This is a genomic window from Novosphingobium percolationis, assembly GCF_020179425.1.
GTDB lineage: Bacteria > Pseudomonadota > Alphaproteobacteria > Sphingomonadales > Sphingomonadaceae > Novosphingobium > Novosphingobium percolationis.
Window position 1 is genome coordinate 510441 of record NZ_JAILYM010000001.1, and the last position, 454053, is coordinate 964493.

Annotated in this window: 418 protein-coding genes, 5 tRNA genes, 2 pseudogenes and 2 riboswitches (2 of these 427 running past the window's edge); of the genes and pseudogenes, 203 read left to right on the forward strand and 222 right to left on the reverse strand. The window is 66.2% G+C overall.

Annotated features, from left to right (window positions below; genetic code table 11):
- From dnaE to K3A84_RS02315, 5 genes are all read right to left on the reverse strand, one after another.
- Positions 1-1888 carry the 5' portion of a DNA polymerase III subunit alpha gene (gene dnaE / locus K3A84_RS02295; protein WP_225007463.1) on the reverse strand. It extends 1709 nt beyond the left edge of the window, so the window shows 1888 of its 3597 coding nt (coding positions 1-1888); its start codon is at positions 1886-1888; its stop codon lies off the left edge, out of view.
- Positions 1889-1949: 61 nt separating this feature from the next.
- A complete protein-coding gene (locus K3A84_RS02300) occupies positions 1950-2438 on the reverse strand; it encodes a glutathione peroxidase (protein ID WP_225007464.1) in 489 nt (162 codons plus the stop codon).
- A gap of 58 nt (positions 2439-2496) precedes the next feature.
- Complete coding sequence (locus K3A84_RS02305) at positions 2497-2763, reverse strand: hypothetical protein (protein WP_225007465.1); 267 nt, start codon at positions 2761-2763, stop codon at positions 2497-2499.
- A 62-nt stretch (positions 2764-2825) separates the two neighbouring features.
- Positions 2826-3515, reverse strand: coding sequence for an ABC transporter ATP-binding protein (locus K3A84_RS02310; protein ID WP_225007466.1), 690 nt, complete (start codon positions 3513-3515; stop codon positions 2826-2828).
- Positions 3508-4749 carry a lipoprotein-releasing ABC transporter permease subunit gene (locus K3A84_RS02315; protein ID WP_225007467.1) on the reverse strand — a complete coding sequence of 414 codons (1242 nt, stop codon included), beginning with the start codon at positions 4747-4749 and terminating at the stop codon, positions 3508-3510. The genes K3A84_RS02310 and K3A84_RS02315 overlap by 8 nt, the downstream gene beginning before the upstream one ends.
- A gap of 413 nt (positions 4750-5162) precedes the next feature.
- Here K3A84_RS02315 and purF point away from each other — a divergent pair, with 413 nt between their 5' ends.
- The 3 genes from purF to K3A84_RS02330 all read left to right on the forward strand — a co-directional run bounded on the left by purF (position 5163) and on the right by K3A84_RS02330 (position 7772).
- Positions 5163-6623: an amidophosphoribosyltransferase gene (purF, locus tag K3A84_RS02320; protein ID WP_225007469.1), complete on the forward strand. Its 1461-nt coding sequence runs from the start codon at positions 5163-5165 to the stop codon at positions 6621-6623.
- On the forward strand, positions 6623-7348 hold the full coding sequence (locus tag K3A84_RS02325; RefSeq protein WP_225007470.1) for an SDR family NAD(P)-dependent oxidoreductase: 726 nt from the start codon (positions 6623-6625) through the stop codon (positions 7346-7348). Before purF ends, K3A84_RS02325 begins: the two co-directional genes overlap by 1 nt.
- Before the next feature lie 70 nt (positions 7349-7418).
- The gene (locus K3A84_RS02330; protein WP_225007471.1) at positions 7419-7772 is read left to right on the forward strand and encodes a PilZ domain-containing protein; all 354 of its coding nucleotides are present in this window, start codon (positions 7419-7421) and stop codon (positions 7770-7772) included.
- Here K3A84_RS02330 and K3A84_RS02335 read toward each other — a convergent pair.
- On the reverse strand, positions 7769-9139 hold the full coding sequence (locus tag K3A84_RS02335) for a cryptochrome/photolyase family protein (protein ID WP_404823088.1): 1371 nt from the start codon (positions 9137-9139) through the stop codon (positions 7769-7771). The two genes, K3A84_RS02330 and K3A84_RS02335, sit on opposite strands and share 4 nt — an antisense overlap.
- A gap of 72 nt (positions 9140-9211) precedes the next feature.
- Here K3A84_RS02335 and K3A84_RS02340 point away from each other — a divergent pair, with 72 nt between their 5' ends.
- Positions 9212-9946, forward strand: coding sequence for a phosphatase PAP2 family protein (locus tag K3A84_RS02340; protein WP_225007473.1), 735 nt, complete (start codon positions 9212-9214; stop codon positions 9944-9946).
- A gap of 57 nt (positions 9947-10003) precedes the next feature.
- Here the strand turns inward: K3A84_RS02340 and K3A84_RS02345 are convergent, their stop codons facing one another.
- Both K3A84_RS02345 and K3A84_RS02350 read right to left on the reverse strand, forming a co-directional pair.
- Positions 10004-11074, reverse strand: coding sequence for a 2-oxoacid:ferredoxin oxidoreductase subunit beta (locus K3A84_RS02345; RefSeq protein WP_225007474.1), 1071 nt, complete (start codon positions 11072-11074; stop codon positions 10004-10006).
- An 11-nt stretch (positions 11075-11085) separates the two neighbouring features.
- Positions 11086-12969, reverse strand: coding sequence for a 2-oxoacid:acceptor oxidoreductase subunit alpha (locus K3A84_RS02350; protein WP_225007475.1), 1884 nt, complete (start codon positions 12967-12969; stop codon positions 11086-11088).
- 237 nt (positions 12970-13206) lie between these two features.
- Between K3A84_RS02350 and K3A84_RS02355 the strand changes: the two genes are divergently transcribed.
- On the forward strand, positions 13207-14178 hold the full coding sequence (locus K3A84_RS02355) for an alpha/beta hydrolase (RefSeq protein ID WP_225007476.1): 972 nt from the start codon (positions 13207-13209) through the stop codon (positions 14176-14178).
- Positions 14179-14203: 25 nt separating this feature from the next.
- On the forward strand, positions 14204-14689 hold the full coding sequence (locus K3A84_RS02360; protein ID WP_225007478.1) for an RNA pyrophosphohydrolase: 486 nt from the start codon (positions 14204-14206) through the stop codon (positions 14687-14689).
- Between the two features lie 66 nt (positions 14690-14755).
- Here K3A84_RS02360 and K3A84_RS02365 read toward each other — a convergent pair whose 3' ends face one another.
- The 4 genes from K3A84_RS02365 to K3A84_RS02380 form a co-directional block, all read right to left on the reverse strand.
- On the reverse strand, positions 14756-15262 hold the full coding sequence (locus K3A84_RS02365) for a tetratricopeptide repeat protein (RefSeq protein WP_225007480.1): 507 nt from the start codon (positions 15260-15262) through the stop codon (positions 14756-14758).
- Positions 15263-15325: 63 nt separating this feature from the next.
- Positions 15326-16507: an RsmB/NOP family class I SAM-dependent RNA methyltransferase gene (locus K3A84_RS02370; RefSeq protein WP_225007481.1), complete on the reverse strand. Its 1182-nt coding sequence runs from the start codon at positions 16505-16507 to the stop codon at positions 15326-15328.
- A 115-nt stretch (positions 16508-16622) separates the two neighbouring features.
- Positions 16623-18080 carry an IMP dehydrogenase gene (guaB, locus tag K3A84_RS02375; RefSeq protein WP_225007482.1) on the reverse strand — a complete coding sequence of 486 codons (1458 nt, stop codon included), beginning with the start codon at positions 18078-18080 and terminating at the stop codon, positions 16623-16625.
- Positions 18081-18146: 66 nt separating this feature from the next.
- On the reverse strand, positions 18147-19637 hold the full coding sequence (locus K3A84_RS02380; RefSeq protein ID WP_225007483.1) for a M28 family metallopeptidase: 1491 nt from the start codon (positions 19635-19637) through the stop codon (positions 18147-18149).
- Between the two features lie 238 nt (positions 19638-19875).
- Between K3A84_RS02380 and ypfJ the strand changes: the two genes are divergently transcribed.
- Positions 19876-20751: a KPN_02809 family neutral zinc metallopeptidase gene (gene ypfJ, locus K3A84_RS02385; protein WP_225007484.1), complete on the forward strand. Its 876-nt coding sequence runs from the start codon at positions 19876-19878 to the stop codon at positions 20749-20751.
- 55 nt (positions 20752-20806) lie between these two features.
- Complete coding sequence (locus K3A84_RS02390) at positions 20807-21424, forward strand: hypothetical protein (RefSeq protein WP_225007486.1); 618 nt, start codon at positions 20807-20809, stop codon at positions 21422-21424.
- A 9-nt stretch (positions 21425-21433) separates the two neighbouring features.
- Here the strand turns inward: K3A84_RS02390 and K3A84_RS02395 are convergent, their stop codons facing one another.
- The 4 genes from K3A84_RS02395 to sdhC form a co-directional block, all read right to left on the reverse strand.
- Entirely contained in the window at positions 21434-21811 is a 378-nt protein-coding gene (locus K3A84_RS02395; RefSeq protein WP_225007487.1) for a hypothetical protein, read from the reverse strand.
- A gap of 282 nt (positions 21812-22093) precedes the next feature.
- Entirely contained in the window at positions 22094-23908 is a 1815-nt protein-coding gene (gene sdhA, locus K3A84_RS02400; RefSeq protein ID WP_225007488.1) for a succinate dehydrogenase flavoprotein subunit, read from the reverse strand.
- A gap of 3 nt (positions 23909-23911) precedes the next feature.
- The gene (sdhD, locus tag K3A84_RS02405) at positions 23912-24295 is read right to left on the reverse strand and encodes a succinate dehydrogenase, hydrophobic membrane anchor protein (protein ID WP_225007489.1); all 384 of its coding nucleotides are present in this window, start codon (positions 24293-24295) and stop codon (positions 23912-23914) included.
- Between the two features lie 40 nt (positions 24296-24335).
- Positions 24336-24761: a succinate dehydrogenase, cytochrome b556 subunit gene (gene sdhC, locus K3A84_RS02410; protein WP_225007491.1), complete on the reverse strand. Its 426-nt coding sequence runs from the start codon at positions 24759-24761 to the stop codon at positions 24336-24338.
- 155 nt (positions 24762-24916) lie between these two features.
- On the opposite strand from sdhC, the gene K3A84_RS02415 reads away from it, so the two are divergent.
- The 3 genes from K3A84_RS02415 (at position 24917) to K3A84_RS02425 (ending at position 27487) form a co-directional block, all read left to right on the forward strand.
- Positions 24917-25654: an SDR family NAD(P)-dependent oxidoreductase gene (locus tag K3A84_RS02415; RefSeq protein WP_225007493.1), complete on the forward strand. Its 738-nt coding sequence runs from the start codon at positions 24917-24919 to the stop codon at positions 25652-25654.
- Entirely contained in the window at positions 25644-26612 is a 969-nt protein-coding gene (locus tag K3A84_RS02420; RefSeq protein ID WP_225007494.1) for a 50S ribosomal protein L11 methyltransferase, read from the forward strand. The genes K3A84_RS02415 and K3A84_RS02420 overlap by 11 nt, the downstream gene beginning before the upstream one ends.
- Positions 26613-26677: 65 nt before the next feature.
- Positions 26678-27487, forward strand: coding sequence for an enoyl-CoA hydratase/isomerase family protein (locus K3A84_RS02425; protein ID WP_225007495.1), 810 nt, complete (start codon positions 26678-26680; stop codon positions 27485-27487).
- Between the two features lie 47 nt (positions 27488-27534).
- Here K3A84_RS02425 and K3A84_RS02430 read toward each other — a convergent pair whose 3' ends face one another.
- Genes K3A84_RS02430 through recN form a run of 5 tightly spaced genes read right to left on the reverse strand, consistent with a single transcriptional unit; the run spans position 27535 to position 33146 of the window.
- Positions 27535-28029: a CinA family protein gene (locus K3A84_RS02430; RefSeq protein WP_225007496.1), complete on the reverse strand. Its 495-nt coding sequence runs from the start codon at positions 28027-28029 to the stop codon at positions 27535-27537.
- A gap of 29 nt (positions 28030-28058) precedes the next feature.
- Positions 28059-28685, reverse strand: a complete 627-nt coding sequence (locus K3A84_RS02435; RefSeq protein WP_225007497.1) for a LysE family translocator — start codon at positions 28683-28685, stop codon at positions 28059-28061.
- A gap of 5 nt (positions 28686-28690) precedes the next feature.
- Positions 28691-30793, reverse strand: coding sequence for an NAD-dependent DNA ligase LigA (ligA, locus tag K3A84_RS02440; RefSeq protein ID WP_225007498.1), 2103 nt, complete (start codon positions 30791-30793; stop codon positions 28691-28693).
- Positions 30790-31485 (reverse strand): GNAT family N-acetyltransferase, encoded by a 696-nt coding sequence (locus K3A84_RS02445; RefSeq protein WP_225007499.1) that lies wholly within the window; start codon positions 31483-31485, stop codon positions 30790-30792. The genes ligA and K3A84_RS02445 overlap by 4 nt, the downstream gene beginning before the upstream one ends.
- A complete protein-coding gene (recN, locus tag K3A84_RS02450) occupies positions 31482-33146 on the reverse strand; it encodes a DNA repair protein RecN (RefSeq protein WP_225008120.1) in 1665 nt (554 codons plus the stop codon). The genes K3A84_RS02445 and recN overlap by 4 nt, the downstream gene beginning before the upstream one ends.
- A gap of 204 nt (positions 33147-33350) precedes the next feature.
- On the opposite strand from recN, the gene K3A84_RS02455 reads away from it, so the two are divergent.
- Together K3A84_RS02455 and K3A84_RS02460 are read left to right on the forward strand one after the other, a co-directional pair.
- On the forward strand, positions 33351-34229 hold the full coding sequence (locus K3A84_RS02455; RefSeq protein ID WP_263626116.1) for a UDP-2,3-diacylglucosamine diphosphatase: 879 nt from the start codon (positions 33351-33353) through the stop codon (positions 34227-34229).
- Positions 34226-35293 carry a glycosyltransferase family 4 protein gene (locus tag K3A84_RS02460; RefSeq protein WP_225007500.1) on the forward strand — a complete coding sequence of 356 codons (1068 nt, stop codon included), beginning with the start codon at positions 34226-34228 and terminating at the stop codon, positions 35291-35293. Before K3A84_RS02455 ends, K3A84_RS02460 begins: the two co-directional genes overlap by 4 nt.
- Positions 35294-35513: 220 nt before the next feature.
- Here K3A84_RS02460 and K3A84_RS02465 read toward each other — a convergent pair whose 3' ends face one another.
- The 8 genes from K3A84_RS02465 to K3A84_RS02500 all read right to left on the reverse strand — a co-directional run bounded on the left by K3A84_RS02465 (position 35514) and on the right by K3A84_RS02500 (position 48375).
- Positions 35514-36323, reverse strand: coding sequence for an outer membrane protein assembly factor BamD (locus K3A84_RS02465; RefSeq protein WP_225007501.1), 810 nt, complete (start codon positions 36321-36323; stop codon positions 35514-35516).
- A 74-nt stretch (positions 36324-36397) separates the two neighbouring features.
- A complete protein-coding gene (locus tag K3A84_RS02470; RefSeq protein WP_225007502.1) occupies positions 36398-36844 on the reverse strand; it encodes an RrF2 family transcriptional regulator in 447 nt (148 codons plus the stop codon).
- 135 nt (positions 36845-36979) lie between these two features.
- Positions 36980-38266, reverse strand: a complete 1287-nt coding sequence (locus K3A84_RS02475; protein ID WP_225007504.1) for a sugar MFS transporter — start codon at positions 38264-38266, stop codon at positions 36980-36982.
- 136 nt (positions 38267-38402) lie between these two features.
- Positions 38403-40466: a glycoside hydrolase family 97 protein gene (locus tag K3A84_RS02480; protein WP_404823089.1), complete on the reverse strand. Its 2064-nt coding sequence runs from the start codon at positions 40464-40466 to the stop codon at positions 38403-38405.
- Position 40467: 1 nt separating this feature from the next.
- A complete protein-coding gene (locus tag K3A84_RS02485) occupies positions 40468-42114 on the reverse strand; it encodes an alpha-amylase family glycosyl hydrolase (protein WP_225007505.1) in 1647 nt (548 codons plus the stop codon).
- A complete protein-coding gene (locus tag K3A84_RS02490) occupies positions 42111-43940 on the reverse strand; it encodes an alpha-amylase family glycosyl hydrolase (RefSeq protein ID WP_225007507.1) in 1830 nt (609 codons plus the stop codon). Before K3A84_RS02490 ends, K3A84_RS02485 begins: the two co-directional genes overlap by 4 nt.
- Positions 43937-45457, reverse strand: a complete 1521-nt coding sequence (locus K3A84_RS02495) for a tryptophan halogenase family protein (protein ID WP_225007508.1) — start codon at positions 45455-45457, stop codon at positions 43937-43939. Before K3A84_RS02495 ends, K3A84_RS02490 begins: the two co-directional genes overlap by 4 nt.
- Positions 45458-45537: 80 nt before the next feature.
- Complete coding sequence (locus tag K3A84_RS02500; protein WP_404823090.1) at positions 45538-48375, reverse strand: TonB-dependent receptor; 2838 nt, start codon at positions 48373-48375, stop codon at positions 45538-45540.
- A gap of 277 nt (positions 48376-48652) precedes the next feature.
- Between K3A84_RS02500 and K3A84_RS02505 the strand changes: the two genes are divergently transcribed.
- Together K3A84_RS02505 and K3A84_RS02510 are read left to right on the forward strand one after the other, a co-directional pair.
- Positions 48653-49687 carry a LacI family DNA-binding transcriptional regulator gene (locus tag K3A84_RS02505; protein ID WP_225007509.1) on the forward strand — a complete coding sequence of 345 codons (1035 nt, stop codon included), beginning with the start codon at positions 48653-48655 and terminating at the stop codon, positions 49685-49687.
- Between the two features lie 147 nt (positions 49688-49834).
- Positions 49835-51337, forward strand: coding sequence for an MFS transporter (locus K3A84_RS02510; RefSeq protein ID WP_225007511.1), 1503 nt, complete (start codon positions 49835-49837; stop codon positions 51335-51337).
- Positions 51338-51339: 2 nt separating this feature from the next.
- Here the strand turns inward: K3A84_RS02510 and K3A84_RS02515 are convergent, their stop codons facing one another.
- Positions 51340-51618 (reverse strand): HNH endonuclease, encoded by a 279-nt coding sequence (locus K3A84_RS02515; protein ID WP_225007512.1) that lies wholly within the window; start codon positions 51616-51618, stop codon positions 51340-51342.
- Between the two features lie 101 nt (positions 51619-51719).
- On the opposite strand from K3A84_RS02515, the gene K3A84_RS02520 reads away from it, so the two are divergent.
- The 3 genes from K3A84_RS02520 to K3A84_RS02530 all read left to right on the forward strand — a co-directional run bounded on the left by K3A84_RS02520 (position 51720) and on the right by K3A84_RS02530 (position 55813).
- Positions 51720-53207 carry an ArnT family glycosyltransferase gene (locus tag K3A84_RS02520; protein WP_225007513.1) on the forward strand — a complete coding sequence of 496 codons (1488 nt, stop codon included), beginning with the start codon at positions 51720-51722 and terminating at the stop codon, positions 53205-53207.
- 98 nt (positions 53208-53305) lie between these two features.
- Entirely contained in the window at positions 53306-54847 is a 1542-nt protein-coding gene (locus K3A84_RS02525; protein ID WP_225007514.1) for a CpaF family protein, read from the forward strand.
- Positions 54848-54889: 42 nt separating this feature from the next.
- On the forward strand, positions 54890-55813 hold the full coding sequence (locus K3A84_RS02530) for a DMT family transporter (RefSeq protein WP_225007515.1): 924 nt from the start codon (positions 54890-54892) through the stop codon (positions 55811-55813).
- Positions 55814-55816: 3 nt separating this feature from the next.
- Here the strand turns inward: K3A84_RS02530 and K3A84_RS02535 are convergent, their stop codons facing one another.
- On the reverse strand, positions 55817-56167 hold the full coding sequence (locus tag K3A84_RS02535) for a cupin domain-containing protein (RefSeq protein ID WP_225007516.1): 351 nt from the start codon (positions 56165-56167) through the stop codon (positions 55817-55819).
- 89 nt (positions 56168-56256) lie between these two features.
- Positions 56257-57816, reverse strand: coding sequence for a fatty acid--CoA ligase (locus K3A84_RS02540; protein WP_225007518.1), 1560 nt, complete (start codon positions 57814-57816; stop codon positions 56257-56259).
- A gap of 155 nt (positions 57817-57971) precedes the next feature.
- Between K3A84_RS02540 and K3A84_RS02545 the strand changes: the two genes are divergently transcribed.
- Positions 57972-58109 carry an Entericidin EcnA/B family protein gene (locus tag K3A84_RS02545; protein WP_225007519.1) on the forward strand — a complete coding sequence of 46 codons (138 nt, stop codon included), beginning with the start codon at positions 57972-57974 and terminating at the stop codon, positions 58107-58109.
- Positions 58110-58189: 80 nt separating this feature from the next.
- Here the strand turns inward: K3A84_RS02545 and gcvPB are convergent, their stop codons facing one another.
- The 13 genes and pseudogenes from gcvPB to K3A84_RS02610 form a co-directional block, all read right to left on the reverse strand.
- On the reverse strand, positions 58190-59746 hold the full coding sequence (gene gcvPB, locus K3A84_RS02550; RefSeq protein ID WP_225007521.1) for an aminomethyl-transferring glycine dehydrogenase subunit GcvPB: 1557 nt from the start codon (positions 59744-59746) through the stop codon (positions 58190-58192).
- The gene (gene gcvPA / locus K3A84_RS02555) at positions 59743-61101 is read right to left on the reverse strand and encodes an aminomethyl-transferring glycine dehydrogenase subunit GcvPA (protein ID WP_225007522.1); all 1359 of its coding nucleotides are present in this window, start codon (positions 61099-61101) and stop codon (positions 59743-59745) included. Before gcvPA ends, gcvPB begins: the two co-directional genes overlap by 4 nt.
- 4 nt (positions 61102-61105) lie before the next feature.
- Positions 61106-61477 (reverse strand): glycine cleavage system protein GcvH, encoded by a 372-nt coding sequence (gene gcvH, locus K3A84_RS02560; RefSeq protein WP_225007523.1) that lies wholly within the window; start codon positions 61475-61477, stop codon positions 61106-61108.
- Positions 61477-62640, reverse strand: a complete 1164-nt coding sequence (gene gcvT, locus K3A84_RS02565) for a glycine cleavage system aminomethyltransferase GcvT (RefSeq protein ID WP_225007525.1) — start codon at positions 62638-62640, stop codon at positions 61477-61479. Before gcvT ends, gcvH begins: the two co-directional genes overlap by 1 nt.
- Before the next feature lie 37 nt (positions 62641-62677).
- Positions 62678-62798, reverse strand: a riboswitch (glycine riboswitch).
- Positions 62799-62912, reverse strand: a riboswitch (glycine riboswitch).
- Between the two features lie 73 nt (positions 62913-62985).
- Entirely contained in the window at positions 62986-63660 is a 675-nt protein-coding gene (locus tag K3A84_RS02570; protein WP_225007526.1) for an NAD(P)H-binding protein, read from the reverse strand.
- On the reverse strand, positions 63653-64816 hold the full coding sequence (locus tag K3A84_RS02575) for a deoxyguanosinetriphosphate triphosphohydrolase (RefSeq protein WP_225007528.1): 1164 nt from the start codon (positions 64814-64816) through the stop codon (positions 63653-63655). The genes K3A84_RS02570 and K3A84_RS02575 overlap by 8 nt, the downstream gene beginning before the upstream one ends.
- A gap of 4 nt (positions 64817-64820) precedes the next feature.
- A complete protein-coding gene (locus tag K3A84_RS02580) occupies positions 64821-65513 on the reverse strand; it encodes an aspartate/glutamate racemase family protein (protein WP_225007530.1) in 693 nt (230 codons plus the stop codon).
- A gap of 89 nt (positions 65514-65602) precedes the next feature.
- Positions 65603-66607 (reverse strand): SO2930 family diheme c-type cytochrome, encoded by a 1005-nt coding sequence (locus tag K3A84_RS02585; protein WP_225007531.1) that lies wholly within the window; start codon positions 66605-66607, stop codon positions 65603-65605.
- A complete protein-coding gene (locus K3A84_RS02590; protein ID WP_404823091.1) occupies positions 66604-67821 on the reverse strand; it encodes a parallel beta-helix domain-containing protein in 1218 nt (405 codons plus the stop codon). The genes K3A84_RS02585 and K3A84_RS02590 overlap by 4 nt, the downstream gene beginning before the upstream one ends.
- A gap of 137 nt (positions 67822-67958) precedes the next feature.
- Positions 67959-69374, reverse strand: coding sequence for an NAD(P)(+) transhydrogenase (Re/Si-specific) subunit beta (locus K3A84_RS02595; protein ID WP_225007532.1), 1416 nt, complete (start codon positions 69372-69374; stop codon positions 67959-67961).
- A complete protein-coding gene (locus tag K3A84_RS02600; protein ID WP_225007534.1) occupies positions 69374-69658 on the reverse strand; it encodes an NAD(P) transhydrogenase subunit alpha in 285 nt (94 codons plus the stop codon). The genes K3A84_RS02595 and K3A84_RS02600 overlap by 1 nt, the downstream gene beginning before the upstream one ends.
- A gap of 11 nt (positions 69659-69669) precedes the next feature.
- Positions 69670-70800 carry an NAD(P) transhydrogenase subunit alpha gene (locus K3A84_RS02605; protein ID WP_225007536.1) on the reverse strand — a complete coding sequence of 377 codons (1131 nt, stop codon included), beginning with the start codon at positions 70798-70800 and terminating at the stop codon, positions 69670-69672.
- A gap of 7 nt (positions 70801-70807) precedes the next feature.
- Positions 70808-70933, reverse strand: a pseudogene (locus tag K3A84_RS02610) (aa3-type cytochrome c oxidase subunit IV); the annotation flags it as partial.
- Between the two features lie 240 nt (positions 70934-71173).
- Here K3A84_RS02610 and K3A84_RS02615 point away from each other — a divergent pair.
- Complete coding sequence (locus K3A84_RS02615) at positions 71174-72604, forward strand: sigma-54-dependent transcriptional regulator (RefSeq protein ID WP_225007538.1); 1431 nt, start codon at positions 71174-71176, stop codon at positions 72602-72604.
- Here K3A84_RS02615 and folP read toward each other — a convergent pair.
- From folP to hemF, 3 genes are all read right to left on the reverse strand, one after another.
- The gene (gene folP / locus K3A84_RS02620) at positions 72601-73710 is read right to left on the reverse strand and encodes a dihydropteroate synthase (RefSeq protein WP_263626076.1); all 1110 of its coding nucleotides are present in this window, start codon (positions 73708-73710) and stop codon (positions 72601-72603) included. The genes K3A84_RS02615 and folP overlap by 4 nt on opposite strands.
- A 14-nt stretch (positions 73711-73724) precedes the next feature.
- Positions 73725-74870 (reverse strand): site-specific DNA-methyltransferase, encoded by a 1146-nt coding sequence (locus K3A84_RS02625; protein ID WP_318248276.1) that lies wholly within the window; start codon positions 74868-74870, stop codon positions 73725-73727.
- 216 nt (positions 74871-75086) lie between these two features.
- Entirely contained in the window at positions 75087-75962 is an 876-nt protein-coding gene (hemF, locus tag K3A84_RS02630) for an oxygen-dependent coproporphyrinogen oxidase (protein WP_225007539.1), read from the reverse strand.
- Between the two features lie 44 nt (positions 75963-76006).
- Between hemF and pdeM the strand changes: the two genes are divergently transcribed.
- A complete protein-coding gene (pdeM, locus tag K3A84_RS02635; RefSeq protein ID WP_225007542.1) occupies positions 76007-76690 on the forward strand; it encodes a ligase-associated DNA damage response endonuclease PdeM in 684 nt (227 codons plus the stop codon).
- 134 nt (positions 76691-76824) lie between these two features.
- Positions 76825-77343 (forward strand): translation initiation factor IF-3, encoded by a 519-nt coding sequence (gene infC / locus K3A84_RS02640; protein ID WP_225007543.1) that lies wholly within the window; start codon positions 76825-76827, stop codon positions 77341-77343.
- Between the two features lie 106 nt (positions 77344-77449).
- Here the strand turns inward: infC and K3A84_RS02645 are convergent, their stop codons facing one another.
- Positions 77450-78022: an outer membrane protein gene (locus K3A84_RS02645; protein WP_225007546.1), complete on the reverse strand. Its 573-nt coding sequence runs from the start codon at positions 78020-78022 to the stop codon at positions 77450-77452.
- 339 nt (positions 78023-78361) lie between these two features.
- Here K3A84_RS02645 and K3A84_RS02650 point away from each other — a divergent pair, with 339 nt between their 5' ends.
- The 4 genes from K3A84_RS02650 (at position 78362) to K3A84_RS02665 (ending at position 84549) form a co-directional block, all read left to right on the forward strand.
- Entirely contained in the window at positions 78362-79771 is a 1410-nt protein-coding gene (locus K3A84_RS02650; protein ID WP_225007547.1) for an SLC13 family permease, read from the forward strand.
- Between the two features lie 112 nt (positions 79772-79883).
- Positions 79884-81167: a cystathionine gamma-synthase family protein gene (locus tag K3A84_RS02655; protein WP_225007551.1), complete on the forward strand. Its 1284-nt coding sequence runs from the start codon at positions 79884-79886 to the stop codon at positions 81165-81167.
- Positions 81168-81283: 116 nt separating this feature from the next.
- The gene (locus K3A84_RS02660; protein ID WP_225007553.1) at positions 81284-82390 is read left to right on the forward strand and encodes a potassium channel family protein; all 1107 of its coding nucleotides are present in this window, start codon (positions 81284-81286) and stop codon (positions 82388-82390) included.
- 80 nt (positions 82391-82470) lie between these two features.
- Positions 82471-84549, forward strand: coding sequence for a beta-galactosidase (locus K3A84_RS02665; RefSeq protein ID WP_225007558.1), 2079 nt, complete (start codon positions 82471-82473; stop codon positions 84547-84549).
- Positions 84550-84629: 80 nt separating this feature from the next.
- Here the strand turns inward: K3A84_RS02665 and K3A84_RS02670 are convergent, their stop codons facing one another.
- The 11 genes from K3A84_RS02670 to ccoN all read right to left on the reverse strand — a co-directional run bounded on the left by K3A84_RS02670 (position 84630) and on the right by ccoN (position 97721).
- A complete protein-coding gene (locus tag K3A84_RS02670; protein ID WP_225007561.1) occupies positions 84630-87428 on the reverse strand; it encodes a phosphoenolpyruvate carboxylase in 2799 nt (932 codons plus the stop codon).
- 45 nt (positions 87429-87473) lie between these two features.
- Positions 87474-88091, reverse strand: a complete 618-nt coding sequence (gene eda / locus K3A84_RS02675; RefSeq protein WP_225007566.1) for a bifunctional 4-hydroxy-2-oxoglutarate aldolase/2-dehydro-3-deoxy-phosphogluconate aldolase — start codon at positions 88089-88091, stop codon at positions 87474-87476.
- Positions 88092-88291: 200 nt separating this feature from the next.
- Positions 88292-89638 (reverse strand): oxygen-independent coproporphyrinogen III oxidase, encoded by a 1347-nt coding sequence (gene hemN / locus K3A84_RS02680; protein WP_225007568.1) that lies wholly within the window; start codon positions 89636-89638, stop codon positions 88292-88294.
- 246 nt (positions 89639-89884) lie between these two features.
- Complete coding sequence (ccoS, locus tag K3A84_RS02685) at positions 89885-90037, reverse strand: cbb3-type cytochrome oxidase assembly protein CcoS (protein ID WP_225007569.1); 153 nt, start codon at positions 90035-90037, stop codon at positions 89885-89887.
- Positions 90034-92160 (reverse strand): heavy metal translocating P-type ATPase, encoded by a 2127-nt coding sequence (locus tag K3A84_RS02690; RefSeq protein WP_404823093.1) that lies wholly within the window; start codon positions 92158-92160, stop codon positions 90034-90036. The genes ccoS and K3A84_RS02690 overlap by 4 nt, the downstream gene beginning before the upstream one ends.
- A complete protein-coding gene (locus K3A84_RS02695) occupies positions 92157-92642 on the reverse strand; it encodes a FixH family protein (RefSeq protein ID WP_225007573.1) in 486 nt (161 codons plus the stop codon). Before K3A84_RS02695 ends, K3A84_RS02690 begins: the two co-directional genes overlap by 4 nt.
- A complete protein-coding gene (gene ccoG / locus K3A84_RS02700; protein WP_225007574.1) occupies positions 92639-94126 on the reverse strand; it encodes a cytochrome c oxidase accessory protein CcoG in 1488 nt (495 codons plus the stop codon). Before ccoG ends, K3A84_RS02695 begins: the two co-directional genes overlap by 4 nt.
- Positions 94127-94185: 59 nt before the next feature.
- A complete protein-coding gene (gene ccoP / locus K3A84_RS02705) occupies positions 94186-95112 on the reverse strand; it encodes a cytochrome-c oxidase, cbb3-type subunit III (RefSeq protein ID WP_225007576.1) in 927 nt (308 codons plus the stop codon).
- The gene (locus tag K3A84_RS02710) at positions 95099-95290 is read right to left on the reverse strand and encodes a cbb3-type cytochrome c oxidase subunit 3 (RefSeq protein ID WP_225007577.1); all 192 of its coding nucleotides are present in this window, start codon (positions 95288-95290) and stop codon (positions 95099-95101) included. The genes ccoP and K3A84_RS02710 overlap by 14 nt, the downstream gene beginning before the upstream one ends.
- Positions 95287-96039: a cytochrome-c oxidase, cbb3-type subunit II gene (gene ccoO / locus K3A84_RS02715; RefSeq protein WP_225007578.1), complete on the reverse strand. Its 753-nt coding sequence runs from the start codon at positions 96037-96039 to the stop codon at positions 95287-95289. Before ccoO ends, K3A84_RS02710 begins: the two co-directional genes overlap by 4 nt.
- Before the next feature lie 23 nt (positions 96040-96062).
- Positions 96063-97721 carry a cytochrome-c oxidase, cbb3-type subunit I gene (ccoN, locus tag K3A84_RS02720; protein ID WP_225007581.1) on the reverse strand — a complete coding sequence of 553 codons (1659 nt, stop codon included), beginning with the start codon at positions 97719-97721 and terminating at the stop codon, positions 96063-96065.
- Positions 97722-97958: 237 nt separating this feature from the next.
- On the opposite strand from ccoN, the gene K3A84_RS02725 reads away from it, so the two are divergent.
- Both K3A84_RS02725 and K3A84_RS02730 read left to right on the forward strand, forming a co-directional pair.
- On the forward strand, positions 97959-98672 hold the full coding sequence (locus tag K3A84_RS02725) for an OmpW/AlkL family protein (RefSeq protein ID WP_225007582.1): 714 nt from the start codon (positions 97959-97961) through the stop codon (positions 98670-98672).
- A 215-nt stretch (positions 98673-98887) separates the two neighbouring features.
- Positions 98888-99664 carry a transglutaminase-like domain-containing protein gene (locus K3A84_RS02730; RefSeq protein WP_225007584.1) on the forward strand — a complete coding sequence of 259 codons (777 nt, stop codon included), beginning with the start codon at positions 98888-98890 and terminating at the stop codon, positions 99662-99664.
- Between the two features lie 43 nt (positions 99665-99707).
- On the opposite strand, the gene K3A84_RS02735 is transcribed toward K3A84_RS02730, so the two are convergent.
- Both K3A84_RS02735 and K3A84_RS02740 read right to left on the reverse strand, forming a co-directional pair.
- Entirely contained in the window at positions 99708-100403 is a 696-nt protein-coding gene (locus tag K3A84_RS02735; RefSeq protein WP_225007585.1) for a Crp/Fnr family transcriptional regulator, read from the reverse strand.
- 238 nt (positions 100404-100641) lie between these two features.
- On the reverse strand, positions 100642-101127 hold the full coding sequence (locus K3A84_RS02740) for a flavin reductase family protein (protein ID WP_225007588.1): 486 nt from the start codon (positions 101125-101127) through the stop codon (positions 100642-100644).
- 248 nt (positions 101128-101375) lie between these two features.
- Here K3A84_RS02740 and K3A84_RS02745 point away from each other — a divergent pair, with 248 nt between their 5' ends.
- Positions 101376-102062 carry a hypothetical protein gene (locus tag K3A84_RS02745; RefSeq protein ID WP_225007591.1) on the forward strand — a complete coding sequence of 229 codons (687 nt, stop codon included), beginning with the start codon at positions 101376-101378 and terminating at the stop codon, positions 102060-102062.
- 395 nt (positions 102063-102457) lie between these two features.
- Here the strand turns inward: K3A84_RS02745 and lepA are convergent, their stop codons facing one another.
- On the reverse strand, positions 102458-104275 hold the full coding sequence (gene lepA / locus K3A84_RS02750; RefSeq protein WP_225007594.1) for a translation elongation factor 4: 1818 nt from the start codon (positions 104273-104275) through the stop codon (positions 102458-102460).
- Positions 104276-104467: 192 nt separating this feature from the next.
- Here lepA and K3A84_RS02755 point away from each other — a divergent pair, with 192 nt between their 5' ends.
- From K3A84_RS02755 to K3A84_RS02775, 5 genes are all read left to right on the forward strand, one after another.
- Positions 104468-105592: an acyl-CoA dehydrogenase family protein gene (locus tag K3A84_RS02755; protein ID WP_225007598.1), complete on the forward strand. Its 1125-nt coding sequence runs from the start codon at positions 104468-104470 to the stop codon at positions 105590-105592.
- A gap of 21 nt (positions 105593-105613) precedes the next feature.
- Positions 105614-106870, forward strand: coding sequence for an acyl-CoA dehydrogenase family protein (locus K3A84_RS02760; protein ID WP_225007601.1), 1257 nt, complete (start codon positions 105614-105616; stop codon positions 106868-106870).
- 80 nt (positions 106871-106950) lie between these two features.
- On the forward strand, positions 106951-107343 hold the full coding sequence (locus K3A84_RS02765) for a group II truncated hemoglobin (RefSeq protein WP_225007605.1): 393 nt from the start codon (positions 106951-106953) through the stop codon (positions 107341-107343).
- Positions 107344-107399: 56 nt separating this feature from the next.
- Positions 107400-108107 (forward strand): fatty acid desaturase family protein, encoded by a 708-nt coding sequence (locus K3A84_RS02770; RefSeq protein WP_225007609.1) that lies wholly within the window; start codon positions 107400-107402, stop codon positions 108105-108107.
- A gap of 355 nt (positions 108108-108462) precedes the next feature.
- Complete coding sequence (locus K3A84_RS02775) at positions 108463-109272, forward strand: winged helix-turn-helix domain-containing protein (RefSeq protein WP_225007612.1); 810 nt, start codon at positions 108463-108465, stop codon at positions 109270-109272.
- On the opposite strand, the gene K3A84_RS02780 is transcribed toward K3A84_RS02775, so the two are convergent.
- Complete coding sequence (locus K3A84_RS02780) at positions 109254-111926, reverse strand: EAL domain-containing protein (RefSeq protein WP_225007613.1); 2673 nt, start codon at positions 111924-111926, stop codon at positions 109254-109256. The two genes, K3A84_RS02775 and K3A84_RS02780, sit on opposite strands and share 19 nt — an antisense overlap.
- Before the next feature lie 135 nt (positions 111927-112061).
- On the opposite strand from K3A84_RS02780, the gene K3A84_RS02785 reads away from it, so the two are divergent.
- Both K3A84_RS02785 and K3A84_RS02790 read left to right on the forward strand, forming a co-directional pair.
- Positions 112062-112919: an alpha/beta fold hydrolase gene (locus tag K3A84_RS02785; RefSeq protein WP_225007615.1), complete on the forward strand. Its 858-nt coding sequence runs from the start codon at positions 112062-112064 to the stop codon at positions 112917-112919.
- A gap of 85 nt (positions 112920-113004) precedes the next feature.
- Entirely contained in the window at positions 113005-114309 is a 1305-nt protein-coding gene (locus tag K3A84_RS02790; protein ID WP_225007619.1) for an FAD-dependent oxidoreductase, read from the forward strand.
- Positions 114310-114320: 11 nt separating this feature from the next.
- Here K3A84_RS02790 and K3A84_RS02795 read toward each other — a convergent pair whose 3' ends face one another.
- From K3A84_RS02795 to K3A84_RS02820, 6 genes are all read right to left on the reverse strand, one after another.
- Complete coding sequence (locus K3A84_RS02795) at positions 114321-115751, reverse strand: globin-coupled sensor protein (protein WP_225007620.1); 1431 nt, start codon at positions 115749-115751, stop codon at positions 114321-114323.
- A gap of 234 nt (positions 115752-115985) precedes the next feature.
- A complete protein-coding gene (dnaN, locus tag K3A84_RS02800) occupies positions 115986-117104 on the reverse strand; it encodes a DNA polymerase III subunit beta (protein WP_225007623.1) in 1119 nt (372 codons plus the stop codon).
- Between the two features lie 285 nt (positions 117105-117389).
- Complete coding sequence (locus tag K3A84_RS02805; protein WP_225007626.1) at positions 117390-117917, reverse strand: hypothetical protein; 528 nt, start codon at positions 117915-117917, stop codon at positions 117390-117392.
- Positions 117914-118678: a 3-oxoacyl-[acyl-carrier-protein] reductase gene (fabG, locus tag K3A84_RS02810; RefSeq protein WP_225007629.1), complete on the reverse strand. Its 765-nt coding sequence runs from the start codon at positions 118676-118678 to the stop codon at positions 117914-117916. The genes K3A84_RS02805 and fabG overlap by 4 nt, the downstream gene beginning before the upstream one ends.
- Positions 118679-118681: 3 nt before the next feature.
- Positions 118682-119617, reverse strand: coding sequence for an ACP S-malonyltransferase (gene fabD, locus K3A84_RS02815; RefSeq protein WP_225007631.1), 936 nt, complete (start codon positions 119615-119617; stop codon positions 118682-118684).
- Between the two features lie 34 nt (positions 119618-119651).
- Positions 119652-120473 carry an LD-carboxypeptidase gene (locus K3A84_RS02820; RefSeq protein WP_225007633.1) on the reverse strand — a complete coding sequence of 274 codons (822 nt, stop codon included), beginning with the start codon at positions 120471-120473 and terminating at the stop codon, positions 119652-119654.
- Positions 120474-120561: 88 nt separating this feature from the next.
- Between K3A84_RS02820 and K3A84_RS02825 the strand changes: the two genes are divergently transcribed.
- Positions 120562-121974, forward strand: coding sequence for a glutamate ligase domain-containing protein (locus tag K3A84_RS02825; RefSeq protein ID WP_225007635.1), 1413 nt, complete (start codon positions 120562-120564; stop codon positions 121972-121974).
- 155 nt (positions 121975-122129) lie between these two features.
- Here the strand turns inward: K3A84_RS02825 and K3A84_RS02830 are convergent, their stop codons facing one another.
- Positions 122130-122663, reverse strand: a complete 534-nt coding sequence (locus tag K3A84_RS02830; RefSeq protein WP_225007637.1) for a GNAT family N-acetyltransferase — start codon at positions 122661-122663, stop codon at positions 122130-122132.
- 304 nt (positions 122664-122967) lie between these two features.
- Between K3A84_RS02830 and rpsA the strand changes: the two genes are divergently transcribed.
- The 4 genes from rpsA (at position 122968) to K3A84_RS02850 (ending at position 127082) form a co-directional block, all read left to right on the forward strand.
- A complete protein-coding gene (gene rpsA / locus K3A84_RS02835; RefSeq protein WP_225007639.1) occupies positions 122968-124668 on the forward strand; it encodes a 30S ribosomal protein S1 in 1701 nt (566 codons plus the stop codon).
- Between the two features lie 107 nt (positions 124669-124775).
- Positions 124776-125540 carry a hydroxyacylglutathione hydrolase gene (gene gloB, locus K3A84_RS02840; RefSeq protein ID WP_225007644.1) on the forward strand — a complete coding sequence of 255 codons (765 nt, stop codon included), beginning with the start codon at positions 124776-124778 and terminating at the stop codon, positions 125538-125540.
- A gap of 10 nt (positions 125541-125550) precedes the next feature.
- Positions 125551-126597, forward strand: a complete 1047-nt coding sequence (locus K3A84_RS02845; protein WP_225007645.1) for a LacI family DNA-binding transcriptional regulator — start codon at positions 125551-125553, stop codon at positions 126595-126597.
- Between the two features lie 2 nt (positions 126598-126599).
- Complete coding sequence (locus tag K3A84_RS02850) at positions 126600-127082, forward strand: GNAT family N-acetyltransferase (protein ID WP_225007646.1); 483 nt, start codon at positions 126600-126602, stop codon at positions 127080-127082.
- A 144-nt stretch (positions 127083-127226) separates the two neighbouring features.
- Here K3A84_RS02850 and K3A84_RS02855 read toward each other — a convergent pair whose 3' ends face one another.
- The 8 genes from K3A84_RS02855 to K3A84_RS02890 all read right to left on the reverse strand — a co-directional run bounded on the left by K3A84_RS02855 (position 127227) and on the right by K3A84_RS02890 (position 133938).
- Positions 127227-127778 (reverse strand): F0F1 ATP synthase subunit B family protein, encoded by a 552-nt coding sequence (locus K3A84_RS02855; protein ID WP_225007649.1) that lies wholly within the window; start codon positions 127776-127778, stop codon positions 127227-127229.
- Positions 127771-128265 carry a F0F1 ATP synthase subunit B family protein gene (locus tag K3A84_RS02860; RefSeq protein ID WP_225007651.1) on the reverse strand — a complete coding sequence of 165 codons (495 nt, stop codon included), beginning with the start codon at positions 128263-128265 and terminating at the stop codon, positions 127771-127773. Before K3A84_RS02860 ends, K3A84_RS02855 begins: the two co-directional genes overlap by 8 nt.
- 83 nt (positions 128266-128348) lie before the next feature.
- Positions 128349-128576 (reverse strand): F0F1 ATP synthase subunit C, encoded by a 228-nt coding sequence (locus tag K3A84_RS02865; protein ID WP_022677864.1) that lies wholly within the window; start codon positions 128574-128576, stop codon positions 128349-128351.
- 47 nt (positions 128577-128623) lie between these two features.
- Positions 128624-129406, reverse strand: coding sequence for a F0F1 ATP synthase subunit A (locus tag K3A84_RS02870; RefSeq protein WP_225007653.1), 783 nt, complete (start codon positions 129404-129406; stop codon positions 128624-128626).
- 41 nt (positions 129407-129447) lie between these two features.
- Entirely contained in the window at positions 129448-129768 is a 321-nt protein-coding gene (locus K3A84_RS02875) for an AtpZ/AtpI family protein (protein WP_225007656.1), read from the reverse strand.
- 281 nt (positions 129769-130049) lie between these two features.
- Positions 130050-130433, reverse strand: coding sequence for a YdbL family protein (locus K3A84_RS02880; RefSeq protein ID WP_225007660.1), 384 nt, complete (start codon positions 130431-130433; stop codon positions 130050-130052).
- Positions 130434-130435: 2 nt separating this feature from the next.
- Entirely contained in the window at positions 130436-130651 is a 216-nt protein-coding gene (locus K3A84_RS02885; protein ID WP_225007663.1) for a YnbE family lipoprotein, read from the reverse strand.
- A 47-nt stretch (positions 130652-130698) separates the two neighbouring features.
- Entirely contained in the window at positions 130699-133938 is a 3240-nt protein-coding gene (locus K3A84_RS02890) for a YdbH domain-containing protein (protein ID WP_225007667.1), read from the reverse strand.
- An 88-nt stretch (positions 133939-134026) separates the two neighbouring features.
- Between K3A84_RS02890 and radC the strand changes: the two genes are divergently transcribed.
- From radC to K3A84_RS02935, 9 genes are all read left to right on the forward strand, one after another.
- Positions 134027-134770 (forward strand): RadC family protein, encoded by a 744-nt coding sequence (gene radC, locus K3A84_RS02895; protein ID WP_225007670.1) that lies wholly within the window; start codon positions 134027-134029, stop codon positions 134768-134770.
- A 302-nt stretch (positions 134771-135072) separates the two neighbouring features.
- On the forward strand, positions 135073-135939 hold the full coding sequence (locus K3A84_RS02900; RefSeq protein WP_225007672.1) for a carotenoid biosynthesis protein: 867 nt from the start codon (positions 135073-135075) through the stop codon (positions 135937-135939).
- Between the two features lie 3 nt (positions 135940-135942).
- Positions 135943-136674 (forward strand): NRDE family protein, encoded by a 732-nt coding sequence (locus K3A84_RS02905; RefSeq protein ID WP_225007674.1) that lies wholly within the window; start codon positions 135943-135945, stop codon positions 136672-136674.
- 175 nt (positions 136675-136849) lie between these two features.
- Positions 136850-138163: an adenylosuccinate lyase gene (gene purB, locus K3A84_RS02910; RefSeq protein ID WP_225007675.1), complete on the forward strand. Its 1314-nt coding sequence runs from the start codon at positions 136850-136852 to the stop codon at positions 138161-138163.
- Between the two features lie 82 nt (positions 138164-138245).
- Positions 138246-138551: a DUF1049 domain-containing protein gene (locus K3A84_RS02915; RefSeq protein WP_225007676.1), complete on the forward strand. Its 306-nt coding sequence runs from the start codon at positions 138246-138248 to the stop codon at positions 138549-138551.
- Complete coding sequence (pyrF, locus tag K3A84_RS02920) at positions 138548-139222, forward strand: orotidine-5'-phosphate decarboxylase (RefSeq protein WP_225007678.1); 675 nt, start codon at positions 138548-138550, stop codon at positions 139220-139222. Before K3A84_RS02915 ends, pyrF begins: the two co-directional genes overlap by 4 nt.
- A gap of 7 nt (positions 139223-139229) precedes the next feature.
- Positions 139230-139730 carry a GNAT family N-acetyltransferase gene (locus K3A84_RS02925; RefSeq protein WP_225008127.1) on the forward strand — a complete coding sequence of 167 codons (501 nt, stop codon included), beginning with the start codon at positions 139230-139232 and terminating at the stop codon, positions 139728-139730.
- 66 nt (positions 139731-139796) lie between these two features.
- Positions 139797-140546 (forward strand): SIMPL domain-containing protein, encoded by a 750-nt coding sequence (locus K3A84_RS02930; RefSeq protein ID WP_225007682.1) that lies wholly within the window; start codon positions 139797-139799, stop codon positions 140544-140546.
- A gap of 41 nt (positions 140547-140587) precedes the next feature.
- Complete coding sequence (locus K3A84_RS02935) at positions 140588-141229, forward strand: phosphoribosylanthranilate isomerase (RefSeq protein ID WP_225007685.1); 642 nt, start codon at positions 140588-140590, stop codon at positions 141227-141229.
- Positions 141230-141309: 80 nt separating this feature from the next.
- On the opposite strand, the gene K3A84_RS02940 is transcribed toward K3A84_RS02935, so the two are convergent.
- Positions 141310-141768, reverse strand: coding sequence for an outer membrane protein (locus K3A84_RS02940; protein WP_225007688.1), 459 nt, complete (start codon positions 141766-141768; stop codon positions 141310-141312).
- A 613-nt stretch (positions 141769-142381) separates the two neighbouring features.
- Between K3A84_RS02940 and trpB the strand changes: the two genes are divergently transcribed.
- The 4 genes from trpB to K3A84_RS02960 are packed head-to-tail and all read left to right on the forward strand — an operon-like array spanning position 142382 to position 146641.
- Entirely contained in the window at positions 142382-143617 is a 1236-nt protein-coding gene (gene trpB / locus K3A84_RS02945; RefSeq protein WP_225007691.1) for a tryptophan synthase subunit beta, read from the forward strand.
- A gap of 5 nt (positions 143618-143622) precedes the next feature.
- The gene (gene trpA / locus K3A84_RS02950) at positions 143623-144435 is read left to right on the forward strand and encodes a tryptophan synthase subunit alpha (RefSeq protein WP_225008128.1); all 813 of its coding nucleotides are present in this window, start codon (positions 143623-143625) and stop codon (positions 144433-144435) included.
- Entirely contained in the window at positions 144432-145280 is an 849-nt protein-coding gene (gene accD, locus K3A84_RS02955; protein ID WP_225007693.1) for an acetyl-CoA carboxylase, carboxyltransferase subunit beta, read from the forward strand. Before trpA ends, accD begins: the two co-directional genes overlap by 4 nt.
- Positions 145281-145333: 53 nt before the next feature.
- Positions 145334-146641, forward strand: coding sequence for a bifunctional folylpolyglutamate synthase/dihydrofolate synthase (locus tag K3A84_RS02960; protein ID WP_225007697.1), 1308 nt, complete (start codon positions 145334-145336; stop codon positions 146639-146641).
- On the opposite strand, the gene K3A84_RS02965 is transcribed toward K3A84_RS02960, so the two are convergent.
- Positions 146623-148323 carry an AmpG family muropeptide MFS transporter gene (locus K3A84_RS02965; RefSeq protein WP_225007700.1) on the reverse strand — a complete coding sequence of 567 codons (1701 nt, stop codon included), beginning with the start codon at positions 148321-148323 and terminating at the stop codon, positions 146623-146625. The two genes, K3A84_RS02960 and K3A84_RS02965, sit on opposite strands and share 19 nt — an antisense overlap.
- Positions 148324-148521: 198 nt before the next feature.
- Between K3A84_RS02965 and K3A84_RS02970 the strand changes: the two genes are divergently transcribed.
- On the forward strand, positions 148522-149649 hold the full coding sequence (locus tag K3A84_RS02970; RefSeq protein ID WP_225007702.1) for an aromatic ring-hydroxylating oxygenase subunit alpha: 1128 nt from the start codon (positions 148522-148524) through the stop codon (positions 149647-149649).
- A gap of 104 nt (positions 149650-149753) precedes the next feature.
- Here the strand turns inward: K3A84_RS02970 and K3A84_RS02975 are convergent, their stop codons facing one another.
- From K3A84_RS02975 to tpiA, 3 genes are all read right to left on the reverse strand, one after another.
- Positions 149754-151385, reverse strand: a complete 1632-nt coding sequence (locus K3A84_RS02975) for a CTP synthase (RefSeq protein WP_225007704.1) — start codon at positions 151383-151385, stop codon at positions 149754-149756.
- Between the two features lie 185 nt (positions 151386-151570).
- Complete coding sequence (gene secG, locus K3A84_RS02980) at positions 151571-151960, reverse strand: preprotein translocase subunit SecG (protein WP_225007708.1); 390 nt, start codon at positions 151958-151960, stop codon at positions 151571-151573.
- A gap of 90 nt (positions 151961-152050) precedes the next feature.
- Positions 152051-152821 (reverse strand): triose-phosphate isomerase, encoded by a 771-nt coding sequence (gene tpiA / locus K3A84_RS02985; RefSeq protein WP_225007712.1) that lies wholly within the window; start codon positions 152819-152821, stop codon positions 152051-152053.
- A 217-nt stretch (positions 152822-153038) separates the two neighbouring features.
- Between tpiA and K3A84_RS02990 the strand changes: the two genes are divergently transcribed.
- The 5 genes from K3A84_RS02990 (at position 153039) to trpC (ending at position 159114) form a co-directional block, all read left to right on the forward strand.
- Entirely contained in the window at positions 153039-154973 is a 1935-nt protein-coding gene (locus K3A84_RS02990; RefSeq protein ID WP_225007715.1) for a peptidylprolyl isomerase, read from the forward strand.
- Positions 154974-154977: 4 nt separating this feature from the next.
- On the forward strand, positions 154978-156522 hold the full coding sequence (locus K3A84_RS02995) for an anthranilate synthase component I family protein (RefSeq protein ID WP_225007718.1): 1545 nt from the start codon (positions 154978-154980) through the stop codon (positions 156520-156522).
- Positions 156523-156534: 12 nt separating this feature from the next.
- On the forward strand, positions 156535-157137 hold the full coding sequence (locus K3A84_RS03000) for an anthranilate synthase component II (protein WP_225007721.1): 603 nt from the start codon (positions 156535-156537) through the stop codon (positions 157135-157137).
- Positions 157138-157145: 8 nt separating this feature from the next.
- Complete coding sequence (gene trpD / locus K3A84_RS03005; RefSeq protein WP_225007722.1) at positions 157146-158144, forward strand: anthranilate phosphoribosyltransferase; 999 nt, start codon at positions 157146-157148, stop codon at positions 158142-158144.
- Positions 158145-158325: 181 nt separating this feature from the next.
- Positions 158326-159114, forward strand: a complete 789-nt coding sequence (trpC, locus tag K3A84_RS03010) for an indole-3-glycerol phosphate synthase TrpC (RefSeq protein WP_225007724.1) — start codon at positions 158326-158328, stop codon at positions 159112-159114.
- A gap of 4 nt (positions 159115-159118) precedes the next feature.
- On the opposite strand, the gene K3A84_RS03015 is transcribed toward trpC, so the two are convergent.
- Positions 159119-159679: an NUDIX hydrolase gene (locus K3A84_RS03015; protein WP_225007726.1), complete on the reverse strand. Its 561-nt coding sequence runs from the start codon at positions 159677-159679 to the stop codon at positions 159119-159121.
- A gap of 153 nt (positions 159680-159832) precedes the next feature.
- On the opposite strand from K3A84_RS03015, the gene moaC reads away from it, so the two are divergent.
- The 3 genes from moaC to lexA all read left to right on the forward strand — a co-directional run bounded on the left by moaC (position 159833) and on the right by lexA (position 162340).
- A complete protein-coding gene (moaC, locus tag K3A84_RS03020) occupies positions 159833-160318 on the forward strand; it encodes a cyclic pyranopterin monophosphate synthase MoaC (protein WP_225007727.1) in 486 nt (161 codons plus the stop codon).
- Positions 160315-161550, forward strand: a complete 1236-nt coding sequence (locus tag K3A84_RS03025; protein ID WP_225007729.1) for a molybdopterin molybdotransferase MoeA — start codon at positions 160315-160317, stop codon at positions 161548-161550. Before moaC ends, K3A84_RS03025 begins: the two co-directional genes overlap by 4 nt.
- A 91-nt stretch (positions 161551-161641) precedes the next feature.
- Positions 161642-162340, forward strand: coding sequence for a transcriptional repressor LexA (gene lexA, locus K3A84_RS03030; protein ID WP_225007731.1), 699 nt, complete (start codon positions 161642-161644; stop codon positions 162338-162340).
- Here the strand turns inward: lexA and K3A84_RS03035 are convergent.
- Positions 162334-164499: a ComEC/Rec2 family competence protein gene (locus tag K3A84_RS03035; RefSeq protein ID WP_225007733.1), complete on the reverse strand. Its 2166-nt coding sequence runs from the start codon at positions 164497-164499 to the stop codon at positions 162334-162336. The genes lexA and K3A84_RS03035 overlap by 7 nt on opposite strands.
- A 130-nt stretch (positions 164500-164629) precedes the next feature.
- Between K3A84_RS03035 and gltX the strand changes: the two genes are divergently transcribed.
- From gltX to K3A84_RS03050, 3 genes are all read left to right on the forward strand, one after another.
- Positions 164630-166108: a glutamate--tRNA ligase gene (gltX, locus tag K3A84_RS03040; RefSeq protein WP_225007736.1), complete on the forward strand. Its 1479-nt coding sequence runs from the start codon at positions 164630-164632 to the stop codon at positions 166106-166108.
- A gap of 43 nt (positions 166109-166151) precedes the next feature.
- Positions 166152-167438: a citrate synthase gene (locus tag K3A84_RS03045; RefSeq protein WP_225007738.1), complete on the forward strand. Its 1287-nt coding sequence runs from the start codon at positions 166152-166154 to the stop codon at positions 167436-167438.
- A 182-nt stretch (positions 167439-167620) separates the two neighbouring features.
- A complete protein-coding gene (locus K3A84_RS03050; RefSeq protein ID WP_225007741.1) occupies positions 167621-167812 on the forward strand; it encodes a hypothetical protein in 192 nt (63 codons plus the stop codon).
- Here K3A84_RS03050 and K3A84_RS03055 read toward each other — a convergent pair.
- The 4 genes from K3A84_RS03055 to K3A84_RS03070 form a co-directional block, all read right to left on the reverse strand.
- A complete protein-coding gene (locus tag K3A84_RS03055; protein ID WP_225007746.1) occupies positions 167809-169173 on the reverse strand; it encodes a sensor histidine kinase in 1365 nt (454 codons plus the stop codon). The two genes, K3A84_RS03050 and K3A84_RS03055, sit on opposite strands and share 4 nt — an antisense overlap.
- Positions 169170-170147: a hypothetical protein gene (locus K3A84_RS03060; RefSeq protein WP_225007748.1), complete on the reverse strand. Its 978-nt coding sequence runs from the start codon at positions 170145-170147 to the stop codon at positions 169170-169172. The genes K3A84_RS03055 and K3A84_RS03060 overlap by 4 nt, the downstream gene beginning before the upstream one ends.
- Before the next feature lie 9 nt (positions 170148-170156).
- Positions 170157-171440 carry a hypothetical protein gene (locus tag K3A84_RS03065; RefSeq protein WP_225007751.1) on the reverse strand — a complete coding sequence of 428 codons (1284 nt, stop codon included), beginning with the start codon at positions 171438-171440 and terminating at the stop codon, positions 170157-170159.
- Between the two features lie 77 nt (positions 171441-171517).
- Entirely contained in the window at positions 171518-171817 is a 300-nt protein-coding gene (locus tag K3A84_RS03070) for an Hpt domain-containing protein (protein ID WP_225007754.1), read from the reverse strand.
- A gap of 71 nt (positions 171818-171888) precedes the next feature.
- On the opposite strand from K3A84_RS03070, the gene K3A84_RS03075 reads away from it, so the two are divergent.
- Positions 171889-174306, forward strand: a complete 2418-nt coding sequence (locus K3A84_RS03075) for a hypothetical protein (RefSeq protein WP_225007756.1) — start codon at positions 171889-171891, stop codon at positions 174304-174306.
- An 8-nt stretch (positions 174307-174314) separates the two neighbouring features.
- Here K3A84_RS03075 and K3A84_RS03080 read toward each other — a convergent pair whose 3' ends face one another.
- The gene (locus K3A84_RS03080; protein WP_225007758.1) at positions 174315-175706 is read right to left on the reverse strand and encodes a UdgX family uracil-DNA binding protein; all 1392 of its coding nucleotides are present in this window, start codon (positions 175704-175706) and stop codon (positions 174315-174317) included.
- A complete protein-coding gene (locus tag K3A84_RS03085; protein WP_225007760.1) occupies positions 175703-176950 on the reverse strand; it encodes a putative DNA modification/repair radical SAM protein in 1248 nt (415 codons plus the stop codon). Before K3A84_RS03085 ends, K3A84_RS03080 begins: the two co-directional genes overlap by 4 nt.
- A 141-nt stretch (positions 176951-177091) precedes the next feature.
- On the opposite strand from K3A84_RS03085, the gene K3A84_RS03090 reads away from it, so the two are divergent.
- Complete coding sequence (locus K3A84_RS03090; protein ID WP_225007763.1) at positions 177092-177574, forward strand: pyridoxamine 5'-phosphate oxidase family protein; 483 nt, start codon at positions 177092-177094, stop codon at positions 177572-177574.
- Between the two features lie 71 nt (positions 177575-177645).
- On the opposite strand, the gene K3A84_RS03095 is transcribed toward K3A84_RS03090, so the two are convergent.
- Complete coding sequence (locus tag K3A84_RS03095; protein ID WP_225007765.1) at positions 177646-179223, reverse strand: amino acid permease; 1578 nt, start codon at positions 179221-179223, stop codon at positions 177646-177648.
- A gap of 194 nt (positions 179224-179417) precedes the next feature.
- On the opposite strand from K3A84_RS03095, the gene panB reads away from it, so the two are divergent.
- The gene (panB, locus tag K3A84_RS03100; RefSeq protein ID WP_225007767.1) at positions 179418-180299 is read left to right on the forward strand and encodes a 3-methyl-2-oxobutanoate hydroxymethyltransferase; all 882 of its coding nucleotides are present in this window, start codon (positions 179418-179420) and stop codon (positions 180297-180299) included.
- A 129-nt stretch (positions 180300-180428) separates the two neighbouring features.
- The gene (locus K3A84_RS03105) at positions 180429-181496 is read left to right on the forward strand and encodes a DUF475 domain-containing protein (RefSeq protein WP_225008129.1); all 1068 of its coding nucleotides are present in this window, start codon (positions 180429-180431) and stop codon (positions 181494-181496) included.
- A 4-nt stretch (positions 181497-181500) separates the two neighbouring features.
- Here K3A84_RS03105 and K3A84_RS03110 read toward each other — a convergent pair whose 3' ends face one another.
- The 6 genes from K3A84_RS03110 to K3A84_RS03135 all read right to left on the reverse strand — a co-directional run bounded on the left by K3A84_RS03110 (position 181501) and on the right by K3A84_RS03135 (position 189654).
- Positions 181501-182568 (reverse strand): CaiB/BaiF CoA transferase family protein, encoded by a 1068-nt coding sequence (locus K3A84_RS03110; protein WP_225008130.1) that lies wholly within the window; start codon positions 182566-182568, stop codon positions 181501-181503.
- A gap of 80 nt (positions 182569-182648) precedes the next feature.
- Positions 182649-184187: a tetratricopeptide repeat protein gene (locus tag K3A84_RS03115; protein WP_225007771.1), complete on the reverse strand. Its 1539-nt coding sequence runs from the start codon at positions 184185-184187 to the stop codon at positions 182649-182651.
- A 43-nt stretch (positions 184188-184230) separates the two neighbouring features.
- Positions 184231-185595 (reverse strand): PEP-CTERM-box response regulator transcription factor, encoded by a 1365-nt coding sequence (gene prsR, locus K3A84_RS03120; protein WP_225008131.1) that lies wholly within the window; start codon positions 185593-185595, stop codon positions 184231-184233.
- A complete protein-coding gene (gene prsK, locus K3A84_RS03125) occupies positions 185595-187772 on the reverse strand; it encodes an XrtA/PEP-CTERM system histidine kinase PrsK (RefSeq protein ID WP_225007774.1) in 2178 nt (725 codons plus the stop codon). Before prsK ends, prsR begins: the two co-directional genes overlap by 1 nt.
- A 13-nt stretch (positions 187773-187785) precedes the next feature.
- On the reverse strand, positions 187786-189171 hold the full coding sequence (locus K3A84_RS03130; protein ID WP_225007776.1) for a TIGR03013 family XrtA/PEP-CTERM system glycosyltransferase: 1386 nt from the start codon (positions 189169-189171) through the stop codon (positions 187786-187788).
- Between the two features lie 198 nt (positions 189172-189369).
- A complete protein-coding gene (locus K3A84_RS03135; protein ID WP_225007779.1) occupies positions 189370-189654 on the reverse strand; it encodes a hypothetical protein in 285 nt (94 codons plus the stop codon).
- Between the two features lie 111 nt (positions 189655-189765).
- Between K3A84_RS03135 and K3A84_RS03140 the strand changes: the two genes are divergently transcribed.
- The gene (locus tag K3A84_RS03140) at positions 189766-192093 is read left to right on the forward strand and encodes a patatin-like protein (protein WP_225007780.1); all 2328 of its coding nucleotides are present in this window, start codon (positions 189766-189768) and stop codon (positions 192091-192093) included.
- Positions 192094-192096: 3 nt separating this feature from the next.
- Here K3A84_RS03140 and dnaJ read toward each other — a convergent pair whose 3' ends face one another.
- Entirely contained in the window at positions 192097-193224 is a 1128-nt protein-coding gene (gene dnaJ / locus K3A84_RS03145) for a molecular chaperone DnaJ (RefSeq protein ID WP_225007782.1), read from the reverse strand.
- Positions 193225-193295: 71 nt separating this feature from the next.
- Positions 193296-195203 (reverse strand): molecular chaperone DnaK, encoded by a 1908-nt coding sequence (gene dnaK / locus K3A84_RS03150; protein ID WP_225007784.1) that lies wholly within the window; start codon positions 195201-195203, stop codon positions 193296-193298.
- Positions 195204-195370: 167 nt separating this feature from the next.
- Here dnaK and K3A84_RS03155 point away from each other — a divergent pair, with 167 nt between their 5' ends.
- Genes K3A84_RS03155 through K3A84_RS03165 form a run of 3 tightly spaced genes read left to right on the forward strand, consistent with a single transcriptional unit; the run spans position 195371 to position 196884 of the window.
- Positions 195371-195910, forward strand: coding sequence for a copper chaperone PCu(A)C (locus K3A84_RS03155; protein WP_225007786.1), 540 nt, complete (start codon positions 195371-195373; stop codon positions 195908-195910).
- A gap of 2 nt (positions 195911-195912) precedes the next feature.
- Complete coding sequence (locus K3A84_RS03160) at positions 195913-196386, forward strand: vgr related protein (RefSeq protein ID WP_225007789.1); 474 nt, start codon at positions 195913-195915, stop codon at positions 196384-196386.
- A gap of 24 nt (positions 196387-196410) precedes the next feature.
- Positions 196411-196884: a hypothetical protein gene (locus tag K3A84_RS03165; protein WP_225007792.1), complete on the forward strand. Its 474-nt coding sequence runs from the start codon at positions 196411-196413 to the stop codon at positions 196882-196884.
- Here the strand turns inward: K3A84_RS03165 and K3A84_RS03170 are convergent.
- The 3 genes from K3A84_RS03170 to hrcA all read right to left on the reverse strand — a co-directional run bounded on the left by K3A84_RS03170 (position 196881) and on the right by hrcA (position 198845).
- Positions 196881-197135, reverse strand: a complete 255-nt coding sequence (locus tag K3A84_RS03170; RefSeq protein ID WP_225007796.1) for a glycine zipper domain-containing protein — start codon at positions 197133-197135, stop codon at positions 196881-196883. The genes K3A84_RS03165 and K3A84_RS03170 overlap by 4 nt on opposite strands.
- 76 nt (positions 197136-197211) lie before the next feature.
- Entirely contained in the window at positions 197212-197784 is a 573-nt protein-coding gene (locus K3A84_RS03175) for a nucleotide exchange factor GrpE (protein ID WP_225007799.1), read from the reverse strand.
- Positions 197781-198845, reverse strand: coding sequence for a heat-inducible transcriptional repressor HrcA (hrcA, locus tag K3A84_RS03180; RefSeq protein WP_225007802.1), 1065 nt, complete (start codon positions 198843-198845; stop codon positions 197781-197783). The genes K3A84_RS03175 and hrcA overlap by 4 nt, the downstream gene beginning before the upstream one ends.
- Positions 198846-198945: 100 nt before the next feature.
- Between hrcA and rph the strand changes: the two genes are divergently transcribed.
- Entirely contained in the window at positions 198946-199662 is a 717-nt protein-coding gene (gene rph / locus K3A84_RS03185) for a ribonuclease PH (RefSeq protein ID WP_225007807.1), read from the forward strand.
- Positions 199659-200282 (forward strand): RdgB/HAM1 family non-canonical purine NTP pyrophosphatase, encoded by a 624-nt coding sequence (rdgB, locus tag K3A84_RS03190; RefSeq protein ID WP_225007812.1) that lies wholly within the window; start codon positions 199659-199661, stop codon positions 200280-200282. Before rph ends, rdgB begins: the two co-directional genes overlap by 4 nt.
- Here rdgB and K3A84_RS03195 read toward each other — a convergent pair.
- On the reverse strand, positions 200279-200809 hold the full coding sequence (locus K3A84_RS03195) for a CAP family protein (RefSeq protein WP_225007815.1): 531 nt from the start codon (positions 200807-200809) through the stop codon (positions 200279-200281). The two genes, rdgB and K3A84_RS03195, sit on opposite strands and share 4 nt — an antisense overlap.
- 94 nt (positions 200810-200903) lie before the next feature.
- On the opposite strand from K3A84_RS03195, the gene hemW reads away from it, so the two are divergent.
- Together hemW and K3A84_RS03205 are read left to right on the forward strand one after the other, a co-directional pair.
- Positions 200904-202073, forward strand: coding sequence for a radical SAM family heme chaperone HemW (gene hemW / locus K3A84_RS03200; RefSeq protein ID WP_225007819.1), 1170 nt, complete (start codon positions 200904-200906; stop codon positions 202071-202073).
- Positions 202070-202966, forward strand: a complete 897-nt coding sequence (locus K3A84_RS03205; protein WP_225007822.1) for a tyrosine recombinase XerC — start codon at positions 202070-202072, stop codon at positions 202964-202966. Before hemW ends, K3A84_RS03205 begins: the two co-directional genes overlap by 4 nt.
- A gap of 87 nt (positions 202967-203053) precedes the next feature.
- Here K3A84_RS03205 and K3A84_RS03210 read toward each other — a convergent pair whose 3' ends face one another.
- The 3 genes from K3A84_RS03210 to K3A84_RS03220 form a co-directional block, all read right to left on the reverse strand.
- Positions 203054-204469 carry a sensor histidine kinase gene (locus tag K3A84_RS03210; RefSeq protein ID WP_404823095.1) on the reverse strand — a complete coding sequence of 472 codons (1416 nt, stop codon included), beginning with the start codon at positions 204467-204469 and terminating at the stop codon, positions 203054-203056.
- 35 nt (positions 204470-204504) lie between these two features.
- Positions 204505-205182 carry a response regulator transcription factor gene (locus K3A84_RS03215; protein WP_225007824.1) on the reverse strand — a complete coding sequence of 226 codons (678 nt, stop codon included), beginning with the start codon at positions 205180-205182 and terminating at the stop codon, positions 204505-204507.
- A 119-nt stretch (positions 205183-205301) separates the two neighbouring features.
- Complete coding sequence (locus tag K3A84_RS03220) at positions 205302-205601, reverse strand: PepSY domain-containing protein (RefSeq protein ID WP_225007827.1); 300 nt, start codon at positions 205599-205601, stop codon at positions 205302-205304.
- A 119-nt stretch (positions 205602-205720) separates the two neighbouring features.
- On the opposite strand from K3A84_RS03220, the gene K3A84_RS03225 reads away from it, so the two are divergent.
- Positions 205721-207520, forward strand: coding sequence for an ABC-F family ATP-binding cassette domain-containing protein (locus tag K3A84_RS03225; protein WP_225007829.1), 1800 nt, complete (start codon positions 205721-205723; stop codon positions 207518-207520).
- A gap of 37 nt (positions 207521-207557) precedes the next feature.
- Here the strand turns inward: K3A84_RS03225 and K3A84_RS03230 are convergent, their stop codons facing one another.
- From K3A84_RS03230 to K3A84_RS03240, 3 genes are all read right to left on the reverse strand, one after another.
- Positions 207558-209363: a DUF885 domain-containing protein gene (locus tag K3A84_RS03230; protein ID WP_225007831.1), complete on the reverse strand. Its 1806-nt coding sequence runs from the start codon at positions 209361-209363 to the stop codon at positions 207558-207560.
- A 24-nt stretch (positions 209364-209387) separates the two neighbouring features.
- Positions 209388-211199, reverse strand: a complete 1812-nt coding sequence (locus K3A84_RS03235; protein WP_225007833.1) for a DUF885 domain-containing protein — start codon at positions 211197-211199, stop codon at positions 209388-209390.
- A 94-nt stretch (positions 211200-211293) separates the two neighbouring features.
- Positions 211294-211767 carry a DUF6456 domain-containing protein gene (locus K3A84_RS03240; protein ID WP_225007835.1) on the reverse strand — a complete coding sequence of 158 codons (474 nt, stop codon included), beginning with the start codon at positions 211765-211767 and terminating at the stop codon, positions 211294-211296.
- Between the two features lie 133 nt (positions 211768-211900).
- Here K3A84_RS03240 and K3A84_RS03245 point away from each other — a divergent pair, with 133 nt between their 5' ends.
- A complete protein-coding gene (locus K3A84_RS03245) occupies positions 211901-212473 on the forward strand; it encodes a helix-turn-helix domain-containing protein (RefSeq protein WP_225007837.1) in 573 nt (190 codons plus the stop codon).
- Positions 212474-212482: 9 nt separating this feature from the next.
- Positions 212483-213655, forward strand: a complete 1173-nt coding sequence (locus K3A84_RS03250; RefSeq protein ID WP_225007838.1) for a glycosyltransferase — start codon at positions 212483-212485, stop codon at positions 213653-213655.
- 259 nt (positions 213656-213914) lie between these two features.
- Here the strand turns inward: K3A84_RS03250 and secF are convergent, their stop codons facing one another.
- The 3 genes from secF to yajC are packed head-to-tail and all read right to left on the reverse strand — an operon-like array spanning position 213915 to position 216878.
- Entirely contained in the window at positions 213915-214892 is a 978-nt protein-coding gene (gene secF / locus K3A84_RS03255; RefSeq protein ID WP_225007840.1) for a protein translocase subunit SecF, read from the reverse strand.
- 15 nt (positions 214893-214907) lie between these two features.
- Complete coding sequence (gene secD, locus K3A84_RS03260; protein ID WP_225007842.1) at positions 214908-216506, reverse strand: protein translocase subunit SecD; 1599 nt, start codon at positions 216504-216506, stop codon at positions 214908-214910.
- 24 nt (positions 216507-216530) lie between these two features.
- On the reverse strand, positions 216531-216878 hold the full coding sequence (yajC, locus tag K3A84_RS03265; RefSeq protein ID WP_225007843.1) for a preprotein translocase subunit YajC: 348 nt from the start codon (positions 216876-216878) through the stop codon (positions 216531-216533).
- 208 nt (positions 216879-217086) lie between these two features.
- Here yajC and K3A84_RS03270 point away from each other — a divergent pair.
- Positions 217087-217163 (forward strand) — tRNA-Pro (locus K3A84_RS03270).
- Positions 217164-217321: 158 nt separating this feature from the next.
- Here K3A84_RS03270 and K3A84_RS03275 read toward each other — a convergent pair.
- The 16 genes from K3A84_RS03275 to K3A84_RS03350 all read right to left on the reverse strand — a co-directional run bounded on the left by K3A84_RS03275 (position 217322) and on the right by K3A84_RS03350 (position 239116).
- Complete coding sequence (locus K3A84_RS03275) at positions 217322-219112, reverse strand: flavin-containing monooxygenase (RefSeq protein ID WP_225007844.1); 1791 nt, start codon at positions 219110-219112, stop codon at positions 217322-217324.
- Positions 219109-219873 carry an SDR family NAD(P)-dependent oxidoreductase gene (locus K3A84_RS03280; protein WP_225007845.1) on the reverse strand — a complete coding sequence of 255 codons (765 nt, stop codon included), beginning with the start codon at positions 219871-219873 and terminating at the stop codon, positions 219109-219111. The genes K3A84_RS03275 and K3A84_RS03280 overlap by 4 nt, the downstream gene beginning before the upstream one ends.
- 119 nt (positions 219874-219992) lie before the next feature.
- Complete coding sequence (locus K3A84_RS03285) at positions 219993-221318, reverse strand: family 1 glycosylhydrolase (protein ID WP_225007846.1); 1326 nt, start codon at positions 221316-221318, stop codon at positions 219993-219995.
- Between the two features lie 3 nt (positions 221319-221321).
- The gene (locus K3A84_RS03290) at positions 221322-221762 is read right to left on the reverse strand and encodes a hypothetical protein (RefSeq protein ID WP_225007848.1); all 441 of its coding nucleotides are present in this window, start codon (positions 221760-221762) and stop codon (positions 221322-221324) included.
- Positions 221755-222600, reverse strand: coding sequence for an alpha/beta hydrolase (locus K3A84_RS03295; RefSeq protein ID WP_225007850.1), 846 nt, complete (start codon positions 222598-222600; stop codon positions 221755-221757). Before K3A84_RS03295 ends, K3A84_RS03290 begins: the two co-directional genes overlap by 8 nt.
- Positions 222601-222613: 13 nt before the next feature.
- Entirely contained in the window at positions 222614-223597 is a 984-nt protein-coding gene (locus K3A84_RS03300; protein WP_225007852.1) for an MBL fold metallo-hydrolase, read from the reverse strand.
- 14 nt (positions 223598-223611) lie between these two features.
- On the reverse strand, positions 223612-225960 hold the full coding sequence (locus tag K3A84_RS03305; protein WP_225007853.1) for a TonB-dependent receptor: 2349 nt from the start codon (positions 225958-225960) through the stop codon (positions 223612-223614).
- Positions 225961-226028: 68 nt separating this feature from the next.
- The gene (locus tag K3A84_RS03310) at positions 226029-226862 is read right to left on the reverse strand and encodes a fumarylacetoacetate hydrolase family protein (RefSeq protein WP_225007854.1); all 834 of its coding nucleotides are present in this window, start codon (positions 226860-226862) and stop codon (positions 226029-226031) included.
- A gap of 88 nt (positions 226863-226950) precedes the next feature.
- Complete coding sequence (locus K3A84_RS03315) at positions 226951-227862, reverse strand: VOC family protein (RefSeq protein ID WP_225007855.1); 912 nt, start codon at positions 227860-227862, stop codon at positions 226951-226953.
- Positions 227859-228293 carry a GlcG/HbpS family heme-binding protein gene (locus K3A84_RS03320; RefSeq protein WP_225007858.1) on the reverse strand — a complete coding sequence of 145 codons (435 nt, stop codon included), beginning with the start codon at positions 228291-228293 and terminating at the stop codon, positions 227859-227861. Before K3A84_RS03320 ends, K3A84_RS03315 begins: the two co-directional genes overlap by 4 nt.
- Entirely contained in the window at positions 228290-229780 is a 1491-nt protein-coding gene (locus K3A84_RS03325) for a bifunctional 3-(3-hydroxy-phenyl)propionate/3-hydroxycinnamic acid hydroxylase (protein WP_225007860.1), read from the reverse strand. Before K3A84_RS03325 ends, K3A84_RS03320 begins: the two co-directional genes overlap by 4 nt.
- Positions 229780-231000, reverse strand: a complete 1221-nt coding sequence (locus K3A84_RS03330) for an amidohydrolase family protein (RefSeq protein ID WP_225007862.1) — start codon at positions 230998-231000, stop codon at positions 229780-229782. Before K3A84_RS03330 ends, K3A84_RS03325 begins: the two co-directional genes overlap by 1 nt.
- 301 nt (positions 231001-231301) lie before the next feature.
- The gene (locus tag K3A84_RS03335) at positions 231302-234727 is read right to left on the reverse strand and encodes a glycosyl hydrolase (RefSeq protein WP_225007865.1); all 3426 of its coding nucleotides are present in this window, start codon (positions 234725-234727) and stop codon (positions 231302-231304) included.
- A 41-nt stretch (positions 234728-234768) separates the two neighbouring features.
- On the reverse strand, positions 234769-236058 hold the full coding sequence (rhaI, locus tag K3A84_RS03340) for an L-rhamnose catabolism isomerase (protein ID WP_225007867.1): 1290 nt from the start codon (positions 236056-236058) through the stop codon (positions 234769-234771).
- Complete coding sequence (locus tag K3A84_RS03345; protein ID WP_225007869.1) at positions 236055-236981, reverse strand: alpha/beta hydrolase; 927 nt, start codon at positions 236979-236981, stop codon at positions 236055-236057. Before K3A84_RS03345 ends, rhaI begins: the two co-directional genes overlap by 4 nt.
- Before the next feature lie 23 nt (positions 236982-237004).
- The gene (locus K3A84_RS03350) at positions 237005-239116 is read right to left on the reverse strand and encodes a bifunctional rhamnulose-1-phosphate aldolase/short-chain dehydrogenase (protein ID WP_225007871.1); all 2112 of its coding nucleotides are present in this window, start codon (positions 239114-239116) and stop codon (positions 237005-237007) included.
- A 122-nt stretch (positions 239117-239238) separates the two neighbouring features.
- Here K3A84_RS03350 and K3A84_RS03355 point away from each other — a divergent pair, with 122 nt between their 5' ends.
- The 4 genes from K3A84_RS03355 to K3A84_RS03370 all read left to right on the forward strand — a co-directional run bounded on the left by K3A84_RS03355 (position 239239) and on the right by K3A84_RS03370 (position 243768).
- On the forward strand, positions 239239-240651 hold the full coding sequence (locus tag K3A84_RS03355; protein WP_225007873.1) for an FGGY-family carbohydrate kinase: 1413 nt from the start codon (positions 239239-239241) through the stop codon (positions 240649-240651).
- The gene (gene lldD / locus K3A84_RS03360) at positions 240648-241793 is read left to right on the forward strand and encodes an FMN-dependent L-lactate dehydrogenase LldD (protein ID WP_225007874.1); all 1146 of its coding nucleotides are present in this window, start codon (positions 240648-240650) and stop codon (positions 241791-241793) included. The genes K3A84_RS03355 and lldD overlap by 4 nt, the downstream gene beginning before the upstream one ends.
- Positions 241794-241817: 24 nt before the next feature.
- Positions 241818-242897 carry an L-rhamnose/proton symporter RhaT gene (rhaT, locus tag K3A84_RS03365; protein ID WP_225007875.1) on the forward strand — a complete coding sequence of 360 codons (1080 nt, stop codon included), beginning with the start codon at positions 241818-241820 and terminating at the stop codon, positions 242895-242897.
- 85 nt (positions 242898-242982) lie between these two features.
- On the forward strand, positions 242983-243768 hold the full coding sequence (locus K3A84_RS03370) for a DeoR/GlpR family DNA-binding transcription regulator (RefSeq protein WP_225007876.1): 786 nt from the start codon (positions 242983-242985) through the stop codon (positions 243766-243768).
- Here K3A84_RS03370 and K3A84_RS03375 read toward each other — a convergent pair.
- Positions 243765-245657: a patatin-like phospholipase family protein gene (locus tag K3A84_RS03375; RefSeq protein WP_225007877.1), complete on the reverse strand. Its 1893-nt coding sequence runs from the start codon at positions 245655-245657 to the stop codon at positions 243765-243767. The two genes, K3A84_RS03370 and K3A84_RS03375, sit on opposite strands and share 4 nt — an antisense overlap.
- Before the next feature lie 243 nt (positions 245658-245900).
- On the opposite strand from K3A84_RS03375, the gene K3A84_RS03380 reads away from it, so the two are divergent.
- The 5 genes from K3A84_RS03380 to accC all read left to right on the forward strand — a co-directional run bounded on the left by K3A84_RS03380 (position 245901) and on the right by accC (position 249078).
- Positions 245901-246182, forward strand: coding sequence for a 3TM-type holin (locus K3A84_RS03380; protein ID WP_225007879.1), 282 nt, complete (start codon positions 245901-245903; stop codon positions 246180-246182).
- Positions 246183-246242: 60 nt separating this feature from the next.
- Positions 246243-246614, forward strand: coding sequence for a hypothetical protein (locus K3A84_RS03385; RefSeq protein WP_225007882.1), 372 nt, complete (start codon positions 246243-246245; stop codon positions 246612-246614).
- Positions 246615-246689: 75 nt separating this feature from the next.
- Entirely contained in the window at positions 246690-247124 is a 435-nt protein-coding gene (aroQ, locus tag K3A84_RS03390) for a type II 3-dehydroquinate dehydratase (protein WP_225007884.1), read from the forward strand.
- Positions 247125-247235: 111 nt separating this feature from the next.
- Positions 247236-247721 carry an acetyl-CoA carboxylase biotin carboxyl carrier protein gene (gene accB / locus K3A84_RS03395; RefSeq protein WP_225007886.1) on the forward strand — a complete coding sequence of 162 codons (486 nt, stop codon included), beginning with the start codon at positions 247236-247238 and terminating at the stop codon, positions 247719-247721.
- Positions 247722-247731: 10 nt separating this feature from the next.
- Positions 247732-249078, forward strand: a complete 1347-nt coding sequence (gene accC / locus K3A84_RS03400; protein WP_225007888.1) for an acetyl-CoA carboxylase biotin carboxylase subunit — start codon at positions 247732-247734, stop codon at positions 249076-249078.
- Positions 249079-249143: 65 nt separating this feature from the next.
- On the opposite strand, the gene K3A84_RS03405 is transcribed toward accC, so the two are convergent.
- The gene (locus tag K3A84_RS03405; RefSeq protein ID WP_225007890.1) at positions 249144-249746 is read right to left on the reverse strand and encodes a DedA family protein; all 603 of its coding nucleotides are present in this window, start codon (positions 249744-249746) and stop codon (positions 249144-249146) included.
- Positions 249747-249915: 169 nt separating this feature from the next.
- On the reverse strand, positions 249916-250863 hold the full coding sequence (gshB, locus tag K3A84_RS03410; RefSeq protein ID WP_225007892.1) for a glutathione synthase: 948 nt from the start codon (positions 250861-250863) through the stop codon (positions 249916-249918).
- A 119-nt stretch (positions 250864-250982) separates the two neighbouring features.
- Here gshB and K3A84_RS03415 point away from each other — a divergent pair, with 119 nt between their 5' ends.
- Positions 250983-251144, forward strand: a complete 162-nt coding sequence (locus tag K3A84_RS03415; protein WP_225007893.1) for a hypothetical protein — start codon at positions 250983-250985, stop codon at positions 251142-251144.
- A 10-nt stretch (positions 251145-251154) separates the two neighbouring features.
- Here K3A84_RS03415 and K3A84_RS03420 read toward each other — a convergent pair whose 3' ends face one another.
- Positions 251155-251517 carry a YraN family protein gene (locus K3A84_RS03420; protein ID WP_225007894.1) on the reverse strand — a complete coding sequence of 121 codons (363 nt, stop codon included), beginning with the start codon at positions 251515-251517 and terminating at the stop codon, positions 251155-251157.
- A complete protein-coding gene (rsmI, locus tag K3A84_RS03425) occupies positions 251514-252347 on the reverse strand; it encodes a 16S rRNA (cytidine(1402)-2'-O)-methyltransferase (RefSeq protein WP_225007895.1) in 834 nt (277 codons plus the stop codon). The genes K3A84_RS03420 and rsmI overlap by 4 nt, the downstream gene beginning before the upstream one ends.
- A gap of 40 nt (positions 252348-252387) precedes the next feature.
- On the opposite strand from rsmI, the gene K3A84_RS03430 reads away from it, so the two are divergent.
- Both K3A84_RS03430 and parE read left to right on the forward strand, forming a co-directional pair.
- Complete coding sequence (locus K3A84_RS03430) at positions 252388-253542, forward strand: penicillin-binding protein activator (protein WP_225007896.1); 1155 nt, start codon at positions 252388-252390, stop codon at positions 253540-253542.
- Between the two features lie 83 nt (positions 253543-253625).
- Positions 253626-255626 (forward strand): DNA topoisomerase IV subunit B, encoded by a 2001-nt coding sequence (parE, locus tag K3A84_RS03435; RefSeq protein WP_225007897.1) that lies wholly within the window; start codon positions 253626-253628, stop codon positions 255624-255626.
- 134 nt (positions 255627-255760) lie between these two features.
- Here the strand turns inward: parE and K3A84_RS03440 are convergent, their stop codons facing one another.
- Positions 255761-255991 carry a hypothetical protein gene (locus K3A84_RS03440; protein ID WP_225007898.1) on the reverse strand — a complete coding sequence of 77 codons (231 nt, stop codon included), beginning with the start codon at positions 255989-255991 and terminating at the stop codon, positions 255761-255763.
- A gap of 107 nt (positions 255992-256098) precedes the next feature.
- Between K3A84_RS03440 and K3A84_RS03445 the strand changes: the two genes are divergently transcribed.
- Positions 256099-257205: an acyltransferase family protein gene (locus K3A84_RS03445; protein WP_225007899.1), complete on the forward strand. Its 1107-nt coding sequence runs from the start codon at positions 256099-256101 to the stop codon at positions 257203-257205.
- Here K3A84_RS03445 and K3A84_RS03450 read toward each other — a convergent pair.
- Positions 257171-257872, reverse strand: coding sequence for a hypothetical protein (locus K3A84_RS03450; protein WP_225007900.1), 702 nt, complete (start codon positions 257870-257872; stop codon positions 257171-257173). The two genes, K3A84_RS03445 and K3A84_RS03450, sit on opposite strands and share 35 nt — an antisense overlap.
- A gap of 223 nt (positions 257873-258095) precedes the next feature.
- On the opposite strand from K3A84_RS03450, the gene K3A84_RS03455 reads away from it, so the two are divergent.
- The 4 genes from K3A84_RS03455 to K3A84_RS03470 all read left to right on the forward strand — a co-directional run bounded on the left by K3A84_RS03455 (position 258096) and on the right by K3A84_RS03470 (position 261330).
- Positions 258096-258938, forward strand: coding sequence for an AAA family ATPase (locus tag K3A84_RS03455; protein WP_225007901.1), 843 nt, complete (start codon positions 258096-258098; stop codon positions 258936-258938).
- A gap of 19 nt (positions 258939-258957) precedes the next feature.
- Positions 258958-259395, forward strand: a complete 438-nt coding sequence (locus tag K3A84_RS03460; RefSeq protein WP_225007902.1) for a GFA family protein — start codon at positions 258958-258960, stop codon at positions 259393-259395.
- A gap of 4 nt (positions 259396-259399) precedes the next feature.
- Complete coding sequence (locus K3A84_RS03465) at positions 259400-260581, forward strand: vWA domain-containing protein (protein WP_225007903.1); 1182 nt, start codon at positions 259400-259402, stop codon at positions 260579-260581.
- A 185-nt stretch (positions 260582-260766) separates the two neighbouring features.
- A complete protein-coding gene (locus tag K3A84_RS03470; protein ID WP_225007904.1) occupies positions 260767-261330 on the forward strand; it encodes an outer membrane protein in 564 nt (187 codons plus the stop codon).
- A gap of 51 nt (positions 261331-261381) precedes the next feature.
- On the opposite strand, the gene K3A84_RS03475 is transcribed toward K3A84_RS03470, so the two are convergent.
- On the reverse strand, positions 261382-262263 hold the full coding sequence (locus tag K3A84_RS03475) for a GNAT family N-acetyltransferase (protein WP_225007905.1): 882 nt from the start codon (positions 262261-262263) through the stop codon (positions 261382-261384).
- 262 nt (positions 262264-262525) lie between these two features.
- On the opposite strand from K3A84_RS03475, the gene K3A84_RS03480 reads away from it, so the two are divergent.
- A complete protein-coding gene (locus K3A84_RS03480) occupies positions 262526-263398 on the forward strand; it encodes a hypothetical protein (protein ID WP_225007906.1) in 873 nt (290 codons plus the stop codon).
- Entirely contained in the window at positions 263395-263862 is a 468-nt protein-coding gene (locus tag K3A84_RS03485; protein WP_225007907.1) for a hypothetical protein, read from the forward strand. Before K3A84_RS03480 ends, K3A84_RS03485 begins: the two co-directional genes overlap by 4 nt.
- A gap of 31 nt (positions 263863-263893) precedes the next feature.
- Here K3A84_RS03485 and K3A84_RS03490 read toward each other — a convergent pair whose 3' ends face one another.
- Entirely contained in the window at positions 263894-265096 is a 1203-nt protein-coding gene (locus K3A84_RS03490) for an exo-beta-N-acetylmuramidase NamZ family protein (RefSeq protein ID WP_225007908.1), read from the reverse strand.
- Positions 265093-265635 carry a DOMON-like domain-containing protein gene (locus K3A84_RS03495; RefSeq protein ID WP_225007909.1) on the reverse strand — a complete coding sequence of 181 codons (543 nt, stop codon included), beginning with the start codon at positions 265633-265635 and terminating at the stop codon, positions 265093-265095. The genes K3A84_RS03490 and K3A84_RS03495 overlap by 4 nt, the downstream gene beginning before the upstream one ends.
- 47 nt (positions 265636-265682) lie before the next feature.
- Here K3A84_RS03495 and tyrS point away from each other — a divergent pair, with 47 nt between their 5' ends.
- The 6 genes from tyrS (at position 265683) to K3A84_RS03525 (ending at position 272674) form a co-directional block, all read left to right on the forward strand.
- Positions 265683-266912, forward strand: coding sequence for a tyrosine--tRNA ligase (gene tyrS / locus K3A84_RS03500; protein WP_225007910.1), 1230 nt, complete (start codon positions 265683-265685; stop codon positions 266910-266912).
- Between the two features lie 118 nt (positions 266913-267030).
- Positions 267031-267369 carry a PilZ domain-containing protein gene (locus K3A84_RS03505; RefSeq protein WP_225007911.1) on the forward strand — a complete coding sequence of 113 codons (339 nt, stop codon included), beginning with the start codon at positions 267031-267033 and terminating at the stop codon, positions 267367-267369.
- 113 nt (positions 267370-267482) lie between these two features.
- Positions 267483-269606, forward strand: a complete 2124-nt coding sequence (locus K3A84_RS03510) for a TonB-dependent receptor (RefSeq protein WP_225007912.1) — start codon at positions 267483-267485, stop codon at positions 269604-269606.
- Positions 269607-269730: 124 nt separating this feature from the next.
- Complete coding sequence (locus tag K3A84_RS03515; RefSeq protein ID WP_225007913.1) at positions 269731-271014, forward strand: MFS transporter; 1284 nt, start codon at positions 269731-269733, stop codon at positions 271012-271014.
- A 33-nt stretch (positions 271015-271047) separates the two neighbouring features.
- Positions 271048-271965 (forward strand): cysteine synthase A, encoded by a 918-nt coding sequence (gene cysK / locus K3A84_RS03520; protein WP_225007914.1) that lies wholly within the window; start codon positions 271048-271050, stop codon positions 271963-271965.
- 7 nt (positions 271966-271972) lie between these two features.
- The gene (locus K3A84_RS03525) at positions 271973-272674 is read left to right on the forward strand and encodes a dienelactone hydrolase family protein (protein ID WP_225007915.1); all 702 of its coding nucleotides are present in this window, start codon (positions 271973-271975) and stop codon (positions 272672-272674) included.
- On the opposite strand, the gene K3A84_RS03530 is transcribed toward K3A84_RS03525, so the two are convergent.
- The 5 genes from K3A84_RS03530 to K3A84_RS03550 all read right to left on the reverse strand — a co-directional run bounded on the left by K3A84_RS03530 (position 272671) and on the right by K3A84_RS03550 (position 278098).
- Positions 272671-274128, reverse strand: coding sequence for an ecdysteroid 22-kinase family protein (locus K3A84_RS03530; protein WP_225007916.1), 1458 nt, complete (start codon positions 274126-274128; stop codon positions 272671-272673). The two genes, K3A84_RS03525 and K3A84_RS03530, sit on opposite strands and share 4 nt — an antisense overlap.
- A 76-nt stretch (positions 274129-274204) precedes the next feature.
- The gene (locus tag K3A84_RS03535; RefSeq protein WP_225007917.1) at positions 274205-275998 is read right to left on the reverse strand and encodes an acyl-CoA dehydrogenase C-terminal domain-containing protein; all 1794 of its coding nucleotides are present in this window, start codon (positions 275996-275998) and stop codon (positions 274205-274207) included.
- Positions 275999-276028: 30 nt separating this feature from the next.
- The gene (locus K3A84_RS03540; RefSeq protein ID WP_225007918.1) at positions 276029-276484 is read right to left on the reverse strand and encodes a MerR family transcriptional regulator; all 456 of its coding nucleotides are present in this window, start codon (positions 276482-276484) and stop codon (positions 276029-276031) included.
- A gap of 32 nt (positions 276485-276516) precedes the next feature.
- Complete coding sequence (hisI, locus tag K3A84_RS03545; RefSeq protein WP_225007919.1) at positions 276517-276921, reverse strand: phosphoribosyl-AMP cyclohydrolase; 405 nt, start codon at positions 276919-276921, stop codon at positions 276517-276519.
- Positions 276922-277300: 379 nt separating this feature from the next.
- Positions 277301-278098, reverse strand: coding sequence for a ComF family protein (locus K3A84_RS03550; protein ID WP_225007920.1), 798 nt, complete (start codon positions 278096-278098; stop codon positions 277301-277303).
- A 65-nt stretch (positions 278099-278163) separates the two neighbouring features.
- Between K3A84_RS03550 and K3A84_RS03555 the strand changes: the two genes are divergently transcribed.
- Together K3A84_RS03555 and K3A84_RS03560 are read left to right on the forward strand one after the other, a co-directional pair.
- Positions 278164-278970 carry a class I SAM-dependent methyltransferase gene (locus K3A84_RS03555; RefSeq protein WP_225007921.1) on the forward strand — a complete coding sequence of 269 codons (807 nt, stop codon included), beginning with the start codon at positions 278164-278166 and terminating at the stop codon, positions 278968-278970.
- A gap of 92 nt (positions 278971-279062) precedes the next feature.
- Complete coding sequence (locus tag K3A84_RS03560; RefSeq protein WP_225007922.1) at positions 279063-279833, forward strand: SDR family oxidoreductase; 771 nt, start codon at positions 279063-279065, stop codon at positions 279831-279833.
- Between the two features lie 78 nt (positions 279834-279911).
- Here the strand turns inward: K3A84_RS03560 and ppdK are convergent, their stop codons facing one another.
- The 3 genes from ppdK to K3A84_RS03575 all read right to left on the reverse strand — a co-directional run bounded on the left by ppdK (position 279912) and on the right by K3A84_RS03575 (position 285543).
- Entirely contained in the window at positions 279912-282575 is a 2664-nt protein-coding gene (gene ppdK / locus K3A84_RS03565) for a pyruvate, phosphate dikinase (protein WP_225007923.1), read from the reverse strand.
- A 65-nt stretch (positions 282576-282640) separates the two neighbouring features.
- Positions 282641-284641 carry a glycine--tRNA ligase subunit beta gene (gene glyS / locus K3A84_RS03570; RefSeq protein ID WP_225007924.1) on the reverse strand — a complete coding sequence of 667 codons (2001 nt, stop codon included), beginning with the start codon at positions 284639-284641 and terminating at the stop codon, positions 282641-282643.
- Positions 284638-285543: a glycine--tRNA ligase subunit alpha gene (locus K3A84_RS03575; RefSeq protein WP_225007925.1), complete on the reverse strand. Its 906-nt coding sequence runs from the start codon at positions 285541-285543 to the stop codon at positions 284638-284640. The genes glyS and K3A84_RS03575 overlap by 4 nt, the downstream gene beginning before the upstream one ends.
- A gap of 112 nt (positions 285544-285655) precedes the next feature.
- On the opposite strand from K3A84_RS03575, the gene K3A84_RS03580 reads away from it, so the two are divergent.
- Positions 285656-286534 (forward strand): TraB/GumN family protein, encoded by an 879-nt coding sequence (locus K3A84_RS03580; RefSeq protein WP_225007926.1) that lies wholly within the window; start codon positions 285656-285658, stop codon positions 286532-286534.
- Between the two features lie 105 nt (positions 286535-286639).
- Here the strand turns inward: K3A84_RS03580 and K3A84_RS03585 are convergent, their stop codons facing one another.
- Positions 286640-286963 carry a GIY-YIG nuclease family protein gene (locus K3A84_RS03585; RefSeq protein WP_225007927.1) on the reverse strand — a complete coding sequence of 108 codons (324 nt, stop codon included), beginning with the start codon at positions 286961-286963 and terminating at the stop codon, positions 286640-286642.
- A gap of 249 nt (positions 286964-287212) precedes the next feature.
- Here K3A84_RS03585 and K3A84_RS20610 point away from each other — a divergent pair, with 249 nt between their 5' ends.
- The 4 genes from K3A84_RS20610 to K3A84_RS03605 all read left to right on the forward strand — a co-directional run bounded on the left by K3A84_RS20610 (position 287213) and on the right by K3A84_RS03605 (position 289548).
- Entirely contained in the window at positions 287213-287491 is a 279-nt protein-coding gene (locus K3A84_RS20610) for a lysozyme inhibitor LprI family protein (protein WP_225008133.1), read from the forward strand.
- Positions 287492-287656: 165 nt separating this feature from the next.
- The gene (locus K3A84_RS03595) at positions 287657-288262 is read left to right on the forward strand and encodes a 50S ribosomal protein L25/general stress protein Ctc (RefSeq protein ID WP_225007928.1); all 606 of its coding nucleotides are present in this window, start codon (positions 287657-287659) and stop codon (positions 288260-288262) included.
- 139 nt (positions 288263-288401) lie between these two features.
- Positions 288402-288971: an aminoacyl-tRNA hydrolase gene (pth, locus tag K3A84_RS03600; protein ID WP_225007929.1), complete on the forward strand. Its 570-nt coding sequence runs from the start codon at positions 288402-288404 to the stop codon at positions 288969-288971.
- A gap of 190 nt (positions 288972-289161) precedes the next feature.
- Positions 289162-289548, forward strand: a complete 387-nt coding sequence (locus tag K3A84_RS03605) for a PEP-CTERM sorting domain-containing protein (RefSeq protein WP_225007930.1) — start codon at positions 289162-289164, stop codon at positions 289546-289548.
- 27 nt (positions 289549-289575) lie between these two features.
- Here K3A84_RS03605 and K3A84_RS03610 read toward each other — a convergent pair whose 3' ends face one another.
- Complete coding sequence (locus tag K3A84_RS03610) at positions 289576-291096, reverse strand: tetratricopeptide repeat protein (RefSeq protein WP_225007931.1); 1521 nt, start codon at positions 291094-291096, stop codon at positions 289576-289578.
- A gap of 172 nt (positions 291097-291268) precedes the next feature.
- On the opposite strand from K3A84_RS03610, the gene K3A84_RS03615 reads away from it, so the two are divergent.
- On the forward strand, positions 291269-291985 hold the full coding sequence (locus K3A84_RS03615) for a cistern family PEP-CTERM protein (RefSeq protein ID WP_225007932.1): 717 nt from the start codon (positions 291269-291271) through the stop codon (positions 291983-291985).
- Positions 291986-292070: 85 nt separating this feature from the next.
- Here K3A84_RS03615 and K3A84_RS03620 read toward each other — a convergent pair whose 3' ends face one another.
- On the reverse strand, positions 292071-293591 hold the full coding sequence (locus tag K3A84_RS03620; RefSeq protein WP_225007933.1) for a tetratricopeptide repeat protein: 1521 nt from the start codon (positions 293589-293591) through the stop codon (positions 292071-292073).
- A 117-nt stretch (positions 293592-293708) separates the two neighbouring features.
- Here K3A84_RS03620 and ychF point away from each other — a divergent pair, with 117 nt between their 5' ends.
- The 3 genes from ychF to K3A84_RS03635 all read left to right on the forward strand — a co-directional run bounded on the left by ychF (position 293709) and on the right by K3A84_RS03635 (position 296183).
- Positions 293709-294809, forward strand: a complete 1101-nt coding sequence (ychF, locus tag K3A84_RS03625; protein ID WP_225007934.1) for a redox-regulated ATPase YchF — start codon at positions 293709-293711, stop codon at positions 294807-294809.
- 71 nt (positions 294810-294880) lie between these two features.
- Positions 294881-295684 carry a DUF1206 domain-containing protein gene (locus K3A84_RS03630; RefSeq protein WP_225007935.1) on the forward strand — a complete coding sequence of 268 codons (804 nt, stop codon included), beginning with the start codon at positions 294881-294883 and terminating at the stop codon, positions 295682-295684.
- Positions 295685-295724: 40 nt separating this feature from the next.
- Positions 295725-296183, forward strand: coding sequence for a MaoC family dehydratase (locus K3A84_RS03635; RefSeq protein WP_225007936.1), 459 nt, complete (start codon positions 295725-295727; stop codon positions 296181-296183).
- Between the two features lie 30 nt (positions 296184-296213).
- Here K3A84_RS03635 and K3A84_RS03640 read toward each other — a convergent pair whose 3' ends face one another.
- Positions 296214-296705: a hypothetical protein gene (locus K3A84_RS03640; RefSeq protein WP_225007937.1), complete on the reverse strand. Its 492-nt coding sequence runs from the start codon at positions 296703-296705 to the stop codon at positions 296214-296216.
- Between the two features lie 108 nt (positions 296706-296813).
- Between K3A84_RS03640 and K3A84_RS03645 the strand changes: the two genes are divergently transcribed.
- On the forward strand, positions 296814-297410 hold the full coding sequence (locus tag K3A84_RS03645; protein WP_225007938.1) for a carboxymuconolactone decarboxylase family protein: 597 nt from the start codon (positions 296814-296816) through the stop codon (positions 297408-297410).
- Between the two features lie 50 nt (positions 297411-297460).
- On the opposite strand, the gene mutL is transcribed toward K3A84_RS03645, so the two are convergent.
- Positions 297461-299266, reverse strand: a complete 1806-nt coding sequence (mutL, locus tag K3A84_RS03650; protein WP_225007939.1) for a DNA mismatch repair endonuclease MutL — start codon at positions 299264-299266, stop codon at positions 297461-297463.
- Between the two features lie 193 nt (positions 299267-299459).
- Between mutL and K3A84_RS03655 the strand changes: the two genes are divergently transcribed.
- The 8 genes from K3A84_RS03655 to K3A84_RS03690 all read left to right on the forward strand — a co-directional run bounded on the left by K3A84_RS03655 (position 299460) and on the right by K3A84_RS03690 (position 305942).
- Positions 299460-300506 (forward strand): rod shape-determining protein, encoded by a 1047-nt coding sequence (locus K3A84_RS03655; RefSeq protein ID WP_318248277.1) that lies wholly within the window; start codon positions 299460-299462, stop codon positions 300504-300506.
- 71 nt (positions 300507-300577) lie between these two features.
- Complete coding sequence (mreC, locus tag K3A84_RS03660) at positions 300578-301489, forward strand: rod shape-determining protein MreC (protein ID WP_225007940.1); 912 nt, start codon at positions 300578-300580, stop codon at positions 301487-301489.
- Positions 301486-302037 carry a rod shape-determining protein MreD gene (locus K3A84_RS03665; protein WP_225007941.1) on the forward strand — a complete coding sequence of 184 codons (552 nt, stop codon included), beginning with the start codon at positions 301486-301488 and terminating at the stop codon, positions 302035-302037. Before mreC ends, K3A84_RS03665 begins: the two co-directional genes overlap by 4 nt.
- A 23-nt stretch (positions 302038-302060) precedes the next feature.
- Positions 302061-304118 carry a penicillin-binding protein 2 gene (gene mrdA / locus K3A84_RS03670; protein WP_225008135.1) on the forward strand — a complete coding sequence of 686 codons (2058 nt, stop codon included), beginning with the start codon at positions 302061-302063 and terminating at the stop codon, positions 304116-304118.
- Positions 304119-304120: 2 nt separating this feature from the next.
- Entirely contained in the window at positions 304121-305236 is a 1116-nt protein-coding gene (gene rodA / locus K3A84_RS03675; RefSeq protein WP_225007942.1) for a rod shape-determining protein RodA, read from the forward strand.
- 84 nt (positions 305237-305320) lie between these two features.
- Positions 305321-305396 (forward strand) — tRNA-Lys (locus K3A84_RS03680).
- Between the two features lie 23 nt (positions 305397-305419).
- Positions 305420-305495, forward strand: a tRNA-Lys gene (locus tag K3A84_RS03685).
- A 105-nt stretch (positions 305496-305600) separates the two neighbouring features.
- A complete protein-coding gene (locus K3A84_RS03690) occupies positions 305601-305942 on the forward strand; it encodes a putative quinol monooxygenase (RefSeq protein ID WP_225007943.1) in 342 nt (113 codons plus the stop codon).
- 278 nt (positions 305943-306220) lie between these two features.
- On the opposite strand, the gene K3A84_RS03695 is transcribed toward K3A84_RS03690, so the two are convergent.
- A complete protein-coding gene (locus tag K3A84_RS03695; RefSeq protein ID WP_225007944.1) occupies positions 306221-309181 on the reverse strand; it encodes a TonB-dependent receptor in 2961 nt (986 codons plus the stop codon).
- A gap of 247 nt (positions 309182-309428) precedes the next feature.
- On the opposite strand from K3A84_RS03695, the gene ribB reads away from it, so the two are divergent.
- Positions 309429-310694, forward strand: a complete 1266-nt coding sequence (gene ribB / locus K3A84_RS03700) for a 3,4-dihydroxy-2-butanone-4-phosphate synthase (protein WP_225007945.1) — start codon at positions 309429-309431, stop codon at positions 310692-310694.
- Positions 310695-310702: 8 nt separating this feature from the next.
- Complete coding sequence (ribH, locus tag K3A84_RS03705) at positions 310703-311122, forward strand: 6,7-dimethyl-8-ribityllumazine synthase (RefSeq protein WP_225007946.1); 420 nt, start codon at positions 310703-310705, stop codon at positions 311120-311122.
- 2 nt (positions 311123-311124) lie between these two features.
- Here the strand turns inward: ribH and K3A84_RS03710 are convergent, their stop codons facing one another.
- Genes K3A84_RS03710 through K3A84_RS03725 form a run of 4 tightly spaced genes read right to left on the reverse strand, consistent with a single transcriptional unit; the run spans position 311125 to position 314447 of the window.
- A complete protein-coding gene (locus K3A84_RS03710) occupies positions 311125-311664 on the reverse strand; it encodes a DUF1254 domain-containing protein (RefSeq protein ID WP_225007947.1) in 540 nt (179 codons plus the stop codon).
- A complete protein-coding gene (locus tag K3A84_RS03715; RefSeq protein WP_225007948.1) occupies positions 311661-312266 on the reverse strand; it encodes a DUF1214 domain-containing protein in 606 nt (201 codons plus the stop codon). The genes K3A84_RS03710 and K3A84_RS03715 overlap by 4 nt, the downstream gene beginning before the upstream one ends.
- A 4-nt stretch (positions 312267-312270) precedes the next feature.
- Positions 312271-313356 (reverse strand): hypothetical protein, encoded by a 1086-nt coding sequence (locus K3A84_RS03720; protein WP_225007949.1) that lies wholly within the window; start codon positions 313354-313356, stop codon positions 312271-312273.
- Positions 313356-314447 carry a phosphotransferase family protein gene (locus tag K3A84_RS03725; protein ID WP_225007950.1) on the reverse strand — a complete coding sequence of 364 codons (1092 nt, stop codon included), beginning with the start codon at positions 314445-314447 and terminating at the stop codon, positions 313356-313358. Before K3A84_RS03725 ends, K3A84_RS03720 begins: the two co-directional genes overlap by 1 nt.
- 114 nt (positions 314448-314561) lie before the next feature.
- Between K3A84_RS03725 and K3A84_RS03730 the strand changes: the two genes are divergently transcribed.
- The 3 genes from K3A84_RS03730 to K3A84_RS03740 all read left to right on the forward strand — a co-directional run bounded on the left by K3A84_RS03730 (position 314562) and on the right by K3A84_RS03740 (position 316403).
- Positions 314562-314876 carry an RNA-binding protein gene (locus K3A84_RS03730; RefSeq protein ID WP_225007951.1) on the forward strand — a complete coding sequence of 105 codons (315 nt, stop codon included), beginning with the start codon at positions 314562-314564 and terminating at the stop codon, positions 314874-314876.
- 100 nt (positions 314877-314976) lie between these two features.
- Positions 314977-316020, forward strand: coding sequence for a nucleoside hydrolase (locus K3A84_RS03735; RefSeq protein WP_225007952.1), 1044 nt, complete (start codon positions 314977-314979; stop codon positions 316018-316020).
- A gap of 179 nt (positions 316021-316199) precedes the next feature.
- Positions 316200-316403, forward strand: a complete 204-nt coding sequence (locus K3A84_RS03740) for a hypothetical protein (protein ID WP_225007953.1) — start codon at positions 316200-316202, stop codon at positions 316401-316403.
- Between the two features lie 90 nt (positions 316404-316493).
- On the opposite strand, the gene eno is transcribed toward K3A84_RS03740, so the two are convergent.
- Positions 316494-317780, reverse strand: a complete 1287-nt coding sequence (eno, locus tag K3A84_RS03745) for a phosphopyruvate hydratase (RefSeq protein WP_225007954.1) — start codon at positions 317778-317780, stop codon at positions 316494-316496.
- A gap of 236 nt (positions 317781-318016) precedes the next feature.
- On the opposite strand from eno, the gene K3A84_RS03750 reads away from it, so the two are divergent.
- From K3A84_RS03750 to K3A84_RS03770, 5 genes are all read left to right on the forward strand, one after another.
- Entirely contained in the window at positions 318017-318574 is a 558-nt protein-coding gene (locus tag K3A84_RS03750) for a hypothetical protein (protein WP_225007955.1), read from the forward strand.
- A gap of 25 nt (positions 318575-318599) precedes the next feature.
- Entirely contained in the window at positions 318600-318974 is a 375-nt protein-coding gene (locus K3A84_RS03755; RefSeq protein WP_225007956.1) for a phage holin family protein, read from the forward strand.
- Complete coding sequence (locus K3A84_RS03760; RefSeq protein WP_225007957.1) at positions 318971-319273, forward strand: hypothetical protein; 303 nt, start codon at positions 318971-318973, stop codon at positions 319271-319273. The genes K3A84_RS03755 and K3A84_RS03760 overlap by 4 nt, the downstream gene beginning before the upstream one ends.
- A 29-nt stretch (positions 319274-319302) precedes the next feature.
- Positions 319303-319752 (forward strand): hypothetical protein, encoded by a 450-nt coding sequence (locus tag K3A84_RS03765; RefSeq protein WP_225007958.1) that lies wholly within the window; start codon positions 319303-319305, stop codon positions 319750-319752.
- Between the two features lie 90 nt (positions 319753-319842).
- Entirely contained in the window at positions 319843-320064 is a 222-nt protein-coding gene (locus K3A84_RS03770) for a DUF4170 domain-containing protein (protein WP_225007959.1), read from the forward strand.
- A 110-nt stretch (positions 320065-320174) separates the two neighbouring features.
- Here K3A84_RS03770 and greA read toward each other — a convergent pair whose 3' ends face one another.
- From greA to carA, 3 genes are all read right to left on the reverse strand, one after another.
- On the reverse strand, positions 320175-320651 hold the full coding sequence (gene greA / locus K3A84_RS03775) for a transcription elongation factor GreA (RefSeq protein WP_225007960.1): 477 nt from the start codon (positions 320649-320651) through the stop codon (positions 320175-320177).
- Between the two features lie 119 nt (positions 320652-320770).
- Complete coding sequence (gene carB, locus K3A84_RS03780; protein ID WP_225007961.1) at positions 320771-324094, reverse strand: carbamoyl-phosphate synthase large subunit; 3324 nt, start codon at positions 324092-324094, stop codon at positions 320771-320773.
- Between the two features lie 72 nt (positions 324095-324166).
- Positions 324167-325336 (reverse strand): glutamine-hydrolyzing carbamoyl-phosphate synthase small subunit, encoded by a 1170-nt coding sequence (gene carA / locus K3A84_RS03785; RefSeq protein ID WP_225007962.1) that lies wholly within the window; start codon positions 325334-325336, stop codon positions 324167-324169.
- A gap of 170 nt (positions 325337-325506) precedes the next feature.
- Between carA and K3A84_RS03790 the strand changes: the two genes are divergently transcribed.
- From K3A84_RS03790 to K3A84_RS03840, 11 genes are all read left to right on the forward strand, one after another.
- Positions 325507-325962 (forward strand): GatB/YqeY domain-containing protein, encoded by a 456-nt coding sequence (locus K3A84_RS03790; RefSeq protein ID WP_225007963.1) that lies wholly within the window; start codon positions 325507-325509, stop codon positions 325960-325962.
- 7 nt (positions 325963-325969) lie between these two features.
- Entirely contained in the window at positions 325970-327838 is a 1869-nt protein-coding gene (gene dnaG / locus K3A84_RS03795; protein WP_225007964.1) for a DNA primase, read from the forward strand.
- A gap of 63 nt (positions 327839-327901) precedes the next feature.
- Complete coding sequence (rpoD, locus tag K3A84_RS03800; RefSeq protein ID WP_225007965.1) at positions 327902-329905, forward strand: RNA polymerase sigma factor RpoD; 2004 nt, start codon at positions 327902-327904, stop codon at positions 329903-329905.
- 52 nt (positions 329906-329957) lie between these two features.
- Positions 329958-330506: a hypothetical protein gene (locus K3A84_RS03805; protein WP_225007966.1), complete on the forward strand. Its 549-nt coding sequence runs from the start codon at positions 329958-329960 to the stop codon at positions 330504-330506.
- Positions 330507-330644: 138 nt separating this feature from the next.
- Positions 330645-331082 (forward strand): ribose 5-phosphate isomerase B, encoded by a 438-nt coding sequence (gene rpiB, locus K3A84_RS03810; protein ID WP_225007967.1) that lies wholly within the window; start codon positions 330645-330647, stop codon positions 331080-331082.
- 20 nt (positions 331083-331102) lie between these two features.
- A complete protein-coding gene (gene glyA / locus K3A84_RS03815) occupies positions 331103-332407 on the forward strand; it encodes a serine hydroxymethyltransferase (RefSeq protein ID WP_225007968.1) in 1305 nt (434 codons plus the stop codon).
- Positions 332408-332411: 4 nt separating this feature from the next.
- Positions 332412-332618, forward strand: a complete 207-nt coding sequence (locus K3A84_RS03820; protein ID WP_225007969.1) for a hypothetical protein — start codon at positions 332412-332414, stop codon at positions 332616-332618.
- Between the two features lie 6 nt (positions 332619-332624).
- A complete protein-coding gene (gene nrdR, locus K3A84_RS03825) occupies positions 332625-333101 on the forward strand; it encodes a transcriptional regulator NrdR (protein WP_225007970.1) in 477 nt (158 codons plus the stop codon).
- Entirely contained in the window at positions 333098-333832 is a 735-nt protein-coding gene (locus K3A84_RS03830) for an RNA methyltransferase (protein WP_225007971.1), read from the forward strand. The genes nrdR and K3A84_RS03830 overlap by 4 nt, the downstream gene beginning before the upstream one ends.
- A 214-nt stretch (positions 333833-334046) precedes the next feature.
- Positions 334047-334658 (forward strand): 30S ribosomal protein S4, encoded by a 612-nt coding sequence (gene rpsD / locus K3A84_RS03835; protein ID WP_225007972.1) that lies wholly within the window; start codon positions 334047-334049, stop codon positions 334656-334658.
- A 159-nt stretch (positions 334659-334817) separates the two neighbouring features.
- The gene (locus tag K3A84_RS03840; protein WP_225007973.1) at positions 334818-335012 is read left to right on the forward strand and encodes a hypothetical protein; all 195 of its coding nucleotides are present in this window, start codon (positions 334818-334820) and stop codon (positions 335010-335012) included.
- Position 335013: 1 nt separating this feature from the next.
- Here the strand turns inward: K3A84_RS03840 and tgt are convergent, their stop codons facing one another.
- The gene (gene tgt / locus K3A84_RS03845) at positions 335014-336141 is read right to left on the reverse strand and encodes a tRNA guanosine(34) transglycosylase Tgt (RefSeq protein WP_225007974.1); all 1128 of its coding nucleotides are present in this window, start codon (positions 336139-336141) and stop codon (positions 335014-335016) included.
- A 93-nt stretch (positions 336142-336234) separates the two neighbouring features.
- Between tgt and K3A84_RS03850 the strand changes: the two genes are divergently transcribed.
- Positions 336235-337005, forward strand: coding sequence for a TSUP family transporter (locus K3A84_RS03850; protein WP_225007975.1), 771 nt, complete (start codon positions 336235-336237; stop codon positions 337003-337005).
- Here the strand turns inward: K3A84_RS03850 and K3A84_RS03855 are convergent, their stop codons facing one another.
- The gene (locus K3A84_RS03855) at positions 337006-338199 is read right to left on the reverse strand and encodes a cytochrome P450 (RefSeq protein ID WP_225007976.1); all 1194 of its coding nucleotides are present in this window, start codon (positions 338197-338199) and stop codon (positions 337006-337008) included.
- Positions 338200-338366: 167 nt separating this feature from the next.
- Here K3A84_RS03855 and K3A84_RS03860 point away from each other — a divergent pair, with 167 nt between their 5' ends.
- Positions 338367-340385, forward strand: coding sequence for an ELWxxDGT repeat protein (locus tag K3A84_RS03860; RefSeq protein WP_225007977.1), 2019 nt, complete (start codon positions 338367-338369; stop codon positions 340383-340385).
- Here K3A84_RS03860 and K3A84_RS03865 read toward each other — a convergent pair whose 3' ends face one another.
- Positions 340386-341021, reverse strand: coding sequence for an FABP family protein (locus tag K3A84_RS03865; protein WP_225007978.1), 636 nt, complete (start codon positions 341019-341021; stop codon positions 340386-340388).
- Between the two features lie 337 nt (positions 341022-341358).
- Between K3A84_RS03865 and K3A84_RS03870 the strand changes: the two genes are divergently transcribed.
- A complete protein-coding gene (locus K3A84_RS03870; protein WP_225007979.1) occupies positions 341359-343416 on the forward strand; it encodes an Ig-like domain-containing protein in 2058 nt (685 codons plus the stop codon).
- 18 nt (positions 343417-343434) lie between these two features.
- Here K3A84_RS03870 and queA read toward each other — a convergent pair whose 3' ends face one another.
- The 5 genes from queA to K3A84_RS03895 form a co-directional block, all read right to left on the reverse strand.
- Positions 343435-344469 (reverse strand): tRNA preQ1(34) S-adenosylmethionine ribosyltransferase-isomerase QueA, encoded by a 1035-nt coding sequence (gene queA, locus K3A84_RS03875; protein WP_225007980.1) that lies wholly within the window; start codon positions 344467-344469, stop codon positions 343435-343437.
- A gap of 43 nt (positions 344470-344512) precedes the next feature.
- Positions 344513-345220 (reverse strand): peptidylprolyl isomerase, encoded by a 708-nt coding sequence (locus tag K3A84_RS03880; RefSeq protein ID WP_225007981.1) that lies wholly within the window; start codon positions 345218-345220, stop codon positions 344513-344515.
- A 119-nt stretch (positions 345221-345339) separates the two neighbouring features.
- A complete protein-coding gene (gene coaD / locus K3A84_RS03885; protein WP_225007982.1) occupies positions 345340-345852 on the reverse strand; it encodes a pantetheine-phosphate adenylyltransferase in 513 nt (170 codons plus the stop codon).
- Positions 345853-346761, reverse strand: coding sequence for a polyprenyl synthetase family protein (locus tag K3A84_RS03890; RefSeq protein ID WP_225007983.1), 909 nt, complete (start codon positions 346759-346761; stop codon positions 345853-345855).
- Positions 346758-347009 (reverse strand): exodeoxyribonuclease VII small subunit, encoded by a 252-nt coding sequence (locus K3A84_RS03895; RefSeq protein ID WP_225007984.1) that lies wholly within the window; start codon positions 347007-347009, stop codon positions 346758-346760. Before K3A84_RS03895 ends, K3A84_RS03890 begins: the two co-directional genes overlap by 4 nt.
- A 66-nt stretch (positions 347010-347075) precedes the next feature.
- On the opposite strand from K3A84_RS03895, the gene K3A84_RS03900 reads away from it, so the two are divergent.
- The 4 genes from K3A84_RS03900 to K3A84_RS03915 are packed head-to-tail and all read left to right on the forward strand — an operon-like array spanning position 347076 to position 351436.
- Complete coding sequence (locus K3A84_RS03900) at positions 347076-347750, forward strand: hypothetical protein (RefSeq protein WP_225007985.1); 675 nt, start codon at positions 347076-347078, stop codon at positions 347748-347750.
- Positions 347747-348556 (forward strand): enoyl-CoA hydratase/isomerase family protein, encoded by an 810-nt coding sequence (locus K3A84_RS03905; protein WP_225007986.1) that lies wholly within the window; start codon positions 347747-347749, stop codon positions 348554-348556. Before K3A84_RS03900 ends, K3A84_RS03905 begins: the two co-directional genes overlap by 4 nt.
- Before the next feature lie 33 nt (positions 348557-348589).
- A complete protein-coding gene (gene purL / locus K3A84_RS03910; protein ID WP_225007987.1) occupies positions 348590-350773 on the forward strand; it encodes a phosphoribosylformylglycinamidine synthase subunit PurL in 2184 nt (727 codons plus the stop codon).
- 60 nt (positions 350774-350833) lie between these two features.
- Positions 350834-351436: a hypothetical protein gene (locus tag K3A84_RS03915; RefSeq protein ID WP_225007988.1), complete on the forward strand. Its 603-nt coding sequence runs from the start codon at positions 350834-350836 to the stop codon at positions 351434-351436.
- Positions 351437-351446: 10 nt separating this feature from the next.
- Here the strand turns inward: K3A84_RS03915 and K3A84_RS03920 are convergent, their stop codons facing one another.
- Positions 351447-352250, reverse strand: coding sequence for a ubiquinone biosynthesis protein COQ4 (locus K3A84_RS03920; protein WP_225008136.1), 804 nt, complete (start codon positions 352248-352250; stop codon positions 351447-351449).
- Between the two features lie 80 nt (positions 352251-352330).
- A complete protein-coding gene (gene serB / locus K3A84_RS03925) occupies positions 352331-353215 on the reverse strand; it encodes a phosphoserine phosphatase SerB (protein WP_225007989.1) in 885 nt (294 codons plus the stop codon).
- On the opposite strand from serB, the gene miaA reads away from it, so the two are divergent.
- The 6 genes from miaA (at position 353208) to K3A84_RS03955 (ending at position 359076) form a co-directional block, all read left to right on the forward strand.
- Positions 353208-354197, forward strand: a complete 990-nt coding sequence (miaA, locus tag K3A84_RS03930; protein WP_225007990.1) for a tRNA (adenosine(37)-N6)-dimethylallyltransferase MiaA — start codon at positions 353208-353210, stop codon at positions 354195-354197. The two genes, serB and miaA, sit on opposite strands and share 8 nt — an antisense overlap.
- Before the next feature lie 205 nt (positions 354198-354402).
- Positions 354403-356154, forward strand: a complete 1752-nt coding sequence (gene ilvB, locus K3A84_RS03935) for a biosynthetic-type acetolactate synthase large subunit (RefSeq protein WP_225007991.1) — start codon at positions 354403-354405, stop codon at positions 356152-356154.
- 15 nt (positions 356155-356169) lie between these two features.
- On the forward strand, positions 356170-356685 hold the full coding sequence (gene ilvN, locus K3A84_RS03940; protein ID WP_225008137.1) for an acetolactate synthase small subunit: 516 nt from the start codon (positions 356170-356172) through the stop codon (positions 356683-356685).
- 129 nt (positions 356686-356814) lie between these two features.
- Positions 356815-357834: a ketol-acid reductoisomerase gene (gene ilvC / locus K3A84_RS03945; RefSeq protein WP_225007992.1), complete on the forward strand. Its 1020-nt coding sequence runs from the start codon at positions 356815-356817 to the stop codon at positions 357832-357834.
- A 139-nt stretch (positions 357835-357973) separates the two neighbouring features.
- Positions 357974-358318: an I78 family peptidase inhibitor gene (locus K3A84_RS03950; RefSeq protein ID WP_225007993.1), complete on the forward strand. Its 345-nt coding sequence runs from the start codon at positions 357974-357976 to the stop codon at positions 358316-358318.
- Between the two features lie 98 nt (positions 358319-358416).
- Positions 358417-359076 (forward strand): YceI family protein, encoded by a 660-nt coding sequence (locus K3A84_RS03955; RefSeq protein WP_225007994.1) that lies wholly within the window; start codon positions 358417-358419, stop codon positions 359074-359076.
- Positions 359077-359120: 44 nt separating this feature from the next.
- On the opposite strand, the gene K3A84_RS03960 is transcribed toward K3A84_RS03955, so the two are convergent.
- The gene (locus K3A84_RS03960; RefSeq protein WP_225007995.1) at positions 359121-360266 is read right to left on the reverse strand and encodes an epoxide hydrolase family protein; all 1146 of its coding nucleotides are present in this window, start codon (positions 360264-360266) and stop codon (positions 359121-359123) included.
- 209 nt (positions 360267-360475) lie between these two features.
- Here K3A84_RS03960 and leuA point away from each other — a divergent pair, with 209 nt between their 5' ends.
- The 3 genes from leuA to K3A84_RS03975 all read left to right on the forward strand — a co-directional run bounded on the left by leuA (position 360476) and on the right by K3A84_RS03975 (position 364473).
- Positions 360476-362146 carry a 2-isopropylmalate synthase gene (gene leuA / locus K3A84_RS03965; RefSeq protein ID WP_225007996.1) on the forward strand — a complete coding sequence of 557 codons (1671 nt, stop codon included), beginning with the start codon at positions 360476-360478 and terminating at the stop codon, positions 362144-362146.
- A gap of 206 nt (positions 362147-362352) precedes the next feature.
- Positions 362353-363402, forward strand: coding sequence for an amidohydrolase family protein (locus K3A84_RS03970; protein ID WP_225007997.1), 1050 nt, complete (start codon positions 362353-362355; stop codon positions 363400-363402).
- A 90-nt stretch (positions 363403-363492) separates the two neighbouring features.
- Positions 363493-364473, forward strand: coding sequence for an NAD(P)H-dependent flavin oxidoreductase (locus K3A84_RS03975; protein WP_225007998.1), 981 nt, complete (start codon positions 363493-363495; stop codon positions 364471-364473).
- Between the two features lie 19 nt (positions 364474-364492).
- Here the strand turns inward: K3A84_RS03975 and K3A84_RS03980 are convergent, their stop codons facing one another.
- From K3A84_RS03980 to K3A84_RS03995, 4 genes are all read right to left on the reverse strand, one after another.
- Positions 364493-365026, reverse strand: a complete 534-nt coding sequence (locus K3A84_RS03980) for an AHH domain-containing protein (RefSeq protein WP_225007999.1) — start codon at positions 365024-365026, stop codon at positions 364493-364495.
- On the reverse strand, positions 365017-365739 hold the full coding sequence (locus tag K3A84_RS03985; RefSeq protein ID WP_225008000.1) for a hypothetical protein: 723 nt from the start codon (positions 365737-365739) through the stop codon (positions 365017-365019). The genes K3A84_RS03980 and K3A84_RS03985 overlap by 10 nt, the downstream gene beginning before the upstream one ends.
- A gap of 107 nt (positions 365740-365846) precedes the next feature.
- Positions 365847-366347 carry a flavodoxin family protein gene (locus tag K3A84_RS03990; protein ID WP_225008001.1) on the reverse strand — a complete coding sequence of 167 codons (501 nt, stop codon included), beginning with the start codon at positions 366345-366347 and terminating at the stop codon, positions 365847-365849.
- 6 nt (positions 366348-366353) lie between these two features.
- Positions 366354-367643 carry a hypothetical protein gene (locus tag K3A84_RS03995; protein WP_225008002.1) on the reverse strand — a complete coding sequence of 430 codons (1290 nt, stop codon included), beginning with the start codon at positions 367641-367643 and terminating at the stop codon, positions 366354-366356.
- Positions 367644-367801: 158 nt separating this feature from the next.
- On the opposite strand from K3A84_RS03995, the gene recJ reads away from it, so the two are divergent.
- The 3 genes from recJ to K3A84_RS04010 all read left to right on the forward strand — a co-directional run bounded on the left by recJ (position 367802) and on the right by K3A84_RS04010 (position 369896).
- Positions 367802-369574, forward strand: coding sequence for a single-stranded-DNA-specific exonuclease RecJ (recJ, locus tag K3A84_RS04000; protein ID WP_225008003.1), 1773 nt, complete (start codon positions 367802-367804; stop codon positions 369572-369574).
- Positions 369575-369708: 134 nt separating this feature from the next.
- Positions 369709-369783, forward strand: a tRNA-Glu gene (locus K3A84_RS04005).
- A gap of 38 nt (positions 369784-369821) precedes the next feature.
- Positions 369822-369896, forward strand: a tRNA-Glu gene (locus K3A84_RS04010).
- Positions 369897-370303: 407 nt separating this feature from the next.
- On the opposite strand, the gene K3A84_RS04015 is transcribed toward K3A84_RS04010, so the two are convergent.
- The gene (locus tag K3A84_RS04015) at positions 370304-370549 is read right to left on the reverse strand and encodes a helix-turn-helix transcriptional regulator (RefSeq protein WP_404823097.1); all 246 of its coding nucleotides are present in this window, start codon (positions 370547-370549) and stop codon (positions 370304-370306) included.
- Positions 370550-370594: 45 nt separating this feature from the next.
- Positions 370595-371041, reverse strand: a complete 447-nt coding sequence (locus tag K3A84_RS04020; RefSeq protein WP_225008004.1) for a helix-turn-helix domain-containing protein — start codon at positions 371039-371041, stop codon at positions 370595-370597.
- 347 nt (positions 371042-371388) lie between these two features.
- On the opposite strand from K3A84_RS04020, the gene K3A84_RS04025 reads away from it, so the two are divergent.
- The 18 genes from K3A84_RS04025 to K3A84_RS04110 all read left to right on the forward strand — a co-directional run bounded on the left by K3A84_RS04025 (position 371389) and on the right by K3A84_RS04110 (position 389550).
- Positions 371389-371742: a hypothetical protein gene (locus tag K3A84_RS04025; protein ID WP_225008005.1), complete on the forward strand. Its 354-nt coding sequence runs from the start codon at positions 371389-371391 to the stop codon at positions 371740-371742.
- Positions 371743-371769: 27 nt separating this feature from the next.
- Positions 371770-372057: a type IV conjugative transfer system protein TraL gene (gene traL / locus K3A84_RS04030; protein WP_225008006.1), complete on the forward strand. Its 288-nt coding sequence runs from the start codon at positions 371770-371772 to the stop codon at positions 372055-372057.
- 12 nt (positions 372058-372069) lie between these two features.
- On the forward strand, positions 372070-372651 hold the full coding sequence (locus K3A84_RS04035) for a type IV conjugative transfer system protein TraE (RefSeq protein WP_225008007.1): 582 nt from the start codon (positions 372070-372072) through the stop codon (positions 372649-372651).
- Entirely contained in the window at positions 372648-373403 is a 756-nt protein-coding gene (locus K3A84_RS04040; RefSeq protein WP_225008008.1) for a type-F conjugative transfer system secretin TraK, read from the forward strand. The genes K3A84_RS04035 and K3A84_RS04040 overlap by 4 nt, the downstream gene beginning before the upstream one ends.
- A gap of 56 nt (positions 373404-373459) precedes the next feature.
- Entirely contained in the window at positions 373460-374761 is a 1302-nt protein-coding gene (locus K3A84_RS04045; protein ID WP_225008139.1) for a TrbI/VirB10 family protein, read from the forward strand.
- Positions 374762-374784: 23 nt separating this feature from the next.
- Positions 374785-375639 (forward strand): DsbC family protein, encoded by an 855-nt coding sequence (locus K3A84_RS04050; RefSeq protein WP_404823104.1) that lies wholly within the window; start codon positions 374785-374787, stop codon positions 375637-375639.
- A gap of 5 nt (positions 375640-375644) precedes the next feature.
- On the forward strand, positions 375645-376415 hold the full coding sequence (locus tag K3A84_RS04055) for a TraV family lipoprotein (RefSeq protein WP_225008010.1): 771 nt from the start codon (positions 375645-375647) through the stop codon (positions 376413-376415).
- Complete coding sequence (gene traC / locus K3A84_RS04060; protein ID WP_225008011.1) at positions 376415-378985, forward strand: type IV secretion system protein TraC; 2571 nt, start codon at positions 376415-376417, stop codon at positions 378983-378985. Before K3A84_RS04055 ends, traC begins: the two co-directional genes overlap by 1 nt.
- Positions 378985-379422, forward strand: coding sequence for a hypothetical protein (locus K3A84_RS04065; RefSeq protein WP_225008012.1), 438 nt, complete (start codon positions 378985-378987; stop codon positions 379420-379422). The genes traC and K3A84_RS04065 overlap by 1 nt, the downstream gene beginning before the upstream one ends.
- Positions 379419-379820 (forward strand): TrbI F-type domain-containing protein, encoded by a 402-nt coding sequence (locus tag K3A84_RS04070; RefSeq protein WP_225008013.1) that lies wholly within the window; start codon positions 379419-379421, stop codon positions 379818-379820. The genes K3A84_RS04065 and K3A84_RS04070 overlap by 4 nt, the downstream gene beginning before the upstream one ends.
- Positions 379807-380367: a S26 family signal peptidase gene (locus K3A84_RS04075; protein WP_225008014.1), complete on the forward strand. Its 561-nt coding sequence runs from the start codon at positions 379807-379809 to the stop codon at positions 380365-380367. The genes K3A84_RS04070 and K3A84_RS04075 overlap by 14 nt, the downstream gene beginning before the upstream one ends.
- The gene (gene traW, locus K3A84_RS04080; RefSeq protein WP_225008015.1) at positions 380367-381005 is read left to right on the forward strand and encodes a type-F conjugative transfer system protein TraW; all 639 of its coding nucleotides are present in this window, start codon (positions 380367-380369) and stop codon (positions 381003-381005) included. The genes K3A84_RS04075 and traW overlap by 1 nt, the downstream gene beginning before the upstream one ends.
- Entirely contained in the window at positions 381002-382033 is a 1032-nt protein-coding gene (gene traU, locus K3A84_RS04085; RefSeq protein WP_225008016.1) for a conjugal transfer pilus assembly protein TraU, read from the forward strand. Before traW ends, traU begins: the two co-directional genes overlap by 4 nt.
- 62 nt (positions 382034-382095) lie before the next feature.
- Positions 382096-382818: a type-F conjugative transfer system pilin assembly protein TrbC gene (gene trbC / locus K3A84_RS04090; protein ID WP_225008017.1), complete on the forward strand. Its 723-nt coding sequence runs from the start codon at positions 382096-382098 to the stop codon at positions 382816-382818.
- On the forward strand, positions 382815-384524 hold the full coding sequence (locus tag K3A84_RS04095) for a conjugal transfer protein TraN (protein ID WP_225008018.1): 1710 nt from the start codon (positions 382815-382817) through the stop codon (positions 384522-384524). The genes trbC and K3A84_RS04095 overlap by 4 nt, the downstream gene beginning before the upstream one ends.
- A complete protein-coding gene (locus tag K3A84_RS04100) occupies positions 384505-385374 on the forward strand; it encodes a conjugal transfer protein TraF (RefSeq protein WP_404823098.1) in 870 nt (289 codons plus the stop codon). The genes K3A84_RS04095 and K3A84_RS04100 overlap by 20 nt, the downstream gene beginning before the upstream one ends.
- Positions 385364-386797 carry a conjugal transfer protein TraH gene (locus K3A84_RS04105; RefSeq protein ID WP_225008019.1) on the forward strand — a complete coding sequence of 478 codons (1434 nt, stop codon included), beginning with the start codon at positions 385364-385366 and terminating at the stop codon, positions 386795-386797. Before K3A84_RS04100 ends, K3A84_RS04105 begins: the two co-directional genes overlap by 11 nt.
- A gap of 53 nt (positions 386798-386850) precedes the next feature.
- On the forward strand, positions 386851-389550 hold the full coding sequence (locus tag K3A84_RS04110) for a conjugal transfer protein TraG N-terminal domain-containing protein (protein WP_225008020.1): 2700 nt from the start codon (positions 386851-386853) through the stop codon (positions 389548-389550).
- A 7-nt stretch (positions 389551-389557) separates the two neighbouring features.
- Here K3A84_RS04110 and K3A84_RS04115 read toward each other — a convergent pair whose 3' ends face one another.
- Positions 389558-389785 (reverse strand): hypothetical protein, encoded by a 228-nt coding sequence (locus tag K3A84_RS04115; protein ID WP_225008021.1) that lies wholly within the window; start codon positions 389783-389785, stop codon positions 389558-389560.
- Between the two features lie 223 nt (positions 389786-390008).
- Here K3A84_RS04115 and K3A84_RS04120 point away from each other — a divergent pair, with 223 nt between their 5' ends.
- Both K3A84_RS04120 and K3A84_RS04125 read left to right on the forward strand, forming a co-directional pair.
- Positions 390009-390284, forward strand: coding sequence for an HU family DNA-binding protein (locus tag K3A84_RS04120; protein ID WP_225008022.1), 276 nt, complete (start codon positions 390009-390011; stop codon positions 390282-390284).
- A 173-nt stretch (positions 390285-390457) separates the two neighbouring features.
- The gene (locus K3A84_RS04125) at positions 390458-391102 is read left to right on the forward strand and encodes a S24 family peptidase (RefSeq protein WP_225008023.1); all 645 of its coding nucleotides are present in this window, start codon (positions 390458-390460) and stop codon (positions 391100-391102) included.
- A gap of 238 nt (positions 391103-391340) precedes the next feature.
- Here the strand turns inward: K3A84_RS04125 and K3A84_RS04130 are convergent, their stop codons facing one another.
- The 9 genes from K3A84_RS04130 to zorA all read right to left on the reverse strand — a co-directional run bounded on the left by K3A84_RS04130 (position 391341) and on the right by zorA (position 403995).
- Positions 391341-391913 carry a hypothetical protein gene (locus K3A84_RS04130; protein ID WP_225008024.1) on the reverse strand — a complete coding sequence of 191 codons (573 nt, stop codon included), beginning with the start codon at positions 391911-391913 and terminating at the stop codon, positions 391341-391343.
- Positions 391910-394540 (reverse strand): AAA family ATPase, encoded by a 2631-nt coding sequence (locus K3A84_RS04135; RefSeq protein WP_225008025.1) that lies wholly within the window; start codon positions 394538-394540, stop codon positions 391910-391912. The genes K3A84_RS04130 and K3A84_RS04135 overlap by 4 nt, the downstream gene beginning before the upstream one ends.
- The gene (locus tag K3A84_RS04140) at positions 394537-395664 is read right to left on the reverse strand and encodes a metallophosphoesterase family protein (RefSeq protein WP_225008026.1); all 1128 of its coding nucleotides are present in this window, start codon (positions 395662-395664) and stop codon (positions 394537-394539) included. The genes K3A84_RS04135 and K3A84_RS04140 overlap by 4 nt, the downstream gene beginning before the upstream one ends.
- Before the next feature lie 94 nt (positions 395665-395758).
- Positions 395759-395995: a hypothetical protein gene (locus K3A84_RS04145; RefSeq protein WP_225008027.1), complete on the reverse strand. Its 237-nt coding sequence runs from the start codon at positions 395993-395995 to the stop codon at positions 395759-395761.
- 40 nt (positions 395996-396035) lie between these two features.
- On the reverse strand, positions 396036-396371 hold the full coding sequence (locus K3A84_RS04150; protein ID WP_263626080.1) for a helix-turn-helix transcriptional regulator: 336 nt from the start codon (positions 396369-396371) through the stop codon (positions 396036-396038).
- Positions 396372-396408: 37 nt separating this feature from the next.
- Positions 396409-399630 carry a DEAD/DEAH box helicase gene (locus tag K3A84_RS04155; RefSeq protein ID WP_225008029.1) on the reverse strand — a complete coding sequence of 1074 codons (3222 nt, stop codon included), beginning with the start codon at positions 399628-399630 and terminating at the stop codon, positions 396409-396411.
- Positions 399627-401309, reverse strand: coding sequence for an EH signature domain-containing protein (locus K3A84_RS04160; RefSeq protein WP_318248278.1), 1683 nt, complete (start codon positions 401307-401309; stop codon positions 399627-399629). Before K3A84_RS04160 ends, K3A84_RS04155 begins: the two co-directional genes overlap by 4 nt.
- Entirely contained in the window at positions 401297-402007 is a 711-nt protein-coding gene (locus K3A84_RS04165; RefSeq protein WP_225008030.1) for an OmpA/MotB family protein, read from the reverse strand. The genes K3A84_RS04160 and K3A84_RS04165 overlap by 13 nt, the downstream gene beginning before the upstream one ends.
- Before the next feature lie 5 nt (positions 402008-402012).
- Positions 402013-403995, reverse strand: coding sequence for an anti-phage ZorAB system protein ZorA (zorA, locus tag K3A84_RS04170; protein WP_225008031.1), 1983 nt, complete (start codon positions 403993-403995; stop codon positions 402013-402015).
- Positions 403996-404448: 453 nt separating this feature from the next.
- Between zorA and K3A84_RS04175 the strand changes: the two genes are divergently transcribed.
- The 3 genes from K3A84_RS04175 to K3A84_RS04185 are packed head-to-tail and all read left to right on the forward strand — an operon-like array spanning position 404449 to position 410070.
- A complete protein-coding gene (locus K3A84_RS04175) occupies positions 404449-406578 on the forward strand; it encodes a tellurite resistance TerB family protein (protein ID WP_225008032.1) in 2130 nt (709 codons plus the stop codon).
- Entirely contained in the window at positions 406575-407858 is a 1284-nt protein-coding gene (locus K3A84_RS04180) for an ATP-binding protein (RefSeq protein ID WP_225008033.1), read from the forward strand. Before K3A84_RS04175 ends, K3A84_RS04180 begins: the two co-directional genes overlap by 4 nt.
- On the forward strand, positions 407839-410070 hold the full coding sequence (locus K3A84_RS04185; protein WP_225008034.1) for a DEAD/DEAH box helicase: 2232 nt from the start codon (positions 407839-407841) through the stop codon (positions 410068-410070). Before K3A84_RS04180 ends, K3A84_RS04185 begins: the two co-directional genes overlap by 20 nt.
- 491 nt (positions 410071-410561) lie before the next feature.
- On the opposite strand, the gene K3A84_RS04190 is transcribed toward K3A84_RS04185, so the two are convergent.
- The 5 genes from K3A84_RS04190 to K3A84_RS04210 all read right to left on the reverse strand — a co-directional run bounded on the left by K3A84_RS04190 (position 410562) and on the right by K3A84_RS04210 (position 418087).
- Entirely contained in the window at positions 410562-414533 is a 3972-nt protein-coding gene (locus K3A84_RS04190; RefSeq protein ID WP_225008035.1) for a PIN domain-containing protein, read from the reverse strand.
- A gap of 640 nt (positions 414534-415173) precedes the next feature.
- Complete coding sequence (locus K3A84_RS04195) at positions 415174-416367, reverse strand: IS91 family transposase (RefSeq protein ID WP_225008036.1); 1194 nt, start codon at positions 416365-416367, stop codon at positions 415174-415176.
- 4 nt (positions 416368-416371) lie between these two features.
- Positions 416372-417280, reverse strand: coding sequence for a tyrosine-type recombinase/integrase (locus K3A84_RS04200; RefSeq protein WP_225008037.1), 909 nt, complete (start codon positions 417278-417280; stop codon positions 416372-416374).
- A 256-nt stretch (positions 417281-417536) separates the two neighbouring features.
- Complete coding sequence (locus K3A84_RS04205) at positions 417537-417833, reverse strand: type II toxin-antitoxin system RelE/ParE family toxin (RefSeq protein ID WP_225008038.1); 297 nt, start codon at positions 417831-417833, stop codon at positions 417537-417539.
- The gene (locus K3A84_RS04210; RefSeq protein ID WP_225008039.1) at positions 417830-418087 is read right to left on the reverse strand and encodes a type II toxin-antitoxin system ParD family antitoxin; all 258 of its coding nucleotides are present in this window, start codon (positions 418085-418087) and stop codon (positions 417830-417832) included. Before K3A84_RS04210 ends, K3A84_RS04205 begins: the two co-directional genes overlap by 4 nt.
- 175 nt (positions 418088-418262) lie before the next feature.
- Between K3A84_RS04210 and K3A84_RS04215 the strand changes: the two genes are divergently transcribed.
- Complete coding sequence (locus tag K3A84_RS04215) at positions 418263-418685, forward strand: excalibur calcium-binding domain-containing protein (protein ID WP_225008040.1); 423 nt, start codon at positions 418263-418265, stop codon at positions 418683-418685.
- A gap of 68 nt (positions 418686-418753) precedes the next feature.
- The gene (locus tag K3A84_RS04220) at positions 418754-419107 is read left to right on the forward strand and encodes a thermonuclease family protein (RefSeq protein WP_225008041.1); all 354 of its coding nucleotides are present in this window, start codon (positions 418754-418756) and stop codon (positions 419105-419107) included.
- Between the two features lie 10 nt (positions 419108-419117).
- Here K3A84_RS04220 and K3A84_RS04225 read toward each other — a convergent pair whose 3' ends face one another.
- Entirely contained in the window at positions 419118-419726 is a 609-nt protein-coding gene (locus K3A84_RS04225) for an SOS response-associated peptidase (protein ID WP_225008042.1), read from the reverse strand.
- Positions 419727-419824: 98 nt separating this feature from the next.
- On the opposite strand from K3A84_RS04225, the gene K3A84_RS04230 reads away from it, so the two are divergent.
- Positions 419825-420007 carry a DUF6771 family protein gene (locus tag K3A84_RS04230; protein WP_225008043.1) on the forward strand — a complete coding sequence of 61 codons (183 nt, stop codon included), beginning with the start codon at positions 419825-419827 and terminating at the stop codon, positions 420005-420007.
- A 333-nt stretch (positions 420008-420340) separates the two neighbouring features.
- Here the strand turns inward: K3A84_RS04230 and mobF are convergent, their stop codons facing one another.
- The 5 genes from mobF to K3A84_RS04255 form a co-directional block, all read right to left on the reverse strand.
- Positions 420341-423259, reverse strand: coding sequence for a MobF family relaxase (mobF, locus tag K3A84_RS04235; RefSeq protein ID WP_225008044.1), 2919 nt, complete (start codon positions 423257-423259; stop codon positions 420341-420343).
- Positions 423260-423294: 35 nt separating this feature from the next.
- Positions 423295-425664: a type IV secretion system DNA-binding domain-containing protein gene (locus K3A84_RS04240; RefSeq protein WP_225008045.1), complete on the reverse strand. Its 2370-nt coding sequence runs from the start codon at positions 425662-425664 to the stop codon at positions 423295-423297.
- The gene (locus K3A84_RS04245) at positions 425654-425986 is read right to left on the reverse strand and encodes a hypothetical protein (protein WP_225008046.1); all 333 of its coding nucleotides are present in this window, start codon (positions 425984-425986) and stop codon (positions 425654-425656) included. Before K3A84_RS04245 ends, K3A84_RS04240 begins: the two co-directional genes overlap by 11 nt.
- 410 nt (positions 425987-426396) lie before the next feature.
- Positions 426397-427020 (reverse strand): MucR family transcriptional regulator, encoded by a 624-nt coding sequence (locus tag K3A84_RS04250; RefSeq protein WP_225008047.1) that lies wholly within the window; start codon positions 427018-427020, stop codon positions 426397-426399.
- A gap of 168 nt (positions 427021-427188) precedes the next feature.
- Positions 427189-427425, reverse strand: a complete 237-nt coding sequence (locus K3A84_RS04255; RefSeq protein ID WP_225008048.1) for a hypothetical protein — start codon at positions 427423-427425, stop codon at positions 427189-427191.
- Between the two features lie 316 nt (positions 427426-427741).
- Between K3A84_RS04255 and K3A84_RS04260 the strand changes: the two genes are divergently transcribed.
- A complete protein-coding gene (locus K3A84_RS04260; protein ID WP_225008049.1) occupies positions 427742-427975 on the forward strand; it encodes a DUF6437 family protein in 234 nt (77 codons plus the stop codon).
- A gap of 113 nt (positions 427976-428088) precedes the next feature.
- On the opposite strand, the gene K3A84_RS04265 is transcribed toward K3A84_RS04260, so the two are convergent.
- The 9 genes from K3A84_RS04265 to K3A84_RS04305 all read right to left on the reverse strand — a co-directional run bounded on the left by K3A84_RS04265 (position 428089) and on the right by K3A84_RS04305 (position 433486).
- Positions 428089-428478 carry a single-stranded DNA-binding protein gene (locus K3A84_RS04265; RefSeq protein ID WP_225008050.1) on the reverse strand — a complete coding sequence of 130 codons (390 nt, stop codon included), beginning with the start codon at positions 428476-428478 and terminating at the stop codon, positions 428089-428091.
- 300 nt (positions 428479-428778) lie between these two features.
- The gene (locus tag K3A84_RS04270; protein WP_225008051.1) at positions 428779-429210 is read right to left on the reverse strand and encodes a DUF6915 family protein; all 432 of its coding nucleotides are present in this window, start codon (positions 429208-429210) and stop codon (positions 428779-428781) included.
- A gap of 9 nt (positions 429211-429219) precedes the next feature.
- Complete coding sequence (locus K3A84_RS04275) at positions 429220-429681, reverse strand: DUF6878 family protein (RefSeq protein ID WP_225008052.1); 462 nt, start codon at positions 429679-429681, stop codon at positions 429220-429222.
- A 127-nt stretch (positions 429682-429808) separates the two neighbouring features.
- Positions 429809-430750, reverse strand: coding sequence for a DUF2493 domain-containing protein (locus K3A84_RS04280; RefSeq protein WP_225008053.1), 942 nt, complete (start codon positions 430748-430750; stop codon positions 429809-429811).
- 332 nt (positions 430751-431082) lie between these two features.
- A complete protein-coding gene (locus tag K3A84_RS04285) occupies positions 431083-431499 on the reverse strand; it encodes a DUF3768 domain-containing protein (protein ID WP_225008054.1) in 417 nt (138 codons plus the stop codon).
- 60 nt (positions 431500-431559) lie between these two features.
- Entirely contained in the window at positions 431560-432285 is a 726-nt protein-coding gene (locus K3A84_RS04290; protein WP_225008055.1) for an RES family NAD+ phosphorylase, read from the reverse strand.
- On the reverse strand, positions 432257-432634 hold the full coding sequence (locus tag K3A84_RS04295; protein ID WP_225008056.1) for an antitoxin Xre/MbcA/ParS toxin-binding domain-containing protein: 378 nt from the start codon (positions 432632-432634) through the stop codon (positions 432257-432259). Before K3A84_RS04295 ends, K3A84_RS04290 begins: the two co-directional genes overlap by 29 nt.
- Positions 432635-432688: 54 nt before the next feature.
- Positions 432689-433111, reverse strand: coding sequence for a hypothetical protein (locus K3A84_RS04300; protein WP_225008057.1), 423 nt, complete (start codon positions 433109-433111; stop codon positions 432689-432691).
- Positions 433112-433123: 12 nt separating this feature from the next.
- Positions 433124-433486, reverse strand: a complete 363-nt coding sequence (locus K3A84_RS04305) for a zincin-like metallopeptidase domain-containing protein (protein WP_225008058.1) — start codon at positions 433484-433486, stop codon at positions 433124-433126.
- Positions 433487-433607: 121 nt separating this feature from the next.
- Here K3A84_RS04305 and K3A84_RS04310 point away from each other — a divergent pair, with 121 nt between their 5' ends.
- From K3A84_RS04310 to K3A84_RS04325, 4 genes are read left to right on the forward strand one after another with little or no spacing between them, the layout of a single operon-like run.
- Complete coding sequence (locus K3A84_RS04310) at positions 433608-434741, forward strand: tyrosine-type recombinase/integrase (RefSeq protein ID WP_225008059.1); 1134 nt, start codon at positions 433608-433610, stop codon at positions 434739-434741.
- Positions 434741-436516 (forward strand): site-specific integrase, encoded by a 1776-nt coding sequence (locus tag K3A84_RS04315; RefSeq protein WP_225008060.1) that lies wholly within the window; start codon positions 434741-434743, stop codon positions 436514-436516. Before K3A84_RS04310 ends, K3A84_RS04315 begins: the two co-directional genes overlap by 1 nt.
- Complete coding sequence (locus K3A84_RS04320; protein WP_225008061.1) at positions 436513-438339, forward strand: site-specific integrase; 1827 nt, start codon at positions 436513-436515, stop codon at positions 438337-438339. Before K3A84_RS04315 ends, K3A84_RS04320 begins: the two co-directional genes overlap by 4 nt.
- Positions 438320-438766, forward strand: coding sequence for a hypothetical protein (locus tag K3A84_RS04325; protein ID WP_225008062.1), 447 nt, complete (start codon positions 438320-438322; stop codon positions 438764-438766). Before K3A84_RS04320 ends, K3A84_RS04325 begins: the two co-directional genes overlap by 20 nt.
- 5 nt (positions 438767-438771) lie before the next feature.
- Here K3A84_RS04325 and arsH read toward each other — a convergent pair whose 3' ends face one another.
- From arsH to K3A84_RS04375, 10 genes and pseudogenes are all read right to left on the reverse strand, one after another.
- Positions 438772-439524, reverse strand: a complete 753-nt coding sequence (gene arsH, locus K3A84_RS04330; protein WP_225008063.1) for an arsenical resistance protein ArsH — start codon at positions 439522-439524, stop codon at positions 438772-438774.
- Entirely contained in the window at positions 439521-439958 is a 438-nt protein-coding gene (gene arsC / locus K3A84_RS04335; RefSeq protein WP_225008064.1) for an arsenate reductase (glutaredoxin), read from the reverse strand. Before arsC ends, arsH begins: the two co-directional genes overlap by 4 nt.
- Positions 439939-440619 carry an aquaporin gene (locus tag K3A84_RS04340; protein ID WP_225008065.1) on the reverse strand — a complete coding sequence of 227 codons (681 nt, stop codon included), beginning with the start codon at positions 440617-440619 and terminating at the stop codon, positions 439939-439941. The genes arsC and K3A84_RS04340 overlap by 20 nt, the downstream gene beginning before the upstream one ends.
- Complete coding sequence (locus tag K3A84_RS04345) at positions 440616-441107, reverse strand: arsenate reductase ArsC (RefSeq protein WP_225008066.1); 492 nt, start codon at positions 441105-441107, stop codon at positions 440616-440618. Before K3A84_RS04345 ends, K3A84_RS04340 begins: the two co-directional genes overlap by 4 nt.
- 26 nt (positions 441108-441133) lie before the next feature.
- Complete coding sequence (locus tag K3A84_RS04350) at positions 441134-441478, reverse strand: ArsR/SmtB family transcription factor (RefSeq protein WP_225008067.1); 345 nt, start codon at positions 441476-441478, stop codon at positions 441134-441136.
- Positions 441479-441546: 68 nt separating this feature from the next.
- Positions 441547-442449 (reverse strand): ArdC family protein, encoded by a 903-nt coding sequence (locus tag K3A84_RS04355; RefSeq protein WP_225008068.1) that lies wholly within the window; start codon positions 442447-442449, stop codon positions 441547-441549.
- Positions 442450-442559: 110 nt separating this feature from the next.
- Positions 442560-443186, reverse strand: a pseudogene (locus K3A84_RS04360) (ArdC family protein); the annotation flags it as partial.
- A gap of 154 nt (positions 443187-443340) precedes the next feature.
- The gene (locus tag K3A84_RS04365) at positions 443341-445365 is read right to left on the reverse strand and encodes a ParB/RepB/Spo0J family partition protein (protein WP_225008070.1); all 2025 of its coding nucleotides are present in this window, start codon (positions 445363-445365) and stop codon (positions 443341-443343) included.
- A 176-nt stretch (positions 445366-445541) separates the two neighbouring features.
- Entirely contained in the window at positions 445542-446711 is a 1170-nt protein-coding gene (locus K3A84_RS04370; protein ID WP_225008071.1) for a winged helix-turn-helix domain-containing protein, read from the reverse strand.
- A 309-nt stretch (positions 446712-447020) separates the two neighbouring features.
- Positions 447021-447422 (reverse strand): MerR family transcriptional regulator, encoded by a 402-nt coding sequence (locus tag K3A84_RS04375; RefSeq protein WP_225008072.1) that lies wholly within the window; start codon positions 447420-447422, stop codon positions 447021-447023.
- 65 nt (positions 447423-447487) lie between these two features.
- Here K3A84_RS04375 and K3A84_RS04380 point away from each other — a divergent pair, with 65 nt between their 5' ends.
- The 5 genes from K3A84_RS04380 to K3A84_RS04395 all read left to right on the forward strand — a co-directional run bounded on the left by K3A84_RS04380 (position 447488) and on the right by K3A84_RS04395 (position 450738).
- Entirely contained in the window at positions 447488-448126 is a 639-nt protein-coding gene (locus tag K3A84_RS04380; protein WP_225008073.1) for a cation transporter, read from the forward strand.
- Positions 448127-448378: 252 nt separating this feature from the next.
- The gene (locus tag K3A84_RS04385) at positions 448379-448720 is read left to right on the forward strand and encodes a Plug domain-containing protein (protein ID WP_318248279.1); all 342 of its coding nucleotides are present in this window, start codon (positions 448379-448381) and stop codon (positions 448718-448720) included.
- A complete protein-coding gene (locus K3A84_RS04390; protein ID WP_225008075.1) occupies positions 448638-450191 on the forward strand; it encodes a TonB-dependent receptor plug domain-containing protein in 1554 nt (517 codons plus the stop codon). The genes K3A84_RS04385 and K3A84_RS04390 overlap by 83 nt, the downstream gene beginning before the upstream one ends.
- An 89-nt stretch (positions 450192-450280) precedes the next feature.
- Positions 450281-450403 (forward strand): hypothetical protein, encoded by a 123-nt coding sequence (locus tag K3A84_RS20315; protein ID WP_263626082.1) that lies wholly within the window; start codon positions 450281-450283, stop codon positions 450401-450403.
- A gap of 8 nt (positions 450404-450411) precedes the next feature.
- Positions 450412-450738, forward strand: coding sequence for a YnfA family protein (locus K3A84_RS04395; RefSeq protein WP_225008076.1), 327 nt, complete (start codon positions 450412-450414; stop codon positions 450736-450738).
- Between the two features lie 60 nt (positions 450739-450798).
- On the opposite strand, the gene K3A84_RS04400 is transcribed toward K3A84_RS04395, so the two are convergent.
- From K3A84_RS04400 to K3A84_RS04410, 3 genes are all read right to left on the reverse strand, one after another.
- Positions 450799-451254 carry a ferritin-like domain-containing protein gene (locus K3A84_RS04400; protein ID WP_225008077.1) on the reverse strand — a complete coding sequence of 152 codons (456 nt, stop codon included), beginning with the start codon at positions 451252-451254 and terminating at the stop codon, positions 450799-450801.
- 306 nt (positions 451255-451560) lie between these two features.
- Positions 451561-452352, reverse strand: coding sequence for a 4'-phosphopantetheinyl transferase family protein (locus K3A84_RS04405; protein WP_225008078.1), 792 nt, complete (start codon positions 452350-452352; stop codon positions 451561-451563).
- Positions 452353-452371: 19 nt separating this feature from the next.
- Positions 452372-454053 carry the final stretch of an AMP-binding protein gene (locus tag K3A84_RS04410; RefSeq protein ID WP_225008079.1) on the reverse strand. Its footprint extends 2914 nt past the window's final position, so the window shows 1682 of its 4596 coding nt (coding positions 2915-4596); the start codon falls outside the window, past its right edge; its stop codon occupies positions 452372-452374.

Genomic DNA, 454053 nt, shown 5'->3' on the forward strand with positions numbered 1-454053 from the left:
TGTCGACATCGTCCCACGGCAGCGCCGACAGGTCGATGTCGATGTGCCGCTTGGTGAGCAAGTCCACTGCCTTGCGCAGCACCGACAAGGTCTTGAGGCCGAGGAAGTCGAACTTCACCAGCCCGGCGTCCTCGACGAACTTCATGTCAAACTGCGTGACCGGCATGTCCGAACGCGGATCGCGGTAGAGCGGGACGAGCTGAGCCAGCGGGCGGTCGCCGATCACCACGCCCGCCGCGTGGGTCGAACTGTTGCGCGGCAGGCCTTCCAGTTGCATCGCAAGGTCGATCAGCCGCTTGACCTCGGGATCGCGGTCGTATTCGCGCTTCAGTTCCAGCACGCCGTTCAGGGCGCGCGGCAGCGGCCAGGGGTCGGTCGGATGGTTGGGCACCATCTTGCACAACCGGTCGACCTGACCATAGCTCATCTGCAGGATGCGACCCGTGTCGCGCAGCACCGCCCGCGCCTTCAGCTTGCCGAAGGTGATGATCTGCGCGACGTGATCCTCGCCGTATTTCTGCTGGACGTAGCGGATCACCTCGCCGCGCCGGGTTTCGCAGAAGTCGATGTCGAAGTCGGGCATCGACACGCGTTCGGGGTTGAGGAAGCGTTCGAACAGCAGGCCCAGCTTGATCGGATCGAGATCGGTGATGGTCAGCGCCCACGCCACCAGCGAGCCTGCGCCAGAACCACGCCCCGGCCCTACCGGGATGCCCTGGTCCTTGGCCCACTTGATGAAGTCGGCCACGATCAGGAAGTAGCCGCCAAAGCCCATGCGGTTGATGATGCCGACTTCGAATTCGAGCCGCTGGCGGTAGTTCAGCACTTCCTCGACCGCGCCGATGGCGGCCAGTTGCGGATAGGCTGCCGGGTCCGGCTCGGCATCGGGGCCGAGCGTCAGGATCTCGGCCAGTTCGCCATGTGCCGCTTCGGGGTAATAGGGCTTCATCCGCGCAACGAGGCCGGTGCGGCTGTCGGCGGCGCAGGCCTTGGCCTCGCCTTCCTTGTCGCCGGCAAGGCTGGGCAGGATCGGCTTGCGCTTGGGCGGCATGCAGGCGGTGCGCTGCGCGACGACCATCGAATTGGCCAGCGCCTCGGGGCAGTCGGCGAAAAGCTGCTCCATCGCCTCGTAGGGCTTGATCCACCATTCGCGCGACGAACGCGGGCGGTCGGTGCTGTCGACATGCGTGGAACTGGCGATGCACAGCATGGCATCGTGCGCGGCGTAGAACCCGGCTTCGGCAAAGCACGCGGGGTTGGTGGCGACGAGCGGGATGGCCCGCGCATAGGCAAGATCGAACAGCCCCGCCTCGCCCGCGCTTTCGGCGGGATCGCCGGTGCGCGCGAGTTCGATGTAGAGGCGGTCTTGGAACAGTTCCTGCAACCGATCGGCATAGGCTTCGGCGGCGCTCTGCTGCCCATCGGCGAACAGTCGGGTCAGCGCGCCCTCCCCCCCGCCGGTCAGGCACAACAGGCTGTCGGTGTGGCCTACCAGGTCGGCCAGCACCACATGCGGTGCGAATTCGAGCGGACGGTCGAGGTGCGCCTTGCTGACGAGGTGGCACAGGTTGTCGTAGCCGCGAGAATCCTGCGCATAGAGGCCGAGCCAGTCGATCGTCGGCTGGGCCGGGCCGAAGCCCGTGGCCGCGCCTTCACGCTCGGGCCGGGCGACGGCGAGCATGACGCCGATGACCGGCTGCACGCCAACGTCCTTGCACGCCTTTGCAAAGGCAGCGCTACCGTAAAGTCCGTTGCGGTCGGTGATCGCGATGGCGGGAAAGCCGCGCTCGGCCGCCGTCTTGGCGATCGCCTTGGGGTCCACCGCGCCATCGAGCATGGTGTAGGAGGAGAACACGCGAAGCGGGACGAAGGGAGCGTAACCGGCCATGCGATCAATGTAGGAAACGCCACTGCCTTTGGCGAGCGCGGGCGGCGGCGTTATCAACCGGTCACAGCAGCGCTTCGATGTCCTTTTCGAGGCTTTCGGGCTTGTCCATCGGGCCATAGCGGCGCACGACCTTGCCCGAACGGTCGATCAGGAACTTGGTGAAGTTCCACTTGATCCCCTTGGTGCCCATGATCCCCGGCGCTTCGGCCTTGAGCCAGTCATAGAGCGGATCGGCGCCCGGGCCATTGACCTCGATCTTGGCCATCAGCGGGAAGCTGACGCCGAAGTTGACCTTGCAGAAGCCGTCGATTTCCTCGGCGCTCCCCGGCTCCTGCCCGCCGAACTGGTTGCAGGGGAAGGCCAGCACCTCGAAGCCCTTGTCCCCATACGATTTCCAGAGCTTCTCCAGCCCGTCATACTGCGGGGTGAAACCGCACTTGGAAGCGGTGTTGACGACGAGCAGGACCTTCCCCGCCTTTCCGGCAAGGTCGATCTCGTCGCCGCCGGGCAGTTTTGCCTTGAAATCGGCGATCGTGCGCGGACCCGACATTCCATTCCCCCTATTAGATTGCGTGCAATATAATAGGTGTCATAGCCAGCACGATCGATCAAGCCGGAAAGTCGTTGCGCCGGGCGAGCGCGAGAATCTCCGCCGGGCCATATTGGCGGTCTCCCGACTTCTCGATGACGAGCCCCGCGCGCTCGCTCTCGGGCATTCGTGCGACGAGGCGGACCATGTCGGAAAAGCTGCCGGCGTGGAGCGCGGCAAAGCCGTGGAGCACGCCGTCCGCAGCCTCGCGGCGCAGGACGGTGGCGTGGTCATTCCAGAAATCGGCACGGGTATCGCCGGATTCGGCGCGGATCGTGGTGTTCATAAAGATACGATCTCCTTTCGCGCCCTATCAACGCGCGAAGCCGGTTCCCGTATCCCGCCGCGCTATTGCAGCACGCCTTCGTGAAGCCGGACCACGCGGTCCATGCGCAGGGCAAGCCGTTCATTGTGGGTGGCGATCAGCGCGGCGCTGCCCTCGCCCCGCACCAGCTTGAGCAATTCCTCCAGCACGCGGTCGGCCGTGGCTTCGTCGAGGTTGCCGGTCGGCTCGTCCGCCAGCACCAGTTCGGGCCGGTTGGCCAGCGCGCGGGCCACGGCCACGCGCTGCTGCTCGCCGCCCGAAAGCTGGTTGGGCCGATGCTCCAGCCGGTGGCCGAGGCCCAGCGCGGTCAGCAGTTCGGTCGCGCGCACCCGCGCTTCCGCGGCAGGCTTGCTCGCCACCATCTGCGGCAGCACGACGTTCTCGATCGCGTTGAAATCGGGCAGCAGGTGGTGGAACTGGTAGACGAAGCCGAGGTGATCGCGCCGCAGCGTGGTGCGCGCATCGCCCGACAGCGCCGAGGCGTTGGTCCCCGCGATCTCGATCAGCCCTTCGAAGCCGCCTTCGAGCAGGCCAACCGCCTGCAACAGCGTGGACTTGCCCGAGCCGGAGGGCCCCAGCAGCGCGACGATCTCGCCGGGCCGGATCTCGAGGTTCACCCCGCGCAGGACGTCGATGGTGACGCCCCCTTGGGTGAAGCTGCGGCGCAGATTCTGCAGGCGCACGACAGGATTCATGGCGACAGGATCACTCATAACGCAGCACCTGAACGGGGTCGGTGCTCGCCGCCTTCATCGCCGGATAGAGCGTGGCAAGGAAGCTGAGCACGAGGGACATCACGCAGATCACCGCGATCTCCACCGGGTCGCTGCGGCTCGGCAGGTCGGTAAGGAAGCGGATCGAAGGGTCCCACAGGTTCTGCCCGGTGAGGAACTCGACCGCGTGGACCACGGGCTGGCGGAAATAGAGGAACACGAAGCCCAGTCCCAATCCGCCCAGCGTGCCCAGCGCGCCGATGACGAAGCCGATGGTGACGAAGACCTTAAGCAGGCTTTTCCGCGTCGCGCCCATCGTGCGCAGGATGGCGATGTCGCGCGTCTTGGCGCGCACCAGCATGATCAGCGACGACAGGATGTTGAACACCGCGACCAGCACGATGATCGACAGCACCACGAACATCGCCACGCGCTCCACCGCCAGCGCTTCGAACAGGCTGGCGTTGATCGTCTTCCAGTCGGTAACGACCGCGCGGCCCGCAAGCTGCTGCTTGAGGGGGCCGAGCGTGTCCATCACGGTGTCGGGATTGGTGGTGGTGATTTCGATCATGCCGATGGTGTCACCCGTCAGCAGTAGGGTCTGCGCATCGGGAATGGGCATCACGACATAGGCGTTGTCGTAATCGTAGACGCCGATCTCGAAGATGGCTGTCACGGTGTAGCCGATCTGGCGCGGCACGGTGCCGAAGGGGGTGGATCGGCCCTGCGGATTGATGATCGTGATCGTGTCGCCGATCCGCACGCCAAGGTTTTCGGCAAGGCGCGAGCCGAGCGCGACGTTGTTCGATCCCGACGCCAGCGTACCGAAGGACCCCGCCACGCGCTTTTCCTGCAAGCGCTTGAGGTCAGCCTCGGTATTGCCGCGCACGAGGATCGCTTCGACCCGCCCATTGAAGCTGGCCAGCAATGGCTGCTCGATCAGCGGCGAAGCGCGGGTAACGCCCGGCGTCTTCTCCACCTGCTTGAGGATCGACTGCCAGTCATCCAGCCGACCGCCGTAGGCCTGGACGATGGCGTGCCCATTCAGGCCCACGATCTTGTCGAGCAGTTCGGCGCGAAAGCCGTTCATCACGCTCATCACGATCACCAGCGCGGCGACGCCTAGCGTGACCGCGACGAAGCTGATCCCGGCGACGAGGGCGATGAACGCCTCGCCCCGGCCCGGCAGCATGTAGCGTTTGGCGATGGTCCATTCGAACGGCGAGAGGATCAAGCAGGCAATCTTTCGCTCGGGGGGCCGGGACGCGCCGGATGTACGACCAGTCGCGCGGAGTGGCAATGGTCCGCGCTCGCACTGCCGTCGGCGCGCTCAACCTCCGGCCGAACGAAGGGTTCCCGGCTAATACATCACAACGCTGGCACCATACGTCAGTGTCATCAGCCCGATCAACAGCACGGCGATGACGAGGATGGCGCTACGGATGATGTGGGCGGTCATGGGAGGTTTGCCTTCTCACGCTATGTTGCAGATGCGAAACGGACGTTGCCCGCGCGCGTTCCACCCCGAGCCGGCCCGCTGCATGGGACAGCGGCGCGCGCAAGCCCCTTGCGTTCTGTGACAAAGGTCGCCACATGGGCGCCGACCCTGGCCGGCGCGGTCGCGCCCTTGCGAGTCCACCAAGAAACATGAACATCACCGATCCCTTTCTCAGCCGCGACGGCGACAAGCTGCGCGAAGAGTGCGGCATTTTTGGCGTACTCGGCGCGCGCGATGCGGCCGCGATGGTCGCGCTCGGCCTTCACGCCCTGCAGCACCGCGGGCAGGAAGCCGTGGGCATCACCAGCTTCGACGGGCAGGAGTTCTACTCCCGTCGCGGCATCGGCCATGTCGCCGCCAACTTCTCCTCGGGCCAGGCAATCGCCGAACTGCCGGGGATGATGGCGTCGGGCCACGTCCGTTATTCGACCACGGGTGGCTCGGGCCTGCGCAACGTTCAGCCGCTGTTCGCAGATCTTGCGGCGGGCGGCTTTGCCATCGCGCACAACGGCAACATCTCGAACGCGATGTTCCTGAAGCGCGACCTCGTCCAGAAGGGCGCGATCTTCCAGTCGACATCGGATACCGAGGTGATCATCCACCTCGTCGCGACGAGCCGCTATCCCACGCTGCTCGACCGCTTCGTCGATGCCCTGCGCCTGATCGAAGGCGCCTATTCGCTGATCTGCATGACTCCCGAAGGCATGATTGCCTGCCGCGACCCGCTGGGCATCCGCCCGCTGGTGATGGGCAAGCTGGGCGACGCCGTGGTCTTCGCCAGCGAAACGGTGGCGCTCGACGTGGTCGGCGCGGACTTCCTGCGCGAAGTGGAACCGGGTGAGCTGGTGCAGGTCGGCCTCGATGGGCAGGTCAGCAGCCATCGCCCGTTCGGCGACCAGGCGGGCCGCCCGTGCATCTTCGAACACGTCTATTTCAGCCGTCCGGATTCGATCATGGGCGGTCGTTCGGTCTATCAGGTGCGCAAGGCCATCGGCAGCGAACTGGCGATCGAAGCCCCGGCCGATGCCGATCTGGTGATTCCGGTGCCCGACAGCGGCGTTCCTGCCGCATTGGGCTATGCTCAGCAGTCGGGCATTCCCTTCGAACTCGGCATCATCCGCTCGCACTACGTGGGCCGCACGTTCATCCAGCCGTCTGACGGCGCGCGCAACCTTGACGTGAAGCGCAAGCACAACGCCAACCGCGCGCTCGTCGCGGGCAAGCGCATCGTGCTGATCGACGATTCGATCGTGCGCGGCACCACCAGCCTCAAGATCGTGCAGATGATGCGCGATGCCGGGGCCAGCGAAGTGCACATGCGCATCGCCAGCCCGCCGACCGAGCATTCGTGCTTCTATGGCGTGGACACCCCCGAACGCTCGAAGCTGCTCGCCGCGCGCATGGATGTCGAGGCCATGGCCAAGTTCATCCACGCCGACAGCCTGGCGTTCGTCTCGATCGACGGCCTGTACCGCGCCGTGGGCGAAGCGCAGCGTAACAAGGCCTGCCCGCAATATTGCGACGCCTGCTTCAGCGGCGAATACCCGACCCGCCTGACCGACCTTGGCGAGCGCGACGGTGTCGTGCAACCGGCCGAAAAGGTGGCGTGATGGCGGAAGGATCGCGGCCGCTCGACGGCCAGCTCGCGCTCGTTACGGGTGCGAGCCGCGGCATCGGCGCGGCCACGGCCAAGGCCTTGGCTGCCAAGGGCGCGCACGTAATTCTCGTCGCGCGCACCGCCAAGGATCTGGAAAAGGTCGAAGAAGATATCTTCGCGGCCGGTGGCAGCGCCACGATCGCGCCGGTCGACCTCGCCGAACCCGACGGTATCGCCCGCCTTGCCACGGCCATTTCGGGGCGCTGGGACGCGCTCGACATCATGGTGATCAACGCCGCGGTGCTGCCGGTTCTGACGCCCGTGTGGCAGATCGAACAGCGCGACTTCATGCGCGGCCTCACGCTCAACGTGCTGGCGACGCAGGCGCTGATCGCGGGCTTCGACAAGATGCTCAAGAAGAGCAAGGACGCGCGCGTCATCGGCGTGACGAGCAGCGTCGGCGCAAGCCCTCGTGCCTACTGGGCCGCCTATGGCTCGTCGAAGGCCGCGTTCGACAACTTGCTCGATTGCTATGCGCAGGAGGTCCGCGCGATCTCGAACGTGCGCGTCGCCGTGGTCGATCCGGGCGCGACGCGCACTGCCATGCGCGCCAAGGCCTACCCCGGCGAAGACCCGCAAACGGTCAAGGAACCGGAAGTTGTCGCCGAACGCATCGCCGCGCTTGTTTGCGAACCGTTTTCAACCCCTCATCGCGAGCGCGTTAACCAACCGGGGTAACGTGACGTTAAGAGCGTCACGTCACATTCGGTCCATCCTGCCGGGTAATCCGGCGTACGGGATTGGGTCGATGAGCACCACCTGGCGCGATTCCCGGTTCGGTCCGGGGAGCTACGAATACTCGGCGCAGGAAGACCGTTGCGCGCCGCGCACACGCGTCAGGATCCCGGCGAGCCTGCGCGCCTCGGGCTCCAAGAGCTTTCCTACCACGGTCCACGACCTCTCGCTCGGCGGTTTTTCGGCGACGGCGCTCAACCGCATGCATGTCGGCACTATGTGCTGGTTGTCGCTGCCCGGCCTCGAATCGCAGCAAGCCGAAGTGGCATGGTGGCAGGACGGGCTGGTCGGCTGCGCCTTCGCCAATCTGCTCAGCCCGATCGTGCTCGACAGCATGATCGCCCAGTATCAGGGTGTCGGTCGCTAGGCGTCTTCCTTCATCGCCGCATGCGCCGCCAGCGCCCGCGCTCTTGCCTCCGCATGGCCCACGATCTTCGCAGGATAGCCGCGCGGCGGGCGCGCGGGATCGTGGATCTCGCTGTCCGGAAGGTGCGCCAGTTCGGGCAGCCAGCGGCGGATGTAGTCGGCGGCGTCGAATTTGGGCGACTGCGTCAGCGGTGCCATGATCCGCACGAACATGTTGGAATCGACGCCCGTCCCTGCGCTCCACTGCCAGTTGACCGCGTTCGAGCCATAGTCGGCATCGACCAGCGTGTCCCAGAACCAGCGCTCGCCTTCGCGCCAGTCGATCAGCAGGTGCTTCACCAGGAAGCTGGCCGCGATCATGCGCACGCGGTTGTGCATCCAGCCCGTTGCCCATAGCTCGCGCATTCCCGCATCGACAATAGGATAGCCGGTGCGCCCCCGCTGCCACGCCGCCAGGTCATCGGGCGCATCGCGCCATTCCAGCGCGTCGTAGGCGTCACGTGCGTTACGCGCGCCGTATTCCGGCATTTGCAGGATCACGTTCTGCGCATAGTCGCGCCAGGCCAGCTCGCCGAGGAACGTGGCCACCGAACCGCCCGCGTCGGCCACGGCGTGCCAGATCGTCGCCGGAGAAATCTCGCCGAAATGGAGATGCGGCGAAAGGCGCGAGGTGCCTTCCATCGACGGCAGGTTACGACACAGTTCGTAACGGCGCGCCTTGTCGGCGAAATCTGCCAGCCGGATGCGGGCCCCGCCCTCGCCCGGGGTCCATTCGCCGCGCATCCCGCCTGCCCAGTCGGGTTTGACCGGCAGCAGCCCCCAATCCTCGAGCGCATCGCTGGCGGGCCAGTGCTCGGGCGCGTGTAGGCGCTGAGGCGGCGCGAGCGGATCGGCGGGCGGCATCCGTTGGGTCAGCGCGCGCCAGAACGGCGTGTAGATCTTGTACGGCGCCCCTGCCCCCGTCGTAACCGAACCGGGCGGGGCGAGATAATTGCCGTCGTGGCAGACAAGGTTGAACGCCTTGCCCACCGACTTCTCGGCATTGCGCCACCATGGTTCGTAATGACGAAGGGCATGAACCGTGCGCGCACCGGTCTCGCGCCGGATCGCGGCCAGTTCCTCATGCGTCTTGCCCCGGCGCAGGATCAGGCGCGACCCGATCTTGCGCAGATCGGCATCGAGGCTGGCCAGGCTGTGATGCAGCCACCAGCGCGAAGCCGCTCCCATGCGGCGATGCTTCGGGGTATCATCGTCGAGCACATAGACCGGGATCACCGGCCCGCCGGCCGCAGCCGCCGCTGCAAAGGCCGCCTGATCGGCAAGGCGCAAGTCACGGCGCAGCCAGACGATGGTAGGGGCGGACGTCACGATGGTTTTTCCTGTTGCATCAAAGAATACCGCGCGGGAACACCTCGGCATGCTCCGCCGTTCCGAACTGCCATGACCGAACCCGTTGCCCAAGGCCGATTGCCCCAAAGGACGTACCGGATAGCCTCGCGCCACGCGCTGCTTGCGGCCAGCCTGTGCTGGCTCGGCTTCGCTTTCGTGACGTGGAGCGTTGCCACCGGCCGCAGCGGCACCATCGACAGCGCAGGCCTGCTGTTCTGGCGACGGGGCGCAGACTTTGCACCGGCGGGGCCACCCGGACTGCTCGAAGCGGTGCGCGACCTGACCTCGCTGGGCGGGGTGCTGCTGCGCAACCTCGTTGCGGCGGGCGCGCTGGCGGCGCTGCTGTTCCTGCGCTTGCGGCGCGAGGCGGTGGTGCTCGCAGCCACGGTTGCGGGGGGATGGATCGTCAACACGCTGGTCAAGCTGGCAGTGGGCCGCCCTCGCCCGCTGATCGTGCCGCACCTGACCGAAGCAGGCGGACAGAGCTTCCCCAGCGGGCACAGCTTCAATTCGGCGGTGGTCTACATCGCAATTGCGCTCGCCTTTGCCAGCATGAGTCCGCGCCGCAGCGTGCGCTGGACCGTGATCGGCGTGGCGGTCGCGCTCAGCCTCGCCGTCGCCTTCACCCGCGTGTGGCTGGGCGTCCATTTCCCCAGCGACGTCGCGGCGGGCTGGTTCGGCGGCGCGGGCTGGGCCTTCCTCGCCTCCGCCCTGTTGCATCGCCCGGCCAAGGCGGTGGCTGAACAGGCCTCCGATGCGCTCGACAGGGTGACCCCGGGCGGATGAAACGCAAAAGGCCTCGCCGGATGGCGAGGCCTTTCGTGTGCTTGCAGAGAGCGCCGGTCAGATGGGATCGGCGGCGGTGTTGCCCACGGTCCAGGTCTGGCCCTTGCCGAGCAGCTTGGCGAGGTTCGCCTCCTTGCCCGCGCGTGCCTGTTCATCCTGCGCCAGCGCGGTGGATTCGTAGGTCGGGCGCGGATCATCGTAGATCACGCCCAGCGCCATCGGGAACGGGCCAAAGGGCATTTCCACCAGCATGTGCGCGATAGCCCGGTTCTTGACGTTGTGGACGATCACGCCCGCCGCCTGCCAATCGGGCGTGCCGTCTTCCTTTGCCGCCACGTCGACGACCTTCAGGCTGAGCGTGTCCATGTCGAGCGTGATGCCCTTCACGCCGCCCGACTTGACGCTGCCGAACAGCATCGGCTCGCCATCCTTGACCCACAGCTGGTTCTGGTCGGCCACGCCCTTCGCGGTGAAGTCGTCGAAGCGGTCCTTGTTGTAGACGATGCAGTTCTGGAAGATTTCCACGAACGCCGCGCCCTGGTGGGCGTGGGCGGCCTTGAGTACCGAACCCAGATCCTTCGACACGTCATAAGCCCGCGCGATGAAACGCGCGCCCGAGCCCAGCGCGAAGGCGCAAGGCAAGGCGGGACGATCGACCGAGCCCAGCGGCGAGGTCGGCGAATTGGTGCCTTCGCGGCTGGTCGGCGAATACTGGCCCTTGGTGAGGCCGTAGATCTCGTTGTTGAACAACAGGATCTGCGTGTTCACGTTGCGGCGCAGGATGTGCATCGTGTGGTTGCCGCCGATCGACATGCCGTCGCCGTCGCCGGTGACGAGCCACACGTCGAGTTCGGGGTTGGCCAACTTGATGCCGGTGGCGAACGCTGGCGCGCGGCCGTGGATCGTGTGGAAGCCATAGCTTTCCACGTAGTACGGGAAGCGGCTGGAGCAGCCGATGCCCGAAACGAACACGGTCTTCGACGGATCCGCGCCGATTTCGGGCAGCACGCGCTGCACAGCCTTGAGGATCGCGTAGTCGCCGCAACCCGGGCACCAGCGTACTTCCTGGTCGGTTTCCCAGTCCTTGATGGTGGTCTGGAACTTCTCGATGGGGGTCATGTCGTTCATGTTCGTTCCCCTTACGCCAGCGCAGCTTCGATCGCGGCTTCGATTTCCGCGATGGTGAAGGGCTGACCGCTGGTCTTGTTGAGCGGCTGGGCATCGACCAGATACTGGTCGCGCAGCACGGTCTTGAACTGGCCGGTGTTCATTTCGGGCACGAGAATCTTGTCGTAGCCCTTGAGCAGCTCGCCCAGGTTGGTCGGCAGCGGCCACACGTGGCGGACATGGATCTGGCTGACCGACAGGCCCTTGCGGCGCGCGCGGCGTACGGCCTGGTGGATCGGGCCATAAGTGCTTCCCCAGCCCACGACCGCCAGCTTGCCGGTGGTCTCGCCCAGCGTGACCTCCTGCGCGGGCGTGCCGTTGGCGACGCCATCGACCTTGGCCTTGCGGGCATCGGTCATCGTCTGGTGGCTGGAAGGGCTGTAATCGATGTTACCGGTGCCCGGGTTCTTTTCGATGCCGCCGATGCGATGCATCAGGCCGGGCGTGCCCGCCTTGATCCACGGCCGCGCGCCCTTCTCATCGCGAGCGAAGGGCAGCAGCTCGCCGTTCGGGCCGTTCTTCTCGGAGAGGAACTTCGCCGGGAACGGCTTGAAGCTTTCGGGATCAGGCACCTTCCACGGCTCGGCCGCGTTGCCGATGTACCCGTCAGTCAGCAGCATCACCGGAGTCATGTATTCCACCGCGATACGGCACGCCTCGATCGCGCATTCGAAGCAGTCCGACGGGCTGCGCGCGGCGATTACCGGCATCGGCGCGTCGCCGTTGCGGCCATAGATCGCCTGGTAGAGATCCGACTGCTCGGTCTTGGTGGGAAGGCCGGTCGAAGGCCCGCCACGCTGCGAGTTGACGATCACCAGCGGCAGCTCGGTCATGATGGCAAGGCCCATCGCCTCGCCCTTTAAGGCGATGCCGGGGCCGGACGACGAGGTGACGCCCAGCTGGCCCGCATAGCTTGCGCCGATGGCCGAGGCGATCGCCGCGATCTCGTCTTCCGCCTGGAAGGTGGTGACGCCGAACTCCTTGAGCCGGGCCAGGTTGTGCAGGATCGCCGAAGCAGGCGTGATCGGGTAGCCGCCGAAGAACATCGGCAGGTCCGCCAGCTGCGCGCCCGCGACGAGGCCGAGGCTGATGGCTTCGGCGCCGGTGACGGTGCGGTAGAGGCCCGGTTCGCTTTCGACCGGCGCGATGTGGTACTGCTTGAGCGGCCCTGCCAGTTCGGCCGTTTCGCCATAGGCGTGCCCGGCGTTGAGCGCGGCGATGTTGGCTTCGGCCAGCACCGGGCTCTTCTTGAACTTGGCGTTCAGCCAGTCGACCAGCGGCTGGCGGTCACGGTCGAACATCCACAGCGCAAGGCCGAGCGTCCACATGTTCTTGCAGCGCAGCGCTTCCTTGTTGCCAAGGCCGAAGGGCTTGACCGCTTCGAGCGTCAGCGCCGAAATGTCGAACGCCAGCAGCTGCCACTTTTCAAGGCTGCCGTCCTCGAGCGGGTTGACCTCGTACTTGGCCTTTTCGAGGTTGCGCTTGTTGAACTCACCGCTGTCGGCGATGATCAGGCCGCCGATCTTGAGCGCGCCGACGTTGGTCTTGAGCGCCGCCGGGTTCATCGCCACCAGCACGTCGGGCTGGTCGCCCGCGGTATCGATCTCGGTCGAGCCGAAGTTGATCTGAAACGCCGAAACGCCGAACAGCGTGCCCTGCGGCGCGCGGATTTCGGCCGGGAAGTCCGGGAAAGTCGCCAGGTCGTTGCCCGAAAGCGCGGTCGAAAGCGTGAACTGACCACCGGTCAGCTGCATGCCGTCGCCCGAGTCGCCGGCAAAACGCACCACGACCGCCTCGGGGGCGGGGGTTTCCTTGCCGCCCGTCAGAGCGTCCGGTCCGTCTGCAAGTGTCGCCATAATATCCTCTGCTGCGCGCCGGGGATGTGATCCCCCGCAAGGCTTGTGTCGCGCCTATTCCCCCTCACGCCTCCACGCAAAGAAGAAAATCTCCTGCCCGCGAAAACGTCTCCACCGACTTGATTCCGAACGCGGGGGCTAGTCAAGTTGCAAAAAGCAGACTCAATATGGTGCACGCCGCGAAAGAGGGGGTTACCAACCCCACCGGCACCACCACACGGGAAGAACGAGGAAGCCATGTCCGAGACTGAGACCATCGAAAAGCCCCAGCACTACGTTCGCCCCGATGTGCGCGCGTTCCTGGACATGATGAACGCCGTCGAAGCCCCTCCGATGAGCGCGGTCGGGGCCGAGATGGCGCGCGCAGGTTACGTCGCGATGGGCCAGATGGCCGAAGCCGATCCGCGTCCGCTGGCGGTGATCCGCGACCTCACCTGCCCTGGCCCCGCCGGCGACATCTCGCTGCGCCTCTACGACACGCGCGAAACCCGCGATCCGTCCCCGGTGGTGATGTTCTACCACGGCGGCGGCTTCGTGATCGGCGACCTTGAAACGCACCACAGCCTGTGCACAGCGATCTGCGAGCAGCTCGACCTCCCGGTCGTCGCGGTCGACTATCGCCTCGCCCCCGAAGCCCCCTTCCCCGCAGCGCCGGACGATTGCGAAGCCGCCACCCGCTGGGTCGCCGGCAGCCCGGCGGAACTGGGCCGCACTGTTACCGGACTTGTCAGCACGGGCGATTCGGCTGGCGGCAACCTCACCATCGTCGTCACGCAGGCGCTCGCCGCCAATCCTGCCGCCGTGCCGATGCTGGTGCAGGCGCCGCTCTACCCGGTGGCCGACGACAACCTCGACGACTGGTCCTACCACGCCTTTGCCGAAGGCTTCCTGCTGACGCGCGAGACGATGATCTGGTTCGGCGAATGCTATGCCGCCGAACAGGGTCATCCGCGCTCGGCCCCCATCAAGGGCGATCTGGCGAACACTCCGCCGACCGTGCTCGTCACCGCCGGGCTCGATCCGCTGCGCGATGGCGGACGGGCCTATGGCGCGGCCCTCATCCAAGCAGGGGTTGACGTTACATACCTGGAGATGAAAGGCACCATCCACGGCTTCGCGCAGACCCGCAAGGCCTTGCCCAGCGCCAACGACGATCTTGCCGCGATCCTCGCGGAAGTGAAGGTCAAGCTGGCCAAGGCCGGGGTCTGAATCTCAACAAAGGACGCATTTGCAGATGAATGACCAGTTTGCCGGGCTTCCCTATCGCCCTTGCGTCGGGGTGATGCTGGTCAATGCGCAAGGCCGCGTCTTCGTGGGCAAGCGCATCGACAACAAGGAAGGGGACGCCTGGCAGATGCCGCAGGGCGGAATCGACGACGGGGAGGATCTCCACCCCGCCGCGATGCGCGAACTGCACGAGGAAACCGGCGTCACGCCCGATCTCGTCACCGTGATCGCCGAGAGCCGGGAAGAGCACTTCTACGATCTTCCCCCCGAACTTCTCGGCAAGCTGTGGCGCGGCAAATATCGCGGCCAACGCCAGAAGTGGCTGCTGCTGCGCTTCAACGGCGAAGACGCTCACATCGACCTTAACGCGCACGATCCGGCGGAATTTCTCGACTGGAAATGGGTCGAACCCGAACTGCTGCCCGATCTGATCGTGCCGTTCAAGCGGCGCGTCTACCGCCAGGTTCTGGAAGAATTCCGCGCACTGATCTGAGCGCGGCCCATTCTCCCCTCCCGCCAGCGGGAGGGGCCGGGGGTGGGCCTTTGGCCCACGAACCGCTCAGTTGTTCTCGATTACCGGCGCGGGCTTGACCGCTTCGGCAGCGACCACCTTGGGCGCGGCGCCATGCGCGATCGCGGCGGACAGCGCCTCGGTTTCGGCGCAGCCCTTGCCGCACAGCCCTTCAAGCCGGGCAAGGTTGGTGCGCGCCTTTTCCAGCGCGCCCTTTTCCGCTAGCGCCCCGCCTTCGCCGGAAATGGCGGACAGGTTGTTGGGATCGCGGTCCAGCGCCTCGCGGTAATAGTGGATCGCCTTCCCCTGAAGCCCCGCCTTGCGCGCGGCATCGCCCAGCGCGATGTAGGTGCCGGTGTGGGCAGGATCGACCGCCAGCGCCGCCTCGAAGCTGTCGGTCGCGGCATCGACCATGCCCTTGGCAAGCTGCGCCCGGCCATCGTCGAGCAGAACCTGCGCGCGCGGGTCAACCGCTTCGTTGACCTTCGCCGCGCCCATGCTTCCGGTGACCAGCACCAGCAGGGACAAGGCGGCGGCAGCGGGCGTGTAGCGCATCAAAAACTCCTTGAGCCGGTTCTTCGGCTTGCGTGATCCCCGGCGTCCCATGTCGGATTCCTATCACACGCGCCGCAGGCTTGCGAAGAAAAACCCGTCCGTGGCGTCGTGCGCCGGGGTCAACCGCCAGCCCTGCCCGCGAGGGCGCCCCAGCGGACAGACGGGCGTCACCGCCACCCAGTCGGGCCGCGCCTTGAGGAACGCCTCGATGCGGTCCGCCCCCTCGGCATCGAGCAGCGAGCAGACGATGAACAGCATCCGCCCGCCCGGCGCGACAAGGTCGGCGCCCACCGCCAGCACATTGTCCTGCATCGCGGCATAGCGCTGGATCGCGGCAGGCGTCAGTCGCCAGCGCGCTTCGGGATTGCGCCGCCAGGTGCCGGTGCCCGAACACGGCGCATCGACCAGCACTGCATCGCACCGACCGAGCAGGTCCGCCAGCGCGACACGCTCCTTCCCCGGGTCGAGCAGCCGCGTTTCGGCTCTCGCGCCGGCGCGCGCCGCCCGCTCCGGCAGGCGCGAAAGGCGCGCGCGATCGATGTCGCAGGCGATAAGATGGCCGGTGTTGTCCATTGCGGCCGCCAGAGCGAGTGTCTTGCCGCCGGCGCCCGCGCACAGATCGATTACCGTCTCGCCGGGCTGGGCGGCAAACGCCTCGCAGGTCAGTTGGCTGCCCGCGTCCTGCACTTCGAACAGGCCCTCGGCATATTCGGGCCAGCTTTCCGCCGCTGCGCCGGTTTCCAGCCGCAGGCCATGGCGCGCGACGACCGGCTCCACCGCTACCGGCAGGCGCGCGCGCAAGGCATCGCGCGTGATCTTGATCGTATTGGCGCGAATATCCAGCGGCGCGCGACCCAGCAGCGCGCGCTGCTCGCCTTCGGCCAGTCCCGAATCGGCGAGCGCCCGCGCCAACCATTCAGGTGCAACGCCGCCTTCCGCCACCGGCTCGCCCTGCTGAACCGCCGCCGGGCCATAGCGCGACCCATCGAACAACGCCGCCAGCGCCGCATCGTCCGCCGCCGCCCGCAGCATCGCCGCCCGCCCCGATGCCGGCACGTCGCCACAGGCACGGATTGCCGCCCACACCAGATCGCGGATCGCGCGCCGGTCCTTGGAGCCGATGAAGCGGCGCGCACGCAGCCATTCGGCCGCGACCCGATCGGCAGACGCGCCGCCCGAACGCGCCGCCGCGATCACCGCGTCGAGCAGGTCGATCGCCGACTGGACGCGCGCGGCGGGTGTCATAGGAAAAGCCCGTCCCGCACGCGGGAGGGGTTTGGGGTGGGCTGGGGACCGGCGCAACGGGCGTGGCGGTGCCAACCCCCGGCCCCTCCCGCTTGCGGGAGGGGAGAATGTTGCATCAGCCGACCTTGTAGTTGGGCGCCTCGCGCGTGATCGTCACGTCGTGGACGTGGCTTTCGCGCAGGCCTGCATTGGTGATGCGCACGAACTGGGCCTTGCGGCGCAGATCCTCGATCGTAGCGCTGCCGGTATAGCCCATCGCCGCCTTGATCCCGCCGACGAGCTGGTGGACCACGTCCTTGGCCGGGCCCTTGTACGGCACCTGGCCCTCGATCCCTTCGGGAACCAGCTTCATCTGGTCCTTGATGTCCTGCTGGAAGTAGCGGTCGGCCGAGCCGCGCGCCATCGCGCCGACCGAACCCATGCCGCGATAAGCCTTGTAGGCGCGGCCCTGGTACAGGAACGTCTCGCCCGGCGCTTCCTCGGTGCCGGCCAGCATCGAGCCGACCATGACCACCGATGCGCCCGCCGCCAACGCCTTCGCCGCATCGCCCGACGTGCGCAGACCGCCATCGCCGATCACCGGCACGCCCGCCTTGTCGGCAGCTTCGGCGGCTTCCATGATCGCGGTCAGCTGCGGCACGCCGACACCCGCGACGATGCGCGTGGTGCAGATCGAGCCCGGCCCGATACCCACCTTCACGCCGTCCGCACCCGCATCGCACAGCGCGCGCGCCGCTTCGGCGGTGGCGACGTTACCCGCGATGACCTGCGCCGAGTTCGACAGCTTCTTCACGCGCTCCACCGCGCGGCTGACATCGCGGTTGTGGCCGTGCGCCGTATCGATCACGATCACGTCGCATTCGGCAGCGAGCAGCGCCTCGGTGCGCTCGAAGCCCTTGTCGCCCACGGTGCTCGCAGCCGCCACGCGCAGGCGGCCGGCCTCGTCCTTGGTCGCGTTGGGATACGTGACGGCCTTCTCGATGTCCTTCACCGTGATCAGGCCGACGCAGCGATAGGCGTCATCGACCACCAGCAGCTTTTCGATCCGGCGCTGGTGCAGCAGTCGGCGCGCTTCTTCCTGGCTGACGCCCGCCTGCACCGTGGCAAGGTTCTGGTGCGTCATCAGTTCGCGCACCAGCTGCGCCGGGTTGTCGGCAAAGCGGACGTCGCGGTTGGTCAGGATGCCTGCCAGCTTGCCCGAAGCCTCGACCACCGGAATGCCGCTGATCTTGTTGGCGAGCATGATCGCGCGCGCCTCGCCCAGCGTGGCATCGGGCGAAATCGTGATCGGGTTGACCACCATGCCGCTTTCGAAGCGCTTGACCGCACGGACCGCGGCGCACTGTTCCTCGATCGTCAGGTTGCGATGGAGCACGCCGATGCCGCCCATCTGCGCCATGACGATGGCCATGTCGCCTTCGGTCACGGTGTCCATGGCCGACGAGATGATCGGAATGTTGAGCGCGATGCCACGCGTCAGCCGGGTGCGGGTATCCGCCATAGAAGGCACGATGTCCGACTCGGCGGGACGCAGGAGAACGTCGTCGAACGTAAGGCCGAGAGGGATATCCATGATGCGCGCCACTTCCTGTGCGGGGAGATTCGTGGCGGCCCATGTAATCAAGCCGGGCGCATTCGGCTAGGGGGTATGGCGCACCGTCTTTGCCCCGCCTGGATAACGGCGCACGTCGGCAAAGAACCGCACGAGCTCGGCCTGCATCAACACATCGTCCACCATGCCGCCATATTGCACCTTGCGCGCCTCGTCCGAGGGGCGATGGTAATCCGCGTCCATGAACGCTTCGAGCCGGGCGGCATCGGTGTAGCTGCTGCTGACCATCACCGCCGGCACGTCGTGCTGGCGGAACACCCAGCTGTCCTGCCGCTTCATGTAGGCATTCGCGCCATCCCCCGGCGCCAGCTTGCGCTTCATCATGCGGGCGACTTGGGCAATGCCATCGTCAAGCGGGGTCGCGCCCCTGCCGATCACGCTGACCGCCTGCCCCGCAGGCGCAAGCCCCGTGCTGTCCACGTTGAACACCGCGACGATCCGGTCGAGCGGCAGCGGCGGGTTCTCGGCAAAGGCGAGCGCCCCCAGCAGGCCCAGTTCCTCGCCCGTCGTCGCAAGGAAATAGACGTCGCGGTCAAGCGTGCGCCCGCGCGAGAGCAGGCGCGCGGTTTCGGTCACCACGGCAAGGCCGCTGGCATTGTCGATCGCGCCATTGCAGATCAGATCCTCCGCCGGGGGTTGTGCGCATTGGCCGAAATGATCCCAATGCGCCACCAGCAGCACCGCCCCGGCGGCGGAATTGCGCCCCTCCAGCTTGCCGATCAGGTTGTGCGTGCTGATCCGTGTCTCGCGGCTCGTCGCCTCGAGCGTGCCGGTCACGCCCAGCAGGCGCGCGGCAAAGTCGGCCCCGTCGGCCTCGCGGCGCAGCGCGGCAAGATCGTGCGCGGGCGATCCCGCCAGCGCGCCGGGCGCCGCGCCGCTCGCAAGCAGGCTTTCGGCGAATCCGGGGCTGACGAAGGCCTCGATCTCGTCGCCGAGCCGCTCGCCCGCCAGCGCATAGCCCGCGCGCCTGCGCCGGGCGATCACGTCCTCGATGGTACGCTTGCCATCCAGCACGGTGACCACCGCCGCCGCGCCGCCATCGAGCAACCGCTCCACGCGACCGTCGGCACCGTCTTCCCCGCGCCCGCTGTCGAGCATCAGCGCGATCCGCCCGGCAAGGTCCGTGCGGGGAGGCACGCGGCCCGTGGCGTGGCCGACGAACAGCACCGGCGCGTTCTCGACCAGACTGCGGATGCCCGATGTCACCACCAGCCCGGCGTCTTCGGGCAGGATCAGCCGCTTGCGCCCGCGCGTGAAGCTGGCGCGGAACGATAGCGGCTCGCGCTCGACCAGATCGACCGGCGCGAACCAGCCATGCGCGGGATCGTTGGTGCCCGATTCCATGCCAATGTCGAACCACTGCCGCGCAAGGTAGCGCAGCGTCTTCGTCTCGCCTTCGGTCCCCGGCTCGCGCCCTCCGAAGTCGTCGCTAGCGAGCGTTTCGACGTGCTGGCGCAAGGCCGTCTCGATCTGCGCATCGCGCCTGATCGGGGCCGCCCCGATGGCAAGCGCAGCCATGGCGACAAGGAGCAGCCCGCGCTCCCCCTTCCGTCGCCATGTCCAACGACTCATCGACGCCCCCAAACGCTCTGCCGCACGATCCTGACTGTCAAAACGCCGTCGGCGCCGCAAGTTCCCGATGACGCAGCCAGCATGAACAAATTGTGAGCGCGATCACACGCACGGCTGCGCCCTCTTGCGGAACCAGAAGCCGCGTGCGCATTTTGGAAAGCAGGCCAATAGCAAAGGATGCCCCATGCGGCTCGACGACTACGACGATTCCATCCGCGTCGAGGACCAGCGCGGTCGCGCGGGCGGCCTTGGTGGTGGCGGCGGCCTGCCCTTCGGCCTGCTGGCGCTCGTCGGCAGCCGCTTTGGCATCGGCGGGGTGATCGTGGTGGTCATCGGCCTTGCCCTGTTCGGTGGCCTCGGCAACCTTTTGGGCGGAGGCGGGCAATCGGCATTGCAAAGTCCCGCAGGCGTCGAGGGCGGCAAGACCGTGGCCGAGAGCTGCAGCGTCAACGCCTTCAGCCACGAAAGCTGCAACGCGCTGTCATCGCTCAACAAGACGTGGCAACCGATCATGGCGGGCAGTTTCGCCCCGCCCAAGCTGGTGTTCTATTCCCAATCGGGCCAATCGGGCTGCGGCGCGGCGCAGAGCGCGATGGGGCCGTTCTACTGCCCCAGCGATCAGGGCATCTACATCGACACCGACTTCTACACCGAAATGGACAAGCAGATGGGCGCAGGCGGCGATTTCGCCCGCGATTACGTGATGGCGCACGAATATGGCCACCACATCCAGGCGCTGTCGGGCGTGTCGGAACAGGTTCACCAGGCGCAGCAGCGCAGTCCCTCGCGCGCCAACCAGCTTTCGGTGCGGCTGGAGCTTCAGGCCGATTGCTACGCCGGGGTCTGGGCTGCCGCCAATCGCGATCGGATCGAGCCCGGCGATATGGAGGAGGGCCTGCGCGCCGCCCACCAGATCGGCGATGACACGCTGATGAAGGCCGCCGGCCGCCGCCCGGTCGAGGCCGCCTTTACCCACGGCAGTTCGGCCCAGCGCATGGAATGGCTCAAGAAGGGGCTCGACAGCGGCGATCCCAACGCCTGCGACACCTTCGCGTCGTGATCGCGGAACCCGTGGGCCTCATCTCGCGTAGTGCAGGAAACAGGGGACTCTCCGCATGATCAGCTTCGAATACCGCTGCCCTGCCCTGATTGCCGCAGCGTTGTACGCCATCGCGCCGACGCTGCTTTGCGCACAAACCGTCGTCGCACCCAAGGATGTGACCGCCGAAGACGTCGTGACCAAGCCGCTGGCCGACGTTAACCTCAAGAAGGATGAGATCCCCCCGATCCTGCTCGCAGCGCGCGAAAACGCCTACGCGACCACAGGCCTGCGCACCTGCCCTGCGCTGCAGGAGGAAGTACGCCGCCTCGACGTTGTGCTGGGCGACGACATCGACGTGGCGCAGGACAAGTCGCTGGGCGAAAAGCGCGGCAATGCGGTGGGCAACATCGCCAAGTCGGTGATCGGCTCGCTGATCCCCTTCGGCGGCGTGATTCGAGAGATTTCGGGCGCGAACGAGAACCAGCGCCAGTGGCAGATCGCGATGTATGCAGGTTCGGTGCGCCGCGCCTACCTGAAAGGCATCGGCGCGCAGAAGGGCTGTCGCTATCCGGCACGCGCCGCCACCGCGAACGACCTTGCGCTGATCAAGGCCGCCCGCGCGCGTCAGGACGCGGCAAAAGAGGCCGCCAGGGCCCAATCGCGCGCCAGCGATCCTCCCAAGCGCCGCTGAAGCGCGCGTTCAGTCGCGCGGGTGGCGGAAGTCGCGCTCGACCCGTGCCACCGCCGCATCGAGTTCGGCGAGCACTCGCGCGCGGATATCGCGCGGCATGTTGCGCTCCTGCTCAACCTCGCGCCGTGCCTCGCGGATCGCAGCGAGTGCCTCGCGGTGGCTGTCTTCCACGATGCGCGCGATGTCGCGTTGTTCGACCAGGGGTGGGGCCGGAGGTTCGGGCGGCGCGGGCATGGCCGGGCTTTCGGGCGGTGACGGGGGAGCAGGCGGCGCGGGCGGCTGGGGCCACTCGGCCTGGCCCTGATGCGCCAGGACTCCGGCGACGGGGAACAGGCCCCCCAGCGCCAGCGTCGCCACGATCAGGGCGGGTCGCGTCGGAATGTGCATTGTCGGTCCTTCCGGAAGGTTCCCCCGAACCTGCGCCGACCTTACGCAACGCACGGCCCGCGTCACCGTGCCCTCGACCAACGCGCGGCCCGCGCGGACGAACGGCGTAGGCGACAAGGCCCACCCCCACCCCCTTCCGTCAGCGGGAGGGGAGCGTTCGTCGCCGCACGGTGGCCCGAACACGACGACCCAGCGAACACCACGACTCTGCCACGCCAAAAAACAAGGGGCCGCAAGGCTTGTCGCCTGCGACCCCCGTTCAACCGGCAGCTTGCGCCGTCGTCAGTACACGCGCTTCTTGGGCTTGATGTACTCGACGTCGTCGGTCAGCGTGTATTCGTGGACCGGGCGGTAGTCGATCTTGACCGCGCCGCCCTTGCCGCCCCAGCCTTCGAACCAGGTGGCGGTGTGCTTCATCCACTCGGCATCGTTGCGATCGGGGAAGTCCTCGTGCGCATGGGCGCCACGGCTTTCCTTGCGGTTGTGCGCCGAATGCATGGTCACTGTGGCCTGGCTGATCAGGTTGTCCAGTTCCAGCGTCTCCACAAGATCCGAGTTCCAGATCAGCGAACGGTCCGAAACGTGGATGTCTTCCATCCGCTTGTAGGTCTCGGCCAGCTTCACCTTGCCTTCGGCCATCAGTTCGTCGGTGCGGAACACCGCCGCGTGGGCCGACATCGTGCGCTGCATCTCGGTGCGCACTTCCGCCGTGGGCGAGCCGCCCTTGGCGTTGCGGAAGTGGTCGAGGCGGGTCAGCGCGAGGTCGGCGCTGTCCTTGGGCAGCGAGTTGTGCGCGGTGCCCGGCTTGATCAGTTCCTTCAGGCGCAGGCCGGTCGCACGGCCGAACACCACGAGGTCGATCAGCGAGTTGGAACCGAGGCGGTTGGCGCCATGGACCGAAACGCAGGCCGCTTCACCCACCGCGAACAGGCCGGGGATGATCGTTTCCGGATTGCCGTCCGCGCCGATCGTCACGACTTCGCCGTGATAGTTCGTCGGGATGCCGCCCATGTTGTAATGGACGGTCGGCACCACCGGCAGCGGCTGGCGGGTCAGGTCGACACCGGCAAAGATCTTGCCGCTTTCGGTGATGCCCGGCAGGCGCTCGGCCAGCACCTTCTGGTCGATGTGGTCAAGGTGCAGGAAGATGTGGTCCTTGTGCGGGCCCACGCCGCGACCTTCGCGGATTTCCATCGCCATCGAGCGCGAAACCACGTCGCGGCTGGCCAGGTCCTTCGCCGAAGGAGCATAGCGTTCCATGAAACGCTCGCCTTCGGAATTGGTCAAGTAGCCGCCTTCGCCGCGCGCGCCTTCGGTGATCAGCACGCCCGCGCCGTAGATGCCGGTCGGGTGGAACTGCACGAATTCCATGTCCTGCAGCGGAAGGCCCGCGCGCAGCACCATGCCGCCGCCGTCACCCGTGCAGGTGTGCGCCGACGTGGCCGTGAAGTACGAACGGCCATAGCCGCCCGTCGCCAGCACCACCGCATGGCTGCGGAAGCGATGGATCGAACCGTCGTCCATGCACAGCGCGATCACGCCACGGCATTCGCCGTTTTCCATGATCAGGTCGATGGCGAAGTATTCAATGAAGAAGTCGGCGTCGTACTTCAGGCTCTGCTGATAGAGCGCGTGAAGCATGGCGTGGCCGGTACGGTCGGCCGCAGCGCAGGTGCGCTGCACTGGCGGGCCGTCGCCCATGTTCTGCATGTGGCCGCCGAACGGACGCTGGTAGATCGTGCCTTCGGGGTTGCGGCTGAAAGGCACGCCCGCGTGCTCCAGCTCGTACACCGCGGCAGGTGCCTCACGCACCATGTATTCGATCGCGTCCTGGTCGCCCAGCCAGTCCGACCCCTTGACGGTGTCGTACATGTGCCAGGTCCAGTGGTCCGGGCTGTTATTACCAAGGCTGGCAGCGATGCCGCCCTGCGCCGCAACGGTATGCGAACGTGTCGGGAATACCTTGGTGATGCAGGCGGTGCGCAGGCCGGCCTGGGCCGAACCCATGGTGGCGCGCAGGCCCGAACCGCCGGCCCCCACGACGACCGTGTCGTAGGTGTGGTCGATGATCTTGTAGGCAGGTTGGGTCGAAGTCATGGCTCAGGCGCCCCCGAGAGCGATACGGATAACCGAGATGATGCCGAAGGCGGCAGCGGCGAAGGGCACGATGTTGACCAGTAGCCAGGCAGCGATCTTGCCGCCTTCTTCGTGCACGTAGTCTTCCAGCATGACCTGCACGCCGTGGCGCGCATGGCTGATGGTGTTGATCATGATCAGCACCAGCGCCGTGGTCGGGATGGTCTGCGACATCCACGTGCGGACCGTGACGTAATCGTGCGCGGGCAGCAGCAGCAGGCTGACCAGCAGGTAGGGCACGAGGACGAGATTGCCCACGCCCGTCAGGCGGGCAAGCAACCAGTCGTGCGTGCCCTTGTGGCTGGAACCGAGCCCGCGAACGCGGCCGATTGAGGTACCGTTACCCATGAAACCCCCGAAGGTTGAAGGTGCAGATCGTGCCGGCGCCTCAGCGCAGCAGCACGAAGCCCCAGAACAGGATGGTGGCAAGCACCGAGAACACCAGCGTCAGCGACGACCAGCGGGCGTTGGCTTCCAGCTCGTAACCCGCGCCGATGTCGAGCACGAGGTGGCGGACGCCGCTCGCGGCGTGCTGGAAGAAGGCCCAGGTCAGCCCGACCAGTACCACCTTGCCAAGCAGTGCAGTGACGACGGCAAGCCCGCCGGGAGCGCCGGTCCACACGTAGTCGAGGAACGTCTGATAGGCCTCCGGCCCGCTTGCGATCGCGCCGATCCACCACAGCAAAAGGCCGATGCCTGCGAAGGCAAGGCCGTTGCCGGTGACGCGATGCAGGATCGAAACCAGCATCGCCGGACCCCATCGCCAGATCTGCAGATGCGGAGAAAGCGGCCGGTTGCTGCGCGCCTGCGCCATTTGAACCCCCTCGATAGACCATTGATACGCCGGGCACTGTGCCACGGCCGGGACGCGATTCGTATTAGTCGAAATGTCCGGTCGTGCAACCACGCCAAAAGTGCAAGCTCCAAAGCGTTGTTGCCGCATGGCAAAGCTTGGGCCTAGAGGGGCGCATGACCACCCCGTCCCCTGCCTCTCCCCCTGCCCCGACGGTTCTCGTCACCGGGGCCACGCGCGGCATCGGCGCGGCGATCGCCACCGCGCTCGAAGCGCGCGGCGCCCGCGTGGTGCGCCACGGCAGCCGCGTCGGGCCCGGCGTGATCGGCGCCGATCTGGCGGATCCGCAAGCCCCGCAGGCGCTGTGGCGCGATGCGCTGGGCGCAGCGGGCGGTACGATCGACGTACTCGTCAACAATGCCGGGTTGTTCGCGGCGAACCCGCTCGATGCCTCCGACATCGCCTGGCTCGACGCCTTCGAGGATACCGTGCGCATCAACCTCACCGCCGCTGCGCAATTGTCGCGCTTTGCCGTGCGCCACTGGCAGGAACGCGGGTTTGCCGGGCGCTGCGTCCATGTCGCCAGCCGCGCCGGATATCGCGGCGATTCCCCCGCGCACTGGCACTATGCCGCCGCCAAGGGCGGGATGATTGCCATGCACAAGACCATCGCGCGGGGCTATGCCGCGCAAGGCATCCTCAGCTTCGCGATCACCCCGGGCTTTACCGACACCGCCATGGCGGGCAATTATCTCGCCAGTCGCGGCGGGGCAGGACTGCTGGCCGACATTCCGCTCGGGCGCGTCGCCACTCCGGATGAAATTGCCACCATCGCCACATTCTGCGCGCTCGATGCCCCGCCCAGCATGACCGGCACCACCATCGATGCCAATGGAGCCAGCTATGTCCGCTGATCGAAGCTGGAAAATCACCGTATTCGCCCCGCGTGACGTGGTGCAGGCTGCCCTCATCACACACGAGGATGCGTTCGATTGGGATGCCGACATCGTCATCGCCGGCAGCGAAATCGCCGAGGACAAGCCCGAAGACTGGCAACTCGAAGCCTGGCTCGGCCGTGAGCCCACGTCCGGCGACAAGGCCGCCATCGCCGCGCTGTTCGGCCACACGAAGGTCGATCTCTTGGTCGAACTCCTGCCCGACGAAGACTGGGTTACGCTTAGCCAGCAGGGGGTCGAACCGATCCGCGAGGGCGCCTTCTACGTCCATACCCCCGAATATGCAGATATCGTCGAGCCGGGCGTCCGCAATTTCCTGATCCCGGCCAGCCAGGCCTTCGGCACGGGGCAACACGCCACGACGGCGGGGTGCCTTGCCATGCTCACGCACATGAAGCGGCAGGGCGTGGTGATCCGCAACCTCGCCGACATCGGCACTGGCACCGGCCTGCTTGCCTTTGCCGCGATGCACCTGTGGCCGCGTGCCCGCGCCGTGGCGAGCGACATCGACGCCGTGTGCGGCCCCGTGGTGGCGGACAATGCCGATGCCAACGGCGTCACGCTGGGCGATGGGGCGGGCAAGCTCGCGATGGTGATCGCCTCGGGCATGGACCATCCGCTACTCGCGGCCGCCGCGCCCTATGACCTGCTGATCGCCAACATCCTCGCCGGGCCGCTGGTCGAACTGGCCCCCGATTTCGCCGATGCCGTCGCGCCGGGCGGCAGCGTGTTGCTGGCGGGCCTGCTCGAAGCGCAGGAACCCGCCGTGCGCGCTGCCTATCGCAAGGCGGGCCTGCGCCTCGCTGCGCGCATGGTCCGGGGCGACTGGTCGATCCTGTGGCTCCGCCGCCGTAACGGTGCGCGCGTGCGCTCCACCCGCGTCGGCGCGCTGCCCGAATGGTCGAAGCACTGGTAGAGAACGGCTTGCCGTGGCCCCTCGGCTCGTTTATCCACCTGACTTAATCAACCGATTAAGAAGGGATGAGGCAAGCGATGGGCTACAACACGATCCTGATCGAAAAGCGCGGGGATGCCGACTGGCTGACGCTCAATCGCCCCGACGCGCTCAACTCGATCTCGTCGGAAATGGTGGGCGAACTCAACGACTATTTCGGCAAGCTCTACCATGATCGCACGGTGCGCGTGGTGGTGATGCGCGGCGCAGGGCGCGGCTTCTGCGCGGGGCTCGACATCAAGCAGCGCAGTGAAGGCCGCGACGAGATCCCGTTCGGCGGCGGCTTCGGCTTCCAAGGCTGGCTGGCCGATGTCTACATCAAGATGCGCCGCTGCCCGCAGCCGATCATCTCGCTCCTCCACGGCCCCGCGTGCGGCGGCGGCTTCGCCTTCGCGCTTGCTTCGGACGTGCGCATCGCGGGCGAAAGCGCGAAGATGAACGCGGCCTTCATCAAGCTCGGCCTGTCGTCGTGCGACATGGGCGTCAGCTATTTCCTGCCGCGCATCGTCGGCGCCGGGATCGCCTCGGAACTGATGCTGACGGGCCGTTTCATCCACGCCCCGCGCGCGCTGGCGGTCGGCCTCGTCTCCGAAGTCGTGCCGGACGACCAGCTCGAAGCCTGCGGCCAGGGTTGGGTAGACGACATGCTCGCCGCTTCGCCGATGGGGCTGCGCATGACCAAGGAAGGCATCAACGTCTCGGTCGACGGGTCCAGCCTCGAACACGTCATGGCCCTGGAAAACCGCAACCAGCTGATGACCGCGGGCAGCAAGAACTTCGCCGAGGGGATGCAGGCCTTCCTCGAAAAGCGGAAGCCCAACTACGTACCCGAATGACGTTCTGGTGCGGCACCTGACCGCGCCAGAACGTTACCTAACGACACCTAGAGCGTCATGAGCGTGTCCCGGAGCAGCGTCAGCGCTGCTTCGGCGAACACCTGCATGTTGGCGAGCCGGTCCTCGCTCCCAGTGGTCACCAGAACCGAAGTGGCGATCCCACCCGGTCCCACCAGACCGATCGCGCTGGTGCCCGAAGCCACCCCCAGCGGGTGCTTGCCCGGCCCCGCCGCGCCGGTTTCGGCGAGCCCCCAGTCGGCATCGAACCGATCGCGGATCAGTTCGGCCTGCCGCAGCGCATAAGGCTCCGTTGCCGAACGAAATTGCCGCAAGCTTCCCGGTTCGTGCCCCAGCAGGATGCGTCGTCCTTTCAGCGTGTAGACGATCCCGGCCCCCGCGAAATAGGCTGACGCACCGGGCATCGCGAGCAGGCCCGCCGAAATCAGCCCACCCGTCGCGCCATCGACCACCGCGATCTTTTCGCCGCGCACCTTGAGCAGCGCGCCGCCTTGCGCGCCAAGCGCGGCCAGATCTTCCAGCATTCCTATCCCCTTGTCGTTTCAGCGCCTTATCAGGCGCGTGAACCGAGCATGGCAAGGCCGAACGCAACGAAAATCGCGGCAGTCACGCGATTGAACGCGGTCTTCAGCGCAGGCCGCGTCAGCGCGGCGGCGATCGAGCGGCCCCCCAGCGCATAGACGAAGTACCACGAGATCTCGATCACGCCGAAGGTCGCCACCATGATCCCGAACTGCGGGGCCTGCGGGCGCGCGGCGTCGATGAACTGCGGCAGGAAGGCGGCGGCGAACAGCAGCGCCTTGGGGTTGGAGATGCCGATCGCGAAGGCGGTGCGGAACACCTTGCCCGCCGACAGCACCGGCGCGATCTCCCTTTCGCCCACATCGACCGGCGCGTCGTCGCTGACCCACGCCTTGTACCCCAGCCAGATCAGGTAGCCCGCGCCGAGCAGACGCAAGGCGGTGAAAACGCCCGGAATCGCCACCAGCAGCGCGGTCAGCCCCAGCGCCGAAGCGGTCAGCAGGCTGAGCACCGCAATGAAGCACCCCGCCATCGCCAGCATCGCGCGCGCCAGTCCCAGTTCGACGCTGCGCGCCATCACATGGAGCATGTTCGGCCCCGGCGAGGCCGAGACGAAGAAGACGGTGACCACGAACAGCCACCAGGTGTGCAATGCCATCGCGCTTACCTGTCCAAACCTTGTCCTGCTGCGCGGACGATCTCCGCCCAGGCCGCCTCGTCTATCACTTCGATGCCGAGTTCGGCCGCCTTTTTCAGCTTCGATCCCGCGCCCGGCCCGGCAACGATCAGGTCGGTCTTGGCCGAAACCGAGCCCGCCGAACGCGCGCCCAGCGATTCGGCCTGCGCCTTGGCCTCGTCGCGGCTCATCGTTTCGAGCTTTCCGGTGAACACCACGATCTTGCCCGCGACCGCGCTGGCGCGGGTTTCCACGATGTAGTCGGGCGGGCTGACTTCGGAGAGGAGATCGTCCCACACTGCGATGTTGTGCGGTTCGTGGAAGAAGTCGCCCAGCGCCTCGACCACCACGGGGCCGACGCCATCGATCGAGAGCAGGTCGGTAACGGCATCGCTACCGGCTTCTGCCTCCCCTGCCCGCGCCGTCTCAGCGGCTTCGCGCAAGGCGGGAAGCGTGACGAAGCGCTTCATCAGGTCGCGCGCGGTCACCGCGCCGACGTGGCGGATGCCGAGCCCGAACAGCAGGCGGGCGGCATCGGGCGAACGCTTCGCCTCGATCGCTGCCAACAGGTTGTCCACAGACTTGTCCTTCCAGCCCTCGCGCCCGACGATATCGCTGCGGCGTTTGCGCAGGCGGAAGATGTCGGCGGGGCTTTCCAGCCAGCCGAGGCCGAAGAACTCGACGATGGTCTTCTCGCCCAGCCCCTCGATATCGAGCGCGCCCCGACTGACGAAGTGCTTAAGCCGCTCCACCCGCTGCGCCGGGCAGATCAGGCCCGCGGTGCAGCGCACGTCGACTTCACCCTCTTCGGCCACGGCTTCGGACTGGCATTCGGGGCAGTGGTCGGGGAAGGCGTAGGCTTCGCGCACGTCGTCGCGCGTCAGGTTCTCGACCACTTGCGGGATCACGTCGCCCGCGCGCTGGAGCACCACCCGATCGCCGACGCGCAGGCCCAGTCGACCGATCTCGTCGCGGTTGTGCAAGGTTACGTTGGTGACGGTTACGCCGCCTACCAGCACCGGCTTCAACCGCCCCACCGGGGTCAGCTTGCCGGTACGCCCCACCTGGATATCGATGGCTTCCAGCGTGGTTTCGGCCTGCTCGGCGGGGAATTTGTGCGCCATGCCCCAGCGCGGCGCCTTGGCCACGAAGCCAAGCCGCTCCTGCCAATCGAGCCGATCGACCTTGTAGACCACGCCGTCGATATCATAGGGCAGATCGGCCCGCCGGTGCTGGATGGCGCGATAATGCGCGACCATTTCGGCGCTGGTGGCACAGCGTACCAGCAGCGGCGAGACCGGCACGCCCCACGCGGCAATCTTGCGCATCATCTCGAACTGGGTGGCGGCAGGCACTTCGCTCGCCGCGCCCCAGCCATGCGCGAGGAAGCGCAAAGGCCGCGCGGCGGTGACGCTTGCATCCTTCTGGCGCAGCGATCCGGCGGCGGCGTTGCGCGGGTTGGCAAAGACCTTGTCCCCCGCGTCTGCCTGCCGTTCGTTGAGGCTAAGGAAATCGGCCTTGGCCATGTAGACTTCGCCGCGGATCTCGAAGACGGCGGGAATGTCGAACAGCCCCTCGCCCTTCAGCTCCTGCGGAATGTCGGCGATATGCGCGACGTTGGCGGTCACGTCCTCGCCCACTTGCCCGTCGCCGCGCGTGGCGGCGCGGACCAGTCGCCCGTTCTCGTAGCGCAGCGAGCAGGACAGGCCGTCGATCTTGTCCTCGGCGGTCATCGCCACCTCGGCCTCGGTGGACAGGTTGAGGAAGCGGCGGACGCGGGCGACGAATTCCTCGACCTCCTCGTCGGAGAAGGCGTTGTCGAGGCTCATCATGCGAACCTCGTGGCGCACCTTGCTGAGCGGCGAGGCGGCAACTTCATACCCGACCTGCGCGCTCGGGGAATCGGGCCGGATCAGGTGCGGGAACGCGGCTTCCAGCTCGGCATTGCGGCGCACGAGCGCATCGTACTCGGCGTCCGAAATCTCGGGCGCATCCTCGGCATGATAGAGCCGGTTGTGCTTGGCGATGGCCCGCGCGAGCCGCATCAGCTCGTTGGCGGCATCGGCTTCGGTGGTTCCATCGGCGCTCATTCGGCCTTTCCAAGGATCGTGGCCACCATGGCGCGCCGGGCGCGGAAGCCGAGGGTTTCGTAGAGGCGGATGGCGCTGGCGTTGCCCGCGTAGCTGTGGAGGAACGGCACGTCGCCGCGCGCGCACTGGCCCGCCATGACGCGGCGGATCAGGCGGGCGGCAAGGCCCCGGCCGCGGTATTCGGGCCAGGTACAGACGCCGCTGACTTCGGCGAGGCCCGTGGCCGGGCGCATCCGTTCGCCCGCCATCGCGGCGAGCCTGCCGTCGATGCGAATGCCGAAGAACTGGCCGTAGCGCCATGTCGACGGCCCCCAAGGGCCGGGCTCGGTGGCGAGCGCGAGTGCGGTCATTTCGGGCACGTCGGCTTCGCCCAGCGCCACGATGTCCGTATCGTCCGCGCCAGCGGGCGCGGGGCCATCGGCGATCATCTGCAACAGCGGCGCGCTGCGGATCAGGCGCATTCCGGGCGGTGGCGTGATCTCGTGCGGTTCGACCAGCCAGACTTCGCCGCCCCCGGCCACCAGCGCGGCGAGATCGGCGTCATGGCCGGGTTCGGCCCCGGCGAAGGGACCATAGGCGGGATCGACGCGGCGCAGGTTGCCCTGTCCCACGTTCAAGGCGGCCTGCGGACCGCCCAGCGCGTTCCACATCGGGCGGTCCAGCGCCGATTCCAGCGGATGCTCGGTATTCATGCCTGCTCCAGCAATCGGTCTGCCTGCGCGCGCGCTTCGGCGGTGATTTCCGCGCCCGAGAGCATCCGCGCGATTTCCTCCTGCCGTCCGCCCGCGTCGAGCAGCGTGACCGACGTGCGCGTGACGGTGCCTTCCGAGGACTTGGCGATCAGGTAGTGCGCATTGCCCCGCGCGGCGACCTGCGGGCTGTGCGTGACGGCCAGCAGCTGGCCGCCCGAGGCGAGGCGCGCGAGGCGTTCGCCGATGGCGCTGGCGACCGCGCCGCCCACGCCGCGGTCGATCTCGTCGAAGATGATCGTGGCCGCGCCGCCCTCTTCGGCCAGCGCGACTTTCAGCGCGAGGATGAAGCGCGACAGCTCGCCGCCGCTGGCGATCTTGGCCAGCGGGGCAAAGTCCGCGCCGGGGTTGGTCGAGATGAGGAATTCGACCGCATCGACGCCCAGCGCGCTCCAGCGATCTTCGGGCAGGCGCACGACGGCGGTGTGGAACTTCGCGGCATCGAGCTTGAGCGGCGCAAGTTCGGCCGCGACCGCCTTGTCGAGCCGGCGCGCTGCCTCGGCGCGGGCGACCGAAAGCGCTTCGGCCTTGGCGCGGTAATCCAGCCCGGCTTCCTGCGCGGCACGTTGCAGCGAGGCGATCTGCGCGCCGCCGCCTTCGATGGCTTCGAGCGTTTCGCGCATCACCCGCATCTTTTCGGGCAGGTCGTCCACCGCGCAATGGTGCTTGCGCGCAGCAGCGCGCAAATCGAACAGGCGCGTCTCGATGCGGTCGAGCAGCGCGGGATCGTGCGCCAACGCCTCGGCGGCGGCGGCGAGCTTGTCCTCGGCTTCGCCCGCCTCGATCACCGCGCGGTCGAGCGCATCGAGCGCTTCGGCCAGCAGCGGGTGTTCGTGCGCGATGCGATCGAGCCGCCGCGATGCGCCGCGCAAGCTGGCAAGCGCGGAGTCCGATCCGGTCCACAAGTGCTGCAGGTGGATGAGATCACCCGACAGCCGCTCGCCCTTCTGCATCGAGGCACGCTGTTCGGCCAGCCCCTCCTCCTCGCCCTCGACCGGCTCGAGCGCGGCGAGTTCGGCGAGGTGCGCCAGTAGCAGGTCCTGTTCGGCAGCGGCCTGTTCGACGCGGGCGGTCGCTTCGGCCAGCGCGGTTTCGGCGGCGCGCCACTTGTCCCACGCGGCGCTGACGGCGGCGACATCGGCGCGGGCGTAGCGATCGAGCAGGGTGCGGTGGCCGCGCGCGTTGACGAGGCCGCGATCGTCGTGCTGGCCGTGCAGTTCGACCAGGCCGCGCGCCATCTCGCGCAGCAGGGCAACGCCGACGGGCTGGTCGTTGACGAAGGCCTTGCTGCCCCCATCGGCGCGCACGCGGCGGCGCACGATCAGCGGCTCGCCGGGTTCGACATCGACTTCGGCTTCGGCCAGCGCGGCGCGGATCGCTTCGGGCAGGGCGGCGAATTCGAACGTGGCGGTAACGAGCGCCTGCTCTTCGCCCGCACGAACGAGGCCGCTGTCGGCGCGATCGCCCAGGATCAGGCCGAGCGAATCCAGCAGAATCGACTTGCCCGCCCCGGTTTCGCCGGTGAGCACGCCGAGCCCGCGCGGGAACGACAGGTCCAGCGCCTCGATCAGCACGACATTGCGGATGGAAAGCCCGGTCAGCATCTGGAGACGGGTCTTAGCGCGGGGATTTTCCCGCGTCACCCTCTGTTCTTGGCTTGTTCGCCCGCAAATGGCCATATTGCAGCTGCGTGACAGGGTGCCATGCGAACGAAATGTGAATGTGACAGGAGATTCGGGCAGGATCACCAACGAGGAGGCATCGCCGTGCCGACCTACCCCAAGGCCCCCGCCAGCGCCCGCAAGGGTCTGCCCAGCGTTACCGAACTCGCCACGTCGATTCCGGCCTGGCTCGAACATCCCGAACCGGTCAGCTTCCGCCCCAAGCGCAAGGTGCGCACGGTGTGGATCTCGGACCTGCACCTCGGCACGCGGGGCTGCAATGCGCCGATGCTGCTCGATTTCCTCAGCCAGATCGAATGCGAGACGCTCTATCTGGTGGGCGATATCGTCGATGGCTGGCGGCTGTCGAAGGGCTGGTACTGGCCCGACGCGCACAACGAAGTGGTCCGCCGCGTGCTCAAGATGGCGCATCGCGGCACGCGCGTGGTGCTGATCGCGGGCAACCATGACGAAATGCTGCGCCCCTATGCGGGGATGAGCTTCGGCGGGGTGGAACTGGCGCTCGACACGATCCACGAGACCGCCGACGGACGCCGGCTGCTGGTGACGCATGGCGACGGGTTCGATGGCGTGGTGCTCTATGCCCGCTGGCTCGCGTTCCTGGGCGACAAGGCCTACGAAGTGCTGCTGCGCTCGAACCGCTGGGTCAACGCGGTGCGGCGGCAGTTCAAGCTGCCCTACTGGTCGCTGTCGGCCTACATGAAGAAGCGCGTGAAGAACGCGGTGCAGTTCGTCTGCGACTTCGAGGAAGCCGTGGCCCACGCCGCGCGGGACCTCGGCGTCGATGGCGTGGTCTGCGGGCACATCCACTGCGCCGAGATCCGCGAGATCGGCGGCGTGACCTATTACAACGATGGCGACTGGGTCGAAAGCTGCACCGCGCTGGTGGAAGACTTCTGCGGCGCAATGAGCATCGTCGACTGGGCGGAGGAAACGCGCAAGGGCCACGCCGCCCGCGCCGCCGCGGCCGCTCCCATCCGCGCCACCGAGAAGGAACCGGCATGAGGATCGCGATCTGCACCGACGCCTGGCACCCGCAAGTCAACGGCGTCGTCCGCACGTTGGCCACCACGGTCGACCGGCTGATCCAGCGCGGGCATGAAGTGGAGCTGGTGACGCCGAGCCAGTTCTTCACGCTGCCCCTGCCCGGCTACAGCGAGATCCGCCTCGCCATGGCGCCGCGCTTCGGCACGCGCCGGACGCTGGGCGATTTCGCGCCCGACATCGTCCACATCGCCACCGAAGGCCCGATTGGCTGGAGCGCGCGCGGTTGGTGCAAGGCCAACCGGGTGCCGTTCACCTCGGCTTTCCACACGCGCTTTCCCGATTACGCGGCCGTGCGGACCGGGATCGACGCGGCGCACTTCTGGCCGCTGATGCGCCGCTTCCACGCTGCGAGCCATGCGGTGCTGGTCTCCACCCCCACGCTCGCCGCCGAGCTGGCGCAGCAGGGTATCGGCCATGCACAGCTGTGGTCGCGCGGGATCGACGGCACGCTGTTTCATCCGCAGCATGCGCCGCTGGACGACTACGCCGACCTGCCGCGCCCGATCATGCTGAACGTCGGCCGCGTCGCGGTGGAAAAGAACCTGACCGCGTTCCTCGATGCGAACGTGGAAGGCACGAAGGTCGTGGTCGGCGACGGACCGGATCTTGCCGTGCTGCGCGCGCGCTATCCCCACGTGAAGTTCCTCGGTGCTCTCTCGGGCGAGCGACTGGCGCGGGCCTATGCCGGTGCGGACGTGTTCGTGTTCCCCAGCAGGACTGACACGTTCGGCCTCGTCATGATCGAGGCGCTGGCCTGCGGCGTGCCGGTGGCCGCCTATCCGGTGCCTGGCCCGCTCGATATAGTCGGCGCGGGCGGCCATGGTCCGGCAGGCGACCTGCCAATGCGCGTCGGCGCGCTGCACGAGGATCTGGGCCGCGCCATTTCCGAGGCATTGCGCTGCGACCGCATGGGCGCGGCGGTGTATGGTGCCAGCTACAACTGGGACCGCGCGACCGACCAGTTCCTCGCCGCGCTGACCGCTGCCGCCACGAAGCAGGTGCGCGAACCCATCGCGGCCTGATCCGCAATCCCTCGCCCGTCCCATCCCCCTACGCGGGCGGGCATACTGAAAAGGGGTCGCGCCTTGCTGGCACGGCCCCTTTCCTTTGTCGGTTCAGCGAGCATCGTGACTGCGAGCGCAGCGAAGCAATCCACCCTCGTCACAGAGGCCACACCGGATCGCTCCGCCCTGCTTGCGCGGGGCTCGCAATGATGAACAATTCAGGGGACAGACGCCCCGATCAGGACGCGGTCGTGCCGGGGGCCTTATCGTTCATCAGCTTGAACGCCTTCTGGTACCACTCGGTGCCGGGATAGTTGCTGCCCAGCACGGCGGCGGCCTTCTGCGCTTCTTCCGGCACGCCCAGCGCGAGGTAGCTTTCCACGAGGCGATAGAGCGCTTCGGGGGTGTGGCTGGTCGGCTGATACTTGTCGACCACGGTGCGGAAGCGCAGCGTACTCGCCAGCCACTTGCCGCTGCGCTCATAGAAACGGCCGATCTCCATTTCCTTGCCCGCGAGGTGATCGTTGACGAGGTCGATCTTCAGGCGCGCGTCGGTGGCATACTGCGTGCCTGGATAACGGCGGACCACTTCGTTCAGCGCAGTCAGCGACTGCTGGGTGATCTTCTGGTCGCGCGTCACGTCGCTGATCTGCTCGTAATAGCACAGCGCGATCAGGTAATAGGCGTAAGGCGCGTCCTTGTTGCCGGGGTGAATCGAGAGGAAGCGCTGCGCAGACTGCACCGCTTTGGCGTAATCCCGGCCGGCGTAATAGCTGAACGCGCTCATCAACTGGGCGCGGCGCGCCCAGGGCGAATAGGGGTGCTGGCGTTCGACTTCATCGAACAGCGCGGCGGCCTGCTTCGGGTTGTTGCGATCGAGCCGGTCCTTGGCGGCGGCGTAAAGCGTGTCCACGTCGCGCGCGACATAGGCCACGTCCTTCTTCGCCTTGGCCCCGCCCGCGCACCCCGCGGTAAGGCCGATGGCGGCGGTGGCGGCGGCGAGGACGGCGAGCCGCACAGGGGTGCGGAGCGAAGCAGCAAGGGTCATGGGGCAGCGCTATAACCAGCCCCCCGATGAACGCCAAGTGAAGTTAATCGGGGCTGGGGAAATCTCGCGCCGGATCAGGCGAAAGCGTCGGCTTCGGTGAACGGTGGTTCGAGCGGAATGGCATCGGCCAGGGTCACGCGGTCCAGCATGGCGGCCATTTCATCGCGCAATTGCAGCATCAGCCCGCGCAACCGGCATTCGGCTTCGGGCAGGCAGTTGGCGCAGGTTTCGTGCGCGTTGCGGCTGGCGCAAGGCACCAGCGCAAGACTGCCGCGCGTCAGGCGGATGATGTCGCCATAGCGGACGTCGACCGGCGGCAGCGCCAGTTCATAGCCGCCATCGCGCCCGCGCAGCGAGATGACAATGCCTTCGCGCGCCATTTCCGACAGGATCACGGTGAGGAACTTGCGCGGAATGTTCTGCGCTTCTGCGATGGCGTCCAGCCGAACCGGCCCCTGCCCGAATGTGTCGGCGAGGTGTTGCAGCGCGCGGATGGTGTATCGCGTCTTCTGCGAAAGCATGGAGCGAATTTGGCCTTTCGGCGGTAAAAGTCAACGGCGCCGGTAGATTTATCCTGTGGGCGGGCGTCACGCTTGCCCACCCCACCGCGCTTGCCTCTCCCCTCCCGCAAGCGGGAGGGGTTGGGGGTGGGCCTTTTATCCCTGCGCCGGACGCCGGGCATAAAGCCCGAACGTCGCGATCACGCCATAGCACAGCGCGGGAAGCACCAGCGCCGTCGTCAGGCTGCCCGAAAGGTCGGCCACGCCGCCGGTCAGCAGCGGCACGACCGCGCCGCCGAAGATGGCGATGTTGATCAGGCCCGACCCGTCCGCCGCGCGGCGGCCAAGGCCTTCGCTGGCGAGCGTGAAGATCGTGGGGAACATGATCGAGTTGGCAAGGCCGATCAGCAGCAGGCTCCACGCCGCGACGTTGCCGCCGGTGGAGGCCGAGACGCCGAGCAGCACGATGGCCGCGACCGCGTTGAAGGCCAGCACCTTGCCCGGATTGATCCGCGACAGCACGGCCGAGCCAAGGAAGCGGCCAACGAGCGCGCCGCCCCAGTAGTACGGGATGTAGTGCCCGGCCGCTTCAGCCGTCAGGCCCAGCACGTGCGGCTGCTGGAAGTAGTTGACGATCAGCGAGCCGATCGAAACTTCCGCGCCGACGTAGAGGAAGATGCACAGCGCACCGAAGGCGAAGCGCTGGCGGCGCAGCAGGTCGAAGCTCTTGAAGATCGAGCCGCCATCATGGCTTTCGCCCTTGAGGCGATTGCGGTTCATCCACACCACGCCCGCGACGATGGCAAGCGCGATGGCGAGGCCGATGTAGGTGCGCGCCACCGCCTGCGTTTCGGCGACGCGATAGGCGTCGAGCGCCGGGCCGGTCAGGTCCGCCGCGCTGACCTTGGCGAGACTGCCCAGGATCAGCGTCGCCCCCACGGTCGGGAAGATCACGGTGCCGAGCGAGTTGAACGCCTGCGCAAAGGTCAGGCGGCTGCTGGCGGTGCGCTGCGGGCCGAGCAGCGAAATCAGCGGGTTGGTCACGACCTGCACCACGACCACGCCGCTAGCCAGCACGAACAGGGCGAACAGGAACAGTGGGTAGGCGGCGCTCTGCGAAGCCGGGATGAACAGCAGGCAGCCCGCCATCATCGTAAGCAGGCCAACGGTCGCACCGCGCATGTAGCCCACGCGCTTGACCAGCGCCGCGCCGGGAATGCCGATCAGCAAGTAGGCCGTGAAGAAGCAGAACTGCACCAGCATCGCCTGCGTGTAGTTCAGCGTGAACAGCTCCTTCAGCTTGGGGATAATCACATCGTTGAGCGAGGTGATGCCGCCGAAGATGAAGAACAGCGCCATGACGAAAAGGCGCAGCTCGGGAGCGTCGATGTGGCCTGCCTCTCCGCCGTCGGCGGAAGGCTGGGCGGCGGGTGCTAGCGCCATGGCTTCAGGTCTCTCCTTCGATGCCGGACCAGCGACCCGGCAAATTGTACTACGCTGTCATGACGGATTTTACGGGTTTGTCCATCCTCATACGTATGGCCGGGCGCTCCGCGCTGTGGATGACGCGGAGCATCCCTCACCTGCCCGGATGCAGCCGCACGGCCGCGCCGCCGCCGGGCGCGAGCCACAGCTTGATCACGTCGCCCTTGTGCACCTTGCGGGTTTCATAGGCGATGCGGTGGCGCGCCTCGGTTTCGTAGGTGGCCCCTTCCCCGTCCTTGTAGATCGTGGCGGTGTAGGTCTTGCCGGCATCGAGGAAGTCCATGGCCAGCGTCACGTCGCGCGCTGTGGCGTCGTTCACGCCGCCCACGTACCAGTCGGCGCTATTGCGGTCCTTGCGCGCAAAGATCGCGTGCGTGCCCACTTCGCCCGCGATCAGATGGCTTTCCGACCAATCGGCGGGCACCTTGGAAATGAAGTCCAGCTCCTTCGGGTACTTCGCGAGGTTCTCGATGAAATCTGCCGCCATCTGGATCGGCGAATAGATCGCAAGGTAAAGCCCCAGCTGCTTGGCCAGCGTCGAGGCGAGCGGCACGTGGTTCGCGCCTTCGAGGCTGAGCACGCCGGGGGTGAAGTCCATCGGACCCGAGAGCATCCGCGTATAGACCAGCGTCGGTTCGTGACTCGGCCCGTTGGCGTAAGCGCCCCACGCATTGTATTCCATGCCGCGTGCACCTTCGCGGTCGATCCAGTTGGGATAAGTGCGGCGCAGGCCGGTGTCCTTGACGGGTTCGTGCGCGTCGATGGCGATCTGGTACTTCGCCGCCGTTTCCACGACCTTGAGGTGGTGCTGCACATTGCGCTGGCCGTCGTGGTATTCCATGCGCACTTCGCCCGGCGCATCGCCCGGCGCGATGATCCCGCCCGCATCGGCGACATAGCCGGTCTTGACCGAATGCATCCCCAGCGACTGGTAGAGCTTCATCGCATCGTCGAGCTGCGCTTCGTAGTTGGCGATGTTGCCGCCGGTCTCGTTATGACCGATCAGCTGAACACCCTTCTTCGCGCCATAGGCGGTGACCGCCTTCAGGTCGAAATCGGGCACGGCCTGCGTGAAGCTGAAGTCCTGCCCGTGGCCGAACCAGTTGCCGTTCCAGCCCTTGTCCCAGCCTTCGACCAGCACGCCGCCGAAGTGATGCTTGGCGGCAAAGTCCATGTACTGCTTGGTGCGTTCGGTGGTCGCGCCGTGCTTCGGCCCTTCGGCCCAGCTCCAGTCACCGCGGATCATGCCCCACCAGATGCCGATGTACTTCATCGGCTTGAACCAGCTGACATCGCCGATCTTGTTGGGTTCGTTGAGGTTGAGTTCGAGGTCGTTCTCGACGAGGCCCGCCGCGTTGTCGGCAATGCGGATCGTGCGCCAGGGCGTGTTGAACGGCAGGTCGCGGGTCACGCGCGCGCCGTGCGAGGACGGCGAGAGCGTGGCGCGGAAGCTGGTGCCGGTGACCCGCTTGAGCCACATCCCCGAATAATCGACCAGGGCGGCTTCATGAAACGCAAGGTGCGTGCCGTCGTCCAGCTTCATCGTGATCGGCGTGTGTGCGGTGGAGACGCCGTCGATCGGCGTCTTCTGGTAGACCTGCTCGTAGCGGTTCCATTCGCCGCCCGGAATCCACCATGCGGTTCCGTTCTGCGCCACCACGAACTCGGTGATCTCGTCGGCGATGCGCATCGTCTTGAGGCCTGCCTGCTCGGGCAGTTCGTAGCGGAAGCCGAAGCCGTTATCGAACAGGCGGAAGCGCACGTTCATGTCGCGCCCGCCCCAGTCGGCGCTCTGGTGGAAGCGCACCAGCAGTTCGGTGTGGTTGTCGGTAACGTAGCGGCGCTCGCCCCAGGGCTGCTCCCACGTCTCGCGGCCCGCGCCAGGCGTGCTGCCAACCAGCGCGAAGCCGCGTTGCAGCGGCGCGCCGTCGGTCAGGATGAAGCCGAGCTTCGAGGCGCCGACCAGCAGCTTGCCCTTGCGCGTCAGGCTGTAGTTCGGGCGGCCATCGTTGTCGGTCGTAACGGTCAACACCAGTGAGCCATCGGGCGACGCGGCAGTCGCCGTGGTCGGCGCGTTCTGGGCAGTGGCAACGCCCGGAACGAGGGCGCAGGACATCGCCAGCGCCAACGGCGCTGCGAAAACGGCAGTGATGCGCATGTCAGATCCTCTCGTCGACCAGCAGCGCGGCAAAGCCCGGCAGCTGCTCCAGCGTGGCGCCGTTGACCGACGCCAGTTCTTCGCCGCCCTGCACCAGCCCGACCGGAACCTTGCGGGGTTCCGGGCCCATGTTGAACAGTGCGACAATCGTTTGTGTACCCGATGTGCGCCGGATTGCCAGAAGGCATTCGTCTGCATGGATCACGGTGAAGTCGCCTAGCCGCAGCGCCGGGGTCTGGCGGCGCAGGCTCAGCAGGCGCGTCGTCAGGTTGAGCAGCGAATCCGGGTCCGCTTCCTGCCGGTCGACCGCGCGCGCAAGGTTTCCCGCACCCACCGGCAGCCAGGGCGTGGAAGTGGTGAAGCCGCCCTGTTCATCCTGCACCGTCCACGGCAGCGGCGTGCGCGCGCCATCGCGCGACAGCGTCAGCGGCCAGTTGGCGATCGCTTCGGGATCTTGCAGCAGTTCGAACGGGATTTCGACCTGTTCGAGCCCCAGTTCCTCGCCCTGATAGACGATGATGTTGCCGCGCAAGGCCGCGAACAGCACCGCCTTCATACGCGCGAAGGCGTCGGCCTGATCGGGCGTGGTCCAGCGCGAGACGGCGCGCGGGGCGTCGTGGTTCTCGAAGGCCCAGCTTGGCCAGCCGAGGCCCGGTTCGTCGGGCCACTTGGCCAGCGCATCCTTCACGAACTGCGGCGTGATCTTGTCGGCATAGAGGAAGTCGAAGCCATAGGCGCTGTTGAGGTGGGTCTCCCCCGCGGTGAACGCCTTCATCTCGGTCTCGGCAAGGTCGCCGCCGACTTCGGCCACGGTGAACACCGCGCCATAGCTGTCGCACAAGGACCGGATGCGCTCGATGAAGCCGACGATGCCGGGGTGCGACTGGTTGTAGATCTTGAGCTGGTAATCGAACGGGCGCGTGCGGCGGCGGCCGTCCTCGGGCGCGGGCGGATTGTCGCGCAGCGCCGGATCATGCATCAGGAAGTTGAGCGCATCGATGCGGAAGCCGTCGACGCCGCGATCCAGCCAGAACTTCATCACGTCGAGCAGCGCCTGCTGCACGTCCGGGTTGTGCGCGTTGACCTGCGGCTGGCTGGCAAGGAAGTTGTGCAGGTAGTACTGGCAGCGCCGCGCATCCCAGCGCCACGCCGGGCCGCCGAACACCGACTGCCAGTTCGACGGCGGCGAGCCATCGGGCTTGGGGTCGGCCCAGACGTACCAGTCGGCCTTGGGATTGTCGCGCGACTGGCGGCTTTCCACGAACCACGGGTGCTGGTCCGAGGTGTGGGCATAGACCTGGTCGATCGTGACCTTCAGCCCCAGCGCGTGCGCACGGGCCACGAGCGCATCGAAATCGGCGAGCGTGCCGAAGATGGGGTCGACGTCGCAATAGTCCGACACGTCATAGCCGAAATCGTCCATCGGCGACTTGAAGAACGGCGAGATCCAGATCGCGTCGACGCCGAGCCGCGCCACGTGATCGAGCCGCGCGGTAATGCCCGGCAGATCGCCGATGCCGTCGCCGTTCGAATCTGCAAAGCTGCGGGGATAGATCTGGTAGATCGCCGCGCCGCGCCACCAGGGGGTTTCGACTTGGGTGGCCGCCAGCTCTTGGTTTTTGGGCTCTTGGATTTCGGGATGCTTCATGGGTTCGGATGGTCCGGGGAGGGATCGGAAAGGACACGGCAGACCGCGCTGCCGAAGGCGGGAAGATCGAGCATGACCGAACCGGGCGCGGCCACGCGCGCCGGGCAGGACCCGAACAGACTTTCGAGCCTATCGGCCGACGCGCCGATGGTCGAGGCCGCGTGGATCGGCTGGTCGCTGGTGTTGAAGGCGATCAGGACTTCCCCGCCGGTTGCGGGATCGAAGCGCGAGACCGAAAACAGCCCTGGCTTGTCGGAATAGCCGCGCGTCACCTGTTGCCCCCGCACCAGCGCAGGCGTCGCGGCGCGCAGCGCACCCAGTTGCGCCAGCAGCTTGTAGAGCGGGTGGCCGGTCGCGAAGTTCGCCTGCGCGGTGGTGCGGGTGGAGCCCAGCAGCGCGTTGTCGTTGTAGCTGGCAACCCGCGACGGGAACATGTCCTCGCGCGCGTCCTGATCGCCACCGTGGCCGACGAAGCCCTGTTCGTCGCCATAGTAGATCACCGGGGAGCCGCGCAGAGTCATCAGCATCACGTGCGCCAGCGCCACGCGGTCGAGCAACTCCTTATCCGCGATACCCGGCCGGTCCTTGCGCACCAGCATGGCGAAACGGCCCATGTCGTGGTTACCGAGGAACGTGGGCATCGCGAGCGCGGCCCGTTCACCGCCTTCATAGAGCACGTCGCCATCGAACATCTCGGCCAGCACGTCGGTCCCCGTGCTTTGCCCCAGCGCGGCACGCACCGCGCTCTGGAACGCGAAGTCGAGCACCGCCGGGTAGCCGTCGCGGCGGGTGTATTGCGCGATGTAGCCGTTGTCCGGCCCTTCGTGCGCCACTTCGCCGAAGATGTGGAAGTTGGGGATGCCGCGCTTCCTTGCCGTTTCCTGCATCGCCGGGATGAAGGCGCGCCAGAAGCCGGGATCGACGTGGCGGGCGGTGTCGATGCGGAAGCCGTCGACGCCGAAATCCTCGATCCACTTCGCGTAGATCGCGATCATGCCATCGCGTACCACCGGGCTTTCGGTGAACAGGTCGTCCAGCCCCACGAAATCGCCAAAGCGCGCGCTCTCGCCATAGAACGTGGTGTTGCCGCGATTGTGGTAGTGGACCGGATCGTTGAGCCAGTCGGGAACCTTGGCGTGTTCCTCGCCCTTGGGAACAGTGGGCGTGTAGGCGAAGGCCGGATCGGTCAGCTTCGCAAAGTTGGCTGCGCTCGAATCCTCGTCGCTCGCAAAGCCGGGGTTGATCGCCTTGCCGCCAAGCCCGCCAGCGCGCGAATAGGGGTAGTCGGCACGGGCACGGTAGGGATAGCCGGTGCTCGCATCTTCGCGATACTGGATCACATCGGCCGTGTGGTTGGCGATGATGTCCATGTAGACCTTCATGCCCTTGGCATGGGCGGCATCGACCAGCGCCTTGAAATCGGCGTTGGTGCCAAAATGCGGATCGACCTGCGTGAAGTCGGTGATCCAGTAGCCGTGATAACCGGCGCTTTCCTGACCCTTGGGCCCCTGCACCGGCTTGTTCTTGAAGATCGGGCCGACCCACAGCGCGGTCGCGCCGAGCCCCTTGATGTAATCAAGCCTGCGGATCAGCCCCTTGATATCGCCGCCGTGGTAAAAGCCCTTCGAGGTGGGATCATAACCAGTCTTCAGCCGGTCGCCCTTAAGCCCGCCCTTGTCGTTCTTCGGGTCGGCATCGTCGAAGCGATCGGGCAGGACGAAATAGACCGTCTCGCCCGCAGGGGTGCGCTCCCGGAACGCCTGTGCCTGGGCAGGGGGAGGGAGGGCGGCCAGAAGGACCGGGAGCGCGAGGGAAAGAAACTTCATGCTGGCACCATCTCGATGGCAGGCGCGGCACAATGGCGCGCGATGTAGTCCGCGTGGGTGGGATACTGCGCCGCCTCGCGCTGGTAGAGCGCGGCGATGGTGTCGAGCCACGCCTTGAGGTCGGCCACGTCGAGCGCCTCGGCGATGCCGTGGCTGCGCAGCGGAACGATGCCCTGCCCCGCCATGACCTGAAACCACGCCACTTCGCTGAACAGTTCGTCGCTATCGCGGAAGATGTGGCCACCTTCGCGGAACAGCGCGATGCGATCGGCAAGCGAGCCGGGCAGCGTCATATCGCGGCAGGCGCGCCAGAACGGCTCGTCGCGTTCGTTCAGCGTATAGTGCAGCACGATGAAGTCGCGGATGCGCTCCATCTCGAAGGCAAACTGGCGGTTGTATTCGTCGCGTTCGACCTGCGACTGCACCTTGCCCGGCAGGAACTTTAGAATGCGCGAGATCGCCGACTGGATCAGGTGGATCGAGGTCGATTCCAGCGGTTCGAGGAACCCGCTCGACAGGCCCACCGCAATGACGTTGTGCTTCCACGCCTCGCGCCGCCGCCCGGTGGTGAAGCGGATCGGTCGCGGATCGTCGAGCGCGGGCGCGTCGAGATGCGCCAGCAGGCTGTCCGCCGCCGCCTCGTCGCTGGTGAAGGCGCTGCAATAGACGCGCCCGTTGCCGGTGCGGTGCTGCAAGGGGATGCGCCACTGCCACCCGGCATCGTGCGCAGTGGAGCGGGTGTAGGGCGTGAAGTGCTCGACGCGCGCGCTCGGCACGGCCAGCGCGCGGTCGCAGGGCAGCCAGTGGCTCCAGTCCTCGTAAGCGACCCCGAGCGCCTGCCCGATCAGCAGCGCGCGCATGCCCGAGCAATCGATGAACAGGTCTCCGCCAACGATCTCGCCCGAAGCGAGGCGAAGGCCGGTGACGTCGCCCGTCTGGCCGTCGCGCAGCACCTCGTCGATGGTGCCCTCGCTGCGGACCACGCCGCGCGCCTCGGCGAACTGGCGCAGGAAACGGGCATAGAGCGAGGCGTCGAAATGGAACGCGTGGGGCATTTCGGGCACCGTCGGCGCGGTCAGCGCGCGGCCCCGGTGCATCCGGTCCTGCTTCGCCACGATGTCATTGAGGCAATAGTCGTGCGTCGGCCCGGCCAGCCCCAGTCGACGCCCGCGCGACCACACGTGATGGAAACCGCACAGGCCCACCGCGCGGCCCACGTCGCCGAACGCGTGGAGATAGCTCTCGCCGGGCTTCGTCCAGCCGACGAACTCGATGCCCAGCTTAAAGGTCGCCTGCGTGGCGCGGATGAAGGCGTCCTCGTCGATCCCGAGCGCCTGGTTGAACATGCGGATCTGCGGGATCGTTGCCTCGCCCACGCCGATCGTGCCGATGGCTTCGGATTCGATCAGGCGGATCTTGTAACCGGATTCGAGGAAGTGACCGAACGCCGCAGCGGTCATCCAGCCGGCGGTGCCGCCACCGACGATCACGATTTCAACGGGTTGGACATCGGCCACGACAACTCTCCCCCGAAATTGGCGGGTTTGGCCGGACGGCAGCGCTCAAAAGCGCCCCCGCCCGGCCTGCGACCCGGTCCTCAGAACTTGTAGCTGAGGCCGATGTAGTAGTCGCGTCCGTAGCGCTGGTAGTCGATCACCTGGCGCGGATCGTCGTTCTGGTAGGTGATGAACGGACGGTCGGTCAGGTTCTTCGCCTGAAGCAGGATCGACAACCCGGCGAGCGGCGAGCCTTCCTGGAACTCGTACCCGATCTGCGCGTCGAGGATGCCCTCGGCCTTGGCCGTGCGGTAGGTCGGATTGGCCGACAACCCTGCGACTTCGGCAAGGAACTTCGAGCGGTAACGGTACGAGGCGCGCACCTGGAAGCCATTCTTCTCGAAGTAGAGCGACGCATTGGCCACCCACGCCGACAGGCCCGGCAGCGTGATCGTCTGGCCCGGATTGCTGGCCAGCTGGATCTCGCTCTTGGTGTACGAACCCGAACCGAAGAAGCCGAACCCGTCAAGCGACGGCGTCAGCAGCGCGAAGGGCAGCGACAGCGTGGCTTCGAAGCCCTTGATGTTGCCCTTGCCGCCATTGTTCGGCGCCTTGACCAGACCCAGCGTGGTGCCGAGCGCGGCCTGCTGTTCGGGCGAGAGCGACGAGGCCGCCGCGGCGAAGTCGTAGACGAAGCTGGCGCTGGGATCGACGTAGTCGGTCAGGCGCTTGTAGTAGCCCGCCAGCGAGACGTAGCCGCCCTTGGGGAAGTAATGCTCCAGCGAGGCATCGACGTTGAACGACTTGTACGGGCGCAGGCGCGGGTTGCCGCCGTTCGAGCTGAACACGCTGTTGGCCGGATCCTGCGAACCCAGCTTCGACGGATCGATGCCGAACTCCTGGTTCACGCGTTCCTGGTCGAGACGCGGGCGCACCATCGTCAGCGACGAGGCGAGCTTGAGGTAGCTGGCACTGGCCACTTCGATCGCCACGTTGGCGCTCGGCAGCACGCGCCAGTACTTGTCGCCACCCGAAGCGGGAAGCACCGTGACCACCCCGTTCGAGAAGTTCGAGATCGAACCGATCGACGACTGGTCGGTGTGCACCACCTGCACGCCCAGCGAGCCGGTCAGCGCCTTGCCGCCCACGTCGCCGTCGAGCTTGAGCATCGCGTAGGCGGTCCAGACCTTCTCGGTAACCGAGTTGTCGCGCACCAGCGATACCGGGCGGTTGTCGTACACGCTGTCGAGGCTGTTCTTGTAGAGATAGACCGGATCGAGCGCCAGCATCGCGGGCACGCCGAGATAGCCCAGCGGGGTGGACCCGACGATCGCCTGCTGCGGGATCGGCACGAACTTGTCGGTGCCCGAGCTGGCGGCGCAGTTCGTCGTGGTGCCGGTCGGGCACAGGAAGTACGACTTGAACGCCGAAGTCTTCTTGCGGTGGCTGTAGTTCACGCCCACTTCCCAGCCCTTGATCGGACCGGCGTTGCCGAACTCGCCATCAAGGCTGGCGCGCAGCGAGGCGAGGTCGTCCTTGAAGCTCGGACGGTTGAGGAAGCCTGCCTGCACGACCGCAGTGGTGCCGTTGTAGCCCCAGCCGCGCGGGTCGGTGATCCCGAACAGCGAGGCATCCGAGTAGTCGAGCGTGGGCACAATATCGAACGTGCCGTTGCCGTTGGCCGAGATCTTGATCGTGTCGGCAGCGCCCGTTGCGCCATAGCCCGTGCCGGTATAGGTCTCGAGCAGGAAGTCTGTGCGCTTGGCGTGGCTGTAGCTGGCATCGACCGTCAGGTGCGTGGTTTCGCCCAGGCCGATGACGTTGTTCCAGCCCACCGAGAAGTTGTCGGCGTCACGCTTGTTGTAGTCGTTGCGCTGCACGGCGTGGATGTTGCCGAACGTGGCCGACGTCACCAGGCCGTCGGTGACAACGGCGTCGGTCGGAATGGTCGAGCCCGAACCCCAGGCCGGGGCGATCGGGAACTCGATGCCGCGCAGGCGCTGCGTTTCCTTGAACTTGGAATAGAGCACGTCGAGCGTGGAATGGAAGTTGTCGCTCGGCTGGTATTCCAGCGTCGCCACCGCACCATAGCGCTGCAGCTTGTTGGTCTGGACATAAGGCTTGGCGCCACCGAGGACGAGCGCGCAGGTGCCGTCGCCTACCGGCGCGAAGCACTTGGTCGTGCCGTTGTCGTCGTAGGTCGCGTTGGGGAAGCCCCAGGCATTGTAGCGCTCGTTCTGCGAAGGCGCGTCGGTCGCCGAAACGCCGATGGCGATGCCGAAGGTGTCGTCGGCGAACTTGTCGACATAGGCGGCAGATGCGCGATAGCCATAGCGGCTGCCATCGGGGTTGAGCTTCTTGAGGCCGTTCATCTGGCCGCGCAACTGCAGCGCGACGATGCGGTCCTTCTGCGCCAGTGGACGCAACATGCGCAGGTCCACCGTGCCGGCGATGCCCGCGGCGACCAGCGAGGGATCGGCGGCCTTGTGCACGACCACGTTCTTGAAGAACTCGCTGGGATACTGGTCGTATTCGACGCCGCGGTTGTCGCCGACGGTGACCTGCTCGCGCCCGTTCAGCAGCGTGGTCGAGAAATCGGGGCCAAGGCCGCGGATCGACAGGCGCTGGTCGCGGCCTTCGAGGCGCTGCGAGGTGACGCCGGGCAGGCGGGCGAGCGAGTCCGCGATCGACACGTCAGGCAGCTTGCCGATGTCTTCGGCAGAAACCGCTTCGACGATGCTCGGCGTGGTGCGCTTGATCGCGGCCGAGGCATTGAGCGAGGCGCGGATGCCGGTGACGACGATGCCGCCTTCATCGGCGGCGGCAGCAGCGCCGGCCTGCGGCGCTTCTTGCGCGAACGACGGCGCGGCGAGCATCGCCACGGTCAGCGCGACGAGCGAGCTGCCAAGGCGACCCGCGGGAATTGCGTGCTTGTTCATGATCTAGTTTGTCTCCCCCAAACCGGCGCGTGCCGGCCTGAACCCTGTGTGGCGCATGGCCCGAAATGGAGGGGGGCGGCCGTCCAGCCGCAGCATGTCGTTCGCCATCCTCTCCGCCACGGCAGGTACGCCGGGGGCATGGCCGAACGAACATGGCATACGTATACCATCCGGCAATCGTTTGCGTAAAGTACACCATCCCCGATTGCCTTTCGGGGGCAATTGCAAGCCCGAAAAGCCAAGTCTAATCTGCCGCTTATAAAGGGGAGAAGCCGCGATGGGGCGCCGTCCGTCGAACAAGCCGACCAGCTTCGACATCGCCTATCTCGCGGGCGTCTCGCAACCCACCGTCAGCCGCGCCTTGCGCGGCAGCAAGGCGGTCAGCCTCGCCACGCGCCAGAAGATCGAGGCGATCGCGCGCCAGCTCAACTACACGGTCGACAAGAACGCCTCATCCTTGCGCTCGCAGCGCTCGAACACGCTGGCGCTGCTGTTCTTCGAAGACCCGACGCCCGATGAATCGAACATCAACCCGTTCTTCTTGTCGATGCTCGGCTCGATCACGCGGCACTGCGCGGCCAAGGGGCTGGACCTGCTGATCTCGTTCCAGAAGCTCGACGACGACTGGCACAAGAAATACCAGGAAAGCCACCGCGCCGACGGGCTGATCCTGCTCGGCTATGGCGACTACACGCTCTACGAGGCGCGCCTGCGCCAACTCGTGCGCAGCGGCACGCATTTCGTGCGTTGGGGCTCGGTCGATCGCGACACCATCGGCGCGACCATCGGCAGTGACAATTTCGGCGCGGGGCGGCTGGTGGGCGAACACCTGCTGGCGCGCGGACGCCGCGCCATCGCCTTTCTGGGACAGGCGGATTCGCACTATCCCGAGTTCCAGCAGCGCCACGCAGGCCTTGTCCGCGCGATGCAGACCGCCGGGCTGAAGCAGGACCCGGACCTCGTGGTCGATGCGATCTCGTCCGAAGAAATCGGCTATGCCGCCGCCAAGACTCTGCTGGCGCGCGGCAAGCCGTTCGATGCCGTGTTCGCGGCCAGCGACCTCATCGCCATCGGCGCGCTGCGGGCGCTAGGCGAAGCGGGGCTGGTCGTACCGCGGGACGTGGCGCTGGTCGGCTTCGACGACCTGCCCGCGGCCAGCCACACCAGCCCGCCGCTGACCACGGTGATGCAGGACATGCGCCACGCGGGCGAAGCGCTGGTCGAAACCGTGCTCGCCCAGATCGAGGACCGCCCCACCCCGCCCCCGGTGCTGCCGACAAGGCTGGTGGTGCGCGCGAGTTCCGGGGGGTAGCGCCGGGAACGGGCCACCCACATCCCGCCCCGCATGGGAATGGTATTCGTATGCAATGCGATTGCCGCCCCGCCCCACTCATGCGATTCCATCGGGCCTAACGGGCACGCCGCACACCGGCCCAGCGATGCCCGGCCGGGAGACGCCATGACCGCCGCCAGCCCCCCCTTTTCCAGCACTGCCCTTCCCACCCCAAAGCCGCGCCAGAGCTTTGCGGGGCTGTGGAACATCAGCTTCGGGTTCTTCGGCATCCAGATCGCGTTCGGGTTGCAGAACGCCAATGTCAGCCGCATCTTCCAGTCGCTGGGCAGCAATGTCGACGATCTGGCCTTCCTGTGGATCGCCGGGCCGGTCACAGGCCTGCTGGTGCAGCCGCTGATCGGGCACTTTTCCGACCGCACGTGGGGCCCCTTCGGCCGCCGCCGCCCCTATTTCATGGCAGGCGCGCTGCTGGCGGGCCTCGCGCTCGTCGGCCTGCCCCATGCGGGCGCCCTCCTGCTGGCCGCCGCCTTCCTGTGGCTGCTCGATGCCTCGCTCAACATCTCGATGGAGCCGTTCCGCGCCTTCGTGGGCGACATGACCCCGCCCGACCAGCGCGCGGCAGGGTTCGCCATCCAGACCTGCTTCATCGGCGCGGGTGCGGTGATCGGCAGCCTCGCGCCTGCCTTGTTCACCGCGATGGGCATCGCCAACACCGCGCCCGAAGGCGTAATCCCACCTTCCGTGCGCGCGAGTTTCCTGCTGGGCGCCGCCGCCATCGTGCTGGCGGTGGGCTGGACCTCACTGACGGTGCGCGAATACAGCCCCGAGGACATGGCGCGCTTCGAAGGCCGCGCGCCGGACGCGCCCGAAGCGCCCGAGCCGCTCGTCTATCCGGCGCGCGGGCACCTGTGGGCGGTGGCGGGGATCGCTCTCCTGGCGCTGGTCGCGCTCATGGGGCTGGACAAGCAGCTGTTCGTGCTGGGCGGCGGGATGGTGGCCTTCGGGCTCGCGCAGGTCATCAACCGCATGCACCGCTCGACCGGGGCGGTCGCGCATATCCTCAGCGATCTTGCACAGATGCCGGTACAGATGAAGCAGCTTGCGCTCGCGCAGTTCTTCACGTGGAGCGCTCTGTTCGTGCTGTGGATCTACACCACGCCGGTGGTGACGCAGTACGTGTTCCATTCGACCGACACCACCAGTGCCGCCTTTAACGCGGGCGCGGACTGGGTGGGCGTGATGTTCGCGTTCTACAACGGCGTCGCTGCGCTCGCCGCCTTCGCGCTGCCGGTGCTGGCGCGCCGCATCGGCAACGTGAAGACGCACATGGTCTGCCTGATGGCGGGCGCGCTCGCTTTCGCGCTGATGCTGGTCATCCGCGACAAGACGCTGCTGCTGGTGCCGATGGCGCTGGTGGGCATCGCCTGGGCCTCGATCCTGGGGATGCCCTACGTGATCCTGACCAGCGTGCTGCCGCCGCGCAAGTTCGGCATCTACATCGGCGTGTTCAACTTCTTCATCGTGCTGCCGCAGCTGCTGGTGGCGACGGTAATGGGTGGCGTGATCCGCAGCTTCTTCCCCACCGAGCCGGTCTGGACAATGCTCGTCGCCGCGCTGGTGATGCTGGCGGCTGCCCTGGCGACGCTGCGGGTGCGCGAGGCCGCCTGACGCTATCGCCGCTTCGCCGTCGGCGCATGGAAATCCGGCGGCTTTCCCGCGATCCAGCGCAGGAAGGCCGCCAGTTCCGCCCGCGCCCGCAGCACCTCACTATCGGCACCCAGCCGCGCCAGTTCCACGTTCGTGAACGTCGCGTGCAAGGTCCGGTGGCAGATCGGGTGCAAGGCTTCCGTCTCGCGCCCGCCGCGCGACTTGGGCACCGGGTGGTGCCATTCCACCTTTCGCCCCAAGGGCCGCGCGCAGAGCCAGCAAAGTCCCGGTTCGATCATCATGCTAGGCCGCTGTTAACCGCTTTTTCGGTAGGTGGGTCGCCATGGTGGACACTGGAATATCGAACGAAAGCGCAACCATGCAACCCGTGCGGCCCCAAAGGGTGGCTCTGCCGCTGGCGTTGATGCTGGCCGCGATCCTTGCCTTCCGCGCGATCCATTTCGGCAACCCCGGCCTCAGCTACGACGAGAACTTCTACCTGCTGGCGGGCGACCGGATGCTGCACGGCGCGGTGCCCTACGTCGATATCTGGGACCGAAAGCCGGTGCTGCTCTTCGCGATCTATGCCGGCATACGAATGCTGGGGGGCGAAGGCTTTACCGAGTACCTGTTCGTTTCCGCGCTTTGCGTGATGGCGACCGCCGCGTTCCTGTGGGCCATTGCGCGGCGCTGGCTCGATCCGTGGAGCGCCGTGCTGCCCGCGCTGGCCTTCGTCGTCTGGCAGGAGCCGTTCGACGGCGGCGGCGGGCAGACGGGCACTTTCACAAACCTGCTGGCCGCCGCCTCGTTCTGGCTGCTGCTGCGCGCGCGCGATCTTGGCGCAGCGCGCGGCACGCTGCGCGTCGGCGCGCTGGTGATGGTGCTGATGGGGCTGGCGCTGCAGATCAAGTACACCGTCGTGCCGCTGGGCGCGTTCTACGGCTGCGCCTTCCTGTGGCTCGCATGGCGGCAGGGCGGCGGGCACAAGACGCTGGTGCTCGCCTTTGCCGCCTACATCCTGATCGCGCTGGCCCCGACCGCGCTGGTGGTCGCATGGTACTGGCAGGCGGGGCATCTCGACGCCTTCGTCCAGGCCAACGTCACTTCGCTGTTCCTGCGCGGATCGCTGGCGGGTGGGCGCGTGTTCGTTGTGCGATATATCGCCGTGATCGGCCTTCCGCTGGTCATCTGCGGCGCGCTCGGCCTTATGCGCATCGCCCGTGATGGTGGCGAGAACCGCGCGCTCTCGGCATGGATCGCACTGTGGAGCGCCGCCGCCTTCGCCAGCTTCGCGATGATCGGCAACTTCTACCTCGCCTATTTCCAGCCGGTAGCGATGGCGCTGGCGCTGGCCTGCGGCGGCACCTTGCGCGACAAGCGGCTGGGCCTGATCGTCTTCGCGCTGCTGGCCGCCTATCCGTTCAAGGCGGCCGTCATCCGCACGCCTGCCGAGGACGCAGAAACCCGCCACGCCATGGCGCAACTGACGCAGGCGGCGGCCCCCCATGTCGATGCCGCGCGCTGCCTCTATGTCTACGACGGCCCGGTCTCGCTCTACATGACGACTCACGCCTGCGTGCCCACGCGCTTCGCCTTCCCGGACCATCTTTCCAACAGCATCGAACAGCACGCGCTGGGCGTCGATGCGGGGGCGGAGATGTCGCGCGTGCTCGCCTCGCGCCCCGGCGCGATCGTCACCGCCTGGCCGCCGCTGCCGCCGGGGCTGAACCAGACCAACGCGAAACTGCTGCGCGCTGCGCTGGCGCGCGACTATCGCCGCACCGCGACCGTTGACTTCAACAAGCGTCAGATTTCGGTGTGGGAACGCCTGCCCGCCCCGCGCACCGATGGCCAGCCGCTCGACCGACAGGACGCCCTTCTCGCTTCTTAGGAAATCCTGAACCTTTCCAGCCTATTCACCATATCCCTAGAGACGGTGATGACCACGAGCAGGCCATCCCCACGCGACAGAACACGGGAAGCACAAGCATGAGCGCATTTGGTCGCAAACCGGGCATGGGGGGGACGTCGGCAGGGCCGCGCCCCTCGTTCGGTGTCGCGCGCCCGATGAAGACCGGCGAGACCGCCGCGCCGGTCCCCCAACCCGCCCCCGCCCCGGTGCCGCTGGGCGGCGACCAGTTCCCACCGCTGCCGCCGATGGACATGGTCGACCAGCCGATCAGCAGCGCCGCGCTCAAGGCCGATGCCCTCACCCGCCTCGCCGACCGCGCCAACGCCGTGGTCGACAACCAGTACCAGGCCGAAGGCTTTGAGGCGTCGGTCCACAAGATCAAGGAACAGGTGCTGCCGCGCCTGCTCGAACGCGTCGATCCCGAAGCGGCCGCCACGCTCACCAAGGAAGAGCTGTCGGAGGAATTCCGCCCGATCATCATGGAAGTGCTGGCCGAGCTGAAGGTCACGCTCAACCGGCGCGAACAGTTCGCTCTGGAAAAGGTGCTGATCGACGAGTTGCTCGGCTTCGGCCCGCTCGAAGAGCTGCTGAACGACCCCGACGTGTCCGACATCATGGTCAACGGGCCCGAACAGACCTACATCGAAAAGAAGGGCAAGCTGCAGCTCGCCCCGATCCGCTTTCGCGATGAAAGCCACCTGTTCCAGATTGCACAGCGCATCGTCAACCAGGTCGGCCGCCGCGTCGACCAGACCACGCCGCTGGCCGACGCCCGCTTGAAGGACGGCAGCCGCGTCAACGTCATCGTGCCGCCGCTCAGCTTGCGCGGCACCGCGATCTCGATCCGCAAATTTTCCGAAAAGCCGATCACGATCGACATGCTCCGCGATTTCGGCTCGATGTCCGACAAGATGGCCACCGCGCTCAAGATCGCAGGCGCCTGCCGCATGAACATCGTCATCTCGGGCGGCACCGGCTCGGGCAAGACGACGATGCTCAACGCCTTGTCGAAGATGATCGATCCGGGCGAGCGCGTGCTGACGATCGAGGACGCGGCCGAACTGCGCCTGCAGCAGCCGCACTGGCTGCCGCTCGAAACCCGTCCCCCGAACCTTGAAGGCCAGGGCGCCATAACCATCGGCGATCTCGTCAAGAACGCCCTGCGCATGCGTCCTGACCGCATCATCCTGGGCGAAATCCGTGGCGCAGAATGCTTCGACCTGCTGGCCGCGATGAACACCGGCCACGATGGGTCGATGTGCACGCTTCACGCCAACTCCCCGCGCGAATGCCTTGGCCGTATGGAAAACATGATCCTGATGGGCGACATCAAGATCCCCAAGGAAGCCATTTCGCGCCAGATCGCCGAATCCGTCGACCTGATCGTGCAGGTCAAGCGCCTGCGCGACGGTTCGCGTCGCACCACCAACATCACCGAAGTGATCGGCATGGAAGGCGACGTGATCGTGACGCAGGAACTGTTCAAGTTCGAGTATCTGGACGAGACCGACGACGGCAAGATCATCGGCGAATTTCGCCCCTCGGGCCTGCGTCCCTACACGCTGGAAAAGGCGCGCCAGTTCGGGTTCGATCAGGCCTACCTCGAAGCCTGCCTCTGATAAGGGCTTGATCGCATGGTGCGCCGCCGTAAGGCGGAGCCCATGCACTCGCCGCACGGGCCAGCCCTCAACCACCCGCTGCATCGCCCGATGTTCGCGCTGGCCTTGCGCCTTGCAGCCATGCTGATGCTGTCGGTCATGCTGCTGCTGGTCAAACTGACCGGCGAACGCGGCGTCTGGCTACCCGAAACGATGTTCTGGCGGCAGGCGATCCCCGCCGCCCTGCTGCTCGGCTGGTTGGCGGCAAAAGGCCAGATCGGACGGCTGAAAACGCAGCGCCCATGGGTTCACGCCCGCCGCGCCGCGATCGGGACGACCGGCATGTTCATGACGCTGGGCGTCGTGCAGATCCTGCCGCTGGCCGAAGCGACCGTGCTAGGTTTTACCGCACCGATCTTTGCGGTGATCCTTTCGGCCCTGCTGCTCAAGGAACATGTCGGGCCGTGGCGCTGGGCAGCGGTGATGCTGGGCCTCGCCGGGATCGTCGTGATCGCGGGGCCCGACCGCGGCCACCTGCCGCTGTTCGGGCTCGCCGTGGGCGTGGGCGCGGCGTTCTTCGTCGCGCTCGTGTCGATCCAGTTGCGCGACCTTGGCCGCACCGAAGAGCCACTGACCGTGGTGTTCTGGTTTTCGGCGATGAGCACCCCCGTCCTCGGCCTCGCCCTGTTCAGGAGCGGCGTGCATCACGATGCCGTGCAGTGGGCGATGCTCGCCGGGATCGGCCTGTCCGGCCTTTTCGCGCAGATCCTGATGACCTCGGCCCTGCGCTATGGCGCGGTGGCGAGCGTGATCGTCATGGACTATTCGCAGTTTGCCTGGGCCACGCTGTGGGGCCTTGTGTTCTTCGGCAACCTGCCGCCCGCCGCCACCTGGGCCGGCGCGCCGCTGATCGTCGCGGCGGGCCTGATCATCGCGTGGCGCGAACACGTCCTGTCACGCGAACGCACCGCCCTGCTTAACGCCTGAAGCTCACGCCGTGCCTTCCACATCGCGACGATCGCTGCGCGTTGTCGGGCTGGAAACCACAAGAAAGCGCACCGGACCATTGCTATCGTTGCGCGCCTGGTGACGCTGGCCGGGCGTGATCTCGATCCCGGTTCGAGCAGGCAGGACGTGACGCTCGCCTTCCAGCTCCATCGTCAGTTCGCCGTCGAGAACATAGAAGAACTGCCGCGCCTCCATATGCAAATGCCGTTGCTCGGCTGTTCCGGGCGGCATCTGCTCTTCTATCGCCAGCAGTTCGGGTCCGGGTGCCAACACCCAGCCATCGCAGCCTTCTCCCCAATGATAATGCTGCGCATTTGTCGTGTCTCGCCGCACGCTACCTCCCTGCCAAGCGTGCGCCTGCCCCGCCGCGGCCCCGTGCATCTGCATGGCATAGGACCGCGGACCGGGCACGCAACTCCCCGTCAGTTCACCCGGCGATCCATCCCTTCCCAGTACGGCTCGCGCAAGTTGCGGCGCAGGATCTTGCCCGAAGGGTTGCGCGGCAGCGCATCGATCACATCCACGCTCTTGGGCACCTTGAACGCGGCGATGCGTTCGCGCGCCCAGGCGATCACGCTGTCAGGGTCGATGGTGTGGCCGGGCTTGGGCGCGCAGACCGCCTTGACCGCTTCGCCCCACTTGGCATCGGGCACGCCGATCACCGCCACTTCGGCGACATCGGGGTGGCCATAGATCGCGCTTTCCACCTGCGCGGGATAGACGTTCTCGCCGCCAGAGATGATCATGTCCTTGATGCGATCCTGGATGTAGATGTAGCCTTCTTCATCCATGTAGGCGGCGTCGCCCGTGCGCACCCAGCCATCCGCGCTCAGCGTATTGGCGGTTGCTTCGGGCAGGTTCCAGTATCCCAGCATGTTGTTGGCCGAGCGGGTCTCGATCTCGCCCACCTCTCCGCGCGGCAGTTCGTTGCCATCGGCATCGACGATGCGCACTTCGACGCCGGGGTTGGCGCGCCCGGCAGAGCGCATCTTCGGGCTGCCGTTCAGATCGTGGTCCGCCGGCACCAGTGAAACGACCGTGCCGGTCGTCTCGGTCATGCCATAGCACTGCATGAACCCGGCGTTGGGAATGGTCTGCACCGCCTCGCGCAGCAATTCGAGCGGGATCGGCGCAGCGCCGTACATCACGTACTTCAGCTTGCTGAAATCGGTGCCCGCTGCCAGCGGATGCTGGATCAGCATCTGCAACGCCGCAGGCACGATGAAGAAGCGGGTGATGCCCTGACCAATCGCCGTCAGCGCGCCCTCGGCGGTGAACTCGGCATGGATAATACCGCGCACGCCCGCGCCAAAGGCCATCGCGCCAAGGCCCGTACCGCCGATGTGCGCGCAGGGCATGCACACCAGGATCGCCTCGTCCTTGTCCCATTCCGCCCAGGGCAGCCCGGCTTCAAGGCTCGCCTTGCGCAGGCCGAACATGTTGCGCTGGCACAGCACTGCGCCCTTGGGGTTGCCCGTGGTGCCCGAGGTGTAGAGTTGGAGGAACGCATCCTCCGGCTCTGCCGCCACGATCGTTTCGGCGGGCGCCGTGGCCATGATCGCCCGGCGCGCTTCCGTCTCGCCCAGCACATGCTCCAGCGCGGGGCACTGGGTCTTCAACGTGTCCGCAAGGCCGAGGAATTCCTCGCCGATGACGGCCAGCTTGGTGCCGGTATCGTTGAGAATGTACGCCATCTCTGCCGGGGCAAGACGCCATCCGATCGGGGCCATGACCACGCCCACGCGGCCCGCGCTGAGCAGCAGCTGGAAGTACAGGTCGTCGTTCTTGCCGATCCAGGCGATGCGGTCGCCCTTCTTCACGCCCTTCGATTCGAGGAATGCGGCGATCCGGCGCGAAATGACCTCCAATTCGCCATAAGTGGTCAGCCTGTCGCCCTGCTCCATCGCGATCGCCTCGGGACGATCGGCGGCCCAATGGCGGAAATGCTCATCGAACGTCAGGAAATCGGCGGTTTCACGCATCTCTTCATTCCTCTCCCTGCCTGTCGCGGAACCCGCACAGGCTGCAACCGTTCTTGCTCCGTCAACCTCCGGTAGCAAGCAGCGACGGACCGGAGCGCCCCGCTCGGCGCCCCAGCCCGTCACCTGTTAATTATCCGATTAAAGGAGCAAAAGCGATGGTCCGCAAGATGCTTTTTGCCGCCGCCCTCGGCGGCCTCGTACTTTCTGCCTCGGCCTGCAACACCGTCAAGGGCGCGGGCCGCGATCTCCAGTCGGCCAGCCAGTCGACCGAGGACGCCATCAACGGGCGCTGATCGCCCTTACTGGCACAGAAAAACCCCCGCCCGGTCGCCCGGTGCGGGGGTTTTCGCTTTTCAGGACTGGAGGGGCGGGATCACCCCTTCCACACCAGCTTCGGCTTGCGCGCCGCCAGTGTTTCGTCCAGCCGTCGACGCGGCGCCAGGTGCGGCGCCGACTTCAGCAGCGGATCGCCCGCCTTGGCCCGCTCGGCCAGCACGCGCATCGCGCCGATGAACTGGTCGAGCCCTCCCCTGCTCTCGGTCTCGGTCGGTTCGACCAGCATCGCGCCGTGGACCACCAGCGGGAAGTAGACCGTCATCGGGTGATAGCCCTCGTCGATCAGCCCCTTGGCGAGATCGAGCGTCGAGAACCCTTCGGCAAAGCCATCGTCGCTGAACAGCGCCTCGTGCATGCACGGCCCCGCCGCGCCGAACGGTGCGTCGAGCACGCCTTCAAGGCTGCGCAGAACGTAGTTGGCGTTGAGCACCGCATCGCCCGACACCTGCCGCAGGCCGTCCGCGCCATGGCTGAGGATGTAGGCCAGCGCGCGGCTGTACATGCCCATCTGGCCGTGGAACGCGCACATGCGGCCAAAAGCCTGCGCGTGGCCCTCCTGCGCGGCGTTCTCTTCCTCGATCAGGTGCACCGAACCATCGGCACCGCGCGTGGTGAACGGCAGCGGCGCGAAGGGCGCGAGCGCGGCGGACAGCACCACCGGCCCGGAACCCGGCCCACCGCCGCCATGCGGGGTGGAAAAGGTCTTGTGCAGGTTGATGTGCATGGCGTCGACGCCAAGGTCGCCCGGACGCACGCGCCCGACGATGGCGTTGAAGTTGGCCCCGTCGCAATAGACGAAACCGCCTGCTGCGTGAACGGCATCGGCGATGGTCTTCAGATCCCGCTCGAACAAGCCGCAGGTGTTCGGATTGGTGATCATCACCCCCGCCACGTCCAGCCCCAACCGCGCCGTCAGCGCGTCGACGTCCACGCGGCCGTCCGCCGTCGCCGGGATGTTCTCCACGCGATAGCCCGCGAAGGCCGCTGTCGCCGGATTGGTGCCATGTGCGCTTTCGGGCACCAGGATCACCTCGCGCGCATCGCCGCGCGCTTCCAACGCCGCACGAATGCACAGCAACCCGCACAACTCGCCATGCGCGCCGGCCTTGGGCGTCATTGCCACCCCGGCCATGCCGGTCAGCGTGATCAGCCATTGGGCCAGTTCGTCCATCACCTTGAGCGCACCCTGCACCGTGGACTGAGGCTGCAACGGGTGGACATCGGCAAAGCCGGGGAACCGCGCGACCTTTTCGTCGAGGCGCGGGTTGTGCTTCATCGTGCACGATCCCAGCGGGAACAGGCCGAGGTCGATGGCATAATTCTGCCGCGACAGCCGTGTGTAGTGGCGCACCGCTTCCGGCTCGGTCAGGCCCGGCAGATCGACCGGTGCGCTGCGGCGCGAAGGCAGGCCTTCGAGCAGCCTCTCGTCGATCGCGCCGTCGAAATCGACGCCGCAATGGTCGAGGTTGCCGATCTCGAAGATCAGCGCCTCTTCCAGTTGCAGGCCCCGGTTGCCGGTCGTGGTCTCGATGGCCTCAGCTTCACCGGCCGAACCCATGGCGGGCCGCCAGCCCGAACGGTTGATCTCGTTCATGCCAGCACCTCCTCAAGCGCCTTGACCAGCGCCTCGATGTCCTCGGTCGTCGTGCATTCGGTCGCGGTCACCAGCAGGCCGTTGGCCAGGCCATCCGCGCCCGGATAAAGCCGTCCGAGCGACACGCCGCCCAGCACGCCCTTGTCCGCCAGTTCGCGCACAACGTCCCGAGCATCGCGCGGAAGAACCACGGCAAACTCATTGAAATAGCTGGCATTCACCACGCTGACGCCAGCGACTTTCGACAGCGCTTGCGCCGTCTGCGCCGCACGCACGCGACTGTGTTTTGCCATCTCTTCCAGCCCCTTGCCGCCCAGCAAGGTCAGGTGAATTGAGAAAGCCAGCGCGCAAAGTCCTGAATTGGTGCAGATATTGCTCGTCGCCTTCTCGCGCCGGATGTGCTGCTCGCGCGTGGACAGCGTCAGCACGAACCCGCGCTTGCCATCGGCATCGAGCGTTTCGCCACACAGGCGCCCCGGCATCTGGCGCAGGTACTTCTCGCGGCAGCCGAACAGGCCGAGGTACGGCCCGCCGAATTGCAGGCCCACGCCCAGCGACTGGCCTTCGCCCACCACGATGTCCGCGCCCAGCGTCCCGGGGCTTTCCAGCAGGCCCAGCGCGACCGGCTCGGTCACCACCGCGATCAGCAACGCGCCCTTGGCTTGCGCCGCCCCCGCGATCTTCGCCAGATCGGGAATGCGGCCCAGAATGTCGGGATACTGCACCACCACGCACGACGTCTCGCCGTCGATGTCCGCGATCACCGCGTCATCGTCGCTCGCCGCCAGCAGTTCGGGCAGGCGCGTCACCAGTGTGTCGCCGGTGAACTTCGCCATCGTCCGCGCGGTCTCGACATAGTGCGGATGCACGCCGCCCGAAAACACCGCCTTCTTCCGCTTCGTGATGCGCCCGGCCATGGTCACGGCCTCCCAGCAAGCGGTCGAGCCGTCGTAGAGCGAGGCATTGGCGACATCGGTGCCGAACAGGCGCGCCACCTGCGTCTGGAACTCGAACAGCACCTGCAGCGTGCCCTGCGCGATTTCGGGCTGGTAGGGGGTGTAAGCGGTCAGGAACTCGCCGCGCTGGATCAGGTGGTCGACGCTCGCCGGCACGTGGTGGCGATAGGCCCCCGCGCCGAGGAAGAACGGCGCCTGGCCCGCGGTAAGGCTCTGTGCGGAAAGCCGCGCCATGTGGCGTTCGACTGCCATTTCGCTGGCGTGCATCGGCAGGCCGGGCACAGGTCCCGCCAGCCGCGCCTCGGCAGGGACGTCGACGAACAGGTCGTCGATCGAACCTGCACCGACGACGTCCAGCATTGCGGCGCGATCGGCATCGTTCAGGGGAAGATAGCGCATGCGATCAAAGCTCCGCGACGTAGGCCTTGTAGGCGTCTTCGTCCATCAGGTCGGCCAGTTCGCCGGCATCGGCCAGCGTCATGCGCCACAGCCAGCCCTCGGCTTCGGCGGCGGTGTTGACCAACTCGGGCTGGTCTTCCAGCACGGCGTTACCCTCGGTCACGCTGCCCGAAACCGGCGCATAGACGTCACTCGCGGCCTTGACCGAATCCACCACCGAGCAGCTGTCGCCCTTGCCCACGCTGGCACCTGCCTGCGGCAGTTCGACAAAAGTGATGTCGCCGAGCTGGCTCTGGGCGTAGTCGGTGATGCCCACGGTTGCGGCATCGCCCTCAACCTCGATCCACTCGTGGTCCTTGGTGAAATAGCGGGGCATCAGGCGGCTCCTTTCCGATGGTAGCGATGGGGGACGAACGGCATGGGAACAATCGTGGCGTTGAGCTTGCGCCCGCGCACGTCGATGAACAGGTTGGTGCCGGGCACGGCGTGCGCGGCCTCGACATAGGCCATGGCGATGGGGCGTTCGAGGCTGGGCGAGAACCCGCCCGAGGTGACGACGCCCACCGGGTTTTCGCCCAGCAGCACCACCGCGCCTTCGCGTGCAGCCATGCGCCCTTCGATCGACAGGCCCACACGACGACGCGCCGGGCCTTCCATCAGCGCCTCGATCATGCGGTCGGCGCCGGGGAAGCCGCCTTCGCTGCGGCGGCGCTTGTTGATGCCGAAGGACAGGCCCGCCTCGACCGGCTCGTTGTCGGCGGTCATGTCGTGGCCATAAAGCGGCAGCCCGGCTTCGAGCCGCAGGCTGTCGCGCGCGCCAAGGCCGATCGGCTTGACGTCGGCCTGCCCGGCGATCAGGTCCGCCACGGCCGCCGCGCTTTCCGCCGGGATCGAGATTTCGAACCCATCCTCGCCGGTGTAGCCCGAACGGCTGATCCACGCATCCACGCCGCCCAGCTTGAACGCCGCGCCGCGCATGAAGCTCAGCGATTCCAGCGCCTGCTCGCCCGTGACCAGCGGCGCGAGCGCCTTGGCCGCCTTGGGCCCCTGCAAGGCCAGCAGGGCACTGTCGTCGAGGTGGTTGATCGTCACCGCGTCCGGCAGGATCTCGCGCAGGTGGGCGAGATCGTCCCACTTGGTCGCGCCATTGACCACGAGATAGAACCCCGTGCCCCAGCGCGTGACCATCAGGTCGTCGAGAATGCCGCCGGTCTCGTCGAGCAGCAGCGAATAGCGCACGCCGCCCAGCGGCAGCGTCGCAAGATCGATCGGCAACGCAGCTTCGAGTGCGGCTTCGACGCCCTCGCCCGAGATGTAGAGCTGGCCCATGTGGCTGACGTCGAACAGCCCGGCGCTGGTTCGCGTCCACAGGTGTTCGGCGATGATGCCTTCATACTGGACGGGCATCCAATAGCCGGCGAATTCGACCATCCGCCCGCCGCGCACGCGATGCCAGGCATCGAGCGGCAGTTCCAGCGGCCCAGCAGGCACATCCGGATCTTCGAAATCGGTCTCGGGAGAGTTGATCAAGTCGCTCATAAATCAAGGAATCCGCGCGCAAGTGTGGCACCATTTCGGTGCCCCCTCTGTCACGGAAACCTGAGAGCTTTCCCCCACTCCGGCCCTGTTCAGGCTGTTGTAGGGTTACCCCTTCGGCGGCCCTCGCCTTCGCGAAGACACTTTCCAGAGCGTCGCTATCGACCCACGCGGTCCTTTTGCCTGAGAGATTCCGGGGCGGTTGCTCCTTCGGCGCCCTGCGAACCCGATCCCCGAAGAGACCCGAATCGCAGGAGCTCTCCCGCGCGATCAGCGACCCCTGCGCTTTCGCGCATGCAGCATGGCCAAGTCAATGCGCGTGGCACGCCTTTTCGGGAAAAGTGCCGGTCAGCGCGCCAGCAGACGGCGAAACTCGGGGTTGTGATGCACGAAACGGCCATCCGGGCGTGCTCCGGCCAGCGCCACGATCACCCGGCCAAGGTCGCTCGCCCGAACCGAACGATACCGCGCAAGGCTGCCTGCCAGCAAAATGTCGGCCACCGGCGCCACCATCATGCCCAACCGCTCCGCCGGACGCCCGGCCCCTTCGCGCTGCCCCCGCAGCAGGCCGGGTCGCAGGATATCGAGGCGGTCGAAGTGCAACTTCACCAGTTGATCCTCCACCTCTCCCTTTACGGAAAGGTAGAAGTTCCGCGACGAAAGCGCTGCACCAACAGAAGAAACAACGATCAACTGCCGCACGCCCGCCTGCTTCGCCGCCCGTGCACAGGCCAACACGAGATCATGGTCGACCGCCCGGAACGCGGTGCGATCACCGTCCACCGCCTTGATCGTGGTGCCCAGCGCGATCACCACAGTTTCCGCCCGCGCATCGGCGATGGCGTCAGTCCAATGGCTCGGGTCGGATAACAGCAGTTCGATCCTCGCCCCCGGCGGCATCGCCATCTCGCGGCGCGCCAGACCGACGAGGTGGATGTCGGGACGGGGGGCGCAGGCGGCAATCACCGCCTTGCCGACCAGCCCCGTCGCACCGATCAGCAGAACGCGCCTGACGTCAGACATTGCGCAGCCCCTCAGGCTCCTCGCCGAACAGTCGCGCATAGCAGTCCGCCGCATAGCGGTCGGTCATGCCTGCGATGAAATCCGCGATATGACGGCTGCGCGCCGGTTCCGCGTCCGGCAGGCCATCGCGCCAGCCTTCGGGCAGCGCCGCCGGATCGACGCGATAGGCTTCGAACAGCCGCGCCACGACATGGCGCGCCCGTTCCGCCGCCGAAAGCTGCTCGGGATGGTAGTACAGCCGGTCGTACATGAACTTCTTGAGCGTGCGCTCCTCTTCCGCCATCGCGGGCGAGAAGCGGCACAGCGTGTGCCCAGCGGCGCGCACCTCCTCCACCGTATGAACGCCGCTTTGCGCCAGCCGCGCCTGCGTTTCGGCCAGCACGTCGTTGACCATGCGCCCGATCTGGCCGCGCACCAGTTCGCGCTGCATCCGCTCACGCGGGGCGCCGGGAAAGCGTTGTTCGATGGTGCGCCACTGTTCGCGGATCGATGGCAGTTCGAGCAGGTCGTCGAGCGTCAGGAAGCCTGCGCGCAGGCCATCGTCGATGTCGTGGTTGTCATAGGCGATGTCGTCCGAAATCGCCGCCACCTGCGCTTCGAGCGAGGCATGGCTCGCCAGATCGAGCGGAAACGCCGCGTCGAGGTCCGCCAGCGCCCAGTTGGGCTCATGGATCGGGCCGTTGTGCTTGGCGATGCCCTCCAGCGTCTCCCACGACAGGTTCAGCCCTTCATGCCCACAATAGGGGCTTTCGAGGCGCATCAGCACGCGCAGGCAATTGGCGTTGTGATCGAACCCGCCGAAGCCTGCCATCGCTTCTTCCAGCGCGTCCTCGCCCGCATGGCCGAACGGCGGGTGGCCGATATCGTGCGCCAGGCACAGTGCTTCGGTCAGGTCCTCGTCCAGCCCCAGCGTGCGCGCGATCACGCGGCCGATCTGCGCCACTTCCAGGCTGTGCGTCAGCCGCACCCGATAGTGGTCACCATCGGGCGCGATGAACACCTGCGTCTTGTGGCGCAGCCGCCGGAACGCAATCGAATGGACGATGCGATCGCGATCGCGCTGGAACGCCGACCGTGGGCCGCGCGCCGTCTCCGGCTCCAGCCCGTATTCGCGCCCGCGCGTGCGCGCAGGATCAGAAGCGTAGGGCGCGCGCATCACCTCACCCGCCCATGATCCAGTCCACCGCCGCTTCGGCGTGGATGCGCGTGCCGTCATAGACCGGCAGCACGTTGGCATCGACGTCGATCACCATGTCGAGTTCGGTGCAGCCCAGCACCACGCCTTGCGCACCCGCCTGCCCCATGTTGGTCAGCATCGTCTTGAACGTGCGCTCGGCCGAGCGGGTCGCGCGGCCCTGCATCAGTTCTTCATAGATGATGCGGTCGATCTCCTCGACGTTGTCCATCACCGGCGGCAGCAGCGTGACGCCATGTTCGACCAGCCGCTTGCGATAGAAGCTTTCGACCATGACATTGCGCGAACCGATCAGCGCGGCCGTCTTGACGCCATTCGCCTGCATCTTCGCGCCAACCGCATCGGCAATGTGCAGCACCGGCACCGACACCGCCGACGCCACGCGGTCATAGACCTTGTGCATCGAATTGGCCCCGATCAGGATCGCGGTCGCACCCGCCTGCTCCAGCCGCTTGGCGCTGTCTTTGAGCACACCGCCAGCGCGCGCCCATTCCTCGGCGCTCGAAAGCCTGACGAGGTCGGTGAAATCGAGGTTCTCGATGAACATCGGGGCGCTGGCGAGCTTGCTCGTCCGCGCCTGCACCAGCTTGTTGATGTGGTCGTAATAGGTGCGGGTCGAAACCCAGCTCATGCCGCCGATCAGGCCGATCTTGCGCAACGTGTATTCTCCCCGCGGGATGGTCGTCCCCTGTCCCCTCAGGCCTTACGCAAGTGCCATTTCACCGTCTACCGCCTCTCCTGCCACTTTCAGCGCTTCATCGCGGCTATCCACCGCTTGACGATGGCAAGCCCCGCCGGATCGATGCTGGCGCGGCCCAGTTCGGGCATGGCAATGCCGCCTTCGGTGCTGCCCATGCGGTACGGCAGGATCGAATGATCGGGATCGCCGGGCACCACGTCGAACTCGAACGTCCCCGCCCCGCGCCCCGCCGCGACCGGGCGTTTCAGGATGCCGGTGCGATAGGCGTCCTGCTGCTCCCAACGCAGGTCCAGCCCCGAATTGGACGCCGACCCTTCCGGATTGTGACAATGTGCACAGTTGGCCTCAAGGTAGCCGCGCGCGGCAAGCGCCACCGGCGCACGTTCGCGCTGCTCCCACACGGGCACGCGCGTGGCGACCGCGGGCACCGCGTCAAGCCGCCCCTCCGCATGCTGCTGCGCCAGCCATTGCGCCGACAGGTTGCGCGCCTTGGGGCCGATCGGCGTCACCGTGCCCGCCAGCGCATGGCATTCCTTGCACTGGTTCTTGTTGGGAATGGCATAGTCGATCACCTGGCCCGCAGGCGTCGTCACCGGCAGCCGCGCGCCCGCCAGCACCAGCCGCGCCTCGGTCTGCGCTTCGTTCCAACGATAGGGCAACGCCACCCAGCCCGAGGCCCGATGCAGCAGCACGCGCGTCTCGATCAGGCGGCGCTTGCCCTCCACTGGAAACGCGAAGGTCTTGATCAACGCCGCGCCGACGGGAAGGTCGAGCAGACCCTCGCCCTGCGCGCGCGCCTGTGTGCCCGGCGGCAGGTAGAGGAAGCGCAGCTTTTCCGCCCCATCCGACCACAGCGGCGTGTTCAGCCGATAGAGCGTCACCCCGGCAGCCGGCACCTGCGCGGCGGCATCGGCGAAGAAGCCATAGTCCGACAGCGCCTGCGGATAGGCCGTCTCCGTGATCGCGGCATCGTTGACAGCGCCCCCATGCGGCGCGGTAGCGGCCAGCAGCGCCCCAAGCGCGGCGACCGACAGAAGCGCCTGCCGGATCAACGCGCGCGCGCCTCCAGAGCGGCGGGCGCGCCCACGCTCTTGCGGTCGACCAGTTTGACCGGCACGGATGCCATGAACGGACCGGGTTTCGCCGTCTCAGCCGAAGCACCCTGCGCGGGCAGGTTGAGCGACAGTCCGGGCGTTCCTGCCGCCACCTTCAGCGCCTCGCCCGGCTTGCCCAGGCCATCCCACAGCACCGGGGGCAAGGCCCCGCCGAACGCGGCCTTCAACTGATCGCCGCCGGGCAGTTGGGGATCATCGCCGCCGCCCGAAATCGCGTTCACGCCGATCGTCACGTTGCGGGGATAGGGGTTGTAACGCTTGTCCTCGAACACCTTGGGATAGGCGACGACCAGCACTTGCGCGGTCGGGTTGTCCTCCAGCGTATTGCCTTCGACCAGCACGCCGTCGTTGGCCATGATCATTACGCCCGTCCCGCGCGGCACGCCTGCCACGATGTTGCCCTTCGGCGCGAAGTTGGGCGTATCGTTGGCGACGACGAGGTTCTTCTCGATCACCGTGTTGCCGCCGCCCATCACCGGCAGGCCGGGCAGGTCGAACACCAGGATGCCGCCAGTATTGCCCGTCACCATGTTGGCGGCAACCAGCGCGTTGCGACTGTTCTCGATCTCGATCCCGGCCACGTTCTCGGTCGCGAGGCTGTGGCGCACGGTGATGTCATGGCTCTGGCCGACATAGATCCCGGCATCGGACGCCCCGCGCACCACGCAGCCATCGATCAGCACGCCCGTGCTCTGCACCGGGTAGATACCATAGGCCCCGTTGGTTTCCTTGGGGCCCCCGTTCCATGTCACGCGTACGCGGCGATAGACCACGCGGTCCGCGCCCTTGGACTTGATCCCGTCGCCGTGCGCGTCCTCCACCGCGAAGTCGCGCAAGGTCACATCATCGGACGTGACCAGCAGCCCCTCGCCCGCGCCCTTCTGCCCGCTGAAATCGAGCACGGTCGCGTGCATCCCGGCACCGCGCACGGTCACGCCGTCGACATCGAGTGAGAGGCCATCGTCCAATGCGAACCGCCCTGCGGCAAGCTCGATGACATCGCCCGGCTGCGCGTTGATCAACGCTTCCTGGAGGCGGCCTTGCGCGCCATCGCCGGGCGCGACCGCGATGGTCTTGGCACAGGCAAGCGTGGAACTGGCGGCGAGCAGCAGCGCGCCCGCCGTGGCGATCGTCTTGTTTGGCATCCTCATGGGCGCAGAGAATGCGCTGACACGCGTGTAAGTCAATCCGCGACGCGCGTTCTCTCCTTCGCCCCGCAACCGCCCAAAGAAAAAGCCCGCCGCTCCTTGCCGGAACGACGGGCCTTATCCTGCCGAAGCGGCCGTGCTTAGTGCGCCAGCGCCTTGACGATGTCTTCGACCATCTTCTTGGCGTCGGCCAGAAGCATCATGGTCTGGTCCATGTAGAACACGTCGTTGTCGACACCGGCATAGCCCACGCCGCCCATCGAGCGCTTGACGAAGAAGATCGTCTTGGCCTTGTCCACGTCGAACACGGGCATCCCGTAGATCGGCGAGGACTTGTCGGTCTTGGCGGCCGGGTTGACCACGTCGTTGGCGCCGATGATGAAGGCCACGTCCGCCTGCGAGAATTCGCTCTGGATGTCTTCCAGCTCGAACACTTCGTCATAGGGCACGTTGGCTTCGGCCAGCAGCACGTTCATGTGGCCGGGCATGCGCCCCGCAACCGGGTGGATGGCGTACTTGACGTTGACGCCTTCCTTCTTGAGCACGTCGCCCATTTCGCGCAGCGCGTGCTGTGCCTGGGAAACCGCCATGCCGTAGCCCGGAATGATGATGACGTTTTCGGCTTCCTTCATCATGTAGGCCGCGTCTTCGGCGCTGCCGCGCTTCCACGGGCGCTGTTCCTTGGCCGCGCCGCCCGCTGCTTCCGGTGCCGCGCCAAAGCCGCCCGCGATCACCGAGATGAAGCTGCGGTTCATCGCCTTGCACATGATGTACGAAAGGATCGCACCCGAAGAACCCACCAGCGCGCCGGTGATGATCATCGCGGTGTTGTGCAGCGTGAAGCCCATCGCCGCCGCGGCCCAGCCCGAATACGAGTTGAGCATCGAGACGACCACCGGCATGTCCGCGCCGCCGATCGGGATGATCAGCAGGAAGCCGATGATGAAGCTCAGGACGGTGATCGTGGCGATCACCCACTGGCTCTGGTCCTGCGTGAAGTAGGCCACCAGCCCAAGAATTGCGATCAGAGTGCCGAGGTTCAGCACGTGGCGGCCCGGCAGCATGATCGGCGAACCGCTCATCTTGCCCGCCAGCTTCAGGAACGCGATGATCGAGCCCGAGAAGGTGATGGCGCCGATGGCGATGCCAAGGCCCATTTCGATCCGGCTCTGCGGCTCGATGATGCCGTCCGCCCCGGCAATGCCGAACGCCTGCGGGTTGAGGTAGGCGGCAAGGCCCACCAGCACCGCGGCAAGGCCGACCAGCGAGTGGAACGCCGCCACCAGCTGCGGCATGTCGGTCATCTTGATCTTGCGCGCGGTGACGAAGCCGACGCCGCCGCCGATCGCCAGCGCACCGACGATTTCAGGCAGGCTGGCAACGCCATGCGTCAGCAGCGTGGTGACCATCGCGATGGTCATGCCGATCATGCCATAGCGGTTGCCCGCGCGGCTCGTCGCCGGGCTGGAAAGGCCGCGCAACGCGAGGATGAACAGGACGCCCGAAACGAGGTAGGCGAACATCGCCCACGAAGGGACAGCAGTGACGTGTTCCATCACTTCTTCTCCTTCTTCTTGTACATCGCGAGCATGCGCTCGGTCACGGCAAAGCCGCCGAAGATGTTGACCGAAGCCAGCACCACGGCGCCAAGGCCGAGCCACTTGGAAACGGCCGACCCTTCAGCCGCCGCCGCGACCAGCGCGCCGACCACGATCACCGAGGAGATCGCGTTGGTCACCGCCATCAGCGGCGTGTGCAGCGCCGGGGTCACCGACCAGACCACGTAATAGCCGACAAAACAGGCCATCACGAAGATCGAGAGAATTGATATGAAGTCCATGGCAGCCCCCCTCAGCCGAGCAGACGTTCGTTGACCACCTTGCCGCCCTGCGTCAGGCGGATGGCGTTGCCGATTTCCTCGTCCAGAACGGGCTTGCCCTGTTCCTTGTCCCAGAAGGCCGAGAGGAAGTTGTACAGGTTGCGGCTGAACAGCGCCGAAGCATCCGCCGGCAGGTGTGCAGGCGTGTTCGAATAGCCGACGATCTTGACGCCGTGCTTCACGACCACCTGATCCGCCACCGAACCTTCGACGTTGCCGCCCTGCGCCACGGCAAGGTCGAAGATGACCGAACCGGGCTTCATGCTGGCGATCTGCGCGTCCGAAATCAGGCGCGGCGCGGGCCGGCCGGGGATCAGCGCGGTGGTGATCACGATGTCCTGCTTGGCGATGTGGCTCGACACCAGCTCGGCCTGCGCCTTCTGGTATTCGGGGCTCATCTCGGTGGCATAGCCGCCTGCGCCTTCGCCCTCGATCCCGGCCACGTTCTCCACGAAGATCGGCTTGGCGCCGAGCGACTGGATCTGCTCCTTGGTGGCCGAACGCACGTCGGTCGCCGAAACCTGCGCGCCAAGGCGGCGGGCCGTGGCGATGGCCTGAAGCCCGGCAACGCCCACGCCCATGACAAAAGCCTTGGCCGCCGAGACGGTGCCTGCGGCAGTCATCATCATCGGGAACGCGCGACCATAATGGTCGGCGGCCACCAGCACGGCCTTATACCCTGCAAGGTTCGACTGCGACGAGAGGATGTCCATCGACTGCGCACGGGTGATGCGCGGCATGAACTCCATCGCCAGCGCCTCGAAACCGGCGGCGGCATAGGCATCGACCCGGTCGCGGCGACGGAAGGGCTCCAGCCCCGCCGCGATCCACGCGCCCGGCTTCGCGCCAGCCAGCAGCTCAACCTCAGGCCCCTGCACGCCCAGCACGATGTCGGCCCCGGCAGCGGCGCCTTCGGCCACCACGTCGGCGCCGGCAGCGCGATAGTCGTCATCCGCGATTGAAGCGGTGGCGCCGGCCCCGCTTTCCACGCGCACCTTCGCGCCCAGCGCGATGAACTTCTTCACCGTCTCGGGCGTGGCTGCGACGCGCGTTTCTCCGTCCGCCCTCTCGCGAAGGACGGCGATGGTGGTTGCCCCCGTCACGATGCGGTTACTGGATGATCACGACGATAAAGGCGACGATCACCGCGATGATCGGCGTCGAAACCTTCACCAGGTTGATGAAGCCATCATAGGTCGCCTGCGCGGCCTTCATGTCGTTTGCAGAAGCCATTTCAAGATTTCCCTCAACTCACGCGCTGCCCACGCTTTCGCTACAGCGCGCTTCCTCTAGCCACAGCCCCGTCACTTCTCAAGCACCGGCTTTCCGGCATGCCTTGGCCTGCACGTCACGGGGTGCGGCTTAATCGCCTTTTTACCCGAACGCCGTAACGCTGCGCCTGTCCAAATGACCGGCCTGTCCAAAAGGTGGGGTGCGGCCGTTCGGACCAGAAGGTTTGCGAAAGACGTTCCCACGATGGCCGAACCCGAAGATCGCCTGCTGCTGCTGATCGACGACGAGCCCGCGCAGGTCCGCCTGGTCACGGCACTGGCCGGGCGCGAAGGCTGGCGCACCATTGTCGCGCGCGACGCAGAGACCGCCATTGCCACGCTCGGCACGCGCCAGGGGATGCAACTGGGCGCGATCATCCTCGATCAATGGGTTCCGGGCGACGAGGCCTGCACGCTCATCGCCGAACTCAAATCCCGCCGCCCCGCACTGCCGATCCTGATGCTCACCACAAGCGCCTCGCCGCTGCTCGCGGTCGAGGCGATGCGCGCGGGCGCGACCGACTACCTGATCAAGCCCGTCTCGCCCGATCGCCTGCTCCAGGCGCTGCGCAGCGCGACCACGCGCGAGCAGCCCTCGGCAGAGCTGCAACCGCTCACCGAAAAGTTCGACACCGCGCTCGATTTCGATTCGATGATCGGCGCCGCCCCGTCCTTCCGCGCCGCGCTCGCGGTGGCCGCCAAGGCCGCGCGCACGCAGAACAGCGTGCTGATCGAAGGCGAAAGCGGCACCGGCAAGGAAATGCTAGTCCGCGCCATGCACGCCGCCAGCCCGCGCGCGCGCAGCCCGCTGCGCATCGTCAACGCGGGCGGCATCCCCGGCAACCAGATCGAATCCGTGCTGTTCGGCCACGAAAAGGGTGCGTTCGCGGGCGCCTTCGAACGCCACGTCGGTGCGCTCCAGCACGCCGACGGCGGCACCTTGGTGATCGACGAGATCGATCGCCTTCCCGAAGGTGTGCAGGACCGCCTGCTCCACTTCCTCGAACGCGGCGACGTCCAGCCCATCGGCGCGCGCCATTCGTTCCGCGTCGACGTGCGCCTGCTGCTCTGCGCCAACGCCTCGCTGCGCGATCTGGCCGACACCGGCATGTACAGCGCCGCGTTGACGGAGGCGCTCTCGAGCCTTGTCGTGCACCTGCCCCCCTTGCGCGAGCGCGTGGCCGATATCCCAGCGCTCGCCCGCCACTTCCTCGCCCGCATCGGCGAGCAACCGGGCCTGCGCCCGCTGGGCGTGACCGACGGGGCCTTGTCGCTGCTTTCGGCGTACGACTGGCCCGGCAACGTTCGCCAGTTGCAGGCCACGCTGTTCCGCGCGGCGGTGTTCTGCGATGGCGAGATGCTGACCGCGCAGGATTTCCCCCATTTGTCGAGCGTCGTCGGCGACGCCCCGCGCCCCTCACCCCAGATCAGCGAAGGCGCAGGGATCACCCTCTACGCCCCCGACGGCAACCTGCGCCCGCTGGAAGACATCGAAGCCGACGTCATCCGCCTCGCCATCGGCCACTATCGCGGCCGCATGACCGAAGTCGCCCGCCGCCTCGGCATCGGCCGCTCGACCCTCTACCGCAAGCTGGCCGAACTCGGCATCGATTCCACGCCGGAAAGAGCGGCCTAGTCCCCCATCTGCGAAAAGTCGGTCAGCGCCGCATCGCGCAGGCCCCGCCACACGTGCAGCGCCTGCACCGTCTCGGCCACGTCGTGCACGCGCACGATCTGGCACGCCGCATCGAACGCGCGCAGGGCCAGCGTCAGCGATCCGCCCAGCCGCTGGTGCGCGGGCGCCTCGTTCGACAGCGCGCCAATCAGCCGCTTGCGGCTCGCACCGAACAGCACCGGGTGCCCCAGCGCGTGAAACAGCGGCAGCGCGTTGATCAGCGCGAGGTTCTCGGCCAGCGACTTGCCGAAGCCGATGCCTGGATCGAGCAGGATCTTTTCGCGCGCAATGCCCGCCGCCAGCGCCGCATCGCGCCGCTCGGCCAGCCAGTCGAACACGTCGAGCACCACGTCGGCATAGACGCCATCGGCATGGAGGTCGTCCGCATCGCCCGGCGCGTGCATCAGCACCACCGGCGCGCCCGACCGCGCCACGATTTCCAGCGAACGCGGATCGTGCCGCAGCGCCGATACGTCGTTGACGATATGCGCGCCCGCCGCCAGCGCCGCCTCGATCACGCTCGAACGCCGACTGTCGATCGAAATGGCCGCGCCGCTCGCCGCCAGCTTTTCGATCACCGGCACGACGCGCTTTACCTCGTCGCCTTCCCACACCGCCGCCGCGCCGGGCCGCGTCGATTCCCCGCCCACGTCGATGACCGAGGCTCCCGCCTCCAGCATCGCGTGCGCGTGCTCCAGCGCCGCCGCCGGATCGTCGAGGAACTTGCCGCCATCCGAAAAACTGTCGGGCGTGACGTTGAGAATGCCCATCACCTGCGGCTGGTCGAGCCGCAGCGTGCGCGCGCCGCACTGGAGCGGCGGATGCGCCATCCGCAGCGCGCCCCACTGCGCCTCGCCCGCTGCCGCGAGCGCATCGGGCAGGCGCCCCAGCGCCTCGGCCATGTCGCTCGCGCCGACCAGATTGCGCGACACGACCCGCGCGCCCTCGCGGACGATCAGCGCGAACCGGCTCGCATAGACCAGGCCACCGGCCAGCCGCACGGCCCCGCCATGCTCGCTCTGCGGGCTTTCGGCGAGCGCGATGGGACGGATGTAGAGCTTGGGCATGATGGGGCGGACGCTTAGTCCTCCACCGCCAGCAGGTACAGCTGCCGCAGCGCGTCGATAGGCTTCACTTCGCCCTCGTGCTCGATGTGCCAGAACGTCCAGCCGTTGCACGAAGGTGCGCCCTGCAGCTTTGCCCCCACGCCGTGGATCGAGCCGTTCTCCACGCCGTCGGCCACCAGCGAGCCATCCGCGCGCACCGTGGCGGCAAAGCGGTTCTTCTTGTCGAACAGCTTCGCCCCCGGCGCGATCCAGCCGGTCTCTACCAGCTGGCCGAACGCCACCTTGGGCGCGCTGCGCTTCGACTGCATCGTGGAGAGCGCGCTTTCATCCAGCGGCAGCGCGGCGGCGATGCGCTCCTCTGCCACCGCGATATAGCTGTCCTCGCGCTCGTAACCGATGAACGAACGGCCCAGCCGCTTGGCCACCGCGCCGGTCGTGCCGGTGCCGAAGAACGGATCGAGCACAACGTCGCCCTTGTTGGTCGTCGCCAGCAGCACGCGATAGAGCAGCGCCTCGGGCTTCTGCGTCGGGTGGGCCTTGGTGCCGTTCTTGCGGATACGCTCCTGCCCGCCGCAGATCGGCAGCACCCAGTCCGAACGCATCTGCAATTCGTCGTTCAGCGTCTTCATCGCGCGATAGTTGAAGGTGTACTTGGCCTTCTCGCCCTTGGACGCCCAGATCAGCGTCTCATGCGCGTTGGTAAAGCGCGTGCCCTTGAAGTTGGGCATCGGGTTGGCCTTGCGCCACACGATATCGTTGAGAATCCAGAACCCCAGGTCCTGGAGCAGCGCGCCGACACGGAAGATGTTGTGATAGCTGCCGATCACCCAGATCGAGCCATTGGGCTTCAGCAGGCGGCGCGCCTCGGTCAGCCATTCGCGCGTGAACTTGTCATAGGCGGCGAAGCTGTCGAACTTGTCCCAGTCGTCGGTCACGGCGTCGACATGGCTGCCATCGGGCCGCGCCAGATCGCCGCCCAGCTGCAAGTTGTACGGCGGATCGGCGAAGATCATGTCGATCGAGGCATCGGGCAGCGCGCGCATTTCCGCGATGCAATCGCCCCGCAGGATGCGGTTGAGCGGCAGCGCGGGCGCAGTAACCTTGGCATCGGCGATAGTCGCCCTGAGCGCGCGCGAACGCAGCTTGACCGCAGTCGTCATGAAATCCGGTATCCCTGTAGGTGTGAGGGGGATTCCTGAATCATGACGGACTCGCCGTCAAGCCGCGACTCGCCGGAATCCGGCGAGTCGCGCGAGGCGCGGGATGAGAACGGAAGGAGTCCGGATCGCACATCTTGAGTCCGGCGCGCACCAGTGGACTCAAGATGTGGTGGTGTGGCCCGTTGGACTCACCCCGGCGACTTTATTTTCAGGGCCTCAACTCCACACCGCTTCGGGCGGCAGGCTCATCAGGATGGCGTCGATGTTGCCCCCGGTCTTCAGCCCGAACAGCGTGCCGCGGTCGTAGACGAGGTTGAATTCGGCATAGCGCCCGCGCCACTGCAACTGCTGCAGCTTTTCCGCGTCATTGAACGCCATCCCCATGCGCCGCCGCACCAGCATCGGAAACGCGGCAAGGAACGCCTCGCCCACGTCGCGGGTAAAGGCAAAGTTCGCCTCGAAAGCCGCTTCATCGGCGCATTCGAGATGATCGTAGAAGATCCCGCCCACCCCGCGATGGACCTTGCGGTGGGGGATGTAGAAATACTCGTCCGCCCAGGCCTTGAAGCGCGGGTAGTATTCGGGATCATGGGCATCGCACGCGGCCTTGTAGGCGGCGTGGAACTCGGCGGTATCCTCTTCATAGGGGATCGGCGGATTGAGATCGCCACCGCCGCCGAACCACGCCTTCTGCGTCGTCAGGAAGCGCGTGTTCATGTGCACGGCGGGGACGTGCGGGTTGGCCATGTGCGCAACCAGGCTGATGCCCGTGGCGGTAAAGCCGGGGTTCTCCACGCTCGCCCCGTTGATCGAACCTGCAAACTCCTTCGAGAACGCGCCGCCCACGGTCGAGACGTTGACGCCCACCTTCTCGAACACCTTGCCCTTCATGAGCCCCTGCACGCCGCCACCGCCGTTCTCGACAGGCTCGCCCTCATGCTCGCGATTCCACGGCGTGTAGGCGAAGCTGGCATCGCTGCCCGCCTCGCGCTCGATCGCCTCGAATTCGGCGCAGATGCGGTCGCGCAGGGATTCGAACCATGCACGGGCGGCGGCGGTCTGGTCGGTCCAGTCGGTCTTCTGTTCGCTCATGCGCAGGCCTTGCCAAGCTATGCGCGCTGCGGCAAGGGGAAGCCATGGTTCCCTTTTCGTTCGCAGCTCAGGAATTGCGGCTGGGTGCAGCCTGCGCGCTCTACTGGGCCGAGGAGCAGGCGCTGCTGGTGGCCGACCTCCATCTCGAAAAGGCCAGCTTCTTCGCCCGCTTCGGCCAGATGCTGCCTCCTTACGACAGCCGCGAAACGCTGGGGCGCGTGGCAGGCGCGATTCGCACGACCGGCGCGCGGCGGGTGTTCTGCCTTGGCGACAATTTCCACGATGCCGAAGGCCCGGCGCGGCTGGAATCCCATGCGGCGGGCATGCTCGATGCGCTCACCCGCGCCACGGACTGGGTGTGGATCACCGGCAACCACGACGAAAAGGGCGGATCGGCGCCCGGCACCTACCTGTCCGAACTTGAAGTGTCCGGCCTGCTGCTGCGGCACGAAGCCTGCCCCGGCGAAACCCGGCCCGAACTTTCAGGCCATTTCCATCCCAAGCTGCGCATCACCGCTCGCGGCCGCCGCATCGCGCGCCCTTGCGCCGTGATGAGCGAGCGCAAGCTGATCCTGCCCGCCTTCGGCGCGCTCACCGGCGGGCTCGATGCGGGCGATCCAGCGATCCTCGCCGCGATGCACCCGGCAAGAAACATCGACGCGCTCGTGACTGCGGGAGAGCGCCTCGCGCGCTTCCCCCTGTTGCGCGAAGGCCAGCCTGCGTCTTGAACCGGATGGACTTACGCACCATCTCGCAAGACAGGGTCTTTATCTGCTGCGCCATTGTGATATGAGCGCGCGCAAAGCCGTAACTTTCAGCAACTGCAGGAGCACACACAATAGCACCCCCTCCCCGGCGCAGTATGGCGCCCCCCGTCAAGAGCGGGCCACGCTACAACCAGATGATCAACGTGCCCAAGGTGCGCGTGATCGATGAAGCTGGCGAAAACCTGGGGGTGATGTACACCCGCGAGGCGATCGAACAGGCAGCCGAAGTCGGCCTCGACCTTGTAGAAGTCTCGCCCACGGCCGACCCGCCGGTGTGCAAGTTCCTCGATGTCGGCAAGTTCCGCTACGAGGCGCAGAAGAAGGCGAATCTCGCCCGCAAGAGCCAGAAGACGCAGGAGATCAAGGAGATCAAGATGCGTCCAAACATCGATGACCACGATTACGACACGAAGATGCGTAACGTCGTGAAGTTCATCGGCGAAGGCGACAAGGTCAAGGTGACGCTGCGCTTCCGTGGCCGCGAACTGTCCCATCAGCAGCTCGGCATGAACCTGCTGCGCAAGGTGCAGGACGACGTGGCCGAGATCGCCAAGATCGAAGCCTTCCCCCGCATGGAAGGCCGCCAGATGCTGATGGTGCTCGCACCCAAGTAAGCATCGGCTTCGACCGACACAGAAAAAGGGGCGCCGGACTCGATCCGACGCCCCTTTTTCTGTGTCGAGGCGGGAAGGCGCCACGGCCCCTCCCCGCCCATCAGCGTCAGAAGCGGACGCCGACGCCAGCCAGAACCTGGTTGCGCGAGAAGCCGCCTTCGTAGTTCGAATAGCGATATTCGAGCGAGAGGTACGAACGCTGCATGATCGCCAGCTGGCCACCAACGCCGAAGCGCACGCCGTCGCCGTTTTCGCCGCCAAGGCCCTCACCGTTGTACTCGGCAGAAATTCGGGCGTTGGTGTAGCCGACCTTGGCGTAGAGGTTGAGGCGCGGATTGACCGCCGCCGTCACGCGGGCGCCGACATAGAGATCGCGGCCAGCCTTGACCTCGAGACGGTCCGTGCCGTCATCGAAAACGACCTTGGTCGAAGCGCCGGTCACTTCGGCATCCACGCCGAACGCCACCGAGCCAGCGGTCGGAATGTCATAGCCGACGGCCAGGCCATAGGCGACGCCATCCTTGTGCAGCGTCACGCCGCTGACCGGCTCGACCGAAATGCGGTCATAACCGACGACCGCTTCGGCGCGCGGGCCCGACGGGGCCGAAACGTCCTGCGCCATGGCGGGAGCAGCGATCGCCGAAGCAGCGAGCACCAGCGCGGTTGCGATATTCTTCATGGGTCCTCCTTTTTCTCTTGGTATCCCAAGGAGGCGGGCCAATATGTTCGCAACCATTACGCGTAAATATTGATCGCATATTTTTCAGGCAAGTAGATCTATAATGTTGTAATATTGCAACTACCTAAATCCCGAAGACCCCCGAAATACCGGGCTGGCTATCCCAGAGATAGCCGGTGTCAAGAAAAATACAGAAATTTCAAATACTGGCACATTTTTCCAGACAACGTTTGCCGCATCATTGCTTCGTCAATGTCCCCGCGTGACGCGTGCGGGCCTTCCCCCCGGCTGGCGCGCCATGCTACGCGCCTGGCAGGATAAACGAGGGGTTTGGGGCTGATGGATCTTCGCAAGCTGGCGTTGCTGGCCGGGCCTGCCGGTTTTGCGCTCACGCTGCTGCTCAGCCCGCCCGCCGGCATGGCCGCGACCGCCTGGGTCACCGCCGGCCTCGTGTGGTGGATGGCGGTGTGGTGGATGAGCGAGGCGCTGCCGCTGTCGGCGACGGCCATGCTGCCCTTCATCATCCTGCCGCTGACCGGCGTTGCCGATGCCAACAAGACCGCGTCGGCCTATTATTCGCCGATCATGTTCCTGTTCGTGGGCGGCGCGTTCCTCGCGCTCGCGATCGAGCGCACCGGACTGCACCGCCGCCTCGCGCTCGCCATGCTCCACCATGCGGGCTCCAGCCCGTTCCGCCTGCTGCTGGCGGTGATGGCCGCCACCGCCACCATCTCGACTATGATCTCCAACACCTCGACCGCGCTGATCATGATGCCGATGGCGCTCGCCATCCTGTCATCTGGCGGGGTGCGCGAAGGCGAGACCACCGGCATGGCGGGCGCGCTGCCGATGGGCGTGGCCTTTGCTGCCACGATCGGCGGCTATGGCACGATCGTCGGCACGCCCACCAACGCCATCGCCGTCGCCCTGCTCGACCGCACGCTGGGGGTGAAGATCAGCTTCATCGAATGGTCGGCGTTCGGCCTGCCGGTGGTGCTGATCTCGGTGCCGCTGGCGGCGGTGATCATCGCGCGCGTCCATCGCCTGCACGAAGACCGCTTCGACCCCGCCCACGCGCGCGCCGCGATCGAACATTCGGTTGCCTGGACCACGCCCGAAAAGCGCCTGCTGCCCGTGTTCATCCTCGCCGTGCTGGCATGGGTCACCCAGCCGCTGACCGAGCCGCTGTTCCCCAAGGGCGGCCTCACCGACGGCACCATCGCCGCCATCGCCGGGTTGGTGCTGTTCGTGCTGCCCGATGGCACGGGCCGCCCGATGCTGGTGTGGAAGGAAGCCAATCGCGCGCCTTGGGACGTGGTGCTGATGTTCGGCGGCGGCCTCGCCATGGCCATGGGCATGAGCGAATCCGGTCTTGCCGACTGGATGGGCCAGGCCATGCTGCCGCTCGCCCATGTACCGCTGCCGATCGTGGCGCTGGTGCTGGTCGCCTTCGTCGTCTGCGTCACCGAGTTTGCCAGCAACATCGCGGCGGCCAGCGGCATCATGCCCGTCGTCGCGGCGCTGTGCGGCGCGTTGGGGGCAGACCCGATCCTACTCGCGCTGCCCGCCGCGCTCGCGGCCAGCTGGGGCTTCATGCTGCCGGCGGGCACCGGCCCCAACGCCCTCGCCTGGGCCACGGGCCACATCGCCATGCCGCGCGTGCTCAAGGCGGGGCTGCTGCTCGACCTTGTCGGGGCGGCGCTGATCGTCGGCGTGGTATGGGGCGTTGCCGGGCTGCTCCGCCTCTGACGGAACGCCCGCGCGCCAGGGCCGTTCTTGTGAAGGCCGAAGCGCTGGCCAAGGCAACCTACACCGGTTACACCTGAAACCATTACAGGTTTCGCCAGAGGACGTCCCCCGCATGACCGACCGCTCCAAGCCCGCCGATACCACCCTCGGCGGGCGCCAGCTCAAGCCTGCCACGCTGATGATGGGCCACGGCTACGATCCGAAGCTGTCGGAAGGCTCGCTCAAGCCGCCGATCTTCCTCACCTCCACTTTCGCCTTCGAAAGCGCGGCGGCGGGCAAGCGCCACTTCGAAGGCATCACCGGCAAGCGCCCCGGCGGCGCCGACGGCCTCGTCTATGGCCGCTTCAACGGCCCCGATCAGGAAATCCTCGAAGACCGCCTCGCCATCTGGGACGGGGCAGAGGAAAGCCTCGTCTTTTCCAGCGGCATGTCGGCCATCGCCACGCTGCTGCTCTCGCGCTGCGACAAGGGCGACGTGGTGGTCCATTCCGGCCCGCTCTATGCCGCCACCGAAACCTTCATTGCCAAGGTGCTGGCCCGCTTCGGCGTGACGTATCTCGACTTTCCCGCCGGGGCAACGCGCGCCCAGATTGAAGCAATGCTAGAACAGGGCAAGGCGCAAGCCGCGCAGAATGGCGGCAAGCTGGCGCTGATCTACCTCGAAAGCCCGGCCAACCCCACCAACGCGCTGGTCGATATCGAAGCCGTGGCGCAGGCGCGCGATGCCGTGATGGGGCAGGACGGTGCGCCCATCGCCATCGACAACACCTTCCTCGGGCCCCTGTGGCAGCAGCCGCTGCTCCACGGCGCGGACGTGGTGGTCTATTCCCTGACCAAGTACGTCGGCGGCCATTCCGATCTCGTCGCGGGTGGCCTTTCCGGCGCAAAGAAGTGGATGGACCCGATCCGCTCGCTTCGCAACGTCATGGGTACGATCCTCGATCCGCATTCGTCGTGGATGCTGCTGCGCAGCCTCGAAACGGTCGAACTGCGCATGACCCGCGCGGGCGAAAACGCGGCGAAGGTCTGCGCCTTCCTCGCCGCACACCCCACGGTCGAAGGCCTCGGCTACCTCGGCATGATCAGCGATCCGCGCCAGCGGGACATCTTCGATCGTCACTGCACCGGCGCGGGCTCCACCTTCTCGCTGTTCATCAAGGGCGGCGAGGCCGAGAGCTTCCGCTTTCTCGACGCGCTGCGGCTCGCCAAGCTGGCGGTCAGCCTCGGCGGCACCGAAACGCTCGCCAGCCACCCCGCCGCGATGACGCATCTCTCGGTACCCGATGAACGCAAGGCGCTGCTCGGCATCACCGATAACCTCGTGCGCATCTCCATCGGCATCGAAGACCCCGACGACCTGATCGCCGACTTCGAACAGGCGCTCGACGCCGTGTAAACCAGCCCCCACCCGCAAGCGGGAGGGGCAGCGAGACTTGCGCCTCCGCAGAAGGCGTTAGTCGCAGCGGGTGGGCCCTTGGAGCCCCCACCCAAATCTGCCAAAAGCACCCTCGAATGGACAGGAACGGGGAAACATCGGCGCTTTCGCAGGGCGCGAATTCCGTGCTCGGCTCGCCGCTGCGGCTGCTGTCGGGCACGGTGATCTATGTCGCCGCGCTGTTCTGCGTCTCCACCATGGGCTACGTCCGCGCAGGCTGGCCGCTGGGCGATGCCGCTTACATGGTGCTGCTGACGATCTTCTCGGTCGGCTATGGCGAAGTCCGCCCGATCGACACCACCTTCCTGCGCGTCTGGACGACCGTGACCATCGTGCTCGGCTGCACCGGCATGATCGTGCTGACTGGCGCGCTGGTGCAGGTCTTCACCCTTTTCCAGTTCCGCCGCCTGCTGGAGCTTGATCGCATGGAAACCGAAATCGAAAAGCTCAACCACCACACCATCGTGTGCGGCTATGGCCGGATCGGCGTGCAACTGGCCAAAGCGCTCGCCGAAGCGCGCGCGCCTTTCCTGATCCTCGAACGCAGCCCGACCAAGGCCGAGGAGGCGCGCGCGCACGGCTACCTGACGCTGGTGGGCGAAGCCACGCAGGAAGAGACGCTCAAGGCCGCCGGGATCGAGCGCGCCCGCGTCCTCGCCTCGGTGCTGCCCGATGATGCCGCCAACGTGTTCATCACGCTCTCGGCCCGCAACCTCAACCCGCGTGTCCAGATCATCGCGCGCGGCGAAGCGCCCAGCACTGAAAGCAAGCTGTTCCATGCCGGCGCGGACAAGGTGGTGCTGCCCACCCACATCGGCGCGGAACGCATCACCGAACTGATCCTCTACCCCGCCACCGACGCCATGGCCGATGGCGCGCACATGGGCGTGGTGAAGCGCAACCTCCACGACTTCGGTCTCGATCTCGAAGTGGTCCGCGCCGCCGACAAGGGCGCGCTGACCGGCGAGACCGTGGGCGAGGCCGAACGGCGCGGCAATGGCGCGTTCTTCGTCGTCCGCATCGAGCGCACCAATGGCCAGTCGATCGAGCATCCGGGCGAGGACGTGCGCATTGAACCGGGCGATCAGGTCATGCTCGTGGTGCGCGGCAGCCGCCTTTCGGCAGGCGCGATCTTTTCCGAACCAGCGCGGCCGGTGAAGCAGGGGCGCAGCTGGATCGGCTGATTACTCCGACATTTCGCTTGCATCCCCCGCCCCCTTGCGCAACCTGTGACAGCGCAAGACAGACCATGGGGATCAAGAGGATGAAGGCCGTTCGCACTCTTTCGGCAATCGCCGCGTTGCTGGCGGGCACCGCCGCGCACGCCGCCCCGGCGCTGCCCGACACCATTCTGTTCGGCGCAGCCTACTACGACGAATACACCCCCTCGCCCCGCGCCGAACAGGACGCAGCGATGATGAAGGCGGCAGGGGTAACCGTCGTTCGCATCGCCGAAAGCACCTGGTCCACACTGGAGCCGGAACCCGGCAAGTTCGATTTTACCAGCATCGACCGCACGCTGGCCGCAATGCACCGCAACGGGATCAAGGTGATCGTCGGCACGCCGACCTACGCCCTGCCCACCTGGCTGGCCAAGGCCCACCCCAACGTCCTGGTCGTCCGCAAGGATGGCCCCGCGCGCTACGGCCCGCGCCAGAACATGGACATTACCGACCCCGATTTCCGCGCCGCAGCCGAACGCGTGATCGTGGCGCTGATCGACCACGTGCGCGATCACCCCGCCGTCATCGGCTACCAGCTCGACAACGAGACCAAGGCCTATGGCGTGGCCTCGCCGCGCGTGCAGGCCGCCTTCCAGCAATCCCTGCGCCAGCGCTTCGGCAGCACCGATGCGCTGAACAAGGCGTTCGGGCTCGATTACTGGTCGAACCGCATCAACCGCTGGGAGGATTTCCCCGACGTCACAGGCACGATCAACGCCAGCCTGGGCAACGCCTTTGCCGCATACCAGCGCGGGCTCGTGACCGAATACCTCGGCTGGCAGGCGGGCCTCGTCCGCGCCCACGCGAAACCCTCGCAGTTCCTGACGCAGAACTTCGATCTCGAATGGCGTGGCCACTCCTACGGCGTCCAGCCGGATGTGAACCACTGGCAGGCGGGCAAGGCGCTCGATGTCGCGGGTGTCGACATCTACCACCCGACGCAATCCGCGCTGAGCGGCGCGGAAATCGCTTTCGGTGGCGATCTCGCCCGCTCGATCAGGGGCGGTCAGAACTACCTCGTTATCGAAACGCAGGCGCAGGGCTTCCCGCAATGGACGCCCTACCCCGGCCAGTTGCGCCTCCAGGCCTACAGCCACCTCGCCAGCGGGGCTAACATGATCGCCTACTGGCACTGGGCCAGCACCAGCGCCGGGCTGGAAACCTACTGGAAGGGCCTGCTCTCGCAGGACTACGCGCCGAACCCGGTTCTGGCCGAAGCCGCCACCATCGGCGCGGACCTGAAGCGCCTCGGCAAGCGGCTGGTGAACCTCAAGAAGGACAACCAGGTCGCGCTCTATGTCAGCAATACGGCGCTGACGGGCATGGATTCCTTCGCCTTCGTCACCGGCGACAAGCTCAAGTACAACGATGTGGTGCGCCGCCTGTATGACGCGCTCTACCGCCAGAACATCGAGGCCGACATCGTCTCGCCCGATGGCGCGGCAGACCTGTCGCGCTACAAGCTGGTGATCGTCCCCGCGCTCTACGCCGCCAGCGATGCCGAGCTCGCCAAGCTCAACGCCTATGCCAAGGCGGGCGGCCACGTGCTCACCACCTTCAAGAGCGGCTTTGCGGACGAGAACACCCGCGTCCGCGCCAGCGCCCAGCCGGGCGGTCTGTCGCAAGCGGCGGGCGTCACCTACAGCCAGTTCACCGTGCCGCAGGGCGTCACGCTCGCGGGCGATCCCTACAAGGCGAGCGCGGCCAACGCCGTCACCGAATGGCAGGAACTGCTCCAACCCACCACCGCCAGCGTGCTGGCCCGCTATGAGGGCGGCGGCTGGCCGGGCACGCCAGCGCTCACCCGCAACGCCTTCGGCAAGGGCGAAGTCGAATACATGGGCTTCCTGCCCACGCCCGATCTGGCCGAAAAGATCCTCGCCGAAGCCAGCGACCGCGCCGGGGTGCAGCACCCTGCCCTGCACTGGCCGCTGATCCAACGTTCGGGCACGCTCACCGACGGCAAGCGCGTCCACTACATCCTGAACTATTCCGCCACCCCGACCGGCGCCCCGCTCGCGCTGCCCAAGGCGCACGACCTGCTCACCGGCAAGGCGATCGCAGCAGGCGGCACGCTCGACCTCGCCGCATGGGGCGTGGCCGTATTGGCCGAGGACTGAGGCACAATCCTCTCCTCCCGCAAGCGGGAGGGGCCGGGGGTGGGCCGCGCCAACACGCCACACCCGCGCCAAAGCGCCCCTTACCCGTGCGCGCCGAAGTAGTTCGAAATCGCCACGGCAATCCGCAGGTTGAGCGCGTGCGCCTGCTCGATCGGATCGATGAACCGCGCGCGGATCGCGCCGTAATCCTCGCCACGATGGTCGGGGAACTGCGTCGGCTCGTCCACCGCGAAGTCCGAGATTTCCGGCTCCACCACCGGATAGGCCCGCCGCATCTGCGCCAGCGCGTCCTCCACGCGCAGCGACAGCACCATTTCCAGCACGTCGTCGCGCGAAACGTCGTTCGACCGCGCGAACGGCGGCACCGACACCGCGCGCAGGAACATGTGCATCAGCAGCGCCAGCCGCACCGATTGCAGCAGTCCGATATTGCGCCGCTCGGCGTCGGTCCCCGGCTCGCGCTCGGTCGAGCTCCCCCCCGAACCTGACTTTGCCGTAAGCGCCAGCAGCCGGTGCAGCTTCATCCAGTCCACCCGCAGCCGCGAAACGAGGCGGCGGAACACGCCCGCGCGATCGTCCTTGGTCAGGTGCTCGGCCATGGCGAGGCACGCCGTTTCCAGCGCGGTCTCGGTGCCGCGATAAGGCCGGCTCGCCCAGTAGGCCGAATTGAACAGCTCGCCATAGGCGGCCACCGTCTTGATCGAGGCCAGCCCGTTGGCGCTGCGCAGCAGGCGCACCAGCTGGCTGCCGCGCACCGAATGGCCGAGCAGGTCCGCGATCGCTTCCATTTCGTCGCTCGCCGCCGTGCCCGCGCCCGCGATCACGTTCACCGGATAGCCGATCTGTTGGAGGATGGCGTTGTGCGGGATCGCGCGGATCTGGCGCAGGCTCATCGTGCGGTCGGCGCCAACGTCCGACTGGCGGCGCGACACGCGGCTGCCGGTCGCCTTCAACAGCCCCAGCCCGAACGCCGTCACCGCGCGCGCATACGTCGCGCTTTCCAGATGCTCGCGCTGCACGCGGCGGATCGAGCGATAGAAATCGAGGCTGAGGTCCGTCCGGTCGTAAAACGCATCAGGGGCGGTCTCGCCCGCGATCTGCGCCTCGGCCTCGGCAATGCGCGTCAGCGTGGCAAGCGCCAGCTCATCGTTGCGGAAGAACAGGTAGCCATCGCCGCCCTGGAAGCTCGCTTCCGGCTCCAGCGCGATCCCCGCCTTAGCAAAGCGCGCGCGCGCCCAGCGCGACAGCGGCCAGGTCAGCCGATCGGCAAATCCCGAAGGATGCGCTCCGCGCCCCATGGATTCGCCGTGCGTATCGAAGATCAGCGCGGCCACGTCGGTCAGGCCATTGGCCTTCATCGCTTCGGCCAGGCGCCCCTGCAGCCGCTCGATGGCGAGCGCGGCGGGCAATTGCCCGATGAAGCGCCCGGCGTCCGAAAAACCGGTCTGGATCGAAACGCGCCCGCGCAACCGCGCGTAGGCGCGATAGCTTTCCTCGGCCAGCAGCGCTTCGAGAAAGCGCCCGCCATGCTCCAGCGCGGTCTCGGTCTCGAACAGCGGCGAAACGTCGACCTTGTCATCGATGCCGAACAGCTTGGCGAAATAGAGCGCCGCCAGCACCGTCTGCGGCTGTTCGCATTCGGCGATCAGCATCCGGATCGGCGCATCGGCGTCGATGTGGTGCAGGATCTGCGCCATCGCCAGGAACTGCCGCATCGCGGTGCTGGTCTCGATGGCGAGCGCGGCGAAGTTCACGCGCAGCGGCTTCACTTCGGCCAGCAGCTCGCGCAGGCGCGAGATCGCGCTCTTGCTCGAAAGGTCGAGCGTCGCCTCGGGGTCGATCCGTCGCCGCAGCGCGTTGTGCAGCTGGCTGGCATTCACGCGGAAGTGGATCCAGCCCATGCCCAGGCCATCGGCGCGCATCGCCGCCGCCAGCGTGGCCAGCGCCAGCGCCGTGTCGTCATCCGCCGCCTTGGCGTCCGCCTCCAGCGTCGCGATCAGCGGGGCAAGGCTCAGCAGCTTGGCCGGATCGTCCGCCGTCAGCCGGTTCGCCGCCGCCGCCAGCGCCTCGGGCGCATCGAGCGGACGCGAAAACAGCCCGGCCATCTCCGCCGCATGCCCTTGCGCCGCTTGCAGCGTGGCGACGAGCGCATGGCCCGCGTCGATCGCCTTCAGGCTCGTGGCATAGCCCGCCAGCCGCCGCGCCTTCTCCTCCAGCCGGTACGAAATCGACGTGTGCCAGCCAATGTCGGTGCGCCCGTCCATGTCATAGCCGACCCAGGTGGCGAAGCGGAACGGCAGCGGCTTGAAATCGAGCCAGCGGGCGGGCCAGCGGCGCTGCGCGTGGGACAGCAGCGTGGCGACAATGCGATCGCGCGCCGCGGCCGCGCGCTCGATCGCGTCGCACACTTCCACGTGCTCGAAATCGAGCGTGATCGGCGGCCCGTCCGATGGCACCGTGCACACCGTCGCCGCCAGCGGATCGTCGCTCATCGCGGCGGTCGCGACGGCATCGGACTGCACGGGGTTGAGCAGGAACGTCGGATGCGCGGTGAACACCGCGTGCATCAGCGGCTTTTCCCAGCGCGCACGGAATTCCGAGAAGCCATCCTCCTCGGGCGACAGCGCGCCGATGCGATCGAGGTTTTCGCCCGCGTCAGTCGGCGCGACCAGCCGTCGCAGCCGCGCCGCGCGGTTCTGCAGCGCCTCGCATTCCAGCTCGGCCACCAGCCCGGCCACGTCGGCCAGGCTCATCGCGCCGCTTTCCAGCTGGCGCGACAGGTCGTGGCTCAACTGGAACACGGGGTTGAACAGCGGTGTTTCCGCCGTTCGCTGGTGCAGCACCTGCAAGCGCTCGCGCAGAGCCTCGACCGTCTTCATCGCCGTTCTTCCCCCTCTACGCGCCGCCTTTGCCACGGGCGCGGTTCAGCCCTGTCGCAGCGCGAAGGCCGCGCGCGCCGCTGCTTCGATCTTCGCTTCGTCGGGAACGCCCTTGCCCACGATCCAGCTTCCGCCGACGCACAGCACCGGGTCGGCCGCCAGCCATTCGGGCGCCGTTTCCAGCGTGATCCCACCCGTAGGGCAGAACCGGGCCTGGTGGAAGGGCGCGGCCAGCGCCTTGAGCGCCGGAAGCCCGCCCGACGTTGCCGCCGGAAAGAACTTGAAGTGGGTCAGGCCAAGGTCCAGCCCCAGCATGATATCGGCGGCATTGGCGGTGCCGGGCAGGAACGGAATGCCCGAAGCGACCGCCGCTTCGCCGAGCCGCGCGGTCAGGCCGGGCGAGACGATGAACTCCGCGCCCGCGTCGATCGAGGCCTTGAGCTGGTCGGGATTGGTCACCGTGCCCGCACCGACGATCGCGCCTTCCACGCCCTTCATTGCCTGCATCGCCTCCAGCGCGGCGGGTGTGCGCAGCGTGACTTCGAGCACCCGCAGGCCACCGGCCACCAGCGCGCGCGCGATCGGAACGGCGTGCGCCACGTCCTCGATCACCAGCACCGGAATGACGGGCGCGGTGCGCATGATGGTTTCGATCGGCTTCATGGGGCTACTCTCTCGCGGGAAGATGATGGTCCCGCAAAGAGTAACGCGCAAACCCCCATTGTGCAGCCGCTAACACGTCATGCGCATAGCTATTACCCGACCGATCGCTCCCTGCGATCGGTGGCGCTTCCCCGCATTACCCTGGTGTACGCCGGAAAACGGCAACGCGGGGAAGCGCCTGCGACCCGGCCCGGTCCCTCTCAGACGGCCGAGCTGAACTGATGCGCGCCGATGCGATAGGCATCGAACACCGCTGCGACAGAGCGGGCGTAAGGCTCGCTGCCGTGCGCCAGCATTAGCCGCTCGCCCTCCACGCGGACAAGCCCCCGCGCAACAAAGGGCTCCAGGCGCTCGCGCGCGCCGATCATCAGGTCGCGGTCAATCTCGGCCACGCCCTTGCACAACAGGTCGGTGATGATGCGGCCCCGGCGGCGATCCTCCGGGGTGCGGATCACGCCCTTGCGCCCCGGCAGCAGGTTCGCGCCCACCAGCATCCGATAACGCCCGGCGTTCTTCTCGTTCTGCACGAACAGGCCGTCGAACTCGCTGATCGAACTGGCGCCAAGGCCGATCAGCACCGGCGCCTCGTCGTCGGTAAAGCCTTGAAAATTACGGTTCAACCGCCCCTCGCGGGCCGCGCGGGCCAGATCGTCGCCCGGCAGCGCGAAGTGGTCGAAGCCCACCGCCTGATAGCCCGCCTCGACCAGCCGCACGTTGCCTTCCGCCGCCATGCGGAAGCGCGCGCGCTGGTCGGGCAACTCGCTCGCGTCGATGCGGCGCTGGCGCGGGATCATGTGCGGAACGTGGGCATAGCCGAACAGCGCCACCCGGTCCGCGCCCATCGCCACCGTGCGGTCGAGCGTTTCGGCCAGCACTGCGTCGGTCTGGAACGGCAGCCCGTACATCAGGTCGAAATTGATCGAATCGACGCCCGCCTTGCGCAAACCGTCCACCGCGCGCTCGATCATCGCGATCGGCTGCACCCGCCCGATCGCGGCCTGCACCGTGGGATCGAAGGTCTGCACGCCCATGCTCGCCTTGATCACGCCGATCCCGCGCAGCGCGAGGAACCAGTCGGGCGTGATGCTGCGCGGATCGAGTTCAATCGACAGCACCGGCTGCTCCATGCGCAGGTTCAGCGTCAGCGTATCGACCAGCCGCACGAAATCGGTCGGCTTGATCGCGTTGGGACTGCCGCCGCCAAAGGCGATGCGGTTGATGCGGACCGACGGGTCGAGCATCTGCCCCACCAGTTCGATCTCGTGGTGCAGCGCCTCAAGGTATGCCGTCAGCCGGTGCCGCTTGTTCGCCGCGCCCGTGTTGCACCCGCAATACCAGCAGATCTCCTGGCAATAGGGGATGTGGATATAGAGCGAGGCCGCCCCCCGCACGCCTTGCAACGCGGCGCGCTGCGCATCCTCGAAGCTTTCCTCGACGAACTCGGCCGCCGTCGGATAGCTCGTGTAGCGCGGCACCGGGGTCGCCAGCAGCTCGGGATAGTAGGTCCAGTCGCCGAAGCTTTCGCTTCCGCGCACCTCAGCCGACATCGGCCTCATCCTCACCAGGTTCGTCATGGTCGCAACAGCTATCCCCGCCGCTGCGCTTGCGCATTGAGATATGGCAAATTTTGCAACATGGCGCGCCAGAGGGGCCATCATTGCGACCGGGCACGCGAATGGGCTGCGAATGGCCCGGCTCGCCGCAGATCGGCACGGCCACGAACGCCGCCTGCGCAGGGGCCGGTGCGACCATCTGCAAGACCGCCAGCGGCGCAAGAATGGCGAAAAGGCGGCTCACGCTTCGTCCTCGTCCTCATCGATCAGGATGCGCGCGGCGGCCCCGTCAAGGTCGCTGAACTGCCCGCGCTTCAACGCCCAGAAGAACGCCGCAAGCCCGCACAGCCCCATGCCCAGCGCGATCGGCAGCAGGAACGCGAGCGAGGTCATCGTGCCGCCCCCTGCAAGCGCAGCGAATTGGCCACCACGATCAGCGAGCTGGTCGACATCGCCACCGCCGCGATCAACGGCGTGACGAGGCCCGCCATCGCCAGCGGCACTGCCAGCACGTTGTAGCCGATCGCCAGCACGAAGTTCTGCCGCACCACGCGCATCGTGCGGCGGCTGGCGCGCACTGCGCGCGGCAGCGCCATCAGGCTTTCGCCGGTGAACACGAAGTCCGAGGCCTGCCGCCCCACGTCGCTTGCGCTTCCCGGCGCGATCGAGGCGTTGGCGGCGGCGAGCGCGGGGCCATCGTTCAGCCCGTCGCCCACCATCAGCACGCGGCGTCCGGTGTTCTGCAGGCTGGCGATGTTCTGCTGCTTGTCGGCAGGCGACGCGCTCGCCCGCGCGGTCAGCCCGGTCTGGCGCGCCACTTCGCTCACCGCCACGATCCCGTCGCCCGACAGGATCGAACATTCGATGCCAAGGGCCTTCAGCTCGCCCAGCGCCTCGATGGCATCGGGCCGCAGCCGGTCGGCAAAGCCGATCACGCGCGCAGGGCCCTCGCCCAGATCGAGCGCGGTGGCCATACCCTCCGCCGCGACCGGACGCCCCAGCGTCACGCGCCGTCCCTGCCAGCGCGCGGTCACGCCGCGCCCCGGCTCCTCGGCCACGTCCTCCAGCACCGCTGCCCGCACCTCGCGCGCAGCCAGCGCCTGTGCCAACCCGAGCGAGAGCGGATGGCGGCTGTTGCTCGCCAGCGCCAGCGCCACCGCAGCCTCGTCCGCCGAAAGCGCATCGAGCGCGGCTTCATCGGGCACCGGGCGCCCCAGCGTCAGCGTGCCGGTCTTGTCGAGCAGCGCGCGGTCCACATCCGCCAGCCGCTCCATCGCAGAGCCGTCCTTGACCAGAATGCCGCGCTTCATCAGTGCGCCCGCCGCCACGACCTGCGCCACCGGCACGGCAAGGCCGAGTGCGCAAGGACAGGTGATGATCAGCACCGCGATGGCGATCACCAGCGAATGATAGATCCCCTGGCCAGCCAGCATCCAACCGGCAAAGGTCAGCGCCGCCAGCGTGTGCACAGCCGGAGCATAGAGTCGCGAGGCACGGTCCGCGATCCGCACATAGGCCGAGCGTGACTGGCCCGCCGCCTCCATCAGCCGCGCGATTTCGGCCAGCGCGGTATCGGTGCCCGCCGCCGTCACTTCCACGTCGACCGGCGCCTCGGCATTGAGCGTGCCCGCGTGGACCGCATCGCCCGCCTTGGCCGCCACCAGCGCGCTTTCGCCCGTCAGCAGCGACTGGTCGAAGCGGCTTGCGCCCCGCACCAGCACGCCGTCCGCCGCCAGCCGTTCGCCCGCAGCCACGCGCATCACCATGCCCGGCGCCAGCGCTGCCGCGGCCGTCCAGCGCGTGGTGCCATCGGCTTCGACCACCATCGCTCCGCTCGCCGCCTGCCGCAGCAGCGCATCCACCCCGGCGCGCGCGCGGTCGCGCATCATCGCATCGAGCGCGCGCCCCGCCAGCAGGAACAGCAGCAGCATCAGCGTGCCGTCGAACCACGCCTCGGCCCCGCCCGTCACCGTCTCATAGACCGACAGGCCCGTCGCCAGCGTCACGCCGATCGAAATCGGCACGTCCATGTTGGTGCGCCCGCGCTTCAGCGCGGCAAAAGCCGACGAAAAGAACGGCTTTCCGGCATAGGCGATGGCCGGAACGCCGATCGCCGCGGAAATCCAGTGGAACATGTCGCGCGTGGTGCCTTCCGCGCCCGACCAGATGCTCACCGACATCAGCATCACGTTCATGCACGCGAAGCCCGCCACCGCCAGCGGCGCGAGCAGCGGCTTGACCGCCGAGGGTGCCTCCTCCGCAATCACGCGCGGCTGCGCCTCGAACCCTGCGCCTGCCAGCGCAGCGATTAGGTCGGGGGTCTCCACCCCCTCGCCGTGCACCACTTCGACCGTGCGCGCGGTCAGGTTGGTCCGCGCCGAGGTCACCCCCGGCACGGCGTTGAGGCTGCGCTCCACCTTGCCCATGCACCCGGCGCAATGCATCCCGGGCACGGAAAACACGCTATGGATGGGGGGCGCAGCTTCGGTCCCCACCAACCGGGCCGCTGCCGTCACTGCACGTCTCCGACCGTACGCCAGGTCTTGCCCGCCACGTTCGCCGCCAGCCGCAGCCGCCAGCGCCCGTTCTCCAGCGCCGCGCGATAGCGGCCGGGCGCTTCCTCGCGGAAGGTCAGGCTTTCATCGTGGCGCAGGCCCAGCGGATGTTCGGCCACCGCCGTCACCGTGGCGCCGGTCAGGGGCTTGCCCGCCGCATCGCGCAAGTCGATGGCTACGCGGCCCGACCCGTCACGGCCGAACAACGCCTTCCAGCCCAGCGCCTTCTCTGCCCGGGCCTCGTCCAGCCAGCCGTTGAAGTGCTGGCTCGCGACATAGGAGTTCTCGACCACCACGCCCCCGAACGTCGAAATCGCGAACCGCGCCATCAGCACGTTTACCGCGATGACGATGCCGAAGAACGTGACCATGATCGCGGCCATGTGTCGTCCGGTGAATTGCCCCTTCTGGCCGGGGGCGGCTGCACGGCGCTGCTGGGTCACTGGCCGTTTCCTTCCGCTGTAGTGAATGTCGTCTTGGCGACGTCATGCCCGCCTTCCTTGTCCGACGCTTTGAGATCGAACAAAAATTCGGCAGGCTTGGCCCCCTTGGGCACGACCGCGTAGACGCGGATGCGCTTGGTCGTGTCCGCAGGGATTTCGACGGCGAGCGACTGCCGAGCGAGGTCGGAATCCATCTCGTCGGTATAGATCGCGCCGCCGGGCAGGCCGGAAATCGACACCACCACGGCACGGGGACGGTCTTCCATGTTGCGCAGCTTGATGGTGAAGCCGTTGCGCACTGCGCCCTTCGACAGCATCACGTATTCAGGGTTGCGATCCTTGGCCACCGACAGGTCGAGCCGGGTCCGCTGGCCAAGCAGGAACAGCATCCCCACGCCGATCGCCGACCACACACCCAGATAGATCAGCGTGCGCGGACGGAAGATCGTCTTCAGCACCGGCGCCGGCTCCTCGCCGCGCTCCACCTTGGCTTCATCGTCCAGCGTGAAGTAGTCGATCAGCCCGCGCGGGCGGCCCACATCGGCCATCGCCTTGTCGCAGGCATCGATGCACAGCGCGCAGGTGATGCAGCCGATCTGCGGCCCTTCGCGGATGTCGATGCCGGTCGGGCACACCGCGATGCACTGCTTGCAGTCGATGCAGTCGCCCAGCGGGTCCAGCCCCTGCTCCACCCGCTTCTGCGCCGCCTTGACCGAACCGCGCGGCTCGCCCCGCCAGTGCTTGTAGGTGACGGTCAGCGACTTTTCGTCGAGCATCGCGGTCTGGATGCGCGGCCAGGGGCACATGTAGACGCACACCTGCTCACGCATGAAGCCGCCCAGCCAGAACGTGGTGAAGGTCAGCACGCCGGTCGTCGCATAGGCGACCGGCGCCGCCGTGCCCGTCCAGAACTCGCGCTGCAACGTCGGCGCATCGGCAAAGTAGAAGATCCACGCGCCGCCCGTCAGGAAGCTGATGGTCAGGTACACGCCCCACTTGAAGACGCGACGCGCCACCTTCGATGCCGTCCACGGCGCGTTCTGCAAGCGGATCTGCGCGTTGCGGTCGCCATCGATCAGGCGGTCGACGTGCTGGAACAGGTCGGTCCAGACCGTCTGCGGGCAGGCATAGCCGCACCACGCGCGCCCCACGGCGCTGGTCACGAGGAACAGGCCGATCCCCGCCATGATCAGCAGGCCCGCCACGAAGTAGAATTCGTGCGGCCAGATTTCGATGTCGAACATGTAGAAGCGGCGGTGCGCCAGGTCGATCAGCACCGCCTGATCCGGGGCATAGGGCCCACGGTTCCAGCGCAGCCACGGGGTGCCCCAGTACACGATCAGGCAGAACGCCATGATTGCCCATTTCAGCCGACGGAACGCGCCGTCGCTGCCGCGGGGAAACACACCTTTGCGTTTTTCATAGAAGGAAATCTCGTCCGAATGGTCCGCGCGGGCGAGCTTGGGATCGTGCGCGTTCGTCATGGTACTTCCCTGAAAGAGGTGGCCGCCGCGCCCGACCGGGCGCGGCGGCCGGTACGTCGTTATTTGGCAGTCGCGGCAGGTGCCGCAGCCGCCGCAGCAGCCGGAGCCGGAGCCGCTTCACCGCCGCCCAGCGAGTGGACATAGGCTGCCAGCATCTTGACCGTGACCGGGTCGAGACGGCTGCCCCAGGCCGGCATCACGCCATAGCGGGCGTTGGTGACGGTCTCGGTGATCGTCGCCCGATCGCCGCCATAGAGCCAGATCGCATCGTTCAGCTTCGGCGCGCCGACCGCGCGGCTGCCTTCGCCGTTCGCGCCGTGGCACACCGCGCAGTTCTGCGCGAAGATCGCCGCACCGCGCTGCGAGGAGCCACTGGCCTTTTCCTGCCCGCTGATCACGCGCACGTGGCTGACCACGTCCTGGATCTGCGCCGCCGTCAGGATGCCGTCACGCCCGAATGCGGGCATCTGGCTCATGCGCGTGGCATCGTCACCCGGCTGGCGCACGCCGTGCAGCAGCGTCTGGTGGATCGTGGCGACATCGCCGCCCCACAGCCAGTCGTCGTCGTTCAGGTTCGGGTAGCCCTTGGCCCCGGCCGCGCCAGCGCCGTGGCACTGCACGCAGTTCACCTTGAACGCCGCGCGGCCGCCTTCGATCGAGGCGCGCAGCAGCTTCTCGTTGCCCGCGAGCTGCTCGACCGGGGTGGCCGCGATTTCAGCGCGGATCGCGGCATGGCTGTCGTCGGCGGCCTTCATCTCGCTCGCCAGCGCGCCCCGGCTCGACCAGCCGAAAGTGCCCGCGGTCGCGCTGTGCAGCCCCGGAATGGCGGGATAGACCACGCAATAGCCGATCGCGAAGGCGATGCAGGCATAGAAGGTCCACAGCCACCAGCGCGGCAGCGGATTGTTCAGTTCCTCGATGCCGTCCCATTCATGGCCGACGGTCTCGACGCCTGTGGCTTCGTCGATGCGCTTATCGTTCGCCATCGTTCTCATCCTTGAAGATCGAGGTGGCCGCTTGCGTGTTCTGGTCGCGCGCGCCCGGCCGGAACGGCCAGAGGCACAGCACCAGGAACACCACCGCCATCGCGAGGAGGCCCCAACTGTCCGCCAGGTGGCGGAGCATGTCGTAGGTGGAGTGGGTGGACAGGGTGAAGGCGCTCATCGTCCCTTCTCCTTGGCCAGATCCTCCTGCGCCGCCGGGGCGTTGACGTCGACCATCGTGCCCAGCACCTGCAGGTACGCGACCAGCGCGTCCATTTCGGTCAGGCGCTTGGGATCGCCGTCAAAGTCGCGCACCTGCGCCTTGGGATAGCGCTTCTTCAGGTCGGTCGCGTCCGCTTCGGGATCGGCCTGCGCCTTGAGGTCGTCGTTCGCCTTGGCAAGGTCGGTCTTCGAATAGGGCACGCCGACCTGATAGAGCGCCTGCAGCTCCGCCGTCATGTCACCCGGGTTCAGGTCCTTTTCGGCCAGGAACTGGTAGGTCGGCATGATCGATTCCGGCACGACCGCGCGCGGATCCTTCAGATGCTGGACGTGCCATTCATCCGAATACTTGCCGCCGACGCGGGCGAGATCCGGCCCGGTGCGCTTCGAGCCCCACTGGAACGGATGGTCGTACATCGATTCCGCGGCAAGGCTGTAGTGGCCATAGCGTTCGACCTCGTCGCGGAACGGACGGATCATCTGGCTGTGGCACACATAGCAGCCTTCGCGCACGTAGATGTCGCGGCCTGCCTGTTCGAGCGGGGTGTAGGGACGCATGCCCTCCACCTTCTCGATGGTGTTGTCGATCCAGAACAGCGGGGCGATCTCGACGATGCCGCCCACGGTCACCGCTGCGAAGGCGAAGATGCCCAGCAGGGTGATGTTGCGTTCCAGCTTCTTGTGACGCTCCACGATGGAGAGTGCCATTGTCGTGTCTCCTTGCCGGTGCTTCAGGCGTGGGCGGCCGTGGTGACGGGCACGTCGCGCGAAGCGTCGTACGGCGTCTCGGTCATCGGGGCTTCCTGGCGGAGCGGCGAACCCATGATCGTGCGGGCGATGTTGTAGGCCATGATGCTGGCACCGCTGAGGTACAGCAGACCGCCGAAGGCACGCATGATGAACATCGGGTGCATCGCGGCGACGGTTTCGGCGAACGAGTTCACCAGGTAGCCGTCCGGCCCGTATTCACGCCACATCAGGCCCTGCATGATGCCGGCCACCCACATCGAGGCCGCGTAGAACACGATGCCCAGGGTCGCGAGCCAGAAGTGCCAGTTCACCAGACGCAGCGAATAGAGCCGCTCGCGGTTCCACAGGCGCGGCGCAAGGTAGTAGAGGCAGCCGAACGTCACCATGCCGTTCCAGCCCAGCGCGCCCGAATGCACGTGGCCGATGGTCCAGTCGGTATAGTGCGACAGCGAGTTGACGCTCTTGATCGACATCATCGGACCTTCGAACGTGCTCATGCCATAGAAGGCCAGGCTCATCACGAACATGCGGATGATCGGATCGGTACGGATCTTGTCCCACGCGCCGTTCAGCGTCATCAGGCCGTTGATCATGCCGCCCCAACTCGGCATCCACAGCATGACCGAGAAGACCATGCCCAGCGTCTGCGCCCAGTCGGGCAGCGCGGTGTAGTGCAGGTGGTGCGGGCCAGCCCAGATATACAGGAAGATCAGCGCCCAGAAGTGGATGATCGACAGGCGATAGCTGTAGATCGGGCGTTCGGCCTGCTTGGGCACGAAGTAGTACATCATGGCGAGGAAGCCGGCGGTCAGGAAGAAGCCGACCGCGTTGTGGCCGTACCACCACTGCACCAGCGCGCCCTGCACGCCGCCGAACACCGAAACCGAGTGCGAGCCGAAGAAGCTGACCGGGATCGCCGCGTTGTTCACCAGGTGCAGCATCGCCACGGTGATGATGAACGACAGGTAGAACCAGTTGGCCACGTAGATGTGCGGCTCGGTGCGCTTCAGGATCGTGCCTACGAACACCGCCAGGTACGACACCCACACGATGGTCAGCCACAGGTCGACGTACCATTCGGGCTCGGCATATTCCTTGCCCTGCGTGACGCCCAGCAGGTATCCGGTCGCGGCCAGCACGATGAACAGCTGGTAGCCCCAGAAGACGAAACGGGCGAGGCCGGGGAAGGCCAGCCTCGCCCGGCAAGTGCGCTGAACCACATAGTACGACGTGGCGATCAGGGCATTGCCTCCGAAAGCGAAGATGACCGCCGAGGTGTGCAGCGGACGCAGGCGCCCGAAGTTGATCCACTCGAGCCCGAAGTTGAGCTGCGGCCAGGTCAGTTCCAGCGCGATGTAAAGCCCCGCAAGGAAGCCCGCCATGCCCCAGAACACCGTCGCGATGACGCCCCAGCGGATCGGGTCGTCGTCATAGCGGCCCTGGTCGGGCATCTTGAGGACGCCGCGCACGATCGCATCCACGTCGGCCTGCCGCAGCGAGACGACCAGGCCGATCAGTGCGGCAGCGCCGCAGATGCCCATGTGGATCGCAAAGGGCGTATCCTTTGCGAGCGCCATCGCGATGATGGCGAAAAATAGCACAGCCAGCCAGACGGCGCTGCGCGTCACTAACGATACCATGGAGCCTTCCCTTCCATGAAAGATGTGATGACGCCCGTGCGCCCCCCTGCGGGCTGCAACATTGACCCGAGTCAAATTGCCCCGAATTCAGCCTACTACCAAAGTCGAGGCCGCCCATTCGGTATTTTGCGTTCGGTCAATGAGGCTGATTCGGCAGCGGTGCATCAGGCTCTCACACCGCGAGGCCAGAACCGGGCCTGCGAGGGGCAGGCCACCCGCGGTTGCAGGACCATACTCATGAAGAAGATGATCTCCGCCGCGCTCGGCGCCGCCCTTGCGACCACCGCGCTGGTTGCCCCTGTCGCCGCCCACGCGGGTTCGGCCGACGGCAAGTGGCAGGTCAAGGTGCTCGGCACCGCCGTGCTGCCCAATGGCAAGATCGACGAGATCAAGTCGATCGACACCACGACCACGCTCGGTGGCGCGCTTGCGGCCACCCCCGGCGCCGACGTCAAGGCGAACGACAACGTCGTGCCCACGCTCGCGGTCGAATACTTCTTCACCCCGAACTTCTCGGCCGAAACGATCTGCTGCTTCACCGGCCACCACGTCGAAGGCGACAAGGGCCTCGCCGGTGCGGGCCGCATCGTCGATCACGTGCTGATCCTGCCCGCCACGCTCACGCTCAAGGCGCACATGCCGCTTGGCCCCATCAAGCCCTATGTCGGTGCCGGCCCCGCCGTGTTCTTCGTGTTCGGCGAAAAGCCGGGCGACACTGCCAAGGCTCTCGGCATCGACAAGGTGCGCATGAGCAATTCGCTGGGCGTCGCGCTTCAGGGCGGCGTCGACATCGCGCTGGGCGACAAGGGCTTCGGCCTCTCGCTCGACGCCAAGAAGTACTTCATCAAGCCGACCGCCAAGTTCTACGACACCAACGGCGACCTCGCGCTTGAAACCAAGCACAAGCTCGATCCCTGGGTGCTGAGCGCAGGCGTCAGCTACCGCTTCTGATACAGGTTCCTTCGGTCCCGTCCTGCCCCCACGCGTGGGCGGGCACCGGGGGCGGCGGGCGGGTCGTTCGGGGTTCTGGGATCACTCCGACACGACCCGCCCGTTTTCTTTTTGCGCATGACTGTCGGCACGCACCGCCCGCCCTTGGAAAACCGGAAACTTCCGCTACCGCCAGCGGTTGAAGTCGCTCCCTCGCGACTCCCAAGGAAACCGCCGTGGCCCGCCCGCTTTCGATCGACGTCCTGCTTGATTACCAGTTCGACGAGCCCACCGACATCCTGCTCCAGATCGAAGCGGCTGCCCTGCCCTGCCAGCGGCTGCAATCGAGCGCGCTCAACCTGCCGCCAGCCCTCACGCCAACCCGCGTACCCGCGCTTGACGGCATCGGCGAGCGCATCTGGCTGAACCATCAGGGCCGCCTTGTCGTCGAATACCGCGCAACGGTTGATGTCGAGCGCGCCGCAACCGACCTCGCCGCGCTGGCCGTCACGCCGCATCGCCTGTTGCCGGGCGATGCCATCCCCTACCTTATGCCTTCGCGCTATTGCCCGTCCGACCGATTCCACCGCTTCGCAGAACGCACGTTCGGCGATGTGGAGACCGGCGCAGGCGTGATCGCGATGCGCGAATGGATCGCCGGGCACCTCGATTACGTGCCGGGCGTCAGCAACAGCAGCACCTGCGCCAACGATACCTTCGTCGCGCGCCAGGGCATCTGCCGCGATTACGCGCACCTGATGGTCACCCTCGCGCGCGCCGCCGGAATCCCCGCGCGCTTTGCCAGCGCCTATGCGCTCGGCGTCGAACCGCAGGACTTCCACGCCGTCGCGCAGGTCTACCTCGGCGATCAATGGTGCATCGTCGATCCGACGGGGATGGCCAACGACGAAACCACCGCGATCATCGGCGTGGGCCGCGACGCCGCCGACGTCGCCTTCCTCACCGCCTTTGGCTGGGCGAAGTTCAACGCGCTGAAAGTCTCGGTGGCATAGATCCTCCCTTGCAAGGGGAGGCGGCAAACCGGAATAATGAAAATCAGCCCGCCAGTGCCACCAGCGCCGGGCGATCCAGAATCTCCACCTCGCGCCGCGAAGGCAGCTCGATCACGCCGTCGTTCTTCAGCTTGGTGAACTGGCGGCTGACCGTCTCGATGGTCAGGCCCAGCACGTCGGCCACCTGCTGGCGGCTGAACGGCAGCGAAAAGCGCCTCGCCGGCCCCAGCTTCACCGCGCAGCCGGTGTCGTCGAGACGATCGCTCATTTCCAGCAGGAACGTGGCGATCTTCTCGGGCGCGGTCTTGCGGCCCAGCAGCATCATCCACGAACGCGTCCGGTCCAGTTCGGCCAGCGTGCGCTCCAGCAGCTTGTGCTCCAGCTCGGGATGTTCACGTGCGAAGCGGTCGAAGTCGTTGCGCGCGAACACGCAGACGCGCGCATCGGTCAGCGCGACCACGCTCGCGCGGCTGGTCTGGCCGAAGGGGCGGCCGATGAAGTCCGAAGGATAGGCCACGCCCACGATCTGCTCGCGCCCGTCCTCGGTCGAGGTCGTCAGCTTGAGTACGCCTTCGATCACGTTGGCGACCAGCAGCGAATCGTCGTCTTCCCAGATCAGCGGTTCGCCCGCGCCGACGGAGCGGCGACGCCCCATCGTGTTGAGCGCGGCGATTTCCTGGTTGTCCAGGCCCGCACAGATCGCCCGGTTCCGGACGACACAAGTCTCGCATGACGACATGACCCGAGCGCCTATCAAAAACAGGCGCGCGTCACAACTTTATCCGCAACCGCGAAGCCCCAAAAAAATGGGGCGGCCATGAAATGACCGCCCGAGTTGGGGAGAAATCGGCGAGAGGAAGATCTCCGGATGGGTGATCGTCCTTTCGACACGCCCCTTCTCTCCCAACGCACCCCGACTCGCCTTGACCGATATCAAATCGGTGAAAAACATTCCCGGCGGACGCTTTTTTTCGTCGTCAGTCGTCCAGCCGAGCCAGATCGTGGTAGCCGCCGCGGAAGAACAGCAGTGGCGCGCCCTCGGCCCGATGCCCAAGGGATTCGACCGCGCCCACCACCAGCCAGTGGTCGCCCACTTCAACCACGCGCTCGATCGTGCAGTCGATCCACGCCACCGCGTCATCGAGCAGCGGCTGGCCCGAAGGACTGTGACCATGCGCCAGTTCGGCGAACTTGTCGTCGCCCCGCGCGGCAAAGCGGCGGCACAGGTCGATCTGGTCCGATCCCAGCACGTTGACGCAGAACCGCCCGGCCGGCGCGATCCGCGCCCATGTGCTCGATCGCTTGTCGGGAAAGAACCCCACCAGCGGGGGATCGAGCGAGATCGAGGTGAACGAGCCGACCACCAGACCATGGCGCGCCCCATCCTCGCCCAGCGCCGTGATCACGCAGACCCCGGTCGGATAGGACCCCAGCACGTCGCGGAACTGCCGCGGTTCGATCATTGCGTTTGTCCAGCCTCGCTTGTCGCAGCGCCCTGTTGCGCCCGCACCCATGTGCGCCCCCGGCGATTGCCTCGCAAGAGCAGCGCCGCCGCTAGTCGAAAGCGCGGGCGGGGGCCAGTTGGAATCGCTGAACCTGCCCATAAGGCCTGCTGAACCCCCTGTCCCCGATAGGTCCGCCCCCTGTTTGTTCTGTCCTACAAACCCCGTTCCATGCCACCTTCTGCGCCCCTTTTCCCAAGGAGCCGCGCATGATCGACAAGTCCCGCCCCGGCGCCGACGCCGCCTGCAAGGGCACCCTTCCCGATTTCGCCCCCGTCCCCCGTTTCTGGAACCGCCACGATGGGTGGACGCCCGAACGCCAGCGCGGCTTCATAGAAGCGCTGGCCGATACCGGCAGCGTCAAGCGCGCCGCCCACGCGGTCAACATGACGCCCGAAGGCGCCTACCTCTTGCGCCGCCACCCCGAAGCCGCCGAATTCCGCAAGGCGTGGGAAGCCGCCCTCGCCCTCGGCGTCCAGCGCCTCGAAGACATCGCCATGGAACGCGCGCTCGAAGGCGTCGAAGCGCCCGTCTATTCCTACGGCAAGCTCGTCGGCACCCGCCGCATCCACAACGACCGCCTGCTGATGTTCCTCCTGCGCAACCGCGCCCGCAAACGCTTTGACGCCGGCACCCGCCCCGACGCCGTCGCCCGCGCCGAACTCGAAAAGCTCAAGAAGCAATGGCGCGCCGAATGGCTGGCCGAACAGAACGACCCCACCGAACTCGCCCGCATCCGCCGCGGCATCGACACCAAGCTGCAGATCATGCGCCAGAACATCGAAGACAGACGCGCGCGCGAACGCATCGAAGCCGAAACACGCCAACTCGCCGCCTGGGGCGCCACGCCCGACCAGATCGCCCAGCACCGCGCCCTGCCCGCGCCGGAGGAATAGAAAGTACAGGATGCGAGGGGGTTACCCCCTCGCGCTCCCATCACGTCTCCCGGCGAAAGGTCAGCGCCCCCCCCGGTTCCTCCCCGGCACAGGGAGGGGGACCATGCGCAGCATGGTGGAGGGGCACGCGCAACGACAAGATCTGTTCCCCAACATTCCCGCCGTTTGCGGCACACTTCCTCACCATCAAAAACTGCCGTCACCCCGGGCTTGACCCGGGGTCCAGCTGTCTTTGAGCGAGGGAGAGTAAGCTGGATCCCGGGTCAAGCCCGGGATGACGAAGGCGGGGGGATTGCGCACGCAAGCGCATCCGCGAACCACAACAGTCCTGCAAACCCACAGTACTGCAGCACCCTCAATAGTCGCCCCGGCGCCGCTGGCTAAAATCGCGCGCCCTATTCCTCGCCCATCCGCAGCGCTGCAATAAACGCTTCCTGCGGGATCGACACGTTGCCGTATTCGCGCATCCGGGCCTTGCCCTTCTTCTGCTTGTCGAGCAGCTTCTTCTTGCGGCTGATGTCGCCGCCATAGCACTTGGCGGTCACGTCCTTGCGCATCGCGGCGATCGTTTCGCGCGCGATCACCTTGCCGCCGATGGCCGCCTGGATCGGGATCTTGAACAGGTGGCGCGGGATCAGGTCCTTCAGCCGCTCGCACATGCCGCGCCCGCGCTCTTCGGCCACGGCGCGGTGGACGATCATCGACAGCGCGTCGACCGGCTCGTTGTTGACGAGGATGCTCATCTTCACGAGGTCGCCTTCGCGCAGGCCGATCTGTTCATAGTCGAAGCTGGCATAGCCCCGACTGATCGACTTCAGCCGGTCATAGAAATCGAACACCACTTCGTTCAGCGGCAACTCGTAGTTCACTTGCGCGCGCCCGCCGACATACGTCAGCCCGGTCTGGATGCCGCGCCGGTCCTGGCACAGCTTCAGGATCGAGCCGAGGTATTCGTCCGGGGTGTAGATCGTGGCCTTGATCCACGGCTCGTCGATCTGCTCGATCCGGCTGGGGTCGGGATAGTCCGCCGGGTTGTGCAGCAGGATCTCGCGCGCATCGTCGTTGCGGCTGGCGCGCAGCTGGATGCGATAGACCACCGACGGCGACGTGGTGATCAGGTCGAGGTCGTATTCGCGGGTCAGGCGTTCCTGGATGATCTCCAGGTGCAGCAGCCCCAGGAACCCGCAGCGAAAGCCGAAGCCCAGCGCCGCGCTGCTCTCCATCTCGAAGCTGAACGAGGCATCGTTCAGCCGCAGCTTGCCGATGCTTTCGCGCAGCTTTTCGAAATCGGCGGCGTCGACCGGGAACAGCCCGCAGAACACCACCGGCTGCACTTCCTTGTAGCCCGGCAGCGCCTGCGTGGCCCCGCCCTTCACCGTGGTGATGGTGTCGCCGACCTTGGCGGTTTCCACTTCCTTGATCTGCGCGGTGATGAAGCCGATTTCGCCCGGCCCCAGCTCGGCCAGTTCCTCGCGCTTGGGCGTGAAGCAGCCGACGCGGTCGATCAGGTGCTCGGTGCCGCCGGCCATGAACTTGACCTGCAGGCCCTTCTTGATGACCCCGTCGATCACGCGCACCAGGATGACCACGCCGAGGTAGGGATCGTACCAGCTGTCCACCAGCATGGCCGTCAGCGGCGCGTCGCGCTCGCCCTTGGGCGGCGGGATCTTGGCGACCACCGCGTCCAGCACGTCCTCGATGCCGATGCCCGACTTGGCGCTGGTCAGCACCGCCTCGCTCGCGTCGAGCCCGATCACTTCCTCGATCTCGGCCTTGACCTTTTCCGGCTCGGCGGCGGGAAGGTCGATCTTGTTGATCACCGGCACGATCTCGTGATTGTGCTCGATCGACTGATAGACGTTGGCCAGCGTCTGCGCTTCCACGCCCTGCGCTGCGTCCACCACCAGCAGCGCGCCTTCGCACGCGGCCAGGCTGCGGCTGACTTCATAGGCGAAGTCGACGTGGCCCGGCGTGTCCATCAGGTTCAGCTCATAGGTCAGCCCGTCCTTGGCCTTGTAGTTCAGGCGGACGGTCTGGGCCTTGATGGTGATCCCGCGCTCTTTCTCGATATCCATGTTATCAAGGACTTGCGCGCTCATCTCGCGCTCGGTCAGCCCGCCCGTATACTGGATCAGGCGGTCGGCCAGCGTCGACTTGCCGTGGTCGATGTGCGCGATAATCGAAAAGTTGCGGATCAGCGAAAGGTCGGTCATGCCGCGCCCGTTAGCAGCGCGCAAGCCAACTGTCATCTGCCCCCTTGCGCCGCCGTTCTAGCAGCGCGTCGCGATGTAGGAAAACCTTTCCGCGATTTTTTAATTGATCAATTAAGAGAGATGTCGCAGCCTTGGGGCAACGGCGCGAAGCGAATCCGCGCGTGCCGAGAACACAGCCCATGGGAGTGGCGGATGAATCTCGATTTCTCCGACGAGCAGAAAGCGCTCAAGGATCAGGTACGGCGGTTCCTCGAAGATCGCGGCGGCGTTGCCCAGATGCGCGCCGTGCTGACGAGCGATGCCAGCTACGACAAGGACTTGTACAAGGGCCTCGCCGAACTCGGCGTGCTGGGTGCGGCCATCCCCGAGGAATTCGGCGGCGTCGGCCTCTCGCACCTCGACCTCTGCGTGGTGGCCGAGGAACTGGGCCGCGTGATCGCGCCGGTGCCGGTCGCCTCGTCGATCTACCTCGTCGCCGAAGCGCTGCTGCAAGCAGGGTCGCAGGCGCAGAAGCAGGCATGGCTGCCCAGGCTCGCTGCCGGCGAAGCCATCGGCGCTTTCGCGCTGAACGAAGGCGAAGGCCGCATGGGGCCGGAAAAGGTCCGCGCCAGCGTTTCGGGCGGCAAACTGACCGGCACCAAGAGCCCGGTCGCCGATGGCGATTGCGCCGATGTCGCGGTGGTCGCCGCCAAGTCGGACAGCGGCAAGGTCTCGCTCTACGTGGTCGATCTCAACGGTCCCGGCGTCGAACGCCGCACCTTGAACTCGATCGACCCCAGCCGTGGGCAGGCCGCCCTCACCTTCACCAACGCCCCCGCAGAGCTGCTGGGCGGCGAAGGCGATGGCTGGCACATCGCCACGCAGGTGATGGACCGCGCCGCGATCCTGATCGCCTACGAACAGCTCGGCGGTGCCGACCGCGCGCTGGAAATGGCGCGCGACTATGCGTTGGAGCGCATGGCCTTCGGTCGCCAGATCGGCTCGTTCCAGGCGATCAAGCACATGCTCGCCGATATGTACGTCTCGGCCACGCTCGCGCGGTCGAACTGCTACTATGGCGCATGGGCGCTCGCTTCGGGCGCGTCGGAGCTGCCGGTTGCCGCCGCCACCGCGCGCGTTTCGGCGTCGCAGGCCTTCCAGCACTGTTCGAAGAACAACATCCAGGTCCACGGCGGCATGGGCTTCACCTTCGAATACGACTGCCACCTGTTCTACCGCCGCGCCAACGCGCTCGCGCTCGCATTGGGCTCGGTTTCCACCTGGGAAGACCTGCTGGTCGACCGCATGACCGCCGGCAACGCCGCCGCGGCCGCCTGATCCAGCTTCCGGAGACACATCATGGACTTTGAAGATACCCCGCAGGAAGCCGCCTTCCGCGCCGAAGTGCGCAGCTGGATCGACGCCAACGCACCCAAGCATCTGGAAGACCAGCTCAAGCGCGCCAACTTCGGCGACATCGGCATCACCAGCGAAGACCCGATCGCGGCCTGCAAGTCGTGGCAGAAGAAGAAGGCCGACGCTGGTTGGGCCTGCCTGCACTGGCCCAAGGAATACGGCGGCGGCAACCGCACGCCGATGGAGCGCGTGATCTGGAATCAGGAAGAAGGCCTGTTCCGCGCACTGGGCGGGCTGTTCACCATCGGCCAGGGCATGTGCGGCCCCACCGTGATGGCCTGGGCCGATGAAGAGGCCAAGCGCCGCCTGCTGCCCCCGCTGTCTTCGGGCGAGGAAGTGTGGTGCCAGCTGTTCTCCGAACCCGCGAGCGGTTCCGACCTTGCCGGCCTGCGCACCCGCGCGGTCAAGGCCGAAGACGGCTCGGGTGACTGGATCATCAACGGCCAGAAGATCTGGACCAGCGGCGCGCAGAACTCCGACTGGGGCCTGCTGATCACCCGCACCGACGCCGATGTGCCCAAGCACAAGGGCCTGACCATGTTCTACCTCTCGATGCACACGCCCGGCGTCGAGGTTCGCCCGATCAAGCAGGCGAACGGCCAGTCGTCGTTCAACGAAGTCTACTTCACCGATGTCCGCATCCCCGATGCGCAGCGCCTCGGCGCGGTGGGGCAAGGCTGGGAAGTCTCGCTCACCACACTGATGAACGAACGCCTGTCGATCGGCTCGGGCATGTCGACCGGCTTCCCCTCGCTGCTGTCGCTGTGCATGGACGTGGAAATCGACGGCAAGCCTGCCGTGCAGGATTCGAACGTGCGGTCGAAGCTGGCGCAGTTCGCGGTGCGCGAAATGGGCCTCAAGTACACCGGCATGCGCGCCATCACCGCGCTGTCGAAGGGCGAAACGCCGGGGCCTGAAAACTCGATCGGCAAGCTCGTGGCCGGTGCCACGATGCAGGATCTGGCGATGTTCGCGCTCGATCTGCAAGGCCAGTCGGGCGTAATCTGGGAAAAGGACGGTCCGTCGGATGGCCGTTTCCAGGCGATCCTGATGCGCTCGCCCGCCACCCGCATCGAAGGCGGCTCGGACGAAATCCTGCGCAACATCATCGGCGAGCGCGTGCTGGGCCTGCCCGGCGACATCCGCGTCGACAAGACCGTCGCGTTCAAGGACATCCCGACGAGCGGCCGCAAGCACTGATCGTCCGGGGCGAGGAAGGGGGCGCTCCGCTGCGGCGGGGCGCCCTTTTCTTTTCGCCTGCCCCGGTCCATGGCGCGACGATGGACCAGACCCCCTACGACCTGTTCGGCGGCGAAGCCTTCGTGCGCGCGCTGTGCGCCAGGTTCTACGCACTGATGGACACCCTGCCCGCAGCGCAAGCCGTGCGCGCCGTCCATCCGCCTTCGCTCGCCAGCGCCGAGCAGAAGCTGTTCGAATATCTCACCGGCTGGCTCGGCGGCCCGCCGCTCTATACCGACAAGTACGGCCACCCGCGCCTGCGGATGCGCCACTTCGTCGCCCCCATCGGGCAGGCGGAGATCGAAGGCTGGCTGCTGTGCTTCCGGCAGGCGTGGCGCGAACTGGCGACACCTTCCCCCATGGCCGATGCGATCATGGGCAAGGTCGAAAGCCTTGCCTGGCACATGGGCAACCAGCCGGACGAAGCGCGTTGAACCGCGCCGAGGGCTGGCCTACAAGCGCAGGGACGGCATAGGGGGCCGTTGAAACGATGATCTGGCAACGTCTGGTGCTTGCCGCTTTCCTGGCTTCGGTCGGGTTTAACTTGTGGGGTGCGTTGCGCGATCCGCACCTGCTCGCCCTGCCCGCCGCGCTGGCCGGATGGTATCTGGCCGACCTGCTTTCGGGGCTGGTCCACATGGTCATGGACTACCGCCCCTGTCCCGAAGGACGCGGGCTTGCCGCGATCTACTTCTATGAAGGCCGGCGCGGCTCACCTGAATATGCCGCGCTCCACCGTGCAACGATGCAGCGGGTCAACGCCTTCGAGCGCATCTCCTACGATTTCAAGAACCACCACCCCCGCCCCGATGCGCTGGGACGGCGCTCGGTGTGGCGCCTGATCGGCTCGACCGTGCTGGTCGCCGCGCTGCCGCTGTCGCTTGCCGGAAACGCCGCCTTGCTGCTCTGGCCCGTGCCGGGCTGGGCCTTGGCCTTGCTGTCGGCCATGCTGCTGGGCGGTGGCTTCGCGCAATACTTCCACGGCACCTTGCATCGGCGCGAGAACCCGTGGTTCATCAACGCCTTGCGCCGCATAGGCCTGCTGATGACGCCCGCCGCGCACCAGATCCACCACGATACCCTGCAGCGCGATTTCGCCACCAACTGCGGCTGGTCGAACCCCGTCATCAACCGCCTGTTCGCGCACCTGCGCGCTCGCGGCCGCCTCGATGACGCGGGCCTGGAACCGCATTCCTGAACTGCGTCGGGCACCGGCAGACGTCACCGCGAACGCCACCACAATTCCGCGCCGGCAAGTGTGGCCGATCGACAATACCAGCCCTCTGACCGCGACGTAGCATCACAATAAATTTATATAACCTTTCGTATATAAAATGCATATTACGCAGAAAGACGAATTAACCAATTTCCACCTTCCCCCATGGCCGCAAAATCGGGACAAGGCCTTGTAGGGATGGAAAATTCGATATCCGGTTTCCGAATCCAGCGTTTTCCTTAACCCTTGCCGTCCGTTGCTGCATCTAAGGGTTGTGTACTAGATTACTTGAGCCTGAAATAACCAGCCAGCGATCCCTCAGGCCATGGAAGCTATCATGACCTCAGCTTTTCCTGAGACGAACTTTGTCCCATCCACGCAAGTCGGCCGGTACAACTTCCCGGACTTCGACCAAGACCTGCCTGCACTGCAGGTCCGCGACGATACCGTGCGCGTCTTCCGCTTTGCCGATTGCAGGGCGACGGAACTGGATGGGTGGATATCGGCCGCTTTTCCGCTGGCGGGTCGACGCTTCATCTCAGAAACCTACATCGCCAATTTCATGGATGGCGAAGAGCCTTATGCCGTCGCGATCGTTGCCGCCAACGACCTTGAGCGTGCCAGGAAATTCCTGCGCTACAACAAGCCGCTGCTGAGCGCGAAGCTGAAGATCGCGCTGCTCGCTTCCAGTCGCCCGCCGCAGCGCGCCACGCTGCTGATGGCCGGTTTTGACGATGTCTTCGATGCCCGCACGAACATCGCCGAAGCGCAGCTGCGCATCGCGGCGATGTCCCGCCGCAACGCCATCTATGGCCAGGCCAGCCGCCGACGCGGGTTGGGGGGCGGCGCGGCGACGCTCAAGGCGGCATTCGCGTCCCCGCTCACCCCGCGCGAGCTTCAGGTGGCGAGCCTGCTGGCCGCGCATATGTCGACCGGGCTGCCACGATCGGCGATCCTTTCCGAATTCGGCATCGAATCCCAGCCGTTGTCGCACGCCGCGCTGAAAGTGGTGATTTCCAAGTTGCGCGCCAAGCTTGCGCCCGGCTGGATCATCCTGTCGAACCGGGGCTACGCCTATCGGCTGCAACCCGATGACGTCGCGGACCTGCAGGTCCCCGCCCGCCGCCTTCACCCGACCTTGCGCTGAGCCGTTTCCTGCGGCGCGGGCCGCAACGATACCGCGGCGATCCGGCCGTCTTCGTCCAGTTCGAGCGGCATGGAGAACTCCACCCCCAGCCGATCGTCGTTCGACCAGCGACAGGTGGCGGTGACCGGGTAGCTGTCCGACAGCAGCACGCGGAAGATCGTGCCCGGCGGCACATTCCACAGCCCTTCGATCAGCGCGCCGGTGCGGCTGATGTTGCGCACGGTGCCGTGATAGCGATGGCCCGCGTGGTCGAGCACCACCTTGCGCAACATCGTCTGGCGGCTGGCGCGGGCCGAGCGCGGCCCTTGGGCGATGGCGACCAGCCCCGACGACAGCCGCGAAGCCGCTGCCTCCGCCGAAAGCGGCCGTTCATAGATGTAGCCCTGCACGTGGCTGCACCCCAGCACGCGGATCAGGTCCAGCTCGTCGAGCGTCTCCACGCCCTCTGCCGTCGTTTCCATGCCCAGCGCTTCGGCCAGGCTCACGATCGAGGCGATGATCGCGCCGTTGCGGCTGCCCGGCTGGGTCGCGCCGCGCACGAACGACTGGTCGATCTTGATCTTGTCGAACGGCGCCTTCTTCAGATAGCCGAGCGAGGAATAGCCCGTGCCGAAGTCGTCGAGCGCCAGCCGCACCCCCACCGACTTCAGCGCGCGGAACATCGCCTCGGTGTCGGAATCATCGTTCAGAAAGACGCTTTCGGTGATTTCCAGCTCCAGCCGCTGCGGATCGACCTGCGCATGGGCCAGCGCATTGGTGACGATCGACGGCAGCGACGGGTTGGAGAACTGCAACGGCGAGACGTTCACCGCCACGCGCACGTTGCTGGGCCACTTCGACAGGTCCTGGCACGCGGTGCGCAGCGCCCATTCGCCGATCGTGGCGATCAGCCCGGTATCCTCGGCGATGGGGATGAACTTTGCGGGCGAAATGAAGCCCTGTTCCGGGTGCCGCCAGCGCAGCAGCGCCTCGAACCCGGTGATGCGTTCCGTCGCGGTCTGCACCACCGGCTGATAGTACAGCTCCAGCCCCCCATGCGTCACCGCGTCACGCAGGTCTTCCTCCAGCTGGCGACGCTCCTCGGCATCGCTGTGCAGGTCGGGCGCATAGAAATGGTATCGGCCCCGTCCGCCGTCCTTGGCGGCATAGAGCGCAAGGTCGGCGTTGCGGATCAGCGCCTCGCTGGTGACGCCATCGTCGGGCGCCAGCGCGATGCCCACCGATGCGCCGATCATCACCCGGCTGCCTTCGATCGAATAGGGTTGCGACAGGCTCTCGATCACCTGCCCCGCCAGTTGCGCCAGCATGGTGCGCTCGCTCTTGCCCGGCAGGATCACCTTGAACTCGTCGCCGCCCAGCCGCCCGACGCGCCCGTGCTTGCCGATCACGCGCTCCAGCCGCTGCGCCACCTGCTTGAGCAGCGCATCCCCGGCGGGGTGACCCAGCGTATCGTTGACCTGCTTGAAACGGTCGAGATCGAGCAGGAACACCGCGCAGGTCCGATGGCTTACCTGCGGCGCGTTGAGGATCTTCTCCAGCGACTGCGACATGCGGAAACGGTTGGACAGCCCGGTCAGCGAATCGAAGTGCGCCAGCCGGCTGGCATGCTCTTGCGAACGGCGCTTCTCGGTCAGGTCCGAACCCGATCCGCGAAAGCCCTGGAAGTTGTTGAAGGTGTCGTAGGTCGGGCGGCCGGTGATCGACCACCACCGTTCCTCGTCGTGCACCGCGGCGCGCACCGCCAGTTCCGAGAAGCTGGATCGCGCGGAAAGGTGGAAGGCCAGCGTGCGCTCGCCCTCGCCCGATTGTTCGGCAAGGTTGAACAGTTCGGCAAAGGGCCGGCCCAGCAGCTCCCCTACCTCGCGTCCCAGCGTCTCGGCGACCGGGCTCGAAAGATAAGTGATCTGCCCGCGCCGGTCGGTCTCCCAGAACCACCCCTGCCCGGTCTCCTCGTAGTCGGCCAGGATTTCCTGCGCGCGGGTCTGGATGCGCGCTTCCTCCTGCACGCGCTCCTCGCTGCGCAGGTCGATCTCGCGCTGGCGCATGAAGGCAACGCCTGCGATCGCCACGCCGATCAGCGACGTCAGCGCGCCGCCCTCGAAGCTGACCACGCACGTCACCCCGGACCACAGCGAAACCTGCGCCGCCAGCACCGCCGCCAGCCGCCCCGACTGGGTCACGGTGGCGAACAGCGATATGGTTACCAGCAGCGCCAGGCAATGCACCCAGGACACGTGCCCGCCATTGGCCCAGAGCCCTGCGGCGGTGCCATAGACGAACATCGGCAGCGCTACGGCCAATGCCAGCAGCCCCATTCGCGCAGCCGTCGACAGCCGCCCCTGCGCCTCGATCCGCACGAGATAGCGCGACACGAACACCAGCAGCGCGCCGACCAGCGCCAGCACCGGCGCGGTCCACGAAGAAAACGCCCCGTTGACCACGGCCAGCCCGACGATTCCAGCCGCCATCGGCAACGCCAGCGTCGGCCATTCGGGCGCCATCAGGCTCCGATTGCGCCGCTCGCCGAACAGGAACGCCTCGCCCGCGGGGCGCGCGGTGCTGCGCTCCCCCCGCCTGTGGGTGCGGGCGTAATCGCGCCCCGTCTGGGGGTGATCGGCGGGATCGGCGGCATGGGGAGCCGGAGCATCTGACATGGCTCTCCGATTGCCGGATTTGCTTTGAGAAACGGTTAAGGCCTCCCGCAATCCCCGCTGCGCGCGCGACCTTGCTTTTGCGCGGGCCGCGAAGCTGCTAGGGCTTTGCCGCGACCGCAACCTGACGAGGACAAATTGGCGTCGACGGCTGAATTTTCGATGATCGGCGTGGCAGGGCGAAGGCTCCGCCTCGGGCAATGGCACGTCGAACGGGGGCACGTCGAACGGGGGCACGTCGAACGGGGCAACGTCGCTGAAGCCGCGCCGCGCCCGCTGGTGATCCTCAACGGCATCGGCATGAACATCGAACTGCTCGAACCCGTTGCCCGCGCGGTGACCGACCGGCGCATCATCAGCGTGGACATGCCCGGCATCGGCGGTTCGCCCGATCCCGTGTTCCCCTATACCATCCCGTGCATGGCACTGACGCTCGCCGCGCTGCTCGACCGGCTGCGGATCGACCAGGTCGACCTCGTCGGCATCAGCTGGGGCGGCGCCGTGGCGCAGCAGTTCGCCTTCCAGCACCGCGCGCGGCTGGGCAAGATGGTGCTGGCCGCCACGGCGGCGGGCGGCGCAACGATGGTGCCGGGCAACTTCTCGCTGCTGGGCAAGCTGTCCGACCCGCGCGAATACACCGTCGAAAAGACGCTGCGCCGCAACCTCGCCATGCTCTACAACGGCGGCGGATCGGGCCGCGTCTCGCTCAACGCGGCCAAGGCGCCGTCCCCGCTCGGCTGGGCCTGCCAGATGGCCGCCTTCTCGGGCTGGTCGAGCGTGCCCTTCCTGCCCTTCATCGGCGTGCCGACAATGGTCATGGCCGACGAGGAGGACCAGCTCATCCCGCCTGCCAACGCCCATTTCCTGCACAAGGCCATTCCCCACAGCCGTATCGCCATGTTCGAAGGCGGCGGCCACCTGTTCATGCTGTCCAAGCCCCACGAATTCGGCGAGACGCTGACGCAGTTCCTCGACGAAGCCCCCCGCGCCGCCTGATCACGCAAGACCTTGCACGGCGCTTTCCTTTTGTGACCGGTCGGCTAGCATCGCCGACAGAATCACAACAGGCGCGGGAGAGCGCATGCGGCATATCGCGATTATCGGTTCAGGCCCTGCCGGATACTACACGGCAGAAGCCGCGCAAAAGCAGTGGGGCGATGACGTCAAGGTCGATATCTTCGACCGTCTTCCCGTACCATACGGCCTGATCCGCACGGGCGTCGCGCCCGATCACCAGTCGATCAAGGGCGTCTCGCGCCGCTACGAACAGACCGCCCTGTCCGACAACGTCAGCTTCGTCGGCAACGTCACCATCGGCGAGGACGTGTCGATCGACGAACTGCTCGGCCTCTACGACGCCGTCGTCCTCGCCACCGGCGCCCCGCGCGATCGCGGGCTCGATCTTCCCGGCGACCACTTGCGCAATGTCCACGGCAGCGCCGCCTTTGTCGGCTGGTACAACGGCCACCCGGAATTCGCCGCGCTCGATCCCGATCTGTCGGGCGACACCGCCGTCGTCATCGGCATGGGCAACGTCGCGCTCGACGTCGCGCGGATCCTGTCCAAGACGCGCGAGGAATTCGCCGGCAGCGACATCGTCGGCCACGCGCTCGAAGCGCTCGTCGCCTCGAAGATCCGGCGCATCGTCGTGCTCGGCCGGCGTGGCCCGCACCAGATCATGATGACGCCCAAGGAACTGGGTGAACTGGGCCACCTCACCCGCGCGGCGCCGCGCGTCGATCCGGCGGACCTGCCCGATGTGGGCGAAGACGCTCTGCTCGAACCCGGATTGCGCAAGTCGGTCAACCACTTGCGCAGCTTCGCCGCGATCCCCGAAAGCCACCGCGCCGATGTCGATATCGAGGTGGAGTTCGATTTCTTCGCCTCACCGCGTGCACTGCTGGGCGAAGGCAAGGTCGAAGCGATCGAGGTCGAGCGCACCCGCATCGAGAATGGCCGCGCGGTCGGCACCGGCGAATTCTACGAAATCCCCGCCAGCCTCGTCGTCGCCTGCATCGGCTATCGCACCGCGCCGATTCCCGGTGTGCCGTTCGATGAACGCGCGGGTCGCTTCGCCAACGACGAAGGCCGCATCCTGCCCGGCCTCTACTGCGTCGGATGGGCGCGGCGCGGGCCTTCGGGCACGATCGGCACCAACCGGCCCGATGGCTTCGGCGTGGTCGAAAGGATCGCCGAGGACATGCCCGCCCCTGCCGGGCGCAAGGGCCGCGAAGGCTTCGATGCCCTCGCCGCCGCGCGCGGGCTCGAAGTCGTCACCTTCCGCGACTGGAAGAAGATCGAGGAAGCCGAAGCCGCGCGCGCCCGCGATGGCGCCCCGCGCGAAAAATTCGTCGACGTGGCCGAGATGATCCGCGCCCGCGGATAGCGCGAACCCTGTCAGGCCGCGCGGCGCATCCGTCGCGCGGTCCGGGCCGTGGTCCCCACGTCGAAGCGATCGACCAGTTCGGCCATGCGATCCGCCTGCCCCGCCAGGTTGCGCGCAGCGGCCGTCGCTTCCTCGACCATCGCCGCGTTCTGCTGGGTCATGGTGTCGAGTTCGCCCACGGTCTCGCGGATGTGGCCGATGTTCGTCGCCTGGTTGCGCGCGGATTCGGCGATGCTGCTCGCCAGATCGGCAATTTCGCCCACGCGCCCGACGATGCGCCCGAACGTCTCGCCGGTCTGCCCCACGATCGCCACGCCCCGGTCGACCTGCGCCGAGCTGTGGCCGATCAGCTTCTTGATATCGAGCGCAGCTTCGGCAGAGCGCTGCGCCAACGCCCGCACTTCGTTGGCCACCACCGCAAAGCCGCGCCCCGCATCGCCCGCGCGCGCCGCCTCGACGCCCGCGTTGAGCGCCAGCAGGTTGGTCTGGAAGGCGATGCCATCGATCACCGCGATGATCTTGCCGATTTCCTGTGCGCCGTGCTGGATGTCGTTCATGGCCTGCACCGCCTCGCCCACCACCGTGCCGCCGGTCTGGGCATCCTCGTGCGCCTGGCGGACCGAATCGTGCAGATGCTCGGCATCATCGGCCGTGCTGCGAACGCTCCCTGCCAGCGACGTCATCGCCGCCGAGGCTTCCTCCAGGCTCGCGGCCTGCTGTTCGGTGCGCCGCGCCAGATCGTCGGAGGCCTGGCGGATCTCCTGCGCGCCCGTGTCCACCGCCTGCGATGTTTCGGCCACTTCGGCCAGCGCCGTCGCCACCTTGCCGCGCATCGTCTCGAAGTCGGACTGGATCGCCGCATATTCCGTCGGCATTCCCGAAACCGCGCTGCGGAAATCGCCGCCGGTCATCTTCTGGAGGGCCGAACCGACCTGCCCGATCACTTCGACCCGGTTCTTCTCCTCCATCTCGAAATAGGTCGACAGCGCGATGGTCATGTCGAGCAGCGCCATCTTCAGCGCCGTGCCGCCGATCCTTGCCTTGCTCCGTGCGTTCAACGCAGGCCCTGCGCCTGCCAGTCCTACCAGCACTTCATCGAGTACGCTGGCATAGCCGCCAATGTACCATTCCGGTGCCAGGCCGATCTTTGCATGGACCCGCCCGATCGTCCGCGCGCTTTCCATGTAGGCGGTGTCGGGCGCGCCGCTGAACATCATGCGCCAGTGATCGAGCTGCTTGTCGCGCGCATGGTTCATGGCGCTGCGCGACGAGAACAGCCCCGAGATCTCGGGCGTCGTGGCGATGCGGTCGTAGAGCCGCTCCAGCGCAGGCGGCGCAAGCCGCGCCATGGCACGGGCAATGGCCGGAAAGCGCCGCACGTCGCTTTCGTCGATATGGAAGAAGTCCAGAGTCCGGGCGAGGGAACCGGCGGAAGTGTCCATCAGGGCGTGTCCAGAAATTGTTGCACGCCAACGTTATACGGGGCCGACTGTCAGCGCCCTCAACGCATCCTACGCAACATTACGGCAACAAAAATAAACCGCTTCCGGTCATTGCCCGGCAACCCCGTTCCCCAACCAAAAAAAGCCCCCTCCTCTTGAGAGGAGGGGGTTGGGGGTGGTGCCGCAGCACCGCGCCTGCCGATCATCAGGGCGCCACACGCGCGCCCCGTCGCATCAGACGCGCATCGGCATCAGCACATAGAGCGCGGGCGACTTGTCGTCCTTGCGGATCAGCGTCGGGGCCCCTGCATCGGCCAGATGCAGTTCCACCGTATCGCCGTCGATCTGGCTCAGGATGTCCTTGAGATAATTGGCGTTGAAGCCGATCTCGAAACCATCCGAACGATAGTCGGCGGGCAGTTCTTCCGCCGCGGTGCCGTTGTCCGGGCTGGTGACCGACAGCGTCACGCGGTCAGGTTCCAGCGCCATCTTCACGGCGCGGGTCTTTTCGGTGGCGATCGTCGCCACGCGGTCCACGCCCTGGAAGAACGAGCGCGGATCGAGCTTGAGCAGCTTGTCGTTGCCGGTCGGAATCACGCGGTTGTAATCGGGGAAGGTGCCGTCGATCAGCTTGCTGGTCAGCACCACGCCATGTTCGCCGCCCAGCGTGAAGCGCACCTTGCTCGCCGAAAGGTCGACCAGCACGGCGGTATCCAGCACTTCTTCGAGCAGCTTGCGCAACTCGCCCACGCATTTGCGCGGCACGATAACGTCGGGCATCCCCTCTGCGCCATCGGGGCGCGCGATGGTGTAGCGCGCCAGCCGGTGACCGTCGGTCGCCGCCGCCTTCAGCACGTCGTCGGCGACGTGGAAGAAAATGCCGTTGAGGTAATAGCGCGTCTCTTCGGTCGAGATCGCGAAGCGGGTGCGGTCGATCAGTTCGGCCAGCGTGCGCGCCGGGATCTCGAAGCTGGTCGGCAGATCGCCTTCGACGATCACCGGGAAATCGTCGCGCGGCAGCGTCGGCAGCTGGAAGCGCGTGCGCCCGGCCTTGACCACCATGCGGTTGTCGACCGTTTCGAGGCTGACCTGCGAACCGTCGGGCAGCTTGCGCGCGATATCGAACAGCAGGTGCGCCGAAACCGTGATCGCGCCCGGCCCTTCGACCGAGACGGCAGGCATCGATTCGATGATCTGCAAATCGAGGTCGGTCGCCATCAGCCGCACCGTATTGTCGGGCGCGGCTTCGATCAGCACGTTCGACAGGATGGGAATGGTGTTCCGCCGCTCGACCACAGACTGGACGTGGGACAGGCAGCGCAGGAGCGTAGCGCGTTCGATCGTCGCCTTCATTCTCGTCTCTCGTCCCCCCAGTCGGCCAGAGCCAGAGCGGCACGGCCGGTCGGTGTCAGCGGTGGTTTCCTGCGGCGGAATCGCCCGGAAACGCAGTTTCAGTTCGGACCACCTTCCTTAACGCGCAAGGCCGCGCGGGCAAGCGCCCTGCGCGCGCCGTCAAGCGAAGCTGTGCATAAATCGCCGGAATCGCGCCTCAATCGAGGCGCGCAGGCCGTCGAACGCTCAATCGAGGCGGCGCAAGCCGTCGAACGCTCAATCGAGGCGGCGCAAGCCGTCGAACCCTCAATCCAGACGGCGCAGGCCGTCGAACATCGTGGCGGTGGCGGTGATCCACGCATTGATCAGCCGCCAGCCGTCCACGCTGACGCTGGCCGGATCGTGTCCCGCATCGCGCAGCGCGCCCGAAACGCGGTTGAGATCGCCCTGCGTGATCTTTTCCGCCGGGTTGTTGGCCTTGCCCGGCCCGATATCGAGCGCATCGTCGATCAGGCCCACGGCAATGCCCTGCCCGGCCAGCCGCGCGTCCAGCACGTCGCGCCCCATCCGGCCCATCGTATAGTCGAGATAGGCCTCGGTCTGCTTGGGATCGAGAAACTGGTCGCGCGCGCAGGCATCGACCACGCCGCGCAATTCGTCGAGCGTCGGACGGCCCCGGTCGGGGTCCTGGCTGACGATCACGTCGGCCACCCGCGCATCCAGCCCGGCGGGCGCGGCCTTGATCGCGCAGGCCAGCGCCTCGGGCGGACGGGCATGGGCGCCCTGCGCGCCGACGCCCAGCGCCAGCGCGATCAGGAGCGCCCGTACCCTCACGAGATCATCGCCATGCCGCCGTTGACGTGCAGCGTCTGGCCGGTGACATAGCCCGCTTCCTTGCTGGCAAGGTAGGCCACCGCCGCGCCGATATCGCTGCCCTCGCCCATGCGGCCCATCGGGATGCGCGCGTTCAGCGCGTCCTTCTGCGCATCGGGCAGAACCTCGGTCATCGCGGTGCGGATGAAGCCCGGCGCCACGCAGTTGACGGTGATGTTGCGGCTCGCCAATTCCTGCCCCAGCGACTTGCTCATGCCCACAAGCCCCGCCTTGGCGGCGGCATAGTTGACCTGCCCCGGATTGCCGGTCGCGCCGACCACGCTCGTCACCGTGATGATGCGGCCAAAGCGCGCCTTCATCATGGGCTTGGTTGCCGCGCGCATCAGGCGGAAGGCCGCTTCAAGGTTCACCTTGATCACCGCGTCCCATTCCTCGTCCTTCATGCGCATGGCGAGGTTGTCGCGCGTGATCCCGGCGTTGTTGACGAGGATGTCCACCTTGCCCAGCGTATCCATCGCGGCAGGAACGAGATGCTCGACCTGCTCGGTGTTCGAAAGATCGCACGTGATCTCGACGTGATCGTGACCATAGGTGTCGTTCAGCTCCTCGCGGAAGCTGCGCAGCTTACCCGGATTGGTCCCCGAAAGCGCCAGTCGCGCCCCCTGCCGCGCCAGCGCATGGCTGATCGCAGAGCCAATGCCACCGGCGGCGCCAGTCACCAGAGCCGTCATCCCGGTCAGATCAAAAAGGCGGTTTTCCATGGCTCAGATGTCCTTCAGGATGGATTCGATGTCGGCCATGCCGACCACGCTCGTCACCGAAACGTCGGCCACGGTACGGTTGATCATCGGCGAAAGCACCTTGCCGCCCAGTTCGATGAACTGCTCGACGCCCGCGTCCTTCATCGCGATCGCGCTTTCGCGCCAGCGCACGCGGCCCGTCACCTGCTCGACCAGCAGCCGCTTCACGTCCGCCGGATCGGTCACGACCGAAGCGGTGACATTGGCGTAAAGCGCCACACGCAGCGCGCCCGGCGGCGTCTTTTCGAATGCTGCGGCCATCGCATCGGCGGCGGGTTGCATCAGCGGGCAATGGAACGGCGCAGACACCGGCAGCAGCACGCCGCGCTTGATGCCATGCTCTTTGACAAGCGCCACGGCCCGCTCGATCGCGCCCTTGTGGCCCGACAGCACCACCTGCGTCGGATCGTTGTCGTTGGCGACGGTGCAGACTTCGCCCTCGGCCGCCGCTTCGGCCAGCGCGGTCGCGCGTTCGAGGTCCGCGCCCAGCAGCGCACACATCGCGCCCACGCCCACCGGCACCGCCGCCTGCATCGATTGCCCGCGCAGCTTCAGCAGGCGCGCCGTATCGGCAAGACTGAACGCGCCCGCCGCACACAGCGCGGTGTATTCGCCAAGGCTGTGGCCCGCGACGAAATCCGCCTTGTCGGCGAGCGAGATGCCGCCTTCCTTTTCCAGCACGCGCAGCACGGCGATGGCATTGGCCATGATCGCGGGCTGGGCGTTCTCGGTCAGGGTCAGCTGATCCTCGGGGCCGTCCTTCATGATCTGGAACAGCTTCTGCCCCAGCGCCTCGTCCACTTCCTCGAACACCTCGCGCGCCGCCGCGCTCGCCTCGGCGAGTTCGACGCCCATGCCGACCTTCTGGCTGCCTTGCCCGGGGAAAACGAAAGCTCTCATGTCCTAGCTCCTTTGGGCGCGCGCCCTATTGCCGTCATCCTTGCGGGGCAAGCCCGAAGGGGACGATCTTGTTGTCGATATCATGCCCGATGTCGGCACTTCCCAGAAACGGCAGCCCCGCGACGGCACACCAATGCCGCGCCATCGCTTCGGGCTCGATGCCGAATGGCCGGTCGTTCTCCGGCACATCGCTCACGCGGCCCAACCGCAGCCCCGCCGCGCCCTGCGCCGCCAGCCCATGGCACACATGGAACAGCAGCCGGTCGACGGCATAGTGGTATTCCGCCACTTCCTCGACCAGCACCGCGTGCCCGCGAAGATCCGGCATCAGCGGCGTGCCCATCAGCATCGCCAGCGTCATCAGGTTGAAAGCGACGCGCGGAACCGCGTCGCCGGAAGCCTCCACCCCATCGCGCCCGCCCGCCAGCCAGCCGAGCGTCCGCCGCACCGCCGCCTCGCCCCCGCTACGCCGGATATCGGTCGGCATCGGCGCATGAACGGCCCTGCCTATCCCCGAACCGTAAAGCGCCCCCAGCAGGGTGCCCCCGTCCGAATAGCCCAGATACACTTTCGCCCGCGCCGCATCCCCTGCCCGCGCCAGCACATCGCCCGCGATCCGGTTCGCGCCATAGCCCCCGCGCACGAACCACACCGCGTCGAACGCCGGATCGTTCGCGCAATCGAGAAACGCCGCCAGCCGAACCGCGTCCGCCCCGGCAAAGTGCCCCTCCACGGCAAAGCACTGCTCATGGAAATCCAGCGCCACCTGCGGATACTCCGCCCTCGCCAACGCCTCCACCCGCATGGCATCGTCGCGGGTGAACGGGGTCGAGGGGGCACAGATGGCGACACGCATCGGCTCGGCATAGCGCCATGCGCGCATCGGCGCAAAGGTCGCCGCACGCTCTGGACTGGCGCACCCAATCCTGTAGTGCCTTTGCCCCATGAACGCCCCGACCCGTACCGACCTTACGGCCCACCCCTGGTTCTTCTGCGGCATCGGCGGATCGGGCATGTTACCCCTCGCCCTGATCCTCAAGGGCCTCGGCGCCGAGGTCTCCGGCTCCGACCGCAGCCGCGACCAGGGCCGCACGCCGGAAAAGTTCGCTTGGCTCGAAAGCCTCGGCTTCGCGCTGTTCCCGCAGGACGGCAGCGGCGTCACCTCGGCAGATCAAGTGCTGGTCGCCTCCGCCGCGGTGGAAGACACCGTGCCCGAAATGGTCCGCGCGCGCGATCTGGGCTGCCCGCGCATGAGCCGCGCCGAACTGCTCTCGCGCCTGTTCAACGCCAGCAAGACCGGCATCGCGGTCGGCGGCACCAGCGGCAAGTCCACCGTCACCGGCATGATCGGCTGGATCTTCACCCAAGCAGGCCGCGATCCCACGATCATGAACGGCGCGGTGATGAAGAACTTTGTCGCCCCGGACGCCCCCTTCGCGTCTGCCCGCGTGGGGAATGGCGGCGTGTTCGTGTCCGAGGTCGACGAAAGCGACGGCTCGATCGCGCTCTACACGCCCACGATCGCGGTGCTCAACAACGTCAGCCTCGACCACAAGAGCCTTGAGGAACTGCACGCCCTTTTCGCCGATTTTCTCACCAAGGCGCAGGTTGCTGTCGTCAACGCCGATGACGCGGAAAGCACGCCCTTCATGGCGCTCGATCAGGCAATCTGCTTCGGCTTCCGTTCCGATCTGGGTGAAGAAGACTTCCACGCCTCGGAATTTGAGGATCTGCCGGCCGGCAGCCGGTTCAAACTGGAACACGCCGGACAATCGTACACCGTCTGCCTTCGTGTTCCCGGTCAACACAATGCATCCAATGCGCTTGCCGCGATTGCCGCAGCGAACGCTGCCGGCATACCGGTGGCGGATGCCGTTGCTGCCATGGAAACCTTCACCGGCCTCGCCCGCCGCTTCGACGTGGTCGGCACCAGCGCCGCGGGCGTCACCGTGATCGACGATTTCGGCCACAACCCCGAAAAGGTCGCCGCCACGCTCGCCACGCTGAAGGCGCACCCCGGCCGCGTGATCGCCTTCTTCCAGCCACACGGCTATGGCCCGTTGCGCCAGATGGGCGCGGAACTGGCCGAAGTGCTCGCCACCCGGCTCGGATCGGAAGACATCGCGATCCTGTGCGATCCGGTCTATTTCGGCGGCACGGTCGATCGCTCGGTCGGGAGCGAACGCATCGTCGGCCTGATCGAAGCCCACGGCGGCCAGGCCGAACACATCGCCTCGCGCGCCGACTGCGCCGACCGCATCGTCACACTCGCGCGGCCCGGCGACCGCGTGGTCGTGATGGGCGCGCGCGACGACACCCTGTCGCTGTTCGCACGGGACATTCTGGCGCGGGTGTAAGCCGAAAGCGGGATCCCGGATCAGGTCCGGGATGACGGATCAGGATATAACTACTCTCTTCGTCACCCCGGGCTTGACCCGGGGTCCCGCTTCCCCCCTCCCGCAAGCGGCAAGGGTCGGGGGCGAACAAACCCCACCGCCCAACCCCGCCGGATTTACCCGAACCGCTTCTCCAGCATCACCAGGTGCGGATCGCCCTCCACCCCGTGCGCCTCGAAGCCCTTTTCGCGCTCCAGTTCGATCGCCGCGTGGTTGTCGCGGTCCTCGATCGAGATCACGCGGTTCAACCCGCGCTTGCACGCTTCGTCGGCCAGCAGGTCGAGCATGGTCCAGCCCACGCCGCGCCCGCGGTAGTCGCTGCGGACCGAAATCGCGATCTCGCCCGTATCCATCTTAGCATCGCAGGCCAGCATGGCGGACGCGACGATCTCACCGCTGGCCGCATCGAACGCCACGAAGCTCTCGGTGCGCCAGTGGTCGACATGGGTCAGCGGCTGCAGCTGCTCGTGCTCCAGATGCTGCACCGCCGTCAGGAAGCGAAAGCGGCGATCCTCGGCGCTCACCTTGTCGAAGAAGTCGGCCAGCGCGGCTTCGTCCTCGGCAAAGGCGGCGCGCACGCTCAGCACGGTGCCGTCACGGGTGGTCATCTGGGTCATCGGGGCAAGCTCCGCCAAAGTGGTCCGGGTCATCGAAATCTCCTGCGTTTTCAGGATGGAGGCCTGTTAGCACCCGCAGCATGACAGAACTTGATCCAGCGCAATCGGACACTTGCAAAAAGCACGGTTTTGCTTGCGTTTCGCGAAGGTTTGACCTAGGGGCGCGCAGTCCCTCGGACGGCCCCAGCGGCCCGATGCGCGGATACCCGCCATGGCATCCGGCCCGGCGGGTGGTTCGGCCCTTTTTGGCCCGTCTGTTTCGCATGGTGCGAAAGGCGGAGGAAAGACCGGCGGAGACAACCGCCTGGCCGGAATAACACGATACAGGAAGCACACCATGGCTACCAATCCCACGCGCGACGATTTCGCCGCGCTGCTCGACGAGACGCTCGGCGCCGCTGCCAATGGCGGTTTTGAAGGCCGCGTCGTCAAGGGCACCATCACCGCCATCGAAAACGACAAGGCCGTCATCGACGTCGGTCTCAAGAGCGAAGGCCGCGTGCCGCTGCGCGAATTCGCGATGGCCGGCCAGCCGCATGGCCTTTCGGTCGGCGATGAAGTCGAAGTCTATGTCGACCGCGTCGAAAACGCCGACGGCGAAGCGATGCTGTCGCGTGACCGCGCCCGCCGCGAAGCCGCTTGGGACAAGCTTGAAAACGAATTCGGTGAAGGCAAGCGCGTCGAAGGCGTGATCTTCGGCCGCGTCAAGGGTGGCTTCACCGTCGATCTCGACGGCGCCGTGGCCTTCCTGCCCGGCTCGCAGGTCGATATCCGCCCGGTCCGCGACGTGACCCCGCTGATGGACATGCCGCAGCCGTTCCAGATCCTGAAGATGGACCGCCGTCGCGGCAACATCGTCGTCTCGCGCCGTGCGGTGCTGGAAGAAACCCGCGCCGAACAGCGCTCGGGCCTGATCCAGAACCTCAAGGAAGGCCAGATCATCGACGGCGTCGTCAAGAACATCACCGACTACGGTGCGTTCGTCGATCTCGGCGGCATCGACGGCCTGCTCCATGTCACCGACATGAGCTACAAGCGCGTCAACCACCCGAGCGAAGTCATCGCCATCGGTGACACCGTGCGCGTCCAGATCATCCGCATCAACCAGGACACGCAGCGCATCTCGCTGGGCATGAAGCAGCTCGAAAGCGATCCGTGGGATGGCGTCGCCGCCAAGTACCCGGTCGGCGCGAAGCTGCGCGGCACCGTCACGAACATCACCGAATACGGTGCGTTCGTCGAACTGGAAGCGGGCATCGAAGGCCTCGTCCACGTTTCGGAAATGTCCTGGACCAAGAAGAACGTCCACCCCGGCAAGATCGTTTCGACCTCGCAGGAAGTCGACGTCATGGTGCTGGAAGTCGACAGCGACAAGCGCCGCATCTCGCTCGGTCTCAAGCAGGCCCAGCAGAACCCGTGGGAAGCCTTCGCCGAAAAGCACCCGGTCGGTTCGACCGTGGAAGGCGAAGTCAAGAACGCGACCGAATTCGGTCTGTTCATCGGCCTCGATGGCGACGTGGACGGCATGGTCCACATGTCGGACATCGCGTGGGGCATCTCGGGCGAAGACGCGCTGGCGCTGCACCGCAAGGGCGAGCAGGTTTCGGCCGTGGTTCTCGACGTCGACGTCGAGAAGGAACGCATCAGCCTCGGCATGAAGCAGCTTGAAAAGGGCGCTCCGGCGGCCGGCGGCGTTGCTTCGTCGGGCTCGCTGCGTCGTGGCGAAGTCGTCACCGTCACCGTTCTCGAAGTCCGCGATGGCGGTCTCGAAGTGCAGGCTGGCGAAGACGGCGCGACCGGCTTCATCAAGCGTTCGGACCTCGGCCGCGACCGCGACGAACAGCGTCCGGACCGCTTCCAGGTCGGCCAGAAGCTCGACGCCATGGTCACCGGCTTCGATCGTTCGAAGAAGCCGAACTTCTCGGTCAAGGCTCGCCAGATGGCCGAAGAAAAGGAAGCGGTGGAACAGTACGGCTCGTCGGATGCCGGCGCTTCGCTGGGCGACATCCTCGGCGCCGCGCTGAAGGCCCGCTCGTAAGAGCGAGAGCCCCAAGCGGGACACAAGCAAGGCCCGTCCGGAGCGATCCGGGCGGGCTTTTGCTTTATGGGCGCTGTGCCGCTAGGGTCCGCGGCCAGGAGAAGACGATGCCCCTTCAGGTCCACCAGTTCCCTTGCCTGTCCGACAACTACGGCTACCTCGTCCACGACGATGCCAGCGGTGAAACCGTCGCGATCGACACGCCGGATGCCGAAGCCTACTTGCGCGAAGCATCACTAAAGGGCTGGAAAATAACACAAATATGGAACACGCACTGGCACCCGGACCACGCTGGCGGGAACGAGGCGATCAAGGCCGCGACCGGCTGCACCGTCACCGCCCCCGCAGGTGACGCTCCCCGCATCGCGGCGGTCGACCGCACGGTCACACACGCCACTCGCGTGACCTTGGGTGACTTCGAAGCCCACGTGATCGACGTCGGCGGCCACACCAACGGCCACGTCGCCTACCACTTGCCGCAAGCCAGCATCGCCTTCGTCGGCGACTCCCTCTTCGCCCTCGGCTGCGGCCGCATGTTCGAAGGCACGCCCGATCAATTCTGGGCCAGCCTCGAACGCCTCAAGGCGCTGCCGCCTGCGACCGCGATCTACTGCGCGCACGAATACACCGCCTCGAACGCCCGCTTCGCCCTCTACGCCGACCCGGACAACAAGGCGCTGGCCGCCTATGCCGCCGAAGTCGAACAGCGGCGCAATGCGAACCAGCCCACGGTTCCCACAACCCTTGACCGGGAACTGGCCACCAACCCCTTCCTCCGCGCCGACGATCCTGCCATGCAGGCACGATGGGGCGGCGCGGATGCGGTTGCGACCTTTGCCGCGCTGCGTGCGGCGAAGGACGACTTCCGGTAAGAGCGCCGACGTGGAGGGAAAGACCAAGCCGATGCCCGAAAAGCGCCTAACCCGCGTGACCTCGTTCGACGTTGCCGAAGCGGCTGGCGTCAGCCAGTCGACCGTCAGCCGCGCGCTCGCCGGGGACACATCGATCAGCGAGCCGACGCGCAAGCGCGTGCTCGAGGCCGCGCAGCGCCTGAACTACCAGGTCGACGAAAACGCAGCCCGCCTGCGCCGCGGCAAGACCGGCACGCTGGCGCTGGTGATGATCTGCCGACCCGGCCAGGATCGCAAGGACCTCAACCCGTTCTACTTCGCCCTGCTGGGCAGCACGTGCGCCGCCGCCTCGGCGCGCGGCTATGAGGTGCTGGTCGCGTTTCAGGACAGCCCCGAGAATTTCTGGGGCCACTACCAGGAACGCCGCAAGGCCGACGGCATGATCGTGATCGGCACGAGCGAGAACACCGAGGCGTGGGACTATTTCGCCCGCCTGCCCGAAGGCACCAACTGGGTGTGCTGGGGCGCACCGAGCGACGACTTCCCGTGGGTGCGCAGCGACAATGCCGCAGGCGCGATGCTGGCCACGCGGCACATGCTGGTGCGCGGCTATCGGCAGATCGTGTGCCTGGGGTCGGAAACGTCGCCCCAGCGCCAGTTCAAGGAACGCTTCGACGGCTATGCCACTGCCATGCAGGAAGCAGGCCTCGAACCCTTCCTGCAGAGGATCGAACGTGGTCTGCCGCGCGAGGAGCAGGGCCGCCGTGCCGCCGCCGCATTGATCGAAAGCGGCCGTCCCTTCGATGCCGTGTTCGGCGTCAGCGACGAGATCGCACTGGGCGCGCTCAAGGAACTGACCCAGCGTGGCTACAAGGTGCCCGAGGACATCGGGGTGGTCGGCTTCGACGGCGTGCGCGCCGGGCAATGGTCGATCCCGCCGCTGACCACGGTCGAGTCCGATTTCGAGGTGGCAGGATCGCTGCTGGTCGATCGCCTGATCGCCACCATCGGCGGCGAGGCCCCGTCGCCCCGCCGCGTCCCGGTACGCCTTGTGGTGCGCGGCTCGACGCGGGACTGACCTTGGCTGTCCGTCCGGCCACCGCTGCCGACGCCGACGCGCTCTGGGCCATTCTGAAGCCGGCGATCCGCGCGGGCGAGACGTACGCACTCGACCGCGACATGACCCGAGAACAGGCGCTTGCCTACTGGTGCGGCACGGACAAGCAGACCTTCGTGTTCGAGGAAGCCGACGGCGTGCTGGGCACCTACTACCTGCGCGCCAACCAAGCAGGCGGCGGCGGGCACGTGTGCAATTGCGGCTACATGACCGCGCCCCACGCCACCGGCAAGGGCGTCGCCCGGCAGATGTGCGCGGACTCGCTGGACCGCGCCCGTGCGCAAGGCTTCCATGCCATGCAGTTCAACTTCGTGGTCAGCACCAACACCCGCGCGGTGGCGCTGTGGCAATGCTTCGGTTTCGCCGAAGTGGGCCGCCTGCCGCTGGCCTTCGATCACCCCGCGCATGGGTTCGTTGATGCGCTGGTGCTGCATCGGGCGCTTTAACGTTGCTTCGCATCCGGCCCACCCCCCAGCCCCTCCCGCTTGTGGGAGGAGGCTGACGGAGCACCGCCCACGCAACAAAAAACCCCGCCGTTTCCGGCGGGGTTCTTGTCTTGTGATGCAAGCCCTTGCGGACCGGCAGGTCGATCAGTGGGCAAGCCCGGCGATCGCGCCATCGACCAGCGCCTTGTCGGCGCCAGCGCTGTGGTTCTGGGCAATCAGCTGGCCTGCCGCTGCAGCAGCAGCCGAAGCCACCTTGGCCCGCAGATCATCAACTGCAGCGCGTTCGGCGGCACCGATCTTGTCGGCGGCCATCTTTTCGCGACGCGCAATCACGTCCGTGGTGTCCTGCGCAGCCTTGGCGACGATCATGTCCGCTTCATGGCGGGCGTGATCGAGCATCGCGGCAGCGTCCTTTTCGGCGTTGGCGATCTTGGCCGCGTATTCCGCGCGCAGCTTTTCGGCTTCGGCGCGCAGCACCTTGGCTTCATCAAGCTGCTGGCGGATCGCGCCGATCTGCTTGTCGAGACCGCCGACGATGGCGCCGGGAACCTTCTTCACCACGAGGATGAGGAGGAACACCAGCATCGCGGCGGCAACCCACATGCCGGGCGTAAGACCGAGCGCAGCAGGCTCGACTTCATGCTCGGCGCCGTGCGGCTGCTCGACAGTGGCGGTGGTGTGCGCGGCGTTAGCCATGAGCGAGCGCTCCCTTCACGGCGGCCTGAGCCTGTTCGGCCGGAACCGAGATACCGGCGAGACGGGCGACGATATCCTGCGCCGCTTCAGCAGCGACGCTTTCGATCTCGCCCAGCGCGGCTGTACGGGCGGCATCGATGCGCGCTTCGGCAGCGGCAAGCGTTTCGTCGATCTTGCCCGAAGCAACGGCCAGAGCCGCTTCGGTCGACTTGGCGGCATCGAGCTTGGCCTGGGCAATCACGCCCTGGGCTTCAGCGCGCTGCCTGGCGGCGGTGACCCGCCATGCCTCTTCCTCGGCATCGGCGGCGGTCCGGGCGGCTTCAGCCGCGGCGAGATCGTCGGCGATCTGCTTGTCGCGCAGGTCGACGGTCGAGGTAACCTTGGGCAGAAGACCCAAGCCGACCACGAAGAAGACCAGACCGAAGCACACCAGCAGCCAGAAGACCTGGCTGGAGTAGGTGGTGGCAAGCTGTGCAATCTGAGGCATCGCGTTTATCCGCGCTTCTTGCGGTCGGGGCCGCAAAACTTGCGAACCCCGGCCGTTGCATCAACAGTATTCGAAACGTTCGATCAGGCGACGAAGATCAGGATCATCGCGACGACGAACGAGAGCAGGCCGAGAAGTTCCGCGGCCGCGAAGCCGATGAACAGGCGGCCCTGCTGGCCGTCGGCAGCGCCGGGGTTGCGCAGCGCGCCTTCGAGGAACTTCGCGAAGACATTGCCCACGCCGAGCGAGGCGAGACCCGCACCGATGGCGGCCAGACCAGCGCCGAGAAGCTTTGCGCTCTGTGCGTCCATGATAAAAACTCCCTCTTTCAAATCTGTAGTGGAACGGATGAAACGGATCAGTGAAGGTTTTCCGCGTCGTTGAGATAGACGCAGGTCAGCAAGGCAAACACGTAAGCCTGGATGCCGGCAACCAGCAGTTCCAGCGCGCAGATGCCGATCATCAGCAGGAAGCTGGGCAGCGCGGCGATACCGAAGGTCAGCGCGCCGGCATTGGTGCCGGAGATCACGAAGCCCGACAGCACTTCCAGCAGGACGTGGCCGGCCATCATCGCGACGAAGAGACGCAGGCCGAGCGAGAACGGACGCACCATGAACGAGATCAGTTCGATCGGGAAGATGATCGGAATCATCGGCACGGGCGTGCCGTGCGGCACGAACAGCGAGAAGAAGTGCAGCTTATGCTTGGCGAAGCCGACGATCAGCACGATCGCGAAGCTCATCACCGCCAGAACGCCCGTCACCGTGAAGTGGCTGGTGGCGGTGAACGGGTGAAGCCCGACGAGCGCGAGCGGCAGCAGCCCCAGCAGGTTTGCGAACAGGATGAACATGAACAGCGAGAAGATGTACGGCAGGTACTTGCGCCCCGCCTCACCGATGTTCGACATCAGCAGGTTGTCGACGAAGCCGGTGAAGCCTTCGACCGCCATCTGCCAGCGACCCGGCACGACAGCGCGCTTGGCGCCACCGGCCACGAACACGATCAGCACGACGGCGGTGATCGCCATCCACAGTGCCGAATTGGTGAACATCACGTTGTAACCGGCGATGGACCAGTGATCGGTGCCGAACAACGGCTCGATCGTGAACTGGTGAACCGGATCGACCTTGCCTTCGGCCACGTGCTTTCCCCGTCACTACTCAAAATAAGACAACAGCGCCCTTATTCGGGGCGCTGGTTCGAAATCCTGATGATGTTGCGGAAGGCGACTCCGACCCCCACGAACAGCATCACCAACAACCCCCAGGGCTTCGTTCCGGCAAACTGGTCGATGACCCAGCCGATGAACGCGCCACCCACCATGCCGCCCACAAGTTCAGCCAGCACGCGGTTGCCAAGGCGATAGTTCGCGTCGGACCCATCCGGTGCCGGCTTGGTGATCCGCTCGTCCTCGCGCTGGCGGGCGGCCTTGAGCCGCTCGTCGAGCGTGGAGATCCGCGGATCCTCGCCGATGGGCGTCACGTCGGATGTGTCGTCGGTCATGCTGCTCTCCCCAGATCAAGGTAGACCCGACAAAAAGCGCAGCGCAACCAACGGCTGTCCGCCGGGAGCGCCTGCCCCTTAGGCGGGGGTATGTCCCAAGTCAACCGCTACAGGCCCATGACGATCCGAAATGAAAAGCCCCTTCCCGCTCAGGCAGGAAGGGGCGGAATTGCGCCATTTGCTACGTATGCGCTGTTGGATGCGGGCGGGAAGCCCATCTGGCTGCGCTTTCGGTACCGGGCCGGTGCTGTGCGCGTTCCGCAAATGCCGAAGGCAAAACCTTACGGGCAGCGCGCATCGCGCAAGGGAGGCGAGGCCGTGCGCGTCTGCCAAGAGCCGTCGGGCGACTGGTACTTCTCTCCCGGCCTGGTCTGGGCGATCAGCAGGCAACCCGAGGTAAGCGCATATTCCTCGACCGTAGCGCTGTTGGCCTTGGCCTTGTCGGCATAGACGGCCTTGCGCTTGATGTTGATGTCCTCGACCACCGCGCGCAGCGCCGGGCTGGGCGACACCACGAAGCCGAGGTAGCCATCGATCTTCTCGCCCACCTGCCCTGCGGCGCGCGCGGCTGCATAGGCCGGATCGCGCTGTGCGAAAGCGGCGACCGGCAGGACAACGCCCGCCAGCGCGAGGGCAGTCAGAGCCTTGGTCAGAATGCGCGCCATAGTCAGAAAATCTCCGCGTTCTTGTCGATCGTCTGCGCGGCGTCGGCCGCCAGGCGATAGATGACTTCCTGCTTGATGTTGATGTTGAGCTCGATGACGATCGGCTTGTCCGGGGCCTTCACCGAAATGCACCCCGCCAGCATCGCCACTCCGCCCAGCACCGGAAGCGCCCGCAGCAGGCGCCAGCCCCGTTTCGACCGTGTTTCGCATTCCCTCATGAGGCAAAGGGTCGCAGGGTTCGCGTCTGTGGTCAATTCGAGGCTCCTCATGGCATCTTTCCGCTTGCTGGAGGCTGAATGCCCGATGGCATTGCGGGCAGCACGATCACTGGGGTTCCGCCCGGGCGCACGCCGTTGGAAAGGCGCGTGATCGGTCGGCCCTTCGCATCGACAAGGCCCAGCGTGCGCGGGTCCTTGATGAAGGCGGGGTCGTACATTGCCTTCACCGACGTGATCAGCTGGTAGAACGGCGCGCGGATGTTGACGTTGAACTGGATGGGCAGGTCGGCGAGCTGCTTCGTGAGGAAGTTGCGCTTGATTCCAGCGCCCTGCTTCACGCCTGCAAACTTCACGTTGGTCACGATCTCGCCTTCCAGATCGCCCCGCATGGCGATGGCCATGTTGCGATAATCCAGCGATTTCAATTGGTCGAAGGCGTAGTTCGCCATCGGCGACAGGTCCTTGTAGGTCAGCGCGCCGACATAGGAGACGTTGCCGCCGGGGGCACGCGAAACAAGGTTGCCGCCTTCGATCCGGCCGCCGTCGGCATCGAACACGAGCGGCAGCTTGCCATCGAAGATACCCGTCGCCGACAGGTTGCCGAGCTCCAGCCGCGCGAGGAACTTGGCCGCGTCCAGCCCGTCTACCAACAGCGTGTAGCGGCGCGTTTCGGCAAGGCCGAGGCGCAGCTCGGTCGGTTCGAGCGCGAGGTTGCCGCCAAGAAACGGCCAGTGCGCCCCGTTCAGGCGCAGCACCTGTCCGGGCAGCAGCTGGATGTCGATCGTGCCATCGTTGACCTCGATCCCCGGATTGACCGCCGCCACCTTGAGCACCTGGTGCGGGGCGGTGACGAGGCCGAGCAGATCGGTGAAGCGCAAGGAGCCGGATAGGCCCTTCACCGGGCCGAAGGCAGCTGCAAGGTCCAGATTGTCCGATCCGAAAGTTCCGCTGCTGGTGACGCCGCGCTGGGTCCAGTCGATGCGGCCGCTGCCCTTCACCGTGCCGGCGGCGTTGGCGACGACGCCGAGCGCCAAGCGCGTCAGCTCGTCCGGCTGCAATCCCTTGTCGAAGACGAGGCCGGGAACGGTCAGATCGGCGTGGCCAGTGGCAGTGGTCAGGTCGTGGCGAATCACCGCGCGCCCCACCTCGCGGTCGGAGGCCGGGTGGCGCAGCAACGCCTCGGCATCGATGCGGTTGTCGGCCAGCGTCAGCGTCGCGCCACGGGCGATCAGCTTTTCGAAGCGCGCCGGATTCTGCCGATCGGTCAGGTCGAACGACGTATCGGCCAGCACCAGCTTGCCATCGGCATAGCGCCAGTCGCCCTTCGCGCCGGTCACGTCGAGCGGTGTGGCCGCAAGCCGCGCCTCGACCCCGGCGAAGGTGCCCGCGTAATCGCCGCCCAGCCGCGCGACGAGTTCCGCGAGCTTCAGCCGCGTCGCGGTGTCGTCAGGCCCCAGCGCCACGTTCAGCCCGCGCGCCGTGATCGTGCCGGGCCAGGCGAAACCGACAGGTCCGCTTTGCAACCGGACGGGCGTTTCCCCCAGCTTGCCCGACAGCGCGAGCGCATCCGTGCCGCCGCCGATGCGCAGACCGCCCGCGCCCTGGCGGACGATGGCCGTGCCGCCGGCGGGGCAGATCGTCAGGCTCTGGCGGTCTAGCGCCATGGCACCCAGTTGCAGCGCATCGAAGCGCGGCGTGACGCACCGCCGCCAGAGCGCCAGTTCGCCGCGCGCGGAGTAGGCGCCATGGAGCGGCAGGACGAGACCCTGCACACGCCCGCCGGGGATTGCACCCGAAACGCGTGCTTCGCCCGAAAAGCCCAGTGAGCCGTCCTCCACTTGCGCAACCATCAGCGCCGGGATCGCAACTGCGCCCCCGCCCGCGCGGTACTCGTCCATCGCCAGGCGGAACACCGCGCGCCCCGGCACGGACTGTTCCAGCCTGCCCGACAGATGGGGAAGCCCCGCACCGCCGGTCGAAAAGGCTCCCGCCATGCGCGGCATCCGCCCTTCCGCGCCCGCCACCTGAAAGCGCGAGAGCGACACCAGCGCCGCCCCGCTGCCGCCACGCAGGGCGGCGGCTGGGACGACAAGGCTCCAGTCGCCGCCCTGCCTGCGGAACGAGACTTCGCCGGTCACGCGGCTGCCGCGTTCTTCCCGCGCGAGCGCCTGCCGCACTTGCGCGACCATAGGGGCGAACAACGTGCCCTCGACTTGCGCCCCGGTCGAAGCCAGCGCTCGATCGAGGACGGCGCCGCGCCGCAAGCCCTGGCCGTCGATGCCACCGCGAAACTCGATCGCCGAAAAGCCCTTGCGGGTGGCAATCCGTCCATCGACCGACAGCAGTGCCACGGTCGCGCCATTGGCGTGGACGCCCCCGGCATTGGCGGCAAGCCGCCCGCCCAGGACGCCACCGCGCCAGGCCAGCGCCGAATCGAGTGCCAGCGATTCGCCGGTCAACCCGCCCAACGCGAACGCCCCTGTCCGCAAGCCGCTCCTGGACACCAGCCCCTGGAAATCCCGGTCCATGGTCAGATCTAGATCGAGCACGGCATCGTCGACCGTCGATTTCCGCGTTGCGCAATCAAGCCGGTCGAAGCGCAAGGGCCCTGCCAGATGGGGCTTTTCGCCCGCGATCCGCAGACGCCCGGCAAGGTTCGCGCCGCGCACGTCGCACCCGCCCGCATTGAGATGCGGCGCGGCCACGGCCAGCGTGCCGGCAAAGCCGTCGCGCAACGCGCCGCTGCCCGCAGCGCGCACGGCAATGCGCCCGGCCTCGCTATCGAACATTCCCTGCCCGTCGATCACCGTCAGATCGAGCCTCGGCAGCCGGAACGGCGCTTTGGATGGCGTTGCGGGATAGATCAGCTTGTCGAGCGCACCGAGGCTCAACCGCCCATCCTGCCAGCGCCCATGGATGCGGGGCCGGGTCAGGATCACCTTGCCGATCTCGGGCAGGCCAAGCCCATAGACCACGCGAAATTCCGCACGGTCGATGGTCAGGTCTGGATGGCGCGGGTCGCCAACTACGATGTTGCGCAGCACTTCCACGCCGGGGGCGATGGTATCGATCTCGTAAGTCGCGGACAGGCCGAGGCCGGCCAGTTGCTGCCCGATCACGCGATCGGCAATGCGATCGCGCGCCAGCCACAGCCCCCCCAGAGCTGCCGCCAAGGCAGTCCCCGTTACCAGCAGCGCACGACGCGCGCGGCGCCGCGGGCGCGCGGCTTCGGGCGGCGCCAGAGGGGCGTCGTCGAAATCTTCTGCCAAAACGGTGCTGTCCCCCATCGGCCCCCTTCTTGCGCAGCGCCCCGGCATAGGCAATGCACCGGCGCAACAACGCGCGAACGCCGTGATGGTGCCCGCAAGGGATGGTATGCAGGACGAACCCCGACTCTTTCCTGAACGGGAATCGCAACCGCGCCAGCGCGATCGTGTGCGCGAGGCGGGGAACGACCCTTCGGGCCATCGCGCCCGCCTGCGCCAACGGTTGCTGGATGGCGGCGACGATGCGCTCGCCGATCACGAGGTCATCGAATACCTGCTGATGACGGCGATCCCACAGAAGGACGTCAAGCCGCAGGCGCGGATGCTGCTCCAGCGCTTCGGTTCTCTGGCCGGCGTATTCAATGCCGATTGGCGCGCGCTCGTGGAAACGCCGGGAATCAAGGAAACGGCCGCCGCCGCGCTGAAGATCGTCGGCGTCGCGGCCCGGCGCCTTGCCCGCACCGGCGTGCAACAGTTGCCGATCCTGGGCAGTTGGCAATCGCTGATCGACTACCTGACGATCGACATGGCGCACCTCAACCACGAACGCGTGCGCGTGCTCTACCTGAATACGCAGAACCGCCTGATCCTCGATGAGAAGGTCGCCGATGGCGACATCGATGAAGCCGCGATCCATCCACGCCGCGTGATCCACAAGGCGATGGACATCGGCGCGGCGGCGCTGATCCTCGTCCACAACCACCCCTCCGGCTCCCCGCAGCCGAGCCGGGCCGACATCCAGATCACGCAGAAGATCATCGAGGCCGGGCGGCTGCTAGGCATCATGGTCCACGATCATGTGATCATCGGGCGCGAAGGCCACGTCTCGCTGAAGGCGCAAGGGTTGATCTAGGGGTAAGTTGGGGGGCGTCGCACCTGCATCGGCAGGGCGCCAGCCTTCGTCATCCCGCGTTTGCCCAGGAATCCCGCTTTTACGGCACGACGGCCGAACAGCGGGCGCCCCGGGGCACGCCCAGGGTGACGGCAGTTTTTGATGGTGGGGCAGCGGATCTTTTGACCCTCCCCGCTTTTGCGAAGTGCAAATGGGGAGGATCAACGCCCCTCTATCCGCCAGGACCTCTGCCCGGTCCGACGCAGGCAGTGGACAAGCCCCCCGCCCACGCGCCATGAACGGCGCAAAGATGGGGGAATACGATGCTGGATGATGGCAGGAATACCAATCGCGGCGGCCTTGTCGCCACGCTGACCACGGCGCTGGCGCTCGTCTGGCTGGTGCTGTTCGTGGGCGAAAAGATCGCGGGCAAGCCCGGGCTGTCGTTCTTCGTCCTGCTCGCGCTGGTGCTGGCGCACGGTTCGATCACCATCGGTGGCCGCGCGCTGGCAGCCTTCGCGGTGGTGACGATGGCGATCTCGTTCCTTCTGGAAGCTTCTAGCATCGCCATGGGCTTTCCGTTCGGCTTCTACGTCCACCATGCCGCCATGCCGCGTCCGCTGGGCGTGCCGCTGATCGTGCCGCCAAGCTACATGGTCTATGCCTATCTCGGCTGGCGGATATCGTGCGCGATCCTGCGCTGCGAGGAGCCCGGCCCTTCGGCGCAGCGCTTGATCGCGGCGCCGCTGCTCGCTGGCTTCGTCATTCCGGGCTTCGACCTCGTGGTGGATGCGATGGGCTCGACCGTTGGCGGCGGCTGGACCTATGCCCACCCTTCCGGCTATTTCGGGGTGCCTCTGAGCAACTTCCTCGGCTGGATCTTTACGTCATGGGCGATGATCCAGGCTTATGCACTGATCGAGGCGCTGGCCATGCGCGAGCCGCGCCGGGCCTCGGTGGCGATACGCCTGCGCCTGCTGCCGCCCGCGATCTGGCTGTTGACCGGCCTGCAATTCGCGATCGACCTGCTGCACCGCCCTGCCGGAACGGCGAGCGTGGCAGGGCGCACGTTCCTTGTCGGCGACATTGCCGAGGCCAGCCTGATCGTCGGCCTGCTCGCGATGGTGCCCCCTGCACTGGCGGCGCTGCTGGCCATCCTGAACGGGCCGGAACACCCGGCGCGGCGCTGAACAATGTGCGTTGCTGCCATCGCCTGGCGCGCGCATCCGCGCTGGCGTCTCGTCATCATCGGCAATCGTGACGAGTTCCACGATCGCCCCTCCGCGCCGCTTGCACGCTGGGAGGACGGCACGATCGCGGGCAAGGACCTGCAGGCGGGCGGCACGTGGCTGGGCCTGAACGACGCGGGACGGCTGGCTCTCGTCACCAACTATCGCGTCGAAGGCCACCCCAAGCCCGGCCGCCCTTCGCGCGGTGGCCTCGTGACCGACTGGCTGCAAGGGCAGCCGCCCGGCGACATCGGCCTGATGAACCCGTTCCACCTGCTGCAGATCGCGGGTGAGGACGCGTGGCACCTGACCAACTACCCCGCGCCTGCCCGAACGCGGCTGGAGGCCGGTATCCACGGCCTGTCGAACGGCGGCTTCGACGACCGCTGGGCCAAGACGCTGCGCCTCGAAGCGGTGCTGGCCGATTGGCTGGCGGCGGGCGACAATCCGGCCGCGCTGTTCGATGCCCTGCGCGATGCTACCCCGCTGGCGCCGGGCGAAAACGGTGCGGGCCCCTTGCCCGGCTTCACCTCGGTGTTTATTGATAATTCCACGTACGGAACCCGCTGTTCGACGGTGATCGCAGTGGACCAAGCAGGGCAAGGCGCGATCATCGAACGCCGCTTTGCCCCGGACGCCGCGCCCACCGGCGAAACAATGCTGCGCTTCAGCTGGCCGGTACAGGCCGGACGTTGATAACGAACACGTCAGTTATGGGCTTTGATCACCCGGAATAACTGACGCGCCCGTTATCAATGAGTGCACCTCCCCATAACTGACACGTCCGTTATCAACGTCGGCGCAGCCATGGCTTGCATCTGCGCCCCCCCTTCCCTAGCGGCGCGGGCACGCAATCATTCGGAGTCGAACCATGGTCCCCCGCTACGCCCGCCCTGCGATGACCGCCATCTGGGAACCGGAAGCCCGCTATCGCATCTGGTTCGAGATCGAGGCCCACGCCACCGAGAAGCTGGGCGAGCTGGGCGTCGTGCCCCTGTCGGGCGCCAAGGCGTTGTGGGACTGGTGGGCGACCAACCCCAGCATCGACGTCGCCGCGATCGACGCGATCGAAGCGGTGACCAAGCACGACGTCATTGCCTTCCTCGACTGGGTGGCGCAGCAGGTTGGCCCCGAAGCGCGCTTCATGCACCAGGGCATGACCAGCTCCGACGTGCTCGACACCACGCTGGCGGTCCAACTGGCGCGCGCTGCCGACCTCCTGCTCGAAGATATCGACGCGCTGCTGGCCGCGATCAAGCGCCGCGCCTTTGAGCATAAGTACACCCCCACCATCGGCCGCAGCCACGGCATCCACGCCGAACCGACCACGTTCGGCAAGAAGCTGTCGGAAGCCTATGCCGAGTTCGCCCGCTGCAAGACGCGCCTGATCGCCGCGCGCGCCGAAGTCGCCACGTGCGCCATCTCGGGCGCGGTGGGCACCTTCGCCAACATTGACCCGTCGGTGGAAGAATATGTCGCGGACAAGCTGGGCCTCGCGGTCGAGCCGGTGAGCACGCAGGTCATCCCGCGCGATCGCCACGCGATGTTCTTTGCAACGCTCGGCGTCATCGCCAGCAGCATCGAGCGCCTCGCGGTGGAAATCCGCCACCTGCAGCGCACCGAGGTTCTGGAAGCGGAAGAATACTTCTCGCCCGGCCAGAAGGGTTCGTCGGCCATGCCGCACAAGCGCAACCCGGTGCTGACCGAAAACCTCACCGGCCTTGCCCGCATGGTCCGATCGGCCGTCACCCCCGCGCTGGAGAACGTGGCGCTGTGGCACGAGCGCGACATCTCGCACTCTTCGGTCGAACGCTTCATCGGTCCCGACGCCACGATCACGCTCGACTTCGCGCTCGCCCGCCTCACTTCGGTGGTCGACAAGCTCGTCGTCTACCCCGAGCGGATGCAGAAGAACCTCGACAAGATGGGCGGCCTTGTCCACTCGCAGCGCGTGCTGCTGGCGCTGACGCAGGCTGGGCTGGAGCGCGATGCCTCGTACCGCCTCGTGCAGCGCAACGCGATGAAGGTATGGGAATCCGACGGCCAGCTTTCGCTGATGGAGCTGCTCAAGGCTGATCCCGAAGTCGCCGCCGTGCTGACGCCGGAGCAGATCGAGGACAAGTTCAACCTCGACTACCACTTCAAGGCGATCGACACGATCTTCGCCCGCGTCTTCGGCGAATAAGCCCGCGAATCGCTCCGGACTCGCCTTCCGCGCCGAACCGACCTAGTGTCGGGCCGGACGGAAGGGGACCGGAAGGGGAAGCATGAAAGTCCTGCGCACGATTTCCTGGCTGCTGGTGGTGGCCGCACTTGCAGCATTCACCGTCGCCAACTGGCAGCCGGTCGAAGTGCGCATCTGGCAGGGCCTCGTGCTCGATACCAAGCTGCCGGCGCTGGTTATCTTCGCCTTCCTGCTCGGCCTCGTGCCCACCTGGCTGGTCTATCGCACCACCCGCTGGCGCCTTGCCAAGCGCATCGCCACGCTGGAAGCGAACCTGGCCGTGCCGTCCGCCGCCCTCACCTCCACGCAGCTCGATGCAGCCGCGCCGCAACCGACAGAGACGCCGTGAGCAACCCGATCTATCTCGCCCTCGACCTGCCCCGCCTCGACGCAGCGGTCGCCCTTGCGCAAAAGGTGCGCGGCCATGTCGGCGGGCTCAAGCTGGGCCTCGAATTCTTTTGCGCCCACGGCCACCACGGCGTGCACGAGGTCGCCAAGGTCGGCCTGCCGATCTTCCTGGACCTGAAGCTGCACGACATTCCCAACACTGTCGCCGCCGCGATGCAATCGATCCACGTCCTCCAGCCCGCGATCGTCACCATCCACGCAGGCGGCGGGCGCGCGATGATGGAAGACGCCAAGGCTGCTGCGGGCGAGCACTGCAAGGTCGTCGCCGTCACCGTGCTGACCAGCCTCGACGATGCTGACCTCTCGGCGGTGGGCGTCAGCAGCAGCGCGCACGACCAGGCGCTGCGCCTTGCCGATCTGGCGCAGGAAGCGGGCCTCGACGGCATCGTCTGTTCCGGCCACGAAGTCGCCGCGATCCACAAGCGCTGGAAGAACGGCTACTTCGTCGTTCCCGGCCTGCGCCCGGCGGACGCGGCGCTGGGCGACCAGAAGCGCGCCGTTACCCCGCGTCAGGCCCGCGATGGCGGGGCCAGCGTACTCGTCATCGGCCGCCCGATCAGCCGTGCCACCGATCCGGTCGCCGCCGCCCGCGCAATCGAGGCGACGCTCTGATCCGATGATGCAGGTCCGGTTGGCCACGCCTGCGGACATCCCCGCCCTGCGCGCGCTGGTCGAGCGCGCCTATCGCGGCGACAGCGCGCGCGGCGGCTGGACGCACGAGGCCGACCTGCTTGACGACGAGCGCACCGACGAGGCCGAACTTGCCGCCACGCTGGCCGATCCCGCAGCCCGCGTGCTTGTCGCCGAACAGGACGGCGCCTTCACCGGCACGGTCACGATCACCCGCAAGAGCGCAACCCACGCCTACCTGGGCATGCTCTGCGTCGATCCCGTGTTGCAGGCGGCAGGCCTTGGTCGCGCGCTGATCGCCGCCGCCGAAGCGCAGGCACTGAGCGATTTCGGGGCGACCGTGATGGAAATGACGGTGATCGACAAGCGCGCCGAACTCATCGCCTGGTACGAACGGCGCGGCTACATCCGCACGGGCGAGACGCGGCCCTTCCCCGTGCCGGGCGACCATCCCTTTGCCATGGTCGTGCTGGAACGGGACATCGGCTGAACGGTTCATCCCGGCGCAACCTCGCCCCGTCCACATCGACGGGCAGACGCACAGGGAGACCGACCCATGAAACGCCTGATTCTCGCCGCCCTTCCGCTGCTGGCCCTGCCGCTGGCAGCCCACGCTCAGCAACTTTCCACCGCCCCCGTCGTCGCGCCGGGCGATGCCGTGCTGACTGTTTCGGCCGATGGCCAGTCCACCCGCACGCCCGATCTCGCGGTGTTCAACGCGGGCGTCACCACGCAGGCGAAGACCGCCAGCGCCGCGCTGAACGAAAACGCCGCCAAGATGAACGCGGTGATCGCTGCGCTCAAGAAGGCTGGCATCGCCGACCGCGACGTGCAGACCAGCAACCTGTCGGTGAACCCGGTCTATGGCCAGCCGCGCCGCCTGCCCGATGGCACCACCGAGGGCGACCCGGTGATCATCGGCTATCAGGCAACCAACCAAGTGCAGGTACGTCAGCGCAAGCTCGACCAGTACGGCAAGGTGATCGACACGCTCGTCACCTCGGGCGCGAATCAGGTCAACGGACCCAGCTTCCAGCTCGACAACAGCGACGCCGCGATGGACGAAGCCCGGATCGAGGCGATGAAGAAGGCCCGCGCCCGCGCCGATCTCTACGCCAGGGCGGCAGGGATGCGCGTCCTGCGCGTTCTGACGATCAACGAAAGCGGTGGCTGGTCGCCCCAGCCGGTGATGTTCGCCCGCGCCGAGAAGATGATGGACGCGCCACCCGCGCCGCCTAGCCCCGTCTCGGCGGGCGAGCTGGAAATGCGCGCCAACGTCACCGTGACCTACGAACTCGCTCCCTGATATTTGACGCCATGCTCGCAGCCGTCCTATCGGCTGCGAGCATGAGCACTGCCCACATCAAGATCTGCGGGATCAACACCCCCGCCGCGCTCGACGCCGCCGTGCGCCACCGCGCCGACTACCTCGGCTTCGTGTTCTTCGCCAAAAGCCCGCGCAACGTCGACCTGCCCCAGGCCGCCGCACTCGGCCAGCGCCTTGCGGGGCGTGCGACATCCGTCGGCCTGTTCGTCGATGCCGACGACGCCACCATCCTCGAAGCCGTTGCCGCCGCCCGACTCGATGCGATCCAGCTTCACGGCAAGGAATCGCCCGAGCGCGTGGCCGCCTTGCGCGCGCAACTGGGCCTGCCCGTGTGGAAGGCGGTCTCGGTCGCCAGCCGCGCTGATATCGACGCCGCCGCGCGCTATGCCGGCGCTGCCGACCTGGTGCTGTTCGATGCCAAGGCGCCCAAGGGTGCCGACCTTCCCGGCGGCCTCGGCCTCGTGTTCGACTGGACGCTGCTGTCAAACTACCGAGCGCCCTTCGCCTGGGGCCTTGCGGGCGGCCTTTCGCCCGACAACGTGGCCGAAGCGATCCGTGTGACGGCTGCACCGCTGGTCGACGTTTCCTCGGGCGTGGAATCCGCGCCCGGCGTCAAGGACGAAGCCCGCATCGCCGCCTTCGCCCGGGCCGTACGCGCCTGACACAGAAAAGGGGCGGCCTTCCGAAGAAGACCGCCCCCTTTTTCTCAAGATCTCACGTCAGGCGGGCAAGCCGCCCGGCATCAGAACTTGTAGCCGACGCCAACCGCGACCGCGTTGAAGTCGGGCTGGTTGTTGTCGACGAAGAAGTGACGGTATTCGACCTTGCCGTACACGTTGCCAAAGGCGTGCTGGTAGCCGGCGCCAGCCGTCCAGGTGCCGTCGCAGAACTCGCAGTTCTTGGTGTTGTAGCCACCGACGACATAGAGCTTGCCGTTTTCGCCGAGCTTGGCACCGCCACGGCCGTTGAAGCCGAAGGTCACGCGGGTGTTGCCGGTGAGGATCTTGTCGGCGGTCACTTCGGCGCCGACGAACGCGGTCGAGCCGAGGTCGTAGTCGTAACCGGCGGCGACACCGGCGATCGCCTCGCTGTCACCCTGGCTCCACACGATGCCGCCGCGCGCTTCGACGCGGGCTTCGTTGGCAAGGGCGGGGGTGGCGGCAACCAGCGAGGCAGCGGCGGCGAGAAGAATGGTACGCATGGTGTAAACTCCTGATTGGATGCCCCTTCTTGGCGGGGGCCGAGGGCGCAGCTAGTCCTCGAGATCAGGGTTCGCAACACGGCGCATGCAATTTTTGAATCAACCGAAGATCATCGTGTCCAATTGGCAACACATTGTAAGGTAGACGCAAAATTCCTAATTTAAACGCACGAATGCGCTTGCTACAAATCGATACATTTATTTTGTTGGAACCCAACAATATTTTTGCTCTACAGCGCTATATCTGCGCCCTCACCGCCAAAATCGTCATAATATTATCGCTATTCACAGCGGGAGATATCGTCAGGTCACGGCGAAGTAGGCATGGGAGACGGGTCGTTCAACCGCCCTACGTAATAAAAGTGCAATTTATCACGTGATCGTGACTCACGCGCCACACACAGTTGCGTAAAGTGGAACTATAATTGCAAAATATGCAGACCAGCCAGGGCACGCAGAGAAGCAGAAAGGCGGCCCCGTTTCCGGAACCGCCTTCCACGACGTAGCCCGACCTTCCTAGGCGTGCTGCATTGCAGCAGGATGAACGAAGGTGAAGGGGGTGTGAAATGGCTGAAAACTGGACAATCGCGCCGCCCTCTGCCAACGCGCGCGCATGACTACGCCCACTCCCAACAGCTTCCGCACCCTGCCCGACGAACGCGGCCACTTCGGTCAGTTCGGTGGCCGCTATGTCGCGGAAACGCTGATGCCGCTGATCCTCGAACTCGAAACCGAATACCGAAAGGCCAAGGCCGACCCGGCATTCCAGGCCGAATTCGAGGACCTGCTGGAACACTATGTCGGTCGCCCCAGCCCGCTCTATTTCGCGCCGCGGCTGACGGAGGAACTCGCGAAGGCGGCGCAGCCCGGGATGGGGGCGCAGGTCTGGTTCAAGCGCGACGAACTCAATCACACTGGCGCGCACAAGATCAACAACTGCATCGGCCAGATCCTGCTCGCCATGCGGATGGGCAAGACGCGGATCATCGCGGAAACCGGCGCGGGCCAGCACGGCGTCGCCACCGCCACGGTCTGTGCGCGCTTCGGCCTGCCCTGCACCATCTTCATGGGTGCAACCGACGTCGTGCGCCAGCAGCCCAACGTGTTCCGCATGAAGCTGCTGGGCGCCGAAGTCGTCCCCGTCACGGCGGGTGCGGGCACGCTCAAGGACGCGATGAACGAGGCGCTGCGCGATTGGGTCGCCAACGTCCACAACACCTTCTATATCATCGGCACTGCCGCCGGCCCGCACCCCTATCCGGAACTGGTCCGCGATTTCCAGAGCGTGATCGGCAAGGAAGCGCGCGCGCAGATGCTCAGCCGCATCGGCCGCCTTCCCGACGTGCTGGTCGCGGCGATCGGTGGCGGCTCCAACGCCATCGGCCTGTTCCACCCCTTCCTCGATGATGCAGACGTCAAGATGCTCGGGGTCGAGGCGGCGGGCCACGGGCTCGACAAGCTCCACGCCGCCAGCCTCGCAGGCGGGCGCCCTGGCATCCTCCACGGCAACAAGACCTATCTGTTGCAGGACGAGGACGGCCAGATCCTCGAAGGCCACTCGATCTCGGCGGGCCTCGACTATCCCGGCATCGGTCCCGAGCACGCCTGGCTGAAGGAAGTGGGCCGCGTCGAATACACCTCGGTCACCGATACCGAGGCGCTTGATGCCTTCCAACTGCTCTGCCGTACCGAAGGCATCATCCCCGCGCTGGAACCTGCCCACGCCATCGCGGCGGTGACCAAGCTCGCCCCGACGCTACCCAAGGACCAGATCATCCTCGCCAACCTCTGCGGCCGCGGCGATAAGGACATCTTCTCGGTCGCCGAACACCTGGGGGTGAAGATCTGATGAGCATGCGTCTCACCCCTAGTCGCCTCTCCTCCGCCTTCGCCAAGGGCCATGCAGCGCTCGTCTGCTTCGTCACCGCCGGTGATCCTACCGCCGAGGCCACGCCCGCCATCCTCGATGCGCTGGTCGAAGGCGGGGCCGATGTAATCGAACTGGGCATGCCTTTCACCGATCCCATGGCCGATGGCCCGGCGATCCAGCTCGCCAACCTGCGCAGCCTCGCTGCTGGCACGAAGACCGCCGACATCTTCCGCATCGCCGCCGACTTCCGGGGCCGTCACCCCGAAACCCCGCTGGTGCTGATGGGCTATGCCAACCCGATGACCACGCGCGGCCCCGAATGGTTCGCCCAGGAGTGCGAGAAGGCTGGCGTCGACGGCGTGATCTGCGTCGACATCCCGCCCGAGGAAGACCCCGAACTCGGCCCGGCGCTGCGGAGCAAGGGCGTTTCGCTGATCCGCCTCGCCACGCCGACCACCGACGAAGCTCGGCTTCCCGCCGTACTCGAAGGCTCCAGCGGCTTCCTCTACTACGTCTCGGTCGCCGGGATCACCGGCAAGCAGTCCGCCGCGCTCGATTCGATCGAACAGGCCATGGTCCGCATCAAGGCCCATGCCACGATCCCGGTCGCGGTCGGCTTCGGCGTGCGCACGCCCGAGCAGGCCGGCCCGATCGCCCGCGTCGCCGATGGCGTCGTCGTCGGCTCGGCCCTGATCGACCTGATCGCCGAGCATGGCGCCAATGCTGCCGAACCTGTGCGCAAGCTCGTTTCCGCTCTTGCCGATGCGGTGCATTCGGCGCGAAAGGATGTCGCATGAGCTGGCTTAACCGCGTCCGCAATGCGCTTCCCTTCACCCCGAAGCGCGACACCCCCGACAACCTGTGGATCAAGTGCCCTTCGTGCAGCGAAATGCTGTTCACCAAGGAATACGAGGACAACCTCTCGGTCTGCCCGCGTTGCGAACACCATGGCCGCATCGGCGCCGATGCGCGGCTGGCGCAGCTGCTGGACCCCGGTTTCGAGCTGCTGCCTGCGCCCAAGGTCAAGGAAGACCCGCTCAAGTTCCGCGACAGCAAGAAGTACACCGACCGCCTGCGCGCGGCGAAGGCTGCGAACCCGCACCCCGACGCGCTGACCAACGCCTTCGGCACCATCGACGGGGCCAAGGCCGTGGTCGGCGTGCAGGAATTCGCGTTCATGGGCGGCTCGATGGGCATGGCCGTGGGCAATGCCTTCCTGACCGGGATCGAACGCGCGGTGAAGGAAAAGTGCCCCTATATCGCCGTCACGGCAGCGGGCGGCGCGCGGATGCAGGAGGGTATCCTCTCGCTGATGCAGATGCCGCGCACCACCGTGGGCATCGCGCGGCTCCACGCGGCGGGCCAGCCCTATATCGTGATCTTGACCGACCCCACCACAGGCGGCGTCACCGCCAGCTACGCCATGCTGGGCGACGTGCAGATTGCTGAACCGGGCGCGCTGATCGGCTTTGCCGGCCAGCGGGTGATCCAGGACACCATTCGCGAGAAGCTGCCCGAGGGGTTCCAGCGGGCAGAATACCTGCACGACCACGGCATGCTCGATATGGTCGTACACCGCCGGGATTTGAAGGAAACCCTTGCCAAGACAATCGGTTACCTGACAAACGCCAAGGCGGCCTGAACGACACCTAAACGTACCTGAACGACACCTAAGCACCGCTGACAGGTTCCCAGATGCGCGATTTCGCCGTTTCCGACGACCCTGCGGTGCAGGCCCAGCTCGACCGCCTCGGCGCGCTTTCGCTGCCGAGCGGACGGCTGGGTCTGGACACCGTCCGCGCCCTGCTCGACCGCGTCGGCAACCCGCAGGACGATCTGCCCCCGGTGTTCCACGTCGCGGGCACCAACGGCAAGGGATCGACCTGCGCCTACCTTCGCGCGATGCTGGAAGCGCAGGGGCTGAAGGTCCATGCCGCGACCAAGCCGCACCTTGTCCGCTACAACGAGCGGATTCGGCTGGCGGGACGCCTGATTTCGGACGAACTGCTGGCCGAACTGCTCAAGGAAGTTCTGGATTGCGGCGAGGATCTGGCGCCCTCATTCTTCGAAGTGACGACGGTCGCCACCTTCCTCGCCTTTCACCGTGAACCGGCGGATGTCTGCGTGATCGAGACCGGCCTTGGCGGGCGTCTCGATGCCACCAACGTGCTGAAAACGGCGGCATCCTGCGGGATTTCGACGCTGGGCATCGACCACGAGGCGTTCCTGCTGACGCCAGAGGACGGCGTTCCCGCAGACCCGCTGGCGCGCATCGCATTCGAGAAGGCGAGCATTGCCAAGGCGGGCGTGCCGCTGGTGACTCAAGCCTATCCCGACCCTGCCACCGCCTCGGTGCTGGAAACCGCGCAGAAGCTGGGCGCGAGCGTGGTGATGCGCGGGCGCGACTGGGATTCGCGCGCCGATGGCTCGATCCACTACTGCGATGCGAAGGGCGACTTGCAACTGCCCCTACCCGCGCTGCTCGGCGCGCACCAGGCGGACAATGCCGCGCTGGCGGTGGCCATGCTGCGGCACCAGAGCGTGGTCGAGGTCAGTCCTGCGGCGATGGGCAAGGGCATCGTCGATGCGCGCTGGCCCGCGCGGTTGCAGCGGCTGGGCCATGGCCCGCTGACCGACCTTGCGGGTGCGCGCACCGTGTGGCTCGATGGCGGGCACAATCCCGATGCGGGCGAGGCGATCGCGCGGCACCTTTCCGCGCAAAAGCCTGTGCACATCGTCATGGGGATGCTGGCGAACAAGGATCCGGGCGCGCTGCTGCGCCCGCTGGGCAGCCATGCGCTGTCGCTGTCGATCGTGCCCGCGCCGGGCCATGACGCGCATCGGCCTGAGGACTTCGCCCCGTTCAGCGCCCTGCCGGTGCAGAGCTTCGGCGACGTCCCCGCCGCGATCGCCGCGCTGCCGCCGCAGGGCGACGTGCTAATCGTCGGCTCGCTCTACCTCGCCGGCGAAGTGCTGCGGCTCAATCACGAAGTGCCGGACTGAACATTGCGCGCCTCGCGGGCCACCCGGCCCCATTCGAGCAGCACCATCACCACCGCGACCAGCCCTGCCGCCGCTGTCCAGCGGAACACGGTGGCGTAGCCGTAGGTGTCGAAGGCCTCGCCCGCGATGCCGCGCCCCAGTGAGCCAATCAGGAAAGTCAGCGAGGACAGCAGCGCGTATTGCACCGCAGTGTAGCTCTTGCTGACGATGCCAGACATGTAGGCGACGAAGGCCGCGCCGGCGATGCCGGTCGAAACGTTCTCGAAGCTGATCGCCAGCAGCAGCCGCACCATGCGCGCATCGAAGCCGAACAAGGCGAACAGCGCATTGAGGCCCGTGGCGTTGCCCACCGCGTCGATGTGGCGGGCGCCTTCGGCAAGGTCGGCATAGACGAAGTTGCCGAGGATCGGGAGGATCGCGCCGATCAGGATCGTCGGCATCCGCCCCAACCGCACGAACAGGTAGCCGCCGAGGCTGATGCCGAGGATCGTCATGAAGATGCCGAACAGCTTGGAGGCGAAGGCGACCTCGTCCTTGGTGTAGTGCAGGTGTTCGAGATAGAACGGGAAGGCAAAGCTGGACCAGATGTTGTAGCACAGCGTGTAGGTGAGGATCATGCCGATCACGATCAGCACGCCCCAGCGCAGCCGCCCCGAAAGCTCCGCCAGCGGCGACACCAGCGCGACGTAGAGATGGTTCGCCGCCGTACGCAGCGGCGAAACGCGCGTGTCGGGCGCTGTGAGGACCGAGCGGGCATGGGCCTTGAGCCAGTTGGTGGTCGCCGCGACGAGCAGCGGCACGACCACGGTGGCCACCACGATCCACGGACCATAGGCCTTGGTGAAATCTCCGACCGAGGGGTGCGGGCTGGCGGGATCGGCGGGCGCGAGCATGCCCACCATGAAGTGGCCGATCGTGCCGATGGCCCAGGCCCAGCTCATGCCGACCACGGCCAGCGCGGCCCAGCGCGCGGCAGGGGCAAGCTCGCCCGGCTGCGCCAGCGCGGCGTGGAGCGCGCCTTGTTCGGGGCGCGGCGTATCGGGTGCGCGCAGCGTCACCAGCATGATCAGGACGATCAGCCCGGCCATGGAGAGATAGACCAGCGGCCAGCTCATGCGGCCCGCCATCACCAGCGCCAGCGCGCCGCCGACGATCGAAGCGATGCGATAGCCGAACTGGTAGATCGAGGAGAGCAGCTCGACCGGGGTGTCCTCGTCGGCCACCTCGATCCGCCAGGCGTCGACCGCGACGTCCTGCGTGGCGGAAGCCAGCGCGGCGATGAAGGCGAACAGCGCGAAGGTGCCGATGGCGTGCGCGGGATCGGTCGCGGCAAGGCCACCGAAGCCGAGCACGAGCACGGCCTGGCACAGCAAGATCCAGCTCTTGCGGCGACCGAGGCGATCCAGCCCCGGCAACGGAAGGCGGTCCACCAGCGGCGACCACAGGAACTTGAAGGAATAGGACAGGCCGATCCACGACAGCACGCCGATGGTCGCGAGGTCGACCTTCTCCTCGCCCAGCCAGGCGTTGAGCGTGCCGATCAGCAGCGCATAGGGGAGCCCCGAGGAAAACCCGAAGCCCAGCATCGTCGCCGACTTGCGCTTTTGCAGCGCGATCTTCAGCAGCCGCCAGCCCTTGGGGCGAGCAGGCTTTGCGCCGTCTGCGGCGGCGGTCGATGCCATGCGATCCGGTGTCCTTCGTGTGATTGGCGTATGAGATTAGCGGGGATTCGGGGTAAGGCTAGTGCTTGATAAGGGCGCTGCGCTTCTGCCCACCCCCAACCCCTCCCGCTTGCGGGAGGGGCGCGAGACTTGGTCGCCTGAAAGGCGGCCTAGTCGCAGCGGGGTGGGCCGGGTGCAACGCAAAAAACGGAGAGGATCATGACCGACCTGAGGCCCACCGAAGGCCAGATCGCGCTGGCGCGGCGCATTGCCGAAGGGGGCGCGGACGCATCGGGCCAGATCACCCATGTCCCGGCCTCGGCCTATGTCGATCCGCTGCACTGGGCGCGTGAAAAGGCGTGCCTGTTCGATCGCCTGCCGCAAGTGCTGGTTCCGTCCGCGCTGCTGCCCGACCGCAACATGGCGCTGCCGCACGATGCCACCGGGCGCCCGCTGCTGGTCACGCGCGATGGAGAGGGGCGTGCGCACGTGTTCCTCAACGTGTGTCGCCATCGCGGCACGCGGCTGGTGGAAGGCAGCGCGATCCAGTGCGGCGCGCGCATGGTCTGTCCCTATCACGCATGGACCTATGCCACCGACGGGCGGCTGCTCGCCCTGCCCCGCCCCGAAACCTTTCCGGGGTTCGACAAGGCCGCGCACGGGTTGGTGGAACTGCCGAGCATGGAATCGGGCGGCATGATCTGGTTCGCGCCCGTCGCGGCGGACTTTGCCAATGCCGCCGCGATCAGCGCCGATTTCGGCGCGATCGACCTTGGCGGGCACCACCTGTTCGCGCGCCGGACGCATGACGTGGCCGCGAACTGGAAGCTGATCATGGACGCTTTCCTGGAAAGCTACCACGTGTTGCGGCTGCATTCAGGCTCGATCGCGCCCTATTTCAAGGACGGGGTGACGGCGGGCGACCGCATCGGCCCGCACCAGCGCTCGCTGGTGGGGCGCGCGGCGGAGATGGAAGGGCTGGACCTGTCGGACTGGCCGACGCTGCGGCGGCTGGGAACATTCGCCTACCAGCTGTTCCCGGCGACGGTCGTGGTCGTCAGCCCCGATTACGTGAACCTGATGACGATCATGCCGCGCGGCGTGGACCGCACGCTGGTCGAGGATTTCATGCTGATTCCGCAAGCACCCGCCGACGACAAGGCGCGCGATCACTGGCAGCGCAGTTGGGAGCTGCTCGACGGGCGGGTGTTCGGATCGGAAGATTTTCGCGCGGCGGAGCTGGGGCAGCAGGGGCTGTCGTCGGGCGCGGTGGTCGATCTGACGCTCGGGACGCTGGAAAGCGGCATCCGGCGGTTTCACGAGATCTGCGCGGAGATGATGGGGTAGTTTTCGGGGGGTGGCGCTGTGGCGCTGCCTACCCCTAACCCCTCCCGCTTGCGGGAGGGGGACTTTGCCTAGTGCTTCACTCCCGCAGGCGGGGGTGGGCTGATTTACACCAACCGCGCCTGCTTCACGGCGGCTTCGATGAAGCCCTTGAACAGCGGGTGGACGTCGAAGGGGCGGCTCTTGAGTTCGGGGTGGAACTGCACGCCGATGAACCACGGGTGGTCGGGCCGCTCGACGATTTCGGGCAGCAGGCCATCGGGCGACATGCCCGAGAACACGAGGCCGCCCTTTTCCAGCGCTTCGCGGTAGGCGACGTTGACTTCGTAGCGGTGGCGGTGGCGTTCGCTGATCTCGCTGGCGCCATAGACGCGGCCGACGTGGCTGTTGCCCGCCAGCTTGGCCGGATAGGCGCCGAGACGCATGGTGCCACCAAGATCGCCGCCGGCCTGGCGGGTTTCGAGGCCTTCGGCGGTCATCCATTCGGTGATGATGCCGACAACGGGTTCGTTGGTCGGGCCGAACTCGGTCGAGCTGGCGTCCTTGATCCCGGCGGTGTTCCGCGCGCCTTCAATGCAGGCCATCTGCATGCCGAGGCAGATGCCGAAGAACGGCACGCCGCGTTCGCGGGCGAAGCGAACGCTGGCGATCTTGCCTTCCGAGCCGCGCTCGCCAAAGCCGCCAGGGACGAGAATGCCGTGCATCGGTTCGAGATGGGCGGCGATCTCGCCGTCCTCCTTCTCGAACAGTTCGGCATCGATCCAGCGCACGTTGACCTTGACCCGGTTGGCCATGCCGCCGTGGACGAGCGCCTCGTTGAGCGACTTGTACGCATCCTGCAGGCCGACGTACTTGCCGACGACGCCGATGGTCACTTCGCCTTCGGGGTTCTGGTGGCGATCGACGATATCGTCCCAGCGCGCCAGATCGGGATCGGGTGCGGTCAGGCCGAAATGGCGCAGCACTTCGCTGTCGAGACCCTCGGCATGGTACTGCAAGGGCACCGAATAGATGCTGGCGGCATCGAGCGCGGGAATGACGGCCGATTTGCGCACGTTGCAGAACTGCGCAATCTTGGCGCGTTCGCCTTCGGGCAGCGGCTTCTCGCAGCGGCACAGCAGGATGTCGGGCTGGATGCCAAGGCCAGTCAGTTCGCGCACCGAGTGCTGCGTGGGCTTGGTCTTGAGCTCGCCCGCGGCGGCGATGTAGGGCACCAGCGTGACGTGGACGAAGCAGGTCAGCTCGCGGTCCAGTTCGTTGTGCAGTTGGCGCAGCGCCTCGATGAAGGGCAGGCCCTCGATGTCGCCCACGGTGCCGCCGATCTCGCACAGCACGAAATCGAGATCGTCGGTCTCGGCCTGCGCGAAGTCCTTGATCGCGTCGGTGACGTGCGGGATCACCTGCACCGTCGCGCCGAGGTAATCGCCACGGCGCTCCTTGGCGATGATGTCGCGATAGATGCGGCCCGAGGTGATGTTGTCGGCCTGGCGCGCGGAGACGCCGGTGAAGCGCTCGTAGTGGCCAAGGTCGAGATCGGTCTCGGCCCCGTCGTCGGTCACGAACACCTCGCCGTGCTGATACGGGCTCATCGTGCCCGGATCGACGTTGAGATAGGGGTCGAACTTGCGGATTCGCACGCGATAGCCGCGCGCTTGCAGGAGAGCCGCGAGGCTCGCTGCCATGAGTCCCTTGCCGAGCGAGGAAACCACGCCGCCGGTGATGAAAATGTACCGCGCCATGGGAGTTGGGCCTTAGCGTCAGAAGTTGCACACGCGCAAGCGGTTGCCGCCGAAATGATCGCGGCAATCCACAAGCAGAACACGAAAAAAGCCATCTGGCCCCGCATCCGATGATGCGAGGCCCGATCGGCCGATGCGGAAGGTTGCGGCGAGGCGCCTTGTACGGCGCCCCTGCCCGTCGAAGGTTACTGCTTCGCGGCGGGCGAAAGCGGATCGGTAGCGGGCACCTGCTGCTGGGTGGAGCCAACCGGCGCGGCGGCCGGGGCACCCTGCGCCGGGGCCAGCGGATCAGCGGGCGCGGCAGGCACGGTGCGATCGAGCGAGGTATCGATCTTGCGGCCCGAGCTCTGGCTGACGGCCAGCGCCGCGAGCGCGATCGACAGCACGACGAACAGCGTCGCCAGCACGGTAGTCGCGCGGGTCATGAAGTCAGCCGCGCCCCGCGCCGACATGAAGCCCGAGGGGCTGCCGCCGACACCGAGGCCACCGCCTTCGGACTTCTGGATCAGGATCACGCCGACCAGAGCGGCTGCAACCAGCGCCTGCACGACGGTAAGGAAAATGAAGAGCGACATCCGGGTCTCGCTGAAACTGTTGCGGCGCATCTAGGCGCAGGCGGGGCCGAGCGCAACCCGCGCCCTGCCCCTAATGCAATGCAAATGCGCTCAGGCCTCGCCCGAACCAGCCGCCGCGACGATCGGCAGGAAGGCATCGGCAGTCAGGCTAGCGCCGCCCACCAGCGCCCCGCCCACGCCGGGCGCGGCAAGGAGATCGGCGGCGTTGCCAGCGTTGACCGAGCCACCGTAGAGGATGCGCACCTTCTCGCCCGCATCGCCATAGGCGGCGACCAGACGCGCGCGCACGGCAGCGTGCATGGCGATGACGTCGGCCACTTCGGCGACGCGGCCGGTGCCGATGGCCCACACGGGCTCATAGGCGACCGCGACCTTGCCCGCGGCAACCGCATCGGCAGCGGCATCGCCCAGTGGAATCGAACCGTCGATCTGGCCCGAAACGACCGCCTCGGCCTTGCCAGCATCGCGTTCTTCGAGCGTTTCGCCCACGCAGACGATCACGCCGAGACCAGCGGCGAGCGCCGCGTCGGCCTTGGCCCGCACCAACGCGTCGCTTTCGCCATGGTCCTTGCGGCGCTCGCTGTGGCCGAGGATGACGAAGTCGGCGCCGATGTCCGACAGCATGGCAGCGGAGACGTCGCCGGTGTGCGCGCCCTTGACCGCGACGTGGCAGTCCTGCCCGCCAACGCCGATGCCGGTAACTTCGGCACGCAGCGCGCCGATCAGGGTGAACGGCGGGGCCAGCGCGATATCGACGTCGGGGTAGCGCTGCGCCGCGCGATCGATCGCGCGCGCCTCGGCGAGCATGGCCCGCGTCCCGTTCATCTTCCAGTTGCCGACAATATAGGGTCGATGCGACATCGGCTTCGACTAGCCCCCCTGATCTGGTGATTCCCGCAAATTCTGCTGGCGCGGCTATCAAATGCGGCGACCGAATGCAAAACGGTTGAACGCTTTTCCCACGTCCTTGCGACGCGACAGGCCGCGCAAGCGCCCCCTCAAGCGCCATTGCGGGAAGCGCGTTTGGCTCCTAAGGCAGCGCGCTGTTGCATAACCCCTATTCGGACGATCGGCTGCGATGCTGAGTTTCTTGCGCTCCATGATTCATTCCCGCATCGGCGCGCTGGTCGCGCTGGTGTTCCTTGGCCTGATCGCGCTGGCCTTTGCCGGGGCGGATGTTACCGGCTCGCGCTTTGGCGGGGTCGCCGGGGGTGACCGCGTGGCCACGATCGGCAAGGCCCGCATCGGCACGGCCGAACTGGGCAAGGCCGTGACCAACGCCTTCGAGGGCGAGCGCCAGCAGAACCCGCAGCTGACGATGAAGGACTTCCTCGGCGCGGGCGCGCTCGACGAAGTGCTGACGGGTCTGATCGACCGTACCGCGATGGTCCAGTGGGGTGAACAGCACGGCCTGGCCGTGTCCGACCGCCTCGTCGACAGCGAAATCGTCAAGATTCCCGCCTTCCAGGGGCCCGACGGCAAGTTCAGCGAAAGCGCCTACAAGCAGCTGCTCGCGCAGAAGAGCCTTAGCGACAAGATGGTCCGCACCGACATCTCGCAGGGCCTGATGGCCCGTCAGATCCTGGTGCCGGCGAGCTTCGGCGCCCAGTTCCCGCAAGGGGTTGCGCTGCGCTATGCCTCGCTGCTGAAGGAAAAGCGCGAGGGCGCCTTCGCCTTCGTGCCCGCTGCCGCATTTGCGCCCAAGCAGGGCCCGGACGACGCCGCGCTGGCCGCGTTCTACAAGGCGCATGGGCAACGGTATATGGTGCCCGAGCGCCGCACGATCCGCTACGCCGTGTTCGATGATACCGCGGTAAAGACGGCTCCCGCCCCGACCGAAGCCGAGATCCAGCAGCGCTACAAGCTGAACGCCGCAGCCTATGCGCCGAGCGAGACGCGCGATCTGGCGCAGGTGATCGTCGCCGACGAAGCCACCGCCAAGGCGCTCGCCGCCGAGATCGCCGGGGGCAAGGCAATCGATGCCGCGGCCAAGGCCAAGGGCCTGTCGAGCGCGAAGCTGCCGGGCCTGACGCGCGATGCGCTCACGTCGCAGACCTCGCGCGCGGTGGCCGATGCCGTGTTCGCGACCGCACAGGGCAAGGTTACCGCCCCCGCCAAGAGCCCGATCGGCTGGCACGTGATCCGCGTCGAAGCGGTCCATGCCAACCCCGGCAAATCGCTCGACCAGGCGCGTGGCGAGATCGCTGCCGCGATTTCCGCCGAAAAGCGCCGCGCCGCGCTGACCGACATTTCGGCGAAGATCGAGGAACAGTTCAGCAATGGTGGCGGCCTGGCCGATGCGGCGAAGTCGCTGGGCCTGACGCTGGTTACCTCCGATCCGCTCCAGGCCGATGGCGCGGTGTTCGGCAAGCCGGGCGTCAAGCCCGCGCCCGAAGCCGCTGCGCTGGTGCAGGCTGCCTTTGCCATGGAGCGCGAAGGCCAGGCCCAGATCGCCGAGGCATCGGGCGGCAAGGTCGTGATGTTCGACGTGGCCCGCATCGAAGCTGCCGCCCCCGCTCCGCTGGCGCAGATCCGCGAGCGCGTGGCCCGCGACTGGGCGATCGACGCAGGCGGCATCAAGGCCCGCACCGCGCGCGACGGCATTCTTGCCGCGCTGAAGAAGGGAACGCCGCTCGCCGACGCGCTCAAGACGGCGGGCGTCGCGCTGCCCCCGCCCAGCCCCGTGGCGATGAGCCGTGAGCAACTCAACGCGATGCAGCCACGCATTCCCGAAGCGCTGGCGCTGATGTTCGCGATGGCGCAGGGCACTTCCAAGTCGATCCTCGCCCCCGACCAGTCGGGCTGGGTGATCGTGTCGCTGGCCAAGGTGATCCCCGGCGAGGTCAAGGCCGACGATCCGATCGTGCCCGCCGCCGCGCGCGAACTGGGTGCCTCGCTCGGCCGCGAATACGCCGAGGCGCTGCGCACCGCCATCCGCAACGAAGTGGGCGTGAAGCGCAATGCCGACGGCATCCGCGCGGTGCGCACGCAGCTTGTTGGTGGTGGCCAGTAAGACGATGACGAGCGCGCTTGATCTGCCCGTTGCTGCCGGTGCCCGTCCCGAAAACTGGGACGCCGCCGCCGAGGCCCTGCAAAACGGCAAGCCCGCGTTGATCTGGCGCAAGTTGATCGTCGACACCGAAACGCCGGTGGGTGCGGCGCTGAAGCTGATCGAGAGCGGGCGCGGCGATTTCCTGCTCGAATCCGTGCAGGGCGGCGAGGTGCGTGGGCGCTACAGCCTGTTGGGACTCGATCCCGATCTGGTGTTCCGCGCCACCGGGCATGCCTGCGAAGTCAACGGCATCTGGCGGCACGACCGTGCCGCCTTCGCGCCCCTGCACGGCGATGCGCTAGCCGAACTGCGCGCGCTGGTCGAGGCGTGCCGGATCGACGTGCCCGAGGGCCTGCCTCCTGCGCTGGCGTGCCTCGTCGGCTATTTCGGCTACGAGACCATCGGCCTTGTCGAGAAGCTGCCGCGCGCGCCGGACAGCGAACTGGTGTTGCCCGACATGCTGTTCGTGCGGCCGACGGTGCTGCTGGTGTTCGATCGCCTGTCGGACGAACTCGTCGCGGTGGCCCCGGTGTGGGCGGGCGCGGGCGATCCGGCGCACCGGCTGGAAGCCGCCGCCGACCGCATCGACGAAACGCTGCGTCGCCTGTCGGACCCGGTGCCTGCCGATACTCAGCTTGCCCAGCCGGTCGAGGTCGCGCGCACCCCGGTCATGCCAGCCGAGCAGTATGCGGAGATGGTGGGCAAGGCCAAGGACTACATCGAGGCGGGCGACATCTTCCAGGTGGTACTGGCGCAGCGCTTCACCGCGCCCTTCCCGCTTCCGGCCTCGGCGCTGTACCGCTCGCTGCGGCGCATCAACCCCTCGCCGTTTCTGTACTTCCTCGACCTGCCGGGCTTCGCGCTGGTCGGATCGTCGCCGGAAATCCTCGTGCGGATCCGCGATGGCGAGGTGACCATCCGGCCCATCGCGGGTACCCGTCCGCGCGGGGGCACCCCGCAGGAGGACCGCGAGAACGAGGCCAGCCTGCTCGCCGATCCCAAGGAACGCGCCGAGCACCTGATGCTGCTCGACCTTGGCCGCAACGACGTGGGCCGCGTGGCGCAGGCGGGCACGGTGAAAGTCACCGAAAGCTACACGATCGAGCGCTACAGCCACGTCATGCACATCGTGTCGAACGTGGTGGGCAAGCTGGACACGAGCCGCGCCGACAGCGTCGATGCGCTGTTCGCCGGGTTCCCGGCGGGCACCGTCAGCGGCGCTCCCAAGGTCCGCGCCTGCGAAATCATCGCCGAGCTGGAGCCGGAGACGCGCGGGGCCTATGCTGGCGGCGTCGGCTACTTTGCTCCCGATGGCTCGGTCGATTCCTGCATCATCCTGCGCACCGGCATCCTGAAGGATGGCGTACTGCACGTGCAGGCAGGCGCGGGCATCGTGGCCGACAGCAATCCCGAATACGAACAGCGCGAATGCGAGGCCAAGTCCGGCGCGCTGTTCGCTGCCGCTCGCGAAGCGATCCGCGTCGCCAGCGAGCCCCGGTTCGGACAGTAAGGCACTTCCCTCATGGCTCTACCTCCCGACATCCTCGTCATCGACAACTATGACAGCTTCACCTGGAACCTCGTCCATTACCTGATGGAGCTGGGTGCCACGGTCGAAGTGATCCGCAACGACGCGATGAGCGCGGCTGAGGCCATCGCCACCGGCGCGCGCGGGTTCCTGCTGTCGCCCGGCCCCTGCACACCCAACGAAGCCGGGATCAGCCTCGATCTGGTCGCCGCCTGCGCGCAGGCGGGCAAGCCGCTGCTGGGCGTGTGCCTGGGCCACCAATCGATCGGCCAGCACTTCGGCGGCAAGGTCGTGCGCGGCGGGCTGATGCACGGCAAGACCAGCCCCGTCACGCATGATGGCACAGGACTGTTCGAAGGGCTGCCGAGCCCGTTCATCGCCACGCGCTATCACTCGCTGATCGTCGAGGACGTGCCCGATTGCCTGATCGTCAACGCACGGTCCGACGATACGCATGTGATGGGCTTCCGCCACGTGTCGCTGCCGATCCACAGCGTGCAGTTCCACCCGGAGAGCATCGCCACCGAACACGGCCATGCGATGATCGCCAACTTCCTGCGCATCTGCGGGATGGCTCCGCTCGCCCGCGCAGCCTGATCGTCGCAATGAGCACCCGCCTTCCCGACGTTACCGGCATCCCGTTCGTGGCGGACGAGGCCGAGGCGCTGTTCGGCACGATCCTCGATGGCGGCCCGGCGGATGAGGACATCGCACGTTTCCTCCTTGCGCTGTCGGATCGCGGCGAAGTGGCGAGCGAGATCACCGGCGCGGCACGGGCCATGCGCGCGCGGATGATCCCGGTCAGCGCGCCTGCAGGCGCCATCGACGTGTGCGGCACCGGCGGCGATGGGCACCACACGCTGAACGTGTCGACCGCCGTGGCGCTGGTCGTGGCGGCCTGCGACGTGCCCGTGGCGAAGCACGGCAACCGCGCCGCCAGTTCCAAGGCGGGCGCAGCCGATACGCTCGAGGCGCTCGGGCTGAACCTCGACCGCGCGACCGAGACCGCCGAGGCGACGCTGGCCGATATCGGCATCGGCTTCCTGTTCGCGGCCAAATACCACCCGGCAATGGGCCGGATCATGCCGATCCGCAAGGCGATCGGACGGCGTACGATCTTCAACCTGATGGGTCCGCTGGCCAATCCGGCAGGCGTCACGCGCCAACTCGTCGGGATCGCACGGCCCGCTTACGTGCCGATCTATGCAGACGCGCTGCTGGCGCTCGGCAGCGAGCACGGCCTTGTCGTTTCGGGTGACGAAGGCCTCGACGAACTGAGCCTTGCGGGCGGCAACGAAGTGGCCGAAGTGAAGGACGCGCGCGTGCTGATGCGCCGCGTGTCGCCCGCCGATGCCGGGCTGCCGGTTCATCCGGTCGCAGCGATCCGCGGGGGCGATGCCGACCATAACGCCGCTGCCCTGCGCGCGCTGCTGCTGGGCGAACATGGCCCCTATCGCGATGCCGTGCTATTCAACGCCGCCGCCGCGCTGATCGTCGCGGGCGAGGCGCATTCCTGGCACGAAGGTGTCGAGGAAGCTGCCGAAGCAATCGACAAGGGGCTGGCGAACGCCCTGCTCAACTGCTGGATCGACGCGCTGAAGTAGGGTGTTTCGCGCAGAGGCACAGAGCCATCGCTGACGGCAAGGCCAATCCCTGCCTCCAGCCTGCCCTGATCTCGGCCTTTGCAAGCAAGGGCGGCTGCCCCGCCAGGGCAGCGTCTCTGCGCAAAACCCGGCCTCCCGCACCCTACCCAGCGGACGAAAACCCCGCTAAGGCCCGGACGCCATGACCGACAAGCTCGCCGAAATCTGCGCCACCAAGCGCGAAGAAGTCGCCGCCCGCAAGGCCGCCACCACACTCGCAGACCTTGCCACGCGCGCGAGCGAACAGACGCCCCCTCGCGGGTTCGAGGCCGCGCTGCGCGCCCGCGCTGCCAGCGGCTATGCGCTGATCGCCGAAATCAAGAAGGCAAGCCCATCCAAGGGCCTGATCCGCCCCGATTTCCGCCCTGCCGATCACGCCCGCGCCTATCAGGCGGGCGGTGCTGCGTGCCTTTCGGTGCTGACCGACGCGCCCTATTTCCAGGGCCACGAAGACTTCCTGATCGAAGCGCGCGCCGCCTGCGATCTGCCGGTGATCCGCAAGGACTTCATGATCGATCCCTGGCAGTGCGCCGAAGCGCGCGCGATCGGAGCGGACGCGATCCTGATCATCGTCGCCGCGCTGGAGGACGTGGCAATGGCCGAGATCGAGGACGCCGCACGCGAACAGGGCATGGACGTGCTCGTCGAAGTCCACAACGAAGCCGAAATGGAACGCGCCGCGCGCCTGCACTCGCGCCTGATCGGCGTGAACAACCGCGATCTCAAGCGCTTCGTCACCGACCTCGGCACCACCGAACGTCTCGCCCCGCTCGCGCCCGCCGGCACGCTGCTGGTCGCTGAGAGCGGCATCAACACCCACGCGGACCTGTTGCGGTTGGAGCATTGCGGGGCACGCACGTTCCTCGTCGGCGAAAGCCTGATGCGGCAGGACGACGTGGCAGCAGCAACGCGGGCGCTGCTGGAAGGCTAGCCCCTCAGCCCCACAGCTCCGGCCGGCGCAGCAACAGCGCCTGGGCCAGCACCAGTGTCTTGGCGTCGGTAAGGTCGCCCGCCAGCGCCATGGCGCGCAGGGCATCGAGCGACACTTCGTGGACGCAGATGTGTTCGAACTCACCGTCCGCGCCGCCACCCTCGGCCACGCGGTCGGCTAAGGAATATTCGCCGAGGTAGAGCATCACGCGCTCGGTCGAGACCGGCGGGATCGGCCAGATGTTGGCGACCGGCTCGAGCGGGCCGAGGCGCAGGCCGCCTTCCTCCAGCGCTTCCTCACGGATGCGCGCTTCGGGCGCCATCGCGTCGAGATTGCCCGCGATCGCTTCGAGCAATGGGGCTTCTCCCGCCGCCAACACCGCCGCGCGCGGTTGGCTCACCAGCATGCAGACGCGCCGCACCGCATCGTAGGGCAGGACCGCCACGGCCTGACCGTTGTCTAGCAGGTGGCGCTCCACCACCATGCCATCGGGCAACATGACTTCCAGCCGCCAGAACTTGTACCAGCCGTCGTAGACCAGCCGCCGCGCCACGATTTCGGCCACGCGAATCTCCTTTTGCGGTGCCCCGGCGCCTTAGCGGACTGCCCGCCGCCCGGCGAGTGCGGCGCGCGATTTGCCTTGTTCCCCGAAGCGGGGTTCTGGCATGGACAACGCCATGAACTTTCGCAGAACCACGTAACTCGAGCGCTCGCACCGATGACGGGCCTCACCCATCTCGACGCGGCGGGCCATGCCCGCATGGTCGATGTCGGCAGCAAGGCGCAGACGCAGCGCGTTGCGGTGGCGCGCGGACATATCGGCATGAACGCTCAGGCGGTCGCCGCGATCCGCGATGGCGCGGTGCCCAAGGGCGACGTGCTGGCGGCCGCGCGCATTGCGGGGATCTTGGCCGCGAAGAAGACGGGCGAACTGATCCCGCTGTGCCACCCCTTGGCGCTCGATGCGGTGACGGTGGATTTCAGGATGACAGACCGGGGCGTGGAGGTGACCGCCAGCGCTTCACTGACCGGGCGGACGGGCGTGGAAATGGAGGCGCTGACGGCTGCCTCCATCGCACTGCTGACGATCTACGACATGGCCAAGGCGATCGACAAAGGCATGGTCATCGAACAGGTTCGCCTGATCGAAAAGCGCGGCGGAAAGTCGGGCGACTGGAAGGCCGTTGAGGAAGACCGCGCATGACCGATACGCCGACCAAGACCCCGCCGCTGCCACTGCGCACGGCGCAGGAACGCCTGCTGTTCCTCGCGCCGCAACTGCCGGTGGAGCACCGCGCCGTGGCCGAATGCGGCGGATTCTATCTCGCGCACCCGGTGACGGCGCGCCGCACCCAGCCCGACGCTCCGCTTTCGGCGATGGACGGCTATGCCCTGTGCGCCGCCGATCTGCCGGGCCCGTGGACGGTGATCGGCGAAAGCGCCGCCGGGCATCCCTTCACCGGGAGGATCGGCTCGAAACAGGCAGTGCGGATCAGCACCGGCGCGTGCCTGCCCGATGGTGCCGACATGGTGCTTTTGCAGGAGGACACCGCGCGCGAAGGCGATGCCGTCACGCTTACCGGCACGCCCCCCTCGCCCGTCGGGCGCCACATCCGGCCTGAGGGCATGGACTTTCTCGCCGACACACCCCTGCTGGGCGTGGGCACGCGTATCGGCCCGGCGCAGATCGCGCTCGCCATTGCGGGCGGCCACCAGTACCTGCGCGTGCGCCGCCCGGTGCGCCTTGCCGTGATCGACAGCGGCGACGAACTGGCCGGCCCCGGCAAGCCCCTGCAACCGCACCAAATTCCCGCCAGCAACGGCCCGATGCTGGCCGCGCTCGCCGCGTTCTGCCCGGTCGACGTGACGCGCATCGGCCCGGTGCCCGATCGCCTCGACGCGCTGGTCGCCGCACTGGATCAGGCCAAGAAGGCCGATATCATCGTCACCAGCGGCGGCGCATCGGTGGGCGATCATGACCTGATCCGCCCCGCGCTCGAAGCCGCGGGCGCCGAGATCGACTTCTGGCGCGTGGGGATCAAGCCGGGCAAGCCCCTGCTGGTCGGGCGGCGACAGCGATCTGGCGCGGTGGCGCAAGTCATACTCGGACTTCCCGGCAATCCCGCCTCGGCGTTCGTCACCGGCTTCCTGTTCATGCTGCCACTGCTGCGCGCCGCCTCGGGCGCGGCCGAGCCCCTGCCCCACCCGATCCGGGCACCGCTGACGGGTGCCATGGCCGCAGGGGGCGGGCGCATGGAGTTCCTGCGCGCGTACTGGGACGGACGGGCGGTAGCGCTCGATCCCTTGCAGGATTCGGGTGCGCTGACGCCGTTGGCGCGCGCCAATGCGCTGGTGGTGCGCGAGGCGGGCGCGGCCGCGGTTCCGGCCGGAACGGATGTTCCGGTTTATCTGCTCGAAACTGGCGGAATTGCTTGACGCCCCCTTGATGGTTGCTTATTCGTTCCGCATTCGTTCGCCAGAGGAACAGAGCAGGCGGCGATGGAACGGCTATAGGGAGCACGCGCCGATGTTGACGCGCAAGCAGCACGAATTGCTGACCTTCATCCAGAACCGGCTCGAACAATCGGGTATCTCGCCCTCGTTTGAGGAAATGAAGGAGGCGCTCGACCTCAAGTCCAAGTCGGGCGTGCACCGCCTGATTTCCGCGCTGGAAGAACGCGGCTTCATCCGCCGGCTCCCCAACCGCGCCCGCGCGCTCGAAGTGCTGCGCGGCGCCGATGGCGGCATAGCGGCGCCGACCTCTGCGGCGCCGGCTGCGGTCAACAGCAACACCGCCACGCCGCCACTGCGTGCGCCTGCGCGCGCACCGGAACCTGCCAACGATGTGATCGAGCTGCCGCTGCACGGCCGCATCGCAGCTGGCGCCCCGATCGAGGCGTTGGAAGGCACCGCGACCCTCCCTGTCCCCGCCGCGCTGCTCGGCGCGGGCGAGCACTACGCGCTGGAAGTTTCCGGGGACTCGATGGTCGAAGCGGGCATCCTCGACGGCGACTTCGCACTGGTGCGCCGCACCGAAACCGCACGCGATGGCGAAATCGTGGTGGCGCTGATCCGCGGCGAGGAAGCCACGCTCAAGACCCTTCGCCACGAAAAGGGCATGGTGCGGCTCGATCCGGCCAACGCCGCCTATGACCCGCAGTTCTATTCACCCAATGAAGTGCAGATCCAGGGCAAGCTGGCGGGCCTCCTGCGCCGCTATCACTGAGGCGGCGGGGCTTTGGGCTGCGGGGAATGGACGCCCCGCTGCGGCTGGACTGCCTTCGTGCCGTCAGCGTCGGGAATGGTGGGCCAGGGATACCAGCCGTGTCGGCCTTGCGTTTCGGCGACGGTGCGGACGTCGCCCGTGGTCAGATCAATGGCGAGTCCGCCCGTCCGGCGCAGTAGCGCGCGGTCGGCCTTGAGCAGGCGAGGCTGGCAGGCGCGAGGCAGGCGGCGGTCGGCGATCACGATATCGGCGGTGGCGCAGGCCCGCGCGAGGTCGGAGATCGGAACGAGATCGCGACCCCGGCTCATCAGCAGGACATAGGGACGCCGCGCACGGCGCAGCTCGAGTCGGCAGAAGTCGGGGTTGCACCGTGCGCCCGGCGCAGCATCGATGGACGTTACGTCGCCGGCTTGGCCGGCCGCTTCCAGCAGGGTGTCGCGGGTGAAATCACTGCGGCCCTCGCGCAGCACCAGCAGGACTGCACCGTTGCCCTCACTCTCCATAGCCACGCCGACCTGGCGGCCATCACCAGACACGAGCACATCCGGCGCGCGCGAAAGCAGCACGATCGCGCTCGCCCACGCGATGGGGACCACCCCGGCAAGGCGCACCCGCCCACTCCACAACGCCAGCCATAGCAATCCGCCAAGGAACAGGCCGAAGGTGGCGCGGGTCATGCCTGGCAGCATCGTCACAGCGCCCGGCTGCGCGGCGGTGACATGCGCCATCCACAGCAGCAGGTCGAGCGACTTGCCCACGGCCAGCCACACCGGCCCGCCCCATCCGGCCAGATCGAGCACCAGTGCCAACGCGATCAGCGGCATGGTGACGAAGGTGGTCAGCGGAATCGCCACCACGTTGACCGCCGCGCCGTAGAGACCGGCGCGGTGGAAGTGGAACACCGCGATCGGCATCAGCACCAGTTCGATCACCACGCCCGTCGCCAGCAGCAGCGCAAGATGGCGTAGCAGGCGGGTCACGGTGCCTTCGTCGCGCGGGGCGAGGAAACGCCGCGCGGGCGCCGCATTGTGAAAGGCGATGATCGCGATGACTGAGGCAAAGCTCATCTGGAAGCTGGGTCCCCACAGCGATTCGGGCCAGAACAGCAGCACGAAGAACGCCGCCACCGCGGCCATGCGCAAGGACAGCGGATCGCGCCCCAGCGCGAGCGCACCCAACACCAGCACCGCACCGACGCACGAGCGCACCGTCGGCACTTCCGATCCGGTAAGGATGGTGTAGCCGATGCCCGCCAGCGCGCCCGCCGCCGCCGCGACCAAGGGCAGGCGGACGCGCAGCGCGATCGGCGGAACCAGCGCGAGCAAGCGGATAACCAGCACGTAGACCGCTGCGACCACGGCGCTGACGTGCAATCCGCTGATCGAGAGCAGGTGGCTGAGCCCGGCGTCGCGCATCGCGTCCTCGTCGGCTTGCGCTATGGCGCCGCGATCGCCGCTGGCGAAAGCTGCCGCAATAGCACCGGGCGAACCAGCGAGCCGCGCCCGCACGTGATCGGCCAGCGCACGGCGTACCTGCCCCAGCGAGCCACCGCCGGGCGGGGGCGCGACCAGCACCGGCCGGCCAAGGACGCGGCCCGTTGCGGAAAGCCCTTGGAACCAGGCCGCACGCGCGAAATCGTAGCTGCCGGGCAACATCGGCGGCGCAGGCGGCATCAGCCGCGCGCGCAAGCGCACCTGCGCGCCTTCGACCAGCGCAGGATCGTCCTGCGCCGAGGTCAAATTGACGCGCACGCGCCGCACCGGACCTGCCGGCTCGAGTCGCGTCGCCACGACCAGACGGATGGTGTCTTCCGCGCCGCGATCCTGCCGGTCGATCACCGGCCCCAGCACCTCGACCAAAGTCGGATGCGCAATCCCCGGCGCGCCAACCAGCGCCGACTTGCTCCACACCACCGCGAGACCGAACAGGCCCATCAGGCACAGCGATGCCACGGCAAGGCGCAGGCGCTGGTATTCGCCTTCGCGATCCAGCGCCAAAGCACCCGTTCCCGCCGCAGCGCACAGCGTTCCGAAGGCCAGCCAGTGCACCCGGCCGGGCAGCAGCAGCCATGCAGCGATACCAAGGCCGAAGGCAACAACCAGCCATGGCCCGCGCTCCAGATCGCGCCCCGCAAGGAATTTTTCTATTGTGCGCTGCACACTAGACAAGCGTCTCAGTTTGTCCCAATGCCGCGCCGAACGGGCCGGAAGCCAGCCTTCCGGTTCGGGTGCGGACGAGTCTGCGGCTCGGGTCGCCATACGAATGCACTGGAAGGATCGCGGCTCGAAAATGGCAAGCGCCACTGATACCGTTTTTGCAGGATCGGCTCTTGCCGGCGGTTCGGACCGCTCTGGCGTCGTTACCCGTTTCGCCCCTTCCCCGACCGGCTATCTTCATATCGGCGGCGCGCGCACCGCGCTGTTCAACTGGCTGTTCGCACGTCATCACGGCGGCACCTACCTGCTGCGGATCGAGGATACCGACCGCGCGCGTTCGACCGACGCGGCGATCGACGCGATCTTCGACGGGCTGGAATGGCTGGGCCTGGGCGGTGACGAACCCGCCGTTTTCCAGTTCGCGCGCAGCGATCGCCACGCCGAAGTGGCGCACAAGCTGCTCGAGGCAGGCCACGCCTATCGCTGCTTCCTGACCCAAGAAGAGCTGGCCGCGATGCGCGAGAATGCGCAGGCCGAAAAGCGTCCGTTCCGCATCGCCAGCCCTTGGCGCGATGCCGATGCCGCAACCTGGCCGACGGACAAGCCCTACGTCGTGCGCATCAAGGCGCCGCGTGATGGCGAAACGGTGATCGAGGATCTGGTGCAGGGCCCGATCACGGTCCAGAACGCCGAGATCGACGACTACGTGATCCTGCGCAGCGACGGCACACCGACCTATATGCTGGCGGTGGTAGTGGACGACCATGACATGGGCGTTACCCACGTGATCCGCGGCGATGACCACATCAACAACGCCTTCCGCCAGCTTGTCCTCATCCGCGCGATGCATGCGATCGAGGGCGGATGGCCGGACCCTGCCTATGCCCACATCCCGCTGATCCATGGTGCGGACGGGGCCAAGCTTTCCAAGCGCCACGGCGCGCTGGGTGTCGATGCCTATCGCGACGAGATGGGGCTGCTGCCCGAAGCGGTGCTGAACTACCTGATGCGTCTGGGCTGGGGCCACGGCGACGAGGAAATCATCAGCACGGCGCAGGCCATCGAGTGGTTCGACATCGTCGATGTCAACAAGGGCGCCTCGCGTTTCGATCTCAAGAAGCTGCTGAACCTCAATGGCCACTACATCCGCGAAGCCGACGATGTGCGGCTGGCGGGGCTGGTCGCGCAGCGCCTCCCCGCGCTGGTGGCGTCGTTCGATGCCGAGCGCGACCTGGCCCTGCTGACGCAAGCCATGCCGGTGCTGAAGGTGCGAGCCGCCGACCTCAACGAACTGGCGCGCGGCGCGATGTTCCTGTTCACCCAGCGTCCGCTGCCGGTGGACGAAAAGGCCGCAGGGCTGCTGACCGATGATGCGCGCGCCCTGCTGGCGCAGATCGCCGCGCGGCTCGACGCTGCCGCGAGCTGGACCAACGAAGCGCTGGAAGAGAGCCTCAAGGCGATGGCCGGCGACCTCGGACTTGGGCTAGGCAAGCTTGCCCAGCCCTTGCGCGCAAGCTTGACCGGGACGACTACCTCGCCCGGAATTTTCGACGTACTGACGCTGCTGGGCAAGGACGAGTCGCTGGCTCGTATCCGCGACCAGGCGGCATGAATCCCCGGATGCGGAACCGCACATTGAACAAGGAGGGCGTAGCGTGAGCGATAACCAGGCTTCTTTGACCGCCGACGGCAAGACCATCGAGATGCCGGTCAAGAGCGGCACGATTGGCCCGGACGTCATCGACATCCGCAAGCTCTATGGCCAGACCGGGATGTTCACCTATGACCCCGGCTTCACCTCGACGGCCAGCTGCGATTCCGCGCTGACCTACATCGATGGCGACGAAGGCGTGCTGCTGCACCGGGGCTACCCGATCGGCCAGCTGGCCGAGCACAGCTCGTTCATGGAAGTCAGCTACCTGATGCTCAACGGCGAACTGCCGAGCCAGGCCGAGCTGGACGAGTTCAGCCGCACGATCACGCGCCACACCATGGTGCACGAACAGCTTTCGAGCTTCTACGGCGGCTTCCGTCGCGACGCGCACCCGATGGCGGTGATGTGCGGGGTGGTCGGTGCGCTGTCGGCGTTCTATCACGACAGCACCGACATCTCGGACCCGGTGCATCGCAAGATCAGCTCGCACCGCCTGATCGCCAAGATCCCGACGATCGCCGCGATGGCCTACAAGTATTCGGTCGGCCAGCCGTTCATCTACCCGGACAACAAGCTGTCCTACACCGGGAACTTCCTGAAGATGACCTTCGGCGTCCCCGCCGAGGAATATGAAGTGATCCCCGCCGTCGAAAAGGCGATGGACCGCATCTTCATCCTGCACGCCGACCACGAACAGAACGCTTCGACCTCGACCGTGCGTCTTGCAGGGTCCTCGGGTGCCAATCCGTTCGCTTGCATGGCAGCAGGCATTGCCTGCCTGTGGGGCCCCGCGCATGGCGGCGCGAACGAAGCCGCGCTCAACATGCTCAAGGAAATCGGCACGCCCGACAAGATCCCGCACTACATCGAGCGCGCCAAGGACAAGAACGATCCGTTCCGCCTGATGGGCTTCGGTCACCGCGTCTACAAGAACTACGATCCGCGCGCGACCGTGATGCAGAAGACCGTGCGCGAAGTGTTCGACGCGCTGAAGGTCAACGATCCGCTGTTCGAGACTGCGCTGCGACTTGAAGAGATCGCACTGAACGATCCCTACTTCATCGAGAAGAAGCTGTTCCCGAACGTCGACTTCTATTCGGGCATCATCCTTTCTGCGATCGGTTTCCCGACCACGATGTTCACCGTGCTGTTCGCTCTGGCCCGCACCGTGGGCTGGGTCGCGCAGTGGAACGAAATGATCAGCGATCCCGGCCAGAAGATCGGTCGTCCGCGCCAGCTCTACACCGGCCCGACGCAGCGCGACTACGTGCCGCTCGACAAGCGCTGATGCAGGTCGGGCGCGGAGTTGGTTTTGTGCCGGTTTTCCAAGGAAAACCGGGCGGGCCAGCTCTACACCGGCCCGACGCAGCGCGACTACGTGCCGCTCGACAAGCGCTGATGCGCCAGGTGCCGTCGGCGTCGTGACTGCGACGCCTTCGGTGCCACATTGACGAAAAGGGAATGGTGGCGATGAAGGTGGTTTTCAAAATCATCGGCATGGCCGCCATTTTCATGGGACTGCTTTGGATGGCCCAGGGCACGGGTCTGCTGATGTGGCCCGCCTCCAGCTTCATGCTGGCCCAGCGCCAGTGGGCGCTGTGGGGATTGCTGCTGGCCGCGCTCGGCCTCGTCCTCCTGCTGCGCGCCGGACGGCGGCGCTAGAGCCCGACGCGAAGGGCTTCTGCCTGATCGGCAGGCAGCGTCAGTACGAAGCAGGCGCCTTTTCCGGGGGTTGCGGCGACCTGGAGATCGCCCCCCATCGCGCGCGCCAGGCGGCGCGAGATGTACAATCCTAGACCACTGCCGCCATCTCCGCTGCGGCCGAGCCTTTCGAACTTCTCGAAAACGCGCGCGGCCTGCTGCGCGGTCAGACCTTCGCCTTCGTCCGATACCGAAACCCAAGCGGTCCGGCCTTCCACGCCAACGGTGATATGCACGGTCGAGCCGCCGGGCGTATAGCGCAAGGCGTTCGACAGGAGGTTCAACAGCACCTGCAGCACGCGGCGGAATTCTCCGATCGCAGGCGCGGTTTCGGACGCCGGCGGCGTTTCGACGACGATGCCGCATTCCCGCGCGCGCACCGAGAGAATGCCGCCCGCACGGCGAGCGCAATCGGCCAGATCGATATGATCGGGCGCGGGGCTGAAATCGGACGCCTCCACCGCTTCGAGGTCGGCGAGATCCTCGATCAGCCCCATCAGGTGCCGCCCCGCCTCGGCGATATCGGTCGCATAGTTCGCATATTCGTCCGCCAGCGGCCCCGCCAACCGGGTACGGATCGTCTCGGCATTGGCAATGATCCGGTTGATCGGCTGACGCAATGCAGGCGCCAGATCCCGACCGAGCAGGCTGTTCCACGCCGGCTGCGTGGTCACCGTGTCGGGCAATTCATGCGGCAGGCGATCGATGGTTTCAGGCAGCATCAGCAGCGCGAAACGCCCGCCGACTTGCGGAAGGATGCGGGCACGCCAGCGGCGCAGCGACCCCGACACCGCGAAGGTCACGTCATCGAGCAGCCGCCAGTGCAGCGGCTGCTTCGCACCGGCGCGGTCGAGCCGTACGAAGTCCGTCCAGAAACGTCCGGCACCATGTTCGAGCGCAGCGGCCAGCCCGCCCAAGTCCGGCGCACGCAAATCTGCCGCCAGCACGCGCTGTTCGGGATCAAGCAGCAGTTCACCCTCCGCAAGCTGCCGCAGCAGGTCCTCGGGGGGGGCCAGATCGGTAACAGGCGGTGCCATGTTGGTCGGCCGCCACTGACTGAGTTCTACGTAGGTTACGTCGGCACTGGGGCGCACCGAGGCCCAGGCCGCGATCGCGCGCCCTTCGTCTACCGCCACTATCATGCGCGACAGGGGAAGACGGGCGCGGCGCGACTTGCGCACCAGCGCGAGCAGCGATGGCACTGCGATGAGGCCGGGAATCTCGCCGCCGCAACGACGTTGCAGCCCGGCGAGCGGCTCGTCGGCCTCGACCAGCCGGTTGGCCGCATCGCAACGGGCGCGAATGGGCGTTGCCTCGATCATCCTGCCGCGTGTCGGCCGTGCGCCGCATCGGCAAGGATGGCGGCGGCGGCATCCGCCTTCAGCAGCGCCAGTCCTTCGGGCAGCGCCACGTCGGGATGGAGCGCCATGAACTGCGCGGCAATCGCCTCGGGCCGCAGGCCGCAGGCCGCCAACGTCAGTGCCAGGCGCGCCAGTTGCCGTTCCGTCGTCGCCATGATCGCCAGGTCGCGGGGCTGGCCGGAGCCCGCCGCGATCGCCGAGACGAACATGCCGACGCCTGCATTTTCGACGGACAGCGCCAAGTCCGCCTCCCCCGCCGGAATCGCTGCAAGCACCCGCTGCAACAGCGCCAGTCGGCTGCGATCGCCGTCGCGCCGGGCGCGCAAGCTGTGCTCCGCGCTCATCGCATAATCGCGTGACCCGGGGTCGTCTCCGGCAAAGGCGCGCAGCATCGCCAGCGCGCCGTCGAACAGGTCCGACGGCAGTTCCGCGAGCGGCAGTTGCATCCGCCTTTGCAATTGACCGAACCGCGCCTGCGCGGCGAGGAGGTTCATCGCGGTAGCCGAGACTTCGGGCTCGCTTGAAGCGATGCGCGCCTGCAACAGCGGCGGAAGCACGGGATCCAGCGCCAGCCGTCCCTGCAGCCGTTCAGTCAGCTGCCATTCCAGCGCCAGCGCGTGAAGATGCGCAAGCAGCGCTTCCTCGGCCATGAGCTGGCGGGCAAGATCGTCGACGATGGTTTGCGCCCAGGCCTGCGGATCGGCATGGCCCGCCGCCTCGGCCAAGGCGACGACAAGCTGGCGCGACAGGTCGTTGAACATGCCGCGCACACGGGCGACAATCTCGTCGCTGAAGATCGAATTGTCATCACTGCACAGCAGGTGGACAAGGATCGGACCGTTGCTGGCGATGGCACGATCGGCGACGGCGAGATCTGCCTTCAACAGAGCCTCGATGGCGCGTGGCGCGCTGCCGGATTGTGCGGGTTGTGCCATGCGGTCGTTTTACACGTTGCTGGTTAATGGGCCGTTAGGTGCTTGTCCATCGATGGCTGCCCCATTCTGGCCCAGGTTTGGGCGGGCCAGCGCGAACGCCAGCAGGCCCACCACCATGGCGCCCACCCCGGCATCGAACGCCCGCGAACTCGCCAGGATGGCAAGGACGACCGTGGCCAGCAGGCGATCGCCGAACCATGCCATGCGCCTGCTCGCCGGCAGCACCCGCGCGAGCAGGCGCAGTGCCAGCAGCAGCGCCACTGGCGCAAAGCAGCGCTGCAGCCAGACCACCCCCTCTGCACCCGCGCCGACACGCGCCACCGCAACCGTCACCGCGCTACGCCAGGCGCAGAGCGACACGATGGCGCCATCGAGCGCCCAGCCGAACAATCGCTCGGGCGAAAGCCGCGCCGCGCGCGTCAGCAGCGCATTGCGTTCGATCCGCCCCAGCAGATCTCCCGTTCGGGATACGACCGCGCCCAGACCGCACGCCAGCAGGCCCGCTGCGGTCCAGCCGAACCAGCCAGCACCCAGCCCCAGCAGGACCAGAACCACGGCTGCAAGGTGCAACACGAGCGGCCGCGTTCCGGCATGGAGCAGCGCCGATCCGGCAAGGCGCACCGCCAGCGCTGCGAGCCAGCCCGTCGGCGTAGTGACGAAAGCGCCCGCGGCATGAAGACTGAGCCATTTCGGCTCCATTGCATGGGCCTCCGCCTCGGTCCGCAGCAGCGCCCAGCGCCCTTCGGCGAACACAGGCCCCGGCAGATCGCGCATCGTCAGGTGCGCCTGCACGGCAAGCCGGAGCAGCGCCGATACCGGGTTCCAGTCCGAAGGCAGGTCTCCCAGACCCGCTACAATCCGGCCGGGAACACGCATCGCCCCGGCAAAGGCATGATTGATGTCAATCCGCTCGAACCCGGCGGCGATCCCGGTCTCGACCGGCAGGGTCACGATGGCGGGCCCCGCTTCGAGCAGGCGCAGCGCCTCTCCCGGCGCGGCCAGCAGGCCATCGGCCAGCACGAGCAATTCATCCTCCGGCGCGACCAGCGGCACGATCGCGCGCGTATTGGCGACGACATGGAAGCGCGCGCCGCCCTCCTCGGCCACGTGCTGAAGCCCCACCAGCTCGCCCGTCAGCGTTTCGGCCAGCGCGACGATGCGCTTGCAGCCGAACGCCAACGCCAGCGCCAACTGGTGCCGCAGCACCGAACGACCGCCCACGGGCAGGTCGCCGCGCAAGCCTTGCGGCTCGCCCGGAACGGCTTCGAGCGACGATAGCAGTGCGACACGCAAGCAGAAGGCCTCCTGAGGCGCGTATCGTAGGGCGCGCGCGGGCCCATGCCAAGCCGCAGCGGGAACGTAACGCGATCTCAGGCGGGCCAGTCAGCCAGAAGCGCGCCGATCCGGCGCACAATTGCAGGGTCACCCGGCGCCCCGGCTGCGGCTTCCTCTGCCAGCGCCATCAATTCCGACGCGTGGAAGCTGGCGGCAAGGTTCTGCATGCGCAAGGCCGCCGTGCGCCAGTTGGCGTCGCAGCGGGCGCGCTGGAGCAGATCCAGCTGCGCGCGCGCGCTTTCGGCAAAGGCCATGCCGAGCACGCGAAACAGCTCGGGATCCTCCCCGGCGGCGGCGGCTAGATTCGCGTCGATCGGATAACCAAGGTACGCCATGCGACGAACCTTCGGCTATGCGGGTTAAGGCGGGGTTTAAGGATAGGGCGGAAGCGTGGTATGACTTCGTCATGACTGGGGGATCGCGGATCATTCCGATAGACGGCAGCGTGGGCGACAGCCCCGCGGTCGAGGCTGTGGCAAAGGGCGAGGATGGCGTGGAGACGCGCATGATCGCGCCCGAACCGCTGGAACTGGATACGCCGGAGGAACAACCGGCCGAGTCTCGCCGCGCGATCGCCCCGTTCGTCGCGGGCCTTGCCGTTGCAGGCTGGAGCGCCTTCTTCATCTGGGCCAGCCTGCCCCGCCTGCAGGCTGGGGTCACCCCCGCCGATGGCGCACAACTGATCGCCACTTGGACGATGCCTGTGCTGCTGGTGCTGGTCGTGCTGCTGATCGTTCTGCGCAGTTCCCGGCGCGAGGCAGTGCGGTTCAACGATGCCGCGCGCCTGCTTGCACTAGAATCCGAACGGCTCGAGACCCGGCTGGTCTCGGTCAATACCGAACTGTCGCTGGCGCGCGACTTCATCGCGGCGCAAAGCCGCGATCTCGAGGCGCTGGGCCGCATCGCGGTCGATCGCCTGTCGGGCTCGGCCGGACGCTTGCAGGAGCTGATCACCGGGAACGGCGCGCAAGTCGATCGCATCGGAGAGGTGGCCGACCATGCGCTCGACAACATGGAGAAGCTGCGCACCCAGCTGCCGGTCATCGCCAATGCCGCCAAGGATGTGACCAACAACATCGCCAGTGCGGGCCGCTCCGCCCATGTCCAGATCGAGGATCTGGTCAACGGCTTCCAGCGCCTCAACGAATTCGGCGTCGCCAGCGAACGGCAGGTGGGCCAGGTGCGCGAGCGGGTCGATGCAGCGCTTGCCGCCTTCGACGAGGCTGCCAACCGCATCGGCGCGGTGGCCGACGCCCGCTTCGCCGCGCTCGAACGCCAGAGTGCCAGCCACAACGCAACGCTGGACGCCACCGAACAGGCCGCGCTCGCCGGGCTGGAAATGCGCGCGCGCGCGCTGTCGGCAGAGGCCGAGCAGCTCGACGCCGCGCTCGCCAGCCGCCGCGCGCAGCTCGAACGCGATTTCGAGAGCCAGCGCGACGCTCTGCACCAGCGCCTCGCCGAACTCGACCGCCTCATCGCGGACCGCCGCGCGGCCATCGCCGCCGCCGGGGCGAGCGCCGCCGAAACGCTGGCTGACACGCTCGCGCGGCTCGATACGGCGGTGGACGCCCAGCGCGAACGCCAGCGCGAGGAGGCACGCCTCCTCGCCGAACATTGCGACGCCGTGGCCACCCGCGTCTCCGCCTTTTCGGCGACGATGCGCGCCTCGGGCGATCAAGGGGAACAGACCGCCACCGCCGTCGACCGCGCGATGGACATGCTCAACGCGCGGCTCGGCCAGATGCGCGAGGCGCTGGGCGGCACCGATGCGCAGATCGGCAAGCTCACCGAATCCGCCGTGCGCCTGCTCGAACTGATCCAGGCCGGTGGCGATCACACCCGCACCCAGATCCCCGAAGCGCTGCGCAGCACCGAGGCGGGCCTCCACAGGATCGAGGACCGCGTCTTCGCATTGCGCGACACCTTGCGCGAAGCGGGCGACAGCGGTCGCGCCTTGTCCGAACGCATGGCCGATACGCGCGGCGACGTCGGCGCGATCGACAGCGAAATCGCGCGGATGCAGGAGGCCTTCGCCCGCCGCGCCACCGAGCAGGAAGCCCGGCTCGCCACGCTGCGCGAGGTTCTCGCCGCCGCCCGGAACGAGGGCGAAGCGCTGTCGCAGGACATCGAGGCCCGCCTTTCCGGGGCGGTCGCGAAGCTGTCCGAAGCCGCCGAACAGGCTGGCGCATCGCTGCGCGATGGCACCGCGACCGAGATCGACGCCATGGCCGAACGCCTTGGCGAAGAGAGCCAGGCCGCCATCATGCGGGTGCTGCAGGGCCGTGGGGCCGAACTTGTCGCGCGGCTGGAAGACGCCATCGATACCGCCGCCGCCGCCAGCCGCGACACCGCACTGCAGATGACCGAGCAACTCGCCAAGGTCGACGAACTGGCGACCGCGCTCGAAGACCGCGTCACGCGGGCCCGTGATCGCGCGCAGGAACAGGTCGACAACGATTTCGCGCGCCGCGCCGCGTTGATCACCGAATCGCTGAACTCCACCGCGATCGACATCGCCAAGGCGCTGTCGGCCGATGTCTCGGAAACGGCGTGGGCCTCGTACCTGCGCGGCGACCGGGGCATCTTCACCCGCCGCGCGGTGTCGCTGCTGGAAGGCGGCGAGGCGCGCGCGGTGCAGCAGCACTACGAAACCGACGCCGAGTTCCGTGAACACGTCAACCGCTTCGTCCACGACTTCGAGGGGATGCTGCGCCAGTTGCTCTCCACCCGCGACGGCAATGCGCTGGGCGTCACGCTGCTCTCGTCCGACATGGGCAAGCTCTATGTCGCGCTGGCACAGGGGATCGAACGCCTGCGCACCTGAGCCGCGCGTCAGGCCGCCTGCACGCGCACCCGGCCGGCGACGGCGCGCAGGTCTTCGGCGAAGCGCCGCTCCTCGGTTGCCCTGGCCTCGTCCGTCAGGCGCAGCAGATAGCTAGGGTGCGTGGTGATCCACAGCTCCGCGCCGTCCTCCAGCACATGCGGGCGACCGCGTTCCTTCTGCACGCTGACAGTCCGCCCCAGCAGCCCCCGCGCCGCGCTGGCGCCCAGCGCAAGGATCACGCGCGGGCGCACGAGGACGCGTTCACCTTCCAGCCACCAGCGGCAGGTGTCGATCTCCCCCGCAGTGGGCGATTGGTGCAGGCGGCGTTTGCCGGTGGGCGTGAACTTGAAGTGCTTGACCGCGTTGGTCAGGTAGGCGCGGGGCAGATCGATGCCAGCCTCGTCCAGATGCGTGCGCAACACCTGCCCCGCGGGCCCCACGAAGGGGCGCCCGGCCTGCTCTTCGACATCGCCCGGCTGCTCGCCCACGATCATCAGCCCAGCCCGGTCCGGCCCCTCGCCCGCCACCGCCTGCGTGCCGTTGCACCCGATCGGACAGCGCCGACACGCCTGAACCAGTTCGGCGATTTCGCGTAAGGTATCGGGCCGCTCGCCCATTTCCGGCGATCCTTGCGCCACCATCCTCGCCTCGCGCGCCTGTGCCGTAGCGATTAGCTGGGGAATAAGCGCCGCCTCGGGCATGTTCTTCCAGTACCGTCGGGGCATCTCCTTGAGCATGGCTCCGACTTTCAAACGCGCCGGGTTGAAGATCGACGCATAGTAGCCGCGCCACAAGTCCTCGGTCGGATCACCAGCCGGCGCATCGGCTGCCTGCGCGGGCGGGCCTTCCTGCAAGGTCTCGCCGTCCCAGTGCAGCGATCCCAGTGGCGTCAGGATCGACCAGCGCATGGTAGTGAAACGCCGCACGAAGAACCCGGCATTGGCGCGCAGGATGTGGTGGTCGGGTTCGAACCACGCGACGTAGCGCTCGCTTCCGTCCGGCTCCTCGACCGCGCGGAAGCGCAGGAAGGCGCGCATCTTGTGGATATCGCGCCGCACCTGCTGCGCCAGCCGCTCCGCACGGCGCACGTCGGGGTCGGCCTGGTCCTCCATCAACCGCGGCTGCCCCTGAAGTCTCCAGAGCAGGCGATATAGCAAGGAAAATCGTTCTGGATCAGAGTGAAGAAATACGCTTTGCGCAACCTGCATGAAGGCCAGAGCCACGCGTGGCTGATGCGTATCAACCGCCGCTCCCCCTTGCTCCGGCACCGGGAGCGCAAACAGATCACCGGCTGCCGCATCCCACGTAGCGTGATCGGGCGGCGTGCCCGCGCGCAGCAGGTCGCGCGCGCGGTCGCGCCACGCTTCAAAATCATCAGCCGGAGACGGCAATGACCTCACCCCACGAACAGTTCGAGTTGCTCGGCCTTCCTCGGTGCCACCAAAGCGCGCAAGTCGGCGCGATCGGTCAACAGCACCGGCCGCCAGTCCTCGGTGACGATGAACGGGCGCACCTTGGCCAGCGATACGGTCAGCCGCCCCACGTCTTCCAGCCGCAACCGGCGCTGGCACCGCGCCGCCAGGATCGCATTCACCGCCTTCACCCCCAACCCCGGCACGCGCAGCAGTGCCTCGCGCGGGGCGCGGTTGCAATCGACCGGGAAGCGCTCACGAAACTTGAGTGCCCAGGCGAGCTTGGGGTCGATGTCGAGCGGCAGCATCCCCCCCTCGTCCGCCGCCTGCTGCACTTCCTGTGGCGCATAGCCATAGAAGCGCATCAGCCAGTCCGACTGGTAGAGCCGATGCTCGCGGATCAGCGGCGGACGTTTCAGCGGCAGCACCGCGCTGGCGTCAGGGATCGGGCTGAACGCCGAGTAGTACACGCGGCGCAAGGCAAAGCGGCCGTAAAGCGTGCTGGCGCGCCCGACGATATCGACATCGCTGGCTGCGTCGGCGCCCACGATCATCTGCGTCGATTGCCCGGCGGGCGCAAACCGGGGCGCAGACCGGAACCGCCGCCGCGCATCCTTTGCCTCGACGATCGCATCCTTGACCGTGCCCATCGCGCCTTCGATCTGCACCGCTGACTTGTCGGGCGCGAGTCGGGTCAGCCCGGCGACGGTGGGCAGTTCGACATTGATCGAGACGCGATCGGCATAAAGCCCCGCCTGCGCGACCAGTTCCGGGTCCGCTTCGGGAATCGTCTTAAGGTGAATGTAGCCACGAAAATCGTGCTCTTCCCGCAGGATACGGGCGACTTCTATCAACTGCTCCATGGTGTGGCTGGAGCTTTTGAGGATGCCCGAAGAAAGGAACAGTCCTTCGATATAATTGCGGCGATAGAACGCCAGCGTCAGGTCGACCACTTCCTGCGGCGTGAACCGCGCGCGGCGCGTGTTCGAACTCTTGCGGTTGATGCAGTAGTGGCAATCGAACACGCAGTGGTTGGTCAGCAGGATCTTGAGCAGAGAGATACATCGACCATCAGGCGCATAGGCATGGCAGATGCCCATGCCTTCGGTCGAACCGATGCCCTTGCCGTCCTTGCTGTTGCGTTTGGCCGTGCCGGACGATGCGCACGAGGCATCATACTTTGCCGCATCGGCCAGGATCTCGAGTCGTTCCATCACGGATTGCTGCGCCATTTGTTCTTTATATGTTCCCGCCACCGCCGTGACCAGCCCCTGCGCGCCACCGCCTGCGCCGCTGCCCATTCGGGCCGGGAACGGAACCAGCCGGGCCTGCCTGCCGTTTCGACCCTTGGATGAAGCAACAGGATGGATGCGATGAAATATGATCAGGGCAACCCGCAGGAATTGAAGGAAAAGTTCTGGAAGGCGCTGTCGGCCTCCCCGTATCTCATGCTCCAGCTCGATCAGGATCCGGATTCGGCGGCGCCGATGACTGCCCAGCTCGACCGCCACGCGGACAGCGCGATCTGGTTCTTCACCTCACGCGACAACCGCTTCGCCCGCATGGGCGCGGCAACCGCCACGTTTGCGTCCAAGGGTCATGACTTGTTCGCACGCTTTGCCGGGACGCTGGTCGAGGAAACCAGCCGGGAACGGCTGGACGAACAGTGGAGCACCTTCGTCGAGGCGTGGTTTCCCGGCGGCAAGGACGATCCGAACCTGCTGATGCTGCGCATGGATCTGGGCGATGCCTCGATCTGGGCGGGCGAAGTCGGCGCGCTCAACACCGTGAAGATGGCTCTGGGCATGAACGTGACCGACGACATCAAGGGCGGCTTCGCGCAGACGACGCTCTGACAAGCCTTCCCATGTGAAAAGGGCGCCTCCCGCGCGGGGGAGACGCCCTTTTTCATGCGGTATGGCGCCGATCAGGCCACCGGCGGAACCGGCTGCGGCGGAACGTCGCTGTCCTCTTCGTGGACCTCGACCAGCCCGCGCCCGACATGGCTCATGCGGTAGCCATAGGCGAAGTAGAACAGCAGCCCGATCGCGCCCCACACCGGCAGCACGATCATCGCTTCGAACGGCAGGTTGAAGAACAGGAACACGCAGCCCGCCGCCGCGATCGGCCCGATTACCCACACAAGCGGGGTGCGGAAAGGACGAACGCGGTTGGGATCGCGCAGGCGCAGGATCAGCACGGCGACCGCCACCATGAAGAAGGCGAACAGCGTGCCCGAGTTCGAGATGTCAGCCAGTTGGCCCACCGGCAGCAGCGCGGCGGCAATCGCCACGAACACGCCGGTCACCATCGTCACGACGTGCGGCGTCTTCCACTTCGGGTGCACGCTGGCGAGCTTTTCGGGCAGCAGCCCATCGCGCGCCATCACGAAGAAGATGCGGGTCTGGCCGAACATCATCATCAGGATGACCGAGGGCAGCGCGAGGTTCGCGGCCAGGCCGATCAGGTCGCCCGCCCACGAATAGTTGATCGCGCGCAGAACGTGCGCCAGCGCCTCGTTCGAGCAGACCAGCGGCTGCTGCCCTTGCGCGGCAAGCTGCGCGCACTGCTGGGCAAACTCGGCCGATCCCGGAGCGATGCCAAGACCCGCCGGCTGCGCGCCGATCGCGCCGATCGCACCAGCGGCGACGAGCAGGTAGAACACGGTGCAGATGGCAAGGCTGCCGATCAGGCCAATGGGAACGTTGCGCTGGGGGTTCTTGGTCTCTTCCGCCGCGGTAGAAACCGCGTCGAAACCGACATAGGCAAAGAAGATCGACGAGGCAGCGCCGACGATGCCCATGCCCGAGGTGCCCGCCGGGCCGAACCAGCCATTGGGCGCAAACGGGGCGAAGTGCGCACGATCAAGCACCGGCAGCGTCAGGAAGATGAACATTGTCAGCGCAGCGACCTTGATCGCCACCAACACCGCGTTGAACGTGGCGCTTTCCTTGGTCCCGCGCACCAGCAACGCGGTGACCGCCAGCGCGACGAAGATTGCAGGAACGTTGATCAGCCCGGTCGAGAAATCGGGATGGGGAATGTACCCGTTCATTGTCCAGGTCGGTCCGGCCCTCAGCATGTCGGGCAGTTCGAACCCGGTAAGACTCTTTACAAGCCCCATGAAGTAGCCAGACCAACCCACGGAAACAGCAGATGCTGCCACCGCGTATTCGAGGATCAGCGCCCAGCCGACCATCCAGGCCAGCAGTTCGCCGACCACGGCGTAGCTGTAAGTATAGGCAGATCCCGAAACCGGCACCATCGAGGCCAGTTCCGAATAGCAGAGCGCCGCGACCGCGCAGACGAAGCCCGCAATGACGAAGCTCCACATCATGCCAGGCCCGGCCTTCTGCGCGGCGGCAGCGGTCAGCACGAAGATGCCTGTGCCGATGATCGCACCGACCCCGAGCAGGGTCAGCTGAACAGGACCTAGCGAGCGATGGAGGCCTTTTTTCTCTGCGGTGGCCAGAATGGCGTCGAGTGGTTTGACGCGACCGAACATGCATTTCTCCCGAACGCGGGCGGCGCAACGCACCACCCCCTTGCAGTGGTTGCACCAGTAACCAGGTTATGCCACCGGACGCTAGCGGGTCGCCGGACCTGCGCAAAGCGCTTTTTCCCCAGCCTTGCGCGCACGCTTGCGGGTTTTCGCCCATGGGCTAGAACCTTTGCCCTTGAAGGGAGAGAACTTTTCCGATGTCCACCACCTTCCAGCTCGATACCGCCACCAGCCGCGCCAACCCGACGCCTGCGCCGATGAAGCGCCTGACCATCCCCGCCGTGCGCCAGCGCAAGCAGGATGGCGTCACGCAAGACCCCGTGGTGATGTTAACGGCTTACACCGCAAGGCAAGCGCAACTGCTTGATGCACATTGTGATTTGCTGCTCGTCGGAGATTCGCTCGGCCAGGTGATCTATGGCCTGCCGTCGAGTGTGCCGGTGACGCTGGACATGATGATCGCGCACGGTGCGGCGGTGGTACGCGGGTCGTACCATGCCGCTGTGGTGGTCGACATGCCCTTCGGCACGTATGAGGAAAGCCCCGAACAAGCCTTTAAAAATGCCAGCAAGATATTGAAAGAAACAGGTTGTGCCGCAATCAAGCTGGAAGGCGGCGAGGCGATGGCGCCCACGGTCGCTTTCCTGACGCAGCGCGGCATTCCGGTGATGGGCCATGTCGGACTGACCCCGCAGGCGGTTAACGTGCTGGGCGGCTACAATGCACGTGGCCGCAGCGATGCCGAAGCCGCCAAGATCGTCGGCGACGCCAAGGCGCTGGACGATGCCGGCGCCTTCGCGGTCGTGATCGAAGGCGTCGTCGAACCGATCGCCATCGCAATCACGCAGGCGGTTTCGTGCCCGACCATCGGCATCGGCGCTTCGGCGCAGTGTGACGGTCAGGTGCTGGTTACCGAGGACATGCTGGGGATGTTCGAACGCGTGCCCCGCTTCGTCAAAGTCTATGAAAACATTGCCGAAGTCATTTCTGGCGCAGCGGCGAAATATGCCAAGGAAGTGCGTGCCCGCACTTTCCCCGGGGTCGAACAGACCTACCAGCCGCGCGCGCCCAAGGCCTGAACAGAACGACACCTAAAAGGGGTAGAACGACACCTAGGCGTCCCTGAAGGCTTTGCGAACGCTGTCCGGGCGGGCTAGAGGCGCGCCCGGACCGTCAAACAGGATACACGCGCCTTGCCCAACCCATCCCTGCTCGCCAACTTCAAGGGATCGATCCTTTTCACCATCGCCTGCCTAGCGCTGGCGGTCGCCTATGGCTGGTGGCAGACCCAATCCGTTTCGGCGACGCTGTCGCTGGTGTGGATCGTCGTCGTCCTGTCGGTGCTCGAAGTGTCGCTGTCGTTCGACAACGCCGTGGTGAACGCCACGGTGCTCGAGGAGATGGACGAAGTCTGGCAGAAGCGATTCCTGACCTGGGGCATGGTGATCGCCGTGTTCGGGATGCGGATCGTGTTTCCGCTCGCCATCGTCGCCATGGCGGCAGGCATCGGCCCGGTCGAGGCGTTGCAACTCTCGTTGCGCGAACCTGCCCGTTATGAAGCCATCGTCAGCAGCGCGCATATCGGCATCGCGGGCTTTGGCGGTGCGTTCCTGGCGATGGTGGGCCTCTCGTTCTTCTTCGACGATGAAAAGGACGTCCACTGGATCGACTGGATCGAGGAAAAGCTGGCGCTGTTCTCGAACGTCAAGGCCGCCGAAATCGCCCTGCTGCTGTTGGCGTTGTGGGGCGTTTCGCTGCTGCTGCCGCCCCACGAAGCGCTGACCTTCATGGTATCGGGCGCGCTGGGCATCGTGGCGTTCATCGCGGTGGAGGCCATCGGCACCGTGCTGGAAATGCGCGACGCCGCGCAGAAGGCGGCGGGCGCGGTGGTGCGCTCAGGGCTGGGTGGGTTCCTCTACCTCAACGTGCTCGACGCCTCGTTCAGCTTCGACGGCGTGATCGGCGCTTTTGCCTTGTCGAACAACATGATCGTGATCGCGCTCGGCCTGTCGATCGGCGCGATGTTCGTGCGCTCGATGACCATCCTGCTGGTCCAGCGCGGGACGCTGTCGGAATACCGCTATCTGGAACACGGCGCATTCTGGGCGATCATCGCACTGGGCGGCATCATGCTCGCGTCGGCGCGCTACGAAATTCCCGAGACCGTCACCGGCCTGATCGGCGCGGTACTGATCGGCGCTTCCCTCTACTGGTCGGTGCGCCACAACCGGAAGTTCCCGGACGGCGAAATCGAGGCCGCCGTCCGGGCAGATTAAGGCCTTAATCCAGCGGCACGCTGGCCAGCTTCGGTTCGGGCGCGGGCGTACCGAGGAAGCGCGGCGCGGGGCGCGGCTGGACCATGCCTTCGACCGTGGTGAAGGTGCCGCGCGCGACGTTGTGCGGATGCGACGGCGCTTCGGCGAGGCTGAGCACGGGCGCGAAGCAGATGTCGGTGCCGTCCATCAGCGCGCACCATTCGTCGCGCGTCTTCGTCAGGATCAGCGCCGCGATGCGCTCCTTCAGTTCGGGCCACTGGGTGGGGTCCATCTGGCGCTGGAACTGCGGATCGGCGGTCAGGCCGGTTTTTTCCATCAGCAGCGCATAGAACTGCGGCTCGATCGAGCCGAGCGAGATCCACTTGCCGTCCGAGGTTTCGTAGGTGTCGTAGAAGTGCGCGCCGCCATCGAGCAGGTTGGTGCCGCGTTCGTCCTTCCACGTGCCGTTGCCGTAGAACGTCCAGGTCATGCCCGACAGGATCGCCGCGCCATCGACCATGGCCGCGTCGATCACCTGCCCCTTGCCCGTGCGCTGGGCGGAGAACACGCCCGCCATGATGCCGAAGGCCATGACCATGCCGCCGCCGCCGAAATCGCCCACGGCGTTGACCGGGAACTGCGGCTTGCCGCCCGCCTGGCCATAGGTGTGGAGCGCGCCCGACAGCGCGATGTAGTTGATGTCGTGGCCGGCAAGCGGGGCCATCGGACCGTCCTGGCCCCAGCCGGTCATGCGGCCGTAGACGAGCTTGGGATTGTCGGCGAGCAGGGCCTCGGGACCGAGCCCAAGGCGCTCCATCACGCCGGGACGGTAGCCTTCGACAATGGCGTCGGCTTCCTTGACCAGTTCGCGGATGCGGAGAATCGCGGCGGGGTCCTTGAGGTCCAGTTCGATGCGAACGCGGTTGCGGTTGAGGATGTCGCGCTGGCCGGCGTCGCCATGGCGGCCGGGCTTGCCCGGGCGTTCGATGCGAATCACCTTCGCGCCATGGTCGGCAAGCATCATGCAGGCGAACGGCCCCGGTCCGATGCCTGCGAATTCCAGAACCGTAAGACCTTCGAGCGCGCCTGCCATCATCCACTCCCAATGAATTTAATTGATCGATTGAAAAGGGGAATAGACGCAGCCGAGCGGGCCTGTCGAGAGGTAATCGGCTAACGGATGAACGTCCCTTGCCCGCGCGCCTCCAGTGCCCGTGCCAGTGCGGCGCGGGCATCGGCGGGCCCGCCATCGCGCCAGCCCGCCGCCAGCAGCTTCATGGCGGCAAGGCTCGACGGATTCTGCGCGAGGTAGCGCGAGGTCATGCCGTTGGCGTCCTGCCGCCGTCCCAGCGCCCGCAGCGCGGCGTCCATGCGGCGCAGGACGGGTTCGGTGAAACGGATCGCGGCGGCGCTCTGATAATCGTCGAGTGCGTCCGCTGTGCGCCCTTGCATCATCAGCACGTCGCCCGACAGCAGCCAGGCTTCGGAGGCGCCGGGGTTGGCATCGCGCAGGGTGTCGGCAACATCCTGCGCCTCGTCCTTGCGGCCCGCGGCCAGCAGCGCACGCGCATAGGGCACGGCATTGACGGCAAAGCGCGGAGCGTCGGCGTAGCGCTGGGCGAGGACCGGCAGGGGGGCATCGGTACGCAGCGGCTGGGGCGGGCGCGCGCCATGCACGGCCGCACGCGCGAGCAGTGCCTTCGCCCGCGCGGGCTGGCCGAGCCGCGACCACGAACGCCCGACGATGTCGAGCAGATAGGGCGCAGCATCGGGTGCCTGCGCATCGGCATCGAAGCGCGCGACCACCTGCCGCGCATCGCCCATGCGATCGAGCGCACGAGCGAGCAGTCGCCGCGCCTGTGCGTTTTCTGGCTGGAGGCGGACGAGGCGGTCGAACTGTTCGACCGCGACGTTGACGTTGCCCGCGCGGTATTCGAGCACGCCTGTCAGCAGGATAGCAGCAGGCACGTTGCGCATCGCGGTGCCGGTGCGCAGCAGGATGGCGCGGGCAAGGTCGGTTTCGCCTGCCCGCGCGGCCAGCACGGCCTGAAGGTAGAGCGGGCGCGGGTTCTTCGGGTCCACGTCGATGATCTTGCGGCACACGATCAACATCGCGCGATATTCGCCGATATCGCCCAGCGTGGCGGCATATTCACCGAGCAGGCCGGGGTCGTCGGGCTGGAGCCGCAAGGCCGCCTCAAACCAGGGCAGCGCGGCGACGAGGCCATACTGTTCGCGGATCAGCATGCCCCGCAGCGCCAGTGCGCGCGGGTTGCGCGGATCGAGCTGGACGGCATGATCGGCCGCGGCCACCGCCTGCGCCTGTTCGCCGCCTGAAAAGCGCAAGGAGGCGATTTCCGTCCACAAGTCGGCGTCGTTGGGCGTGATGGCGAGCGCGCGGTCGAAGGCTTGTGCCGCGCCGCCCAGGTTGCCCTCGGACAATTCGAGCTGGCCGCGCACGCGCCAGCCGAGCCCGGCGCTGTCAGGGGTGAAAGCCCCCTGCACGAGCAGCTTGCGCGCTTCGCCGCGTTCCCCCTGCCGCAGCAACGCCTCGCCCAGTTGCGCGCGCAGCGCATCGAGCGGCGCGCCAGCCTTGACCGCCTGGCGCAAAATCACCTCGGCGGCGATGGCATCGCGCTTGGCAAGCGCCTTGACCGCCGCTGCGCGCGCGGCCTCGATCGGCCCGCCACCCGCGCTGGCAGGTGCGGCCAACGCCGCCGCCAGGGCGAGCGCGAGCAGCGACCGAAGGCGCCGATCAGGCCTGCAGGTCGTACTGCTTGAGCAAGTCATAGAGCGTCGGACGGCTGATCCCCAGAAGGCGCGCAGTGCTGGAGATATTGCCTTCGCTGCGCGCCAGCGCGTGGCGGATCACCTTGCGGTCGGTCGCCTCGCGCGCGGACTTGAGGTTGAGCGGGTTCTCCGCCTCGTCCGCACCATCGCCCAGATCGAGATCGGCGGCGGTCACCAGCTTGCCATCGGCCATGATGACCGCCCGCTTCACGCGGTTTTCCAGTTCGCGCACGTTGCCCGGCCAGCCCCATGCGTCGATCGCGGCGAGCGCGTCGGGAGCGAAGCCCTTGACCTGCGGGTTCATGTCCTTGGCAAAGCGCGTCAGGAACACCTTGGCCAGCAGCGTTGCGTCGCCGGGGCGTTCGGCAAGGCTGGGGATGCGCACGACAATTTCGGCCAGGCGATAGTACAGGTCTTCGCGGAAACGGCCATCGGCGATCATCGCGTCGAGATTCTGGTGCGTGGCGCAGACGATACGCGTGTCGACCTCGATCGACTTGCGCCCGCCGATGCGCTCGATCGTGCGTTCCTGCAGGAAGCGCAGCAGCTTGACCTGAAGCTGGAGCGGGATGTCACCCACTTCATCGAGGAACAACGTGCCGCCATCGGCCAGTTCGATCTTGCCCTCGGTGGTCTTGACTGCGCCGGTGAACGCACCCTTTTCGTGGCCGAACAGTTCGCTTTCGAGCAGGTTTTCGGGGATCGCGGCGCAGTTGATGGCGATGAACGCGCCCTTCGACCGGGTGGAAGCTTCGTGCAATCCGCGCGCGAGCAGTTCCTTGCCGGTCCCGCTTGCGCCGAGCAGCATGACCGAGACGCTGGTGTTGGCAACGCGCTCGATCGTGCGGGCGACCTTGACCATCTCGGGCGCGCCGGTGATCATCCGGCCCAGCACGCGGTTGTCCTGCGGCGCGCGCTCGGCCAGCTGGCGGTTCTCCACCTCCAGCCGGTGGACGTGGAGCGCGCGGCGCACGATCAGGCCCAATGCGTCGATATCGACAGGCTTCTGGTAGAAGTCGTAGGCCCCTTGCGCGATCGCGCGTTGCGCGCTTTCACGCGCGCCGTGGCCAGACGCGACGACGACCTTGGTATCGGGCTTGAGCGCGGTGATCGCATCGAGCACGGCAAAGCCTTCGCTGGTGCCATCGGGATCGGGCGGCAGGCCAAGATCGAGCGTGACCACCGCCGGTTCCTCCGAACGCAACAGCGCCAGCGCGCTGGCGCGGTCCCCCGCGATGAACACCTCGAAATCCTCATAGGCCCACTTGAGCTGGGCCTGCAGGCCGGGATCGTCCTCGACGATCAGCAGTTTGGGGCGTTCGTCCGCCATCATGCCACTTTCTTCGTGTTGTCGTTGTCGTCCGGGCCGTGGCTGCCGGACATGGATTCGATGAGACTGGCCGTCGCCGCCAGCGGCAGGCGCACGGTAAAGCGGCTGCCAAGGCCTTCGCGGCTTTCGACGTCGAGCCGCCCTCGCATGGCGGTGACCAGTTCGCGCGCCTCGAACGCGCCAATGCCGAAGCCGCCCTGTTTGGTCGAGACGAAGGGCTTGAACAGGCGGTTGCGCACGAAATCGGCGCTCATGCCGCAGCCGGTATCGATCACCTCGACATAGCCCCACAGGCTTTCGCTGCGGGTCTGGAGGAACACCGCCATGCCCGGCGGGCTGGCATCGACCGCGTTCTGGACAAGGTGCAGCAGCACCTGTTCGAGCGTTTCGCGATTGGCCAGCACCTTGCACGGCTGGGCATCGGTGACATAGACGCGCGAGACGTCGACGGTCTGCAAGCCGGCGATCCCCTGCCCCTGCATCGCATCGTAGCGCGCGGCGATGGCGCGGATCACATCGGCCGCGTCGATCTCCTCCAGCCGCTCGACATTGCCCGTGCCATAGCGCGACAGGCGCGCGAGCAGGGCATTTAGCTTGTCCGCCGCGCTGCGCAGGGTGACGAGCATGTCCTTGCGGAACTCGGGGTTGTCGGCATGCCGCTCGGCATTGCGCGACAGCAGCGCCAGCTGGCTCGCCAGGTTCTTGATATCGTGCATCACGAAGGCGATGCGGCGGTTGAACTCGTCGAAGCGGCTGGCTTCGAGCAGCGCCATCTGGCCGCCATGCTCGGCAAGGTAGCTCGCCAGCTGCTGGCCGACGACGCGCAACAGGTCGAAGTCCTCCCAATCGAGCTTGCGCGGCAGCGGCGGGTGGCCGAGCACGACAAGGCCGACAAGGCGGTCGAAGTGGAGCAGCGGCACCAGCGCCCAAACGCTCTCGTCCTCGACCAGCCAGCGCGGCATCAGCGCGGTCTCGCCTTCGTGATCGATCCCGGCGCGGATCTCGTCGCAATCGACGATGAACCCGCGACGTTCGAAGAACGCGGCGCTGGAGGCGGTCATCGCTTCGGCGGGGACTTCGATGGTCGGCCACTGCCAGCGCGCGGCCAGCACCAGCTCGCCATGTTCGCCCGGCACCAGCAACAGCCCGCGAGCGCTGTCGGTGATGTCGGCGACCGCCTGCACCACGCGATCGTGCAGCGGCGTGGCGCCCGCCCCGCCGCGCCCGATCGTGCGAGTGAAGCGCAGCCACTCGGCACGGTAGTCATAGCGGTGCTGGAAGAAATGCTTGGCCAGCAGGACGTTGAGATAGCCGCGCAACCGCCGCGAGGGCACCAGCGCAACGACCACGATGGTGGTGGCAAAGGCAAAGCCCAGTTGCGCCAGCTGGCCGACATTGCCGCCCAGCCAACTGAGCGACTGCGCCGCCGCGACCATCGCCATCATGTAGCCGCCGATCACCAGCAGCGAGAGCGACTGGAACGCCACCGTGCGCGAGGGCGAGAAGCGCAGCATGGATTGCCCGCGCAGCGCGCCCACGAACAGCAGCAGCACCGCGAACAGGCTGGCGAGCCCGCGCAGCGCGGCCATTTCCGCCGGGATCTGGTTGCCGAGATAGGCGATGGTGAAATAGTTGAGGTCGTAACCCCACAGCACCGCCAGCGCCGCGCAGGTCCAGCGCACCGCCGCGCGCTGGACCGACAGCGCACCGACGTAGAGGTTGTGGACCAGCACCAGCCCGCCCGTCACCAGCAGCAGGCGGAACATGACCGACATCTGGAAGATCATCGACTGCGCCGCCGGAATGCCCGAAAAGCGGACGTTGAGCAGCAGCAGGCCGGGCTGGAACAGTTCGAGCAGGGCCAGCACGATCAGCACCGGGCGCACCGGGCCGACGCTGGTGTGCCGCCCATCGCGCGCGAACAGGGCATAGACCACGCCCAGCCAGGCAAGGTTGCGCAGCACTTCGGCCGCCTGCGTCACCAGGTATTCCTGCCCGATCCCGGCCGCGAACAGCGACCACAGCGCGTTCAGCCCCAGCGCGGCGATCTGGCTGCGGCTGGCCGGCTTTCCGCGCCGGCGACGGTCGGCCAACCACACCGCCAGCAGCATGGCTCCGAACGCGGCCAGCAGGAAGGCCCATTGGCCCAGGCCATTCCAGCCCAGAGGCGTCAGCATCGCCCCGCCCTCCTCAACGCGCGCCTTCGCGCCAGATCACCACGCGCAGCGTCTGCAACAGGATGATCAGGTCGAGAAACGGCGAATAGTTCTTGGCGTAGTAGAGGTCGTATTCGAGCTTGTGGCGCGCATCCTCGATCGACGCGCCATAAGGATAGTTGATCTGCGCCCACCCGGTGATGCCCGGCTTGGTCATGTGCCGCTCGGCATAGTAGGGTAGCTGCTGCTCCAGTTCGGAGACGAACTCGGGCCGCTCAGGGCGCGGTCCGACGAAGCTCATGTGGCCCTTGAGCACGGTCCAGGCCTGCGGCAACTCGTCGATGCGCACCTTGCGAATGAAGCGGCCGATGCGCGTGACACGAGGATCGTTTTCCTGCGCGAACTGCGCACCGTCCACTTCGGCATCGGTGCGCATCGAACGCAGCTTGATCAGGTTGAACGGCTCGCCATAGAGCCCCACGCGGGTCTGGCGGAAGAACGCCGGGCCGCGGCTGTCTAGCTTCACCAGCAGGGCGAACAACGCGACAACCGGCAGCGTCGCCACCAGCAGGGCGAGGCTGACGATCACGTCGAACAGCCGCTTGAACGCAGCCGACAGCATCCGCCCCGACGAAAAGCCGTCCGAGAAGATCAGCCAGCTGGGGTTGACGGTATCGAGATCGACGCGGCCGGTCTCGCGCTCGATGAAGGTCGAAAAGTCGCTGACGTGGACGCCGGTGGTCTTGATCCGCAGCAGGTCCTGCAAGGGCAGTGCGTTGCGCCGCTCCTCCAGCGCCAGCACCACCTCGCCCACGCCGAGGTTGTCGACATAACGCGTCAGGTTATGGATCGCCGAACGCGCGATGGCTTCCTCGATGGCGTGCTTCTGGTCGCTCATGGCGACATAACCGACAATGACGAAACCAGCCTCGGGCCGCTCGGCCAGCTTGCGCAGGCGGTCTGCCCGCGCGCCCGCGCCCAGCACCAGCACGCGCCGCCGGAACGGTGCGGTGCCCAGCACCCCGCCCAGCACCACGCGCACGAACACCAGCAGCACGATCGCGATGCCCATCGCGTAGAACAGGTTCGAGCGCCACAGCGTGCGCCCCGGCAGCAGGAAATAGACCACCGACAGCGCGATGATCCCCAGGCTCACCGCCACCAGCAGCCGGGCGGTGGCATAACGCATCGAGCGCAAGGCATCGGAGCCATAGACCCCCACCGCGATCATCGCGAGCTGCACCAGCACCGCGAAGCTGAGCAGCGGCGCAATGCGCTGCGAGGCGATGCCGGGGTCCATCCCGATCTGCCGCGCACGAAGATACCAGCCGAGTTCCCCCGCCACGATCAGCAGGATGAAATCGACCAGCGCCAGCACGATCACGGCGTTGGGAATGTAGTGCTTGAAAAGCCGGAACATCTGCCTGCCGTCACTCCGCTCGCCACCGTCCCGGTCATGGGGACCGCGCCGCCTGTGCGGCAGTACTATCCCCCGGACGTAAAGCGTCGGTAAATTTGACAGCACCTTTCGGCCAGGCAAGTGATAAAAATACAGCAAAAAGGCGCACCCGGATGATCCGCGTGCGCCCTTCTGTCGATTCTGCTTACAGTTGCAGCGTTACTTCTGCGTCACCTTGTCGGCGGCATCCTGCGCAGCGTTGCCCACCTTGTCGGCCGCCGCGCCGACATCGCGCGCGGCACCTGCGATGGCGTCGTCCTTGGCCGCGCGGCTGTTCGACATGTTCGAGAAGATGTAGACCGCCGCGATCAGCGCGACGATGGCAACGATGGCCAGCAGCCACCCGGCGCCGCCGCCCGAACTCGGACGAACTTCGTAGACGGTGGTGTGGGTGTGCGTGGCGCCCACGGGGCGTTCGACTTCGACGATGCGTTCTTCGACCATGATGCTGGCACCTTTCAGAACAATTTCAGCTTGCCCGGAAAATGCCTGCGAGGCCCGCTTGTTCCGCCATGCCTACTGGCAAGGCGCGCCCGGGCCTGTCATGCTGTACCGATGCGGCAAAAGGAACTTCGCATCGCGCTGGTCTGCTATGGCGGAATCAGCCTTGCCGTCTACATGCATGGCGTGACCAAGGAGTTGTGGCGCGCGACCCGCGCCAGCCGTGCCTTCCATCGCCCGGCACCGGATCAGGAGCCCCGCTCGACCGGCGTCGAAGCCGTCTATCGCGGCCTGTTCGAAGCCGCGCACGACCTGCGGGGCATGAAGCTGCGCCTCCTGCCCGACATCATCTCGGGCGCGAGCGCGGGGGGCATCAACGGCGTGTTTCTGGGACAGGCGCTGGCGACGGGGCAGAGCCTTGAACCACTGACCACGCTATGGCTCGAACGCGCCGACATCGACGTGCTGCTCGATCCCGACGCCAAGCCGTGGGGGCGCTTCGCCAAGTTCTGGGCGCAGCCGATCGTGTGGTTCGTGCTGAAATGGCCGGGCAACGTGGTCTCGCGCACGGTGGCCGAGGGCACGCGCTCTGAAGTGCGGCGCAAGGTCTCGCGCCTGATCCGGGCCCGCTGGTTCGCCCCGCCGTTCAGCGGAATCGGCTTTTCACGCCTGATCGCCGAGGCATTGGACGCCATGGCAACGGCCGGTGCGGACGGCGGGCCGGTACTGCCCGAAGGCCACCCGCTCGACTTGTTGGTGACGGCGACCGATTTCAACGGCCACCTCGAGGAACTGCGGCTCAACAGCCCGGCGCAAGTGGTGGAAAGCGAACACCGCCTCGCCATCGCCTTCCGCCGCGCTGCAGGCGGCCCCGGCACACACGACCTTGCGCCCTGCCCCGACATGGTCTTCGCCGCGCGCGCCACTGCAAGCTTTCCCGGCGCTTTTCCGCCGCTGACCGTGGCCGAGATCGACCAGCTGGTCGATGAACGCGGGCTCGGCTGGCCGGGCCGCGAAGCGTTCCTGCGCCGGATCATGCCCAGCCGCTGGAAGCGCGGGCATATCGACGGGGCCGCGCTCGTCGATGGTGCGGTGCTGGTCAATCGTCCCTTCGCGCAGGCCATGGGCGTGCTGCGCGACCGCCCCGCACAGCGCGAGGTCGACCGCCGTTTCGTCTATATCGACCCAAGCCCCGACCACATGCGCATCGCGCCCAAGGGCGGCGCGACGGTCGGCTTCTTCTCGGCGATTTTCGGCTCCCTCTCCTCGATCCCGCGCGAACAGCCGATCCGCGACAACCTCGAAGCCCTGGAGCAGCAATCGCGCGAGCGGGGGCGGATGCGCGCGATCGTCGATGCCTTGCGGCCCGAGATCGAGGACGCGGTGGAAAAGCTGTTCGGCTACACGCTGTTCTTCGATTCCCCCACGCTCAAACGGCTGACCGGCTGGCGCAACAAGGCGCAGCAAGCCGCCGCCGAACAGGCAGGCTTCGCCTTTCACGGCTATGCGCAGGTCAAGCTGGCCGGGATCGTGTCCGACCTTGCCGAACTGGTCTGCGAAGCCGCGCCGGACGCCGCCACGCGTCCCGCCGTGGAATCGGCGCTGTGGCGACACCTGTCCGCGCAAGGGCTCGACCACCTCGCCGAACTGCGCGGCGGGGCGCGGGCAGACGCGATCGCCTTCTTTCGCAGCCACGACCTGTCCTTCCGTATCCGCCGCCTCAAGCTGCTCGCGCGCCGCCTGACCTACGACTGGGACGAGGCCGAAGGCGTCGCCCCCGCCGATCGCGAAGCGGCGCGCGACATGGTCTACCGCGCGCAGGCGCTTTATCAGGGGCGCGAGACGGTTGCGGGCCTTGGCCCCGGATTTACCGAGACCGCCGCCGTCGCCACCTCCGATCCCGCCGCCGTCCTGGCCGCCATCGCCGCGCGACGCGACCTGATGGGTATCGACCTTCAGGTCGACGCGATGATCGTCGCCGCGCTCGAAGCGATGAGCAAGCCGCTGCGGCGACGCTTTCTCCACGCCTATCTGGGCTTTCCGTTCTACGACGTGGCCACGCTGCCGTTGCTGCAGGGCGAAGGCCTGGGCGAGTTCGATCCGGTCAAGGTCGATCGCATCTCGCCCGACGATGCCACCTCGATCCGGCCGGGCGGTACCTTCGCCTGCCTGCGCGGGGTGGAATTCTTCAACTTCGGCGCGTTCTTCAGCCGCGCCTATCGCGAAAACGACTACCTGTGGGGCCGCCTGCACGGGGCCGAGCGCATGATCGACCTGATCGCCTCGACGGTCGAACCCACGCTGCCGAACGATGTCGTGCGCCGGTTCAAGCGCGATGCGTTCCTGGCGATCCTCGACGAAGAAAAGGCCCGCCTCGTTGCCGAGCCGGGCCTTGTCGAAGGGATCGAACGCGAAGTGCGCGCCGCTTTCGCGGACGCCTGACGCTTATTCGGTCAGGTCGCTCCACACGTCCTTGATGCGTTCGAAAAAGCCCTTGGATTGCGGGCATTCCTCCCCGGTTTCGGTCGCCTGGAATTCGCGCAGCAGTTCCTTCTGGCGCGCAGAAAGCTTCGACGGCGTTTCGACCTGGATCTCGATCACCAGATCACCTGCGCCACGCGCCTGCAGCACCGGCATCCCGGCGCCGCGCTTGCGCAACTGCTTGCCTGACTGGATGCCAGCCGGAATGTCGATCTGGTGGCGTTCGCCATCGAGGCCGGGAATCTCGATCGAGCCGCCCAGCGCCGCCGTGGTGAAGCTGATCGGCGCGCGGGTGAGCAATGTCGTGCCTTCCCGTTCGAACACGCGGTGCCGCTTGATGTGGAGGAAGATGTAGAGATCGCCCGGCGGCGCACCGAACGGCCCCGCCTCGCCCTTTCCGGCAAGGCGAATGCGCGTGCCGTTGTCGACGCCCGGCGGAATCGTGACTTCAAGCTTCTGCTCGGCATCGACGCGGCCTTCGCCCCGGCAATGCTTGCACGGCTTTTCGATCACCTCGCCCCGGCCGTGGCAGGTGGGGCACGGCCGTTCGACCATGAAAAAGCCCTGCTGCGCACGGACCTTGCCATGCCCGCCGCACAAGTTGCAGCGCCGCGCCGACGTGCCCGGCTGCGCGCCCGAACCCTCGCACGGTTCGCACTTCTGCGAAATTTCGACCGCGATTTCGGCCTGTTTGCCATGGAAGGCGTCTTCGAGACTGATCTCCATGTCGTAGCGCAAGTCCGCGCCACGGCGGGCCTGCTGACGTCCGCCGCCGAACCCGCCGCCGAAGATGCTTTCGAAGATATCGCCGAGATCGCCGAAGTCGCCGCCGCCGAATCCGCCACCGCCGCCTGTACCGCCTTGCTGGAACGCAGCATGGCCATAACGGTCATAGGCCGCGCGCTTCTGGGGATCTGAGAGGCAGCCGTACGCCTCGTTGATCTGCTTGAACTTCGCCTCGCTCTCGGCACATCCCGGATTCTTGTCCGGGTGGAACTTCATGGCGAGCTTGCGATAGGCGGACTTGAGCGTCTTGTCGTCCGCGGTGCGCTCGACCTCGAGCAGCTCGTAGAAATCAATCTCGGCCGACATTGCGGTTCCCTGCATAGACAACCCGCCGCCCACGGATCTGACGCGAGCGGCGGGCTGGTTTCATCGCAACATCACTTGGTATCGTCGACTTCCGAGAACTCGGCATCGACCACATCGTCATCGGCCTTGGGTGCGTCGCCGCCCGGAGCCGAAGAAGCGGCCTGCTCCTTCTCGTAGATCGCCTGGCCCATCTTCATGGCCTTTTCCGTGAGCGCCTGGGTCTTGGCGTTCATGTCGTCGGCGTTGCCGCCTTCGATGGCCTTCTTGGCGTCGGCGATGGCGGCTTCGATCTCGCCCTTCAGCGTAGCGTCGATCTTGTCGCCGTTTTCTTCGAGCTGGCGCTCGGTCGCGTGGACGAGGCTTTCGGCGTTGTTCTTCGCCTCGGCGTCGGCGCGACGCTTCTTGTCCTCTTCGGCGAACTTCTCGGCATCGCGCACCATCTGGTCGATGTCGGCGTCCGAAAGACCACCCGAGGCCTGGATGCGGATCTGCTGCTCCTTGCCGGTGCCCTTGTCCTTGGCGCTGACGTTCACGATGCCGTTGGCGTCGATGTCGAAGGTCACCTCGATCTGCGGAACCCCGCGCCGCGCCGGCGGAATGCCGACGAGGTCGAACTGGCCGAGCAGCTTGTTGTCCTGCGCCATCTCGCGCTCGCCCTGGAAGACCCGGATCGTCACCGCCTGCTGGTTATCCTCGGCAGTCGAATAGACCTGGCTCTTCTTGGTCGGGATCGTGGTGTTGCGGTCGATCATCCGGGTCATGATGCCGCCCAGCGTCTCGATGCCCAGCGACAGCGGGGTCACGTCGAGCAGCAGCACGTCCTTGACGTCGCCCTGCAGCACGCCGGCCTGAATCGCCGCCCCCATGGCGACGACTTCGTCCGGGTTCACGCCGGTGTGCGGTTCCTTGCCGAAGAACTCCTTCACCACTTCACGCACGCGCGGCATGCGGGTCATGCCGCCCACGAGCACGACGTCATCGATGTCCTTGGCGGTGACGCCGGCATCGGCCAGCGCCTTCTTGCAAGGCTCCAGCGTGCGCTGGATCAGGCCCGCCACCAGCTTTTCAAGGTCGGCGCGGGTGATCGTTTCGACGAGGTGCAGCGGGGTGGTGCTGCCACCTTCCATGCGCGCGGTGATGAACGGAAGGTTGATCTCGGTGGTCTGGGCCGAAGACAGTTCGATCTTCGCCTTTTCCGCCGCTTCCTTCAGGCGCTGCAGGGCGAGCTTGTCGCCGCGCAGGTCCATGTTCTCCTTGGCCTTGAACTTGTCGGCCAGGTATTCGACCACGACCGTATCGAAGTCTTCACCGCCGAGGAACGTGTCGCCGTTGGTCGACTTCACCTCGAACACGCCGTCGCCGATTTCCAGCACGGAGATGTCGAAGGTGCCGCCGCCAAGGTCATAGACCGCGATCGTCTTGCCGTCCTGCTTGTCGAGGCCATAGGCCAGCGCCGCCGCAGTCGGCTCGTTGATGATGCGCAGCACTTCGAGGCCCGCAATCTGCCCGGCGTCCTTGGTCGCCTGGCGCTGCGCGTCGTTGAAGTAGGCCGGAACGGTGATGACCGCCTGCGTGACCGTCTCGCCAAGATAGCTCTCGGCGGTTTCCTTCATCTTCTGCAGCGTGAAGGCCGAGATCTGCGACGGGCTGTAGTCCTGCCCACCGGCCGTCACCCACGCATCGCCGTTCTTGCCCTTGGCGATCGAATAGGGGACGAGGCTCATGTCCTTCTGGGTCAGCGGATCGTCGTAGCGACGGCCGATCAGACGCTTGACCGCGAAAATGGTGTTGTCCGGGTTCGTGACCGCCTGGCGCTTGGCCGGCTGACCGATCAGACGTTCGCCGTCCTTGGTGAAGGCGACGATGGAAGGCGTCGTGCGCGCGCCTTCGGAATTCTCGATGACCTTGGGCGTGCCCCCATCCATGACCGCGACGCAGCTGTTGGTCGTGCCAAGGTCGATACCGATAACTTTAGCCATGGTTTCCCCAATTCCTTCCAAAAGAGACACCGCGAGACCTGTCGCCCCCCTGCCGGGCGGGCGGCGTTGTGCGGCTCCGACGAGGGGCGATATAGGTGCGCTTCGACTTGGCACAAGGGCTCGGCCGCACTAGGTCAGGAACTCTCTTTCGAATGGAGTGGAAACCTATGCGCGCCCAGTATCTTGCCCTTGGCTCGGCCCTTGGCTCAGCTATTGTCCTTGCGCTGGCGGCATGCAGCGAAAAGCCCGCGCAGGCTCCTGATGCGACCGCATCGGCTCCCGCTGCGGCAGGCCCGGAGGCCGCGCCCGGCATCACCGTTTCCGACGCCACGGTGCGCCTGCCCGCCGTTCCGGGCAACCCCGGCGTCGCCTATTTCACCATCGCGCAAGGATCGGGCGCACCGCGCAAGGTGGCCGCCATCCACGTCGATGGCGTCGAGCGCGCCGAAATGCACGAAAGCGCCATGAAGAACGGCGTTTCGACCATGGGCGCGGTCAGCGAAGTGGCGCTCGAACCCGGCAAGACCGTCCAGTTCGCGCCCGGCGGCTACCACGTCATGCTGTTCGGGCTGGCCGACACGGTGAAAGCGGGCGGCACGGCGGAACTGACGGTCACGCTCGACAACGGCGACAAGGTCAGCGTCTCGGCCAAGGTCGAAGGCGTGGGCGGCGGTGATGCCATGGGCGATCATGCCATGAAGATGTGAGGATGGCCGACAATTCCGAACGCGCGCTGACGCCCGGCGAATGCGCGCTCGTGTGCAGCGTGTTCGGCGAAGCCATCGCGCTGGAGCCGGTCCGCCTGAAACGCCGCCGGTTCTTCCCCTTCCAGCCGCGCGGCACGGTGATGGCCCCGATGGGCCACATCCATTTCCACCCCCGCGGCCCGCACTGGCGCGAAGACTTCGCGCTCGCGCCACTATCGCTGCAAGGGCTGTTCATCCACGAGATGGTCCACGTCTGGCAGACCCAGCAAAGAGGCCGCTGGTGGCTGCCACTGATGCGCCACCCCTTCTGCCGCTACGACTATCGCTTCGTGCCCGGCAAACCGTTCGGAGCCTATGGCATCGAACAGCAGGCAGAGATCGTGCGGCATTGGTTTTTGGCACGGCACGGATTCAGGCACGACCACGCTCCGTCTCACGAAGCATTCGCTCGCCTAATACCGTTTACGAATAGTTGAGATGATTTCCGTAGTATGCTCATCATGAGCGCGATTGATACCGACTTGCAACTTCACCTTCGCCGCAGCCAGTGCATCGACGCCTTTGTTGCAATCGAATTCGAAGTCTCGGCCATCAATGCGAGGCTTTGCCCCGGCCACGACAGCGAACTGATTTCCCAGAAGATCAAGCGGCTAAAAGCCGTGGCCGCGAGTTCGAACTACTCGAAAAAGCAGCGCGCTACTGTCCATGAAGTACTGCCGGAAATCGAGGCAATCCTCCCGCTGCGGCACGATCTGGTTCACGGCACGCTGTCGGTGCTAAAGGCCCCGGACCTGACGATCGCGGCGTTCGTCAACATTCGCGAGACGACCAAGCTCGGCTCCACCGCACGATTGTTCACGGCCAGTTCGCTGGAGGAACTTGCCCAGCAAGCCAAGACTCTGGCCGCGAGACTGAGGGCAGCAGCCGAAAAGCCGCGAACGCCCCAGCCCAACGCCTCGACAGAGGCGTCCTAGCACCGCACGCGATATTCGTATCCGTTGCTGTCGCGGCGATAGCAGCGACCGTTCTTCTTGATCAGCGCGCCCACCGCGCCGCCCGCTGCCGCACCGATCGCGGCGCCCGTGGCGACATCGCCGCCCGTCGCAGCGCCGATCAGCGCGCCACCCGCACCACCGGCCAGCGCGCCCTCGCCCGCATAGTTGCTGGCGCAGCCGCCGAGCGCCAAAGCGCCCGCGACCACCGGAATCCACAATTTCGAAGCCATCTTGGTTCTCCTCGCAGCCCCCATGCACAAGGACTACGAGTAGACGGGCGCGCTGGTTCCCGCGCAGCCCTTCCGATCAATCCGGCTTCTTGGCCACCGCCACCATCGCGGGCCGCAGCAGGCGGTCCTTGATCATGTAGCCCGCCTGCAGTTCCTGGATCACCACGCCCGGCTCGACATCGGCCGAGGGGATTTCCAGCATCGCCTGATGCTGGTGCGGGTCGAGCGGCAGCCCCTTGGCGGCGATGCGCACGATGCCGTGGCTACCGAACACCTTCTCGATCTCGCGTCCCGTGGCTTCAAGCCCGGTCACGAGGTTCTTCATCTTGTCGTCCTCGCGCAGGTCTGCGGGGATCGAATCCAGCGCACGCGAAAGGTTGTCCGCCACCGACAGGATATCGCGCGCGAACGACGTCGCCGCATAAGCGCGCGCGTCGGCGATGTCCTTTTCCATGCGACGGCGCAGGTTCTGCGTTTCGGCGCGGGCATAGAGCACGTCCTGCTGCGCCGTTTCGAGTTCGGCGCGCACGGCGTCGAGTTCGACGGTCGATGCGGTTTCGTCTTCCCTGCCCAGCACCAGTTCCTCGGGAACGCCCTCGAGTTCGGCCTTCACCTCGGCATCCTGCGGGCGCGTCTCGTTCTCGGTCATTTTCTGGAAAATCCGTCCTGTGCGATGAGTTTGCTCAAGCTCTGAGCGGTGAAGTCCACCATGGGGACGACGCGCGCATAATTCAACCGAGTCGGCCCGATTACCCCCACCACGCCGAGCACGCGGCCCTCGCCATCGCGCCAAGGCGAGGCAATGACGGACGAGCCCGAAAGCGAGAACAACCGGTTCTCGCTGCCGATGAAGATGCGCGCGCTTTCAGCCTCGCGCGCGGCATCGAGGACGCCTGCAATGGATTCGGCGCTTTCGAGTTCGTCGAGCAGTTGCCGCACACGCTCGATGTCGTGGAGCGCCGCTTCGTCGAGCAGGTTGGCCTGCCCGCGCACCACCAGCACCGGGCGCTGCGCCGCGTCGAACGACCAGACGGCAAGCCCGCGCTGCACCAGATCCGCACTCACGGCATCGAGCGCCGAACGCCCGCCCGCGATCTCGCCCCGGATAGCCGCCGCCGCTTCGCCCAGCGTGCGCCCGGCCAGCCGGCTGGTGAGATAGTTCGACGCCTGCTCCAGCGTCGAAGCCGACGCCTGCGCGGGCAAGTCGATCACCCGGTTCTCGACACTGCCGTCCTCGCCCACCAGCACGGTCAGCGCACGCAAGGGCCCCAGCGATACGAACGATATCTGCACCAGCCGCGCTTCACGGCGCGGTACCATGATCACGCCCGCACCCGCAGAAAGGTCCGACAGGGCCGATGTCGCAGCCGCCAGCGCCGCCTCGATCGTGCCGCCGCTCGCCAATCCGCGCTCGATCTGCTCGCGATCGGCCAGTGAAGGTTCGGCCACCTGCATGATGCCGTCGACGAACAGGCGCAGGCCCACCTCGGTCGGCAAGCGGCCCGCGCTGGTGTGCGGCGCGGCGAGCAATCCCGCGTCCTGCAATTCCTGCAAGACCGATCGGATCGAGGCGGGCGAGAGGTTGACCGCCCCCGATCCGGCGAGCGTCTTCGACCCCACCGGATGGCCGCTGGCGATATAGCCTTCGACCACCAGCCGGAAGATGTCCCGCGCGCGGGCGGAGAGTTCGGAGAGCGTCGGGCCGGTCATGTCGTCCTCCAATTTAGCCCCGCCCCTTGCAGGCTCAAGGGCAATGCGCCAGAGGCTTTCGCCAAATTCGTCATTCACCGTTTTTCCGAGGGAATATTCCATGCGACCTTCAGGCCGTGCCGCCGATGAAATGCGCGCCATCTCGATCGAGACCGGCTTCACCAAGCACGCCGAAGGTTCGGTGCTGATCGGCTTTGGCGATACCAAGGTGCTCGTCACCGCCTCGATCGAAGAGCGCGTGCCGCCGTTCCTGCGCGGCAAGGGCGAAGGCTGGGTGACGGCCGAATATTCGATGCTGCCCCGCGCCACGCACACCCGTGGCAGCCGCGAAGCGGCCAAGGGCAAGCAGTCGGGCCGCACGCAGGAAATCCAGCGCCTGATCGGCCGTTCCTTGCGCGCCGTGACCGATCTCAAGAAGCTCGGCGAACGCCAGATCACGCTCGACTGCGACGTGATCCAGGCCGACGGCGGCACCCGCACCGCCTCGATCTCGGGCGCTTGGGTGGCGCTGCGCCTTGCCGTGCAGAAGCTGATGGATGCAGGCGCGATCAAGGAAGACCCGCTGACCCGCAAGGTGGCCGCCATCTCCTGCGGCATCCACAACGGCAACCCGGTGCTCGATCTCGACTACATCGAGGATTCCTCGGCCGACGCCGACGCCAACTTCGTGCTGATCGAAGGCGGCCACATCGCCGAAGTTCAGGCGACCGCCGAAGGTGCGACCTACGACGAGGAAGGCCTGCTGCGCCTGCTGCGCCTTGCCCGCATGGGCTGCACCGAAATCTTCGCGGCGCAGGAAAAGGCCGTTTCGCGGTGAACAGGCTGGCCCCCGGCAAGCTGATCATCGCCACGCACAACAAGGGCAAGCTCAGGGAAATCCAGGCCCTGCTCGCGCCCTACGGCATGGAATGCCTCGCTGCCGGGGACCTTGGGCTGCCCGAGCCGGAAGAGACCGGCACGACTTTCGCCGAAAATGCGCTGATCAAGGCGCATGCGGCGGCGCAGGCTGCGCAATTGCCCGCACTGGCCGATGATTCCGGCCTGTGCGTGGTGGCGCTCGATGGCGCGCCGGGCGTCTACACGGCCGACTGGGCCGAGGCCGCCCCCTTCGAAGGTGGGCCGGGGCGCGACTGGTACATGGCAATGGGCAAGGTCGAAGGAAAGCTCGCGGGCAAGGGCCCCGAAACGCCGCGCGACTGCTGGTTTTCCTGCACGCTGGCGATCGCCTGGCCCGATGGTACGGAAGCGGTCTACGAAGGCCGCGCGCCGGGCACGCTGACGTGGCCGCCGCGGGGCACGATGGGTTTCGGCTATGACCCGGTGTTCGTACCCATGGGCGATACGCGCACGTTCGCCGAGCTCGACCCTGCCGAAAAGCACGCGATCAGCCACCGTGCCGATGCCTTCGCGAAGCTCGTCGCCGAACAGTTCGCCTAGGGCACCCGTTCGCCTTCGACATTGCCGGTCGGGTAGTAGCGGCAGACCAGCACGTCGCTCTGGCGGTTGTGCGCGATGCCGCAGCCCAATTCGCGTGTATCGGGCCAGATCAGCTGGGTGTAATGCCCCACATCGATCCAGTCGCCCGTCGCCGACACGTCAGGGAACGTGCCGGGCGTGAAATCCTTGCGTTCGTCGATGAAGCCGTCGACCATCTCCTGCGGGGAAAAGTCGCCCTTGGACCCCATCCAGAGGTTTTCGCCGATGTTGACCCGCTCGGAATTGTCGGAATGCTCAAGGTCGTCGATGCGGGCGAGCTGCTCTGCCCAGTTGCGGGCTTCCTCGGCAAGATTTTCGCTCCATTCCAAGGGCTTCAGCCCAAGGCGCAGGCGCTCTGCGTTGTGCGCGTCCAGCAGTTGCCGCTCGACCATGTCGCCTCTGGCGGAATCGCGCGCGATCTGCGCCGTTGGCGGGTCGCCGACGGCGGAATTGTCCCGGGCGTTGGCGGGGCCGAAATTTGCCGTCAACAGCAAAAGCCCCATCGAGGCGGACCGCGCCCCGTTCCAGGCAACCATCGAAGTTCCCAATACAAACCTTTGTTAAGAAAACGAGATGCGCCCGATGTCGTTGGCTCTCTATGTACACTGGCCCTACTGCCTAAGGAAATGCCCATATTGCGACTTCAACAGTCATGTTCGCGATCGGGTTGACGTGGCAGCGTGGGAGCAGGCGCTGCTAACCGATCTGGCGTTCGAGGCGGCGGCGATGCCGGCACGCGAAGTCACCTCGATCTTCTTCGGCGGCGGCACACCTTCGCTGATGCCGCCCGCGCTCGTCGAGAAAATCATCTCCGAAACAAGCAGATACTGGTCACTTGCGAGCAACGTCGAGATCACGCTCGAAGCCAACCCTTCGTCGGTCGAAGCGGCCAACTTCGCCGCACTGGCACAGGCGGGCGTCAACCGTGTTTCACTGGGGCTCCAGGCGCTCGACGACGCAACCCTTGGATTTCTCGGACGCCTGCATTCCGTAGCGGAAAGTCTCGCCGCTCTCGATTTGGCACAGTCGCACTTTTCGCGGGTCAGTTTCGACCTGATCTACGCCCGCCCCGGCCATTCCCCCGATTCGTGGCGGCAAGAACTGGCGCGGGCACTGTCGTTCGGCACCGGGCACCTGTCGCTCTACCAGCTGACCATCGAGCCGGGCACCCGCTTTGCGACGCTGGTGCGCGAGGGCAAGCTCGCTCCGCTGGATGATGATGCGGCGGCGGAACTCTTTGCAATGACACGGGAAATGACCACTGCGGCGGGCCTTCCCGCCTACGAGGTGAGCAACCATGCGCGGCCCGGCGAGGAAAGCCGGCACAACCTGACCTACTGGCGCTATGGCGATTACGCAGGGATCGGCCCTGGCGCGCATGGTCGGCGCAATGGCATGGCGACGGTGCGCCACAAGAAGCCCGAGAACTTCCTGAAAGCCGTTTCGGAACAAGGGCATGGCCTGGCAGAAGCGCGCCCGCTGGGCCACCGCGAACAGGCCGCCGAGGCGGTGATGATGGGGCTGCGGCTGGCCGAGGGCATCCGCCCGGTGGAACTGGCCGCAAGGTTCGGCCTTGCCGAAGCGGACCTGATCGTGCCTGCCAAGCGGCGATTCTATCGCGAGATGGGCTACCTGAACGACACCTACACGCACCAGAACGACACCTACGGCACGCTGAGCGTCACCGAACGCGGCATGGGCGTGCTCGACGGGCTGCTGGGAGAGCTGGTCCCGGAAACCCTCGTGGCATGATCGAGCGGGGCGACATGCTGCGCGCCTGGCATGACCATCTGGTCCATGCGCGGCGACGTTCGCCCCACACGGTGCGCGCCTATCACGCCACCGCCCGGCGCTTGCTGGAAGCCTTGCCCGACGGCCAGACCTGGGCCTCGCTCGCCCGGCTGGAGGCCCCCGCCCTGCGTGACCAGCTGGCCAGCCGCCGCGCCGATGGCATCGGCAATGTATCGGCGGCCCGCGAGCTGTCGGCGCTCAAGGCGTTCCTCGCCTTCGCGCGCGAACAGGCGGGCCTTGCGGATACAGCTGCGCCACGCGTGCGCGGGCCACGCATCAAAAAGGGCCTGCCGCGCCCGGTGACGCCCGACGAGGCCGTCAATCTGGCGGCGACCGTGGCCGAAGACGCCGCCGAGGAGTGGATTGCCGCCCGAGACCGGGCGGTGCTGCTGCTGCTCTATGGCGCGGGCCTGCGCATCGCCGAAGCGCTGGGACTTCCCGCCAGCGTGCTGCCGCTGGGCGAGACGCTGACCGTCACCGGCAAGGGTGGCCGCCAGCGCGTGGTGCCGATCCTGCCGATCGTACGCGCAGCGGTCGACGACTATGCCGCCAAGGTGCCGTACCTGCTCGCGCGCGACAAACCGTTGTTTCGGGGGGCCAAAGGCGGGCCGCTGGCGCAGGCGATGATCCAGCGCGCCGTCGCACGGGCACGCACCGTGCTGGGCCTGCCGCCTACCGCGACCCCGCACGCGCTGCGTCACTCGTTTGCGACACACCTGCTGGGCGCGGGGGCGGACTTGCGGTCTTTGCAGGAACTGCTCGGCCACGCGAGCCTGTCTTCGACGCAGATCTATACGAAGGTGGACGCAGCGACGCTGCTGGACGTGTACCGGAGCGCGCATCCTCGGGCTTGAAGGCGCGGCCAGGGAACAAAGAGAAAAGAACGGGATCGCGCCAAGACGCGAACAAAAAAGGCTCCCACACCTCTGACGAGGAGAGCACTATCTGGCGGCGGCGGCCCGTGGCAGGCGCAACGTGGTCAGCAGGCCGCCCAGGTCTTCGCTTTCACCCAGGGTGACCGAGCCGCCGTACAATTCCGCCACGTCGCGCACGATGGCGAGGCCAAGGCCGGTGCCGGGCTTGCCGGTATCCAGCCGCGCGCCGCGATCGAAGATGCGTTCGCGCGCGTCCTCGGGGATGCCCATGCCGTCATCTTCGACCCAGATGTCGCAGTATTTCGGATCGAGCGGGTTGGCATCGACGGTGATGAAGACGGAGCCCCCGCCGTACTTGGCCGCGTTCTCGATCAGGTTGCCGAGGATTTCATCGAGGTCCTGCCGCTCGATCGCGACGAAGGCTTCCTTGTTGCCGTCCTTGTCGATGCGGACGTGCGGATAGAGCCGGGCGACCGCACGTTCGACCGCTTCGGCACTTTCCCACACCAGCGCGCGCGACAGGCCGGTGGCGCGGCGACCGACGGCGCGGGCGCGGGCCAGGTGGTGATCGACCTGGCGGCGCATGACGGCGGCTTCGCGGATCACCGTGTCTGCCAGATCGTCGGCCTTGGCCGTGGCGGCGTTCATCACCACGGTCAGCGGGGTCTTGAGCGCATGGGCGAGATTGCCCGCATGGGTACGCGCTTCCTCGGCCTGCCGCTCGGAGTGTTCGAGCAACCCGTTCAGTTCCTCCACCAGCGGCTGGACTTCAAGCGGCAACGGTTCGTCCACGCGCGCCGCGCCACCTTCGCGCATGCGCTGGATGGCTCGACGCACGCGGCGCAACGGGGAAAGGCCATAATACGTCTGAAGCGAGGCCATGCCGATGAGGCCGAGGCCGAGCACCACGAACGACCAGACGAGAATTGAACGGATCCGGCTGATCTGCGAATCGATTTCGCCCCGACCGGCCGCGACCGAGAACTGCCAGAGCGTGTTGCTGCCCGGCAGGATCACGCTGCGTTCGATCACGCGCAGCCGTTCGCCTTCGAACTGGTCGGAATCGTAGATGTGCGGCTGGCTGTCGAAGTGATCGTTGTGCAGCTTGAGCGTACGATCCCACAGCGAGCGCGAGGGGAAATCCTCGTGCCCCTGCCCCGAAATCTGCCAGTAAAGGCCCGAGTTGGGTTCGAGAAAGCGCTGGTCACCCAACGGGCGGTTGAAGAACACCTCGCCATCGGGCCCGATTTCGGCCGAGGCGACCATGGCGGTGAGCATGTAGCCCAGTTGTTCATCGAAGTTTCGCACGACAAGGCCCGACAGCGTGCGATCGAGCGCGATGCCGCCGCCCAGCAGCAGCACCGTAATCCACGCGATCGCGATCAGCGACATGCGCCGCGCGAGCGAGCCGGTATGCGGCGCGCGCGGGGTGTCCCGAGGCAAGTCAGCCTGGAGGGAGGCAGGCGAAGTTTCGGCGCTCATCGTTGCGCCCGTTCCGGTCGTGGCGCTACCCGCCCTCACCCGCGCTTGGGCTGCGCGGGATCATCGAGGCTGTAGCCAAGGCCGCGAATGGTCGTGATCACGTCAGGCCCCAGCTTCTTGCGGATGCGGGTGACGAAAACTTCGATGGTGTTGGAATCACGATCGAAGTCCTGATCGTAGATGTGCTCGATCAGTTCGGTGCGGCTGACGACCTTGCCCTTGTGGTGGAGCAGGTAGGACAGCAGCTTGTATTCCTGCGCGGTCAGCTTGACCGGCTCGCCGTTCAGCGTGACGCGGCCCGAGCGGGTGTCGAGCCGCACGTCGCCCGCGATCAACTCGCTGGAGCTGTTGCCCGAAGCGCGGCGAATCAGCGCGCGCAGGCGGGCGATCAGTTCCTCGGTCTGGAAGGGCTTGGCGAGATAGTCGTCGGCCCCGGCATCGAGCCCGGCCACCTTGTCCGACCAGCTGTCGCGCGCGGTGAGCACGAGCACGGGGAACTTGCGCCCCTCCTTGCGCCACATGCCCAGCACGGTCAGGCCGTCGATCTCGGGCAGGCCGAGGTCGAGGATCACCGCGTCATAGTCCTCGCTCGACCCCATGAAATGGCCGTCCTCGCCATCGACGGACAAGTCGACGGCATAGCCGTTCTGTTCGAGCGTGGTCTTGAGCTGGCGCCCAAGGGTCGGTTCGTCCTCGACGATCAGGATACGCATTCGCGGCTGCCCCTTCTTGCGCTGCACCCCCGTGCGGGAGCTTTCAGCGCCAAACGTGTTAAGGGGCTAGATGGTCCCAAGAACCTGAACGGTCAAGAAACGCGCCGAAAAGGTGGTGTTCAGCGCGATTCGCCCAGCACCCGCCCGGTGCGCGCATCGACATCGACGAAGACCACGCGGCCATCGCGGATGAACTTGAGCCGATAGGCCATGGCGGTCGGGTCGTATTCAGGGCCAAGGTACTGCATGCCCTGCTTGGTCGGCAGCACCCGGCGTTCGATGTCGCGCAGCGATTGCACGTTGCCCGCGCGCAAGTCGCGGCGCGCCTCGTCCTGTTCGCCACGTGGCTCCGCATGGGCGGTGACGGGCGAAAGCGCCAGCGCGGCCAGTACCGCGAGCAGAGGAGTTTTCCGATGCATGATGTGGAGATGCCTAGCCTTTGCGCATTGAACAAGTTCTGAATGCCAGCGTCGCATGAGGTTCATATGACGGTGGCGCGATTGCATCACCGCACAGCGCAGGCTAGGCGCGGCGCATTATGGCAGCAGCACCAATTCTCAGCTGGGAGGGCCTTGGCCTGAACCAGGGCACCAGCTGGCTCTTTCGCGATCTCGACATCAACATCGGCCCGCGTGACCGGCTGGCCTTGATCGGGCGCAACGGCGCAGGCAAGTCGACGCTGTTGAAGTTGATCGGCGGACAGATCGAAGGCGACAAGGGCACGCGCTCGATCCAGCCGGGGATCAAGGTCGTGACGCTGGAGCAGGACCCGTTCTTTACCGGGTTCGACACGCTGATGGACTTTGCCCTTTCCGGTCCGGATGCGCCTGAACGGCACGAGGTGGAGGCCATCGCGGGCCAGCTCGGCATCGACCTGACGCGCAAGGCCGACAGCGCGAGCGGGGGCGAGCGCCGTCGCGCGGCCCTTGCCCGAGCGCTGGCGATGGACCCGGACCTGCTGCTGCTGGACGAGCCGACCAACCACCTCGACCTTGCCGCGATCGACTGGCTGGAAGACTGGCTGCAACGCTACCGGGGCGCCTTCGTGGTGATCAGCCACGATCGTACGTTCCTCGAGCGGCTGACGCGTGCGACGCTGTGGCTCGACCGGGGCGCCTTGCGCCGCAAGGAGATCGGCTTCGGCGGGTACGAGGCGTGGATGGAGCAGGTCTATGCCGAGGAAGCGCGCGCGGCGGACAAGCTCGACGCCAAGCTGAAGATCGAGGCGCACTGGCTGGAACGCGGCGTCACCGCGCGGCGCAAGCGCAACATGGGGCGGCTGGAAAAGCTGTACGAGATGCGCGCGCAACGCGCCGCGATGCTCAGCCCGCAAGGGACGGCGAAGTTGGCGCTCGGCACCGACGACGACGCCAAGAGCAAGGCGGTGATCGTCGCCGACAAGGTCACCAAGTATTTCGGCGATCGCCCGATCATCAAGGACTTTTCGCTTCGCATCACGCGCAAGGACCGCATCGGCGTGGTCGGCGCGAACGGGGCGGGCAAGACGACGCTGCTCAAGCTGCTGACGGGCGAACTGGCCCCCGACAGCGGCACGGTGACGCTCGCCAAGACGCTGTCGGGCGTGGTGATCGACCAACAGCGCAGCCTGATGGCGCCCGACAAGCGCGTGCGCGACGTGCTGGCCGAAGGTAGCGACTGGATCGACGTGCGGGGCGTGCGCAAGCACATCCACGGCTATCTCAAGGAGTTCCTGTTCGATCCGGGGCTGGTCGAGGCGCGCGTGGGCACGCTTTCGGGCGGGGAACGCTCGCGCCTGCTGCTCGCCCGCGAATTCGCCCGTCTGTCGAACCTGCTGGTGCTCGACGAGCCGACCAACGATCTCGATCTCGAAACGCTCGATCTGTTGCAGGAAGTGATCGCGGACTACGACGGCACCGTGCTGATCGTCAGCCACGACCGCGACTTCCTCGACCGCACGGTGACGATCACGCTGGGCCTCGATGGTTCGGGCCGGGTCGACGTGGTGGCGGGCGGCTATGCCGACTGGGAGAAGATGCGCAAGGCCCGCGAGGCGGGCAAGCCGGTGGCGAAGGCTGGCGGTGCGAGCGAGGCGGCCACGCCCCCTCCCCCGCCTCCGCCGCCGAAGAAGGGCAAGCTGACCTACAAGGACCAGCGCGACTACGAACTGCTGCCCAAGCGCATCGAGGAACTGGACGCCGCCATCGCGCGCGGCGAGGCGCAACTGGCCGACCCGGACCTCTATGCCAAGGACCCGAAGAAGTTCGACGCGCTGATGGCCGCGCTGGAAAAGGTGCGCGCCGACAAGGACGCGGCCGAGGAGCGCTGGCTGGAACTGGCGGAAATGGCCGAGGGGTGATCGGCTTCCCCTCCTCGTCAGAGGAGGGGCCTGATCCTTACGCCTTCAGCGCCGCGGCGGTCCGTTCGTCGATGCGCTTTTCGAGGATCGAAAGCGGCATCGCGCCTTCGCGCAGCACTTCGTGGAACTGGCGGATGTCGAACTTCGCGCCCAGCGCCGCTTGCGCCTTTTCGCGCGCCCGGACCCACGCGATGTGGCCCATCTTGTAGCTGCACGCCTGCCCGATCATCGTGCAGTACCGCTCGACCTCGCGCTGGCTGCGCGGGCGGGCGAAGCCGGTGGTGGCGACCATGTAGTCGGTCGCCTGCTCGCGGCTCCAGCGCTTGGTGTGCAGGCCGGTGTCGATGACGAGGCGCGCGGCGCGGAACAGGAACGACTGGAGGTAGCCCGCCTTCTCGATCCCGTCGTAGCCGCCCAGTTCGTCGGCCAGCTGCTCGGAATAGAGCGCCCAGCCTTCGGAATAGGCCGAAAAGCCGCCGATCTTGCGCAGCATCGGGATGTCCTTCGACGTCTGCGCGATGCTGATCTGCAGGTGATGACCCGGCACGCCTTCGTGGTAGGTCAGCGAGGGCAGCGAATATTTCGGCCAGTCGCCCACTTCCTTGAGGTTGATCCAGTAGATCGCCGGGCGCGAACCATCGAGTGCGGCGCGGTAGTAGTACCCGTTAGACGCGCCGTCCTGGATCTCCACCGGCACGCGGCGGATCTCCAGCGGCTGGCCCGGCAGCGTGGCGAAGGCCTTGGGCAGCAGGCCGGTCATGCGCGCGACGCCGGCGTTGAGGCTGGCGATGAGCGCCGTGCGGCCTGCTTCCGTTTCGGGATAGAGCTGGTCCGGACGGGCGTTGAGCGCGGCCAGCCTTTCCCCGACCGTGCCCTTGGTCATGCCGGCCGCCTTGAGCACGGCATCGAGCTTGGCGGTCAGGTCGGCAACTTGTTCACGGCCGATCTGGTGGACCTGCTCAGGGCTGAACTCGGTGGTGGTCGCCTGCCGCAGCGCGGCGGCGTAGATCGCATCGCCGTTCTGCAAACGCCACGCGCCGTCGCCCGCCGGGGTCTGCGAGCGCAACTGCTGCACCAGCGCGATCTGGCGGTCGAGCGCGGGATAGACGCTGTCTGCCACGATCTTTTCGGCGCGCGCCTGCCAGTCACCCGCGATGCCCTTGGCCGCGGTGCGGCGGACGAGCGAGCCGACCATCGTGTTCTGCCCCGCCGCCACCGCGCGCAGCTTCTGCATCTGGCCCAGCGTCAGGTCGAGCGACCAGCCCGGCGCAATGAGGCCGCGCGCGCTTTGCGCCTTCTGCTCGGCGCTGTCCTCGTCGAGCGCCCTGCCCACCAGCGCGAGGCGCGCGAGGTAGGCCTCGGCATCGGCGGCGGTCTCGATGGTGTGGCGGCTGTCGAGGAAATCGGGCAGCGAGAAGTACGCCCCGCCCTGCTGGTAGAGGCGATAAGGCCGCTGCACCGAATCGACGTGCAGGCGCGGCGCATCCAGCCGGGTTTCGAGCTGGTAGTTCACCACATCGAGGTTCAGCCGGTTGGCGTTCGACAACGCGGCGCGGTCGACCTTGGCAAGATCGGCCAGCGCCTGCTTCGTCTGCGCCACGTCGGCCGCAACGCCCGCCTCGGTGCGGTCGTCGAGCCGGGATTTCATGCCCGCCCACGCGGCCTTGTCGAGACCCAGCGAGCTGACGGTTTCGGGCGAGAGCGCGAGCGTATCGTTGAAGATGCGGTCGAACAGCGCGGTCAGCGCCGTGTCCGCGTCACCGGCGGCGAACGCCATGCCGGGCCGGGCCAGCGCGGCCATGCCCAGCGCGCCGGTGCCGGCGAGAAATTGCCTACGTTCCATGGGATATGTCCTTCGTGTTCGCGATCAGGCGGTGCGCAGGCGCTCGGCGGTGCGCTGTTCGATGCGCGCTTCGAGCATCGAGAGCGGCATGACGCCTTCCTTCAGGATCTCGTGGAACCAAGGCAGGCTGAACTTGTCGCCCAGCGCGGCTTCGGCCTTCTGGCGCGCGCGCACCCAGGCGGTGTGGCCGATCTTGTAGCTGCACGCCTGCCCGATCGAGGCGCAATAGCGCTCGATCTCGCGCTGGCTGCGCGGTCGCGCAAAGCCGACCGTTTCGACCATGTAGTCGGTCGCCTTCTCGCGGCTCCACTTGTAGTGGTTCAGCCCGGTATCGACCACCAGCCGCGCCGCACGGAACAGGAACGATTGCAGGTAGCCCGCGCGCGCGATGCCGGTGTAGCCGCCCAGCTCGTCGGCCAGCTGCTCGGCATAGAGCGCCCAGCCCTCGCCATAAGCCGACAGGAAGTAGTCCTTGAGCATCATCGGCAGCGCCCCGCCGGTGCGGCTGTAGCCGCCCTGCAGGTGATGGCCGGGAATGCCTTCGTGATAGGTCAGCGCGGGCAGCGAATAGCGCGGCCAGTCGGCGGTGGATTTCAGGTTGATCCAGTAGATCGCCGGGCGCGACCCATCGAGCGTGGCCGAATAGTAATAGCCGTTGGGCGCGCCATCCTGAATCTCCACCGGCACGCGGCGGATCTCCAGCTTTTCGCTCGGGATATCGGCGAAGGCGCGCGGCAGCTTGCCCTGCATCGAGGCAATCCCGGCGTTGAGATCGGCGATCAGCGCGGCGCGGCCTTCGTCGGTTTCGGGATAGAGCTGGTCGGGCGCGTGGTTGAGCGCGGTAAGACGCGCGCCGACGCTGCCGGTGGTGTAGCCCGCGCCCTTCAGGATCGCATCGAGCTGCGCGGTGATGTCCGCAACCTGTTCGAGCCCGACCTTGTGGACCTGCTCGGGCGTCATCGTCGTCGTGGTCGCCTGCGCCAGCGCGGCGGCGTAGATTTCATCGCCGCGCGGCAGGCGCCACGCGCCGTCGCCCGCGCGCGTGGTGCGGCGCAGGCGTTGGATCAGCGCGATCTGGCGATCGAGCGCGGGATAGATCTCGCCCGAAACGATCTGCGCGGCGCGGGCCTCCCAATCGCCCGCGATGCCCTTGGCCGCCGCGCGCCTCACCAGCGAGCGCACCATGCCGTTCTGTTCGGGCGCGCTCTGGCGCAGCTTCTTCATCTGGCCGAGCGCGAGGTCGAGCGACCAGCCGGGCGCGAGGATGCCCTTCGCCGCCTTGCGCCGCTGATCCTCGCTCTGTTCGTCGAGCGAAAAGCGGAAGAAGCGCAGGCGGGTGAGATAGGCCTCGGCATCGTCGACCGTCTCGATCGGGTGCTGGCTATCGAGGAAATCGGGGATGCCGAAATAGGCGCCGTCCTGCTGGGTGATCGGATAGGGCGACTGCACGTCGTCTACGCCGAGCGGCTTGGCGACGAGCGACTGTTCGTACTTGTAGGCGGCGATCGCGCGGATGCGCTTGCCCGCATCGCTCAACCCGCTGGCGTCGAAACCCTGGATCTGGGCTAGCGCACGGCGGTTGAAGGCCTCGCTCGCGGCCTGTCCCGCCGGGCTGCCGTCGCTCAGGCGCGACCGCAACTGGGCGCGGACGCCGGTGTCGAGCCCCATGCTGGTGGCCTGTTCGGGGCTGAGCAAGAGGTCGTCGTAGAAAATCCGGTCGAGCAAGGTGGTAAGCGCGGCGTCCGCGCTGCCCTGCGCCAGCACACGAGCGGGCCAGCCGAGGCCCAGAGCCGCCACCGCGCTGCCCGACAGGGCCAGAAACTCACGTCTTTCCATTATGATGCTCCCCGAACCGGTGGTTGCAAGCGTTACCGCCTGACCTCCGGTTGGGGAAGCACTTACATGTCGCCTGTCGATGCCGGTCGACGGTTCATCGGATGCGGTAGAAGTCCGCCACGCGATCGAGCGCGATGCCCAGCACCAGCTTGCCGCTGCGCGCCGGCCAGCCCAGCGCGCGTTCGGCCAAGGGCAGGCCCTCGCCCGCGCAGACCACCCGCCACAGCACGTCCGACAGCCCCGCGCCCGCCGTGGCGATGGCCGAATCGAAGCGCTGCCGCGCGGCCAGCTGGCGCTCTCCGGCAGACAGGTCGCGGTCCGGGCCACGACCCACACGCACCGGATTCCAGCTCATCGTCACGACCGGCGCGAGTTGCGCGGCCTCCCAATCGGCGCGCAACCGTTCGCCTGCGAGGAAGCGCCGGTCGCTGAGATGGCCGCGCGCGTGGAGCCAGGTCAGCGGGCTTTCCGCCAGATTGACCTTGGCGCTGCGCACGCCGCGCGCCACCCCCGGCTGCAATCGCGGCCCTTCGCTGGTCAATTCACGCTCTTCGAGAACCTGCGCCATGTCCGCAACTCCCATATTTAGAACAAATTAAGGAACGTAAAAGGAACGATGGAAGTGCTTGCCCGAAATCGTCATTTGTAGGAAAGCATTAAGTCGCACGCTCCTGCCGATCCCCTCCCGAAAGCGCGGTGCCATGATTAACCGTATTCGCGATATTCGCCGACAAAAGGGACTGACCCTGGCCGACGTCGCGGCACGGTGCAGTCCGCCGACCACGGCGCAGACGATCGGGCGGCTGGAAACCGGGATGCGCTCGCTCTCGCTGGCGTGGATGAACCGCATTGCCGCGGCGCTCGATGTCGATCCGCAACTGCTGGTCGGCGCCGAAAGCGACCGGCCGACCGCGATGGTGGCCAAGCTTGGCCCCACAGGTGCCGAGGCGTTGACCCGCCCGATCGAGGCCGTGTTCCCGCTCGCCCCCGATGGCGATACGCCGGTGGTGGTACTCGGCGTGGAAACCAGCGTGGGCGAATATCGCGCCGGCGACCAGGTATGGCTACGCCAGGTTGGGCCGGATGAGTTTGCCCGCGCGCTCAACCGCGATGTGCTGGCCCCCCGCCCCGCCGGGCGCTTCGCCTTCGGACGGATGATCGACCATGACAGCGGACGCGTCGCGCTGCTGCCGCCCGGCATCGGCCAGCGGCAGGTGGTGATCGACCAGCCCGCGTGGCTGGGCGTCGCCGAAATGCTGGTGCGGCGGCTCTAGTATCCCGTCTTGACCCGCCGCCTGCTGTCCATCGCCACGCTCTATCCCGCGCCGGGTCGCCCCGGCTTCGGGCGCTTCGTCGCGCGACAGATGGAGGCGCTGGCCGCACGCGGTGACTGGCAGGTGACGGTGATCAACCCCATCGGCCTGCCGCCGCTGCCGCTCAAGCGCTATGCCGCGCTGCGGGCGATCCCGGCGCGGACCGAGGCGGGCGGCGTCAGCATCCACCATCCGCGCTTCACGCTGCTGCCGGGGCTTTCTGGTGCGTTCAATCCGGCGCTGATCGCGAAGGCGGTCTTGCCGCTGGCGCGCAGGCTTCATGCCGAACACCCCTTCGACATGGTCGATGCGCAGTTCTTCTACCCAGATGGTCCTGCCGCCGCGCGCGTAGCCCGCGCGCTCAGCCTGCCGCTGGCGATCAAGGCGCGCGGATCGGACATCCATTACTGGGGCACGCGAGACGCCGCGCTGAAACAGATGCGCGCCGCCGCACGGCAGGCGGGCGCGCTGCTGTCGGTATCGGCGGCGCTGGGCCGCGACATGGTGGCGCTGGGCCTTCCGGGCGAGCGGCTGCACGTCCACTATACCGGGCTGGACCGCGCGCGCTTTCGCCCCCTGCCCCGCGTCGAGGCGCGCGCGCGGGTGGCGGCGCTCGGCCTGCCCACGACGGGCGCGCTGGTGCTGAGCGTCGGCGCGCTGGTGCCGGTCAAGGGCACGGCGCTGGCGATCGAGGCACTGGCGCATCTGCCCCCCGACGTGACGCTGGCGATTGCGGGCGATGGTGCGGAAGGGCCTGCGCTCAAGGCACTGGCCGAGCGGCTGGGCCTGTCCTCACGCGTGCGCTTCCTCGGCGCGGTCGATCACGAAACGCTGCCGGTGCTGCTGGCCGCCGCCGATGCGATGGTGCTGCCCTCCGAGCGCGAGGGGCTGGCCAATGCCTGGATCGAGGCGCTCGCCTGCGGCACGCCGCTGGTGATCCCCGACATCGGCGGCGCGCGCGAAGTGCTCGACACCCCCGCCGCCGGACGGATCGTGGAACGCACGCCCGAAGCCATTGCGGCAGGCCTTGCCGATGTGCTGGCGGCCCCTGCCCCGCAGGATGCTGTCGCGGCGAGTGCCGCGCGCTTCAGCTGGGACGCGAATGCGGCGGCGCTCGCTGAAATCTACGGTGGGCTTGTCTAGGATTTCGCGCAGAGATCGCGCGGATCGAAGAGATATTTTCGCGCGAAGACGCGAAGGCGCAAAGATGTCAGCGCCGCAGGCAAATCCCGCCTGCGCCAACGTTCGGGACGGAAGGCGGCTTCGCCGCTAGCGCTTGCTCTTTGCGTCTTCGCGTCTTTGCGCGAACCCCACTTCTTTCTTTCCCGCGCCCTCGCCCAAAACAAAAACGGGCCGGAAGCTCCCGCCTCCGACCCGTTTTCAAATTCCGGCAACCGCCCGCTTACACGCCTTCGCGCGCGAGCCGTTCCTGCTTTTCCAGCGCCGTTTCGGTCGGCACGAAGCTCTTGGGATTGACCTTCAGCCAGATCAGGATCGGCGCGGCCATGTAGATCGAGCTGTAGGTGCCGACGAAGATGCCCAGCGTGATCGCGGCGGTGAAGCCGAAGATCACGTCCGGTCCCAGCAGAAGCAGCGCCACCAGCGTGATCAGCATCGACAGCGACGTCACGATCGTGCGCGCCAGCGTCTCGTTGACCGACAGGTCGAGCAGTTCGGGCATCGGCATCTTGCGGAACTTCTTCAGGTTCTCGCGGATGCGGTCGTAGACCACGATCGTGTCGTTCAGCGAATAGCCGATCAGCGTCAACAGCGCGGCCACGATGTTGAGGTCGAACTCCATCTGCGTGATGGCGAACAGCCCCAGCGTCAGCGTCACGTCGTGGACGAGGCTGAGCAGCGCGCCGATGCCGAACTGCCATTCGAAGCGCAGCCAGATATAGGCCGCCACCGCCAGCGCGGCAAAGCCGAGCGCCTTGAAGGCATCCCAGCCCAGCTCCTTGGAAACCTTGCCCGAAACGGAGTCGACGCCGTCGATCCGCGCGTCGGCGTGGTTCTTCTTGACGTCCGCCGTGATGGTGCGGGCCATCTTGTCCGACAGCGAGGCATCGTGATCCGCGCCTTCGGGCAGCTTCATGCGGATCGAGATCTCGTTGGGCTTGCCGTAGCGCTGGATGATCGGCTCGCCATAGCCGAGCTTGGCGACTTCGTTGCGCAGCGCGCCCACCGGGGCTTCGGGGCTGCGTTCAAAGGTCACGCGGATCATCTGGCCGCCGACAAAATCGACACCCAGGTTCAGCCCCTTGGTCAGCACCAGGCCCCAGCTGGCCGCCATCAGCACCACGCTGATGAGGTAGAAGGGCACGCGCCACTTGAGGAAGTGGATGTTGGTGTGATCGGGAACGAGCTTGAGGAGCTTCATGTCCTTCGTCTCCTCTTACAGGTTCAGGTCGGCCGGGCGCGCGCGGCGCAGCCACTGGGCGACCCACAGGCGGGTGAGCGTGACGGCGGTGAACACCGAAGTGGCGATGCCGATCAGCAGCACGACCGCAAAGCCCTTCACCGGGCCCGAGCCGAACGCGAACATCAGCGCCGCCGCGATCACGTTGGTGATGTTGGCATCGAAGATCGCGCGGCTGGCTTCCTTGTAGCCCATCTCCACCGCGGCAACCACGCGCCGCCCGCGGTGGCGCTCTTCGCGGATGCGTTCGTTGATCAGCACGTTGGCGTCGACCGCCGCACCGATGGTCAGCACGAAGCCAGCGATGCCGGGCAGCGTCAGCGTGGTGCCGACGATGCCCATGATGCCCAGGATCATCAACACGTTGAGGACGAGGGCGAGGCAGGCGTAAACGCCGAAACGGCCGTAGGTGACGAGGATGAACACCGCGAGCGCCAGCGTGCCGACGCCCATCGCGATCATGCCCTTGCGGATCGAATCCGCGCCGAGATCGGGCCCGACGGTGCGTTCTTCCACCACCTTCAGGTCCACCGGCAGTGCGCCCGAACGCAGCGAGATCGCGAGCGCATTGGCGCTTTCGGTGGTGAAGCGGCCCGAAATGACCGCGCTGCCGCCCAGGATCGGCTCGTTGATGTTGGGGGCCGAAAGAACCTTGCCGTCGAGGATGATGGCGAAGGGCTTGCCCACGTTCTGCGTCGTCAGCTTGGCGAACTTGGCGCCGCCTTCGGTGTTGAAGGTGATATTGACGACCGGTTCGTTGGTCTGCTGGTTGTTGGTCTGCTGCGCGTTGGTCAGTTCATCGCCACGAATGCCGCCCAGCCGCTTGACCGCGATCGCCGGAGCCGTGCCTTCGCGCGCATCGGCATAAGGCACGATCTCGCTGCCGACAGGAGCGATGCCACGCGCGACGTCCGAGGGCAGCGCGGTGGTATCGACCAGCTTGAATTCGAGCTTCGCCGTCTGGCCCAGCAGGTTCTTGAGCTGTTGCGGGTCCTGAAGGCCCGGAACCTGCACCACGATGCGGTTCGCGCCCTGGCGGATGATCGTCGGCTCCTTGGTGCCGAGCGCGTCGATGCGCTTGCGCACGACTTCGACCGCGGTGTCCATCGCCTGGCTGACCGCCTGGTCGACGCCTTCCTGCGTCGGCGTCAGAACGAAGCGGTTGCCGTCCACGACAGTGATCGTCCAGTCGCGCTTGCCGGTCAGCCCCGCGCCGTTGGTCAGCGGCAGGATCGCTTCGCGCACCGCGTCGACCTTGGTCACGTCCTCGACGAGGAAGGTCAGCACACCATTGTTGTTCGAGATGTCGCTGATGCGGATCTGCGCGGTCTTGAGCTTGCCGCGAACGCTCTCGTCCATGCCCTCGATGCGCTGCTGGCGCACCTGCGAAGGATCGGCTTCGAGCAGGATGTGGCTGCCACCGGCAAGGTCGAGGCCGAGGTTGACCCGAGGCTGCGGCAGCGAGGCTGGCAGCTGGATGTTGGTCATCGAGGTGAGCGAAGGCACGGCCGCAAGGGCGCAGACCAACGTCAGCGCCCAGAGCCAGATCACCTTCCAGCGGGGAAATTCGAGCATGGGTTCAAGCGTCCTGCCGAAGGATCAGTCGTTTGCGGGCTTCACGCCGCCGGGCGGCACGATGTCGCCGATGGTCGACTTGATCGCCTTGACGCGCACGTTGGGCGCAAGTTCCAGCTCGACGGTGTTTTCGTCGACCTTCACCACGCGGGCCAGCAGGCCGCCGGCGGTGACCACCTGATCGCCCTTCTGAATGCCTTCGAGCTTGGCCTTGTGCTCCTTCTGGCGGCGCATCTGCGGGCGCAGGATCAGGAAGTAGAACACCGCCCCCATCGCGATCAGCGGCAGGAACTGGAGATAGGCGGGCGGCTCACCCCCTGCGGCGGCAGGAGCGGCGGAGGCGAGAAGGCTGAGCATGGCAGGACCGTTCATGGGATCGGCGTGATCTCTTCTTGGATGGGGGCATGGCGCGCGAACGCCCGCACCCCAAGGAAAATTTGCGTGGCCGCGCGCCTAGCAGCCTTGCCGCGCCAAGGCAAACAAAGCCCGGCGCGAACGGCGTTCGAAGCAAAGCCGCAACAAACTGTCAGCAAGCCCCTTGCCATGCCGAAAAGTGCTGCTTATAGGCCGCCGCTCCGGTCGGGACGTAGCGCAGCCTGGTAGCGCATCACACTGGGGGTGTGGGGGTCGGAGGTTCGAATCCTCTCGTCCCGACCAATCAAAAAAGCCGAGCTTTCCGTTCCGGATCGCTCGGCTTTTTTGATTCTGGCGGCGGTGCGGCGCCAACCCCACCCCGCTGCGACCGGGCCCGCCTAACGGCGGACCAACTCTCGCAGGCGGGAGGGGTCGGCGGTGGTTGCGTTGCGGCGCTCCGTTCAGTCCATCTCCAGCCCGGCAAAATCGCCCGCCTTGCGCCATTCGTCCAGGATGCGGAAGAACGCAGGCGAACCCTTGCCATAGGACGCAAAGCTCGCGGCGAGCGGGCTCAACTGCCCTTCCCCGTTGTAATAGCCCGGGGTGCATTCCTCGAGGAACTTGCGCCGGTCCATCAGCGATTCCAGCACTTCGCGCGTCCAGCCCTGCTCGGCTTCCTCGGTCGCTTCCACGCGCGTCGCCTGTCGGCCCATCGCTTCTGCGATGATGTGCGCGGTGTGGCTGGCCTGTTCGTCGAGCGAGTGTGGATAGTTGGCGGTGAAGCCGGACTGGATCACCGAGAAGATGAAGCAGTTGGGAAAACCGTTGACGGTCATGCCATGAAGCGTGCGCGCGCCCTGCTGCCACTTCTGTTCCAGCGTGCGCCCGGCCCGCCCGTGGATGTCGTATCCCGCCCTGCGCGCATAGCTGGTCCCGACTTCGAAGCCGGTGGCGAAGATCAGGCAGTCGAGCTTGTACTCCTTGCCGCCCGCGATCACGCCGTCCCTGGTGATGCGCTCCACGCCCTTTCCGTCGGTGTCGATCAGCGACACGTTGGGCCGGTTGAACGTATCGAGATATTCGTCGTGGAAGCACGGACGCTTGCAGAACTGGTTGTACCAGGGCTTGAGCGCGGCAGCCACCGCCGGGTCACTGACCTTTTCATCGACGCGCGCGCGAATCGATTCCATCTTCTTGAAGTCGGCCAGCTGCACCAGTTCGTCGGGATCGGCCGCGCCTTCCTTCTCCGCCCGCATCCGCGCGATCACGCCAAGGTTGCGGATGATCTCGGTCCAGCCGTCCGCGACAAGGTCTTCCTCGGCCCAGCCCCCCGAAACCAGCGTATTGAAGTTCTCGATACGGTACTTCTGCCAGCCGGGCTGGAGCGAGGCTGCCCATTGCGCATCGGTCAGCCTGTCACCGCGAACGTCGATCGACGACGGCGTGCGCTGGAACACGAAAGTCTGCTTCGCAGCGGCTCCCACGTGCGGCACGGCCTGCACTGCGGTCGCGCCGGTGCCGATCACGCCGACCACCTTGTCGGAGAGCTTGTCGAGCCCGCCCTTCGACGTGCCGCCGGTATAGTCGTAGTCCCAGCGGCTGGTGTGGAAGGTGTGCCCCTCGAATTGTTCGATCCCCGGAATGCCCGGCAGCTTGGGCCTGTGCAGCGGGCCGTTCGCCATGATCACGAAGCGCGCACGGATGGCATCGCCGCGATTGGTCGAGACGATCCAGCGGCGCGCCGCCTCGTCCCACGTCATGTCGGTCACTTCGGTCTGCAACAGCGCACCGCGCGCCAGGTCGAAATGATCCGCGATGCGCTGCGAATAGGCGCGGATCTCGTCGGCGCCCGAATACTTGCGCTCGGGCATGAAGCCGGTTTCTTCGAGTAGCGGCAGATAGACATAGCTTTCGATGTCGCAGGCCGCACCCGGATAGCGGTTCCAGTACCAGGTGCCGCCGAATTCCCCGCCCTTCTCGATCAGGCAGATGTCGTCGATGCCCGCCTTGCGCAGCCGCGCGCCCGCCAGCAGCCCGCCGAAGCCACCGCCGACCACCACCACATCGCGTTCGTCGGTCACCGGCGCGCGGGTGACCGGCCCCTCGACATAAGGGTCGCTGAGGAAATGGGCGAACTTGCCCGCCATCTCGACGTACTGCTCATTCGCGTCGGCGCGCAGGCGCTTGTCGCGTTCAGAGAGGTAGCGCTGTTTCAGCGCGGCCGGGTCGAAGCCCAGATCAAGTTCGCTCATATCGTCGATCCTCCATCGACCACGATCGTCTGGCCGTTGACGTAGCTGCCCGCCTTCGAGGCGAGGAATACCGCCGCACCCGCGAGTTCTTCGGGCAGGCCGATCCGGCGCATGGGATGATTGTTGTTGTAGGCCTTTTCGGCCTCAGGATTGTCCCACAGCGCGCGGGCGAAATCGGTGCGGATCAGGCCCGGCGCGATGGCATTGGCGCGCACGTTGTGCTGGCCCACCTCGACCGCAAGGTTGCGCACCAGTTGCATGTCGGCGGCCTTGGAAATGCAGTAGGCGCCGATGGTCGGCGATCCGCGCAGGCCCCCGATCGAGCTGACCACGATCACCGCGCCGTCGCGCCGCGCGATCATGCCGGGCAGGCACAGCTGGATCAGCCAGTGGTTGGACAGCACGTTGTTGTCCATGATCTTGCGGAACTGGTCGTCGCTGATCCCGCTCATCGGCCCGTAGTAGGGATTGCTGGCGGCGTTGCAGACCAGCACGTCGATCGGGCCGACTTCGGCCTGGGTGCGCGAAACCAGCGTTTCGAGCGCATCCTTGGACGAGATGCTGGCGGCGATGGCAGTCGCCACGCCCGCGCCGAACTTGGCGTTGATTTCGGCGGCGACGGCGTCGCAGGCATCCTGCTTGCGGCTGGAAATCACCACGCGCGCGCCTTGCGTCGCCATTTCCTCGGCAATCGCGCGGCCGATTCCGCGCGTGGAGCCGGTGATGACCGCCACCTTGCCGGTCATGTCGAACAGACTCATGAAACCTCTCCTTGGGCGGTCTGGCGCCGCCACTGATCGAAAGGCTAGGTCAATCGACTTAACTGTAAAGGGGAAACGTCACGGGCTGCGGGCAGGCAGGCCCGTGACACGGGGTGGGATCAGAGCGAATTGGCGCCGGCGATCTTGCCGTAAACAGCGGCGCTGGGCTTGGGATTCCGCGCAAAAGTGACCGGATCGACACTGGCCAGACCGAACTTGGGCTTGTAGCCGAAGATCCATTCGAAATTATCGATCAGCGACCAATGGCAATAGCCCAGCACCGGCACGCCATCGTCGATCGCGGCCTTGAGGCCCACCAGCGACTCGGGAATGAACTTCGCGCGGATGGTGTCGTCCTCGGTGCCCACGCCGTGTTCGGACACGAGGATCGGCACGCCGCTCGCCTGATGGGCATAGCGCACCGAATTGCCGAGCGAGGGGGCGTAGACTTCAGTGCCCGACCAGTTGCGCACCGCATCCGCCGGCGCGGGCAGCTTGGCGCTCTCGCCCCAGATCGCGCGTTCGTAGTTCTGCACGCCGAGGAAATCGTCCTTCGCGGCAAGGCGCAGCCAGGGGCCGTACATCGCCTCGCGCATGCGGTCGCGGATGGAGTGCTTGCCCGCCGCCTGATCATCCAGCATCGACAGCGACAGCCCCACCGGCAAGTCGCCGCGCACGGCCTTGATCGCCGCCTTCGCCGCCGGGTGCGCGGCCAGCATCCCGGCCTGCAACGCCGGAATGTCGGCGCGCGTGGCGACGTTGGCGGGCAGGAACCGGGGTACCCCCAGCCGCTTCGAGGCCGTCTCCAGCGTCAGCTTCTGGATGTCCCACACCGGCGGCGGCAGGATCTGTTCGAGGATCAGCAGGATATTGGGCTCGTTGAACGTGATCGCGGCGTGCAGCCGGTCGCCCAGCGCCTGCGTCACGCGGGTGACATAGCGCGCGAACAGGTCCGCGCTTTCGGGATTGGTCCACCCCCCTTGCGCACTGAACCAGCGCGGCGCGGTGAAGTGGCTGTAGGTCAGCACCGGCGCCAACCCCCGCGCCCGGCAGCCATCGACGATGCGCGCGTAGTGGTCGAGCATCGCGCGCGAAAACAGCCCCTTCTCCGGTTCGATCCGCGGCCATTCGATGCCGAAGCGATAGCAGTTGAGGCCGATGTCACGCGCGAGATCGAGATCCTTCTCCCACAGCTCGAAACTGTTCGCCGCATCGCCCGAAGGCGTCGCGAACACCGTCGGTGTCTGGTTTTCGAGGAACCACAGGTCGGAGGCGGTATTGTTGCCCTCCACCTGGTGCCCGGCCGTGGACGCGCCCCACAGGAAGCCCTTGGGGAATGCCCCTTCCACCTGCCGAGCGTCAGCTTTGCGCGCGCCAGCCTTGGCCAGCGCCGGGGAAGCCGCCAGCGCCATGCCGCCAGCCAGAATGCCACGCCTATCGATCATCTTTCATCCTCTCCTCAGCGCAAGCGCCGTCACGGTCGCGCCGAGCGCGCCGCCATAAGTCAGTTTCATCGCGAAGGCGGGCCAGCCTGCCAGCACCGCCGGACCCAGTGCGCCGATAACGAAGGCAACCATGCCGCCGAAGACCAGTCCGGCCAGCGCCCATGCCAGCGCCGCCAGCACGATGGAGCGCACCGGTCGCGGCGTGCTGCCACGCAACCGCGCCACCTCGGCCCGCGTCACCAGCACCGGCACAAGCGCACTCATCAGCGCCACCGCGCCCGACTGCGGCACGAAATCGAGCGCCAGACCATCAGGCGCGCCCAGCGTCAGCACGCGGCCCGGCAGTCCGAACACCAGCAGGAAGAACGCCAGGCTGAAGCCTGCATTGATGCCTGCGCTCGTCAGCGCCTGCTGCGCCACGAAGCCGCGCGGCAAGTCAGCCACCGCACGCCTCCACGAAGCCGAAGATCTCCTCCGCCAACCGGCAGTCGGACGTGCCGAGGTGCATCGCCATCGAATAATGGTTGTGCCCGCTCGCCATGTATCCGCGCGGCATCGCCCCGTGCCGCGCCAGCCGCGCCTGCATCAGCCCCAGGAACTCGGCCTGAAAACGCGGCGGATCGAACTCGGCGCAGGCCACCAGCAGCGGCAGCGCGGTCTCGACCAGCGCCGCGCGCGGCATCCGCTCTATATAGAGCGCCTGCTCGCCATAATAGGCCACGTCGCGCTCATCGTGCGGGGTGTAGCCATAAAGTCCCGACAGCAGCACCAGCCCCGCCGCCGCAAGATCGGGCCGCAGCTTCAGCGCACCCGCGATATGCACCGCGCCTGCCGACGTGCCCACCAGCACGATCCGCGCCGGATCGCCGCCATGCTGCGCAGCATTTGCGACCAGCCAGTCGAACGCGGCGAGCACGTCCTCCCCGCCCGAAGGCCAGCCAGCATCGGGCACCAGCCGATAGTTCATCACTGCGCCGAGCAATCCTGCCTCGGCCGCCATGCGTCCCACCGCAGCATTCTGCCAGTCGGCCCCGCCCTTGTCCCCCACGCGGAACCCGCCGCCATGCACGAACAGCAGCACCGGCGCGCCCGGCCCCTGCCCGTAAAGATCAAGCCGGTTGCGCGGATGCGCGCCATAGACGCAATCGACCGCGACCGGCACCACCCGATCCGCCAGCGCGCGCTGTTCGTCCTCGAACAAGGCGCGGCACTGCTCGATCACCGCAGGGCCGAGCGTGGTTCCCATGTCCGCGATCGTGGTGCGGGTCCGAGGTGTCGTCATGGCATGTGCTCCGTCAGCGTACGCAACCAAGGTCGAAACTGGACAAGTCCCGCGCGAGGTCAACCGTCCCCGCAAATCGCGTCGCGATCCCCTGGCGCAACGCCGGCTCCGACTGCGCCAGCGGCCCCGGCGGAATGGCGAAGTGCGTCAGCACCACGCGGCTGACCCCGGCCTCGCCTGCGATCTTGCCAACTTCTTCGGGCCGCAGGTGATGCGTTGCGAGATGGCGCTCCATATCGGCCAGCATCTCGGGGCTCGCATCCTTGCGCGACTGGCGGATGGCGCCGACGATCCTGTCGAGGTCGATCACTTCGCTCACCAGCAGCGTCGCCCCCTTTGCGAAGGACGCCAGCATGGCGCTCGGGCCGGTATCGCCGGTGTAGACGATGACACGCGAATCCATCGCAAAGCGTATGCTGAACGATTGCGGCGCATTGGCGGTGTGCGGGCCGGCGTGGTCGAAATGCGAATTTGCCGCCACCTTCATCACGAAGGGACCGATCGACTGCTCCGCCCCGTCCGTCAGTTCGACGACCTTGACCTTGTCGGCAGGTTGGGGAGGCAGCGCCCCCAGACCAAACCCGATGGCTGCCGGAGCCGCCATCGAAGCCACGATCCCGTCGACGACGGCCTTCGTTCCCTGTGGTCCATAGATGGTCAGCACGCCGGGAAACTGGTTCATCCAGCGCAAGCCGATCACCGCGGCCAACCCGCCGGTATGGTCGAGATGGTTGTGGCTGATCACCACCGCGTCGATCTGGCCGAGACCGACACCGATCTTGGCCAGTTGGCCAACGGCGCCATCACCCGCGTCGACCAGAACCGCGCGGTCGCCCGCCAGCAGCAGGTTGGCAGGCTCTGACCGATCTGGCGTGGGAACAGGCCCTCCCGCCGTTCCCAGCGTGACCCACCGAAAGGTGGGGCACGCCGGTACTTCGGCGGCAGATGCGGACGTGATGGTCGAACTGGCCAGCGCCAGCCCGATCATCGAACGCATCACGCCCGGCATCATCAGAACTTCGTTTCGAGGCTGGCCCCGAAAGTCCGCTCGGCTTCGCGGGTGCGCCAGTTGACGTAGCCGCCGTTGGTGAACGGCAGGCTGATCACCGCCGCGTTGAAGTCCTGCTTGAACAGGTTGCGCACGAATGCGCCAACGCGCCAGCGGTCGTTGATCGTGCCAAGGCCGATGTTGCCGTTGACGATCGCATAGCCATCCTGGCGCTGGTTGGGATCGCCCACCGCATAGGACACGTCGCTGCGCAGCGAGGTGTTGACCGCGAAATCGACCTTCAGCGTATCGTTGATCGGTCGCTCGTACGACATACCGAACGTGACCGCGTGCTTGGGCGCGCCCGGCAGGGCCTCACCCTTGGCCTGGTACAGCGACGTTCCGCTCGAAGCGTCGCACACCGACGAGGCCAGCCCAGAGCGGATCTGGTAGTCGGTGCAGGCCGTCAGGTAGTCGGTGAACTTCGCATCCGAATAGGTGTACGCGACGTTGAACGACAGCGACCGGCTCGGGCGCATCACCAGTTCGACTTCGAAGCCCTTGGCCTCGGCGCCGCCCGCGTTCTCGGTCAGGAATTCCTGCCCGTTGAACACCGAGGTCTGGAGCTGCTTGTACTTGTCCCAGAAGCCATTGACGTTGACCGTCAGCGCGCGATCCAGGAACTGCATCTTCGCGCCCACGGTCACGTCGTCGACCTGCTGCGGCTTCACGTTGCTGCGCGTGCCGGTCAGGCCCGAGAACGTCACCGTCGGCCCGAGGTAACCACGCGCATAAGTCGCGTAGAACAGCAGGTCGCGGCTCGGCTTGAACTCGGCGCCCACGCGGCCCGAAAGCTTGGTCGCCTTGGTCTTGCCGGTGACGAGGTCACGCGTTTCATAAGGCAGCGTGCCCGAAGGGGTGAAACCGTTCGACGGCATCGGCGGGATGAACGGCGCAAGGTCCGGATCCACCGTGCTGTAGTTGTGCGACGTGACGCTGTCATGCGTCAGGCGCAGGCCGCCCAGCAGCGCGAACGTGTCGCTGACGTGGAACTTGCCGTCGACATAGCCCGCTACGCTGTCGGTCTTCGTATCGGTGTGGTTGTAGCCCGCCGTGATCGAGATCGTGGGGAACGCCGAATAGGGCAGCGCCGGGCTGAGCGTCGCGCTCTGGCCAAGGCCGACGCCGGTTTCCTGCCGCGATATGAAGGCACCCGCGATGAATTCCAGCGCCTGGCCGGAAGGCGAGGTCACGCGCAGTTCCTGCGAGTACGAACGGCGCGTCTGGCCCGGATCGCGCGCATAGAACTTCTCGTACGGCAGCCCGTCGATCGAGAACGCGAACGCGCCTTCCTTCTGCTCGCGGAACGCGCTGACCGAGGTCAGCGTGTAGTCGCCCAGCTTCAGATCCGCCTGCAACGACGCGCCGTAATATTCGACCGAGCTGAAGCCCGCGCCATCGTCGATCGACTTGTTGTTGTGCTCGTCGATCTTCACGCCCAGCGCGGCAAGGTTGACGAACGGCAGGCCGACCACGCCACCGGGCGCAGTCAGGTTGGCGTCGAGGTGGTTCAGCGTCCACAGCTGGCCGGGGCCCTCGGTCTTGGTCTTCGAATAGTCGCCGATCACGTAGATCGAGAGCGCGTCGCTCGGCTCCCACCGCAGCTTCACGCGGCCGCCATAGCTTTCCTGACCGCCCCACTTTTCGTTGCGGACGACGTTGTCGACATAGCCGTCGTTGGCGCGGTCGAAGGCATAGACCGCCAGCGCCGCGTTGCCACCCAGCGGCAGGTTGACCGAGCCGTGGATGTCACGCTCGTTGAGCGAGCCGTACGAGCCGAACAGCGAGCCCGAGAACTTGTCGAGGTCCGGGCGCTTGGTGGTGATGTTGATCACGCCCGAAGACGCGTTCTTGCCGAACTGCGTGCCCTGCGGGCCCTTCAGCACTTCGATGCGCTCAAGGTCGCCCAGCGATTGCACCGGGTTGCCGAAGCCGATCACCACGTTGTCGACAACGAGGCCGACCGGCAGTTCGGACGAGCTGGTGAATCCGCCCAGCGTGCCCACGCCGCGGATGCGGAAGCCGGCGTCGTTCGGGGTCTGGCCGAACTGGACCGACGGGAACGAATACTGGATGTTGGTCAGGTCCTTGAACCCGGTGGCCGCCAGCTGCGCGCTGGTCACGGCCGAAACGGCGATCGGCACGTCCTGCAGGCGCTCGGCGCGGCGGGTGGCGGTGACGATGATTTCGCCCGCATTGGCCGGGGCTGCGCTATCGGCCTGCGGCGGCGTGGCCTCCTGCGCAAAGGCGGGCGTGGAAAGCGCGGCAAGGCACAGCCCGCCCAGCAGGGCGGAACGGTTCAATCGGATCATGTCTTCTACTCCCCTAACTTCCAGTTTTGGCCGCGCGCGCCAGTCCCCTGCCCCGCGCGGCAGGTTGTTCAGATTTCGTCGTTGACGGGATTGCTCAGGGTGCCGATCACGCCGACAGAAACGTCCACGCGGTCACCCGCCTTCATGTAGAGCGGGGGCGTGCGCTTGTCTCCGACCCCGCCCGGGGTGCCCGTGGCAATCACGTCGCCCGGGCGCAGCTCGGTGAAGGTCGAACAATATTCGATCACGAAGGCGATATCCCAGATCAGGTCGCTGATCGGCTGGTCCTGCACCACCTGCCCGTTGAGCGTGGTCGTCACGCGCTGGCTGGAAAGGTCACCCACTTCGTCGGGCGTCACCAGGGCCGGGCCGAACGCGCCCGTCGCGGGGAAGTTCTTGCCCGGCGTGAACTGGATGTTGTGGCGCTGCCAATCGCGCACCGAGGCATCGTTGAAGATCGAATAGCCCGCAACATGCTCCATCGCCTTGGCGCGGGGAATGCGGCGGCCGCCCTTGCCGATCACCACGGCCAGTTCGCCTTCATAATCGAAGCGCACCGATTCCTTCGGGCGCAGCAGCGGCTCGCCATCGGCGATCAGCGTGTCGGCCCAACGGGTAAAGATCGCCGGGTGTTCCTTCTGCTCGCGCCCCGTCTCGGCAACGTGCGTGGCATAGTTGAGGCCCACGCACAGGATCTTGTCGGGGTTGGGCACCACCGGCAGCAGGCGCACGTCGGCGCGGGCGTAGGTCGCGGTCGCAGCCAGGGCGGCCAGGTCGCCCGCCAGCGCATCCTTCAGGAACGCCGCCTGCCCTTGTGCGCCCAGATCGTGCACGGTGTCACCGTCGAGGCGACCGAAGCTGGGAACGCCGTCGGGGCGGCGAAAGCTGATGTACTTGCTCATTCTCTTTTCTCCCCGTCGCCTCGTCGTCGCTCCAGCCTTGGTCCCTGCCAGCAGGGCTGCGGCCGTGGCGCCCACAAAGGCGCGTCGATCAAACTTCAATCGTTGCATCCGCCTGCCAGTCGCGGCGGCAGCGGAAGCGCTCCTCGGCCGTGCGCAATCCGGCGAAATCCTTGTCCGAGATGCCCCACTGGTCGATGCGCTGTTCGGGCCAGGTCCAGTCCTCGGGTGCGCCTGCCTGATAGTCGGCGAGCACCTTTTCCACGGCGGTCGAATATTCGATCACCGGGCCGAACGGCGCGATGTAGTAGGCATAGACGTTGTCGCCCGGCCCATGGCGCCCCGGCCCCCATGCGGGAGCAAAGCCGTTGTCGCGCATCCAGCCGATGCCGCGCATCACCGCGTCGAGATCGTCCATCTCGAACGCGATGTGGTTCAGGCTCGAAAACCCGGCGCGCGCGAAGGCGGTCGAATGGTGGCTGTCGTTGCAACGCACGAAGACCATGCCCTTGGTGCGGTCGGAAACGCGGAAATCCAGCACCTCCTCCACCGCATCGCCGCAGGCTTCGGCGTCGGCGGCGTTGAACACCACGTGCGTCAGCTTGACCGGCGAGACGCGCTTGGTCGCCTTGGCGAAGCCTTCGATGGGCGCCACTTCGGTGGTCCCGGTCAGGAAGCGCAGGATCGTGCCTTCGGGCATTTCGACGAGCAGGCCATGCCCCTCGCCCGGATCGCTCGAAACGACCGCCTTGGCGGGCCAGCCCTTGGCCGCAACGCGCGCCTTGAGGCCCGCAAGCTCGTCCTCGCTGCACACGAACGTGGTCGAACGCACGAACTCGTCGTCGGCCGTTTCGAACGCGACGAGGTAGGGGAACGTGCCCGTACCGCGCAGGTAGTGCGTGTCCCCGCGCTGCTCGGCAGGGGTCAGTCCCCAGATATCGACCATGAAGGCCGCGGCGGCTGCCGGATCAGGCAGCGCCAGTTCGATGCTGCGCAACTTCATGCGTTGGACTCCGTGTTGAAACCGGCAGCGATCAGCCCCGCCAGCGCGCATTCCTCGTCGCAATCGCCGGTATCGCCGCTGATGCCCACCGCGCCGACGATCGCGCCTTCATGGCGCACCAGCACGCCGCCGGGCGAAAAGGCCACGTCGCCGCCGACCACCGCGGTCACGCTCTGGAAGAACACGGGATTGCCCTTGGCGCGTTCGGCCAGCACACGCGTGCTGTCGCCCATGCCGACCGCGCCCATCGCCTTCGCGCGGGCAATGTCGAAGCGGAACAGGCTCGCGCCGTCCTCGCGCGCGAAGGCAACCGGATGGCCCCCGGCATCGAGCACCACCACCGCCAGCGGCCTGGCCGCGCGTTGCCGCGCTGCATCAAGCGCGCCGACGATGATGGACTGGGCGGCATGAAGGGAGAGGGAGGTGCTCATGCCGCCACCGTCAGGCTGGTTCCGAGCATGGCAGCCCGGGCTTCAAGAAGGGTTTGTGCCTCACCCGTTCCGAACACGTAGTGGTCGGGCCGCACCAGCACGGCGGGAACCCCGCGCGCATCGAGCCACGCCGCCACCGCACCGTTGTCGGGCAGGTCCGCATCACGCTGGAACAGGCGCCAGCCCTGCCCTGCCAGATCGTCGAGCTTGCGGCCGTCGGCCAGCACCGGCTGGATGAAGCGTTCGCCGGCGGACGGCGTGCCCGCCAACACGATCCCGGTCGCAATAGCGGGGATCAGGTCCGCCGCCGTCTCGCCCTGCTTCTGCGCGGCCTGCGCACGAATGGCAGCATCGCGCGCCGCCGCCTTGGCGCGATCAAGCTCGCAGATATAGCGCCCCGCCGCCACCGCCGCGCCGATCACGCCGCGCACGTGCGGATCGCGTTCGGGCTGGTAGGTTTCGAGCAGACTCTCGGGCGCGCCATCGTTCGCCACCGCCGCCATCTTCCACGCAAGGTTCGCCACATCGCGCAGGCCATGGCACATGCCCTGGCCAAAGAACGGCGGGGTCTGGTGCGCGGCATCGCCCGCCAGGAACACGCGGCCCACCTGCCAGCGTTCGGCCACAAGACCGTGGAAGCGATAGGTCGCCGCGCGCACGATCGTGTGCGGCACGTCCTTCATCCACGCGCCCACCAGCGCCGCGACGTTCTCGGGCTGCATCATCACCGCATCGTCTTCGTGCGGCAGCAGCATGAATTCCCAGCGGCGATGGTTGCGCCGCCCCGGCACCACCGTCGCCGGACGCGCAGGATCGCACATCATGACCGACAGGCGCTGCAGGTCGGCATCGGCGGGCACGCCGGTCAGGGCCGGGAACGTCACCGGGCCTTCGACTTCGGCATCGACGACGAGCCATGGCTCCTCGAATTGGAGGTCGTCCAGTTCGACGCCCAGCGCCTTGCGCACAGGGCTGCGCGACCCGTCGCAAGCGATGACCCAGCGCGCCTTTACGTGGCCGTAGGTGTCGTTCGGGTGCGGTTCAGTGCCGTTCAGGTCATAGTGCACCGTGACGCCGTTTTCGTCCTGCTCCAGCCCGGTGAAGGCCGCGCCAAGGCGCAGTTCGATCCGGCCATTGTCGGCAAACGCATCGCGCAAATGCGCTTCAAGTTCAGGCTGATAGAAGAAGTAATCGTTGGCCCAGCCGAACGGACGCGGCTTGCCCACGGTGCCCATGTAGCGGATCACGCCATGGTCCGCGCCGACGTGCAGGTGCCCATCGGTCGCCACCATGTCGCCCTCGACACGGTCGATCACCCCCGCACTCTGGAACAGGCGCATCATCTCGTGGTCGAGGTGCACCGCGCGCGGCAGGGGATAGTGCTCCAGCTCCTTTTCGAGCACGACGACCGACAAACCCTGCTTTCCCAGCAGGTTGGCCGCCATCGCCCCGACCGGACCGCAACCGATGATCGCAACGTCGAACATCAGGCCACCGGAGCCTTGTACAACGCGCCATCCTTCATGATCGCGGCCAGCTTGTCCTTGTCCTGAAGGATCGCGACATCGGCAGTCGGATCGCCATCGACCAGCAGCAAGTCGGCGAGGAAGCCTTCCTTCACCTGCCCGACATCAAGCCCCATCAGCTCCCCGCCCAGCTTCGTCGCCGCACTGAGTGCCTCTGCGGGCGCGTACCCGAAGTGCTCGACGAAGATCTGGAGGTCGCGCGCGTTGCGGCCATTGGGATTGAACGGAAAACCATAGTCGCCACCGATCAGGATCTTCACGCCGCGCGCCTTGAGCGCGGGCACGACCTTCGATTCCAGCGCCATGCGCTCGGTGGCGCTGGCCTTCATGTGGCTCATGTCGATGTGCGGCGGCGGGGTCGCTTCGAGCGTCGCCACCGACACGCCGGGGCTCGGCGCGTAGAAGGTACTGTCCCTGGCCGCGACCATCTGGTCCATCGCCGCCTGATCGGCATACGAGGCATGGTAGATGATCCGCGCCCCGGCCTTCAGCGCCAGTTCGATCGCCTTGGGGTAATAAGCGTGGGTCGCGATCCACAGGCCCGCCTCGCGCGCGGCGGCACCGGCTGCTTCCATCTCTTCGTCGGTATAGAGCACGTCCTTGGCCGAACCCGGCTTCAGCGCGTCCTCGCCCGAAATCACGAGCTTGAGCGAGCGCACACCGCTGTCCTTGCAGTAGGACACGAACTGGCGGATCGCATCCGGGCCACGACCATTGAACACGTCGCCGGTTTCGACGCCTTCCGCGCCTTCGGGGCTGCGTTCGAGGGTCGAGGGGATCAGGCGCGGCCCCGGCGTTTCGCCAGCGTCGATTGCGGCGGCCAGCTCGGGTTCGATGTGATCCCCCAGCGCGCCTGCGGAATAGGCGCTGGTAAAGCCGTGATCGAGCAGCACGCGGGCATTGCGCCACGCGGCAACCTTCAGCTCTTCGGGCGGCAGGATGAACTGGTGGTAGATCTTTTCGACCGACGAGGCCCAGGTGAGGTGCGCGTGGGATTCAACCATGCCCGGCATCAGGGTGCGGCCCGCGCCTTCGATCACGGTGTCGGCCTGTTCGCCGTCGAGCGCGTCGGCGCTGTCGGCCACGCGGGCAATGCGATTGCCATCGACCAGCACCGCGCCGTGCTGCGCGATGAGCTGGATTCCGTCGAAAATGCGAACGTCGCGGAAAAGGGTCCGCATGTGTCTCTCCCTGTCGAGGCGTGAAGCCCTTGCGCTTGGGTTTGACCGATTTTGACTGCCGGGTAAAATATTGATTGGTTATCGTTCCATAGGATGAGGATATGGATTTCGTTGTTCTGGGCCACCCCGCTGCGACTAGCACTTGCTACGCACGCGCAAGGCTCGCTGCCCCTCCCAGGGGAGATCGTTATTCCTTCCCCCCCTCCCGCAAGCGGGAGGGGCTGGGGGTGGGCCTTGCACAACAAAGCGCCGCCGGAGTTTCCCCCGGCGGCGCCTGTCGTTCAGCACTGAAAGGCTGGCGTTACTTCGCCTGACCCAACAGCGTGACCGGCCCGATCAGGCCCGAAGGCCGCAGCGGGGCGTCGGCCTTGTAAGTGGGGATGGCGGTCCAGGTGACCTTGGTCGCGCCCGGCTGGGCATCGCCGATCAGGCGGTTGACCCACAGGTTGGCGACCTTGACCTGAAGCGTGTTGGCCCCCTTCTTCACCGCGCCTGCGATGTCCACGCGATAGGGCTTGTGCCAGGCATAGCCCACGTCCTTGCCGTTGACGGACACGGCAGCGATTTCACCCACTTCGCCCAGATCGAGCCACAGCGGCGCGCCCGGCTTCACCCCCTTGGGCAACGTGAAGCTGCGGGTGTAGGTGGCAAGGCCGGAGAAGTACTTTACCCCGGCATCGGCGCTTTCGTTGAGCGGCTTGAGCATGGGCAGGTCGACCGAAGCGGGCGCGCCGCGACCGGCTTCGAAGCCGACCTTCCATGCGCCGTCGAGCGTGCCCACCGGAACCGGCGCCAGCTGCTTGATCGCCATGGCATCGGCCTGCGCGGCCTTGCGGAACACGACGAAGACCGAGTCCTCGCCCGCCAGCGTCATCGGCACCACCGTTTCGCCGCCCACGATGCGATAGGACACCGCCTCGGTGCGGCCGGTATCGGCGTGCCACAGCTCGGGCTGCTTGCCGGTGACGCGGAAGTGCGCCTCGAAGGTTTCGGCACCCTGCTTGCGGTTGTTCACGAACCACGCGTGGCCATCGGCCAGCTGGCGGTGGACGAACAGCACCTCGGCATCCTTGCTCGCGCCGTCCATGCGGAAATCGGGCGCGACGCCGGCCCCTGCCAGCGCGGCGTCGATGTCTCTGCTGGCGATCACCTGCCCCGCGCCGAGCTTCGTCACCGCGGCACCGGCCCACAGCTTGCCGGTCAGCGCCTTGAACGCCGCCGCATCGTCGTTGAGGCTGGGCGAACCTTCGGGGGCCATGCCGACCACGGTCGCGCCCGCTTCGACCAGCGCGGCGAGGCGTTGCAGCGTCGGCAGCGTCATCTTGCGCGACGAGCCGCCGAGGTAGAGCGCCTTGTACCGCGCACCGCCCTTGGCGACGACTTCGCCGTCGTGCACGTCGAGCGCTTCGAACAGCGCATCGCGGTTGACGAAGTCGTAGGCGTGGACCTTGGGCGCATCGGCAACGCGCGCCTGCCCGTAAAGCCCGGTGATCGGCGCCTCCTCGCCATAGAAGTAGCCGACATCGGCCACGTTGCGCCCCGCCTGCAGCAGCAGCGAGGAGCGCGCCATGTAGTCCACCCACGGGCGCGCCAGCTCGGCCCAGGCTTCGTGCCGGTTGAAGAACTGGCCGAAGATCATCAGCGAAAGGCCGGGCTTCTTGTCGTCGACCGGCTGGTGGACCGAGGTGTGGACCACCGGGCGGTTGACGCCGCTGGCGAATTCGAGATCGATGATCCGGCGCAGCTCGTTCGGCGCATAGGCCCAGGGCGCGAGCGCCGAGGTCATCGATTCCGCCGCGACGAGGTTCTGGCCGTAAATGTGCGCGGTGGACGCCGCGCCCTTCATGTCCGCGATGTAGCTGGGGTTCGGCCCGGCCTTGCGCGAATAGGTCCACAGCGCCGACATCGGAACGTCGGCGTGGGCACGCATGGCGATATCGTCGCCCAGCGACGGACGGTTGTCCTCCAGCGCCTCGCCATAGACTTTCAGGCCGTTTTCGTGCGCGACCTTGGCAACGGTGCCGTAGTGTTCGGAGGCCATCAGGTCGGCCAGCGTCTGGCGATAGTCGCGCAGGAAGGCGTCGGACTGCGCGCGGCTGCCGATCAGCGTGCCGGTGAGCGCGGGGAACCACGGCGTCGGGTCATACCCGCGCAGGCGCTTGAACTGGGCGACCATCTTCGGCGTCCAGTTGGCCGCGCCGACTTCGATGGAATCGGTCAGCAGCGCGCGCACGCCGCGCTGGCCCACCAACTCCGGCCCGGCGGCGTCCTTGTACATGCCGAGGTAGTGTTCGAGGTAACCGCGCACCGCCGCGCCATCGAACTTGTCGACTTCAAGCCCCGTCGCTTCGGGCGGCGCCGGGTGGTTGGTGGTGCCGAGCAGGCTGGCGCCGAGGCGGATCACCTTCCAGCGGCCCTTGGGCGGGGTCCAGTCGAGCGTGCCGTCGGCCTTCATTTGGGCGGTCAGGTCGATGACCCTGGCCGGGTCCGCCCCGACAGTTGCGGCATCGGGGGTGCCCAGCGCATAGTAGTCGCGCTCGATGGCGAAGCCCGCTTTCGCTTCGTACTGATCGACCAGCGCCTCGCCCGACAGTGTGAACTGCTTGATCTCGAACGGCGCCTTCGCGCCTGCAGCCATCATCGCGAGGAAGCCGCTGTCGGTATCGACACCGGGTGCAGGATCGCCAAGGTTCGAACCGCGGAACGGCGCGGGCACCAGCACGACACGAAACGCGCGTGCGGTGACGGCGGGGAAACCGATGGTACTCGGCGCGGCCGTGATCGGGAAATCGGCGATCTTGCGCCAGGTCTTGCCGTCGCCGCTTGCTTCAAGCCGCGGCTCGACCGTGGCGCCCGAGAATATCCCCTTCGCGCCGGGAATGAACAGCGTGGCCGAGCGGATGGTCTGCGGCTTGGCATAGCTGGCGACGAGCGTGGTCGGCGCCTCGGCAGGCCCGCGCGGCACGGTCACGCCGGTAGTCAGGCTGGCGTCCGAGAGCAGCTTTGCGTCAAGCGGCTTGCCGTCCGGCCCGGCATAGGCGGGCGTCAGGTCGGCCGGCGCGAGGTCGGGCACCGCCAGCACGGCGATATCAGCATAACGTTCAGGCGCAACGAAGCCGTGTTCGCCCGAAAGCTTGGCGATCGGATCGTCGAGCGCCATGTCCTGAAACGGCCCGGTGACCTGCGGCGGCTGCGGCAGCTTGCCGGCAAAGCGCTTGCCGCCGGTGACCAGCGTTTCGCTCCACACCACCTTCTTGAGGCCGTCCTCGGGCTTCACCCAGGGGCCGCCGGTTTCCGACCAGCCAGGCGAAGCCGCGATGGCGAGTTCGAGGCCCAGCCGATCGGCCTCGGCGGCGGCGAAACGGAAGGCGTCCTTCCATTCAGGCGTCATGTAGACCAGCCGGTGATCGACGATCTGCGGCGTGGCGAGCCCGGCATCAAAGTTCTGCAGGCCGCCCAGCCCCACGCGCTTCATCCACGCCAGATCCTTGGCGATGCCGTCCTTTGAAATGTTGCCGTTCATCCAGTGCCACCAGACGCGCGGACGCGCGTCCATCGGCGGGTCCTGGAACTGCTGGTCAAGGCTGGGCGCGGCGTTCACCGGCTCGACCGGCATTGGATAGACGGGGGGCTGCGGCGGGGGCGATGTGTCCGCCATGGCGAATGGGGTGAGCAGCGTGGTGCTGGCAAGGACGGTTGCGACCCGAAGGCCCCGGCGAAGGTTCATGCTGCTCACTCCCGATATTTCGTTGTTCTGGTTCGATTATCTCAGACGATGCCCGCGCCGAGGCCGACGGCCTTGCGTTCCTGCGCCTTGCGGCCGCGGTACTGGCTGAGGCGGTAGGCTTCGAGCACGTCGATCGCGCCGCCCGCTTCCATGCGCGCCTTGGCAAGGATCGGCGCGACGTCGAGGTTGTAGGCCCGGCGCAGCGCCTGGAAGGCCATCATCGTGTCGTTGGCTTCCTGCGCGCCGTGCAGCGCGGCGCGGTCGACCAGCTGTGCCTTGGCGAAGCACTGGGCGATCGTCTCGGCGGACGAGAGCATGGATTCGATCGGGTCGGTCACGTTGTGCGACTGGTCGATCATGTAGCTGGGGTTGAAACCATCACGCGGGTTCAACTCGGCCTCGATCAGTTCGTTGAACACGAGGAACAGCTGGTGCGGGTTGATCGAGCCCGAATCGAGGTCGTCGTCGCCGTACTTGCTGTCGTTGAAGTGGAAGCCGCCCAGCTTGCCGAAGCGGTGGAGGCGCGCGACGATCTGCTCGATGTTGACGTTGGGTGCATGGTGGCCAAGGTCGACGAGGCACTTGGCCTTGGGGCCGAGTTCCTGCGCGGCGAGGATCGAGGAACCCCAGTCGCTGATCACGGTCGAATAAAACGCCGGTTCGAACATCTTGTGTTCGAGCAGCATCCGCCAGTCGTCGGGCAGCGCGGCGTAGATCTGTGCCGCGCCTTCGAGATAGCGGTCGAGGCTGCGGGCAAAGTCCTGCTGGCCGGGGAAGTTGGTGCCATCGCCCACCCACACGGTCAGGTCGGTCGAGCCGAGCTGCTGGCCGATCTCGATGCATTCGATGTTGTGGTCCACCGCCTGCTGGCGCGTGGCGGCATCCTGCGCCGACAGCGAGCCATTGGCGTAAGTATGCGCCTGCCCCTGCTGGTCCTGGAAAGTGTTCGAATTGACCGCGTCGAAACCGAGGCCGAGGCTGGCGGCCTCATCGCGCAAGGCCTTGTAGTCGCTCACCTTGTCCCAAGGGAAGTGGGGCGAAACGCGCGGGGTGACGCGCGAAAGCTGCTGGATGACCGCGCAGTCTTCCAGCTTTTCGTGGATGTTGGTGGGCTCGCCCGCAATCGGGAACTTGGCGAAGCGCGTGCCGCCACGGCCTGCACCCCACGAGGGCACGGCGACCGAGAAACCAGCGACCTTGGCCTTGATCGCATCGATGTCGATGCCGGTGCGCGCCAGCTTGCGGCCCAGCGCGGCGTAATCGTCTTCCAGCGCATCGAGGTGCGCGGCGTTGCGCTCTGCGATCAGGTCTGCGGAAATGGGAAGGGTCACTTGCTGTCCTTTCGCGCGAGGAAGCCCTGCATCGAGAGCCACGCGGTGAATTGGTCAATCAGGAGAGTGGTGGTCGTGCCGGGAATGCCAAGGCCGAAGCCGTGGTCGCCCCGCTGGTAGCCGTGGATTTCCACCGGGCGCTTGGCGGCGAGCCAGGCCTGGGCGATCGGGAAGCCCTTGCTGGGGAACAGGCTGTCGTCGAGCGCGATGGCATCGAACATCGGCGGCGCATCGGCGGATACGGGTTCGGCATCCTGCGGTCCGTAGATGTAGCCGAGGAAAGCCGGGCGCGAGGGCGTGTCGGCATCGAGGCCCACCCGGCGCGTGGTCATGGCGCCTGCCGAAAAGCCCATCATGCCGACGCGCGCGGGATCGATCCCGTATTGCGCGGCATGAGCGCGCACCCACGCCACCGCGGCCTTGCCGTCTGCGGGCGCGGACGACTTGCCCAGCAGGTCGCCGGTCATCGGGTGGCCCAGTTCGCTTTGCAACGCCGCGCCCATGAACTTGCCCGCTTCGGCCTCGTCCTTGGGCGTGGGGTTGAGGCGGTACTTGAGCACGAAGGCGGCAATGCCGCGATCGGCCAGTGCGCGCGCCACGTTCCAGCCTTCGTGGTCCATGGCGAGCAGCATGAACGCCCCGCCCGGCGCGACCACCACCGCCGCGCCCGTGGCCTTGGCCGGATCGGGCAGGACCGGGGTGATCGTGGGCCGGGTGACATTGCGGACGGCAAGGTCGCGGCCTGCGAACTTGATCCACTGTTCACTGGCAGCGCTGCCGGGGGTCTTGTCGCCATAGAGCGCAATCGCACCGGGTTCGGCCGGAGCGGTGGCGGGTTCCGACGGCGGCGGCCCGCCTTGCGCGAAGGCAGGCGCGGCCACGGCCAGGGTCACGGCAAGCAGAACGGCTTTTCTTGTTTTCATTGCCTTATCCTCTCCCATCGGCGTCAGCGCGTGAAGGCCTGCACGTTGCCTGCATCGACGTTGATCATGTTGCCGGTCGACTTGGCCGAGGCTTCCGAACCCAGCCAGTAGGCGGCTTCGGCGATGTCCTCGGGCAGCACATCGCGCTTGAGCATCGAGCGGTTGCGGTAGTGCGCTTCGAGTTCGTCGCCCGCGTCGATGCCGTTCGACGCCGCGCGCTCCTTGCGCCAGTCGCCGTCCCAGATCTTGCTGCCACGGATCACCGCGTCGGGGTTCACGACATTGACGCGGATGCCTTCGGGCGCGCCTTCGAGCGCAAGACAGCGTGCGAGGTGGTTGGCCGCCGCCTTGGCCGAGGCATAGGCAGAGGCGCCTGCGGCCGCCGCGACGGCGTTCTTCGAGCCGATGAACACTACCGAGGAACCACCCTGTTCCTTCATCCGCTTGAGCAGCGGCCAGGCCGCGCGGGCGGTCAGGAAATAGCCCTGCGCCAGCACGTCGTAGTTCCTGTTCCACAGGTCGAGCGTGGTCTGCTCGATCGGCGCGGACGAAGCGATGCCCGCATTGGCGACGAGCACATCCAGTCCGCCGAATTCGCGCGCGGTGTATTCGAACGCGGCGGCGACCTGCGCTTCATCGGTCACGTCGCAGGCAACCGCGCGGACCACGTCCTTGCCAAACTGCTTCGCAAACCCGGCGCGCACTTCTTCGGCAGCGGTGGCGTCACGATCGGCAAGCACCACGCAGGCCCCTTCGCGCAGGAAGCGCGCGGCGGTGGCGGCGCCGATGCCGCCGGCGCCGCCGGTGACGAGCGCGATCTTGCCGACCATCGGCTTGGGCGCAGGCATGCGCTGGAGCTTGGCTTCTTCCAGCAGCCAGTATTCGATGTCGAAGGCTTCCTGCTCATCGAGCGCGATATAGTCGCCGATAGCCTCGGCCCCGCGCATCACGTTGATCGCGTTGCCGTAGAATTCTCCGGCAAGGCGCGCGGTGGTCTTGTCGGTGGCGAAGGTGATGCGACCGACGCCCGGGACCAGCACGACGACCGGGTTGGAATCGCGCATCGCCGGGCTGTTGGCGCGCTTGCAGCGCTCGTAATAGGCCGCATAGAGATCACGATAGGCGGCGACCTGCTCGGCGAGGTAGGCGTCGTCGGTCAGGCGCGCGGGGTCGAGCGTCAGCGGCGCGATCTTGGTGCGCAGGAAGTGGTCGGGGCACGAGGTGCCAAGCGCGGCAAGGCGTTCGAACTCGACCGAGCCGGTGAATTCCAGCGCCTCGGCATCGTCCGAATAGTGGCCGAGCTTGCGGCGCGCGCCCGTCATGAAGCCGCGCAGGCGGGGCATGAGGTCTGCCACGATCGCGGCGCGATCGGGGTTCGGGGCGACCTTCTGGCCACCGAACGCGGGCTTTTCGCCCAGCTTGGCGTTGAGGTAATTGGCGGCGTCCGCGATCAGCGCGACGGTGTGGTCATAGCAGGCCTTGGCGCTATCGGCCCAGCAGATGATGCCGTGGCCTGCCAGCATGACGCCTTCGACGCCCGGATTGGCGGCGACGAAATCGCGCAGCATCACGCCCAGCGTGTAGCCCGGGCGCTTCCACGGCAGCCAGCCGATCTTGCCGCCCCAAATTTCCTGCGTGGCCGCTTCCCCGCCCGACGAGGCGGCGAGCGCGATGATCGCGTCGGGGTGGACGTGATCGACATGCGCGAAGGGCAGCAGCGAGTGCAGCGGGGTGTCGATGCTGGCCGCGCGGGCATTCAGGTTGAAAGTGCAGTGCGGCAGGTAGCCGACCATCTTGTCGTCATCGTCCGGCCCGCCATAGTGCGCTTCGAGGCCGAGCAGCTTCGACTGGTAAAGCGTGGCGAAGCCATCGAGCTTAATCGAGCCGATGTCGCCGCCCGAGCCCTTGACCCACAGCACTTCGACGCTTTCGCCGGTCAGCGGATCGATCTCCGCCAGCTTGGCCGAGGTGTTGCCGCCGCCGAAGTTGGTGACGGTGAGGTCCGAGCCGAGCAGGTTCGAGCGATAGAGCAGCAGTTCGGCCGGGCTGAGCGTGGCGGCGACCGAGTCGTTCCAGCGGCTGGTGGGCACGGCGAAGGGGATCGCGGCTACGGAAATCTGCGTCTGGGCGTTCATGGCATCCCTTTGGGTCGTCAGGCCGGCATTGCGCCGTTCGGAAGGGGTGCTAACATTTCTACTGGAAATGATCAACATTGATTGTTATTGATCATTTCAACGCAGAAACACGGGAGAGCGGCGTGCCAACGGGCACCACCATCGTCATCGATCTGGGCAAGACGCTCAGCAAGGTCAGCCTCTGGGATCTGGACGGACGCATGATCGACCGGCAGGTGCGGCCCAACGCGCCCATCGAGGTCGACGGCGTGCGCCGTCTCGATGCGGGCGGCACGGCGCAATGGCTGCTCGAAACGCTGTCGCGCTATGCCGATCATCCGATTCGCACGATCGTGCCGGTGGGCCATGGCGCGGCAGTCTGCGCGCTGGCCAAAAGCGATAAGGGCGACCACCTCGCCTTCCCGCCGCTCGATTACGAACAGGTTCTGCCCGACGACGTGCTGGCGGAATACCGCGCGGCACGCGATCCTTTTACCGTTACCGGCTCACCCGCCCTGCCCGCAGGCCTCAACTTCGGCGCGCAACTGTTCTGGATGGAGCGGCTGTATCCCGAGGTCATGGCCCGCGCGACGCTGGTGCCATGGGCGCAATACTGGGCGTTCTTCCTGACCGGCCGCGCGGTCAGCGAAGTGACCAGCCTTGGCTGCCATTCCGACCTGTGGTGCCCGCAAGCCGCGGACTTCTCGCCGCTGGCCAAGCGCATGGGTTGGGCTGAAAAGCTGCTGCCGGTGGTGCGCGCGGGCGACGTGGTCGGCACGCTGACCGCCGATGTCGCCGCCGCGACCGGTCTATCGCCAGAGGTGCAGGTGCTGGCAGGCCTCCACGATTCCAATGCCGCCCTGCTCGCCGCGCGCGGCTTTGCCGAGATCGCCGACAACGAAGCGACCGTGCTCTCGACCGGCACATGGTTCATCGCCATGCGCCTGCCCGCGCAGCCCGTGGAAACCGCGCTGCTGCCAGAAGCGCGCGATTGCCTCGTCAACGTCGATGCCTATGGCCGCCCGGTGCCGTCCGCGCGCTTCATGGGCGGCCGCGAGATCGAGACTCTGATCGAGATCGACACCCGTCGCGTCGATATCAAGCCCGACCAGCCCGCGCTGCTCGCTGCCGTGCCCGAAGTGCTGAAGCAGGGCCGCATGATCCTGCCCACGCTATGCGGCGGGTGCGGCCCCTACCCCGCTTCCACCTTCGCGTGGATCAACCGGCCCGACGACTGGTACGAACGCCGCGCGCTCGCCTGCCTCTATGCCGCGCTGGTGGCCGATACCGCACTCGACCTGATCGGCTCCGCCGAACGCATCCTCGTCGAAGGGCGCTTTGCCGAAGCCGAAGTCTTCGTTCGCGCGCTCGCCGCGTTGCGCCCGGATTGCGAGGTCTTTACCGCCAACGCGCACAACGACGTCTCGTTCGGTGCGCTGCGACTGATCGATCCCGGCCTCAAGCCGCAGGACGAACTGGTGCGCGTGGCTCCGCTCGACGCCGATCTCGACACCTATCGCAGCCGCTGGAAGGCTGAAGTGGAGGCCCTTGCATGATCGCCGCGTCGATCCCCGATTACCGCGAACTCGCCCGCCGCCGCCTGCCGCGCTTCCTGTTCGACTACATCGACGGCGGCTCCTATGCCGAAGTCACGCTGCGGCGGAACATCGCCGATCTTGAGGACATCGCCTTGCGCCAGCGCGTGCTGCGCGATGTGTCGAACCTAGACCTTTCGACCGAGTTGTTCGGCCAAAAGCAGGCCCTGCCGGTGGCGCTCGCCCCGATCGGGCTGGCCGGCATGAACGCGCGGCGCGGCGAATGCCAGGCGGTGCGCGCGGCAGAAACGGCGGGGATTCCTTTCACGTTGTCCACCGTGTCGGCCTGTTCGATGGCCGAAGTCGCCAAGGCCGCCAGCCGTCCGTTCTGGTTCCAGCTCTACATGATCCGCGACCGCGGCTTCATCCGCGAACTGTTGCAGGAAGCGGTGGAGCTGAAGTGTTCCACACTGATCTTCACCGTCGACATGCCGGTGCCGGGCAGCCGTTACCGCGACTACCATTCGGGGCTTGCCGGTGCGCCGGGCCTCAAGGGCGCGATGCGCCGCGCGTTGCAGGGCGCGATGAAGCCCGACTGGGCGTGGGACGTCGGCGTGATGGGCCGCCCCCATGGGCTGGGCAACGTCGCGCGCAAGCTGCAGGGCAAGACCGGGATCGAGGACTTCTTCGCGTGGATGCGCGAGAACTTCGACAGCTCGATCTCGTGGGCGGACCTCGATTTCATCCGCTCGGAATGGAAGGGGCCGCTGGTGATCAAGGGCCTGCTCGACCCCGAGGATGCCAAGGAAGCCGCCGCGATCGGCGCGGACGGCATCGTCGTGTCCAACCACGGCGGGCGGCAATTGGACGGCGTGCTGTCCTCGGCGCAGGCGCTGCCGCCGATCGTCGATGCGGTGGGCGACAAGCTGACCGTGCTGGCCGACGGCGGCGTGCGCTCCGGGCTCGACGTGCTGCGGATGCTGGCACTGGGTGCCAAGGGCGTGCTGCTGGGCCGGGCATGGGCCTTCGCGCTCGCCGCGCGCGGACAGGCAGGCGTCGAACACATGCTCAAGCTGATCGAAGCCGAAATGCGCGTCGCCATGACGCTCACCGGGGTCGGCTCCATCGGCGAGATCGACCGCTCGATCCTCGCCAACCGATAAGAACGACAAGAAGGGATTGGATTGATGGGCGGGAACCCGGTTCTGGGCGTGCTATTCCACTGGATCGGGGGCTTCTCCTCGGCCAGTTTCTATGTGCCCTACAAGCGCATTCAGCGCTGGTCATGGGAAGTGTTCTGGCTGGCCGGTGGCCTCTTTTCGTGGCTGATCGCGCCGTGGATCTTCGCGTCGCTGCGCACCGAGGATCTGCTGGGCGTTCTCTCCGCCGCGCCGCGTAACACCTTGGCATGGTGCTGGTTCTGGGGCGCCATGTGGGGCTTTGGCGGGCTGACCTTCGGCCTGACCATGCGCTATCTCGGCCTGTCGCTGGGCATGGCGGTCGCGCTGGGGCTGACCACCGTGATCGGCACCATGGGACCACCGATCTTCCACGGCACGATCGGCGAGATCGCGGCCAAGACCAGCGGGCAACTGACCCTGCTCGGCATCCTGATCACGCTTGTCGGCATCGTCGTAGTGGCGCGCGCGGGCAGCGCCAAGGAGAAGGACCTGGGCGGCAAGGCGTCGGAAGGCGTGGCCGAGTTCAACTTGCGCAAGGGCCTGCTGATCGCGGTGTTTTCGGGCTGCATGTCGGGCTGCTTTGCCTGGGGCCTCGATGCCGGCCAGCCGATCCGCGACCTGACGCTGGCCGCCGGGACCGACCCGTTGAGCCAGGGGCTTCCGGTGCTGTGCGTGGTGCTTGCGGGCGGCCTCACCACCAACCTGCTGTGGTGCGCCTGGCTGATCCGCAAGAACCGCAGCTTCGGCCAGTTCTTCGGCGCGGTATCCGATCCCGAAAATGGCGGCCGCGCACCGCTGCTCACCAACTGGCTGCTGGCCGCGCTGGGCGGCACGCTGTGGTATGGCCAGTTCTTCTTCTACACGATGGGCGAAAGCCAGATGGGGCGCTTCGGCTTCTCGTCGTGGACGCTGCACATGGCCTCGATCATCCTGTTCTCGACGCTGTGGGGCTTCGCGCTCAAGGAATGGAAGGGCGCCGCCCCGCGCACCCGCGCGCTGGTGTGGACCGGCATCGGCCTGCTGGTGGGCGCGACCGTGGTGATCGGCGCGGGCAACATGCTCGATGCTGCGGTTACCTCCGGTTGAGGACCTATCCGCGCAAGAATGATGGAATTCGCTCAAGCCTTGCGGCATAGGCCATGCTGCAAGGCTTGAGGGGTTAGGCACGGACATGCACGCGGCGGAACGCGAACGGCTGATCATCGAGGCGCTGCGCCCCACCGGGTTCGTCAGCTACCGCGAGCTTGAGGCCCAGCTCGAGGCCAGCCCCGCGACCATCCGGCGCGACCTGACGCGGCTGGAGGAGGAAGGCCAGATCGTGCGCGTCCACGGCGGAGCCAAGCTCGCCGAAACGGACGACACGCCGACCGCGCCTTCGTTCAGCCTCGCAGGCACGCCGTTCGAACAGTCGATCGGCCAGAACCTCGCCGCCAAGCAGGCAATCGGACGCGCCGCCGCCGCACGCTGCCAGCCCGGCGAAGGCGTCATGATCGACGGCGGCACCACCACCTTGCAGATGTGCCACCACCTCGACGGCAAGGACCTGCAAGTCCTCACCAATTCGCTGCACATCGTGAACGCGCTGCTGCCGCAGGCGGGCACGCGCATTCTGGTGCCATCGGGCACGGTGTTCCGCGAACAGAACATCATCCTTGCCGCCGCTGGCGAGGAATCGATGCCCCGCTTCCACGCGCCCAAGCTGTTCATGGGCGCCGCCGCCGTGGGGCTTCAGGGCGTGATGCAGGCCGACGTGGTGCTGGTCGCCGCCGAGCGCCGCCTGATCGACCGCGCCGAGGAAGTGATCCTGCTGGTCGACAGTTCCAAGTTCGAAAGCCGTTCGGGCACGATCGTGTGCGGGCTGGACGAAGTCGACGTGCTGATCACCGACGCAGGCCTGCCGCCCCAGTTGCACGAAGCCTTCGCCGCGCGCGGGATCGAGGTTGTGATCGCGGCCTAATCGTCGTTGACGAGTTGGTGCGCGCGCAAGGCGTGTTCGATCCGCGCCACCGCCTTCTTCGCCATCGCGCCAGAGGCCAGACCGCCAACCGCGCGCCATCCGAAATCCAGCACGGCCTTGAAGCCGCCCGGCGCCATCGCCTCGATCGAGCGGTCCGCCACGAGCCGGATGCGCCGCCTGATCGGCTTGCGCAGATCCCCCGCGTCGCACACGTTCACCGGCCAGTCCGGCCAGCGCGGGCTCGGCTCTTGCGCCGCCGTGCCATATAACGGGATGATCGCCCGCCCGCGCTCCGGGTCATCGTCGGGCAGTGCTTCGGGTTCCTCGGCAAAGAGCCACGACCGGACCGGGTTGCCGCTGGCATCGGGCGTCGTGACGGGAATTCGGAAGTACTTCTGCAGGAACGACCGGCAGTTTTCACGGCCCAGCATGAAATCGTGGTGGCGATAGGCTTCGCACAGGAAGCCCGAAAAGCCGCCCAGTGCGCCACTCGCCAGCGCCGCGCCGCCGGTAAAATTGCCCGCATCGCGGTCGTTTGGAACCTTGTCCCGCCCGCTCGGGCTGATGATGAACCGGCTGGCGACCGAGCTGTCGAGCGCGAGGCGGATGTCCTCGGGATGGAAGCGCCCCTGGTTCTTCATGGCGGTGATCATGCCGCCCGCGAGCGAAAGCAGGGTTTCCTGTTCCGCGTCGGCGTAGGCATCGCGAGCGTCGTCAGCGAGGCGCTCCTTGACCAGCGGCGGATCGGGGAATGGATCGACCATGATCAGGGCGCGGCAGGCGGCCTCCGCACCGCGCGGATTGCGCCCCAGGATGCCCGCCAGTTCGATCCGCGCCCATTCGAGCGGCTCGTTGTCGATCATGCCCCCGTCGGCCGAGGCATAACTGTAGGACGCAGGTTTGCAGCGATCGTCCGCAAGGTGCTTCACGCTGCCGTCGATGCGGTAGGCCACCACCGGCGGCGGCGGATTTCCCGTGGCGGGCGAAATGCGCGCATGATCGGGAAAGAAGCTCGCCCTGTACAACGCGGACAGCGGCGCGATCGTGCGCGATCGCAGCGCCAGCGGGAACGATCCGGTGGCGAGCGCCGCATTGCCCAGCAGCGTCCACGCAGGGTCGGCGGCGCTGGATTCGCAGGCGAGGTCCACTTCGTCGGGCCGCGCATCGGCCAGCCCGCGCAGTTTCACGCTGAAGCGCGCGATGTCGGCATGGCGCGTCATCGTGTAGCTTGCGCCCGGACTGCCATCGAACGCGAAGCTGTAGGGAACGCCGCGCAAATTGGTGACGGTGAAGCACAGCTTGAGCCGATCGGGCAGCCATGGGCGATCGACCGGAACATCGGCCGCGTCGGCGCGCTGCGGAAACGCCAGGATCTCGTCGCGCACCTTGTCCAGCACACTGCAATCGAGCAGCGAGCGCACCGGCGCGCGCGCGCCGGCAAGATCGGCCTCGCCCAGCAGCCAGCGCATGTCCACCTGCCGGACCCACGGGGCATAGAAGGGGTTCCGCTCGCCCAGCGCATCAGCGTCCGCCCGGCAGCGGATGGGCGCAAAGCGCCGCCGCGCCGCTGCCGCGACCATCGCCGCCGACATGCCGCCCGCCGAAGCGCCACTGATCACGCGCACCAGCACCTTGTGTCGCGCGGCGGCGCCCGGCTCGCCCGCGGCGATGGCCCGCGAACGCTCGGCCTCGTAGGCGTCGAGCGCCTCGAACAGAAAATCGAGCACGCCACCGATATAAGCCCCCGCCGACACCGCGCCCGCCAGCACCAGACCGATCTCGAACGTGCGCGGTCCCTCGATCGGGTCCTCGGGCCAGAGCGGAGGGCCGTAGGCTTCGTCATAGTCGGCAATGTCGGGCGCGGCATGACCGGAGAAGGGATGTGACAAGATCGACTCCAGGTATCGGCCATTGGCCACGATGTTGCGCGACGGCTTTGCCCGCTCACGCCTCCAGATCGATCCCGCTCCACCAAGAACGCCACAGGGTACAAATAAAAGCAAGTAAGACTTTGTACCAATTTGCGCTAAAGAGGCGCGAATTCTGCAAGCACAATGAACAAATTATTTTCCTACACAGCGTCACGCGATTATCTGCAGAAGCGTTCATTCCCCTTGCCACCGAGGACGCCGATGACCGCCAGCGCCGCTTCAACCCATTCCCGCCGCGCCGACGATCGCTTCGTCGCCCACGCCCGCCCGACGTTCCTCTACGTCATGTATCTGCTGATCCTGTGGTCGATCCCGATGGGCCTGCTCGGCGCCGTCCGACCGCAAGCGGCGCAGGCGATGATCGCCGCCATGGCCGCCTATTTTCGCGGATTGCCCGAGCCGCTCTATGCGCTCTTCGGCACGGGGTACGTCGGCTACACCGTCGCCCGGCAATGGGGAAAGATGCGCGGCGATGATGCCTGATCGGAGGCTGCGAGGTCTGGTTAGTTTCAGGTAACTTTTCCCTGCTAGACCGACGTAGTGATGGAACGCCAACCGCTCGCCCTTCCTGCCGCCTTCCGCCCGCGCCTTCTGGTCGCCGCGCTGGCGCTGGCGCTTGCCGGTTGCGGCGCAGCCCCCCAGCCCGATCGCGTCGCCGCGCTGGAAGAACGCCTCGCTTCGGTGGAAAAGCGCGCCGAAGCTGCAGAAAAGCGCGCGCGCAATGCCGAGGACATTGCCCGGCACGCCGCTCCCAACCCCTACGTCAGCAACGATGCCTTTCCGCAGCTCGATCCCGACGTGAACCAGGTCACCGATCCCAGCACCGAGGATCCCCAGTTCCAGAACGGCCCGCAGGCAGACAACGGCAACGCGCCGCCGCCGCCACCCTCGCCCGTCATCCCCAACAGCGGCTGAACCCAGCGCCGCAGCCTTGCGCGCTTCGCGCCACAGTGCGAATAGGCGCAACAGATTTTGCTGCCGGGGGTGTCCGTGTCCGAAACCGTCTATGTCCTCAACGGACCCAACCTCAACCTGCTGGGCCTGCGCGAGCCTGAAATCTATGGCACGCAGACGCTAGACGATATCGCCGGCATGCTTGAGGATCGTGCGCTCGAACTGGGGCTGGAGATCGATCTGCGCCAGTCGAACCACGAAGGCCACCTTGTCGACTGGCTTCACGAAGCGCAGGCAGTGGGCGCCAGGGCGGTGCTGCTCAATGCAGGCGCCTTCACCCACACCTCGGTCGCGTTGCACGATGCGATCAAGTCGATCCGCACGCCGGTCATCGAAGTCCACCTTTCGAACCCGCACACGCGCGAGGCCTTCCGCCACAAGTCCTATGTCGGCATGGCGGCCAAGGGCACGATCTGCGGGTTCGGCGCGAACAGCTACCTTGTCGCGCTGGATGCCGTAACGCGGCTTTGAGCGGCACAGACGCCGGTTTTCCACCACACGCACCCGCAAAGCCTTGCCAGCGCGCGCACAGGCGGGCATGGGCCGCTGCTTGAACCCATCAAACCCGCGCGAGGATAACGAATGACGCAGGATCGCGGCGCGAAGAGCGAAGGAATGGCCATCGACAGCGCGCTGGTGCGCGAACTGGCCGAGCTGCTGGCCGATACCGGCCTTTCGGAAATCGAGGTCGAGGATGGCACGCGCAAGATCCGCGTCGCCCGTACGCTGACCGCCGCCGCGCCGGTCGCCTATGCGGCCCCTGCCGCCGCGCCCGCCCCGGTGGCCGCCGCGCCCGCCGCTGCCGCGCCCGAAGCCGCTCCGGCGGCGGACCACGCCAACGCGATCAAGTCGCCGATGGTCGGCACGGCCTATCTCGCGGCCAATCCCGAAGCGGCGAACTTCGTCGCGGTGGGCCAGGCGGTGAAGGCGGGCGACACACTGCTGATCATCGAGGCGATGAAGGTGATGAACGCCATCACCGCGCCCGCCTCGGGCACGGTCAAGGCGATCCTCGTCGAAAACGCGCAGCCGGTCGAATTCGACCAGCCGCTGGTCGTGATCGCGTAAGGCCGCCCACATGGCCATCAAGCGCCTGCTGATCGCCAACCGCGGCGAAATCGCGCTGCGCATCCACCGCGCCGCGCACGAGATGGGCATCGAGACGGTGGCGGTGCACTCCACCGCCGATGCCGATGCCATGCACGTGCGGCTGGCCAACCAGGCGGTCTGCATCGGCCCGCCCGCGGCCAAGGACAGCTACCTCAACGTCGCCGCGATCATCTCGGCAGCCGAGATCACCGGCGCGGATGCGATCCACCCCGGCTACGGCTTCCTGTCCGAAAATGCCAAGTTCGCCGAGATCGTCGAGGCGCACGGGCTGATCTGGATCGGCCCCAAGCCCGAACACATTCGCACCATGGGCGACAAGATCGAGGCCAAGCGCACCGCCGGCGCACTCGGGCTGCCGCTGGTGCCGGGCTCGGACGGCGCGGTGTCGGACATCACCGAAGCCAAGGCGATTGCCGAGGCCGCCGGTTATCCGGTGATCATCAAGGCGGCATCGGGCGGCGGCGGGCGCGGCATGAAGGTGTGCAACGGCCCCGAAGAGCTTGAAACGCTGATCCAGCAGGCCGGCAGCGAAGCCAAGGCCGCGTTCGGCGACGCCACGGTCTATATCGAAAAGTACCTCGGCAACCCGCGCCACATCGAATTCCAGATCTTCGGCGACGGCAATGGCAACGCCATTCACCTGGGCGAGCGCGACTGTTCGTTGCAGCGCCGCCACCAGAAGGTTCTGGAAGAAGCCCCCTCGCCTGTCATTTCCAGCGAAGAGCGCGACCGCATGGGCGGCATCGTGGCCAAGGCCATGGCCGACATGGGCTATCGCGGCGCGGGCACGATCGAGTTCCTGTGGGAAAACGGCGAGTTCTACTTCATCGAGATGAACACCCGCCTGCAGGTGGAACATCCCGTCACCGAAGCGATCACCGGCGTCGACCTCGTGCGCGAACAGATCCGCATCGCCGATGGCAAGCAGCTTTCGGTCAAGCAGGACGAGATCGAGTTCAAGGGCCACGCGATCGAATGCCGCATCAACGCGGAAGATCCCTTCACCTTCGCGCCCTCGCCGGGTCTGGTGAAGAGCTATCACGCGGCGGGCGGGATGCACGTGCGCGTCGATTCCGGCCTTTACGCGGGCTACAAGATCCCGCCGTACTATGACTCGATGATCGCCAAGCTGATCGTCTATGGCCGCACCCGCGAAGGCTGCATCATGCGCCTGAAGCGCGCGCTGGAAGAAATGGTGATCGACGGCGTCAAGACCTCGATCCCGCTGCACCAGCGCCTGCTGACCGACCCGACGTTCCTGGATGGCGGCTACACCATCAAGTATCTGGAAGAATGGCTGGCGAAGGACGCCTGATCCCGCGCCAGATCGACGGTTTCGAAAAAGCCCCTGCTTCGGCGGGGGCTTTTTTGTTGCTGCGCTCAATCCCCGCGCGGCTTCCAGCGCACCACGCGCCACGCATAGACCAGCGCCAGCAGCACCATCCCCACCGCCGCGACCGGGCCGGTCAGCTTTTCCAGCGCGCCGACGTTGCGGCCAAGGTGCCAGCCTGCCCACACCAGCACCGCGTTCCAAATCGTCGCGCCCGCCAGCGTGAACAGCAGGAACCGCGCGTGGCCCATCTGCGCAAGGCCTGCGGGCAGCGAGATCATCGTGCGCATGAACGGGGAAAAGCGCATGCCGAACACCACCCACTGGCCGTGCTTCTGGAAGAACACGACGAGTTTCGCCACGTCTTCCCAATCCATCGTCAGCCACCGACCGAAGCGATCGACGAACGGTTTCAGGCGCTGGTAGCCGAGCGCACGGCCCAGCAGAAACCACGCGTAGTTGCCCAGCGTCGACCCAAGCGTGCCCGCCACCATCAGCGGCACGATCTCCATCCGGCCGTGCGCCACGGCGATGCCGCCCACCCCCATGATCACCTCTGACGGGATCGGCGGGAAGAGGTTTTCCAGCACCATCAGCAGCGCGATGCCCCAATAGCCGCCGCCTTCGATCAGGTGGAAGATCCAGTCGTTCATGAAGTGGGCAACGCCTTCCGGGGCCATCTTGATCCGAGCGGACAGGCGACACCGTTACCCCTCCGCCCGCCATGCGGGCTGCCCCCTCCCGTCGCAGGGGAGGATCAGCGCCCGAGTTCCGCCCTGCAAGGGGAGAGCCACCACCCGAAGGGTGGCGAAGAGGCGGCCCCTACACCCGCCCCTCGATCGCATCCCAGATCATGCCGGCGGTATCGGTGCCGTTGAACCGGTCGATGGCGACAATGCCCGTGGGCGACGTCACGTTGATCTCGGTCAGGTACTGGCCGCCGATCACGTCGATGCCGACGAAGATCAGTCCCAGCCGCTTCAGTTCCGGCCCCAGCGCGGCGCAGATTTCCTGCTCCTGCGGCGTCAGCTCGGTCTTTTCGGCATAGCCGCCGACGGCGAGGTTGGAACGGAATTCGCCCTCGCCCGGCTTGCGATTGATCGCGCCCGCCACTTCGCCATCGACCAGCACGATGCGCTTGTCGCCATTGGCGACTTCCGGAAGGAAGGCCTGGACCATGTGCGGTTCGGGCCAGGTCTGGTTGAACACCTCGAACAGAGCGCCCAGGTTTTCGCCTTCTTCCGAAACGCGGAAGATCGCCTTGCCGCCGTTGCCGTGGATCGGCTTGATCACGATGGCGCCGTGCTTCTTCTGGAACGCGCGCACTTCGTCGACCGAACGCGTCACCAGCGTCGGCGGCATGAACCGGCGATAGTCCAGCACCATCACCTTTTCGGGCGCATTGCGCACGCTGCGCGGGTTGTTGACCACCAGCGTCTCGCGCTCGATCCGTTCGAGCAGGTGCGTGGCAGTGATGTAGCCCATGTGGAACGGCGGGTCCTGCCGCATCAGCACCACGTCGATATCGCGGCCCAGATCCAGCCGCCGCTTCTCGCCCGCCTGAAAATGATCGCCGACCACCCGCTGCACCGTCACCGGCGTGGCGTGTGCAATCAGCCGGTCATCCTCGTCGAGCGAAAGCGCGCCAACGTCGTAGTGGAACACCTCGTGCCCGCGCTCCTGCGCTGCAAGCATCAGCGCGAAGCTCGAATCCCCGCCGATATTGATCGACTGGAGAGGGTCCATCTGAACGGCGACACGCAAGGTCATGGGGCAAGTACCTCAGTCAAAACTCTGGTGGGGCCTTAAAGCCGATTTACCCCCGGTGCGACCATTTTCGCGGGCGAGCCGAACCGGCTTCATCTCCGCAAACGGAAAAGGGACCTTCCATGCGCAAGATCATCACTGCCGCCGCTGCCGCTGCCACCGTGCTGGGCTGGAGCGCCGCCGCGCTCGCCAACCCCGAGCCGCACCCGACCGAACACCCCAAGGACGATCACGGCGGCGACCACAAGGACGGCGACCACAAGGACGAACATAAGCCCCACTAAGGGCTGCAGGTCACGCGCCGGGTTGCCAGGCATTGGCGATCCGGCGCGGCCACGTTCCGGGCGCGATCAGGATCACGTCGATGCGGATATCATCGCCCACCTTGGCATAGCGCGCCGCCAGCACCTCGGCCGCGCGCGCCACGCGCCGCAGCCGGTGCGCATCGATGGCCAGATCGAGCGCCTGCGCCGTCCGGCGCCACTTCACTTCCACGAACGCGACCGTGCGCCCCTTGCGCGCCACCACGTCCACCTCGCCCGCGCCGACACGCTGCCTGCGCGCCAGAATGCGCCAGCCGGTGAGCCACAGATACCAGCACGCCAGCGTTTCGCCGCGCCGCCCCTGCCGCTCGGCCTCGGCGCGCCTTCCGCTCACTTCAGTTCCATCGCCCGCGCATACAGCGTCTTGCGATCGAGCCCCAGCGCCTTGGCCACGCTGCCCGCCGCCTGCGATACGCTCATGTCCGCCAGCGCGGCGCGCAAGGCCGCATCGACATCGGCCTCTTCCGGCGCAGGCGGCGCGGGCGGTGGCCCGGCGAGCAGCACGATCTCGCCACGCGGCGGATGCGCGGTGTAGTGCGCTGCCAGATCCTCCGCCGTGCCGGTGCGGCATTCCTCGTGCAGCTTGGTCAGTTCGCGCGCGACGGCAATCTCGCGCCCCGGCATGATCTGCGCCATCGCGGTCAGGCTGTCGACCAGACGCGGTCCGGTTTCGTAGAACACCAGCGTGGCCGGAACCGCCGCCAGTCCGGTCAGCGCATCGCCGCGCGCCTTGTCCTTCGATGGCAGGAATCCGGCGAACATGAAGCGATCCGTCGGCAGGCCCGCCAGCGTCAGCGCCACCACCAGCGCGCTCGGCCCCGGCAGGCTGGTGACCGGAATGCCGCGTTCGCGCGCGATCCGCACCAGCTTGTATCCGGGGTCGGAAATCAGCGGCGTGCCCGCGTCGGACACCAGCGCGACCGGCTTTTCGCACATTTCAGCGAGCAGCCTTTCGCGCGCTTCCTCGCTCGCGTGATCGTCATAGCGCCGCATGGGGCGCTTGATCCCCAAATGATTCAACAACTTGCCCGTGACGCGCGTGTCCTCGCACGCTATCACGGCGCAGGCCGAGAGCACCTCGGCGGCCCGCTTCGTCAGGTCGCCGAGATTGCCAATCGGCGTGGCGACAATGTAGAGCCCGGCTTGGAGCGGTGGCGTGTCCATGCGCCTCCCAATGGACCGGGTCTCGGGGAGCGGCAAGACCATGCGTGAAGGCAATCTGCGACTGACCACCGGCGTGACCCGCCGCTTTGCCATGGCGACGACGCTGGCACTGCTCGCGGGCTGTACCGTGATCCCCAGGAACGGCCCCGCCCCTGCTCCCGTGCCGAGCGAAACTGCGCCTGATTCCAACGCCCTGCCGACCGACGCCGACCGTCACCGGGTCGCGTTGCTGGTGCCGATGAGCGGCCCCAACGCCGCCGTGGGGCAAGCCATCGCCAATGCCGCGACGATGGCGCTGCTCGACACCAATTCGCAAAGCCTGCGCATCACCACGTATGACACCAGCGCCGGTCCCGCGATTGCCGCCAGTCGCGCGGTGGCCGATGGCAACAAGCTGATACTCGGGCCGTTGCTGGCCGACGACGTGGTGGCCGTGGCCTCGATCGCCCGCCCCGCCAAGGTGCCGATGATCACCTATTCGAACGATACCGGCGTTGCGGATCGCGACGTGTTCGTGCTGGGCCAGGCGCCCGGCCAGTCGGTCGCGCGCGTGCTCGGCTACGCCAAGGCGCATGGCGTCAACCGCGTGGCGGCGCTGGTGCCGGGCGGAGTCTATGGCCAGCGCGTGACCGCCGCGCTCACCGCCAGTGCGCGGCAGGAAGGCGTGACCCTGACTGGCATCGAAAGCTACGCGCGCGGCAACACGTCGGTCGCCAGCGCCGTGCGCCGCGCCAAGGCGAAAGGCCCGGTCGACGCGCTGCTGATCGCCGATGGCCCGCGCATCGCGCTTACCGCCGCGCCGCAGGCGGGCGGCACGCGCCTGCTCGGCACCGAGCTTTGGAGCGGCGATGCCACCATCGCCAAAAGCCCGGCCATGAAGGGCGCGTGGTTCGCCGCCGTGTCCGACCGGCGCTTCGGCCAGTTCGAACAGTCCTACCGCAACCGCTTCGGCGCCGCTCCCGCGCGCCTCGCGACGCTCGGTTACGATTCCGTGCTGCTGACGCTGAACGTTGCGCGCGGCTGGAAGCCGGGCACCGTATTCCCCACCAGCCGCCTCTACGACAAGGATGGCTACATCGGCCTCGACGGGGTGTTCCGTTTCAACGATCTGGGCGTCGCCGAACGCGCGATGGAAGTGCGCGAGGTGTCGGGCGGCACATTCGTCACCGTCAGCCCGGCGCCTTCACGGTTCTGAGCCCTCAAAAAGGCTCGAAAAGCGCCGGATAAGGATGCAGCCCCGCTTGCGCCCGGATTCCTGTGTGTTCTATACCCGTTCCCATGTCCGATGACCTGTTCGACAAGCTGCCTGCCAGCACCCCGTCCGAAAGCTACGATGGCTCCGCGATCGAGGTTCTGGAAGGTCTCGAGCCGGTCCGCCGCCGCCCCGGCATGTACATCGGCGGCACCGACGAGCGCGCGCTGCATCATCTCGCCGCCGAAGTGCTCGACAACGCGATGGACGAAGCCGTCGCGGGCCATGCCAACCGCATCGAAGTGCTGCTGGAGGAAGGCAACCGGCTGACCATCGGCGACAACGGGCGCGGCATCCCGGTGGACGAACATCCCAAGTATCCGGGCAAGTCCGCGCTCGAGGTGATCCTGACCACCCTCCATTCGGGCGGCAAGTTCTCGGGCAAGGCCTATGCCACCAGCGGCGGCCTTCACGGCGTCGGCGTGAGCGTGGTCAACGCGCTGTCCACGCTCACCCGCGTGGAGGTAGCGCGCAACAAGGAGCTTTACGCGCAGGAGTTCAGCCGGGGCCTGCCGACCGGCCCGCTCCAGCGCATCGGCAACGCGCCCAACCGGCGCGGCACGCAGGTCACCTTCATACCCGACGCGGAGATCTTCGGCGAAGACGCCAAGTTCAAGCCCGCGCGCCTGTTCCGCCTCGTGCGGTCCAAGGCCTATCTCTTCGCCGGCGTCGAAATCCGCTGGAAGTGCGGTGCCAGCCTCACCAGCGACGACGTGCCTGCCGAAGCCGTGTTCCAGTTTCCCGGCGGCCTTGCCGACCATCTCGCCGAGCAGGTTTCGGGGCGCGAATGCGTCACCTCGGTTCCCTTCGCCGGGCGGCAGGACTTTCCGCTCGGCCCCGAAGGCGAGGAAATGGGCCGTGTCGAATGGGCGATCGCCTGGCCACTGTGGTCCGATGGTTCCTACAGCTGGTACTGCAACACCATTCCCACCCCAGATGGCGGCACCCACGAACAAGGCCTGCGCGCCGCGCTGACCAAGGGCATCCGCGCCTTTGGTGAACTCGTCGGCCAGAAGAAGGCCAAGGACATCGCGCCCGAGGACATGATCACCGGCAGCGAGATCATGCTGTCGGTGTTCATCCGCGATCCCCAGTTCCAGAGCCAGACCAAGGACCGCCTGACCAGCCCCGAAGCCGCGCGCCTCGTCGAAAACGCGGTGCGCGATCACTTCGACCATTTCCTCACCGACAACCTCGAACGCGGCAAGGCGCTGCTCGGCGCGGTGATGGAGCGCATGGACGATCGCCTGCGCCGCAAGCAGGAGCGCGAGGTCAAGCGCAAGACCGCCACCAACGCGCGCAAGCTGCGTTTGCCGGGCAAGCTGACCGACTGTTCGGGCGAAGGCGATGGCGAGACCGAGCTGTTCATCGTTGAAGGGGATTCGGCCGGCGGCAGCGCCAAGCAGGCGCGCGACCGCAAGACGCAGGCGATCCTGCCCATCCGCGGCAAGATCCTCAACGTCGCCAGCGCCACCGCAGACAAGATCCGCGCCAACAGCGAAATCGCCGACCTCGCACTCGCCCTCGGCTGCGGGATGCGCAAGGACTGCAACGCCGACGCCCTGCGCTACGATCGCGTGATCATCATGACCGACGCCGATGTCGATGGCGCGCACATCGCCACGCTGCTGATGACGTTCTTCTTCCAGGAAATGCCTGAAGTGGTGCGGCGCGGGCATCTCTACCTTGCGCAGCCTCCGCTCTATCGCCTGACCAGTGGCAGCACCTCCGCCTATGCCAAGGACGACGCCCACCGCGCCGAGCTGGAGCGCACCAGGTTCAAGGGCAAGAAGGTCGAGGTCGGCCGGTTCAAGGGCTTGGGCGAAATGAACCCGCAGCAGCTGCGCGAAACGACAATGGCGCCTGCGAGCCGCAGCCTGATCCGCATCACCCTGCCGCCCGAATACGAAGGCCGCGCGGCGGTGAAGGATCTGGTCGACCGCCTGATGGGCCGCGACCCGGCACAACGCTTCATGTTCATCCAGAACAGGGCGAGCGAGATCGATCCCGAACTGATCGACGCCTGAGCGGCAGGCAAGCCAGCCGCCGACCTCACCCCATTTTTGCAGCGCACGCACAATGACGATGCGCGCAACAGGCGATCGCTCCATGTGCGGGCGCGCGTCTCCCATTCGGGCGGCACGCCGGATGTCGACAGGCTTCAGTGCTTCAGGTGGCTGCCCACTGCGCCAGCCAGCCGCTTGGACAGCGGTTCGCGACCCTCGCGGCCGCGCTCTGCGAAATGCATGACCGCTGCGGCCAGCACGGCCGCGACCAGCGCTTCCAGTTCCTCGCCCTGCAACCGGGCAATCAACTTGTTGGCTTCGCGCCGCGCCGTTTTCGGCAGCCGGAATCCGTTGATCTTCTTGGGCAACTTGAAGGGTTTGGCCATGGCGATATCTCCTTGTCCGGTTCAACGCTGCACCCCCGGCAAAGGCTCCCCCTTGCGCGGCGCGTCATTTTGTCTCACGCTGTCACCATAAGGAACAGGGGGAAGGGATGCAGGAGAGACCGCACTTCGACGTGCTGGACGGCTTGCGCGGGATGGCCGCGCTGCTGGTGCTGGTGTTTCACGTCAGCGAGATTCTGGTGATGGGCGACCCGGCGCAAAACGTGCTGCCGCACGGCGCGCTGGCGGTGGACTTCTTCTTCTGCCTTTCAGGCTTTGTCGTATCCTATGCCTATGACAAGCGCTGGGCCGAGGGCATGACGCTCGGGCAATTTGCGCTGCGCCGCCTGATACGCCTGCACCCCCTGGTGATCCTCGCCACGGCAATCGGCGCTGTGGCTTACTGGTTCGGCCCTTTCCGGGGACCGGATTGGGGCATGAGCGCGACCGCCATCGCCTCCACCATCGCGCTCGCGCTGCTGGTCCTGCCCTATCCCACGTTGCCGGGCCGCTGGACCGACACGCATTCGCTCGATGGGCCGACCTGGACGCTGTTTCAGGAATATGTCGGCAACCTTGCCTATGCTCTCGTGCTGCGCCGTCTCGGCAATGGCGCGCTGCTGGCGCTGGCCGTGATCGCAGGTGGCGTGCTGGCGTGGGCGGGCGTGACCAGCGGCAAGCTCTCGCTGGGCTTCGGCTGGGACACCTTCCCCTATGCCTTCGTGCGCCTCGCCTTCCCGTTCCTCTTTGGGCTTTGGCTGCACCGGGCACTGCCTTCGCTGCCCCGGCTGCGGTTGGGACTGGTGCCGTTGGGCATCGTGATGACGGTCGCGCTGGCCTTGCCTTTCCTTGGCACGGCGCCGAACGCTGCGGCCAATGGCGCGCTCGAAGCGACAATGGTGATCGTGCTGTTCCCGCTGATCGTGCTGCTGGGCGCGCATTCGAACGTCGGCCCGCGCACGCTCGCCACCGCGCGCATCCTGGGGCGGCTGTCCTACCCGATCTACATCCTGCACTACCCGTTTATCTACAAGTTCGCCGACTGGGCAATCTTCGCCAAGCCCGCCGAATCCGCGATCCTGCCGGTCGCGCTGGCGATCCCGCCAGCGATGGTGCTGCTCGGCTGGGCGGGCCTCAAGCTGTGGGACGAACCGCTGCGCGCGCGCCTTTCGGCCCGGTTGCTCAGCCCGCGTCGCTCTCTGCCTTCGGCTTCGTGAAGTCGAAGCGGATGCGCACCCAGGTTCCAAGTTGCGCCTTGCCGTCCACGCGCGGCGGCCGCACCAGGAACTGCCACGCCGCCTGCCGCAGCGCACGGGCAAGGCCTGACCCGCGCGGGGACTCGTCCATCTCGCGGCAGTCCTCGACGTGGTAGTCCTGGATCGTGCGGCAGGCGATGATGGCCCACGATCCCGGCGCACGAGTGGCGGGAAGGTAGGGGCCGATCTCGGCGTCGCGCGGTTCGCGATACCATTGCGCGGCATAGAGCGTCGCGCCGCCCGGCCCCTCGCCCACGCCCGCCGCCGCGCCGCCGCCTTCGCCCTGTCCTTGGCCCGCGCTCGGCGCAGCGCGGGCCATCTTGCCGATGTCGGTCGAGGCGAAGTCCTTGCGGCTCATCACGATAAAGCCCGGCGGCAGCGTCGGGCTGTCGCTGGGCACGATCACGCGCGGCGGGATCTTCACAGCCTGCGGTTGCGGTTGCACCACCTCCTGGTGCTGCGCGGCCTGCTTCGCAGCGGCCTTGGGCGCGGCCTTCCTAGTCTCCTCGCCTTTCGAGGGGCTGAGGTTGATCGCGGTCAGTTGCCCGCGACCCTCGCCACCGAAGGGCACGAAATCACCCATCCGCACCACGATGGCGCCGAGCGCCAGACACACCGCTGCGGCCATCGCAAAGGCACGAGGCCGGTCGCGTTTCGAAGCGCCATAGCGCGAAGGGACATACGGTGCGGCCTCGGGGATCATGCGCGTGCGGCCCTAGCCCCTCAAAACTGACAGGACAATGTACGGCGCATGAAGCGCAAGAGACACTTGCCAGCCGCCGCCCGGCTGCTATCGTTTAACCAACCGATTAATTCAAACAACCCGACCAGAACAGAGCAAGGGGCAGCCGATGCGCTTCGAAGGCACTCAGAATTATGTCGCCACCGACGATCTCAAGGTGGCGGTCAACGCCGCGGTGCTGCTGCGCCGCCCGCTGCTGGTGAAGGGCGAACCCGGCACCGGCAAGACCGTGCTGGCGCACGAAATCTCCAAGGCCGTCGGCGCCCCGCTGATCGAATGGAACATCAAGTCCACGACCAAGGCGCAACAGGGCCTCTATGAATACGACGCGGTGGCCCGCCTGCGCGACGGCCAGCTGGGCGATGAACGCGTCCACGACATCCGCAACTACATCAAGAAAGGCAAGCTGTGGGAAGCATTTACCGCACCCCAGCTGCCCGTTCTGCTGATCGACGAGATCGACAAGGCCGACATCGAGTTCCCCAATGACCTTTTGCAGGAACTCGACCGGATGAGCTTCGACGTCTACGAAACGCAGGAGCGGATCGAGGCGAAGGAGCGCCCGATCGTGGTCATCACCAGCAACAACGAAAAGGAACTGCCCGACGCCTTCCTGCGCCGCTGCTTCTTCCATTACATCAAGTTCCCCGATCGCGACACGATGCAGGCGATCATCGACGTCCACTTCCCCGGCATCCAGAAGACCCTCGTCGCCAAGGCGATGGAGGTGTTCTACGAAGTGCGCGAAGTGCCCGGCCTCAAGAAGAAGCCCTCGACCAGCGAACTGCTCGACTGGCTCAAGCTGCTGCTGAACGAGGACATGCCGCTCGACGTGCTGCAGAACCGCGATCCGACCAAGGCGATCCCCCCGCTGCACGGGGCATTGCTCAAGAACGAACAGGATATCATGCTGTTCGAACGGTTGGCGTTCATGGCCCGCCGCCCGAGCTGAGCGAAAGGAGTCGCCGACGATGACCGCACCTTACACCGGGCGCTGCGCCTGCGGCGCGGTCACGCTGGCGATTGCGGCAGAGCCGGTCGGCACCCGCCAGTGCTGGTGCCGCCAATGCCAGCAGATCGCCGCCGGCGGCCCCACGCACAACGCGATCTTTCCGGCAGCCGCAGTGAAGATCAGCGGCACGCTCGCCCATGCCGCATGGCAGGCAGCAAGCGGCAACACGCTGACCTTCCACTTCTGCCCCGCCTGCGGCACGCAGATCTTCGCGCAAAGCTCGGCCCGCCCGCACCTCAAGACGGTGCGCTTCGGCGCGCTGGATGCAGGGCACGGACTGGAGCCGGAAGTCGTGATCTGGACCGAAGACGCGCCGGCGTGGGCGCAGATCGATCCGACGCGCGAAAGCTGGCCCCAACAGCCGCCTGCGGCACCCCCTCCCCCTTCAGGGACCTGATTCGATGTTCTTCAACTTCATCGACGAACTGCGCGCCGCCGGAATCCCGGCGAGCTTCAAGGAGCACCTGGTGCTGCTGGAGGCGCTCGAAAAGGACGTCATCGAGCAGACGCCCGAGGCGTTCTACTATCTCAGTCGCGCGACCTTCGTGAAAGATGAAGGCCTCCTCGACCGCTTCGACCAGGTCTTCAACAAGGTCTTCAAGGGCCTGCTGACCGATTACGGCCAGCGCCCGGTCGACATTCCCGAGGACTGGCTGAAAGCCGTCGCCGAAAAATTCCTCACCGAAGAGGAAATGGAAAAGATCAAGGCCATGGGCTCCTGGGAGGAGATCATGGACACGCTCAAGAAGCGGCTGGAGGAGCAGGAAAAGCGCCACCAGGGCGGCAACAAGTGGATCGGCACCGGCGGTACCAGCCCGTTCGGCAATGCGGGCTACAACCCCGAAGGCGTGCGCATCGGCGGCGAAAGCAAGCACGGGCGCGCGATCAAGGTCTGGGAAAAGCGCGAGTTCCAGAATCTCGACAACACCAAGGAACTGGGCACGCGCAACATCAAGGTGGCGCTGCGCCGCCTGCGCCGCTTCGCGCGCGAGGGCAATCCGGACGAACTTGATCTCGACGGCACGATCGAAGGCACCGCCAAGCAGGGCTGGCTCGATATCCGCATGCGAGCGGAACGGCGCAATGCGGTCAAGCTGCTGCTGTTCCTCGATGTCGGCGGGTCGATGGACCCGTTCATCCGGCTGGTGGAGGAACTGTTCAGCGCCGCCACCGCCGAGTTCAAGAACATGGAATTCTTCTATTTCCACAACTGCCTTTACGAAGGCGTGTGGAAGGACAACAAGCGCCGCTGGTCGGACCGCACCAAGACCTGGGACCTGCTGCACAAGTACGGCCACGACTACAAGATCATCTTCGTGGGCGATGCGGCGATGAGCCCTTATGAGATCAGCCATCCCGGCGGCAGCGTCGAGCACTTCAACGAGGAAGCGGGCGCGGTGTGGTTGCAGCGCGTGGCGCAGACATACCCGGCGACGGTGTGGCTGAACCCCGTGCCCGAGAAGCAGTGGACCTATTCGCAGTCAACCAAGATGATCAAGGACCTGCTGAACGGCTCGATGTTCCCGCTGACTCTTGAAGGTCTCGACGGAGCGATGCGCGAATTGACTCGCAAGAAGCACTGACAATTCATAATAAGATGGCAGTCCATTTCCACCACATTGAATGAATATGACAATTTATTATTGCCCTTCGATCGCGCCCTCCCTACGCGCACCGACCGCGGGGCAGTTTTCTATATTCTTATAGTGACTTCCCCGCCAATGCAGGCGCATCATTTATCGGTTGCGCCACGAAAACAGGGAAGACAATGATCAAGTCCATCATGTTCGTCGCGGCCATCGCTGCCGCCACCCCGGCGCTTGCCCAGAGCAACGATACAGCAAAGCGCTCGGGCCTGCGCATCGAAGCGCGAGTCGGCTACGAAACCCCGACCGTCAGCGATGGCGACGTCTACAAGATCGGCAACTCTGCCTCGATCGGCGCGGAAGCCGGTTACGACATTCCGCTGGGCAACGTCGTCGTCGGCCCCTTCGTCAACTATGAATACGCCAGCGCCAAGTCCTGCGACGGCAGCGTTTGCCTCGGCTCGAACGGCAACATCGCAACCGGCGGCCGCATCGGCTTCAACGTCGGCGACAAGGGCCAAGTGTTTGCCAAGGTAGGTTACGACAGCTTCCGCCTGAAGGCGTCGTTCGGTGGTACGTCGGCGACCAAAACGCTCGACGGCGTCATGGGCGCAGTCGGCTACGACCACGTCATCTCGGGCAATGCATACGCCGGCATCGAACTCGACTACGCCGACCTCGGCAGCTTCGCTGGCATCAATTTCCAGCGCCGCCACGTCGCTGCCAAGATCGGCATGCGCTTCTGATTTCGGGACTGGCCGGGGCGGGCACACCCCTCCCGGCCATCCTTTCCATCGCTACCAGCGATACAGCATGGCCACGTCACAGCGCTCGTAGCGCTTGCCATAGCGCTCCATGATCTCTGCCGAGTGCTCGAAGCCGAGCTTTTCGTACAGGTGGATCGCCGCGGCGCACTTGCGGTTGGTCAGAAGATAGAGCGTTTCGATGTCCATCGCGCGTGCGCGATCAAGCGTGGCGGCGAGCAAAAATTCGCCCGCCTTGCGCCCGCGCGCGGCGCTGCTGACGGCCATCTTTGTCAGTTCGAACACGCCCTCTCCCATGCGGATCAGCGCGCAGGTTCCGATCACACCCGCGTCGGGCGCCTCGACAAAGAGGATCTCGCCGCCGCCGTCGATGATGCGTTGGCGAGGGTTGGTCAGCATGTCGATGTCGTTCTGTTCGAGCGTGAACATCTCGCTGATCCATTCGGCGTTGATGCGCTGGAATGTCTCGTCGAGATCCGGGGCATAAGGGCGGATCGACAGGCCGTGTGCCTGCGCCCCGACGCGCGCGACGAGCGACTGGCTATCGAGCGCGGTTTCGATCTGGTCCACCATGTCGAAAAATCCTCCTTGCAAGGGGGCGCACAGCTGCTTGACCGCCGCAGTCACGCGCGGCCACACGGTGGCGGTCGCCTGCGTCATCATCGCCTGCCCGGCGCTGGTCAGGCGGATCGTCTTGTGCCTGAGATCGGCCTCGTCGCGGGTTGTATCGAGCAGGCCAAGCGCGACCAACCCACCGAGCGTCCGCGTCACGACGGGCTGGCTGAGCCCTAGCACCTTGACCGCCTGCCCCACGGTAAGCGGCCCATGGCGATGCACCGCCGCCAGCATCGGAAATTGCGCAGGCGCGATCGGAAAACCCGCATCGCGAATGACGCGCGCGGCATCGGCCTGCATCCGTTCGGCCAGCCGCTTGAGCCGACTGCCGAGAAAGAGTTCCGGATTGTCCTGAAGGATGTCAGGCCTAGGTGCCCTCGCTGATATAAACTGCAGTATATATCAGCACATATTTACCACGCAAGCGCCGCCCGCCTAAGCAGTATCACGGTTATTTCCGGCTTAACCGCACTCGTTGAAGGCGTGGCGAGGTAGATGAACGATACCGTCCTGATCGCGGGTCGGGAATCGAATGATGCCAGCAAACACGGGAATCGGCAGGATGCGCGCCGCGCTTGCGGCAATGGCGCTGGCAGTGGCCACGCAGGGCACCGCAGCGCAGGCCCAAGCGGCCAACGGCGTCGGGACACCATTTGAACTGGCGTTCTGGCAATCGGTCGGGACCAGCGACGATCCGGCGCTCTACGAAGCCTATCTCCAGCAATATCCGCAAGGAACCTTCGCCGCGCTGGCCCGTGCCAAGGCTGCGGCACTGCGGCACGGTGCGACGACACCGCCCGCACCAGCCGCGGCCGCCGCCGTGGTTCCGACGGCGGCACCCGCACCTGTCGCCGCCACCGCCGCGACGACGCTGCCTGCCCCCGCCGTCGGCCCCGCGCTGGCAATGGCCGCCCCGCTCGCGGTGCCGGGCACTGTCGCAGCGGCCGCGCCGGTCGCCAATGTCGCGCTGGGGCAGTTGCTGGCCGACCTTACCCGATCGCAGCAGACGCCCGCGCCGGGAGCGGGAACGCCGTCCGCTGCCCCCCTCCCCCCGGCAGTCGCGCCGGTTTCGCCGGTCTCTGCGCGCTACGTCGTGCCGCAACGCCCGCAGATGGTAGCAGTGCCCGACCTGGTTCTGCCGCCGGGCTTCTGCTCAGCCGAAGATCGCAACCGCTTCCACGACACGGTCTACCGCCCCGCCGTGGATGCGGCCAAGCGCAACAACGATGCCGCCGTCGCCTATCTCAAGCAGTTGCAGGGTATCTACGACGGCTACGACCTGGGCAAGGATACCGCTGCGATGAACGCGCTGGCGGCAGAAGCGCGCGCCTATCAAGCCGATGCGGCGGCCACGTTCTCGCAACAGGCGGCGTTGGTGCGCGCCTTCGATGCGCTGATGGCCGTGCCGCTCCAGCCTTGCGGCACTGCGAAATGACCCGCCCGCGCGGGCCCATCGGCGTCGCGATCGCCATGGCGACGCTCTCGTCCCTCGCGGGCAGTCAGGCGGCGCAGGCGCAGGCTTGCGCCGCCACAGCGCTGACGCAGGCAGCGCGGCTGGTCGAGTTCGAGACGCTGATGATGACGGTGTCATTGCGATGCGCGCGCACAGGTGTGGACCTGCGCGCCGCTTACGACGGCATGGTTGCCGCCAACGCGCCCCACTTCGCACAGGCACAGGCCACCATCGAGGCCGTCCTCGGCGGCGATCACGGCGCGGGATACGACCGCTATGTCACGCAAGTCGCCAACCGCTACGGCGGCGGGGCGACGGACCCTGCGCGCTGCACAATGTTCCGCACGGTGGCCGTCGCGCTGGGGAAACCGGGCGATGGGCGCGAACTGCAAATCGTGGCCGAAGCGATGATTGCCGCACCGCAATTGCGCGAAGCGGGGTGCTGAAACGGCCTTTGCCCCTTCCGGGGAAACCCCTTCAGTAAAGCAGGAAGCGGCGGCGCGTTTCGGCCCAGGCCTGTTCGTCATGCGTCGCCACCGCATCGAGATCCGCCGCGCCCGCGCCCGCATCATCGACCCATTGGCGCAAGGCGGGACCGCCGTTGATCACATCGATCGCCAGCTTGTCGAACACGTACTCGTAAGGGAAATCGCGCCAGAGCGGATAGTCGGGATAGACGTTGCGGATTGCCTTGAACGCCAGCGCCTGCAAGCGCCAGGGCCGGAAGGCGGCGTGGTCGTAAAAGGCCCCCTCGGCGTGGACCATCAGCGCGCCGCACAGCATCCTCGCGTGCTTGTGAAAGGTCGGCTCGAACCAGCATTCGCGGATTGCGGCGCCCTGCATCCACTGCGGCGCGATGCGGCGCATTTCGGCGTGGACGGCCTTGGCGTCCACATCGGGCGCGCCGAACAGGACTTCGAGCGGGCGCGTGGTGCCCCGCCCTTCAGACAGGGTCGCACCTTCGATCATCACCGTCCCGGCATAGGCGCGCGCCATGTTGAGGCTCGCGGCATTGGGCGACGGGTTGATCCAGATGCGGCTTTCCGGCCAGCCGAAGCCGGGGCCCTGCTCGGGCTGCCAGCCTTCCATTTCGATCACGCGGTAATCGACGTCGAGATTGAAGTGCGCCACGAACCAGTGGCCCATTTCACCCAGCGTCAGCCCGTGGCGCATCGGCATCGGCCCCGCGCCGACGAAGCTTTCCCAGCCGTGCAGCAGCGTGGTGCCCTCGATCGGGCGGCCCGCCGGATTGGGCCGGTCGAGCACCCACACCGCCTTGCCCGTGCCATGCGCCGCTTCGAGCAAGTAGAGCAGCGTGGTCACGAAGGTATAGATGCGGCAGCCCAGGTCCTGCAGGTCGAACAGGAACACGTCGGCGCTGTCCATCATGCGCGCGGTAGGGCGGCGGACTTCGCCATAGAGGCTGAATACCGGGATGCCGTACGTCGGGTCCAGCTCGTCAGCCGTCTCGACCATATTGTCCTGCTTGTCGCCCTTGAGCCCGTGCTGCGGGCCGAAGGCGGCGGCAAGGTTCACGTCCGGCAGGCTCGCCAGCGCATCGAGCGAATGGACCAGACCTTCGGTGACCGAAGCGGGATGCGCGACAAGGGCGACGCGGCGACCGGCCAGCGGTGCGCGCAAGGATTTATCCGCCAGCAGGCGGTCGATGCCGAACTTCATGCCGCTTGCGGTGCCGCAAGGCGCGCGGCGAAGCAAGATGCGTGGTGGAAATCAGGCACTTCTCGCCCATGCGCCATGGCCCAATAGGACTTGCCCGCGCCATCCTCCTCGATCACGGCGGTCAATGCGTAGCTTGCGGGAAGCGCTGGCAGCGCGGCGACCGGCAGCACGGCATCGAAGATCAGCACGGCCTGTCCGCGCCGTGGGGTGCAGATGGGCTGGCGAGGCATCGCACGTTCCGCCATGCCTTCGCGATAGCCGTAGAAATCATAAGCGGCCCAGCGCTCCGAAGGGCTGAAATTGAACTCGGCATAGGCCTCGCCTCCATCGGGTTTCACGAACAGTTCGAAGCACGTGGTCTGCCACAGGCTATCGGTGCGCACCCTGCCCGCGAACGGCGGCAGGACCAGCGCCTGCGTCCCCTCGACCCGCCAGCGCACGGTGAGCCAGTGCGCGTCCTTCCCGATGATCCGCGCGGCGACGGCGGTGACGTGGAGTGGGGGATGCGCAGGGTGTGGGACAAGCTCGAAAGTTTCCAAGCGCAGATCTCCGTGCTAGGCGCGCCACCGCAAGAAAGAAGGCTCCGATGACCCAGTACAAGTCCACCCTGCTCCGCCTGCTCGAAGAGCGTGGCTACATCCACCAGCTGACCGATGCCGAAGGGCTCGACAAGCTGGCGAGCGAAGGCGTGGTCCCGGGCTATATCGGCTTCGATCCCACGGCGCCATCGCTGCACGTCGGCTCGATGGTGCAGATCATGCTGCTGCGCCGCCTGCAGCAGGCGGGCCACAAGCCGATCGTGCTGATGGGTGGTGGCACCGGCAAGATCGGCGATCCCAGCTTCAAGGACGATGCGCGCAAGCTGATGACGGTCGATACGATCGCATCCAACGTCGCCTCGATCCGCACCGTGTTCGAACGCTTCCTGACCTTCGGCGATGGCCCCACCGACGCGGTGATGGTCGACAACGCCGACTGGCTCGACAAGCTGGAATACATCCCCTTCCTGCGCGAGGTCGGGCAACACTTCTCGGTCAACCGAATGCTCAGCTTCGATTCGGTGAAGCAGCGGCTCGATCGCGAACAGTCGCTGTCGTTCCTCGAATTCAATTACATGATCCTCCAGGCCTACGACTTCCGCGAATTGTCGGAGCGACTGGGTTGCCGCTTGCAGATGGGCGGCTCGGACCAGTGGGGCAACATCGTCAACGGCATCGAGCTGACGCGGCGCATGGATGGCAAGGAGGTCTTCGGCGTGACGACGCCGCTGCTCACCACCGCCGACGGGGCCAAGATGGGCAAGACCATGAACGGCGCGGTATGGCTGAACGAGGACGCGCTCCCCGCCTACGATTTCTGGCAATACTGGCGCAATGCCGACGACCGCGACGTCGGCCGGTTCCTGCGCCTGTTCACTGACCTGCCGCTCGACGAGATCGCCCGGCTCGAGGCGCTCGAAGGTAGCGAGATCAACGCCGCCAAGGTGGTGCTGGCCAACGAGGTGACGAAGCTGGTGCGCGGCGAGGATGCGGCCAGGGCTGCCGAGTCGACGGCGGCAGCGACCTTTGCCGGCGGCGGTCTGGGCGACGACCTGCCCACGCTCGACGTCGAAGGCGGCGAAATCTCCATTATCGATGCGCTGATCGGGCTCGGCTTCGCTGGCAGCCGGGGCGAGGCCAAGCGGCTCGTCGCAGGCGGCGGCGCTCGCGTCGATGGCGTCGCGGTAACCAACGATTCGCACGCCATTACGCTGAACGGAAACGAGATTCGCGTCTCGTCGGGCAAGAAGAAGCACGGCGTGCTGCGCAGCCGTTAATGGCAGGCTTCTGCCGGGCTCCGTCTCCTGCCCGGCAGAACTTTGCCGCCCCTTTACGAAATATAAGCCAATTCGGACCAAAAGCTTGTCGGTCACCTAACACCGGCAAGGAGGAACGATGTCCGGCGGAGCACAGCTTTCCGTCACCGACCAGCGCCGCGCCACGCGGCACCCGGTGCACCTGCCCGTGATCGGCGAGCATCGCCAGCTTGGCGATGTCATGCTGAATATCGTCAACATTTCCGCGACCGGATTCATGACGTCGGGCGAACTCGCGCTCGGACGTGGCGAACGGTTGACGATCCGTTTGCAGGTCGTCGGGCGAATCGAGGCGTTCCTTGTATGGAACGACGGCGAGCGTGCCGGCTTCCAGTTTGAGCGGATCATCCGCCACGACGATTTCATGAAGCTGATCAAGGCCTTGCAGCCCAACCCGCGCCTTCGCTCGAACCGCTGAGGCACGAACAAGGGCGGCATCGCCGCCCTTGTTCTGACGTTCGCCGCATCGCACTTGATATATTATATCATTTCATTAGGAAGCTGCGCAGACCAACCACAACGGGTGCAGCCTTGACCTCCCTCTCGATCCTCCGCGCCTCCCTCCTGCGCGCCACCCTGCTGGCCACGCTCTCCGCCCTGCCTGTCGCCGCGCGCGCCGCAGACGCACCGACGAACGGGGAGACCCCCGAGCATCCCGATCCTGCCACGCCCGATGATGCAGGCCATGCGCAGATCATCGTCAGCGGCCGCCTCATCAGCGGCGAACGCGATACGATCTCGGCCCCCGTGGTGATGACCGGCGATGCGCTCGCCCGCAATGCCGCTCCGCAGATCGGCACGATGCTGGCCAAGCTCCCCGGCGTTTCCACCAGCGGCTTCGCGCCGGGCGCCAGCCGCCCGGTGCTGCGCGGCTTCGATGGCCCGCGCGTGCAGGTGCTGACCGACGGCCTCGGCTCGCTCGACGCGGCTTCGGTCTCGGCCGACCACGGCGTCGCGCTCGATACGCTGAATGTCGACCACATCGACGTGCTGCATGGCCCCGCCGTGCTGCTCTATGCCGCAGACCCTGCAGGCGGCGCGGTCAACGCGATCGACAAGCGCATCCCACGCAAGGTGCCCGACCAGAACGTCTCGCTGACCGCGCTCGGCTCCTATGGCACGGCAGCGGATGCGGTGAACCTGGGCGCGGCGGCGGACGTGGTGATCGCGCCGCGCCTCGTCGCGCACGTCGATGGCAGCTACAACCACGCGGGCGACCTGCGCATCGGTGGCGACGTGCTGTCGCCCCAGTTGCGCAGCGCGACACTGGCCTCGGCGGCAGACCTTGCGACAGAAGGCGATGCGACGGGCGCGGCCGAACTGACCGCGCAGGCCAACCACAACGGTCGCCTGACCAATTCCTGGGCCAAGGGCTACACCTTCGGCGGCGGCCTCGCCTTCATCGATCAGGGCGGCAGCATCGGCCTGTCGGTGCAGCGCCTCGCCAGCGACTACGGCATTCCGCCGCGCCCTGCGGTGGGCAATCCCGATCCGGTCTCGCTGTCGCTGCGGCAGACCCGCTACGACTTGCGCGCCAGCCTGAACACCACCGGCTTCCTCGACCGCATCGACCTGCGCGCGGCGTATGGCGACTACACCCACGCCGAACTGCACTCTGGCGTCGCCGCCACGCGCTTCTTCAACAAGGCGATCGAAAGCCGGCTCGATCTCGTGCAGGCGAAACATGGCGACTGGCGCGGACAGAGCGGCGTGCAGCTTTCCACGCGCGACCTGTCGGTGGCGGGCGACGAGCGGCTTATCCCCGACAGCACGACCGACCGCTTCGCCGTCTTCACCCGCCAGCAGCTGAAGCTGGGAACCGTCGATCTCGAGGCGACCGGCCGTTACGAACACACCGCCATTGCCACCAAGGACGGCGACAGGCGCAGCTTCAATCAATACGCCGGCGGCCTTGGTCTCGCCTGGCATCCCGCCGAAAGCGTGACCGTGAGCCTCTCCGCCGCGCATGGCGAACGCGCACCGAGTTCGGAGGAGCTGTTCATCGATGGCGTGCACGATGCCACGCAGTCGTACGAGCGCGGCAACCCCGCCTTCCGCAAGGAACGGTCGAACACTGTCGAAGCGGGCCTTCGCTATCACGGTGACCGCATCGCAGCGGCGGTCACGGCCTATGCCACCGATTTCAAGGACTACATCGCGCCGCTTCCCACGGGCGCACAGATCGAGGGCTACCCGGTCTATCAGTTCGTGCAGGTGCCTGCGAAGTTTCGCGGGATAGAGACCGAAGCTTCGTGGAAGGCGCTCGAATGGGGCGATGGCAACGCCGTCAGCATCGATGGCGGGCTCGATTACGTCCATGCCCAGTTGACGGGCGTGGGCCCTGCCCCGCGCATCCCGCCCTTGCGCCTGCGCGGCGGAGTGGAACTTGATTCCGACCGTTTCGACGCACGGGCCGAGGTGGTTCACAACGCCGCGCAGAACCGCGTGGCGGCGAACGAGAATCCGGTGAGCGCCTTCACCCTCGTCAACGCCAGCCTGACCTTTCGCCCACAGGGCAAGGACGGCCCGCTCTCGCTGATCCTGTCGGGCGACAACCTGCTCGACGTTTCGGGTCGTCTCGCCACTTCGGAAACGCGCGATTTCGTGCCCATCGCCGGGCGCGACGTGCGGCTGACGGTGTCGCTGAAGATCTGACACGCGCGGCTCCGGCGTGGCGGACCGTTCCCGTCGCGCCGGAACCGCCATCCATCGCCGTCGGTTGCGGCACTATAAGAATTCGTTGCTTGGCAAGGCCCGGCCCCCCTGCCACCTAGAGCGCGTGTCAGACAATGCCCCCCCTGCCGAACCCACATCGCCGCTCCAGATCCCGGATTACCGCCGGTTCTGGACTGCGCGGCTTGCCTCGTCCTTCGCCACCACGGGCATGGTCGTCATTCTGGGCTACCAACTCTACGACGTCGCCCGCAGTCATTATGGCATGAGCATCGGGCAGGCCTCGTTCCAGCTCGGACTGCTCGGGCTCGTCCAGTTCCTGCCGCTGTTCCTGCTGACGCCGGTGGCGGGCGTGGTCGCCGACCGCTTCGACCGGGGCAAGGTGACGGGGCTATCGATGCTGCTCGACACCATGATCGCGCTGGCGCTGACGCTGGCGACATATTTCCATGTGCTGAGCCTGCCGCTGCTGTTCGGGCTGGGCGCACTGCACGGCACGGCGCGCGTGTTTCTCGGCCCGGCGCTCGCCTCGATCGCGCCCAACGTGGTGCCGCCGGCGCTGCTGCCGCGCGCGGTGGCGATCAATTCTATGGCATGGCAGATCGGATCGCTGGGCGGGCCGGCGGCGGCGGGGCTGCTGTTCGCCGCCTATGCCCCCCTGCCCTATGCGCTCTCGACGGTGCTGCTGCTGATCGGTGCGGTGCGCATTCTCGGCATCCGTCCGCTGCCGCCCTCCGTCGACAACCGCAACGTCCACCCCATAAAGCAGATCCGCGAGGGGCTGTCCTTCGTGCGGAACGAGCGTTTCCTGCTCGGCTGCATCACGCTCGACCTGTTCGCGGTGCTGCTGGGCGGCGCGACCGCGCTGCTGCCCGTGTTCGCACGCGACATCCTGACCTTCGAAGGCCATGCGGTCGGCTCCTATGGCCTCGGCTTCATGCGCGCGATGCCGGGGCTGGGTGCGGCGCTGGTCGCGACGGTCCTGGCGAGGAGGCCGATCGACACCAACGTCGGCAACAAGATGCTGCTGGCCGTCGCGGCTTTCGGTGCCGCCACGATCGGCTTTGCGCTGTCGCGCAACTTCTTCCTTTCGCTGCTCTTCCTCGCCCTGATCGGTGCGTCGGACATGATCTCGGTGTTCATCCGCAACACGCTGGTCCAGTTGCACACCCCCGACGCGGTGCGCGGGCGCGTCTCGTCGATATCGGGCCTTGCCATATCGGCCTCGAACGAACTGGGCGAAATGCAGTCCGGCGTTGCCGCTGCGCTGCTCGGCGCAACAGGCGCGGTTGTATTCGGCGGCGTGGGTGCGATAGTCGTTACCGCATTGTGGGCGGTCTGGTTCCCGGAACTGCGCCGGGCCCGGACGTTTGCGGCGAAGTACACGTAGAATCTGAAGCTCAACACCTGGGAGCATTGCGACATGAAAGCGGAATCCATCCTCGCCACTATCGGCAACACCCCGCACGTGCGCCTGTCCCGCCTGTTTCCCGACCACGAGGTATGGGTGAAGAGCGAGCGCACGAATCCCGGTGGCTCGATCAAGGACCGCATCGCGCTTTCGATGATCGAAGCGGCCGAAGCTGACGGCAGCCTGCGCCCCGGCGGCACCATCGTCGAGCCGACCAGCGGCAACACCGGAATCGGCCTCGCCATGGTAGCGGCGGTCAAGGGCTACAAGCTGATCCTCGTCATGCCCGATTCGATGTCGATCGAACGGCGGCGGCTGATGCTGGCCTACGGCGCCAGCTTCGACCTGACCCCGCGCGAAAAGGGCATGAAGGGCGCCATCGCCCGCGCACAGGAAATCGTCGAGACCACCGACGGCGCGTGGATGCCACAGCAGTTCGAAAACCCCGCCAACATCGCGGTCCATGTACGCACCACGGCGCAGGAGATCCTAAAGGACTTCGCCGATACGCCGATCGACGCGCTGATCACGGGCGTGGGAACCGGCGGCCACCTGACCGGCTGCGCCGAAGCGCTCAAGGCCGCCTGGCCCAAGCTCAAGGCGTGGGCGGTCGAACCGACGCTCTCGCCGGTGATCTCGGGCGGCCAGCCTGCGCCCCACCCCATCCAGGGCATCGGCGCGGGCTTCATCCCCGGTAACCTGCACACCCAGTCGATCGACGGCGCGATCCAGGTCGATCCCGCCGAGGCCAAGGAATGGGCCCGCCGCAGCGCGCGCGAGGAAGGCATGCTCGTGGGCATCAGCTCGGGCGCAACGCTCGCCGCCATCGCGCAGAAGCTGAAGGACCTGCCCGCCGGCAGTCGCGTGCTCGGCTTCAACTACGACACCGGCGAGCGCTACCTGTCGGTGCCCGACTTCCTGCCGGAGTAAGCGGCCGATGGCGCTTGAACAGGTCGATTACGCCGACGGCGGCGTCGCGCTCAAGGGGTGGCTCGCCCGGCCCCAGGGCGTGGCGCGCGGCGCGATCGTGATCTTCCCCACGATCATGAACCGCAATGCGCCCATGGACCGGCGCGCGCAGATGCTGGCAGACGCGGGCTACGTCGCGCTGATCGCGGACTTCTATGGCGAGATTCCCCCAGACTTCGCGGCGTCGCAGGCGCTTTCGGCGGCGCTGAAGGCGGACGTCGACGTCTACCGTGCCCGCATCGCCGCCGGGATCGCCGCCTTGCGCGCGCATCCGGCAGCAGCGGGCCTGCCGCTGGCCGCGATCGGCTATTGCCAGGGCGGACAGGCCGTTCTGGAAGCCGCGCGCAGCGGCGAGGACCTGGCGCTGGTCGCCAGCTTCCACGGATTGCTGAACACAGACCGCAAGGCCGATCGGACGATCACGCCGCGCGTCCTCGTCTGTCACGGCGATGCCGATCCGCTCGCACCGCGCGAGGACGTGCTCGCGTTCTGGGCCGAGATGGACGCGGTTGCGGCCAACTGGCACTTCCACAGCTATTCGGGCGTGAAGCACGGCTTCACCGACCCCGGCAGCGACGCGCGCGGCCTTGCCGCCATCGGCTACGACGCCAGCGCCGACCGGCAATCGTGGGCGGCGCTGATGTCGCTGCTCGACGAAGTGCTGGGTTAGACCAGCGCCCAATCCGTCAACGCGGCCACATTGCGCTCGGCCAGCGTCAGCAGCAGGCGGTCGTTGTGGTCGCTGGAGGGCATCGCCATGATCGCGCCGACCGTGAATTGCAGCGCGATCGGCAGCGCGGCGGCATAGTCGGCGCGGGCCTTGTCCAGCGTCCAGTGCGGCGCGACCGGCGCAATGGCAGCAACACTGGCTTCGATCAACCCGGCCTCGCAAGCGCGGCGGTCTTCGGGCGACAGCGACCCGGCGAGGAAGTAGGCGAGGTCCACCATCGGGCTGGCCTTGGTCGCGAACTGCCAGTCGATGAGCCAGGCGCGCGGGCCCCCTGCAGTATCCTCGAACAGCACGTTGTCGACGCGCGGCTCGCCGTGGACGAGTGTTTCGCCCCGCGCCGCATCGCGGATCGCCTGCTCCATGCGCGGGACCATGGCGTCGATCGCGTCGAGCACGGCGGCATCGGTGCGTCCGGCATAGCGGCTGCGGAACTCGACAGCGGCGGCGGCATAGCCCTGCGCCGAATCCACCGCACCGCCGGCGCGATCCTGCAACCAGTCCGCCCCTTCCAACCGGGGATCGCCCCAAGCCGCGGCATGAAGGCGCGACAGTTCGGCCGCAACCGCCCGCGCCTCGTCCACCGAACATCCGGAGATCTGGTCGCCCGGGCGGGTCCGCGCGGACAGATCTTCCATCACGAGATTGATCGCGCGGCCATCGTCGCTCACCTTGCGCCAATAGGCGCGCGGCGTGGCGAGCGGCGGGGTATCGCCCAGGAATTCATAGACAGCGCATTCCCGAGCGTAGACGTTGGCGGTCCCCGCGATATCTACCGCCTGCGGAATGGCCGAGGTAATCTTGCACACCACCGACGGCACGGCATCGGCGGCATTGGCGTTGTAGGTGATCTGCGTGTGGATCGTCTGCGACATGTTGCCATGCCCGATGGGCCGCGTGGCGAGCAGGCTGACGCGCGGCGCCGGAACGCCCGCGTGCTGGAACATCGCCTGCACCCACGTCGGCGTGATCTGGTCGACGCTGCCGATCAGGGCCGGCTCCGGCAAGTCCTGCGGTACCGAGCTATCACCCTCCACGCCCCAGCGCCCCGGAACATACGTCGAATTCCAGCAGTCGGTGAACTTGCCGTCCACCGCCTTGAACACCTCGATCCCGCAAAGGTCGACGCGCTCGCCCTTGCGCGTGTGCATGTTCCACACCGACGTGACGTGGGTATCATCAGCGCACAGCACTTCATGGGTGAAGAACGGCTCGGCGCGCTCGGACTGCTGCCGCACACGCGCGATCTGGTCTTCGATCGAGAGCGCGGTGACGCTGCCGGCATCGTGGCGGATGATCGGATCGGCGCACAGTTCGCGGATCATCTCCGCGTTGCGGTTGTTCCAGACTTCCGTCCAGTAAAGCTCGATCAGCTCCTTGGGGCTGCGCTTGGCCATCACACTCTCTCCCGTTCGTTCTTAACCGCTTGGTTAAGCGGACGGGAGAGAGGTGGTCAAGGACGACTATTGCGGTTCAGGCCGCGAAAGCTTCGGGCGGCAAGGCCATCACCGTCTCCGCCCCGGCCTCGATCTCGCGCCGCAACGCGCCGGCATGGGGCGCAAAGCGCGCCGCCCAGTGCTGCGCGCAGACCAGCTTGGCGTGGTAGAACGCTGCATCTTCGCCGCCATCACCCTTGGCCGCGATCTTCGCCATACGCAGCCACATCAGCCCGGTGGCGGCGATCCCGGCCAGCGTCATGTAGGCATAGGCGCCGGCCCCGAGGTTGTCGGGATTGGCCATCGCGTTCTGCATGAACCACATCGTCGCGGCCTTCAGTTCGCCATTCACCTTGGCCAGTGCGCCCGCGACACGCTGTACGCCCGCATCTTCGCCAGCAGCGGCGCATTCGTCGTCCACCAGCTTGAAGAAGCGCTGGATCGCCCGGCCGCCGTTCTGCGCCAGCTTGCGTCCGGCAAGGTCCATCGCCTGCACGCCATTGGCGCCTTCGTAGATCATGGCGATGCGCGCATCGCGCACGAACTGGTCCATGCCGTTCTCGATGATGTAGCCGTGGCCGCCCCAGACCTGCTGCATGTCGGTCGCGGTCTTGTAACCCATGTCGGTGCCATAGCCCTTGATCACCGGCGTTAGCAGGCCGATCAGGTCGTCGGCTTCCTGCCGCTCGTCCTCGCTCGCCGCCTTGTGCGACAGATCGACAAGCAACCCGCCCCACAGCGACAGCGCGCGCATCCCTTCGGTGAAGGTCTTGGCGTCCATCAGCATCCGGCGCACGTCGGGATGGACGAACAGCGGGTCGGCCTTGGCCTCCGGCTCCTTCGCGCCCGTCAGTGCGCGGCCCTGGCGGCGCTCGCCCGCATAGACCACCGCATTCTGGTAGGCGACTTCGGCCTGCGCCAGCCCCTGGATGCCAACGCCCAGACGCGCCGCGTTCATCATGATGAACATCGCGGCGAGGCCCTTGTTCTCCTCGCCCACCAGCCAGCCGGTCGCGCCATCGTAGTTCATGACGCAAGTGGCGTTGCCGTGGATGCCCATCTTGCGTTCGATCGCCCCGACCGAGACGGCATTGCGCGCGCCCAGCGAACCGTCATCGTTCACCAGCACCTTGGGCACGATGAACAGCGAGATGCCCTTGGTCGAATCCGGCGCATCGGGTGTCTTGGCCAGCACGAGGTGGATGATGTTGTCGGCAAGATCGTGGTCGCCCGCCGAAATGAAGATCTTGGTCCCGGTCACGGCATAGGAGCCATCGGCGTTGGGCACGGCGCGGGTGCGGATGAGGCCAAGGTCCGTTCCGCACTGCGGCTCGGTCAGGTTCATCGTCCCGGTCCATTCGCCCGAGATCATGCGCGGCAGGTACTTCGCCTGCTGCTCGTCCGATCCCTTGGCCAGGATTGCCGAGATCGCGCCCGCGGCAAGGCCGGGATACATCGCGAAGGCCTGATTCGATTCGCCCATGTATTCTTCGAAGGCGAAGCCCAGCGCGTGCGGCAGCCCCTGCCCGCCGAAGCGTTCGGGCGCGGTCAGCGTGCCCCAGCCCGCTTCCCGGAACTGGTTGTAGGCTTCCTTGAAGCCCGCAGGTGTCGTCACGCTGCCATCGGCATGGCGGATGCAGCCTTCGCGGTCGCCCACCTGGTTGAGCGGCGCGAGCACTTCGGAGGTGAAGCGGCCCGCTTCCTCGATCACCGCATCGGTCATGTCACGGGTCGCCCCCTCGAAGCCCGGCAGGTGGCTGTAGCTGTCGAGCCGGACGAGTTCGTTGAGCACGAAACGGGTATCGCGCGTGGGCGCCTTGTAGACGGGCATGAGGGGTGCCTTTCGTGGAAGGGTATGGGGTCAGTCGACGTCGCGGCCAGCGGCCTTTTCGCGCGCGGCGACGAGATCGACGAAACTGGCCAGTTCCTCGATCGTCGCAGCGATGTCGGCCTGCTGGCGCCGGAGGTTGTCGATCCGTTCGCGGCACTTGGCGATGGTCACGCGGCGCTGTTCGGCGCGGCCGTCGTCCAGATCGTAGAGATCGATCATGTCGCGGATTTCCGACAGGCTGAACCCGACGTTCTTGGCGCGCATGATCCACGCGAGGCGCGCCCGGTCACGCTTGGAATAGATGCGCGACAGGCCGACCCGCGTCGGCGAAATCAGCCCCTCGTCCTCGTAGAAGCGCAAGGCGCGCGCGGTTACCCCGAACTCGGCCGAAAGGTCCGAGATCGTGAAGTTTTCACGCGCCAGCGCATCGGGATGATCGAGGTGGCCGGTATGATCGGAGCTGTGGGCAAGCGTGGTGGTCGACATGCCCCGCAGGCTAACTGACCTTTACGTAAGCGTCAATCTTCAATCCGGACGAGCGAGCCGTCGGTATCAAGGCGGCGGAAGAAGCAGGTGGGCGCGAGCGTGTGGCAGGCAGGCCCGGCCGGCTGGCAGCGCAGCTCGATCGCATCCTGATCGCAGTCGACGCGGATCTCGATCACCTTGAGCACGTGGCCGCTGCTTTCGCCCTTCATCCACAGCTTGCCCCGCGAACGCGAATGGAAGTGCGCGAATCCGGTCTCGCGCGTCTTGTCCAGCGCTTGCGCATCCATGTGGGCGAGCATCAGCAGTTGCCCCGTCGCATGGTCGACCGCGACGGCGGTGAGCAGACCGGAAGCGTCGAACTTCGGCATGAAGACAGTGCCCAGCTCGCGCAGGGTGGTTTCGCTATCGTGCGTGGAAATGGGGCAGACCTTTCGCATTCGTGCCAGCGCCCGGCGGCGCGTGCGACCATTTGTTGCAGGATAACCACAGATCGCGTCCAAAATCCATGCGCGGTTCACATAGCACTTCCGCTTCGGGCAGCGATGTCCGAAAGAGACTGCGTGGTTTGAGGGAACCACAATCTGAACCGCCGCAGGGCGGCGCAAAAGCGCCAAAGTTCAGGGGAAAAACGAGGGGCCGATGTTCGGGCTGATCCCGTGAGACACCGAATGGTGACACCGGGCGGCGCGACATCGGATGGTGAGGGAAATGGCGACGGTTGGTTCGGGGGAACCATACCTTGCGCGAAAGCGACGCCACCGAATTCGTCACGAGGACGCCCGGAGTTTCGGCTCCGGGCGTTTTCGTTTGTGCCTGCTATCCAGCCATCGCTTCCACGGCATTCGCCCGCGCATCATCGATCGCTTCGTCCAGCACGCGCGCGAAGCAGGCGATGCGGACCCTGGCCGCGCCGGCCTTCTTCAACGCGCGCACGCAGGCATCGGTAGTAGCCCCGCTGGTCAGGACGTCATCGACCAGCAGCACTTGCGCGCCCAACAGTTGCCCTGCACGTGATGGCCGCGCGCGGATCGCGCCCGACAGCGCCTGCGCTCGGGCGCGCCGCCCCAGCCCCCCGAGCGAGGGCGTCGGCTTGATCCGTTCGAGCGCATCGACCACCAGCGGCACCCCGCGTGCCTTCGCGATCCGGGTCGCCAGCAGCGCCGACTGGTTGTAGCCGCGCTTCCACAGGCGCCAGCGGTGCAACGGCACGGGCACGATCAGCCATGCGCCCTCCAGCACCGGCAATCGCGCCAGCATCAGGCGCGAGAGCAGGCCTGCCAGCGCTACCTTGCGGCCGTGCTTGAAGGCCAGCACCAGCTTGCGCGATGGCTCGGTGTAGAGCGTGGCCGCACTGATCCCGTCATGGCGCGGCGGCTGGGCAAGGCATGGTGCGCAGACGAGGCCCGATTCGCCCTCGTCCGGCTCGTGCCCATCGCCATGATGCGCGAGCGGACGCTGGCAACGCGCGCAACTCGGCTCGCCCGGCAGCACCAGCGTCGACCAGCAGGCCGCGCACAGGCCGCCGTGCCGCGCCAGCGCTTCGCCGCACAGCGGGCAGCGCGGTGGAAACACCAGGTCCACGACGGGTTCGAGCGCGGCGGCGAAGTTGACCATCGCCGCCAGCATTGTCCGCGCCAAGCCCCTTGGCAAGCGACGAGCGAGCGGGCAGGCAGCGCGCGATGGCAAGCTCCCCTTCCCCCACGATCCCCACGATCTTTTCCCCGGCCCGCCGCCGCGCGGTGCGCGCGCGGATGCGCGTCCTGCAACAGCGCCCGAACGCCGCGCGGTTCCTCGCCGACGACATGGCCGAGGACGTGCTCGAACGGCTGGCCTTCCTGCGCCACGAACCGCAGCGGGCCCTGCTCATCGGCGACGTGACGGGCCAGCTCACAGAGGCGCTGTCCGCGCAAGGGTGCGATGTGGTGCGCGCCGATCCGGCGCCGGTGGCGGGCGAAGTGGCGGTCGACGAGGAGCAGCCCCTGCCCTTTGCCGAAGGCTTCGACCTGATCGCCAGCCTGGGCACGCTCGACACCGTCAACGACCTGCCCGGCGCGATGGTCCACTTGCGCCGCGCGCTGCGGCCCGATGGGCTGGCGGTGATCAGCATGATGGGCGCAGGCAGCGTGACCGGCCTGCGTGCGCTGATGCTGGAAGCCGACGGCGATCGCCCGGCGGCGCGCATCCACCCGCAAGTCGATGTGCGCGCGGGCGGGCAACTGCTGCAACGCGCGGGCTTCGCTGATCCGGTGATCGACAGCCGTTCGCTGAAGGTCAGCTACCGCTCGCTGCGGGGTTTAGTTGACGATGTGCATGCACAGGGCCTTGGTTGCTGCCTTCAACGAAAGGCGCCGCCGCTGGGCCGTTCCGGCTGGACGCGGGCGCAGCAGGCATTCGAGCGGCTTTCAACAGAAACTAAATTTATCGAGGAATTCGAAATACTTACCCTAAGCGGATGGGCCAAGCCGCTACGCGCGCCAAAGTTCTGATACTCCCGTTTCCATCAGTTGAGCGCACGCGCACGGACCTTCAACTTGCGCGGCGATCCGGCATGGGCCGGAACGACAGAGAGGATGAAGGAATGCGCTTCAAGGACAAGGTCGTCATCACCACCGGCGCAGGCTCGGGCCTGGGTCTTGCGACCGTGCAGCGGCTGGCGGCGGAAGGCGCGACGCAGGTGCTGGTCGATCTGCGGCAGGACTGGCTGGAAGCGGCCAAGGCGACCCTGCCCGCCGACGCCAAGGTCACGCTGGTGCAGGCCGACGTTTCGGATGCCGCACAAGTGCAGGCCTATGTCGATGCCGCCGTCGCCGCGCATGGCCGGATCGACGGCTTCTTCAACAACGCCGGGATCGAAGGCCGCCAGAACCTGACCGAGAACTTCGGCGCGGAAGAATTCCACCGCGTGATCTCGGTCAACCTCGACGGCGTGTTCTTCGGCATGGCCGCCGTGCTCAAGGTGATGCACGCGCAAGGATCGGGCGCGATCGTCAACACCGCATCGGTCGGCGGCATCCGGGGCGTGGGCAACCAGAGCGGCTATGCCGCCGCCAAGCACGGCGTGGTCGGCCTGACCCGCAACTCGGCGGTCGAATATGGCGCGTTCGGAATCCAGATCAACGCGATTGCGCCGGGCGCGATCATGACCGCGATGGTCGAGGGATCGCTGCGCCAGATCGGCGGCGACAACTGGGAAGAAGTCGGCCAGCAGTTCGTCTCGGTCAACCCGATGAAGCGCTTTGGGCGGCCCGAGGAAGTGGCCGCGCTGGTCGCGTTCCTGCTGTCGGGCGAAGCGCCGTTCATCAACGGTACCACCGTGCCGATCGACGGCGGACAGTCGTACAAGTATTGATCGAAAGCGCGGCGTGCCCCGCGCTTTCCAACGCGAAAAGGGCGGCGGGACCACATGGCCCCGCCGCCCTTGTCCGTTTCAGCCCAGCGCCGCCTGCGCCGCCGCAAGCCGCGCGATCGGCACACGGTAGGGGCTGGCCGAGACGTAATCGAGGCCGGTCTTTTCGCAGAACGCGATCGAGGCGGGATCACCACCGTGTTCGCCGCAGATGCCGAGCTTGAGGTCGGGCCGCGTCTTGCGGCCGCGCTCCGCCGCCAGTTCGACCAGCTGGCCGACGCCTTCGATGTCGAGGCTGACGAACGGATCGCGCGGGTAGATGCCCTGATCGACGTAAGGGTTGAGGAAGCGCGCGGCATCGTCGCGGCTGACGCCGAGCGTGGTCTGCGTCAGGTCGTTGGTGCCGAACGAGAAGAACTTGGCTTCCTCTGCGATCTCGCCCGCCATCAGCGCGGCGCGCGGCAGTTCGATCATGGTGCCGACCATGTAGTCCAGCACCTTGCCCTTTTCGGCAAAGACCTCTGCCGCAACGCGATCGACCAGCGCGCGCAGGATTTCCAGCTCGCGCTTGGTGGCGACGAGCGGGATCATCACTTCGGGCACGACCGCTTCGCCACTGGCGAGCGCGACGTCGCACGCCGCTTCGAAGATCGCGCGCGCCTGCATCTCGTAGATTTCGGGGAAGGTGATGCCGAGACGGCACCCGCGATGGCCGAGCATCGGGTTGAATTCGTGCAGTTCCCCGGCACGCCGCTTGAGGTGATCGACGCCGAGCCCGGTCGCTTCGGCCAGTTCCTCGAACTCGGCATCGGCGTGCGGCAGGAATTCATGCAGCGGCGGATCGAGCAGGCGGATGGTGACGGGCAGGCCCGCCATGACCTCGAAGATCGCCTGGAAGTCGCTGCGCTGTTCGGGCAGCAGCCTGGCGAGCGCGGCGCGGCGGCCCGCTTCGTCCTCGGCCAGAATCATCTGGCGAACCAACGAGATACGGCCCGCTTCGAAGAACATGTGTTCGGTGCGGCACAGGCCGATGCCTTCGGCGCCGAACTGGCGCGCGACCTGGCAATCGAGCGGGGTTTCGGCGTTGGTGCGCACCTTCATCCGGCGGTGCTTGTCGGCCCAGACCATCAGCGTGCCGAAGTCGCCGACGAGTTCGGGCTCCACGGTCGCGACCCGGCCCGCCATGACATCGCCGTTCGAACCATCGAGCGTAATCACGTCGCCTTCGGCGATCTCGCGGTTGCCGATGCGCGCGGTGCGGGTCTTCATGTCGATCGATAGCGCGGACGCGCCCGAGACGCAGGGACGGCCCATGCCGCGCGCCACCACGGCAGCGTGGCTGGTCATGCCGCCACGCGCGGTCAGGATGCCCTTGGCCGCGTGCATGCCGTGGATGTCTTCGGGGCTGGTCTCGACGCGGACGAGAATCACCGCATCGCCACGTTCGGCCAGCGTCTGCGCGGTATCGGCATCGAACACCACCGCGCCGCTCGCCGCGCCGGGGCTGGCGGGCAGGCCGCGCGTGAGCACATCGCGCACCGCCTTGGGATCGAGCGTGGGGTGCAACAGCTGGTCGAGCGCCATCGGGTCGATCCGGCGGATCGCGGTGGCTTCGTCGATCAGTCCTTCGGCCACCATGTCCACCGCCATCTTGAGCGCGGCCTTGGCGGTGCGCTTGCCCGAGCGGGTCTGGAGCATGAACAGCTTGCCCTGCTCCACGGTGAACTCGATGTCCTGCATGTCCTTGTAGTGCTTTTCCAGCAGCTCAAAGACAGCGGCGAGTTCGGCGTAGGCCTGCGGCATCGCCTCTTCCATCGACAGCGGCTTGGCCCCTGCCGCTTCGCGCGCGCGCAGCGTCAGGTACTGCGGGGTGCGGATGCCCGCGACCACGTCCTCGCCCTGCGCATTGACCAGCCATTCGCCGTAATAAGCCTTCTCGCCGGTCGCGGGATCACGGGTGAAGGCAACGCCGGTGGCGCTGGTATCGCCCATGTTGCCGAACACCATCGCCTGCACGTTGACGGCGGTGCCCCAGCTCTGCGGAATGTCGTTGAGCTTGCGGTAGACCTTGGCGCGGTCCGATTCCCAGCTTTCGAACACGGCGGCGATGGCGCCCCACAGCTGTTCGTTCACGTCCTGCGGGAACGGGCAGCCCAGTTCTTCGGCCACGATCGCCTTGTACTGGCCGACGAGCGCCTGCCAGTGTTCGGCCCCCATCTCGACATCGTTGAAGAAGCCGTTGTCTTCCTTCACGATTTCGAGCGCGTCCTCGAAGCGATGATGATCGAGGCCGAGCACAACGTCGGAATACATCTGGATGAAGCGGCGGTAGCTGTCCCACGCGAAGCGCGCATCGCCCGAGCCGGCGGCCAGGCCTTCGACGGTCGCGTCGTTGAGGCCGAGGTTGAGCACGGTGTCCATCATGCCCGGCATCGACACGCGCGCGCCCGAGCGGACCGAGACCAGCAGCGGATTGGCGGCATCGCCGAAGACGCGGTCCGTGACCTGCTCGATATGCGCCACGCCAGCGGCGACGGCGGCGCGCAGGTCCGCATCAAAGGTCTTGCCGTTGTCGTTGTAGAGTGCGCAGACTTCGGTGCTGATCGTCAGGCCCGGGGGCACCGGCAGGCCGATGCTGGCCATTTCCGCAAGGTTCGCGCCCTTGCCGCCGACAATCGTCTTGTCCTTCGCGCGTGCGCTGTCCGAAACCGCGCCACCGCCGAAATGGAATACGTATGCACTCATGATACCGCCGACGCTCCCAAACAGGTCGTGGGGCCGGGCCTTGCTGGCCCGACCGTCACGCCGCCTTAGCCCTCGATCCTCGAGAAGTCTGCAACTTTGTGCACTGCAGCACGAAACCGGGACAGAATCCCGAGGCGCGAGGCGCGCTTGTTCGCATCTGCATCGTTCACCGTCACCTGATCAAAGAACGCGTCGATCGGCGCCCGCAAGCTGGCCAGCGCGGCCATCGCGGCGGTGAAATCCTCGGCCGCGACGGCGCCTTCCGCCTGGGGTTCGGCGGCATCGAGCGCGGCGATGAGCGCGGCTTCGGCGGGTTCGGGCGCATAGGCCGCTTCCGCCGGCGTGTACTCTTCCTTCTTGAGGATGTTGGCGGCGCGCTTGTATCCTGCGAGCAGGTTGGTGCCGTCCTCGGTGCCGACGAAGGCCTGCAACGCATGGACGCGGGCGAGCAGGCGGACGAGATCGTCCTCGCCGCCGAGCGCGAACACGGCGTCGATCAGGTCGTGGCGGACGCCGGCTTCCTTCTGCTGGACCTTGAGACGGTCGGCGAAGAAGGCGAGGAGGTCGCCCTCGCCCGCACTCATGCGCAGGTCGTTCTCGGTAATCAGGCGGATGATCCCAAGCGCGGCGCGGCGCAGCGCGAAGGGGTCCTTCGAGCCGGTGGGCTTCTCGTCGATGGCGAAGAAGCTGCGCAGCGTATCCAGCTTATCCGCAAGCGCCACGGCCACCGTCACCGGCGCGGTCGGCACGTCGTCGCCCTGCCCGACCGGCTTGTAGTGGTCGCGGATGGCGTCGGCCACGGCATCGGGCAGGCCTTCGGCGCGGGCGTAGTAGCCGCCCATCAGGCCTTGCAGTTCGGGGAATTCGCCAACCATCTCGGTGACGAGATCGGCCTTGCACAGTTCCGCCGCCTGCCGCGCCAGCGCGGGGTCGCAATTCGGCACAATGCCTTCGCTCGCCAGCCATTCCGCCAGCTTCGCCACGCGCGCAACCTTGTCCGCCACCGTTCCCAGCTTTTCATGGAAGGTGATGCGGCCCAGCTTTTCGGCCTGTGCGGCAAGCGGCTTCTTCTTGTCCTGCTCCCAGAAGAAGCGGGCGTCGGAAAGGCGCGCGGCCAGCACCTTGCGGTTGCCGTCGACGATGGCCGCGCCGCCGTCGGTGGCGGCGATGTTGGCGGTGCAGACGAAGGCGTTGGCCAGCTTGCCATTCGCATCGCGGCAGATGAAGTACTTCTGGTTGACGCGCGCGGTCAGCTGGATGACTTCGGGCGGCACGTCGAGGAAGGCTTCGTCGAAGCGGCCCAGCAGCGGCACGGGCCATTCGGTCAGCCCGGCGTTTTCGATGACGAGGCCCTCGTCCTCGACCAGCACGAGGCCGGCGGCCTGCGCGGCTGCACTCGCCTGCGAACGCACAAGCCCCTCACGCTCGACATGATCGACGATCACGTGGCACGCGCGCAGCTTGTCGGCATAATCGTGCGCGCCGCCGATGGTGATCTCACCCGAATGGTGGAAGCGATGGCCCATCGTGGCGTAGCCCGAGCGGATGCCGCCGACTTCGCATTCGACGAGGTCTTCGCCCAGGATCGCGACGATGCCCGACAGCGGGCGCACCCAGCGCAAGGCATCGGTGGCGATCGAGGCGGCGCCCCAGCGCTGGCTCTTGGGCCAGGGGAAGGCGCGGATGATCGCAGGAATCGCGGCGGCGAGTACGTCCTCGGTGGCGCGGCCCGGCTTTTCGGTGATCGCGAACCACACGCCGTCGCGTTCGGTCAGTTGATCCTTGGTGAGGCCGGTCTTGCGCAGGAAGCCTTCGAGCGCCTGTGCGGGGGCGCTGGTGCGCGGGCCCTTGGCTTCCTCGCTGACCGCCTGCGTTGCCAGCGGCAGGTCACGCGCGATCAGCGCAAGACGGCGCGGCGTGGACCACACGGTGATCGCGCCGGGCTTGAGGCCGGCTGCGTCCAGCTCCTTGCGGAACAGCTTTTCCAGATCGGCGCGCGCACCGGCCTGCATGCGCGCGGGGATTTCCTCGCAGCGCAGTTCGAGAAGAAAGTCTGCCGCGTTCATGCCGCCCACTCCGGATACTTTGCGGCCCATTCGTCCTTGAACTTGGCCATGTAGGCTTCGCAACTGCCGCGCGCGAGGTCGCGGACACGGCCCATGTAGCTGGCGCGTTCCTGCACCGAGATCACGCCGCGCGCCTGCAACAGGTTGAACAGGTGGCTGGCCTCGATCGCCTGTTCATAGGCGGCGATGGGCACGTTCGCATCGAGCGAGCGGCGGCATTCCTCTTCGGCGCGGCGGAAGCCTTCGAACAGGCTGTCGGTATCGGCCACCTCGAAGTTCCACTTCGACATCTGCTTCTCGTTTTCGAGAAACACGTCGCCATAGCTCACGCCATGATTGTTGAACGCCAAGTCGTAGACGTTGTCGACGCCCTGGATGTACATGGCGAGGCGTTCGAGGCCGTAGGTCAGCTCGCCCGCCACGGGGCGGCAATCGAAGCCGCCCATCTGCTGGAAATAGGTGAACTGGGTGACTTCCATCCCGTCGCACCACACTTCCCAGCCCAGACCCCAGGCGCCGAGCGTGGGCGATTCCCAATCGTCCTCGACGAAGCGGATGTCGTGCACCAGCGGATCGATGCCGATCACCGCAAGGCTCTGCAGGTAGAGTTCCTGCAGGTTTTCCGGGCTGGGCTTGAGGATCACCTGATACTGGTAATAGTGCTGCAGCCGGTTGGGGTTTTCGCCATAGCGGCCATCGGTCGGGCGACGGCACGGCTGGACGAACGCGGCGTTCCACGGTTCCGGCCCCAGCGCGCGCAGGGTGGTGGCGGGGTGGAAGGTACCCGCGCCCATGCGCATGTCGTAGGGCTGGAGAATCAGGCAGCCCTGATCGCCCCAGAAAGCATGAAGGCGCAGGATCATGTCCTGCAGGCTGAGCGGCGGTTGTGCGGTATCGGCCATGATGGCGCGGGCTTTGGCCGATAGGGCGCTTCAAATCAACCTTTGCGCGACAGCGAAGGGCGCGAAAATGGCGGCTTGCGGCGCGTGGCGGGCTGGTTCATCGCTGGCGCCGATGACCCGTCCCTTGCGCCTTCTGCTCGCCATCCTGCTGCTGGCCGGATGCCACGCCCCCGCCCCCACCCAGCCCCCCGCCAAGGTGGCCCTGTGGGAAGTCTCCAACGAGACCGGCGTTCACGGCTGGCTGTTCGGCACGATCCATGCCCTGCCCCTCAACACGCCGTGGAAGCGCCCGGCCATCGAGCAGGCGCTGGCTTCGGCCGACCGGCTGGTGCTGGAGATCGGCGAACCACTCGACGACAAGGTGGCGGGCGAAGCGATGGGGCGGCTGGCCTTTACCGAAGGACTGCCGCCGCCCTCTGCGCGCGTCGGGCCGAAATATCGCGACGTGCTGGCCAGGGCCTATCGCAAGCTCGGCCTGAACGATGCCGGGTTCAAGGATCAGGAAGACTGGGCCGTCGCGCTCCAGATCGCGGCGATCGGCGGGCAGAAGGAAGGCATGATGCCCGATAGCGGCGTCGAACCGGAACTGCGGCGGATGAACGGCAATCGCCCGGTCGAGGGGCTGGAAACGCTCGACGGCCAGTTCGGCGTGTTCGACCGCCTGCCCCCGCGCGCGCAGCAGGTGCTGCTCGAACAGGTGGCGGTCGAAGTGGTCGACGCAAAGGACGACGAGGCCGACATGATGCAACTGTGGCTGCGCGGCGACGATCTGGGCATCGCGCGCGAATCGACCACCGGCTTCCTCGCCGACGCGCAGATCCACGAAGCGCTGCTCGATGGTCGCAACCGGTCATGGGCGGACCAGATCGACGCGATGATGAAGCGCGGTGCGCGGCCCTTCGTCGCGGTCGGCGCGGCGCACGTCGCGGGCAGCGACGGCTTGCCGCGGATGCTGATGGCGCGCGGCTGGAAGGTGCGTCGGGTCGACTAGGTGGCGGGGACAAGTTCAGTTGTTAGCGGCGCGACCGGGATTGGGTGGTCGCTGCCAAACTGACAGATAAGCTCTCCGTCGCCCCGTGCTTAACACGGGGCTTGGCTACTTTGCGCTCTCGCTTTGCGATGCCGGCACCGGATACCACTGGCCCCAAAGGTCAAGCCAGTCGGGATTGTCCGCCTCGATCAGCGCGAATTTCCATTCCCGGCGCCATTTCTTGACCAGTTTCTCGCGGGCAATGGCCTGTTCGATTTCCGCATGCCGCTCGGCATAGACCAGCCTGGTCTTGTCAAAGTCCGTTACGTGGATCGAGCCCCGACCTTCACGATGCTGCCATACGCGACGGATCAGATCGGAGGTGACGCCAACGTACATCCCGCCGCGAAAGCGGTTTGCCATGATGTAGACCCAGCCGCCCTTTTCCATCGCGCCAGCATGCCAAACGAGGGGGCGCAAGGGAAGCCGAGCCCCGTGTCAAGCACGGGGCGACGGTAGTGTTTAGGTGGGAAGCGGTCGTTCGCATGAAGGACGAAAGTGGACAGGCTCGGCTGGCCATGCCAGCTTAAATGCTGAGGGAGGACATCAGGCTTGTCGTTTTTCTTCTCACTTCTACTGGCACAAGCCACCCCTTATCCGGATGGCGACTTTCTGTACGTGGCGGGCAAGTGCCTTGAAATGGGACCCCAAACCGGAAATGTACATTGGGGCCTAGAAAGATCGGAATGTCGGCGCCTATCTAGACTCGATGCGCTTCTAAACCGCACTTACCAAAACAAGATGAGGTCGCTACCGCCAAAAGACCGGTTATCTCTTCGCAATTCTCAGAGGGTTTGGCTTGCACGCCTGAATGAGAGTTGCTGGCTCGGAAATGACGCCAAAATCCTCGACGAAGCAACTTCCGATTGCTTCGCGGCCGAAGTCCAAAAACGCGTCTCTCAGCTTCAGCAGTATTAGAGTCAAATGTCCGCAACCGGGCGCAACCAGCCATTCCGCCCTCGTCCCGCTTTTCCTTGCTTTTCGCGCCCGATCGGCTAAGGGCCGCCGCTTCCCCGTCATGGTCATCCCTGGAGGCGTGGCGGGAGAATTGGAACAACAAGCAATTTTCGGAAGGTACAGTCCATGAGCGAGACGCTTACGCTGGCTGCCGAGACGCGCGATCGGGTTGGCAAGGGAGCCTCCCGTACTCTGCGTCGCGAAGGCCGCACCCCCGCCGTGATCTATGGCGAGAAGCAGGAACCCATCGCGATCCACGTCGAAGAAAAGGCGCTGGTCAAGGCGCTGGGCACCGGCCACTTCTTCAACTCGATCGTCGAGCTGACCGTGGGCGGCCAGACCGTTCGCACCCTGCCCAAGGACGTTGCCTTCAACCCCGTTTCGGATCGCCCGGAACACGTCGACTTCCTGCGCATCTCGGCCGACCATGTCGTGCACGTCAGCGTGCCAGTGATCTTCGCCAACGAAGACAAGTCGCCCGGTCTCAAGAAGGGCGGCGTGCTGAACATCGTCCGTCACGAGCTGGAACTGGTCTGCGCCCCGGATGCGATCCCCGATGACGTCGTCATCGACGTGTCGGGCTACGACGTGGGCGAATCGATCCACATCAGCGCGGTGACCCTGCCGGCCGGCGTGAAGAGCGCGATCACCGATCGCGACTTCACCATCGCCACCGTGGTCGCCCCTTCGGCGCTCAAGAGCGAAGAAGGCGACACCACCAAGGAGGGCTGATCGCCCGACATGGTGGCCTTCCGGCAACGGAAGGACGCAACGAACAAGGGAACCCCTCCCGCCTTCGGGCCGGAGGGGTTCTTTTTTTGCCCGCCGGCTTCTGGCATGGCGCGGCCACGTCTTTTCGGGAACAACAGCGATGCAAGTCTGGGTCGGGCTCGGCAATCCGGGGCCTCAATATGCGCTCAATCGCCACAACGTCGGCTTCATGGCGCTCGACACAATCGCCGAGATTCACAACTTCGGCCCGGTGCTGAAGAAGTTCCAGGGCTGGGTGCAGGAAGGCCGCATCGGCACGCACAAGGTGCTGCTGCTCAAGCCTGCCACTTTCATGAACGAAAGCGGCCGCGCCGTGGGCGAGGCGCTGCGCTTCTACAAGCTGGGCACCGACGCGCTGACCGTGTTCCATGACGAACTGGATCTCGCCCCCTTCAAGGTCAAGGTGAAGCGCGGTGGCGGCAGCGCCGGGCACAACGGGCTGCGCTCGATCGACCAGCACCTGGGCCCGGACTTCCGCCGCGTGCGGCTGGGCATCGGGCATCCGGGTCACAAGGACCGCGTCCACGGCTATGTGTTGGGCAACTATGCCAAGGCCGAACAGGACGACCTGGCCGAGATGCTGGGCGCGGTCGGGAGCGAGGCGGACTGGCTGGCCAAGGGCGACGACACCCGCTTCATGAACGACGTGGCGCTGCGCCAGCAGGACTGAAACCGTCGCGGAAGCGTTACGTAACCGGCTGTGAAAGCCATATTAATTATCCGATTCGGACGGTCGGAACGATTTACACATGGCGGGTGGATCATCGGCGATTAACCAGCAAAGTCCGCAGAAATCGGCGTTTGGCACCGGATTTGCTTTTGATGGAGTTAACCGAATTACCAACAGGGGACTCCAGATCGTGAAGCGCTCGCTCGTCATCGCCACCACCGCCCTCCTCGGCTCGCTCGCCGCCACGCCGGCCCATGCGACCTGGTGGCACGTCCACTACTGCAACTGCGGGGACTCGACCGGCTCGGGCATGTGCACGGGTTCGAGCACCAGCTCGAGCACGACCAGCTCGTCGACCACCACCTCGACGACCTCGGGCGGCACCACGACGACTTCGGGTGGCACCACCACCACGTCGGGCGGTACCACCACGACTTCGGGCGGCACCACGACCACGTCGGGCGGCACCACCACGGGCGGCGTGACCCCGCCGACCGCAGTGCCGGAGCCGGGCATGCTCGGCCTGATGGCGATGGGCCTTGCCGGCCTGGGCCTCGCACGTCGTCGCCGCGGCTGATTTTCGGATAGCGTGGCCGCGCGGCGCTCAGCGCGCCGCGCCAGCCCGCACCAGATCGGCGCGGAACAGGCGGTTGGCGGGGTCCGCCTCGCTCGCCTGCTTCAACAGCCGCACCATCGCCTCGTGGTCGCGCCCGGCTTCCAGCCGGACCAGCCCCGCGAGGTGAATCATGTCGGGGTTGCGGGGGCTAAGCTCCAGCGCGCGATCGGCATGGGCCAGGGCTTCGTCGGCGCGGCCAGCCTTGCTCGCCGCGAAGGCCAGCAGCTTCTGCGCCTCGGCATCGCCGTCCGCGCCGGGCACGCGCTGGACCGCTGCCATTGCGCCCGCCCAGTCCTGCCGCCCCAGCGCCGCGCGCGCTTCACCCAGCGCGGCCTGTGCAGCCTTGAACGCGGGCGAGGCGAGGCGCGCGGCATAGGCATCGCCCGCCGGATCGTGCGCCGCACGGCCCGCGCGCATCGCCAGATCGAGTTCGCGCGGGCCCGCCAGCGCCGAATCCGCGAGCGGGCGGATCGTTCGCAAGGCCCCTGCCCCGTCGCCGGTCGCCAGTTCCGCTTCGCCCAGCATGATCCGCGCAAAGGGATTCTGCGGCGAGAGCAGCAGCGCCTTGGCAAAGATCGCGCGGGCCTGTTCGGGATGGTTCAGCGCCAGCAGCGCCTCGGCATATTTGAGGCCGTTGGGCGAGCGCGGATCGAGATCGGCTTCCTGCGGTGCGAGCGTGGTGCGCACTTGTTCCCAATCGCCCTTTTCGGCCGCGACCTGCACGGTCATCTCGATCACGCGCGGATCGGCGGGCGCGAGCGCGGCGGCGCGGGCGACGAGCGCGGCGGCGGCGTCGACCTTGCCCGCCATGTCGGCCAGCGCGGCGCGGGCGAGCAGCGGCTCGACCCGCCGCGGGCTGGCGGCGATGGCATCGTCATAAATCTTCGCCGCCTCGTCGCGGCGGCCCTGCTTGAGCGCGAGTTCGCCCGCGACCAGCCGCGTATCGAGCACATCCGGCGCAAGGCGCTGCATCACCGCGAGCGCGGCGGCCGCGCCGGTCCAGTCCTGCGCCTCCAGCAGCATCCGCGCGTGGTCGCGCGCCAGCAGCAGGTCGGGCTGGCCCGCCGTGCCGCGGCGATAGGCCGCGCTCGCGCCCGCATAGTCCTTGAGCGCGACCAGCGCGGCGGCGCGGATGCGCCAGCCGCCCGCGCTTTCGTCATTGGCGACCCATTCCAGCGCTGCGCGCGGCTGCCCCCGCAGCAGCGCCGCTTCGGCCTTCCAGCGCGCCAGTTCCGGCCCGCCGCGTCCGGCCTCGATCAGCCGCCGCAAGGTCGCCTGCGCGCCATCGCCATCGCCCATGCGCAACTGGCTTTCGATCAGCAGCGCGAGCAGGTCGGCATTGCGCCCGTCGCTCTCCAGCGCAGCCAGCGCCTCGACACGGGCGCCTGCGTAGTCGTCGGCGGCGAAGGCGGCGCGCGCCCTGCCCGCATGGTCGCCCCCGCCCTGCCCGCAGGCGGCGAGCGCGAGGAACAGAGGGGCGAGGATCAGGTGCGATGTACGGGACGTCATGACCAACGGGCTTGCCAGCGAGCGCTGAAATTTCGGTGAAGGCGGCGCCGAAATTGTCGGACGCTTTTACAACAGCCAAGATGTTAACCATTAAAAATGGCTGAATAGCGCCACTGGCACGTGTTTTGCGTAGCGTAACGGCAGAAACCGTTAACCAGTGGATGCCCGCACCATGCGCCTGACCCGGACCATCGCCAGCCTTGCCGCAGCGGCCACTTTCGCCTTCACCGGCACGGCCTTCGCCGATTCGATGGTGTTCGGCTCGGGCGACATCAACAAGACCGTGACGCTGACCTACAACGGCTACAGCGGCAACGGCGGCGCCTCGATCGGCGGGCTTACCGGCTCGACCACGTTCACGCTGACGGGCGTTTCGGGCAACACCTACAGCTTCGACTATTCGGTGACGAACACCAGCACCACGCCTGTAGACGGCTCGCGCATTTCGAGCTTCGCGTTCAACACCGATCCGACGATCGCCAGCGCGACCTCGACCGGGGCGTTCGCGCAGACGACGCTCAATTCGAACTATCCCAACGGCATCGGCACCGTCGACGTCTGCTTCAAGGACGCCACCACGGGGTCGTGCGCGGGCGGTGGCAGCGGTGGCCTGACGCTGGGCCAGACGGGCACCGGCTCGTTCTCGCTGTCGTTCTCCTCGCCCGCCACGGCGGTTACGCTGAGCGACTTCTTCGTGCGGTATCAGTCGATCGTCGGCGTGCCGGGCATCAGCTCGGCCAGCGGCGCGGGCACCATCACCACCAGCACCAGCACCTCGACCAGCACGGGCGGCACCGCCGTACCCGAGCCGGGAATGCTCGGCCTGTTCGCGCTCGGCCTTGCCGGGCTCGCCCTGTCGCGCCGCCGCCAGGTGCTGCGCCGCGCCTGAAGCTTGCCGCAACGGTCTTGGACAAGAGCCGGCCTTCGGGTCGGCTCTTTTCGTTTGGGGCAGCGCAGCGACGCCTCTCTTTGCCCTAGCCCTTGCGCGCCTCGGCATAGTGGCGCTGGATCGTGCCGTTCTGCGGGGCCTTGGCCGCCGCATCGCGCAGCAATTGCACACCGCGCGCGCGATCCTTGCCCGAGGTGACCAGCAGCCAGCCGAGCGTATCCATCACCGAAGGGTTGCCCGGGGCCTGTTGCAACGCGCGGCCTGCGAAATCGACCGCCTTGTCGGTGTTGCCCAGCTGTCCGTAGGCCCAGGCGAGGTTGTTCAGCACCATCGCGTTGCGGCCATCGGTGGCGGCGAGGATGCGTTCGTAGGCATCGACCGCATTGCCCCAGTTGCCCTGCCGCATGGCAAGATCGCCATCGGCGAGCAGCGCCCCCATGGCGCGCGGACTGGGAAAGCGCGCGCGCGCTTCGTACGAGGCCAGATCGGTATCGCCCGCAGCCTTCGCCGCCTGCGCCAGCAGGCGCAGGTCTTCGGGCAAGGCGGTCTTGCTGGTGGCGAAGGGGCGCAGCGTCGCCACCGCGCCCGCCGCATCGCGCCCGGCGAGTTGCGCCTTGGCCAGTTCGCGCCGCACCACGAGGTTTTCGGGGTGGCGCGCGAGCAGCGGGGCGAGCCGGGCGCGCGCCTGTTCGGGCTGGCCCAGCGCCACCAGCGCCTGCGCATAGAGCACGGCGGCATCGTCGCGCCCGGCCAGCTTGCCCTCGTCGCTCTGGAGCAGATCGCGCACCTTCTGCCATTGCCCGCGCGCAGCCGCGAGGCGGGCCGAGAGATAGGTGACGTCAGCATCGCTGCCCACGCCCGTCAGCCCCTTGATCGCCTGTTCGAGCTGGTCGAGCCGCCCGAGATCGCCGAGTACGCCCGCGCGACCCACCAGCGCGGGCAGGTTGCCGGGATAGGCCTTCGCCGCCTTGTCGTAGGAGGCGAGCGCCCGTGCCAGATCGCCTTCGGCGGTCGAGATCCTGCCATCGGCCAGCATCGCGTCGAGCGCGCCGCCATCGGCCTGGAGTGCGCGATCGACCAGCGCCCGCGCCTCCAGCCGGTCGCCCTGCCCCAGCCGGAAGCGCGCGGCGGCGGCGAGCAGGCGGGCATCGTCGGGGTGCGCGGCAAGGCCCATGTCGAACGCGCGCCCGGCGGCATCGGCATCGCCCTTGCCCAGCAGCGCCAGCGCGCGCAGACGCTGGCCTTGCGCGGAGGAATCGTTGCCCAGCGCCGCCAGCGCATCCGCACTCTTGCCGCGCAGCAGCGCGGCTTCGGCGACGAGCAGCGTATAATCGCCGGGCCGGCGGGCAACGGGCAGCTTGGCAAGGCTCGCCCCGGCAGCGACGCCATCGCCCATGGCCAGCGCATTGCGCGCATGCAGTTCCAGAACCTTGGGATCGTCAGGCATCGCGGCGAGCGCGGCGGCGAGGTCTCCCTGCGCCGCCAGATAATCGTGACGCGCGAACGCTTCGCCCGCGCGGGCGAAGCGCCTGGCCGGGTCTTCGCCGCATCCGGTCAGCGCCAGAGCGAACGCCAGCGGCAGCAGCATCACGTTTACGCTTTTCATCCGGTCGATTCCCACCATTCCGGACCTTAGATCGCGCCAAGGTATAAACGTCCGGTGAAGGTTTCCAATCGCGCGCTTGATCGCTAAGGGCCAGCGCAAAGCAGGAGTTACCGGAAAATGGGTTTTCGTTGCGGAATCGTCGGGCTGCCCAATGTCGGCAAGTCGACCTTGTTCAACGCGCTGACCGAAACGCAGGCGGCGCAGGCGGCGAACTATCCGTTCTGCACGATCGAGCCGAACGTCGGCAACGTCGGCGTGCCCGACCCGCGGCTGGACAAGCTGGCCGCGATCGCAGGCAGCCAGAAGATCATCCCGACGCAATTGGGCTTCGTCGACATCGCCGGGCTGGTGCGCGGCGCAAGCAAGGGTGAAGGCCTCGGCAACCAGTTCCTCGGCAACATCCGCGAGGTGGACGCCGTCGTCCACGTGCTGCGCTGCTTCGAAAACGACGACATCCAGCACGTCGACAACAAGGTCGATCCGATCTCCGACGCCGACACGGTCGAGACCGAGCTGATGCTGTCGGACCTCGAAAGCCTCGAAAAGCGGGTGCCCGCCGCGCAGAAGAAGGCCGCGGCCGGTGACAAGGAATCGAAGATCATCGCTTCGGTGCTGGGTCAGGCGCTGGAACTGCTGCGCGAAGGCAAGCCCGCGCGGCTGACCGTTCCCCGGGACGAGGAAGAAGCGCGCGTCTTCGCGCAGGCGCAGCTGCTGACCGCCAAGCCGGTGCTCTATGTCTGCAACGTCGAGGAGGAAAGCGCGGCCAATGGCAACGCCTTTTCCGCGCGCGTGTTCGAAAAGGCCAAGGCCGAAGGCGCCAACGCGGTGATCGTCTCCGCCGCGATCGAATCCGAGCTGGTAGGCATGGACCCGGAGGAGCGCACCGTGTTCCTCGAGGAAATGGGCCTGCACGAAACCGGCCTCGCCCGCGTGATCCGTTCGGGCTACGACCTGTTGCACCTCATCACCTTCTTCACCGTCGGCCCCAAGGAAGCGCGCGCCTGGACCGTGCACAAGGGCGCCAAGGCCCCCGAAGCGGCGGGCGAGATCCATTCGGACATGCAGCGCGGTTTCATCCGTGCCGAAACCATCGCCTATGACGACTACATCGCGCTGGGCGGCGAAACGGCGGCAAAGGATGCGGGCAAGCTGCGGCAGGAAGGCAAGGAATACGTCATCCAGGACGGCGACGTGCTGCACTTCAAGTTCAACGTCTGAGGCACTGAACACGGCGGCGCGGGAGCCAATCCGGTTCCCCGCCGTTCCCCCTTGCGAAACAAGGGGATGCGATGACGAAAATCACGAGAGCCGATGTGCTGGCCCGCGCGGGATACGCCGCGCGCGGGGCGGTCTATGCGCTGCTGGGTTGGTTGGCGCTGGGTACGCGCGGCGCTGCCGACAACGGCCAGAACGCCGTATTCGACATGGTGCAGGATATGCCCGGCGGCGGAGCGGTCCTCGGCCTGCTGGTGGCGGGCCTCGTTGCCTATGGCATCTACAAGCTGGCGAGCGCGCTGCTCGACCTCGAACGTCATGGCCATGCGCCCAAGGGGCTGGCGGTGCGCACCGGGCTTGGCGCCGGCGCGCTGGCCTATCTGGCAATGGCGTGGGCTGCGGGAAAATTCGCGCTCGGCTATCGCCACTATGCCAGCCAGGGCGCGCACGGCGGCGCGGACATGGCAGGCGGCGTGCTCGGCTGGCCGCTGGGCTGGGTGCTGGTCGCGGCCGTGGGCCTCGCCTTCCTAGCCGCCGCCGCGTTTCAGGCGATCGGCGCGGCGACGGGCGGGTTCATGAAGCGGATCGCCGCCGATGCGCCCAAGGGGACCGAAGCTCTGGGCCGGATCGGCCTTGCCGCGCGGTGCGTGGTCTTTGCGCTGGTCGGCTGGTCGCTGCTGCGCTCGGCCTGGCTGGTGCGCCACGCCGAAGTGCGCGACTTGGGCGGGGTGCTGGCGCAATTGCGCGGCACGCAGGCGCTTTACCTGACGGTCGCGGCGGGTTTGCTGGTGTTCGGGCTGTTCAGCCTGATCTGCGCGCGCTTCCGCGTGGTCCCGGCAATCGACGTGGTCGACGCCGCGAGAGCGCGGTTTAATTGATCGGTTGACGAGGAACGGCGACGCGGGCAGCTTGGCGCCCATGCAGTATTACGAAGATATCGAACCCGGCAGCACCGACCGTTTCGGTTCCTACGCCGTGACGCGCGAGGAAGTGATCGATTTCGCCTCGAAGTACGATCCGCAGCCCTTCCACCTCGACGACGAGGCCGCGAAGCAGACCTATTTCGGCAGGCTTTCGGCAAGCGGCTGGCACACGTGCGCCATGACCATGGCGATGCTGGTCGAACAGCTCAGGCAGCATGAACAGGCGGGCCTCGGCTCGCCCGGCGTGGACGAGCTGCGCTGGGTGAAGCCGGTCTATCCGGGTGACACGCTGACCGTGGAACGGCTGACGATCGACAAGAAGCGCAGCAAGTCGCGCCCCGAGATGGGCAGTTTCCGCAACGAAGTCAAAGTGATGAACCAGCACGGCGAAATCGTGATGACAATGAAGTCGACCGGCTTCATCCGCACCCGCCATCCCGACGGGACCGACTGACCCGAACGGCACCTACATCGGCTTGCACACCTACATGGGTTTGCACTGGGCCGAGCCCTTGCTGTCGTAGACCACCTGATCGTGCGGGTCGGTGATGGTGAGGTGCGCATCGAACATCTCGACCGCGCCGTTGACGATCGACTTGCCGCCCTCGATCCTGGTCAGGCTCAACGCATATTCCTTGCCGCTATAGCGCGACCAGGCCTCTTGCGGCAGCCGGGCGCTGCCCTTGTCGGCGGCGAGCACGACGATCTTGCCGTCGAGCTTGATCACCGCACGCTCCCCTTGCGCCAGCGCCGTCGCGCCCATGCCGCCGCCATCGGCGACGAAGTTGCAGCCCGCCGCGATCAGCTTGTTGTCGCGGATGTCGAAATAGCCGATCGGCTGCGGATCGATCGGCTTGGCGGGCGGCCTGGCGTTCTGTGCCGCCTTGACCTGCGCGATGGCCTCTTCATCGCTTTGCCCGGGCTTGTCCGAACAGGCGGCCAGGGCCAGGATCATCAACGGAAGCAGGCGGCGCATGGGGGTCCTCTCGGCTGTTTGCGGCCAGCCTATCGCAAATGCGCATTGCGGCAAGGGGGCGGGCGGAGTGTGATCGGGCCAGAACACAAGTGGCAGGAGAGGCCCGGCATGACGCGCATTTCGATGATCGAACACGAAGGCTGGAGCGAGGCCCTGCGCGTCGCGACCAACCCCGAGGCAATGACGCCGCTCGAACGCGGCACGCTGCGGATCATGGCGCACAAGCCCGAAACCTCGCTGGGCTTCGTCGGCTTTTTCGGCGCGCTGCGGGCCGAGCGCACCCTGCCCGAGCGCCTGACCGAGCTGATGCGGCTGCGCATCGCCTTCCACAACCAGTGCCGCAGTTGCATGGCGGTGCGTTATTCGGCGGCGGCGGAGGATGGCGTGGACGAGGCGCTGGTCTGCTCGCTCGAACGGCCCGCCGAGGCAGAGAACCTGAGCGAACGCGAAAAGCTGGCGATCGATTATGGCGAGCGGCTGGCGACCAACCACCTCTCGCTCGACGATGGCTATTACGCGAAGCTGAAGGAACACTTCCGCGAACCGGAGATCGTCGAGCTGGGCATCTTTGCCGCGCTCTGCGTCGGCTTCGGGCGGCTGGGCGCGAGCTGGGACATGGTCGAGGAACTGCCCAAGGCATTTCAGGAGCGCGAGGGCGGACCGATTGCGCCTTGGGGGCAGAGCGAGCTGGTGGGGGTGCGGTAGCATTTACCCTCCTCCACCCTCAGGGCTGACGGAAGGGTAATCGGCGCGCCCTACTTCCGGCCGAACAGCTTCTCGATGTCGCCGTGGGCGAGTTTCACCCACGTCGGGCGGCCATGGTTGCACTGGCCTGATCGCGGGGTGGCTTCCATTTCGCGCAGCAGGGCGTTCATTTCCGGCACCGACAGCTGGCGTCCCGCGCGGACCGAGCCGTGGCAGGCCATCGTCGCCAGCACGAGGTCGAGCTTTTCTTCGAGCAGCAGCGCATCGCCGTGCTTGGCGAGATCGTCGGCCACGTCATTGACCAGCGCGGCGGGATCGCCCTTGGCGAGCGCGGCGGGAACCGCGCGGACGAGGACGGCGGCAGGGCCGAAGCGTTCGAGGATCAGGCCGAACCTTGCCAGCTTGGGTGCGGCCTCTTCGAGGCGGTCGGCGGCCACTTCCTCCAGCTCGACCACTTCGGGGATGAGCAGCGCCTGGCTCGGGGCCTCGCCTGCTCCCATCCCGGCAGCGCGCAGGCGTTCGAGCACGAGGCGTTCGTGCGCGGCGTGCTGGTCGACGAGGACGAGGCCATCGGCGGCTTCGGCGACGATGTAGGTACTGGCCACCTGCCCGCGGGCGACGCCAAGGGGGTGCGCGACCGCCTGCGGCACCGCACCTTGCGCTTCTTCGGCGCGGGCCACAGGCGGCGCGAACACGCCCGCTTCGTAGCCGCGCCAGGCCTGCCCCGCTTCGGACAGGCGCGGTTGCGCGAAGATGTTGCCCTGCGTGGGCGTCGGCGCGGGGAAGTCGGGGCCGCCCAGCGGCTCGGCGCGCCACGAGGCCATGGCGGCGGCGTCGGGCGCCTGCGCGCTGCGCCTGTCACCTTCGGAAAGCGCGTGGCGGAGGCCCGAGACGATCATCCCGCGCACCAGTTGCGGATCGCGGAAGCGCACTTCGGTCTTGGCCGGATGGACGTTCACATCGACTTCGCCGGGCGGCACGTCGAGGAACAGCGCCAGCACCGCATGGCGATCGCGCGCGAGCATATCGGCATAGGCGCCGCGCACCGCGCCGTTGAGCAGCTTGTCCTTCACCGGGCGGCCGTTGACGAACAGGTACTGGTGATCGGCCATGCCGCGATTGTAGGTGGGCAGGCCCGCCACGCCGACAAGGTGATAGTCGCCACGCGCGAGATCGACCGCGACCGCGTTGTCCTTCAATTCGCGCGCGACGAGCAGCGCCACGCGCGCTTCGAGGCTGTCGCCGGGCTGGACGTGGAGCGCGCGACGGCCGTCGTGTTCGAGCGTGAAGCCGATGTCGGGCCGGGCCATGGCAAGGCGGCGAACGACATCGAGGCTGGCCGCCCATTCGCTGCGGGGGGAACGCAGGAACTTGCGGCGCGCGGGGATCTTGCCGAACAGGTCTTCCACGCGGACGCGGGTGCCGGGCGGCAGCGCGGCGGGGCCTTCGGAAGCGAGCGCACCGTGATCGACCACGCGCTTCCACGCCTCGCCCGTGTCGCGGCTGCGGCTCTCGATCGTGACGCGCGCGACCGAGGCGATCGAGGGCAGCGCCTCGCCCCGGAAGCCCAGCGTGGCGACGAGTTCGATCGCTTCATCGGGCAGCTTGCTGGTGGCGTGGCGTTCGAGCGCCAGTTCAATCTCGTCGGCGCGCATTCCGCAGCCGTCGTCGGTCACCTCGATCAACGAGAGGCCGCCGTCGGTCAGGCGCACGCTGACCGCGCTCGCGCCCGCGTCGATGGCGTTCTCGACCAGTTCCTTGAGCGCGGACGCCGGGCGTTCGACCACCTCGCCCGCAGCGATGCGGTTGACCAGCACTTCGGGCAGGCGGCGTATGGTGCGGGGATGGTGCAACATCGGAGAGTTGAACCTAGCGACGAGCGCGGCGGATTTCGAGACAAGCGGTGCCACTTATCCCCGCGCGCGCCCCACAAACCATTGGGTTTTGCGCAAGGCTTGCGCTAATGAGCCGCCTTCGCTGCACGCACACCTCTGGATAGGGCGGCGCGCGGGTCTTGCGCCAACCCACAGATTCTCGACGGATTCCCTGATGGCTTCGATGTTTTCCCGATTCTTCAAGTTCGGTTCCCAGAACATTGCGATCGACCTCGGCACGGCCAATACGCTGGTCTACGTGCAGGATCGCGGCATCGTGCTGAACGAGCCTTCCGTGGTCGCCATCGAGACGATCAACGGCGTCAAGCGGGTCAAGGCCGTCGGCGACGACGCCAAGATGATGATGGGCAAGACCCCCGACAGCATCGAGGCGATCCGCCCGCTGCGCGACGGCGTGATCGCCGACATTGAAGTGGCCGAGGCCATGATCAAGCACTTCATCCAGAAGGTGCACGGCAAAAAGAGCCTGCTGCGCTATCCCGAAATCGTGATCTGCGTGCCGTCGGGCTCGACCAGCGTCGAACGCCGCGCGATCCGCGATGCGGCGAGCAACGCGGGCGCCAGCCAAGTCTACCTGATCCTCGAACCGATGGCCGCCGCGATCGGCGCCGACATGCCCGTCACCGAGCCGGTCGGCTCGATGGTGGTCGACATCGGCGGCGGCACCACCGAAGTCGCGGTACTTTCGCTGCGCGGCCTGGCCTACACCACCAGCGTGCGCGTGGGTGGTGACAAGATGGACGAAGCGATCGTTTCCTACGTCCGCCGCCACCACAACCTGCTGATCGGTGAAGCCACCGCCGAGCGCATCAAGAAGGACTACGGCATCGCGACGGTGCCCGCCGACGGCATCGGCGAGACGATCCACATCAAGGGTCGCGACCTCGTCAACGGGGTCCCGAAGGAAATCACCATCACGCAGGCGAACGTCGCCGAGGCGCTGGCCGAACCGATCGGCGCGATCGTCGAAGGCGTGCGCATCGCGCTGGAAAATACCGCGCCCGAACTCGCCGCCGACATCGTCGACCAGGGCATCGTCCTGACCGGCGGCGGCGCGCTGATCCGCGGGCTCGACGAACACTTGCGCGAAGAGACCGGCCTGCCCGTGTCGGTGGCCGAAGACCCGCTTTCGTGCGTGGCGCTGGGCACCGGACGCGCGATGGAAGATCCGATCTATCGCGGCGTGCTGATGACCGCGTAAACGGCGGGTTCACACGGGAATGCACACCAGCGACTGCGAGCGGTCGGGCGCGGTTCGAAGGGGTAGTTGACATGGCGCGGTCGCAGGACCGGCGTCCGGGCTTTTCACGCAGGGCGCAGGTCGGGATCTTCACCGGCTACGTGATCGCGGTGCTTGGCGTGGTGCTGGGCGCGGGACTGCTCGTCGTGTCGCTGTTCAACCCGGGTGCTTTCGCGTTCGCCCGCGCCGGTGCCGCCGAAGTGGCGCGGCCCGTGGGCCAGGCCGGCGCGGAAACGCGCGTGGCAAGCCAGGGGCTGTTCGCAGGCATCGCCGCCTACCTCAACGCAGGGCGGCAGAATGCCGAGCTTTCGCGCGAAGTCGCCGCCGCGCGCGCCAATGCGGTGACGATGCGCGCGATCGAAGGCGAAAATCGCCGGCTGAAGGCGCTGCTGGGCATTGCCGAGGCCCCGCCCCGCCCCGTGGCCGCAGCACGCCTGATCGGCTCGACATCGGCCAGCGCGCGGCGCTTTGCGGTGATCTCGGTCGGCAGCAACCAGGGCGTGCGCGCGGGCCAGCCGGTGCGCAGCGGCAGCGGGCTGATCGGCCGCGTGGTCGAAACAGGGCCCGACACCGCGCGCGTGCTACTGGTGACCGACCCCGACAACGTCGTGCCGGTGCGCCGCGCCAATGACGGCCTGCCCGCCTTCATCCAGGGCGGATCGAACGGGCGGATCGAGATCCGCCTGATCAACATGGGGGTCAACCCGCTGCACAAGGGCGACGTGTTCGTGACCTCGGGCTCGGGCGGGATCTACCCGCCGGGGATCCCGGTGGCCGTCGCGACCGAACCGCATCGCGACGGTGCGACCGGGCACTTGGCCAGCGATCCCTCGGACGCCGACTACGTGCTGGTGCTGCCGGTCTATCAGGCCAATGCCGTCGCCGCCCTGCAGGCGAGCGAGAAGGCCGCACCGCCCCCGCCCACCGACGACGGCGCGCCGTGATCGGCACGCGCGAATCGCTGCGATCGGGCCGCGCGCGCGCGCGGATCAACCGCGCGCCCTCACCGCTGCTGGCGATCGGGCTGCCCTGGGCCTCGATCATGCTGGCGTCGATGGTCACGTTTTCGCCGATCATCGCCTCGGCCCCGGTGCTGCCGCCGCTGTCGTTCATGGTGCTGCTCGCCTGGCGGATGCTGCGCCCCACGCTGCTCCCGATCTGGGCCGGTCTGCCGCTGGGCGCGTGGGACGACCTCTATAGCGGCCAGCCCTTCGGCAGCGGCATCGTGCTGTGGTCTGCAGCGATGCTGGCGATGGAGGCGATCGACGGGCGCTTTCTGTGGCGCGGTTTCGTGCAGGACTGGCTGGCAGGCTCGGCGCTGCTGGCGGGCTACCTGCTGCTGGCGGCAGGGTTTGCGGGCATCGCGGCAGGCTATCCGCTGCCGATGACGGTGGGGCCGCAGCTGCTGCTGGCGGTGGTGCTGTTCCCGCCGGTGACGCGCATTGTCGCGATGCTCGACCGGGTGCGGCTGCTGCCGCTCAAGCGGATCTGATCGCGGTGAAGGCCAAGCTGCCGATGACCTCGGCGATCCTCACCAACAAGTTCGAGCGGCGCACCTTCGTGCTCGGCATGGGGCAGGCGACGGTGGGCATGCTGCTGGCGGCGCGGCTGGGCTACCTGTCGGTGGCGGAGAACGCCAAGTATCGCGCGGCGTCCGAGAGCAACCGCGTCAACCTGACGCTGATCCCGCCCCGGCGCGGCTGGGTGCTCGACCGGCGCGGCGCGGCGCTGGCGTCAAACCGCGCGGACTTCCGCGTCGACCTGATCCCCGACCGCGTGGTCGATGCCGATGCGACGCTGGCGACGCTGGGCCCGCTGCTGGGCCTGACCGCCGACAAGGTGGACGACATCAAGGCGCGGCTGGAAAAGGCGCGCGGGTTCCAGCCGGTCGAAGTCGGCTCGAACCTCGATTGGGACAAGTTCGCCGCCGTGTCGGTGCGCCTGCCCGAACTGCCGGGCGTCATCCCGCAGCGCGGTTATTCGCGGTTCTACCCGACCGGGCCCTCGGTCGGCCACCTCGTCGGCTATGTCGGCCCCGCCTCGGCCGACGATTACGAGCGCGAGCGCAACCCGCTGCTGATCACGCCGGGGTTCAAGATCGGCAAGGACGGCCTCGAAAAGCATTTCGAAGAACGCCTGCGCGGCGTGCCCGGCGCGCGGCGTGTCGAGGCTACCGCCAGCGGGCGCGTGGTGCGCGACTTGGGCACGCGCGAGGACGTGCCGGGCAAGCCGATCCAGCTGACGATCATGGCCGGCCTGCAGGACTATGCCGCGCGGCGCATCGGCCTGGAAAGCGGCTCGGTGGTGGTGATGGACTGCCTGACCGGCGACGTGCTGGCGATGGTCTCGATGCCCAGCTTCGATCCCAATTCGTTCAGCGACGGCATCGGCCGCATCGAATGGAAGATGCTGTCCGAAGACGACCACGTGCCCTTGCGCAACAAGGTTCTACGCGGGCTGTACCCGCCGGGATCGACGGTCAAGCCGATGGTGGCGCTCTCGTTCCTCGAAGCGGGGCTCGATCCCAGCGCCAGCGTCAATTGCGTCGGCGGCCTGCGCGTGGGCAACCGCGTGTTCCACTGCTGGAACCATCGCGGCCACGGCAGCGTCGACATGGCCAAGGGCATCTACCAGTCGTGCGACGTGTACTTCTACCACTTTGCGCAGGCCATCGGCATGGACACCATCGCCAAGATGGCGCGGCGGCTGGGGCTGGGGCAGGAATTCGAGATGCCCTATCCGGGGCAGTCCTATGGCACCGTGCCCGATCCGGCGTGGAAGCTGCGCAAGTACAAGAAGGAATGGGCGATCTACGACACCGTCAATGCGACGATCGGCCAGGGCTACATGCTGGTCAATCCGTTGCAGCAGGCGGTCATGGCCTCGCGGCTGGCCTCGGGGCTTGAGCTGAAGCCGCGCCTGCTGCTCGATCGCCACGCCCCGCCGCCGCGCTCGATGGGATTTTCCCAGCAGCACCTCGACCTGATCCATTCGGCGATGAACGAAGTGGTCAACGGACGCGGCACCGCGGGCCATGCGCGCCTGCCCATCGCCAACGTGCAGATGGCGGGCAAGACCGGCACCGCGCAAGTCGTCGGTCTCAACATCGGCAACGGCAAGGGCGGCCAGTGGAAGCACCGCGACCACGGCCACTTCATCTGCTTCGCGCCCTTCGACAAGCCTCGCTATGCCTGCGCGGTGGTGATCGAGCATGGCGGCGGCAGTCCGTCGGCCTATCCCATCGCGCGCGACGTGATGACCTACCTGTTCGATCCGGCCAAGGCGATGGAAGTGCTCGAAGGCTTCGAAAAGCAGTGGGGCGGCGACGTGCGCACGCGGATGCGCGCGAAGTACGACGCATATGCCGCAAAGTTCGGCACCACCGCGCCCGCCGCGCCCGACGAGGAGCAGGCCGCGCAGGAAGTCGCCGCCGAGAACAAGCCCGCGCCCGAACCGACCGCCGCGCAGACCGACGCCGCCGCGCCCGCCCCCGAGCCGGAGCCCGCGCCTGTCGCGACGCCCACACCCGCCGCAGTGCCCTCCCCGGCGCCCACGCCGACGCCCGGAACCTGACGATGCAGCGCGCCTACATCCCGCAGGCGATCGCGCGGCAGCCCTGGCGGGTGATCCTGCCGCTGCTGGCGCTGGTCGTGTTCGGCTCTCTCGTCCTTTATTCGGCGGCGGGCGGCAACATCCGTCCCTGGGCGGGGATGCACGTGGCGCGCTTCTTCGTGTTCCTGGTCATGGCCGCGCTGATCGCGCGGGTGCCGCAGGAGTGGTTCAAGCGCGCGGCGCTGCCGATCTACGGCATTCTGTGCGTGCTGCTGGTGCTGGTGGAACTGATCGGCGGCATCGGCGGGGGAAGCCAGCGCTGGCTGAACCTGGGCTTCATGACCTTGCAGCCGAGCGAGCTGATGAAACCGGGCATCGTGCTGGTGCTGGCGTGGTTCTACAGCGTGTTGCCGGTGGGCGAGGTCAACGGCTGGCGCGCGATTGCGCCCGCCGTGCTGCTGCTGGGGTTTCCGGCGGGGCTGGTGATGCTGCAGCCCGACCTTGGCACCGGGCTTGCCATCAGCTTCGGCGCGGTGGTGATGATGTTTCTGGCGGGCCTGCCGCTGCGCCTGTTCATCGGCGGCGCGCTGGCGGGCGCCATCGTCGCGCCGATCGCGTTCTTCACGCTGCTGCACGATTACCAGCGCAAGCGGGTGCTGGTGTTCATGGACCCGGAAAGCGACCCGCTGGGATCGGGCTACCACATCACCCAGTCGAAGATCGCGATCGGTTCGGGCGGGTTCCTGGGCAAAGGCTTCGGCCATGGCTCGCAAAGCCACCTCGACTACCTGCCCGAAGCGCACACCGACTTCGTGTTCGCGACGATGAGCGAGGAATGGGGGATGCTGGGCGGGCTGTTCGTGCTCGCGGTGTTTGCGCTGGTGTTCCACTGGGGGCTGAAGGTGGCAATGAACGCGCCGGACCGCTTCTCGCGCCTGTTGGCGGCGGGGATGGTCACGACGATCTTCTTCTATGTCTGCATCAACCTGATGATGGTGATGGGCCTGGCCCCCGTGGTGGGCATCCCGCTGCCGTTCATGAGCCATGGCGGCTCGTCGATGATGACCAACATGATCTGCATCGGCACGATCATGGCGGTCGATCGCTGGTCGCGCCGCAGCGGCACCGGACTTCTGTAGGAAAGTTGCAATTTTCCTCTTGGCAGGCGCGCCAGAATCGTTATGGGGGCGGCTCCCGGCGCGACCAAACGCCGATACGGGAATGGACGCATAGCTCAGTTGGTAGAGCAGCTGACTCTTAATCAGCGGGTCCTAGGTTCGAGCCCTAGTGCGTCCACCATTCCCCTTCCCGATACGGGATACGGACGCATAGCTCAGTTGGTAGAGCAGCTGACTCTTAATCAGCGGGTCCTAGGTTCGAGCCCTAGTGCGTCCACCACCCCCTTTGCCATGACCTGACGAAAAGGTGCGGTTCGCACCGCCCTGCCCCGCGCCTATCTCCGTAAGCCATGCCCGCAACGGGCGCTGTGAGAGGAGACTGGAGATGGAACGCATCACGCTGTGGGGCTGGATCGATTTCGACGGCAAGGACGCGGCCACGATCGTGCGGGGCGCAACGCACCTGATCGCCCCGACGTATGGCGAGCAGGGCTGCGTGCACTACGTGTGGACCGCAGACCCTGTGCAGACGCATCGCGTGTGGGTGTTCGAGGAATGGGAGCGCGTGGAGGATCTTCAGGCGCATCTCGACGGCCAGCTCTATCGCGACATGGCGGGATACCTGGCGGACGCCGGGATGACCGGGGCGGACGTCAACAAGTACCGCGTCGATGCCAAGCAACCGGTCTACGACGGTTCGGGCGCGCCCAAGGCCCAGTTCGACTGATCGGGGCGGTGGGCTGATATCGGCCCACCCAGCCCCCTCCGGCTTGCGGGAGGGGAGATAGGAGAACTGCTCTTCCCCTGCCGCAAGCGGGAGGGGCGCGAGACTTGCGCTTGCGCAGCAAGCGTTAGTCGCAGCGGGGCGGGCCGCACCACAGGCGGCGCCTGTCCAATCGTATCGCTTGCCAACACCCCCCAAAGAAGAAGCGCCGGAGGTTTCCCCCCGGCGCCAGTCTGTCCGGTCCCGTGGCTGGACCGGCCCCTGTTATGCTGGTGTCACGCTCAGAAGCGGAAGCCCGCAGCGACGCCGTAGCGACGCGGTTCCAGCGTGAAGATGTTGGTGAACAGACCCGACGACTGGTCGGTCACGTAGAGACCAGTGATCGAGTTGCTGTTGGTGATGTTCTGGATGAAGCCACGGATGAACCACTTCTTCTCCGGCCCGTCGAGCTGGATCTGGGCGTTCACCTGGGTGAAGGCCGGGACCTTGTTGACGTTGCCGTTGAAGATGTTGCCGTACGATTCGCCGGTGAAGGCAAGGTCCGCACGCGGCGTCAGGGTCAGATCGCCGATGTGGATATCGTACTGCGCGCCCACCGAGAACTTGATGGTCGGCGCACCCGGCAGCTTGTTGCCCTTGACGCTGCTGGGGACACCAGAGCCGTAGAATTCAAGGTCTTCCGGAATGGGAACCGCACCACCCAGGCCGGTCTTGAGCGCGCTGCAAACCGAAAACGCGCCGGTCGAAGCGATGCCGCTGTTGCTCGGGAACGTCGTCGTGTGCTGCAGGTCCGTGCCCTTGGCAACGTTCAGGATGTCGTTGATCGTGTTGACATAGTTGTTTGCGGTCGCGGCATTGCCAGACTTCGAGGCAACGGCGCAGTTGGCTGCGTTGGTGAGATCCTTGATGATCACCGCGTCCGAACGACCGCCACCGTAGTCACGCGAGTTCGAGATCGGCTTGTCCGTCGTCACCTTGGTCTTCAGATAGCTGAAGTTGGCGTTGATGGTCACATCGCGGCTGGGACGGAAGACCGCTTCCGCTTCCACGCCGTAGATGTCGGCATCGATATTGTCATTGACCGACGTACGGTTGACGATGCGCGACAGCTGCAGCTGCTTGTACTTGTAGTAGAAGCCGGTCAGGTTCAGCTGCAAAGCCCCGTTCGAGAACGTGTTCTTCGAACCGATTTCGAAGGCATCGACCTTTTCCGGGGCAAAGGTTTCAGGCACCTCTGCCGCGACTTCGGCCGAGAGCGGCGGGTTGATGCCGCCCGACTTGTAGCCGCGCGAGTACGAAGCATAGAGCAGGTTGTCCGGCGTGACCTGGTAATCGAGCACGGCACGACCGGTCAGGCGCGTGAACTTGACCTGACGTTCCTGCCAGCGCTGGACGCCCGGGTTGGAGGCCGAGGGATCGCCGTCGAACGAACCCGCGAACGGCGAGTCATCGAAGTTGGCAGTGCCGTAGGGGACCAGCGCGCTGAGCAGCGTGGTGGCCGCACGGTTCTTCTTGTCGTCGTGGTTGAGACGCAGACCCACCGTCATCTTCAACTTGTCGTTGAACTTGAAGTAGCCTTCACCGAACAGACCGTAGCTCTTGAGGCGCAGATCGGTCGAGTCCGAGTGGAAGTTGGGCGAGCCCAGATACGACGGCGGCAGGAGGTGATTGCCCGACGCATCCACCGCGAAGTAGGACGTCGCGGCGCCCAGCAGCGCGCTGGCATAGTCGAGCTGGAACGAGTTGACGAAGTAGCTGGCGTCAGTGACGTGCGCCTGGGCGTAGATGCCACCCAGCAGGAAGTTGAACGGACCATCGAAGTCCGACGTCAGCACGGCTTCAGCCGACCACTGCGAGGTGTTGAGCGTCGAGCGGTCGAAGTCCTCGGGCGTCGAAGCGCAGAGCGCGTGGCCGCCGTAGACGCCGGTGTTGCTGAAATCACCGGTCGAGGTGCAGTACTGGCCACCCGCCAGGCCCTTCGGCAGCAGCGCGTTGTAGGCAGGCTTCACGTAGTTCGAGAAGCCCGGCAGGAAACCGTCGTAGGCGCCCAGAGCAGCTGCTTCGAAGGCGGCGAGGCCAGCCGTATAGACCGAGGCATCGCCCACGCTGAGGTTGTAGTCCTGACCCGAGTCGTTCTTGACGTGGGTGTACTGGCCGGTGAGGCGCAGGTTGAACTTGTCACCCAGCTTCTGATTGATGCGACCCTGAAGGATCAGCTCCTCGGCCTTGTAGTACGGCGTGAAGTCGGTGTTGATGACGCGCGGGTCCTTGGGATTGACCACGTTCTGGTAGATGTTCTTACCGTAAACGTCGGTCAGGCCGAAGCCCAGCCCGCTGAGACCGTTGAGCGCGAGGAACTGCTTCGAAATCAGGATCGAGCCGGCGGTCGAATTGGCATTGGTCGTGCCATAGCCGTACGAGGTGTTGAGGCAGCCAAGGATGCCGGTCGGATCGTTGTCGCACAGCTGCTTCTGGATGCGGAGGCGGTTGTCGTCCTCCTTGAAGTACTGGGCCATGAAATCGATCGTGGTGTCGGGGCTGGGCTCCCAGGTGATCGAGCCGCGCAGACCGTACATGTCGCGACCATCGACGCGGCTGTTGTCGTAGAGGTTCTTGGTGTAGCCGTCGCGGTTCAGGTAGAAGCCCGCGAGGCGCACGCCGAAGGTGTCGCTCAACGGAACGTTGATCGCGCCCTTCACCTTGACCGAGTTGTAGTTGCCGTATTCGGCTTCGCCATTGGCGCCGAACTTGTTGAGATCGGGCTTTGCGGTGCGGAAGTTGACCACGCCCGAGGTGGCGTTGCGACCGAACAGGGTGCCCTGCGGCCCGCGCAGCACTTCGATCTGGGCGAGATCGTAGAATTCGCCTTCGAACAGGCGGGTGGCGCCGCCGAGCGGCGCATCGTTCATGTGGATGGCGGTGGCGCTGTCGCAGGTGACGCCGACGCAGAGGTCACCGATGCCGCGGATGGTGAACGAGGCCGACGAGAAGTTCGTCTTGGTGAACGTGACGTTCGGCAGGGTCAGCTGAAGGTCGCTGGTGTTCTTGATCTGCTGCTTGTCGAGATTTTCAGCAGTGAACGCGCTGACCGCGATCGGAACGTCCTGAAGTCGCTGCGACTGGCGCTGCGCGGTGACGATGATTTCTTCGACGCCAGCGCCGGCATTCGCGCTCTGCGCAAAGGACGGAGTGGTAACGGCAGCGGCGCATACGCCGGCCAGCAGGGTAAGCTTGCCCCTCATCTTTCAGACCTCTCTCTCCAGCGGAGCCCGTCTTTTTGCAGGTCTCCTGAAGGTCAAAGACATAGTGTGACGGCCAACTTGTCAACCGGATAATTAACACGGATGCGTTCCGGGGCGACAAGGTGATGCCACACCGGACAAATGTGTCGCGAAGGGCACAGCCGCGATGCGCGTTCTGGCCGCAATGCGCACCCTAATGTGATTTTACGGGCTTGCAATGCACATCACGATGTGAAATCACAAAGCCATGTCAAGCGACCTCATCGATCGAATCCGCCGACTCGTCACCGACGGCGGCATGTCCCGTTCCGGCCTTGCCCGCGCGGCGGGGCTCCATGCCAACACCCTGCGCGACGTGACGCAGCCGACGTGGAATCCCACGGCCGACACGCTCGCCAAGCTGGAGCGCGTGCTGACCGAAAGCGACGACGCCCCCGCCCTCGCCCCGATCGAGGAGATCATCGACGAAGCCCGCAACGGCCGCATGTTCATCCTCGTCGACGACGAGGACCGCGAGAACGAGGGCGACCTCGTGATCCCCGCGCAGATGGCGACGCCCGATGCAATCAACTTCATGGCGACCCACGGGCGCGGCCTGATCTGCCTGACGCTGAGCCGTCCGCGCGTCGAACAGCTCGGCCTCGAACTGATGAGCCGCAACAACGGCACCCGCCACGAAACCGCGTTCACCGTCTCGATCGAAGCGCGCGAAGGCGTCACCACCGGCATCTCCGCCGCCGACCGCGCCCGCACCGTGGCCGTCGCCATCGACGGCGCCAAGACCAAGGACGACATCGTCACCCCCGGTCACGTCTTCCCGCTGATCGCGCGCGATGGCGGCGTTCTGGTGCGCGCCGGGCACACCGAGGCAGCGGTCGACATCAGCCGCCTTGCCGGGCTCAATCCCTCGGGCGTGATCTGCGAGATCATGAAGGACGACGGGACCATGGCCCGTCTCGACGACCTGATTCCCTTCGCCCGCAAGCACGGGCTGAAGATGGGCACGATCCGCGATCTGATCGAATATCGCCGCCGCCACGATCATCTTGTGGAACGCGTGAGCGATATCGCGTTCACATCCGACTATGGTGGTGACTGGCGCCTGCTGACCTACCGCAACAAGATCGACGGCAGCGACAGCCTGGTGCTGCAGAAGGGTCTGGTCGAACCGGGCACGCCCACGCTGACCCGCGTCCACCAGCTTTCGCCCTTCGACGACATCCTCGGCGCGCCGGGGCCGCGCAAGCGCACGCTGCAGCGCGCGATGGTCGAGATCGGCAAGGAAGGCGCAGGCGCCATCGTGCTGCTGTTCCCCAACCGCGAGAGCGATCCCGCGCGTGGCGGCCAGCCGGGCGGCGAGATGGACTTGCGCAACTATGGCATCGGCGCGCAGATCCTCGCCGATCTTGGCATCCATGACATGATCCTGCTGACCAACGCGCATCGCAACGTTGTCGCCATCGAAGGCTACGGCCTCAACATCGTCGGCGAACGGCCGATTCCCGCGGAGTAATCGCTGACATGGCCAAGTTCCTCATCGTCGAAGCGCGCTTCTACGACCACCTCAACGACATGCTCGTCGCGGGCGCCAAGGCCGCGATCAAGGCGGCAGGCCACAAGGCCGAAGTCATCACCGTGCCCGGCGCGCTGGAAATCCCCGGTGCGATCGCGCTGGCCGACCAGTCGGGCGATTTCGACGGCTATGTCGCGATCGGCGTGGTGATCCGGGGCGAGACCTACCACTTCGAGATCGTCGCGGGCGAAAGCGCGCGCGGCGTGATGGCGCTGACCATGGATGGCCTTGCCATCGGCAACGGCATCCTCACGGTCGAGAACGAAAAACAGGCGCTGGTCCGCGCCGATCCCGCACAGAAGGACAAGGGCGGCGAAGCGGCAAAGGCCGCGCTGGCGCTGTTGGCGCTGCGCGAAAAGTACGCCTGAACTTAGCGGAGCGGCGCGCAGGAATCCGCGCGCCGCGCCTTCTCGGCAAGGGCGAATGCTTCGGTTGTCGGCGCCAGTCGCCGGTCGAGGATCGCGCCCTTGCGCGAAGGCGACAGCACCACCGGCAGCGCAAGGCGCGTGGCCTTGTCCGGCAGGGGCTCTCCGGCACGCGCCAGCACGAAGCGGATGCCCTGCGGGTGGGCGATGGTATCGAACACGCCGATATTGTCGGTGTTGGCCGCGAACACCGAGATCGAGGCATAGCCGCCGCCCGGCGTCGGCGCGGCACTGACCAGCAGCGGCCCCTGCGCCAGATCGTAGACGCAACTGGCATAGGCCAGATCAGGCGACGGGCGCACGATGGCGCGCGACTGCGCGGTCGTGCGACGCGCGAACTGGAACGTGTTGACCTTGCCATCGCCCTGCGAAAGCTTGCGCATCGCCAGCGTCATCAGCGCGTGCGGCGCAACGAGGATCGTGCCGACATGCGCGGCCAGGGCAACGCCTGCGAAAGTCAGGCCCAGCGCGAGCGCCCGCTTCATGCCGCATCTCCCTTGCCGCAGCCGATCCGCACCACGCGCGGGAAAGCAATCGCGGCAAAATCGGCCTGTGCGGCAGGCGTGGGGTTGTAGAGACGCAGCGTCAGATCAACGGCGCCTGCATTGCGGCTCGATGCCCAGGCCCCGCTGGCAGGCCGTTGTGCGGCGACCGTCGCGGCCCAGCGCCCCTTCGCATCGCGGCGCACTTCGGTGGCATCGAACGACAGCGCATCGTCATCGTTGAGCGGCAGATAGTCGTCGGCGGCATAGACCGTCACCGACCACCAGCGCGCGGGCAGCGTTGCCCCCTCCACCCGGTAGCGGCAATCCTCGCGCAAGGGTTGTCCGGCATCGTCGGTGCGGCGGGAGAAGTAGATCGCCTGCTGCCGGTTCAACGCCAACAGCCCGGTGAGCGCAACTTGCGCGCGGGTCCACGGGTCGGCATCGACCGAACCCGTGACCTTGCTGCCCGACCAGCCGGCATGGACCTCGCGGCCCAGCCCCTGCTTCATCGTCCACAGCGCCGAGCCCGTGCCCGCGACAAGGCCGAGCGCAGCCATGGCCAGAAATGGCCAGTACGCCCCGCCCTGTCGCTTGGCCGCCACAGGATCAGCCGTGGTCGGCGAAGCCGGTCAGGCCCCACGGGTTGTAGGGCCCGATCACGAGCTGTTCGAACACGCCGGTGCCGACTTCGCCATCGGATGTGGTGATCCGGCTGACGATCTGGACGTGCAGGTTTTCCATCGCCAGCGGGTCGATCGAGGCAAGGTCGAAGTCCTCGCGCTCGACTTCGAGCGGGCCGTGATAGAGGCCATGCGCCCACTTGGGCGACATGTAGCCCAGCCCCTTCATCTGGAAGCGCACGAGCGGTTCGAAGGTCAGCGTGAGCGGGCCATTCTCCGCCTGGATGGTCAGGGCGCCCGAGGCCGGCCAGCGCGTGCCCGACAGCATCGGCGAAACCATCGTCGCCGAGGGCGTCTCGAAGTGGCCATCGTGGTTCGCGCCATCGGTGGCGATCGCCGCGCGGGTGTTCCACGCCGCGCCGTTCACGTCGGCGTTGATGTGGTAGTAGACCGAGCGCGTCGGCAGGTTGATCGGGGTCCATTGCCAGAAGAACGAGGGCACCTGGTTGCCCGCGTGCGGCTGCATGTCGGGCGAGCCGATCGGGCGCACGCCCCAGCTGCGGTCGCGCGTGCCCGCGCTGCCCGGCGCCAGCTCCTCACGCACGCCGTCGATCTCGATCCAGCCGGTGTAGTGGCCGTTCTGCGTCAGGCGGGTGTAGTCCATGAAGGTGCGCGGCCCGTTGCGGAACACGAAGCGCGGCTCCTCGATCGGGAAGGCGCGGCCCTTGAAGCGCACTTCGGCCTTGATCCCTTCGCCATCGGCGCGAACGACCAGTTCCTGCAGCGGTTCGACGATCTCGATCGAGATCGGCCCGACGACGAGGTCCATGCGCTCCATGTTGAGTTCGCGCGAGGCGTGGAGGTTGTACTGCTTGCCGTTGCGCACCACGCAGAACGCGGCGTCGGCCACGTTAAGATGCGGATAGATGCCGAACGCCACGGCGAAGAAGCCGCTGCCATCGGGGGCATAGCCGTTGAAGAAATAGCGGTCGTAGAAGTTCCGGTCGGTGCCTGCATAGGCAATCGGCTCGGACGTCTGGTGAATCGGATAATCGTCGCCCTTGGTCAACATCACACGGTCTCCGTCAGGCGCTTGAGAGCGCCGATGCTGTCATGATCGAGGCACAGCCCGCAGGAATTGCGGGCCATCGAGAGGAAGTTCTGGTCGCCGCGATCGGTGCGCACGACGAAGGCGGCGCTGAACACCGCAGTCGACACGCCATGCAGCGCGCCCACGCGGTAGCGGTCCCAGATGTCCGCACGGGTCAGCGGCACGCCGCGCCGCGTCATTTCCTCGCAATAGAGGTCGAGCAGTTCGTCCTCGTGCGGGCGGCGCACCGCATCGCCGATGCCGCAGCCCAGGAAATAGCCGAGATCGATCATCGGGCAGCCGGCGCCCGTGGTCTGCCAGTCGACCACCGCGACCGGGTCCGCCCCGCCGCGCACGTCGAACAGCATGTTGTCGAGCCGGAAATCGCCGTGGGTGACGCTGTAATCGGGCGAAGTGCGGGTGAAATAGGCCTGCACCATGTCGTTCAGCGCCTCGCACACCGCCATCATCTCGGGCTCGAGCGTATCGGCGTAGCGTTCGCGGAAGATCGCCTGCGCCTGCGGATAGAGCGCGATCATCTGTTCCTGCGTGCCGGGGCGCGGCTGGAGCCAGGGCGCATCGCCCAGCCAGGGCGCGTTCCACGTCGGCGCATGGAGCGCGGCGGCCTGCCGCACGCCGTGGCGCGCATCCTCGATGGTGCAGCCGGTCAGCTGGTTGCCGCCACGGCACGGGCCGAGATCCTCGAACACGAGGATGAAGTCGGTGCCGTCCTCGTTCAGTTCGGAGCCGAACACCTGCGGCGTGCGCACGTCGATCTTCGGCGCCAGTTCGCGGTAGAAATTCACTTCCTTGGCATAGAGCCCGAACATCCCCGCGGTGGACCGGCTTGTCGCGTCGCTGGAGGCGAACTTGGCGGCGACGGTGGCGGGGCCCGCCCCATCGCGGTCGTAGCTAAGGGTGAAACGGGCGGTATCGCCCACCTGCCCGGTGCCGATCGAGACGTATTCGAGCCCGGTGATCCGCCCTTCGCCAAGGGCGCCAGACGCACGCAAACGGGTTTCGAGCCAGGGAATCGTCACCTCGGCCGCAGACTTCGGAAATGCTGTCATCATTCTCTCCCGAAGACATGCTGGCAGAGCCACGCGCGCTTGTGAAGCAATTTAATTGATCGTTTAAACAGATTGCACGCAATGGAACCGGCGCGGCGCGCGCGGGTTTGCTCGGGCATGGACGGCCCTCTCGAATGGTTCGGCGCGATCGGCGCCATCGTCGCCGCCGGCATGATCGCGGCGGACCTTGGCCGACGCTGGACTGGGTGGGCCTTCGTGCTGTTCGTGGCCGTATCGGGTGCGTGGATCGCCTCGGGCCTTGCCAATGCGACCACGCCGATCGTCGTGCAGAACGCGCTGCTGCTGGCGGTGAACGGCTGGGGCGTGTGGCAATACCTGCTCAGCCCCACCAAGAAGCGCGAGATCGAGAAGGCCGAGGAGATTGCCGAGGAAGCAAAGGCCGAGGTGGCGGCGGAGGATGCTGCTACGTGACAATTAGCCTCGGCTGATGGCCCTGCCCGGTCTGCTTATTTTACGCCGATGCCGCGCTCCGCCATGAAGGCGCGAGGCAAGGGATCGGGAGTCAGCACGCATGACCATTCATCTGACGCGGCGCGGATTCGTGGGATCGGGCGCGGCGCTGGCAAGCACGCTGGCAAGCGGCGGCGCGAGCCTTGGCGCAGAGCCGCCGCGCCTTGCCCGCGTGATCCTCGACAACGATTTCGCAGGCGATCCCGACGGGCTGTTCCAACTGGCGCACCACCTGCTGTGCAAGTCGTTGCGCGTGTCGCTGATCGTCGGATCGCACCTGCCCCAGATGCCGTTTTCCGGCCCGAACGCGCCGGTCCCCACAGGCGCTGCGGCAGCGGCCAAGGCGCGCCAGCTGATCGAGATCATGCGCCTGCCTGCTCCGCCGATCGTCGCGGGCGCGGACACCTCGATCCCCGCACGCAATGCGTGGAAGCCCACCGTCTCCACCGCCGCCATCGTGCGCGAGGCGATGCGCGAGGACACCAATGAACCGCTGGTCTATTGCGTCGGTGCCGGCCTCACCGACCTCGCGCTGGCATGGCTCGCCGAACCACGCATCGGCAAGCGATTGAAGCTGATCTGGATCGGCGGGCGCGAGCATCCCGGCCTTGCCGCTCCCCCGCCCGGCCCCGACGAGGCAGAGTTCAACTTCACCATCGATCCGATCGCCGCGCAGGTGATCTTCAACGAATCCGACATCGAGATCTGGCAGGTCCCGCGCGACGCCTATCGCCAGATGCTATTCCCCAATGCCGAGATCGAGGAGCTTGGCGCAACCGGCCCGCTCGGCGCGCACCTCAAGGCGCAGATCGACAAGGTGGTCGAAGTCATGGCCAGCATCCCCGGCCTGCCCCCGATCCCGCCGACCGAGACCTACGTGCTGGGCGACAGCCCGCTGGTGACGCTGACCGCGCTCGTCACGCAATTCCAGCCCGACCCCGCCTCCAGCCGCTACACCGCGAAGCCTACCCCAAGGCTGAATGCGGACGGCACCTACGCGGACACCCCCTCTGGCCGCCCGATGCGCGTCTACACGCAGGTCGATGCCGAGCTGACCTTCCGCGATATGCTCGCCAAGTTCCGGGCGCATATGCGGGGGCGGTGAACGGCGCTGGCCTCCTGATCGCCCGGCCGCAGCGCTCGGCCTGATCTTTTCCGTCCCCATGGCGCCAAGGTCAGGACAGGCGTATCATGGGCACGTCCGCTCCCTTGCGACACGTACCTCGCTTCGTGGTGCGGGTAGACGACGGCCCGCAACGGGCTGGCGTATCGGGAGTATGGGAGATGAAGAAGCTCGGTGAAGAAGTCCATGTCGACGTAGACGAAGCGCGCGCAGGGGCGACACTCCATGTCATGCGCTACGTGCTTGGAGCCAGCCTGTTGCTCGCCATCGTGGCGCTTTCAACGGTCTGGATCACCGGAGCGGTCTCGCAACTTCCAAGGCATGGATGGGCGGTGACCGCAGAGGAACACGCGCTCGGCCACTGAAGGCCGTTCCATCGGTCGGCACCATCGCCAACGCAAGAAGGGCCGCCCAACCGGACGGCCCCTCCCTGATCTTGCGATGCCTTGCGAGGCTTAGCCCGCGAGACGCCCGAACGCGGCGGCGCCAGCATAGACGGCGTTGCGGCCGAGCTCTTCCTCGATGCGGATCAGCTGGTTGTACTTGGCCAGACGGTCCGAGCGCGCCAGCGAGCCGGTCTTGATCTGGCCACAGTTGGTGGCAACCGCGAGGTCCGCGATGGTCGCGTCCTCGGTCTCGCCCGAACGGTGCGACATCACCGCCGTGTAGCCGTTGCGCTGCGCGATGCTGACGGCTTCGAGCGTCTCGGTCAGCGTGCCGATCTGGTTGACCTTCACCAGCAGCGAGTTGGCGAGGCCCTTGCCGATGCCCATCGTCAGGCGCCTGGGGTTGGTGACGAACAGGTCATCGCCCACCAGCTGCACCTTCTTGCCCACCTTGGCGGTGAGCGCGGCCCAGCCTTCGAAGTCGTCTTCGCTCATGCCGTCCTCGATCGACTTGATCGGGTAGGCATCGCACAGCGCCGCGAGGTAGTCGGCCATGGCGTCGGGCGAGAGCGAGAGGCCTTCGCCGCTGATCTCGTACTTGCCGTTCTTGAAGAACTCGGTCGCGGCGCAGTCGAGCGCCAGCACGATGTCGGTGCCCGGCTTGAAGCCCGCCTTCTCGATCGAGGCCATCACGAAATCGAGCGCGTCGCGGGTGCTGGCGATGTTGGGAGCAAAGCCGCCTTCGTCGCCCACGCCCGTGGCAAGGCCCTTCTCGTGCAGGCCCTTCTTCAGGGTGTGGAACACTTCGGCGCCCCAGCGCACGGCTTCGGCGAGCGAAGGCGCGCCGACCGGCATGATCATGAATTCCTGGAAGTCGATCGGGTTGTCGGCATGTTCGCCGCCGTTGATGATGTTCATCATCGGCACCGGCAGGACATGCGCCGAAACGCCGCCGACATAGCTGTAAAGCGGCAGGCCGCGCGCATCGGCCGCAGCCTTGGCCACGGCAAGGCTGGTGCCGAGGATGGCGTTGGCGCCGAGGTGCGACTTGTTCTCGGTGCCGTCCAGTTCGATCATGGCGAGGTCGATGTCGCGCTGGTCCTCGGCGTCGAGGCCGACAAGCAGTTCGGCGATGTCGCTGTTCACGGCGGTGACCGCCTTGGTCACGCCCTTGCCCATGTAGCGCCCCTTGTCGCCATCGCGCAGTTCGACGGCTTCGTGCGCGCCGGTCGAGGCGCCCGAGGGCACGGCGGCGCGGCCGAACGAGCCGTCTTCGAGCAACAAGTCGACTTCGACAGTGGGGTTGCCACGGCTGTCGAGGATCTCGCGGGCGTGAATGTCAATGATCGCGGTCATGGTGGGCTCCCCCCTGATGTGGGCAAGATCGCCGATATGGCGACATGTGGAACGAGCGGCCGGGTCCGGGCCTTGGGGCGGCTCCTATCGGCTGGAACCGGCGCAAGCAACCCGCGTTGAACGCTTCGAACGCCTGCTATTGCGCAGGTGCAACATTTGCGGGCAATAAACGTCGCGATCGTCTATTGTCCGCTTCCCTTTCCGGGACTGGCCCCACGTTGCAGAGGAACCGACCCATGGCTGACACCACCGCTCCCACCGCCGACACCGACATTGGCGCTGCCACCCCGGTCGAGGGCGCGCCCGAAGGTCTGGCGGATGCCAAGACCCGCTTCGGCAAGGCGATCGAGGAAGCCAAGGCCGGCGCCGCCGCGCTGAAGGACGAAGCCCTTGGCCGCACCGCCGCCTACAAGGATGCCGCCGCCAGCACCGCCAGCGACTGGCAGGAGCAGGCCGGTGCCTATGCCTCGCAGGCCAAGGAGAAGGGTGCCGAACTCGCCAAGGTCGGCAAGACCAAGGCCAGCGACGCGCTTTCCGCGCTGGGCCAGACGATTTCGGGCAGCGCCGCCACGATCGATGAAAAGCTGGGCGTCCAATATGGCGATTATGCCCGCAGCGCTGCGCGCAAGGTACAGGAAACCGCTGCCAGCCTCGAAGCCAAGGACTTCGCCGAACTGGGCGAGGACCTGAAGGAAACCGTGCGGAAGAGCCCGGCACTGGCCGTCGGCATCGCCGCGGTGGCAGGCTTCGCGCTGGCGCGGCTGTTCTCGGGCTCGGACAAGACCGACGCCTGATGCCGCCCGCCGGAGTGCTGGCCGCATGACCGAGACCGAACCGACGCGGGATGGCGCGCGCGACTTCGCGCTGGGCGATGGCATCCGTGCGCTGCTGGAAGATGGCCAGACGCTGTTCGAGGCGGAACTGGCCTTTCAGCAGGCGCGGGTAGGCTATGCGCTCGGTCGCGCGAAGGGAATTGCGCTGCTGCTGGTGGCCGCGCTGTTCTTCGCCTTCTTCCTGCTGGTGGCGCTGGTGGTCGGGCTGCTGCTCGCGCTCACGCCGCTGGTGGGGGCGTGGGGCGCGCTGGGGATCGTCGGGCTGGCGCTGCTGGCCGGGACCGCCGGGTGCTTCTTCAGCGCCGTTTCGCGTTACCGCACCGCGCGCGACGTGATCATGGGCAAGGATGCAAGCGCATGAGCGATGCCCCTCGCCTGGCCGAACTGCGCGGCCTGCGCACCGAAGCGTGGGTGCTCGTGCGCAAGGACATCGACGACTTGCGCGCAGGGCTTGAAGCCCGGTCCATCGGCCAGCGCATCAAGGACGCCGCGACCGGCGAAGTCGTCGACGTGGTGGAAACCGCGCGCGACGTCGCTGCCGAGAACAAGACGGTGATCGGCCTCACCCTCGCCGCGCTCGTCGGCTGGTTCCTGCGCCGCCCGATCGCAGGCGTCGCGCAGAACCTGGGCGACGCCATTGCCGACATGATCGAGCGCTGATCGCAATTTTTCCGTTTCAGGAGAATACCGTGACCGAAGATACCGCAACCCGCCTCCGCGAACGCCTCGATTCCGCCAAGGCGCGCGACATCGCCCGCTCCGGCGTGGAAACCGTCAAGGGCGTGATCGAGGAACATCCCGTCGCCGCGCTGGCGGGCGGCATCCTGATCGGCGCGCTGATCGCGCGGATGATTCCCCGTTCGCCGGTCAGGAAGGCCGGCAAGAGCGCGGGCGCGCTGGCTGCGCTGGGGGCCGAACTGGCCGTCGCCTATGCCACCAAGGCCGCCGAAAAGGGCCGCGAAGGCGTGCACAAGCTGGAGGACATCGGCGGGACGGTCGGCGAGAAGCTTGGCGATGGCGCCAGCGAGGCGAAGAAGCGCGCCGTCGATTTCGCGGACATCGCCACGGCCGCGCTGCGCGACGTGGGCGAGATGGCGATCCGCCGCGCAAACGAATTCAAGGACCGCGTGAAACCCTAATTGGCACTACGCCCTTAGTCGCACTTGCAACTGCCCATTCCTTTTGCCAGTGGCGCTAGCGAATCTTCCTCCCCTCAAGGAACAATCGCTATGCAAAAGCTGCACCTCGTGATGGGTGGCCGGGTCAAGGACCCGCAGGGCCTCGAATTCGTCGATCTGGGCGCCATCGACATGGTCGGGGTCTATCCCGACTATGCCAGCGCCGAAGACGCCTGGCGCGGCGCGGCGCAGCGCACGGTCGACGACGCGGAAATGCGCTACGTGATCGTCCACCTGCACCGCCTGCTGGAACCCAAGCTGCCCGAAGCCTGAGTTCGTCCGGCACGACACGAAAAAGGCCCCGGAAGGTAAACTTCCGGGGCCTTTTTCGTGCCTTCAACGCACCCTTGGTGCGTTTCAGGTGCGGTCAGGTGTCGTTCGGATCAGATGAACTCGATCTTTTCGACCACGTAGAACTTGTCGCCCGAGGGCACCGTGACCTCGATCTCCTCTTCGACCTTCCGGCCGATCAGGGCGCGGCCGAGCGGCGAGTTGTAGCTGATGCGGCCAACCTTGGCGTCGGCTTCGGCCTGGCCCACGATCTGGTAACGCACCTGCTTGTCGTCGTCGTCGAGCAGGGTCACGGTCGCGCCGAACACGATGCGGTCGCCCGACAGCGTGGTGGGATCGATGATGTGCGCGCGGCTGATCTTGTCCTCAAGATCGGCGATCGTCGCTTCGACCTGGCCCTGACGCTCCTTGGCGGCGTGGTATTCGGCGTTTTCCGAAAGGTCGCCGTGGGCGCGCGCTTCCTCGATGGCGTCGACGATCTTGGGGCGCTCCTCGCGCAGCGCTTTCAGCTCGACGGTCAGCTTGTCATAGCCTTCCTGGAGCATCGGCAGCTTTTCGACACTGGCCATCAGTATTCCTTCTTCTTTCAATCCCTTGCGCTACTCCAGCAAGGGAAAACCGTTCCCGCCGGGCCGCACGGGCGGCCCGGGACTTCACATCCGGCGGTGGTGGGGGAACCCGTGGAAGCTCAGCGATAATAATCCTGCAGCGAGCGGACCGCAAGGTGGGCGCGCCCGAGCGCCTCGATCGCTTCCGCAGTCGCGACGGAAGCCGCCGCGGTGGTGAAGTACGGCACCTTGCCGCCCAACGCCGACCCACGGATCGAGGCGGAGTCCTTGTGGCTCTGCCAGCCTTCGGTGGTGTTGAAGATCAGCGACACGTCACCGTCGATGATGCGATCGACGATGTGCGGGCGCCCTTCGGCCACCTTGTTGACGCGCTCCACCGCCACGCCGTGTTCGGCAAGGAAGCTGGCAGTGCCACCCGTCGCCACGATCCTGAAGCCGAGGCCTGCCAGCTTCTGCACCGCAGGCAGCACGACCGGCTTGTCGCTGTCCTTGACCGAGACGAACAGCGTGCCGCCGGTCGGCAGGCGTGTGCCCGCGCCCAGCTGCGCCTTGGCGAAGGCGACCGCGAACGTGTCGTCGATGCCCATGACTTCGCCGGTCGACTTCATTTCGGGCGAAAGCACCGGGTCGACACCGGGGAAGCGCGCGAACGGGAACACCGCTTCCTTGACCGCCATGTAGTCGATCTCGCGCTTGATCGCGGGCAGATCGGCAAGCTTTTCGCCCGCCATCACGCGCGCGGCGAACTTGGCGATGGGCTGGCCGATCGCCTTGGCGACAAACGGCACCGTGCGGCTGGCGCGCGGGTTTACCTCGATGAGATAGACCTTGCCGTCCTTCACCGCGAACTGGATGTTCATCAGCCCACGCACCGACAGCCCGTTGGCGAGCAGGACCGCCTGGCGCTCCATCTCGGCCACGATCTCGGGCGGAAGGCTGTAGGGCGGCAGGGTGCAGGCGCTGTCGCCCGAATGGATGCCCGCTTCCTCGATGTGCTGCATCACGCCCGCGACCGTCACCTGATCGCCGTCGGCCAGCGCATCGACGTCGCATTCGATCGCATCGCGCAAGTACTGGTCGATCAACACGGGGCTGTCGCCCGACACCTTCACGGCGGTGGCGATGTAGTCCTCAAGCTGCGCCTGGCTGTCGACGATCTCCATCGCGCGACCACCCAGCACGTAGCTGGGGCGCATCAGCACCGGGTAGCCGATGCGCGTGGCCACGGCGATCGCCTCGTCGCGGCTGCGTGCAATGCCGTTGGCGGGCTGGAGCAGGCCCAGCTTTTCCACGAGCGCGGCAAAACGTTCGCGGTCTTCGGCAAGGTCGATCGAATCCGGGCTGGTGCCCAGGATCGGGATGCCGGCATCCTGCAGCGCCTGCGCCAGCTTCAGCGGAGTCTGCCCGCCGAACTGGACGATCACGCCGACCAGCTCGCCCTTCGACTTTTCGAGTTCCAGGATTTCCAGCACGTCCTCGGCCGTCAGCGGCTCGAAGTACAGGCGGTCGGAGGTATCGTAGTCGGTCGAGACGGTTTCGGGGTTGCAGTTGACCATGATGGTCTCGAACCCGGCGTCTTCCAGCGCGAAGCAGGCGTGGCAGCAGCAGTAATCGAACTCGATGCCCTGCCCGATGCGGTTCGGGCCGCCGCCGAGGATCACGACCTTCTTGCGGTCCGAAGGGTTGGCCTCGTTCTCCGGCTCGCCGAACAGTGCGCCTTCATAGGTCGAGTACATATACGGCGTCACCGCCTCGAACTCGGCGGCGCAGCTGTCGATGCGCTTGAACACCGGGCGCACGCCCAGCTTGTGGCGCAGCGCGCGCACCTCGTCCTCGCTGGTTGCGCCGCCCATGGCGCGGATCGCATCGTGCAGCAGGCCCGAACGCTTGGCCTGGGTTTCCCCCAGGCCGCCCGCGACGCCGACCGAGCGCACCGCCAGCGTGGCAAGGCGACGGTCGGAAAAGCCCATGGCCTTCAGGCGGCGCATCCCGGCGGCATCGACCGGCAGGCCATTGGCCTGCACGTTCGCTTCCTCGGCGATGATCTCGGCAATGTGACGCAGGAACCACGGCTCGTACTTGGTGACGGCGTGGACGTCCTCGACGGTGAAGCCTTCGCGGAAGGCCTGGCCGACCGCGAGCAGGCGCTCAGGGGTGGCGCGGCTCAGCACGGCCTTGATCTCGTCGCGGCTTGCGCCTTCCAGCTCGACCACGCGGTTGAAGCCGTCGAGCCCGGTTTCGAGCCCGCGCAGCGCCTTCTGCAGCGATTCCTTGAAGTTGCGGCCGATGGCCATGACTTCGCCGACCGACTTCATCGCGGTGCCGAGGTTCGATTCAGCGCCCTTGAACTTTTCGAAGGCGAAGCGCGGGATCTTGGTGACGACGTAGTCGATCGTCGGTTCGAACGCCGCCGGGGTGGCCCCGGTGATGTCGTTGGTGATCTCGTCGAGCGTGTAGCCCACGGCGAGCTTCGCCGCGACCTTGGCGATGGGGAAGCCCGTGGCCTTCGACGCCAGCGCCGACGACCGCGACACGCGCGGGTTCATCTCGATCACGATCAGGCGGCCATCGGCGGGATTGACAGCGAACTGCACGTTCGAACCGCCGGTTTCCACGCCGATCTCGCGCAGCACCGCGATGCTGGCGTTGCGCATGATCTGGTATTCCTTGTCGGTCAGCGTCAGCGCCGGCGCGACGGTGATGGAATCGCCCGTGTGGACGCCCATCGGATCGACGTTCTCGATCGAGCAGATGATGATGGCGTTGTCGTTGCGATCACGCACGACTTCCATCTCGTATTCCTTCCAGCCGAGGAGCGATTCCTCGATCAGGACTTCGGTCGTCGGGCTGGCTTCAAGCCCGCCGCGCACGATCTTGACGAATTCGTCCTTGTTGTAGGCGATGCCGCCGCCGGTGCCGCCCATGGTGAAGCTGGGGCGGATGATCGAGGGCAGGCCCGTCGTCTCCAGCACGGCCAGCGCTTCTTCCACGGAGTGGGCCACGCCCGAACGCGCCGATTCCAGCCCGATCTTGTCCATCGCCTCGCGGAAGCGCTGGCGATCCTCGGCCTTGTCGATGGCATCGGCATTGGCGCCGATCATCTGCACGCCGTACTTTTCCAGCGTGCCGTCGTTGAACAGCGCCAGCGCGGTGTTGAGCGCGGTCTGCCCGCCCATCGTCGGCAGCAGCGCGTCGGGGCGCTCCTTCTCGATGATGCGCGCGACGATCTCGGGCGTGATCGGCTCGACATAAGTCGCGTCGGCCATGTCCGGATCGGTCATGATCGTGGCGGGGTTCGAATTGACGAGGACGATGCGATAGCCCTCTTCCTTCAGCGCCTTCACCGCCTGCGTGCCCGAATAGTCGAACTCGCAAGCCTGGCCGATGATGATCGGCCCGGCGCCGATGATCAGAATCGAGGAGATGTCAGTGCGTTTGGGCATTTTCGCTCTCGTGTCTCGACACCCGGATCACGATTGATACCGTGCCGGGCTGGAATATCTCAAATCTGCCGCTCAACCGAGCGACGCGACGAACTTTTCGAACAGGTAGAAGCTGTCCTGCGGTCCCGGCGAGGCCTCGGGGTGGTACTGCACCCCGAAGGCCTTCTTGCCCTTGACCGCGATGCCGCAGTTCGAGCCGTCGAACAGCGAGACGTGGGTTTCCTCGACCGTATCGGGCAGCGCGGCATTGTCGACCGCGAAGCCGTGGTTCATCGAGGTGATCTCGACCACGCCGTCGGCCTTGCGCAGAACCGGGTGGTTCGCGCCGCGATGGCCCTGGTGCATCTTGGTGGTGCGTGCGCCCGCCGCCAGCGCCAGCATCTGGTGGCCAAGGCAGATGCCGAAGATCGGCACGTCCTTTTCCAGCAGCTTCTGGATCACCGGCACGGCATAGGCGCCGGTCGCGGCAGGATCGCCCGGGCCGTTCGAGAGGAACACGCCCGCGGGGTTGAGCGCGAGGATCTTGTCGGCGCTGGTTTCGGCCGGCACGATCGTAACGTCCGCGCCTGCGGCCACCAGGTTGCGGAAGATGTTGTCCTTGGCGCCGAAATCCATGGCGACGACGTGCGGGCGGCCATTACCTTCAGGCTTGGTGAAGCCTTCACCCAGCTTCCAGATCGAGCCTTCCCATTCCTCGTTGGCTTCGCGCGTGACCTTGATGGCAAGGTCCATGCCTTCGAGCCCCGGCCAGGAACGCGCGCGCTCGACCAGCGCGGGAATGTCGAAATTGCCCTTGGGATCGTGCGCGATCACTGCGTTGGGCGCGCCCGACAGGCGGATGCGGCGGGTCAGTGCGCGAGTGTCGATCCCGGCAAGGCCGATCTTCCCTTGCGTTTCCATCCACTTCTGGAAGGTGCCGGTGGAGCGGAAGTTGGCGGGATCGGTCACGTCCTCGCGCACCACGCAGCCGATCGCGCCGGGCACGCCCGCGCTTTCGACGTCCTCGGGGTTGACGCCGACGTTGCCGATGTGGGGGAACGTGAAGGTCACGACCTGCCCCGCGTAGGATGGATCGGTCATCACTTCCTGATAGCCGGTCATGGCCGTGTTGAAGCACACTTCGCCCACCGAGGCGCCAACCGCGCCGAAGCCCCGTCCCCAGGCCACCGAACCATCCGCAGTCACGAGGACTCCCGTCGCGCCTTCAGGTTTGGGCGCGTGCGAAAGTGCGGGGTCGGCCATGATTTGGGGCGCTCCGTTGGCAAGGGATATGACGATGTTGCTAAGGCTCGCCCGCTAGACCTACCGCGCCGCAGCGTCAACCTAGCGGAGGCAGAAAGTTTCGCCTACATGACGGGTTCGGGTGCGACCATGACGCGCCATCCCCACATATCTGGATACAGGAAATCACGATGATCCGCGATACGATCAAGGCCGCGCAGGTCGCTTCGATGAAGGCGGGCGACAAGCCGCGCCTCGCCGCCGTCCGCCTGATCCTCGCCAAGCTGAAGGACAAGGACATCGAACTGCGCACCGCCGCCAGCGTGCCCGACGACGACGTGCTGGTGGTCGACGTGCTGCAGAAGATGGCCAAGCAGCGCCGCGAATCGATTGCGCTCTACGAACAGGGCGGGCGCCAGGAACTCGCCGACATCGAAAAGGGCGAACTGGCGGTAATCGAGGAATTCCTGCCACAGCAGCTGTCCGAGGACGACACCAAGGCCGCGATCGCCGCGATCATCGCCGAAACCGGCGCTGCGGGGATGAAGGACATGGGCAAGGTCGTCGCGGCGTTGAAGGCCAGGCACGGCAGCCAGCTCGACATGGGCAAGGCAAGCGGGCTGGTGAAGGCGGCGCTTTCCGCCTGATGCGGGCATGAGCCTCTCCCCCCAATGGCTGGACGAACTGCGCAGCCGGATCTCGCTGTCGGGCGTGATCGGGCGCAGTGTGCGCGTCCAGAAGGCGGGGCGCGAGTTCAAGGCGTGCTGCCCGTTCCACAACGAGAAGACGCCCAGCTTCACGATCAACGACGACAAGGGCTTCTATCACTGCTTCGGCTGCGGCGCGCATGGCGACGTCATCCGCTGGATGACCGACCATCAGGGCCTGCCGTTCATGGACGCGGTCAAGGAACTGGCGGCGCAGGCGGGGATGGACGTGCCCGCCCCCGACCCGCGCGCGGCCCAGCGGGCCGAGCAGCACAAGTCGCTGCACGACGTAATGGCGGCGGCACAAGCCTACTTCGTCGATTCGCTGCACGGCCCCGGCGGCGCGGCGGCGCGCAGCTACCTTGCATCGCGCGGGTTTCCGGCCAGCATCGTGCGCGAATTCGGCTTCGGCTACGCCCCGAACGACCGGCAGGGAATGAAGGCGGCACTCTCTGCCTTTCCCGAAGCCATGCTGATCGAGGCGGGCCTGCGCATCGTGGTCGAAGGAAAGGATCCCTACGACCGCTTCCGCGACCGGCTGATGCTGCCGATTCTCGACGCACGGGGCCGCGTGATCGCCTTCGGCGGGCGCATCCTGTCGGCGGAAAAGACCGATGCGCCCAAATACCTGAACTCCCCCGACACGCCGTTGTTCGACAAGGGGCGCACCGTCTACAACCTGCACCGCGCCGGGCCGCCTGCGCGGCATTCGGGCCGGATCGTGGTGGTCGAAGGCTACATGGACGTGGTCGCGCTGGCCGCCGCCGGGATTGCCGAGGCAGTGGCCCCGCTCGGCACCGCGCTGACCGAGCACCAGATCGAACGGCTTTGGCGCGTCACCGAATGTCCCACCTTGTGCTTCGATGGCGATAGCGCCGGCCAGCGCGCAGCGATGCGCGCAGTGGTGCGCGCGCTGCCGATGCTGATGCCGGGCCATAGCTTGCGCATCGTCACCCTGCCGCAGGGCATGGACCCGGATGACGTGGTCAAGCGGCAAGGCCCGCAGGCGATGGAAGCCCTGCTGGGCGAGGCGCGCAGCCTTGTTGACGTTCTGTGGGAGGCCGAGCGCGATGCCGCGCCGCTGGCCACGCCCGAGGACAAGGCGGGCCTGAAAGCGCGGCTGCTGGCGCATTGCGAGACGATCCGGCATCCCGACATCAAGGCGCTCTACCGCAGCGAGCTGACCCGGCGGTTCGGAGACCTCGCCTATGCCCGGCCCGAGCGTCCGCCGTTCCAGCCACAGCAGCGCAAGGCCGCGCCGCGTTCCGGCGGGAAAGGCCAGCCGTGGAAGCCTGCCCCGCCGCCGCTGGCGCAGGAGGATTCGCAGCGCCTGCGCAATGTCGGGCTTGGTATCAGCCCTGCTCCCTTGCGCGCGCTGCTGGTCGCGCTGATCGAGCGGCCAGACCTGATCGCTGCGCATGCCGAGGCGCTGGCAGGCATTCACACGGAAGATGCCGCGCTTGCCGCGACGCTCGACGCGCTGCTGGCCATCGCGGCGAATGGCGGATCGCTTGAATCGGGGCGCATCAAGACCATATTGGCGGAACGCAGGATCGATGCGCCCACTCTCGCCTCGCTCGGCAGCCTCCGATACGGTTTGATCGGCGACTCGGGAGTCGATGGCGATGCTCTGGCGGGCGCGATCATCCTGCTGGTGGAGATTCCGATGGTCGACGAGGCCCTCGCCGAGGCAAATCGGCGCTATCAGGCCGAGTTAACCCCGGAAACCGAAGCCGAGAAGGAACGATTGCTGCAACGAAGGCTGGCGTTGCTTGCCCGTTTGGGGCAGATGGGCCGTGCTCGGCTTTCGTTATAATTATACGACACACGCGGTCCGGCCTCGCAAGGGTCGGCGGATGACAGGTGGTACCGGGTTTCAATGGCTTCCAACGACAAGACCGATAGCGGCGACGCTCCGCTGATCGACCTCAACGACGCTTCGATCAAGAAGTTGATCGCGCGCGCCAAGCGCCGCGGCATCATCACTTATGACGAGCTGAACGAGGCCCTGCCGCAGGACCAGATGTCTTCCGAGCAGATCGAGGACATCATGGCCGCGATCTCGGAAATGGGCGTCAACATCGTCGAAAGCGACGAAGACGCGGTCGATCCCGAGGAGAAGCAGGCGGACGACGACCTCGACGAGGCCGAGACCGTCGAGGACCGCCCCGACATCGTCAAGCGCAAGGAAACGATCGAGCGCACCGACGACCCGGTTCGCATGTACCTGCGCGAGATGGGCGCGGTCGAGCTGCTGAGCCGCGAAGGCGAAATCGCCATCGCCAAGCGCATCGAAGCCGGTCGCGACACCATGATCATGGGGCTGTGCGAAAGCCCGATCACCTTCCACGCGATCATCCAGTGGTCCGAAGCGCTCAACGCGGGCGAAATGCAGCTGCGCGAGATCCTCGATCTCGACGCGATGCTGTCGAAGGAGCCGCAGCCGGAAAACCTCTCCGAAGACGGTGAGGAAGTCGACGGCGAGATCACCGAAGCCACCGCCGGCCCCACCTTCAAGGAAGAAGAGGACGTCGAGGAAGAGGAGACCGCCGACGACGAGGACGACGAGCTGCGCGAGCGCCGCGCCCGTCCCGCCGAAGAGGAAGAGGAGGACAACACCCTCAGCCTCGCGCAGATGGAAGCGCAGCTCAAACCTGCGGCGCTCGAACGCTTCGCCGAGATCACCAGCCTGTTCCGCCAGTTCGAGAAGCTGCAGGCCGACCGGCTCGACGCGCTCGGCCTTGGCAACGCCTTCCCCGCGGCCAAGGAAGCACAGTACCACAAGCTGCGCGAAGAACTGACCGCGCAAGTGGAATCGGTGCAGTTCCACGCGACCAAGATCGAATACCTGGTCGACAACCTCTATGCCTTCAACCGTCGCCTGACGACGCTGGGCGGCCAGATGCTGCGCCTTGCCGAGCGCCACAAGGTGTCGCGCAAGGACTTCCTCGACCGCTACGTCGGCAACGAGCTGGACGACAGCTGGCTGCAGGCCAACGCCGGGCGCGACAAGAAGTGGGCCGCCTTCGCCGCCAACGAAGCGGGCGCGGTCGAACGCATCCGCGCCGAGGTTTCGGACATCGCGAGCGCGACCGGCATGTCGCTCGCCGAATTCCGCCGCATCGTGAACACCGTCCAGAAGGCCGAGCGCGAAGCGCGTATCGCCAAGAAGGAAATGGTCGAGGCGAACCTGCGCCTGGTTATCTCCATCGCCAAGAAGTACACCAACCGCGGTCTGCAGTTCCTGGATCTCATCCAGGAAGGCAACATCGGCCTGATGAAGGCGGTCGACAAGTTCGAATACCGCCGCGGCTACAAGTTCAGCACGTATGCGACGTGGTGGATCCGTCAGGCGATCACGCGTTCGATCGCAGACCAGGCGCGCACGATCCGTATTCCGGTCCACATGATCGAGACGATCAACAAGCTGGTGCGCACCAGCCGCCAGTTCCTGCACGAGCAGGGCCGCGAGCCGACGCCGGAAGAAATGGCCGAGCGCCTTTCGATGCCGCTGGAAAAGGTGCGCAAGGTGATGAAGATCGCCAAGGAGCCGATCTCCCTCGAAACGCCGATCGGCGACGAGGAAGATTCGCACCTGGGCGATTTCATCGAGGACAAGAACGCGATCATCCCGGTTGACGCGGCCATTCAGGCCAACCTCAAGGAAACCGTGACGCGGGTTCTGGCGAGCCTGACCCCGCGCGAAGAACGCGTGCTGCGCATGCGCTTCGGCATCGGCATGAACACCGACCACACGCTCGAAGAAGTCGGCCAGCAGTTCTCGGTCACCCGCGAACGCATCCGCCAGATCGAAGCCAAGGCCCTGCGCAAGCTCAAGCACCCGAGCCGCAGCCGCAAGATGCGGTCTTTCTTGGATCAGTAAGGCAGGCAGTCTGAAGATTTGCGGCTGGGGAAGTAGAATATTAGGAGTGGCAGTGAACATCCGCTTCACCCTTATCGCCCTAGCCGCGCTCTCCAGTTGCGAAGCTCCGAAACACAGCGCCACACCCTCGACCAAAAACCTCTTTTCCTTTAGGAATATGGTCGCACTTGAAACTAAAATTGACGAAGCTTCGTCGCAAGATATTCTTACTGAATGCCAAAAGAATTACGATGATGGATCCACGCTATGTGGATTTCATAGATCTCAAATTGCTGGCGTCGACGTACAGAATGCCAAGGCGCAATTCGTTGATGGGACTTTCGATTATTTGGATGCTACATTTAATTCAGTAGAATACGTCCGACTGCGCAATCAGCTAATTCAGGTATACGGAAAACCGTGTCAGTCTGAAGCCGCTGAAGCCAAACACCGAGCTGCGCTTGGCCTCCGTGATCGTGGCCGGGAGACGCAGTGGTGTTTCGACAACGGCTTTCTATCCTTGATGGAAGGCTCGCGACACGGCTGGGATGGCGGGGAACTAGAATTCATTTCAAACCGCCAGCCACAATCTGACGCTAAGCTTAGTCAGTCAAACATCTGATATCGCTTGCTGGCTGACCCGCATTTTGAAGCACGCTCTCTTGGGCATGCAGGCCGATTTGCGGTGGATTGCATCGTGACATCGGCCTAAAGGGCCGCCAACGACTCCCCGAGAACACGTCAGGCAAAACCCGATCCCATGCGCATTGCCATTGCTTCCGACCACGCCGCCGTCGATCTCAAGGCCGCCTTGCGCGAATACCTGATCGGCCTCGGTCACGAAGTCGCCGATCTCGGCCCTGAAACCGCCGACCGGGTGGACTACCCCGATTATGGCTACAAGCTCGCCGCCGTCGTTGCCGAAGGCATCGTCGATTATGGCGTGGCGCTCTGCGGCTCGGGCATCGGTATCTCGATCGCGGTCAACCGCAACCCTGCGTGCCGCTGCGCGCTGGTCGGCGAGCCGCTGTCCGCCGCCCTCGCGCGCGAACACAACGACGCCAATGTCATCGCCATGGGCGCGCGGCTGACCGGCGAGGACATGGCCAAGGCCTGCCTCGACGCCTTCCTTTCGACCGAGTTCGGCGGAGGCCGCCACGCGGGCCGCGTCGAAAAGCTTTCCAACCCTTCGTTCTGACCCTTCAGGAGACCGACGCCATGGCCTCTAACGCCCCCGAGATCCGCAAGCCCGGTTTCTTCACCGAGCACCTCGCCACCGCCGACGCCGAAGTCTTCGCCGCGATCCGGGGCGAGTTGAAGCGCCAGCAGAACAAGATCGAACTGATCGCGTCCGAGAACATCACCTCGCTCGCCGTGCTCGAAGCCACGGGTTCGGTGTTCACCAACAAGTACGCCGAAGGCTATCCCGGCAAGCGCTACTACGGCGGCTGCGAATATGCCGACGTGGTCGAAACGCTGGCGATCGAGCGTGCCAAGCAGCTGTTCGGCTGCGCTTTCGCCAACGTGCAGCCCAATTCGGGTAGCCAGATGAACCAGGCCGTGTTCCTCGCCCTGCTGCAGCCGGGCGACACCTTCATGGGGCTCGACCTCAATTCGGGCGGGCACCTGACGCACGGTTCGCCGGTGAACATGAGCGGCAAGTGGTTCAAGCCCGTGCCCTATGGCGTGCGGCCCGACGACCACCTGATCGACATGGACGAGGTTGCCCGCATCGCGCGCGACTGCAAGCCCAAGCTGATCATCGCCGGCGGCACGGCCTATTCCCGCGTGTGGGACTTCCAGCGCTTCCGCGAGATCGCCGATGAAGTGGGCGCCTGGCTGCTGGTCGACATGTCGCACTTCTCCGGCCTCGTCGCCGGTGGCGCGCACCCCTCGCCCTTCCCGCACGCACACGTCGTCACCACCACGACCCACAAGTCGCTGCGCGGTCCGCGCTCGGGCGTGATCCTCACCAATGACGAGGATCTGGCCAAGAAGTTCAACACCGCCGTATTCCCCGGCCTGCAGGGCGGCCCGCTGGTCCACGTGATCGCGGCCAAGGCGGTCGCCTTCGGTGAAGCGCTGCGGCCTGAGTTCAAGGCCTATGCCGCGCAGATCGTCGCCAACGCGCGTGCCCTTGCCGCTTCGCTGGTCGATGCGGGCCTCGGCGTCGTTTCGGGCGGCACGGACAACCACCTGATGCTGGTTGACCTGACCGCCAAGGACGTCACCGGCAAGGCGGCGGAAAAGGGCCTCGATCGCGCGTGGCTCACCTGCAACAAGAACGGTATTCCGTTCGACAAGCGCTCGCCCTTCGTCACCTCGGGCATCCGTCTCGGCACGCCGGCGGGCACCACCCGCGGCTTCCGCGAGGAAGAGTTCCGTGCAATCGGCCAGCTGATCGCCGAAGTGGTGGACGGCATGGCGCGCAACGGCGATGATGGCGATGGCCAGGTCGAGCAGCGCGTGCGCGACAAGGTCGAGGCACTGTGCGCCCAGTTCCCGATCTACCCGGAGCTTTGAACCGATGAGCAGCAACGACGACCTCGCCGCCCGCGCCAAGGCCGAAATTTCGGCCATGGCCAAGCAAGGCATGGACCACCCCTCGACCAAGCCGGTGCTGATCGGCGCGGGTGTGGGCGCGGTGGCGGGGGCGTTGTTGCCGGTGGTTTCGCTGCCGCTGGGCCTTGCCGTGGGTGCAGGCTGGGCCTTCTGGCAGAGGATCAAGAAGTAACCACACGTGCGTTGCCCGTTTTGCGCCCATGACAACAGCCAAGTGAAGGACAGCCGGCCGAGCGAGGACAACACCTCGATCCGCCGGCGCCGTCAGTGCGAAGGCTGCGGCGCGCGCTTCACCACGTTTGAGCGCGTGCAGCTGCGCGAAGTCACCGTGGTCAAGAGCAACGACCGGCGCGAGCCGTTCGACCGCGCCAAGATCGAGCAATCGGTCTCGCTCGCCAGTCGCAAGCGCCCCGTGGCACAGGAACGGCTCGACCAGCTCGTCTCGGGCATTCAGCGGCAGATCGAGACCATGGGCGAGACCGAAGTCACCTCGCGCCAGATCGGCGAAATGGTGATGGAAGGCCTGCGCCAGCTCGACAGCGTGGCTTACATCCGCTTCGCCAGCGTCTATCGCGACTTTTCCGAGGCCAAGGACTTCGAGGAATTCGCCAGCAGCGTGGTCGAGATGAGCGGGCGCGAGGTCGGCGGGCAATGAGCGGAAAACCGATTATCGTGCTGGTGCGCCCGCAACTGGGCGAGAACATCGGCAAGGCCGCGCGCGCCATGCTCAACTTCGGGCTGGACGAGATGCGCCTCGTCTCGCCGCGCGATGGCTGGCCCAACCCATCCGCCGGGCCTGCTGCTGCAGGTGCGGACGTGGTGCTGGAAAAGGCGCAGGTCTACGAAACGCTGGCCGATGCCGTCGCCGATTGCAGCAACGTCTATGCCACCACCGTGCGCAAGCGCGGCGTGACCAAGCCCGTACTGACGCCCGAACAGGCGGCGCGGGATATTGTCGCCGCGCCGGGGCGCAGCGCACTGGTGTTCGGGCCGGAACGTTCGGGGCTGGAAACCGAGGACGTCGCGCTCGCCCGCGCGATCGTGACAGCGCCGATCAACCCCGAATTCGGCTCGCTCAACCTCGCGCAGGCGGTGATCCTGTGCGCCTATGAATATTCCAAGCATCTCGATCTGGTGCAGCCGACGGTCGAAGACCTGCTGCCCCCTGCCCCGCAGGAGGAATTCGAGGGCATGTTCGAGCAGTTGTGCGACCTGCTGGAGCCGCGCGGCTATTTCGAGCCGCACAGCCGCGCCGCCGCCACGCGCCGCACGCTGCGCACGATGCTGACCAAGCCCGCGTGGAACCATCTTGAGCTGCGGACTTTCCGCGGGGTGCTGTCGTCGCTGCGCCGCAAGCCCGGCCCGCGCGAGGAACGCCCCGACTGAGCCTGACTTACTGACCTTGACTCGCCCAGCCAAGCCTGTAAGGGCCGCGCTTCACTTTGGACCCGGTGGAATCTGATTCTGCCGGACATCCTATTGGCCCCGCAATTCCGGTGAAGCGGCGGCCGCATCCGGCAACTGGCCGGATGGTGCGCTCCGGAAGCGACACCGCCGATGGCAATCCCGCCGCCGGCCAGCAGATTGGAAAGGAAAGCGCATGTCCAAGCGTCATGCTTCTAAGCACAAGATCGACCGTCGCCTTGGCGAGAACATCTGGGGTCGTCCCAAGTCGTCGGTGAACCGCCGCTCGTACGGCCCGGGCCAGCACGGCCAGCGCCGCAAGAGCAAGGTTTCGGACTTCGGCATCCAGCTGCGCGCCAAGCAGAAGCTCAAGGGCTACTACGGCGACGTGACCGAAAAGCAGTTCAAGCGCACCTACCAGGAAGCGTCGAGCATGAAGGGCGACACCGGTCAGAACCTGATCGGCCTGCTCGAACAGCGCCTCGACATGGTCGTGTACCGCGCCAAGTTCGCGCCGACCATCTTCTCGGCCCGCCAGATCGTTTCGCACGGCCACATCTTCGTCAACGGCGTGAAGTGCAACATCGCTTCGCGTCGCGTTCGCCCCGGCGACGTGATCAGCCTCGGCAAGAAGGCCAAGGAAATGGCCCTGATCGCCGAAGCGCAGACCCTGCCCGAGCGTGACGTGCCCGACTACGTCGCGCAGGACGGCGACAAGGTGACCTTCGTGCGCGTTCCGACGCTCGACGAAGTGCCTTACCCGGTGAAGATGGAACCCAACCTGGTCGTCGAGTTCTACTCGCGCTGATCGGGCCTCGGCCACATCGGTTCACGAAAAAGGCGGGGCGCAAACCCCGCCTTTTTCTGTTTTGAAGCAAAGTTTTGCCGCACGATCATGCTGCGTTGAATCCGCCTCAGGATGCGCCAGATCAAGGGAACCGCCCTTCCCCTTGGCCATTGAAACGGCATGACCATGCACTATCGTTTCGTCACCCCGCATCGCACCGGCAAGTGGTATCCCGACATCCGCACCGCGCAGGAACAGGCCTATGCCATTGGTGCAGGCTTCCTCGATCCGCGATCGGGCGCGTTCTATCAGTATCCGGGCACGCGGATGGAAACGCAGGTTCTGGGCGAAATCGTCGGCGCGGTCGCAGCCTGAGCTAGCGCGCGTAATAATCCCGCCGGAAGTCTGCCGCGAAGGCCGCGAAGCGCTGTTCGGCGATGGCCGCGCGCATGGCGGCCATCAGTTGCTGGTAGAACCAGATGTTGTGTTCGGTCAGCAGCATCGCGCCGAGGATCTCGCCGGTCTTGTGCAGGTGGTGCAGGTAGGCGCGGCTGTATTTGGCGCAAGTGGGACAGGCACAGCGTTCGTCCACCGGGCCGGTATCCTCGGCATGGCGGGCGTTGCGCATGTTGAGCGGGCCGTTCCAAGTGAAGGCCTGCCCGTTGCGGCCCGAACGCGTCGGCAGCACGCAGTCGAACATGTCGACCCCGCGCTCGACCGCGCCGACGAGATCGTCGGGCTTGCCCACGCCCATCAGGTAGCGCGGACGATCGGCCGGAAGCTGTCCGGGCGCAAACTCGAGCGTCTCGAACATCGCCTGCTGGCCCTCGCCCACGGCCAGGCCGCCGATGGCATAGCCGTCGAACCCCACGTCGATCAGCGCATCGGCGCTGGCCTTGCGCAAGCCTTCGTCCAAAGCGCCCTGCTGGATGCCGAACAGCGCGGCGCGCGATGCATGGTCCTCGCCCGCATTGAACGCATCGCGGCTGCGGCGCGCCCATCGCATCGACATTTCCATCGAGCGCGCGATGACGTCGCGCGGCTGGTCGATCTTGGGGCATTCGTCGAAGCACATCACGATGTCCGAGCCGAGCAGGCGCTGGATTTCCATCGATCGTTCAGGGCTGAGCATGTGGCGCGACCCGTCGATGTGGCTGGCGAACGTCACGCCTTCCTCGGTGATCTTGCGCAAGTCCGACAGGCTCATCACCTGATAGCCACCGCTGTCGGTGAGGATCGGGCGATCCCAGCCCATGAACTTGTGCAAGCCCCCCAGCCGCGCGACGCGCTCCGCGCCGGGGCGCAGCATCAGGTGGTAGGTGTTGCCAAGGATGATGTCCGCGCCCGATGCGCGCACGTCCTCGACCTTCATCGCCTTGACCGTGGCGGCGGTGCCCACGGGCATGAAGGCAGGCGTAAGGATCTCTCCGCGCAACATTTCGATCTTGCCGGTGCGGGCCTTGCCGTCGGTGGCGGCGATGGTGAACTTGAAGCGGCTGGTCATGGCCGGGGCCATGCCCGCCAAGCCCGCGCTTGTCGAGACCATCGCCACCAAGGACGTTGCAGCCGCCACGCGCAGGCGGCATGGCAATTGCCGATGGCCGATCCTTTCACGCTTCCGCTCTGGCTCTACCCCGCGCTGACCGGCACCGCCGCGCTGACCGGCATGGTCGATGCCATTGCCGGGGGCGGCGGGCTGATCATGCTGCCCGCGCTGCTCTATGCCGGGTTGCCGCCGCACATGGTGCTGGGGACGAACAAGGTGCAGTCGATGTGCGGCACCGCGATGGCGACCTGGCGTTACTGGCGCGCAGGCCTGTTCTCGGCGCGCGCGGGCCTGCCGCTGGCGCTGGCGGCGCTGTTCGGTGCGGCAGGCGGCGCGCTGCTGGTACAGCGGATCGACGCGGCCGTGCTGCGGCTGGTGGTGCCGCTGCTGCTGATGGCGGTTGCACTATATACCGTGCTGTCGCCGCGCATGGGCGACGAGGACGCCCACCCCAAGCTCAGCGCGCGCGGATATGTGCCCGTTGCAGGCAGCATCGGCTTCTACGATGGCTTCTTCGGGCCGGGCGCGGGGCAGTTCTATTCGGTCTCGCTGGTGGGCCTGCGCGGGCTTGGCCTGACGCGCGCGACGGGGCTGACCAAGCTGCTCAACCTGTCGAGCAACTTCGCCAGCGGCGTGGTCTTCGCGATCGGCGGGCAGGTGCTGTGGCTGCTGGCGCTGTGCATGGCGCTGGGCGCGGTGGCGGGCGCGACCGTCGGCAGCCACTTCGCCACGCGCCACGGAGCGCGGCTGATCCGCCCCCTGCTGGTGACGGTCAGCCTCGCGCTCACGGGCAAGCTGGTATGGAGCTGGTTTACCGGCTGATCACCACACCAGCGGCAGCGCGGTGCAGGCCCCCACATTGCCGCCCTTCATCGTGACCGGCTGCGCCGGATCGAGCGTGACTTCGGGCATCGCGCCGAGCCATTCTTCCAGGAACACGATCACTTCCATCCGCGCGAGGCCCGCGCCGACGCAGCGATGCGCGCCCACGCCCATCGTGGTGTGGCGCACGGGCGTCAGGTTGCGGGCGAAATCCACCACCTCGGGCGCCTCGAAGCAGGCGGGATCGAGGTTGTGGAGCACGCTGGGCAGGTAGACGAGATCGCCCTTGCGCACCGTCACCCCGTCCACCTCCAGATCCACCACCGCGTTGCGGCTGACCGCGACCGTGGGATAGCGGCGCATCAGTTCGTCCGCTGCCGCCGGAATTAGCTCGGGCTGCTCGCGCAGCAGGCGCTGGTCCTCGGGGTGGCGGGCAAGATGCAGCGTGACCATGCCGATCATCGCAGCCACGGTGTCGAGCCCGCCGAACAGCAGGTTGCGGCACATCCGCTGTGCTTCGTCGAAGGTCCAGGCGCGGCCCATCACCGGTTCGGACAGGATGCGGCTGAACAGGTCGTCAGCGGGCTGGGCCATGCGCGCCTCGATGAACGGGCGCAGGTAATCGTCCGCCGCATCGCGCAACTGTTCGACCGTCATCGAGCCGTCGGGCCGGGTCAGCTGCACGCCCAGCTTGCGCAAGGCAGGGCGATCGGCCAGCGGCACGTCGATCAGCGTCAGGAAGATGTTGAGCGGCAGAATCTCGGCAAAATCGGCAACGAATTCGCACGATCCCTTGTCGCGCAGGCCCTCGATCAGTTCGCGCGCCACGTCGCGCACCTTGGGCTCGAGCGCCACCACGAAGCGCGAAGCGAGGCCCTTCATCACCGCCATGCGGAAGGGCCCGTGTTCGGGCGCGTCCTGCTGCAACGGGATGAAGCGCATCACTTCGCCAAGCCCCGGAGTGACCGCGAGGCATTCGCTCGAAAGCCGTTCGCCATCGGCCCACAGGCTGCGCACCAGTTCGCCGCTGGTAGCGATCCAGTGGCCGCCATTGGCCGTGGTCCAGACAAGGCCCGGCCCGCCCTGCAAGGTGCGCCATGCGGCGAAGTAGTCCGTCTCCACGCCGGGCGGATTGAACAGATCGAAATCGACAACGCGCTCGGTCGGGACATGCGCAGGGACGGCCGATGCCATCGCACTCTCCATTGCTTATGGTTCTTGGCCGCGACGTTATGAGCGCGCGCCGCAAACGGCACCTGCCATATGATGCAGGGCGAACCGCCTGCCGTGTTCTCGGTAGGGCGCCGCCATGGTCGATCCGCTAGAGGTTGCTGCACTGCAACTATCGGAGGGCAAACGACATGGCGTCCAACCAGTGGCTTTTTTCGGCCTATGATCCCCAGCGCGGCATCGAGCTGTGGACCACCAATGGAACCCCGGCCGGAACCACGCTGGTAAAGGACATCTGGACCCCCTCGGGCTACGGCTCCTCACCCAGCGGCTTCATCGACCTTGGCAACGGCAAGATGCTGTTTGCGGCGCAGGGCGACAACACCAACACCGGGCGCGAGCTTTGGATCACCAACGGCACGACCAACGGCACGGTGATGCTCAAGGATCTCTACGCCGGAGCCACGGGTTCCAACCCCGGCAACTTCATCCGCCTGGCGAATGGCAAGGTGCTGTTCAGCGCCGCTGACGCCACGTCCAACGGCAACCTGTGGGTCACCGACGGCACGGCGGCGGGCACGGTAAAGGTTGCCAATATCTTCGGGCCGTCCAACGGGACCGAGCTCAACCGCTTCACCGCATTCGGCAACAAGGTGGTCTTCACCGCGCTCGATTTCACCAACGGCGTCGGCAACGTCATGTGGATCACCAATGGCACGGGCGGCGGCACGGCCCGCCTCCATGCGTTCGGCAACAGCCAGACGCCCACCGCGCTGACCGACCTTGGCAACGGCAAGCTGGTGTTTGCCGGCACCGACGCCACCAACGGCACCGAACTGTGGGTGAGCGACGGCACCGAACGGGGCACCGTGCTGCTCAAGGACATCAATCCCGGCACGACGGGCGCCCTGTCGTTCCTGGGCGACAGGCAGATCTTCGCGCTCGGCAATGGCCGCGCGATCTTCCGCGCCAACGATGGCACGCATGGCAACGAGTTGTGGGCGACGGACGGAACCGCCTCAGGCACCGTGCTGCTGGCCGACATCGCCACGGGGACCAACGGCTCCAACCCGGCCAACATGTTCACCTTCGCCAAGGGCAAGGCGCTGTTCGCGGCCTCGAACGGCACGTCCTATGGCCAGCTATGGGTGACGAACGGCACCGTGGAGGGCACGAAGCTGGTCAAGGATTTCGAAGTGGGCGTGAACGGCGCGCCCGAAAACTTCTTCCTGCTGCCCAATGGCAAGGTGCTGTTCAGCGGGCAGACCACCAACCAGGGGCGCGAGCTGTGGATCACCGATGGCACGGCGGCGGGCACGAAGCTGGTCAAGGATATCGCCAGCGGCAGCGCCAGCTCCGCGCCCGGCAACTTCGCGCTGCTGGCAGGCAACCGCGTGGTGTTTTCCGCCGATGGCGAGCTGTGGACCAGCGACGGCACCGAAGCGGGAACGCGACTGGTGGTGGACCTGACGCCCGGCTTCAACAATTCGACTTATCCGGCGCAGTTCACCTCGCTGGGCAATGGCAAGGCAACGTTCGTGCGGCAGGTCGATGGCACCAACGGCGCAGAGCTGTGGGTGACCGATGGCACCGCGGCAGGCACGAAGCTGCTCAATGACATCAATCCCGGCGCCAGCGGCTCCAACCCCGGCGCGCTCGCGCTGTTGCAAAAGACATACACCATCACCGGCACGGATGCCAACGATACGCTGGCCGGGGCCACGCAGACGGATATCATCAAGGGCCTTGGCGGCGACGACCGGCTCGATGGCAAGGGCGGCGACGACCAGCTGTTCGGCGGCAGCGGCGCGGACACGCTGCTGGGCGGCAACGGCAACGATACCTTGCGCGGAAGCACGGGCGTCGACGTGCTGACCGGCGGCGCGGGCCGCGACGTGTTCGTGTTCGACAGCGCGCCCGAACGCGACACGATTACCGACTTTGTCAGCGGCACCGACAAGATCCGCCTGTCGCCCAAGGTCTTCGCCGGGATCGGCCACATCGGCACGCTGACCGCCGACGAGTTCTGGTCCGCAGCGGACGCGACCAGCGCGCACGATGCCAGCGACCGCGTGGTCTACGACACCAGCACCGGCGTGCTGTGGTACGATGCCGACGGCCAGGGCGGCGCGGGCGCGGTGGCCATCGCGCAACTCGGCGCGACGACCCACCCCACGCTCGCCTTCAGCGATATCCAGATCGTGGCGTGATCAGCCCCCCGCCGCCGGTGCCATGGGATTGAGCACCGGCGCTGCGGTGCGCGTCAGGCGGTTCGAATCCCGATGGTGGAACGGTTCGGCCTGCCCTTTCACCTGCATCACCGTGTCTTCTTCATAGGACCAGGTGCCGTCGTCGTGGACGGTCACGGTGATGGTGAAGCTGTCGGTGCGGAAGTTATCCTCAATATAGGGATTGGAGCAGATCCCGTAGTCGGTCTTGCCCCGTTCTGCCCGCAGGGTGAACGTCTTGGCATCAGGCGCGGCCTTGCCCACCGCCAGCACCGTCTGCCCGCGCGGGATGGTCAGCGAATGCATCACCGTCTGCGTCGCGGGCTCCCACAGCCAGTAGCCGACCTGATCGTGATAGGTGCCCTTCTCGCCCGGCAGCGACATCCACGTGTGATAGCGCAGGGCATAGAGCACCTGCGGCCCGTTGTTGCCCGGATCGACCGGCTGGAGCGAAATGCGCTCGAAGAACCCTCGCGTGCGCGCACCTTCGCGCTTGGGCGCGATGTCGGTGCCGCGCTGGCCTTCCCACGTTCCCGCCAGTGGCGCGAGCGGGCCGAGATTGGCCAGCGTCTCGCCGGTCAGCGCGGGTTCGGCGTAGATGTCGTCAGGATAGGCCATGGCAGTTTCCTTGTCCGTGTGTGTGCGGACATGGTTAGACCGGGCGCTCCCCCGGTTCCAGCCCATGCCCGCGCGACTATCGTTCAACCCAGCCCCAGCACATAGCGCCCGATGATGGCGTTGTGCATTTCGGTGCCGCCCTCGGCGATCAGCCTAGTGGTGATCCAGTGTCCTGTCGATCGCAGTAACCTGGCGCGCACAACCAAATATCGATGCCGAAATAATTATTCCAGAATCGATGTATCTCGCATACCTTTCCAACTCGTCGAGATCTTGGGGAAATTTCGTGGCAGAAACGATGGCGCGTGGACACGCAACCGTGACTGGCGGCGGCCTCATGTCGCCGCTGTTCGTGTACTTTTACGACACGCAAGGGAACCAGATCGGCACACCATTTGTCGTGGACCCCGAAGGCAGGACGGAAATCCACGGCGCAACGCTGCTGCAACTGGCGGACGGCAGCTATGCGCTGGGCTATACCCAGCTGCTCGGCGATTACACGGATGCCGGTAGCCTGACAGAGCTTGGCCCGATGTTCGGCAATTTCGCCGTCACCTTCGACGGCTCGGGCGCGGTCACAGGATCCTATGCCCTCACCTCCGTGCCCAGCTTCTACAGTTCGCCCAGCTTCATCGAACTGGGATCCGGCAACGTGATCGCGATGTGGCAGGACGAACATCGCCGATATTCGGGCGTCGTTCTGGGCGGGGGTAGCTTCGGCAGCGGCCCGCATCAGAACCTGCTGCTCTTCCAGGAACCGACCGGCGGGTTCGCGACGATCGTCTACGACGAACGCCATGTCTACCACGTGCAGCATTTCGACGGCGATGGCTACGCCGCCGGATCGGCCGCCGCCTTGCAGGGGCTGATCGACATTCGCGGCGTAACCTCACTGCCTGATGCAAGCTTCGTGATCGACGGCAAGTGGTTCGTCGTCGGCAACCCCAACTACTTTTTCGGCCTCCAGGCCTTCAACCCGCAATCAGACCCCATCGGCCCACGCTTTGATGCCACGGTATCCGTTTCCGAAAACACCGATGCGGTCGCAATTTCGGCGACGCAGGCGAACGTCGGCAGCGCACCGATCCACTTCGCGATCGTCGGCGGCGGCGATGCCGCGCTGTTCACCATCGATCCTGACACGGGTGACCTGCGCTTTCGCGCTGCGCCGAACTTCGAGAAGCCGCGCGACTACAACCATGACAATCTGTATCGCATCGTCATCGGCATCACCGACGGCGACCAGACCATTCGGCAGAAGATGGCGGTGCAGGTCATCGACCAGAACGAGGCGCCCGTCATCACGTCGCTGGGCGGGGCAGCGACGGCCACGATTACCGTCGCCGAAAACCGCGAAATCGTGCGCAAGATCGCCGCGACCGACCCCGACCACAACGCCCTGACCTATGCGATCACAGGCGGCGCCGATGCCGCGCAGTTCGTCATCGACGCCGATGGCACGCTCCGCTTCAAGGTCACCCCCGATTTCGAGAACCCGGCCGATGCCGGCGGCGATCGCGTGTACAACCTGGTGGTCCGCGTTTCGGACGGGACGCTCTCGGACACGCTTTCGCTGGCCATCCGCATCTCCGATGTCGCGCGCGAGCTGCTCATCGGGACGGACGCGAACGACACGCTGATCGGCAAGGGCGGGATCTACACCGTCAGCGGACTGGGCGGCAACGACTGGCTGGATGGCGGCAACGGGCCCGACCTGATGTTTGGCGGATCGGGGAACGACACCTATGTCGTCGATGACATTGGCGATCGCGTTTTCGAGACCGTGACCGCGTCCATCCGCGACACCGCCGACCTTGGCGGCGTCGATCGCGTCCGCAGCAGCATCAGCTACAGGCTGGGCAGTTTCATCGAGCACCTGACGTTGACGGGCGATGCCCGGATCAACGGCACCGGCAACGCCATCGCCAACGAGATCGTCGGCAACACGGCCAGCAACGTGCTCAAGGGCCTGGCCGGGAACGATCGCCTGATCGGCAACGAAGGCAATGACACATTGATCGGCGGCGCCGGCAACGACGTGCTCGTCGGCGGAGCGGGCGAGGACAAGTTCCGGCTCGATCATGCACTCTCGTCCACCGCCAACGTCGATACGATTGCCGATTTCAGCCATGGCGAAGCCGACCGCATCCTGTTGAGCAAAAGCGTTTTCCGGGCCTTGGGCGACATCGGCATTCTGGCCCCGGAGGCATTCCATACCGCTGCTGGGGCGACCACCGCGCACGATGCCGACGATCGGATCATCTACGACAATACCGGCGGCGGCCTCTATTACGATCCGGACGGCAGCGGTGTCATCGCTGCAACGAAAATTGCCGTACTGGGAACCACAGAGCACCCGACCCTCGGTTTCTACGACTTCGAGATCGTTATCTGACCGACCCGTCGAGGGTCCTCACCCCTCGGGCAGCAGCAGCGACGAATCTCCGTAGCTGTAGAAGCGATAGCCTTGCGCGATGGCGTGGGCATAGGCCGCCTGCATCCGCTCTCGGCCCATCAGCGCGGACACGAGCATGAACAGTGTCGACTTGGGCAGGTGGAAGTTGGTCATCAGCCCGTCGATCGCGCGGAAGGTGTAGCCCGGCGTGATAAAGATCGACGTGTCGCCCTCGAAGGGGCGGATCACCTTGTCGGCGCCGGTCGCGCTCTCAAGCAGGCGCAGGCTGGTGGTGCCAACCGCGATCACGCGATTGCCCGCCGCCCGCGCGGCGTTGAGGCGATCGGCGGTGGCGGCGTCGATCGTGCCCCATTCCGCGTGCATAGCGTGGTCGTCGGTATCCTCGGCCTTGACCGGCAGGAACGTGCCGGCGCCGACGTGGAGCGTCAGCGTCTCGGTCTTGATACCCGCTTCCGCCAGCGCCGCCATCAGGCCGGGCGTGAAGTGCAGCGCAGCGGTCGGCGCGGCGACCGCGCCGTCCTTTTGCGCGAACATCGTCTGGTAGTCGGACCGATCCTGCTCATCGGTGGGCCGCTTGCCAGCGATATAGGGCGGCAAGGGCATCCGTCCGGCGCGTTCGAGCAGCACTTCGACCGGCTCGTCGCCCGGAAAGAACAGCGTCCAACTGCCGTCGGCGTGACGCGCCTCTGCCTGCGCGGTCACGCCTGCACCAAAGGCAATCACGTCGCCTTCGCGCAGCCGCTTGGCGTTGCGGACGAAGGCCTGCCAGCGACGCAGGTCCACGCGCTTGTGCAGCGTCGCGCCGATCCGCGCCTCGCCGCGCTGGCCTTCGAGCTGGGCGGGAATGACGCGCGTGTCGTTGAACACCAGCACGTCGCCTGCCCGCAGCAGCGACGGCAGGTCGCGCACCACGTGGTCGGTGAAAGGCCCCTCAGGCCCCACGCCCAGCAATCGCGCGGAATCGCGGGGGCGCGCGGGCCGCAGGGCAATGGCTTCGGGCGGAAGGTCGAAATCGAACAGGTCAACGCGCATGGGGACAGGCCCCTAGCGCGATTGCCCGTTCAGTTCGACCCCGTTAGTTCGACTTCGAATTGCGCAGCATGTCCGCGGTGATCGCGGGCGCGGCAGCCGGCGCGACGGGCAATGCCTGCGGCTTGTTCTCCGAGGCGAGCGAGGCCTGGAGGATCTTGGTGGGGTTGGCAGGCGGCTCGCCGCGCTGGATCGCATCGACCACGTCCATCCCCGCGATCACGCGACCGAAGCCGGAATACTTGTGATCCAGCCCCATGCGCGGATAAAACACGATGAAGAACTGGCTGTTGGCCGAATTGGGATCGTCGGTGCGCGCCATCGACACGGTGCCGCGCACGTGCGGCGCGTCGTTGAACTCGGCGGTCAGGTCGGGCAGCTTCGAACCGCCCTGCCCGGTGCCCGTGGGATCGCCGGTCTGGGCCATGAACCCATCGATCACGCGGTGGAAGATGATGCCGTTGTAGAAGCCCTGCTTGACCAGCTCCTTGATCCGCTCGACGTGATGCGGCGCCCATTGCGGCATCAATCGGATGGCGACGCGCCCGCCGTTCGACAGGTCGAGATAGAGCACGTTGTCGGGATCGTGGCTCTGGTCCGGATCGACCGCATACGGGAACGACTGCGAGGACTGCACGCGCTCGACTTCGAGCGGGCGGATCTCCGGCTTTTCCTTCTGGGCCATGGCCGGAACCGCCACGAGCGCGGACAGGGCGACGGCAAGAACCAGCGAGCCGGTGGAGCGGAACTTCATGCGAATGTCATCCTCGATGCGGCCGGAACCCCGTGGCCGGAAACCGCGCGAACAGCCGATAGGACCGATGCGCTGACGCTTCAATGAACGAATGGCGTGGAGCCAGACGGGCGATGGGCTCAATAGTCGCCCAGCCGCCCCACCATTTCGACCCGGGCGACCACGTCTTCGCGCACCGATGGCGTCACGAAATGGGTAATGTCCCCACCGAACAGCGCGATTTCCTTGACCAGCTTGGACGCGATCGGCTGGAGCGAAACGTCGGCCATCAGGAACACCGTCTCAATCTCGTCGTCGAGCTGCTGGTTCATGCCCGCCATCTGGTATTCGTACTCGAAGTCCGCCACGGCGCGCAGGCCACGCACGATCACGCTGGCCCCTTGCGCGCGCGCGAACTTCATCAGCAGCGCATTGAAGCCGACGACCTCGACATTGTCGACGCCCTGTTCGGCCAGTTCGCGCGTCACCATCTCCATGCGTTCTTCGGGCGAGAACATCGGGTTCTTCGACGGATTGGTGGTGACCCCGATGATCAGCTTGTCGACCAGCTTGGCCCCGCGACGGATGATGTCGAGGTGCCCAAGAGTGATCGGGTCGAACGTGCCGGGATAGATCCCGATCCTCTCTCCCATTCAACGATCCCTTTCGATGATGAACCGCGCGATCTCGCGCAGCAGGTCGGCCTCCTGGCCGAATTGCGACAAGTGGCCGATCGCCTGATCGACCAGCATCCGCGCCTGTTCGCGCGCGCGCTCGGGTCCGAGCAGCGAGAGGAAGGTTTCCTTGCCCGCCCCCGCGTCCTTGCGCAAAGCCTTGCCGGCCGCTTCCTCGTCGCCTTCGGCATCGAGCAGGTCGTCGGCGATCTGGAAGGCAAGCCCGATATCGCGCGCATAACCGCGCAAGGGCGTGCGGCCTTCGGGGGGCAGGCGGCCGAGAATCGCGCCCATCTCCACCGCCGCGCCCAGCAGCGCGCCGGTCTTCAACTGCTGGAGCCGGGTGACGGTCTGCAGGTCGAACCCGCCCTTCTCCGCCTCGATATCCATCATCTGGCCACCGGCCATGCCGTTCATGCCGCTGGCCGTGGCCAGCGTGCGCACCAGTTCGATGCGCACGAAAGGATCGCCGCTCATGTCCGGATCGGCCAGCACTTCGAACGCGAAGGCGTGGAGCGCATCGCCCGCCAGCACTGCGGTCGCCTCGTCGTACTTGACGTGAAGGGTCGGCTTGCCGTGGCGCAGGGCGTCATCGTCCATGCACGGCAGGTCGTCGTGGATCAGCGAATAGACGTGGATCGCCTCGATCGCGGTCCCGGCCCGGATGGCCGAGGTCCGGTCGGCCCCGAACAGCCCCGCCGTTGCCGCCAGCAGCAGCGGGCGCATGCGCTTGCCCCCGCCGATCGCGGCATAACGCATCGCCTCGATCAAGCGGTCGCGCTGGTCGCCTGCGAGCGGCAGCAGCGCATCGAAGCTCGCGTCGATTTCGCGCGCGATCTGCACCAGCGCGGGCTTGAGCAGCCCGGCGGTCTGCGTCTCAGCGCTCATGCCGCGGTTTCGTCGAAGGGGCACGTGCCCGTGGCCTTGCCGTCGCGGTCGGCGACGATCGCCTCGATCCGCGCCTGCGCGGCATCGAGCCGCGCCTGGCAATGCGCACGCAAGCGATCGCCGCGGGCATAGAGTTCGATCGATTCGTCGAGCGGCGCTTCGCCGCTTTCGAGCCGGCGCACGACGTCTTCGAGCGCCCTCAGCGCCTCTTCGAACGAAAGCGCGGCGATATCAGGCTGGGTTCCCATCGCCCGCAGCATTGACCCGGCGACGGCGGCGGGTCAAGCATGGTGGGACATGAAAAGGCTGCGACAATGCGGCCACGAGGGGATCCGGGGATGTTCATCGGCCACTGGAGCGCCGCGTTTGCGGCAGGCGCACACCCCAAGGCCCCGCGCCTCGGCACGCTGGCGATTGCCGCCCAACTGGTGGACATCGCCTTCTTCGCCCTTGCCATGATCGGCGTGGAGCATTTCCGTTTCGTGCCGGGCGCCACCGCCAGCAACTGGCTGATGCTCGATTTTGCGCCCTATACGCACAGCCTGCTGGGCGGAGCCGTCTTCGCGCTGGCTTTCGCCCTGCCGGTCTGGCTGGCCACGCGCAGCCGCCCGGCAGCATTGATCGCGGGCGCGGTGGTGCTGTCGCACTGGCTGCTCGACCTTGTCGTCCACCGACCCGACCTGACCATCGCGGGCGTGCCGCCGATGCTGGGCCTGGGCCTGTGGAACGCGCCTTTGATCGAAAAGCCGCTGGAACTGGGGCTCACCTTCGGCGCGCTGGCCTTCTACGTCCGCAAGCGCCGCCCGCGGGCGCTGCCGGTCGCGGTGCTGTGCATCGTGCTGCTGCTGGTGCAGGCGATCGACTGGTTCGGCCCGCGCTCGACCGACGCCGGCCCTTCCGCCTCGCTGACCGCGATCTTTGCCTATCTTCTCGTCGCCGCGCTCTGCCAGTGGGCGGGCCGCAGCGCGCTTTCCGGAGAACGCCCGTGACCGACAGCACCTCCCCCGTATCGACTCGCCGCCATGGCCGCGTCCTCGAAATCACCCTGACCAATCCGCCGCGCGGGTACATGAACGCACGGATGGCGAACGATCTGCTCGACACCGTGCGCGCGGCGCAAATCGACGATTCGGTCGGTGCAATCCTCGTCACCGGCGGCATCGCAGGCGTGTTCATCCGCCACTACGACGTTGGCGAGATCGCCAATGTGTCCGCCGCGCTTGCCGACGGACGGATCGGTCCGGAAAACTTCGACAAGGGCTCGGCCGTTCTCGATCTCATCAAGACCATGCTCGATTCGCCGATCCCGACCGTCGCCGCGATCAACGGCATGTGCATGGGCGGGGGCTGCGAATTTGCGCTGAGTTTCGACATGCGCGTGGCGCAGGAAGGCGACTATCGGATCGGCCTGCCGGAAACGCGGCTCGGCATCATTCCCGGCGTGGGCGGGCAATACCTGCTGGCGCGGCTGATCGGTCCGGCCCGCGCGACGGCGGCGGTGATGCGCGGCGCCGTGTTCTCACCCGACGAGGCATACCGGCTCGGCGTGGTCGATGAACTGGTGGCCGACGCCCGCGCGCGAGGGCTCGAACTGGCGCAGCAATACGCTGCACGTCCGCGCATCGGCATCGATGCGACGCGCCGACTTGCGCGGATGATCGAGGCAGGCGGCGATGGGAATGCGCTTCTCGATCAGACCGCGCGCGAATTTGCCGGCACCCTGATCGACAGCCCCGAAACCGACCACCTGATCGCGCGCTTCCTCAACGAGGGCGAAGACATACTCGCGGACTAGCCCTTTTGGTCGGGCGGCGCTAAGGGGCGAGCCATGTCTCAGATCACTGCCGAAATCGTCGCCGCCCACGGGCTGTCCGAGGAAGAATACGCCCGCGTGCTGCACGCGCTGGGGCGCGAGCCGAACATGGTCGAACTCGGCATCTTCTCGGTGATGTGGTCGGAGCACTGTTCCTACAAGTCGAGCCGCATCCACCTCAAGAAGCTGCCGACCGAAGCGCCGTGGGTGATCTGCGGCCCTGGCGAGAACGCGGGCGTGATCGACATCGGCGATGGTCAGGCCGCCATCTTCAAGATGGAGAGCCATAACCACCCCAGCTACATCGAGCCCTATCAGGGCGCGGCGACCGGCGTCGGCGGCATCCTGCGCGATGTGTTCACCATGGGCGCGCGCCCGGTCGCCAACATGAACGCGCTGCGCTTCGGCCGTCCCGACCACCCCAAGATGAAGCATCTGGTGCAGGGCGTGGTCGCGGGCATCGGCGGCTACGGCAACTGCGTCGGCGTGCCGACTGTCGGTGGCGAGACCAACTTCCACCCCGCCTATGACGGTAACATCCTCGTCAACGCGATGACCGTGGGCGTGGCCGATGCCGACAAGATCTTCTATTCGGCGGCCACGGGCCTCGGCAATCCGATCGTCTATGTCGGCTCCAAGACCGGCCGCGACGGCATCCATGGCGCGACCATGGCCAGCGCCGATTTCGGCGAGGATTCGGAAGCCAAGCGCCCGACTGTTCAGGTGGGCGACCCCTTCACCGAAAAGCTGCTGATCGAGGCCTGCCTCGAACTGATGGCGACCGACGCCATCGTCGCGATCCAGGACATGGGCGCGGCGGGCCTTACTTCCTCGTCGGTGGAAATGGCCACCAACGGCAAGGCCGGCATCGTGCTCAACATGGACAAGGTGCCCTGCCGCGAAGAGGGCATGACCCCTTACGAAATGATGCTGTCGGAAAGCCAGGAGCGCATGCTCATGGTGCTCAAGCCCGGCAAGGAAGCCATGGCCGAAGCCATCTTCAAGAAGTGGGAGCTGGACTTTGCCGTGATCGGCGAAGTGACCGACACCGGCCACATGGTCCTGACGTTCCAGGGCGAAACCGTGTGCGACATCCCGCTTGGCCCCCTCGCCGAAGACGCGCCGCTGTACGACCGCCCGCACCTCTCGCTGGACGAATACAAGGCCTGGGCGAACGTCGCGCCGCTGGGGAATGTCCCCGCCAGCACCGACCTTGGCGCAGACCTCGTCAAGCTGATCGGCTCGCCCGATCTCGCCAACCGCCGCTGGATCTTCGAACAGTACGACAGCCAGGTCGGCGCGGACACGCTGCAGAAGTCGGGCGGCGATGCCGCCGTGGTGCGCATCCACGGCACCGACAAGGCGCTGGCGATCAGCACCGACTGCACGCCGCGCTACTGCTTCGCCGACCCCTACGAAGGCGGCAAGCAGGCGGTGGCCGAAACCTTCCGCAACATCTGCGCGGTCGGCGCGACGCCGCTTGCCATCACCAACTGCCTCAACTTCGCCAACCCGCAGCGGCCCGAGATCATGGCCCAGATCGTCGAGGCGCTGAACGGCATGGGCGATGCCTGCCGCGCGCTGGACTACCCGATCGTGTCGGGCAACGTCTCGCTCTACAACGAATCGAAGGCGACCGGCGGCGGCTCGGCCATCCTGCCCACGCCTGCCATCGGCGGCGTCGGCCTGATGCTCGATCACGAGAAGATGGCGACGGTGGCGTTCAAGGCCGAAGGCGAAGCGATCTTCGTGATCGGCCAGAGCAACGGCCACCTCGGCCAGTCGCTGTGGCTGCGCGAAATCCATGGCCGTGAAGACGGTGAAGCGCCCAAGGTCGACCTCGCCGCCGAACGCCGCCATGGCGAGTTCATCCGCGAGCTGATTGCCGACGGCAAGGTGACCGCGGTTCACGACGTCTCGGACGGCGGCCTGCTCGTCGCGCTCGCGGAAATGGCGCTTGCCAGCAACATCGGTTGCCAGCTCGAAGAAATCGGCGACCACTTCACCGCCTTCGGCGAAGACCAGGGCCGATACATCGTCACGAGCACGGTGGCTGACCAGATCCAGGCTGCGGGCATTCCGATGACCCGTATCGGCACCACCGGCGGCACTTCGGTCAAGGGTCCGGGCTTCGACGTGGCCATCGACACCCTGCGCGAAGCCAACGAGGCCTTCTTCCGCGACTGGATGGAAGCCTGATCGTCTCTGCACGCTGACACTTGCCCGGAACAGCCGCACCGACCAGACGTTCGGTGCGGCATGTCCCTGCGCAACGTCCTCCTGATCGCGTCCGCCCTTTCCATTGCGGGCGGCTGCACGGCAAAGCGCCCCGCCGCCGCCGCGCCGCCAGTCGCGCAGGTGGCCGACACCGAGCGTTTCCTAGCCGAGAACCCGTTCCCCACGCCCGAAGGCGATCTTGTCTATGTCCGACGCTACGCCAGCTACACCGCGGAGCAGGAACGCCTCGCGCTACTGGCGCAGTTCGCCTACCGCCTCGAACGCACGCGGTTCGCCGGATACCAGATGGTCTGGCAGGACCAGCGAGGCCCTGCTGTGAACGTCCGCCCGCCGTTCGACAAGGCAGCGCTGCTGGCCAACGCCAGCCCCGAAATCCGCTCCAGCATCGCCGTCCACCCGGTCCGTTTCGACAAGGCGGAACTCGAAGAAGCGCGCACACGGCTGACTGGGTTGCTCGCCGGCCTGCCAGGCCAGATGGTGATGGACTACGCGCCTTCCACCGATCGCTTCCGTATCACGCTCGACGATCCACGCGCTTACGAACTGGTAGAACAACGGCTGCCGCCAGACCTTGCCGGCATGATCGACGTAAGCGTGGTGAAAGGGCCTTTGCTGGTTTTCTGACCAGTCGTGCTCAGGCCGCCTGCTTGGCGTTCTTGCCCAGCAGGTCGTAGGGATCGACGCCCATCGCCCGCCAGGTATCGTGCGCGGCATGGTAGTGCACCGGGCGCGTGATGTTCAGCTTCCGCCGCGCTTCCTCCAGCGACAGCGGCAACAGGTCGAGGATCGACTGCTCGCACAGTCGTGGGCAGGCCTTGCCCAGCTTCTGACCCTCGCGCACCGCCTTCAGCACCGGCGCATCGCTCTTGACCTGCTTCTTCATGTTCAGCCCGGCCATGTAGCCGATGAACAGGTGAGCCGGGCTCGGCTGCTGGCTGTAGGTGAAAGCAAGCACGCAAGCCTCACCAAGCGCATCGCGGCCATAGCCGGTGAGGACGTGGAGCAGATCGTGCACATCACGCATGCGGTTGAGGTACCAGATGAACTGGTCCTCGAACTTGGGCTTGTCCTTGGCGAACTTGTCAAACTCGTCGACCAGCCCCTGCGCCGTCAGCCCCTCGCGCTCCATGAAATCGCAATAAGCATGCGCCACCGAGCCTTCGGGCATCGTGCGCAGGTGCGCGTGATCGTCGAGAATGCCCGGCAGCCAGTATTCCCGCGCGCGAATCTGCTGGCCGCGCTCGCTTTTGAGGAACGCCAGCGCCGTCGGCTTGAGATTCCGCCAAGGCAGCGATTCGAAGATATGGAACACCTCCTCGGTGTTTTCCTTGTTCTTCAACAGCTCGCGGAAATGGTGCCACGCCTTCATCGGACGCAGCTTCATCTCCGGCCGACGCTCGTCATAGAGCGGCAGGTCAGGCTGGATCGTGCCGGACATGGCGTTCACGCGGATTCTCCCGATGCTTTATCGGGACCATATTTACAGACCTGTAAATACGCCGTCAACGGCACACGCGGTCAATCCAGCACCCAGTCCTCGCGGCGGATGCCCAGCAGGTCGAGGATCGCGGTCAAGTCGCCCCGGTCGATCCAGCCATCGGCCGCCGCGCGCGCCTTGGGCTTGGCGCGATAGGCGAGGCCAAAGCTCGCCGCCTCGATCATCGGGATGTCGTTGGCGCCATCGCCCGTGGCAAGGCTGACGGTGCCCTCGCCCAGCCGCGCGGTCTCCTCCAGCAGCACCTTCTTCTTGACCGAGCTGTCGACGATCCCGCCGACGAGGCCGCCGGTCAGCACGCCCTCATGCAAGCCCAGCCGGTTGCCGACCACGCGTTCGAAGCCCAGCATCTCGGCGACCGGATCGGCGAAGGAGTGGAAGCCGCCCGTCACCAGCACCGTATGGCATCCGCGCGCTTTCAGCGTCGAAACCAGCGTGCGCGCGCCGGGCATCGGGCGGATGCGTTCATCGAGACACTGGCGGATCGCGTCTTCGGGCAAGTCCTTGAGCAGCCCCACGCGCTCGCGCAGCGCGGATTCGAAATCGAGTTCGCCCTGCATCGCGCGTTCGGTGATCGCGGCGATGCGTTCTTTCAGCCCGGCGAAATCGGCCAGTTCGTCGATGCATTCCTGCCCGATCATCGTCGAATCCATGTCCGACACGAACAGGCTGGGCACCTCGATCGGCCCGGCGGACAGCAGCAGGTCGCTGTCGGGGAAGCACTGGTCGAGAATGCGCCGCACTTCGGCCGGATCGCCTTCGACCAGTTCCAGTTCGACCACGTTGTCGCAGAAATCGAGCATCCCCGCGCCCGCCACGTCCCAGCCGCGCGCCTCGATCATCTCCATGGCGAGCGCAAGATTGTCACCAAGCGTGTCCGGGTCTGCTATCAGCCGCGCGATGAGCACCAAAAGTTCCTTCGAAAATGATGTGTGCCCCGCCGAGGCGGCGAAGCCGAGGCTGGCGCTCATCGCAGGGCCGACGGCGAGCGGCAAGAGCGATCTCGCGGTGGCGCTCGCGCTGGCCGAACGCGCTGATGGGCGCGAGGCGGTGGTGATCAATGCCGACAGCGCGCAAGTCTATGCCGATCTCCAGGTGTTGAGCGCCCGCCCCTCCACCGACGAGATGCAGGGTGTGCCGCATCGCCTGTTCGGCGCATGGGACGGTGCGCAGGCCTGTTCCGCCGCCGACTGGGCCGCCGCCGCCCGTGCAGAGATTGCCGCCGCGCAGGAACGAGGCGCCCTGCCGATCCTCGTCGGCGGCACCGGCCTTTATATCCGCACGCTGCTCGATGGCATCGCGCCCGTCCCCGCCATCGACGCCACGGTGCGGGCGGAGGTGCGCGCCCTGCCCGTCGCAGAAGCCTACGCCGCGCTGGAACGCGAAGATCCCGAACGCGCCGCCGCGCTCAATTCCAACGACACCACGCGCGTCGCGCGCGCACTGGAAGTCGTGCGCAGCACGGGCCAGCCCCTCGCCCACTGGCAGGCCCGGCGCGAAGGGGGCATCGCCGACGCCGTCGCCCTGTCCCCGCTGATCCTCCTGCCCGAGCGCGGCTGGCTCTACGCCCGCTGCGACCTGCGCTTCGAATGGATGTGGCAACGCGGCGCCGTCGAAGAAGTCGAGGCCCTGCTCGCGCGCGATCTCGACCCGAACCTGCCGGTGATGCGCGCGATCGGCGTGCCCGAAATCGCGGCGTTCCTGCGCGACGAGATGCCCCGCGCAGATGCGATTCGCGCAGGCCAGCAGGCCACCCGGCGCTACGCCAAGCGGCAGTTCACCTGGGGCAAGCACCAGAATCCGGGGCATTGGCCCCGCCTTGAGTACGATAATTCCATTGACACCACTTACGCCGTAAGTTTATTGCGCTCAAAGCCGATTGACAGATAGTTTTGTATCACGTAGCAAGCCGTCAAATGCCCGGCGTTTCGTTGGGCGTCCCGGGGTGGGAGAGACGGCCCGGCGCAGGCAATGCGCCGGGCCGAAATATTTTCACCCCCGGCGACCTGCAATGCGTGTCGCTATCGTCAACAGGTGTTTCGTTCGGATCGTCCCGGCGCTATGGGGCGGCCCTCGCAAGCAAGGAAATTGTCTCGTGAAAACCGAGCGCAGCGGCGCCGAAATCCTCGTCGAAAGCCTGGTCGCCAAGGGCGTCGAATTCGTGTTCGGCTATCCCGGCGGCGCGGTGCTGCCGATCTATGACGCACTGTTCGGCGATGAACGCATCCGCCACATCCTCGTCCGCCACGAAGCCGGCGCGGCCCACGCCGCCGAAGGCTATGCGCGTGCCACCGGCAAGCCGGGCGTCGTGCTCGTCACCTCGGGTCCGGGCGCGACCAATGCCGTCACCGGCATTGCCGATGCGTTCATGGATTCGATCCCGATGGTGGTCATCACCGGGCAGGTCCCCACCGCGCTGATCGGCTCGGACGCGTTCCAGGAAGCCGACACCATCGGCATCACGCGTCACTGCACCAAGCACAACTATCTGGTGAAGGATCCCTCGCAGCTCGCCGGGATCATCGACGAGGCATTCCGCATCGCCACCGAAGGCCGCCCCGGCCCGGTCGTGATCGACATCCCCAAGGACGTCCAGATCGCGCAGGCCACGTGGAACGCGGTCGCCCCGCAGCAGCGCAACCGCTACGCCCCGCAGACGCAGGCCCCGCGCGACGACGTGGCCGAGGCCGTGCGCATGATCGCAGCCGCCAAGGCGCCGATCCTCTACACCGGCGGCGGCGTGATCAATTCCGGCCCCGAAGCGACCCGCCTGCTGCGCGAGCTGCAGAAGCTGACCGGCGCGCCCGTCACCTCGACGCTGATGGGCCTCGGCGCCTTCCCGGCGGAAGATCCGGCGTGGCTCGGCATGCTGGGCATGCACGGCACCTACGAATCGAACATGGCGATGAACCGCGCGGACCTGATCGTCTGCGTCGGCGCGCGCTTCGACGATCGCGTCACCGGCCGCCTCGATGCCTTCTCGCCGCACAGCAAGAAGATCCACATCGACATCGACCGCGCCTCGATCAACAAGACCGTGCCGGTCGACCTGCCACTGATCGGCGATTGCGCGCAGGTGCTGTCGCAGATCATCGAAGGCTGGCTCGAAACGGGCTGCACCAAGGTCGACCAGACCGAATGGTACGCCCGCATCGACGGCTGGCGCGCGCGCAACAGCCTTGCCTACCCGCGCCGCAATCCCGGCGAGATCATGCCCCAGTACGCGGTTCAGCGGCTCCACGCCCTCACCCTCGAACATGATCCGATCATCGCCACCGAAGTCGGCCAGCACCAGATGTGGGCGGCGCAGTACTTCCCGTTCCAGAAGCCCAACAAGTGGCTGACCTCGGGCGGCCTCGGCACGATGGGCTATGGCCTGCCTGCCGCATTGGGTGCGCAGCTGGGCAACCCCGGAACGCTGGTGATCGACGTTGCGGGCGACGCCTCGATCCAGATGAACATCCAGGAGCTGGGCACCGCCACGCAGTATCGCCTGCCGGTCAAGGTGTTCATCCTCAACAACGAATGGATGGGCATGGTGCGCCAGTGGCAGGAGCTCACCTATGAAAGCCGCTATTCGAACTCCTACTCGGACAGCCTGCCGGATTTCGTGAAGCTCGCCGAAGCCTATGGCTGGAAGGGCATCCGCATCGAGAACGAAAGCCAGCTCGACGCCGGCATCCAGGCGATGATCGATCACGACGGCCCGGTGATCGTCGATTGCCTCGTCGCCAAGGAAGCCAACTGCTTCCCGATGATTCCGAGCGGCGCGGCCCACACCGACATGATCCTCTACGGGGATGAGGTCGCAGGAACGATGGACGACGAAGCCAAGGCGCTTGTCTGAGGACCGAACGACATGATGCACATCAAGCAAGAGGCGCAGGAGCGCCACGTCCTCACCATCACCGTCGATAACGAGGCGGGCATCCTCGCCAAGATCGCGGGGCTGTTCACCGCGCGCGGCTACAACATCGACAGCCTGACCGTGGCCGACATCACCGATGGCCACGATGTCAGCCGCATCACCATCGTCACCCACGGCCCGCCGCCGGTGATCGACCAGATCCGCGCGCAGCTCGAACGGCTCGTACCCGTGCACAAGGTGACCGACCTCACCGAGATCGGCCCCTTCGTCGAGCGCGAGCTGGCGCTGGTGAAGGTTTCGGGCAAGGGCGAGAACCGCGTCGAGGCGCTGCGCCTTGCCGACGTGTTCCGCGCCAAGGTGGTCGACACCACGACGTCGAGCTTCGTGTTCGAACTGACCGGCGCGCCGGACAAGATCGACAGCTTCGTCGGCCTGATGAAGGAACTCGGCCTCGTCGAAGTGGGTCGCACCGGCATCGTCGGCATGATCCGCGGAGCGAGCGCCGCGTAGGCATTTTCACATCCACCACCCGTCATCCCCGCGATTTCGCGGGGGTCCATCTCCAGCGGGTGCGACTGGACCAACTGACCGGGGATGGGTTCCCGCCCGCGCGGGAATGACGAACACGAGGGAAATCCAATGAAGGTCTATTACGACGCCGACTGTGATCTGAACCTGATCACCGACAAGAAGATCGCCGTGCTCGGCTACGGCTCGCAGGGCCACGCCCACGCGCAGAACCTGCGCGACAGCGGCGTCAAGGAAGTCGCCATCGCGCTGCGCGAAGGTTCGGCCACTGCGAAGAAGGCCGAAGGCGCCGGCTTCAAGGTGCTGTCGAACGTCGAAGCGGCCAAGTGGGCCGACATCATCATGATCCTCGCGCCCGACGAGCATCAGGCGGCAATCTACGCGGCGGACCTGCATGAGAACCTGAAGCCCGGTGCGGCGCTCGCCTTTGCCCATGGCCTCAACATCCACTTCGGCCTGATCGAGGCGCGCGCCGACATCGACGTGATCATGATCGCGCCCAAGGGCCCCGGCCACACCGTGCGCAGCGAATACCAGCGCGGCGGCGGCGTGCCCTGCCTGATCGCCGTCCACCAGGACGCCACCGGCAACGCCCACGACATCTGCCTTGCCTACGCCTCGGGCGTCGGCGGCGGCCGTTCGGGAATCATCGAGACCAACTTCCGCGAAGAATGCGAAACCGACCTGTTCGGTGAGCAGGCCGTGCTCTGCGGCGGCACCACCGCGCTCGTCCAGGCGGGCTTCGAAACGCTGGTCGAAGCCGGTTACGCGCCGGAAATGGCCTACTTCGAATGCCTCCACGAACTGAAGCTGATCGTCGACCTGATGTATGAAGGCGGCATCGCCAACATGCGCTACTCGATCTCGAACACCGCCGAATACGGCGACATCAAGACCGGTCCGCGCATCATCACCGAAGAGACCAAGAAGGAAATGAAGCGCGTGCTCGCCGACATCCAGTCGGGCCGCTTCGTCAAGGACTTCGTGCTCGACAATCGCGCTGGCCAGCCGGAACTTAAGGCCTCGCGTATCGCCGCCAAGCGCCACCAGATCGAGGAAACCGGCGCCAAGCTGCGCGCCATGATGCCCTGGATCGGCGCCAACGCGCTGGTCGACAAGAGCAAGAACTGATCTGCAGCACGCGGGGAGAGGGTTCCCTCTCCCCGCAATTGATCCACGAACGGCCGCGTCCGCTCGACCAGGGTAATGGAACCTTAGGGCTTTTCCCGATATCTCCATTTTGGAGATAATAAGGGATCGCAAAGCACCCATGGTCCGTAACCGTGCCCTGTCGAGCAACGCGGCCTTTCTGTGCCTGCTGATCACGGGCTGCGCCTCTGATTCCGGGCCGGGCGACGATGCGTCGGAACCCGCCCTGCTGCCTACCTCGCAGGCCAGCGCCTCCGACAAAGATACTTGCGGCGCGACGCAGCTTGGCAGCCTGATCAAGCGTCACGACAGTCCCGCCCTGCGCGCTGCGGTCGGCCGCTTTGTCGGTGCTGTGCCTGCCCGCTGGATTGCGCCGGGCACTGCCGTCACATCGGACTACATCGCCGAACGGCTCAACCTCATCCTCGACGAGGACGGCCGCATCGCCACGCTGCGCTGCGGCTGAACCCTGCGACTGGCGATTGACGCGCGCGCCGGATGCGCGTTTCATCGTGCCGACGCATTCCTGCGGCACTTTCGCCCGATCCCAGGGGAGACCAATCCATGTCACGCCGTACCACGCTCAAGATCGCCCTGCCGCTTGCGCTCATCGCGCTGGGCGCCGCGCCGATGCTGGCGCAAATGCCCACCGAAGCACCGGGCAAGATGGACAAGGCGCGCGTCGTCGCGGGCACCTATGCCGCCGATCCCAACCATTCGCTGGTCGCCTGGCGCGTCAACCACATGGGCTTCAACGATTACTTCGGCCTGTTCGGCGAAGTGAGCGGCACGCTGACGCTCGATCCGGCCAAGCCCGCCGAAGCCAAGGTCACCGCAACGATCCCCGTGTCGAAGATCGTCACCGTCAACCCCGCGCTGACCGGCCACCTTCTGCGCGCGCCCGCCACCGAAGGCGGCAAGCCCGACTTCTTCGGCCCCGCCCCGGCAGACGCAACGTATGTCTCGACCATGGTCATGCCGCACAAGGACGGCACCAGCGCCACGATCATGGGCAATCTCACGCTTAACGGCGTGACCAGGCCCGTCGACATCGAAGCGCAGTTCGTGGGCGCGGGCACCGATATGATGAGCAAGGCCCCCGCGGTCGGCTTCCATGGCAAGGCCACGATCAAGCGCAGCGAATTCGGCCTTGGCGGCTACGTGCCGCTGGTGGGCGATGCCGTGCCGCTCGAAATCACCATCGCCTTCGTCAAGAAGGGCTGAAGCGGCGGGCGGGCGGAGTTGCGAAACTCCGCCCGCGCCGTCCCTCACATCAGCGCGAACGCCGCGCGCAACTCGCGCACGAAGGCCTCGGGCTGCTCCCACGCGGCAAAGTGCCCGCCCTTGTCGAGCGTGCCCCAGTGGACCAGCCGCTCGCAATGCCGCTCGAACCACTTGCGCGGCGTCGGCAACACTTCCTTGGGGAACGCGCTCGCTGCCACCGGCATCGACATCGGCCCTGCGGCAAAATTGCCGAAGCTCTCCCAATAGAGCCGCGCCGACGAAGCGCCCGCGCTCGTCAGCCAGTAGAGCATGATGTTGTCGAGCATGGCATCGCGGCTCAGCGCATCCTCGGCCCGCCCTTCGTTGTCCGTCCAGGCCCACATCTTCTCATAGATCCACCCGGCCAGCCCCACCGGCGAATCGACCAGCCCGTATCCCACTGTCTGCGGCCGCGTAGCCTGCTCCTTGGAATATCCCGAATCCCAGTCCTGATAGAATTTCAGCGCGGTCAGCGCGCGCAGGTCGGCGGCGTCGGGATTGGCCATGTCCTCCGGCGTCGGCTGCGCGATCGGCATGTTGACGTGGATGCCAACGCATCCGGGCACGTTCTGCATCGCGATCTGCGTGGTCACGCCCGCGCCCCAGTCGCCGCCTTGGGCGTACCAGCGATCATAGCCCAGCCGTGCCATCAGCTGCCCCCACGCCCGCGCGATCTTCTCGATGCCCCAGCCCTTCTGCGTCGGCTTGCCCGAAAAGCCGAAGCCCGGCAGGCACGGGATGACGAGGTGGAACGCCTCTTCCGCCTTGCCGCTTGTCGGCCGGGTCAGCGGCTCGATCGCGCCGCGAAATTCCAGAATCGAGCCCGGCCAGCCATGCGTCAGCACCAGCGGCCGTGCCCCCTCGATGGGTGAGCGCACGTGCAGGAAGCGGATATCAAGCCCGTCGATCGTGGTGCTCCACAGCCCCAGCCGGTTGAGCCAGCTCTCGCACGCGCGCCAGTCATAGCGGTCGCGCCAGTGCGCGACGAGATCCTTGAGCGCGGCCAGCGGCGTGCCCTGCGACCAGTCGTCGACGGTCTCCTTTTCCGGCCAGCGCGCCAGATCCAGCCGCCGGTTGAGATCGTCGATCTCGCTTTGCGGCACCTGCACGACGAACGGTTCGATGCTCCCGGTTTCGATACTGGCCGACATCCTCACTCCCTTTCCCTGTTTCAGTTCACTGTGGACAAGTCCGCCGCAATTCACCATAGGCTTGGTGCATGGCTACCCGGCTGGACCTTACCCTGCGACTTACCCGCCCTTGGGCGTGAGCTGACGCGTCGGTCCCACTGGCGCGCACGGCGCCCAGGGGTTACGGACCACACCATACGCATCCATTTCCAGCTAGAGTTTGCACTCCCATGACCATGCTGAAGGACCCTTCGGTCAAGTATCGCCCGTTCCCGCAGATCCACCTGCCCGATCGCCAGTGGCCCGGCCGCGTGATCGACAAGGCCCCGCGCTGGCTGTCGACCGACATGCGCGATGGCAACCAGTCGCTGATCGATCCGATGGACGCGGACAAGAAGGCCCGCTTCTTCGACCTGCTGCTCAAGGTCGGCATCAAGGAAATCGAGGTCGGCTTCCCCAGCGCGGGCGCCACCGAGTACGATTTCATCCGCGGCCTCGTCGATCAGGGCAAGATCCCCGATGACGTGTTCGTGCAGGTACTCACGCAGTCGCGCGAAGACCTCATCCGCACCAGCTTCGAAAGCCTCGCGGGTGCCAAGCAGGCGATCGTCCACGTCTACAACGCCGTGTCGCCGCTGTGGCGCCAGGTCGTGTTCGGCATGGAAAAGGCCGAGATCAAGGAAATCGCGCGCGCTGGCGCCACCTTCCTGCGCGATCAGGCCGCGCGCTTCCCGCAAACCGACTGGCACTTCGAATATAGCCCGGAGACCTTCTCCACCGCCGAAGTCGATTTCAGCATCGAATGCTGCGAAGCGGTGATGGAAATTCTCCAGCCCACGGTCGAAAAGCCGATCATCCTCAACCTGCCGGCCACGGTCGAAGCCTCGACCGCGAACATCTATGCCGACCAGATCGAGTATTTCTGCCGCAACCTGCCGGGTCGCGACCGCGCGGTGATCAGCTTGCACACCCACAACGATCGCGGCACCGGCGTCGCCGCCGCCGAACTCGGCCTGATGGCGGGCGCGGACCGCGTCGAAGGTTGCCTGTTCGGCAATGGCGAGCGCACCGGCAACTGTTGCCTCGTGACCATGGGCCTCAATCTCTACACGCAGGGCGTCGACCCCGGCCTCGATTTCTCGGACATCGACGAAGTCATCCAGACGGTCGAATACTGCAACCAGCTGCCTGTCCACCCGCGCCACCCCTATGGCGGCGAACTGGTGTTCACGGCGTTTTCGGGCAGTCATCAGGACGCGATCAAGAAGGGCTTCGCCGCGCAGGAAAAGCGCAACGACGAACTCTGGTCCGTGCCCTACCTGCCGATCGATCCGGCCGACCTTGGCCGCAGCTACGAAGCGGTGATCCGCGTCAACTCGCAGTCGGGCAAGGGCGGCTTTGCCTGGGTGCTCGAACAGGACCAGGGCCTCAAGCTGCCCAAGAAGATGCAGGCGCACTTCAGCCGCCACGTGCAGGAACTGGCCGATGAATTGGGCCGCGAACTGCAGGCCGCCGACATCTGGGGCGTGTTCCGCAAGGCCTACCGGCTCGATGTACCGCAGCACTTCCAGCTGGTCGACTACGAGGAAAGCCGCGCGCCTGACGGCACCCGCATCTTTGCGGGCAAGATCGAGGTCGACGGCAAGATCCAGACCGTCAGCGGCAGGGGCAACGGGCTGATCTCGTCGGTCGTCGCCACGCTCAAGGACGGCTTCGGCATCGATATCGACGTGCGCGATTATTCCGAACACGCCATGTCGGGCGGCAGCGATGCGCGCGCGGCGGCCTATGTCGAATGCGTGGCCGCCGATGGCCGCGTGATCTGGGGCGTCGGCATCGACGAAGACGTCGCCACCGCCAGCGTCCGCGCCATCCTCTCCGCCGCCAACGCGGTCGGCTGATCTGCTGAGACACCCCTCCCGCCAGCGGGAGGGGCAGCGAGACTAGGGCCTGCCGAAAGGCAGGTCCCAGTCGCAGCGGGGGTGGGCAACGGCACAACTGCCCGACGCCGCCTCCCTCAACCGATCAATTAATCTTGCAGGCCCCGCTGCTTGCTCCATACTCGCGCCCGAGCCCACGAAGAGGCCGCAGACAATTGGGAGCCGGTATGCCTGAAGCGATTCTCGAGCCTGACCTGCCGATCATCGATCCGCACCACCACTTGTGGGACCTGCGCCCGCTGATCGATTCGTTCCCGCAGCCGCGCCACCCCTTCATCGAGGCGCTGACGCTGGCGCCCTACTACACCTTCAACGAGCTGCTGACCGACACCCAGTCGGGCCACAACGTCATCGGCACCGTGTTCATGGAATGCGGCGCGTTCTACCGCAGCGGCGCCGAACAGGCGATGAAGCCGGTCGGCGAAGTCGAATACGTCAACGGCGTCGCCGCCCAGGGCGCGAGCGGCCTCTACGGCGCCTATCGCCCCTGCGCGGGGATCGTCGGCCATGCCGACATGACGCTGGGCGATGGCGCGAAGGGTGTGCTCGAAGCCCTCGTCGCTGCCGGAAATGGCCGCTTCAGGGGCATTCGCCATGCCGCCGCCTGGGATGCCGATCCCGAAGTGCTCGGCCCTCCGTTCCACGCCCCCGAAGGGCTCTACCGCAGCGACGCCTTCCGCGCGGGGTTCAGGCACCTGGGCGCGATGGGCCTGACGTTCGATGCCTGGGTGATCGAACCCCAGCTCGACGACGTGATCGACTTGGCGCGCGCCTTCCCCGACCAGCCGATCGTGCTCGATCACTGCGGCACCCCGCTGGGCATCGCCAGCTACAAGGGCAAGCTGCCCGAACGCTTCGACACCTGGCGCGCCAAGATCCGCACGCTGGCCGAATGCCCCAACGTTTCGGTCAAGCTGGGCGGCCTTGCCATGGCCTTCTGCATGATGCCCGAAAAGGGCCCTGCCGCCGGGATCGGCTCGGAAGTGCTGGCCGCGATGTGGCGCCCCTACATCGAAACCTGCATCGACGCTTTCGGCGCCAACCGCGCGATGTTCGAAAGCAACTTCCCGGTCGATCGCTGGGGCGCGGACTACCGCACGCTGTGGAACGCCTTCAAGCGCCTCTCGACCGGGGCATCGGCGGGTGAAAAGCGCGCGCTGTTCGCCGGCACGGCGGCGAAGGTCTATGGCGTGGAGCACCTGCTCGACGCGGCGTGATCTGCCCACACGGGAAGCTTTGACAGCGGCGGCGCGGCTTGGTAGCCCTTCTTAATCGCCCGATTAAAGGGCTGTATGGGAGGATCACCGATGTCGCTGCCGCCGCTGTTTTCCAAGCTCCGCCTGCCGGTCATCGCCTCTCCGCTGTTCATCATCTCGGGGCCGGAGATGGTCATCGCGCAGTGCAAGGCAGGCGTGGTCGGCTCGTTCCCCTCGCTCAACGCGCGCCCGATCAGCCTGCTCGACGAATGGCTGCACCAGATCACCGAGGAGCTGGCCGCGCACAATCGCGCCAATCCCGATCGCCCTGCCGCGCCCTTCGCGGTCAACCAGATCGTGCACAAGACCAACAACCGCCTCGATGAAGACATGGCGCTCTGCGAAAAGTGGCAGGTGCCGATGCTCATCACGTCGCTCGGCGCGCGCGAAGACGTTTACAACGCGGCGCACCGCTGGGGCGGCATCGTGCTGCACGACGTGATCGACGATCGCTTCGCCCACAAGGCCGTCGAAAAGGGCGCGGACGGCCTGATCCCGGTCGCCGCCGGCGCCGGTGGCCACGCCGGCACCCTTTCACCCTTCGCGCTGATGCAGGAAATCCGCAGCTGGTTCGATGGCCCGGTCGCGCTGTCGGGCGCGATCGGCCACGGCCGCTCGATCCTCGCAGCCCAGGCATTGGGCGCCGATTTCGCCTATATCGGCTCGGCCTGGATCGCGACCGAGGAAGCCCGCGCGCCCGACGCTTACAAGAACGCCATCGTCGAAGGCCACGCAGACGACATCGTCTATTCGAACCTCTTCACCGGGGTGCATGGCAACTACCTGCGCCCCTCGATCGTCGCCGCCGGGCTCGATCCCGACAACCTGCCGGTCAGCGATCCCACCAAGATGAATTTCGGTTCGGGCGGCAATACCGAAGCCAAGGCGTGGAAGGACATCTGGGGGTCGGGCCAGGGCATCGGCGCGATCGACGCCATCGAATCGGTCGAAACCCGCGTCGCCCGCTTCGAAGCCGAATACCGCGAAGCCGCTGCCGCGCTTTCCGCCAACAGCGCGCCGTTCCTGCGCTGAACCGCTCCTCGGCCGGGCCCTACTCTGCCGGAGCCGTCTCCGCCCAGAGCAGCCCGGCCATCGCATCGAGGTGGCTGTAATCGAGCGCGCAGTCCTGCCGGATCGGATCGCGCCGATTCAGCGCCGGTCCCAGCCAGCGCAGCGGGTCGAGCAGGCGCCGCCGCAGCGCGCGTTGCAGGCAGTCCATGCGCATCAGCGCCTCACGCGTGGCCATCTGGCGGTCGGCGCGGCGCATCTTCTGCCAGTGGCTTTCGATCTGGCCTACGCGCTCGATCACCAGCGCGCTGTATTCAGGGTGCGGCCCGCGATGCAGCGGAAGCGCCATGCGCTTGGCCTCGTGATCGGTGGCGGGCAGCAGCAGCCCGTTGCGCCGGAAATCATCGACCACAGCCTCGCCCCCCAATTCCGCCATCATCCCCGCCAGCCCCGGCTCGGCCAGCAACTGGCGCGGCAGCACGTGGTGGCGCTGCAGCCGTGCATTGTAACCGGGGGCGCCGGGCCGGTTGACGGCCCGGAAAGGAAGCGATGGGCGCGTCCGCGTCCTCACGCGCACCGAACGTGGATCGTGCCTTCCCCATCAGGCTCAAGCCAGACGGGGCCGACGTCGGGAAGTACGACTTCGCGCGGTCCTTCGACCTTGCCATGGGCTACCAGCCAATCGACCAGTCGCACAGCCACGCGAGCATCCTTCTCCTGCAACATCCCGCCCGAGGCGTAGAGCGTAAATTCTTGACCAATAAGAAATGTCAGCCCGTGGCTCTTCATTTTGGAGGCAGTTCTGGCAATCGTCGTCATCGCCAGTGCAGGGAACGGGCCGCCCGCAATCCATGCATCGGCCGCTTGCACGAACCATTCCGGAGATACCAGAGAACCCGACGGGAGCCACGAAACCGCAACCAACCCCGGCAGACGCACCAATGCGGCGATCAATGCGGCCGCCACCCGCACCACCGGCAAGAGGTGTTCCGCACCCGCAAGATGCGGGCCGGGCGCGAGCACGATTGCTTCCAGCGTGGAAGTATCAACCGTTTGCGGCAGCCCCACCCGCTGCATTGCGGCCAGATCGACCGGCACGGGCGCGTCAGGCGCAAGCCCGTTGAGGTCGAACGTCAGCCCATCGCGCAACACCTCGACCCAGCCCGGCGTATCCAGATCGCGATGCGATACGGCATAGCCACCAGCCTCCGCCGCCAGCGCGGTCAGCCCGGCATCATCGGGACGGTATCCTTGCGCGAACAGCAGCGCCGCCATCGGGGTGCTGTTCACCGTGCTCGCGCTCCCGGTCACGCCTGCTCCTTTGCCCCCCGGCGACCCGTCCGTCCCGAAAGAAATGCTGTTCGACACCGATCGTCCGATCGAAGCCGGACCTTACATCAAAACAAGCCGATTTCGAGACCGGCCGCGAGTGCCTGTCCCAATTCGCGACATAGTTGCAGCACCGCTGCATCTATTCGTTTTGGAGCAAGAATCTGCTCGGGCGTCTGGGCCTGACAATTGACGATCATCGCTTCGCGCACGCGCCGCAACCGCCAGCCGGTGGCGATCCGTTCCAACTGCGCCTGCGCGCCCTGCCCGGCCGATCCGGCCGTGATCACGCTGGCATAGCCCCGCCCCTCGATCCGCCCCAGCAGCGGGTAGTAGCAGCGGTCGAAGAACTCCTTCATCGCACCCGACATCGCGCCCAGGTTTTCGGGGCAGGCGAAGACATAGGCGCGCGCGGCCAGCAGGTCTTCGGCCAAGGCCTCGTCCGCCCCGATGATCCGCGCGCCGCCGTCGCCAACGCTAACCGCCCCTTGCACGACCGCTTGCGCGCATTGGCGGGCCGCACCCGTGCGGCTGTGCCACACGATCAGCAGGTCGCACGGTGTCACCATCGGCCCTCAGCAGCCGTCGTCGCCGGTCGGCAGGCCGACTGCCCCGCCCAGCAGCCCGCCGAGCCCACCAAAGCCGCCGCGCTTCTTCTTGGGCGGACATTGCCGCTGCTGGCGCGGATCGTCCTCGCTTGCCCCCATGTCCTCTATGCCCGGCATTCCCGCCAGGAAAGACGTCATCGACCGATGCCGGATGCGCGCGGACCATTCGATGTTCCAGACCGCCTTGGGATTGGCGGGCTTGGGCGGATAGGCAAAGTCCTCCTCCGGCCCATAGGCATATAGCGTGGTCATCATGAAGTCGGGCGCGGCCTGCTTAACCTCCACCGGCACCGTACAGGTCGTCGTCTGCGGCGACAGCACCGTGCGGCTGGCCACCAGCCGCGCCACCGTGGCGGGCGAAAGCCAGTCGGCCAGCCCGCCGCCGAACTCGCGCGTGGCGCTGGAGGACCACCAGACGATGTCGGTCATCTCGTTGCCGCGTCCCTGCTGCTTCCCCCCGATCAGCGAAGCGTGATACCCCGTCGCATCGCCCAGCGCGTTCCAGCGCAGCAACACCGATCCCGTGGGATTGACGCTCGACCCCGCGCGCAACGCCGCCATGAAATCATGCGTCAGGGTGAAGGCCATGCTCGGACTGTAGTTGCCCTCCACCCGGTGCGGCCCCAGCAACGAACTGTCGGGCTTGACGAACTTGCCGTCATCGGCGGGCCAGTGGCCATACGTGCGGCTGCTCGAAGGGCTGACGCCGCGCTCCAGCGGAACCGCGCTCGACCACAGCCCCGGCGGCACCTGCCCCGCGGCGACCTTGGCGAAGTCGATCACCACCGGCTGGCCCGGCCCGGCGTGCTCGCCGCAGCCCCAGAAGATCAGCATCCGCCCCTTGGGCCGCTGGAACTCGCCTTCGGTGGGCATCGCCTTGACGACTTGCGGCGTCCTGAGCGGCACCGATGGCCCCAGCTTCGCGCCTGCGGGCATGAAGTGATCGGCCTGGGGTGCTGCGCCGGTCGGCGCCCGGCTCGATCCCAGGTCCAGCCACAGCTCGTGGTTGACCGAGGAGCCACCACCAAAGGCCATGCCGAGGCCAGCGCGCATGCCACCGCCGCGCCCCCCGCCGTCTGCCATGCCGCCTCCCGCCATGCCTGCCATCCCCGATACCGTGCCCGCGCGCATCTCATAGCGCGCTACCGGCCCCGTGGTCCGCTGCGCCACGACCGCGCCGCCCGCCACCAGCACCGCAAGCGCCGAAACGCCTGCCCACGCGGCGCGCCTGCGCCACCTGCCTTGATTCCCGCTCATGCCCATCTCCTCGTTCGAAGACCAGAGACTCGCCCGGTTCGGCAAAGTGCGCCCGCCGCGATGCGACCACAGGAGCGCGGGTCAAGTCAACGGGCCGTGAACTCGCGCAATTTCTCGCACTTTTCGCGCAGCCCCGATTGGTCTAGCGCTCGGGGACAATGATCCCCGTCACCTCGATCACGCATTCGCTCTCCGGCCTCGCCTGGCGCTGGCGCGGCGGCAACATGGACATCGGCTCGGGCTTCGGCCTGAACGACGGCCTCGTCGACCAGCTGCTGCTCTCGCGCGGGGTCACACCTGACGATCTGGAGCGCCACCGCCGCCCCACCTTGCGCGATTTCCTGCCCGATCCGTCGATCTTCCGCGACATGGACGTCGCCGCCGCCCGCCTTGCCGATGCGGTCGAACGGCAGGAGAAGGTCACCATCTATGGCGACTACGACGTCGACGGCGCCACCAGCGCCGCGCTGCTGATCCGCCTGCTCAGCGCCGTCGGGCTGGAGGCCACGCCCTACATCCCCGATCGCCTGCTCGAAGGCTACGGCCCCTCGGGCGAAGCGCTGGTCCGCCTCGCCCGCGAAGGCTCGACGCTGATCGTCACCGTCGATTGCGGCGCAATGGCGCACGAAGCGCTCGCCGCCGCGCATGCCACCGGCGTGGACGTGGTCGTGGTCGATCACCACAAGTGTTCGCCCGAACTCCCCCGCGCGACCGCGCTGGTCAACCCCAACCGGCTGGACGAAGCCGACGAGGCCGCCGCCCACGGCCACCTCGCCGCCGTCGGCATGGCCTTCCTGCTCGCCGTCGCCACCGTGCGCACCCTGCGCGCGCGCGGCGCGTTCCAGCACCGCCCCGCGCCAGACCTGATGGGCCTGCTCGATCTCGTCGCACTCGGCACCGTGGCCGATGTCGCGCAGTTGAAGGGCCTCAACCGCGCGCTGGTCGCGCAGGGTCTCAAGGTCATGGCCAAGCGTGAGAACGTCGGCCTGTCCGCCCTGATCGATGCCAGCCGCCTCAACCGCGCGCCGACCTGCTCCGACCTCGGCTTCGCGCTCGGCCCGCGCATCAACGCCGCAGGCCGCATCGGCGATTCCTCGCTCGGCGTGCGCCTGCTCACCACCTCCGACGCGGACGAGGCGCGCGACATCGCCACGCGCCTCTCCGCCTTGAACGACGAGCGCCGCGCCATCGAACAGGCGGTGCAGGAAGCGGCCGAGGCGCAAGTCGACGCGCAGCACAACCGCGCGGTCGTGGTCTGTGCGGGCGAAGGCTGGCACCCCGGCGTGATCGGCATTGTCGCCGGCCGTATCAAGGAAAAGACCGGCAAGCCCACGCTCGTCATCGCGCTCGATGCCGACGAAGCCGGGCACGGCAAGGGTTCGGGCCGCTCGATCGCGGGCGTCGATCTCGGCGCCGCGATCATCGCCGCGCGCGAAGCCGGGATGCTCGTCGCGGGCGGCGGCCACGCCATGGCCTGCGGCCTCACCATCGACCCAGCGCAACTTGCGCTGCTCGCCGACTGGCTCGACGAACGCCTCGCCCGCGATGTCGGCGAAGCGCGTGCGTCGCAGGCGCTGCTGCTCGATCTCTCGCTCAATCCCGGCGGGCTTACCCCGCACCTGATCGAAACACTGGAAGCCGCAGGCCCCTTCGGCGTCGGCTGGCCCGGCCCCCGCGTCGCGGTGGGGCCGGTGCGGCTGGTAAAGTGCGATGTGGTCGGCGCCGATCACTTGCGCATGATCGCCAGCGGCGCAGACGGTCGCTCGTTCAAGGCCATGGCCTTCCGCGCGGCGCAGACCGAGCTGGGCCAGGCGCTGCTCCACGGCCATCGCGGCCGCCAGTTCTGGCTCGCGGGCCGCGCGCGCATCGACGACTGGGGCAGTCGCCCGGCGGCAGAACTCCACGTCGACGATGCCGCCTTCGCGGATTAGCGCCTCGCCTGCTCCTTCCGACGGTCCGAAAAAACTTGTCCACAGCCACTGAAACATTTTTGTGAAAATCGACGCTTGACGCATCCGCATGATGCCAATAGAGGCGCGGACCTGCCCAGCGGCGCTAGCCCAGTGGCCCCTTCGTCTAGCGGTCAGGACGCGGCCCTTTCACGGCTGAAACACGGGTTCGATTCCCGTAGGGGTCACCACTAGCTGCCTTCCCGGCGGGCCTTTGTGCCCCCGGCTTGGCCCCTTCGTCTAGCGGTCAGGACGCGGCCCTCTCACGGCTGAAACACGGGTTCGATTCCCGTAGGGGTCACCAATAAAATCAAGCACTTAGCTCCTCCCGAGCGAAACTTGTCTAATATACGTCGAATAAGCCCGTACGGGCATCTGTGGATAACTCCGGACGAGCACCACTCTCAGCCTCACTTTGATTCGGCTGAAATCGACGCATGGGATGACCGGGTGCAGTGGTCTATTCGCCCGCCTGCGGATGCCAACTGAGCATCGACCAGCGGCCAGACCTCGGCCCCCTAATGGCAACCCACCACGGCCTTCAACCATTCATCCGAAGTCCTCTCCTCTGCCCCCTCATTGCGTGGAACCCCATCCGCCACAGATGCGACGATCTTCTGTCGCGCGGCCATATAAAGAAAGGGCGCCGATCCTCCGATCAGCACCCTTGTTGCCAGCTTTGGAATGCTCCCGATCAATCGGGCCGACTGTTCACTCCATGGCGCTGATGGCCCTCACCCAGTCGTTGATCTCATCCTCAACCCAAACGCTGCAGCGAGAGCCAAGCGACCGGGACTTTGGAAAACGACCTTCGTTCATACGCTGATAGATCGCTGATCGCTTCAGGCCGACACGAGCCATAACGTCCGGAAGACGCAGCAGGCGCGGCGGAGGTGGCGCAGGCATTTCGATCAAGGCAACACCTTCGATGCCAGGCGCATCAGGTAAGGTATCCATCGTCCAATCCTTCTCAATGAATGGCCGCCCCAATTCGCACCCCGCTCAGGAAAACTCCCGCACGGACAACTCGTCGACATGGCGCGCCAGTTGTTTGGCGAGCAGACGGGAGGCTCCCAGCGCCCAGCGCGGCGGGATCTCGTCCATGCGCTCGCCGAGCCCTTCTCGAAGGGCACCGGGCAGTTCCCGGTAGAACCGGTCCAGAAACTCGACGAACCCGCTACGCAGCCAGCTTGCGGCAAGGTCGTCCCTGCCCGAGGCCACGAGACACAGAACGGCCGGTGCCGGGATCCCACAAGCAGAAAGGATCCGATCGGCCTCGTCGACCGTGAACTCGCGGCTGCCGCGCAGGACACGCAGCAGGGTGTCCTTATGGAGCCCGGCCTCGCGCGCGATGTCGCGGCGCGATTTCCCCGAGCTATCGATGGCCGAAGACAGGAGCCGCGCGAGGCGCTGGCCGGTGCCGTCGGCATGCATGGTCATGGTGCGCATGAAGGCATTTCCTTCGCTGACAGGGCCTGCGCCGAGTCGCTGGCCTCAATAGGATCAGGATAGGAAAAATATAGGAACATACAAGGAACAAATTGCAGAACAGGGATGATGTGCGATTCGCTCATTGCTGGCGCAGATTCGCGTTCCGATTCGCCACAATCTGCGATCTATCGTCGCTTTCAATGGGCCGCCCCATCGGCCCAGCCTACGGTTTGGCAGCGTCCATCGTCCACAAAGAGCCGCATTTCACCATCCGATCACATTCCTATTTCCTAGACTAAGTCAGCCGGTCCAACTGGGAACACACAGCGAACGATGCGCTGTGCAGCACAAGCGGAGTTCCCCTAATGACTGTCCTTCGTCTCCCCCGGCAGCTCGCTGCCCCTTCCCTCGGCCCCACCCTTGGCAAGTCCGCAGGCCGCGTCCTCTCCTTTGCTGCCCCGATCGCAATCGGTGCGCTCGCGGCCACGGCAGCGCATGCCGGCACGGACGCCACGTTCACGACCGCTCTGACCAAGTTCACGGGGTTCCTGCAGGGCTCGGGCGGCAAGATCATCACTGTGCTCAGCCTTTCGGCCGGCCTCATCAGCCTTGCCTCGGGGCGCTTCACGCTCGGCCAGATCGCCGTGCCCGTCGGTGTGGGCGTCGGCGTCGGCACCGGCGTTCCGATCGTCACTTCGGTGATCACCGGCGTCATCTGACGCCGCTGGCCAGGAGGGCGCATCACCATGAGCGACCGCTACACGATCCCCCGCCGCCTCGACGATCCGGAGCTCATCGGCTTCTGGACCATCGACGAGTTCGCCGGGATGGTCGGCCCCTTCACCTGGGGCATTCTTGCCCAGCACATACTTGTCGGCATCGCCCTTTCCGGAATCCTCTGGTTCGCACTGCGAAAGGCGAAGGCAGGTCGCGCCAGCTCCTGGGTGCGGCACGCAGCCTACTGGTATCTGCCGGCGGGACTGAGTGGTCTCAAGGCGACGCCGCCCTCCTGTTGCCGCCTGCTGGTCGGCTGAGGGAGGAAGGCCATGCTTTCCGATATTGCGCACGAACGCAGCCAGAAGCTGCTGCGCCAGCGCAACATGTTCGCGCTGGCAGCCACCGGGCTTTCCGTCGCATTCACGGTGGCGGCAGGCATGGCCGCAACCCGCGACCGCGAAGTCGTGCTGCTGCCGACCACGCGCGCGCCGCTGACCGTCTCGAGCGCGGGGGTGTCTTCGGAATACCTCGAGTTCGTGACCCGCGATGTCGCGCTGATGCTGCTCAACCGCAGTCCCGAAGGCCTCGACTACTGGATGGCTGCGATCCTCAAACTGGCCGATCCGGCCAGCAGCGGAAAGCTCAAGGCCGACCTCGTGCGGATCGTCGAGGAGCAGCGCGGCTCGGATCTGAGCCAGGCGTTCGTCCTCACGTCGATGAAAGTCGATCCGGCTGCGCTCTCCTCAGACGTTCACGGCACGCTCAAGACCTTCGTCGGCGAACAGGTCGTCGCGAGCGAAGAACGCAGCTTCCATTTCACCTGGACCTACCGCGGCCTGCGCCTCGCGCTTGCAGGGTTCGCCGAGGTCAAGCCCGCCAGCTCCCCCGAGACTCCCAAGGAGACCGAATGATGCTCTCCCCCCGTTCGCGGCGGCGCATCGCCTGCCTGTTCCCGCAAACACTCCTGCTGGTCGTGGCACCCGGCGTGGCCCGCGCCGACCAGTTCCTCGAAGTCGCCGATGGCGCGACGATTGCCTGCCGTGTCTCGGCGCACGAGCTGACCCGGTTCAGCCTTGTCGGCGATCAGTTCGCCAGTGTCTCCAAGATTGGCACGGGCACGCCCTACAACGATTTTGCAGTGTCGAACGAGCCGGTGCGCGGCGACATCTACGTCTCGGTGCCCGAGACTTTTGCCGCGGCACGCATCAGCTTCTTCGCCACGACGAAGAAGGGCTACGTCTACAAGGTCTCGTGCCCGATCGCACCGATCGAGGCCGCACAGGTCTTCATCACCAACCCGGCGATCGCGCACGACGATGCTGCCCACTGGGAAGCTGAGAGCCCGCCCGACCAGACTGCGGTGCGGCTGATCCAGGCGATGGCCGGGAACGCAACACTTCCCGGCTACACGGTCAGGCAGGCGAGCAGCCCGCCAACGCGTGTCGGTCATCTCGAAGTCCAGCTGATCGCCCAATACCAGGGCGCGGCGCTGGAGGGACGCAACGTTCGCATCGTCAATCGCGGCGACAAGCCGATTACGCTGACAAGTGCCGACCTCGCCCCGCAAGGCACGCTGGCGCTCGCCGCCGATACGATGGACCTCGCTTCTGGCGCGGCGACCCGTGCATTCGTGGTCAGCGCCAACGGGGGAGATCGTCCGTGAGCGAAGGTCCCGACACGCGAGCACCTGCGCCCTCGAACGCCCGCACTGGCGAAGCCATGGATCCGGAATCCACTCGCGAAGCGCCGCTCGATCTGGCGGGGCTCAACCGCCGCACCGCGCGCCGCCAACACATGCTGCTGGCAGGGCTTGGCACGGTGATCCTGGCGGGCGCCGGTTGGTACCTCGCCGGGTCCGGCGGCAAGGTCGATGCCGGCAAGCCTGGCGACGCCCAGACGATCGACACCGCCGGCCTCGTCAATCGCGATCTGTCACAGCGCGAGTTCGTCGCGCTCTACGGCAACCGGCTCGATGCCATGGCGCGCGAGCAGAAGGACCTTAAGGACGCGGCCGTTCCGCGCGAGGAGATCGAGCAGCAGCTGGCAGCGCTCAAGGCCGAGAACCAGGCCATGCAGACCAACGGCCAGGCCGCGATCGATGCGATCTCGAACGAGAACGCACAGCTGAAGAGCCAGCTGGCCGCGACAACGACCACGCCTGCGGCAACGCCCCCGCCGCCCGCCTATGGCCCCCAGGCCGGTGGCTATGACCAGCAGGGGCATGGACGCGACCTCGGCGGCGCACCGACCGATGGCGCGACGCCCGGGACGAGCGAAGTCAAGCTGATGAGCTTTGCCGCCGACAAGGCCGGCGCTGGGGCCAATGGCCTGCAGGTGACCCGTCCCGAAGCGCCGCCGCTGGTGGTCGAAGACTCCCCGGAATACCTGCCGCCCAATTCCTATGCGCCGGCGCGGGTCATCGTCGGGGTCGATGCCTCGGCGGGCGTCGCCAGTCAGACCGATCCGCTGCCCGTGGTCCTGCGCATCACCGGTCCTGCGCGCTCGGTTCTCCAGGATGGCCGCGTGCTCACCACCCGGATTGCAGGGTGCGTCGTGAATGGCGCGGCGCGCGGCGATCTCTCGAGCGAGAAGGTGTACGTGAAGCTTGCCCGGATGACCTGCGATCAGCCCGGAGGGCGCGTCGCGGTTTCTGAGGTCAAGGGCTTCATCTCCTTCGCCGGAAAATCAGGCGTGCGCGGCCGTGTGGTCAGCCGCGAGGGCAATCTCGTCGGGCAGGCCCTGCTTGCGGGCGTCATCGGCGGCTTTGGCCGGGGCTTCTCCGCGAATGCCAACAGCGTGTTCTCGGGCGTCACCGCGAACGCCAGTGGCACGACGCGCAAGCTCTCCGGCAGCGAGATCATCGGCGGCGGCGTGGGCCAGGGCCTCGCCGATACCGCCGACACGGTCAGCAAATACCTGATCGAACGTGCCGAACAGTACCAACCCGTCGTCGAGATGCCGACCGGCATCGATGTCGAAATCGTCTTCCTCGACGGCGTCTACGTTAGGAGCCCGCGATGACCGCGCCCCAGACTATCCAGCCCATGGACCTGCCCTCGCCTCGGCGTCGCCTTGGCCGCCGTTTGGGCACCTTCGCCGCACTGGCCCTGTTCTCCGGCACGGCCGGTTGGGCCATCGCGCACCTTGCAACGCCGGCACTGGCCCGGGCCGATACGGCAAGGGTTCGCGCCGCACTTAGACTGCGCTTGCCCAAGACGCCGATCGACGCGATCTCCTGCAGCGGCCTTGGTGGCCTGTGCGAAGTCGCCTCGAAAAACACGCTGTTCTACGTCGACCCCCATGCAAAATACCTCGTCATCGGCCGCATCTACGACATGGAGGCGCGCCAGGACCTGACGGCTGCGCGGCTGCTCCAGCTCAATCCCGATCTGCTCGCCGCGGGGGCTGCGCACAACGAGAGCGGTGCTGACGAGGAGGCCGCAACAGCGCCGCCGGTCAGCGCAGGTTCGCGCCATGTCTCGCTCGCCGGGCTCCCCGCCAATGGTGCGATCACCTGGGGTCCGGTGAGCGGCCCGAGAGCGGTGGTCTTCTCTGACTTCCACTGCGGCTACTGCAAGCGCCTCACCGGCGAGTTGAAGGCGATCGGCGCGCGCGTCGAGGAGCGGCCGATCTCGATCTTCGGCCCCGACAGCCGCAAGCTTGCCGAGCAGGTGCTCTGCGCGCCCGCGCAGGAGACGGCACTCCATCTGGCCTATTCGGGGGTCGCCCTCGCCCGGCCAAAGCCATGCGACACGCACGGGCTCGACGCCAACGAAGCCTTTGCCCGCGCGCATGGCTTCAACGGCACCCCCGTGATCGTGCGGCCGTCCGATGGCGCGGTGCTCGAGGGGTATCGCCCCGCCGCTGCGCTGCGCGCCTTTCTCACCAGCAAGGGATGATCGTCATGGCCATCATTCGCACACTCGCGCCTGTCGTCCTGCTGCTTGCCGGCACGGGCTGCACACATCTTGGCACCAACATCGCAGGCCAGTTCACCTGCCGCGCGCCGAAAGGCGATTGCGCGCCCTCGCGCGTCATCGACGGCAAGGCGACGGCCGCCCTTGCCCCTGAGACCGGAACCACGGCGGTGCCCGACGACGGACTTGCCAGGGCGCGCCACCGTGCCGGCGTGACGCCGGGTGATGCTGCCCGGACAGGCGAACGCACGCTCCGCGTCGTGTTCCCCGCGCACGTCGATGAAGCAGGCGTGCTCCACGACGAATCCGTGGCCTGGGCCGTGGTCGAAGCCCCGCAATGGCGCGGTGCGCTGCGCGCCGCCTCGACGCCGGTCGACACCTCGCTGATCAGGACGCTCAGGCATCAACTGAGCGGTGCCGAGCCGCGCGGCGCAGCGGCCGGATCCGGTGCCAGCGACGCCCCGAACGACGTCGTCACCGACCAGTCCTCCGCTTCCCCTTTCTCGATTGCCTCGCCGACGGTCCTCCCCTCCACGGCGGCCGAGGCAAGTGCCGGCGGTCCCCCGCCGCCGGTGGTCGAGGGGTCCGACATGCCCGCCCCCCAGCATGATCGGGCCCCTCGGCCGAACGATGCCGCGACACCTGCGCCGACGCTGCTGTCACCAACCCTGGCACCACCCCAGATTGTCTTCCCCACAGCAGACGCGATCGATGCCGCAAAGGCGCGCGGCGCGCACACCGGCGAGGAGCACCGCTAATGGCGCGCCTGTTCCACACCTTGCGGCGGCGCCTGCTTGAAGGGCTCGCCGGCGATGCCGAGGCCCACGAAGCCGCCCGGCCGCACCTGCTGATCGACATGCTCTCGGACTGGTTGCCATGGCGGGTCTGGGATCCGGAGTCCCGGCTCTATCTCAATGCCCGTTCGAAAGGCTTCGTCCTCGGCGTCACCCCGCTGATCGGCGCGGACGAGCGCACCGGCGAAATCCTCGGCGCTTTCTTTTCCGAAGGCCTGCCGCCGGGCGCCTGCCTCCAGGTGCTGCACCTTGCCTCGCCCCGGATCAGCCGGATCATCGCCCCCTGGTTCGCTCCGCGCTATGTTCAGGGCGGGGTTTATGAGGCGATCGCCCGGCACCGCAGCCGGCACCTCTACGATCTCGTCTGGCGCTCGGGCACCGAGGATGCGCCGTTCCACGCACGCCACCACCAGCTCTTCGTCTCGGTCGGCGTACCGGCAGGCAAAGCAGTCAGCGACGAGGACCTCGTCGCCACGCGCGAGGGCCTGGTCGCCATGCTGCGCTCGCTCGAACTGGGCGTGGTCGAAGTGGAACCTGCCGGCCTCATCGCGCTGATCGACGACCTCACCTCGCCCACGACCGCGCCGCACGACGATGCGCTCCCCTACAATCCCGATGATCCGATTTCGGCGCAGGTCGTGCGCCGCGACATCGAACTTGTCGTCCAAGAGGACCGCATGATCTTGCGCACCGAGCGGTTCCGGCCGACGGGCGCGGCACCGGGCGGTGTACCCGAGATCGGCGAGGTCTATCCCGATGCCTTCGACCTGCGCCATTTTGCTGTCCGCAACATGCCGCAGCGCTGGGCGCCGTGGGAATGCGCGCGCCTCATCGGCGATCTTTTCACCGACAAGCTGCGCTTTCCGTGCCCTGCCGCGACCATGCTCTGCCTCGTCTATCCCGACCAGGAGGCGGCGGCCGCACGCGCAGGCTACAAGTTCATGCGCACGACCAGCCTTGCGGGCACGAAGTCGGCGCGCTTCCTGCCGCGCATCGCCGAGCAGTCGGCCGAGTGGCAGCACGTTCGCAATGAATTGCAGGAAGGCCGCCGCCTCGTGCGGGTGTTCTATGGCCTGACCACGTTCTCGCCGCTTGGGCTTGGCGATCGCCACGAGCGCGCGGTCAAGTCGATCTACAAGGCCGCGGGCTGGGACCTCGCCGACGAGCGCTATCTCCAGCTCCAGGGCCTGCTTGCGGCGATGCCGCTCACGTTGGCCGATGGCCTCGCCGACGATATGGAGCGCCTGAAGCGCCTGCGCACGATGCTTTCGACGACCGCGGCCAACATCGCCCCGGTCCAGGGCGAATACCTCGGCGGGCCACTGCCCCACCTGTTGTTTCTCGGCCGACGTGGGCAGCCGTTCTTCTGGTCGCCGTTCGAGAACGGCGCGGGCAATCACAACGTCGCGATCTGCGGCAAGTCCGGCTCGGGCAAGTCGGTGCTGCTCCAGGAGATGTGTGCGGCGCTGCGTGGTGCCGGCACGCATGTCGTGGTGATCGACGACGGGCGCAGCTTCGAACACTCGGCGCGGCTCCTGGGCGGCCGCTTCGTCGAGTTCACCTTTGCCGCAGGGTTCGGCCTCAATCCCTTCGCAATGATCGACGCGCCCCGCGCCGACGCGGACGAAGACTACCGCCTCGACTGCTTCGGGATGGTCAAGGCGATCGTCGGGCAGATGGCGCGCCATTCGAGCGCCCCCACCGACACCGAACGCGGCCTGATCGACCGCGCGGTCAACATGGTGTGGGCCGAGCACGGCGGTGGCGCCTCGATCACCGCGATCGGCGAGGTTCTCGCCGACATGGACAGCGAGAGCGCCGCCGGTCTTGCGACGGCCCTGGCGCCCTACATGGCAGGCGGCACCTACGGCCGCTTCTTCGAAGGCGCAGCCAGCGTCGATCTCGAGGCCGGGTTCACCGTGTTCGAGATGTCGGACCTTGCGACCCGCGAGGACCTTCGCAGCGTGGTCCTGGCTGCGATCATGTTCATGACCAGCCAGGCGATGACGCGAACGCCCCGGAGCACGCGCAAGCTTCTCCTGATCGACGAGGCCTGGGGCCTTCTCAAGGGCGGATCGATGGGCGAGTTCGTCGAGACGTATGCCCGCACCTGCCGCAAGTACGGCGGAGCACTGGCGACGGCGACGCAGTCCCTCAACGACTACTACAAGTCCGATGGTGCCCGCGCCGCGCTCGAGAACAGCGACTGGATGCTGGTACTCCAGCAGAAGGCCGAGACCATCGCCGACTTGCGCCGCGCGCAGCGGCTCGACCTCGATGATCGCTCGGAAACGCTGATCCGCAGCCTCCGGCGCAATGGCGCAGCCTATTCCGAAGTCTTCATCAAGGGCCCCGAGACCGAGGCGATCGGGCGGCTCGTGCTCGATCGCTATTCAGCAACGCTCTACTCCAGCTCGCCCGCGACGTTTGCCGCGATCGATGCCGAAGTCGCGCGCGGCCATCAGCTCGCCGACGCGATCGAGACGATCGCTTTCGGGCGTCCGTCTGGGGCCAATCCCGAGGAGACCGCGTGATGGCCTTCGATCATGACACACCGTTCGACCGTGTGCTGATGGCACGGCCCGCCGCCCCGCCCGACCAGGCCGGGCAGCCGCTCCAGCGCGGTGCTTCGCGCAAGCAGGTCCGCCACCGCTGGCGCCGCCATCTGGCCGACACCTGCTATCTCGCCATCAAGGGCAGCACCTTTGCCGCGAGCACGCTTGCGATCACGCTGGGTCTGCCGCTCATGTTCTTCCTCGCGCTGTCGGGCTGGCACCTCGATGTGCTGTTCACCCAGATCGACAACCTTGCCAGCCGCTACCTCGCCGCCGACCCGGCGCGCCGTGCGGCCTTCTCCGATCTGGTCAATGTGGCCTTCCCCGGCGCGCTCGCGCTGATCGCGATCTGGCGCCTGCCGCGCTTCGTCAGCGAGGTCGGCCAGGGGCTCGCCAGTGGGAGGGATGAAGCATGAGAAAATTCCTCACATCGCTCAAGGCACGCCTTGCGCCCATCCGGTCCATGCCGCTGCTGCTCGCCGCGAGCATGGCCGCATCTACTGCCTGGGGCGCCTGGGCCACGCACAAGCTCCTCGCACTCGAGCATCGCGGGATCGTCACGGTCCGGCTTTCCGGGATGATGGGCGATTTCGTGGGGGCAGAAGCCCGCGCCGGACATACGCCCGAAGAGACCCGCGCGCGGATCGAGGCCTACCTCAGGGCCGTGCAGGCTTCGGTCGATGCCATGGGCCGCGACGGGCGCACCGTGCTCGTCTCCGAAGCCGTCGTCGCAGGCGCGGCCCCCGATATGACGGAAGCCGTTCGCGCCGACGTCGCGCGGCGCATGGGGAGCAGCCCCAATGCCCATCCCTGAGCGCATCACCCTGCCGCCCACAGCCATGGGCAGCACGACAGTGACGCATCGTCGCTGGTGGCCCCGCCTTGTGCTCTGGACCGGGCTTGGCTGCGGTGCGGCGGCGCTCTCGGCGCTCGCCACGTTTCGCGAGAGCCATGCGCTGCTGATCAACGCCAGCCCCTCGCTTCCCTACTGGGCGATCTGGCTCAACCGCAGCGCTACACCGGCCCGCGGCGACCTGATCCTGTTCGAGCCGCCCGCTTCGGCCCTTCTCCAAAGGCATTTCGGTAAGGGGCCGATGATCTTCGGCAAACGCGTGGCCGGTGTCGCCGGCGACCGGGTGACGCGCAAGGCTGCGACCTTCTTCGTCAACGGTCGCGCAGTCGCGGTAGCCAAGCCCTTCAGCCGCAGCGGCGAACCGCTGTTGCCCGGCCCCACGGGCACGCTCCCGCCCGGCTGCTATTTCGTGGCGACGGAGAACAAGGACAGTTTCGACAGCCGCTATGCCGCAATCGGATCGATCTGCGGCGCGCGGGTGCTGGGCGTCGGGACGCCGGTGCTGTGATGCGCAAGATCACCCTCACCGCGCTTGTGCCCCTATTGCTGGCGGCACCATTGGCGCAGGCCCGCGACTATGGTCAGCAAGGCACGGTCTGGCCGGTGGTCGAACCGGATCTCCTTGCACAGATTGCCGAAAGGCTGGCCTTTCTCGACCGGAGCGGCGCGATCGCGCGGCTCAACGAAGACCTCAAGCGTCGCACCATCGCCAGGATCAATCGCCCAACACCCGTCGAGGGCCTTGGGCTTGCCAGCGCCACCCGCAGCTGGACGTTTGATCCGACGATCACGGTGGGCGCAGACCTGAAAGACGACAAGGGCCGCGTGATCATCGCGGCAGGCACCCGGGTCAATCCGCTCGACACGGTTTCGCTTCGCGCGCCGCTCGTGTTTCTTGACGGCGATGTCGGCACCCAGGTCGACTGGGCACTCGCCCGCTTCGGCGGGCCGGCGGCGAAGCTGATCCTGACCTCCGGCGCGCCGCTTGAACTGATGAAGGCGCGCCAGCACCGGTTCTGGTTCGACCAGGGCGGCACGCTGATCCGCCATTTCGGGATCCGCGCGCTCCCGGCGACCGTGGAGCAGAAAGGCCGCGTGCTGGTCGTGACAGAGCAGGCGCTCCCCCGACGGAGGCCTACCGCATGACCCACGCACGCATCTGGCTCAGAATCTGGCTACACTCGGCCTTCGCCGCACTTCTGCTCCTGACCGCCAGCACCGCGCCGGCCAGCGCCTCGTCGGGTCCGGGGCGGTGCACCGGGCATTTCGTCAACCCGATCACCGACATCTGCTGGTCGTGCCTGTTCCCGATCTCGATTGGTGGCCTGAAGATCTGGCCCTCGAACCGCCCTGACACCGACAACCCCGACTTTCCGCTGTGCCTGTGCGGGTTGCGCCCTGGCATCGCCATGGGTTTCTGGGAGCCGGTGCGCCTGGCCGATGTCAGCATGAAGCCCTGGTGCTTCGTGAACCTCGGCGGCCTCAAGCTCGATCCCGGCTTCGACATCGGCTTCAAGACCATCGCCGGGCCATCGGCGGTGGGCGGAGCGGCGCAATACGCCTCGCAGTGGAACATCCACTGGTACGCCTATCCGCTGATCTACTGGATGGAGATCGTCGCCGACTTCCTCTGCCTCGAACAGGGCTCGGTCGATATCCTCTACATCACCGAGATCGATCCGCTGTGGCAGGACAGCGAACTCACCGCGATCATCAATCCCGAAGCCGTGCTGTTTGCCAACCCGCTGTCTCTGGCCGCCTGCGCCGCCGACTGCGCGAAGGCGACCGTTTCGCTGCCATCTGACGAGCTGTTCTGGTGCGCCGGCTGCCAGGGAACGATGTACCCGATGAACGGCAATGTCGCGGCCACCATCGGCCACGTTCAGGCCTCGCGGCTCGCGCTCGCCCGCTTTGCCTACAAGCTCCACCGCGAGCTTGTCGCCTGGGGCACGATGGGCGGCAAGGGCCTGTGCGGCAAGTACCTGATGCCCGTGATGCGCAAGCAGCAATACCGCTTCCAGGCCACCAACCCCAACCCCCAGACGAGCGGCCGCTACGCCTGCGCGCCGATCGGTGCCTCAACCACCTTCATGTCCGCCGGCCAGGTCTATCCCGCCATCGGCGAGGACATGGGCTACCTCGTCTGGCGCAAAAGAAACTGCTGCGCCTTATGAGAAATCTACCCCTACCTGCTGCAAAATTGCGATTTCTTCGCACCGCCGTCCTTGCAACTTGCATGACCGGCGTCGGCTCTATCGGCGCGGCCCTGGCGCAGGCCAGCCCCGGCATCGATCTCGCCGCGATCCGCGCACAGGCCGCAGCGCAGATAGAGGAAGCCCAGGCCCTCGCCCGCACCGCACGCGACCGGGCTGCGCAGCTGCGGCCCGAAGCCCAAGCTGAAACGGACGCGGCAATCCAGCGCGCCCGATCTTCGACCGCCACGACCCGTGGGAAGATCGCGCGCCAAGACGGCACTTTCGATTTCGATTCCATGGTCGCCACGGCGGGCAATGCGGCGCTCAGCGCGATGGGGACGGGTCCGCGCTTCATTGCCTTTGCCAGCACATCGATGCCGGCGTCAGCCCTTCGCCAGATGATCGAGGATGTTCCCCGCGCCGGCGGCGTGGTCGTGTTCCGCGGGCTCCGCGAGGGCAGCGCGCGCGCCATGACCGCAGCGCTCACGGGCGTGTTCCAGCCCGGCGAGCACATCGCCGGGATTGGCATCGATCCGCGCCTGTTCCGTGCTTTCCACGTCGAATCTGTTCCGACCTACGTCATGGGGGGCAGCGATTTCGATCTCTGTGATGGCCTCGACTGTAGCACCGCGGTGCCGCCTTTCGACGTGATGACCGGCAACGTCACCGCGGCCTACGCGCTCGAGACCTTTGCGCGCGGCGGTGGTCCTGGCGCACGGCTTGCTGCGCAGCACCTCGCTCGCCTCGAAAGACCCGCGCCATGAGCACACTCCGCTTTCGCACCGCGCTGATGCTCGTTGTGGCTGCGTTCCCGACAATCGCGCTGTCGCAGACCAGCCAGCAGGCTGCGCGCGAGGACGGCAAGGCATTCGGCGCAGGCAAAGCGGCCAGCGCACAGGCCGCGGCGACTTCCACGCCCGACGCCGCGCGCATTCCCAACTACACGGCCAACCCGGCGCAAGCGCACTGGTTCAGCGATCCCGATGCGATGGCGCGGCAGGCCGCGAGCGATGCGAGCAGCAACGCCGGCTACGCCGCCATGCGCAGTTCGATGGACCACCGCGCGACGTTCGGCAGGCAGGACCTCGATGCCGTAGTGGCACGCAGCAAGGCGGTGAGCAGCGACCCGCTCCAATATACGAGCGGCATGAGCGCCGGTGGCACGCAAGGGCGGTGCGTGCCGCTGCCACGGGCGTCAGGCGCGCCGGCGCGCTACATCGCCACCTGCAACACCGGCTATACCGCCGACGAGGTGGTCCGAAGCTGCACCGTCAGCCTTGCCGCCAGCGCGAGCGCGGTCCCCAGCTATCTCTACTACTGCACCGATGGCGAAGAGGATTGCACGGTCTTTACGGCCCCGCTGTGTCGGCAGTCCGGCTCACATGCGGGCCGATGCCTGCAGGGCTATACCGATCAGAACGGCGTCGAGCACTGCACCGAGCCTGGAGACCCGGTCTACGAATTCACGTGCAGCGCGCCCATTGCCGGTCGCACGCCTGTGCGGGTCTCAAGCCAGAACCAGATCACGACCAGCCGCGACGACAGCGCCTGCGCGTCGCTCGCGAGCGATACCTCCTGCGCGCAAGACGCCGAGACCTGCACCGACAGTTCACCCGAGACCCGCCTCGTGAACGGGGTTTCCGTCACCGCGCCCTGCTGGGCCTGGTCGCGCAGCTACACCTGCGCCGCCTACACCGCGGCCTCGGACTGCACGACCCTGGAAACGACACCAGGCTGCCTCCATGTGCGGGATGACTGCCTGACCGACCAGCCCTGCCGGACCTGGGAACATGTCTACGACTGCCCGGTCCCCGACACCACGCAGGATCCCAACCAGTTCATCTGCGATGGCGATGTCTACTGCATTGATGGCTCCTGCCAGACGATCGACCGCCAGCCCAACACCGAGTTCAAGGATGCTGTGGTTGCGCTCAATGCGATGGACCAGGCGCGCCGCGAGTTCGATCCTGCCACGCTGTCGCTGTTCAAGGGCGAGCGCGACACCTGCGCCTCGAAAGTGTTCGGCATTCTCAATTGCTGCAAGGGCAAGGGTTTCCCCCTCATTCCCGGCATTCAGCTGCTCGTTATGCTTGGATGCAGTCGCGAGGAAATGCTGCTGCATCAGCGCGATGTGCAGGGACTTTGCCACTACGTCGGAACCTACTGCTCCTCCAGCTTCCTCGGCGTGTGCCTGACCAAGCGCAAGGCATACTGCTGCTTTGAATCGAAGCTGTCGCGCATCCTGCAGGAACAGGGCCGGGTCCAGCTGAACAAGCCCTGGGGATCGCCAAAGAAGGAGCAGTGCGACGGTTTCACCGTCGATGAATTCGCGAAGCTCGACCTCTCGAAAATGGATTTCAGCGAGGTCTACGCCGAGTTCACCAGCGCCGCGCGACTGCCCGATGAGCTGCAGGCGGCGACCGAGATCCAGCAGAAAATCGAGGCCTACTATGCACAAACCTCGCACTGAGCCGGTGGGTGCCTCCCCGCGCCCGCACCGCATTCTCCTCACGGCCTTTGCCGCCATACTTGCGACGCCGGCACTGGCGGAGCCAACACGGGACAGCCTGCCCTCTGAGAACATCAACGTTCCCGCGACGGCAACCGCAACGCAGGACCCGTTCTACTGCGGTGAGCGGCACCTGGGATACTGGTTCTACTGCTCGCGCCCTAAGCCGGTGAAGCCCTCGCAGTCAGCGCCTCCTGAAACCGCCAGCGCCACCGAACGGCTCGATGCCGTCACGGCCGAACTGCGCGAATTGAAGGCGCGCGCGATCCTCGAGCCGACCCCGGCCAACGTCACGGCCTATATCCGCTTCCAGCGCGAGCAACTCGACCGTGCCTCGCTGTTCAGCGATGTCTGGCAGCGCGCGATCTGGCAGGATCCTGGCCTCGACTATACCCTGCAACGCCCGGTCTCGACGCTCGGCAAGCGCGAATGGGAGGATGACCGCAAAGCCGCGCGAGACAACGCGATGGCGCACCTCTCGCAGCGTTACGGGCTGTTCTACTTCTTCGCGCAGAGCTGCGGTGCCTGCGAGATCATGTCGCCGATCATCCGCTCGGTCGCCTCGACCTGGTCGATCACCGTGCGCGCGATCTCGACCGATGGCGGTCCCTCGCGCCAGTTCCCCGACTACACCGTCGAAACCAACCAGCGCATCCGTATGGGGCTCGAGCCCAAGGTAACCCCGGCGGTCGTGCTCTGGGATGCCGCGAGAAACCGCGCGATCCCGATCGGCTACGGCGTGATGTCGGCCGACGAACTCCAGGACCGCATCTATCTCCTGACCACCAAGGACGCCGGCCATGACTACTAGCCTCACCCGCACGATTGCCGCGCTGCTGGTCCTCGCTTTGCCGGGTAACGCCATGGCCAATGTCGGCAGTTCGATGGATGCATTCCTGGGCGACATGGGCGGCGCGGCCAATGTGACCGGCCCTTCTGCCTTTCAGGGCCAGTCAGCCGGCTACTACAGCCTCGGCAATGTCTGGACGCGGTTTCCGCAGAAGACGACCCAGATCGCCAACCTGCAACTGCCGCGCGCTCGTGCGGGTTGCGGCGGCATCGATATCTTCGCGGGCTCCTTCAGCTTCATCAACGCCAGCGAGATCGTCGCGATGCTGAAAGCGGTCGCCAACAACGCGGTCGGCTTTGCCTTCAGCCTCGCCATCGACACGGTCTGCCCCGAATGCTCGAAGGTCATGCAGGAGTTCGCGCAGAAGGCGCAGCTCATGAACAATCTCAACATCAACTCGTGCGAGATGGCGCAAGGGCTCGTCGGCGGGATCTGGCCGAAGGGAGACCTTGCCGACAAGGCGATCTGCGAGGCGATCGGCAATTCCGAAGGGATCTTCACCGACTATGCCGCCGCCAAGCATGGGTGCGGGACACAAGGCCAGCGCGCCAGCACCACGGCTGCCGGCGGCGACAAGTACGCCGACGTCAATCCGGGCGTTGCGCGCAACTATACCTGGACGATCCTCAAGAAGTCCGCGTTCTTCTCGCCAAACGGCACCTTCGACCAGGAACTGGCCGAGTACGCGATGACGCTGATCGGCACGGTGATCTACATCCCGCCCAAGGACAACGAGGCGGGCAAGTTCGTGCCCTTTGCAGGCGACGCTTCCTCGAGCCTCGTCACTGCGCTGCTCGACGGCACCAGCGGCAATTCTGTCCGCGTGTTCTCCTGCGACGAGCCCGACCAGTGTCTCAATCCGACGTTCAGGTCGCTCGATGTCCCCACCTCCAAGGCCCTGCGCCCACGGGTTTCAGGACTGATCGACGGCATGGTCCAGGCGATCCGCGACGACACGCCGATCACCGACGCGCAGAAGGAGCTGCTCCAGGTCGCTTCGGTCCCGCTCTACAAGATCCTCACCGTGCAGGCCGCCTATGGCCGGGGCATGCCGACCGACGACCGCGAAACCCTGGCGGAGATTGCCAGTGTGGACCTGCTCTTCGCCGTGCTCGACCGCATCGTCGGCGAGGCCGGGCGGTCGATGTCGAGCTTCATCGGCGCTGACGAGGCCAAGATCGCAATGTGGCAGGGACAGGTGAACACGGTGCGCCAGGCGCTCGCCGACCGGCAGGCCGACACGCATATCAAGGTCGGCGCAATCATGCAGATCATCGAGAAGACCGCGTTCATCGAAAACGTGCTCGCCGCGCGGATGTCCCCGGGCATGGCCGCCGCGCTCGACTGGTCGCGCGGCGTCGAGACGCGCGCCCTCACCCACTGACGCAAGGCCCGCAAGCGCCGCGCGCATAGGGATCAGCCCCCAAGGATCAGCTCATGGTCGAAGTCTTCACGGTCGGTGGCGGCGAGTACCTCGTCTCGGTGTTCCAGGCGGTCGCCGCCTGGACCGGGAACGGAGGTTACAAGAGCCTGCTTCAGGTGATCATGGTCATGGGGCTCGGCCTCTCGGCACTGACGCTGGCATTCAACCAGGACTGGCGTGCGTGGATCAACTGGTTCCTTGGCGCGACCCTGATCTATTCCTGTCTGATGGTACCGCGGCTCGATGTCCATGTCACTGACCGGATCAACCCGGGCCTCGCCCCGGCGGAGGTCGCCAACGTCCCGATCGGCCTCGCGCTCGTGGCCAGCTTCACCAGCCAGATCGGCGACTACCTGACCGGTTCGGCCGAAGTGGTCTTCGGCCTGCCCGCCAATCTCAACTACTCGAAGAACGGGATGATCTATGGCGCGCGTCTCTACGACGCGACACAGGGCCTTCGCATTTCCGATCCCGAGTTCGCCGCCAACCTCGACGAACATTTCCGGCAATGCGTGTTCTACGATGTGCTGCTTGGCCGCAAATCCATGCAGCAGCTGGCGCAAGCGGACGACATCTGGGCGGCGATCGGCCCCGGGAGCCAGGCCCGCGCACAACGCTTTCTCACCCGCGATGCCACGACAGGCATGGTCACCTCTTCGATCGTGACCTGCAGGCAAGCCTACACGGCGCTCAATGGCCAGTGGGCGCAGCTGATCGACACGATGGGCACCATGTTCGGTCGCCAGCTGTACCCCAACCGCACGGCGGCGCTGGCCAAGGCCAAGCTCATGGCCGACCTCCCCGTCGCCTACCAGTATCTGAGTGGCGTTGGCGCAAATGCCGCAGCCATCTTTCGCCAGACGCTGACGATCAATGCCATGGGCCAGGCCATGCATGGCGCGACCGCCAGCAGCGGGGCGAGCAGCGTCGATGTCTATGCCCAGACCCGCGCTGACATCCAGACCGAGCGCACGTACAGCTCGATCGCGGGCAATGCGATGAAGTGGGTGCCGCTGCTCAACATCGTGCTGACGGTGCTGTTCTACGCGCTGTTCCCGGTGCTGTTTCCGCTGTTCTTGCTGCCGGGCACCGGCCCCGCCGCGCTCCGGGGCTACCTCGCAGGGTTCTTCTACCTCGCCGCATGGGGGCCGCTCTTTGTCATCCTGCACATGATGCTGATGGCCAAGGGCTCCGCCGACATGACAGCAGTGGCCGGCGGCACCGGCCTGACGCTCGCGACCTTCACCGGCATGGCCGACGTCGACAAGGACATTGGCCTGCTCGCCGGATACCTGATCGCCTCGGTGCCGTTCCTCGCCGGCGGCGTCGCGCGCGGAGCTATGGCGATTTCCAGCCATGCAACGTCCTATCTCAATCCCAGCCAGAATGCCGCGGAAGAGGCCGGGCGTGAAGCCAGCACCGGCAACGTCTCGCTTGGCAACACCAGTCTCGAGAACTCGAGCGTGATGACGCGCCAGTTCGCGCAAGGGACCGTCGCGCCATCTTTTGCCTACGGCGCGCCACAGACACGTACTATCAGCGACAGCGGCTCGGTCACGACGAGCTTCCCCGATGCTGCCTACGACCAGCTGCCGAATTCGAGCTATCCGTTCTCGCCGACGCTTGGAAAGGAATTCACGACCCGGCTATCGACGATGGCCTCCGAAGCACGCGCCAACAGCGAAACTTACGCCAACATCGCCCAGCAATCGACCGCGAGCGCCGTGACCCGCTTTCGCGAACTGCGCAGCCAGCTCTCGCACGGCAGCGGCCTCGAGACCACGACCGGCCAGTCGAATTCCGACAGTATCCAGTCCGCCTTCAACGAGGTCGACCAAGCCTCCTCGACGCTGCAACGCTCATTCGGCCTGTCCCGCCGGGCCGCAGACGACATCACCACGTCGTGGTTCCTGAATGGCGAAGCCTCCGTCGGGCTAGGCGGGCGCTTTGGGCCAGCCCAGATCGGAGGCGGCGCAAAGGGTGGGCGCAACGAGGCATGGACTGACAGCGACATCGGCATCGCATCGGAAGACCGGTCACGCATTGCCGGGACGCTCAAGCAGATGTCCGATAGCCGCAACTGGACCACCACGCGCGACGGGTTCGTGCGCACGGTCAGCACGTCGACGAACTCGTCGATCTCCAGCAGCGCTAATGGGCTGAACTCCTCGTTGACCGAGGCACAGAGCTATGTCCGCGAAGCACGGCGGGCCGAGGAGATTGCACATCGTCTCGAGAACCAGGCCAGTTTCTACTCGGGCAACAGCGCCGCCGGGAGCCTCAACATCAGTCAGGCCTATCGCGAGTGGGGCCTAGCCGAGATCGAACACAATAGTGACTTCTACGGCAGCGCCCGGTTCGATGACCTCTCTTTCCAGCTCAGCCCGCAGGGCCAGGAGCTCCAGCATAAGTTCATCGAGAGATATGGCGAAAAGCTGCGCACAGACATCGCCGGTAAGCTGGTGGTGCCAGACGGCAGGCCAGTTGAGCATCCGAACGCCGCCTCAGGACGTCGGACGCATTTGCCAGGAGCACCAACTAGCGCCCCCCCTCCATCGGCAGGGCCCAACCCGCAGGCCATCCATGCTGAGGTCGAGCAAGCGCAATCCGATGGTCACAAGCGCATAGAAGCCGCGCGTGGCGAAGTCGATGCGGTGACCAAGGCAGCAAAGGGCGCAAGCGCCCGCGCTGCAGACGAAGTGAAAAAGTGGTAGTCAGTGATCAGACGAGCAAGTCGTTGACGATCACAAATCCGACGTATGCCAGCAAAATCAAGCATACAGCGATAATCACGAGCCGATTGATCGGATCCGCCCAAGCCTTCTTCCAACGATAAGCCGTCAGCCGATCCTCGGCGAGTGCGCGGTCGAGTTCTGCCAGACCTTCCCAACGTGGAGAAAGTGGCCTTGCATCGTGTTTGATCTCGAAATCGGACATGAGTGCGTTCATCTCATCAACTCCTTGTGATCATAGCGGAAAACGGAAGGCAATGGGAGCAATTTCAGCAGTTCAGGCAAACATGGCCCACCCCAATGGGCACGCCCCCTCCCCTCCCGTTCTGCACTGGAACGGCCCACGACCGCAGGCGATGTGGATAGCGCGGGGCCAGTGCTGGACGCACTGCAAGGCCAAAGCTAGCCAAGGCATCCCAATTCCATGAGGGATCAATGCCATGAACACTACCGAACTCGCTGATGCCGTTGCGGCTGAGCACGGCCTGAGCAAAGCCGACGCCAAGAAGATCGTCGAAACCGTTTTTGGCGCGATTGCCGATGCCGCCGCCAAGGGTGACGAAGTTTCGCTGAACGGTTTCGGCAAGTTCAGGGTCAAGGACACGCCGGCGCGTGAAGGCCGCAATCCCGCAACCGGCGCCGCCATGCAGATCGCCGCTTCGCGCAAGCTGGCGTTCGCCCCTGCCAAGGCGATCAAGGACAAGCTCAACGGCTGATCCAGTTCGCGGCGTCCGGACCAGCCGGACGCCGCCACCCCGTTTACACGCCCTGCTCACGACCATCTCGCTGGACCGCTTAACGCCATCATACGGCTTGCGTTCGCATTACGTTCCACTTAGGAAACGCAAAGGTGATCTAGGGATTTCCTATGCGCTGGGGTGCGGACGAAATGGACGAAGTGCGCAGGAAACTGGAAGAGCTCATTCAGGATCGGGGCTGCAACTATGCCTCCGTTTCGCGCCTGCTCGGGCGCAACGCCGCCTATATCCAGCAGTTCATCCGCAGGGGAACCCCTCGCCGCCTCGAGAAAAGCGATGTGGAAGTGCTGGCACGCTTCTTCGGCGTAGAGCCGATCGTTTTAGGCGGGCAGCCGACTCCGGCAGAACAGAGCGATGATCTGGTGCAAGTGCCGGTGCTCGACGTGACGGCATCAGCAGGCCACGGTGCGATCACGGGCGCGGAGCAACAGACCACTCGGATTGGGTTCGATGAGAACTGGCTTCGGGGCGTCACCTCGAGCCGATCGGCAAACCTGTCGATCATCCGGGTTCACGGAGACTCCATGGAACCCATGCTGCTCCATGGCGACGAGGTCATGGTCGACCTTGCTGACGGCCCTGCCCGCCTCCGCGATGGCATCTACGTGCTTCGCATGGACGATGCCCTGAGCGTCAAGCGGATCGCACTCGAACCGCAGGGGCGAAAGATCTCCGTGGTCAGCGACAATCAGGCGTACCCCAGTTGGCATGGGCTCGACCGACGTGTCGTCAATTTCGTTGGCCGTGTTGTCTGGTTTGGACGAAAGGTCCAGTAGTGTCAGCTAGTGGGGACGATCCGGAACGGCAGCTGCGCGGACACGAAAACGGGATAGCCGACATTCGATTGCCTCGGTGCCGGCTTCCGAGACCGATCCTTCTTTGCCGTTCAGCGCCGATTTCCGGCTTCTGAGGTGCGGACAGGCAGCCTTCCGGCAGGTATCAACCACAACAAGCTACATTGAACCAGTCCGTCGATGCGGGACGCCAAGCAGCCCAATGAAAGTACAAGGTCTCCTATCGATTATGCCTCACGATCTGCTCTATCCTAAGGCCCGACTGTACCCACAGGCCGAGATCTAACGCCAACTTGAAAAATTCGTCGCCCGAGTCGGACGGATTGAGGCAGTACTGACGAACAAGATTCCGGGCGAACCTCCCATGGTCGAGCGCGTCGTCGAGCGAGACCCATCGGGGATCCCCCACCTCGGCCTCGAAGGCGGCCATCACTGCGAGCGGAAGACGCGCTCCAAACAGTAAGTAGTGGAGCATTGGCAGAAAACCGAATTGCACGAACGCTTCCTCGCCTACCGTTCCGTTCCTGGCAAATAGCTGCTCACGCGAGCCTTTCAGACGGCCCGTCCGAAACTCTGGATCGGTCCAATAGCTCACACGCTGTGCGGGAATGGCATTCCGTTCCCTGAGCGACGACAGCAGGTGGGGTATCGGCTCCAAGTTTCCTTCATAAGCGACACGCGCCTCCCGAGTGGTTGGGTCGTGCCGATGGAAATCGATCCGCGCGACGAAGGCCTCCTCAGCCTCGGTGAACGAGATCGCATACCGATTACGAGCCGGCATTCCTAAACTCACCGGAGCACGATCCGGTTAGCCTCGACGTGACGAAATGCCTTCGACCTACATGTCAGCAAGATGACCTGCATCCGTTTGGACGCCTCCTGCAGGATGTCTGTCATTGTCTCCAGCCGGATGTCATCCGAATATACCAACGGATCATCCAGTATGAGGGAGATCGGTGCTCCATCCTCCAGTAGGAGGTCTGCGAACGCTAGACGAGTCAGGATCGCCAATTGCTCCTGTGTTCCCCGGCTGAGGTCGCCACACGCCTCGTCGATCCCAGCCCGTGACACCCCAGCGAGCCCGAGCTCCTCGTTGAACGATAGGTCGCTACCCGGCAGAAGTTGCTGGATGTAACGCCCCGCACGTGCCGTCACGGGTGCAAGGAACGTCCTAGATGCCACGTCCGCTGCCTGCGTCAGGGCTTTCCGCAACATGTCGAGCGTATCCGCCTCGCGCCTGAGGCGCTCGAGGGACGTCGCTGATGCCTCCTCATCCTCACGCGCCTCTGCCATTCTTCCTGCAGGCCCGCTCGTTCCCTCCCTTGCGACTGCCGCTTCGAGTGCAGCGATCGATGCGGTGAGTTCGAGACGCTCCTCTCCGGCCCGCCGCGCAGCGCGATCGATATTCTCGATGCGCCGACGGATGGCTTCAGGATCAAATGCGTCGGTCCCTGCTTTCGCCTTCTCCGCAGATTCGAACTTGGCAGTTCGATCGCGCTGCGCCGACTGAAGGTCCGCTGCCAGCTTCTCGCGGTCGCCCGCAGCGATGACAGTCCGAAGGTTCTCGCCTGCTGCTTCCATCTCACGATGCGCACTTCCGTGATTGGCATCAGCCGTAGCCTTGACGCGTTCCGCCTTCGACAATGCCTCCCTCGCATCCTCACGACGGCCAGATGCGGTCGCCTCCGACAGCTTGGCCTCCGTCACCGCCCCTTCAAGGGCAACGATGTCGTCCATCGGCGCTACCGCATCGACGAGTCCCTCGCCCAGTGACGCAACGAACGCCTTCAGCGCATCCGCACCAGCCGCCAGCGAGATCGACGCGTCACCAGGACAAGCCGACGCGATCTGCTTTTGCAGAGCCGCGAGTTCCCGTTCCGCGGCGGCCGCGCGCTCGTTTCGTGTGATGCCCTCGGAATGAGATCTGATCCCAAGCCGCCTCAGGGCAGCGTCACGCTCTCCGTCCGCTGCAGCCAAGTCCGCTTCAATGCTAAGGCTTGATCCGTCGGGGGGACGGACGGTCACGCTGCCAGCAGTCCCCAGTTCAAACCGGGTAGCCTTCAAGACCTCGACGCTGGCTACATCCGCGGCTTCACCGTCGATCCGAAGGGTAGTGCCCTCCTTCAATTCCACCTCGACCTTGACGGCACCGGCTTCGAACCGCGCTCGCGCCTGGATCGCTGCTAACTCGTATTCGGAAACTTTCCTGAGTTCACTGGCATCGATCCGATCCGCTGATGCCTCCTTCAGTTCCTTCTCACGTGCCTCGAGCTCGTCGAGCGCACGCCGAGCATCGATCGCCCTGCGTGCTCCGGCAGCCGTGGCAAAAACGCGGGCACGATCACGGGCACCCACTAGCGCCAACTCGTGCTTTTCCGTCTCCTGTCTGGCATCATCGAGCGCCTGACGCAGAGCCTTCTCTTCCTTGATCACCGTCTCGAGGTTGGAGCGAGCATCTTCCAGTGATCCTTTCGCCGTCTCGAGGACTCGTTCGGCAGAGCTAAGCCGGTCCTCAGCGGCATCGAGCCGCTGCACGGCTGCCGAAGCGGTGGTCACGAACGCATCTGCCCGGCCGAGCTGCGCTTCCGCAGCGGAGTGTCGAAGCGCAGCCGTCTCAGCTGTCTTCAGATCGTCCTCGAGTTTGCGACGCTGCTCGACCGCCTCGGGGTCGAGGAGATCGCGCTCGAGGAGCTTCAAGCGTGACTTTGCGTTTTCTAGATCGGCTAGCGTGCTTTCATAGTCGCGGACGACGGCTTCGGCATTCTGACGCGCGACAATGGCCTCGGCGAGCCGTGTTTCGGCTGCCGCCAGATTACCCTTCGACTTACCAGTCGAGGGAGTCCTGAGTGCGGAATATGCCGTTTCCACGTTGGACCGGATCGCATCGAATCGACGGCCTCCTGTAACCGCACCCACTTCGGCTTCCAGAACGCCCCGCACTGTATCGCGTACGATGCGGTTCGGATTCTCGACGGCCAATGCAGTGGCCTGCTCCACCCAAAGTAGACCGAGCGGACCGCGGGTTTCCGGGTCAGTCCCCCTGTTGTTGCCCCGCTCAAACCCCAACAGTTCCTGCAGCGCCTCCTCAGCGGCATCGCTCTCCTTGCGGCCGCTGGAACCGGAGAGGCGAACGGACGCGGACTTCATGAATTGCTTCTCGAGCGTCCACGCTTCCTCTCCGATATGGAAGCCAACCGATACTCTCGGCGCGACGTCGTCGCCGATTGGAACGTAGGACCGCACCAGTTCGGTCTTGGCAGAGTATCGAACGAAGAAGGCAGCACGGAGGGCTTCCAGCAACGTCGATTTGCCCGACTCGTTGGGCTCGACAACGATGTTGAGACCTTCGGTGAAGCCCTCGATGCGAAGCGGATCGCGGAACTTGCGGAAGTTCGCGACCTCTAGGTTCCTGATGATCATTTCGACACCTCTGCGTCAAATCGAAGTGCTTCGACATAAAGACGCTCGAGTGCCGCTGCGGCGATCTGCGCATCGGGGCCATTGGCGTCCGCCTTGGACTGCAGTGCCGCAGTAGCACCCGCAAGCGCGCCCTGAACTTCGATCCTCGCAATGTCGTCCGACGTGGGCCGGGCGATGAACTCATCAGTATCCAGATCGAGGTTGCGCAACTCGTGCGCTAGACGGTTCTCGAGGAGGGTCAACATCGAGACGCGGTCGGAAAGGCTCGCCACGCCCATCAGATCGAGGGACAAAAGCACATCGGAGAGGCGCGCCTCCGTCCTAAGCGTTGCGATCTCCCGCTCCAGCTCCTCCTCGTTCGCAACATTCCATCGGCGTGAGATCCAACAGTAACGACCGGTCTCGACCCTTCGGAGCTGCGGGGCCTCTTTGGACCTCAGATCCACAGATATGCACCCGCCGGGTTCATCCCGACCGAACCTATCGATCTCCGGCGTGCCGCTGTAGGCAGTCCTGTCGCCGACTGTAAGGAAGCCGTGCCAGTCCCCGAGCGCGAGGTAGTCCAACCCAGCAGATTTCGCCCGATCGGGAGGGATTATGTTCGAACTCTCGCCTGACGCTCCGAACTCCGCGATCGAACCGTGTGCCAGCCCGATCCGAAGCGCGCCAGGGGGTGTCACCATGTCCACCATCGCTGCGGTAGGATCGTTTGTCGTCTTGCGATGCTCGAGAGGCGCTGGAAGAAGCCAGGCTCCCTCCTCCATCTCGACCGGCTCGGCGGTGTCAACGATTCGCACTGATGTCGGTGCACGAGCGCGGATCCTGCTCCAGAGACCGCCCGCGCGGGCGTAATCATGGTTTCCCGGCATAAGCCACCACGTCACCGGCGCGCGCTCCATCCGGGACAGCGCCTGCATGACGATGCGATCGCCCGGCTCAACATTGTCGAATACGTCTCCCGCCACCACGACATGTGCTGCGCCGGCCGTCATCGCGGCCTTCCCAAGTTCGTCGATCGCATCGAACCGCGCTTCGGAGAGCGCGTTGCGCACCTCGTGAGAGAAGCGGCCAAACGGCTTCCCGAGTTGCCAGTCAGCACTGTGAATGATCTTGAGCGTTCCCACGAATCACTCCCTCGTTTCCGTCAATTAATGAATCTCATAATCGGGCGACAGAAATTGTTACCCATCCGCGCCTGGGCGCGATGGGCATCGTCCGTTACTCTGCGATCGTAACTATGACGGTGTCGAAGAGGTCCTGCTTGCGATCACTGGTCTTGTGGGTGTTGGCCACTTGGTATCCGTCGCCCTCGTTGCGGAGAAGGTTCCTTGCGACGGCTTGGAAGGCCTCCATCTCGGCGTCGGATCCGCCAGTGGGCCGGAAGGATGCGCCACCCGAGGTCCGCCGGACTTGGAAACCAGTCCCATTCTCAATGAGGTCGTCAAGGTAGCTCATTCAAACATTTCCTAATGCGGATACTCAGCAGTCAGTATTGTCACGGCAGAGCCGGAAATACGCGTCGGTATTCATGGACCATCTCGCGCAGCCTTTTCGGCGCCAGGACCTCCACGGCATCCCCCCACTGGTAGAGGTGCCATGTCATCTCGAGGTACCCTGACGCCATAAAGCGCACCGTGAGCGATCCATCCACCCCCTCCTCCACGGACTGCGTGGGATGGAAGACGAAGCGACGCGCGTGGGCGGCGGCATCCGGCGTGAAGCGCCAGACCACCTCGCCAAACTCCCGTTCGCTCTCATATAAACCGAACCCCTTCTCGGCATGCCGCTTCAGATTGAAGCCAGCATCGATCTCGAAAGATCCGGCAAGCATCGACCGTTCGCGATGGACCCGTTGCCGGAGCTTTCGCCTAGTCCACCGGCCGTAACTCGTCGACGTCGAAGTCGCGAAGGCCAATTTCACCGCTACCGTTGAGCATGTCGCTCGCCAGCGAGCGCTTCCGTTCCAGTAGCTCATCCAACTTCACGTCGAACGTCTTGAAATCTCCCGCGGCCACCGTCGGATAGTAGACGAAGACGTCCTTCGTCTGGCCTATGCGGTATGCACGGTCGGTCGCCTGATCTTCCTTCGCGGGATTCCAGGTCCGTGTGAAGTGGATCACGTGGTTCGCCGCCTGCATGTTGACGCCAAACCCAACAGCTACGGGCGACAGGACGATGACACCGAAACCAGGCTGCTCCTGGAATGAGCGTATCATCTTCTGCCGGCTGTCGACGGCGCTCGCGAGAGCGGTTGTGTCGCCATTGATGATCTTGACGGGGACGCCGAAGGTCTCCTGCACGTAGTGCTTGATCAGGCGCTGGATCGCCTTGAACTCACAGAAGATGATCGCTTTCTCTTCTCGATCACGGATAGCCTCGAGAACCTCGATCAGCCAATCGAGCTTTGGAGACCGTGCCCGATAGCTTTCCACCGGATCGTAGGCGCTGCCCGCGCTCTCGTCTGGGTCCGAACACAATAGCCTGAGCTTGTGGAGGAGAGCCAAATGACTCCCGGGTGCTGCTCCTGCCCGCCTGAACGCATCGATGGCGCCAACGTAGAGGCCGCGCTGGAACGGGCTCATATTGAGACTTCGGCTGGACTCATCCACGACCTTCGCCTTCAGGTCGGTCGCAACATCCGCCTTCATGCGTCTGAGCAGCTGAGGCCTGATGACACCCCGCAGTTCTTCGACCTTCGCCCTGTCATCGTCGCTCTTCGCCTCAATCGGACGACGGTATGTCGCGCCGAACTCGTTCAGCGCGCCGAGCAGGCCCGGCTGCACGAAGTCGAACAGGCACCACAGGTCGACCAAGCTGTTTTCCACGGGCGTCCCGGTGCAGGCGATACGGAACTTCGCCTGCTGCTTCTTGGCGGCACGGGTCATCGCAGCGTTTGGATTCTTGATCTTCTGCGCCTCGTCGCAGACCATCACAGACCACTTCTCTCGCGCGAACGAGAATTCGAGATCGCGGAGCGTTTCATATGTAGTGAGGACAAGATCGGCATCGCCGCGCCAATCCGGGCGAAGGAACCGCACCAGACCCTCTCGGCGGAGCTGCTCATCAACCGAAGCCCGATCGACCCGCAGACCAGCAAGGCCCTCACCATAGGCCGTCAGGATCTTCAGCGTCCCGGACTCCAGGAACTTCTCCGCCTCCTCCTTCCAGTTTTCGAGAAGAGAAAGAGGCGCAACCACCAGCGCGGGCGGGGTCTCGGGATTCTCCTCTCGCGCCCGCGCTACCAAGCTGAGTATCTGAAGGGTCTTCCCAAGTCCCATGTCATCGGCCAGCAAGGCGCCCCGGCACTTGTCAGGTGCCAGCGCCAGCAGGTGCTGCATCCAGGCCAATCCTTCGAGCTGGTGGTGCTTAAGCGCGACGCCGAGACGGAGACTGGATGGAAGCCTTGCTGGAGCGGGCTTCTCTGCGAGCGCGGCAAGCCGCTCTTCCCTGTAGTCCACCTGCCCGATGTTGCTCTTGAGGATCAGCGTAGGCTTCTTCCCGCGGCGCGCAGGAGCTTCCGGCTTGAATGTCCCCTTCGCAGCCTGATCCCTCACCTGTCCGAAGGTGGATACGATGGCCTCGGCCTCACGGACCGGGATGGGCGTGGGGCACCCTGTCAGAGGAACCGACGTTGCTCCGGTTGCCTTTGCGCTCTCCAGCCCCTCGCGCAACTCTTCCGACAGTTCGTCCGTCAGCGGCAGGATGCAGGGTCGGTCGGTTTCCGGATCGGTCCATCCGATCATCGGAACCAGGTTCTCGGGGAACCAGCCGTCCTCGTTGTCGCGCTTGGCGATGTGCGGGGAATAGAAGGACTTCTCCTGCCCGATGCCCTCGACGCGCTCCGAGTAGCCTGAGAGGTCGTAGACCTGACCATGCGTGATGACGCCGTCCCCACGATGGCCGAGCGCCCGACGAAGGGCTTCGCAATGCAGCCTGCTGTCGCCGTCGAGCTCGAACTCATATTCGTCCCAAGCGAACAGTTGAAGGCCACGATCAAGGTTCCGCTCGACGCCCTCGACGAACTCGATCACGTCGGCTTCCTCGAGCATGACCTCGCGCGTCTCGATCGCCTCGCCTGCCCCACTCGTGATGAGCAAACCCAAGGCACCCTCACCATGGGTCTCCGGCGTTACGGCGGCAAACCGCTCGAACACGATGCCCGCCTGCTGCTTGGCCTCCTCGAATTGATCCTCGTCGACGACTGCGGCCGCGTCTGGTCCGAGCGCCGCGATCGGGTTGAGGAGAAAAGCCTCGGCACGCTCGCCCGCAACGCGACGACCGGGCATGCGCTTGACCTCGCGCAGCACGGTCCCGACCTCGGGCGAGATCATCACCTGGATTATTCCGTCCGGCGTAGGCAGGTCGTATCGGTCACGCACCTGACCCGACCTGTCGAACGCTTCGAGCCAGTCGGCAGGCGCGCCCTCGAACCACGGTTCCACCTCTACCAGACCCAGCCCTTCCGACCGGCGGAGCGCCATCTGCAATCGGTCCGGGGTGACCACCACCGTCCGGTAGAGGAAGTCATCGAGCGAGGCACCAGCCGCAACCGCCAACTGACGGATCCCTCCCCAGGCGCGACGCTGATCGGCTTCGTTGCGCTCTTCGTCAGGACGACGGGCGAACCGCCGAATGTGTTCCAGCAAACTCCACACGCTAGGAGAAACAAGCTGAAGGCCGCCGTCTATTTCGAGCGCACCGCCCTTCAGCTTGGCCCCGGATATCGGTCGGCGGTCAACATCGAACCAGCCATCCACTGCGACCGAGAAGTCGCGGTCCGTCAGCGAGTTCCGGCTCACGATCTTCGGAACCGCCCCGGTGGGCGGTGGAAGATGCAGTATCTCAAGCTCGCCTGCGGCTTCCTCGTCTTCAAGGAGCACGAATAGCTGCGCCCACTGTAAGCGATGACCACCATCGACCCGCTCTGCGAGCCCCTCGTCGGCCAACTGGTCGAGGAGTGCATCTGCGGCCTTCGACGCCGGCGTCGTCTCACCGCCAGTGGGCAGGAGTATGCCCCCATCCTCGACGACGGGCGATGGCGCGGCCACCTGAGCGACTTCCGACTTGGTCTTCTTCCTACCCCAGATCATGAGCGAAGATACCAGGCGCCGCGGCGCTCTGCCCACGCGAAGTTCCTACGGGTGAGTTCGTTTGCCGCTGGCCCCGAACGTGGTGCGTAAGCCCATAGCGAACCACCTTTGTCGCGCGAATCGGCGGTCTTGATCCCATGCTTGGCGAGGAAGGCGAAGAGTTCAGCATCTTTCCCGACGATTGAAGCTGTCGATGGCAATCTAGACGACATTGCACTGGGCTGTGGAGGTGCGGAAGGACGTGCGCCGTAAGACGGCGTAGTGTGACTAGCTTGGGGGCCACCTCTTGCGGATGAGAGGGAAGCGATGAGACGGTCGGCCTTGCGCTCCCACCGTTCGCCGGCTCCATCCTTATGGATGACGCGCGCGACATTGCTCGGGTGCTTCAACGCGGTCCTGTTGCCGGCTACCTGCAACTTCGACAGGTCGAATGGTAGCTTCGCCGCATCGAAGGCGAACATCGCGTTGCCCTCCTCGCCGAACTCCACATAGACGTGGCCCGCGATACGCATGATGAAGGCGTTGTTACTCGATACGCCTCCGCTCGTTAGGCTCAGCATACGCCCCTTCATCATCTGCCGCAGTGATCTGAAACTCGGCCGCGGATCGCGATAGGCTGCGTCGCCAAGCGCGAAGTGCATGTCGCTGATCTGATCGACGTAGCGCTTCCAGAAGTTGATGCGCCGCTGGTCGTTGATCCCGTCGGCAGAAAGCAGGTTGAAAAAGTCCTCGATCAGCCGGAGCTTGTGCCAAGAGGACACCATCCTCCTCGTGTCCGGAAGGACCAAAGTCCAGAGCGTGTCGTTTCGCTCGAGCCACGGATTGCCCCACCGCCTGACGGAAGTCTCGCACAGCGCCGGATCAAGGTCGATCGATGCGCATTCGGAATAGCGATCGAGCACCCGGGAGAGCCCCTGATCAGCGAGCACATCATGCTCCTCGATCAGTCCGATGACGCGCGGGAGAACATCACGGAACTTCCGGTCGTCGAAACCCACTGCGGCTTCGATCTGCGCCTCGAATATTCTCTGTCCGATCCACGACGTATCGCCAGCGGAAAGATCGCGGCGAAGGACCTCAAGAGGGTCACCCTCCCCGGTCAACAGTTCGGCACCATAACGGGTGCACGGGTCTGCGGTCAGTAGGTTGGCGTGGTCGTCGATCGCGGCGAGCCAATCGGGTGCCTGCCCAGAGCGCTCGAGCTGTGGCAGGTTATCGTTCAGATACTCCCTAAGGACCCGCCAATTTCGGTCGCCAGCGCCGCGAGCGCTACCGGGGTCGTAATTGACGTAGCCGTCCAAGAGCCCGCGCCAGCATCGCCTGTAGGGCCGAGGCATCGTTCGGAAGGAGTCGATCTCGCTGAGGAGCGGATCGAACCGTTCACCGTCCTCTATCAGCGCAGGCTGGCCCGCCGATCGTAGACGGGTGCCCCAGCTCACAAGACGTGCGGACCGAACATTATGGAGCTTCCCTGTCTCGCGAAATCTCACAAGCTCCGTCTGGATACGGTCGTTCGAGGCACCGGCACCCGCCCCCGCTCCGCTGAGCATCGCCTGGAGCGACTGCACGTGCCCCCGTAGAACCCGGAGATCCGGTTCCGGCATGTCTCGGATCACTGCAGCCCCGACGTCGGTCAGTCGCTGCTGCAGCCTCGCCATCCTCGGACTCAGAGGGCGCATGTGCCAACCCCGCCTTCAAATGCATCGACTAGCGCGGCCGCAGGCTCATCAACTCCAAAGAATTCGAGGCGGAGCTCGATGCGCCGACTAGCATCCAGCGACGCCTTCGCGGAGTTCGAGGAATAGCCGCCGACTAGAAAGAGCCTGCGTATCTCTTCCAGCTCACGCAGATCCATGGGCCGCTCACCTGCCTGCGGCGGGGCCATGAGGGCGCAGAGAACCCGCTGGCTTCGCTGGAGGCTGAGGTTAAGATTGTAGAGATAGCTACCCCTGCGATCCGTGAACCCTTCGACAACGATCCGCTTCAACCATCGCCGCCCACCCTTGTCCCGGGCGATCGCAAGCACCTCGGGAACGAACGATCGAAGGAGCTGCTCTTGTTCCGGACTGAGAGCGTTGCTTGCCGAGTCAAAGCGGGCCCGGTCACCGAAGTCGATGACGGCACGGTTCCGATCGACACGGATACCCTGCTTCTTCGCAGCCTTGTCGATGCGGTCCAGCAGCTTCACGATCTCCGCCTGTCTCTCGGCCTCGAGCTGCTCGCGCTCCGAGATCGTGCGGGTGACCGCCAGGAGCGCCACGCTCATCACGAGCAGGAACAGCACCATGAGGGCGGTCATGAGATCGGCGAACGAGATCCAGAAGGGCTTCTCCCCCTCCTCACGGCCCCGGTTCCCCATTGTCACGCGCTGGAACATTCAGATCACGCCGCCTGCCGACCAGTGGACGGGAGGGAGGCCTCCAGCTCCTGGATCGCCTCCTTGAGCATGCCGGTGGCGCGCGAAAGCTGGGTGTGGAACTCGCGGTTCGCCTCGACCACGACGCCACGCATACCTTCCGAGAACTTCTCGTGCGACTGGCCGATGACATCGGCGACCTCGTCCAGGAAGCCGTCCGCTTCCGACTGCGCCGCGACTAGCTTCTGCGTGGCGCCTTCTATCCGACCGAGGACATCCGCCGTGAGGCTCGCCTCTCGGGATGCATTCTCCACCGTTGCGCGGAGATCCTGGACCATCATGGCGACGGCGTCTCGCGCCGAGCGGTAGTCCGAAATGACGGAATCGAGACCCCTCGCAGCTCCGGCGACGCTGCCCGCCGCCTCCGAAAGGCCCGTAGTAACGTTAGCGATCCGGTCGAAGCCCCCTACGACCTCTCGACCCGAGTTCTCGAGCTTGTTGGCGGCCGCAAGGAGTGTGTCGGCCCCGCCGTTGAGTCGCACGAACGCATCTCGGGTCGCGGTCTGGACGCCCGCTGTCATCTCCCGGATTGCCTCTACGAGGCCGTCCACGTTGGACGAGATTGCGCCGACGGACTCACGCATTTGTCCGACGTGGCCAGCCGCCGCCTCTGCTCGCCTACCATCCTCCTCAGCCTGAACCCTCGAGCGTTCGGCAGCCTGCCTCTCGATCGCCGAGATCGCCTGGGCCATACCCTCGCCGAGGGCGGTGAGCATGTCCTGGACGCGGGTCTGGGTAGCTTCCTGCATCTCGCCCGTCGACGATCGGATCTCGTCGATCACGGTGCGGAGCTCCTCCGACATCGCTGCCTGCTTTGCCTCCACCGCCTGGACGACCTCGAGGAGCTTTGTCGACATCGCATCGGAAGCCCGCGTTCCGGCCGCTTCCACGTTGTTGGTCAGGTCCTGCAGCTTCGAGACCGCCGTCTGCATCGCATCGATCGTGCGCTGCTGCATGTCGCCGATGCCGGATAGCTGGGTGCCGAACATGTTCTCCAAGCGGTCGCTGAAGCTGGCGAGCACGTCCGTCAGGAGCTTCGTCACCGCGGACGACTGATCCTGGCTGACCTGGCCGACCGCGCCGGCGATCTGGTCCAATGGCCCCTTGAGTGCCTCGGTCAGGGCACCCGCGATGGTGGTCCCGAGCTCGTTGGAACGCTGAACGGTCGCGTTGATCTGCCGGTCCGCGAGCTCAGTAAGGATCTCCCTAAGGTCGGCGACGAGTGCGTCCTTCAGGATCTTGGTCTGACTGGCCGCGTCCTCCGAGGAGATTACCAGCCGAGCGAGATACTCCTCGCCCGCGCCCGCCTCGTAGGTCGCATCAATCTCGTGGGCGAGCTGCGTCACCTTGCGGTAGAGGCTGTTCAGCCGGAACTTCTCGAGGCCAGTGGTGAACATCGCGAGGATGATCGCGAAGGCCGAGACGATGAAGGCCTCGCTGACGCCATGCAGCAGGGCGGCCAGGCTGTTCCGGACCACGGCAGAGTCATCTGATATCTGGAAGGAGCTTAAGCCGGTTAGAAGACCGGTGAAGGTCCCGATGATGCCGATGCCCGTGAAAATGCCGGGGAGATGCTTGAAGAACTCAGCGTGGACGCGGTTGTCCACTACGGCGTGTGGCGAGAGGAACATCTCCGCGGGCACCGTCGAGCGGATGGCGCGCTCAACCATCTCGCCAGTCTGGAGGTCTAGATCCTTCTGGACATGGAGCGTCTCCCGATACTCGTTAAAGATGGCCGCGATCGCACGGTCTGGCTCGAAGCACTTGGAGAGGTCGTTCAGGCCATTTGCCCGCGCAGCTTCCACGTTCGCGATGATCAGCTTGAGGTTGGCGTCGAGCCGATTCGCGGGAATGAAAAAATACCGGAAGAATGCGATCGCCAGAGCAACGAGAATCACAAATACGAGCACCGGTATCACCGGAATTCCGAACAACGTCATTTCGCTCATTCCCCCAACCGCCGAGGACCTCCCGTGATTCCCGCGCACGGGCGGCTCGACGCGTCATGCTGCTATATCTGCAGCTATTATTCTACGGCTAACATCGACTGATTTAGATCAGCTTGCCACTTTTTGGGAAGCGTAAGGCTCTGGCAATCCGCATGACTTTGCGACAGTATCTCTGGGTTGGGGGAAAGAACGATGGCCCAGTTAGAAGGTTGGCTCTCTAGAGTGACGCGCCGATTCGGCGAGATGATGTCTGGCGTCCCGGCCTCTGACACCGATGCGCCGACCTCAACTCCGCGTCCCAGAGGGACCGCCTCCACCTCAGCGGCTGCGCCCAACTCGCCGACGAATTTCGATAGAGCACCACCAGGCATCAGCCTAAGCGCCAACGGCCGATACCTATTTGGTGGATATTCGTTCTCAACGCTCGAGCAGGCATCCGACTACGCCAAACGGATGACCAAGCTGGCAGCGCCGACGGTTGCCGTTGCTCCCGCTCGACCTTTACAGCCAGCCCCTTCCAAATCGAAGGGACAACGCGTTCCCGCCTGCTGGGTCGACAATGCGGCAACAGTCATGGTGGGAACGCGGAACGTCGCCGTCGACATGGTCTACTACGGCACTCCTGGCCGGCATGACCCCGCCCGTGACAAGAGCCGGATCGATCCCACGCTTCCGATCGATCCCCGAGGTGATCGCTCGGGCGACACCCTCACATACTGGCAGAGCTACGACCGGCTCGACCCGCGCGCACGCTGGACCTACCTCGACTGGCTGGAAGGTGGCCGAACAGATCCCACCATCCCTATCGGCTACGTCTTCGTATTCTTCTACGGCCTCGAGCAGCGCCTGCTGGTAGATGACGCCAAGGAGGAGGCCCCTGCGATCTTCGGGGAAGTCCGGCGTCTACTCGCGATACATGGAGAGGACTACTCGTTCGCCGCCTATGCCTCGAAGCTGTTGGCACTCTCCTGCCTATACGGCGAGGCACGCGACGATCCGATCACTTCCGCTCCGCCCCACAACTACGAAATGGAGCTGCCGCTCAACGTGCGCGTGCGGCTGGGCACCCGCATCGAGCGCAATGAGCCCTTCGACGCGGACGACTGCCTGCTATGGGTGCTCTCGCTCCCTGACGTATATCTCCGCACGCCGGGACAACGGTGCTTCGTCGAGCTCCTTGAACTCTGGCGCATGCGGTTCGCCGTTCGCAACCCGGAAGGCCTCCGGGTCCGGCGGCCGAAGGTCAAGATCCGGTCCCAGTATAATTCAGCCAGCAGCACCTTCTCCCGCCCAATTGAAATGGACCTTCCTGACATTTCTGGGACGCAGGCACCGCTTGCTGGCCTCCGCACGATACTTGACGGCTGCATCGAGGATCTCTCGACCTACAGCCGGCTCCTGGGTCGCGATCCGGCGTTCCGTGGATCGCTGCGCGGCGACCTCCTGCTACCGCTTGAACTGCGGCGGGGCCGGTTGTCCTTGGCCGAATGTCGGAGCGCCCTCGACCTTTCCACGGCCAGCGGTCTCGCGGCAGTCGTCGATGTGGCTCGCGCGCTTGGCCTGGAGCTTGAAGCCGGCGCCGAGAAGCTCCCGGCGGCAACCGTCCGACAGATCGGCGTCGCCCTCGATGCACTCGATCTCGGGTTCGAGCCGGATCGTCGCTACGGGCCGGCTGCCGCTCTGAGGACAGACGGGCGCATCGCTCTGTTCCCAGCAAGTCTCGGCGGGGCGGTCGATCCCGACCGTGGGCCATATGCCGCTGCCCGCGTAATGGTCGAGGTCGCCATGCTGGCCGCAGTATCCGACGGGACAGTCGCCTCATCGGAGATGGACGCCATCGAGCGCCGGCTCCGCTCGACACCCGAACTTAAGGAAGAGGAGATCACCCGGCTCCTCGCTTGCGGGAGCGCGCTTGCGGCGGATCCGCCAAAGGTCCGCGCAGCGCTGAAGAAGCTGGCGGACGTCGCGCCGGAGAACCGAGCGGCGCTTGCAGCCGCAGCGGTCGAGGCGGTGCTGGCGGACGGTCGTGTCCTGCCGGACGAGGTGAGATTTCTCGAGGCCCTCCACGCCGCCCTCGGACTTCCCGCGAGTGCGCTCTATTCGGCGCTGCATCGTAGCGGCGAGGATGTCGGACCGGTCGAAGTGGTATCGGCCATCGACGAGCGAACAGTGCCGCTGCCGGATGAACCGAAGCGATCTGGCATGTCCATCGACATCGCGCGACTCGAGAGGATCAGGGGCGAGACGACGCAGGTGTCCGCCATGCTCGCGTCCATCTTCGTCGAGGACGAGCCCGAACCGGCCCCCGCTCCGCCGCCCAAGGAAAATGCCACCGCATCCGCCTTCGCTGGCTTGGATGGCCCGCATTCCGACCTTCTCGTCCGTCTCCTGGCCGGCCCCATGGCTAGAACCGACTTCGACGCGCTCGCGACTGAGCTGCGCCTGATGCCGGACGGAGCCATCGAGACGCTCAACGAATGGGGCTTCGACACCCTCGGCGAGCCCATAGTCGAGGATGACGACGACGTGCGCGTCTCCTCCGAAGTCATTGACCAAATTGAACCAATGGGAGTTGCCGCTTGAGCACAATCCGACGCAAGGATCGGGACCTCATCATTCAGGCTCTCTCCGCAGGTGTTGTGCCGCGGGTAGGCCTCCAGCACATCCAGGTGGGACGCTCACAGGAGGTCGGCGCGCTCGTGCGCGACATCGACCGTATCGCGGACGCCGGATCGGCGGTGCGCTTCGTCATCGGCGAGTATGGGGCTGGCAAGACCTTCTTCCTGAACCTCGTGCGCCTCATCGCCCTCGAACGGAAATGCGTCACGGTTCACGCCGATCTCGCTCCCGACCGCAGGCTGCACGCAACAGGAGGCCAGGCACGAGGCCTGTATGCTGAAGCCATCCGGAACATGGCCACGCGCACGAAGCCGGAAGGCGGCGCCCTCCCCAGCATCGTAGAGCGGTTCGTAACCGAATGCGTGAGGGAGGCCGAAGACGGCGGCTCACCGGTCGAGCGCATCATAGACCGGCGCCTTGCCCCCTTATTGGAGATGCTAGGCGGTCACGACTTCTCGACGGTGCTTAAGACATATTGGCGCGCTTATGAGGAAGGCGATGACAGCCTCAAAGCGGCCGCACTGCGTTGGCTAAGGGCGGAATACCCAACCAAGACCGAGGCGCGGCAGGCGCTCCCGGTCCGCAGCATCATTGACGATGCCGACGTCTACGACACGTTCAAGCTGCTTTCCGCTTTCGTTCGCATTGCGGGCTACTCCGGCCTCCTTGTGGTGTTCGACGAGTTGGTCAACCTCTACAAGCTGCAGAGCTCGCAGGCGCGCAACCAGAACTACGAGCAGCTTCTGAGGATGCTCAACGACGTGCTTCAGGGTAACGTCGAGGGGCTCGGCTTCGTGTTCGGGGGGACGCCAGAATTTCTGCTCGACAGCCGACGCGGCCTCTACAGCTACAAGGCGCTCCAGTCCCGTCTGGACGAGAACAGCTTTGCAACCGAGGGGCGGATCGATCTCAGCGGACCAGTGATAAGGCTGCAGAGCCTCTCGCCCGAGGATCTCCTTGTGCTGCTGGGGAACATCAGGTCGGTCTTCGCACTCGGAGATGCGTCGGCCTTTCTCGTGCCCGACGAGGCAAAGACCGCATTCATGGAGCATTGCAACAAGCGGATCGGAGAAGCCTACTTCCGCACGCCTCGCAACACGATCAAGGCGTTCGTCCAGTTCCTATCCGTCCTGGAGCAGAACCCTGACACGCAGTGGCACGAACTAATCGGCGCGGTGTCGCCTGAAAAGGAGGAGCCCGAAGAGCCAGAGGCGGACGACGAGCTTGTCGACCTCCGCATCTGACGTCCCTTCCTATGATCGGCTCCATCCTGAAATCCGCCGCTGGGTTCGCGACGAGGGATGGACCGGCCTGCGTGAGATACAGGACACCGCGATCCGTTCGATCCTGGGGTCGGACAGCGACGTGATCATCATGGCGGGCACGGCGTCGGGCAAGACCGAGGCCGCGTTCCTGCCGCTGCTCACCGAAGCAGCGGAGATGACAGGGGGGGGCCTTCGCCTCCTCTACATCAGTCCCCTCAAGGCTCTCATCAACGACCAGTTCCGGCGCCTGGAACCGCTATGCGAACGGCTAGGCCTGCCGATCACCCGATGGCATGGTGACGCGCCTCAGGGACCGAAGACGCGGCTGCTCAAAACGCCGGCCGGCGTAGCCCTGATCACGCCTGAATCAATCGAGGCACTTCTCCTGCGTCGCCCCGCCGATGCCGCCAAGCTGTTTCGTGGCGTGCATGGGATCGTGGTCGACGAGCTCCATGCATTTCTTCAGGGCCCGCGCGGGTTGCACCTGGCGTCCCTTCTCCGTCGCATCGACAGGATAGCGTCCGGACGCCCGCGACGGGTAGGGCTCTCCGCCACGCTTGGTGATGCCAACGCCGCCTGCCGCTGGATGAACGCGGTGAACCCACAGAGTGTCGACGTGCTTCGCGCGCCGCAGAGCGGTCCAGGAGTCAGGCTGCAAATCCGCGGCTACGAGGAGCCACCCGAGGGAGCAGCGATCGACGAAATTGCGGATAACGGTGCGAGCGATGCGCTCAGCCAGATCGCCGACCATATCTTCTCAAACCTGCGCGGATCGAACAATCTAGCGTTCGCTGGATCACGCCGCACGGTCGAGGCCCTTGCCGACCGTCTGCGCGAACGGTCGGAGCGCGACAACGTGCCGGAGGAGTTCTTTCCCCATCACGGCAGTCTTTCAAAGGACCTGCGCGAGTCGCTTGAGACGCGCCTCAAGGCCGGCGACCAGCCAACCACCGCCGTAGCGACGACGACGCTCGAGCTCGGCATAGATCTTGGCAGCGTCCAGTCGGTCGCACAGGTGGGGGCGCCCAGATCGCTTTCAGGTCTGAAGCAGCGTCTTGGCCGGAGCGGTCGCCGCGGGACCCCGGCAGTGCTTCGGATCTATGTCCGCGAGGATCATCTCGATCCGGATTCCGATCCTCTGGACAAGTTGCGGCTGGAAACGGTGAGGGCTGTCGCCTGCGTCCGGCTCCTGCAGGCAAACTGGGTCGAGCCATCAACTGAGGACTCCTCGCTCGCTACGGTGGCGCTGCATCAGACCCTGTCACTCATTGCATCGCAGGGCGGGGTCCGAGCAGCCGCTGCGCACAAGCTCCTGTTCGGCCAAGACAGCTACCTAGCTTTCCCGCCTGCGGATTACGCCGATCTCCTACGAGGAGCCGGTCCCCAGGGCTCCGACCTTCTCGAGCAATCGCCAGACGGCATCCTCATGCTTGGGAAAACTGGAGAGGAATTGGTCCAAGCGCGAGACTTCTATGCCGTCTTCAAGACCGATGAAGAGTGGCGGCTGGTCTCGAGCGGTCGGACACTCGGAACCGTTCCGCTCACCAACGTCCTCGGGATTGGATCGCTCGTAGGCTTTGCAGGTCGGAGGTGGAGAGTTGAGGCTGTCGACGATCGCGCCAAGGTGCTCGACGTCGTTCCCCATCGGTCCGGCAAGCTGCCACGCTTCGACCGACCGGCGAACGAGCAGTTGCACGACCGCGTCACTGCGACGATGCTGGAGGTGCTGTCCGACCACGAGGTCCCGGCATATCTCGACGCGGCCGGAAAGGAGTTCCTCTTGCAGGGGCGCAACGCGTTCCGCGAACTTGGCCTTGACCGGCGCGCACTTCTTCCGGCGGCGCGCGATACCCACGTCATCACCTGGCGCGGCACGGCTGTAAATTCGGTGCTGTCGATCGTTCTCATGAGCGCCGGCATCGAGGTCGCTGTCCACGACGTGGGCGTGACTGCAGTCGACATAACACCTGAGCAACTGGCTTCAGTTCTCCGTCAGGCGGGCGATTGCCCGCCGATGGAGGATCTATCGGACTTCGTCGCGGGCCTCCGAACAGCGAAGCTGGACGACTTCGTCGATGAAGCGCTCCTGCGGCGGCTATGGGCGACCCGGAACGAAAGGTATCGTGACGACGTAACCCATGTTCTGGAGAACCTCAGATCAGCGACAGCTACGCTCGGACACGAATGCTGAGCCCGCCTCTCGAAAGGAACCAGTACCCGGCATTGGGAAAACTGAAAGGATGTTCGACGCCCGCAATTGGGTGAACCTAGGGCAGCTTTCAGGGTGCCCGATCGAGGCACTGAACGTCCGGAAAGTTGGCGGCTGCGGTCGACACGTCGAGCGAGGGTGGGACCGGCGGGTCCCGACCAGACCCAGTCGCTCACGTCAGCGACCGCAACCGTCTGCTTCCGACAGAAGCTGCCGATGAGCCCGCCGAAGCGGCGCGGTAGGAAGGCGCCCCAAAGACGGTCATTCATGAGAACCGAGCGCTCTCCTAAAAGCAGTCTTTCACCCGAACTTCCGCGCGATGTCCGCAATTGGGCGGAAAACTTGGGCCACAGGCCCACGCGCACGCCGCCGCGCGTGGCGGCCGCGTTGAAGAAAGCGCTTGCCGCGTGATGTCGTTTGTGAGTTTGGCGCCAACGCGTTTGCCGTGCTTAGCGTGGAACACTTGCTGGCGCTCAGCGCGGTTTGCGGTTGGCCGCCTTCTTTTGCTTGATTAGCTTGAGCGGGCGCTTCGCGCGCGCTTGCGCGCGGATGCGCTCGGCCGAACGGATTTCGTCCAGATCGTAGAAATGTCCGGTGATCCAGCTGGCCAAATAATCTCGACCACGATCGGCGTAGAGGCTGCCCCGTGCCGCCCTCTTGCCCAGTTCAGCGTCAAGGATGTGCAGTACCGCCTTCCAGTCGCTGGGCCGAGAACGCGTCAGCTGTTCGAGCAGCCGGCCGACCGCGCGGCTTCGCTGCCAGTCCGGGAGCGGCGCGCTCCAGATCGCGTGCATCAGGCCGATCGTGACGCCAATATGCGCGTTCATGTCGGCCTTGGCGCCCCCCATGAAGCGGATTGCTGCCTCGTAGAGTGCGAATGCGCGCGGGTCGTCGAGGATCAGGATTCCGATCATCGTCTTCGCATCGAGCCAGAGATGCTCATGCCGCATTGCGCCCAGCAAGCCGACCGCGACGAGATAGTCTTGCTCCGCGATCACATTGTCGGCGGCCATGGCATGGAACAAGACTTGCAGCCACGCTCCGCCGATCACTTGCCGCTGCGCGGCATATTGGCGCAACCGCATATCCTCCGACACGATGATTAGCACTTGGTCATTGGCCAGCTGGATCGGATCGAAGATCTTCTGCGCCTTGTACGACCCCAGCAAGCGCTCCAGTCTCGGATCGAACAGGCCATCGACCGGCAGGATGTCGCAGTGCTGTTCGATATCAGCGATGACGGCGTTGACCATGGCGATCTTGGCTTCGGTCTCCTCTGGCGTATGGACCTGCCGCCATGCCTGGTCGCCTTCGAACCCCATTGTCATGAATTCACGGCCGCGGTTGGACTCGACCTTGCTGCGGACCTCCAACATTTCGTCGAAGGTCGAGCGCGCGATGCAAAGCCGACCGAAATACGCTTTCGCTGCGGCTAGCTGGCCAAGTTCGCGCAGCTGCCAGACCGTAAGCGTGTCGAGCACGGCGCCCTTGCCCCGCGCGGCGCGGACGAAATCGATTGCTTCCAGGCGCTCATCCAAGGTGCCGACGCACGTGCGCAGGTTGCGGCCAGACGCTGTCAAATGCTCGGCAAGCGCGAGTACATGCTTGTTCGCCATCGCCGCAACCGCGGCCAGCGGCACCTGAAGATTGGCATAGCTGTCGGCAAGGACATCGTCTTTGCCCTGCAGGTCGCGTACCATATCGAGGATCGGCTGCACGTCGCCTTCCTTCATGGTCATCTCGACTAGCGACGTGGCCTCCGGGAACCGCGCGGCGTGAGTCGCCAAGATGTCGTGCAGCAGCCAGATATATTTGTGCTTGAGTTCGCGCACCCGGTAGCGGCGATCGGCGCCCAGTTCTGCCGGCATGACGATATCGTCACCGACGCTTTTGCCGATCAGCGCCGCGGCAAGCGGGTGCTCGATCGCATAGGTGTTCACCCCTTGGGTCTGCGCCGCGTCGATGATCCCTTGCGCATCGCGCGTGCCGTCCAGTCCTTCCAGATCGAACCAGAAATCAACCTGCGCCGGTCCCGCACGCCCGATCGGTGCCGGCAGCGTCTCGTCGGGGAAGATGAGGCCCGGATAGGACGCCATCACGTCTTCGTTCTGACGGTTGGCGACCGCGACCCGATATCCGAGCCGCAGCGCGCGCTCGGTCTCGCCGACGCGGCGATGGTTGTGCGCCAGCCGCATAAGATCCTCGGGCGACCCCGCAACCATGGCATCATCAACCTGGCGGAGCAGGTCGGTTGCGCCGCCTTCGCGATTGGCGCGCGACAGTGCGCTGGCGAGCAGAAGGATCGCGCGGAGATCGCTCGGGTCCGCGGCGATGACCGGGCGCAGGTAGCGCTCTGTCGCCGCGAGATCGCCGCGATTATGTTCGGCCGCGCCCGCCAGTCGTGCGAAGCGCGGCTCGGCAATCACCGTCGTTCCAAGCCCCTTAAAAAAAGCCGACGTGCGCGGCCGGGTCGGTGCATTGGCGAATGCCAGCGCCAGCCAGGCGAGTTCTTCCGAAACGCCGTCCATGCGGACATGCCCGTCAAGCACGTCGATTGCATCGTCCCAGGCTTCGCGAAAGATCGATAGCTGCGCGAACATGACCCGATCGGCATAGCTGGTCGTCTCGCCGATCAGTCGTTTTGCCTTGGCGGCAACCGCCGCCGCCTCGCTTGGCTTCTCCTTGAGATAAATGTCCGCGACTGCGATGTGCGCTGCCACGCCCAGCGGCCATGTCGCAAGGAGCTGTTCGACTTCGTGAGCCAGATCGAAGGTCGCATCGCTTGTGTACCGCGCGCGGAATACCAACGTGTCGAATGTCTGCTGGTCGGCCGGGCCAAGCGTCGCCCGACGTTCAGCCGTCGCCTCTGCAATCACGCCGGAAAAATCGTTTTGATTGGTCAGCGCGACCATCAGCGGCAGAGAGACCTTGAGGCGATTCGGGGCCTGGCGCAGCAGCTCCGCAGCATCGCCAAAGCGGTTCTGGTCGATCGCAACCGCCGCGGCGACCTCGAAACGGTCGGCATCGTCGCTGCCTAGCGCCAGCACCTGATCGACCACCGCCTTTGCGCGGTCAAGCTCGCCGAGCGCACGATAGGCGGTGACCAGATTGTAGCCGACCATCATCCAATTGGACTCGGTCGCATTCTCATAGTGTCGGACATCGTCCCAATGCCGCTGGAGCAGCGCCGCCCCCGCGGTCAGCTTATCGCGGCAATCCTCGTCGAGCAGCCTGCGCCGCTCCAGGCGCTGCTTAGCGATCGCCTCGTCGATCAGCGCATCGCCCGCCATTCGTATCGCATTGCCCTCGTCGGGAAACCGTTCGAGCGTTTCTGCGGCGAGTTGCCACCAGCTGTCCGGCGCATGCTTGGCGCGCAAATAGCTCAGCCGGTAGATGCGCACGCTGAGCTCATCCAGCGTCGGCGTCGGCACGATCGCCATCGGATCGTGCGCCGCCCCCTCCATCGAGGCGATCTGGAAGGCGAGCCCAGCGGCACCGATATTGGCGGGGTCTTCGTCCAGCACTTGTTGGGCAAAGCCCCAGGCACCTTCAAGATTGCCGCGCAATATCAGCGCCAGCACATAGTTGCCGCGCACCTTAGGGTCGCTCGGATTGAGCACATAGGCTTCGGCCAGTAGATCTGCACCGCTGCTCTCGTCCCCGAGATTGAGCCGGGCAAACGCGATATTGGCTTTGACTCGCGCCCGGATCGCTGCGGAACTTGTCTCATTGAGCGTCGCATCCAACGTCTCGAGCAACGCGAGCGCGGTGCGCGGCTTCCCCCCATTCATCAACTCTCGATAATGGTCGACTTGCTGATCGAGGTGCTGGTCGAGCGCGCTGCGCGCCGTATCGGCCGGGCCGAGCGATACTGTAGCCTCAATCGCCACGACTCGCTGAAGGATCTGCTCGCCGAGGTCGAGGATCCTGCCTTGTGCCTCTACCGACTCTTCGCCCAACGCGGTCAGCTTGTTGGTCGATGCACTATATTCCGGGTCGAATGCCGCCAGCGCGCGCGCGTCGGCGCGAATCCTGTCCTGGAGAGTATCCCAGCCCCACACCTGGATGTCGATTTTGCGGCCGGCATTTGCCTGCTGCTGGCTCAATTCAATCGCCAACAAGTCGAGCGCCGGCTCGTCGGTGGCCGTGGTAACGATGTAGAATTCGGTCAGCGGTGGCGTGATCGTCAGCGCCTGCGCGACTTCCGAGCGAACTACGGATGTTTGGAGCTTGGCGCCGCGGGTAATCAGCTTGCACTGAATGCCAACCGGCTGCGCAGGATTGCGGTCGCGCCGGCCGATCAGGTCGAGACCATACTGCTTTTTGCCCCTTGTGCCGAGAAGTTTGACATTGGGATCGCCGAGAATGCCGGCGAACAAGGGCACGCAATTGCTCTCGAATACCTTGTCGTCGGTCGGGATTCCAATGATCGTCGAAGAACTCAAACCTGCAACTCCGCTGGCATCGGTGGCGCGCCCGAGTGAAAAACGCGGTGCCCGCTGCGTTCCCTTCTCGTTCTACACTCTATCACGCTTGGCCAAGAGGCAATGCGGGATTGACGATTCCTGTGGGGGCGGTCGGCGAATATTGTGGGATAAGTTGTCGGGTCTCATCGCGCGTCGCACGCGCAGCAAGTGAATGTCGGCTCTGCTTTGCATTTGCCTGAAGGCCGCCGGGCCGCTAGCGGCCCAATCTCTGTCTTTCTAAAGTCTCGCTGGGCAAACGCCAGGTGTCCGCTGTTGGCCAGACCTGCCGTTCAGCCAGGCGCGAGGGAACGGCGGCAAAGTCGAAGGGTTTCGGGCGCCCGCAGGCGTACGAAAGTCTTACAAGTACGACCCGCGGTGAGGCTCGCACAGGTCTATGGGTAAAAGGGCTTTGGTGTGGATTGGGGTGACTGAAGCAAGCCTACCGGCCAGGCCGTGATGGGCGGAACAGCATAGAAGTCAGATGGCCATTGTGCTCGAAGCGCCGCTGATCCTGCTGGCAACGAGCCCAGTTTTGACTGTGCTGGCGGCGTCGACACACCTATCCCCATGGGCCGGGGCGCAGTGTTCACGGCCATTATGCAGGGTAAGCCATGCCGGATCATGGCGTGTTCTCCCGGGTCGGCGGTGCTGGCTGCGGCGGTGCACGCGGTTGGCACCAGCGGGTGAAGGCTTCAATGATGGTCATGTGCCCGCCGCAGCATGGGCATGGCAGACGATGATCGGGCGGTTCATCGGGTTCGGGCTCCTCGATCGGCGCGGCAACGCCCAGCAGCCTGCGGGCGAGCGCCATGGCCTCCTTGTGCGTTGAACTGGCGAGCAGGCCGTAATGCCGGATGCGGTGGAATCCGCGTGGCAGGACGTGGATCAGAAAGCGGCGGATGAACTCGTCGGTCGCCAGCGTCATGACCTGCTGGCGTTCGGCGCCATCGCGGCGATAATCTTTGTACCGGAACGTCACGCCGGTCTCGTCGAAGCCGATGAGGCGCCGGTTCGAGATGGCGACGCGGTGGGTGTAGCGCGAGAGATAGGCCAACACGGCCTGCGGCCCGGCGAAGGGTGGCTTGGCATACACCACCCAGCGCTTCTTCCTGATCGGCGACAGATACCGCAGGAAAACCTTGCGTGTCGCGAGGCCCGCCAAGGTGCTGAAGAAAGCCAACTTGCCGGCATCGAACAACGCCAGGAGGCGCGTGAGGAACAGCCGGCGGAACAATGCGCCCAGCACGCGCACCGGCAGCAGGAAGGCGGGGCGCGACGAGACCCAGCGCGTGCCGTCCAGCGCGATGCCGCCGCCGGGCACGATCATGTGCACATGCGGATGGTGCGTCAGCGCCGATCCCCAGGTGTGCAGCACAGCGGTGATGCCGACCCGCGCGCCGAGGTGCTTGGGATCGGCGGCGACGGTCAGCATCGTGTCCGCAGCGGCGCGGAACAGCAGATCATACACCACCGCCTTGTTCTGCCAGGCAATGTCGGCGATCTCGGCGGGCACGGTGAACACGACGTGGAAGTAGCCCACCGGCAACAGATCGGCCTCGCGCGCGGCCAGCCAGGTGCGCGCCGCCGCACCCTGGCACTTGGGACAGTGCCGGTTGCGGCACGAGTTGTAGGCGATCCGCCAGTGCCCGCAGTCATCGCAGGCCTCGACGTGACCGCCCAGCGCGGCGGTGCGGCAATTCTCGATGGCCGTCATGACCTTGAGCTGGCCGAGGCTTAGATGCCCGGCATGGGCTGCCCGATAGGCAGGCCCGGCGCTACGGAAGATATCGGCGACCTCGAGCGAGGCGCGCACCGGCTCAGCCGGGAGGAGCCACCTGCGCCTCGAGCAGCGTCGTCAACTTGTCCAGCGGACTGATGACCGCGCGCACGGTTCGGGTTGCGACCGTGGTGTAGAAAGCGGTGGTCTCGAGGTTCGCATGCCCGAGCAGCGCCTGGATGATCCGAATATCGACGCCGTCTTCCAGCAGATGCGTGGCGAAGCTGTGCCGCAGGGTATGTGGGCCGACCCGCTTCTTGATACCCGCGGCCTCTGCAGCATCGACAACGATCCGATGGAGCTGTCGAGTACTAAGCGGCTTGAGATAATGCATGCCCGGGAACAGCCAGCCATCGGCGTGCATGACGCCTTGCTTGCGGCCCACCGTCCACCACTCGCGCAAAAGGGCAAGAAGGTCAGCGGGCAGGAGCGCATTGCGATAGCGCCCGCCTTTACCGCGCTCCACTCGCAGGAGCATGCGCTTGCTGTCGACATCGCGGACCTTCAGCATCGTCACTTCGGCGGCGCGCAAGCCAGCGCCATACGCAACGGACAGTGCAGCCTTGTGCTTCAGGCAGTTGGTCGCGCCGAGGAGAAGCACGACCTCTTCGCGGCTGAGGACAATGGGCAAGGAGCGCGGATTTTTGACCGTGTAGAGCTTGCGGGACAGATCCGGGCGATCAATGCTGTGGGTGAAAAAGAAGCGCAGCGCAGAAACGATGCTGTTCATGGTCGGGATCCCTATGCCCGCCTCGCGCTGTTCGACCTGGAATTGCCGGAGTTCTTCTACCGTCGCAGTATCGGGGGGACGCCCAAGATATGTGGCGAACCTCGCGACATGCCGCACGTAATCGAACTGGGTCTTCCGCGTGAACCGGCGCATGTTCATGTCTTCGATCATGCGCTGACGCAGCGAAGTGACGGGAGCATCAGACAAAACATTGGTCATGGTACGACTCCTTGGTTGAAAGGAGCCGGAATCGTCTGCCTACCTGGCCCAGACCTCAACTTAGACCCAAACCGCCGATCACTGGCCTGACCTCAAAACAAGTGCCACTCCCGCGCCAGCGGGTTCGTACATGTCCCAGCCCCAGTCTTTCCGGCATCGCCTCCACACGATGAATGAAAGACGGGTTTTGACGAGGCCATTCAAGCGCTGGAACGGCAGGGATTTTGGAGAATCTCGTCAGGAAAGAACAGCCGCATCACGATGGGAACAGGATAGCTGTATAATTCTGCGCACCGTGCAGGATGTGCAGGATGTGCACTTTACCCGCTTCAACCCTGTAGAAGATGAAATAATCTCTGTGCACCCGGCGCCTCACCCCTGCGGTTTCATAGCGCGGGACCAGTGGGAAGCGCTCAGGCATATCGGCCAAGCCCAGACATTTTTCACGCAGTTCGCGCAAGAAGCTCAACGCTCGTGACGGATTATCTCGCGCAATGAAATCGCCAATCGCCTCGAGATCAAATTCCGCCTCCGCAGTGAGATAAACGATCATTCGTCCGCCGCGCCCATCGCTCGATATTTGGCGTCGAGACGATCAAAGACCTCATCGACTGGAGCAGTTCGCCCTGAAGCGGCATCCGCCAGGCCGCGCGTAATCGACGCATCGAGAGCAGCGAGACGGGTCTCCCTGTCATGGATGAGCCGCACGCCCTCACGCAGCACTTCGCTTTTGGAATTGTAGCGTCCTGTCGCGACGAGGCTTGCCACAAACTGCTCCAACTGTTGACCGAGATCCGCGCTAATCATGGTTCCAGCACTCCTGTCTGAATGCCGTCATAGCAATTTATCAACAGTTGATAAAGCATCTCAGGCGCTTTGGTGCGGCGCAAGTCTGGCATGACGCGAGCCGCGCTGAGTTGCACGATGCCCTGTCCATCAGAAGGGTAGATTGCCTGAACCAGTGCCCCTCATCAAGAACCACATGGCGACTGAAAACATTGCCAATATGGGTAAAGCACGCTTCATAGCCATGATGACAGGCACGGCCCACAAACGCGCATCCTTTTCGGATAAGCCCAGGCGGCAAGGTCAAAGCCGCGTGCGGCTCGTTTTTCTCTACATTGCTTCCGGCTTTGCGTTCTCCGAAGGGGCCACCGCTCATCCGGGCGGATTGAATGCCGAGGGTTGCCACACCAACCGGAAGACCGGGGAATATCACTGTCACCGCCCAGGCAGAGCCACATCACCATTTGCCAATCGCCCAGTGCAGCGAGCGACCAGCGCAAGCAGCTACTTTCCGAATTGTGCGTCGGCACGAGCAGCCGGGGCTGCACCGCTGCGGCGTGGCGATCCTGGCTATCGTGCCGGCCTCGATCGCGACGATGATGGAATTGCTTGCGAATAAAGGCAGCGGCCGCCGGGACTGCGGGCTTGGTACTGGAACGTCACTCGCCCCTGATCTACTATCCTTCCATGCCCATTCTCATGTTTCTCGCCGCTGCCAGCACTCTTTGCCCGTCGCTTTCCGTGCATGACGGGGACACGATACGGTGCGGCGCCGAACGGGTGCGCATTGCCGACATCGATGCGCCTGAACTCCCGGATTCGCCTAAATGTCGGGACTATCGCGCCCGCTATGCCTGGTGCGATTTCCAGATGGGCGAACAAGCCCGTGATGCCCTTCGCGGGTTTCTGACCAGCGGCAAAGTTACCATCAAACGCCAGGGTATCGATCGCTATGGGCGGACTCTGGCTCTGGTGCGGGTCAATGGCGTTGACGCGGGTAAATGGCTCGTCAGCAAAGGTCTTGCCCGCCCCTGGAACTGACCCTGCGCGATTACTGTCCGCGCGGCTTCACCCAGGCCTCACACGTTCGGTCAACCGCCAAAGGGAATGGACACGGCACGCAAAGGGAGAAGGCGTCCTCTGGCGAGCCCTCAAGCCAGACCCGGCAGTCCTGCTCAGCCAGGACGACCGGCATCCGGTCGTGCACATCGGCCATCTGGGCACATCCGTCGACCATGACCATGCTGTAGGCGTCACCCCATTCCTGGGTTGGGCACCACAATCCGCCAACCGCAAACAGGTCTGAGCCTTCGAGCGAATACCAGGTCCGTGTCATGCGCCCCTTCTCCCCTTCGGCTTCGGCCCAGGCGGATATCGGGATCAGGCAACGACGCTTGATAAAACTGTCGCGCCAGAACGGCGTCGCGAGTTTGTCCTCGCGCGCATTGTTGACGGGCTTCGGCTTGAGCTGTTGACCATGCTTGCTCTTCAAAGCCAGCGGAAATCCCCAGGTCATTGGACGGACCTCGCCCTGTGCAACGACGAGCCCTGGGTAGCCGGGATACACCTCCACCCCGAAGTTCGCGCCGACAGCGGCTTGCACGGCGAAGGTCCTGCCGACTTCAGCGATACTCGAGCGCATCTTGTACAGGTTGCACATCGCAGAAACCTCCCCATTGGACCTCGCCATGTCAATCGCGCGGATGGCTCATAGCTCACCACCTTGTCGATTTGTTCCTTATATGTTCTAACGCACCCATGCGAATCGACACCGACACGATTGCCCAGGCAATCCTGAGCGCGCCGGGATGGGCGCGGGTAGGCATTACCGCCCCCGATGAACATCTGCGTCATGACGCAGCCCGCGAACTGGCGTGCGCCATTCTCGGCACTGACCCGAAGCCACGCTGGCTCGACGAGCAGTTGAAGCTCTCGTTGTGATGTGGTGCGCTGGACTGCCCAAGGCACGCATCAGGCCACCTGCATTTTCGAGGCAGCCTGCTTTCATCAGGCGATAAGGCCAGTCTGCCGATGTGGCCACGGCTCGTCGTTCAATCCTCATGGGTTGTGGTGGCTGTTCACCTGCCGCCACTGGGATGATCGCTTTTCTGCCGCGCGGGTGCGGTTCTGGTGCCGCCTTTGCGCTCTCAGGACTCGCAAGAAAGTCACGCCCACGCGGATCGAAACCCCATCGATTTCCGCAGCGGACCTGATCCTGCCCTGGCCCGACGAGCGCGAATGGAAGCGGGCCGTCCGGCGCTTCCGGGCGTAAGGTCAGAGGCCGATCTCGAATGGCCTGACGATCGAACGATCCCGTTCCGGCGCTTCCCGGACAGGGTCGGCCACCTGACCTTTGGCGAGCCCCGTGGCGGCAGCATTGCGCAGGAGATCGACCGTCTCCAGAGCCGAGCGCTTCATCCCGGTATTCTTCTCCACCGCAGTCTGGAGGCGATCGGCATTGTCGACAAAGAGCGTCAGACCGTCACGGAGCCGGGTGATGGTGACGAGGAAGGTCTGCTGGTTGGAAAGGTTGCGCTCGCGGCTGTCCATGACGGCAATGCCGCGATCCGAGGTCAGACCCTGCGCCATATGGGCATTGAGCGCATAGGCAAGGTCCATCCGCCGCAACATGGGATCGCTGCGCTTCAGTTCGTGCTCGGCGCCGGTCGACGTCACCAGTCGTACACGATCCTTGTCGACATCGAGAATGCGCGCCTGATCGGCATTGAGCAGGCCGCGCCGGTGATCGGTGTCGGTCCAGCGAATGCGATCACCGGAATGAATCTCGAGCGGCTTGACCTCGAACAGGCGCAAGACATCGCCTTGCGGCCGAAGCCTGCCCGGTCGGAACGCGACCTTTTCACCGCGCCTGTTTTCCAGAACCAGGCGCTCGCGCGACACATCGACCTCGGCGACGCGATAGCTACCACGCCCCAGCCCTTGCGTGCGCTGGCGCTGGTCGAACTCGACGACCATGCCCGGCGCATAGCTGCGGGCGTAGCGGAGTTCCTCGCGCGTCATATTGACCCGCGACAGAACCTCGAGCGCCATCGCCTCGCGCCCGAGTTCACCGTTGGCCTTGAGCCCTGTCTGGACGGCAGCATTGACGTCGCTGCGCAGCGCCCGGCCAGAAGCATAGATCGCGGTACGATCCCGCTCATCGGGCGACAGCGCAAGCCACGCCGCCGAAGCTGCGATAGCCGCCCCTTCAGGAACCTCGACGACATTGTCGCCCAGGAACCGCAAGGCTTCCTCGATTGCTCCGCCTTGCGCGGCCGACTGGGCGTCGCTCAGAGCCTTGTCTCGCCCGCGCAGGTTGAGGTTCATGACCGCCGTTTCGACACCGCCGCGCTGCATCACATCGAAGGGCTTGCCGGCATCGACTGCCCCCAGCTGTTTGCGATCGCCGATGCTGGCGAAGCGTTCGAGCTCGAGAAGGTTGGCAAGACGCACGAGCTTGTCCTTGTCGGCATTGCCGACCATCGACGCCTCGTCGAGCAGGACCACGGTGCCCTTCATCGAGGTGCGAGCTTCGGCAAGACGCACGGGATCGGCCCCGTCCAGAAGATCGCCATGGCGGCGCAGGAAGCGCGCCACGGTCATCGACGGGATGTCCGTATCGCGCTCGAGCATCTGGACGAGCGTGTTCTGGACAGCGAGGCCCAGCACCTGTCGTCCCTCCTCGCGCAGAATGTCGGCAACAGGCTTGAGCACCGTGCTCTTGCCCGCGCCGGCCACGCCCTGGATCGCGACGATGCGGTTGTGAGAGGATAGCAGGAGCCGCCCGGCAGCTTCCTGTCCGTGGTTCAGCGTCAGACCGTATCGAAGTTGCGAAAGCGCCTGGATACGCTCGCCTGCGACCTCGCTCGGAACGATGGCTGATCCGAGCCCCCTGCCCTCCTCCACCCCGGCCAGGATCCGTTGTTCGAGCCCGATGGCGCCAGGCGTTGTCATCATGCCCTTGTCGGCGCCTTTGCCTTCAACAAGATGGCCCTGCCGAACGAGTTGCTTCACCCGCCGTTCGATCTCGGGCATCGCCGTCGGCAACCCGAAACCGAGGGCCGCGCGAAAGACTTCGACGCGTGTGAAGGCAGCTTCCCTCTCGGAAAGATGTCGCACCGCCGACGCGACGGCATGGATGGCCGCCACCTCTTCGCGGGGACGCCCCGACAGGCGCGCAGGTACGAGTGGATCCCCCTCACGCAGTCCCAATCGACCTGCCAGGTCTTCAACCAGATCGCGGCCACGCGCAGCGAATGCCTGCGCCTCCTCGATCACACCGCCGATCATTCCAAGTTCGCGAACCGTCCGGGCATTGGCTTTCGCGACCAGTGCCGTAGGATCGAATCCCTCCCGCTCGCTCACCGCCTTCCAGTTAAGGACAAGCTGCGCGCGGTCTTCGATCGGCTGCTTGGGCACGCGGGTCATCAGGTTCGCCGCATTGCGCGCTGCAAGGCCGCTCGCCTGCATCGACTTGAGCTTTTCGACGATCTCGGCCCGCCGGGAACTGAAGGCATCGCGGACCTCCCTCGGGACGCCGGCCGCCTCGAAATTGCCATGCTTGCCGGTCTCGCCGATTGCGTAACCGAGGCGCTCGACCGAGAGACGGAAGCGCGCCATCGTCATCGCGTTGAGCAGGGTGTTGTGCTCCCACAGCCGGTCGTTGCGCAGCGCCCGCCACATGCCATCGGGCCCCTGCGTCACGTTGGCCACGACGGCATGCACGTGCGCATTGGGCTCCTGGTTGCGGTTGGTATCGTGCTGGAACAGCGCCACCACGAGGTTGCCCGTCTGGACGACCTTCTCCTTGCCCTTCGACTCCATACGGGTCTCGGCAAGGTTGCGTTCGGCCCAGGCCAGGGTCTCGCGCACCGCCTCGGCATAGGCATCGAGGACACGCGCATCGCCGCCCACAAGTGCGATGAGCGACCAGCTCTTGGGCATGGAGAAGGTCAGATCTGTCCCGGCACGATGGGTGCGCCCATCGCTCCCGACACGACTGCCATCGGGCAGCAGCCCCTTGAGCACCGCCTCGAACTGACGGGCCTCGACCTGCCCGACGAGACCCAGACGCTCGGCGCCCTTGCCGAACCAGGCTCCTGAGCGATCAGCATCGGCGCGGGTGTAGTAGTTGTCGGCAGCAAAGTAGGTAGCGGCGCCCCCCGCCGTCCGCACATTGGCGACTGAAAGCATGGGTAATCACTCCGAAAAGGGACGCCGTTCATTCCTTATATGTCGTGGTCGATATCGCCGAAGAGATCGGGTGCTCGATCATCCCGCCCGCGCTCAGGGATCCCGTCGTCCAGCATCAGCTTTCGTGGCACAGCCGCGGCGGGGGTGTTGGATCGATTGCCGCGTGACGGCGCAGCATTCCCTTCAACGCCCACCTGGCGGGGATCGTTTCGGGGGGCGCCCTGCGCTGGCAGTGCCTGCTCGTCAGACTCTTCGCCCGGCAGAACGCCAAGCGTTGGCATTGCCGGCGTAGGCATTGCGACGGGGGTAGGCTCGGGTCCAACAGACGGACCGCCGGACAATGCCATGGTCGTGTCATTCGGCGATACCGAAGGGACTTCAGCGGGCACCTGTCCAATGGTCGTGTTCCCCTCTTTCCTTCCCTGCTCACCTGGCTCCAGCGCGAGTTCGCCCTGGCGCCGGACCATGCGCTTACCGGCACCGTCGTCGTTGGATGAAGAAGGCACAGATGCCGGCGGAGCGCTTTGCGTAGACGCTTCCCCCGATGCCGCAGCCTCCGTCATGCGCGTCTGAGCTGTTTCCCTTGTCGGCCGGTCATCCGCGCGTCGGATGAATGCCTCCGTACGTTTGGGGCGCGTGCGCGGTGTCAGCCGAACCTTCGCCGCCGGGAAGCCATCCGGGAACTTGAGGTACCCGATGAGCCGCGGCAGGTTCATCAGCTGGTCGGGCAGCAGCAGGGGCTCGATGTGCTTGCGCGAGGTCAGGCTGACGGCATCGCGGGCATTGTTGTAGCCGTAGGTATACCCCTCCTCCATGTCGCGGACCTGGGTGTGCCCGATGAAGTCCGAGCACCATGTGGCGGTGTCGCGATCGGCGGTGCCAAGGATCAGCTTGGTCCGTGCCAGCGACGACAGCGTCATCGCCATGTTGTCGCCGTAGACTTCCTTGAGCTTGGCATAGGCGTGGATCCCGGTGACGATCGCGCCCCCGAAATTGCGCGCGGTCTGGAGGCCCTTTTCGAGGGCGGGCAGGCGGTGGAGCGCGCCCATTTCGTCGATGAAGAACCAGATGCGCAGATCCCGCGTTCGCTCGAGCGTCATCAGCGCGTTCATCGCTGTGTCGAGCCAGACGGTGAGCAGCTGAGAGCACACGCTCATGTCGACGTAGCGTGCCGAGATGAACACGATGCCGCCCCCATTCTCGCCCGCACGCTCGCCGTTCTCGACCCAGTCGCGGATCGAGAAGCGCCGCCCTTGCCGTGGCAACAGCTTGAGCGCTTTGGCGTTGGCGTTGAAGACCGCGCGGATCGATTCCGCCATGCGCGCGGCCTCGGGCGCAGTCAGCGGATCGGCGATGGTCCCGCGCATCAACTGGTGCACGCGGCTAAGATCCGCGGTCATCAGTTCGCGCGCCAGTGCCTCGTTGGTCCCCTGCCCGCGCGCGCGCAGCTTGAGGCACATTTCTACGAACAGCAGGCGCGCGGCGAGCACCCAGAACTGCTCCGATCCACCGCCGTCGTGGGGCACGAGCGCCTCGGCTGCCGCTGTAAACTCCGCCTCGTCCCGGCATTCATCGAATACGCTCCACTGCGGGCAGCGCGCATCCAGAGGATTGAGGATTACATCGCGCGAAGGATCGTAGAAACTCTCGATGAAGGCGCCCGTCAGGTCGAAAATCACCGCCCGTTCGCCGCGCTGTCTCGCCTCTGCGATCATCTCTGATAAGGCGACGGTCTTGCCCATGCCGGTGGTGCCGATCAGCATGGCGTGGCTCTGTTCGAGCCGCCAGGGATAGCTGACCCCGGCCAATCGCGACGGACGATAGGGAAAGACCGCCGCCAGTTCCCAAGGGCTGCACAGACGCCAGTGCCAGCCCATGGCCTCGTCGCGCTCGCGGTTGCGCTCCTGCCGGTTGTGCTGGCGGATTTCCTCGACGAGTTCGGGCAGCTCGACCAGGCTGGGTCCGCGCTCGTGCTTTCGCTCGCGTGCCTTGCGTCCGAAGCGTGCGGCGAACCAATAGAAGGCGATGAACGCAGGCACGAGGAACAGCGCGGACCATTCGAATGCGGTGCGCAGGAGCGCCCACATATGCGCCCAAGCCCGGGCGACGGGCGGCCAGGTCCGGACCATTGCCATAGGCAAATGAACGCTTCCACCCGAGACGCTCTGGAGCACCACTTCCTTGTGTGGATCGAACTCCATCCAGGTGAACGCCGCAGCGTAGACGCGCATCCAGACGAGGTACGTTTCCTGATCGGTCAGTTGCCCGGAGAGCAGCCACCAGGTGGTCCAGCACACGACGATCAGCGCCACGATCGCCGGCCCCTTGAGGCCCGCTGCGAACATGAAGCCGAAGTGCCCGAGGAGTTGGCTCCCGCGCGTGAAGTTGGCAAGATTACGCTTCATCGGAGCCTCCCTCACGGACGGTGGAGGCAAGGCCCTGCTCCTTCAGTTTCCGGGAGAATGCCTCATGAACGCGGGTCCGCAAGGCGTGGTCAGGATGGCCTGCGAGCAGCGCATCGACCCCGACCATCGAGAACAGCGACTGGCGCCCTATGCGCTCGAACAGGCGTGTGTTGGTACTGGCAAGCTCTTCCTGCTCACACGCCGACAGCACGAGCAGGCGCACCCACTCGCTGACGCTCAAATCGCGCGCCGATGCGGCTACACGAACCCGCTCGGCAAGCTCGAGCGGGACATAGACCTGTAGTGATATTGACCGTGACATGGCCAAACTCCTCGAAAGGAAGTCTGGTCACGCACTGCGAAAGGCGATTTCCTGATAAATCAGGATCGAGAACAAATCAAGATCATTGAAACCGCGGAACCGCTGGATTCCACCTTCCCGCAAATCGCAGGCAATTTGTAAGAGCCCTCACAAATCGCATTCGATTGGGAAGAGACCACCCCTCTCTGTGTAACGCAAAACCGCCATTTTTGCCCTGCGACCCGTCGCGTACGGTGTGCTCCCTGTTCCCGCTTCAGATGCCTGGTTCCGGCCTATGTGCCTGCCACTGAAAGCACGATCCTGGAGTGCGGACACGTGGGCGCTGACCTGTGCAAGGACATGGCGCTCAAACGGCAAGGAGTGAACCGCGCGGGTCCGGACCTGTCGCGATCGCAAGCGGTGCCGGAACCTCAGTCCGGTGCGTCAGCCTTGGTCGCGGGGTCTGTGGCGGGTGCCGACTTGCGCTTGCGAGAGGCAGGCTTTGCAGGTCCCGCCGATGGGTCAGACACACTGGCCGCCTTCCGCTTGCGCGGTGTCGGCACGGCCATCTCGGGCGCGGCATCCGAGGCCGTTTTTCCCGCCTTGGCCTTGGCCCGGACAGGCTTCGGGGCTGGTTCAGGCGCGACCTCGGGAACAGGCTTGGCAGCCGGCTTGCGCCCAAGACCGATCTTGACGGCCAGGGCCTTGCGGGTTGCAGCATAGTCCGGTGCGACGAGGGGATATTCTGCCTTGAGGCCCCAGCGCTCGCGATAGGCTTCCGGGGTCAGCGCATGGTCTGTCCGAAGGTGGCGCTTGAGCATCTTGAGACGCGCACCGCACTCGAGACAGGTAATGGCATCGTGCCTGACCGACGAGCGGATCGAGACGGCCGGCGCAGCACGTTCTTCAACGATAGGTGCCGCCTGACCGAGACCGGAAAGCGCACCGTGCACGGCACGAATCAGGTCGGGGACATCGCCTGCAGGCGTGGCGTTGTGGCTGAGATGAGCAACGATAATGTCGGCAGCCAGCGCAATGATCGTCTCGTCTGCCATGATATTGTTCCTCAACCGGATCGTGAATTGCGCATGACTATCGCTTGCCAGCCAACGTCGCAACAATTGAGGAACCGATACAACGCGCGTCGAACATTGCACGGGGATCCGAGCAAAACAAAAGGAGGAAGTCCCGGGCGGAACTTCCTCCTTGTCGAGGCACGTACTTCAGATTTCATCGCTGAGCTGCCCCGGCACGGCATCGATCACCCGGTCGGCCAGCGTGCCCGGCAAGGCCCCGTAATCGCCTTCGTCGACAGCGATGTAATGCCCCGCTGTATCGATCAGGACATACTGCGTGAAGTAACTGTGGCAGGCTCGCACGTGCGCCTTGTCGAGTGCCGCCGTGTACTCGGCCTGGTCGGCCTGCCAGTTGAACTGGGTGTGTCCGGATGAAGCAATCATGGCTGATCTCCTGATGTTCGATGCGTCGCATCAGGGACCCCTTGCGATGGGGGCGACGGGACGGGTCAGGGACCCGTGCGAGGTTCCCTCGCGCGGGCCGCGCCAGCGGCGATGGGGGAAACGATTTTGTCGGGCTTGTCCCGGCAAAATGGTGGGGCCCCGTCGTCCTTGAGGCGGCCCCAAAGCCCGCATCATCATGGGAAGGCTGCGAGAGAGCCCCCTCCCCTCGCGCTTGCAGAACAGCATTTGCAGCACGCGCGCGCTGGTGCATACTGACCACAGAGGGGATCTGTGGGGGCATGTAGAAAGACATGCCATGGCCAGATCCAGACCCGTTGCCCACGAGGCGCTCAAGCGGCTGCGCGAACAGCGCGCGCAGCTTGACGAAGACGAAAAGCGGCTGCGCAAGCAGGCCGCCGACGACCTTGCCCAGGTGCTGCTCGATTGCGGCGCCGAACTCCACGATCCGACTCGTTTCCGGCAATTGATTCGCCTGGTGATGGAGTACGGGATCGACGCGTCATTGACCCGCCTTGGGGGCAAGCCCTGACGACTCAATGGCGGCACGAGGGGCTCGATGCCCCTCGTGCCGCCCTCGCGTCCAAAGCAAAAGAAAGGCCCCGACGATGCGCTCGCCGGGGCCCTGGTCGTGGTGGTTTGCCTTCAGTCCTCGTCGATCGGAGGCGCTTCTTCGTTGCCGCCGCTGCGGCCCTTGGTGAGGAAATCCACCTTGTCGGCGATAATCTCGCAGCCGTAGCGCTTGGCGCCGTCCTGGTCCTGCCACTGCGTGTAGTGGATGCGCCCCTCGACGGTCACCAACTGGCCCTTGGTGCAGTACTTCGCGACGTTCGCGCCCAGGCCGTTGAAGCAGGTGATGCGGTGGAACTCGCTGTCCTTGGCGGTGTAGCCGTTCTCGTCCTTGTAGGTCTTGCCTTCCTTGCGGGCGGGGCGGTCGGTCACGACCGAGATCGAGGTGATGGTGGTGCCGCTCTGGGTCGTGCGGGTTTCGGGATCGCGGGCGATGCGGCCGACGAGGATAACGAGGTTGGTCATGGGCTTTCTCCTGATCGAGCAGTCCAGGGCCATCCCGGCTGCGAACCGACCAGGAAGCGGCCCGGTGGCCCTCGCACCGCAGGGGAACCTGGATCTGGTGCGGGTGGTGCGGGCAGCCGGGCGCAGCCCGGCAACACGGCCGGACCCGATCCGGGTTGCGAGGACCAAGGGGTTGCTTCAGGACCGGTTCGCAAAGGAGCCGGGTGGTGCAGGATGATGGGTCAGATGCCCTCCTTCACCACTTCGTTTCGGCGGCCGTTTCCTTGCACTTCACGCTCACGACGGCATCGGCGCCCCCAGTCAGAACGCGATGCGGATCGACGCTCCGCCCGCATGGGCAGCATCCTTGAGGACAGGCAAACCGCCAGAGTCCGCAAGCCCACCGCCTTCCTGCCGCGGCGGATCGAGCGGATTGCCGCGCAGCATCCAGGGTCGTGGGGAAATGAGGGACGCCCAGTCCGCAAAGGAAGGGATCGAACCAAGGTCCTCGCGGACGTGTTGCTCCCCGACAAGACGCACCGGAACCACGCGGCCATCGGCATTGACGATGGACGCTCCGAACAGGGTTTCGAGCATGAAGATGCCCTCGGCATGGTGCCGCAGCGCACGGTGCCGGGGATCGGCGAGGATCGCCTTGGACTGGTCGAACCACTGGTGAAGCGGCAGGTAGTCCTCGACCGCCCCGCCCCATTTCCGGACCGAAGACAAGGCATGATAATAGCAATGTGCCATGACCTGCTCCTAGACGTCGTTGGAGTGATCGGCGTAGGCGGTGTAGCGAACCTGGCAGTCCAGAACGAAGCTCGCCTTGTCGACTTCGATGACAAGCTCGCCGCAGGCACCGTCGTTGTTCTCCCAGCCGGGATGATGCTGCTCAAGGGCAAGGTAAGTCATCGATTCCAGCGCCTCTGTAAGGCTTGCTGCCCGGTGCTGCGTCTCCTCGTTGGCAACTGCGAGAGGCGGCATGCCAACACTGACATCTGGTAACGGCAGGGTCACGCCTTGCGCGTCGAGGCAGTCGATCTGCTCGACTGCGCCGCTGTCGCCACAGCCATCGAACCGCACTTCGATGCGCGCGATGCCCGCGGCTTCGAGCGGCGCGATCACCACCGATTTGTAGTGCTCGATCTCGGCAAGGACGCGCGTGGTCCGTTCCTTTTGCCATTTCACGAATTGGGCCATGCCCTTCAAGGGATCGATCATGTCAGCAACTCCGTTTGCATCGGCAAGCGGCAGATCCGCCTCCGGCAAACGGTCAGGCGCGCCCTCTGCTCTGGCACGAAAAACGCCAGCGTCCGGGAGGGACGCTGGCGCGAGAAACGAGCAGTGCTCAGTCTGCTGCTTTCGGATTGGTGCCGAGCGGACCGCGGCGATCGACGACGGTGATACGGCGTGCCTTGGCTTCGATCACGAGCCGCTCGAGCACGCCATTGCCGGGGAATGCGACGACGTAGCGGGGATTGATCGAGAGCATGCGCTCGTTGCGCGCAAAGCCAGCGCGCGCGCCAAGACGCACGTCGAGCGAGAACGTGACCTGGGCAACCTTGTGCCGCTCAGCCCAGGAGCCGGCGATCCGATCAGCACCCTTGGTATCGCCGCCGTGGACGAGCACCATGTCGGGCACGCGTGCACGGACCTTGTCGAGCGTATCCCAGATGGCATTACCAAGGGCCAGAGCATCGTCTTCGCTGGCATGGCGGCTGCGACCACCGGCAAAGATCACCGGCGTGCCTTCGGGCATCGCGGCGCGGCGCTTGGCTTCGGTGCGGGCGCGCAGGAACTGGCGGCCTTCGACGAGCGCTGAAGTCAGCATCGCGGCATGGTTCAGGCGCGAACTGGAAGCGGGCTTCCAGGAACTGCCGAACTCGTTGAGATAGAGGCCCGCAGCGACCTCCCGCATCTCCTCGTAGGCAATCATGGCGCTCTCCGCGCACTGCGCGCGTTCGACCTCGGTTTCGAGATCGTGGGCATGGACTTCGGAGCCATCGGCCATCGCAATCAACGAACGGACCTGGTCGGTCGCGCGGTCGAGGGCGCTCTCCTTGCGCTCGGCGGCGCGGTGGAAGAGATTGACGAAGGCCCAGCCGAGGTCTTCGGCATCGGCTTCGAGGGCGGTCCCCACGACGAGGGCAAAGAGTTCGGACCAGACCGCGTCCAGCGTCTGGACGACGGCGTCTCGGACCGGGAAATCAGTCTGATTGACCGGAGCCGGACCGAACGAGAAGCCGGAAAGATCGAGACCGGCGAGTTGCTCGGCAAAGGGCTTGTGCATGGCATGTCCTCCTGACGGAATGGTGCCGGCGCTTCGAACCTGTCCACGCCGGCGTGGAGCCCGTCAGGACCGGTTCAAGGCGGCGCCTGCACCGTCAGGGGAACCTGCTTCGCGAGGCTGGCGCGGGCCGTCCGGCCCATGCAAAATGTCTGCTGCTGGTCCCGCGAACCTCTACGTTCAGGCAACTCCGCTGCTGAGTTTCGCCGGACAACACGGGTCTCGCGAAGCGGGTTGCAGGCGGCACCGGCCGGTCCAGGGCCCTCGCCGCGCCGCGTGGGCAGGACGAATGTAGGAAAAGACGACCAGCAGGATGCCGCAGGCGGCGGACCTGCTCAGTATTCGTCGGCTCGCATGATCGTCAGGACTCGGATCGTTACGGCGGCATCCCACGGCGCTTCCGAGCCCCAGGTGAACGAACCGTCGTCGGCATATGCGTCGATCTTCCAGAACAGGCGCTTGCCCATAAACGTAATCGCACCGAAGTCGCGTTCACCATAGGGATCGTCGCCCGGCTCGATCGGTGCCAGGGCGATCTGGCGCAGGAGCAGTGCCTGATTGACGATGGTCCGAGCGGTACGGCGTTGCTGGATGGTTTCGCCACCGCGGAGCAATTCGACAATGCCGCGCGTGAACACGATCCGTGCCTTGCGGTCGTGACCGAGGCGGACCTGGTCATTAAGCTGCGCAACCGCGGAGGTTCGGTACCGCTCGACGTCTGAGGTGGCAGTCGTTGGTGTGAAAGAGGGCATGGCAAGTCTCCCGAGAGGAACACGTCCCCACGAGCATCCTTTGCTCTCGTCCGGTGATGGCTAACCTGTCAGCCCGAACTGGCTTGCCATGAACACGAAGCGCTCTTCCCCAGGAAAGGCCGCAAGCGCCGCGAGCCGGCCACCCTCAAAGCGCAAATGCCAGGTTCTGCGAATGACCGGGTCGGGGCTGGCAAAGGCCGCTGGCGCGAGCACCACGAGGTTGCATCCCGCAGCCGGATCGCGCGCAGATTGCGTGCGTATCAGTTCGACCCGCGCCTCTCGCGCGGCCGTCGCCAGATCCTGGCACGGCTCATAGTCGGTGGGGTTGGTCCAGTCGGCAGCATCGCGATCGAACGGAGACACTGTCAGGTCGATCATATGCGCGGTCGCAATCGCGACGGTGAAGCTGGTGTGCTCGCTCGTGGTAGCAGGCGGCACGAAGCCAGGGGATCGGACGAAAAAGCGCAAACGCCAGTATGCCGTCTCCGCAATGGCCGTTGCCTCGGCTTCAGCGGCATAGAAAATGCCCGGCCGTTCATCCGCCCCGCGAAAGCGGCTTTCGCTGCGGTGCCCATAGCGGAAAGGCGACGCCAGCAGGTAATGCAGGCCTCGCGCCTCCGCCGGAATTTCGGGCTTCACCGCATCGGCGAGCAGTTCGAGCCGATGCTGGTCTTCAGCGCTGTCAGCAAGACGGTTGGTCGAGATGCGATGCTGCGCTTCGACCACGCGCCAGCCTTCGCCCCGCCATTGGCGAAGTTCAGACGCGAGCGCGGTGGGCGTCCACATAATCGCACACGGTAATGAGACCCCGGAAACTGTCGATCAGATCGAAGGGGCGCGCATCGAGATCGAGGTTGCGCGTTTCGAGCCAGCGGCGCGCGGCGTCGTCATCGCTGCCAAGCAGTGCATCGAGGCTGCGGAACAGGCGCAGCAGGAACTGCCCGGCTTCAAACGACTTGGACGCGGGATCGAGCACCGAGCGACCGCCACGCAAGCGCGAAACCGTCGCTGGCGACAGCCCCAGCACCGCACCGAGCTTGGAATTGCTCAGATGCCAGAACTGGGCAATCCGCGAGAGCGCCGAGGTCAGCACTTCGGCATCGTTGCGCGTCTGGGGATGAGCTTGCGTCGCCATGTTGATCCTTTCAGATGACGCATATAGCATAAATTCGATCATTTGAACAGACAATCATTCACGTCGACGGTAGACGCCCTCGCCATTCGAGAAGTGGCCAAGGCAATCAAGATCGCCAAACAGGGCATCAAACTTCGGGGCAATCTGGCGCAGCCAGTATTCAGCGCGGGCATGACGGCCTGAGCGCATGTCCTCTTCCCAGTAAGGACCATCTTCCCGTTCGGCGATCCAGACCGCCGCAAGGCCGCAATAGGTCGAGACACCGAAATCGGCGTAGGCATTGCGCAGCAGGATGCGGTCTTCCCGGCCGCGCCACCCTTGCTGTGGATCGAACGAGGGAAAGGCTGCGCGTGCACGGGCAACGAGATCATCGCAAAGCCACTCATAGGCCCATTGCGCTTCATCACCGTCTTCGCAGTCGTCGAGCAACGTGTAACAGACGAGGCTGCCGGCAGGATAGCTGACGGAACGTCCCATGACCCGTCTCCCTCAGGCAGCCAGTGCGACAGCATCGTTGCCGTCAGTCGCGGTGTCGTTGGCATCGTGGCCGCCTGCGCCTTGCCGCCCTCCCAGCCTTAGCAACAGTGCCGAGGCTTCCTCGGCCCGTGCGGCGGCCGTAAGGATCGCGCGATCGTCCTTGCGAAGTAGCGTCAGCCAATGGTCGATGTAGCTCGCGTGGTTGTCGAGATGCGCAACCGGCAAGCCCAGTTCGGCGCCGAGCATGGCACTCGACAGTTCGGCGATCAGCTCTTCGGCAGCATAGGCCGAAGTGCCGAACCGCCCTTTGAGATCGCGGTCGAGCCGGCTGACATGGCCCGACCAGTGCGACAGTTCGTGGTAGGTCCCATGCATAACGTGTCCTTTCTGTCCTCTTCTGCCAATCAAGCAGGACACATGATCCGAGCCCCCTCTTCTCTGCCGGACAGGGAGGGCCCGAGGGCCCTCCCTGTCCGGTCGCAATCTTGGAGTGGGTATGGCGCAGCTGTTGTTCTCGACGCCGGCGTTCCGGCCCGACGGATCATCGGTGGAGAATGTCCCCATGCTGCTCGACGCCCGGATGCGGCTCGTTGAACCGGCCTGCGCATGGCTAATGCATGTTGCTTTGGTACGCGGCAGGACAAGAAGTCCGCAGACTTGGCGCACCTATGGTGAGGCCCTATACGACTGGTGGCAGACGCTCGAAGCCAATGGCTGGGTATGGAACGAGGTCGGCCCGGGCGAACTCTCTGCCTATCGAGACCAGATGCTCAGGCCACGCAGCGGCACCGGGAGGCCGCTGGCGCGCAGCACAATCAACGGACGGCTCAGGACCATAGGGCGATTCTACCGCTGGAGCGTGGCGACCGGACTGATGAAGCAGGTCCCATTCGTGAGCCAGGAAATCACCATGTCTCGCAGTCGTCCGCAGGGATACCTAGCGCATATCGATGCAACTGGCGGCCGGACCAAGGCGAACGAGCTGACCATGCGGCATGTGCCGATGTTGCCGCGCCCGCTCGCGCCGGAAGCGATCCGGCGTATCATGGCCGCGATGTCGGTGCGCGACCGGCTGATCGTCGAATGGGCGGTGACCACCGGGATCCGCCGAATGGAAGTGGCGGGCCTGACCGTTCGTCACCTGAAGCGATCGGGTAACGAACCGATGATCCCGGTGCAGATCGACGAAACCAAGGGTGGGCGTTCGCGGATGATCTATCCCCCAGCCCCGCTGGTCGATCGTACCCGTGCCTATGTCCGGGAAGAGCGAGCCGTCCTGATCCGTCGCACTGCGGTAAATCGAGCTGGCTGCGATCCAGATGCCCTGTTCCTGACCTGCCGGGGGCAACCAGTAAAGCCGCGCCGGGTTGGAGCGATGTTCGCGGCCGCTGCCGAAGCTGCCGGGGTGAACGCGACGTTCCACGCACTACGACACACCTTCGCTGCAGCTATGCTGCGGTTCCTGCAACGCGAAGCCCAGAACAATCCCGAACTCAATCCGCTACTCACGCTGCAGGTGCTGCTTGGCCATGCCGATCTGGCGACGACGGCGGTTTACCTGCGCGTTGTCGAGACCGACCTGTCGGTGATCGAGGCCTCGGTCGACGACCTCTACGCGGCGCTGCTGTAATGCCGCGCCCGCAGAAGGACTACCAGGTCGCGCCGTCGCCTGAGCTGCTGATCGGCAATCCTGGCGCGCTGCTGGTCAATGTCGTCGATGCCGACGGCCAGCTCGAATGCGCGTTCGACTTCGCAGTCTTCGCCGCTCGGCCCGCTATGGCAGCGGAATGGGCGCTGGCGTTCCGGTATCACTACGCCGTCAGGCAACCGGCCAACAGGGCAAACGCCTATCGCCACCTGAAGCTGTGGTTCGCCTTTCTGGGCGAACATAATGCTGAGGTTGTGGCAACGCGCGACATCGATACCAGCGTGCTCAATACCTTCATCGTCTGGCTCGGCACCAGGCCCTGGAGCAAGGGTACGCGCTACTCAGTGTGGTCAATCATCAAACAGCACCTGGCCTGGCTCAAGCGCAACCGGCCCGATCTGGTCCATCCCGATCTCGACATCCCGTTCAATCCGTTCCCCCGCAAGAATGCCGCAGCGCGCCAGCGCGAGGTGCTGAGCCGCGATGAAATGGAACGGGTGCTCGCCGCTGCGCGCAAGGACATCGAGGCAGCCTGGGCCCGGTTCGAGGAGGGCCGCGCTATGCTCGCTCGGGTCAACCGGGCGGCCATTGCCGCCGAGCCTGACCTCGCCAAGCTCGATCTCGACGATATCGGCGTGATGCTCGCGGTGATCGACGACCGGTTCGGCGGCGTACCGCCCAAGGTCAACGACATGCTGCGCAAGGGAGCCGAACTCTGGCGGCTTCACTTCGCGACGATACGCCACGGCGGTGTCGGCGGGATCGCCGGGCGGCTGTTCGCGCTGCCCGACACGATCGTCGCCTACATGATCGCGATCGGTGCCCAGACCTACGCCAATGCAGAAGCGCTCAGATTGATGCGACGCGACTGCCTGAGCAAGCATCTGCTGCTCGAGGGTCGGGTCATGGTCAGCTGGCACAAGGGTCGCGCAGGGCGCGAACAGCGGCGCAGCTTCTTGCGTGACAAGAGCTTCTCGGTGCCGGTGCTGGTCGAGCAGGTGCTGGCGATGACCGAAAGGCTGGTGCCGCATGCGCCGCAAGTGGACCAAGGAGCGCTGTTCCTCACCGGCATGATCGCGGCCTCGCGCGCGATCGGGGTGATCCCCTGTTATATGGCTTCTAAACTGACCCGGCGGTTCGTCGAGCGGCACGGCCTTGTCGGCGACGATGGCAAGCTGCTGAAGCTCACTCTGGCGACGCTGCGCGCATCGGGCCTGACACTCGCGCATGAGCGGCTCGGGCATGATATTTTGAAAACCCAGGCACTCGCCAATCACGCCACTCCCGATACGACGCAGCGCTACGTGGACCGGCCCCGGGTCCGGAAGGCGCAGGCGTTGGCGATCGGACGGTTGCAGGCTCGGTTCGTCGAAGTGGCCCGCGGCAATGTCGACAATCCGCGAAAATCCGAAACCCTCCCCGACCTGCGCAATGCAACCGCAGCCGGCTTCATCTGCCGCGATCCCCTTGCGGGCATTGCCGAGGGGCAACGCAGGGGCCAGCTGTGCACGGCCTGGCTTGGTTGCTTCACCTGCCCCAATGCCGTGATCCCGCTCGACGAGGAGGTGCTGGTTCGCCTGCTGGCGACGCGGGCCGCACTTGCTGATGGGCGTTCTGCCATGGCGCCCGAACGCTGGCGGCTGCTCTACGCACCCAAGCTCGAAATCCTCGAGCGCGACATTCTACCCCGGTTCCCCGGTGCGATGCTTGAAGCAGCCGCAAGGAAACCTCTGCCACAGTTGCCGCCGGTCGAATGACCCCGCGCCCGCGCCCGCTCGCACAGTCGTCCACATGGGAAGAGGCACCACTCTCTCCCTGGAGCCGGTTCGGCGATGATGAATGGCTGCTCGATATCCGCACCGCAGGTCGCCGGGCGGATCAGAACCGGTTCAACTGGGCTGTGCCGCCACCGGAAAGCTCAAAGATCAGCGCAGGCGATCATGGTCGCCTGATCCGCGCGACGAAGCACTTCCTCTGGTCGATGCACTACGATCCTCCATCAGGACGCAAACGGTCGTCGCCGGCGTCGATCCATCAGAAAGCGATGGTGCTGCGTTCGATCGTCGAATGGATGGCGAAGGAAGGGCTCGCGCGCTTCGCCGAGATCGGCCCTGACGCGATCGAACGGCTCTCCATATGCCTTCGCAGCCGCCCGTCACGCGGGGGCAAGGGCAATATCGCGACGGCCACGATCACCAACTATCTGCTCGCGATAAAGGATCTCTACCGGCAACGGGGAAAGCTCGACGATGCGCCGCAGGTCGATCCCTTGCCGCTGGAAACGACCTATGAGGCTGCCGGCCACACCCGTGCAACTAAGGGCGCGATACCATTCATCCCCGAGCCGCAAGCGATCGCGATCCTGGCCGAGGCCCTACGGTGGATCGAGGATCATGGCGATACGATCGTGATGGCCGAAACGATCCGCCGCGACGCGCGATCGCAGGGGTTGCTGCGCGGAAAACGCCAGGCATCGGATCACGTCCGGGCTGCGCTGGAGTACGCTTCGCTAGTCGGCCCGTCGGGCGAAGCGCTTGGCGGCGCCTATGCGGTTCGCCACGCCGCCACCCACCTCGTCGAAGCCTGCTACATCGTGATCGCGGGCTTCGTGGGCATGCGGGTCAGCGAAATCCTGTCGATGAAAGCCGGGGCAATCGAGTATCGCCCGATCGGCGAGAGCGGGGTCGATCAGGCCTATGTGGTGGCAAGGCTGTTCAAGACGGTCGACGATCCCGATGGCCGCATCGAGCGGTGGGTCGCTCCCGTTCCAGTCGTGCGCGCAGTCGATCTGCTCGAACGGCTGAGCGCGCCGCTGCGCGAGGCCTCGGGCCGCGACGAGCTCTTCCTGGTCAGGAACACGCAGTATGGCGAAATCGTGCCGGTGACGCACATGCACATCGCCTGGCGCATCAATGACTTTGCAGCCCGCGTCGGCGTACCCGATCATGACGGGAAACCTTGGCCGTTCAGCACCCACCAGTTCCGCAAGACCTTTGCCCGCTTCATTGCCCGGCGCGACCGTACCCAGCTCCTGGGCCTTGCCGAGCACTTCAAGCACACCTCCGTTGCCATGACTGCGCGGGGCTACGTCGGCAGCGACTTCGACCTCCATAGCCTCATTGACCACGAAGCCCGCGCCGAAACCGCAGCCGCCCTCGACCGGTTGCTCGCTGCCAAACGGCTCGGCGGCAAGATGGGTGAACGCATCGTCGCTGGCAACGCCCGCTTCCGCGGCCGCGCGGGCGAACAGGTGCGCCGCGACTATATTGCGTTCATCCTCGAAGAAACGGACCTTCGTATCCATGCCTGCGACTATGGCTGGTGCGTGTTCCAGCAGGAGACATCCCGTTGCGGCGGCGAACTGCAACCGGACGAGGCCGGACGCGCTCCGGCGGTCTGCCTGAAATGCGCGAACATGGTGATCGAGGCGAAGCACGGAGCCTACTGGCGAGATCGCCAGAGGCGTAATGCTGCGCTGCTGGCCGACGCTAACGCCATGACGGCTGCGGTGCTCAATGAAGCGATCGGACAATGCGAGCGGGTGCTCGCGCAAATCGGAGATGACGATGGGCAATGTTGATGCGGATCCACGCGGGCAATCCGCGGCAAGGAGTTATCGGGCGGCGCTGGCAAGACTGGCGCGCGGCGAAGGTCGGCATCCCGACCACGCCGGGCGAGTTGTACGGATCACGCCGGCGTCGGTTGCGCGCGAGGCCGGGCGCAGCCGTAACCCGCTTTATACGAACCACCGCGACATCCTTGATGAAATCGAGGCTGCGGCCCATGCTGACGTGCCAGTCCGCGATCTCGCTGCCAGGCTTGTCGAACTCGAAAGCGAACTGGTCCGGCTGAAGGCCGAGTCCCGACTTCACGGCGAGGAGCGCCGCGAGCTTGCCAGTGAGAACCTGACCTTGCTTTACCGGGCGCGCAGCGCGGAGCAAAAACTGGAAACATACCTGCGGCGGACTGGAAGCGTCCCCGCGCAGGCAGCGGCGCAAACCGGATAGGTCGCTTAGCCTGCGAGGGCTGCTGTCTCCACCGGTGTATCGACCGGGCAGTCGCGATCGACCCGCTCCGAGTAGCGATCTACCAGCTGTTCAGCATGGGGGCGCAGGAGGACCGTGAAGCGCACGAGCTCCTCCACGACATCGACAATCCGGTCATAGTAGCTCGACGGCTTCATCCGGCCTGCCTCGTCGAACTCCTCGTAGGCCTTGGCGACGCTCGACTGGTTGGGGATGGTGAACATCCGCATCCAGCGGCCGAGCACGCGCAGAGTGTTGACGGAGTTGAACGATTGCGAACCGGCGCTGACCTGCATGACTGCAAGCGTTCGGCCCTGTGTCGGGCGCAATCCCTTGTAGGCAAGCGGCAGGTGGTCGATCTGCGTCTTCATGATACCGGTAATCTGGCCGTGGCGTTCCGGGCTGCACCAGACCTGCCCTTCCGACCAGAGCGAGTGTTCGCGAAGCTCTTGCACCGCGGGATGGTCGTCACCTGAGACCTGGTCGGGGAGCGGAAGGTCCGACGGATCGAAAATGCGGGTCTCGCACCCGAAGAACTGAAGCAGCCGCGCCGCTTCCTCGACTACCAGGCGAGAATAGGACCGCTCGCGCAAGGAGCCATAGAGCAGCAGGATACGCGGCGGCGGATCAAGCTCGCCAAGACCCAGTGCCGGCCGGAGGTGCGCATAGGTCGGCTTGAGTGACGGCAACCGGTCAGGCTCGGCGAGTGTCCGCAACCGCGCGTATGGCGCGCCGGTCATGCGACGCGGTTCCCTTCGGCATCGACGACCGGTTCGCCGTCTTCCTTGGCAAATGCGCCCTTCTGGCGCTGCGGCAGGAGATCGAGCACCTCTTCGGACGGGCGGCAAAGCTTCACGCCGAGCGGCGAAACCACGAGCGGGCGGTTAATCAGGATCGGATGAGCCATCATCGCGTCGATCAGGGTGGCATCGCTCAGCGTCTCGTCGGCGAGGCCGAGGTCGGCATAGGGCGTTCCCTTCTCGCGCAGCAGTGCACGCGGCGTCATGCCGGCACGTTGGATCAGGCTCTCGAGCAGTGCGCGTGATGGCGGGGTCTTCAGATACTCGATGACATGCGGTTCGATACCGGCATTACGGATCATGGCCACGGCGTTGCGGGAGGTTCCGCACTCGGGGTTGTGGTAGATGACAATATCAGACGTCACGCAGGGCATCCTCACGCAGATCGGCTTCGGGGAAAAGCAGGTGGGCCACGCCGAGCGCGGCGAGCGCGCCTGCCAGCTGGCAGGCGATGAAAGCAGGTGTGTCCGAAGGGGCGATCCCGGCAAAGGTATCGGTCAACGCCCGGGCGAGCGTTATCGCGGGGTTGGCGAAGCTCGTCGATGAAGTGAACCAGTAGGCCGCGGTTATGTAGAGTGCGACCGACGCGGGCACCGCCTGGGGGCGGTGACGCAGGGTGCCGAGAATGGTCAGGACCAGTCCAAAGGTTGCGACCAGCTCGCCGGTCCACTGCCCCATGCCGGTGCGTACCTTCGTTGAAATCTGGATCAGGTCGAGCCCGAACATCAGGTGCGCGGCCCAGACTCCGAGCACACCGCCAGCGAGCTGCGCCGCGACATGGCCCAGCGACTGGCGTGTATCGAGTACGCGCAGCAGCCGGAACACCAGCGTCACCGCCGGGTTGAAATGCGCCCCCGAGATGGGACCAAGCATCGTGATGAGCACGTAGAGCATCGCGCCGGTCGCAGCGGTATTGCCGACGAGTGCGATGGCAACGTTCCCGCCCGCGAGGCTCTCGGCCATGATCCCGGAGCCGACGACGGTCGCGATCAGCAGGAAACTGCCAACGGCCTCGGCCGCGATCGCGCGCTTCATGCCGCGCCCTCCATGCGACCGAACTCGGCAAGGTGATCGGCGAGTTCGCGGGGATCGAGCTTCTCGAACGGAAGTGCCAGAAACGCCGCGACCCTTGCGGTCAGTGCCAGCCATGTGGCCTCGAACGCGGCGTCGACCTCGGCTTTACTGCCGTCGACGTCGGCAGGGTCGGGCAGACCCCAGTGCGCCCTGATCGGCGTTCCAGGAAACACCGGGCAGGCCTCGCCTGCGGCATTGCCGCAGACGGTGATCGCAATATCGATCGGCGGCGCGTCGGGACCGGTGAACTCGTGCCAGCTCTTTGAGCGGAAGGAGTTCGTATCGATCCCGCGCCGTTCGAGCAGGCGCAGCGCGCCAGGATGGGGCACGCCCTTGGGCCTGCTGCCAGCGCTGTACGCCCTGACCCGACCTGCGCCCAACTGGTTGAAGATCGCCTCGCCCAGAATCGAGCGGGCTGAGTTGCCCGTGCAAAGTACCAGAATGTTCATGATCCCCCCCGATGGCTTGCGTCGGCTCAAGCCGCGCCGCGCGCTGCCTGTTGATCAACTCCGCACGACAGGTCGGACATGCAGGCCACGCCGCCGCAGCAATTATCGGTCAGGTAGCCCATCAAACCGTTCATCGCGGCAAAGTCCGCATAGTAGATTATCGAGCGACTCTGACGGCGTTGAGTGACGAGGCCCGCGTTGGCCAGTGCCGCCAGGTGAAAGCTCATCGACGACGATACCACCCCGAGCCGCTCAGCGATCTCCCCAGCGGGGAGTCCCTGTTCACCCGCCTGAACCAGCAGCCGGAAGGCGCCCAGGCGGTGCTCCTGCGCGAGCGCGCCGAGCGCTCGTATAACGGCCGATGAATCCACGCCGGCATCTCCATTGTTCGACACATATCGAAATATGGAAATGCCGTTGCGCAGTCAAGCCTGTTCGATCATGCGGCTTGGCAGAGCGCGCTATCTGGCTGCTGGGCATGCATCCAGTCCGCTGCAGCTTGCGCCTTGCTCGCGAGCGTGAAAATCGCGCGGGCATCGGCCTTCAACACCTTCAGCCACGAGGCAATGTAGGCGGCGTGATCCGGTCGGGGATGGTGCGCGATACCAAGGTCAGCCATGATGAGTGCGGCGCCGAGGTCCGCGATGGCCTCCTCCGCCGCATATCGGTCCGAACCGAAACGACCCGCAAGATCACGGTCGCAACGATGCGAAGATCCCGTGGCGTGCAGACCTTCATGGTAGAGCGTACCGTAATATCCCGCCGGATCCTTGAACTGGGCGAACTCGGGCATCTGCACGCGATCTTCCGAAGGCACGTAGTAGGCCTCGTTGCCGCCGTGCCGGGTCGCAATGCCAAGGTTGCACCAGAAGGCATCGGCGTTGTGCAGACGCGCATCGTCCGAGAGGAGGTCGATCATGGGTGCGGCGTAACCGTCGACCTGAGCCTCATTGAATACGCTGTATCCGCGGGCAAACATGCGTGTGCGGCCGCGGCCTTCCTGTGGGTCGTCGCCGCCATCCGCATCCTCGCCGCGCTGGTTGATCTTCCAGAAGACGATGGTGGTGGCCTGTTCACCCTTGCGAACCTGGGCACCAAGCGCCTGCCACTGGCGATAGCTTGCCCACCGCCCCGAGGTGTAGCCTGCCGCCTGCGCCGCGATCCACAGGCTCAGGATGTTGGATCCACGATAGGCCTTGCCGGTGCCAGCGTTGACGGGCCGTGAAGTGGCCGATCCATCGTGGTGCCAAGGCATGGTCCACGAGCCCGCTCCTGCCTTGATCGCTGCCACGATCTCGTTGGTGACGCGGGTGTAGATATCGGTGCGTTCGGTGCTGCGCATGATCAGGACTCCTGTCCTGAAATCGCAAGGTAAACCCTGCGATGGTGCGGCAAAAGCAGCGCCGCGAAGCCCTCAGCCGCCTTGGCAACGAGGACACTTGCGATGTTACATACCTCATGCGCAAGCGTGGCATAGTAGTGGTCGTAGCCGCTGAACAGCGCCGGTGGCGGCATCGTCACCCGGTCGATCATCGGCTCGTAGTAGGCTTCGTCCCCGTGATGCCGCAACTGTGCCGGGATCGCCTCAAAGAAGGCGTCCAGTTCGTCACGCCGCCCTTCGGCCTCGACCGGGGCATCGACGGTCGCCGGGACGGGATGGAACCGCTCGGGCAAACCATCGACCTGATCGGCGTTGAAGACTGCATAAGCCTTCAGGACGCGGCGCGCTTCGGTGGTCCGCTCACCAGTCGACGGCTGTTCCACATCCTTCGCGTAAGCCTTGTAGAAGACCGCGATCGTTGACTTCTCGCCGCAGCGGACCTGCCCCCCCAACTGACCTGCCTGCTTGTACGTCATCCAGTAAGGCGAGACGAAACCCGCCATGTCGGCGATCATCCACAGCCAGAACGTATTCACGCCGCGGTAGGGGACCCCGCAGGCGCGCAAGGGGCGACAGGTCGTGGTGCCACGCCAGGGCTTGATCCAGGGTTTGGTCCCGGCCTCAAGACGCGCGATGATCTCCCTGGTGATGCGCGCCGCCGGACTTTCGCGCGTCTCGCGCGCAGCGAACTTGGTCATGATGGTGTCCTCCTGATCGGACCGACAGGCAACCGCACCCGTCCAGCCCGCTTCGAGGAAGGCCACCTCTCCTCTGATCCCATGCGAAGAAGCGGCCCCTTCCCGATCGGGAAAGGACCGCTTCCGTTTACACCTGCGCGCCTGTCAGGAGGGGTCAGGCCGCGCGGGTATCAGGCATGGATTCGTCCGTATGCGACTGCTCGCCAGGGCATGCGAGTTCGCCGCCACCCACTGCGTCATCATCCGCGACATCATCCCCGCTGGAGTCGTCGATGACGCCGATGGACTCGAACCGCATGACATCGGGCACCCAGGCAAGCGCCCGGTCCCGCACGTCGACCTCTGTAATGTAAGTGCCGGCAAAGATGCGCTCGGCGCTCATGGCGAGGTCGCGTTTCTTGACGGTCGCAAAGCGCGCTGAAAGCTCGGCGCCGCCGATCAGCCCTAGCGCATCGAGGATCACCTGTTTGGAGACGCGATCGAAGTAGTTGGCGGCGGTCGGACGCCACCAGCGCGCCATGTCGATACCAACGAGCTTACCCAGATGGTCGTGGAACGCGATCCGGCGGTCGCCATCGAGGTTGAGGCTCGCTTCCAGCGTCCGGCCGACGACGTATCCCAGCCAGTTGGCCCGCGCCTCGTCGTCGAGTGCGCGGTACAGATCGAAACGGGCGGCGACGCTTGCGCCCGCGCGCCAGCTTTCGACAAGACCGGCACGAACCTCGCTCAGCGCCGCACTGGCCGGCGCGTCGGCAGGCTCAAAGCCAAAGATCGGACCAGTCGGCGTTCCGCCACGCAGCGTCGAAGGCGAACCCCGGCTCCAGTCGGCCGTATCGGCATCGGCCAGAAGGAAGACCATGAGGTCCATGGCCAGAGCCGGGTCCGACGCAATGTGAAGCGCCAGGACATCACGGCGCTGCATGGCCAGTTCATCGACCAGGCGCTTCGACAGGGACGACCGGTGCGAAACCCGTGCCTCGGGGTCCCGGACGAGCCCACCCTCATCGCCAATCGCATCACCCGGCTGTTCCTGACGCTCACCATAGAAGACCGGCTGAAGAACCGGCGTGCCATCGCGCCCCAGCGTCAGGATCATGCCCGCTTCGGCCCGCAGGTCCGGTGCCAGGACCGGCGGGCGATTGCGGATGGCGCGCGCTTCGCTGTCGATCCGGTCGATCTGCTCTTCGGCGGCCGCGACCGCATCGTCATCGCTGTCTTCGTCTTCGAGTACGGCGGCCTGCACGTCATAGGCCGCATCGAGCACCTCGAGCCGTGCCACCTCGTCGTCCGAGAGGGGTGCGTCGTCAGTAGGCAGTCGGACCAGTCCGGTGATGAGATCATGGCTGGCATAGGGGTCAAGCGTCGGCCGGACCCAGGCGAGGCCGTTCGCTTCGGCAACGGCCCTGGCCTCAGCTTCCATCCGTTCGGTCGCTAGCTGCTCAAGCAGCGCGACATCGAGCCAGGTTTCGTTATCGACATCGTCGAACAACTCGCGCTCGATCCGGCCGCCGGCGACAAGGTATGCCTCGTTGCCGACGAGACGCGCACGCGGATCGCTGCCCCGCACGGTATCGGCAAGGACCATCCGCCGGATGCTGTCCGGGGTCGTGCGATAGTACGACGAGGCAGCCTGCTCGAAGACGCGTGCCTGGATTTCCTGGTCGGACGTCGCGCCATAGGCTTTGGCGAGATCGAGCGTGATGTCGCCTGCGGCAAGGGCATCGAACACGACCGGTGCCAGCGTTGCCAGCCGCAGGCGGCCCTCGACAAATCGTACCGTCAGCCCGAAGCGACGGGCAATATCCTCGACGCTCGCGCCTTCGGATACGAGCGTCGCGAAGGCCTGCGCCTCATCGGCGGGGTTCATGTTGAGCCGGTGGAAATTCTCGGCAAGGCTTGCCTCGGATGCGCTCGCATTGGCCGGATCAATCACGAGGCATGAGACAGGGTGATCGCGCAACAACTTGCCATCTTCTGCGAGCGCCAGCATGGCCTGCCGTCGCCGTTCGCCCGCCTCGACGGTGTAGCGCCCCTTGGGCGCAGGCCGGACGACGAGGTTCTGCAAAAGACCGACGGCAGCGATGCTGGCCTTGAGTTCGGCGTCTGCCGCAATGTCGGCGTGCTTACGCACGTTGCGCGGCGAAGGCCCGAGCTTGTTCAACGGAATCGAAGAGATCATGGGGTGGCTCCTGACTTTCGAGCCCTGGCGCGCCGATCATCGGCAACATCCGGCTCGAGAGCCTCAAAGCTCCCTCCTCTCTATGCATCTGCCGCCTATGCACTCAGTTGCATGCTCCGAGGCGGGCGAAACTCAAGCCAACGCTTGTCCTTAAAATGCCGTCACGCCGAGATCGATCAACTGATCTCCTGCCACATGACGTCATCCAGTCCCAACCACTGCGCCGTGGTGACCAGTTCCGCGTGCAACGCATCCCGTGCATGGTCGGGAGCAACGGGCTCGAATTGCACCGAGCGCACCAGCAGTCTCGCGTTTTGCCGGTCTGCCTTGAGGCCGACCCGTCCTACCAGACGGTCGCCGAGCAGGAATGGCAAAACGTAATAGCCATGCACCCGCTTTTCGGCAGGCACATAGACCTCGATGCGGTAGCGAAAGCCGTGCAGGCGTTCCGCTCGGTCGCGCTGCCAGACGAGAGGATCGAACGGCGCCAACAAGGCCCGCGCCTCGATCCGGCGCGGGATGCGCGCATCGCGGTGCAGCCAAGCGTGGCCCCAGCCCTCCACATGCACCTGCCGGAGCACGCCTTCGTCGACAAGGCTCTCGATGGCCACTCGCGCAGCCTGAGGTGGTTGGCGGAAATAGTCGCGCAATTCGGCAGAGGTAGCGATACCGTGGGTAAGCGCGGCGCGGTCGATCAGCGCTCGATGCGCGTCGGCTTCATCGGGCACCGCTGCCGACAATACGGCTGGGGGTATGACACGTTCGGTAAGATCGTAGACGCGCTCAAAGGTGCTGCGGCGCGTCGCCGTAGTGATATGCCCAGCCCAGAACAACCACTCCAGCGCGCGCTTGGTATCGTTCCATTCCCACCAGCCCGACTGGCGTGTGTGCGCGGCAAACTCTGACGCGGCCAGTGGTCCCTCGATCCTGATCTGGTCGAGCAATGCCATCGCCTCGGCGCGGCGTTCGGTCGCGTAGAGCCGCAACCCTGTCCAACCCGCCTGCCCCCGATCGGCCTGCGTCATCCGCCAGCGCAGAAGGGGGTACATATCGAAGGGTAACAGCGACGCCTCGTGCGCCCAGTACTCGAACATACATCGCTGTCGCTTCGGCCCCCATACAAGGCGGTCGAGAGCGGCACGATCGTAGTCGCCGAGCCGCGAAAACGCCGGAAGGTAGTGCGCGCGCACCAGGACATTGACACTGTCTATCTGGTGCAGGTGCAGTCGACTGAGGGTCCGTAGAAGTGCGGCCGTTCCAGCAGATTTCGGACGCTTCGCCGCGAAACCCTGCGCATGGAGGGCGGTCCTCTGTGCGCTGGACAGATCTAACCGCTCGATGTTCATCCGCTAACGTAGTGGAAATGCCCGCCAACTCGGTCAAGGGACCATTTTCGAGGAAATGCCTCGCCGTCGCCAGTTGTGCGAGAAGCATTACGAACCGTGCGACAGCCAACGACACGGCGGCTTATCCCGCCGCTGATGCCTCCTGTTGAAACCTGTCGTAAACTTGCTTCCCGTCGACGGCGGCCAATCAGCGAATGTTGACCTTGCGACGCAGGTCAGTGATGGCGAGTTAATGAGCGCCCGAAGTGGGCCTCATGACTGCCGCATCGGGATACAAGTGCCCCCTTGCCGCGCTATCAGCCGTCACGGTCACACATCCCGACTTTTCGGAGAAAGTGCCTCGATGATGCGGCAGTCGGCGATTATCGGCCCCTGGCAACTGTCGAGACGGCGGACAAGTTCGCCGCGCAGGGCGGTGAGATCGGCCAGCTTGCGGTCGATTTCGGCCACATGCCGGGCGGTAATGACATCGACCCCGGCGCAGGAATTACCGGGATCGTCGGCGAGCCGTAGAAGTTCGCGCACCTGATCGAGCGTGAAGCCCAGATCGCGCGAACGCTTGATGAACGACAGCCGTTCGAGATGTGCAAGTTCGTAGACCCGGTAGTTGGCAGCATTGCGCGCGGGTGCAGGCAGCAGACCTTCCGCCTCATAGAAGCGGATCGTCTCCACGCTTGTGCCCGTCGCACGCCCCAATTCGCCGATCTTCATGCTTGACCCTATAGTGACTTCAGGGTGCATGGGTCGAGTCCGATCGATGGGACAGGGCGGACACTATGGCTGACGACTGCTGCGCAAAGAAGGGCGACACCATCGCCGCACTGGCCCGCAAGGCGGACCAGCGGCGCGTCCTCGTGATCGTCATGGCAATCAATTTCGCCATGTTTATTGCCGAGTTTGGCGGCGGCCTTGCTGCGCGCTCGACAGCGCTGATGGCGGATTCGGTCGACATGTTCGGCGACGGGGTGGTCTATGCGCTCAGCCTCTATGCGCTTCATCGCGGCCCGCGCTGGGAAGCCGGGGCGGCATTGGCCAAGGGCGCCATCATCCTGCTCTTCGGCATCGCGGTGATCGTCGAAATTGCCGACAAGATCGTCAACGGCGTGCCGCCGTCCTCGGCGTTGATGCTGGGTTTCGGCACGCTGGCGCTTGCCGCCAATCTCGTCTGCCTGGCGCTGCTGTGGCGCTTTCGCCGCGAAAACGTCAACATGGCCAGCACCTTCGAATGTTCGCGCAACGATGTCGCGGCCAATCTTGGCGTCCTGATCGCCGCCGGGCTGGTGGGAGCGACCGGGGAGGCATGGCCGGATATCGCGGTGGGCGCGATCATCGCCGTCGTCTTCCTCCGTTCCGCGTTGCGTGTGCTGTCGTCCGGTGCGACGGCATGGCGCGATGCCCGCCCCGGCAGGCCCTGAGCCTTTATCCCCGACCAGACGTGGCCTGAACTTACGCGGATCCGCCCGCGATCAAGCCAATCCATCTCCCGGAGCATCGTTTCATCCGTTTCCTTTCCCGCCTTGCCCTGTGCGCGGCCACATCGCTGGCACCAACCCTGGCACCGTGCCAGGCCTTCGCCCAGCAAGCGCCCGCAAATGTGCCGCAACCGGCTGAAGACATGGGCGAGGAACCCGGCGACGCGATCGGGCCGCCGCCTGCAGGATGAGCCCGTGCGGGTCGAAGTGATCGATCAGGACGAACTCGACGAAAAGCTGATGATGCGCCCGGGCAATGTGGCCATGATCCTCAGCGAAACCGGCGGCCTCAGGGTGCAGGTCACGTCGCCAGCCCTGGGGGCGGCCAATATCCGCGTCCAGGGCATGGACGGCCGCTATACCCTGCTGCTCGCCGACGGGTTGCCGCTTTACGGCGGGCAGGCGTCGTCGCTCGGGCTGTTGCAGATCCCGCAGACATCTGGGCCAGGTCGAGGTGATCAAGGGCGCCGCGTCGGCGCTCTATGGGCCTTCGGCGCTTGGCGGCATGATCAATCTTGTCTCGCGGCGGCCGGGTGACGTGCCGGAGGCCGAGGTGCTGCTCAATGCAGCATCGCGCGGCGGGCAGGATGCCACCGTCTACACCGCGGCGCCCATCGCGCAGGGGGTGGGCGCTTCGCTCACCGGCGGCCATCACCGCCAGACCCGGCAGGACATCGACGGCGACGGATGGATCGACATGGCGGCCTACCAGCGCTGGAGCGTGCGTCCGCGCCTGTTCTGGGAAGGGGCAGGTGGCGCCAGTGCCTTTCTGACCGCGGGCGCCATGACCGAGCAGCGCGAAGGCGGCACCCTGCCGGGCAAGACCACGCCCGATGGCCGCGCCTTCGTGCAGGCACAGGATACCGACCGGTTCGATGGCGGCCTGGTCGCGCAAGTCCCGGTGGGCGATGCCACTTCGCTGCACCTGCGCGGCTCTGCGATGACGCAAAAACACCGCCATGTGTTTGGCGATGTCGAAGAAAACGATCGCCACACCACGCTTTTCGCCGAGGTCTCGCTGGCCGGGAAGAGCGGCGGCACCTCATGGGTCGGTGGAGCCGCCTACCAGCGCGACAGCTTCGACTCGCAGACCTACCCGGCCTTCAACTATGCGTTCGAGGCACCGGGCGTGTTCGGACAGATGGAGCAGGAAATCACGGGCCGTCTCACGCTGTCCAGCAGCGCCCGGGTTGATTTCCACAGCACCTACGGCACCCAGTTCAGCCCGCGCCTGTCGCTGCTCTATCGCCCCGGCCGCTGGACGATCCGGGCTTCGGGCGGGCGCGGCTTCTATGCCCCCACCCCGTTCGTCGAGGAGATCGAAGCGGCCGGCCTGTCGCGGCTGGAGCCGCTGGGCAAGCTCAAGCCGGAAACCGCCACGACCGGATCGCTCGATGTCGGGTATACCCGAGGCGCGATCGAGGCCAACATCACCCTCTTCGCCTCGGACATGAACGATACGACACGGATCCAGCCGGTTGGCCCAGCGGAACTCGCCAACAGCGTGCGTCTGGTCAATGTTCCCGGTCAAACGCGGATACGCGGTTCCGAGATGCTACTGCGCTATCGGCGGGGCGCCTACACGGTGACCGGCAGCTACGTCTACGTCGATGCCTCCGAGCCGGATCCCGAGGGCTTCGGGCGGCGTGCCGTTCCACTCACGCCCAGGCATACCGCTGGTCTGGTGGCAATGTGGGAGGAGCATGACAAAGGCAGACTGGGGCTGGAGGTCTACTACACCGGCAAGCAGCCGCTGGAGGACAACCCCTACCGCACCAGCGGGAAGCCCTATGTTGAAGTCGGCCTGCTTGGCGAAATCGTTGTCGGGAAGGCACGCCTGTTCCTTAACGCCGAAAACCTGCTCGGCATCCGACAGACCCGATACGACAGCCTGCTACGCCCCCGGCGCGCGCCGGACGGTCGGTGGACTGTCGATGCCTGGGCGCCGCTCGAGGGCTTCACCCTGAATGGCGGCATCCGGCTACGCTTCGGCGGCGGCGAGCACTGATCGGTCCGATTGCGCCAGGGCAGCCATGTCAGCCACAATGCGCGGCATGCAACTTGATGCGCATGAGGGGGCCGTGCGACGCCTGCTTCATGCCGATATCCATCTGCCCCACCGTGTTCGACACCGCGATCAATCACTGCAAAGTCAACTCAGGTTCGTCGGTTGCCATGGCGGGGACGAGCTTTGAAGAAAGCGCGGAGATTGCTGTTTGAAGCTCTGAGTGATCTACGCCGGTGCCGCTTTTTGCGAGATTGCGGGTTGCTTCGCCTTCTGGGCCTGGCTGAAGAACGGCAAGCCTGCGTTAGTCGCCATTCCCGGAATGCTGGCGCTGGTCGCGTTCGCGTGGTTGCTCACCTGCGTGGAAACGGCCTACGCGGGACGGGCCTATGCGGCCTATGGCGGAATCTACATTGTTGCATCTTTAGTGTGGCTGGGTCTGGTCGAAGGCCAGAGGCCGACGGCAACGGATCTCATAGGATCCTTGATCTGCGTTGTCGGCGCTGTTGTCATCCTCTCCGGTCTGGGAGCCCCAACGACAGGAAAGTAGCGATCGCAGGGGCGCCCCAACTTGAAACATGACCTCGGGGATGATCCCGCACGTTCCAGATCAACCGTCGAAAACCTCCACGTCGCCCGGCTTGCGGAGCATCTTGTTGACATCGTCGAGGTGAAGTTCCTCGAGCATGATCATTTCGCGCGCATATTCTTCGAGCAGCACCGATTTGTCGGCAGCAGCCTGAAGCAGCTCGTAGTAAAGGGCCAGAGCCAGCTTTTCCTGCTCAAGGCTCTCTCGCAAAATGTCACCGATGTCGTGCCTGGCCGTTTCCAGTAGCGGGCCAATCTGCAGCGAAGGGTGCCCACCGAGCAGGGTGACCAGTTCACCCGCCTTCCGTGCGTGGGCAAGGCCTTCGGAGGCGTTGCCTTCCAGCCAGGACACGATGGGAATGCGGTTGTAGCCGTAGACCATGAGCGAATAATGCGTGTAGCGAACGACCCCCGCCAGTTCCGCTTCCATGATACGGTTGAGAATGGCGATCGCAGCCTTCTTGTCGTTTTCAGTCATCGCTGCCTCCCGAACAGGCCGACGCACGCCTCACGAAAAGGGCGGCCTCCAACTCCAAGACACATGATACCGCATCCCCTCTGTCAACGCGATTCAATCGAGATCCCGCAGACGGAAAAATGCCAACATCTTGTTGTTGCTCGCAGACAGGAGCCTGCCGGGTCGGCTCCTACTTAGGCGGACCGCGCGCCCCAGTCGGAACCAGTTTCATGAGAGCGATGGTCTGGTGAAATCATCGGGTTTACCCTCTGCATATATGTGACCGGAGCAACTGCATTTCTCCGTGATCCAGCCCGAGGGGAATCGCTAGGACAGCGGGCAGGTTCCGCTTCGCAGCCGTAGCGGCGCCGTGGCGTCGGTGCGCAAAGCCAGAGCGAAAATCAGGGCTTCGTCCAGGCGGAAAAGACTGAATCGCCATTCTTGTGCGTGTTCGCCGAGCGCATCGGCAAAGATCACGCCGATGTCGTCCGGTCGGGCCAGGTCGAAGGTCGTGCCGCCAAGCCCATCGGCAAGGCTGATTTGCCGCGCTTTCACATAGCTTTCCTTGAGAGCCCAGAGTTGGACGAACCGTTCCTCGCGCTGCATGGGCGGAAGCTCGCGCAGGGCGTGCGCCTCTGCTTCGGGAAAGAACTGCACGGCGACGTCGAGTGCGTCCCTGCCGGCTACGACAGATTCGATGTCGATGCCAATCTCCGGCCCTGCACCGGTGACCGCGCAGACGCTGACGCCATCAGCGTGGGACAGGCTGAACCACAGCGGCGAGGCCAGCGCCGGCGCTGCAATCGACGGCTTGCCCCGATCGCCAAGCGCGAAACGCCAGTCCTGCGGCGGAACCTGCGCATAGCGCGACAGGACATGGCGACACAGCGCCCGCCCCACCACGAACTGCCGCCGCCGCGCATCGCGCAAGGCCGTGCTGCGTGCGATCTCGTCGGGCGAAAGCATCGCGGCCAGAGCGACAAGGCGCGCGTCGTCGATGTCTGCGGTATGATCGTACCGCCAGACGTGGACATCGCACGGGCCGGGCGCGGGAATCGGACCTTCGCCGAGCCTCGGAAGGCCCGACAGCGCGGGCAAAGCAGGAAGCACCTTCCTCATGCTTACCACGCCCCGGCGGTCAGGCGGCCACGGCCTGCGCCCGTTGCCGCTGGGCCGCCGGTCCGATCGCCTCGCCAGGCCAGCCCTGCCAGGTGGACGCAGGCCCGCTGGAATCGCCCGCCAGCACCAGCGTCCCTTCAAGCAGGGTGGCGCCTTCGCCCACCGTGCTCATCATCATCACGCGCGAGGCAGTGCGCAGGCAGGCGCGCGGCCCGATCTCGATCGGCCCCATCATCCATTCGCCGCGCGTGTTGAGGTGCGCGATCAGCACGGCCTGGTCGATGCACACGCCATCGCCGATGTGGAGGAATTCCGGCTCTTCCATCATCGGGTCGGCGCCATTGGGATAGAGGCACACGTTGCGACCGATCCTCGCCCCTTCGGCGCGGAAGTACCAGACGAGGAAGGCCGAGCCTTCAAGGAAGGCCAGCACATCGCGCGTGCCGAACCAGCCGCTGGACAGCGACGAGATGACCGAGTGGATCTTCCAGCGCTGGCAATAGGAGGACTGCGTCCAGAAGTGCTCGCCTTCGACGCGCCGGCCGATGATCAGCCACTTGGTCGCCACCAGCACGCCCAGCGCACCGAAGGCAAAGGCCAGATGGAGCGGGACGTAGAAGCCCTCCAGCAGCAGCACGATGTCGGTGGTGTTGCGCAGGCCCGGACCTTCGGCGATCAGCACGCTGCGGGTCAGCAGCAGCGCGGCGATCATCGGCGCGGTGCGCCAGAGCGCCGCGAAGGCCGCCCACGCGATGTTGAAGGCGATGTGCGCAGCGAGCGGCCAGACGGCATAGTTCGCCTCGCCCTGATACATCGCGCGGCCATAGGGGCGCAGCGTGGGCGCTTCGATGCGGCGCGTGGTCGCTGCTTCCAGTTCGATCGGCGCTTCGCGGCCATCCTGCCCGATCCACGTCGATCCCGCCGGGGCGACGAAGCCCTCTGGGGCGAACGTGCCCGAGCCGAACACGGCGTTGCGGCTGACGACCACGCCCGGCGCCAGCACGCAGCGGTCGGCCACGTTGGCGCCCGGCTCGATGCGGATCGGCTGCGTGCCGTTGGCACTGGTCATCAGGTAGGTGGAGCGCGAGCCGAAGGTCACGTCGTCGCCGCATTCGAACAGGTCGTACTCGGTCATCACGTTGCCCGAGCCGGGCCAGTAGATGCGCTTGCCGACTTTCGCGCCGAGCAGGCGGTAGATCACGCTGATCGCGGCGAAGTTCGAACCGAGCAGCGGTGCGACACCGCCAAAGCGCCCGTCAGGCAGCAGTTGCCACATCAGCCAGCGTTCGAACATTGGCCAGGGGCGATGCACGTCGGCTTCGGCGCGGAAGCGGCCGATCACGGTCCACTTCACCGCGATCACCCCGGCCAGATAGAGGAACGGCGTGACCAGCGCGGACGCCACCAGCACCGCCGACGAAACGATCAGGCGGCCCGGATTGAACATGCGCACCAGCAGGTCGACCGGCCCGGCCAGGTGCCCCGCCTTGACCATGATCCCGGCAAGGTAGTGGTGCATCAGCAGCACCACCGGAACCCACGCGGCCAGCATGACCGCGCCCTTGATGACCGTCCCCACGCCCTTGAGCCAGAGCGGCGGATCATAGAGCAGCGCGCGCGACAGGCCGCGCGTGCCCTGGTTGCGCGCCTTGGGATTGTCCGACGTGCCCAGCGGCGCGATCTCGGTATCGGCGGGCAGCA

What these genes read in the sequence shown, in the direction of transcription:
- K3A84_RS02300 (WP_225007464.1), bottom strand. Translation starts at nt 2,438, where the DNA reads ATGTCGGGTCCGCGCACGATCGCCGATTTCAAGGCAAAACTGCCCGGC.
- K3A84_RS02305 (WP_225007465.1), bottom strand. Translation starts at nt 2,763, where the DNA reads ATGAACACCACGATCCGCGCCGAATCCGGCGATACCCGTGCCGATTTC.
- K3A84_RS02310 (WP_225007466.1), bottom strand. Translation starts at nt 3,515, where the DNA reads ATGAGTGATCCTGTCGCCATGAATCCTGTCGTGCGCCTGCAGAATCTG.
- purF (WP_225007469.1), top strand. Translation starts at nt 5,163, where the DNA reads ATGAACATCACCGATCCCTTTCTCAGCCGCGACGGCGACAAGCTGCGC.
- K3A84_RS02325 (WP_225007470.1), top strand. Translation starts at nt 6,623, where the DNA reads ATGGCGGAAGGATCGCGGCCGCTCGACGGCCAGCTCGCGCTCGTTACG.
- K3A84_RS02330 (WP_225007471.1), top strand. Translation starts at nt 7,419, where the DNA reads ATGAGCACCACCTGGCGCGATTCCCGGTTCGGTCCGGGGAGCTACGAA.
- K3A84_RS02340 (WP_225007473.1), top strand. Translation starts at nt 9,212, where the DNA reads ATGACCGAACCCGTTGCCCAAGGCCGATTGCCCCAAAGGACGTACCGG.
- K3A84_RS02345 (WP_225007474.1), bottom strand. Translation starts at nt 11,074, where the DNA reads ATGAACGACATGACCCCCATCGAGAAGTTCCAGACCACCATCAAGGAC.
- K3A84_RS02350 (WP_225007475.1), bottom strand. Translation starts at nt 12,969, where the DNA reads ATGGCGACACTTGCAGACGGACCGGACGCTCTGACGGGCGGCAAGGAA.
- K3A84_RS02355 (WP_225007476.1), top strand. Translation starts at nt 13,207, where the DNA reads ATGTCCGAGACTGAGACCATCGAAAAGCCCCAGCACTACGTTCGCCCC.
- K3A84_RS02360 (WP_225007478.1), top strand. Translation starts at nt 14,204, where the DNA reads ATGAATGACCAGTTTGCCGGGCTTCCCTATCGCCCTTGCGTCGGGGTG.
- K3A84_RS02365 (WP_225007480.1), bottom strand. Translation starts at nt 15,262, where the DNA reads ATGCGCTACACGCCCGCTGCCGCCGCCTTGTCCCTGCTGGTGCTGGTC.
- K3A84_RS02370 (WP_225007481.1), bottom strand. Translation starts at nt 16,507, where the DNA reads ATGACACCCGCCGCGCGCGTCCAGTCGGCGATCGACCTGCTCGACGCG.
- guaB (WP_225007482.1), bottom strand. Translation starts at nt 18,080, where the DNA reads ATGGATATCCCTCTCGGCCTTACGTTCGACGACGTTCTCCTGCGTCCC.
- K3A84_RS02380 (WP_225007483.1), bottom strand. Translation starts at nt 19,637, where the DNA reads ATGGCTGCGCTTGCCATCGGGGCGGCCCCGATCAGGCGCGATGCGCAG.
- ypfJ (WP_225007484.1), top strand. Translation starts at nt 19,876, where the DNA reads ATGCGGCTCGACGACTACGACGATTCCATCCGCGTCGAGGACCAGCGC.
- K3A84_RS02390 (WP_225007486.1), top strand. Translation starts at nt 20,807, where the DNA reads ATGATCAGCTTCGAATACCGCTGCCCTGCCCTGATTGCCGCAGCGTTG.
- K3A84_RS02395 (WP_225007487.1), bottom strand. Translation starts at nt 21,811, where the DNA reads ATGCACATTCCGACGCGACCCGCCCTGATCGTGGCGACGCTGGCGCTG.
- sdhA (WP_225007488.1), bottom strand. Translation starts at nt 23,908, where the DNA reads ATGACTTCGACCCAACCTGCCTACAAGATCATCGACCACACCTACGAC.
- sdhD (WP_225007489.1), bottom strand. Translation starts at nt 24,295, where the DNA reads ATGGGTAACGGTACCTCAATCGGCCGCGTTCGCGGGCTCGGTTCCAGC.
- sdhC (WP_225007491.1), bottom strand. Translation starts at nt 24,761, where the DNA reads ATGGCGCAGGCGCGCAGCAACCGGCCGCTTTCTCCGCATCTGCAGATC.
- K3A84_RS02415 (WP_225007493.1), top strand. Translation starts at nt 24,917, where the DNA reads ATGACCACCCCGTCCCCTGCCTCTCCCCCTGCCCCGACGGTTCTCGTC.
- K3A84_RS02420 (WP_225007494.1), top strand. Translation starts at nt 25,644, where the DNA reads ATGTCCGCTGATCGAAGCTGGAAAATCACCGTATTCGCCCCGCGTGAC.
- K3A84_RS02425 (WP_225007495.1), top strand. Translation starts at nt 26,678, where the DNA reads ATGAGGCAAGCGATGGGCTACAACACGATCCTGATCGAAAAGCGCGGG.
- K3A84_RS02430 (WP_225007496.1), bottom strand. Translation starts at nt 28,029, where the DNA reads ATGCTGGAAGATCTGGCCGCGCTTGGCGCGCAAGGCGGCGCGCTGCTC.
- K3A84_RS02435 (WP_225007497.1), bottom strand. Translation starts at nt 28,685, where the DNA reads ATGGCATTGCACACCTGGTGGCTGTTCGTGGTCACCGTCTTCTTCGTC.
- ligA (WP_225007498.1), bottom strand. Translation starts at nt 30,793, where the DNA reads ATGAGCGCCGATGGAACCACCGAAGCCGATGCCGCCAACGAGCTGATG.
- K3A84_RS02445 (WP_225007499.1), bottom strand. Translation starts at nt 31,485, where the DNA reads ATGAATACCGAGCATCCGCTGGAATCGGCGCTGGACCGCCCGATGTGG.
- recN (WP_225008120.1), bottom strand. Translation starts at nt 33,146, where the DNA reads ATGCTGACCGGGCTTTCCATCCGCAATGTCGTGCTGATCGAGGCGCTG.
- K3A84_RS02460 (WP_225007500.1), top strand. Translation starts at nt 34,226, where the DNA reads ATGAGGATCGCGATCTGCACCGACGCCTGGCACCCGCAAGTCAACGGC.
- K3A84_RS02465 (WP_225007501.1), bottom strand. Translation starts at nt 36,323, where the DNA reads ATGACCCTTGCTGCTTCGCTCCGCACCCCTGTGCGGCTCGCCGTCCTC.
- K3A84_RS02470 (WP_225007502.1), bottom strand. Translation starts at nt 36,844, where the DNA reads ATGCTTTCGCAGAAGACGCGATACACCATCCGCGCGCTGCAACACCTC.
- K3A84_RS02475 (WP_225007504.1), bottom strand. Translation starts at nt 38,266, where the DNA reads ATGGCGCTAGCACCCGCCGCCCAGCCTTCCGCCGACGGCGGAGAGGCA.
- K3A84_RS02480 (WP_404823089.1), bottom strand. Translation starts at nt 40,466, where the DNA reads ATGCGCATCACTGCCGTTTTCGCAGCGCCGTTGGCGCTGGCGATGTCC.
- K3A84_RS02485 (WP_225007505.1), bottom strand. Translation starts at nt 42,114, where the DNA reads ATGAAGCATCCCGAAATCCAAGAGCCCAAAAACCAAGAGCTGGCGGCC.
- K3A84_RS02490 (WP_225007507.1), bottom strand. Translation starts at nt 43,940, where the DNA reads ATGAAGTTTCTTTCCCTCGCGCTCCCGGTCCTTCTGGCCGCCCTCCCT.
- K3A84_RS02500 (WP_404823090.1), bottom strand. Translation starts at nt 48,375, where the DNA reads ATGAACAAGCACGCAATTCCCGCGGGTCGCCTTGGCAGCTCGCTCGTC.
- K3A84_RS02505 (WP_225007509.1), top strand. Translation starts at nt 48,653, where the DNA reads ATGGGGCGCCGTCCGTCGAACAAGCCGACCAGCTTCGACATCGCCTAT.
- K3A84_RS02510 (WP_225007511.1), top strand. Translation starts at nt 49,835, where the DNA reads ATGACCGCCGCCAGCCCCCCCTTTTCCAGCACTGCCCTTCCCACCCCA.
- K3A84_RS02515 (WP_225007512.1), bottom strand. Translation starts at nt 51,618, where the DNA reads ATGATGATCGAACCGGGACTTTGCTGGCTCTGCGCGCGGCCCTTGGGG.
- K3A84_RS02525 (WP_225007514.1), top strand. Translation starts at nt 53,306, where the DNA reads ATGAGCGCATTTGGTCGCAAACCGGGCATGGGGGGGACGTCGGCAGGG.
- K3A84_RS02530 (WP_225007515.1), top strand. Translation starts at nt 54,890, where the DNA reads ATGCACTCGCCGCACGGGCCAGCCCTCAACCACCCGCTGCATCGCCCG.
- K3A84_RS02540 (WP_225007518.1), bottom strand. Translation starts at nt 57,816, where the DNA reads ATGCGTGAAACCGCCGATTTCCTGACGTTCGATGAGCATTTCCGCCAT.
- K3A84_RS02545 (WP_225007519.1), top strand. Translation starts at nt 57,972, where the DNA reads ATGGTCCGCAAGATGCTTTTTGCCGCCGCCCTCGGCGGCCTCGTACTT.
- gcvPB (WP_225007521.1), bottom strand. Translation starts at nt 59,746, where the DNA reads ATGAACGAGATCAACCGTTCGGGCTGGCGGCCCGCCATGGGTTCGGCC.
- gcvPA (WP_225007522.1), bottom strand. Translation starts at nt 61,101, where the DNA reads ATGCGCTATCTTCCCCTGAACGATGCCGATCGCGCCGCAATGCTGGAC.
- gcvH (WP_225007523.1), bottom strand. Translation starts at nt 61,477, where the DNA reads ATGCCCCGCTATTTCACCAAGGACCACGAGTGGATCGAGGTTGAGGGC.
- gcvT (WP_225007525.1), bottom strand. Translation starts at nt 62,640, where the DNA reads ATGAGCGACTTGATCAACTCTCCCGAGACCGATTTCGAAGATCCGGAT.
- K3A84_RS02570 (WP_225007526.1), bottom strand. Translation starts at nt 63,660, where the DNA reads ATGTCTGACGTCAGGCGCGTTCTGCTGATCGGTGCGACGGGGCTGGTC.
- K3A84_RS02575 (WP_225007528.1), bottom strand. Translation starts at nt 64,816, where the DNA reads ATGCGCGCGCCCTACGCTTCTGATCCTGCGCGCACGCGCGGGCGCGAA.
- K3A84_RS02590 (WP_404823091.1), bottom strand. Translation starts at nt 67,821, where the DNA reads ATGAGGATGCCAAACAAGACGATCGCCACGGCGGGCGCGCTGCTGCTC.
- K3A84_RS02595 (WP_225007532.1), bottom strand. Translation starts at nt 69,374, where the DNA reads ATGGAACACGTCACTGCTGTCCCTTCGTGGGCGATGTTCGCCTACCTC.
- K3A84_RS02600 (WP_225007534.1), bottom strand. Translation starts at nt 69,658, where the DNA reads ATGGACTTCATATCAATTCTCTCGATCTTCGTGATGGCCTGTTTTGTC.
- K3A84_RS02615 (WP_225007538.1), top strand. Translation starts at nt 71,174, where the DNA reads ATGGCCGAACCCGAAGATCGCCTGCTGCTGCTGATCGACGACGAGCCC.
- folP (WP_263626076.1), bottom strand. Translation starts at nt 73,710, where the DNA reads ATGCCCAAGCTCTACATCCGTCCCATCGCGCTCGCCGAAAGCCCGCAG.
- K3A84_RS02625 (WP_318248276.1), bottom strand. Translation starts at nt 74,870, where the DNA reads ATGACGACTGCGGTCAAGCTGCGTTCGCGCGCGCTCAGGGCGACTATC.
- hemF (WP_225007539.1), bottom strand. Translation starts at nt 75,962, where the DNA reads ATGAGCGAACAGAAGACCGACTGGACCGACCAGACCGCCGCCGCCCGT.
- pdeM (WP_225007542.1), top strand. Translation starts at nt 76,007, where the DNA reads ATGGTTCCCTTTTCGTTCGCAGCTCAGGAATTGCGGCTGGGTGCAGCC.
- infC (WP_225007543.1), top strand. Translation starts at nt 76,825, where the DNA reads ATGGCGCCCCCCGTCAAGAGCGGGCCACGCTACAACCAGATGATCAAC.
- K3A84_RS02645 (WP_225007546.1), bottom strand. Translation starts at nt 78,022, where the DNA reads ATGAAGAATATCGCAACCGCGCTGGTGCTCGCTGCTTCGGCGATCGCT.
- K3A84_RS02650 (WP_225007547.1), top strand. Translation starts at nt 78,362, where the DNA reads ATGGATCTTCGCAAGCTGGCGTTGCTGGCCGGGCCTGCCGGTTTTGCG.
- K3A84_RS02655 (WP_225007551.1), top strand. Translation starts at nt 79,884, where the DNA reads ATGACCGACCGCTCCAAGCCCGCCGATACCACCCTCGGCGGGCGCCAG.
- K3A84_RS02660 (WP_225007553.1), top strand. Translation starts at nt 81,284, where the DNA reads ATGGACAGGAACGGGGAAACATCGGCGCTTTCGCAGGGCGCGAATTCC.
- K3A84_RS02665 (WP_225007558.1), top strand. Translation starts at nt 82,471, where the DNA reads ATGAAGGCCGTTCGCACTCTTTCGGCAATCGCCGCGTTGCTGGCGGGC.
- K3A84_RS02670 (WP_225007561.1), bottom strand. Translation starts at nt 87,428, where the DNA reads ATGAAGACGGTCGAGGCTCTGCGCGAGCGCTTGCAGGTGCTGCACCAG.
- eda (WP_225007566.1), bottom strand. Translation starts at nt 88,091, where the DNA reads ATGAAGCCGATCGAAACCATCATGCGCACCGCGCCCGTCATTCCGGTG.
- hemN (WP_225007568.1), bottom strand. Translation starts at nt 89,638, where the DNA reads ATGTCGGCTGAGGTGCGCGGAAGCGAAAGCTTCGGCGACTGGACCTAC.
- ccoS (WP_225007569.1), bottom strand. Translation starts at nt 90,037, where the DNA reads ATGACCTCGCTCGCGTTCCTGCTGCCGATCGCGCTGGGCATGGGGCTG.
- ccoG (WP_225007574.1), bottom strand. Translation starts at nt 94,126, where the DNA reads ATGACGAACGCGCACGATCCCAAGCTCGCCCGCGCGGACCATTCGGAC.
- ccoP (WP_225007576.1), bottom strand. Translation starts at nt 95,112, where the DNA reads ATGGCGAACGATAAGCGCATCGACGAAGCCACAGGCGTCGAGACCGTC.
- K3A84_RS02710 (WP_225007577.1), bottom strand. Translation starts at nt 95,290, where the DNA reads ATGAGCGCCTTCACCCTGTCCACCCACTCCACCTACGACATGCTCCGC.
- ccoO (WP_225007578.1), bottom strand. Translation starts at nt 96,039, where the DNA reads ATGGCACTCTCCATCGTGGAGCGTCACAAGAAGCTGGAACGCAACATC.
- ccoN (WP_225007581.1), bottom strand. Translation starts at nt 97,721, where the DNA reads ATGGTATCGTTAGTGACGCGCAGCGCCGTCTGGCTGGCTGTGCTATTT.
- K3A84_RS02725 (WP_225007582.1), top strand. Translation starts at nt 97,959, where the DNA reads ATGAAGAAGATGATCTCCGCCGCGCTCGGCGCCGCCCTTGCGACCACC.
- K3A84_RS02735 (WP_225007585.1), bottom strand. Translation starts at nt 100,403, where the DNA reads ATGTCGTCATGCGAGACTTGTGTCGTCCGGAACCGGGCGATCTGTGCG.
- K3A84_RS02740 (WP_225007588.1), bottom strand. Translation starts at nt 101,127, where the DNA reads ATGATCGAACCGCGGCAGTTCCGCGACGTGCTGGGGTCCTATCCGACC.
- K3A84_RS02745 (WP_225007591.1), top strand. Translation starts at nt 101,376, where the DNA reads ATGATCGACAAGTCCCGCCCCGGCGCCGACGCCGCCTGCAAGGGCACC.
- lepA (WP_225007594.1), bottom strand. Translation starts at nt 104,275, where the DNA reads ATGACCGACCTTTCGCTGATCCGCAACTTTTCGATTATCGCGCACATC.
- K3A84_RS02755 (WP_225007598.1), top strand. Translation starts at nt 104,468, where the DNA reads ATGAATCTCGATTTCTCCGACGAGCAGAAAGCGCTCAAGGATCAGGTA.
- K3A84_RS02760 (WP_225007601.1), top strand. Translation starts at nt 105,614, where the DNA reads ATGGACTTTGAAGATACCCCGCAGGAAGCCGCCTTCCGCGCCGAAGTG.
- K3A84_RS02765 (WP_225007605.1), top strand. Translation starts at nt 106,951, where the DNA reads ATGGACCAGACCCCCTACGACCTGTTCGGCGGCGAAGCCTTCGTGCGC.
- K3A84_RS02770 (WP_225007609.1), top strand. Translation starts at nt 107,400, where the DNA reads ATGATCTGGCAACGTCTGGTGCTTGCCGCTTTCCTGGCTTCGGTCGGG.
- K3A84_RS02775 (WP_225007612.1), top strand. Translation starts at nt 108,463, where the DNA reads ATGACCTCAGCTTTTCCTGAGACGAACTTTGTCCCATCCACGCAAGTC.
- K3A84_RS02780 (WP_225007613.1), bottom strand. Translation starts at nt 111,926, where the DNA reads ATGTCAGATGCTCCGGCTCCCCATGCCGCCGATCCCGCCGATCACCCC.
- K3A84_RS02790 (WP_225007619.1), top strand. Translation starts at nt 113,005, where the DNA reads ATGCGGCATATCGCGATTATCGGTTCAGGCCCTGCCGGATACTACACG.
- K3A84_RS02795 (WP_225007620.1), bottom strand. Translation starts at nt 115,751, where the DNA reads ATGGACACTTCCGCCGGTTCCCTCGCCCGGACTCTGGACTTCTTCCAT.
- dnaN (WP_225007623.1), bottom strand. Translation starts at nt 117,104, where the DNA reads ATGAAGGCGACGATCGAACGCGCTACGCTCCTGCGCTGCCTGTCCCAC.
- fabG (WP_225007629.1), bottom strand. Translation starts at nt 118,678, where the DNA reads ATGGAAAACCGCCTTTTTGATCTGACCGGGATGACGGCTCTGGTGACT.
- fabD (WP_225007631.1), bottom strand. Translation starts at nt 119,617, where the DNA reads ATGAGAGCTTTCGTTTTCCCCGGGCAAGGCAGCCAGAAGGTCGGCATG.
- K3A84_RS02820 (WP_225007633.1), bottom strand. Translation starts at nt 120,473, where the DNA reads ATGCGTGTCGCCATCTGTGCCCCCTCGACCCCGTTCACCCGCGACGAT.
- K3A84_RS02825 (WP_225007635.1), top strand. Translation starts at nt 120,562, where the DNA reads ATGAACGCCCCGACCCGTACCGACCTTACGGCCCACCCCTGGTTCTTC.
- K3A84_RS02830 (WP_225007637.1), bottom strand. Translation starts at nt 122,663, where the DNA reads ATGACCCGGACCACTTTGGCGGAGCTTGCCCCGATGACCCAGATGACC.
- rpsA (WP_225007639.1), top strand. Translation starts at nt 122,968, where the DNA reads ATGGCTACCAATCCCACGCGCGACGATTTCGCCGCGCTGCTCGACGAG.
- gloB (WP_225007644.1), top strand. Translation starts at nt 124,776, where the DNA reads ATGCCCCTTCAGGTCCACCAGTTCCCTTGCCTGTCCGACAACTACGGC.
- K3A84_RS02855 (WP_225007649.1), bottom strand. Translation starts at nt 127,778, where the DNA reads ATGGCTAACGCCGCGCACACCACCGCCACTGTCGAGCAGCCGCACGGC.
- K3A84_RS02860 (WP_225007651.1), bottom strand. Translation starts at nt 128,265, where the DNA reads ATGCCTCAGATTGCACAGCTTGCCACCACCTACTCCAGCCAGGTCTTC.
- K3A84_RS02865 (WP_022677864.1), bottom strand. Translation starts at nt 128,576, where the DNA reads ATGGACGCACAGAGCGCAAAGCTTCTCGGCGCTGGTCTGGCCGCCATC.
- K3A84_RS02875 (WP_225007656.1), bottom strand. Translation starts at nt 129,768, where the DNA reads ATGACCGACGACACATCCGACGTGACGCCCATCGGCGAGGATCCGCGG.
- K3A84_RS02880 (WP_225007660.1), bottom strand. Translation starts at nt 130,433, where the DNA reads ATGGCGCGCATTCTGACCAAGGCTCTGACTGCCCTCGCGCTGGCGGGC.
- K3A84_RS02885 (WP_225007663.1), bottom strand. Translation starts at nt 130,651, where the DNA reads ATGAGGGAATGCGAAACACGGTCGAAACGGGGCTGGCGCCTGCTGCGG.
- K3A84_RS02890 (WP_225007667.1), bottom strand. Translation starts at nt 133,938, where the DNA reads ATGGGGGACAGCACCGTTTTGGCAGAAGATTTCGACGACGCCCCTCTG.
- radC (WP_225007670.1), top strand. Translation starts at nt 134,027, where the DNA reads ATGCAGGACGAACCCCGACTCTTTCCTGAACGGGAATCGCAACCGCGC.
- K3A84_RS02900 (WP_225007672.1), top strand. Translation starts at nt 135,073, where the DNA reads ATGCTGGATGATGGCAGGAATACCAATCGCGGCGGCCTTGTCGCCACG.
- K3A84_RS02905 (WP_225007674.1), top strand. Translation starts at nt 135,943, where the DNA reads ATGTGCGTTGCTGCCATCGCCTGGCGCGCGCATCCGCGCTGGCGTCTC.
- purB (WP_225007675.1), top strand. Translation starts at nt 136,850, where the DNA reads ATGGTCCCCCGCTACGCCCGCCCTGCGATGACCGCCATCTGGGAACCG.
- K3A84_RS02915 (WP_225007676.1), top strand. Translation starts at nt 138,246, where the DNA reads ATGAAAGTCCTGCGCACGATTTCCTGGCTGCTGGTGGTGGCCGCACTT.
- K3A84_RS02925 (WP_225008127.1), top strand. Translation starts at nt 139,230, where the DNA reads ATGCAGGTCCGGTTGGCCACGCCTGCGGACATCCCCGCCCTGCGCGCG.
- K3A84_RS02930 (WP_225007682.1), top strand. Translation starts at nt 139,797, where the DNA reads ATGAAACGCCTGATTCTCGCCGCCCTTCCGCTGCTGGCCCTGCCGCTG.
- K3A84_RS02935 (WP_225007685.1), top strand. Translation starts at nt 140,588, where the DNA reads ATGAGCACTGCCCACATCAAGATCTGCGGGATCAACACCCCCGCCGCG.
- K3A84_RS02940 (WP_225007688.1), bottom strand. Translation starts at nt 141,768, where the DNA reads ATGCGTACCATTCTTCTCGCCGCCGCTGCCTCGCTGGTTGCCGCCACC.
- trpB (WP_225007691.1), top strand. Translation starts at nt 142,382, where the DNA reads ATGACTACGCCCACTCCCAACAGCTTCCGCACCCTGCCCGACGAACGC.
- trpA (WP_225008128.1), top strand. Translation starts at nt 143,623, where the DNA reads ATGCGTCTCACCCCTAGTCGCCTCTCCTCCGCCTTCGCCAAGGGCCAT.
- accD (WP_225007693.1), top strand. Translation starts at nt 144,432, where the DNA reads ATGAGCTGGCTTAACCGCGTCCGCAATGCGCTTCCCTTCACCCCGAAG.
- K3A84_RS02960 (WP_225007697.1), top strand. Translation starts at nt 145,334, where the DNA reads ATGCGCGATTTCGCCGTTTCCGACGACCCTGCGGTGCAGGCCCAGCTC.
- K3A84_RS02965 (WP_225007700.1), bottom strand. Translation starts at nt 148,323, where the DNA reads ATGGCATCGACCGCCGCCGCAGACGGCGCAAAGCCTGCTCGCCCCAAG.
- K3A84_RS02970 (WP_225007702.1), top strand. Translation starts at nt 148,522, where the DNA reads ATGACCGACCTGAGGCCCACCGAAGGCCAGATCGCGCTGGCGCGGCGC.
- K3A84_RS02975 (WP_225007704.1), bottom strand. Translation starts at nt 151,385, where the DNA reads ATGGCGCGGTACATTTTCATCACCGGCGGCGTGGTTTCCTCGCTCGGC.
- secG (WP_225007708.1), bottom strand. Translation starts at nt 151,960, where the DNA reads ATGTCGCTCTTCATTTTCCTTACCGTCGTGCAGGCGCTGGTTGCAGCC.
- tpiA (WP_225007712.1), bottom strand. Translation starts at nt 152,821, where the DNA reads ATGTCGCATCGACCCTATATTGTCGGCAACTGGAAGATGAACGGGACG.
- K3A84_RS02990 (WP_225007715.1), top strand. Translation starts at nt 153,039, where the DNA reads ATGCTGAGTTTCTTGCGCTCCATGATTCATTCCCGCATCGGCGCGCTG.
- K3A84_RS02995 (WP_225007718.1), top strand. Translation starts at nt 154,978, where the DNA reads ATGACGAGCGCGCTTGATCTGCCCGTTGCTGCCGGTGCCCGTCCCGAA.
- K3A84_RS03000 (WP_225007721.1), top strand. Translation starts at nt 156,535, where the DNA reads ATGGCTCTACCTCCCGACATCCTCGTCATCGACAACTATGACAGCTTC.
- trpD (WP_225007722.1), top strand. Translation starts at nt 157,146, where the DNA reads ATGAGCACCCGCCTTCCCGACGTTACCGGCATCCCGTTCGTGGCGGAC.
- trpC (WP_225007724.1), top strand. Translation starts at nt 158,326, where the DNA reads ATGACCGACAAGCTCGCCGAAATCTGCGCCACCAAGCGCGAAGAAGTC.
- moaC (WP_225007727.1), top strand. Translation starts at nt 159,833, where the DNA reads ATGACGGGCCTCACCCATCTCGACGCGGCGGGCCATGCCCGCATGGTC.
- K3A84_RS03025 (WP_225007729.1), top strand. Translation starts at nt 160,315, where the DNA reads ATGACCGATACGCCGACCAAGACCCCGCCGCTGCCACTGCGCACGGCG.
- lexA (WP_225007731.1), top strand. Translation starts at nt 161,642, where the DNA reads ATGTTGACGCGCAAGCAGCACGAATTGCTGACCTTCATCCAGAACCGG.
- gltX (WP_225007736.1), top strand. Translation starts at nt 164,630, where the DNA reads ATGGCAAGCGCCACTGATACCGTTTTTGCAGGATCGGCTCTTGCCGGC.
- K3A84_RS03050 (WP_225007741.1), top strand. Translation starts at nt 167,621, where the DNA reads ATGAAGGTGGTTTTCAAAATCATCGGCATGGCCGCCATTTTCATGGGA.
- K3A84_RS03055 (WP_225007746.1), bottom strand. Translation starts at nt 169,173, where the DNA reads ATGATCGAGGCAACGCCCATTCGCGCCCGTTGCGATGCGGCCAACCGG.
- K3A84_RS03060 (WP_225007748.1), bottom strand. Translation starts at nt 170,147, where the DNA reads ATGGCACAACCCGCACAATCCGGCAGCGCGCCACGCGCCATCGAGGCT.
- K3A84_RS03070 (WP_225007754.1), bottom strand. Translation starts at nt 171,817, where the DNA reads ATGGCGTACCTTGGTTATCCGATCGACGCGAATCTAGCCGCCGCCGCC.
- K3A84_RS03075 (WP_225007756.1), top strand. Translation starts at nt 171,889, where the DNA reads ATGACTGGGGGATCGCGGATCATTCCGATAGACGGCAGCGTGGGCGAC.
- K3A84_RS03085 (WP_225007760.1), bottom strand. Translation starts at nt 176,950, where the DNA reads ATGGCGCAGCAATCCGTGATGGAACGACTCGAGATCCTGGCCGATGCG.
- K3A84_RS03090 (WP_225007763.1), top strand. Translation starts at nt 177,092, where the DNA reads ATGAAATATGATCAGGGCAACCCGCAGGAATTGAAGGAAAAGTTCTGG.
- K3A84_RS03095 (WP_225007765.1), bottom strand. Translation starts at nt 179,223, where the DNA reads ATGTTCGGTCGCGTCAAACCACTCGACGCCATTCTGGCCACCGCAGAG.
- panB (WP_225007767.1), top strand. Translation starts at nt 179,418, where the DNA reads ATGTCCACCACCTTCCAGCTCGATACCGCCACCAGCCGCGCCAACCCG.
- K3A84_RS03110 (WP_225008130.1), bottom strand. Translation starts at nt 182,568, where the DNA reads ATGGCAGGCGCGCTCGAAGGTCTTACGGTTCTGGAATTCGCAGGCATC.
- prsR (WP_225008131.1), bottom strand. Translation starts at nt 185,595, where the DNA reads ATGGCGGACGAACGCCCCAAACTGCTGATCGTCGAGGACGATCCCGGC.
- prsK (WP_225007774.1), bottom strand. Translation starts at nt 187,772, where the DNA reads ATGCTGACGCCTCTGGGCTGGAATGGCCTGGGCCAATGGGCCTTCCTG.
- K3A84_RS03130 (WP_225007776.1), bottom strand. Translation starts at nt 189,171, where the DNA reads ATGTTCCGGCTTTTCAAGCACTACATTCCCAACGCCGTGATCGTGCTG.
- K3A84_RS03135 (WP_225007779.1), bottom strand. Translation starts at nt 189,654, where the DNA reads ATGGTCGAAGAACGCATCGTCGAAGTCGAACGCCCCGTGGGCGCCACG.
- K3A84_RS03140 (WP_225007780.1), top strand. Translation starts at nt 189,766, where the DNA reads ATGCGGCAAAAGGAACTTCGCATCGCGCTGGTCTGCTATGGCGGAATC.
- dnaJ (WP_225007782.1), bottom strand. Translation starts at nt 193,224, where the DNA reads ATGTCGGCCGAGATTGATTTCTACGAGCTGCTCGAGGTCGAGCGCACC.
- dnaK (WP_225007784.1), bottom strand. Translation starts at nt 195,203, where the DNA reads ATGGCTAAAGTTATCGGTATCGACCTTGGCACGACCAACAGCTGCGTC.
- K3A84_RS03155 (WP_225007786.1), top strand. Translation starts at nt 195,371, where the DNA reads ATGCGCGCCCAGTATCTTGCCCTTGGCTCGGCCCTTGGCTCAGCTATT.
- K3A84_RS03160 (WP_225007789.1), top strand. Translation starts at nt 195,913, where the DNA reads ATGGCCGACAATTCCGAACGCGCGCTGACGCCCGGCGAATGCGCGCTC.
- K3A84_RS03165 (WP_225007792.1), top strand. Translation starts at nt 196,411, where the DNA reads ATGAGCGCGATTGATACCGACTTGCAACTTCACCTTCGCCGCAGCCAG.
- K3A84_RS03170 (WP_225007796.1), bottom strand. Translation starts at nt 197,135, where the DNA reads ATGGCTTCGAAATTGTGGATTCCGGTGGTCGCGGGCGCTTTGGCGCTC.
- K3A84_RS03175 (WP_225007799.1), bottom strand. Translation starts at nt 197,784, where the DNA reads ATGACCGAGAACGAGACGCGCCCGCAGGATGCCGAGGTGAAGGCCGAA.
- hrcA (WP_225007802.1), bottom strand. Translation starts at nt 198,845, where the DNA reads ATGACCGGCCCGACGCTCTCCGAACTCTCCGCCCGCGCGCGGGACATC.
- rph (WP_225007807.1), top strand. Translation starts at nt 198,946, where the DNA reads ATGCGACCTTCAGGCCGTGCCGCCGATGAAATGCGCGCCATCTCGATC.
- hemW (WP_225007819.1), top strand. Translation starts at nt 200,904, where the DNA reads ATGTCGTTGGCTCTCTATGTACACTGGCCCTACTGCCTAAGGAAATGC.
- K3A84_RS03205 (WP_225007822.1), top strand. Translation starts at nt 202,070, where the DNA reads ATGATCGAGCGGGGCGACATGCTGCGCGCCTGGCATGACCATCTGGTC.
- K3A84_RS03210 (WP_404823095.1), bottom strand. Translation starts at nt 204,469, where the DNA reads ATGAGCGCCGAAACTTCGCCTGCCTCCCTCCAGGCTGACTTGCCTCGG.
- K3A84_RS03215 (WP_225007824.1), bottom strand. Translation starts at nt 205,182, where the DNA reads ATGCGTATCCTGATCGTCGAGGACGAACCGACCCTTGGGCGCCAGCTC.
- K3A84_RS03220 (WP_225007827.1), bottom strand. Translation starts at nt 205,601, where the DNA reads ATGCATCGGAAAACTCCTCTGCTCGCGGTACTGGCCGCGCTGGCGCTT.
- K3A84_RS03225 (WP_225007829.1), top strand. Translation starts at nt 205,721, where the DNA reads ATGGCAGCAGCACCAATTCTCAGCTGGGAGGGCCTTGGCCTGAACCAG.
- K3A84_RS03230 (WP_225007831.1), bottom strand. Translation starts at nt 209,363, where the DNA reads ATGGAACGTAGGCAATTTCTCGCCGGCACCGGCGCGCTGGGCATGGCC.
- K3A84_RS03235 (WP_225007833.1), bottom strand. Translation starts at nt 211,199, where the DNA reads ATGGAAAGACGTGAGTTTCTGGCCCTGTCGGGCAGCGCGGTGGCGGCT.
- K3A84_RS03240 (WP_225007835.1), bottom strand. Translation starts at nt 211,767, where the DNA reads ATGGCGCAGGTTCTCGAAGAGCGTGAATTGACCAGCGAAGGGCCGCGA.
- K3A84_RS03245 (WP_225007837.1), top strand. Translation starts at nt 211,901, where the DNA reads ATGATTAACCGTATTCGCGATATTCGCCGACAAAAGGGACTGACCCTG.
- secF (WP_225007840.1), bottom strand. Translation starts at nt 214,892, where the DNA reads ATGAAGCTCCTCAAGCTCGTTCCCGATCACACCAACATCCACTTCCTC.
- secD (WP_225007842.1), bottom strand. Translation starts at nt 216,506, where the DNA reads ATGCTCGAATTTCCCCGCTGGAAGGTGATCTGGCTCTGGGCGCTGACG.
- yajC (WP_225007843.1), bottom strand. Translation starts at nt 216,878, where the DNA reads ATGAACGGTCCTGCCATGCTCAGCCTTCTCGCCTCCGCCGCTCCTGCC.
- K3A84_RS03275 (WP_225007844.1), bottom strand. Translation starts at nt 219,112, where the DNA reads ATGAGCGAACTTGATCTGGGCTTCGACCCGGCCGCGCTGAAACAGCGC.
- K3A84_RS03280 (WP_225007845.1), bottom strand. Translation starts at nt 219,873, where the DNA reads ATGAGTCTGTTCGACATGACCGGCAAGGTGGCGGTCATCACCGGCTCC.
- K3A84_RS03285 (WP_225007846.1), bottom strand. Translation starts at nt 221,318, where the DNA reads ATGATCGATAGGCGTGGCATTCTGGCTGGCGGCATGGCGCTGGCGGCT.
- K3A84_RS03295 (WP_225007850.1), bottom strand. Translation starts at nt 222,600, where the DNA reads ATGACGACACCTCGGACCCGCACCACGATCGCGGACATGGGAACCACG.
- K3A84_RS03300 (WP_225007852.1), bottom strand. Translation starts at nt 223,597, where the DNA reads ATGCGTTCGATGATCGGGCTGGCGCTGGCCAGTTCGACCATCACGTCC.
- K3A84_RS03305 (WP_225007853.1), bottom strand. Translation starts at nt 225,960, where the DNA reads ATGATCCGATTGAACCGTTCCGCCCTGCTGGGCGGGCTGTGCCTTGCC.
- K3A84_RS03310 (WP_225007854.1), bottom strand. Translation starts at nt 226,862, where the DNA reads ATGAGCAAGTACATCAGCTTTCGCCGCCCCGACGGCGTTCCCAGCTTC.
- K3A84_RS03315 (WP_225007855.1), bottom strand. Translation starts at nt 227,862, where the DNA reads ATGAAGTTGCGCAGCATCGAACTGGCGCTGCCTGATCCGGCAGCCGCC.
- K3A84_RS03320 (WP_225007858.1), bottom strand. Translation starts at nt 228,293, where the DNA reads ATGAGCACCTCCCTCTCCCTTCATGCCGCCCAGTCCATCATCGTCGGC.
- K3A84_RS03325 (WP_225007860.1), bottom strand. Translation starts at nt 229,780, where the DNA reads ATGTTCGACGTTGCGATCATCGGTTGCGGTCCGGTCGGGGCGATGGCG.
- K3A84_RS03330 (WP_225007862.1), bottom strand. Translation starts at nt 231,000, where the DNA reads ATGCGGACCCTTTTCCGCGACGTTCGCATTTTCGACGGAATCCAGCTC.
- K3A84_RS03335 (WP_225007865.1), bottom strand. Translation starts at nt 234,727, where the DNA reads ATGAACCTTCGCCGGGGCCTTCGGGTCGCAACCGTCCTTGCCAGCACC.
- K3A84_RS03345 (WP_225007869.1), bottom strand. Translation starts at nt 236,981, where the DNA reads ATGAAAACAAGAAAAGCCGTTCTGCTTGCCGTGACCCTGGCCGTGGCC.
- K3A84_RS03350 (WP_225007871.1), bottom strand. Translation starts at nt 239,116, where the DNA reads ATGAACGCCCAGACGCAGATTTCCGTAGCCGCGATCCCCTTCGCCGTG.
- lldD (WP_225007874.1), top strand. Translation starts at nt 240,648, where the DNA reads ATGATCGCCGCGTCGATCCCCGATTACCGCGAACTCGCCCGCCGCCGC.
- rhaT (WP_225007875.1), top strand. Translation starts at nt 241,818, where the DNA reads ATGGGCGGGAACCCGGTTCTGGGCGTGCTATTCCACTGGATCGGGGGC.
- K3A84_RS03370 (WP_225007876.1), top strand. Translation starts at nt 242,983, where the DNA reads ATGCACGCGGCGGAACGCGAACGGCTGATCATCGAGGCGCTGCGCCCC.
- K3A84_RS03380 (WP_225007879.1), top strand. Translation starts at nt 245,901, where the DNA reads ATGACCGCCAGCGCCGCTTCAACCCATTCCCGCCGCGCCGACGATCGC.
- K3A84_RS03385 (WP_225007882.1), top strand. Translation starts at nt 246,243, where the DNA reads ATGGAACGCCAACCGCTCGCCCTTCCTGCCGCCTTCCGCCCGCGCCTT.
- accB (WP_225007886.1), top strand. Translation starts at nt 247,236, where the DNA reads ATGACGCAGGATCGCGGCGCGAAGAGCGAAGGAATGGCCATCGACAGC.
- accC (WP_225007888.1), top strand. Translation starts at nt 247,732, where the DNA reads ATGGCCATCAAGCGCCTGCTGATCGCCAACCGCGGCGAAATCGCGCTG.
- K3A84_RS03405 (WP_225007890.1), bottom strand. Translation starts at nt 249,746, where the DNA reads ATGAACGACTGGATCTTCCACCTGATCGAAGGCGGCGGCTATTGGGGC.
- gshB (WP_225007892.1), bottom strand. Translation starts at nt 250,863, where the DNA reads ATGACCTTGCGTGTCGCCGTTCAGATGGACCCTCTCCAGTCGATCAAT.
- K3A84_RS03415 (WP_225007893.1), top strand. Translation starts at nt 250,983, where the DNA reads ATGCGCAAGATCATCACTGCCGCCGCTGCCGCTGCCACCGTGCTGGGC.
- rsmI (WP_225007895.1), bottom strand. Translation starts at nt 252,347, where the DNA reads ATGGACACGCCACCGCTCCAAGCCGGGCTCTACATTGTCGCCACGCCG.
- K3A84_RS03430 (WP_225007896.1), top strand. Translation starts at nt 252,388, where the DNA reads ATGCGTGAAGGCAATCTGCGACTGACCACCGGCGTGACCCGCCGCTTT.
- parE (WP_225007897.1), top strand. Translation starts at nt 253,626, where the DNA reads ATGTCCGATGACCTGTTCGACAAGCTGCCTGCCAGCACCCCGTCCGAA.
- K3A84_RS03440 (WP_225007898.1), bottom strand. Translation starts at nt 255,991, where the DNA reads ATGGCCAAACCCTTCAAGTTGCCCAAGAAGATCAACGGATTCCGGCTG.
- K3A84_RS03445 (WP_225007899.1), top strand. Translation starts at nt 256,099, where the DNA reads ATGCAGGAGAGACCGCACTTCGACGTGCTGGACGGCTTGCGCGGGATG.
- K3A84_RS03450 (WP_225007900.1), bottom strand. Translation starts at nt 257,872, where the DNA reads ATGGCCGCAGCGGTGTGTCTGGCGCTCGGCGCCATCGTGGTGCGGATG.
- K3A84_RS03455 (WP_225007901.1), top strand. Translation starts at nt 258,096, where the DNA reads ATGCGCTTCGAAGGCACTCAGAATTATGTCGCCACCGACGATCTCAAG.
- K3A84_RS03460 (WP_225007902.1), top strand. Translation starts at nt 258,958, where the DNA reads ATGACCGCACCTTACACCGGGCGCTGCGCCTGCGGCGCGGTCACGCTG.
- K3A84_RS03465 (WP_225007903.1), top strand. Translation starts at nt 259,400, where the DNA reads ATGTTCTTCAACTTCATCGACGAACTGCGCGCCGCCGGAATCCCGGCG.
- K3A84_RS03470 (WP_225007904.1), top strand. Translation starts at nt 260,767, where the DNA reads ATGATCAAGTCCATCATGTTCGTCGCGGCCATCGCTGCCGCCACCCCG.
- K3A84_RS03475 (WP_225007905.1), bottom strand. Translation starts at nt 262,263, where the DNA reads ATGCAGGCCGATGCCGCGCGCGTCATTCGCGATGCGGGTTTTCCGATC.
- K3A84_RS03480 (WP_225007906.1), top strand. Translation starts at nt 262,526, where the DNA reads ATGCGCGCCGCGCTTGCGGCAATGGCGCTGGCAGTGGCCACGCAGGGC.
- K3A84_RS03485 (WP_225007907.1), top strand. Translation starts at nt 263,395, where the DNA reads ATGACCCGCCCGCGCGGGCCCATCGGCGTCGCGATCGCCATGGCGACG.
- K3A84_RS03490 (WP_225007908.1), bottom strand. Translation starts at nt 265,096, where the DNA reads ATGAAGTTCGGCATCGACCGCCTGCTGGCGGATAAATCCTTGCGCGCA.
- tyrS (WP_225007910.1), top strand. Translation starts at nt 265,683, where the DNA reads ATGACCCAGTACAAGTCCACCCTGCTCCGCCTGCTCGAAGAGCGTGGC.
- K3A84_RS03505 (WP_225007911.1), top strand. Translation starts at nt 267,031, where the DNA reads ATGTCCGGCGGAGCACAGCTTTCCGTCACCGACCAGCGCCGCGCCACG.
- cysK (WP_225007914.1), top strand. Translation starts at nt 271,048, where the DNA reads ATGAAAGCGGAATCCATCCTCGCCACTATCGGCAACACCCCGCACGTG.
- K3A84_RS03525 (WP_225007915.1), top strand. Translation starts at nt 271,973, where the DNA reads ATGGCGCTTGAACAGGTCGATTACGCCGACGGCGGCGTCGCGCTCAAG.
- K3A84_RS03530 (WP_225007916.1), bottom strand. Translation starts at nt 274,128, where the DNA reads ATGGCCAAGCGCAGCCCCAAGGAGCTGATCGAGCTTTACTGGACGGAA.
- K3A84_RS03535 (WP_225007917.1), bottom strand. Translation starts at nt 275,998, where the DNA reads ATGCCCGTCTACAAGGCGCCCACGCGCGATACCCGTTTCGTGCTCAAC.
- K3A84_RS03540 (WP_225007918.1), bottom strand. Translation starts at nt 276,484, where the DNA reads ATGTCGACCACCACGCTTGCCCACAGCTCCGATCATACCGGCCACCTC.
- hisI (WP_225007919.1), bottom strand. Translation starts at nt 276,921, where the DNA reads ATGCGAAAGGTCTGCCCCATTTCCACGCACGATAGCGAAACCACCCTG.
- K3A84_RS03550 (WP_225007920.1), bottom strand. Translation starts at nt 278,098, where the DNA reads ATGGTCAACTTCGCCGCCGCGCTCGAACCCGTCGTGGACCTGGTGTTT.
- K3A84_RS03555 (WP_225007921.1), top strand. Translation starts at nt 278,164, where the DNA reads ATGGCAAGCTCCCCTTCCCCCACGATCCCCACGATCTTTTCCCCGGCC.
- K3A84_RS03560 (WP_225007922.1), top strand. Translation starts at nt 279,063, where the DNA reads ATGCGCTTCAAGGACAAGGTCGTCATCACCACCGGCGCAGGCTCGGGC.
- ppdK (WP_225007923.1), bottom strand. Translation starts at nt 282,575, where the DNA reads ATGAGTGCATACGTATTCCATTTCGGCGGTGGCGCGGTTTCGGACAGC.
- glyS (WP_225007924.1), bottom strand. Translation starts at nt 284,641, where the DNA reads ATGAACGCGGCAGACTTTCTTCTCGAACTGCGCTGCGAGGAAATCCCC.
- K3A84_RS03575 (WP_225007925.1), bottom strand. Translation starts at nt 285,543, where the DNA reads ATGGCCGATACCGCACAACCGCCGCTCAGCCTGCAGGACATGATCCTG.
- K3A84_RS03580 (WP_225007926.1), top strand. Translation starts at nt 285,656, where the DNA reads ATGACCCGTCCCTTGCGCCTTCTGCTCGCCATCCTGCTGCTGGCCGGA.
- K3A84_RS03585 (WP_225007927.1), bottom strand. Translation starts at nt 286,963, where the DNA reads ATGGAAAAGGGCGGCTGGGTCTACATCATGGCAAACCGCTTTCGCGGC.
- K3A84_RS20610 (WP_225008133.1), top strand. Translation starts at nt 287,213, where the DNA reads ATGGGACCCCAAACCGGAAATGTACATTGGGGCCTAGAAAGATCGGAA.
- K3A84_RS03595 (WP_225007928.1), top strand. Translation starts at nt 287,657, where the DNA reads ATGAGCGAGACGCTTACGCTGGCTGCCGAGACGCGCGATCGGGTTGGC.
- pth (WP_225007929.1), top strand. Translation starts at nt 288,402, where the DNA reads ATGCAAGTCTGGGTCGGGCTCGGCAATCCGGGGCCTCAATATGCGCTC.
- K3A84_RS03610 (WP_225007931.1), bottom strand. Translation starts at nt 291,096, where the DNA reads ATGACGTCCCGTACATCGCACCTGATCCTCGCCCCTCTGTTCCTCGCG.
- K3A84_RS03615 (WP_225007932.1), top strand. Translation starts at nt 291,269, where the DNA reads ATGCGCCTGACCCGGACCATCGCCAGCCTTGCCGCAGCGGCCACTTTC.
- K3A84_RS03620 (WP_225007933.1), bottom strand. Translation starts at nt 293,591, where the DNA reads ATGAAAAGCGTAAACGTGATGCTGCTGCCGCTGGCGTTCGCTCTGGCG.
- ychF (WP_225007934.1), top strand. Translation starts at nt 293,709, where the DNA reads ATGGGTTTTCGTTGCGGAATCGTCGGGCTGCCCAATGTCGGCAAGTCG.
- K3A84_RS03630 (WP_225007935.1), top strand. Translation starts at nt 294,881, where the DNA reads ATGACGAAAATCACGAGAGCCGATGTGCTGGCCCGCGCGGGATACGCC.
- K3A84_RS03635 (WP_225007936.1), top strand. Translation starts at nt 295,725, where the DNA reads ATGCAGTATTACGAAGATATCGAACCCGGCAGCACCGACCGTTTCGGT.
- K3A84_RS03640 (WP_225007937.1), bottom strand. Translation starts at nt 296,705, where the DNA reads ATGCGCCGCCTGCTTCCGTTGATGATCCTGGCCCTGGCCGCCTGTTCG.
- K3A84_RS03645 (WP_225007938.1), top strand. Translation starts at nt 296,814, where the DNA reads ATGACGCGCATTTCGATGATCGAACACGAAGGCTGGAGCGAGGCCCTG.
- mutL (WP_225007939.1), bottom strand. Translation starts at nt 299,266, where the DNA reads ATGTTGCACCATCCCCGCACCATACGCCGCCTGCCCGAAGTGCTGGTC.
- K3A84_RS03655 (WP_318248277.1), top strand. Translation starts at nt 299,460, where the DNA reads ATGGCTTCGATGTTTTCCCGATTCTTCAAGTTCGGTTCCCAGAACATT.
- mreC (WP_225007940.1), top strand. Translation starts at nt 300,578, where the DNA reads ATGGCGCGGTCGCAGGACCGGCGTCCGGGCTTTTCACGCAGGGCGCAG.
- mrdA (WP_225008135.1), top strand. Translation starts at nt 302,061, where the DNA reads ATGACCTCGGCGATCCTCACCAACAAGTTCGAGCGGCGCACCTTCGTG.
- rodA (WP_225007942.1), top strand. Translation starts at nt 304,121, where the DNA reads ATGCAGCGCGCCTACATCCCGCAGGCGATCGCGCGGCAGCCCTGGCGG.
- K3A84_RS03690 (WP_225007943.1), top strand. Translation starts at nt 305,601, where the DNA reads ATGGAACGCATCACGCTGTGGGGCTGGATCGATTTCGACGGCAAGGAC.
- K3A84_RS03695 (WP_225007944.1), bottom strand. Translation starts at nt 309,181, where the DNA reads ATGAGGGGCAAGCTTACCCTGCTGGCCGGCGTATGCGCCGCTGCCGTT.
- ribB (WP_225007945.1), top strand. Translation starts at nt 309,429, where the DNA reads ATGTCAAGCGACCTCATCGATCGAATCCGCCGACTCGTCACCGACGGC.
- ribH (WP_225007946.1), top strand. Translation starts at nt 310,703, where the DNA reads ATGGCCAAGTTCCTCATCGTCGAAGCGCGCTTCTACGACCACCTCAAC.
- K3A84_RS03710 (WP_225007947.1), bottom strand. Translation starts at nt 311,664, where the DNA reads ATGAAGCGGGCGCTCGCGCTGGGCCTGACTTTCGCAGGCGTTGCCCTG.
- K3A84_RS03720 (WP_225007949.1), bottom strand. Translation starts at nt 313,356, where the DNA reads ATGTTGACCAAGGGCGACGATTATCCGATTCACCAGACGTCCGAGCCG.
- K3A84_RS03725 (WP_225007950.1), bottom strand. Translation starts at nt 314,447, where the DNA reads ATGATGACAGCATTTCCGAAGTCTGCGGCCGAGGTGACGATTCCCTGG.
- K3A84_RS03730 (WP_225007951.1), top strand. Translation starts at nt 314,562, where the DNA reads ATGGACGGCCCTCTCGAATGGTTCGGCGCGATCGGCGCCATCGTCGCC.
- K3A84_RS03735 (WP_225007952.1), top strand. Translation starts at nt 314,977, where the DNA reads ATGACCATTCATCTGACGCGGCGCGGATTCGTGGGATCGGGCGCGGCG.
- K3A84_RS03740 (WP_225007953.1), top strand. Translation starts at nt 316,200, where the DNA reads ATGAAGAAGCTCGGTGAAGAAGTCCATGTCGACGTAGACGAAGCGCGC.
- eno (WP_225007954.1), bottom strand. Translation starts at nt 317,780, where the DNA reads ATGACCGCGATCATTGACATTCACGCCCGCGAGATCCTCGACAGCCGT.
- K3A84_RS03750 (WP_225007955.1), top strand. Translation starts at nt 318,017, where the DNA reads ATGGCTGACACCACCGCTCCCACCGCCGACACCGACATTGGCGCTGCC.
- K3A84_RS03755 (WP_225007956.1), top strand. Translation starts at nt 318,600, where the DNA reads ATGACCGAGACCGAACCGACGCGGGATGGCGCGCGCGACTTCGCGCTG.
- K3A84_RS03760 (WP_225007957.1), top strand. Translation starts at nt 318,971, where the DNA reads ATGAGCGATGCCCCTCGCCTGGCCGAACTGCGCGGCCTGCGCACCGAA.
- K3A84_RS03770 (WP_225007959.1), top strand. Translation starts at nt 319,843, where the DNA reads ATGCAAAAGCTGCACCTCGTGATGGGTGGCCGGGTCAAGGACCCGCAG.
- greA (WP_225007960.1), bottom strand. Translation starts at nt 320,651, where the DNA reads ATGGCCAGTGTCGAAAAGCTGCCGATGCTCCAGGAAGGCTATGACAAG.
- carB (WP_225007961.1), bottom strand. Translation starts at nt 324,094, where the DNA reads ATGCCCAAACGCACTGACATCTCCTCGATTCTGATCATCGGCGCCGGG.
- carA (WP_225007962.1), bottom strand. Translation starts at nt 325,336, where the DNA reads ATGGCCGACCCCGCACTTTCGCACGCGCCCAAACCTGAAGGCGCGACG.
- K3A84_RS03790 (WP_225007963.1), top strand. Translation starts at nt 325,507, where the DNA reads ATGATCCGCGATACGATCAAGGCCGCGCAGGTCGCTTCGATGAAGGCG.
- dnaG (WP_225007964.1), top strand. Translation starts at nt 325,970, where the DNA reads ATGAGCCTCTCCCCCCAATGGCTGGACGAACTGCGCAGCCGGATCTCG.
- rpoD (WP_225007965.1), top strand. Translation starts at nt 327,902, where the DNA reads ATGGCTTCCAACGACAAGACCGATAGCGGCGACGCTCCGCTGATCGAC.
- rpiB (WP_225007967.1), top strand. Translation starts at nt 330,645, where the DNA reads ATGCGCATTGCCATTGCTTCCGACCACGCCGCCGTCGATCTCAAGGCC.
- glyA (WP_225007968.1), top strand. Translation starts at nt 331,103, where the DNA reads ATGGCCTCTAACGCCCCCGAGATCCGCAAGCCCGGTTTCTTCACCGAG.
- K3A84_RS03820 (WP_225007969.1), top strand. Translation starts at nt 332,412, where the DNA reads ATGAGCAGCAACGACGACCTCGCCGCCCGCGCCAAGGCCGAAATTTCG.
- K3A84_RS03830 (WP_225007971.1), top strand. Translation starts at nt 333,098, where the DNA reads ATGAGCGGAAAACCGATTATCGTGCTGGTGCGCCCGCAACTGGGCGAG.
- rpsD (WP_225007972.1), top strand. Translation starts at nt 334,047, where the DNA reads ATGTCCAAGCGTCATGCTTCTAAGCACAAGATCGACCGTCGCCTTGGC.
- K3A84_RS03840 (WP_225007973.1), top strand. Translation starts at nt 334,818, where the DNA reads ATGACCATGCACTATCGTTTCGTCACCCCGCATCGCACCGGCAAGTGG.
- tgt (WP_225007974.1), bottom strand. Translation starts at nt 336,141, where the DNA reads ATGACCAGCCGCTTCAAGTTCACCATCGCCGCCACCGACGGCAAGGCC.
- K3A84_RS03850 (WP_225007975.1), top strand. Translation starts at nt 336,235, where the DNA reads ATGGCCGATCCTTTCACGCTTCCGCTCTGGCTCTACCCCGCGCTGACC.
- K3A84_RS03855 (WP_225007976.1), bottom strand. Translation starts at nt 338,199, where the DNA reads ATGGCATCGGCCGTCCCTGCGCATGTCCCGACCGAGCGCGTTGTCGAT.
- K3A84_RS03860 (WP_225007977.1), top strand. Translation starts at nt 338,367, where the DNA reads ATGGCGTCCAACCAGTGGCTTTTTTCGGCCTATGATCCCCAGCGCGGC.
- K3A84_RS03865 (WP_225007978.1), bottom strand. Translation starts at nt 341,021, where the DNA reads ATGGCCTATCCTGACGACATCTACGCCGAACCCGCGCTGACCGGCGAG.
- K3A84_RS03870 (WP_225007979.1), top strand. Translation starts at nt 341,359, where the DNA reads ATGTCGCCGCTGTTCGTGTACTTTTACGACACGCAAGGGAACCAGATC.
- queA (WP_225007980.1), bottom strand. Translation starts at nt 344,469, where the DNA reads ATGCGCGTTGACCTGTTCGATTTCGACCTTCCGCCCGAAGCCATTGCC.
- K3A84_RS03880 (WP_225007981.1), bottom strand. Translation starts at nt 345,220, where the DNA reads ATGAAGTTCCGCTCCACCGGCTCGCTGGTTCTTGCCGTCGCCCTGTCC.
- coaD (WP_225007982.1), bottom strand. Translation starts at nt 345,852, where the DNA reads ATGGGAGAGAGGATCGGGATCTATCCCGGCACGTTCGACCCGATCACT.
- K3A84_RS03890 (WP_225007983.1), bottom strand. Translation starts at nt 346,761, where the DNA reads ATGAGCGCTGAGACGCAGACCGCCGGGCTGCTCAAGCCCGCGCTGGTG.
- K3A84_RS03895 (WP_225007984.1), bottom strand. Translation starts at nt 347,009, where the DNA reads ATGGGAACCCAGCCTGATATCGCCGCGCTTTCGTTCGAAGAGGCGCTG.
- K3A84_RS03900 (WP_225007985.1), top strand. Translation starts at nt 347,076, where the DNA reads ATGCGGCCACGAGGGGATCCGGGGATGTTCATCGGCCACTGGAGCGCC.
- purL (WP_225007987.1), top strand. Translation starts at nt 348,590, where the DNA reads ATGTCTCAGATCACTGCCGAAATCGTCGCCGCCCACGGGCTGTCCGAG.
- K3A84_RS03915 (WP_225007988.1), top strand. Translation starts at nt 350,834, where the DNA reads ATGTCCCTGCGCAACGTCCTCCTGATCGCGTCCGCCCTTTCCATTGCG.
- K3A84_RS03920 (WP_225008136.1), bottom strand. Translation starts at nt 352,250, where the DNA reads ATGTCCGGCACGATCCAGCCTGACCTGCCGCTCTATGACGAGCGTCGG.
- miaA (WP_225007990.1), top strand. Translation starts at nt 353,208, where the DNA reads ATGAGCACCAAAAGTTCCTTCGAAAATGATGTGTGCCCCGCCGAGGCG.
- ilvN (WP_225008137.1), top strand. Translation starts at nt 356,170, where the DNA reads ATGCACATCAAGCAAGAGGCGCAGGAGCGCCACGTCCTCACCATCACC.
- ilvC (WP_225007992.1), top strand. Translation starts at nt 356,815, where the DNA reads ATGAAGGTCTATTACGACGCCGACTGTGATCTGAACCTGATCACCGAC.
- K3A84_RS03950 (WP_225007993.1), top strand. Translation starts at nt 357,974, where the DNA reads ATGGTCCGTAACCGTGCCCTGTCGAGCAACGCGGCCTTTCTGTGCCTG.
- K3A84_RS03955 (WP_225007994.1), top strand. Translation starts at nt 358,417, where the DNA reads ATGTCACGCCGTACCACGCTCAAGATCGCCCTGCCGCTTGCGCTCATC.
- K3A84_RS03960 (WP_225007995.1), bottom strand. Translation starts at nt 360,266, where the DNA reads ATGTCGGCCAGTATCGAAACCGGGAGCATCGAACCGTTCGTCGTGCAG.
- leuA (WP_225007996.1), top strand. Translation starts at nt 360,476, where the DNA reads ATGACCATGCTGAAGGACCCTTCGGTCAAGTATCGCCCGTTCCCGCAG.
- K3A84_RS03970 (WP_225007997.1), top strand. Translation starts at nt 362,353, where the DNA reads ATGCCTGAAGCGATTCTCGAGCCTGACCTGCCGATCATCGATCCGCAC.
- K3A84_RS03975 (WP_225007998.1), top strand. Translation starts at nt 363,493, where the DNA reads ATGTCGCTGCCGCCGCTGTTTTCCAAGCTCCGCCTGCCGGTCATCGCC.
- K3A84_RS03990 (WP_225008001.1), bottom strand. Translation starts at nt 366,347, where the DNA reads ATGGTGACACCGTGCGACCTGCTGATCGTGTGGCACAGCCGCACGGGT.
- K3A84_RS03995 (WP_225008002.1), bottom strand. Translation starts at nt 367,643, where the DNA reads ATGAGCGGGAATCAAGGCAGGTGGCGCAGGCGCGCCGCGTGGGCAGGC.
- recJ (WP_225008003.1), top strand. Translation starts at nt 367,802, where the DNA reads ATGATCCCCGTCACCTCGATCACGCATTCGCTCTCCGGCCTCGCCTGG.
- K3A84_RS04015 (WP_404823097.1), bottom strand. Translation starts at nt 370,549, where the DNA reads ATGGATACCTTACCTGATGCGCCTGGCATCGAAGGTGTTGCCTTGATC.
- K3A84_RS04020 (WP_225008004.1), bottom strand. Translation starts at nt 371,041, where the DNA reads ATGCGCACCATGACCATGCATGCCGACGGCACCGGCCAGCGCCTCGCG.
- K3A84_RS04025 (WP_225008005.1), top strand. Translation starts at nt 371,389, where the DNA reads ATGACTGTCCTTCGTCTCCCCCGGCAGCTCGCTGCCCCTTCCCTCGGC.
- traL (WP_225008006.1), top strand. Translation starts at nt 371,770, where the DNA reads ATGAGCGACCGCTACACGATCCCCCGCCGCCTCGACGATCCGGAGCTC.
- K3A84_RS04035 (WP_225008007.1), top strand. Translation starts at nt 372,070, where the DNA reads ATGCTTTCCGATATTGCGCACGAACGCAGCCAGAAGCTGCTGCGCCAG.
- K3A84_RS04040 (WP_225008008.1), top strand. Translation starts at nt 372,648, where the DNA reads ATGATGCTCTCCCCCCGTTCGCGGCGGCGCATCGCCTGCCTGTTCCCG.
- K3A84_RS04045 (WP_225008139.1), top strand. Translation starts at nt 373,460, where the DNA reads ATGGATCCGGAATCCACTCGCGAAGCGCCGCTCGATCTGGCGGGGCTC.
- K3A84_RS04050 (WP_404823104.1), top strand. Translation starts at nt 374,785, where the DNA reads ATGGACCTGCCCTCGCCTCGGCGTCGCCTTGGCCGCCGTTTGGGCACC.
- K3A84_RS04055 (WP_225008010.1), top strand. Translation starts at nt 375,645, where the DNA reads ATGGCCATCATTCGCACACTCGCGCCTGTCGTCCTGCTGCTTGCCGGC.
- traC (WP_225008011.1), top strand. Translation starts at nt 376,415, where the DNA reads ATGGCGCGCCTGTTCCACACCTTGCGGCGGCGCCTGCTTGAAGGGCTC.
- K3A84_RS04065 (WP_225008012.1), top strand. Translation starts at nt 378,985, where the DNA reads ATGGCCTTCGATCATGACACACCGTTCGACCGTGTGCTGATGGCACGG.
- K3A84_RS04070 (WP_225008013.1), top strand. Translation starts at nt 379,419, where the DNA reads ATGAGAAAATTCCTCACATCGCTCAAGGCACGCCTTGCGCCCATCCGG.
- K3A84_RS04075 (WP_225008014.1), top strand. Translation starts at nt 379,807, where the DNA reads ATGCCCATCCCTGAGCGCATCACCCTGCCGCCCACAGCCATGGGCAGC.
- traW (WP_225008015.1), top strand. Translation starts at nt 380,367, where the DNA reads ATGCGCAAGATCACCCTCACCGCGCTTGTGCCCCTATTGCTGGCGGCA.
- traU (WP_225008016.1), top strand. Translation starts at nt 381,002, where the DNA reads ATGACCCACGCACGCATCTGGCTCAGAATCTGGCTACACTCGGCCTTC.
- trbC (WP_225008017.1), top strand. Translation starts at nt 382,096, where the DNA reads ATGACCGGCGTCGGCTCTATCGGCGCGGCCCTGGCGCAGGCCAGCCCC.
- K3A84_RS04095 (WP_225008018.1), top strand. Translation starts at nt 382,815, where the DNA reads ATGAGCACACTCCGCTTTCGCACCGCGCTGATGCTCGTTGTGGCTGCG.
- K3A84_RS04100 (WP_404823098.1), top strand. Translation starts at nt 384,505, where the DNA reads ATGCACAAACCTCGCACTGAGCCGGTGGGTGCCTCCCCGCGCCCGCAC.
- K3A84_RS04105 (WP_225008019.1), top strand. Translation starts at nt 385,364, where the DNA reads ATGACTACTAGCCTCACCCGCACGATTGCCGCGCTGCTGGTCCTCGCT.
- K3A84_RS04110 (WP_225008020.1), top strand. Translation starts at nt 386,851, where the DNA reads ATGGTCGAAGTCTTCACGGTCGGTGGCGGCGAGTACCTCGTCTCGGTG.
- K3A84_RS04115 (WP_225008021.1), bottom strand. Translation starts at nt 389,785, where the DNA reads ATGAACGCACTCATGTCCGATTTCGAGATCAAACACGATGCAAGGCCA.
- K3A84_RS04120 (WP_225008022.1), top strand. Translation starts at nt 390,009, where the DNA reads ATGAACACTACCGAACTCGCTGATGCCGTTGCGGCTGAGCACGGCCTG.
- K3A84_RS04125 (WP_225008023.1), top strand. Translation starts at nt 390,458, where the DNA reads ATGGACGAAGTGCGCAGGAAACTGGAAGAGCTCATTCAGGATCGGGGC.
- K3A84_RS04135 (WP_225008025.1), bottom strand. Translation starts at nt 394,540, where the DNA reads ATGATCATCAGGAACCTAGAGGTCGCGAACTTCCGCAAGTTCCGCGAT.
- K3A84_RS04145 (WP_225008027.1), bottom strand. Translation starts at nt 395,995, where the DNA reads ATGAGCTACCTTGACGACCTCATTGAGAATGGGACTGGTTTCCAAGTC.
- K3A84_RS04150 (WP_263626080.1), bottom strand. Translation starts at nt 396,371, where the DNA reads ATGCTTGCCGGATCTTTCGAGATCGATGCTGGCTTCAATCTGAAGCGG.
- K3A84_RS04155 (WP_225008029.1), bottom strand. Translation starts at nt 399,630, where the DNA reads ATGATCTGGGGTAGGAAGAAGACCAAGTCGGAAGTCGCTCAGGTGGCC.
- K3A84_RS04160 (WP_318248278.1), bottom strand. Translation starts at nt 401,309, where the DNA reads ATGCGCCCTCTGAGTCCGAGGATGGCGAGGCTGCAGCAGCGACTGACC.
- K3A84_RS04165 (WP_225008030.1), bottom strand. Translation starts at nt 402,007, where the DNA reads ATGTTCCAGCGCGTGACAATGGGGAACCGGGGCCGTGAGGAGGGGGAG.
- zorA (WP_225008031.1), bottom strand. Translation starts at nt 403,995, where the DNA reads ATGAGCGAAATGACGTTGTTCGGAATTCCGGTGATACCGGTGCTCGTA.
- K3A84_RS04175 (WP_225008032.1), top strand. Translation starts at nt 404,449, where the DNA reads ATGACCAAGCTGGCAGCGCCGACGGTTGCCGTTGCTCCCGCTCGACCT.
- K3A84_RS04200 (WP_225008037.1), bottom strand. Translation starts at nt 417,280, where the DNA reads ATGACCAATGTTTTGTCTGATGCTCCCGTCACTTCGCTGCGTCAGCGC.
- K3A84_RS04205 (WP_225008038.1), bottom strand. Translation starts at nt 417,833, where the DNA reads ATGATCGTTTATCTCACTGCGGAGGCGGAATTTGATCTCGAGGCGATT.
- K3A84_RS04210 (WP_225008039.1), bottom strand. Translation starts at nt 418,087, where the DNA reads ATGATTAGCGCGGATCTCGGTCAACAGTTGGAGCAGTTTGTGGCAAGC.
- K3A84_RS04215 (WP_225008040.1), top strand. Translation starts at nt 418,263, where the DNA reads ATGGCGACTGAAAACATTGCCAATATGGGTAAAGCACGCTTCATAGCC.
- K3A84_RS04220 (WP_225008041.1), top strand. Translation starts at nt 418,754, where the DNA reads ATGCCCATTCTCATGTTTCTCGCCGCTGCCAGCACTCTTTGCCCGTCG.
- K3A84_RS04225 (WP_225008042.1), bottom strand. Translation starts at nt 419,726, where the DNA reads ATGTGCAACCTGTACAAGATGCGCTCGAGTATCGCTGAAGTCGGCAGG.
- K3A84_RS04230 (WP_225008043.1), top strand. Translation starts at nt 419,825, where the DNA reads ATGCGAATCGACACCGACACGATTGCCCAGGCAATCCTGAGCGCGCCG.
- mobF (WP_225008044.1), bottom strand. Translation starts at nt 423,259, where the DNA reads ATGCTTTCAGTCGCCAATGTGCGGACGGCGGGGGGCGCCGCTACCTAC.
- K3A84_RS04240 (WP_225008045.1), bottom strand. Translation starts at nt 425,664, where the DNA reads ATGAAGCGTAATCTTGCCAACTTCACGCGCGGGAGCCAACTCCTCGGG.
- K3A84_RS04245 (WP_225008046.1), bottom strand. Translation starts at nt 425,986, where the DNA reads ATGTCACGGTCAATATCACTACAGGTCTATGTCCCGCTCGAGCTTGCC.
- K3A84_RS04250 (WP_225008047.1), bottom strand. Translation starts at nt 427,020, where the DNA reads ATGGCAGACGAGACGATCATTGCGCTGGCTGCCGACATTATCGTTGCT.
- K3A84_RS04255 (WP_225008048.1), bottom strand. Translation starts at nt 427,425, where the DNA reads ATGATTGCTTCATCCGGACACACCCAGTTCAACTGGCAGGCCGACCAG.
- K3A84_RS04260 (WP_225008049.1), top strand. Translation starts at nt 427,742, where the DNA reads ATGGCCAGATCCAGACCCGTTGCCCACGAGGCGCTCAAGCGGCTGCGC.
- K3A84_RS04265 (WP_225008050.1), bottom strand. Translation starts at nt 428,478, where the DNA reads ATGACCAACCTCGTTATCCTCGTCGGCCGCATCGCCCGCGATCCCGAA.
- K3A84_RS04270 (WP_225008051.1), bottom strand. Translation starts at nt 429,210, where the DNA reads ATGGCACATTGCTATTATCATGCCTTGTCTTCGGTCCGGAAATGGGGC.
- K3A84_RS04275 (WP_225008052.1), bottom strand. Translation starts at nt 429,681, where the DNA reads ATGATCGATCCCTTGAAGGGCATGGCCCAATTCGTGAAATGGCAAAAG.
- K3A84_RS04280 (WP_225008053.1), bottom strand. Translation starts at nt 430,750, where the DNA reads ATGCACAAGCCCTTTGCCGAGCAACTCGCCGGTCTCGATCTTTCCGGC.
- K3A84_RS04285 (WP_225008054.1), bottom strand. Translation starts at nt 431,499, where the DNA reads ATGCCCTCTTTCACACCAACGACTGCCACCTCAGACGTCGAGCGGTAC.
- K3A84_RS04290 (WP_225008055.1), bottom strand. Translation starts at nt 432,285, where the DNA reads ATGTGGACGCCCACCGCGCTCGCGTCTGAACTTCGCCAATGGCGGGGC.
- K3A84_RS04295 (WP_225008056.1), bottom strand. Translation starts at nt 432,634, where the DNA reads ATGGCGACGCAAGCTCATCCCCAGACGCGCAACGATGCCGAAGTGCTG.
- K3A84_RS04300 (WP_225008057.1), bottom strand. Translation starts at nt 433,111, where the DNA reads ATGGGACGTTCCGTCAGCTATCCTGCCGGCAGCCTCGTCTGTTACACG.
- K3A84_RS04305 (WP_225008058.1), bottom strand. Translation starts at nt 433,486, where the DNA reads ATGCATGGGACCTACCACGAACTGTCGCACTGGTCGGGCCATGTCAGC.
- K3A84_RS04310 (WP_225008059.1), top strand. Translation starts at nt 433,608, where the DNA reads ATGGCGCAGCTGTTGTTCTCGACGCCGGCGTTCCGGCCCGACGGATCA.
- K3A84_RS04315 (WP_225008060.1), top strand. Translation starts at nt 434,741, where the DNA reads ATGCCGCGCCCGCAGAAGGACTACCAGGTCGCGCCGTCGCCTGAGCTG.
- K3A84_RS04320 (WP_225008061.1), top strand. Translation starts at nt 436,513, where the DNA reads ATGACCCCGCGCCCGCGCCCGCTCGCACAGTCGTCCACATGGGAAGAG.
- K3A84_RS04325 (WP_225008062.1), top strand. Translation starts at nt 438,320, where the DNA reads ATGACGATGGGCAATGTTGATGCGGATCCACGCGGGCAATCCGCGGCA.
- arsH (WP_225008063.1), bottom strand. Translation starts at nt 439,524, where the DNA reads ATGACCGGCGCGCCATACGCGCGGTTGCGGACACTCGCCGAGCCTGAC.
- arsC (WP_225008064.1), bottom strand. Translation starts at nt 439,958, where the DNA reads ATGCCCTGCGTGACGTCTGATATTGTCATCTACCACAACCCCGAGTGC.
- K3A84_RS04340 (WP_225008065.1), bottom strand. Translation starts at nt 440,619, where the DNA reads ATGAAGCGCGCGATCGCGGCCGAGGCCGTTGGCAGTTTCCTGCTGATC.
- K3A84_RS04345 (WP_225008066.1), bottom strand. Translation starts at nt 441,107, where the DNA reads ATGAACATTCTGGTACTTTGCACGGGCAACTCAGCCCGCTCGATTCTG.
- K3A84_RS04355 (WP_225008068.1), bottom strand. Translation starts at nt 442,449, where the DNA reads ATGCGCAGCACCGAACGCACCGATATCTACACCCGCGTCACCAACGAG.
- K3A84_RS04365 (WP_225008070.1), bottom strand. Translation starts at nt 445,365, where the DNA reads ATGATCTCTTCGATTCCGTTGAACAAGCTCGGGCCTTCGCCGCGCAAC.
- K3A84_RS04370 (WP_225008071.1), bottom strand. Translation starts at nt 446,711, where the DNA reads ATGAACATCGAGCGGTTAGATCTGTCCAGCGCACAGAGGACCGCCCTC.
- K3A84_RS04375 (WP_225008072.1), bottom strand. Translation starts at nt 447,422, where the DNA reads ATGAAGATCGGCGAATTGGGGCGTGCGACGGGCACAAGCGTGGAGACG.
- K3A84_RS04380 (WP_225008073.1), top strand. Translation starts at nt 447,488, where the DNA reads ATGGCTGACGACTGCTGCGCAAAGAAGGGCGACACCATCGCCGCACTG.
- K3A84_RS20315 (WP_263626082.1), top strand. Translation starts at nt 450,281, where the DNA reads ATGCCGATATCCATCTGCCCCACCGTGTTCGACACCGCGATCAATCAC.
- K3A84_RS04400 (WP_225008077.1), bottom strand. Translation starts at nt 451,254, where the DNA reads ATGACTGAAAACGACAAGAAGGCTGCGATCGCCATTCTCAACCGTATC.
- K3A84_RS04405 (WP_225008078.1), bottom strand. Translation starts at nt 452,352, where the DNA reads ATGAGGAAGGTGCTTCCTGCTTTGCCCGCGCTGTCGGGCCTTCCGAGG.